The sequence below is a fragment of the Marinibacterium sp. SX1 genome (genome assembly GCF_050389775.1).
Taxonomy (GTDB): Bacteria; Pseudomonadota; Alphaproteobacteria; order Rhodobacterales; family Rhodobacteraceae; genus Marinibacterium.
Genome location: NZ_CP177144.1, coordinates 1,380,001 through 1,840,327 on the forward strand (window position 1 = coordinate 1,380,001; position 460,327 = coordinate 1,840,327).

Genomic DNA, 460,327 nt, shown 5'->3' on the forward strand with positions numbered 1-460,327 from the left:
AGAAGAGGCGGCAGCCGGACCGAGTGCTTCCTCGCTCGTCCGATTGTATCGCGGCTGAAACGAACAGAGTTGTCCAAGTCAAGTACACTAACCAAGGATCCATTGGATCCTGGGCATCGCAAGCGAAAGCACGAGTGGCGATGTTCGGGAGTAATGGATCTGGGATAGTATGCTTTTTGGTCCGGAAACAGGGATCGAGGGTTGTTCCAGCTTCCCATATCGATCGCGATGGATCTTGATCGTTCTACCCGCTACCTTTGGGCACCCATTGCCCTCAAGTAGCAAAGCGGTAGGGCATTATATCATGTCTGTCTCTTTCTGGATCAAATCAAGCGCGAGAAGGGCGTTTGGTGAATGCCTTGGCAGTAAGAGGCGATGAAGGACGTGATACTCTGCGATAAGTCCTGGGGAGCTGAGAATAAGCTTTGATCCAGGAATTTCCGAATGGGGCAACCCACCAGAAAGTTTGTTATAATTGCCTTATGGCAGCTTATAGCGGGCTTAATCTGGTACTTATTACCTGAATACATAGGGTTTTAAGAGCAAACCCGGGGAACTGAAACATCTAAGTACCCGGAGGAAAGGACATCAATAGATACTCCCCTAGTAGCGGCGAGCGAACGGGGACCAGCCGAGCCTTGAGAGTGAGAAGAACATGTTGGGAAGCATGGCCATAGCGGGTGACAGCCCCGTATTCTAAGCTCGATGGGACGTATTAAGTAGGGCGGGACACGTGAAATCCTGTTCGAAGATCGGAGGACCACCTCCGAAGGCTAAGTACTCCTTACTGACCGATAGTGAACCAGTACCGTGAGGGAAAGGTGAAAAGCACCCCGACGAGGGGAGTGAAACAGTACCTGAAACCGAACGCCTACAATCAGTCGGAGCCCTTCGGGGTGACGGCGTACCTTTTGTATAATGGGTCATCGACTTGGTCTCACGTGCAAGCTTAAGCCGTTAGGTGTAGGCGCAGCGAAAGCGAGTCTTAATAGGGCGTCGAGTTCGTGGGATCAGACCCGAAACCGAGTGATCTAGGCATGATCAGGCTGAAGGTTGGGTAACACCAACTGGAGGGCCGAACCCACACCTGTTGAAAAAGGTCGGGATGAATTGTGCCTAGGGGTGAAAGGCCAATCAAACTCGGAGATAGCTGGTTCTCTGCGAAATCTATTTAGGTAGAGCGTCATCCGAATACCCCGGGGGGTAGAGCACTGGATGGGTAATGGGGCCCCACAGGCTTACTGATCCTAACCAAACTCCGAATACCCGGGAGTACTAGATGGCAGACACACTGCGGGTGCTAACGCCCGTAGTGGAGAGGGAAACAACCCTGACCTCCAGCTAAGGCCCCCAATTCATGGCTAAGTGGGAAAGCAGGTGGGACGACCAAAACAACCAGGAGGTTGGCTTAGAAGCAGCCATCCTTTAAAGATAGCGTAACAGCTCACTGGTCTAAACAAGTTGTCCTGCGGCGAAGATGTAACGGGGCTCAAGCCATGAGCCGAAGCTGAGGATGCCGTAAGGCATGGTAGCAGAGCGTAGTGTGACATAGTCTCATGTCTCCTTAGCAGGTTCGCCTGCATTGGAGACAAGAGGCTTTCGATGAAGCCGGGGCGTGAGCCATCCGGTGGAGAGATCACTAGCGAGAATGATGACATGAGTAGCGACAAAGAGTGTGAGAGACACTCTCGCCGAAAGTCCAAGGGTTCCTGCTTAAAGCTAATCTGAGCAGGGTAAGCCGGCCCCTAAGCCGAGGCCGAAAGGCGTAGGCGATGGGAACCAGTTTAATATTACTGGGCCAGGAGGATGTGACGGATCGTGGCGGCGTGCGTATCTTATCGGATTGATGCGTATCCAAGACGGTTCCTGGAAATAGCCCTCCATCAGACCGTACCCTAAACCGACACAGGTGGACTGGTAGAGCATACCAAGGCGCTTGAGAGAACGATGTTGAAGGAACTCGGCAAAATACCTCCGTAAGTTCGCGAGAAGGAGGCCCGGTACATGAGTGCCGGGGGCACAAACCAGGGGGTGGCGACTGTTTATTAAAAACACAGGGCTCTGCGAAGTCGCAAGACGACGTATAGGGTCTGACGCCTGCCCGGTGCCTGAAGGTTAAAAGGAGGGGTGAGAGCTCTGAATTGAAGCCCAGGTAAACGGCGGCCGTAACTATAACGGTCCTAAGGTAGCGAAATTCCTTGTCGGGTAAGTTCCGACCTGCACGAATGGCGTAACGACTTCCCCGCTGTCTCCAACATCGACTCAGCGAAATTGAATTGCCTGTCAAGATGCAGGCTTCCCGCGGTTAGACGGAAAGACCCCGTGCACCTTTACTACAACTTCAGACTGGCAACAGGACTGGGATGTGCAGGATAGGTGGTAGGCTTTGAACCGGGAACGCCAGTTTCCGTGGAGCCTCCCTTGAGATACCACCCTTCGCATTCTTGTTGTCTAACCGCGGCCCGTTATCCGGGTCCGGGACCCTCTGTGGTGGGTAGTTTGACTGGGGCGGTCGCCTCCTAAAGCGTAACGGAGGCGCGCGAAGGTTGGCTCAGAGCGGTCGGAAATCGCTCGTTGAGTGCAATGGCAGAAGCCAGCCTGACTGCAAGACTGACAAGTCGAGCAGAGTCGAAAGACGGCCATAGTGATCCGGTGGTCCCGAGTGGAAGGGCCATCGCTCAACGGATAAAAGGTACGCCGGGGATAACAGGCTGATACTGCCCAAGAGTCCATATCGACGGCAGTGTTTGGCACCTCGATGTCGGCTCATCTCATCCTGGGGCTGGAGCAGGTCCCAAGGGTACGGCTGTTCGCCGTTTAAAGAGGTACGTGAGCTGGGTTTAGAACGTCGTGAGACAGTTCGGTCCCTATCTGCCGTGGGTGTAGGAGACTTGAGAGGAGTTGCCCCTAGTACGAGAGGACCGGGGTGAACGATCCACTGGTGGACCAGTTGTTATGCCAATAGCAGTGCTGGGTAGCTATGATCGGACAGGATAACCGCTGAAGGCATCTAAGCGGGAAGCCCCCCTCAAAACAAGGTCTCCCTGAGGGCCGTGGTAGACGACCACGTCGATAGGCCGGAGGTGTAAGCGTAGCGATACGTTCAGCTGACCGGTACTAATGGCCCGATAGGCTTGATTTGATCCAGTAACAGGCAGACTGTTACCCAAATCAGACCAAATCGCATACACATCACATGATGTACAAAACCTGGACAACACGTTGATATTGACTGCAGGCCGCATGTGACATCCTCACATGCGCGCCTGGAACGTCAACGTGCGCCAACGCGCCTTTTGCCATGCAAAAGACGCTGCCTGGCGCCCGTCGCGCAAAGCGCGACGTTGGCTTTTTACTCGGTTTGGTGGCCATAGCGCGAGCAAAACACCCGGTCCCTTCCCGAACCCGGAAGTTAAGTGCCGCCGCGGCAATGGTACTGCGTCTCAAGACGTGGGAGAGTAGCTCACCGCCAAACCTAGCAAAAAGCCAAGCCTCTCTAAATGATGTAGCAATCAAGATCGCAAACAGCGCCCCAGCAAGGGGCGCTTTTTGCGTTAGGGGATTGGTAAATCTGAATATCGCTGCCTGCGCTCGCGTTGCCCCTGACCGGGCGCCGCCCTTTTGACCCGATGAAACAGGACAGAGCGATGCCGGGCCGTGGGGCAGGGCGCTTATCAGCGTCGCAGGTATTTCATCATGTTGGCCGACACCGGCGCCAGGATTGCGTCACTCGGCCCGCGGACCGAAACTTCGAACTCGGGATCCAAGCTGTTGGAGGTGAAACTGGTGCAATAGACCTGCGTCCGGGACCGGTAGAGACCGGCTTCGAGCGTCAGATCGGCGTAGGCGTTCAGGGGCGCATATTGCCTTTTATCCGGCAGCGGCAGTTCGACAACCGTCTTGCCTTCCAGTTCCAGCCGGGCACCACAGGCCGCCGTGTCATCAAAGACATAGGTCAGGGCAAAGGTGTACGGCCCGCTTTCCGACAGGTCGAGATATCCGTCGAATTCCAGCAACCAGAACCTGTCACTGTATTTCTTCAGCGCCGGTTCCATCGCAAACGGGTCGCGATACCGCACCGGAAAGCCATCCTTCAACAACAGCGTTGCAATCGACCGGCCGCTCGGGCTGTCCGGCTTGCCCGTGTCGGTGATCGGATAGAAATGCATCATCCAGCCGGGCGACAACTTGCCCTGGTCCACCTCCTGGGCTGTGGTGGCCACGGGACCAATCAACGCCAGGGCCGTGGCGACCGCTTTCATCCAGGGTGTCATCATGGGCTCTTCCGTTCTCCGTGGTAGATCGTGGGGCGCAGCGTGTCGCCGTCGTCGTCATAGGTATAGATCGGCGGCGGCGGCCGGGACAGGTCGGCGGCCGGGTCGCGCGTGGTCGGCCCCGTCGGGGCGATGTCCGAATCCCAGGCCGGGCGCAGCACGGTCGGCAGAGCCAGCCGTTCGGCCAGGGCGGGCATGATGCTGGTCAACGCCAGGAACCGGGCTTCTTGCGGGTTGGGGGCCTGAATGGCCATGCCCAGGGCCGTGTCGCCCAGGTAGGCAATCGCCTCGCTTGTGCCCTTGTGGATCATGTCGCTGTCGAAACTGCCGGCCACCCGGGCGTCGAAACTGTCGCGGTCGGCCTCGATGATGGTCATCGGCGTGTTCTTGACCCGCCCCGCGCCCGGCACGCGCCGCAGCGTGACCGCCCCCAGGTCGGTCAGATCCGGCGGCGACCAGGTCAGCATCTCGTTCCAGGCCGTACCGCACGCCCCAGGGCTGTCCGTGGAGACCTGGGCGATGGACAGGTCCATCGTGCGCACCTCGACGTCAAAGACATCGGCCGTTCCCGTCTGGCGCGGGCCGCTGCCCTCGTAGGTCAGGCGGAGGTTCCGGCCGTGCACGTGGCTGGGCAGAAAGATGTAACAGGCCGCGCCATCGTTGAAGAGAAAGCCATGCCCCGCGCCCCGATTGACCGCCACGACCTCGGCCTGGGCCGCGACACATATGACACACCAGGCAATGAGCGACATTGAAATGGAATTGCGCGGCTTCATGATTCGCAGGCACTATCGAATTACTGCCTGAATTAGAGGTGATCATGTGGCGTAACGCAACCGGCTTCCTCCTGGCAGCTTTGGCCGCTTGCCCACTGCGCGCCGAAGAGCTGAACCCGACCAGCCCTCTCAGCGAAAGCCTTGGCGACAAGGCACAGATTTCAGGCAATATTGTCGCCGGTTTCATGTCGGTCGGCCAGCAGGCGGAACACAAACCCCATATCGAAGCCCTTGTGCCCCGGGCCTGGGGCGGAAGCGATGTCTGCCTGACCCTGGTTTCGCAGGACGGGCGCTATGAGGCCTATGGCGAATATGCCGTCCCGGCGAATTGGGCCGGGGGCGTTGTTTCGGTTCCCATTCAGTCAAGATACAATGACTATCTGCGCAGCACGGATCGCGATCATTTCGCTGCCATGCTGAGCCAGGGCCATTGCGACGCCCGTGGCGCGGTCGTCACCCCGCTCAGCTGGAACGAAGAGGTGCCGGGCTCTCCCTCGGATTACGTGCTTTTGGTCAATTCCTACGCCGCCGACGAGGTCTATGTCATTCTGGCCGACGGCGCTGATGTCGATTGCCACAAGACCGGCGCGGCCAATCACGTGGCCTTTGATTTCACCTGTCCGATCCCCGAAAGCGGGCTGGCGGAGGGGGCCGAAATACAGATTAACCGCATCCGTTCGGGCCGCTCCGACCGCCCGCATTTCATCGAGGTCGTGCCCGCCCGATGAATACCGGTCGGACCAGCGGTGCATGGGCCCGGTTTCGCCTTGGTGCGAAAGGCGCGGCCTTTCTGTTTTCCGTTCTGATCGTTCTGATCTGGATTGCCTATTCCCTGCAATTCAAGCAATCCCACGTGATTTCCGTGGCCACGGCCGGGGCCGAAATCACCTTTTCCCGCAACCTGACCAGCCATTGGCGCGTGCCCCGGGCCACGCTTTGCGCGCGCCGTGAAAACCGGCTGCGAACCGGTGCCGTGGAGGAGACAGTTGAACGGGCCTGCGACCCGGTGCTCTTCGAGGAACTGGACCTGTCCGAGGTCGAGATCACCTTTGCAAAGGACGCCCGCCTGCTTTTCGATGCTACCTCCGAGACGGGCACGCTCGACATCCTGTTCCTGGCCGACAATGCGCCGGGCGCCGTGCGGGTGAACGACCTGACGCCCCGGCCCGGGTCGATCCTGAAGGTGCCGGCCGATGCCTGGCGCGCGGCCGGCTCGTTTGCCTTCACCGGCCGGATCGCGATCGGCGAGGTGGCGTCATCGGGGGTGGGGCGGATCGTGCTGAGCGGCCGCTACGAGATCCGCGAGCCACAGGTCTTTGGTACCAGCACGGTCAGCGTGAAATCGGGGGATTTCTTTTCCGGCGACCGCATCCGCATCGTCGATGACAGCGGTGAGGCTTCGGCCGAGGTGACCGGGTTTTTCATAAGCGAGGACAAGGTGATGCGGTTTCAGGTGGTGTCGCCATTGGGGCGCAACCACCTGCGCGTCGACCGGCTGGGCAGCGCGCCGTCGATCATTTCGTCCAACGTTATCGACCGTAGCCTCAGCGATCCCTGGTTGCTGTTCCTCTCGCTGCTGCCGGCGATTGCCCTGACAGTCCTGCAATTGTTCGCGGCCATCGCGCCGGGCCGGCGCGAGCCCTGATCCGGTCTGGCCGAGGCGCACGGGTCGCGGGAAACGCGGGCCGGACCCTTTCCGCGACCACGCGTGAGGCGCTGGATCACGGGCCGGAATCAGGGCGCGGCGACGTTCTGAAAGGCGGTGGACCAGAGGTCGAACAGGCTGGTCCGCCGGTTGGTATCCAGCGCAACCAGCAGGGCCGGGGACAGCGAGATGAACCGCCTGCTGCTGGCCGCCAGGCCGCTTTCGGCCCGGTCAAAGCTCGACAACAGCCCGGCCGCGGCCAGCAGGCCCCGGGCCTCGCTGCCCAGCAGGAATTCCAGCAGGCGGATGCCGGCCTCGCCATTGGGCGCATTGTCGGGGATCATGAAGCCGCGCGACAGGATCAGCGTGTAATCCTCGGGCAGGACCATGCCTAGCCCGGGCGGCGGATTGGCCCCGATGTAGGACCCCAGCACGTTGTAGGCCATGACAAACCGGCCCTCGGCCACGCCGCTGATGATCTCGGTCGAACAGCAGGTGGCCACGGCATCGACCCGGGCCAGACCTTCCAGCATCGAGCCAAAGGTCGTGGCCTCCAGGCTGTCGGAAAAGGCAAAGAGATAGCCCAGCCCCGAGGCCGAGATGTCATAGGTGGCAATGCGACCACGGTAGAATTCCGGGCGCGAGCGCATGGCATCGAGAAGGGCGAACCGGTCGCGGGGGATGTCCTCGCCGGAAATCGCGGCGGTGTTATAGGCGATGACGGCCGGTTCGGTGGTCACGCCCCACAGCTCGTCGCGCCAGCGCCGGGCGGCGGGCAGGGCGGCGGTGGCCGGCGAGCGATAGCGGCGGGCGCAGGCCGCATTGACCAGCCAGACCAGGTGCTGCACGGCCGAGGACAGCACGGCATCGGCCGGCTGGCCCTGGCCCCGGCAGGCCGCGCGGCTGAGGTCGAACAGCGGGTTCGACCCCCATTGTTCATAGGTGATCGCCAGGTCGGGGTTCAGCGCGGCGAAGCGGTCGAGCACCGGCCGCAGGATGCGGATGTCGGTGGTCGAGCGCACCAGCATCGGCGTGTCGCCCTGGCCAAAGGTGGCCGTGGCCTCCTGGGCCAATGCAGGGGCGGTCAGGGGCATAAGGCAAAGACAGATCAGGGCAATCAGGCGGGTCACGGGGCGCTGTCCTCGTCGCTTGGGGTGGGATCGCCGGGCAGGACCAGGGCGGTGCGAAACCCATCGGCCTCGCGGTCCATCGCCACGCGGCCGCCAAAGGCCCGGGCGACCGAGGCCACGATCGACAGGCCCAGCCCGGTGCCTTCCTCGCGCGTGCCGGTCGAGCGGTTGAACCGGTCGCCCAGGCGCTGGCCGATGGTCTCGTCGGGGCCCGCGCCGCTGTCGCGCACCCAGAGCACGGCCATGCCGGCTTCGTGCGAGGCGCCGATGCTGACCGGCGGGCGGCCGTGTTTCAGCGCATTGGCCAGCAGGTTGCGCGCGGCCTCGCCCAGCGAGAAGGCATCGGCCCGGACCATCACGGGCCGGTCGCCGATCTGCAGCCGCACCTCGGCGCCGGGGGCCAGCAGGTCGTGATCGCGGCTTTCGATGATGTCCAGCGCCACCTCGCGCAGGTCGACCGACACGCGTGGGGCGCTGTCGGTGCGATGGATGACCATGGCCCGCGACAGCAGCTGGTCGAGCAGGGCGCCCAGCGACCGCGTGCGCGTCAGCAGCCGGTCGACGGCGCGGTCCCTGGCCTGGGGCGTGGCCGCGTCGCGGGCCGTTTCGGCCTGGACGCGGATCGCCGCTACCGGCGTCCGCAGCTGGTGGGCCGTGTCCGAAATCAGGTTGCGCATGGCCTCGACCTGGGCGTCGATCCGGCCCATGAACCGGTTCATCGCGCCCAGCATCAGCTGCAATTCGCGGGGCAGGCGGTCGGCTTCCATCGGGGTCAGGTCGCGCGGATCGCGCCGGGCCAGGTCCTGGATCAGGGCTTCGAGCGGGTGCAGAGCCGAGCGCACCACCAGCCAGGACATGGCGATCAGCAGCAGGCCGGCCAGGGCCATCGGCCAGAGCGCATCGCCCATCAGCTGCCGGGTCATGGCCACCCGCGCCCGGCGGGTCTGGCCGACGATGACCTCGACCGAGCCCGAGAAATCGCGTTCGGCAAAGAGCCGCGAGACCCGGATGAACCGCGCGGCCTCGCCGTTCAGCGCGCCGTCCCAGTAGACGGGGCCGACGGATTGCGTGCGCGGGGCGGTCACTTCGGCGCTGTCGGTCAGGCCGGTGACGGTGCGCCCGCGGGAATCCCGGACGACGTAATAGACCCGGTCGTCGGGGGCCTGGGCCAGCAGTTGAAAGGCCGAGACGGGCAGGTCGACAAAGGGCGCGCCGTTGCGCAGGCGGATGGATTCGGCGATGTCGGTGGCCGCGCCCAGCAGGATGCGGTCATAGGATTGCCGCGCCGCCCGGCTGCCGTTCCACCAGGTTGCGCTGGTCACCATCACGGCGCCCAGCATCAGGATCAGAAGCACCGCGGCCAGGACCCGGACGGCCAGGCTGCGCGGTTCACTCATCGCGCCCGATCCGATACCCGACCCCCCGCCGCGTGGCGATCGACACGCCGCTGCCGGCAAATTTCTTGCGCAGCCGGGCGATGTAGAGCTCGATGGCATTGACCCCGACATCGGTGTCCTCGAACCCGTAGAGGCTGTCGTAAAGGCGCTCTTTCGACAGGAACTGGCCCTGGTGGCGGATCAGCGCATCCAGCAGGGCAGCCTCGCGCCGGGTCAGGTCCAGCCGGCGGCCGTCCAGCAGGGCGCTGCGATCCTTGGGCGCATAGCTCAGCCCGCCCAGCTGGATCTGTTCCTCCTTTCGGTCGGCCTCGCGCCGGACAAGCGCGCGCAGCCGGGCCTCCAGCTCGCGCTGGTCAAAGGGTTTGCCCAGGTAATCATCCGCGCCCTGGTCCAGCGCTTCGACCCGGTCGTCGACCGAGGCCAGGGCCGTCAGCATCAGCACCGGGGTGCGGTCGGCGGCCGCGCGCATCTCGCGCAGCAGCGACAGGCCCGAGCCGTCGGGCAGGTTGATGTCCAGGATCACGGCATCGTAGCGCTGCACGGCGCGGGCATCGCGGGCGTCCTCGATGCTGGGGGCCAGGTCGCAGACCACCCCGGAGCGGGCCAGGTGGGCGATGACCCCTTCGGCCAGGTCGTCGGCGTCTTCCACCATCAGAATGCGCATGGGGATCCCGTTCTTCGCTGGTTCTTCGCCCGGTCACCGGCGGACCGGGCCGGGGCGAAACTGTCGGCTGGCTGACAGGTTCATGACAGGAACCTTGGTTACACAAGATCGACTCCGCTGGGAAGTGGCCGAGGCCCAAGCCTCGCGGGGGGAAATGCCGGCGCAGAGAGCCGGCATGATCTGAGGAGAGGAACACATGACATTTACCGCAACCCGCGGCGCCCTGGCCGCCGTTGTCCTGTCGCTGTCGGCCTTTGCCGCATCGGCCCAGGAAAACCCCGAATGCATCGCGCCGGCCAACCCGGGCGGTGGCTGGGACTTTACCTGCCGCCAGGTCGGCAAGTCGCTGCAGGACCTGGGCCTGATCGAAAAGACCATGCAGGTCGTTAACCTGGCCGGTGGTGGCGGGGGCGTGGCCTTTGCCGAGGTCGTCAACAAGCGCAATGACAGCAACGACCTGATCGTGGCCGCATCGTCGGCGACGGCGACCCGCCTGGCCCAGGGTGCATACCCGGGCAACACGATGGACCAGGTCCGCTGGCTGGCCTCGATCGGTGCCGATTACGGCGTGATCGCCGTGGCCGCCGACAGCGAGATCGAAACCCTGCCGCAGCTGCTGGACGCCATCAAGGAAGACCCGCGGTCGACCTCGGTTGCCGGCGGTTCGGCCGTGGGCGGCTGGGACCACCTCAAGGTGCTCATCGCGGCCAATGCCTATGGCATCGAAGACGTGCGCGCGGTCAAGTACATCGCCTTCGACGGTGGCGGCGAGGCCGTGACCCAGCTGCTGGCCGGTTCGGTCCAGGCCTTCACCGGCGACATTTCCGAAGCCAAGGGCTTTGTCGACAGCGGTGACATCAAGGTCATCGCCGTGCTGGCACCCGAGCGGCTGGAGGGCGAATTCGCCGATTTCCCGACCGCCAAGGAGCAGGGCATCGACGCGATCGGCGCCAACTGGCGCGGGTTCTACGCCCCCGGCGGCATGACCGACGAAGCCTATGACGCCTGGGTGTCCAAGGTCGGCGATCTCTATGCCTCGGACGAATGGAAAGAGGTCATGGCCGCAAACGGCCTGGCCCCGCTGGACCTGCAGGGCGCGGATTTCCAGAAATTCGTCGAGGATTCGGTTGCCCAGATCCAGTCGATTTCGCGCGAGATCGGCATCATCAAGTAAGCCTGTCGAGCGGCTTTCTACCGGGCGTCGTGCGCAAGCGCGGCGCCCCACCTTACACTGACACCCGAAAAGGAGATTGCCATGAGCGATCGCATCTTCGGGGTCGTCGGCATTCTCCTCGCTATCGGTTACGCAATCGCTGCCCTGGCGATCGAGGAAAGCTTCCTGTCGGATGCCGTCGGCCCAAAGGCCTTTCCCCTGATCATTGCATCCATCCTGGGCCTGTCCAGCCTGGTCATCGCGCTGCGCCCCGATGCAGAACCCGAATGGCCGGCCCTGGGCCGTTTCGTCGAGGTCGCGGCCTCGGTCGTGGTGCTGATCCTCTATGCCGAACTTCTGCCCGTGGCCGGGTTCGTCGTCGCAACGGCATTCGCCGCGGCCTACCTGGCCTGGCGGCTGGGATCGTCGCCGCTTGAATCGGTGGCCGTGGGCATCGGCACGTCGGTCGGCATCTATGTCATCTTCCACCTGGTTCTGGGCCTGTCGCTGGCCCGGGGTCCGCTGGGCTTCTAGGAGGGCGGAATGGACCTTTTTGCATCTCTGGGCGACGGGTTCGCCATTGCACTGACCTGGCAGAACCTGCTGCTGGCTCTGCTGGGCTGTTTCCTCGGCACGATCATGGGCGCGCTGCCCGGGCTTGGCCCGTCGAACGGCGTGGCGATCCTGATCCCGCTGGCCTTCACCATGGGGCTGGGCGCGACGCCTTCGCTGATCCTGCTGACCTCGGTCTATTACGGGGCGATGTACGGCGGGCGGATCTCGTCCATCCTGCTGAACATTCCCGGTGACGAGCCGGCGATGATGACCTGTCTCGACGGGCACCCGATGGCCAAGAAGGGCCTGGCGGGCGAAGCCCTGTCGCTGTCGGGCATCGCGTCCTTCATCGGCGCCTTTCTGGCGACCTGGGGCCTGATCCTGCTGGCCCCGCAGCTGGTCAAGATCGCGCTGCTCTTCGGCCCGGCCGAGTATTTCGCGCTGTTTGCCCTGGCCTTCATGACCCTGGGCGGCGTGTCGTCGACCAACCAGGCGAAATCGGCCTTTGCGGCGGCGCTTGGCCTGGGGCTGGCGACCATCGGTGTCGACACCCAGACCGGCGTGCCGCGGTTCACCTTCGGCGAGGTCCATCTCTATGACGGGCTGGATTTCCTCGTGGCGATCGTCGGTCTTTTCGCCCTGTCCGAGGTGTTCATCTTCCTCGAACATCGCCATGGCGGATCGGATGCCGATGGGCAGAAGATCAAGGTCGGCAAGCTCTACCCGCCGCTGTCGATGATCCGCGAGACCACCCCGACCATGCTGCGGACCTCGGTCCTGGGCTTCATCGCCGGGGTTCTGCCGGGGGCGGGCGCCTCGCTGGGGTCGTTCATTTCCTATTCGATGGAAAAGCGGCTGGTCGACAAGGACGGCACTTTTGGCACCGGTGATCCGCGTGGCGTGGCCGCGCCCGAGGCCGGCAACAATGCCGCGGCCGGTGGCGCCCTGGTGCCGATGCTGGCGCTCGGCGTGCCCGGATCGGGGACCACGGCCGTTCTGCTGGCGGTTCTGCTGGCGCTGAACATCACCCCGGGGCCGCTGCTCTTCACGCAGAACCCGGATGTTGTCTGGGGCCTGATCGCGGCGCTCTTCATCGCCAACTTCATGCTGCTGGCGATGAATATCCCGATGGTCGGCCTGTTCACCCGCGTGCTGATGATCCCCTCGCGGATCCTGATGCCGATCGTGGCGATGGTCAGCTTTGTCGGGATCTATGGCATCTCGGGCTCGACCTTTGATCTGCTGGTGATGATCGGCTTCGGCGTGATGGGCTGGGTGCTGCGCAAGCTGGACGTGCCGCTGGTCCCGATCATCCTGGGCACGCTGCTGGGCAATTCGATGGAAAACAACCTGCGTCGCGCGGTGACCATCGACAACGGCAATTGGTGGACGCTGGTCGACAGCCCCCTGTCCATCGGGCTCTGGGCCATCGCGATCATCGGCTTCCTGCTGCCGCTCCTGATCGGGGGCAAGGTGCGCAAGGGCATGAAACAGCGCCGCGACGAAGAAGGCTCGATCACCGACTGAGTTTGCTCGGCGGGCCCATTTTTCGGCCCGCAACAAGGAAGGCCGCGCGTTCCGCAAGGACGCGCGGCCTATTTCGTTTGCGAGGTGACGGCCAAGCAACAGGACCAGCATCCGGGGCGTTAAGGCCAGCGCCAGGATCCGTCCAAAGGCCGACACGCCGGGTCAGGCGGCGAAGCTGCCCGAGCCGAAATCCGATCCGGCGCCGGTGCCGGCCCCGGTCTTGAAGCGCGACACCAGGTCGGTCAACTCGCGCGATTCGGCTTTCAGCGTATGGGTTGCGGCGGTTGCCTCCTCGACCATGGCCGCGTTCTGCTGGGTCGCGCTGTCCAACTGGTTCATCCCCGCCGTGATTTCGCTCAGACCCTCCGATTGCTCGCGCGCCGAGGTTGCGATGCCGGTGATATGGCGCGAGATCTCGTTGACCTGCGAGACGATCGAGCTCAGCGCTTCGCCCGTGCGTCCGACCAGCGACACGCCCCGTTCCACCTGTTGCGACGCGCCGCCGATCAGCGACTTGATCTCCAGCGCCGCTTCGGAGGACCGTTGGGCCAGGGCGCGGACCTCGGTGGCAACAACGGCAAAGCCCTTGCCCGCCTCGCCGGCCCGCGCGGCCTCGACCCCGGCATTGAGCGCCAGCAGGTTGGTCTGAAAGGCGATGTCGTCGATCACCGCGATGATCTGCTGGATCTGGTTGGAGCTGGTCTCGATCTCGGTCATGGCATCGACCGCGTCGCGCACAACCTCGCCGGACCGATCCGCATCGGACCGGGCCTCGAGGACGATGCCCTCGACCTCCTTGGCCCCATCCGCCGCGGCCTTGATCGAGGTCGTCAGCTCGTCCAGCGCCGCGACTGCCTCTTCCAATGTTGCCGCCTGGGATTCGGTGCGGCTGGAGAGATCGTCGGAGGCGCGGCTGATGTCCTCGGCGCCGTTCAGGATGCTCTGCGCATTGTCCCGCACCGTGATCATCGCCTGTTGCAGCCCCTGGAGGGTCTGGTTGAAATGCTGACGCAGCGGTTCGTATTCCTCGCCGAAGGCGTTCTGGATCGCGCAGGTCAGATCGCCCTCGGCCAGGGCTTCGAGCCCCTTGCTGATGGCCATCACGGCCGCCTGCTGGGCCTCTTGCTGGCGGGCGATCTGGTCATTGGCCGCCTCGGCCCGGGCCGCCGCCTCGCGGGCGATGGAATCGGCCTCCTGCGCCTTGAGCAGTTTCTGGCGCTGGTCTTCCAGCGCGCGGGCAATGCGCCCGACCTCGTCGCCCTTGTCGACATGCGGGACCGTGACGTCGAGATCACCGTCGGACACCCGCATCATCAGCCCGGTCACATCGCCCAGGGGCCGCGACACCCAGCGCCGCATCAGCCAGGCCGTGATCGTCAGGCTGACCGCCAGGATGGCCAGCGAGGTCATCCAGGACTTGCGCGTCTCGGCCTGCATCGCCGCACGCATCGGCGCGATGGTCCAGGCGCTGGTGACCACGCCGACCACCGTGTTGTCGGCCCCCATGGTCACCGGGATGGCCATGCGGAAGCCCGAGGTATCCATCTGCACCGCGCCGGTGGTCCGCGCCTCTTCGGCCAGCGCATCCAACGCCCGGGCCGTCTCGCCGGGCAGGGTGCCGCTTTCGACCACGCCGGCGCCTTCGCCATCGAAGGCACGCATGCCGATCAGCGTTTCGGCATTCGCGGCCTGAAGGCTTTCGAACCCGGCCAGGATCTTGTCATGCTTGCCGAAACGCAGGGCCCCGGCGGCATTGGCGGCCAGGCCCTCTGTGGCGAGATGGGCATGATCCAGCAGCTGTTCCTCGGACATGCGATGGATCAGCCGGGAGGACTGGACCGACATGATCACGGTCACGGTGGCGGCACTGACCAGCACCAGCAGCAGGGCCTTCACGAAGATCGGCATGCCGGCCAGTCGTTTCTTCTGAAGTGTCATCGTCCAATCCTCCGACAGGTCACATCAGCGCTTCGGCATTCACGCCAACGGTCATCGCGCCGACGACCTCGCCGGTGTCGCCATCGACCAGCGGAATCGAGATCTGGCCCTGGTAGATCTGGGCGGATTCATCGAATTCGACATCGCCGATATGCACCGCCGATGCGCCATGGGGATAGGTTTCGGTGAACTTCGCCTCGTCGCCCTGCCACATGTCCGAGGTCGCGCTGGAGGCCGCGACGTTCAGCCCGTGTTCGTCCATGATGAAGATCTCGGTGATCGCGCCTCCGGCCTCGCCCATCCGCTCGCGCAGGAAGTCGGCGGCCGAATTGTTCAGCACGGGCGTGATCGTCGGCGTGTCGCTGGCGCCGATCTCGGCCCGCCAGGCGCGATCCAGGTCGTCGATCTGGGCGCCGGTCAGCCCGGCATGTCGCGTGTTCTGGGCCCGCACCGCCGCGATCAGGATCGGGTCGCTGGCCCAGGGCCGGATCTCGACCTCGAGGAAATCGTGCATGATGGGGGTGAATTCATCGGCCAGCGCGGGCAGGCCGAACGCGGCCAGGATGGCCGCGATGGAAAAGAGTCGCATATGCTGGAAACCTCCGTCGCATGCTTCAGCACCCGAGGCATATCCGCGAAGTCCTGCGACCTTCTTAACGCGCGCATTTTAATGACCCGGCCGCGCGCCCCGGGTGCGGGATCAGGCCGTCCGACGCCCGGCCATGCGCCGGACAAAGGCCGCGCATTCGGTCGGGGCAGTGATCGGCAGCATATGCCCTCGACCGGGCAAGGCGCTGAATTGCAGTCCGAATTCTTCCATCGGCCGACCCTGGACCTGCGGATCCAGGATGGCGTCCTCGACGCCAAAGAGCACCCCGCCGGGGGCCTTCAGCCCAGTCGCGTAATCGGGGCAGAGCGCGGCGATGCCATCGGCCGCGGCGTAATCCTCGACCGAGGCGATGAAGGCTTCGGGCCGCAGGCCCAGCCCGGCGCCGCCGCGTTCGAGGAAATCCGATGGCCAGGGTTCGGGGTGAAAGACCAGGCCCAGGGTTTCGATCGCCCCGGCCCGGGCCATGGGCACGGCCCAGGTATGGGCCAGCAGGTTGCGCTGCCAGATGCGCGGCACGTCGAGCCCGTCAAAGGCCGGGGCGGGCGTGTCGTCGGGGCGGGTCAGGGGGGCCAGCAGGGCCAGGCAGGACACGGCATCGGGCCGTTCCAGCGCCATGGCCAGGGCCACGGCCCCGCCCAGCGAATGGCCGACAAGGCCGGGGCGGGCGATGTCGAGCCGGTCGAGCAGGGCCCAGATCATGCGGGCCTGTTCGGGCAGTTCGGCGGCGCCCGGATCGTCGCGCCGGGAATAGCCGCAGCCGGGCCGGTCGATCACGATCAGCCGGAAATCACCCTGCAGCAGCCCGGTCATGGCATAGGTGAAATGATGCATCTGGCCGCCCAGCCCGTGGATCATGACCAGCGCCGGCGCGTCGCGCGGGCCGAGATCGAGGTAATGGATCGCCCCGCCGGGCAGTTCGGCCAGGGTACCGGCCATCGGCACGCTGCGCCGGGCCTCCTCGGCCAGGGCGCGGGTCTTGCGGTTGCCGGCCAGAAGGCCAAGCCCGGCAACCAGGATCAGGGCGACAAGGATCAGCAGGACGATCTGCATCGGGAGGGCTCCGGTCGGGGCGTGGCAGGGCAAGGCGGGACGGGGCAGAACGAAGTCACGGGGCGAGACTGGCAGATTGTCCGGGCTTTTCAAGGGGGCAGGGCGGAATGAAATGCGGGCGGTCCCGCCCGGAGGGATCGGCACCCCGGTAGGTGATATGTTATAACGTAACCTAATGTTTCCACAGGAAAATTCGGCATGTTTGATCATTCTGTTACACGCCGGCCCTACACCGCGCCCATCCTCTAATCCATGGAGATGGACATGAAAAAGACGCTGACGCTGGCCGCCATGCTGGCCGGCTCCGCCGCATTCGCCCAGGACCTGCCGCAGCAGTCCAGCACCTGGTTCACGGACGCCCAGGCAATGCTGGAAACGCACCTGGCCCGTACCGCCAACACGGCCACGGCCAAGAACGTCATCGTTCTGGTTGCCGATGGCAACGGCGTGGGCACCAACTATGCCACGCGCGTCTTCATGGGCCAGCAGAACGGTGCGCTGGGTGAAGAATGGGTCATGCCCTACGAGCAGCCCGAATTCTACAGCGCCCTGGTCAAGACCTACAACATCAACGCCCAGACCCCGGATTCGGCTCCGACGGCCGGCGCCATGAACTCGGGCGTCAAGCAGCGCTTCAACCTGATCAACCTGGGCGAAGACGGCATCCACGACGATTGCTCGACCGAAGCCGACAACAAGCTGACGATCTTCTCGGAAATCGTGTCGGGCATGGACAAGTCGGTGGGCATCGTGTCGACCGCGCGCATCACCCATGCCACCCCGGCGGCCGTTTATGCCAAGACCGCCAACCGCAACTGGGAAGATGCCGTGCCCGAGGGCTGTGAGGGCTCGAAGGACATCGCGACCCAGCTGATCGACGCCATGGAAGCCGGCACGATCGACTTTGCCATGGGCGGCGGCGGCCGTTACTTCCTGCCCGACGGCACCGAGCTGGGCGGCCTGTCCGGCCGGCGCGCCGACGGCGTGAACCTGGTCGAGCGGGCCGAGGGCCTGGGCGCGGCCTTTGTCACCGACCAGGCCGGTTTCGACGCGCTGGACCTGACGGCCGACGCGCCGATCCTGGGGCTCTATGAAAACAGCCACATGATGTACGAGGTCGACCGCGCCGACGAGCCGTCGCTGGCCGAGATGACCAAGGCGGCCATCGAGTACCTGTCGAAGAACGAGAACGGCTATTACCTGGAAATCGAGGCCGGCCGTGTCGACCACGCCAACCATGCCGGCAACGCCGCCCGCACCCTGACCGACGGCGTGGCCTTTGCCGAAGCCGTGGCCATGGCCGACGAGCTGACCTCGGACGAGGACACGCTGATCATCGTCACCGCCGACCATGAACATGCCATCGCCTTCAACGGCTATTGCGGCCGTGGCTCGGACATCCTGGGCCTGTGCATGGGCGTGTCGCAGACCGGCATCGAGCACAACGGCGAGCCGAACCTGGCCGCCGATGGCAAGCCCTACACTGTCGTGGGCTACCTGAATGGCTCGGGCTCGGTCCTGGTCGAACAGGAAGACGGCACCTATTCGGGCGCCCGCCCGGACGTGACCCAGGAAGAAGCCACCGACGTGGATTACGTCCAGCAGACGCTGATCCCGATGTCGTCGGAAACCCATTCGGGCGAAGACGTGGCGATCTATGCCAAGGGCCCCTGGGCGCATCTGTTCGATGGCACGATCGAACAGAACTACATCTTCCACGTGATGAACCACGCCGTCACCGCCGAGTGATCACGCGACCGTGACGTTTTGGGGGAGGGCCGCGCCGTCGGCCCTCTTCTACATTCCGACGGGCGGGACAGCCCGATTCGGCCCCAGATGAAGGAGATGCCCATGCTTCTCGACCGCCGCATGTTCCTGGCCGGATCGGCCAGCCTGGCCGCCACCGGCCCGGCCCTCGCCGCCGATGACCCGATCAAGCTGCGCGAGCTTTACAACAAGGACCGCAGCTTTTCCGACCTGGCCCTGTCGCTGGAAGGCCGGCGCGTGGCCGTCGACGGGTACATGGCCCCGCCGCTGAAGGCCGAAAGCAGCTTTTTCGTGCTGACCAAGATGCCCATGTCGGTCTGCCCCTTCTGCGAGACCGAGGCTGAATGGCCGGCCGACATCCTGGCGATCTATACCAAGCGCATGGTCGATGTCGTGCCGTTCAACGTGCGGATCGTGACCCGCGGCGTGCTGGAACTGGGCACGTTCCGCGACCCCGAGACCGGTTTCCTGAGCCGGGTCCGGCTGGGAGACGCGGTGTACGAACGCAATGCCTGACGACGGGACGGGCGCGGCGGAACCCGGGCCGGGGATTGGGCATGGGTCCGGCAACGGGCCGGGGATCGGGCATGCGGGCGGCAACGGGCCGGCCGGAGGGCTGGAGATCGCCGGGCTGGTGGTGCCGGGCCGGGGCAGGCGGGTGATCCTGGAGGTCGAGGCCCTGACGCTGGGCGCCGGCCAGAGCCTGGGCATCCGCGGGCCGTCGGGGGCGGGGAAATCGACGCTGTTGCATGCCATGGCCGGGCTGATCGACAGGGCGCGCGGGCGCGTGGCCTGGGACGGGACCGACATCATGGGGCTTTCGCCCGACCGGCGCGGGGCGTTCAGGGCGCGGCACATGGGCCTGGTGTTCCAGGATTTCCTGCTCTTCGAAGAGCTGTCGGGGCTCGACAATGCTGCCCTGCCAGCGCTGTTCGCGCCACGTGGCGCGCGGGCCGGCATCACCGCCCGCGCCCGGGACCTGCTCGACCGGCTCGGCCTGGCCGAGCCCGCTCGCGGCGTCGATACCTACTCGGGCGGCGAGCGCCAGAGGGTGGGCGTGGCCCGGGCCCTGGCCAATGACGCGCGCATCCTGCTGGCCGACGAACCCACGGCCAGCCTGCACCGCGATGCGGCCGACGCGTTGATCGACGACCTGGTCCGGCTGGTCACGGAGGGCGGGCGCACGCTGGTCGCCGTCAGCCACGATCCGGCGCTGCTGGCCCGGATGGATCGGGTCATCACCATTGCCGACGGGCGGATCGCCCCGGGAGGCCCGGCATGAGCGATCTGTGGGACGGGCTGAGCCCCTGGACCCAGGATGCCCTGTGGTTGCTGGCCCTGCTGCTGCCGGCCCTGGTCACCGGGGTGGTGGTCCTGCGCGGGCTGCGGCCCTGGCCGTTGGTCCGGGCCATGCTCTGGCGGTTTCGCGGGGTCAACGCGCTGTTTGTCCTGCTGATCGCCGTGGCCGTCGGCCTGGGCATTGCCCTGCTGGCCCAGGAACGCGGCCTGCGGGCGGGCACGGCCGCCGCGGCCGACAAGTTCGACATGGTCGTCGGCGCGCCGGGCAGCGAAATGACCCTGCTGTTTGCCGCCGTCTACCTGCAGCCCAGCGATGTCGGCCTGCTGTCGGGCGCGGCCTTTGACGAGATCGCCAGCCATCCCAGCGTGTCCCTGGCTGCGCCGCTGGGCTTTGGCGACAGCTTTGCCGGGGCGCCGGTCGTGGGCACGGTGGCCGATTTCGTGCATCACCTGGGCGAGGGCCGGATCGAAGGCCGGATCTTCAAGACCAGCGGCGAGGCCGTGGCCGGGGCGCTGGCCCCCGTCGGCCTTGGCGAGCGGTTCGAGCCGACCCATGGCATGGGCGACCTGGCCACCGAGGCCGACAACCTGCATGCCCATGCGGGCGCCGGGTTCGAGGTGGTCGGCCGGCTGCCGCCCACGGGCACACCCTGGGACCGGGCGTTGATCGTGCCGATCGAAGCGGTCTGGGAAGTCCACGGCCTGGCCAATGGCCATGCGCCCGACCCGGCCGACCCCGGCGCGGCCACGCGCATCGGCCCGCCCTTCGATGCGGCCTATTTCCCGGGCACGCCGGCGGTTGTCGTGCGGTCGGAGACGCTTTGGGCCAATTACGCCCTGCGCCAGGCCTTTACCCGTGATGCCGAGATGATGGCCTTCTTCCCCGGGGCCGTCCTGGCCCAGCTGTACCGGGTGATGGGCGACGTGCGCCAGGCCATGTCGGCCATGGCCATGGTCTGCCAGGTGCTTGTCGCGGCCAGCGTGCTGACGGGCCTGATGATCCTGATCCGCCTGTTCCGCCGCCAGCTGGCCCTGCTGCGGGCGCTGGGCGCGCCGGGGCGGTTCGTGCTGGCCGTGGTCTGGTCCTATGCCGCGACGCTGCTGGCCTGTGGCGGGATGCTGGGCCTGGTGCTGGGCTGGCAGGCCGCCGGGATCTTCAGCCGCCTCCTGTCGCGGCGGATGGATATCGCCATCTCGGCCCCGCTGGCCTGGCCCGAACTGCACGTGCTGGCCGCTTTCATGGGCCTGGCCAGCCTGCTGGCCCTGGTGCCCGCCCTGGCCATGCGCCGCGGATCGATCACCGAGGCCCTGCGCAGCTGACCCCTTGCCCGGCGGATGGGCCGGGCAGGGCCGCAGGCCCCCGGCGCGCACGGTTTCCGTTTGCCAGACGCGCCGGCCGGGATAAACCGGAGGCAGTGTTCCCGGACCGAGTTCCCGTTACGATGACCAGACCCATCCAGACCACTGCCGAAACCCGCGAGCTGTTCCATGTCTGCATGGTCCTGCAGGGGCGCATCGATTCCATCTGGGAACGGCTGGTCTATACCCATGCGGCCATTGCCACGGTCATGGCCTTCCTGTCCGAGAACTTTAACCCCGACGCGTCCTACTACGTGACCCGCTCGGTGGTCTTTGCCTTCTACACGGTCAACCTGCTGATCGCCCTGGCCGCCATGTGGGAAAGCTATCGCGGGTTGCAGGCCGGGCTGGCCGATCTCCGGGTCGCCCACGAGGGCGAAGGGCTGAGCCACATGGACCGCTGGATGCTCAAGCTGGATTACCGCAGCCACCCCTGGCGGCGGGTGGCGATGTTGGGCGTGGTCTGGCTGGTGCTGGGCTACCTGCTGTTCGAGCCGCTCTGCGGGGTGGATTTCGGCACCGAATGGGGGATCTGCGCGGAAAACCGGCAGGAGGCCGAGGAATTCTTCGAGGCCCTGAGGAAAGCCGAGGAAAAAGCGGCCGCGCCGGGAACGGTTCCGGCTACTCCAGCCCCGGCCATTCCAGCCCCGGCCATTCCGGCCCCGGCAGGGGAAACACCCCCGGCCGCAGCGCCCGCCGATCAGGGCTGAAACAGGCGCAGCAGCGCCGGTTCGAGCCGGGCGCGCAGGCCCTGGTCGGTGACCACCGCCGCCAGGATGCCCTGGATGCGCCCGGGATCGACGATGCCCGCCCGGCGCAGGTGCGACAGGGCATCGATCATGCCCTCGGTTTCGCAGCTGCCTTCGCGGTAGAGCCAGGCCCCGCCGGCCGCGCCCGTCCCCGGCGCCGGTTCCAGGCCACAGCGCCTGTCGGGCGCCGCATCGCGCCAGAACAGCGCGACGATATCGGCCAGGGCCGAGCTTTCATCGGCGAAATAGCTGTGGGCGAGCATGTCCTCGCCCAGTTCGGACATGTCGATGCTGTCGATGTTCTCGTCCACCAGCGTGACCGCTCCGCCCTGGCCGGCCCGGGGCGCATTGCCATGCAGCTTGCGCGACGACACCAGCGCCCAATCCTGCTCCGAGGCATAAAGCGTCAGTCGCCGGGCGATCGGCCGGATCGTCCGGGCCATGCGGGCGAAGAGCCCGGCATCGACATCGGGCGCGGCAAAGACCACCTGGCCGAACATCGGATCGTCACCGGCCTGCACCCCGTGTTGCAGGGCCAGGATTTCCAGCGCATCGGTCAGCGCCCGGTTGCCCATGGAATGGGCCACGATATGGATCGTCTCGGCCCCCGACCGGGCGGCGAGGTCTTCGAGGAACCCGGCCAGCCGCCTGCCGCTCAGCCGGACCACGGCGGTGTCGGCCACATAGGCCAGGGTCGATCCGCGCGAGGGCCAGGAATAGAGGATCGGCACGGCGGGATAATTCATGTCATAGGCCATCTGCGCGGCCCGCCGGGCGGCCTGGTCGAAGGTCACGTTATAGCCGTGGATGAAGACAAAGGCTTCGGTGGTTTCGCCGTCGAACTCGCCGGACAGCCGGTCGAAGAAGGCCGCATCCTCCATCCGGGTGACCGACTGCAGCACCACGTGGCGCGACGGGTCGGGCCGCAGTTCGAGCCGCCAGATCGACGGGCTTTCGACCATGCCCGGCACGTGGCTGGCCGGCACCGTCACCCGGGCCACGCCCAGGTCCAGCTCACCCCGCCCGGCGCCATAGGTCAGCGCCGGCGCGTCGCCGGGGTGCTCTTCGGGCGCACGGTCGGTCGCATAATAGACATCGATGCTGTGGAACTCTCCGGCCGCGCCCCGCACGCCGCTCTTGGTATCGGTCGGAGCCAGAACGGCCTCGGCCCGGTCGCGGGCGCGTTCGGCCAGGTCGAGATCGCCCAGCGTCTCGGAGATACGGGCAAAGTCGCGAAACCCTTGGGCCACGACCTGCGGCGGATAGGCCCGGTCGAGCAGGACAGCCAGCCGCTCATCGGCCGCGACCTGGGCGCCATCGAGGTCGCCGGCGGTCTCATAGAGCCCCCGGGCCCGGGCAAAGAGCGCCGCCGGGTCCTCGTCCAGCGCCGGGCTGCGCAGGGCCAGGGCGGCCATCTGCATCGTCAGCGCGGCACGGGCGGCGGGATCGGCGGTCAGCTCGGCCTGCAGGGCGAGCAGGTCAAAGACCAGCCGGGCATCGGGATCGGGCGCGGCCTGCAGCGCGGCAAGTGTGGCGGCCAGCGCGGGCAGCGCGGCGGGCGGATCGGTCTGGGCCAGGTAGTTCAGATCCAGCAGGGCCGCGGCGGTGACCGGCGCCGCAGCGGGCGGGGCGGCACGCGTGGTGGTCTGGGCCGCTTCGGGCGGGACCGTGGGCGTGGTGGCCTGGGCCAGCGCGGCCCCGGCGCCCAGGCCGAGACACAGGAAGGGGGCAAGGCAAGTCCGGGGGATCATGGGAAACAGCCTTTCGGCAACAATCGCGACACCTTTGCACAGGTTAACAAGCAAGCTGCGCGCGGAACAAGCCGCAAGCCCGCCCGGAAGCGTCTTTGCCGTTGTGCGGTGGGGGCGGGCGGCTATTCTTGCCCTTGGGTCACCTTGCCGGGGCGCATGCCCCGGGGCGATCGTCGGGCGACCGGATTGCGCCCGAAGGCGACCCAACGGGTCCGAACGCGGCGGCGCGCAACGGGTCGCCGGTTGCGGGCGTGACATGTGCCAGTCGGGCGGGGGTAACGATGGGGGGAACGATGACGGGGCGGATCCTGGGGGGCTTGTTGGCCGTTCTGTGCCTGGCGCTGGCCGGGCCGGGGCAGGCCGAGCTGCGGGCGGTGCTGGTCGGCGTGTCGGATTACGAGCTGGACGGCGGGTTGGCCGATCTGCGCGGTCCGGCTAATGACGTGCGGCTGATGGCCGATGTGCTGGGCCGGCGCGGAGCCGATCTGACCTTGCTGGCAGATGGCGTCGACGGCGCGGCGCGGCCGACCCGGGCGGCGATCCTCGGTGCTCTGGCCGACCAGGCGCGCATCGCCGGGCCGGGCGATTTCGTCTATATCCATCTCAGTGGCCACGGCACCCGCCAGTCCGACCTGGACGGCGACGAGAGCGACGGCCAGGACGAGGTCTTTCTGCCCATCGACGTGGGCCGGGCCGCGCCGGGCAGCGGGGTGATCCCCAATGCCATCGTCGACGAAGAGCTTGGTGCGGCGGTCGATGCCATCCGGGCGCGCGGGGCGGATGTCTGGCTGGTGCTGGATTCCTGCCATTCCGGCACCGGCACGCGGATGGTCCTGTCGGGCCTGCGCTATGTCGATCCGGTGGCGCTGGGCGTTGATATCGCGCCCTCGGCGGTGACCGAACGGGCGATCGTCGCGCCGGCGGCCCCGGCGGATCTGCCGGGCGGGTTCCTGGCCTTCTATGCCGCGCAATCCAACGAATATGCCCGCGAGGTCGACATGGCCCGCCCCGGCGATGCGCCCGAAGTCTATGGCCTGTTCACCGCCCGGCTGGCCGCCCGGCTGGACCGGGGCGGGGCGGCCAGCTTTCGCCAGCTCTATCAGGCCGTGCTGGCCGATCTGAACGACAGTTCCCTGGCCGGGGCGGACCGATTGCAGACCCCGGGCTGGGAAGGCGGGCTGATCGATGCCCCCGTGCTGGGCGGGGTGGCCGGCCCGGCGGGCCAGCGCCATGCCCTGCGCGGGCGCCAGGTGCTGGCGGGCCAGGTCCATGGTCTGGCCGAAGGCACGTTGTTGGCGCTTTATGCCGATGCGATGGATCCCGAGACGGCGGTGATCGGCCATGCCCAGGTCACCCGTGCCGGGGCCACCGCCTCGCGGCTGGTGGCCGTGGCCGGGGATTGCGCGCCCCGGCGGGCCGCGCCCTGTGCGCCGGCCGGGGCCCTGCCCGAGGCCGCGCGGTTTGCCCAGGTCGTGGCCCGGCCGCTGGACATGGTCGTGCAGATCGCCCCGCCGCGGGACCTGGCCACCGGCCGGGCGCTGGCCGCCGACCATCCGGTGGCCCGCGCCCTGGCCGCGGCCGTGGCCGCCAGCCCCGCAGGCACGGGGGGCTATGCCTTTGCCCTGACGGATGCGGGCCATGAGGTCGAAACCCTGTTCGACGGCCGGCGGCTGTGGTTCGGCCCGCAGGCCCAGGTCGGCGGCCAGGCCGTCGGGCTGGCCTGGGACGGACAGGCCGCCCAGGCCGGCACCGGCCCGGCCCTGGCTGTCCTGCTGGAACGCATCGGCAAGGCCGAGACCCTGGCCCGGGTGATGGGCGGGCTGGCCGGCAGCGCGCCGGGCGCGGGGCCGGTGGACCTGCGCGGCGCGCTGCGCCCGGTTCGCGCGGCCGATCTGGCCCGGCCGGGGGCCGTGGTCGATCCCGTCGAGGAATGCCTTTCTGCCTGGGACATGGTCGCGGGCCAGCCCTTCGTGCCCTTCGACGGTGGACGGGACCTGAAGCAATGCGACAGCCTGCACTTCCGCGCCCGGGGCCTGTCGGCCCGGCTGATCGACGTCAACCGGGTGCATATCGACAGCCAGTATTGCATCCACGCGGCCTATGCCCCGGTCGAGGGCATCACTGCCGAAGTGGCCGTGGGCGAGGACCTGACGATCTGTGCCGATTGTCCGGGCGCGGGCTATGTCGCGGGCGACGAGCGGCTGTTTCTCATTGCCACCGAACGGCCGGCCAATGCCGAGGCGCTGAACCTGGAAGGCCGGGTCGAGAACTGCCCGCCGGCCACGCGCGACGCCACCCGCGGCAACGCCGCCGATGCGGCCATTGCCCGGGCCAATGCCTACCTGGCCGAGCTGGCCCAGGTCGAGAACACGCGCGGGGCCATGATGGGCCTGAGTGCGGTCTCCGATATCTGGGTCACCCGGCGTGACTGGCGCGTGCTGCCCCGCGAACAGGCGTTGCTGCGCGCCGGCGAAATCCCGGCGCCCTGAGGCCGTCCGGCGCTGGACAGGGCCCGGCGCTCTGGCTAGCGTCGCATCGGTTCGCCATGCGCGGCCCAGAAAATTCGACGAATTTTCTGGGCTCGCACCGCGGTCTCGCCCGGAGCACCGGGCCAGGCCGCGCGGCGGATCGCGGCACAGGCCCATGGCCATCGAGGAGACCCCACTCATGACACCTGCCCCCTCCGGCGCCCCCGACGCGATCATCATCGGCACCGGCGTGATCGGCGCGGCCATCGCCTTTGAACTGGCCAAGGCCGGGTTCCGCACCCTGTCGCTGGACCGCAATGCCCAGCCCGGCCACGGGTCGACGGCCGGGTCCTGCGCCATCATCCGCATGCATTATTCCACCTTCGATGGCACGGCATTCGCCTGGGAAGGCTATCATTACTGGCGCGACTGGGCCGATTACCTGGGCCTGGGCAAGGACGTGCCCCTGGCCCAGTTCCGCGAGACCGGCTGCATGGTGATGAAGGCAGAGGCCAATGGCCAGCTGGCCCGCCACATGGCCTTTTCGGCCGAGCTGGGCTGCCCGTTCGAGGATCTTTCGGCCGACGAGGTCCGCGCCCGCATGCCGATCTACGCGCTCGACAGTTTCGCCCCGCCCCGGCGGGCCGATGACCCGGAGTTCGGCAAGCCCAACGGCCGGACCATGTCCGGCGCGGTCTACTGGCCCAATGGCGGCTACGTCACCGATCCGGCCCTGTCGGCCCAGAACCTCATGGCCGCCGCCGCCCTGCACGGGGCCGAAACCCGCCTGCGCGCCGAGGTTGCCGCGATCCTGACGGCCAACGGGCGGGTGTCGGGCGTGCGCCTGGCGGATGGCGAGGAGATCCACGCACCGATCGTCATCAACGTGGCCGGGCCGGGCTCGGCCCATGTCAACGCGCTGGCCGGGGTGACCGAGGACATGACCATCCACACCCGACCCCTGCGCCAGGAGGTCACCCATGTGCCCAGCCCGCCGGGGTTCGATTTCGAGACCGACGGCATGATCGTGTCCGACAGTGACATCGCGGTCTATGTCCGGCCCGAACATGGCAACCACATCCTGATCGGCTCGGAAGACCCGGAATGCGATCCGCATGACTGGGCGGCCTCCGACACCGATTACAACCGCGATTTCACCGACCAGTGGACAACCCAGGCCATGCGCTATGCCCAGCGGGTGCCGACGCTGGGCATCCCGTCCAAGATGCGCGGGGTGGTCGATCTTTATGATGCCTCGACCGACTGGATCCCGATCTACGACAGGTCGGCCCTGCCGGGCTTCTACATGGCCTGCGGCACCTCGGGGAACCAGTTCAAGAACGCGCCGATCGCGGGCAAGATGATGGCCGCGCTGGTGGCCCATTGCGAGGCCGGCAACGACCACGACAGCCAGCCGATGCAATTCCTGCTGCCCTATATCCAGCGCAGCATCGACACCGGTTTCTATTCCCGCAAGCGCAAGATCAACACCGACTCGAGCTTTTCCGTCCTGGGCTGAGCCCGGCCGGGCCCGGGGCGCCGGCGCCCGGATCGGCCCGCACAGGCCCGGGCGCAACAGCCGCCGATACAACCCGGAATTGTCTTGCCTGGCGCCCTGGCCTTGCGACAAGGTTGGGGCGGGCGCCGGCTTGCGGGATGGGCAGGCCATGCGCCGGGATGCCAGATCCCGGAAGGCGGGGCCGGGGAGGAAGCGGAGGACAGGGCCATGGCAGGGGCAGGACGGATCGCGGCAGGCGCGGGGGCGCGCGGCCGGTGGCTTCTGCTGGCCGGGCTGGTCGCCCTGGCCGTCCCGCCGGTCGCCCGGGCCCAGGCGGACACGCCGGGGCTGATGGTTGTCTATGGCGCGGCCACCCCGTCGCGCGAAGGTGACGTGGACCTGCGCGAACAGGTGTTCTTTTCGGTGCCCGCCGACATGGCTGACCGGCTGCACGTGCGCCTCTACGATCCCGAGGTCCATGGCGGCTCGGATTTCGCCCCGGGCGGCACGGCCGGGTCCCGCACGGTTTTCCGGCTGTTCGGCGGGGCAGGGGCCTATTCCGAGGCCGACCGCCCGGTGCCTGTCGAGGACGGTGCCCGGGTGCCCGCCCGGCCCGATGTCACGCCGGTCACCGGGCCGGGGGTTCTGCTGGCCGAAGAGAGCTGGAGCAATGACCCGGCCACCGACGGGCGCTGGGTCGGCCTGGCGGCGGTGCAGGCCGGGCAGGGCGAGATCATCGGTGACCGGGCCTGGTTCCGCATCGATGCCCAGGGCGCGGGCGGTGACGATGGCAACGGCTTTTCCCTGGCCGTCAGCCTGGCCGGTGCGGCCAACCACCCGCCGGAGGGGCTGGAGATGATATCCTTCCGGCCGACCGTGCGCTGGACACGCGGCCAGCCGGCCACGCTGGTGCCCTTCGACGGGCCGGGCGACGGTGCGATCACCGTACAAAGCTTTGACGCGGCCAACGGGTCGATCACCGTGGCCACGCGGTTTGCCGACCTGCCGGTGCGCGTCTCGGGGCAGGATTTCTGGGCGTCGGACGTGGTCGAGACGGATGAGACGGACTTGGCCATCACCTTGCTGGACGGGTTCGAGACCCCCAATGACGTGACCCTGGCCGTTTTCGATGACCGAGGCCGGGTGATCCCCCTGCGCATGCCGCCGATCCAGGCGCCCGACCCGATGCGCCCGGTCCTGCGGGCCGTGGCCCGGCCGCTGGCCGATTGCCGCTCGGTGGCCTTCGATGCCTCGGCCTCGCAGGGGCGGGGGGCGCTGGCCTTTGCCTGGCATTTCGGCGACGGCGACGGGGCGGACGCGCCGGTGGTCGTGCATCGCTATGACGGGCCGGGCCGCCATGTCGCGCGGATCGAGATCACGGAGCCCGGCGACCGGCCCGGCCGGGGCGCGGCGCTGGACCTGCCCGTGCACCTGCGCAACGCACCGGTGGCCGTGCCGGGGAGCGATGTCATCGTTGCTCCTGGCCAGCCGGTGGCGTTCGACGGCACCGGCTCGGTGGCCTCCGACAGCCCGATCACGCGCTGGACCTGGACCTTTGGCGATGGCAGCGGTGCGGCGGGCGCCCGAGCGCAAAAGACATATGACACGCCCGGGCTCTACCGCGCCGTGCTGCGCGTCGAGGACGACAGCGATCACCCCTGCAACGTCGGCGTCGAGACCCGGCGCATCGTGGTCAACGCCCCGCCCGTGGCCGAGGCCGGCACCGACCAGGCCGGGGCCGCGGGCCAGCCGGTCATCCTGTCGGGCGCGGCCAGCTATGACGTCGACGGCAATATCGCCACCTATTCCTGGGACATGGGCGATGGCTCCGTGCTGGAGGGCCAGACCGTCACCCATGCCTATGCCACCCCGGGCCTCTACACTGTCACCTTGCAAGTGCGCGATGACAGCGGCGTGGCCAATGACCATTCGTCCGACAGCCTGCGGGTGACCGTCAACGCCCCGCCCGAACCGCGCTTTGATGGCCCGCCGCGCGCCCTGTCGGTCTCCGAGATCACGCGGCTCGATGCCGGGGCCTCGGCCGATCCCGACGGGGCGATCCTGTCCTGGATCTGGGATTTCGGCGATGGCCGCTCGGGCGAGGGCCGCATTGTGGACTATGCCTGGGACGCGCCCGGGCGCTATGATGTCACGCTGACGGTGATCGACGACAGCGCCACCGGCTCGGCCATGCAGAGCGTGACCCGGACGATTGTCGTCGATGCCCCGCCGGTCGCCGAGGCCGGGCCGGACCGGCAGGTCACGGCGTCGGAGCTGCGGTTCGACGGCAGCGGGTCCAGCGACCCGGACGGGGAGGTGGCCGACTGGGCCTGGGATTTCGGCGATGGCCAGGCCGGGCAGGGCCGGGTGGTCGACCATGCCTATGCCCGGCCCGGGGTCTATGACGTGACCCTGACCGTGCGCGACGACAGTGGCGCACCGCTGAACATCGCCCGGGACCGGCTGCGCGTGACGATCAACGCTGCGCCGATTGCCGATGCCGGGCCGGACCAGGTGGTGGCCCCGGGCGAGCCCCTTGCCGTTTCGGCGCGCGGGTCGGTCGACCCGGACGGAGCGATTGCCGCCTATCACTGGCAGCTGCCCGGCGACCGGTTTGCCGAAGGGGCCGACCAGACGCTGACCCTGGATGCGCCGGGGCTTTATCGCCTGGGCCTGACCGTGCGCGACGATTTCGCCGCCGACCCGGCCGAGGCACGTGACGAGATGCTGGTGACGGTCAATGCGCCGCCGGTGGCCCAGGCCGGGCCCGACCGGCGCGTGGCCCCGGGCGAGCCGGTGGTGTTCGACGGATCGCAAAGTTTCGATCCCGACGGTCAGATCACCGGCTGGCGCTGGGATTTCGAGGATATCGGCACGCCGCTTGAGGCGATGCGCGTGGAGCGGGCCTATGACATGCCGGGCGATTGGGCGGTGCGGCTGCAGGTCACCGATGACAGCGGGGTGGCCAACGGGCAGGCGGCGGACGGGCTGACCGTGCGGGTCAACCATGCGCCGGTGGCCGAGGCCGGGCCGGATGTCGTGACCGACGGGCTGATCGTCACGCTCGACGGATCGGCCTCGCTGGATCGCGACGGGGATGCGCTGGTCCATGCCTGGGATTTCGGCGACGGCTCGCCGCCGGGCTATGGCGCCGAGGTTACCCATGTCTACGACGCGCCGGGCGAATACGCCGTGACGCTGCAGGTCGACGATGGCACCGGGCTGGCCAATGGCCGGGCCGCCGACACCACGTCGGTCACCATCCACGCCCGGCCATTGGCCGATGCCGGGGGCAACCGGGCGGTCTGTTCCGGCGAGCCGGTGATCTTTGATGCCTCGGGCAGCCACGATCCCGGCGGCGGCCCGCTGACCTATGCCTGGGAGTTCGGCGACGGCACCCGGTCGGACGCCGTCGCCCCGGCCAAGACCTATGACGCGCCTGGCATCTACGCGGTGACCCTGCGCGTCGACACCGGCCGCGGCGGGGCCCGGGCCGTGGCGACCGACCGCATCGCCGCGCTGGTGCGCGACCGGCCCCGGGCCGAGGCCGGGCCGGACCTCACGGTCTGCACCAACCAGTTGGTGCGGTTCGATGGCACCGCCAGCCGTGACGCGGACGGCACGGTCGACGCCTTTGCCTGGGATTTCGGCGATGGCCAGGCCGGGCGCGGGCCCGAGCCGGTGCATGTCTATGACCAGCCGGGCGATTACCTTGTCACCCTGGACGTGACCGGCGCGGCCCAGGGCAGTTGCAGCACCCGGGACAGCGACACCGCCCGGGTCCGGGTCTTTGCCGCCCCCCGCCAGCGGATCGAGGGCGAGGCCCGGGCCGCGGAAGGCCAGCCGGCCAGCTTTCGCGCCGGGCTGGAGGGGCTGGACGGGGCGACGCCTGCGGCCCATCGCTGGACCCTGTCCAACGGGGCCGAGGGCGAGGGCGAGACCTTTACCCATGTCTTCGACATGCCGGGCGACTACCTGGTCACGCTGGTCACCGACCTGACCGGGGGCAATGCCGGCTGTGCCACGGTCGAGACCACGCGCCGGGTGGTGGTCAATGCCGCGCCCCGGCCGGTGATCCGGGCGCCCGATCTTGTCGCGGCGAAGCAGGAGGTGGTGTTCGATGCCGGCGCCTCGGCCGATCCCGACGGGGCGATCACGGCCTTTGCCTGGGATTTCGGCGATGGCCAGGTCGGCGAGGGCGTCGAGGTCAGCCATGTCTATGACCGGCCCGGGGCCTATGACGTGCAACTGGTTGTCGTCGACGATGCCGGGGTGGGCAATTCGGTGGTCGCGGCGCTCAGCCCGATCCTGGTCAATCCCGCGCCGCTGGCCCGGCTGCCGGTGCCCCCGGTGATCTGCCCGGGCGACAGCCTGCCCTGGGAGATCGGCGCCGATGCCTCGACGGCCGTGCGCTGGGATTTCGGCGATGGCACGCGGGCCGAGGGCCGCCGGGCCGAGCATGGCTATGACCGGCCGGGGCTGTACCCGGTGGTGGTCACGCTGGACGATGCCACCGGCCTGGCCAACGGACGGCGCAGCGCCCAGAGCTACGTGCGGGTGAACCGCGCGCCCCAGGCCATGGCCGGGCCGGACCGGGTGATCTGTCCGGGCGACAGCGTGACCTTCGATGCCGGGCTGTCGGGCGATGCCGACGGGGCGCTGACGGGCTGGACCTGGGCCTTCAGCGACGGCGTGCAGATGGAGGGCCGGCAGGTCAGCCGCAGCTTTGACGTGCCGGGCGAGATCGGCGTGCAGCTGAGCGTGACCGATGACAGCGGGTCATCCTGCGCCACCGGCGCCGACACGGCGCAGGTGCGGGTCAATGCCCCGCCCGTCGTCGATGCCGGGCCCGACCGCGAGACCCGGGTGGGCGGGGCACATGACGGGCTGGTCCTTGATGCCACAGGGGCGGTCGACCCGGACGGGCCGGGTGCGGGCCAGGGCCTGCACATCCGCTGGGATTTCGGCGATGGCACCGGGGGAGAGGGCATGGCCCTGCGCCATGCCTATGATGCGCCGGGCGAATACGAGGTGGTTGTCACGGCCAGCGATGCAAGCGGGCTGGCCTGTGGCGTGGCCACCGACCGGGCGGTGGTCACGGCCCTGCCGCGCGACGGGGCCGGGCGGTGACCGGGTCATGAGCCTGTCGTGACGGGACCGGCGCCATGGTCGTAGGATGGGTTCGCAACCCATCCCGGGACCGGTCATTCGGGCGGGCGGTCATTCGGGGCGGTCAGGCCACGCAGAGGCACCAGGCCCAGGCCATGGCCAGGTAGGTCATCTGGTGCAGGGCCTGGTCGGTACCCGCCGCGCGCCAGAACCCGGCTTCGGTCGGCGAATGTTTCTTGCGCACCGACCAGCAGGCCTTGGCCCAATCGATGTGAAAATGAACCACCCATTCGGCCAGGACGACCCAGAAGGTGAACAGGACCGGAGCCCCCATGAGAACGAAGACGATGATCGACCCCAGCGCATGCACGCCGGCATGTTCGGCCCGGCCGAAATGCAGGTACTTGTCGCGCCCGGACAGCATCCGGGGTGTCTGCAGGTAGAAATCGGCAAACATGTGCTTGATCTGAAGAAGAACAAGCAGGATCAGCATCTGTCCGGTCACGTCGCCCAAGGCTTGCTGCCTCCCCATGTCGCCGTGCCCGACACCTTATGGTGTTCCGCCAGCCTCCGCAATCGGCCGCGCCGGCCGGTCGGGCACATGTCCCTCACCTTGCACGCAATCGCGGCAGAGACCATTGAGAACCCATTGATTTCGCCACCCGCGCGTTGATAGTCTTGCGCTCCAGAAGGCCCGGTTTTCCGGCCGGCCCGATGCAGCGGACATGACCGACAGAGACGGATTCCCGACATAGAACGCTCGCTCTTTTCCTTCATCTGGAAGTATTCGAAACGCGACCAGCTGGTGCTGGTCGTGGTCACCGCCATGCTCTTTCCGCTGCTCTACCTCACGCTGGAGCTGCCCAAGCGCATCATCAACGACGCCATCGGCGCGGCGGTCACGCCGATCCCCGTGCTGGACATGGAAATCGAGCAGGTGCCGTTCCTGATGATCCTGTGCGGCGGCTTCCTGCTGTCGGTGCTGGGCCACGGCCTGCTGAAGATGCGCATCAACACGATGAAGGGCATCCTGTCGGAACGCATGCTGCGCCGGTTCCGCTACCTGCTCATCCACCGCATCCTGCGCTTTCCCCAGCCCTATTTCGAACGGGTCAGCCAGGGCGAACTGGTGTCGATGATCACCGCCGAAAGCGAACCGATGGGCGGGCTGATGGGCGACATGCTGTCCCAGCCGGTGCTGCAGGCCGGGCAGATGGCCACGATCCTGTTCTTCCTCTTCGCCCAGAGCTTCTGGTTCGGCGTGGCCGCCGTGGCCCTGATCCCCCTGCAGGCCTGGCTGATCCCCAAGCTGCAGCGCCAGATCAACCGGCTGAACAAGAAGCGCATCGTCCAGGTCCGGGCCCTGGCCGGCGAGATCGGCGAAAGCGCCTCGGGTGCCTCGGCGATCCGCACCCACGGCGGCTGGCGTCACCGCATGGCCATGATCACCGACCGGCTGGGCCGGCTCTACGAGATCCGCTTCGAGATCTACCAGAAGAAATTCTTCATGAAGTTCCTCAACAACTTCATCGGCCAGCTCACGCCGTTCTTCTTCTTCTCGATCGGCGGTTACCTGGTCATCCAGGGCAGCGTGACCATCGGCGCCCTGGTCGCCGCCCTGGCAGCCTACAAGGACCTCAGCTCGCCCTGGAAGGAGCTGCTGGCCTATTACAACCAGACCCAGGACATGGCCGTGCGCTGGGAAATCCTGATCGAGCGGTTCGACCCGCCGGGCATGATCGACGAGGCGCTGTTCGAAGGCGAGCCCGAGACGCTGCCCCGGCTGAACGGCGACATCACCCTGGATCACGTGACTATCCGCGATGCCGATGGCAATGCCGTGCTGGACGACATCGACGTCACCATGCCCGGCGGGGCGGTCATCGCCATTGCCGCGCCGTCGGCCGAGGACCGCCGGGCGCTGTCGGAGCTGCTGGTGCGCGAGGTCACGCCCTCGGCCGGGGCCGTGGCCATCGGGGGCACCGCCCTGCAGGCCCTGCATCAATCGGTCATCGCCGGGCGCGTCGGCCGGGTGTCGTCGCGGCCGGTGCTGTTCCAGGGCACCTTCGGCGACAATGTCATGATGCCCCTGCGGCCCTTCCCGCGCGAGGGCAGCTTTGACGAGGCCTTCGCCGCCGAGTCGCTCAAGGCCGGCAATTCGCCCGATCCCTTTGCCGCCGACTGGCTGCTGCCCGCCCGGGCCGGGGTCGAGGACGAGGCCGCCCTGCGGGCCTGGTGGGGCCAGCTGATCGAGGGCATGGGCTCGGGCACGGCGCTGTTCCGGCGCGGGCTGGAACAGCGGTTCGACGAGGCCGCCCATCCCGACCTGGCGCGCAAGCTGGTCGAGATCCGCCCGGCGATCCAGGAGGCCGTGCGCGCGGCCGGCCTGCGCCGGCATGCCTATTTCTTCCTGCCCGAGCTCTACAACCAGGCCTTGCCCGTGGCCGAAAACCTGCTCTTTGCCACCCCGCGCCGGCCGGTCACCCGCGAGGCGCTGGCCGAACAGGGTGAGTTCCTGGCCCAGCTGCGGGCTCTGGGGCTCGACAAGCCGCTGGTCGCGCTGACCTGCGACGTGCTGGAAATGCTGCGCCAGATCTTCGGGCTCGACGGCACCGACCATCCGCTGTTCCGCCGGCTGGGGCTGGACCCGGCGACCTACGAGGCCACGCTGGAACTGGTCGACCGCGAAGGCCATGGCCGGGCCGAGGACCTGTCACCCGACGACCTGGCGCTGTTGCTGACCGTGCCCTTCGGCATTCCGGCCGAACAGATCGGCCCGGCCTTCCCCGAGGCGGTCAAGGAACGCATCCTGGAAATCCGCAACACCCATGCCGCGACGCTGCAGCAATCGCTGTCGGGCCTCTTTGCCCCGCTGGATCCCGACCGGTTCGCGCCGGGGGTGACCGTCCTGGAAAACGCGCTGTTCGGCAAGATCTCCGAGGCGTCGGGGGCCAAGGCCGACGAGCTGCGCAAGGTGGTGACCGACACGCTGATCGAGCTGGGCCTGAAGGGCGACATCATGCAGCTGATCCTGGACGTGCCGGTGGCGCTGGCCGGGCAGGGGCTGCCGGCCTATTTCGCCGAGCCGCTGTCGTTCAGCCGGGCCACGATCAAGCGGCCCGACCTGTTGATCCTGGAACAGGCCTTTGCCAGCTTCGACGCCGAGACCCAGCAGGCGATCTTTCGCAACCTGCGGGTGCTGCTGCCCGACAGCACGCTGGTCTATGTCAACGACAAGTTCGACGATCCCGAGGCCTTTGACGTGTTCTACGAGATCCGCCAGGGCCGGCTGATCTCGGACGCGGCCCGCGACGAGACCGAGACCGACAGCGCGGCCAGCGCCGACCTGTCGCGCAAGCTGCGGGCGCTGGAACAGACCGCGTTGTTCTCGGGGCTGAACCGCAAGCAGCTGCGCCTGCTGGCCTTCGGTGCGCGCTGGTTCGAGGCCGAGGCCGGCGAGGTGATCTTCCGCAAGGGCGACGAGCCGACCGACGGGGCCTACATGGTGATCGAGGGCGAGGCCGGCCTGTACCTGCCCCAGGACGACGGCGCCGACCGGCTGATCACCCAGGTCGGGCCGGGCACGCTGGTCGGCGAGCTGGGCCTGATCCGCAAGGTCCCCCGGGCGCTGTCGATGCAGGCCGAGACCGGGCTGGTCTGCCTGCGGATCGGCGAAGAGGAATTCCTGGCCGTGGTCGAGAACGACGCCGCCACGGCCTTCAAGCTGTTGCAGGTGGTCGCGGGCTACGTCTCCAGCTGACGCCCGGCCCCGCGATGACCGCCGGGGCCGGTCCGGCGCGAACGATGTGGTCGGTTAAGGCGGGCATACGGCAGGCTGAGGCGGGCATGCCGACGACGTGGAGGGGCCATGAGGTCGACGGGGGCGAGCTGCGGTCGACGGCGAGACCATGCGGAGATCGGGCCATTGAGTGCTTGAAATATGGTGACAGCTGCTGCACATCGCAGGGGCAGCGGTCCCTTAGCTCAACTGGATAGAGCAGCTGACTTCTAATCAGCAGGTTTGGGGTTCGAGTCCTCAAGGGATCGCCAAACACCTTATTTTTTCTCCTTACTTCAAGGTCTTACTTGATTTTTTGGCTAACATTTGCGGTAGGTTAGCCACCTTTTGTTCGCCGTTCGGTCTCGACAAAAGCAACTCCATGCCATCTGTGGCCATTGCTTCGCGGTTCGCTTCGTCGATGTATCGCTGAACTTCGGCGAGCGTCTTGTGCCCTGTGACAGCGCCAATCTGTGACGCTGATGCACCAGATTCGGCCAGTCGACGGGCGATAGCCTTCCGCAACCCGTGGGGGGTGCAGTCCGGCAGGCCAGCGGCATCGCACCACTTGCGCATGTCTCCGGTCAAACTCTTTGCCGATCTCTGCTTACCGAACTTGGTTTGCAAGAAGGTGCCGTCTTTCGGCAGATCAGCAATCAGATCGGCCAAGTCCGGCGCGATTGGAATGCTTACGAGGGGCGGGGCCTTCTTCTGTCGTCTGGTCTTTTGGCGGCGGTATTGCAGCCTCGGGCCGTCCGGGGTGTCCTTGATGGAGAACCAACCGAGATACACGGCATCCACACGCGCCGCTCCGGTCCAGAGCATCAAGGTCATGGCTCTATGGGCGATGCCGCCGGGCGCGTGATGATCGTAGAATGCGGCGATATCGGATTCGGTCCAAGTGTGATGGCCCTTGACCTCGTAGACTAGGGCCTTGGCCTGCCGGGCCGGGTTTGACGCCAGCCACTCCATCTTCACGGCCAGATCCAGAACTTGAGCGAGGCGCTTGCGAAAGTTGTTCGCCGCTGCCGGTGTGTCCGCCATCTCGGCCAGGAAGGCTTCGACGTGATGGACCTTCATGCCCTTTACGCGCTTTTCGCCGTGCTTTTCGCGAAACCGCTCGATGATCGCGCGGTAGGTCCGCTTGGTGCTGTCGCTGAGATTTTCACCAGCAAAGGCGACCTTGTACCAGCGCGCCACCAGGTCGTTGACGGTCCCGTCCACAACACGATCCTGACCGATGAGCCCTTGCGGTTTCGTGCCCTTGACGGCCTCTTCGTAGCGTCGTTTGAATTCCTCGGAGCCATAGTCGGTGCCGAGCTGGAAGGTCTTGCCGTTCTTCCTATAGCGCCAGCGTCGCTTCCCGCGTGCGTCATTGTAAGGCGAAGCGCCAGGATACTTCATCTTGTGCTTCATCAATCCCAATCGCTCTTTTCGCAAATGTCGTCGTTCTTGCTGACGATGATTTCGTGTGTCCCGTCCGGCCGAACAACAATCCGGTATTCCCGCACACGCGCAGCCTCCAAGGCCTTCGCGTAGCGCGTCAAATCGGATTGCTTGAGAGGGGCGGGGCGGGGAGCCATCAGTCGGCAACCTCGTTGATGTAGTCGCGGCCGTTACCAACTCCGAGCATGCCAAAAGCCCGGCCGCTGATGGTCACAGTCCGCTTGATGTATCCATCCCAAGTGTGAGGACTGCCGCCTTCCTTGAAACGAATAATGCCGTTTCGGATGTGAATTTCGATCTCCGGCCAGTTCAGCGTGATCGTGATCGTGGCATCCAGGCACTGGTGGCGGAAGTCCTTCTCATCCTCGCTGGCGTCTTCGTCGTATGAGAGAATTGTCCTAACAAGATCGCACAGCTCATCACCGGCTCGTCCCTGCAATTTCTCGGGAAAGCTGGGCGTGACGCCGGGACGGCGCATGTCGAAGTATTTCCGAACTTCCGACGACGCGTCCTTGATCCGAGGGGTCATCGCCACCGCGAGAACGAGTTTGACGATGTGTTCGATTTCTACATGCGCAATGGCGCGGCCCCGGCTCTTCGGCAGGTCGCCGGCGTCGATGAGCGCCCGAGCATAGGCATTAACCGTCTCGGGGCGCTCTTTCATGATTTCGGCCACATCTGCGACCAATTCAGCAACGGTTGTCATGTCTTACCTCTATATTGGTTTTGAATTTACTTCATCCAAAACTACGTGGCAAGCACCATCACACTCACGCCTTCCGGAACCTCAGGCGACCCGAGCCTCAGCCGGCAGCGCGCCAGTCCCTCACGACCTTATCGAAGGTCTGCAAAGGCTCTTCCATCGGCAGGTTGTGTACGACCACGGCTTTGAGCAGGGCCAGCAAGCCCTTCTGTACTTCGGGTTCAAGCTGTTGGTTGATCTCGATCATACTGCGGTCTTCGTCGCGCCTCTTGCACCATTCGCGCAGCATGGCATCCGGGATCCCAGCAAAGAGCCAATCCATGTTGGCGTTGGTCTCTTTGATCCAATCCACAAGAGGATCGGTAAGCGTGGGCTCGCCGTTAACGTAGATGATCTCCGGCGGTTCGATCTCGAACAGCGCACAGAAATGATTCAGGCGTTCAGAGAAGGATCCAAACTCGTAGTCACGATGTGATTGGGGCAAAGTCGATTGCTCAGTCATTGTCAGGACCTCCCTTCCACGGCGGCAAACTGACCGCGATACAGTGCCAGAGTCTTTTTGGCGGCTTCTTCTGCGTGTGTCAGTGGATAGTCGAAGCCGTCCGTTTTACTCTTGGTCTTCCTGGCGCACCAAAGCTCGCGGCGGCATTCCACCAGCGCGTTCAGCACTTTTGCGAATTCACGGTCACTGTCTGTCATCGCCTATTCTCCTTACTCGGGTTGACGTTGTTCGAGCCGGTCCATGCGGTCGCGCACGGCCCGGATGATTTCGCTGTTCTGCGAGCATCCATTCTTTTCGGCCTGCGCCGCGATCCAGTCCTTCAGATCTGGCGGTAGGCGAAGTTGGAGTTGCTTGTGTGGACTACGCATGTCTCTCTCGATGATAGCCTATGGATAGTAGTATCCAAAGGATACGATTGCGTCAACGGAGAATACATAGCCTATGGCTATCATGGCAGAACAGCAGAACCGCGCACTCAAAGATCAATTCATGCTCCGCCTCCCTGACGGGATGCGGGATCGAATCAGAACGGCCGCCGAAACGAACAACAGATCCATGAACGCCGAGATAGTTGCGACCTTGGAAGAGCAGTATCCCGATCAGTCCGAAGACCTGAAGCTGCTGGTGCTACTCATTGCAAAGTTCCTAGCTGGAATGAGTAAAAGCGCTCTCACGAAGGTCCAACACCAAGCCCAAAAGGTCGAAACAGATAGTAGCTCTCCGGAAAACCAAAGGCTTGTGAATAACCTAATCTATCGTGTTGCCGAACTGGTTGAGCGTGACCCAGACTTCGCGGAAGGTGCAGTCTCGCAGAACGTGCTCCAAGATATCTTCAATGAAAGTAAAGGCAACAAGAATAGAGTGTCCCGAGACTTCACGGCCATCATACCTAAATACCTAGGCCATTTGGTTTCGCTGGCCGCAGACGAAGACGAATAGGCCAGAAGCACCCTCCCTAAGATCGCCTAGCTTGTGGATTGACCGAGAAAGGAAATCTGATGAAGTACCAGTCATGGCTACACTCTGTGACGGTCGGAGAGAAGACAGTTCAAATCTGGGTGACCCAAAAAGCCAAAACGGTTTGGGAGGCCACAGGCTCGTTCCAAGGTGAAAGTCACAGCGCAAAAGCTGGCAGCGCAAAAGCCGCTGCAAAACGATGGAAAGATTGGGCCGAAAGATGGCCCTACGATCTTTGGCGATGAACGGACAGTTAACCGGATGTGTCGCCAGTGACGCCATCTGCGTTTCAAACGCAGATGGGCCGGAGGCATGATGCCCCCGGCCCTTGCTGATCGGCCCCGGTCCCACCCGTACCGATCCGTGCCGCGTCCCCCGCCATTACAGAAGGGACCGCACCTTGTCGGGGTTTACCCACTCACCGACTAACGGTGTCTTTCTGCCGGTTCCTCCGCAACCGAACGGGCACGACCTGCCTTATTCCCAATCCACCAAATGCAAAGCCTCGGATTTATCCACGCCCGCTTCCTTGGCCATCGCTAGAGCTTGCACGAGGGTCGCCGCAGCACGAGCTCGGCCGCCCGCGTCGAAGGCTTGCAGCGGTCTCATGGTGTCAATGGTGACGGGCGTCCCGAGCTTTTCGGAGGCTTCCTCGGCCATGAGCGCGGCAATCGGCTGAAGCATCCATTGGCTGGTATGGCGCTGACACTCGCGCACCATGGGGCCGGTCGTGGCTGGCGACATCAGGCCGGGCAGGACGCCGAACACCCCGAGGATACTGTTGCGGGCCGCGTCTAAGCTTTCCTTGGTCATTGACCTGGACAAGTCCGGAGACAGATCGTGTGGCTTCCAGTCCTGAGCTGGGGCGGGGCCACCTGCAGCCGCCACGTTGACCGATTCTCGGATCAGCACCTTGCCCCTGTTGCCCCGGAACCCGCGCGCCATCTGTTCCAGGTCGGTTTGCGGTGCCTCGGGGAACGGGACGATCTGACTGGCCAGCGGCGCCGTCTCGTAGACTTCCGCTAGTGCCGTCTCGACCGCGTTCAGCATACCAGCGGTCAATCGTGCCCGTTTTAGCGGAGCTTGACCGGCCCAGGGCGTTACCCCGTCAACGCCGATCCGGAAGTGCAACACCTCGTCAGCCAGGGCGGTCTGCGTGGTCCCGCCGCCCGCTTCGGACACACTGACCCGATAAGCAGTCGGCACGCCGTTCGCGGTTCGCAGATCCCAGTCGGAACAGGGGATCAACCCGCTTTCGCGGATGAGAAACACCGCCTCGCCCCGCAGAGCCAGCGCCCGCGCGGCGATGACCATGACACGCCGGGTCAACAAGCTGGTCCCCTCGACATCGGCCAGAGCGATCCCGCTTTCCCAAAGTGTCACACAGGTTTGCACGGTCCCGGTCAGTTCGGCCAGGCCAGACGCGCCGGAGATATACGCCTCGCGCGCCGCCATGATCGCCGCAGTGTATCCCGATCCGCTGGACCGGGTTTCGTTTGGGGTGTGGTCGCCCGTACCCCGTTTTTTGAATGGCCACATGCTCAGGCCCTCCGCTTGTAGGGGCGCAGAAGGTCCGCCGCCCCGCTGAGTTCCAGCGCCCGCGCTGACCACGTCGGGCTGCGCTGATAGCTTTCCTCGATGGCCCCGCCCATGTTCACTGAATAGGACGATACGCCTGCCCGGTCGGGTTCGTCGGCCAGGTATTCCGCCAGTCGCCGGTACGCCTCGGACACAGCCGCAGGAACGTCACCGCCGCCGACCTCCGCCGTGACCTGATAGGGTCCGCACCCATCAAAGCAGTATCCGCCCAGAGGTGACGCGCCGGGCGAGGTCGCGACCCATCCATCGTCTGCGTCCCAGACCTCTACGATGCTGACGGTTGCAGGTGACAGGGGCGGCTGCCAGTCTCCCTGACCTTCCACAACCCAAGTCACCGTCCGCGCCGTCCAGCGCACCCGGCAATAGGACTCAATCCGCTGCCAGATGGCAAAGCTGTTCACGAACAGAGCTGCATTGCTCAAACCGTCGGGCAGGTCAGGATACGCACTCGGGACAGCCTCGGTTTCCTTGATCGTCGTTGCCATGGTCAGGCCCTCCACCGTTTGCGGGCGATAGCGGTGTTGGGAGCTGAAACACCGCTTACTTGCCAGCTCCGCGCCTCGACCTGCGCCGCCGGATAAGCGGGTTTCGTGACTGCGCTGATCTCCACCAGATCGGCGGAGCGCACCACGCGGATGAGCCCGTCGCCATCACGCTTCACCAGATCGCCACCTTGCGGCACCCGGAAGCCGGGGGAGATGCCCTTGACCAGACCGGCCCGGAGCGTCCCGAGGAAGTCGCGAACGTGAGACACGTCCACCAGTTCGGGCGATATGCGCGCCTCGAAGGTCAGGGCGTCGTCGTCGTCGGTCAGGTCCAGCGATCCCGCCGCACGGCTGGCAAGCGGTCGGTCGAAGTCGTGATGCACCAGCAGGTGAACGTCGCCGCCATCGGCCAGGGATGTGCCGAAGGCGCGCGCTTGAAAGACTTCCCGCCGCCGTTCCCGGCCACCTTGAAGGGTGGTCGGGACGGAGTACGGGAAACGGCCCCGCAGGACGGTTGCACCGCCCGCAGAGGTGCGGACCTCAAGCCCGCCGTTGGAGCCGCCCCAAAGCACTAGCCAAGCTCCAGGCCGGTCAGCAGTTCGAGCTGTGCCGGACGCGCAACCGTGACATCCATGGTCGCCAACGCGGTCAGCCGCAGGCCGCCCGAGGTAGCATCGCTGAACGGGTCGCGGATGAGGTCAATGGCGCCCCACTTGCCGACGAAGATCGGGGCAACACCGCCGGCGGAGGTCGTCAGCAGGGATTGCGTCACGTCCGGGGTTCCTGCGGTCGGGGCGGCAAGGCCGTTTGTGGTCATGAGCAGTTGGCCCATTGCTTCGGCCAGCCGGTCGTACTCGAACTTGTACCCGCCATCACCGACCATGATGCCGTCGAGGTAGTTCCAGAGCTCGGGCCGGATCATCGCTTTGACCGCCTTCGGACCCGTGGCAGCGTTCGCGGTCATGAACCGGGTCACGGCCGCGCGGAAGGCGGACCAGCTTGCGGTTGCCGCGACATCCGTGGACGTGATGCCGTAGGTCGCCGCCCCGGTGATGACGCCCAGGGGCTCGCCATCCGCGCCGGACCCGAGGAACACGACACGATCCATCTCCACCGCCATGGCCGAGTTCATATCGCGGCGCACCGCCTGTTCCAGCGCGGCCCCCGACTGTTTCAGAGCCTTCCGGGTGATCTTCATCTGAACCCCGAGTGTCTGATCCGGTGCCAGCGCCTTGTCCGTGGTCTGGAATGCCTGGGCAGCCCCGACAGCGCCGGTCTCCGAGGTTTGCCAGCCCACGGACGCGCCCTGCGTCACCACGGGCCATTCGATTTCCCCGTTGTCGATGCTGATCATCTGGCCGCCCATCTGGGCCGCGACAGAGCCCGGAAAGAGCTGGTCGATGATCGGCCGCGTCTGGATCGGGTCCGGCCCGCCGCTGGCGATGGTCTCACCGGCCCGCAGTTCCAGGGCTTCCCACGGCACCGGGATACCCTGATACGTGCCGGCAGTGCGCAGCTCGGTAACGATCTCGGCCGTCCGGCCGTTGATCTGGTACCCGTGGTCCAGAGCCGCCGCGATCTGGCGCATCTCGAAGCCGGCCATCAGATCGCGCCATTCGCGGTCAGAGCGGGTTTCCAGCTCGGCCCCGGCCTCCCGGCGTTCGGTGTCCTCGGCCGCCAGCGCGGCCCGGAAGCGGACTTCGTTGGTCCGATATTCCTTGTCGAGCGTATCCATGTTGCGGATCTCGTCCTCGGTCGGGGCGTCTTTCGCCGACAGTTCAGCAAGGTTCTGGCGGATCTCGGATTGCCGCCGCTGGATCGTGGTGGAAGTGAGCATGGGTCTATCCTTTCTGCTCGGTAGGGGTTTGCTGATTGTTCAGCAGGTCGCGCCACGCTTGGCGCTTTGGGGACAGGGGCTTGTGCCCCACCTCAATTCGGGTTTTGCGCGTGTGACAGGCACCGCACAGGATCTGTAAATTGCTCAGGGTGTAGGCGAGTTCGGGGTGAGTCCTGACGGGCAGGACGTGGTCGCACTCAAGCCGCTTGTGGGTGCCGCACTGGACGCAGGCCCAGCCATCACGGTCTAGCGCCCGCATCCGCAGAGCCTTCCAGCGCGGACCGCGTGTGATCGCCCGAGAATGGCGGATGTGCTCTTTGCGCTTAAACGAGGTCACGCGCCTGCACCTCCCAGAAAAAGAGGGTCCCGCCGGGAGCGTGCGGGACAACACGGACGATCCCCAACATGATCGCTCCGACCCTGATCTTGTCCGTCGTCTTCGGCTCGATGGTCAGGCCATCGACGGAAACCAGGACTCGTTGATCGCCGACATCCATCAATCCAGCCGCGATAAATTCCTCATTCACGGTAAAAGTGGCCACGAATGCGGTGCAGGGGTATTCAGTGTCTGGACCGGGGATGTATCCCCCCAAGCTGTCCGTTGTGCCTTCGCCGGGCCGCAGAAGCGTGGCCGGCTGACCATATTTTGCGGTGAGCCGCGATGCGGTTTGCGTCATCCCCATGCGATCCTTCCTCCTTTGTTCCTGGGTGCGCCAGCCATGCGGATGCCCTGAGCAACGGCCAGGACCGTTGCCGCCGCAGCGTCGATCCGCCCCGTCGATCTGGATTTCGCCAGCTTGTGATTGCCTGCCGGATCAATCAGCGTGATCGCGTCCGCGAAGGCAGAGCGCAGCAGCAGCGAGGGCAACGTCCGCACCCGGCTTTCAAAGAGCGCCCGCCGGAACCGCTCCACGTCCTCGGAACCGTCTTTCCAGCCCATGCCCCGCCAGACGCAGGGGACTCGATCCAGCCCAGCGCCGCGCAGCGCCTCGACAAACTCGGCATGGCGGAAGCGATCCCCGACGATGGCCGCCGGGCTTTGCCCATCCAGGCGCTCGACCACATCGGCAAGGAAGCGATCTACCGGCACTGTCGTGTCGCCCATGACCACCAGTTCGCCCCGGTCGTGCATTTCGCCATAACGCCCGGAGACGCCATCAGCCGCGCCGCGATCCGCTAGGCCGGGCTTGGTAGGGAAGGCCCCGAAGACTTCCAGCCGGCCGGTCTCGGGCCAGTACAGCGCCGCCGCTGACATGCTGCGGCTGCCGCCCAGGTCAACGCCAAGGATCACCGGCCCGTCACGATCAGGCAGATCGTCGGGTGACACTTCCGCCGCCAGCCATTCGTCTACCGTGACCAGCACCGACCGGTCATCCGACGCCACCCGCTCGTTTCTGTTCAGGTTGCGGTACGAAGACAGGGCAGAGCCGCCCCGCGCGATGGCCCGACGCGCCTGCGCCACCAGCCATTCGGGTGTAGAGCCGATGCCTTCTCGGGCGCCGGGATTGGCGATCAGGAGGCTTTCCAGGTCGTCAGGCGGCAGGCCCGGTTCCGGCCGGTGTTCCTGCACGTAGGTTCCCGGCGGGGGCTCATCCAGCCAGCGGGAGAAGGTGTTCGTATCGTCGGGTGCACTGGTCGAGATGATCAGCGCCCGCCCGTCGCGTTTGCCCAGGCCAGACAAGATCGCATTTTCGAGATTGTCGCCCTTCTCGCGTTCCCAGGCCGCTCGCTCGTCCAGGATGGCCAGCGTCGGAGCCCCGCCCAGGATGGACTTGCCATCGGCCGCGATGACACGGGCCAGCCCGCCGCCGTTCTCGGCCGTCTCGACTTCCAGCTTGGAGCCCCGCCGGATGGTGAACTGTTCCTGATCGTCCTCGGGCAGTCCTTCGATGAATCCGACCAGGAAAGCGAAAGCCGTCTTGGCCTGATCCCGGTTCCGGGCTGCAAACAGGATCTCCCGCTTGGGCTGCGCGGCGATCTCGCCCATCAGGTGACCAAGCGCGATGCCAGCGGACAGCGCCGTCTTGGCGTTGCCCCTGCCGATCGACAGCAGCCCGACACCCACGTCCTTTGCAAAGGCGCCGCGAACAAAGTCCTTCTGATATCCCGCCAGCTTGAGCCGCTTCCCTGCCGTCCGCCCCTCGGGGACCACCAGCTTGGGAAGAAAGCGCAGAGCGGCCATCGCCTCCTTCGATGCCCTAGCCATCAGCAGCCCTCCCCGGAATTTTTCGGGAGAGAGAAAAAAACGGTTGGACCGTCGGTTTCACCCCTGCATGGAAACGGGGGCATTGGGACCAATATGTCAGCATTCATGACGTAATTCCTGTTAGACGCAGTTCCCCCACCCGCTCCTTCCCCCCGATCAAGAGGGAAGGCCCTGCGCTGCCTCGTTCCGTATCCGCGCGATGCCAGGTATCGGTGGCCAGCCGCCTTCCCCTCGGGCTTTGCACCCGACCCGATGACGAGGTGGTCAGCTCGTGGCTCACCATGTTGTCCTTGCCTCGGTCCCCGATCTGTCACGGTCGCTGTATCGACCTGCACCAGCCGGTGGGGTTTAGTAGTCGCGCATCTCGCCGCGCCTAGCAGGAGCCGGACAGCGGCAGGGTCGGGTGATGTCCCCGGAACGTCATGTCCGCCTTTGGCACGGGAAGGCGGTAAACCGTGGCACAGCTCTTTGATGTCCATTCGCATCGGCGATGGTGATCGGGGGAAGCCGCGCATAAACCCGGAAGAGCGCGCTGGCCCATAGCCCTCAGGCGACGGGCCGAGCGCGCGGGGTGCGGGGCTATTCGATCACGTCGAAGTCGCCCTCCTCTTGGCCGCCATGAGCAAACAGGTCGGAGACCAGCGCCTGCATGACGGACAGTTGTTTCGGTGAAGGTCTCCAGCCCCGACGCCGGGATTGGCGCTGGATCGACTGGGCGAAGCTTTTGGCCCAGGTGTTCTCAGCGAGACGTGCGACGGTCGGCATGTGCCAGACCAGCTCATCCACAGTGCGGGCTCGCATCATGCCGCAGCCCTCCCCAGCACATGGCCCAGGAATGCAGCCTGCCTATCTGCCGTCATGGCCTCGAACGCAGCCAAGGCATAAGCGTCCAACTCGGCTGTAGTAGACCGATCGGCCCAGAACCGGGCTTCGGGCATCGGGTTGAAGAGGGACGGCCCCGGCGGGGTCGAGGTCCCCAGTACCGACTCAGCCGTGATGTAGGCGTCGTGCCAGTCGAGGGACCGCAGGGCTGCCCAGGAGAGTTGCACTCGGTCACGCTTGGGAAGACGGGCAGACCAGACAGCGGCTGCGCCGTTCCAGCCGTCAAAGCAGTCGAGGGTAAGAGCGTGGTCGAATACCTTTATGGCGCTTGCCCGCGACTCGTTGGCTGTGGTATAATTTTTTTGAAGCTGAGTGGCTTCGTATACAGTTTTGACCCCGTTCGCAGTTGCCGCTGCGGCGGGGTTTTCTACATCCAGCTCGTTAGCCAGACCCCGAATTTCTGTTTTGTTTTCAAGGCCCAGTTTCGGGCTGTTAGCCAAGCTAAGCGGTTGAAATTCCGCCGCTTGATGCTTCCTCAAGGGATCGCCAGCTTTCCAGGGAAACGTCCGCCATAGGATGGCGACGTGTCAATTACGCTCAGGATTTGACGCCCTGGCCAAACGTTTGGGATCCGGTCCGCCAGGAAGCCGTCTCCGGGTGGCCAGCGTCGTATCGTGCTCGATCTCGGGACGCGGATCTTCTCAGGCCCACGGGCCGATTTGGTGCAGCCGGTTCGCCCGTTGCGATCAACGCGGGCCACGCCGCGCTTCATGCCCGGTCGGGGCGACGGCCCTTTGCCGCTCGCCCCGGGTTCAGGAACCGGCGGCAAAGGGATGGGCGTCGCCCCAGGTCTGGCGGGTGTCGCGGGCGACCTGGCGGCGTTCGATGCGGTCCAGCGCGGCCAAAGCCTGCTGGATGCTGCCCGTGGCCGACAGCGCCCGGTCAAAGGCCCGGCGGGCCGATCGCGGGCCCCAAGGCAGTAGGGCCGAGGCCAGCCAGGCGCGCAGTTCCGGGGGCAGGTGATCGTAATCGCGCATCGGGTCCCCGGTCCGGCGTTTCCGCCGGATCCGGGTCTGGCCCAGGTTGCCCGCCCGGACGGCGGGCTCCGCACCGGGCCGGCGGGTCATGCCGCGGCCCCCTGGTGGCCCCAGGCCGGGAAGGCATCGGGCAGGTCGGGCAGGTTGTCGGGGCCGGTGGCCAGGTGATCGGGCAACAGGCACGCATCCAGCCGGGCCTTCAGCCGGGGCCAGTCGATGCCATGGCCGATAAAGACGATCTCCTGGCGCCGGTCGCCCCAGGGCTCCTGCCAATGGGCGGCAAGGTAGGACCGGGCGCTTTCGTGGTCGGGCCAGCGGTCGCGCGGGACCGAAGCCCACCAGGTGCCCAGCGGCTTGACCGAGGACAGCGCGCCGGCCAGCGAGAATTCGGCCACCCAATCGGGCCGCGTGGCGATCCAGAAATGGCCCTTGGCCCGGATCACCCCGGGCATCTCGTCGTTCAGCGCCTCGAGGATGCGTTCGGGCACGAAGGGCCGGCGGGCGCGGTAGACAAAGCTGGCAATGCCGTATTCCTCGGTCTCGGGCACGTGGTCGGCAAAACCGTACAACTCCTTGGCCCACATCGGATGTTCATGCGCCTTGTCGAAATCGAAGAGCCCGGTGTCGAGGATCGCGCCGGCGGCCACGTCGGAATGGTCGGCCTCGATGATCCTGGCATCGGCATTCAGGCTGCGGATGATCTTGCGCGCGGCATCGGTGCGTTCGGGCCCGGCATCGCTGACCTTGTTCAGCACGACGACATCGGCAAATTCGATCTGGTCGGTCAGCAGGTGCACGATGGTCCGGTCGTCCTCGTCGCCCAGCGTCTCGCCCCGGTCGGCCAGTACGTCGTGGCTGGAGAAATCGCGCAGCAGGTTCACCGCGTCGACCACGGTGACCATCGTGTCCAGCCGGGCCACGTCGGACAGGCTGTCGCCCTGTTCGTCGCGAAAATCAAAGGTCGCGGCCACGGGCAGGGGCTCGGAAATGCCGGTGGATTCGATCAGCAGGTAGTCAAAACGACCCTCGCCAGCCAGCCGGCGGACCTCGGCCAGAAGGTCGTCGCGCAGGGTGCAGCAGATGCAGCCGTTGGACATCTCGACCAGGGTCTCGTCGGTGCGCGACAGCTCGGTGTCGGCACGCACGAGGTCGGCGTCGATGTTCACCTCGGACATGTCGTTGACGATGACCGCCACGCGCCGGCCGTCGCGGTTGTTCAGCACGCGGTTCAGAAGGGTTGTCTTGCCCGCGCCGAGAAAGCCGGACAGCACGGTGACGGGAAGGCGGGGGTCGGTCATGGGATACCTCGCTTGGGCGGAATGGGGCGGGGCAGGGCGGCGGCCCGGCCCGCAATGGCGCAACGGCGGGTGTTGTATGATATGTTATAACGTAACACAAGAGGCGGAAATGCGTCGGCGGTCAGTCGGCGCCCCGCCAGAAAGGCGACGGCGAGGGGGCAGAGAGACTGTGGTGGAAGAGACAGGGGGGGAAAAAGAACCCCCACCGCCGAAGCGATGGGGGAGGTGTCCACAATAGGGACTGGGAGGACCCTGAGACGCTCATCGTGGGCCACTCGTGGAAATGCATTCCGTTGAAAAGCAGACAGCAGAAATATCAGTGCTGAAATGAACCCTGCGTCAATGAATGGCCGAGCGTCTAGTTTATTTCCCTTTCTTTGGGAATTCTTTCTCGGAATTGCTCAATGAATGCGCCGTTTCGATTTGCGGGGCTTGCGCACGGCCTTTCCGCGCCTTTCCATCCAGCGACCGATGTCGTGATCGTAATACCAGCGCCGGAATTGGCGCGCGGTGCAATTTCGCGTTATGCCCCTGGTACCGAAAACCTCAAGCACACGCCCGGGTTCATAGGTGGTTTCGGCCCGGCGCATGGCATCTTCGGCTGTCGTGTGCAATTCGGCGATCTCGATTCCATCCGAATAGATCTTGAACAACATCTTATTTCCGCTCGTATTGTTGCGGCCATGGGGGATTGTCTTTCTCCAATTCGACCCCGGTATTTCGTCCGACCACGTCAGGGCTTGCCGGCGAGAAGGTGGATGACCTGGATACCGGCCTTCAGGATCAGAACCCAGAGCAGCAGGCCGACCAGCATCGCCACGGCGAACCAGCCCAATGGGGGCGGCGTGCCGCCTCGGTCGGCCGGGCTGTGTCCTTCGCTCATGCTGCATCGGTCCCTCTCCTCCATCGTCATCGCCGGTCAGTGCATCATCGGTCCGGGCCGCAAGCGGGTATTGATCTCGGACGGCAGTTTCGTGATGTCCAAGGGCTTGGGCAGCACGGCCAGCGCGCCCTGGACCTTGAGCAGCCGGATCAGGATCGGGTCGGCGCAGGTGGTCAGGTAGATCGTCGGGATGCGGCCCAGCGATTCCAGCCAGAACAGCAGGTCCAGCAGGCTTTCCTGTTTCTCCGTATCGGCCCGGGACACGTCGATCAGCAGCAACTCGGGGCGGACCTGGGAAATCAGCCCCAGGATCTGGCCGCGACTGCGACATTGGTACAGGTCGAACCCGCCCACGTCTGACAACACCACTTTCGACAATTTCAGAAAGTCCTCGTCGCTGTCGAATTGCAAAACCCGTTGCATCACTGGCCACACGCCCTTGCGAACCTGCAAAAAACCCGGGGCCCGGCAGCCATGCGGCCTTGTGCCCCAAGGTCACTATCGGCCCGCCATCGCGGGTGCCGCCATTCCCAAGAACCGGGGAATGGCGCGGGGGCGGGGCATGTGATGTGGTATGGCGCAAGAGCGACGGCGAGGGAGGCCGGTCCGGGCGAAATGGGGCGCCCGGAACATGCCCGGGCGACGTGGGGACGCCCGGGACCCGGCCGTCGCGAAAGGCAGCGGATTGCGGCAACGGATTACGATGGTATTCTATCGGATTATGAAGACCATGCGCTTTGGCCCGTCCACCAGGGCAGGGCCGGCTTCATCGACCGATCGCCGGACCTTGTTGAAGGTCGGCGTCATGCTCTCGGGGCTCTGCGTCGCGGGAACGCGTTCGGTCGCGGCCGAACCGGCCCTGCTCACCATCCGGACCCCGGACGGGGAGTCCCACCGGATTGGTGAGCAGGATCTGGCCTTGCTCGACTGGCACGAGGTTCGGACACAAACGGCCTGGACCTCGGGTGTGCATGTCTTTCGCGGGCCTTTGCTGCGCGATGTCCTGGCACTGGCCAGCACCGATCCGGCGCTGCGCACGGGCCGGCTGGACATGCGGGCGATCAACGATTTCGAAGTCACCGTGCCGGCCCGCGATGCCTGGGATCACCACCCGATCCTGGCCCGGACGATGGACGGCCAGATGATGCGCGTGCGGGACAAGGGGCCGTTGTGGCTGGTCTATCCGCGCGACGACAACCCGCATCTGCAGACGGCCGAGTTCGACGAGCGCTGGATCTGGCAATTGTCCGAGATCGCGATCCGGTAGTGCGTCGGTCGCGCATAACCCTGGCCACCCTGACCATCGCGGCCTTTTCCGGATTGTTCATCTATGCCGTGATCCAGCTGTTGATCAGCGAACGGCAGGCCCGGACCCAGATGGGCGAGACCCATCTCTGGGCCGCGACCGAAGCGCAGAGCGAATTGCAGAAGCTGCTGATCCTGACCACCGGGCCGATGGACCCGCTGGAATTCCGCGCCGATGCCCAGGCCGCCTCGCTGCGGTTCGAACTGCTCTACAGCCGGGTGGCCCTTTTGAACGACGGGCCCCAGCTGGGCTATTTCGACGGGATCGGCCAGGGCGACACCGTGCGTGCGACACTGGAGCTGATGCAGGATCTCGATCACCGGCTCTATGGGCCGGCCTTTTCGCTGGCCGCCGCCCGGGCCGCCGGGGCGCGTTTCGGCGATCTGTCGGACATGCTGCGCGAGGTCGTCGTGGCGACCATGCTGTCGGAACGCACGCGCCGGGCCGAACGGCTGGACCGGGTGCGCCGGACGACCTTCGTGCTGTCGGTGGCCGTGCTGGGCATGTTTGCCACCGGCGCGCTGATGGCCTCGCAGCTGGTGCGCAACATCCGGTCGCTCGACGACGAACAGCAGCGGCTGGTCCGGCACCAGGCCCGGCTGGAAGACACCATCGCCCTGCGCACGGCCGAAATCCGCGATGCGCTGGCCGTCGAACGGCGAGCCAAGGAGGTCTATCGCAGCTTCGTCATGATGGTCTCGCACCAGTTCCGCACGCCGCTGTCGGTCATCCACATGACATCCCAGCGTCTGACCCGCGCCGACCCGGCTCGCCCGCCGGCCGACCTGGACGGCAAGGCGTTCAAGATCCTCAACGCGGCGAAACGGCTGGAACGGCTGATCTCGCGGGTGGTCGTGTCGGCCAGCCTGGATGCCGAGGGCCAGTTCTGCATGCCCGAGCCGGTCGACCTGAACGACGTGGTGCGCAATGCCCTGCGCCAACTGCGCGAGACCCATCCAAACCGGGTCTTTGCCTGTTCCCTCTCGGCCGATCCGCTGCCCGTCGAGGTCGATGTCATCCTGGTCGAACAGGTGACCGTCAACCTGATGTCCAACGCGGCCAAGTATTCGCCCGACGACAGCCGCATCGACATCCGGGCCATGCGCGCGGGTGACACGGCGCAGGTCCGGGTCACCGACCGGGGCATGGGCATTCCCGAAGCCGTGCGGGCCTCGATCTTCGACAAGTATTACCGCGCGCCCAACGTCCAGCACCTGCCCGGGTTGGGCCTGGGCCTGCACCTGGCCACGGAGATCCTCGACCTGCATGACGGCCGGCTCGATTTCACCTCGACCGAGGGCGAGGGATCGGTCTTTACCATGATTTTGCCCCTGCGAGGATCCGCCTGCGATGACTGAGCCCGCCCCCACCGCGACGATCCTGTGTGTCGAGGACGAGCGCGACCTGCTGGAAGAGCTGGTCGAAGAGCTGGCCGGGGCGGGGCACCGGGTCTTGTCGGCGGTCAATGCGGACGAGGCCGAGGCCCTCCTGTCGCGCGAACGGCCGGACATCGTGCTCTGCGACGTGATGATGCCCGGGCGCAACGGGTTCGACCTGTTGCAGGACCTGCGCCGGGCGGGGGTGCTGGCTCCGGGCACGGCCTTCATCTTCCTCACTGCCCTGTCGGACCGCGCGCCGCGGCTGACCGGGCTGAAGACCGGGGCGGATGATTACCTGGCCAAGCCCGTCGACCTGGACCTGTTGCACCTGACGATCCGCAACCGGCTGCTGTTCCTGCGCCGGGTCCAGACCGTGGCCATGCCAGGCCGCGGGCGGGTCGACGTGCACCTGTCGCGGCGCGAGCGCGAGGTGCTGGCCGCGGTGGGGCGGGGCCAGCGCACGGCGGTGATCGCCCACGAGCTGGGCATTTCAGAGAACACGGTCAGCCAGTACCTCAAGGAAGTCTATCGCAAGCTGGGCATCAACAACCGCGCCGATGCCGCCCGCGCGGCCGTGGCCATGGGGCTGAGCCGCTAGGCCGGGGGCGCTGCCATCGGGCTGAACCGCTGGGTCGTGGCAGCTGCGCCGCCGTGGACATGAACCGTTGGGGCGGCCGTGGCCATGGGGCCAGACCGTTTGGCCGGGGGCATGCCCATTGGGTTGAACCGCCGGGGCGGGGGGAGGCCCTGCCCAAGGGGGGGAACCGTCGGGCCAGGGTCGGCGCGGACGTGGCCGTCGGGCGTACCCGCCCGGTCGATGATCGGCGCGGCGGGCACTACGGGGCCGCTGCCCATGCCGCCCCGCACCACCGGCCCGGAGCGATCCGGGCCGGCCGTCTGTCCACAGGCAAACGCGGCCGATCAGACCCGCAGCAGGGTCTTGATGGCGCGGCGTTCGTCCATCGCGCGATAACCCTCGGCCACGTCGGCCAGCGGGATATCCAGGTCAAAGACCTTGCCCGGGTCGACCTTGCGGCTGAGCACCTGGTCGATCAGGTCGGGCAGGAAACGGCGCACCGGGGCGGGGCCGCCCAGCATCGCCCTTTGGGCAAAGAACAGCTGCGCGCCGTCGAAGGTCACGCCATGAGGCACGCCGACATAACCGATATGGCCGCCGGGCCGGGCGGCATAGATCGCCTGGTTCATCGAGGTTTCGGTGCCCACGCATTCCATCACCGCATCGGCCCCGACATTGCCGGTCAGCTCGCGGATCTTGGCGATGCCCTCCTCGCCACGTTCGGCCACGATGTCGGTCGCTCCGAATTCCAGCGCCAGGTCCTGGCGCGATGTGTGGCGGCTCATGGCGATGATGCGCCCGGCGCCCATCTGTTTCGCCGCCAGCACGGCCATCAGGCCCACCGCCCCGTCGCCCACCACGGCCACGGTCGACCCGGGCTGGACCTGCGCCGCGTCACAGGCATACCAGCCGGTGCCAAAGACATCGGACGCGGCCAGCAGCCCGGGGATCAGGTCTTCGTCGGGATGCGCGTCGAGCGCGACCAGCGTGCCATCGGCCAACGGCACCCGGGCCAGCGGCGCCTGGGCCCCGGTCATGAACTCGACATTCTCGCAGGAGGATTGGAAACCGTGGCGGCAATGCGGGCAGGTGTTGTCGGACAGGCAGAACGACCCGACGACAAACTGGCCGGGCGTGACCGATGTGACGGCCTCGCCCACGGCTTCGACCACGCCGCAATATTCGTGGCCCATGGCCTGGGGCGCGGTGACCGGCTGGTCGCCGCGATAGGGCCACAGGTCCGAGCCGCAGACGCAAGAGGCTGCCAGGCGGATGATGGCATCGGTGGGTTTCTGGATGACGGGCTCGGCGACGTCTTCGAAACGCACGTCGCCGGCCCCGTAAAGCATGGTGGCTTTCATGAAAGGGATCCTTGGTCTGATCGGCGCCCTGGCCCGGCGGGCCGGGTGCCGGAAGGTGGCCGCCCGGACATATGGCATCCCCGGCCGTCCGATTAGCGGGCGCCCGGCCATTGCGTCTATACCCGGACTTCATGAATGGACCGGCGGTGGTCTGCGCGGCACGGGCAGATGGCCGGCCCGCCGGGGCAATCGGGCGGCGGAGTTCGTAACTCTGACCCCGGCCAACGCGTCACGGCCCAAAGGGTTTCATCCGCCTCATTCATAGATCCTATCACCCAGCGCCCGGTAATCCCCGGCGCTGTCCTGCCTACATCCCCCATCAGGACCCCAAGCCATCACCCGGAGGCGCCCGGACCCGCAGGGCCGGAAGACGACGCGCCGCGTGATCACGCCAGCAAGGAGCGACCCCGCATGAGCCCTCCCGTCGACATCCATCTCAACCGCCGCGACCTGATGGCCGGCACCGCTGCGGCCGCCCTGACCGCCAGCCTGCCCGGCGCCCTGCGTGCCCAGACCACGGCCGCCCCCTTGCCCCTGCCCAAGGGCCCGACGACCACCCCCGTCAGCTTCCGCATCAACGGCGCTGAAACGGCCATCGAGGTCGACAACCGCATGACCCTGCTCGACGCCCTGCGCGAGGGGCTGCAGATGACCGGCACCAAGAAGGGCTGCGACCATGGCCAATGCGGGGCCTGCACCGTCATGGTCAACGGCCGGCGCATCAATTCCTGCCTGACCCTGGCGTGCATGCACGAAGGCGATGAAATCACCTCGGTCGAAGGCATCGGCCAGCCCGACGAGATGGACCCGATGCAGGCGGCCTTTGTCGAACACGACGGGTTCCAGTGCGGCTATTGCACCCCGGGCCAGATCTGTTCGGCCCGGGCCGTGCTGGACGAGATCCGCGCGGGCATCCCCAGCCACGTGACCGGCGACCTGACCGCGCCCATCGCCATCAGCGACGCCGAGATCCGCGAGCGCATGTCGGGCAACATCTGCCGCTGCGGGGCCTATGCCAACATCCTGGCCGCCATCACCCAGGTCGCGGAGGACCAGGCATGAGGGAATTCAGCTACGAACGCGCCGCCACCCCCGCCGCTGCCGCCGCCCGCGCGGCCGAGGTGCCCGGGGCCAGGTTCATCGCCGGGGGCACCAACCTGCTGGACCTGATGAAACACGAGATCGAGACGCCGGTGCACCTGATCGACGTCAACGGCACCGGGCTCGACTCGATCACCGAAACCGAAGAGGGCGGGCTGCGGATCGGGGCCATGGTGCGCAACACCGACCTGGCCGCCGATGCGCGGGTGCGGCGTGATTACGGCGTGCTGACCCGGGCGCTGGTGGCCGGGGCCTCGGGCCAGCTGCGCAACAAGGCGACCACCGCCGGCAACCTGCTGCAACGGACGCGCTGTCCCTATTTCTACGACACCAACATGCCCTGCAACAAGCGCAGCCCCGGCGCGGGCTGTGCCGCGCAGGACCCCGGTGCGGTGACCCGGGGGCTGGGCGTCGTCGGCACCTCGGCGGCCTGCATCGCCACCCATCCCAGCGACATGGCCGTGGCCCTGATGGTGCTGGATGCGACGGTGGAAACCGTGACGCCCGAAGGCGACACGCGGGCCATCCCGCTGGCCGGGTTCTATGCCGCCCCGGGCGAGACGCCCGATGTCGAAACGGTGCTGGGCGCGGGCGAGATGATCACCGCCGTGACCCTGCCGGCGCCGATCGGCGGCACCCAGATGTATCACAAGGTGCGCGACCGGGCGTCTTATGCCTTTGCGCTGGTCTCCGTGGCGCTGATCGTCCAGCCCGACGGTACCGGCCGGGTGGCCCTGGGCGGTGTCGCCCCGCGACCCTGGCGCGATCCCGCGGCCGAGGCGCTGATGCCCCGGGGGGCAGGGGCCGTGATGGCCCGCCTGCTGGGCGATGCCACCCCGACCGAGGACAACGCCTTCAAGATCGCGCTGGCCGAACGCACGCTGGCCGGCCTTCTGGCCGAGGCAAAGGAGTAATCCCATGGAGTTCAATGCACCCGCCGGGTCCAATCTCTTTGACACCGCCCGGATCGTGGGCCGGCCCACGCCGCGCGTCGACGGCGCGCTCAAGACCACCGGCCAGGCGCCTTATGCCTATGAGCGCCACGACGTGGCCCCGGACCAGCTGGTCGGCTTTCCGCTGGGGGCGGCCATCGCCACCGGCCGGATCCTGTCGATGGACACCTCGGCCGCCCTGGCCGCGCCCGGCGTCGTCGACATCGTGACCACGCTGGACATGGACGCCCTGCCGAAATCCAGCTGGAACGTCGCGCATCTCTTTGGCGGCGACGTGGTCGAACATTACCACCAGGCAATTGCCGTGGTCGTGGCCGAGAGCTTTGAACAGGCCCGGGCGGCGGCCCACCTGATCCGCGTCGAATACGAGGCCGACACCGACGCGACCTTTGACCTCGGTGCGGCCTGGCAGGACGTTGCCGAGGGCGATACCGACCCGGTCGCCCGCGTGGGCGATTTCGAAGCGGCCTTCGCGGCCGCGCCGGTCCAGCTGGACGAAACCTATCACACCCCCGGCCATTCCCACGCGATGATGGAGCCCCATGCGACCATCGCCCGCTGGGAGGATGGCAAGCTGACGGTCTGGACCTCGAACCAGATGATCAACTGGATGCGCGGGGCAATTGCCACGACCTTCGGCATGGACGAGGCCGACGTGCGCGTCGACAGCCCCTATGTGGGCGGCGGCTTCGGGGCAAAGCTCTTCGTGCGCTCCGACACGATCATGGCCGCCCTGGCCGCGCGCAAGACGGGGCGGGCGGTCAAGGTCATGCTGCCCCGGCCCTTCGTGATGAACAACACGACCCACCGGGCGGCCACGATCCAGCGCATCCGCATCGGGGCGACCGAGGACGGGCGCATCACGGCCATCGCCCACGAGGACCTGTCGAACACCCTGCCCGGCGGGCGGGGCGAGAATTCGACCGACCAGACACGGGTGTTCTATGCCGGCGACAACCGCCTGATCACCCGCCGCCTGGCCGAGATGCACCTGCCCGAGGCCAATGCCATGCGCGCGCCGGGCGAGGCGTCGGGGCTGATGGCGCTGGAAATTGCCATGGACGAGATGGCCGAGCGGCTGGGCATGGACCCGGTCGAATTCCGCGCGGTCAACGACACCCAGGTCGATCCCGAAGACCCCGAGCGGCCGTTCTCCGACCGCCATTTCGTCGAGGCCCTGCAGGCCGGGGCCGAGGCCTTTGGCTGGGCCGACCGCAACACGACGCCGGGAGGCATGCGCGACGGGCCCTGGCTGATCGGCCATGGCATGGCGGGGGCCTATCGCGGCGGGCCGGCGACAACATCGGGCGCGCGGGTCAGGCTGCAACCCGACGGCCGGCTGATCGTCGAAACCGACATGACCGATATCGGCACCGGCTCCTACACGATCATTGCCCAGGTCGCGGCCGAGGTCATGGGCCTTGAGCTTGACCAGGTCGAGGTCCGGCTGGGCGACAGCGATTACCCCGTCTCGGCCGGTTCGGGCGGGCAATGGGGCGCGGTCAGCTCGACCTCGGGCACCTATGCCGCCTGTGTCGCCCTGCGCGGTGAGCTGGCGCGGCGGCTGGGCAATGGGGATGCCGAGACGCTGGAATTCGCCAATGGCGCGGTGCGCACGCCCGACAAGCAGGTGCCCTATGCCGAGATCGCGGCAGACGGCGAGATCGTGGCCGAGGAGACCATGACCTTCGGCGATTTCCGGGGCCAGCACGTGGTGGCCACCTTTGCCGCCCATTTCGTCGAGGTCGGCGTGCATGCGGCCACCGGCGAGATCCGCGTGCGCCGGATGCTGGGCGCCTGTGACGCCGGGCGCATCCTGAACCCGGTCACCGCGCGCAGCCAGGTCATCGGCGGCATGGTCATGGGCGTCGGCGCCGCGCTGATGGAAGAGATCGCCGTCGACACCGGCCGGGGCTTCTTTGCCAATCACGACCTGGCCGGATACGAGGTGCCGGTGCATGCCGACATCCCGCAGCAGGAGGTGATCTTTCTCGACACGTCCGACGCGGTCTCGTCGCCGCTGAAGGCCAAGGGGGTCGGCGAGCTGGGGCTGTGCGGCGTGGCGGCGGCGGTGGCCAATGCGGTCTACAATGCCACCGGCCTGCGCATCCGCGACTACCCGGTGACGCTGGACAAGATGATCGACCGCCTGCCGGCGGTCTGATCGGCGCAGTCCGGGCCGCCTTTTTCCAGGGTGCCCAACGCCCGGGTCGCCGTCCGTCGGATGTTCCCGGGCGGCGGCCCCTGGCGGTCCGGTCTCAGCCGGTGTAGCGCAGCGCGTCGCGCACCAGGGCAAAGGCCGGCGTGACCTGCCGCCGGGACGGGTAATAGAGGTGATAGCCGGGGAAGGGCGGGCTCCAGTCTTCCAGCACGGCCTCGACCCGGCCGGCGGCGATGTGGTCCCGCAGGTGGTAATCGGGCAGGCAGCACAGGCCATGGCCGTCGAGACAGGCCCGCACGATCAGCTCGACATCGTTTGATGTGACCTGGCCGGTCACCCGCACGTTCAGCGGCTTGCCGTCGCGTTCGAATTCCCAGGGGTAGAGCCCGCCCAGCGTCGGCAGGCGCAGGTTGATGCAATTGTGGTCGGTCAGGTCATGCGGCGTTTCGGGCCGGCCGTGGCGGGCGAAATACTCCCGCGTGCCGACCGTCAGCATGCGCAGGTCGGGCCCGATGCGCAGGGCGATCATGTCCTTCTCGACGCTTTCGCCCAGCCGCACCCCGGCGTCGAACCGTTCCTCGACGATATCGGTTAGCTTGGGATCGACGGCCATTTCCAGCTGAACATCCGGGTATTCGGCCAGCACCGGCGACAGCCGCGGCCAGATCAGCTCGACCGCTGCATGATGCGACGTGGTGATCCGCACCAGCCCGGCCGGACGGGCGCGCATCTCGTTCAGCCCGGCCAGCCGTTCCTCTATGTCGTTGAAGGCCGGGCGCAGGGTTGCGGCCAGCTGTTCGCCCGCCAGCGTGGGCGAGACATTGCGCGTGGTCCGCGTCAGCAGGCGGATGTCCAGCCGTTCCTCCAGCCGCTTGACCGTGTGGCTCAGGGCGCTTTGCGACGTGCCCAGCCGGGCCGCGGCCCGGGTAAAGCTGCGTTCCTCGCAGACGGCCAGAAAGGCCATCAGGTCGCCAAGTTCGTCTCGTTTCATTGATGATCCCGTCACATGGCCCAAAGCCCGATGCAGAGCTTTCTAACATTAATCGGCCCTGCCGGGCCAGTGGCCCGCGGCAGGCGCCGAACCGGCCGGCCGGACAGGGCCGATGCGGATTAGATGTGGCCGGTGATGCACGGCCCAGATATAGTGAGATCAAATAAGAAGAAGAGACTTATCGGTTTATGCTGACGTTGAGACATTACGAGCTGCTTGTCACCCTGGCCGAAGAGCTTCACTTCGGTCGGGCGGCCGAGCGGCTGTCGATCTCGCAGCCGCAGCTGACCCAGCAGCTCAAGCAGATGGAAGAGCTGATCGGCACTTTGCTCTTCGAACGCAACCGGCGCAAGGTCGAACTGGCCCAGGCCGGGCGGTTGCTGCTGCCCGAGGCCCGCGCCGTGCTGCGCCATGCCGCCCGGGCCCAGGACGTGGCGATGAGCGTCGGGCGGGGCACGATCGGCGAGCTGGCCCTGGGCTATGTCGGCGCGGCGTCGACCAGCGGCGTGCTGGCCCGGCTGCTGCGGGCCTATCGCGACCGGGCGCCGGACGTGCGGCTGCAGCTGACACTGATGGACCTCGACCGCCAGATCCCCGAGGTGTCGGCGGGCAACCTGGACGCGGGCATCGTGCGCCTGCCGTTCCCCGACATGCCCGAGAACCTGGTCACGCGGACCCTGCACGAGGAACGGCTGTGGATCGCCCTGCCGGCTGACCACCCGCTGGCCGATGGCCCGGCGGATGGCGCGCTGGACCTGGCGGCCTTTCGCGATGCGTCCTTCCTGGCCACCCACCTGCCGCCCAACATCGGCTTTTCGGCAGCCATGCACCAGGCCTGCGCCGGGGCGGGCATCAGCCCCGACATCGTCCACCGCTCGCCCCAGTTCACCTCCATCGTCAGCCTCGTCGCGGCGGGGCTGGGCGTGGCCGTCGTGCCCGATTCCATCCGCTTCCTGGCCGTGCCCGGCGTGGTCTATCGCCCGCTGGCCGGGGTGGCGGTGACGGCCAACATTTCCCTTGTCCACCAAGACAGCCGCGAAAGCCCGGCCCTGGACCAGTTCCTGGCCTGCCTCGACGCGGTACGACCCCAAGGAGACATCGTCACATGAGAACCGAACGCTTCACGGCCCTGGATGGCATCTATCACGGGTTCCGCCCGGCCGAAGGCAGCGCCCCGGTGCTGGTCTTTGCCAATTCGCTGGGCACCGACCTGCGCGTCTGGGACCGGATCGTGGCCCGGCTGCCCGAAAGCTGGGGCATCCTGCGCCAGGACAAGCGCGGCCACGGGCTGAGCGCGGCGAAGGACACGCTGAGCATCGAGACCATGGCCGATGACGTCGAAACCCTGCTGGATCACTATGACATCGGCGGGTTCACCGGGGTCGGCCTGTCGGTCGGCGGGCTGATCATGCAACGCCTGGCCGTGCGCCGGCCCGAAGGCATGAGCCACCTGGTGCTGTCGGACACGGCGGCCAAGATCGGGTCGCCCGAGATCTGGAACCCGCGGATCGACACCGTGCTGGCCAAGGGCATTGCCGAGATCGGTGATGCCATCCTGGAGCGCTGGTTCGCCGCGCCCTACCGCGACACCGAGGACTTCGCCATGTGGCGGGCGATGCTCGAACGCACCCCGGCCAAGGGCTATGCCCAGGTCTGTGCCGCGATCCGCGATGCCGATTACCGCGCCGACCTGGCCCGGATCACCCAGCGCACGCTGGTCATTGCCGGGGCCGAAGACGCCTCGACCCCGCCGGAGCTGGTGAAATCGACCGCCGAGGCCATCGCCGGCGCGCGCTACGAGGAAATCGCCGATGCGGGCCATCTGCCCTGTGTCGAACAGCCGGACATCTTCGCCGCGCTGCTGAAGGACCATATCGGGGTCTGACCCGCCGCGACCTGCGACGATCCGTTGCGCAAAAGGTCGCCCCGTTTCGGGCGGCCTTTTCATGTTTGGATCGGGATCATGTGCGGGCCGGGATCATGTGTGGGCCGGGGCCATGTGTGGACCGGAGCCATGTGTGCACCGGCACCATGTGCAGGCCGGGGCCATGTTTGGATCGGGATCATGCGTGGATCGGGATCATGTGCGGGCAGGGGCCATGTGCGGGCAGGGGCCATGAGAAGGCCGAGGCCACTGCCCGGCCGCTGTCATGACCGGCCGGGCAGCGGCGGGCGGGGTCAGCCGACGGTGACCCCGCCGCAGACGAACAGCGTCTGGCCGGTGACGAACCCGGCGCGCGGGTCGCAGAAGAAGGCCACGGCATTGGCCACGTCCTCGCCGGTGCCGACCCGGCGGACGGGCACGTGTTCGATGATCTCGCGCGTCAGCGGCGCATCGGGCGGGTTGTTCTTCCAGAAGGCATCGGTGCCGATCGGCCCGGGGGCCACGCAATTGACCGTGATGCCGTGCGGACCAAGTTCCAGCGCCCATGTCCGGGCCATGGACTGGGCCGCGCCCTTGGTCGCCGAGTAGAGCGTGCGCAGCTCCTTGCCCAGGGTCACCCGGCTGGTGTTCATCACGATCCGGCCGCCGCCCAGCTCTTTCATCCGGGGCAGCAGGGCCTGGGCGCACAGGATCGACGGGCGCAGGTTCACATGCATCATCCGGTCGAAATCGGCCGGGTCGACCTCTTCGAGCGGGGCAGGGGTGACGATGCCCACGTTGTTGACCAGGCAGGTGATGTCATGCCGCCCGGCCAAGTCGCCCAGCAGGGCGGTGGTGGCCGTGGCATCGCTGAGGTCGATCTGGTGAAAGTCGTCGCAATCGATGGCCGGGGCAGTGACATCCAGCACGATGGTGCGGAACCCGTCGGCCTTCAGCCGCGCGGTGATCGCCGCGCCGATGCCGTTGGCGCCGCCCGTGACCAGGGCGGCGCGCCTGTCGTATCGGCTCATGTGTCGTCGTCGCGGATCGAGGACGGATGCCGATTGAGCGGCGTGACATGGATGTCCATGTAGGGATAGAGCGGCAGGCCGGTCAGCACCTCGTGCAGGTGGTCGTTGTCGCGGCAATCGAAGATCGAGATGTTCTCGTAGAGCCCCGACAGGCGCCAGATGTGACGCCAGACGCCCTGGCGCTGCAGGTCCTGGCTATAGGCCTTTTCGGTGGCCTTCACCCGGGCTGCCTCGTCCGGGTCCAGGTCGGCCGGAATGTTCACGGTCATGTGCACGTGGTAGAGCATGTCACTCCTCGTTCAGGGTGTTGCGCCCGTCGAGATAGGCCTTGCGCCAGCGGGTGACGAAGACCCTCTCGAACAGGTCGCCTTGGTGGAACGGATCGGCTTCGATGAAGGCCTGGGCCTCGGCCCGGGTTGCCACGTCGAGCACGTAGAGCCCGCCGCTGGCCAGGTTGCCGTCATCGTCCAGCTTGGCCCCGCAGGCCAGCAGCAGGTGCTTGTTGGCTTCGAGGTAATCCAGGTGGGCCGGGCGGAGCCGGATGCGCAGGTCTGCGCATCCGGGCTTGTCGTAGGTTTCGACCATCCAGGGCATGGATCAGGCGACCCCGGCCGTGGCAAAGCCCCAGATCGCGATCGTGGCCAGGAAGATGATGCCCAGGTAGAACAGGATCATGACCATGTAGCCCATGAAATCCTTGAGCTTCAGCCCCGAGATGGCCAGCGCCGGCAGCAGCCAGAACGGTTGCACCATGTTGGTCCACTGGTCCCCGATCTGCACGGCCAGGGCCGTGGCGGGGATCGACGCGCCCAGCTGCTTGGCCGCTTCCATCATGACCGGGCCCTGGATGACCCACTGGCCGCCGCCCGACGGCACGAAGAGGTTGATCAGGCCGGCCGCGAAGAAGGACGAGATCGGCAGGGTTTCCGGCGACGAGATCGACACGAACCAGTTGGCCAGCGTCACGATCAGGCCCGACCCGCCGAGGATCGCCAGGATACCGGCGTAGAACGGGTACTGGATGATGATGCCCGACACGACCTTCACGCCTTCGCTCAGGGCGGCCAGGAACCGGCTGGGCGTGACGAAGAGCGTGATGCCCAGCGACAGGAACAGCAGGTTGATGAAGTTCAGCGTCACGCCGCCGCCATCGACCAGGTAGAGCACGATGTAGAGCAGCCCGAAGAGGCCCATGCCCACGCCGATGATCGGCGAATGGTTCAGCCGCTCGGCCAGGGTGCGGTCGGTTGCCTCGGTGTCGGAGATCGGCAGGTCGGGCTCGGGTGCGGCCTCGACCACGTCGGCCGGGTTCTTGGGATGCAGCATGGCGTTGAAGAACGGCAGGGTGACCAGCAGCACCAGGTTCATGCCGATGATGTAGGGCGAGAAGATCGTGTCACCCAGAGGCACCAGCCCGATGACCTCTTCCATGAAATGGCCCGGGGTGTTCAGCAGCAGCGGCACCGAGCCCGACAGGCCCACGCCGTAGACGGCAAAGCCCGAATAGCCCGCGGCAATGACCAGCGGATAGTGCAGGCCCTTGACCTTGCGGCCGAGTTTCTGAGCGATCAGCGTGCCCAGCACCAGCCCGAAGCCCCAGTTCAGCCAGGATCCGACGCCGCCGACCAGGGTGGCCACGACGATCGCCGCCCGGGGGCTCGACACGCCCATGACGACGTAATCCATCAGTTTGTCGACGGCCGGCGTGCGGGCCAGGATGTAGCCGGCCAGCAGGATGACCGTCATCTGCATGGTGAAAGCCAGCAGGTTCCAGAACCCGTCGCCCCAGAGCCGCGAGGCCTCGAAGAAGCCGGTGCCCTGGCTGACCATGGCGAAAATGACCGTCAGCGCCGTGAGAATGATCGCCACGACCAGCGGGTCGGGCATGTATCGGCTCACGATGCGGGTGAAGAAATTGGTGATCGCGTTCAAGTTAGTCCTCCTCCTGCCCGGGTCCCCGCCCGGACAAGTGTCCTCAGTGATATGTATTGCTAATCACAGATCACTATTTATATTGTCAACTGATTTGTGACGGAGGGGTCTCATGGACAGACTTGTGGTGATCGGGGCCGGGATCATGGGGCTGCGCATCTGCCGCCATTTCCTGGGCTGCGGGCATCCTGTTGCGCTGGTCGATCCGTCGGCCGAAGCGCTTGAAAAGGCGATGGCTTTCCTCGATGGCGCGCCGCGCCAGCCGGTCTTTGCCGGGGCGGTCGACGTGCTGGGCCCGGCCTGGCGCGATGCCTTCATGGCCATCGAGGCGGTGCCCGAGATCCTTGACCTGAAACGCCGGGTGATTGCCGATCTCGAGGAGTTTTTCCGCGACTCGACCCTGATCGCGTCGAATACCTCGGGCCTGCGCACGGCCGAGCTGACCGCCGGCATGGTCCACCCGGAACGGTTCGTCATCACCCATTTCTTCAATCCCGCCGACATGATTCCGGCGGTCGAAGTGGTGCCCGGCCCGGCCACGCCCGAGGAGGTTGTCGCGCGGGTGGCGGCCTTTCTCGATGCGTCGGGCAAGAAGGCCGCGCCGCTCAGGGCCGATGTGCCGGGGTTCATCGCCAACCGGCTGCAACATGCGCTGATGCGCGAATGCTTTGCCCTGGTCGAAAGCGGGGTGGCCGATGCCGAGACGGTCGACCTGGTGACGCGCTATTCGCTGGGCGTGCGGCTGGCGCTGATCGGCCCGTTCCTGCAGCGCGATCTCAACGGGCTGGACACGCATCTGAACATCGCCCGGTATCTCTATGCCGATCTCGATGCCCGGCAGGAGCCGCCGGCGCTGCTGGAACGCAAGGTGGCGGCCGGGGCGCTGGGGCGCAAGGCGGGCCATGGTTTCCACCGCTGGGATGGGCCACAACGGGTCCGCATGACGCGGATCGAGGAGCTGCTGCCGCAGGTGATCGCCCTGTCGGCACAGGTTGATGAAGAGGAAGAGGAGACGACATGCCGCAATGGGTGAACCGCCCCGAGGGCAGCAACTGGGGCGATTTCGGCCCCGACGACCAGCTGGGCACGCTGAACTACATCACTGATGCCGAACGGCGGGCGGCGGCGGGGGAAATCCGCGAGGGCCGGGCCTTTTGCCTGTCGCTGCCGCTCGATCTGCCGGGCAAGGTGTCGCTGAACCCCCGGCGCAAGCCGCCGCGGCTGGCCCCGACCTGCCTGGGCGAGACGCCCTACATCAATTACCCGCTCAGCAATGTCGACCCGGTGCTGATGGACGTTCTGTCGGATGACCAGGTGCTGCTGTCGACCCAGTATTCGACACAATGGGATTCGCTGGCCCATGTGGGCGCGCTGTTCGATGCCGATGGCGATGGCGTGGCCGAACGCTGCTATTACAACGGCCACCGGGCCGACGTGGATGTGCTGGGCGCGGGCGCGGAGGGCGACCACGCGTCTTATGCCCGCCGGCTGGCGGTCAGCGAGATGGCCAAGACCCCGGTGCAGGGGCGCGGGGTGCTGGTGGATTTCACCCGGGCCTATGGCACCGAGCGGGTGATCGTCACCCGGGCCATGCTGGAAGAGGTCATCGCGGCCCAGGGCGTCGAGCTGCGTCCGGGGGACATCCTGCTGCTGCGCACGGGCTATGCCGAGGCGCTGCGCGACATGCAGGACGCGCCCGATCCCGACCGGCTGCACCGCACCGGCGCGGTGCTGGACGGCACCGACGCGGCGCTGCACGAGTGGATCACCGACAGCCGCATCGCGGCCATCGCGGCGGACAATTACGCCGTGGAAAACCCCGATGCCGATCCGCATGCCTGCTGCCTGCGCCTGCCGCTGCACCACCATTGCCTGTTCAAGCTGGGCCTGCCCCTGGCCGAGCTGTGGGACTTCAGCGCCCTGGCCCCGGCCTTGCAGGCCGCCGGGCGGCATGCGGTCTTCCTGACCGCGCCGCCGCTCTACCTGCCCGGGGCTATCGGGTCGCCGGTCACGCCGGTGGCGACGATCTGAGTCCTGCGGGCGCGCCCGTTCAGGCCGCGCCCGCCTCGGGACGGCTTGGATCGGTCAGCCCGACCAGCGCGTTGTCACGGATCAGCGCGCCGATATCGGTGGCCACGCCGCTCTGCGCGGCGCGGTCGGCGGCGATGCCGGTCAGGATCGACCAGGCGCCGGCCCGCTGGTCCGACGCCCGGTTGTGGCGGTCGGGCCCGGCGCGGTCGGGCGCAAAGAGGTCTTCGAGCATCACCGGATCGGCCCCGCCATGGTCGCCCGAGCCTTCGGGGATCTCGACGGCCCGCGGCGCCTCGCCGGCCAGGTGCAGCGTGGTGGCCATGGATTCATGTTCCCCCGGCGGGCGCTTGCCGCCAAAGATGCCATGCACCTCGGTATGGCGGTGGGTCAGCTCGCCCCTTGTGCCGATGAAGCTCACCTCCAGCCCTTCCCAGGGCGCATAGGCATAAAGCGTGTAATTGGCGCTGGCCCCGCTGGCAAAGCGGATATGGGCCTGGAACGTGTCCTCGATGCCGATGGCCGGGTCAAAGACACACAGGTTGCGGTGATAGCCGTCGGCCTGCTCGGCCTCGCGGTAGAGCCGGCGCAGGTTGTCGTCGTCATCGAGCACCAGCGCGAAATCGCATTGCGCGCCGTCCAGGCAGGTTGCGCAGCGCGGGCCGGGATGGGCCAGGCCCAGGTCGGCGGCGGTCTGCGGCGTATAGAACGCCCGCCGGGCCGAGGCGGTGACCTGTTCGGGCCGGCTGTCCAGCCACCAGTTCAGCAGGTCGAAATGATGGCTGGCCTTGTGCACCAGCAGCCCGCCCGAATTGGCCTTTTGCCGGTGCCAGCGGCGAAAGTAATCGGCCCCGTGGATGCGATCGAGATGCCAGCGGAAATCGACGGCCGTGACCTCTCCGATGGTGCCCGCCGCGATGATCTCGCGCAGCTGGGTGCGGGCCGGGGAATAGCGATAGTTGAAGGTGACCGTGATCCGCCCGCCGGTGCGGGCCTGGGCATCGAGGATGCGGGCCAGCTGGTCGGGATGGGTGGCCAGGGGCTTTTCGCAGATCACCTCGCAGCCGGCTTCGAGCGCGGTGACGATGTAATCGGCATGGGTGTGGTCGGGCGTGGCCACGATGATGCTGTCGGGCTGTTCGGCCGCGATCATCGCCTTGAAATCCGCCGCGTCATGGGTGGCCACGGGCCGGCCGGCCTCGGCCGCCGACAGGGCCAGCCGGCGGGGGTTGCTGTCGCACAGGGCGACCAGCTGGTGACGGTCCGCATAAGGCCCGCAAAGCGCGTCGCGGAACATGCGATGGCGCGAGCCGCAGCCGACGATGGCATAGCGCATGGGCTCAGGCCGCCCGGGCCAGCGGCGGTTCGGTGCGGTTGCCCTCGGCATCGAAGTAATGCAGGTCGGCCAGGTCGATGCCCACGGTCACGCTGTCGCCGGTGCGGTGGGTGTCGGGGCCGGCCGCATGGAACAGCAGGCTCTGGCCCGACGGCAGGTCGATATAGACCAGCGTTTCCGCGCCCAGGTATTCGACCAGCCGGATGCGCCCTTCGGTGGTGATGTCGCCACCGCCCAGCCGGACCTTCTCGGGCCGCACGCACAGGGTCATCTCGGCATCGGCGCTGTCGAGTTCGGGCAGGGCGAAGGCCGGGAAATCGGCCAGCTTGGCCATCCGCCGGCTGTCCTCGACCACGACCCGAGCCGGCAGGGTGTTGATCTTGGGCGAGCCGATGAACCCGGCGACAAAGAGGTTGGCCGGCCGGGTATAGAGCTCGGACGGGGTGCCGACCTGTTCGATCTTGCCCCCGCGCAGCACGACGATCCGGCTGGCCAGGGTCATCGCCTCGACCTGGTCATGGGTGACATAGATCATCGTGGTCTTGAGCCGGTCGTAGAGCGCGGCCAGCTCGACGCGCATCTGCACGCGCAGCTCGGCGTCGAGGTTCGACAGCGGCTCGTCGAAGAGAAACAGCTGGGGTTCGCGCACGATGGACCGGCCGATGGCCACGCGCTGTTTCTGTCCGCCCGACAGCTGGCGCGGCTTGCGGTCGAGCAGGGGTTCGATCTGCAGGATCCGCGCGGCATCGGCCACCCGCCGGTCGATCTCGGCCTTGGGCATCCTGAGGTTCTGCAGGCCAAAGGCCAGGTTCTTGCGCACCGACATGTGCGGGTACAGCGCGTAGGACTGAAAGACCATCGACAGCTCGCGTTTCGATGCGGGCAGGTCGTTGACCACGGTGTCGGCGATGGACACGGTGCCGTCGGTGATCTCTTCCAGCCCGGCGATCATGCGCAGCAGGGTGGATTTGCCGCAGCCCGACGGGCCGACCAGCACCAGGAATTCGCCGTCGTGGATGTCGAGGTTCAGGCCCTCGATGACATTCACGGCGCCATAGGATTTGCCGACATTGCGCAGGGTGAGACCAGCCATTGAACAGGTTCCTTATTTCATGCCGGAGGTGGCGATGCCGCGAATGATCATCTTCTGGAAGGCCACGAAGAAGATCAGCACCGGCACGAGGGACAGGACGGACATCGCGAACATCTGCCCAAAGGCCGACTGGCCTTCGCGGTCGACGAAGAGCCGCAGGGCAAGCGGGACGGTGTAGCTGTTGATGTCGTTGAGATAGATCAGCGGGGCGAGGAAATCCTCCCAGACCCAGATCAGCGAGAAGATCGCGGCAGTGCCGAGCGCGGGCAGCGACAGGGGCATGATGACCGCCCAGTAGATCTTGAAGGGCGAACAGCCGTCGATCATCGCCGCCTCGTCCAACTCGCGCGGGATCTGGCGGAAGAACTGGATCATCAGGAAGATGAAGAACCCGTCGGCAGCCAGGAAACGGGGCACGACAAGCGGCAGGTAGGTATCGACCCAGCCCAGTTTCAGGAACAGGACATACTGGGGGATGAGCACGACATGATAGGGCAGCATCATGGTCATCATCATCAGGCCGAAGAAGAACGTCCGGCCGTTGAACTGCAACCGGGCAAAGGCATAGGCCGCAAAGGAACAGCTGAGCAGGTTGCCGATGACCGACAGCACCGTGACGATGGCGGAATTCTTGTAGAACACCGTGAAGCTGACCGGCAGGGCGTTCCAGCCCTCGGTGTAGTTGGACCACTGGAATGTCGAGGGCCACAGGCCGAGCGAGCCGAAGATCTCGTTTTCCGGCTTGAGCGACGAGGCGGTCAGCCAGAACAGCGGGTAGAGCATGACGAAGCTGAGCAGGATCAGGAAGACATGCTTGAGCAGCCGGGCGCGTTTCTCGCGCTGTTTCTGACGCAGCCGGATGTCATGGGCGAGCCGGGCGTCGCTGTCGGGCAGGGGGGCGTCAATCACGTTCGTTTTCATAATGCACCCAGTATTTCGACGTTGCGAAGGCCAGCGCCGTGAAGGCGGCGATGATGATCAGCAGCACCCAGGCCAGCGCCGAGGCATAGCCCATGCGGAAGAACTTGAAGGCCTCGTTGAAGAGGTAGACCGTGTAGAACAGCAGGCTGTCGGCCGGGGCGCCGGTGCCGTTCGAGATGATGAAGGCCGAGGTGAAGGTCTTGAACGCCTCGATGGTCTGCAGGACCAGGTTGAAGAAGATCACCGGGGCCAGCATCGGCAGGGTGATCCGGGTGAACCGCCGCCAGGGCCGGGTGCCGTCGATCTCGGCGGCCTCGTACAGGTCGCGGGGGATGCCGCGCAGGCCGGCCAGGAAGATCAGCATGGGCGAGCCGAACTGCCACATGGCCAGGATGACGATGGTATAGATCGAGGTGTCGGGATTGGTGATCCAGCCGATGCCTTCGACCCCGAACATGGCCAGCACGCCGTTGACCACCCCGTGCAGGCCGAACATCTCGCGCCAGAGCAGCGCAATGGCGATGGAGGCGCCCAGCAGCGAGGGCAGGTAGAAGATCGCCCGGTAGACGCCGATGGTGCGCAGGCCCTTGTCCAGCAGCATCGCCACGCCCAGGGCCATGGCCAGCCGCAGGGGCACCGACAGCGCAACGAAGAGGAACGTCACCTGCAGCGCCTTGTAGAACCGGCGGTCGTACTGGAACATGTACTGGTAATTGCCCAGCCCGTCCCAGACAGGGGGCGTGACCATGTCGTAGCGGGTGAAGCTGAGGTAGAGCGAGGCCAGGATCGGCCCCAGCGCCAGGAAGAAGAACCCGATCAGCCAGGGCGACAGGAACAGGTATCCGGCGGCATTTCGGCGTAGGAAACGGTGCATATGTGTATCCGGTCAGGGCGGCCCCCGCCCTGGGAGGGGAAGCGGGGGCCTGAGGGTCAGCCTTAGCGGTTGGCCCGGAACAGGATGGCCTCGGCGTCGCCGGTGAATTGCTCGGCGCCGTCCTCGGGCGACAGGTTGCCCAGCACGACCTCGGTGCCGATGCGCATGAAGGCGTCGCGGACCTCGCCGGCACCCTTGGGCTTGGCCGTCGGGCGGGGGCCGATCTTGGGCTGGATCGCACCGAAATATTCGACCACGGCGGTTTCGGTCTCGCTGAGGCTGGGGGCCAGGGCGGCGCGGCCGGTCTCGCTGGGCGGGATGCCCCGGTCGAGGCCAAGCGCCACGATGGCTTCGGGCGTGTTGATCCAGTCGTTGATGTACATCGCCGCCGCGTCCAGGTCCTTGACGTCGCGGGTGATCGACAGGAACATCGAGGGCAGCACGAAATGGCCATGGGCCATGCCCTCGCGCTGGGGCACCATGGCCGCGCCGACCGGGTCGACCATCAGCGACTGCACCGCGCCGACCTGGTTGGCATAGCGGAAGGTGGCCGCCGTGCTGCCCTTGACGATGCCCAGCTCGGCCATGCCCTTGTCCAGGATGACGGTCTGGTCCTTGCCTTCGATCACCCCGGCATCGCGCAGGTCCTTCCAGAAGGCCCAGTAGCTTGCCACGTCCTCGGGCGTGGCGCCGATCTTGCCGTCGGCGGTGTAAAGGTCATGGCCGGCCTGGCGGACCCAGACCTCGAAATTCTCGATGTAGAGCGACAGGTCTTCCGACCCGGTCACCTCGCCGCCGGTGGCCTCGGTGATCCGGGCGCAGGCGGCGGCGAAATCCTCGGTCGTCCAGCCCAGCGGGTCGAATTCGACGCCGGCATCCTCGAAGACCCTGCGGTTATAGGGGATCGCCTGGCTCGTCGCGCCGATGGAAATGCCGTAGAGCGAGCCGTCGATCGTGCCCACCGCGTTGGCGCCGTCGTCGTAATGCGAGATGTCGATCTTGTCGCCAACCAGGTCGTCCATCGACCTGAGCGCCCCGCGCGAGACGTATTCGTTGATGAAGCCGTGGTCCATCTGCACGACATCGGCCATGTTGCCGCCGGCGGTCTGGGTGGCCATCTTGGTCCAGTAATCGCCCCAGCCGATGGTCTCGCCCGACACGGCGATCTCGGGGTGATTGCCCTGAAAGATCTCGATCACGGCAAAGGTGTTCTTGTCGCGGGTGGGGTTGCCCCACCAGAAGTGCCGGATGCTGCGATCCTGGGCCAGGGCGGGCAGCCCGGGCAGGGCCGAAGCGGCGGTTGCGGCACCGATGGTGCCAAGCAGGCGTCTGCGGGTCAGCGTCATCTGGGGGGTCCTCCTCTCATGTCGCCTTTTCAGGTCTTTTGGGGCGGGGGCCCGGGCGCGCCTTCCTCCATTGCGCCCGGACCCCCGAATGTCATCGGCCCGGCCGGCTAGACATAGGTCAGCAGGAACTCGGACAGGCAGAGCATCGCCATGGCCTGGCCATAGGGCATCGAGGTCAGGGCGATCTGCCGGTAGAAATCGAGGTCGTTGCCCATGGCCGTGCCGAAGGACACGTTGAGCAGCTCGCCCTCGGGCGAGATATTGTCGATCACGCCCTTCACGGCGGCCGTGGCCACGGGGCGGTATTCCTCGGGCAGGTAGCGCTTGCGCACGCCCTTCAGCAGCCCGTAGGCAAAGCCGGCCGTGGCCGAGGCTTCGAGATAGCTGCCCGGATCGTCCAGCAGCGTGTGCCACAGGCCGCTTGTGTCCTGTGTCTCCTTCAGCGCCTTCGCCTGGCGGTTCAGCAGCGACAGCAGGTGGCGGCGCAGCGGATCGTTGGGCGGCAGGTCGAGCAGGTCGATGAATTCGGGGATGGCGATGGTGATCCAGGAATTGCCCCGGGCCCAGAGCGCGCGGGCAAAGTTGTGGTTGCCGTCAAAGGTCCAGCCATGGAACCACAGGCCCGAGGTCGTGTCGGCAAGATACTGGGAATGCACGAGGAACTGGTACTTGGCTTCCTCGACATATTCGGGCCGGTCCAGCACCAGCCCGATCTTGGCCAGCGGCATGACCGACATCATCAGCGTGTCGTCCCACATCTGCTGGTCGTTGACCGAATTGTAGACGATGTGCTGCAGCCCGCCCTCGCGGGTGCGGGGCATCTCGTGCATCACCCATTCCGCCCAGCGGTCGAGATAGGTCCGCCAGACCGGGTTGGGATCGGCTTCGTAGAGGCAGGCCAGCGTCAGGAAAGGCGCGACGGTGTTGATGTTCTTGGTCGGTGTGCCCTCGGCCAGCCGGGCGTCGAACCAATCGGTGATGACCTGCATCGCCTGGGCGTTGCCCGTCGTCTGCCAGTACTTGAGCAGGCCATACAGCCCGATCCCGTGGGTCCATTCCCAGCCGGCCCAGCCCTTGGTGTCGATCACCCGCCCGTCGTCGAGCCGCAGCAGGAAATCGCCGGTCTCGTCGCGAATGTTGATCAGGTTGTCGGTCAGCCGGTCGATCAGCCCGCAGACATCGTCCCGCGGAAGCAGCCGCTGGGGCTGGCTGAGAAGGGGGTGCATCACTGTTTCGAACCTTGCAGAACGTTGTGTTGACTTTTTCGGAACCTCGTTCCACTTTTAAGGAAACCACAATCCACCTGCCATTGCAACAGGCATTTCGGATCGCGGAGCAGGAGGGAAAACCATGCATTGTCAGTGCTTTGCTGTGTGGCCGGTGGCTCCCTTGACTCTTGGCTTCGAGAAAAACAGAATGCGGTTCCAGAATTTACAGAACGGGCGACATGTCTGATTCCACCCCCAAAACCGAAAATGCGGCGGCTGTTCTGAAGGTCTTCGCGGTGTTCGAAACCCTGGCCGAGGAAAAGCGCGCGTCCCTGTCCGAAATCGCCCAGCGGGCGATGACGTCAAAGACCACGGCGCACCGGTTGCTGCATACGCTGGTCGATCTCGGCTATGCCGAGCAGGATCCCGACACCGAGAAATACGCCCTGACGCTCAAGCTCTTCAGCCTGGCGGCGCGGTCGCTGACCGGGCGGTCGGACCTGCTGCGCATTGCCGACCAGGTCATGGGCAAGCTGTCGCGGGCCACGGGGGAATCGGTGAACCTCGGCGTCATGGACGAGCGCGAGCAGAAGGTGACCTACATCCACAAGTACGACAGTTTCTACAATCTCTCGATGCAATCCACGCTGGGCCTGCGCAACCCGCTCTATTCGACCTCGCTGGGCAAGGCCCTGCTGGCCTGGCGCGATGACGACGAGGTGGCCGAGCGCATCGCGGCGATGGATATGGAGCCGCTGGCGCCGCGCACGATCACCGATGCCGGGGCCCTGCGCCAGCAACTGCGCGAGACCCGGGCGCGGGGCTATTCCGAAGAGATTGAGGAAAGCGAGGCCGGCGTGCGCTGCATGGCCACGCCGGTGCTGGATCACATGGGCAAGTCGGTGGCGGCGATCAGCATATCCTTCCCGCTGTTCCGGTTCGACGAAGCGCGCAAGCCGGAATACGTGGCGCTGCTGCGCGCGGCGGGCGAAGAGGCCTCGGCGGCGCTGGGCTTTGAGGGCGACCTGATCTCGGCACCCTATGGCAGCGCCGGCTAATGCGGCCGGGCACGATCCTCTGTTACGGCGATTCCAACACCTACGGCTCGTCGCCGATGACCGAAGACGGCAGCTGGTTCCGCTATGATCGCGCGACCCGCTGGCCGATGTCCATGGCAGCCGACCTGGGCGAAGGGTGGCATGTCATCGAAGAGGGGCTGCCCGGGCGGACGACCTGCCACGACAACCCGTTCGAAGGGCCGCACAAGAACGGGCTGCGCCTGCTGCCCGCCGCGCTGGAAAGCCAGGCGCCCATCGACCTGCTGATCCTGATGCTGGGCACCAATGACCTCAAGGCCCACCTGGCCCTGCCGGCGCCGGACATCGCCAAGGGCATCCGCACCCTGCTGACCCGCATCGCGGCCAGCGAGGCCGGGCCCGACCGGCGCCCGCCGGCCGTGTTGGTCGTGGCGCCGGTGCCGGTGGACGAGATCGGCCCGCGGGGCGAGAGCTTTGCCGGGGGGGCCGAGAAATCGCGCCGGCTGGCCGGGATGTATGCCGCGCTGGCCGCCGAATTCGGAGCGGGGTTCCTTGACGCCGGGCAGGTTGCCCGGGTCTCGCCGGTCGACGGGGTGCACCTGTCGGCCGATGCGCACCTGGCCCTGGGCGCGGCCATGGCCGAGGTCGTGCGCGGCTTGTGATCGCCCGAAATCGCGGGCGGGATGGTGCGGTCAGCGCATCAAATCGCCGCAATTTCCGGTAAAATCTGTTCATATGGTCAAAAAATGGGCGCAGGTGCATTTTGCCGCCCCCCGTCTGCCGCAGCCGCAGCATTCCGCTTGGTCAGCAGGAATCGCCTTTGCCCCAAGGGCCGAACCCATGATTCGGCCGGCTCAATGGGTCGTCGGATCGTGCAGGTGCAGCATAGATTGGCCTTGCCGGATCTGTGCTCACGCGTTCACATTGCGCGCGGGAGGAGCGGGCGGCCTGGCTTGTCCGCGGGGCGGCGATGCGCCCTTTCCTTGCGCCTTGCCGGCGCTAACTGTTTGACAAAGATCGCCAAACCGAAGTTTGAGGGAGATCACTTCAATGTCCTTGTACGTTTCCAAATCGGCCGGGCTGCTGCTGTCCGGCGCGACCGCGCTGGCGTTGAGCGCCACGGCCGGTCTTGCCGACATCCGCTTCTGGACGACCGAGGAACAGCCCGAACGGCTGGCCAAGCAACAGGAGATGGCGGCCGAGTTCGAGAAGGCGTCCGGCATCGCGGTCGAGGTCATCCCCGTGTCGGAAACCGACCTGGGCACCCGGGCCACGGCAGCCTATGCGGCCGGTGACCTGCCCGACGTGATCTACCACACCCTGCAATACGCGCTGCCCTGGTACGAGGCCGGCATCCTGGACGCCGATGCGGCGACCGACGTGATCGAAGAGCTGGGCACCGACACCTTCGCGCCCGGCGCGCTTGGCATGGCGGCCACCGAAGACGGCTGGGCCAGCGTGCCGGTCGACGGCTGGACGCAGATGATCGTCTACCGCAAGGACCTGTTCGACGAGGCCGGCCTGGAGGCACCGACGACCTTTGCCAACGTGATCGCGGCCATCGAGGCGCTGCACAACCCGCCCGAGATGTTCGGCTTTGTCGCGGCCACCAAGGTCGACGAGAACTTCATGAGCCAAGTGCTGGAACATGTCTTCCTGGCCAATGGCGCCACGCCGGTCGGCCCCGACGGGTTCACCGGGTTCGACGAGGCCAAGACCACCGAGGTCCTCGATTTCTACAAGGCCATTGCCGAGGCCTCGCCCCCGGGCGAATTGTACTGGGACCAGTCCCGGACGCTCTATTTCGCCGGCCAGGCCGCGATGATCATCTGGTCGCCCTTCATCCTCGACGAGCTGGCCGGCCTGCGCGACAGCGCCCCGCCGACGATCACCGATGACCCGACCTCGGCCGAGCTGGCCTCGAAGACCGGGATCGTGACCAACTTTGCCGGGCCGTCCAACCCCGATGGCGCGGCCTGGGGCGACATCCGGTATTTCGGCATCACCGCCGATGCGGACACGGACGAGGCGATGGAATTCGTCAAGTATTCCATGGGTGACGGCTATACCGCGACCCTGTCGATCGCGCCCGAAGGCAAGTTCCCGGTGCGCACCGGCACGGCCGACAGCCCGGGCGAGTTCATCGAGGCCTGGTCGACCCTGCCGGTCGGTGTCGACCGCAAGGCGGCGCTGGGGGATCTTTATGCCCAGGACATGATCGACGAGATCGTCGGCGGGCTGGACGTGGCCAAGCGCTGGGGCGTCGAGGAAGGCCAGCTGGCGCTGGCGTCCAAGATGATCAACAGCCAGGCCATCAACCGGGTCGTGCGGCAATATATCGACGGCGAGATCGACGCATCCACGGCCGTGGCCGAGATGAACGACGAACTGGCCAAAGTCGAATAAGGGACCGGCCCGCGCCTTTGCCGGCGCGGGCCATCAAGGCATGACGGACATCACACCATCCAAGACACCGCCCAGGGGCCACGGCCCGCTTGCCCGCCGCGAAGCGCGGCTGGCCTGGGGGCTCTTGCTGCCCACCATCCTCAGCGTGTCGCTGGTGGTGGTGCTGCCGCTCCTGTCGATCTTCTGGATCAGCTTCAAACCCATCGGCCTGGCCGATCTGCGCCCGCCGGTGCCGGTGGCCCGCGAGGATCTGCGCGACGCCGGCGAGGCCACCCAGCACATCCGCTACCGGCTGCAGAACCGCAGCCAGGACAAGCCGATCACCGACGTGGTGCTGACCGACACCCTGCCCGAGGGCGTGACGGCCGGCATCCTGCCAGAGCAATGCGCCCTGGACGGCGCGGCCCTGACCTGCACCATCGGCACGCTTGAGCCCAAGTCCCGGCTGACGCTGGAGCTGCCCGTCACCTTTGCTGAGGGTTTCGACGCCGAGGCGCTGGAAGACGCCATCGAGGACGAGACCGAAGCGCTGGCCACGGGCAAGGCCGACAACATCCTGACCAATGCCGAGTTCACCTTCGAGAACTTCGCCCGCATCTTCGATGACGACGAATTCCTGGCCGTGCTCTGGGCCACGGTGTTCTACACCGTCGTGGGCACCGTCGGCGCGCTGGTCGTGGGCCTGTTCGCCGCGCTGCTTTTGAACAAGGAATTCAAGGGGCAGGGCATCCTGCGGGGCCTGTACCTGTTCCCCTATGTCGCCCCGGTGATCGCCGTGTCCTTCACCTGGGTCATCCTGCTCGATCCGTTTTCCGGCTCGGTCAACGCGCTGTTGGTCCAGATGGGCCTGGCCGATGCGCCGATCAATTTCTTCGGGGAACGCCCGCTGGCCCTGATCATGGTCACGGTCTTTGAAATCTGGCGCTATTTCCCGCTGTCCTTCCTGTTCATCCTGGCCCGGATGCAGTCGATCGACACCGACATGTACGAGGCCGCCGACATGGACGGGGCCTCGCCCTTCCAGCAGTTCTGGTATCTCTCGGTGCCCCAGCTTCTGGGCATCCTGTCGGTCCTGTTCCTGCTGCGCTTCATCTGGACCTTCAACAAGTTCGACGACATCTTCCTGCTGACGGGCGGCAATGCCGGCACCCGGACCCTGACCGTCAATGTCTATGAACAGGCCTTTGCTGTGTCCAACATCGGGGCCGGGGCGGCGGTGGCCGTGGTGGTCTTCTGCGTGCTGCTGGTCTTCTCGATCTTCTTCCTCAAATACGTCAGCCGAGAGGAGGGCCTGTGATGTCCAGCCCCAAGGCCAGATCGCTGCCCTGCACCGGGGGCCGGTCATGAACACCCTGCGCCATGGCTATGTCACCGGCCCGCTGATCGGCGCGCTGTGGATGGTGATCACCGGCTTCACGGTGGCCGTTGTCCTGTCGTTTTCCACCGGCGAGCCGTTCCGCCCGGTGTTCTGGGCCTGCCTGGTCTGGGGCGCCCTGATGTGGGTGCCGGCCAGCCGCCGGGGTGGCCCGATCGGGGCCCTCATCGGCGGGCTGGTCCTGCTGGCCGCAACGCTGCTGGGCATCGGCCCGGTTGTCGTGGGCGCCGAGGTCTCGGGCCTGACCGCCGCGATCACCGGGCTGGCCCTGGCCCTGGCCACGCTGGTGCCCCTGCGCCACATGCTGGCCGAGCTGCCCCTGGGCGCGGCCACCCGCCACGCCTTTGAACATGCCGTCATCCGGTTCCTGACCGGGGCGGGCTATGTCATCTTTAAGGCGCTGGTGGCCATTCCGTTCTACGTCATGGTCATGACCAGCCTGAAGAACCAGCAGCAGCTGGTGCAGAACCCGCTGGATTTCTCGATCGACCTGACCCGGGGCTGGGACCTGCTGTCGAGCTATGTCGAGCTCTTTGCCGAGTTCGGGTTTGGCGGCTATCTCTGGACGTCCTTCTATGTCTCGGTGCTGACGGTCTTCATCACGCTGCTCTTCTCGGTGCCCGGGGCCTATGCCGTGGCCCGGCTGCGCTTCACGGGCCGCACGGTGTTTTCCCGGTCGATCCTGCTGATCTACATGGTGCCGATGATCGTCCTGGCCCTGCCGATCTACATCGCCTTTTCCATGACCGGCCTGCGCAACACGATCACCGGCATTGTCATGATCTACCCGGTCACGACGATCCCCGTGGCGCTCTACATGCTGCAGGGCTATTTCCGCGGTCTGCCGGCCGAGGTCGAGGAAGCCGGGCTGATGGATGGCCTCACCCGCCTGCGCGTGATCTGGAAGATCACCCTGCCGCTGTCGCTGCCCGCGCTGGCCTCGGTGTCGCTGTACGTCTTCATGATCGCCTGGAACGAATTCCTGCTGGCCTTCATGCTGCTGGATGACCCGTCGAAATTCACCCTGACCCGCGGGGTGGCGATGCTGAATTCCTCCGAAATCCCGCGCCAGCACCTGATGGCCGGGGCGGTGATTGCCACCGTGCCGATCATGGCGCTGTTCCTGGGGCTTGAGAAATTCATGACCAAGGGGCTGACGGCCGGGGCGGTCAAGGGGTGAGGAGCGGTCTTGCGCAGCAAGAGGAAAGGCGCCGGTGGCGCGTTTCAAGTGACGAAGGCGCCGGGCAACCGCACAGCGCCGGACAGCGCCAATCGTATGAGCGCCGCCGAAAGAAGCACAATGGAATGACGGATGACTGACGCCGCAACCCGAGACACCGAAGCCCGCGCGATCCTCGCGAACAATGACCGGGGCGGCTATACCGTGCCGACCCATGGGCTCTATCCCTACCAGTGGAACTGGGACAGCGTCTTTGCCGCCGCCGGTTTTGCCGAACACGACATGGACCGCGCCTGGACCGAGATCGAAACGCTCTTCTCGGGCCAGTGGGACAACGGCATGGTGCCCCACATCCTGTTCCACCAGGTCGATCCGGGCTATTTCCCCGGCCCCGACATCTGGCGTGGCACCGGGCCGATCCCGTCCTCGGGCATTTCGCAGCCGCCCATCGCCGCGACCTTCGTGCGCTGGCTGCTGGACAAGGATGCCGCGTTCGAACCCCGCGCCCGGGCGCTCCTGCCGAAACTCATGGCCTCGCACCGCTGGTTCATGGACTGGCGCAATGAAGACGGGGCCATCGTCGTCACCCACCCGTGGGAGACCGGCCGTGACAATTGCCCCGACTGGGACGCGCCCTTTGCCGCCATCGAACCCGAAGGGGTCGACGCCTATTACCGCCGCGACACCACGCACGTGGTCGAAGAGGAACGGCCCCGCCGCTGGGATTACGACCGCTACCTGCACCTCGTGAAGCTGGGCGGCGATTGCGGCTGGGACGAGGCGCATCTGCGCCAGGTCACGCCCTTCCGCGTGGCCGACCCGACGATGACCTTCACCCTTCTGCGCGCCAGCCGTGACCTGCGAGACCTGGCCGCAAGGCTGGGCGAGCCCACCGCCGAGATCGACGGCTGGATCGCATCCATGGAGCGCGGGGCGGAAACCCTCTGGAACGACGACGCGCAGACCTACGATTGCCTCGACATCCGCAGCGGCAAGCATACCGGCGTGATCTCCAACGCCTCCTTCCTGTGCTGGTTCGCGGGCCTGGGCAACGACCGCATGCTGGCCCATTACGACCGGATCGCCGCGGCCGAGACCTTTTTTGTGCCTTCCACCGATCCGGCCCACCCGGCCTATGAACCCAAGCGCTATTGGCGCGGGCCGGTCTGGGCGATGATGAACATGCTCATCGCCACCGGCCTGGGCGAGGCCGGCCATGTCGACCGGGCAGAGGCCCTGACCGAAAACACCCGCCGTCTCATCGCCGAGAACGGCTTTGCCGAATATTTCGACCCCCGCGACGGCGCCCCGGCGGGGGGACGCAACTTCACCTGGACGGCGGCCGTATGGCTCGCCTGGGCATCCCCGACGACAGGAGGCACGCCATGGGCAAGATCGAGCTGAACAAGGTCGAAAAGTGGTACGGAGACCTGCAGGTCATCAAGGGCGTGGACCTGCAGATCGAGGACGGTGAATTTGTCGTCTTCGTCGGGCCTTCGGGCTGCGGCAAGTCCACCCTGCTGCGCATGATCGGCGGGCTGGAGGAAACCTCGCGCGGGGCCATCGTGCTGGATGGCAACGACGTGACCGACAAGCCGCCGCACGAACGCGGGCTGACCATGGTGTTCCAGAGCTACGCGCTCTATCCGCACATGTCGGTGGCCGACAACATGGGCTTTTCACTCAAGACCTCCGGCGCGCCCAAGGCCGAGATCGACGAAAAGGTCGCCGAGGCGGCGCGCATCCTCAAGCTGGAACCTTACCTCGATCGCCGGCCCAAGGCCCTGTCCGGCGGCCAGCGCCAGCGCGTGGCCATCGGCCGGTCCATCGTGCGGGCGCCCACGGCGTTCCTCTTCGACGAGCCGCTGTCCAACCTCGATGCCGCGCTGCGCGTCGAGATGCGCTATGAAATCGCCAAGCTGCACCAGTCGCTCAAGGCCACGATGATCTACGTGACCCACGACCAGGTCGAGGCCATGACGCTTGCCGACCGCATCGTCGTGCTGGAATATGGCACCATCGCCCAGGTCGGCCCGCCGCGCGAGCTCTACGAGAACCCGGCGAACCTGTTCGTGGCGCGTTTCATCGGCAGCCCGGCAATGAACATCCTGCCCTGCGCGACCTCGGCTGGGGGCTACACGCTGGATGGCGGGCGGGGCGGGGCCTATGGCGGCGGACGACCCGCTAAGCACCTGGGCATCCGGCCTGAGCATATCCAGATCGGTGCGCCGGGCACGGGCGAGATGGACGGGACGGTGGACGTGGTCGAATACCTGGGCGCGGACAGCTATGTCATCGTCGACGGCGGCCCGCTGGGCCAGATCACCATCCGCAGCCATGGCGACGAAGACCTGGCACCGGGCCAGCCCATCGGCCTGGCCTTTGCGCCTGACCGGCTGCATTTCTTCGACGAAGACGGGCTGGCGATCCGCGACTGATCGCTTGCGACCTGTGCGATACTCAAAACAGCCGGGCAGGGCAGGTGCCCCGCCCGGCTTTTGTGATCACAAGGTGATGCGGTAGCGGGCGAAACCGTCCGGCCCGTCGCCGGCCGGTTCGATCTGCATGCCGGCCACGCTGTCGACATAGCCCGCGGCGCCCGGCCCGGTGTCGAACAGCACGGTCGTGCCGTCCATCGGGGCAAAGCGCCAGTTGGCATCGGCCGCCGGGCTGACCGTGCCCTTGTCGACGATATAGCGCACGATGACATCGCGGTTGGTGTCCGGCCCTTCGAAAACGATGGTCGAGGGGTTGGCCCCGGGGAAATAGCCGCCACCGCCGGCACGGTAATTGTTCGTGGCCACGATGAATTCCTGGTCGGGTTCGATCGGCGCGCCGTTGAAGGTCAGGTTGACGATGCGCTGTGCCGTCGGCGCGACCACGGCGCCCTTGTTGTCGTAGCGCGCGGGCTGGCTGAGATCGATCTGGTATTCGACCCCGTCGATCACGTCGAAATTGTAGGACGGGAAATCGGGGTTCAGCAGCACCTGGTCTGCCTCGCCCGGAGTGATCTGGTTGAACATGCCGGCCGAGCGTTCCAGCCATTCGCGCACCAGCGCGCCGTTGATGCGCACCGCGCGCACGGTGTTGGGGTAGAGGTACAGGTCGGCCACGTTCTTGATGGCGATCGGGCCGGGAGCGACCTCGGTGTAGTATTCCGGCCCGCCGCGGCCACCGGCCTTGAAGGGCGCGGCGGCGGACAGGATCGGCAGGCCCTCGTGCTCGGTGCCCTTCATCATCTGTTCGATGTACCAGGTCTGGGCGTTGGACACGATCTGGACCGAGGGATCGTCGGCCACCAGGGCGAAGTAGCTGTGCAGCGGCGCGTCGGTCTCGCCCACGGCCCGGCGGACGTAATCCAGCGTGGCCTCGTGATCGGCCTTGACCGACGACAGGATGCCCTTGCTGCTTTCGACCAGCGCGGTGACCGAGCGATCCTCTTCGCGCCGATAGATCGGCCGCGCCTCGGAGGTGAAGGACGCGATGCGCCAGCCCGCGCCGTCGCGTTCCAGCAGCAGGTCGATCAGGCCCATGTGGCTGCCCCAATAGCCGGCCATGACGGCGGGCTTGCCCATGATCGTGCCGGCCTCGGCATCGACCCCCGGGGTGTCGGCGTAATCGGGCCCGGGGAAGACCCGGTGGTGGTGGCCGGTCAGCACGGCATCGATGCCATCGACCCCGGCCAGCGGGATGGCCGCGTTTTCCTGGCCCTCGACATGGTCGGCCTCGCCGATGCCCGAATGGCACAGGGCGATGACGATGTCGGCGCCTTGTTCGCGCACCTGCGGCACCCAGGCCCGTGCGGCCTCGACGATGTCGCGGGTGGTCACGTTGCCTTCCAGGTGGCGGCGGTCCCAGGTCATGATCTGGGGCGGCACGAAGCCGATGATGCCGATCTTGATCGGGTGTTTCTCGCCCGCGCCATCGGTGATCATGCGTTCCAGGATGGCATAGGGCGGCACCAGGGTGGTGTCATCGCGCGGGGACGCGCCGGTTTCCCGGGCGACATTGGCGCAGACGACCGGGAAATCCGCCCCGGCGACCGAGTTCATCAGGAAGGGCAGGCCATAGTTGAATTCGTGGTTGCCCAGCACCGAGCCTTCGAAGCCGAGCGCGTTCATGGCCGTGATCATCGGGTGGCTGTCGCCTTCGGACATGCCCCGTTCATAGGCGATGTAATCGCCCATCGGGTTGCCCTGCAGGAAGTCGCCGTTGTCGAGCAGGATCGAATTGGCGGATTCGTCGCGCATGCCGTTGATCAGCGCGGCGGTGCGGGCCAGGCCGACGGTGTCGACCGGCCGGTCGCCGTAATAATCGTAGGGATAGACATGGACGTGGATATCGGTGGTTTCCATGATCCGCAGGTGCGCCTGCCCGGCTTGTGCCCGGGCCGCAAAGGGATGAAGCGCGATGAAACCGGCGGTGGTGGCCATGAAGGCCCGGCGGTCGAGAAGGATGGGCATCGGGGATGACCTTTGGCTAGCAGGAACGACACATCGCAGGATAGTGATCCGGAATGACGGCCGTGCGACAGCAAAATCTTGCGTCACGGCCCGAACGGGCCAAGGCCCGCCCATTTCCCTACGGTCAACGAAGCGGATCGGGGCCGCAACCCGGCCGGGCGGCGCTCTGGCGGGTCAATCGGGCGGCAGCGGCGGGTGAACGGTGACGCTGCGTCAGATAAATCTTGAGATGACAGGCCCCTTGGGCAATCCTTCGAGCAATTGTGAAACGTGACCTGCGGGACGGGTCCGGCCGGGACCCGGGCATTTGCGGGGCCGGTCCGGGGCCATTGCCCAACCCGCGGGGGACCATTTGACCAGCGAGGAATTGCAGCCATGACCAAGATTGCCATCATCGGGAACGGCCTGTCGGGGCGGCTTGCGGCGCTGTATCTCGACAAGCACCTGCCCGGGGCCGAGCTGACGATGATCGACCCCGACGTGCCCAACAAGCCGATCGTCGGCGAAAGCACGATCGAGATGACCTCGCAATTCTTCCTGTCGCTGGGGTTGGGCACCTACCTGGAAGAGAACCAGCGGCACAAGTACGGGTTGACCTATTACTTCCCCAGGCCGGCGATGGACGGTGACATGGAGGCGCCCGGGGCGGCGGGGGCCATGGCAGAAAAAGGGGCCATGGCCGAGACGGAGGCTGCGGCGGAGGCAAGTCCTGTGGCGGGCGCGGGCGGCGGCCCGGACTACATCCTGCACGAGGCCCCGGGCGTGATCCGCCTGCCGGCCTACAACCTCAACCGGTTCACCTTTGACGACGAACTGGCCCGGCGGGTCGCGCCGCTGGTCCGCAAGGTGACTGGCAAGGTGACAGAGGTCGAGATCAGCGACGAGCCCGGCGGCCAGCAGACGATCCACGTGATGGACAAGGCCGGCGAAACATCGACCGTCACGGCCGACCACGTGATCGATTGTTCCGGCCGGGCACGGCTGCTGGCCAAGCAGATGGGGCTGGAGCAGGATCCGCCGTTCCAGCGCTCCAGCTACTGGTTCCGGCTGGCCGGGTTCGACCGGTCGATCCTGAACGGGCTGAACGTCGACAAGCCCCGGCACCATTGCTACGACAGCTATTCCGTCACCCATCATTTCTACGGCAAGGGCTACTGGATCTGGATCATCCCGATGCAGGGCGAGGACGGCGAGGACCTGGCCAGCGTGGGCGTGACCTATCGCCCCGAGATCCTGGGCGAGAAGGCCATGAACCAGGACAAGATGCTGGACCTGCTGTCGCGCGATCACCCCCGGGTGCGCGCGCTGATCGAGACCGGGCGCAAGGTCGACGAGGCGCGCTATTACAATTACATGTACGAGGCTAGGCAGTACTATGACACCAGGGGGCGCTGGTTCCTGCTGGGCGACAGCGGGTTCACCTTTGATCCGGCGGGCAGCCTGGGCATTGCCTATCTCGGTCACCAGATCCCGCAGATCACCTCGATGATCCTGAAGGCCGGGCAGGGCATGCTGACGCCCGCCTATGTCGAGGCGATGGAAGGCCATGTCCAGGCCGAGCTCTACAAGCAGGACCAGCTGTCGCAGCGCTATCCGGTGATGGACGACCCGATCAAGCTGAGCTGGACGCTGGTCTTCAACTACATGGCCTATTTCCACCTGTTCCTGCCCGATTACATGACCGGAGCCTTCCTGAACGGGGGCGTGGCCAAGCGGACGATGAAGCTGCTGATGCGCAAGCCGGCCGAGATGATCCCCGTGGCCTATGCCTTTCCGCAGATCATGGACAAGCTGTCGGAACGGGCGAAGGAAAAGGGCAACGGGGCCGAGATCATCGCCACGGCCGCGCATTTCCACAAGGCGGTGCCGTTCAATTTCTACCGGGGTGACAACCTGAAACGCGGGCGGGTGGCCGCGGCCTATCTGTACAAGCGCGGCCTGTTGCGGGCCAAGGCGTTGCGCCTGCTGCACTGGTGGCGCGAGCCGTCGCTCTGGCCGATGGTGGCCGGGCAATACCTGCGCACGGGGGGCGAATGGCTGCTGGCCCTGCTGCTGGTGCTGCGGCCCAGGATCTACGAGCGGCCGGCGTCGAAGGATCCGGCGATGATGTCGGCCTTCGATCCGCAATACAGCTTTCTCTTTCCCGAAGAGGCCGCATCGCGGGGGAGGCCGGGGATGGGCCGGCCCGACGGCGGCACGGCGGATCGCAAACCCGCCCGGGCGAAGGACGAGGCCGGGCAGATGCCGGCCGGGGTGACGGCCACGACGGGCAACGCCTGATGGTCAACGCCTGACGGTCAGCGCGTGGCGGGGCACGTGTGACGATCAACATGTGGCGGGCAACATGTGGCGGGCAACGCATGATGCCCAACGCCTGACCGCCAGGGCATCAAGTGGGGCGGCTGGGGCGGCGATCAGCGGCCGGGCAGGCCGCTGGAAGCCAGTTCGACGATCTCCCCGGTGATCTCGTCCTGGCGCAGGCGCCGGGCGGTGGCCACCAGCTCGCCCAGCGAGGCGGCAACATTGTCATGGGCGGCGATCATCGCCCGCATCCGGGCTTCGTTCTCGGCGGCAAAGGCCAGCATGATCGCCTCGCCCAGTTCGGCCAGCACGTATTCCTCGACCAGCCGGGCCAGCAACAGGTCCGACGGCAGGGTGCGCAGCGGCGGCGTGGCCGTGCGCGGCGCGGGGAACCGGGCGTAATCGAAGGGAAAGAGCGGGCGGGCCTCGGCGCCTTCGCCGGCTCCGGGCCGGGCATGCACCATCCAGACCGGCCGCCCGCCGCCCGCCGACAGGCGCGCGAAAAGTTCGGCCCCGATGCGCCCGGCCAGGGCGGTGGCCTGGGCGGGATGGGCGATCATCGGCCGGTCCCAATCGGCCGGCGTGCCCCGTTCGGCCAGCGCCAGCCGCGCGCGGTCGCCGATGGCCAGCAGCGTGGCATCCGGGGTCAGCAGGGGGGCTGCGCGGGTGAGGATGCGGTCGTTGTAACCGCCGGCAAATCCCTGTTCCGCGCCGATCATGATGATCACCGGCCGGCCCGGCCCGGCCGCATCCGTGCCATGGGCGGCGGGCGGCGCGCCATCACCGGCCAGCAGGGTGCCGATCCCCGCGCCGATGGTCGCGGCATAGCGGCGGATGCTGTCGAGATGGTCATGGGCTTCGGCCACGCGGGCGGCGGCGATGCCGCGCATCGCCGAGATCACGGTCGAGAGCTTGTGCACCGTCTCGATCCGCGCCTCGATATGGGCCACGCCGCTTATGCTGCTTCTCCCGTGCCGGGGGTGTCGGGGCCTTCGGGGCTGTTGTCCCGTGTCGCCCCGGGCGGGGCCAGCTCGCGCACCAGCGCGGCCACGACGCCGGTCAGGTCCGCGCGCAGGGCGTCATCCAGCCGGCCGCTGTCCTGCAGCCGGGCCAGGGCGGGGCCGGCATCGCGGTCGAGCCGGTCGGGCAGGCGGTCACGCAGGTCTGGCACAAGGTCGACGGGCAGGTCATCCAGGATGCCATCTCCCAGCGCGGCCAGCAGGGCGACCTGGTCGCCCGGGCGCAGGCCGGCATAGCGCGGCTGGGTCAGCAGGGCGCGGATGCGTTCGCCCCGGGCGATCTGGGCGCGGACCCGGGGGTTGGACATGCCGCCGAAACGGGTGAACATCTCGAGTTCCAGGAACTGGGCGTAATCCAGCCGGATGCGCCCGGCCACCTGGTGCAGGGCCGGCCGCTGGGCCTTGCCGCCGACCCGGCTGACCGACAGGCCGACATCCACCGCCGGACGCTGGCCGGCGGCGAAAAGGTGGGCGCCCAGCACGATCTGGCCATCGGTGATCGAAATCAGGTTGGTCGGGATATAGGCCGACAGGTTGCCGGCATCGGTCTCGGCGATGGGCAGGGCGGTCAGTGAGCCGCCGCCCAGCTCGGGCGAGAGCTTGGCCGCGCGTTCCAGCAGCCGGGCATGCAGGTAGAAGATGTCGCCGGGATAGGCCTCGCGCCCGGGCGGTTCGCGGGTCAGCAGGGCCAGCTCGCGGTGGGTGGCCGCATGGCGGGTCAGGTCGTCGATGACGATCAGCGCGTGGCGGCCGCTGTCGCGGAAATGCTCGGCCATGGTCATGCCGGCGAAGGGCGCGATCCATTGCAGGCCCGGGGCGGCCGAGGCCGGGGCCACGACAAAGATGCACCGGTCGGGATTGCCATGGCGGCGGACCGCGGCGATGGCCCGTTCCACGGCGGTGGCGCGCTGGCCCACGGCGACATAGACGCAGATCATGTCGCTGTCCTTCTGGTTGACGATGGCATCGATGGCCAGCGAGGTCTTGCCCGTCGAGCGGTCGCCGACGATCAGCTCGCGCTGTCCCCGTCCCAGGGCGAAAAGGCTGTCGACGACCAGCAGGCCGGTGTCCATCGGGGCCGAGACCAGGTCGCGTTCGATGATCTCGGGGGCCGGGCGTTCGACCGGCAGGGTGCTGTCGGGGTGGATCGGCGGGCCGTCGTCCAGCGGCCGGCCCAGCGGATCGACGACCCGGCCCAGCAGGGCCTCACCGACCGGCACGCGCAGCACGTCGCCTGTGTCGTGCACGCCCTCGCCGACCTCGACCGAGGCGGTGCCGTCGAGCAGCACGGCGTCGATCCCGTCGCGATCCAGGCTGTGGGCAAAGGCCCGGGTGCCGCCGTCGAAGCGCATCAGCGCGCCCAGGGCCAGGTCGGGCAGACCGGTGACCCGGGCGATGCCGTCGGCCAGCCGGACGACGCGCCCGATGGTGTCGGCGCTGGCGGCCAGGGCCGTCTTGTCCAGCCGTTGCCGGCTGGCCGCGAGCCATCCGGCCGGCGCGTCGGAGCCCGGATCGGTGTCGTTGGTGTCGGGATCGGGGGCATCATCGGTCATGGGAGGTCAGCTCTGTCCTGATGCGGTCGAGATCGGCGCGCAGGTGGTTGCGGGCAAGGGCATGGTCGGTGGCCAGTTCGAGCCCGGCGATCAGCGTGGGATCGGCCGTGATCCGCGTGGTGACCGGCCGGTCCAGGGCGGCCGACAGGGCACGGTCGAGCGCGCGGGCCTCGCGCGGGCCAAGCGCCCGGGCGGCGCGGATCGGCACCGGCCCGTCGCGGCCGATCTCGGCCCGGGTGGCCTCGGGCAGGGCGGCGATGGCATCGGCCAGACCGTCGACAAAGCCCGAGACCCGCGCCGCATCGGGCAGCCGGTCGAGCAGCCGGGCGGCGATGTCGGTGGCCAGGGCGCCGGCCTCGTCGGCCATGTCGCGGCGCCGGGCGTCTTCCTCGCGCTGCAGGGCCGCCTGACGGCCGGCCTGCCAGTCGGCCATCTCGCGCCGGGCGGCCTCGGCCAGGCGCGTGCGCTCGGCCTCGGCCTCGGCGCGGGCCTCGGCCAAAAGGCCGGCGCGCTCTGCGGCGATCCCGGCCCGTTCGGCCGCGGCGCTGTCCAGCGCGTCCCGGGCCCGGGCCTCGGCCGCGCGGGCGGCGTCGAACCCGGCGTCGGTGGCGGCCTGGCGCTCGGCGATGACCCCGGCCACCGGGCGGAACAGGAACCGCGCCAGCAGCCAGACCAGGATGACGGCGTTGATCGTCTGCAACCCGATGGTCCACCAGTCGATGGTCATGGCCGGGCCTGATCAGACGAAGGGATTGGCGAAGAGCACCAGCAGGGCGATCACCAGCGTGTAGATGGCCATGGTCTCGATCATGGCCAGGCCGACGAAGAGCGTGCGGCTGATGGTGCCGGCGGCCTCGGGCTGGCGGGCGATGGCATCCATCGCGGCGGCCACCGCGCGGCCTTCGCCGAGGGCGGGGCCGATGGCGCCCATGCCCACCGCAAGCGCGGCGGCCAGGATCGAGACGATTTCGACGAGATTGCCGGTCATGGGGCGGTCTCCTTGGATGTGTTGGGGGAAACGGGCGGGGCGCCCGCGCCCGGGGCCCCGGTCTCGCCGGCGGCGGCGCCGATGAAGACCGTGGCGAGGATGGCGAAGATATAGGCCTGGACCGCGCCGGTCAGCAGTTCGAGGGCCATCAGGGGGATCGGCACGAGAAGCCCGGCCAGGGCCAGCACGATGCCGACGATGAACACCCCGCTCATGACATTGCCGAAGAGCCGGACGATCAGCGAGAAGGTGCGCGTGATCTGTTCGACGATATTGAGCGGGATCATCACCCAGGACGGTTCGGCAAAGGTGGCCAGGTAGCCGCGCAGCCCGCGGCCGGTGATGCCGAACCAGATCGTGGCCACAAGGACGATCAGGGCCAGGGCGGCATCGGTTTCGACATGCGCCGTGGGTGGCTCGATCCCGGGCAGCAGCGAGACCCAGTTGGCCAGCAGGACGAAGATGAAGATCGTGCCGACCAGGGCGCGAAAGGGTGCCGGATCGCGGTTCATGGTCTCGCGGACCTGGGCGTCGATGGTGGTGACCAGCAGTTCCAGAACGACCTGGGCCTTGCCCGGGCGAAGCTGCAGCCGGCGGGTGGCCAGGGCCGACAGGCCGGCCAGCAGGGCCATCAGCACCCAGGTCACCAGCACTGGCTCGGTGATCGGCACCGGGCCGAGGTGAAAGAGCGGCTCCATCGTCAGGGGGTTGTCCATCGGGCTCAGCCCTCCGTCCGGTTGCGGCGCAGGACAATGCCGCGGGCGATCAGCAGGCCGGCGGCCCCGGCCAGCAGCGGGGCGGCGCCCTGCAGGGCCAGCACGACCATCAGCGCGGCCATGGCCAGCAGGCGCAGAAGCTGCAGGCCGATGGCGCGGCCCGTGGCCCGGCCATCGAGGTACAGGTCCGTCACCCGGCGCAGGGTCATGAAATGCACCAATCCCACGCCCAGGCCGAGCGCCAGGCCCAGCAGCGAAATTGCAATCGTTTGGGTCATCGGCCCGTCATGTCCCAATCCTGTCCCTGTCCCTGTCATGTCGCGTCATGGCATCTTCATGTCCGATGATTCCCCGCACGTCCCTGTTCATGGCCGGTGCATCCAGCGCCAGGCCGCGTGACAACCCACCGCCGTGCCCAGGAAGATCCCCGCGCCGGAGCACAGGATCCCGCTGTCGAAGGCCCGGTCGAGCCGGCCGCCCAGCCAGACGCCCAGCAGCATGGGGGTGACGATGGCCCAGCCCAGGATGCCGATCTGGCCCAGCCGGCTGCCCAGCGAGGGCTCCGGCGTCGCGGCCTGCATCCGCGCTCGGGCCTCGGCCCGGCGTGTGGCCGCACCGAGATCGTCGGGCAGATCGTCGGGCGGATCATCTGGCCGGACAGCTGGCCGGTCCACGGAGCCGGTGACAGGCCTGTCGCGGAGCGGGCCTGCCATTGGATCGGCCACCGGATCAGCCACCGAATTGGGCTGTGACATGCGGCGGGGCCCGGTCATCGCGCCGGCCCGTTGCGGCCGGGGCCGGCGGCGGTGCCGATGGCCGGCGGGTGATCCAGCAGGCCGGGCGGCTGATCGGGCCGGGCAAAGCGCATCATCTGGCGGACCGCCCCGGCATGCAGGCGGATATGCTCGACCCGGGCCTGTCGCTCGGCATCAGCATCGGCCGCGCGCATCCCGGCCAGCGCCCGTTCCAGCCCGGGCAGGTCCGGCCCGGGCACGGCCTCGCGGCAGGCAATGGCCACGTCGCGCCCGCCGGTCACCGTCAGCAGCCCGGCCCGCAGGGCGCAGAACCGGGGTGCGCCGTCAGGCCCGTGCCAGCGCAGCACGGTGGGCACCAGAACGGTCAGGAAATCGGCATGGCCCGGCCAGATGCCGAAGCTGCCGCTGTCATCCTCGGCCCGCAGGGACACCACGTCGGGCGCATCGATGACCTGGCGCATCGGCGTGGTGACGCGCAGGTGCAGCCGGCCGGTCATGCCGCCGGCCTTTCCTTGCGCGCGGCCTCTTCGCGGGCGCGGGCCTCGTCCAGCGTGCCGACTATGTAGAGCGACCCTTCGTCCCAATCGTCGGTCTCGCCGTCCAGGATCGCCCGGCAACCGGCGATGGTGTCGTCCAGGGCCACCGACCGGCCGGGGATGCCGGTAAAGGCCTCGGTCACGGTGAAGGGCTGGGTCAGGAACCGTTGCAGCCGGCGGGCGCGTTCGACCATGCGCCGGTCCTCGGCGCCCAGTTCCTCCATGCCCAGCAACGAGATGACGTCCTGCAATTCGCGGTAATGTTCGATGGCCCGGCGGACCTCGTTGGCCACGGCCACGTGGTCGGGTCCGACGACAAGCGGGTCCAGCATGACCGAGGACGAGGCGATGGGATCGACGGCCGGATACATGCCGTCGGCGGCCATGGCCCGGGACAGCACGACCATGCTGTCGACATGGGCGGCAATGGCCGTGACGGCCGGGTCGGTGAAATCGTCGGCCGGCACGTAGACTGCTTCGATGGCGGTGACCGAGGCCGTGCCGACCGAGGCGATGCGCTCCTGCAGGTCGGCGACCTCGGTGGCCAGCGTCGGCTGATAGCCCACGCGGCTGGGCAAGCGGCCCAGCAGGCCCGAGACCTCGGAGCCGGCCTGGACAAAGCGGAAGACGTTATCCATCAGCAGCAGGACATTGCGCCCCTCGGCATCGCGGAAATGCTCGGCCATGGTCAGGGCGGTCATCGGCACGCGCCAGCGGGCGCCGGGCGGTTCGTTCATCTGGCCATAGACCAGCACGGTGCGATCGAGCACCCCGGCATTGGTCATGTCGAGCAGCATCTCGTGGCCTTCGCGCGAACGTTCGCCGACGCCGGAGAAGACCGAGATGCCGTCATAGCCCGAGACCATGGCATGGATCAGCTCCATCACCAGCACGGTCTTGCCCACGCCGGCGCCGCCGAACATGGCGGCCTTGCCGCCCTGGACCAGCGGGGCCAGCAGGTCGATGACCTTGATACCCGTGCGGAACAGCCGGGTGTCGCCATCGCCCAGGCGCATCGGCGGGGTGGGGGCGTGGATCGGCCGGCGCGGGGCATCCGCGGGCAGGGGCGCGCCATGGTCGCCGATCTCGCCGGTGACGTTCAGCAACCGGCCCAGCACGGCCTCGCCCACGGGCACCTGCACCGGCCCGCCGACCCGGGAGACGGGCCAGCCCCGGCGCAGGCCGGTGGTGGCCTGCAGGGCGATGGTGCGCACCGTCCTGCGGTCGAGCTGGGCCTGGACTTCGAGCAGGATGCGCCGGTTGTCCAGACGGATCTCGAGGGCGTCGTTGATGGCGGGAAGCGGGGGCGGAGCCTGGCCGGGGTCGGGCGGGGCGGCCTCGAAGGCCACGTCCACCACCGCGCCGCGGATTGCGACGATCCGACCGTTGTCGTCTGACTGGTTCATCACGGACCAACCGTTCACTCAAAACACGGGGACAGTCTATGCGGCCAAATGACTGACCGCACGGGCGAAATTGCCGCGCCCCCGGGGATCGGCGGAAATTTCACCAAACTGAAACGGGGCGGGCCTTGCCTGCCCTGCAGGCAGGCGCGGGGAAAACGGGCAAAGGCGCCGAGGTTGCGCCGGGACCGGGGCAGGGGGCGGCCATAGGGTGGAGCGGCAGCAGCGTTGAAGCGGGGCAATGCCGGCCACGGGGCGGGACGGCGGCTGCCGCAACGGTAGCCAAGGGAGCGGCGCTGGGGTAAAGCTGTAGGCCATCCGGGCCGTATTGGGCCGACAAGACAAGAGGTGCGCCAGTGACCGAAGCCATGAGCGAGACCGCGACCGCAACAGGCCCCGAGCGCTCCGCCGGCGAGGCGGACGGCCCCCGGGCCCTGGCGCAATTCGCCGCCGCCGCGGCCCGGCTGCTGGGCGCCGAGCGGGTCGACGGCCCGGCGGACGGCCTGCTCAGCGACACGCTGCACCGCGCGCCGGCCGACCGCGTGCTCGTCCGGCCCACCACCACCGCCGAGGTGGCCTCGGCGCTCGACCTGGCCCGGGCCCATGGCCAGAGCGTGCATCCCTACAGCACCGGGCGGAACTGGGGCTATGGCTCGTCTTACCCGGTGGCCGACCGCACCCGGGTGATGCTGGACCTGTCGGCCATGAACCGCATCCTGGCCTTCGACGCCGAGCTGGGCCTGGTCACGGTTGAACCTGGCGTGACCCAGGGCGATCTGGCCGCCTTCCTGTCGGACCGCCAGGCGCCCTTCATCACGCCGACCACCGGGGCCGGGCCGTCCTGTTCGCTGATCGGCAACGCGCTGGAACGGGGCTATGGGCTGACGCCCATCGGAGATCATTTCGGGGCGGTCATGGGCATCGAGGCCGTGCTGGCCGATGGCACGATCTATCGCTCGCCCTTCATGCCCGAAGCCCCCGACGGGCCGCAGCCGGTCTATAAATGGGGCACCGGGCCTTATATCGACGGGGTGTTCTCGCAGGCGGGCAATGCGGTGGTCACGCGGATGACCCTGCGGCTGGCCCCCCGGCCCGAGCGGGTCGAGACGTTCTATTTCATCGTGCGTGACGATGCCCTGCTGGAACAATGCATCGAAGCCATCCGGCGCATGCTGCTGGACAGTGGCATGCCGATCAGCGGGATCAACTTCGTCAACAACCAGCGCATGAAGGCCCAGGTGGCCGGCGACGGCACGATGGATGCGGCCAAGTGGTTCGGCACCGGGGTGCTGTTCGGCGACAAGGCCATCGTCAAGGCCAGCCGGGCGGGGGTGCGCAAGGCGCTCAAGGGGCTGGTGCGCCGGGTGTTCTTCATCAATGACGACCGGGTGGCCCTGGCCCGGCGGGCGCTGTCGATGCTGGGCCGGTCACCGCTGGCCGCGCGGCTGGAGCCCTTCGTGAGCAATTCCGAGGGGCTGCTGGGCATCTTGGGCGGCCAGCCCAGCGAATTCGGCATGCCCCTGGCCTATGCGCGCAACCTCGACGCCATGCCGGCCACCGGGCGCAACCCGGCACGCGACGGCTGTGGCCTGTTGTGGTACGTGCCCATCGTGCCCATGCGCGGGGCCGATGCCCGGCGCTATGCCGACATGGTCCGGCGGGTCTGTGGCAAGTACGGCTTCCCCGATCCGATCACCTTCAGCTCGCTGTCGCCCACGGCCTTCGACAGCACCGTGCCGCTGAGTTTCGAGCCGACCGAAGAGGGATCGGCCAATGCCATGGCCTGCCTGCGCGAGCTGATCGAGGAAGGCCGGCGGGCCGGGTTCCCGCCCTATCGCTATCATTCCATGACCATGGACCTGGCCACCGCCGAACAGCCGGTGTTCTGGCAGACCGCCGCGCGGGTCAAGGCCGCGCTGGATCCCGAGGGGCTGATCTCGCCCGGGCGCTACGTCGCACCGGACGTCTAGGCAGGGGCGGGGGTGTCCAAGCGGACCCTGCCCGGGTGCCCGCCTGCGTTGTCGTCTTGTTAATCTGAACCCGCAATACTTGCACCCGGATGCGCGCCCCACGGTCGGGGCGTCCAGGGGACCCGGGATGGCGATGCTGCACCAGAGACTTGAAGAACTGGACATCGACATGCCCGGACCGACCTCGCCGCCGCTGCCACGCCTGACCCGCAAGTCGGATTTCTGGTATTTCCGGCGTGAGTTCGAGACCCGGCGCGAGATCCAAGGGTTATCAGTTCAGACCGTGATGCGCGCGATGGGCGAAGGCGGGCTGCGGCTGGGGGCCAACATCGCGCTGCGGGCCGATCGCTGGGTGCATGGCCGGCGGCTGGCGCGGATGCGGGTGGAACGGCCGCTGTTCATCATCGGCCATCCGCGCAGCGGCACCAGCTTCTTTCACGGGCTGATGATGGGCACCGACGAAATGGTCGGCTTTCGCACCTGGCAATTGTTCTGGCCGGCGCTGGTCGGTCGCCGGGTGATCCGGCGGTTCGTCGCGCTCAAGACCCGGTTCGGCACGACCGAGGTGATGCCGCAATCGGTCGGCCACCAGATGGAGCTGGACAGCTACGAGGTCGAGGAATTCCTGTTCTGGCTGCGCTATGCCACGGCGCTGAACACGATGGGCCTGCTGGGCCTGGCCGAGGACGATTTCCCCGAGATCGAACAGCCCGACCGGCTGGCCGAGCCTGACCGGCGGGCGGCACTGGATTACCTCGACGGCTGTTTCCGGCGCCAGATGATCGACAGCGGCAAGAGCCAGATCGTGGCCAAGATGCATTTCTCGACGATGCGCCTGCAATCGCTGCTGGAGTATTACCCCGATGCGCGTTTCGTCTACCTGCTGCGCGATCCGCTTTGCACGGTGCCGTCCTACCTGAGCTTCATGATCAAGACGATGGAGGCCCGGGGCAACCTGGACGGCGTTTCGCCCGAGAGGCTGCAGCGGATGCTGCGGCGGCGCTATCGCGGGACGCTGGCGCTTTATCGCTATTTCCACGATCTGCAGGTCTCGGGGCGGTTGCCGGCCGACCGGGTGATGGTGCTGCGCTACGATGACCTGATGCGCGACGTGCGCGGCTCGATGGACCGGGTCCGCGAATTCTCGGGCATTGCCTTCAGCCCCGCGCTGGAGGCGCATATCGACGCCAAGGCCGAGGCCCAGAAATCCTATCGCCGGCCGCATGCCGTCGCCAGCCTGGACGAACTGGGCCTGTCACGTCAGCAGATCCTGAGCGATTTCGCCTTTGTCTATCGCCATTACGGGATCACTCCCGCGGCTTGACCCCGCCGTGTGATCCCGATCACGAGGCCCCGGCCGGCCGATCCCGATCACCGGCCGTGCCGTCGGACCCCGGATGCAAGGGGGGCGGTGGGCAGGATCAGGCCGTGGGGCGATGCCGCGATGCGGCGGCAAGCTGCGCGGGCCCGGCGTGGGCAGGTGATCATTTTCGCGCCATCGCATTTGGCAGGGCCACGCGAGTGGGCGATTTTATTTGAAATTACAAACATTGCTTATGACATTAGATCCTGTTGCCCGCCCCGGCACCGCCCGCCGCGGCCCGGGCCGACCCGCGCATAACCCAAGCCCCGGCCCCTGCTGCCGGCCAACAGGAGACATATTCAATGCTATCCAGACGAGAGGCCATGGCCATCGTTTCGGGCGCCTGTCTTGCCCTTGGCGTCGCTGCCGTGCCCGGGACGGCCCGGTCCCAGGCCACCCTGCGCGTGGCCATGACAGCCGCCGACATCCCCGATTACACCGGCGCGCCCGACCAGGGCTACGAGGGCTATCGCTTCCTCGGCTATACGCTTTATGACACGCTGGCGCTTTGGGACCTGTCCAGTTCGGACGCGGTCTCCGACATCTATCCGGGCCTGGCCTCGGGCTGGGAAATCACCGACGATCCGACCGTCTGGTCGTTCACCCTGCGCGAAGGTGTGAGTTTTCACGACGGCTGCCCCTGGAACGCCGATGCCTTCCTGTGGAACGTGGCCCGGGTCAAGGACGAGACGGCCCCGCAATACAACGCCCGCCATGCCGGGATGCAGCGGTCCAGCGTGGTCAACGTGGCCGCGGTCGAGAAGACCGGCGAATATGCCGTCGAGATCACCACCCCCCGGCCGGTGTCGATGCTGCCCTACGAATTGGCGCAGTTCTTCCAGATCTCGCCCTGCAAGGTCGAGGAACTGGGCTATGATTACGAGAAATACCGCGCCGATCCGGCCGGCACCGGGCCTTACCGGTTCGAAAGCGTCGTGTCACACGAACGGATTACCCTGGCCAGGAATGCCGATTACTGGAACCCCGAGCGCATCCCCCAGCACGACCTGCTGGAGCTGATCCCCATGCCCGAAGCCTCGACCCGGGCGGCGGCGCTGCTGTCGGGCCAGGTCGATTTCATCGAGGCGCCCTCGCCGGACACGATCCCGCGGCTCAAGGGTTCGGGCATGCAGATCATCACCGTGCCCTATCCGCACAACTGGGATTACATGCTGAACGAGGCGATGCCGCCCTTCGACAACAAGCTGGTGCGCCAGGCTGCGAATTACGCGGTGAACCGCGACGAGATCGTCGAGATGCTGCAGGGCGTGGCCGCCCCGGCCTATCAATCGCTGATCGAGAGCCAGCCCTGGTACGGCGATCCGGTGGTCTACAATTACGATCCCGACAAGGCCGGCGCGCTGCTGGAAGAGGCCGGGTGCAGCCCCTGCGCGATCAAGGTCGGCATCTCGACCTCGGGGTCGGGCCAGATGCAGCCGCTGCCGATGAACGAGCTGGTCAAGGAACAGCTGGAAGCGGCGGGCTTCGAGGTCGAGCTGGTGCCGATGGACTGGAACGCGCTGATCGGGGTGTTCTACGGCGGCGGCAAGGACAGCGAATTCCATGCGATCAATTTCTCGATGGCCCCGCTGGACCCGGTGCAGGGCATCATGAAACGCTGGATGACCAGCTACCAGACGCCCAATTGCTGCAATTGGGGCATGCATTCCAATGCCGAGATCGATGCCCTGGGCGACGAGGCGATGAAGACCTTCGACCTCGACAAGCAGAAGGAATTGTTCACCCGGATGAACGAGATTTCGGTCGAGGAGGCGATGGAGCTTTACATCGTGCATGACCTCAACCCGCGCGCCCTGGCGCCGCATGTGAAGGGCTTTGTCCAGGCGCAGAACTGGTTCCAGGACCTGACCCCGATCACCATCGAAAAGTAAGGTTGGGCCTAGGGATAGGGCAGATCGGCCTGCCTGCCGGGCGCCGGGGCCAATCCCGGGCCCGGACCCCCGGCAAGGGGCAGGAAAAGCGTCGCGGGTTGGCCGGCCGGTGCTACGGTCCGGCCAACCGCCACCGACCAACAGGACACCCTTTCGTGACAGACCACAGACTGACCGCCACGCCCGACACCTGCCAGTGGGGGCTGTTCGATGCCGCCGTGCCCCCGGTCCTGACGATCAAGCCCGGCGACCGGGTGACAATCGAAACGGTCTCCGGCGCGCCCGAGGTGCTGCCCGACCCGGCGGCCTTTCACATTCCGCCCGAACTGCCGGGCATCCATGCCGCGCTCAAGCCCTTCGGGCCGCATATCCTGACCGGGCCGGTGGCCGTGGAAGGGGCCGAGCCGGGCATGGTGCTGGCCATCCATATCGAAGAGGTCCGGCTGCGCCAGGACTGGGGGTTCAACCTGATCATTCCCAAGAAAGGCACGCTGCCGCACGATTACGACGAGGTGGTGTTCAACACGATCCCGCTGGATGCCCAGAGCATGACGGCCACGATGCCCTGGGGTCTGAAGCTGCCGCTCCGGCCGTTCTTTGGCGTGATGGGCCTGGCCCCGCCGGCGGGCTGGGGCAAGATGACCTCGGTTGCGCCCGAGGCGACGGGGGGCAATCTCGACAACAAGGAACTGGTCGCGGGCACGACGCTGTACCTGCCGGTGCATGCCAGCGGCGGGCTGTTTTCCTGTGGCGACGGCCATGGCGCGCAGGGCGATGGCGAGGTCTGTATCACGGCGATCGAAACGGCGTTGGAAGGCACCTTTGTCTTTGACCTGATCGAGGACCCGGGGTTCGACTATCCGCGCGCCGAGACGCCCGACCATTACATCACGATGGGCATGGATCCCGACCTGGATCAGTGCAGCGTGAAGGCCCTGCGCGAGATGATCGACTGGCTGGGGGCCAAGGCCGGGCTGACCCATGCCGAGGCCTACATGCTGTGTTCCCTGGCCGGGGATCTGCACGTGACCCAGACGGTGAACGTCAACAAGGGCGTGCACATGATGATGCCCCGGGCCAATTTCGCGCCGAAGGTATAGCCATGTTCCGCCCGCGCCGGCCTTTCCCGGCCTGGCCGGCCGGGCGCGGGCGTGCCGGTCTGGGGCGCGACCCGTAGCCCGGGCCTCGGGCGGCGTGTCCGAGGTGGGTGTTGCGCCTCTTGGGGCGGCGAAAGCCGGGCGGGCAATGCCCGATACCCGCCGCCGAATGCCCCATGCCCGCCGCCGTCGGCGGGTGGTGGCCAGGCCGGATCCGCCCTGTGGTTGTGTCTGTGCCGACCTTTTGAGTTACGATCAATCGTGCAGCCGTCGCCTGCGGTGCACGGCAATTGTGCAATCCGCCGCGTTGCGGCGCCGGGGTCGGGGAATCTCTGCCGAATTGACCCGGTGCGCGCATTTCCCCTTGGTCAGCGTGGCGCCACGGCCCTTACTCTGGGCCGGTATCGGGCCGGCCGCAGGGGCCGCCCGCAAGGTCGCTGCTTTCGCCCTTCGGGCCGGTCGCCACGGCAGAGCGCCCCGGTCGGCGGGGTGTGACGTCCCTTCCGCCCGCCTGGGCTTCTGGACCGTGGGAGACTGCCAGTGAAGGTAGCCGTTCTTCATCCGCGCAAGGGTATCGCCGGGCTGTGGACCCCGGCCGTCGATGCCACGACCCAGCTGGCCGCCGCCGAGATCAACGCCGCCGGGGGCATCCTGGGCAGCCCGGTCGAGCTGGTCTATGCCGATTGCGGGGTCGAGGCCGACACCGCCACGGCGGCGGTCGATCACCTGCTCGACGTTGTCGGCGTCGAGGCCATCGTCGGCCAGCATACCAGCACCGGGCGCGATGCCGTGCGCAAGCGCGTGGCCGGGCGGGTGCCCTATGTCTACACCGCCCAGCACGAGGGCCTGCCCGCCGTGGAATCGGCCATCATGATCGGCGCCACCGATGGCGAGCTGCTCTGGCCGGCGATTGCCTGGCTGATCGCCGAACGCCGGGCCCGGCGGTTCTTCTTTGTCGGCAACGATTACATCTGGCCGCAGAAGGCGCTGGAAACCAGCCGGGCGCTGATCACCCATGAAGGCGCCCAGCTGGTCGGCCATGCGCTGATGCCCTTCGAGACCGGCGATTTCGGCCCGACCCTGGCCCGTATCCGCGCCACCCGGCCCGACGTGGTGGTGCAGGCGCTGGTGGGCGAGGCCTCGGTGACCTTCAACCGGGCCTTTGCCCAGGCCGGGCTGGACAGCCAGGCGCTGCGGCTGGGCCTGTTGGTGGACGAGGCGGTGATCTGCGGGATCGGGCCCGAGGCCACGGCCAATCTCTACGCGGTGTCGAACTATTTCTCGGATTGGCGCAGCCCCCAGAACACCCGGTTCCTCGACAGCTATCACGCGGCTTTCGGCCGCCATGCCCCGCCGGTCAGCGGCGCCAGCATCGGCTGTTACGAAGGGTTGCACCTGCTGGCCTCGCTGGCCGGGTCGCGGCGCGATCCCGGCGGGCGGCGGCTGGCCGAGCTGGCCTGTCGGCCGCTGCACCGCGACGCCGCGCGGAAATACCTCTGTGGCAAGCCGGTCGGGCGGCGCAGCCAGGTGCATATCGCCCGGGCCGATGGCGTCACCCTGTCGATCGTGTCGTCGCTTGCCCTGAACTGATAGTTGAAAATTCAATATTGAAATTGCAATTTTGTGGTGCTACCGCAACCGCACGCAGTGCTGCGGGGCGCAGGCATGGCCCTTGCCCGGCACGCGGGTTGCCCCTGCGATTTCAGCGGCGACGGACGGAACCCTTGGTCACATGTGGCCGGGAAGCGAATGTGGCAAGGAGGGGCGTCATGGCGCCTAAGACATTGAACGATCAGCTCAGTTACCTGATCGCCAGCGCAAATCGGCAGATCGAGACCGAGCTGGAAGAGCGGCTGCGTCCCGGCGGGGTGCCCATCGAACAATTCCGCATCCTCGAAGTGCTGTCCGAGAACGAGCCCTGCGCGATGGGGGAAATCGCCCGGCGCTCGTTGATCGACCCGGCCACGCTGACCAAGATCATCGACCGCATGGTGCGCGACAACCTGGTCTATCGCGCGCCCGACCCGGACGACCGGCGCAAGGTGCTGATCCTGACGGCGACCGAGGGCAAGGCGCTGTACAAGCGGCTGAGCGGGGTCAGCTCGGCCCAGGAAAAGCGCCTGTCGGAAATCCTGGCGGGCGAGAAGGCCGCCGAGCTGAAGACCCTGCTGCGGGAATTGCTGGACCGCTGAGCGGATGGCCTGGGGCGGGATGAGGAAAGGCGGCCGGTGGGGCCGCCTTTTGTCGTTTCGGGCTCAGTGAACGGGCGGCCGGGCGGTGTGCCAGTCGGTGACCTGCTGATAGGCATGGGCGGCGCGCAACAGCCGGGCCTCGGTGCCATGGGTGCCGATCAGCTGGAAGGCGATGGGCCGGCCGTCGGCGGTCATCCCGCAGGGCAGGGTGACCGAGGGCACGCCCGAGGCATTGAACGGCGAGGTGAAGCGGAACAGCGCGCGCGAGCCGCCATCGCTCTGGGCGCGGACCTCGTCCCATGTCGGTGTGCCGTGCTGGAAGACCGGGATGGCGATCATGTCCACATCGTCCAGCAGGTCGGTCAGCGCCCCGGTGAACTTCTGCCGTTCGATCACGCCATTGGCAATGTCGACGGGCGTTGCGGCCAGCCCGGCCTCGATCCCGTCGCGGATCCATTCGCCGTACATGTTCGACCGGCTGGGATAGGTGTCGGCATGCACGGCGGCCAGTTCGATCATGGTCAGCGACATGGCCTTTTCGAGAAAGGTCTCGACATCGGGAAAGCCGCAATCGACCACCCGCGCGCCCACCGACTTCAACTCGGCCACGGCGGCCTTCAGGCAGGCCAGCGTTTCGGCATCGGCGTCCTTTTCGATATATGCGTTGGGCAGGCCGATGGTCATGCCCCGGGCGCCGAAGGCCCCGTCGAGCAGGCCCAGGTAATCGGGCACCGGTTCGTTCAGCGAGGTCGGGTCCAGCGGGTCGTGGCCGGCCAGCACTTCGAGCATGGCCGCCGCATCGGCCGCTGACCGGGCCATCGGGCCAAGGTGGTCGAAGGTCGCGGCCAGGTCAAAGATGCCATGGCGCGAGATCCGGCCCCAGGTGGGTTTGACCCCGGTCAGGTTGTTGCAGGCCGAGGGAAAGCGGATCGACCCGCCGGTGTCCGAGCCGATGGTGCAATAGGCCATGCCCGTGGCCGGGGCGATGCCGGAACCCGAGGACGACACGCCGGTCCACAGGTCCTCTTTCCAGGGGTTCACCGGCTGGGTGAAATCGGGGTGATGTTCCAGCGTGGCGCCTTCGGTCATGTGCAGCTTGCCGATCAGGACGGCCCCGGCATTGCGCAGGTTGGTGACCACGGTGGCATCGTGATCGGGCACGAAATCCTCATAGAGCTTCATGCCCCCGGTGGTCTTGATGCCCTTGGTGAAACACAGGTCCTTCACGGCCATGGGGATGCCGTGCAGCGGGCCGCGATAACGCCCGGCGGCAATTTCGGCCTCGGCCGCCCTGGCCTGGTCGCGGGCCAGGTCGGCGGTGACGGTCCAATAGGCGGTCAGCGTCGGGTTCAGCCTGTCGACCTGGGCCAGCACGGCTTCGGTGACCTCGACAGGTGACAGGGCGCCGCTTCGGATCTGGGCGGCAATCGAGGTCAGGGGCTGAAAGGCGATATCGGTCATGGGGTTGCTCCGGGTGGGGTGGCCCGGACCAGCGGGCAATTGCGGGGCCGGTCGGTGGCCGGGACGACAGGGCGGGCCATGGGGGTCATTCCGCGGCCAGGGCCGGGGCCAGGTCGGGCCGCTGGGACAGGGCCAGCGCGGCTTCGAGCGCGGCGCCGATGCGAAAGCACATGGGCTCGTCGAAGGGCTTGCCCACGATCTGGCAGCCCAGCGGCAGGCCGTTCGCCGAAAAGCCGATGGGCACGGACAGGGCCGGGTTGCCAGTGACATTGTAGGGGATGGTCAGCATGCCCTTCCACGGCCCCGCGTCGCGGCCGAATGTGTCGAACCGATCGGCCGGGGTCAGCCCGGTGGGCGCCAGCAGCGCATCACAGGCGGCCAGCGGGCCGTCATTGACCAGCGCCGTCAGTTCCGCCCGCAGGCGCAGGGCGTTGATGTAATCCGACGCCGAGACCAGCCCGCCCGCGATGATCCGCTGATAGGCATAGCGGCCAAAGGCCGTTGGGCGGGTCTTCAGGTCGGCCTCGTGGATCGTGTAGGCCTCGGCGCCCATGACGGTCGAGCCGCAGGCCTGGAACAATTCCCAGGCGGGCATGGCAACCTCTTCAACGATGGCGCCCAGCCCGGCCAGGGTGTCGGCCGTGGCATCCAGCGCGGCGATGATCTCGGGGTTGGCCATCTCGTTTCGGATGTAGAAATCGCGGGTATAGCCGATGCGCAGCCCGGCGACGCCCCGGTCCAGCCCGGCCGTGAAATCGGGCACCGGCACATCGGCCGAAGCCGGGTCGAGCGGATCGTGCCCGGCGATCACCTGCAGGGTGATCGCCGCATCCTTGACGCTTTGGGTCAGCGGGCCGGCATGGTCCAGCGTGTAGCTTAGCGGGAACACCCCGCGCCGCGAGACCCGGCCATAGGTGGCCTTGATGCCCACCGTGCCGCAATAGGCCGCCGGCCCGCGGATCGACCCGCCGGTGTCCGATCCCATGGCCGTGCGCATGTAGCCGGCGGCGATGGCCGCGCCGGATCCCGACGACGACCCGCCGGTCTGGTGATCGGTGTTCCACGGGTTGCGCGCGGGCGGGAAGGGCAGGTCGAAGGCCGGGCCGCCGAGGGCGAATTCAAAGGTGCCCAGCTTGCCCAGCAGCACCCCGCCGCCGGCCTTGAACTTCTGTTCGACGACACAATCCTCGGTCGGCACGTTATCGAGCAGAACGGCGGAATGGCAGGTGGTGCGGATGTCCCTGGTGCCGTAGATGTCCTTGAGCCCATAGGGGATGCCCTGCATCGGCCCCTTGTCGATGCCCGCCGCGAAATCGGCATCGGCCTGCGCGGCATCGGCCCGCGCGCGCTCGGCGGTGACGGTGACAAAGGCGTTGAGCGAAGGCTCCAGCGCGCCGATCCGCGCCAGCAGCGCCTCGGTCAGGGCGGTCGAGGTCAGGGCGCCGGCGCGCAGCCGGGCGCCGGCCTCGGCAATGGACAGATCATGCAGGGCGGTCATGTCGCGGCCCTCGCGGCCAGGGTGAAAATGTTAGACGGCTCGTCGGCGGCGGGCCGCAGGGTATGCAGGTGTTTGCCCAGGCTCAGCAGGGCATCTCCGGTGCCGATCGCCCCGGTTTCGAGGTCCGGCGGGATAGTGATTCCGGCCATGGCATATCGTGCGCGGATTTCGGCGATGCGCGCCTCACTGATCGTGTCACCCATTGGGGCTCTCCCGTATTGCCTGCGATGTGATGCAGAATGACGATAGTTGAAAATTCAAGTTAATTGCGGGGATCGGCAAGCCATCCTCGCGCCCTGCGGTGGCGAGATACTGGAATTATCAACTTTATGTCGCGAATTTGGGCGGTGTGGCCCGGCTTTTGATCGCTGGGTGGGCAAGGCCGGGGCGGGGGTGGGGAAAAGCGATGTCTTTTCGTTTTCCATATTTGCGGATGCCTGTGTCTCGCCCAGGTTGACCCCGTCGGCAGGTGCCATCCCAGGGCCTGCCCCAGCCAGACCGAAAGGACAGCAAGACCCATGTGGATCTACGCGCTCCGCCGCCTCATCCTGACCATTCCCATCCTGCTCGGCGTCACAATCATCTGTTTCCTGCTGGTCCAGATCGCCCCGGGCGACCCGATCCAGTCGCTGTTGCCGCCCGATGCCTCCGAGGCCGATGCCGCCGCCCTGCGCGCCTATTACGGGCTCGATAAACCGCTGGCCGTTCAATATGTCGTCTGGCTGGGCAAGGTGCTGACCGGCGACCTGGGCATGTCGATCCAGGTTGACGCCCCGGTGGCCAAGGAGGTCGGCCGGGCCTTTGCCAACACGATCACGCTGGCCCTGCTGGCCGTTGCCCTGGCCTTTGTCCTGTCGCTGGTCCTGGGGGTGGTCGCGGCCTACACCTCGGGCAGCTGGATCGACAAGCTCTTCACCTCGGTCGCGGTCTTCGGCATCTCGGTGCCCACCTTCTGGCTGGGCGTGGTGCTGGTGATCATCTTCGCGGTCGAGCTGAACTGGCTGCCGGCCGCGGGCATGGGCAATTCGGGGTCCGAGAATTTCTCGTACTGGCGGTGGGAGGATTTCAAGTTCGCCATCATGCCCATGGTCGCCCTGGCCCTGCCGCCCCTGGGCATCATGACGCGCACGACCCGGTCGTCGGTCGAGGAGGTGCTGGGCCAGGATTTCGTCCAGACGCTGCGGGCCAAGGGGCTGGGAGAGATGGCCGTGCTGCGCCATGCGGTCAAGAACGCCATGCCCCAGATCGTGGCCATGCTGGGCCTGCAGCTGGGCTACCTGATCGGCGGTTCGGTGCTGGTGGAAATGGTCTTCAACTGGCCGGGCACCGGCTATTTGCTGAACAAGGCCATCCTCAGCCGCGACCTGCCGGTGCTGCAGGGCACGATCCTCGTGCTGGCCGCGTCCTTCGTGATGATCAACCTGGTCATCGACCTTGTCCAATCCATGATCGACCCGCGCATCAAGCGCAGCTGAGGAGCCCATGACCGACGCAACCTCCGACCCGATTTCGCTGGCCCATGAAAGCGACCTGCCGCAGGCGGTCGTCCGGGGCTACTGGGCCTCTGTCTGGAACCGGTTGAAATACGATTACGTCACGCTGTTCTGCCTGGCGCTGATCATCCTGATCGTCCTGTCGGCCGTCTTTGCACCCTGGCTGGCGCCTTACGACCCCGAGAAATCCTCGATGGCGTACCGGCTGAAACCGGTGGGGCATGACAGGTATATCCTTGGCTCGGACGAGCAGGGCCGCGATATCCTCAGCCGCATTCTCTACGGCGGGCGGGTGTCGCTGGCCATGGGCATCCTGCCTGTGGCTTTCGGCACCCTGATCGGCGGCCTTTTCGGCATCATCGCCGGCTATTACGGCGGCAAGGTCAACATGATCATCATGCGCACGATGGACGTGTTCTTTGCCTTCCCCTCGGTGCTGCTGGCCGTGGCCATTTCGGGGTCGCTGGGCGGAGGCATCCAGAACCAGCTGGCCTCGCTGACCATCGTCTTCATCCCGCCGCTCTGCCGGGTGGCGGAAACGGCGGCCAGCCAGGTGCGCAACATGGATTTCGTCGATGCGGCCCGGGCGTCGGGCGCGTCGACCTTTTCCATCCTCAAGGACCACGTGCTGATCACCGTGATCTCGCCCGTGCTGGTCTATGCCTCGACGCTGGTCTCGGCCTCGATCCTGCTGGCCTCGGGCCTGTCCTTCCTGGGCCTGGGGGTGTCGCCCCCGACGCCTGACTGGGGCCTGATGCTGGCCACCCTGCGCCAGTCGATCTGGGTGCAGCCGCTGGTCTGCGCCATCCCCGGCATCGCCATCCTGATCACCTCGATCGCCTTCAACATCGTCAGCGACGGCCTGCGCGTCGCGATGGATGTCAAGTCCTGACCCGGAAAGTCCAAGACATGGAACAACCCGTCAAGAAACCCGAACCCCACGCCCGCGACCCCCATCCCCGCGACCGGGGCGGCCCGGCCCAGCCGATGCTGATCGCCCGCGATGTCCGCAAGTACTTTCCCATCCATGCCGGGCTGCTCAACCGCCAGGTGGCCGAGGTCAGGGCCGTCGACGGCGTGTCCTTTTCCGTCATGAAAGGCGAGACCCTGGGCGTGGTCGGTGAATCCGGCTGTGGCAAATCCACCCTGGCCCGGCTCTTGATGCACCTGATGGACAGGGACGGCGGCGAGATCATCCTCGATGGGCAGGCGGTGAATGCCTATCAGGGCATGCCCCTGTCCGAGCTGCGCCGGTCGATGCAGATGGTCTTTCAGGACAGCTATTCCTCCCTGAACCCGCGGTTCACGGTCGAGGATTCCGTGGCCTATGGGCCGGCCCGTCAGGCCGGCGTGTCCAGGAAGAAGGCCCGCGAGATCGCCCGCGACCTGCTGGAAAAGGTCGGCCTGCGGGCCCGGCTCTTCGGCGGGCGCTACCCGCACGAGTTGTCGGGCGGTCAGAAGCAGCGGGTCAACATCGCCCGGGCGCTGGCGCTGGATCCGCGCATGCTGATCCTGGACGAGGCGGTCTCGGCCCTGGACAAGTCGGTCGAGGCCCAGGTGCTGAACCTGCTGAACGAGCTCAAGGCCCAGCTGGACCTGACCTATGTCTTTATCAGCCACGACCTGCACGTGGTGCATTACATCTCGGACCGGGTGCTGGTGATGTATCTCGGCCAGGTGGTCGAGATCGGCCCGGTCGACCGGATCTATGCCGATCCGCGCCATCCCTACACAAGGGCGCTGCTGGACTGTCAGCTGTCGATGGACCCCGACGACCGGGTCGACCAGGCCCCGCTGGCCGGCGATCCGCCCAATCCGGTCAACCCGCCCTCGGGGTGCCGGTTCCACCCGCGCTGCCCCTATGCCGAGGATCTCTGTGCGGCCAAACAGCCCGCCCTGGGCGACACCCTGCGCGCGGGCCGCGACGATCACCTGACGGCCTGTTTCATGGCTCAGCCCGGGTCGGGCCATTCCCGGGCGCCGGGCCCGGCCGACCTGTTGAAACGCGCCGCGGCGCAGCCCGCCCCGATGGAGGCCTGAGATGAACGTCATGTCCCCCGCCGCCGCGGTCAGCGACACCCTGGTCCGGGTGCAGGACCTGCGCGTCACCTTTGTCAGCCGCGACGAGAAGGTCAGCGCGGTCAATGGCATCAACTTTGACCTGAAGCGCGGCGAGGTCATGTGCGTGATCGGCGAATCCGGTTCGGGCAAGTCGGTGATGATGCGCGCGCTGATGCGTCTGCATCCGCCCAAACGCACGGTGATCGAGGGCGGGATGGCGGTCGACGGCCATGACATCCAGGCCGTCACCGAACGCCAGATGCGCCGCTTGCGTGGGTCCACCGTGTCGATGATCTTCCAGGAGCCGATGACCGCGCTCGACCCGCTGTACACCATCGGCCAGCAGATCGCCGAGACGGTGCAGATCCACGAAGGCGTCACCCGCGACATGGCGATGAAACGGGCGCTGGAGCTGTTGCAGCTGGTGCGCGTGCCGTCACCCGAACGCCGGCTTGGGGCCTATCCCCACGAATTGTCCGGCGGGCTGCGCCAGCGGGCGATGATCGCCGTGGCGCTGTCGTGCAACCCGTCGCTGCTGTTGGCCGACGAGCCGACAACGGCGCTGGATGCCTCGGTGCAGATCCAGGTGCTGGTGCTCCTGCGGCGGCTGCAGAAGGAACTGGGCATGTCGGTGATATTTGTCACCCATGACCTCGGCGTGGCGGCCCAGATCGCCGACAAGGTGGCGGTGATGTATGCCGGGCGGCTGGTCGAATACGGCAGCGTGCGCGACGTGCTGCTCAACCCGAAACACCATTACACCCGGGGCATGCTGGCCTCGACCGTGGCCGAGCAGGAAAAGGGCAAGCCGCTGGGGGCGATCCCCGGCACGCCGCCCGACCTGCGCGCCCTTCCGCCGGGCTGTGCCTTTGCGCCCCGCTGCCGGGCGGCCCGGGCGCTCTGCCGGTCGGAGCCGCCGGGCGAAAGCGGTGGCGGCCACCGGGTGCGCTGTCACTACCCGCTGGCCTAGCTCACAGGCAGACCCAGGCGCCGCCCTGGGTGGCTTCCAGCTCGGTGAAATGCAGGCGCAGCGGCGGGTGGTCGTCGGTGAAGGACGTGGCAAAGCCGCGCATCGGCAGGTCGCGGCGCACGAAGAACCCGGCGATCCAGACGCCCAGCAACAGCCCGTTGCCCTCGCGCAGCTCGATCCGGTGGCCCTGCACGTCACCGGTGTCGAGCCGGCCGCTGGTGTTGGACATCTGCGCGTCGAAACAGATCAGCCCGTTGCTGTAGAACCGCCAGCGCACGCTGTCCCAGGCGCATTCATCGACCTGCGCCGGCTGCGTCCACAGGAAATCCCGCCAGGCCGGGCCGGGCGTGTCGCCATCGGCCGGGGCGGCGCCGGTGCGCGTGGCATCCGACGGCCCGGCCTGCCAGCGGACGTAATCGCCCGAGATGTCCTCGCGCCCGATGGGGATGCCGCCATCGGCCAGCCCCAGCGTCCGCTTGATGATGGAATCGCGCAATGCCCCGGCCTTGTCCTCGCCGCCGTCGCGGTCGGCCAGCCCGGTCACCAGTTTCGATGCCACGTTCAGAATCATGTCCCGTCCTCCGCCGGTCCCCCCGGTTGGGCGCATTGGGCCAGAAGCCGGGGCGGATTGCGACATTTATCCCCGGCCCGGCGGTGCGGCCGGCGGGAACTGCCCGGTTGGGGCGCAGGGGTGGGGCACTGCGCGGCGGGGTCGTGGGGCGGGTTTGAACGGCGAGGCGGTAGAGGCAGGGGGCTGCCCTGCGCGGTCGCAAGGGCGGGCGGATCTGTCTGGCTGGGCGGCTCTGTCCACTTGCCGGGGTGGATTGTCCGGCGAGGCCGCGGGGGCGGATTGATCTGTCCGGTTTGGACGTAGGGGCGATCCTGCGCGGCGAGGCTGCCGGGAGGACGGACCTGCGTGGCGAGGCTCCGGGGTGGACGGATCTGCGCGGCGCGGCTGCGGGGGGCCTGTGAGTCGGGCGGGGCCGACCGGCAGTGTCAGCCGGCGCGGCGGGCCTTTTGCAATTCCTGGTCCAGCGCCTGCAGGAACCGCGACCGGTCGGCCTTGGAAAAGGCCCGGCCGCCGCCCTGGTGGAACGGGTCGGATGCGCGGATGTCCTGCATCAGGTCGCGCGTGGCCAGCCGGGGGCCGATATTGGCCTCCGACAGCACGTCGCCATTGTGTTGCAGAACCCGGGCCCCGGCCTTGAGGCAGCGATCGGCCAGCGGCAGGTCCGAGGTCACCACCACGTCGCCCGGGCCGCATTGGTCGGCGATCCAGCGGTCGGCCTCGTCGGCGCCTTCGTCGACGATGATCAGCGAGACCAGCGGGTTGGGCGACGGCCGCAGCCCGCCGTTGCAGACCAGCAGCATTTCGATGCGCAGGCGGGTGGCCACCCGTTCGGCCTCGGCCTTCACAGGGCAGGCATCGGCGTCGATATAAAGCTTGGTCACGGGGCGGGGCCTTTCTAGGTGGGGCTCAGGCGGGGCCGACCGGGTCCGGGTCGGGGCCGGGCAGGGGACGGGCCAGCACCAGCGCATCCACCGCTGGGCCGGTCGCCCGGGCGTAATATCCCTTGCGCCGGCCGGTCTCGGCATAGCCCGCGGCGGCATAAAGCGCGCGGGCGGCCAGGTTGTCTTCGGCGACTTCCAGAAAGGCCTGGCCGGCGCCCCGGGCGGCGGCTTCGGCTTCCCAGGCGCGCATCAGCGCCCGGGCCAGGCCCAGCCGTCGGCGGGCGGGATGGGTGGCGATGGTCAGCAGCTCGGCCTCGTCGGCAATGACGCGGACCAGGGCAAAGGCATCGGAATGGCCGATCGCGAAGGTGCCCGAGGTGGCCAGCAGGCCCGAGAATTCCAGTTCGGACCAGGGCCGCGACTGGGTGAAGGCCGCGGCATGCAGGGCAGCCATGTCGGACGGGCGGATCAATCCAGCAACACGGGCGGCAGGTCGCGGGCCGGCGCGGCGTCGGCCGGGCGGATGTAAAGCGGGGCCGGGCGGGGCAGGGGCGCGCCGGTCAGGCGGCTGGCGGCGATCCGGGCGATGCCCCGGGCCAGGGACTGTGCCGGGGCGTCGGCGCCGGGCAGGTCATGGCCGAGGATCGGGCAGGGGCCGGCGGGGTCGTCCGCCATGTCGCGGGCCAGGACCTGGCATCCGCTGAGCGCCCCGTCGGCCTGGGTCAGCCCGGGGGCGCCGGGGCCGTCGGGATCAAAGCGCTGGTGAAAGGCGCCCTCGCGGCTGGCGCCCACGGCGGCGATCATCGGGCGCGGGCCGTCCAGGGCCAGGGCGTCGAAGCTGCTGACCCCCACGGCCGGAATGCCCAGCCCCAGGGCCAGGCCCCGGGCGGCCGAGACGGAAATGCGGATGCCGGTGAAATTACCCGGGCCGATGCCCGTGCCGATGGCGTCCAGCGCGCCCCAGTCCAGACCGGCCCGCTCCAGCATCTCTTCGAGGGCGGGCACCAGCCGTTCGGCCTGGCCCCGGGTCATCGGCTCGGCGATATCGTCGAGGATCGTGTCGCCGGCCAGGAGGCAGGCCGCGACATGGCCGGCCGAAGTGTCGAAGGCCAGGATGACGGGTGCAGGGGCCGGGGCGGTCCGGTCGCCCGTGACGCCCGCGTCGGTCTGCGGGGCGTGGCCGAAGGCACCGGGTGCGCTGTCGACAGGTTCGGAACGGCCCGGGGTCCCTTCGGGCCCCGGGGCCGCGTTGGGCTCAGACGAGGACAGGACGAACCTCGGTCACTTCGGGAATGTAGTGGCGCAGCAGGTTCTCGATGCCCATCTTCAGGGTCAGCGTGGCCGAGGGGCAGCCCGCGCAGGCACCCTGCATGTGCAGGTAGACCACGCCGCGATCGAAGCCGTGGAAGGTGATGTCGCCGCCGTCCTGGGCGACGGCCGGGCGCACGCGACTGTCCAGCAGTTCCTTGATCTGGCCGACGATCTCGCCGTCTTCGCCATCATGGTCGGCATGGGCCGAGCCGGCCGGTTCGGCGCCGTCCATGACCGGCTGGCCGGATTGGTAATGTTCCATCACCGCGCCCAGGATGGCCGGCTTGATGTGGTCCCAATCGACCGCATCGGCCTTGGTCACGGTCACGAAGTCATTGCCGAAGAACACGCCCGACACGCCGTCGACCGCGAAGATGCGGGCGGCCAGCGGCGATTTGGCCGCAGCCTCGGCCGAGGGGAAATCGGCGGTGCCGGCCTCCAGCACGGTCTGGCCGGGCAGGAATTTCAGCGTTGCGGGGTTCGGGGTCGATTCGGTCTGGATGAACATCTGCGCGCCTCCAATAGCACCACGGGGATATGCGGACGGCAGGTCCGCAAGTCAAGATTTAGAACCGTTATAAACTGATCGCGGGGCGAGGGGAAGCTGCGGTCTCAGGTGATCTCTTCGAGCTTTTCCTTGCTCAGGTCGCCGGGCACGATGGTGACGGGCACGGGCAGGGTGCCCGCGGTGCGCGACATCTGGCTGACCAGCGGGCCGGGGCCTTTCTTGTCGACGCCCGCGCCCAGGACCAGAACGCCGATTTCCGGGTCGTCGCGGATCTGGTCGATGATCTCGTCGATCGTGTCGCCTTCGCGGATGACCAGTTCGGGCTCGATGCCCTGGCGGTCGCGCATCCACTTGGCGAAGACTTCGAAATGGGCTTCGATCCGTTCGCGGGCCTCTTCGCGCATGATGTCGCCGACGCCGATCCAGTGGTTGAATTCATCGGGCGGGATGACTGACAGGATCTGCACGCCGCCGCCGGTCTTCGCGGCGCGCATGGCGGCGAAGCGCATGGCATTGAGGCATTCTCGGCTGTCGTCGAGGACGACGAGGAACTTGCGCATCCCTAAACTCCCGTGGCGGGATCATGGCCCAAGGGCCGGGCCCGCGCAAGAGAGCCCGCGCGCGCCCCGCTCGTCCGCCCTGGCAGGCGGTCTCGCATCCTGTCAGCCGGCGCTGGCGGCCCAGTCCCAGTAGAGCTGGCGCACGCGGCGGGTGATGGGGCCGACCTGGTAGGTCGTGTCGTCGAAGCCGGTCACCGGGGTGACCTTCTGCATGTTGCCCGACAGGAAGACCTCGTCCGCGGCATGGAAATCGTCGAATCCCAGCACGGTTTCATGCACGGTGATGCCATCGGCCCGCAGGTTGGCGATGTGGCGGGCGCGGGTGATGCCGGCCAGGAAAGTGCCGTTGGGCACGGGGGTGAAGACCTCGCCGTCGCGGACCATGAAGACATTGGCTGTGGCGGTTTCGGCCACATTGCCCATGGCATCGGCGACCAGGGCATTGCCAAAGCCCTTGGCCCGGGCTTCGGCCAGCATGCGGGCGTTGTTGGGATAAAGTGCGCCGGCCTTGGCATTGACCACGGCGTCTTCGAGCACCGGGCGGCGGAAGCGCGTGCGGGTCAGCGTGGTCGCGGCACTTTCGGGGGCCATGGGGATGGCTTCCAGGCAGATGGCAAAGCCGGTGGCATCGGGTCCCGGCACGATGGCCGAGGCATCGCCGTCGATGGCCCAGTACATCGGGCGGATATAGACGGCGGTCTGCGGATCATAGGCCGCCAGGCCTTCGCGGGTGATTGCAACCATGTCGTCGGCGGTCACCGTGGGGGTGATCATCATGGCCTCGGCCGAGGCATTGACCCGGGCGCAATGGCGGTCGAGGTCGGGGCAGAGCCCGTTGGCATAGCGCGCGCCGTCGAAGACGGTCGAGCCCAGCCAGGCCCCGTGATCGGCCGCGCGCATGATCGGCGCGTCGCCTTCGTGCCAGGTGCCTTGGAAATAGGTGCGGATCTGGGTGCCGACGGCCATGGGGGTCTCCTTGTTCGGAGCGGACCCTAGGGGCAGAGCCGGGCCGGGTCCAGAGCCCGGAGCGCCGAAACCGCGCGCCCGAGGCGGCCGGGCCCCGGGGCTGGCGCCGGTGGGGCGCCAGCGGTCGGGATGGCGTCAGGTGGGGGCGGTGCGATCAGGCCGCGATCACGACGCGGGGGGCACCATGCCGACGATGTCGTAGGTCTTGCGCAGGATCGGGGCGGTGATCTCGCGCGCGCGGGCGGCGCCCCGGGCCAGGATGCGGTCGATCTCGGCCTGGTCATTCATCAGCCGGGCCATTTCGGTCGAGATCGGGGCCAGCTTGTCGACGGCCAGGTCGACCAGCGCGGGCTTGAACTGGCCGAATTGCTGGCCGGCATGGTCGGCCACGACCTGTTCGGCGCTCATGTCGGCCAGGGCCGCGTAGATGTTGACCAGGTTGCGCGCCTCGGGCCGGTCGGCCAGCCCGTCCAGGGTGTCGGGCAGGGGCTCGGGATCGGTCTTGGCCTTGCGGATCTTCTTGGCGATGGCATCGGCATCGTCGGTCATGTTGATCCGGCTCATGTCGGAGGGATCGGATTTCGACATCTTCTTGGACCCGTCGCGCAGCGACATGACCCGGGTGGCCGCGCCTTCGATGACCGGCTCGGTGATGGGGAAGAAATCGACGCCGTAATCGTGGTTGAACTTGGCCGCGATGTCGCGGGTCAGTTCCAGGTGCTGTTTCTGGTCCTCGCCCACGGGCACATGGGTGGCATGATAGACCAGGATGTCGGCGGCCATCAGCGCGGGATAGGCAAAGAGCCCCAGCGAGGCGGCCTCGGCGTTCTTGCCGGCGGTCTTGTCCTTCCACTGGGTCATGCGGCCCATCCAGCCCATCCGGGCCACGCAGGAGAATAGCCAGCCCAGCTGGGCATGTTCGGGCACCTGGGACTGGTTGAAGAGGATGGATTGTTCCGGGTCGATCCCGGCGGCGATGAAACCGGCGCAGAGCTCGCGGGTGTTGCGGGTCAGGGCGGCCGGGTCCTGCCAGACGGTGATGGCATGCAGGTCGACCATGCAGTAGATGGTCTGGAACTCGGGCCCCTGCATGTCGACGAAGCGCTTGATCGCGCCCAGGTAATTGCCCAGCGTCAGCCCGCCGGACGGCTGGATGCCGGAAAAGACGCGGGGGGTGAAACCGGCCGGGGCAGCCTGTGCTTCGGACATGTGAACGCTCCCGTCTGGAAAATGTCGCGCATTGCGCTTACCCATGGGGTCTGGTGCCGTCAAGAAGCCCATGGCAAACCGCCGGGCGGGCGGATCCGGCAAGGGGCCGGGTTTGTCCGGTCCGGGCCGCGTTTCGGACAACCGGTCCGTACAGCCAGATCCGAGCAGGAGAACCCGATGTCGCATGCCCCCCAGGAACCGGCGGTCAACCCGCTTCCCCCCGTTGTCGTGGCGCTGTTCATTGCCATCGTCGTGCCCGAGGCGATCTTTTCGCTGGGCCAGGCCGGGCTGGTCGGCGGGCCGGGGGCGGTGGGCTGGCGCCAGGCGGCGATCCAGACCTATGCCTTTTCGGGGGACGTCTTTGACTGGATGCTGGCGAACGGGATCTGGCCGGGTGAGCACCTGATACGCTTCGTGTCCTATCCCTTTGTGCATTTCTCGATCACCCATGCGGCGATTGCCGGGGTGTTCGTGCTGGCCCTGGGCAAGATGGTGGCCGAGAAGTTCGGCCAGTGGCAGATGCTGGCGATCTTCGTGCTGTCGGGGGCCTTTGGGGCGCTGGTCTATGGGCTGGTGCTGGATGATCCCTATCCGCTGGGCGGGGCGTTTCCGCCCGATTACGGGCTGGTCGGGGCCTTTACCTTTCTGTTGTGGCGCGGGCTGGGGGCCGTGGGCGAGAACCAGGCCCGGGCGTTCACGCTGATCGGGGCGCTGCTGGGCATCCAGCTGCTCTTCGGGCTGATCTTTGGCGGGTCGGGCGATTGGGTGGCCGACCTGGCGGGCTTTGTGGCCGGCTTCGGGCTGTCCTTCGTGCTGGCGCCCGGGGGATGGGCGTCGATCCGGGCGAAGATCCGGCACGATTGATCTGGCGTGACTGCGCCGGGGGAGTGTCCCGGGCGGCATATGGGCGTTGCGTGCGGGCGGAGAGGGCGCAGGGGGCGCTGCCCCCGGCCTCCGGTGGAGGCCTCCCCCGAGGGTACTTGGGCCAAGAAGAAGACCGGAGTTGCGCCAGATCAAGGTGGCCGCGCCTGCCTCGGGTGAGAAGGGGGCGATCATCGGGAGAAGCAACATGCAGGATCTTTCCCCCCGCAAGGTGGCCCAGGTTGTCGTCATGAGCCGCGAACTGGCGCGCGCCGAAGGCGAGCTGCGCGATTTCGTCGGGGCCATGAGCGAGGACGAACAGGCCGAGCTGGTGGCCGTGATGTGGATCGGCCGGGGCAGTTTCGATGCCGCCGATTACGCCGAGGCGGTCGGGACCGCCCGGGCCGAGGCGACAACGCCCTGTGCCGATTACCTGATCGGCACGCCGCACCTGGCCGAGCACCTGGAAACCGGGCTGGAGGCCTTGGGCTATTCGGTGTCGGACGAGGAAGACGGGGTATTGTAGGAGAGGCGGGCGCCGGGGCAGGGGCGGTGTTGTTGTTCCGCCTTGGGGGCGGGAGTGATGTGCCGCCTTCGGGACGATTTCGACGCGCCGCCTCTGGGGCTTGAATGTGGACGCGCCGCCTCTGGGGCGACGCGCCGGATGGTCAGGCCAGGTGGTCGACCAGGGCCAGGTGCTGGGCCAGGCGGTCGACCTCGGCCAGCCAGGCGGTGACCAGTTCGGGCCGGGATGGCGCGGCATGGACGCCGGCGCCGATCGCCCCGTCGAGCACCGCCGTGATGGCCAGCGACACCGGCACCGAGACCAGCCGGGCCATGGCCGTGCCGGCGGCATCGCCCCAGGCATCCATGACATAGGTCTGGTGGAACGTGGTCCGGCCGTCGCGTTCGGCCTTGAGATCGACGCAGAGCACGACCCGGTCGGGCTCGTCGGGATCATAGGCGTGATCGGCCCAGAACTGGTCGGACATCTCCTTCAGCCGGGCATCGCCGGCGGGGCCTTCCAGGGTCTCGACCTCGGTGAAGACATCCTTCCAGGCCACGGCCCAGCCGTCCAGCCGCAGCGTGCCGCGCACGAAATCGCGGATCTTCCAGGCCGGATCAAAGTCGTACTGCTCGATGAATGGCAGGGAATCGCGGTTGGGATAGACTTCGAAATCCTCGGGCGAGGGCAGCGGCGCCGTGTAGCTGCCGATGGCATCCCAGGGCCGGTCGACGCGCAGCTCGGCGCCGTCCTTCATCGAGCGCGACGGCGAGCGCAGGGCCTTGAGCACGCCCAGGGGCGACCAGCTGAACTTGTAGCGGAAAGCATTGGGCGTCTTGGGGATGCCGCCGCAATAGCTGAGGAAGGACAGGGTGTTGGCCGGATCGAACCCGGGCGCGGCGCGGTAGTTGGCAACCAGCGCATGGGCCATCAGGTGGTCGATGCCCGGGTCCAGCCCGACCTCGTTGACCAAAGCCACGCCGGCCGCGCGGGCGGCGGCGTCGAGATCGCGCATCTCGGGGGCGATGTAGGACGACGAGACGAAATGCGCCCCGGCGCCGATGGCCGCCCGGGCCAGCGGCACGTGCCAGTCACCCGGCAGCATCGAAACCACGACATCGCCCGGGGCCAGGGCGGCCGTGACGGCATCGAGGTCGAAGGCGCGAATGTCGTCGGTCAGGTCGCCGACGGCCTCGCGGGCCTTGTCGGTCGTCCGGTTCCAGACGGTGACCGGCCGGCCGGCCTCGATCAGGCGGCGCAGGCCGGGGATGGCCGACAGGCCGGTGCCACACCAGTGTATCGTCATTGGTCGCGGATCCTTTCCATGTGGTCGTCGAAGATGGCGGCGGCCCGGCCCCAGACACCGGCATCGGGCCGGTCGAGGGTGAGCAGCGAGGGCAGCAATTGCCCGGCGTAATCCTGCGAGCTTTCGAGCGGCAGCATCGAGGGCAGGTTGTCGATGGCGGTGACATCCAGCGGCGGGGCGTCATGCACGCGCAGGGCCGGGGCGTCCCAGCTGGTCGTGCGGTCATAGACCTTGATCGGCGAGAAGGCGCTGTCGGGGTCGCAGGAAATGTCGCCGATCACGCGCAGGGCACGCGGGTCGGTCGGGGCCGTGGCCGGCACGAAGACCGGCGTACCCGGGCGGGCCAGGATGCAATTGAGGAAGATGCCGTGGTCCAGCACCTCGGGGAAGGGCCCGCCAGAGGCCGTTTCGGCCATGTCCCAGCGGGTGACCGCCACGCCCATCGCCGCGCAGAGATCGGCCGCCCCGGTGCCCACGCGGCCCAGGGCGCCGATGACCAGCGCGTCGGGCCGGGGCGCCCCGGCGGCATCGAGCCGGGCGGCCAGGTCGGCGCGCATGGCCGCGGCATCGCCATAGCCCGAGACCGGCCCGCAGATCCCGCCCTGCTGCTGGGCCGCCCAGCACATCAGCGACACCGCGGCCCCGGCATAACCCGCCCAATAGCCAAAGGCCGCCACCCGCCGGCCGGCCTCGTCGACCAGGTATTCCAGGTCATAAAGCGTGCCGCCACCGGCCGCGAAGCGGCGCAGCAGCACCCGGCCCGAGGGCTGGCCCTTGTAGGCATGGCCGAACATGATGTGGCGGTGGCGCAGGGGCGTGCCGTCGTCGGGCAGCTCCTTGAGCCCGAAGATGATCGCCTCGTCGGGCGCCCCGGGCCAGCTGCCTTCGGGCGCCGTGGCGCAGCCGGCGGCGACATAGCCGTCCAGCGGCAGGATGCGCGTGGCGCTGTCCTCGACGGTCAGCCGGAAGCCCGCGGCGATCAGCGCCGCCGCGCCCTCCGGGGTCAGGCCAACGCGGTCCTCGTTGGCCCGTTGCTCGGCCCGGATCCAGAGATGCGGCCCGGTCATCGCGCGATCATCCCCAGCTCGGTGACCCGGGCGACCGACGGCCGCGCGGCCATGGCCTGCTGGAAGGCGCGCAACCGGGGCAGGGCGTCCAGGTCGACGCCATCACCGGCCAGCCAGGTCGAGATCGTGTAAAGATAACAATCGGCCACGCAGAGCCTGTCACCCAGCAGGAAGGGATCGCCCAGCAGGTGCTCTTCGACATAGGCCGCGCAGTCGGTCATCGTGTCGGGCACCTTGGCCGCCATGCTGACCCAGGCCGCCGGATCGTCCGACCAGCGGTGGCCGCGGCGCTTGTGGGCATGGTTGGGATGCATGGTCGAAGCGAAGTAGTACATCGCCGCGCGCATCCGCGTCAGGGCCACCGGGTCGGCCGGGGTCAGCCCGGCCTCGGGGGCGCGGGCGGCGATGTATTCCAGGATCGCCCCGGTCTCGGAAAAGGTCCCGTCCGTGGTGACCAGCACCGGCACCCGGCCCTTGGGATTGAGCGACAGGTAGGGCTCCTGGCGCTGTTCCTCGGCTTCGAAATCGACGCGCACGGGCTCCCAGGGCAGCCGGGCCTCTTCGAGGGCCAGGGCCGAGGCGCTGGCAATGGTGCCGGGGGAATAATAGAGCTTCATCATCGCGGGGTCCTCCTCACAGATGGGTCTGGGCGTGCAGGCGTTCGGGTGTTTCGAGATGGGGGATGGCGTTGAACAGAACCGGGGTCATGGTCTCGCCGATCGGGTGGATCCGGTGCATCGAGGTGTTCATGATGGCCAGGGCCATGCGCGCCGTGGCGGCCATGTCCAGCCCCAGCGTGGCGCGCATGATCATCGAGATCAGCCCGCCCGAGGTCACGACCAGCGCCGGCCCGTCGCCGGCGGCAATCTCGGCCAGGGCATCACCGACGCCCGCGATGTAATCGTCGAACCCGATCGGCACCTCGGCGATCTCGCCGGCCGACCAGGCCGTGAAGACCCGGGGCAGGTGCAGCACGAAACCTTCGCGGGTGGTCGGGATCTCGACGCCCTGCTGTTGCTGCAACAGGGTGGCCAGGGTGAAATAGGGGATCTCGTTCAGGCGCGGGTCGCGCACCACGCCGGTCAGCCCGGCGCTGTCCGCGGTTTCGACATGGCGGATGAGGGTGCCGCAATAGATCCGGGGATGAAAGGCCTGGGACTCGTGCAGCCAGGCACCCAGCCAGGCGGCCTGCTGGTGGCCCAGCGGGCTGAGCTTGTCATAGCTTTCCTCGTCGCGCGCCCCGGAATTGGCCTGGCCGTGACGGATGAGGGTGATGTGGGACATGGGCGTCATCTTTCGGGTCGTGTCCCCGCGGGTTTAGGCGAGCCATGGCTTCGATGCCAGAGCATGGGCCACCGATCGGCGGGGTTTCTGGCGGCCGGGCCGGGGGAGCGGTACCCGCTGAGGCCGGGGAGGGGGCCCGGAAGGGGCCCTGACCGCGGGCGCTCGGGCCGCGGCGCGGCGGAGACGGGCCATGACACCAACCGGCGGCTTCTGTCAACGCACGAAACCGGCTAGGATGGTCTCAGGTGGCAAAGACCACGGCACGGATCACCGCGCAGGCATGCGCAGGTGAAGGCACGAGAGCAGGAGAACGACATGCGCAAGGCCATCCTGGCCGCGCTGACGGCCGTCGCATTGGCGACCGGCCCGGCAGCGGCGGCCCCCCTGGGACGATACGAAGTCAGCGGCGTCGACGGCGACGACATGCTGAAGATGCGCGAAGGTCCGGGCACCGACTACGTTGTCATCGTCGGCCTGCCCAACGGCACCGTGCTCAGGGTGCTCGATTGCCAGCAGGCCGGGGCGACGAACTGGTGCAAGGTCGCGCTGGATCGGGCCAGGGGCCTGAAGGGTTATGTGTCCTTCGCCTACCTGCGCAAGCTCTGACAGGCGACCGGCTGTGATCGAAGCGTGATCACCCGGCCCCTCCCGGCACCCGCCGGCGGGCCGGCCGGGCCGGGCGCCATTGTGGTCGCGGGGCAAACGCGCCAGTGTGCCGGCCATCGGCCCGCCCCTTGCGGGCCGGCCTGTCCGCCGGACAGGCCCGACCATCCCTGAACGAGGCCCCGCGATGACCCTTCCCGTCCAACCCGACCGTTTCCTTGCCGACCTGCACAAGCTGCGGTCCTTCGGGGCCTCCGGCACCGGCAAGGGTGTTGTCCGCCGGGCCTATACGCCGGCCGACCTGGACGCCCGCGACTGGCTGGCCGAACAGATCGCCGCCGCCGGGCTGACCCCGCATTTCGACGAGATGGGCAACCTCTTCGGCCTGGCCGAAGGGCCGTCGCTGCTGATGGGCTCGCATTCCGACAGCCAGCCCGAAGGCGGCTGGCTGGACGGGGCCCTGGGGGTGATCGCCGCGCTGGAAGTCGCCCGGGCCGCCAAGGAGGCCGGCGGGCCGGCGGTGTCGATGGTGTCCTTCCAGGACGAGGAAGGCCGTTTCGGTGTGACCACGGGCAGCGCGGTCTGGTCGGGCCACATGAGCCAGGAGGCCGCCGACCGGCTGACCGACACCGACGGGGTGACACTGGCCGAGGCCCGGGCCGTGCTGGGCGACCGGGTGGCCGGGCCGGTCGAACAGGGCCGCTTCACGGGCTTCATGGAAATGCACATCGAACAGGGCCCCTGGCTGGATGCCGAGGGCGACCGCATCGGCGTGGTCAGCGACATCGTCGGCATCCGGTCGATGATGATCACGTTCGAGGGCGAGCAGAACCACGCCGGGACAACGCCGATGCACCTGCGCAAGGATGCGTTTCAGGCCATGGTGACCTTTGCCGGCCGGCTGAACGAGCGGTTCCGCAACGTGGTCACGCCCTCGACGGTCTGGACCAACGGCCATGTCACGCTGCATCCCAATGCCACCTCGGTTGTGCCGGGCAAGGTGACCTTTTCGATGCAATGGCGCGATGCCGAGACCGACCGGCTGGGCCGGATGGAAACGATCATCCGCGACACCGCCCGCGAGGTTGCCGAGGAAACGGGCATGGCGGTCGATTTCGGTGACATGCTGTGGCTGGACCCGGTGGCGATGGACGGACGGCTGAAGGGCGCGCTGGCCGATGCGGCCGAGGCCGTGGCCCCGGGCAAGTGGCGCGAGATGCCGTCGGGGGCATTGCACGATGCGACCAACGTGGCCCAGCACATGCCCGTGGCTATGCTCTTCGTGCCGTCGATCGGGGGGATCAGCCACGATTTCGCCGAGGATACGGCCGAAGAGGACCTGGTGACCGGGCTGAAGGTGCTGGCCGGGGCGGTGGCCCGGCTGGGGTAACCGGATCTTCAGTTTCCTGGTCCAGCCTGGCGGCGGAGGTGCCCGATGCCGCTGGCTGGCCTGCTTGTTGTCCTGATCCTGATGTTATGCGCCTGGCCGGTGGTGGCCGGGTGGCGGGGCGTTGTGTGCTGTCTGCGGCCCGGTCGTCACGGCCGGGCGGGCCAGTGTGTCCGGCAGCAGGGGCGCGGGCCGCCGCGCGGGCGCTCAGGCCCAGTCGACATCGCCCAGAAAGATATAGCCCGCCCCGTAGATCGTCTTGATCAGGCGGGGGTTGCGGGGGTCTTCGCGCAGCTTCTGGCGCAGGCGCGAGATGCGTACATCCATCGCCCGGTCAAAGCTGTCGCCGGCCGCTCCACCCAGGCTTTCCTGCATCTGGCTGCGCGAGATCAGCCGGTTGGGACTGTCGAGGAACAGCCGCAGAACCTCGCCCTCGGCATGCGACATCGGGGTTTCGTCGCCGCTGTCGTCTTCGAGCAGGTAGCGGTCGAAATGGGCGGTCCAGCCGTTGAACCGGGCGGTCTGGCCGCCCGATGGCTGCGCCCGGCCGCTGCGCAGGCGGGCGCGGATGCGGGCGACGACCTCGGCCGGGTCGAAGGGCTTGGTGATGTAATCGTCGGCGCCCAGTTCCAGCCCGGTCACCCGGTCATGCACCTGGGCCCGGCCCGAGATGATGATGACCACCGCGCCCTGTTCCAGGGCCAGCCGGTGCACCAGGGCCAGCCCGTCGGTATCGGGCAACGACAGGTCGACCAGGCAAACAGCCGGCGGCGTGCGCTTGAGCGCGGCCTCGAACGGCGCCGCGCGCGAGAAACACTGGGTGCGATAGCCGGCCTCGACCAGCGCGTCGGACAGCACCTCGCGGATGACGGGTTCGTCGTCCAGGATCATGACGAGCGGGGCGGTCATGCGGCGGCCTCCTCGACCAGGGCGGCGGCCAGGGTGGCCGGCGAGAAGGGCTTGGCCAGCACCGGCGCCCGGGCCGCCGCCGCGCGGTGCAGCGGGTCATGGGGCGGCAGCGAGGTCATGAAGATCAGCCGCGCGCCGCCGGCCAGGGCCGCATCCGCCAGCCCCAGCCCGGTGTCCGAGCCCGACAGCCGCAGGTCCGACAGGACAAAGGCGATGTCGGGCAGGCTGTCGACCAGGGCGCGGGCCTCGCCCAGCGACCCGGCCTCGATCACGCTCAGGCCCATGGTCGTCAGCATCTCGCGCACGGACACCCGCAGGTCGGGGTTGTCCTCGACCAGCAGGACCAGACCGCGGGGCATGTCGGGGGCCGGGCGGAAGGGCAGGCGCAGGGTGACCTTGGCGCCGGTCGGCGTGTTCGACAGGTCGAGCCGGCCGCCGGTGCTCTTGACCATGTCATAGACCATGGGCAGCCCCAGCCCCGAGCCTTCGCCGCCCTTGGTCGAGAAGAACGGGTTGATGGCCTTGTCCAGCGCCTCGGGCGTGAAGCCGGGGCCGGTATCGGTGACCGAGATCTCGATCCAGGCATCGCCGGCCAGGTGGGCCGATACGGCGATCTGGCCGTTCAGGCCACAGGCATCGCGGGCGTTCAGCACAAGGTTCAGCAGGGCATCCTGCAACCGCCCGGCATCGACCATGACCAGCCGGTCGGGCATCATGTCGACGATGGACAGGCCCATGCCCTGGGGCAGGGTCGGATCGGCCAGGATCTTGAGATCGCCCAGCAGCTGGTGCAGGTCGGTCGGATCGGGCCGGGGGGCGGCGCGGCCGGTCATGTCGGCAATGCGGTTCAGCAGCCGCCCGCCGCGCAGGGCGGCGGCGCGGGTGGCGGCCACCATGCGCGCGGCTTCGGCATCCAGATCCATCCGTTCCAGCTTGCCCTGCATGGCCAGGATGACGGTCAGCAGGTTGGAGAAATCATGGGCCAGCCCCGATGTCAGCTGGGCGGCGGTGGCCCGCCGGCGCTCTTGCTGCAGGGCCGCCCGGGCCTGGGTTTCCTCTGTCACGTCCATCGACAGGATATAGACCCCGCCAGCATCGTCGGGGGTAAAGGCCACGCGGATGCGCCGTTCGCTGAGCCGGTCGGTAAACTCGAACACCGACTCGGCCCCGTCGAAGGCCGCCCGCAGATGCGGTTCGATGGCCTCGAAGGCCGAGGCGCCAAGGGCGTCGGAAATATGCATGCCCAGGATCGTCGAGGGCCGGCCGGGCAGCACGCGGGTTAGGCGCTGGTTGGAATAGGTGTAGTGCCCGGTGCGATCCACATGGGCGATATGGGCCGGCATCATCTCGGTGGTCAGCCGGGTGCGGGCCTCGATCTCGGTCAGCTCGCGCCGGGCCTCTTCGAGCGCCGAATTGGTCGCCGCAAGCCGGCGGTTGGTGCGCGACAATTCCTGGGTATGGGCCAGCAGCCGTTCGCTGAGCTCTTCGGACCGGGCGCGCAGCAGGACCTCGGTTTCCTTCATCATCGTGATGTCGGTGTAGACGGTGACCCAGCCGCCCTGGGGCAGGGGGGCGCCCTCGACGGAGATCGTGCGGCCATTGGCGCGCGAACGTTCCATGTAATGGGGATCGAAGGCCCGGGCCTGATCGACGCGGATGGCCACGAAGGCATCGACATCGTCGACCGTGCCGTATTCACCCTTGGTGGCCAGGTGGCGGATGGTGTCGTCGAACCGGGCGCCGGGGGCGACCAGCGCATCGGGCAGGTCGAACATGGTCTGGAACCGGCGGTTGGACACGACCAGGCGCAGGTCGCTGTCATAGATCGACAGGGCCTGGGCGATCAGGTTCAGCCCGGCCGAGGTCAGCGCCTTGGTCTTCTGTGCATTGCGGTCCATCTGGCGGGCCCCTCCCTTCCCGTCGTCTGCCCCCCGGCTGGGCGCATCATGGCAATCGCCGGGGCGGTTGTCACCGGCTGTCGGCGCGAACGTGACGCCGCGGGAGATGGGGCCGGGCCGGGCAGGGATGGGGGCAGGCGCGGGGCGGGGCAAACGGCGGATCGGCGCCGGCGCGGCGGTGTTACAATTCGTTAGGTTTGGGCAAACATCAGGAAAGTTTTGCTGCCGATACCTTGGGGGCCGACAGGGATCGAAACGAAGTTCCGCGGCAACAGGGCCGGTCCCCGGACCGGAAACGGGAGGAGGTGGACGACCATGGCGCAGTCAGGGTCAAGGTCCGAACTGGTGTCGATTCCGGCGTTGCTGGAACGCAATGCGGCCGTGATGGCCGACAGGCCGGCCTATCGCGAGAAGGAATTCGGCATCTGGCAGAGCTGGTCCTGGGGACAGACTGCCGACGAGGTCGAGGCGCTTGCGCTGGGGCTTGTCAATCTCGGCGTCAACGAGGGCGATTTCATTGCCATCATCGGGCGCAACCGGCCCTATCTCTACTGGGCGATGGTGGCCGCGCAGATGGTCGGCGCCGTGCCCGTGCCGCTTTACCAGGACGCGGTGGCCGAAGAGATGGCCTATGTGCTGGGCCATTGCGGCGCGCGGTTTGTCATTGCGGGCGACCAGGAACAGGTCGACAAGGTGATCGAGGTGCAGGACCGGCTGCACCAGTTCGAGCACCTGATCTATCTCGATCCACGCGGCCTGCGGAAATACGACCACACGACGCTGCATGATTACGCCCATGTCCAGGCCCAGGGCCGGGCCGCCCGCGACGAGCTGACCGCCGAGCTGGCACGCCGGCGCGGCAAGCTGGGCTTCGACGATACCTGTGTCATGCTCTATACCTCGGGCACGACGGGCAAGCCCAAGGGCGTGGTGCTGTCGAACCGCAATGTCATCGAAAGCGCGCGGTTCTCGTCGGAATTCGACCGGCTGGGCGCGGGCGAGGATATCCTGTCCTACCTGCCGATGGCCTGGGTGGGCGATTTCGTCTTTTCGCTGGGGCAGGCCTATTGGAACGGCTATTGCGTCAATTGCCCCGAGAGCGAGGACACGATGATGTCCGACCTGCGCGAGATCGGGCCGACCTATTTCTTCGCGCCGCCCCGGGTGTTCGAAGGCCAGCTGACCAGCGTGATGATCCGCATGGAAGACGCCGGGCCATTCAAGCGGCGGATGTTCGAACGCGCCCTGGCCCATGCGCGCAAGGTGGGCATGGCCGTGCTGGACGGCCGGCCGGTCGGGCTGGTCGACCGGCTGAAATACGCGCTGGGGCAGGTGCTGGTCTATGGTCCGCTGAAGAACACGCTGGGCTTCACGCGGATCCGGGTGGGATACACCGCCGGCGAGGCGATCGGGCCGGAGATCTTCGAATTCTACCGCTCGCTGGGGATCAACCTGAAACAGCTCTACGGCCAGACCGAGGCGACGGTGTTCATCACGGCCCAGCCCGATGGCGAGGTGCGCTCGGACACGGTGGGCGTGCCCTGCCCGGAGGTCGAGATCCGCATCGATGACAGCGGCGAGGTGCATTACCGCTCGCCCGGGGTTTTCGTCGAGTATTACAAGAACCCCGAGAGCACGGCCGGCACCAAGGATGCCGAGGGCTGGGTGGCCACCGGTGATGCCGGGTTCATCGAGCCCGAGACCGGGCATCTGCGGATCATCGACCGGGCCAAGGACGTGGGCAAGATGGCCGACGGCGGGCTGTTCGCGCCGAAATACGTCGAGAACAAGCTGAAGTTCTATCCCAACATCCTGGAGGCCGTGGTCTTTGGCAACGGGCGCAGTGAATGCGTGGCCTTCATCAACATCGACCTGGCAGCGGTGGGCAACTGGGCCGAGCGCAACAACATCGGCTATGCGTCCTACCAGGAATTGGCCGGCCATCCGGAGGTGCTCAAGGCGATCCGGGCGCATGTGGAAGAGGTCAACCGGTCGGTGGCCAGGGATGCCATGCTGTCGGGCTGCCAGGTGCACCGCTTTGTCGTGCTGCACAAGGAACTGGATGCCGATGACGGCGAGCTGACGCGGACGCGCAAGGTGCGCCGGCGGATCATCGAGGAGAAGTTCGCCGACATCATCGGGGCCTTGTACGACGGATCGGACAAGATCAGCACCCGGACCGAAGTGACCTATGAGGACGGGCGCAAGGGGGCGATTTCGGCCACGCTGGAGATCTGCGACGCGGCGGTGGTGCCGGTGGCGCAGAGGATGGCGGCGGAATGACGGGTGACGTGCGCCTTCGGCGACACCCCACCCGCCATCCCGCAGGGCGTCGCGCTTGGGGGGAGATGAAGGATGCTGGATGACAGCGAAGGCTACGTGACGGCCGACGGGCGCAAGATCGGCGGCGTGGTGATGGAGATGAAGAACATCACCCTGCGCTTCGGCGGCGTGGTGGCGATCAAGGATATCTCGTTCGACATCCGCGAGGGCGAGATCCGGGCGATCATCGGGCCCAACGGGGCGGGCAAGTCGTCGATGCTGAACGTGATCTCGGGGTTCTACGTGCCGCAGGAGGGCGAGGTCTGGTTTCGCGGCGCGCCGCGGCCGGCGATGCGGCCCTACGAGGTGGCCCGGCAGGGGATCGCGAGGACGTTCCAGAACATCGCGCTGTTCGAGGGCATGTCGGTGCTGGACAACGTGATGACCGGACGGCTGACGCAGATGAGCCAGAATATCCTGACCCAGGCGATCTGGAAGGGGAAGGCCGAGGCCGAAGAGGTCGAGAACCGGGAACGGGCCGAGCGGATCATCGATTTCCTGGAGATCCAGCATATCCGCAAGACGCCGGTGTCGCGGCTGCCCTACGGGCTGAAGAAACGGGTCGAGCTGGCCCGGGCGCTGGTGGCCGAGCCCGAGCTCTTGCTGCTGGACGAGCCGATGGCAGGCATGAACGTCGAGGAAAAGGAGGACATGAGCCGTTTCATCCTCGACGTGAACGACGAGTTCGGCACGACCATCGCGCTGATCGAGCATGACATGGGCGTGGTCATGGACCTGAGCGACAGGGTCGTGGTGATGGATTACGGCAAGAAGATCGGGGACGGCACGCCCGACGAGGTGCGCAGGAACCAGGACGTGATCGATGCCTACCTGGGGGTGGCGCATGATTGATCACGGGATGGCGGGCGGGGCGATGGCCGCATGGCCGAGCGTCGTCCCGACAGGCAGCGGAGGGGACTAGATGCCGGAACAGCTGATATTCGCCATGGAGGTCACGCTGAACGGGCTGATGGCCGGGGTGCTTTATGCCCTTGTGGCCCTTGGGTTCGTGCTGATCTTCAAGGCCAGCGGCATCTTCAACTTTGCGCAAGGGGTGATGGCGCTTTTCGCGGCGATGACGCTGGTGGGGATCATGGAGGGCCAGGTGCCGTTTTCGCACCTGATCAACGCGATCTTCGGCACCGACATCCACCATTTCGGCTGGCATGTCCCGGCGGTGCTGGCGATCGTGCTGACGACGGGGGTCATGGTCGGCCTGGCCTGGTGCGTGCAGCAATTTGTCATGCGCCACCTGGTCAACCAGGCGCCGATCATCCTGTTCATGGCAACGATCGGGCTGGCCTATTTCCTCGAAGGCCTGTCGGACCTGATGTGGGGATCCGAGATCAAGAACCTCGATGTCGGCCTGCCGCAGGGCATCAACATCTGGATCGACGAAGCGACGTTCAACATCTTCGGCTACGGGTTCTTCATCGACAACCTGGACATCGTGGCGACGGTCATCGCGGCCCTGCTGGTGATCAGCCTGATGGCCTTTTCGCAATACACCAAGGAAGGCCGGGCGATGCGGGCCGTGGCCGACGACCACCAGGCGGCGCTGTCGGTGGGGATTTCGCTGAATTTCATCTGGGTGCTGGTCTGGTCGCTGGCGGGGTTCGTGGCCCTGGTGGCGGGCATCATGTGGGGGACGAAATCGGGTGTGCAGTTCTCGCTGTCGCTGATCGCGCTGAAGGCGCTGCCGGTGCTGATGCTGGGTGGGTTCACCTCGATCCCGGGGGCGATTGTCGGCGGGCTGATCATCGGGGTGGGCGAGCAGCTGTTCGAATTTGCCATCGGCGCGCCCTATTTCGGCGGGGCCACGCAGAACTGGTTCGCCTATGTGCTTGCGCTGGTCTTCCTGGTGTTCCGGCCGCAGGGGCTGTTCGGCGAGCGCATCATCGAGAGGGTGTGAGCGTGGAGGGGCCAGTGTCGGGTATTTGGATCCAAGAAGAAGCAGGGGACCTGCGCGCATGAGCAAGCTGGTGGCCATCGTCAACGTGATTGCCTGGGCGGGGTTCTGGGCCTTCGGCTACCTGGCGGTGACCGCCGAGGGGCTGAGCCAGGGGCAGATCGTCGTGGCCGTCCTGCTGGCGGCCGGGGGGCTGGTCAGCGGGACATGGGCCTGGATGCGGCTGGTGCGCCATGCCGAGGCGACGGGGCTGGCACGGGGCAGCGCGATGCTGGGGCCCGAGGCCCGGGCCCGGGCGCAGCAACACTGGGAGGGGTGAGAGATGTTTTACCGTGAAGCGGGCGATTTCAAGACGTCCTATGTCGATGACGGCCAGACCTTTCCGATCCGGTTCGACCGCTATCGGTATTACGTCGTGCTGGCCGTGGCCTTCCTGGTCGTGCCCTTCATCGTGGGGGATTACCTGGCCAACGCGATCCTGCTGCCCTTCCTGATCTATGCCATCGCGGCGATCGGACTGAACATCCTGACGGGCTATTGCGGGCAGGTCAGCCTGGGCACCGGCGGGTTCATGGCCGTGGGAGCCTATGCCTGCTACAAGCTGATGACGGCCTTTCCCGAGGTGAGCATGTTCATCCATGTCATCCTGGCCGGGGGGGTGACCGCGCTGGTCGGCGTGCTGTTCGGCCTGCCGTCCCTGCGGATCAAGGGGTTCTACCTGGCCGTGGCGACGCTGGCGGCGCAGTTCTTCCTGGTCTGGCTCTTCAACCGGGTGCCGTGGTTCTACAACCATTCCGCCTCGGGCCAGATCTCGGCCCCGGAACGGACGGTCTTTGGCATTGCCGTGACCGGGCCGAACACCGAGGCCTGGGCGACCTACCTGTTCTGCCTGATCTTCTGCCTGGCCACCGGGCTGATCGCCAAGAACCTGACGCGGGGCACGCTGGGCCGGTCGTGGATGGCGATCCGCGACATGGATATCGCCGCCGAGATCATCGGGGTGAACCCGCTGCGGGCCAAGCTGACGGCCTTTGCCGTGTCGTCCTTTTTCGTGGGCATCGCCGGGGCGCTGTTCTTTGCGGTCTACCTGGGCGCGGTCGAGGTGGGCGAGGTCTTTGGCATCCAGAAATCGTTCCTGGTGCTCTTCATGATCATCATCGGCGGGCTGGGGTCGATGTTCGGCTCGTTTGCCGGGGCGGCCTTCCTGGTGCTGCTGCCGGTGGTGCTGAAGCTGGTCGGGGTCAACCTGCTGGGCTTTCCGACCGACATCGTGGCGCATCTGCAGCTGATCATCGTGGGCTCGCTGATCGTGGTCTTCCTGATCCTGGAGCCGCACGGCATCGCCCAGCTGTGGAACGTCACGCGGGAGAAACTGAGATTGTGGCCCTTCCCGCACTGACGGGCGGGCCGAAGGAGAGGCGGGAGCAACCTGCCCGGCAATGCGATCACATCACGGGAGGAAATATCTTTGATGAGACTGAACCTTGCACCGCTTGCACTGGGGGCCCTGCTGGCCGCGGCCGTCCCGGCCCTGGCCGACCTGACCATCCCGGCGCTGAACTACCGCACCGGCCCCTATGCGCCGTCGGGCATTCCCTATGCCGACGGGTTTTCCGACTACATGACCCTGGTCAACGAACGCGACGGGGGCGTCGGGGGCGAGATCATCAACGTGCTGGAATGCGAGACGGCCTATAACACCGAGAAGGGCGTCGAATGTTACGAGCAGACCAAGGGCGAAGGCGCGCTGGTCTATATCCCGCAATCGACGGGCATCACCTACCAGCTGATCCCGAAAGCATCGGCCGATGAAATCCCGATCTGGTCGGTGGCCTATGGCCGGACCAGCGCGGTCAACGGCAAGGTGTTCGAATGGGTGTTCAACCTGCCGGTGACCTATTGGGACGGCGCCTCGGTGGCGGTGAAATATGCCATGGAGGAAGAGGGCGGCAGCCTGGACGGCAAGAAGATCGCGCTGGTCTATCACAATTCGGCCTATGGCAAGGAGCCGATCCGCACGCTGGAGAAGCTGTCCGAGAAACACGGGTTCGAGCTGGTCCTGCTGCCGGTCGATCACCCGGGCCAGGAGCAGAAGGCGCAATGGCTGCAGATCCGCCGCGAACGGCCCGATTACGTGCTGATGTGGGGCTGGGGCGTGATGAACCAGGTGGCGATCCAGGAAGCGGCCAACATCCGCTATCCGATGGACAAGTTCATCGGTGTCTGGTGGTCGGGTTCCGAGGCCGACGTGGTGCCCGTGGGCGAGGGGGCCGATGGCTACAAGTCGCTGACCTTCCATGGCGCGGGCACGGAATTCCCGGCCCTGCAGGAGATCAAGGCCCAGGTCATCGATGCCGGCAAGGGCGCGGGCGACGGCACCAAGTGGGGTGAGGTCGGCTATAACAAGGGCGTCTACACGGCGGCCGTGGTGACCGAGGCGATCCGCCATGCCCAGGAGATGGCCGGCACTTCCCAGATCACGCCGGGCCAGTTCCGCGATGCGATGGAAACGCTGGAAGTGACCGAGGCCGAGTTCGAGGCGCTTGGCCTGGGCGGCTTTGCCCCGGCGATCGCCCTGAGCTGCGAGGGCCATTCCTCGCCGCGGCTGGCGGCGGTGCAGCAATGGAGCGCGGGCGAGGGCAAGTGGACCTTGCTGACCGATTACATGGAACCCGATTTCGAGATCGTCGATCCGCTGATCGAAGAGGATTCCATGGCTTACGCGGCCGAAAACAACATCGCTCCGCGCTGCGAGTGACATGACAAGGGCCCCGGCCGCGCGGTGCGGCCGGGGCGTTCCCAAGCCCAGGAGAGCGCCATGCTGGACGCATCGACCCCGCCCGAGGTGCAGGCCGAGACCCTGCTGGAACTCAGCAATATCGAGGTGATCTACGACCACGTGATCCTGGTGCTGAAAGGTGTCAGCCTGAAGGTGCCCAAGGGGGGCATCACGGCCCTGCTGGGGGGCAACGGGGCGGGCAAGACGACAACGCTGAAGGCGGTGTCGAACCTGTTGAAATCGGAACGTGGCGAGGTGACCAAGGGGCGGATCACCTATCGCGGCGAAAACGTCCATGACAGCGAGCCCTCGGCTCTGGTGCGCCGGGGCGTGATCCAGGTGATGGAGGGGCGCCATTGCTTCGAACACCTGACGGTCGAGGAGAACCTGCTGACCGGGGCCTATACGCGGGGCGTGTCCAAGGCCGATATCCAGGCTGACCTGGAACTGGTCTATTCCTATTTCCCGCGGCTGAAGGAACGGCGCCGGAGCCAGGCGGGCTATACCTCGGGCGGTGAGCAGCAGATGGTGGCGATCGGGCGGGCGCTGATGTCGAAGCCCGAGACGATCCTGCTGGACGAGCCGTCGATGGGGCTGGCGCCGCAGCTGGTGGAACAGATCTTCGAGATCGTGAAATCGGTGAACGAGAACGAGGGCGTGACCTTCCTGCTGGCCGAGCAGAACACCAACGTGGCCCTGCGCTATGCCCATTACGGGTACATCCTGGAATCGGGGCGCGTGGTGATGGACGGGCTGGCGGCCGATCTGCGCGAGAACCCGGACGTCAAGGAATTCTACCTGGGCATGTCGGAAGAGGGGCGGAAATCGTTCCGCGACGTGCGGTCCTATCGGCGGCGGAAAAGATGGCTGAGCTGAGCGGCCCGGCGGCTGCCGGTGTTCTTGTGATTGCCCTTGCGGAGGGCAGGCCGGCTCTTCGGGCCGTTGCCGGCCCGCCTCGCGATTTGCGCCTGCCTGCGCTGCTGGAAAGGAGACCCTGCCCATGACCCATTACGATGCGCTGGAGACCCGCAGCGCCGATGCGCGGGCCGCCGACATGGCCCGGCTGCTGCCCGAACAGGTGGCCCGGGCCCAGGCGCTGCCGGGCTATGCCGGATCGCTGGCCGGGATCGACGCCGCAACGGTGACGGATAGTGCGGCCCTGGCCCGGCTGCCGGTGCTGCGCAAGGCCGACCTGGGTCGGGCCCAGGGGGCGGATGCGCCGCTGGGGGGCTTTGCCGCCCGTCCGGCCAGCGGCTTTGCCCATGTGTTCCAGTCGCCCGGGCCGATCTACGAACCCGGGGGGATCGAACATGATTGGTGGCGGATGGGCCGGTTCCTGCATGCGGCGGGCATCGGCCGGGGCGACATCGTGCAGAACTGCTTTGGCTATCACCTGACGCCCGCGGGCATGATCTTTGAAAGCGGGGCGCGGGCGGTGGGCGCGGCGGTGCTGCCGGCGGGCACCGGCCAGACTGAACTGCAGGTCACGGCGGCGCGCGACATCGGCACGACGGCCTATGCCGGCACGCCCGATTACCTGAAGGTCATCCTGGACAAGGCCGATGCCATGGGCGTGGCGCTGAAACTGTCGCGGGCGGTGGTGGGCGGCGGCGCGCTGTTCCCGTCGCTGCGGCGGGAATACGCGGACCGGGGCATTGCCTGCCTGCAAAGCTATGCCACGGCCGACCTGGGCAACATCGCCTATGAAAGCGCGGCGATGGACGGGATGATCGTCGACGAAGGCGTGATCGTCGAAATCGTGACCCCCGGCACGGGCAGCCCGGTGGCTCCGGGCGAGGTCGGCGAAGTCGTGGTCACGACGCTGAACCCCGATTACCCGCTGATCCGTTTTGCCACCGGCGACCTGAGCGCGGTGATGGACGGGCCAAGCCCCTGCGGGCGGACCAACATGCGCATCCGGGGGTGGATGGGCCGGGCCGACCAGACGACCAAGATCAAGGGCATGTTCGTGCGCCCCGAACAGGTGGCCGCGCTGGTCGAGCGCCATGCCGAGATCGTCAAGGCCCGGGTGGTGGCCAGCCGGGCCGGCGAGATGGACACGATGACCGTGCGGATCGAGGCGGCGGGCGGTGATGCCGATGCCTATGCGCTGTCGGTGGCCGAGGTGCTCAAGCTGAAGGGCGCGGTCGAGATCGTGGCGCCGGGATCGCTGCCCAAGGACGGTTTGGTGATCGAGGATCAGCGCAGCTACGACTGAGCCCGGGGCGAGATCGGGCGGGCGGGGCAAAAAGCCTCTGGAAAGCCGGGCCGATCGGTTCGATAACCTGCGGCCATGACGACATCCGAAGACAGGCCCGCCGTGTCCGTTCCCCCCGATAGCGCCCCGCGCCGCCGTGATGGCCGCGTGGTGGGCGGGCTGGCCCAGGTCGTGGCGCTGGTCTGCCTGCTGCCCATGGTGGCCGTGGCCCTGGCCGCGCTGACCGGGGGTACCGATACGGTGGCCCACCTGCTGGATACCGTGCTGCCGGGCTATGCGCTGACGACGCTGAAACTGGCCGCGCTGGTGGCGGCGGGCACGCTGGTCATCGGGGTGGGCACGGCCTGGCTGGTGACCTCGGCCCGGTTCCCCGGCGCGCGCTGGCTGGAAATCGCGCTGGTGCTGCCGCTGGCCTTCCCGGCCTATGTGCTGGCCTATGCCTATACCTTCGTGCTGGATCACCCGGGCATCGTGCAGGCCACGCTGCGCCAGGTCACCGGCTGGGGCCCGCGCGACTATTGGTTCCCCGAGATCCGGTCCGAGGGCGGCGCGGCGCTGATGCTGGTCCTGGTGCTGTATCCCTATGTCTACCTGCTGGCCCGGGCGGCCTTTCTGCAGCAATCGGCCGCGGCCTTTGTCGCCGCCCGCACCCTGGGCCGGACCCAGTTCGGGGCCTTCTGGTCGGTGTCCCTGCCCATGGCCCGGCCGGCGATTGCGGGAGGGGTGCTGCTGGCGGTGATGGAAACCATCGCCGATTACGGCACGGTGGCGCATTTCGGCGTGCCGACCTTTGCCACCGGGATCTACACCAGCTGGTTCTCGCTGGCCGATCGGGCCGGGGCCGCGCAGCTGGCGCTGTGCCTGCTCAGCTTTGCCCTGGTGCTGGCCGTGCTCGAACGCCAGACCCGGGGGGCGGCGCGCTATCACGGGGCGGGCAAGCGCCATGTCGGCCTGCCGCCGCGCCAGCTGTCGGGCGGGCGGGCCATCGCGGCAACGCTGGCCTGTGCGCTGCCGGTCGTGCTGGGCTTTGCCCTGCCGGTGGTCATCCTGCTGGCCATGGGGATCGGGTCGGAACAGGACCTGCTCAGCCGGCGCTACACGGGGTTCATCCGCAATTCGCTGATCCTGGCCTCGGTCTCGGCGGTGGTGACGCTGGCCGCGGCGATCTGCATCAGTTTCTACCAGCGCCTGCGCCCGGGGCGGCGGGCCGCGGGCACGGCCTATGTGGCGCGGCTGGGCTATGCCGTGCCGGGTGGGGTGATTGCCGTGGGGCTGATGGTGCCCTTCGCGGCCTTCGACAATGCGCTGGATGCGGTCATGCGGGCGCGGTTCGACGTGTCGACGGGGCTGCTGATCACCGGGTCGATCTGGCTGATGGTCGCGGCGTTCATGGTGCGGTTCCTGGCCGCGGCGCTGGGGGCCTATGAAGGCGGGCAGAGCACGATCCATGCCAACATGGATGCCGCGGCCCGGTCTCTGGGCCAGACGCCCTGGGGCACGCTGCGCCGGGTGCACCTGCCGATCCTGACGCCCAGCCTGCTGACGGCCCTGCTGATCGTCTTTGTCGACGTGATGAAGGAACTGCCGGCCACGCTGATCCTGCGGCCGTTCAATTTCGACACCCTCGCGGTGCAGGCCTTTCGGCTGGCCTCGGACGAGCGGCTGGAAGGGGCGGCCGTGCCGTCGCTGGTCATCCTGGCCGTGGGGCTGTTGCCGGTCATCCTGATCTGCCGCCAGGTCGGCAGGCAGGCGGGCCGCTGATCTGGCGCGCGCCAGTTCCGGCCAGGCGCCGCCCTGCTGCTTCTTTCTCTTCTCAAGTATCCTCCTCACCCATCGTTCGCGCAGGTGCCGGGACGATGGCGACGTGGCCTTCTTCTGAAACGATGCGCGGGCGGAGGCGGCGTGCCGGATATTTAAGAAGAGAAAGAAGCAGGAAGGGGCGCCCCGGGGCCGGTGGGCACGCCTTGTTTCAGGCGGCCCACCAGGCTTCGATCTCGTCGGGCGAGATGCGGTCGGCGGGGCCGAGGCCGACAAGGGTGGTGCGATCGGCGCTGGTGCGCCTGGCTTCGAGGAAGCGGCCGACGCAGTGGATCTCGTAGGCGCCGTCGCCGGTCAGGACGAAGCCCTTGAGCCGGTAGAGCCCGGCCGGGCGGTTTTCCAGTTTCTCGCCGAGCGCGCGGCGGTCGAGGACGCGGTCGCTGTCGTGTTGCCAGGCGGCATAGGCCGGATGGGCGGCGGGGGTTGCGCCGCGGGGCAGGGGCACCAGGTCGAAAAGCAGGTCCGACAGCGGGGCCGCGCCGGCCAGCATCGGGGGGCGGGCGCCGATGGATTGAAGCCGGGCCGCAAGGCCGGTGTCCAGCTCCGTGGTCTTGGTGAGCAGGATCAGGTCGGCGCCGGTGATCTGCTGGGTGACCTGGGGGGCGACCAGCGGATCGTCGAGCAGGGCGTCGATGTTCTGGCCATCGACCGGGGTGACGATGCCGGCATAGCCAAGCTCGGGTTCACCGCGCAGGGCCTGGGCAATGGCCACCGGATCGGCAATGCCCGAGGCCTCGATGATGAGATGGTCGGGGCGGTCCGGGCTGTCGAGAACCTGGTTCAGGGCCTTGAAGAGATCGGTGTCCATCGTGCAGCAGACACAGCCGTTGGTCAGGGCGATGGTGTCGTCGCCCCGGGCCGAGATCAGGGCGTCGTCAATGTTGATCGCGCCGAAATCGTTGACCAGGATCATCAGTTTCAGCCCGTGGTCCTCGGCCAGAAGGCGGTTGATCAGGGTGGTCTTTCCGGCGCCGAGATAGCCCGAGATGATGGTCAGGGGCAGGCGCATCAGGCGGTCTCCGGGGATGTGTGGCAGGCAGGGGGGAATGGGGTGGCAGCGGGCAAATGGGGGTCGGTCATGTCGTCACCTGGTTGGAGCCGGCGCAGGGTGGCGCAAAGCCCGGGCGGGGCCAAGGGGAAAGGGGTGGACCTGTGCCTTGGTCGTAGGTTGGGCGATGGGATGGCGCTCGGGGAGATCAATGGCGGCGTGCGGGTCGGGTAGAGGTGTCCGGGGCGGGCGGTGAGCGAAGGGGACGGCATCCGGGTAGAGTGGGGAGCAAGGGCGCGCGCCGGGGACGGTTGGCGAGCCGAGGAGATGGCGGCCGGGTCAGGGCATTGGCGGCGGCGTCGGGGCGAGGCGGCGGCAATCGGGAAGGTTTTCGGTCCGGGCGGGCGGCTGTGGGGGCGTTGGTCGGGGTGGCTGGAGCCAGGCGGCGAATGTGGGCACTGTCGGCGGGTCGGTTGCAGAGATGGGGCAGCCCGCCGCAGTGATGCGGCGGCTGGTCATGGTATGGCCCAATTGAGCCTGACCGTGCGCGCCGCTTGACGGGGGGAAACCGCTGCTCCGTCCGGGGCGGCAGGTCGGGCCAGCGTCAGGTCGAGCCAGTGTCAGGTCTGGCTAATGGCAGGTCTGGCTAATGGCAGGTCGGGCTAGTGGCAGGTTGGGCCAGTGGCAGGTTGGGCCAGTGGCAGGTCGGGCCAGTGCCATGTTGGCCCAGTGCCAGGTCTGGCTGCTGTCAGGCCGTGGACATCAGACGTCAGGCAGTGAACATCAGGTAGCGCCCGCCCGATTTGCCGACGCCGGTCAGCACCAGCGCATGGTCGAGGAACAGCCGCAGGCTGTCGCCCTTGCGCATGTCGAATGTCGCCTCGTCGAAGACCGCCGTCAGCCGGCCTTCGGTCACCACCAGGTGCGCCTCGCGACCGCCGGCCGCGGGAACCTCGCGCGACACGGTGCGGGGCAGGTGGCCTTCGGTCACGGCCGTGCCATAGCCTTCGGCCGCCGGCGAGACCTGGCGCTCTTCGGCCCCGGTCGTGGCGTCGGTGGACAGGTCCTGGGCATCGCGGGTCAGCACCTGGGGCGCGTCGGCCTCGGCCAGGCGCATCAGCCGGGCGGCGGGCATGTCATAGGCCCGGGCGATGCGGGCCAGTGCATGGGCCGTCGGGCTGACATCGCCATGTTCCAGCCGCGACAGCGTCGCCCGGGACACGCCGCAGCGGTCGGTCAGATCATCCAGCGACCATCCGGCCTGGTGACGCAGATCCCGGAAACAGCGGGCCAGGCGTTCGGTCAGGCGGTCATGCTTCCTGATTTCGGCAATATCTTCCATTTCAGCAAGGATGTGCCCCTGCTGCGCGAAATGCAAGACTCATCGCACGGAAAGGTTGTGAGTGATGAAGGCTATGGCACAGGGGCTGTCCGGACCGGCGCGCGTTCCGGCAAAGATGATGCCGCTGCCCGACAGAAGGGTCGCCCGCCGATGCACCGTGATCTGCTTGCCGTCGGACAATTGCACCACGCTGCCCGACGAGGAATGGTCGGAATATTCCAGCTGGTGATGGCGGATGGCGATCTGGGCATGTTTGCGCGACACCCAGGCCTCGGCGATGACGATGTCGTTCTCGGACGACCGGCCGATGCTTAGCGTTTCGCCCTCGGCAATGTGCCACGACCGCCCGCCAAAGGAGAACTCGGCGCCCTGGGCCCGGGGGCGGTCGTCGCTGGCCGGGCGAATCGACACCACGGTCTGCTGGTTGAAATCCTGGACCGAGCCCGAATAGACCCGGGTCGGATCGGCCTTGCCCTTGAGTTGCAGCTGGCCGATGGGCAGCAGCCGCATGCGGGTCTCCGGTTCGAGCATGTCGAAGGTGCTGTCGCCCAGCAGCACCTCGCCCGACTTGGCCAGCGAGGCCAGCCGGGCGGCGGTGTTGACCACGTCGCCGTAGATGTCGTTCTCGTGGTTGAGAAACGCGCCCATGTACATGCCGGCGTGAATCGACAGCCCGTCCGACCAGGCCTCGTTGATCATGTCCCAGGCGGCGGCAAAGGCCTGTTCGGGCTGGTCGAAATAGCTCAGCACGTCGTCGCCCTGGGATTTCACGCAGGTGCCGCCCTGGGCTTCGACCATCTCGCGCATGCGCTCCAGCATCTGGCTGATCTTTTCCAGCGCATTGGCATTGCCGGAGAGGTCGTAAAGCTTGGTGCTGCCGGAAATGTCGGCCATCAGAACGCAGGCAACCGGCATTCGACCCCCCCACAGGTAGCAAAGACGGCGGCCGGCAGGCGCCGGCCTTTTTCATGAAATCACGTGCGCGGACTTTAGCGGGGCCGGGCCGGATTCGGCAAGGAATCAGCAGGCGGGCGGGGAAAGGGGCGCTTTGCCGCGGGTCGGGCGACGCGCCGCCCGTACATGGGGCAGGGGCCATCCGCACAAAGAAAAACCGCGCCCGAAGGGCGCGGCCTGATCGCTGTCGAGTTCCGGTGAACTCAGCCCTGGCGGGCTTTGAACTTGCGCTGCGTCTTGTTGATGACGTAGACGCGCCCCTTGCGCCGCACGATCCGGCAGTCGCGGTGCCGGTTCTTGAGCGAGCGGAGCGAGTTCTTGACCTTCATGGCCTCTCTCCTTCGTTCGGCGCGGCCAGCTAAGGGCGCCAGGGTTGCGGGTGCCCCGGTCTGGCGGTGCCGGACCGGGGCGATGAAATCATGGTGGGCGGTACAAGGATCGAACTTGTGACCCCTTCGATGTCAACGAAGTGCTCTACCGCTGAGCTAACCGCCCATGATTACCAGCGTGTTTTCCTGCCCCATCAAACAAACGGGGCGCGGATGACCGCGCCGGTGGAGGGCGTATAAAAGGAGTCGTGAGCAGGCGCAAGACCCTTTTGGCAAGAGAAGTTTCCGGTCTATGATGTTCCGGATAAGGAGCGCCGATGTCCAACCCCGCATTCGAAGTGCTGATGCCGCCCGAACGGCTGTCCAGCGTGGTCTTTGCCTCGCCGCATTCGGCCCGCTACTACCCCCGCCATTTCGTGAACCGGTCGGTTCTGGACGAACATACCATACGCACATCCGAAGATGCCTTTGTGGATCAGCTCTTTGCGCCGGCTGCGGAATTCGGCGCGCCGCTGCTGACCGCCCGGGTGCCGCGGGCCTATGTCGACCTGAACCGGTCGGCCGACGAGCTGGATCCGGCGCTGGTGATGGGCGCGCGCAAGCAGGGGCACAACCCGCGCGTGGCCTCGGGGCTGGGCGTGATTCCCCGGGTTGTGGCCAATGGCCGGGCGATCTATCGCGGCAAGATCACGATGGACGAGGCCCGGATGCGAATCGATCGCTACTGGCGGCCCTACCACCTGGCCCTGCAGGGGCTGTTGGCCGAGGCGCACCAGATGTTCGGCGAGGCGATCCTGGTCGATTGCCATTCGATGCCCCACGAGGCGATGGATGGCATCGCCCGCAAGGGCCAGCGCCGGCCGGAGATCGTGCTGGGTGACCGATTCGGCGCGGCGGCCAGCAGCGACGTGGTCGACCGGATCGAATCGGCCTTTGCCCGGGCGGGGTTCATGGTCGCGCGCAACGCGCCCTTTGCCGGGGCCTATGTCACCCAGGCCTATGGCCGGCCCTCGCGCAACCAACATGCCATTCAGATCGAGATCGACCGCGCGCTCTACATGGATGAAAAGCGCATCCGCCCGAACGCGCGTTATGCCACCTTCAAGGCGCTGCTGCGCCGGGTGATCGCCGATGTCGCGGCAATCGGCGCCGGAGGCGACGCGATTCCGCTGGCTGCCGAATAGGGTCGGGCACCGGCTGCCCGCGCCGATGCAGGCGCGAGCGCGGGCAAGCACCGGCCGCAACCCGCAACATGACGCGGCCTAGCGCAGCGACCGGCCCTTGACGATGGCATCGGTGCCGAACCGCGCGCGGATGCGGTCGGCGGCCCGTTCGGCCCCGGCCCGCCGCCCGGCTTGCGGGTCCAGCAGGTCGCCCGACAGATCCGCCTCGCCCTCGGGGCACAGCTCGGACAGGCCGCAGCCGATCAGCCGATAGGGCCCGTCGTCGCGCACCTGGTCCAAAAGGCCCCGGGCCGTGCGATAGAGCGTGTCGCACAGCTGGGTCGCGTCGCGCAGGGCCACCCGGCGGGTCAGGATGCGGTGATCGGCCTTCTTCAGCTTCAGCACCACGACCCGCCCGGCCAGCCCGCGGGCCTTGGCCCGGGCCGAGACCTTTTCGGCCAGCCGCCAGATATGGCCATCCAGGATGTCGCGGTCGGCAGTGTCCTCGAAAAAGGTCGTTTCGTGGCTGATCGACTTGATCGGCTCATGGGCCGTCACCCGCCGGCGGTCCTCGCCCCGGGCCAGGTGATACAGCCGTTCGCCCATCGACCCGAATCGCGCGACCAGGTCGGTCCGGTCCCAGCGCCGCAGGTCGGCAAAGGTGCGGATGCCGGCCTTTTCCAGCGCCGCGCCCGAGGCCTGGCCCACGCCCCAGATCAGCCCGACGGGCCGCGGGGCCAGGAAATCCATCGTCTCGGCCTTGCCGATCACCGAAAACCCCCGGGGCTTGTCCAGGTCCGAGGCCACCTTGGCCAGGAACTTGTTGTGCGACAGGCCGATCGACCCGGTCACGCCCAGCTCGTTATGCATCCGCCGCACCAGCCGGGCCAGCACGATGGCCGGCGGCGCGCCGTGCAGCTTTTCGGTGCCGGTCAGGTCCAGGAAGGCCTCGTCCAGCGACAGCGGCTGGATCGCCGGGGTCAGCTCTTCCATCATGGCGCGGATCTGTTTGGACACCTCGACATAGACCGACATGCGCGGCTTGATCACCACCGCCTCGGGGCAGAGCTTGAGCGCCTGGAACATCGGCATGGCCGAGCGCACGCCGCGGATGCGGGCGATGTAGCAGGCCGTCGACACCACCCCCCGCCGGCCGCCGCCGATGATCACCGGCTTGTCGGCCAGTTCCGGGTTGTCGCGCTTTTCGACCGAGGCATAGAATGCGTCGCAATCCATATGTGCGATCGACAGGGTGAAAAGCTCGGGATGGGCCAGCACGCGCGGGCTGCCGCAGGACGGACAGCGGGCCTGGCCCGCGGTGCGGGCAAGGCAGGCGCGGCAGAAGGCTGGCACGGACCCTTGCATGAACCCTGGTCTCCGGGCTTGGATGGAAGAAACTGTTGCATACATCTGAGAAGCTGTCGCGGAAAGTGCAACGCCTGACGGATGCGATGGCAGGAATGCGACGTGAAAGGTCACGAGTGATGGAGTTCTCCGGCGCCAAGACGGCGGTCTTCCTGGGGTCGCAGCTGCTGGTCATCCAGCGCGACGATATCCCCGACATCCCCTGGCCCGGCCGGTGGGACCTGCCCGGAGGCGGGCGCGAGGGGGACGAAACGCCCGAGCAATGCGCCCTGCGCGAAACCCGCGAAGAGGTCGGGCTGGACCTTTGCCAGGACGACCTGGTCTGGGCGCGCAGCTATCGCCGCCCGCGTGGCACGGTCTGGTTCTTCGTGGCCCATCTGCCGGCCGGTGCGCGCCAGGCCATCCGTTTCGGTGACGAGGGCCAGGGCTGGCGGCTGATGGACCCGGCCGATTACCTGGCGCATCCGCTCAACATCCCGCATTTCGCCGACCAGTTGCGGGCCTATCTCGATCATCCCCGCGCGGCCGAGCGGCTGGCCTCCTGATCGGGGCGCCCGGAGGCGGGAAAACTGTCCGTCATGTGGCCAGTCTGACCGGCGCGCGACAGGGCCATGCCACGGCGCGGCCTGCCGATGCCCGGCCGGTCGGTCTTTCGTGAAATTCGGAAAAAACACCCCCTTCTCGTAAAGGCCCCCCGCACGATGGGCGGGGGGAGGTAACGAACCACAGGAAGAGGTAAGGTCCGTTTGGGGAGTGTCTTGCCGTTAACAATGTAGGAATTGTCGCAAGACGCAAAGTCGGGAATGCCCGACCCCGGCCGGGATCGGACATTGTGTGCCCGTGCGATCACAAATCAGGCTGTGACGGTCCGTTTCAGGCGGATTTCAGCTCACCCAGGATGCCGCGCGCGGCCTCGACGGGCTTGTCGGCGGCATAGATCGGGCGACCGACCACGATGTGGTCAGCCCCGGCGGCCACGGCGCTGGCCGGGGTGGCGATGCGCTTCTGGTCGCCCGCGGCCCCGCCGGCCGGGCGCACGCCCGGGGTGACGATCAGCCGGCCGGCCGCATTGGGCAGGGCGCGGATGGCGGCGGCTTCGTGGGGCGAGGAAATCACCCCGTCGGCCCCGGCGTCAAAGGCCCGGGCGGCGCGTTCGACGGCAATCTCGGCCAGGTCGCCGGGCTGCATCATGCCGGCATCCAGGTCGCCCCGGTCCAGCGAGGTCAGCACGGTGACGGCCAGGATCTTCATGCCCGAACCGGCAGCGCCCTGCTTGGCGGCCTGGACCACGTGCGGGTCGCCATGGACGGTGAGGAAATCGATGTCGAACTGGGTGAACCCGCGCACGGCATTTTCCACGGTGTTGGAAATGTCGAACAGCTTCATGTCCAGGAAGATGCGCTTGCCGTGTTCTTGTTTCAGCTCGTTGGCCAGGCCCAGCCCGCCGGTGGTCAGCATGCCGAGCCCGATCTTGTAGAAGGACACGGCATCGCCCAGCTCCTGGGCCATGTTCAGCCCGGCCAGGGCGTTGGGCACGTCAAGAGCGACGATGAGGCGGTCGTCGGACATCAGGGTCTCCTTTTCGGGCTGTTTGCGCGGTTTGGTCGGTCGGGGCCGGTCTTGTCAAGGGCCGGAGCCGCCGATCTGGGGCGGGTGGGGCGAAAAAGGATGCCCGGGCTGGGGTATGCGGGAAACGGTTCGGGGAGAGGGAAGGCGAAGTGGTGTGAGGATTGGGGAGCGGGATGAGGACAGAGTGCGCGACGAGGCGCGGGGAGCGGTGCTGGGCGCGCGGGATAGGCGGTGCGCGAAGCGGTGTGAGGAAAAGGGGGGGGCGGCACCGAGACAGGGTGGGCGAAGGGTCGTGACGACAGGGGAGTGATGCAGGTGCTGGGCGCGCGAGATGGGCGGTGCGCGAAGCGGTGTGACGATTTGGGAACGGCACAGGGACAGAATGCGCGAAGAGGCGTCGGGGCAGCGGTACGAGGGCAGGGGCGCGCGAGATATGCAGTGCGCGGAGAGGGGAGCGTGAAAGCGTTGCGAGGATGAGTGCGAGGATGAGAGAGCGGTTCGGGGGCTGGACGGCCGAAGGGGGTGGGACGGGCTACGCGGCGTGGTTCGGCGGGCAGGCGCGCCGGGGAAAACAGCGGGGCCGCCAACATCGCGGCCCCTGCCGCCGTCACGGCAGGTAATTGACCCGCCCGACCTGCCAGCCCGGTTCGTCCGCTTCGCCACGGTCCAGCCGTGTCAGCTCGGTGACCGACAGGTTGTCGATGCGCTGGCCGAAGATCTCGGTCGTGGGCACCTGCAGCGCGCGTTCCAGCTGGCCCAGGATCATGCCGAAATGCGCCACGATGACCAGGTCGGCCCCGGGATGCGCTCGGGCCAGCCGGTCGACGGCCGCGTCGGCCCTTGCGCGCATCTCGTGCCAGCTTTCGCCGTTGGGCGGGCGCACCAGCCCCGGTTCGCTCCAGAAGGCGGTGATCCGCTCAGGATCCTCGGCCTCGATCTCGTCGAACCGGCGCAGCTCCCAGTCGCCGAAATGGATTTCCCGCAGGTTGCGGTCATGGGGCAGGCGGGGGCGGCCCCGCTGGATCGCATCGGCCGTGCCGGTGCAGCGCACCAGGTCCGACGACACCACCAGCGCCTCGCCCGGCAGATGGGCCGACAGCCGGTCGAGCGCGGCCCGGTCGCCCAGGTCGGCCGGCAGGTCGGACCAGCCGACCATGCCCTTGGCATGGGTCGGCCCGTGGCGCACGAGAAACAACCGGTTGCCCGTCATCACGGCGTGCCCTTCAGAACGTTGGGCAACCCGGCCACGACCTGCACGACCAGGTCCGCCCGGGCCGCCAGCGCCACGTTCAGCCGGCCCTGGGTCTCGCGGAACCGCCGGCCCATCGCATGGGCGGGAACCACGCCCTGCCCAACCTCGTTACTGACCACGACAACCGGTGCCCTGCAGGTGGCCAGCGCCTCCATCAGTTCGGCCGACCGGGCGTCCAGGTCCGCTTCGGCCAGCAGATGGTTCGACAGCCAGAGCGTCACGCAATCGACCAGAACGATGCCCCCGGTCACCCCCCCGAGGGCGGAACCCAGGTCGAGCGGCGCTTCGACGGTCTGCCATCCGGCCCCGCGGCGGCCCTGATGAATCTCGATTTTTCGAGCCATTTCAGCGTCATGGGCCTGTGCCGTGGCGATGTAGATCCATGGGCCCGGATGGGCCGTGACCCGGGTTTCGGCATAGGCCGATTTCCCGGACGCTGCGCCGCCTAACACGAATGTGATCGATTGTTTCAAACTTTCTGACCTCCTGCCGTGATCCTTTTGGCGGTCTCAAACGTAACCCTTCTGAAGCCCGGCAAAAACGGCCGGTCATGACAAGAACGAACAGGGGGTCGACATGGCGCTGGACACACCCCGGGACATGACGTTGTCCCGCCAGGCAATGCAAGCGGAACTGCTGGACGCGGAGACAGAGCTGGAATTGGCTTATGCCTGGCGCGACCGACGGGACGAACAGGCCCTGCACCGGCTGATCACGGCCTATATGCGGCTGGCGATTTCGATGGCGGCCAAGTTCAAGCGCTATGGCGCGCCGATGAACGACCTGATCCAGGAGGCCGGGCTGGGCCTGATGAAGGCCGCCGACAAGTTCGACCCCGACCGGGGCGTGCGGTTTTCGACCTACGCGGTCTGGTGGATCCGGGCCTCGGTGCAGGATTACGTGATGCGCAACTGGTCGATGGTGCGCACGGGTTCGACCTCGTCGCAGAAATCGCTGTTCTTCAATATGCGCCGGGTGCAGGCCCGGCTGGAACGCGAGGCGGCCTCGTCCGGGGAACACCTGGACCGTGACCAGCTGCACCAGCTGATCGCCACCGAGATCGGCGTGCCCCTGCATGATGTCGAGATGATGGGCGGCCGGCTGGCCGGGTCCGATTACTCACTGAACGCACCGCAATCGACCGACGAGGACGGGCGCGAATGGATCGACGCGCTGGAAGATGACGGCCGGCAGGCCGCCGAGACGGTCGAGGAACGCCACGACATGGCCCAGCTGCGCGGCTGGCTCGACGAGGCGCTAGGCGGGCTGAACGACCGCGAACGCTTTATCGTGCGCGAACGCAAGATGCGCGAGGATCCCCGCACACTGGAAAGCCTGGGCACCGAACTGGGCCTGTCCAAGGAACGGGTGCGTCAGCTGGAATCGGCGGCTTTCCGCAAGATGCGGAAATCGCTTGAGGGCCAATCGGGGGAAGTGCAACACTTCCTTCTATGAAACACATAGCCCTTGCCATCGCCCTTTGCGCGTCGCCGGCTTTCGCCAGTACCGTGCCGGGGGAGTTGCCGGCAGGGGTGGCGGGGGCCGATGTCCTGTTCATCGGCGAGATCCACGACAATCCACATCACCATGTCCGCCAGGCCGAGTTGACGGCCGCCGCGGCGCCGGCGGCGCTGGTCTTCGAGATGCTGACGCCCGAACAGGCCCGGGCCGCCACGCCCGAGCTGATGGGCGATGCCGACGCGCTTGGCGCGGCGCTTGGCTGGGCCGAGACCGGATGGCCCGATTTTTCCATGTATGCCCCGATCTTTGCCGTCGCACCCGACGCGCGGGTCTATGGCGCGGCCATCCCGCGCGAGGCCGCCCGGGCGGCGATGGGCGAAGGGGTCGTGGCCTGGTTCGGGGGCGACGAGGCCGCCCGGTTCGGGCTGGATGCTCCGCTGGCCGAGGCGGAACAGGCCCGGCGCGAGGCGGTCCAGTTGGCCGCCCATTGCGATGCCCTGCCCGGCGAGATGCTGCCCGTCATGGTCGAGATCCAGCGCCTGCGCGATGCCGCATTGGCCCGGGCGGCGGCGGCGGCGCTGGCCGAAACCGGCGGGCCGGTCGTGGTGATCACCGGCAATGGCCATGCCCGGCTGGACGAGGGCGCGCCGGTCTACCTGGCCCGGGCGCTGCCCGATGCAACGATCCGCAGCTATGGCCAGGCCGAGGATGGCCGGCTGGACGGGCGGTTCGACGCCACCGGAGACAGCCCTGCAGTCGAGCGCGACGATCCCTGCGCGGCCTTCGCGGCCCGGCCGACGGAGTAGGGGCAGAGGGTCCATCGCCTCTGGCCCCTGCCGGCCGGCATGCCTATGTTCGGGCCAATGACCGGGGCGGCCTGTCCCGGAGGCGGGGAACGGGGTGACCATGCTGGCCGGAAAGCGCATTCTTCTGATCATCGGCGGCGGGATCGCGGCGTTCAAATGCCACGACCTGATCCGCCGGCTGCGCGAACGGGGGGCGGCGGTGACGCCGGTGCTGACCCGGGCGGCGCAGGAATTCGTGACACCGCTGTCGATTTCGGCCCTAGCCGGCGAGAAGGTCTTTACCGATCTGTTCGACCTGACGGCCGAGGCAGAGATGGGCCATATCGAATTGTCGCGCTCGGCCGACCTGGTGGTGGTGGCCCCGGCCACGGCCGACCTGATGGCCAAGATGGCCAACGGGCTGGCCGATGACCTGGCCTCGACCCTGCTCCTGGCGACCGACACGCCGGTGCTGATCGCCCCGGCGATGAACGTGCGGATGTGGGACCACCCGGCGACCCGGCGCAACCTGGCCACGCTGACCGGCGATGGCGTGCGGCTGGCCGGGCCGAACGAGGGGCCGATGGCCTGTGGCGAATTCGGGCCGGGGCGGATGGCCGAGCCGATGGAGATCGTCGAGGCGATTGCCGGGGTGCTGGCCGACGGGCCGCTGAAGGGCCGGCGCATCCTGGTGACCTCGGGGCCGACCCACGAGCCGATCGACCCGGTGCGCTATATCGCCAACCGCTCGTCGGGGGCGCAAGGCGCGGCGATTGCCTCGGCGCTGTCGGGGCTGGGGGCCGAGGTGGTCTTTGTCACCGGGCCGGCCGACGTGCCGCCGCCCGCTGGGGTCGAGGTGGTGCGGGTCGAGACCGCGCGGCAGATGCAGGCGGCGGTCGAGGCGGCATTGCCGGCGGATGCGGCGATCTTTGCGGCGGCGGTGGCCGACTGGCGGGTGGCCAGCGCGTCGGACAGCAAGCTGAAGAAGACGACCGGCGGATTGCCCGAGCTGGCGCTGGCCGAGAACCCCGACATCCTGGCCGGAGTGGCCCGGATGGGCGCCGGGCGGCCGGGGCTGGTGGTGGGCTTTGCGGCCGAGACCGACGACGTGGTGGCCCATGCGACGGCCAAGCGGGCGCGCAAGGGCTGTGACTGGATCCTGGCCAATGATGTCAGCCCGGCGACGGGGATCATGGGCGGCAGCGAGAATGCCGTGGTGCTGATCACCGGCGAAGGGGCGGAAAGCTGGCCGCGGATGCGCAAGGACCAGGTGGCCCGGGCGCTGGCGGACAGGATCGCGGCGGCGCTGGCGGGGCAGACCTCCTGAGCCGGTGAAGGCGGGGCTGTCGAGCCGGGTATTTGGACCAAGAAGAAGACAGGGGACAGGGCCCTTGCCACCGGGTGGCATCGGGCGGCGGGGCCTGGACCAGGCAGCAAGAGGATGCGGGGTGAGAAGATGGTGACGATCCGGGTGATGCGAGAGCCGGAGGCCGATCCGGCCGTGGCGCTGCCGGCCTATGCGACCGAGGGCGCGGCCGGGGCCGACCTGCGGGCCAACCTGCCCGACCGGGGCGAGCTGGTGCTGGCGCCGGGGGCGCGGGCGCTGGTGCCGACGGGGCTGCGGCTGGAGATACCCGAGGGTTTTGAGGTGCAGATCCGGCCGCGATCGGGGCTGGCGTTGAAACACGGGATCACCCTGCCCAACAGCCCCGGCACCATCGATTGGGATTACCGCGGGCCGCTGGGCGTGATCGTGATGAATGCCGGGGACGAACCCTTTGTCATCGCCCATGGCGACCGTATTGCGCAGATGGTCGTGGCCCCCGTGGTGCGTGCCCGGTTCGAGACGGCCGGCGCCCTGAGCGACAGTGCGCGCGGTGACGGGGGCTTTGGCTCCACCGGGGTCGGCTGATGCTGCTGGTGGCCCTGGTGGGGGCGGCGCTCTGGGTGGCGGGGGCGGCGATGGGCGTGCCGGCGCGCGGGCGCTGGCAGGCCGTGGGCCTGGTCTGGCTGGCCGCCCTGGCGATCAACGTCGTGCTGCCCGAAGGCCATCCGCTGCGCGAGGTGACCGGCCGCGAGCCGGCGCTGTGGCTGCTGGTGGGCGGCTTTGCCGCGCTGGTCATGGTGTATCGCAGCGGGCTGTCCTGGCTGAAGGCCCGGGCGCCGGGCGGCGAGGCGCCGGCCACCGCCGCGCCGGGCCGGTTCAGCGAGACCGAGCTGGACCGCTATGCCCGTCACATCGTCCTGCGCGAGCTGGGCGGGCCGGGGCAGAAACGGCTGAAACAGGCCCGGGTGCTGGTCATCGGGGCCGGTGGGCTGGGCGCGCCGGCCTTGCAATACCTGGCCGCCGCCGGGGTGGGCACGATCGGGGTGATCGACGACGACCTGGTCGAAAACGCCAACCTGCAGCGCCAGGTCATCCATGCCGATGGGGCCATCGGCATGCCCAAGGTCTTTTCCGCCGAAGGGGCGATGCGGGCGCAGAACCCCTTTGTCGAGGTCCGGCCCTATCACCGCCGGCTGGCGCCCGACATGGCCGAGGCGCTGTTTGCCGATTACGATGTCATCCTCGACGGCACCGACAATTTCGACACGCGCTACCTGGCCAACCGGGTGGCCGTGGCCCTGGGCAAGCCGCTGATCTCGGGGGCGCTATCGCAATGGGAAGGCCAGCTGTCGGTCTTTGATCCGGCGGTCGGGGGGCCGTGCTATCAGTGCATCTTTCCCCAGGCCCCGGCGCCCGGGCTGGCCCCGTCCTGTGCCGTGGCCGGCGTTCTGGGCCCGCTGCCCGGGGTGGTCGGGGCGATGATGGCCGTCGAGGCGGTCAAGCTGATCACCGGGGCAGGGGCGCCCCTGCGCGGGCAGATGCTGATCTATGATGCGCTTTACGGCGAGACCCGGACCATTGGGCTGAAACCCCGGGCCGATTGCCCGGTCTGCGGCGACGGCACGGCGGGCTGAGGCGCCGCGCGACGGGGCGGGTTCCGCAAGGGCGCCGCGCGGGATCGTGATGACCGCTGGACCTCGGGCCGGGGCGTGCATAGCTTCTGGTGCAAAGGAGATCCCACATGTCCAACCCGATCCTTGCCACCTGGACCACGCCCTTTGCCCTGGCGCCCTTCGACGCGATTTCCGACGACGATTTCGCCCCGGCCCTGGATGCGGCCCTGGCCGCCCACGAGGCCGAGATCGCGGCCATTGCCGCCGATCCGGCCAGCCCCGATTTCGACAACACGATCGGCGCCCTGGAACGGGCCGGCGGCGACCTGGACAAGGTGCTGTCGGTGTTCTTCACCCTGGCCGGGGCCGACAGCAACCCGGCCCGCGAGGCCCTGCAACGGGCGTTCTCGCCCCGGCTCTCGGCACATTTCTCGGCCATCACCTCGAACAAGGCCTTGTTCGCGCGTATCGACGCGGTCTGGCAGGGCCGGGACGGCATGGGGCTGAGCGCGGAACAGCAGCGCGTGCTGATGCTGACCCACCGGTCCTTCCTGCGCGCCGGCGCGGCGCTGGACGGGGCCGAGGCCGAGCGGCTGACGGCGGTGAAATCGCGGCTGGCCGAGCTGGGCACGCAATTCACCCAGAACCTGCTGGCCGATGAGCGTGACTGGTTCATGCCCCTGGAGGAAGCCGATCTTGACGGCCTGCCGGACTTTGTCGTGGCCGCCGCCCGGGCGGCCGGCGACGAGAAGGGACAGGCCGGGCCGGTGGTCACGACCTCGCGGTCGCTGATCACGCCTTTCCTGCAATTCTCGCCGCGCCGCGACCTGCGCGAGCGGGCCTGGCGGGCCTGGACGGCGCGCGGGGCCAATGGCGGGGCGACCGACAACCGGGCCATCGCCGCCGAGATCCTGGCGCTGCGGGCCGAACGGGCGGCGCTGCTGGGCCATGAGAATTTCGCGCGCTACAAGCTGGAAACCGAAATGGCCCGCACGCCCGAAGCCGTGCGCGACCTGCTGCTGGCGGTCTGGGATCCGGCCCGGGCCGCGGCCGAGCGCGACGCCGCGATCCTGGCCGGGATGATGGCCGAGGACGGGCTGAACGGGCCGCTCGAACCCTGGGACTGGCATTACTACAGCGAGAAACGTCGGCGGGCCGAGCATGATCTGGATGAAACCGCGCTCAAGCCCTATTTCCAGCTCGACAACATGATCGCCGCGGCCTTCGATTGCGCCAACCGGCTCTTTGGGCTGGAATTCGCCCCGCTGGACGTGGCGCTCTACCACCCCGATTGCCGCGCCTGGGAAGTCACCCGCGAAGGCCGGCACGTGGCGGTCTTCATCGGCGATTACTTTGCCCGCGGCTCGAAACGCTCGGGTGCCTGGTGTTCGGCCATGCGGAGCCAGGCCAAGTACCCCGAGACCCAGGCCCCGGTGGTGATCAATGTCTGCAATTTCGCCAAGGGCGACCCGGCCCTGCTGTCCTTCGACGATGCCCGCACGCTGTTTCACGAATTCGGCCATGCCTTGCACCAGATGCTGTCGGACGTGACCTATGAAAGCATCTCGGGCACCTCTGTCGCCCGCGATTTCGTCGAACTGCCCAGCCAGCTCTACGAACATTGGCTGACCGTGCCGGAGGTCCTGGAAACCTTTGCCACCCATGCCGAGACCGGCGCGGCCATGCCCGGCGACATGCTGGCCCGCCTGCTGGCCGCCGAGACCTACGACATGGGCTTCCAGACGGTCGAATACGTGGCTTCGGCCCTGGTCGATCTCGAATTCCACGACGGGCCGGCCCCGGCCGATCCGATGGCCCGGCAGGCCGAGGTGCTCAAGGACATCGGCATGCCCCATGCCATCGCCATGCGCCATGCCACGCCGCATTTCGCCCATGTCTTCTCGGGCGACGGCTATTCCAGCGGCTATTACAGCTACATGTGGTCCGAGGTCATGGATGCCGATGCCTTTGCCGCCTTCGAGGAAGCCGGCGATGCCTTCGACCCGGCCATGGCCCGGGCACTGGAAACCCATATCCTGTCGACCGGCGGCTCGGTCGAGGCCGAGGACCTGTACACAGCCTTCCGCGGCCGCCTGCCCGGTGTCGGGGCCCTGCTGGCCGGCCGGGGTTTGGTGCCCGCCGGCTGAAGCGCCCGGGGATCAGCGCCCTGTGCGTCGCTGGTCCCGCCCTGCTGCTTCTTTCTCTTTCTAAATATCCTGCCCCGTCCTTGCCAAGCGCGCCTCCACCGTCCAGGGGCGGGGGGCTGTCACGCCTGCCGGGGCGGGACGCCGGGGGTCAGTACCCCTGGCCGCGATCCACCAGGTGCAGGAACGGCTCGCCGGCCTCGCCCCGCCGGACGTTCTCGGCGATTACCGTTGCCGCCGTCGCCGGACGTGTTTCACTGGCGATATGGGGCGTCACCGTCACCCCCGGATGCAGCCAGAACGGATGGTCGCGGGGCAGCGGCTCGACCCGGAAGACATCCAGCGTCGCATGGCCGACCCGGCCCTCGTCCAGCGCGGCCAGAAGCGCCTCGTCGTCGATCAGCGGCCCGCGCCCGGGGTTCACGATCATCGCTCCCCGGGGCAGGCAGGCCAACCGCCGGGCGTTCAGCAGGTTCTCTGTGCCCCCGGTCAGCGGCAAGAGCAGCACCAGGATCTCGGCCCGGGCCAGCGCCGCCTCCAGCCCGTCTTCGCCGGTAAAGGTCGTGATGCCCGCGATCTCCTTGGGTGACCGGCTCCACCCGGCCACGTCGAAATTCAGCGCCGCCAGCGCCCGGGCCGCATCGGCCCCCAGCGCGCCCAGGCCCAGCACCGTCACCCGCCGGTCGCGGGCCAGCGGCGGGTAATCCTGGCGCCAGGCGCCCTTCAGCCCGTGGATCTGGGCATCCATGCCCAGGTGATGGCGCAGCACGTGGCCCGTCACCCATTCGGTCATGCCCTCGGTCAGGCCCGGGTCGACCATCCGCGTCAGCGGCATGGTCAGGGTCTTGTTGCCGACGATCTTCTCGACCCCGGCCCACAGGCTCAGCACCGCCTTGGCCCGGGTGAAGGGCGTGAAATCATGCAGGCCCGAGCTGGGCGCATAGACCACGTAATCCACCGTTTCGGGCGCGGCATCGGTCACCAGCTCATAGGCCAGCCCGGTTGCATCAAGCGCCCGGCGCAGGGGCGTTTCCCAGGTGTTCCAGCCATCGGCGGAATAGAGGATCGTCAAGGTCATGTCGTCATCGGGGCCTGTGGATATGGGCGCTCTGGACCAGGCCGAAAGCGCCGAGGAGAACGAGCATCGCGGTGCCGCCATAGCTGACCATGGGCAGGGGCACGCCGACCACGGGCGCCAGGCCCATGACCATCGACATGTTGACCGCGAAGAACAGGAAGAAGGTCACCGCGATGCCCATGGTCAGCAGGGCCGAGTACCGGTCCTTGGCCGACAGGGCCGTGACCAGGCAGAACACGATGATCAGCACGTAGATCACCAGCAGCGACACCCCACCGACAAAGCCGAATTCCTCGGCCAGGGTGGTGAAGATGAAATCGGTATGTTTCTCGGGCAGGAAGTTCAGCCGCGACTGGGTGCCCTGCATGAACCCCCGCCCGGTCAGCCCGCCCGAACCCAGGGCGATCTTGGACTGGGTGATGTGATAGCCCGCGCCCAGCGGGTCGGAGGCCGGGTCGAGAAAGGTGTCGATCCGCCGGTACTGGTAATCCTTCAGCAATTGCCAGTCGGTCCCGCGGCTCTGGAACACGGCCATCACAAGGCCCACCCCCGCGCCGATCACCACGGCGAAGTAGAGCCAGTGCACCCCGGCCAGGAACATGAGCGCCCCGCCGGCGGCCAGCATCAGGATGGCCGTGCCAAGGTCGGGCTGGTGCAGCACCAGGAAGGTCGGGAACAGGATGATCATCACCGGGATCAGCACGAAGAACGGATGTGACGTGCGTTTCGAGGGCAGCCAGTCGTAATAGGCCGCCAGCAGCATCACCAGCGTGATCTTCATCAGCTCGGACGGCTGCACGCGCATGAACCCCAGGTCGATCCAGCGCTGTGCGCCCATGCCGACAGTCCCGAAGAATTCGACCGAGATCAGCAGCACGACCGACAGCACATAGGCCACGACCGACATGTTGCGCCAGAACCAGATCGGCACCAGGGCCACGGCGATCATCAGCGCAAAGCCCAGGGCAAAACGTTCCATCTGCGGCTCGGCCCAGGGCGTGAAGGACCCGCCGGCCACCGAGTAGAGCATCAGGAACCCGGCCCCGGCCACGGTGCAGATCAGCAGCAGCAGCGGCCAGTTGAGATAGAGCAGCTTGCGCGGGCCCGAAGGCACCGACTTGACGGCATATTCGAGATAACTCATGCGCGGTCGCTCCGCAGGGTCTCGGCCTGCTGCAACTCGCGGCTCAGCCGTTCCTGCTGGGCCTTGACCTTGTCCCGGTCGGCGGCGGGATAGGCTTCGAGCGGGGGAAAGCCGCCGTGCAGGGCCTGCAGCATGATGTCCCGGGCGATGGGCGCGGCCACGGCCGACCCGCCGCCGCCATGTTCGACCACGACCGACACGGCATATTTCGGCGTGGTATAGGGCGCGAAACAGACGAACAACGCATGGTCGCGCCGTTCCCAGGGCAGGTCCTCGTTGCGGATCACCCCCCGCGCGCGTTCGTCGGCCGTGATGTTGCGCACCTGGCTGGTGCCGGTCTTGCCGGCCATGCGCAGGGCCTCGTCGTTGATGCGCGACCGCCAGGCCGTGCCCCTGCGGTCGTTGGACACGGCAAACATGGCCCGGCGCATCTTGCGCAGGTTGTTTTCGTTCATGCCCATGTCCTCGCCCGCGCCCGAGGGCTGTTCGATGCCGTCGACCGACTTGATCAGCCGCGGATCGACGGCCCGGCCGGTAGCCACGCGGGCGGTCATCACCGCCAGCTGCAGCGGCGAGGCCAGCATGTAGCCCTGGCCGATCGAGGCGTTGGCCGTGTCGCCGATCAGCCAGTCCTGGCCGTGGACGCGCTCTTTCCATGCCCGGTTGGGCGTCAGCCCCTCGGCCACGGCCGACATCGGCAGATCGTGTTTCACGCCCAGCCCGAACCGCTGGGCCATGGCCGAGATCTTGTCGATGCCGACCTTCAGGGCCAGGTCGTAGTAATAGACGTCACAGCTGTATTTCAGCGAGTTTTCCAGGTTCACATGGCCATGCCCGCCGCGTTTCCAGCAATGGAAACGGCGCCCGCCGACCTCGAGGTGCCCGGGACACCAGACCGTGTCATCGGGCCCGACCAGGCCTTCTTCGAGGGCGGCCATGGCAGTGATGATCTTGAAGGTCGAGCCGGGCGGATAGATGCCCTGCACCGATTTCGAGGCCAGCGGCCGGTGGCCATCCTGGGTCAGCGCCCGGTAATCGGCCACCGAGATGCCCCGCACGAAGAGGTTGGGATCAAAGGTCGGGGCCGAGACGCAGGACACGATGTCGCCGCTCTCGCAATCGATGACCACAGCCGAGGCGCTTTCCCGGCCCAGCCGGGCCTGCACGTAGGATTGCAGCGTGCTGTCGATGGTCAGCTGGATGTCGGCCCCGGCCTGGCCGTCCTGGCGGTCCAGCTCGCGCATCACCCGGCCGGTGGCATTGACCTCGACGCGTTTCGACCCGGCCTTGCCGCGCAGCAGCTCTTCCTGGCGGGCTTCCAGCCCGACCTTGCCGATCTGGAACCGCGGGATGCGCAGCAGCTGGTCGGGGTCTTCCATCTTGGACAGGTCGTAATCGCTGACCGGCCCGACATAGCCCACCACATGGGCAAAGGACCCGCCCTGGGGATAGACCCGGGTCAGCCCGACCTCGGGCGTGATGCCCGGCAGGGCAGGGGCGTTGACCGCCACCCGGCTGATGTCGTCCCAGGTCACCTGGTCGGCCAGGGTGACCGGCAGGAAGGGCGCCGAGCGGGCCGAGCGGTGGACGGCGGCCAGGGTGTCTTCGAGGTCTTCGTCGGCAATATGGACCAGCCGGGTCAGCCGGCCGACCACGTCTTCCAGCTCGCCGGCATCCTCGGGCACGATGACGATGCGATAGGACGGCGTGTTCTTGGCGATGATCACCCCGTTGCGGTCAAAGATCTCGCCCCGTTCGGGTGGGATCAGCCGGATGTTGATGCGGTTTTCCTCGGCCAGCAGGCGGAACTGGTCGGCCTGGTCGACCTGCAGGTGACGCATGCGCAGGGCCAGCCCGCCGGCAAAGGCCGTCATCACGCCGCCCAGCAACACGGCCCGGCGCGAGGTCCGGGCCTGCAGCCCGGCCAGTTCCCTTGGGTTGCGTCTCATGTGCGGGCTCCCATGGCATTGGCATCGGCCGGGGTGGGCTTGCGCACCCGCAGGACCGATTGCGACACGACAACGGCCAGCGGGTAGATCGCGATGGTCAGGGCCAGCCGCGACAGGGTCAGGGTCATCGGGGTTTCGTGCAGTACCACCAGGCCCAGCACCATGCGGTAGAGCAGCAGGATCGCCGCCAGCACGATGGCCACGGTTGTCCATTCGCCCAGGAAGCTGGTCTCGCTCAGCCCGTTGGACCGGCTCTTGAGGAAATCGCAGCCCATCACGACCATCGCGGCGTAAAGCCCGGGCGGGCGTTGCAGCATCAGGTCGGCCAGCAGGAAGACCGCGGCAACCAGCAGGGCGGGCACGTAATCGGGCCGGCGCAGGGCCCAGGCCAGGGTGAAGGCCAGCAGCACGTCGGGCGGCGACCATTTGCGCGGCACGGTGTCCAGCGGCAGCAGGTGAACGAAGATGACCAGCAGCGCCAGCGCGACATAGGCCCCGCGCATGGGCCATGTCCGGGACGAGGTCATCATCCGTCCTCCGCCCGCCGGGTCAGTTCGTCCAGCGAGGTGATCGCCGGCTGCACCAGGTCACCGGGATCGCCCGGTGCCTCGATGCCGTAGTGGCGCAGCACCCGCAGGAATTCCAGCCGCTCGTATTCCGCGGCCAGCCGCACCCGCAGCCGGCCCTGGGGGTCGGCGGCCACCTGGCCGATCAGCAGCCCGGCGGGGAACACCCCGCCATCGCCCGAGCTGATCACCCGGTCGCCCGGGCGCACCAGTTCGGGGCTTTCGAGGAAACTGACCAGCGGGGCGGCCGAATTGTCACCGGTCACCAGCGCGGCCTGGCGCGAGGGCTGGATCACCGCCGGCACCGAGCTGGAGGCATCGGTCAGCAGGATGACACGCGAGGTGTTCTTGCCCACGCCCGAGATCCGCCCGACCAGGCCAATGCCATCCATCGCCGCCCAGCCATCGACGATGCCGTCGCGGGCGCCGACATTGACCAGCACCGATTGCCGGAAGGGCGACCCGCTGTCGGCCATCACAACGCCGGTCACATAGGTCAGCCGCGGGTCGAGCCGCACGTTGTTGAGATCGCGCAGCCGGGCGTTTTCCTGCTCCAGCTGCAATGCCGCTTCCTTCCAGGCCTGCATCTGGCGCAATTCGCTGCGAAGCTCGCGGTTCTGGTCGGTCAGCGCGCGGTAGCTCTGGAAATCGCGGAACAGCTTGACCGTCGCCGTGACCGGGGCCATCGCCCAATCCATCGAAGGCACGACCCGGTCGACCACCTGGGCGCGGAACCGTTCCACGCGCGGGCTGTCGATGCGCCAGACCAGGAAGATGGCGACGAGGCACAGGACGAGGATCCCCACCAGCAGGCGCCGCAGCGGGGTCGAGTAATCCTCACGCTGTGATCGGTCCCGGGCCATCGGACTCCTTCATGGTGTCTTGCTTCCAGCCGGTCTGGTCAGGGTGCGCCGGTCAGCTGTCGTAGTCAATCGCGTGACGCAGCTGTTTTTCGTATTCCAGCGCCTTGCCCGTGCCAAGGGCCACGCAATTCAAGCTTTCGTCAGCGATGGACACGGCCAGCCCGGTCTGCTCGCGCAGGGCCAGGTCGAGATCGCCCAGAAGGGCGCCGCCGCCGGTCAGCATGACGCCCCGGTCGACGATGTCGGCGGCCAGGTCGGGCGGCGTGGTTTCCAGCGCGGTCATCACCGCTTCGCAGATCTGCTGCACCGGTTCGGCCAGGGCCTCGGCCACCTGGGCCTGGCTGACCTCGATTTCCTTGGGCACGCCGTTCAGCAGGTCGCGGCCGCGGATCTGCATCGACGCGCCGCGCCCGTCGTCGGGCATGCGGGCGGTGCCGATCGAGGTCTTGATGCGCTCGGCCGTCGATTCGCCGACCAGCAGGTTCTGCTGGCGGCGCAGGTAGGAAATGATGGCCTCGTCCATCCGGTCGCCACCGACCCGGACCGAGCGGGCATAGACGATGTCGCCCAGGCTCAGCACGGCCACTTCGGTCGTGCCCCCGCCGATGTCGACAACCATCGACCCGGTGGGATCGGTGATCGGCATGCCGGCCCCGATGGCCGCGGCGATGGGCTCGGCGATCAGCCCGGCCCGGCGGGCGCCGGCGCTCAGGACCGACTGGCGAATGGCCCGTTTTTCCACGGGCGTCGCCCCGTGGGGCACGCAGACGATGATCTTGGGCTTGGAAAAGGTCGACCGCCGGTGAACCTTGCGGATGAAATGCTTGATCATTTCCTCGGCGGTGTCGAAATCGGCAATCACGCCTTCCCGCATCGGCCGGATGGCCTCGATCGAGCCGGGCGTCCGGCCGAGCATCAGCTTGGCGTCCTCGCCCACGGCCAGGACCTTCTTGACCCCGTCCTTGACGTGATAGGCCACGACCGATGGCTCGCTCAGGATAACGCCCCGACCCTTGACATAGACCAGCGTGTTGGCCGTGCCGAGGTCGATCGCCATGTCCGCCGTGAAGAGTCCGCCGAATACGTCGAAAATGCCCATGAAGTTGATGTCCCGTCCTGCGCTGCCGCGTGCCTCGCGATTCTGTGGCCGCGGGGTCACAGCCTTATATGCCCGGGCTTGTTGAGGCGAAAGGGGCGATTCCGGGGGGCTTCGCGGCTTTCCGCCATGTTCCGTCAAGTCAGGCCGTCATTGCCCGGCCGACGGGCAGCACGCAACGAAAACGGCGCGCGACCTCCGCCACGCGCCGTAAATTTCTTCGAAGAAATTTACCAAAAGTTTTCAAAAACTTTTGGGTTCGCCCGGATCAGCTGACGTCCTTGTAGGAGATCTCGCGCGTGTCCGAGCCGGGGCCGGCCTTGTCGCGGCGCACCAGCAGGCGGTTGAGCGCGTTGACATAGGCCTTGGCCGAGGCAACCACCGTGTCGGTGTTGGCCGACTGGCCGGTGGCGATCATGCCGTCCTCTTCCAGGCGCACCGAAACGGTGGCCTGGGCGTCGGTGCCTTCGGTCACGGCATGCACCTGGTAGAGCTGCAGATGGGCCTGGTTCGGGTGGATCTTGCGGATCGCCTTGAAGGTCGCGTCGACCGGGCCGTCGCCGGTTTCGGTCTCGGTGATGTCACGGCCGTCGACTTCCATCTCGATGGTTGCCTCGGCCGGGCCGCCGGTGCCGCAGACCACCTTCATCGACACGATCTGCAGCCGGTCGTTCTCGGCATCCTCGCCGGCGCGCATCAGGGCGATGAGGTCCTCGTCATAGACTTCCTTCTTGCGGTCGGCCAATTCCTTGAACCGCACGAAGATGTCCTTGAGCTGGTTGTCGCCGACCTCGTAGCCGAGCTGGCCGAGCTTGTCGCGCAGCGCCGCGCGGCCGGAATGCTTGCCCATGACAAGGTTCGATTCCGTCAGGCCCACGTCCTCGGGGCGCATGATCTCGAAGGTCTCGGCGTTCTTGAGCATGCCGTCCTGGTGGATGCCGCTCTCATGGGCAAAGGCGTTCTTGCCGACGATGGCCTTGTTGAACTGCACCGGGAAGCCCGACACCGTCGCCACCCGGCGCGAGATGTTCATGATCTTGGTCGCATCCACCCCGGTATGCCAGGGCATGATGTCGTGGCGCACCTTCAGCGCCATGACCACCTCTTCGAGCGCCGTGTTGCCGGCCCGTTCGCCCAGGCCGTTGATCGTGCATTCGATCTGGCGCGCGCCGCCCGCCACGGCGGCCAGCGAGTTCGCCGTCGCCATGCCAAGGTCGTTGTGGCAATGGGTGGCAAAGATGATGTCCTCGGCGCCCGGCACCTCGGCGATCAGCCGCTTGATCAGGTCGGCGCTTTCGACCGGCGCGGTATAGCCCACGGTATCGGGGATGTTGATCGTGCTCGCCCCGGCCTTGATGGCAATCTCGACGACCCGGGCCAGGTAATCCCATTCGGTCCGGGTGGCATCCATCGGCGACCATTGCACGTTGTCGCAGAGATTGCGCGCATGGGTCACCGTTTCATGGATGCGCTCGGCCATCTCGTCCATGGTCAGGTTCGGAATGGCCCGGTGCAGCGGCGACGTCCCGATGAACGTGTGGATGCGCGGCTGTTTCGCGTGGCGCACGGCCTCCCAGCAGCGGTCGATATCGCCGATATTGGCCCGTGCCAGCCCGCAGATCACCGAGTTCTGGGCGTTCCTGGCAATCTCGGATACCGCGTTGAAATCGCCTTCGGAGGCGATCGGGAAACCGGCCTCGATGATGTCGACGCCCATCTCGTCCAGGAGGCCGGCGATCTCCAGCTTTTCCGCGTGGGTCATGGTCGCGCCGGGGCTCTGTTCGCCGTCGCGAAGGGTCGTGTCGAAGATCAACACGCGATCTTTGTCGATGCTCTGGGTCATGTCATGTGTCTTTCGATGTCTAATCCGGGGTGCCGTTCACTTGGCGCGCGCAATGTCTCCTCTGAGCGGGCGCGCCGAATGGCACGCTCAGAGGCGGATTAGCAGCAGCAGGCCACGCAGCGACGACGCCTGGGCGGCGGTCGGCAGAAGGATATGCGTGGTCGTTTTCATGGCGCGCATCCTAGACCGGGGCAGGGGCAAAAGGAAAGGCCCAATTGCACGGCCTTGAACGGATGCCCGCCGCCGCTATTTCAGCCGCTCATGAACAAGGCACCGGACACGGCACTGATCATCGGCGACAGCGGCGGCATCGGCGCGGCCCTGGCGGCCGCCCTGTCCGAACGGGGCACGGCCGTCACCGGGCTGTCGCGCCGGCGCGACGGGCTGGACATGACCTGCGAGACCAGCGTCGCCGACCACCTGGCCGGCCTTGCGGCGCCCTTCGACCTGGTGATCGTTGCCACCGGCGCGCTGACGATCGACGGAGCCGGGCCGGAAAAGACCATCCGGGCGATCTCGGCCCGGGCCATGGCCGACCAGTTCGCGCTCAATACCATCGGCCCGGCGCTGGTCCTGCGCGAGGCCCACCGCCTGCTGCCACGCCGGCGGCCGTCGGTCATCGCCGTGCTCTCGGCCCGGGTCGGGTCCATCGGCGACAACCGGCTGGGCGGCTGGGTGTCCTACCGCGCGGCCAAGGCGGCGGTGAACCAGGTCGTGCAGACCGCCGCGATCGAACTGGCCCGCAGCCACCGCCAGGCCGCCTGTGTCGCCCTGCATCCGGGCACGGTGGCCACGCCTTTCACCGCCGATTACCACGGCCGCCACCCGGCCGTCCCGCCGGCGACCGCGGCCGGCAACCTGCTGGGCGTCATCGCCGGGCTGACCCCGGCGCAAACCGGTGCCTTCCTCGACTGGCAGGGAAAGGAGATCCCGTGGTGAAGGCCATCCTCGTGCTGGGCGACCAGCTGGGCCGTGATGTCGCCGCCCTGCGCGCGGGCGATCCCGCGACCGACCTGGTTGTCATGGCCGAGGTCGCCGGCGAGGCGGCCAACCTGGGCCATCACCCCAAGAAGATCGCCTTCTGCTTTGCCGCCATGCGCCATTTCGCCGAGGACCTGCGCGCGGCCGGCTGGCAGGTGGCCTATACCTGCTACGACGATCCCGACAGCACCGGCACGATCCCCGGGGAACTTGCGCGGCGCGCCGATGCCTTCGGAGCGACAAGCTGCCTGGCCACCGAGCCGGGCGACTGGCGCCTGATCACCGCCCTGCGCAAGGCCGGGGTCACCCTGCTCGAAGACGACCGTTTCCTGGCCAGTCACAAGCGGTTCGACGATTGGGCCCGGGGCCGCAAGGCGCTGCGCATGGAATATTTCTACCGCGAGATGCGCCGCGCCACCGGGCTCTTGATGGAGGGCGACGCGCCGGTCGGCGGGGCCTGGAACTATGACAGCGAAAACCGCAAGCCCCCGCCCGGCACGCTCTTCCACGAAGGCCCCCTGTGGTTCGACCCCGACGAGACCACGCGCGCCGTGCTCGACCTGGTGGCTGCCCGGTTCCCCGACCATTTCGGCCGGCTCGACGGTTTTCGCTATGCCACGACCCGGGACCAGGCGCTGGCGGCGCTGGATCATTTCATTACCCACGGCCTGCCCGATTTCGGCGATTACCAGGATGCCATGCTGGATGCCGAGCCCTTCCTCTACCACTCGCTGCTCTCGGCCTATCTCAATGCCGGTCTGCTCGGGCCGATGGAAATCTGCCGGGCGGCCGAACGGGCCTATCACGACGGCCATGCGCCGCTGAACGCGGTCGAAGGCTTCATCCGCCAGATCATCGGCTGGCGCGAATATGTCCGGGGCATCTATTTCCGCGAAGGCCCCGATTACGTGACCCGCAACGACCTTGGCCATACGCGCAAGCTGCCCGATGCCTTCTGGGGCGGGCCGACCGACATGCGCTGCCTGGCCAGCGCCGTGGCCCAGACCCGCGACGAGGCCTATGCCCACCACATCCAGCGCCTGATGATCACCGGCAATTTTGCCCTGCTGGTGGGCGCCGATCCGCAGCAGGTCCACGAATGGTACCTGGGCGTCTATGTCGATGCCCATGAATGGGTCGAGGCGCCCAACACGATCGGCATGAGCCAGTTTGCCGATGGCGGGGTAATCGCGTCCAAGCCCTACGTGTCCAGCGGGGCTTATATCAACCGCATGTCGGATTACTGCGGCGCCTGCGCCTATACGGTCAGCCGCAAGACGGGGCAGGGGGCCTGTCCGTTCAACCTGCTCTACTGGCATTTCCTCGACCGCCACCGCGAGCGGTTCCGCGGCAATCCCCGGATGGCCAACATGTACCGCACCTGGGACCGCATGGCCGAAGACAAGCGTGCCACCGTCCTGGCCGAGGCGCAGCACCTGATCAACAAGCTCGACGCCGGTTCCTCCTTCTAAACCCGCGCCGCGTCCTCGCACCTGCCGCACAAGGCGCGTCGTCCCGCACAACGCCACACCGAGCAGGGCTACCCCGCGCTCACCCGGCCATCCCCCGCGCCGTTCGCTACCGAGCGTCACGCCCCGCCGCCGTCCTGCGCACCATCCCTCTCCCCGCGCAACATCCGTCGCCCTGCGCGATATCCGCCAGCCCTCGGAATGCCCGGCCTTCCCGCCCAACGTCCATTGCCCTGCGCAGCATCGGCCGCCCCGGCGCCACAGCAAGCCATCCGTCACAGCAAGCCATCCGTCCGCCGTTCCAACAGCTCGGCCCCCTTGCTTGCCGCCCCCGCCGAGACGCGCGCCACCTCCACGCTGGCCCACCCGCGGACAAGCCCGCCACCTTCACAACCCCGTCAGTCCGACTCAACCTCCACCAAACCCTTCCCAAACCACGCCACGCCCACTCCCCCGGCGCCCCGCTCTCAACCCCGGCTCCCGCACCAACCGCCGCACCCCCGGCTCACCACCTCAGCGCCACGCCCCTGTCTTCTTCTTGGCCCAAATACCCCACACCGTCCGGGCCACGCACACCGCCCCATCCAGCCCGGGCGCGCCCTCCCCAGGCATCCCTTGCCACACCGCCACACCCCACCGGCGCAAACACACGAAAACCCCGGACGCACCTCTCCCGTGCCCGGCCCCCGCCCGTGCGCAAATTTGTCCTTGAAATCAGGTTAACACCCAGCCCCGCCCAGGCGGTCGCCGGGTCAGGTCAGGGCCTGTCAGCTGCCGTCCGACAGCGCCCCGTTCTCCCATTCGCCGCTGGCTTCCTGGCCCGTGGCATAGGTCATCGTCCCGGTGCCCTGGCGCTTGCCAGCCTGGAACTCGCCTTCATAGACATCGCCATTGGCATAATGCGCCGTGCCCTGGCCGGAAATCTCGCCCCGGCTCCAGGCCCCGACATAGCGGAACCCGTCCGGCATCACGATCTCGCCCTGGCCGTGGCGCTGGCCGTCCTCGAAGCCTCCGGTATAGACCGTCCCGTCGGCATAGGTCGCCTTGCCCTCGCCCGAGCGCAGCCCGTCCACCCAGTTGCCTTCATAGCGATAGCCGTCGGGATAGGTCATCACCCCCTGGCCATTGTTCAGCGCATTGCTGAACGCCCCTTCGTAGACGATGCCGTTGGCAAAGACCGCCCGGCCTTCGCCCTCGATCACCCCGGCCACCCAGTCGCCCTCATAGCTCGACCCGTCGGGATAGGTGATCTTGCCCCGGCCGTCGGACAGGTCCGACTTGAACTGGCCCTCGTAGACCGACCCGTCGGGATAGGCCACCTGGCCTTCGCCCTCGATCTGGCCGGCCACCCAGGACCCGGAATAGACATAGCCGTCCGCCCCGGTGAACGTCCCCTGGCCGTGGCGCCGGTCGTCGGAAAACGCCCCTTCGTAGATGTCGCCATTGGCATAGGTCACCTTGCCTTCGCCCTCGCGCCGTCCGCCGACCAGCTGGCCCTCGTAGACATCGCCGTTGGGCTGGGTCAGCGTGCCCGTCCCGTCGATCTGGCCGTCCTTCCAGCTGCCGACATAGATCAGCCCGTCGGGCATCGTCAGCGTGCCCTGGCCCTCGCGCTTGCCGGCCAGGATGTCGCCTTCATAGACCGCCCCGTCGGGATAGGTGATCACGCCCGCGCCTTCCTTGCGACCCTCGACCCAATCGCCCTTGTATTCATAGCCCCCCGGGCTCTGCATCGTGCCCCGGCCGTGGTGCTTGGCATTGACGAAACTGCCTTCGTAGCGCACCCCGTTGGCATAGATCGCGATGCCCTGGCCGTTGATCACCCCGTCGACCCATTCGCCTTCGTAGGTGCCCCCGTCGGAAAAGGTGATCTTGCCGATGCCGTTGGGCTTGCCCTTGGCAAATTCGCCCTCGTAGACCGACCCGTTGGGGAACCGCGCCACGCCCAGCCCGCGGATCTCGCCCTCGGCCCAGTCGCCGGTATATTCATAGCCGTTGGGCAGGGTGTAGGTGCCCTGGCCATGCTGCAACCCGCCCTGGAAGGTGCCCACATAGACCCCCCCGTCGTCATATTGCTTGGTCTGCACCTGGCCGTCCTGGGCCAGGGCCTGCGCCGGGATCATCCCGGGCGCCATGCCCAGGGCCATCGACATCGCAACTGCCGGGAGGAATGCGGTCCTGCGGTTAACCATCGGGATCGTCAGGCCTTTCATTGTTGCCACCCCTCGGGGACATCTGCCGGGAATCTAGGCGAGAGCACCGGTCACGGCAACGCCTTTTGCGCCGCTGCGCCTTTTACCCCGCCGCGCATCCCGCTATGGAGCGGGAGAGAACACCAAGGGATCCTGACCGCATGGCCGACCGTTTCCGCGTGACACTGGCACAGCTCAACCCTGTCGTGGGCGATATCGCCGGCAATGCCGCCCAGGCCTATGACGCCTGGGACCAGGCCCGCCAGGCCGGCGCCGACATGGTTGCCCTGCCGGAGATGTTCATCACCGGCTACAATGCCCGCGACCTGGTCATGAAACCGGCCTTCCACACCGCGGCGATGGCGGCCGTCAAGGACCTGGCCGCGTGCTGCGCCGACGGCCCGACGCTTGCCATCGGATCGCCCTGGACCGAGGGCACGGGGCTGTACAACGCCTATCTCATCTGCCGCGGCGGGCACATCGTCACGGCCATCCTCAAGCATGACCTGCCCAACAACCAGGTCTTCGACGAGGTGCGCATCTTCGACAGCGGCCCGCTGGGCGGACCCTATTCCGTCGGCAACACCCGCGTCGGCTCGCCGATCTGCGAAGACGCCTGGCATGCCGAGGTGCCCGAGACCCTGGCCGAGACCGGGGCCGAGTTCCTCATCGTGCCCAACGGCTCGCCCTATCACCGCGACAAGTTCGAAACCCGGCTGAACATGATGGTCGCCCGGGTGATTGAGACCGGCCTGCCGCTGATCTATCTCAACATGGTCGGCGGCCAGGACGACCAGGTCTTCGACGGCGGGTCCTTCGGCCTGAACCCCGGTGGCGCGCTGGCCTTCCAGATGCCAGTCTTCGACACCGAAATCGCCCATGTCGACCTGGAACGCGGCGACGACGGCTGGCGCATTGCCCGGGGGCCGATCGTCTCGCATCCCGATGCCTGGGAACAGGATTACCGGGTCATGGTCGAATCCTTGCGCGACTATTGCGCGAAATCCGGGTTTTCCAAGGTCCTGCTGGGCATGTCCGGGGGCGTCGATTCCGCGCTGGTCGCGACGATTGCCACCGATGCGCTCGGCGCCGACAACGTGCGCTGCGTCATGCTGCCCTCGGAATATACCTCGCCCGACAGCCTCGAAGACGCTGAGGCCGCCGCCAGGGCGCTTGGCTGCCACTACGATTACGTGCCGATTGCCCAGGGCCGCGATGCCATCACCGCCACGCTGGCGCCGCTCTTTGCCGGGCTGGAGCCGGGCCTGGCCGAGGAAAACATCCAGTCCCGCCTGCGCGGCCTGCTGCTGATGGCCATGTCCAACAAGTTCGGCGAGATGCTGCTGACCACCGGCAACAAGTCCGAGGTCGCGGTGGGCTATGCCACGATCTACGGCGACATGGCCGGGGGCTACAACCCGATCAAGGACCTCTACAAGACCCGCGTGTTCGAAACCTGCCGCTGGCGCAATGCCAACCACCGCGACTGGATGAAGGGCCCGTCGGGCGCCGTGATCCCCGAGCGCATCATCACCAAGCCGCCCTCGGCCGAGCTGCGCCCCGACCAGAAGGACAGCGACAGCCTGCCGGATTATCCCGATCTTGATGCCATGCTCGACATCCTGGTCGACCAGGACGGGTCGATCGCCGATTGCGTCGCGGCGGGCTTTGACCGCGAGGCGGCGCAAAAGGTCGAGCGGCTGATCTACACCAGCGAATACAAGCGCTTCCAATCGGCCCCCGGCGCCCGCCTGACCAAGCGCGCCTTCTGGCTCGACCGCCGCTATCCCATCGTCAACCGCTGGCGCGATCCCAGCTGACCGCGTAGGGCGGGGTTCACCCCGCCGCACCGGCGTTGCGGCGCCCTTGCGGGCGTCGGTGCGGCACTTCGGAGCTATCGGGCGGCAAACCCGCCCGTACAGCCCATGGCGATCATTGTGTCCGCCCCGCGCCTCATTCCCACCAGCGGTCGATCGTGGCGATATCCTCGTCGGACCATCCGAAATGGTGGGCGAATTCGTGGACCAGCACATGGGCCACGAGGTCGGCCAGGTCCACGTCGCCCCGGTCGCGCCATTCGGCCAGGATCGGCTCGCGGAACAGCCAGATCATGTCGGGGCTCATCACCTGGTCGTAGAGGCTCTTTTCGGTCAGCGGGATGCCGTCGTAGAGCCCGGTCAGGTCGAGCGGATCCGCGATGTCCAGCTCACGCAGGAACTCGGCCGGCGGCCAGTCGGCCACCTGCACGATCACCCCTTCGGCCGCCGCCCGGATCGGGGCGGGCAGGGCGTCGCGGGCGGCCTGGGCCAGTGCCTCGATATCGGGCGGGGATCGATCGCTCATGGCCCCAGATCTACGCCCCCGGCGCCGCCCCCGCAATTCCCTGATGACACCGCCCGCGCGGCGGATAATGTGCGGCCATGCCAGGACCAACCCCCACCCCCGTCGCCTCCGATCCCTCTCTTCCCGCCCGCGTCGATGTTGTTGTCATCGGCGGCGGCATCATCGGCGCCTCGACGGCGCTGGAACTGGCCGAGCGGGGCCATTCCGTGCTGCTGGCCGAGAAGGGCGAGATCGGCGCCGAGCAATCCTCGCGCAACTGGGGCTGGGTGCGGCTGTCGCTGCGCGACCCGCGCGAGATCCCGCTGATGATCGAGGCCCTGCGCATCTGGGAGGGGCTGGAAGAGCGCACCGGCCGCAAGCTGGGCTACACCCGCTGCGGCATCCTCTTTGCTGCCGCCGGCGAACGCTCGCGGGCGGGGTATGAAAACTGGGCCAGGCACCTGGAGCCGCACCAGATTGCCTGCAACGTGATCGACGGCCAGGATTTCGACGATCTTCTGCCCGGTCACCGCATCACCACCAATGGCGCGCTGTTCACGCCGATGGACGGCCGGGCCGAGCCGCAATGGGCCGCGCCGGCCATCGCCGAGGCCGCCCGCGACCGGGGCGCCCACCTGGTGACCGGCTGCGCCGTGCGGGCGCTGGATGTCGAGGCGGGGCGGGTGACCGGGGTCTTTACCGAGACGGGCCGGGTGGCCTGTGACGCGGCGGTGCTGGCCGGGGGCGCCTGGTCGCGGCTTTTCGCGGGCAATGCGGGGATCGAGCTGCCGCAGCTGAAGGTGCTGAACACGGTGCTGCGGACCTCGCCGGTCGAGGGCGGGCCGGAAACCAGCGCCTGGACCGATGATTTCGCCATCCGCAAGCGGGCCGACGGGGGCTATACGATTGCCACCGGCGAGGGCAACGTGGTCGATATCGTGCCCGATAGTTTCCGGCTGATGCGCCAGTTCTTCCCGGCCCTGAAGGCCGAATGGAACGCCCTGCAGTTCCGCCTGTCCGACCGCTGGTGGACCGAGATGCGCATGAAACGGCGCTGGCGGCCCGACGAGGTCACGCCTTTCGAAGGGGCCCGCATCCTTGATCCCGATCCGCATGGCCGGCTGCGCGACGCCAGCTGGGCGGCGGCCCGCAAGGCGTTTCCGGTGCTGGAAGGTGCGCGGATCGAACAGAGCTGGGCCGGGCTGATCGACGTGACGCCCGACGCCGTGCCGGTGATCTCGGCGGTGGACGAGGTGCCGGGCTTTCACATTGCCACCGGGTTCTCGGGCCATGGCTTTGGCATCGGGCCGGGGGCGGGGCGGCTGATGGCCGATATCGTGACGGGCAAGCCGCCGGTGGTCGACCCGCACGAACTGCGCCTGTCGCGGTTCCACGACGGCTCGCCGATCCGCATCATGGAAGGGTTCTGACGGTCCCGCCCGGGCCAGGGGTAGGATGGGTTCAAGAACCCATCCTACGGGGCGATGCGCCCCGCTCAGGGAGCCCGGATGCGGGGGTTGGACGCGGTTGCGGGCCCACCCCTGGGGCGCGCTGCGCTCAGCCCATCAGCTGGTAGCCGACGGGGACAAAGCGGAAGCCTTCGCCGCGGGTCTCGACGAAGCCGGCGGCGGGGAAGGGCATGTGGTAGCCGATCATCGGCACCCGTTCGGTGGCAAGCATGGCCAGGATGCGCCGGCGCGAGGCGCTGGCGGCGTCCTTGTCGCTGTCGAAGGAGGTGTGCCAGTCGGGATCCTGGAAGGGCCAGACGTAATGATTGGCCAGGTCGGCGGTCAGAACCAGCTGCTGGCCGGCGCTTTCGAGCATGTAGGTCATGTGGCCCGGGGTATGGCCGAATGCGGCCATGGCCGTGATGCCCGACACCGGGCTGTCGCCATCTTCGATGAAGGTCATCTTGTCGGCCAGCGGATCGACATGGGTGGCCATCTGCTTGGCCGGGCCGCTGTCGGGCAGGGCTTTCCAGCCGTCGTATTCGGCCCGGCCGGTGACATAGCGCGCATTGGCGAAGGTCGGGGCGCCGTCGGTCATCAGCCCGCCGATGTGATCGCCATGCATGTGGGTCAGCACGACAACGTCGATCTCGTCGGGGGTGCGGCCGGCTTCGGCCAGCGCGCGGGTGATGCCGCCCTGGCCCAGGCCGGTGTCGAAGAGCACCAGCTCGGCCCCGGTGTCGACGAGGGTGGGGGTGAAATAGAACTGTGCCATGTCGGCGGGAATGAAATTGGCGGCCGAGACATCGCGGAAGGTGGTATCGTCGACATTGACGCCGAAGATGTCCTTGACGCCGTCGCGGGGCAGCGAGCCGTCGAGCAGGGTGGTGACGGCGAAATCGCCGAGCTGGAAGCCGCGGGCATGGGGCATCGGGGGCATGGCGGGCGCGCTTTCGTGTTCGGCGGCCCGGGCGGCGGTGGCGGCGGCCATGGGCAGGGCGGCGCCACCGAGCAGGGCGGTACGTCTGGTCAGGGTCATTCGTGCATCCTCCGTGTTGATGGGCGCAATGATAGACCGGGCGCATGCGGCGGCTGCGTGAATGATCGCTCAAATTTCCGTGTGCGGCGCGGGGCGGCCGGTGGACGGCCGGATACTTGGAAAGAGAAAGAAGCAGGAGGTGGCGATGAAGACGGTGGAGACGGGGGCGTCGGTGGCGGAGTACCTGGCCGGTGTTCAGCCCGCGCGCAGGGCCGGGGAGGCCCGGGAGCTGGACCGGATCTTTCGCAACGCCACGGGGTACGAGCCGCGGATGTGGGGCGAGAGCATCCTGGGGTACGGGCGGTATCACTACACCTATGCCAGCGGGCGACACGGTGATTTCCTGGCCACGGGGTTTGCCCCGCGCAAGGCGGCGCTGACGATCTACATCATGCCGGGCTATGCCGATTTCAGCGAGATCCTGGGCCGGCTGGGCAAGCACCGGCTGGGGCGGTCCTGTCTTTACATCACCCGGCTGGACGATGTCGACGCCGGGGTGCTGGCCGAGCTGATCCGGGCCGGGCTGCGCGACCTGGCCGGGCATTGGCCGGTCGAGCCGACCTGAGGCTCCGGGGAAAACTGGACAATCGCGGCCGGCCATGAGAAAGCCCGGATCGGATCCAGGAGACAGACATGACCACGACCCGCTTCGCGCCGTCGCCCACCGGCTATATCCATGTGGGCAACCTGCGGACCGCGCTGATGAACTATCTCATCGCGCGCAAGGCCGGGGGCACCTTCATCCTGCGCATCGACGACACCGACCCGGAGCGGTCGAAGGAAGAATATGTCGATGCCATCAAGCAGGACATGGAGTGGCTCGGCCTGCATTGGGACCGGGTCGAGCGGCAATCGGAGCGGCTGGACCGCTATGCCGAGGCGGCCGACCGCCTGCGCGAGATGGGCCGGTTCTACGAGGCCTGGGAAACGCCGACCGAGCTGGACCTCAAGCGCAAGAAACAGCTGAACATGGGCAAGCCGCCGGTCTATGACCGGGCGGCCCTGGCGCTGAGCGACGACGACAAGGCCCGGCTGCGCGCCGAGCGCGGGCAGGGGGTCTGGCGGTTCAAGCTGGACCAGGAGCGCATCGAATGGGCCGACGGGATCCTCGGCGACATTTCGATCGATGCGGCCAGCGTGTCGGACCCGGTGCTGATCCGGGGCGACGGGCAGGTGCTGTACACCCTGGCCTCGGTCGTCGACGACACCGAGATGGGCGTGACCGACGTGGTGCGCGGGTCGGACCACGTGACCAACACGGCGACCCAGATCCAGATCATCGAGGCGCTTGGCGGCACCGCGCCGCGCTTTGCCCACCATTCGCTGCTGACCGGCCCCCAGGGCGAGGCGCTGTCCAAGCGGCTGGGCACGCTGGCCCTGCGCGATCTGCGCGAGGCCGGGGTCCAGCCGATGGCGCTGCTCAGCCTGATGGCCCGGCTCGGCTCGGCCGATCCGGTCGAGCTGCGCGGTGACGTGTCCGAGCTGGTCGAAGGGTTCGACATCACGCGGTTCGGCGCCGCGCCGACCAAGTTCGATGTCGAGGATCTCTATCCGCTGACCGCCCGCCTGCTGCAGGGCCTGCCGCTTGAGGCCGTGGCCGGCGACGTGGCTGCGGCCGGTGTGCCCGACGAGATCGCGGCGCCGTTCTGGGCGGTGATGAAGGACAATATCACGACGCTGAAGGACCTGGGCCCCTGGTGGGAGATGCTGCGCGACGGGGCGACGCCCGACGTGGCCGACGAGGACCGCGATTTCATCGCCTTTGCCTTCGGCCTGCTGCCCGAGCCGCCCTATGACGCAACGACCTGGGGCGCCTGGACCGATGCGGTCAAGAAAGAGAGCGGGCGTAAGGGCAAGGGCCTGTTCATGCCCCTGCGCAAGGCTCTGACCGGCCAGGCCCGGGGCCCGGAAATGGCCGCGCTGATGCCGCTGATCCAGAAGGTCAACAAGACGTTCTGATCGCCGGGGGGGGCGTTCGGCGCCCCCCTTTGCCCGGCGCCTGAGGCCGGGCACAAGCGCCGGTTCAGTCCAGGGCGATGACCGGCACCGACAGGGCGGCGAGCCGGCTGTCGACGATGTCGCGCTCGGTGGGGCTCAGGTCCTGGTGGCGGGGATAGCGCGGCGCGGCGCGGTCGTTGAGTACCGGGCTGGTCCAGCCGTCGGTCGTGGCAAAGAACCGGTCCACCCCGTCTTCGCCAAAGACCTTCAGATAGCCCTGCACCACCACGTCGAGATAGCTCATCAGGATCGGATGGGGCCGGTCGGGCACATGCTGGCCGGCTTCGGGCACCGCGTAGATAGCGATCGACAGCGGGCGGGTCACCGGGTGGCGGACCTGGTCGGTCACGGCATGGCGGTCATAGGCATATTCCCGTTCATCCAGTGCGGCCCAGTCATTGCCCGGCACATGGGCGATCATGCCCTCGATCTCGGCCCCGGCATCGGGCACGACGGTCAGGAAGGCCACCTCGCGCAGGGGGGTATAGCGCCAGGCCCGGCGCCAGCCGCGGATGGTGGCGGGATGGGCATCGGTGAACGTGTGGGTGGCCAGGTTCACCAGGCTGCCATAGCCGAAGAAGAACGGGTCGGACATGTCGGGCCTTTCGTCGTGTTGCGGGGGGCTCCGCTCGTGGTCGGGCGCCTCCGCCCGCGCGCCTGTAAGGGCGCGACAAGGCGGGCCAGGTGCCCCTGTGGTCCCCCGCATGGAGCGGCCCGCCGGTCCAATGTCAATCCCGGGCGCGCAGCACCCGGGCGGGGCGGGCGGCCAGCGGGGCCCAGGCATAGGCCAGACCGGCCAGCAATGTCGCTCCCACGCCGCCGGCCACGATGACCAGGGCCGAGGACCAGATCACCGCGAAATCGGTGTCGAGGATGAACCGGCTGACCGCCCAGCCGCCGGCAATGCCCGCGCCCAGGGCGACCAGGCCCGCCGCGGCGCCCAGGATCGCCGAACGCAGGGCAAAGCTGGCCAGGATGCGCCCGCGCGTGGCGCCCAGGGTCTTGAGCACCGCCGACTCGTAGCGCCGGGCCGCCACGCCCGAGGCCGCCGCGCCGATCAGCACGAGGAAACCGGTCAGCAGCGTGGCCATGGCCCCATAGGACGTGGCCGCGGCCAGGCCGGTCAGCAGGTCGGCCACCTGTTCGATGGCATCGCGCACGCGGATGGCCGTGACGTTCGGAAAGGCCGCGCCGATATCGCGCAGGATCGCGGCCTCGGCCTCGGGGGCGGCATGGACCGTGGCGATGAAACTGTGCGGCGCGGCCTCGATGGCCGAAGGGTTCATGGCCAGGGTAAAGCCCATGCCCGCGGTCGAAAAATCGACCTCGCGAAAGCTGGCCACCCTGGCATCGATGTCGCGGCCCAGGATGTTGATCGTCAGCACGTCGCCCAGCTGCAGGCCGATCTCGTCGGCCTCTTCGGCCGCGACCGACACCAGCGGCGGCCCGTCATAGCCTTCGCCCCACCATTCGCCCCGGGTGATCCGCGTGCGGTCGGGCAGGGCGCCGGAATAGGTCACGCCCCGGTCGCCTTCCAGCATCCAGTGATCGCCGGCCACTTCGCGGGCGGGCTGGCCGTTGATCCGGGTGATCATGCCCCGCAGCATCGGCGCGCTGTCCAGCGCCGAGACCTGGGCATCGTCCTCCATGCGGGCGGCAAAGCCGGGCATCTGGTCCTTCTGGATGTCGACAAAGAAATAGGACGGGGCAGTTTCCGGCAGGTTGCCGGCGATGGTCCGGCGCAGGTTGCCGTCGATCTGGCCGACGGCGGCCAGCACCGACAGGCCCAGCCCCAGCGACAGGACCACCGACCCGGCGCCTTCGCGCGGGCCGGAGATGGCCGACAGGGCCCAACGCAGCGCCGGCCGCCCGCGCGACCAGGGCGCCGCGCGCCGGGCCAGCCGGCGGATCGCCACGGCGGCCAGCGCCAGGGCCAGGAGCGCCCCGGCGATGCCTCCGGTCGTCCACAGCGTCAGCCACCAGGTGCCGCTGAACCAGGCCGCGGCCGAGACCAGCGCCGCCAGGGCCAGGGCCAGGGCCACCAGGTAGCGCGGCCGGGGCAGCAGGGCGGCGGCGCCCAGGGCATCGCGAAACAGCGTTGCCGCGCGGATGTTCTCGGTGCGCGACAAGGGCAGCAGGGTAAACAGAAAGGCCGTCAGCGCCCCGTAAAGCGCCGCCTCGGCCAGCGGCCCGGGGTAAAGCGTGAACCGCGCGGGGATCGGCAGCTGGGCGGTGATCAGCGGGGCCACGGCCAGCGGCAGCACCGCGCCCAGCACCAGCCCCAGCGCGATGCCCAGGGCCGACAGCGCCCCGATCTGCAGGAAATAGGTACGGAAGATCGTCGCCCGGTCGGCTCCCAGCGTGCGCAGGGTGGCGATCGTGGCCGTCTTGCCGGCCAGGTACGACCGCACCGCCGCCGACACGCCGACCCCGCCCACCGCCAGGCCCGACAACCCGACCAGCACCAGGAACGACCCCAGCCGCTCGACAAATTCGCTGACCCCCGGCGCGCCGTTGCGCGCATCGCTCCAGCGCATGCCCGAGGTGGCCAGGTCGGCTTCGGCCTGCTCCTGCAGGGCGGCCAGGTCGGTGCCTTCGGGCAGATCCATCCGGTATTTCGACGAAAACAGCGTGCCCGGCGCCAGCAGGCCGGACCCTTCCAGGTCGGCCCGCCGCAGGATCGACCGCGGCCCCAGCCCGAACCCGCCCGAGGCATTGTCGGGCTCGCGCAGCAGGGCGGCCGTCAGGACGAAGTCGCTGTCGCCATAGCGCACGACATCGCCGGGGTGCAGGCCCAGCCGGTCGATCAGCAGCGGGTCCATCACCACCCCGGGCCGCCCGTCGGCCCCGTCCAGCGCCCGGGCCAGGGGCATGTCCGGGTCCAGCCGGGCCCGGCCGACCAGCGGATAGGCGTCGTCGACGGCCTTGACCTGGGTCAGGCCGCGCTCGGTCTGGCCATCGCGGGTGACCACGACCATCGAGCGGAAATCGGCAATCTCACTGAGCCGCTCGGCCCGGTCGTGCATCCAGCCCAGCTCGTCCGCGCTGGCAAAGCGGTAGGTAAATTCCATCTCGGCATCGCCGCCCAGCAGCGCCGCGCCCTCGGAATCGAGCCCGGCCTCGATCGCCGCGCGCACCGTGCCCACCGCCGCGATGGCCGCGACGCCCAGGGCCAGGCAGGCCAGGAAGATCCGGAAGTCGCGGAACGATCCGCGCAATTCCCGCCGGGCGAACCGCGCCGCCAGCGCCAGGCTCATTCCGCGGCCTCGGCCATTGTGCCGTCGATCCGCCCGTCGCGCAGGCGCACGACCCGGTCACAACGCGCGGCCAGCTCGTCGCTGTGGGTCACCAGCACCAGCGTCGCACCATGGGCGTCGCGCAGTTCGAAGAGCAGGTCCATGATCGCCGTGCCGTTGGCCGCGTCCAGGTTGCCCGTCGGCTCGTCCGCCAGCAGCAGCCGGGGGCGCGGCGCGGCGGCCCGGGCGAGGGCCACGCGCTGCTGTTCGCCGCCCGACAGCTGGGCCGGGTAATGGTCGCCCCTGTGGCCCAGCCCGACCCGGTCCAGCGCCGCCGCTGCCCGGTCAAAGGCATCACCGGCCCCGGCCAGTTCCAGCGGCGTGGCCACGTTTTCCAGCGCCGTCATCGTCGGGATCAGGTGGAAGGACTGAAAGACCACGCCCATCGTGTCGCGCCGGAACCGGGCCAGGGCGTCTTCGTCCATCGCCGTCAGGTCATGGCCCAGGGCCTCGATCCGGCCCGAGCTGGCCCGTTCCAGCCCGCCCATCAGCATCAGCAACGAGGATTTCCCCGAGCCGGACGGGCCGATCAGGCCAAGCGTCTCGCCTTCCGCCACGTCCAGGTCGATCGAATGAAGGATGTCGATGCGCCCGGCATTGCTTTCCAGCGAAAGGCACGCATCTTTCAGGGAGAGGACGGGCATGGATTTTCCTTTGTCGGCCTGTCAGTTGGATATGGAGCAACGCGGCCCATGCGCAAGATCGGACGGGGCAAAGGCCCCCTTGGCGCCCTTGTCGGCCCTCTCGCCGCCCCCCTTGCGGCCTTCCTGGTGTCGGCCGGGGCGGGTCATGCGGAAACGGTGATCGCGGCCCTGGGCGACAGCCTGACCCAGGGCCACGGGTTGCCGCCCGAACGGGGCTTTGTGCCCCAGCTGGAACATTGGCTGGTCGATCACGGGGCCGATGTGCGGATGATCAATTCCGGCGTGTCGGGCGACACCACGGCCGGCGGCGCGGCGCGGGTCGGCTGGACCCTGGGCGACGAGGTTCAGGGGCTGATCGTGGCGCTGGGGGCCAATGACCTCTTGCGCGGGATCGCCCCCGAGGTCGCCCGGCAGAACCTCGAAGCGATCCTGGATGCGGCGGAGGAAGCCGATGTGCCGGTGCTGCTGGTGGGGTTCGAGGCGCCGCTGAACTACGGGGCCGAGTACAAGGCGGCCTTTGACGCGATCTATCCCGATCTCGCGGCCAGCCATGACGTGGTCTATGCCGACAATTTCTTTGCCGGCGTGCTGGATATCGGCGCCTCGCCCGAGGCGCTGGCGCCCTACCTGCAGGCCGACCGGTTGCATCCCAATGCCGATGGCGTGGCGCTGATCGTCGAGGGGCTGGGGCCGAAGGTTCTGGAACTGGTCACCCGGGCCGAAGACTGATCCCCCCGGGCGCCGCGGCAAGCGGCCGGGCGATATTGTCGGTGCAGGGGAAAGCCGTCGCGCGACGGGCGCGAAGGGTTTGCGTGCTGATGGCGCCGGAGACCTGCACGCCATGGGCGTATGGTGTCTGCGTGTCACGGGGGCGCGGGGTTTGCGTTTCATGCGCAGCGGGGCCTGCGCGTCATGAGGGCGCGAGACACGCGTGCCATGGTGGCGGGATGCCGTTGCGCCACAAGCGCACGAGACCATAGCACAATGGGGGTATGAGACCGGTGCGCAACGGGCGCACTAGACCATAGCGCCATGTGCGTACGAAGCCTGACCCGGCGGCGGCCGGCTGGCCGGGCTGCAAGCGGACCGGATGAGTTTGGATCAAAGCGACCGTTTCGGCAGGACCTGCGGACACGCCGGAAGGTGTTTGCCCGCACGTTGCCGACCGGTGGTCGGCCGTCGTGCCTTTCACATGGCAGCATGAGCACATGGCAACATGAGGTCGGCACTTGCAAAAATGACGTCGACACTTGCCAGGATCGGCCGGGCCAAAGGCCACGGCCTGATCGGCCCCGCGACAGGACCGACAAGAGGCGCGGACCGGATCCGCGCCGAGGGTCAGAGCACCGTGACCGTCGTTCCCACAGGCACGCGGGAATACAAATCGGTGACATGTTCGTTGCGCAGCCGGATGCAGCCGTTCGACACCGAGGTGCCGATGGTGCTGGGCGCAGTGGTGCCGTGGATGCGGAAATAGGTGTCGCGCCCGTTCTGGAACAGGTAGAGCGCCCGCGCGCCCAGCGGGTTGCCCGGGCCGCCCGGCTGGACGTAATCGTTGTCCTTGAACTTGCCGTAGGCCACCGGATCACGCTCGATCATCTCGTTGGTCGGGCGCCAGGTTGGCCATTCCTTCTTGGCCCCGATGACCGCGCTGCCGGTGAATTCCAGCCCTGCCTTGCCGACGCCCACGCCATAGCGGATCGCCGTGCCCGGCTCGGTCACGTAATACAGGTAGTAGGACCGGGGCAGCACCAGGATCTGGCCGGGCGCATAGCTCTGCTTGATCTTGACGGTCTGCGGCGCGGGTTCGAACCCCAGGGTCTGGGCTTCGACGGCCAGGGGCAGGGATACGCCGGCCGCGGTTGCGGCCAGGAACGTGCGGCGAGTGAACATGCACGGGTCTCCATCATTACCTTGGGAAGGATTATCGCGAATCGGTGACCAATTGGTCAAGGCGCGCAGGTTTTTGCGGCCCTCACGATCGCGCGTGTGTGGTGTTTCGGCTGTGCTTCGGGCCGCAGGCGCCTGTCATGGCGATTTCTCCGGCGCAAAGGGGCCGGGGTGCAGGGATCAGGGGCTGGGATGCAATGCGGGGCTGCAGCCTGAAAACGGCGCAGAGAGCTTGCCATGCGTCATTACCGGCCGGGGCCGATGTGGACGTGCAAGCCTTGGAAAGGGCGGGCAAAAGCCCGCCCCATGAGCGGATCAGGCCAGTTCGATCTGATCGGCGCTTTCGCGGCCGTCGCGGCCCGAGCGCAGCTCGTAGGTCACTTTCTGGTTGTCTTTCAGGCCGGTCAGACCAGCGCGTTCGACAGCCGAAATGTGGACGAAGATGTCCTTGCCGCCCTCGTCGGGCGCGATGAAGCCGTAGCCTTTGGTTTCGTTGAACCATTTCACGGTGCCGGTGGGCATTGTCCGTGGTCTCCTTGTCATGTGCCGCCCGAATCATTCGGCAGCCTGGCGTCGGTCCCTGGCAATCGAGACTGAAGCCGGAAACGGAGACAGCGGGTCGAGATGCGGTAACGGTCGCGTCTCGCCATATGATGCTGTTTGGCGCTAAAAGCAAGGGTGGCATTCAGGACTTGTACCTTGGGATCAGGGTGAAAAGCGGGGCTTTTAGGGTCAGACGCCGCCGTTGAGCAGGACGATGACAAGCAGGATGACCAGCAACAGGCCCAGCCCGCCGGACGGACCATAGCCCCAGCCCGTCGAATAGCCCCAGCGGGGCAGGGCGCCGATGACGGCCAGGATCAGGACGATGATCAGGATGGTGTAAAGCATGGGGCGGCTCCTCCGCGTTGGGTTTGGAAAGCGAACGCCGGGGCGGGGCGGGATGTTCCGTGAGACGGGAAGATGGTCGGTCGTGTTGCGCGTGGTCTGGTGGAATACTGATTAAATTCAGTGGGTTGCGAGTTTTCGTCGCCGCCTCCCGGTCGTGCGGCGCCTGCCGTAGCCCCGGCACGTGGCGTGATCGCGACGCTCGACCTGGCGCGCCGGGGCGGGTGGGGGCATTGACCGCAGCGCTGGTGGCGCGCGTTTTCGATCCGACGGTGGGCGCCAGGGGTGTTGGGGTAAACCGGCGATTGCAATCGGTTTCCCGCTGCGTCCCCATGCGCCATGTCTCAGCTGCGCACGGCCGGCTTGGAGCGTGGCGGGGTCCATTTGGACAAGATCGTTCAAAACGATGGCATTCCGCCGGCGCCTGTTCCCGGGATGCAACGGAGCCGGGGTTTCTTGGCGGATCGACGCGGGGTTATTGCGCGCGGGTTTTGGCGAGCAGCGGCGCCGAGAGTGGCGTTTTACCTGGCCTTAACCCCGCGTGGGCGAGTTTCGGTCATGCCGAACTACATCCGCCCCAGAATCGCCGGTGCCACGGTCTTTTTCACGGTCTGCCTGGCCCGAGAGGGCACGTCGCTGCTGACCGATCATGTCGACCTGTTGCGCGCGGCGGTGGCCCATGTGCGCAAGCGCCGTCCCTTCGGGATCGATGCCTGGGTTGTGCTGCCGGACCACATGCACGCGGTCTGGACCCTGCCGCATTGCGATTCGAACTATTCCCAGCGTTGGGGATCGATCAAGGCACATTTCTCCAAGCACCTGCGGTTTCGCGGCGCTGCCCCGGAGGTGCCGGCGTTTGGGCCGGGCGGCGGGGTGAACCCCGCCCTACGCAAGGGCGAGGTGGGGATATGGCAGCGCCGGTTCTGGGAGCATCACATTCGTGGGCCGGGCGATTACACGGCGCATGTCCGCAAATGTCATATGGATCCGGTGCACCATGGGCTGGTCACACGGCCCGAGGACTGGGCGTTTTCCTCGATCCACCGCGATATCCGGGCGGGCCGATGGGCCGCGTAGGGCGGGGTTCACCCCGCCACCCGGCCCGCGGGCGGGGCGCAATGCGCCCCGGGCTTACCGCGCGAACTTCTTGTATTTCAGCCGTTTGGGTTCCAGCGCATCCGGGCCGAGGCGACGTTTCTTGTCTTCCTCGTAATCCTCGAAATTGCCTTCGAACCACTCGACATGCCCTTCGCCCTCGAAGGCCAGGATATGCGTGCAGATCCGGTCCAGGAAGAACCGGTCGTGCGAGATCACCACCGCGCAGCCCGCAAACTCGGTCAACGCGTCTTCGAGCGCCCGCAGGGTCTCCACGTCGAGGTCGTTGGTCGGCTCGTCGAGCAGCAGCACGTTGCCGCCGGCCTTCAGCAGCCGCGCCATGTGCACCCGGTTGCGTTCACCGCCCGACAGCAGGCCGACCTTCTTCTGCTGGTCGCCACCCTTGAAGTTGAACGACGAGCAATAGGCCCGCGAATTGACCTGCGCATCACCCAGTTCGATCACCTCGGCCCCGCCGGAAATCGCTTCCCAGACGGTGTCGTCGCCGTTCAGATCGTCGCGCGACTGGTCGACATAAGACAGATCCACCGTGTCGCCGAATTCCACCGAGCCCTGGTCCGGCGTTTCCTGGCCGGTCAGCATGCGAAACAGCGTCGATTTACCCGCGCCGTTCGGGCCGATCACGCCGACGATGCCGCCGGGCGGCAGCGAGAAGGTCAGGTCTTCGATCAGCAGCTTGTCGCCATAGGCCTTGGTGAGGTGATCCACCTCGATGACCTTTCCGCCCAGGCGCTTGGACGCCGGGATGACGATCTGCGCGCGCGAGATCTTCTCGCGCTCGGACTGGTTCGCCAGGTCGTTATAGGCCGAGATCCGTGCCTTGGACTTGGCCTGACGCGCCTTCTGGCCCTGCCGCATCCAGTCCAGCTCGCGTTCCAGCGTCTTCTGGCGGGACTTGTCCTCGCGGGCTTCCTGTTCCAGCCGCTTGGCCTTCTGTTCCAGCCAGGCCGAGTAATTCCCCTCGTAGGGGATGCCCCGCCCGCGGTCGAGTTCCAGGATCCAGCCGGTGATGTCGTCGAGGAAATAGCGGTCGTGGGTCACGATCAGGATCGTGCCCTTGTAGTCGATCAGGTGCTGCTGCAGCCAGGCGATGGTTTCCGCGTCCAGGTGGTTGGTCGGTTCGTCGAGCAGCAGCATGTCGGGCTGTTCGAGCAGCAGCTTGCAGAGCGCCACCCGGCGTTTCTCACCGCCCGACAGCTTCGTCACGTCGGCATCGTCGGGCGGGCAGCGCAGGGCTTCCATGGACACGTCGATCTGGCTGTCGAGATCCCAGAGGTTCTCGCTGTCGATCTGGTCCTGCAAGGCGGCCATCTCGTCGGCGGTTTCCTCGGAATAGTTCATCGCCACTTCGTTGTAGCGGTCGAGGATGGCCTTCTTGGCGGCCACGCCCAGCATGACGTTCTCGCGCACGGTCAGGGCCGGGTCGAGCTCGGGCTCCTGCGGGAGGTAGCCGACCTTGGCGCCTTCGGCGGCCCAGGCCTCGCCCGAGAAATCCTTGTCGATGCCGGCCATGATGCGCATCAGGGTCGATTTACCCGAGCCGTTGACGCCGACGACACCGATCTTCACGCCAGGCAGAAAGCTCAGGCGGATGTTCTCGAAGCACTTCTTGCCTCCGGGATAGGTCTTGGAGACACCGTCCATGTGGTAGACGTACTGATAGGCGGCCATGGCTGAGTACTCGCGCGTTCGGGAAGGTCGCCAAGGGTATAATCAGTGCGGGGGGGAAGGGCAATGCGGGCCATGCGCGGCCTGGCGCGGGGGCAGGGCCGCCACGGGGCGCGGGATGCGGCAAAAACGCAACCCATTGGCGCGGCACAGATTGACTTGGCGGCGGAAAGGGCGACAGGTGTGCCGCGATGAAGGCCGGATTTCCCTTTCTGCGCCCGGGCATGACCGTCGGGCTGCTGGGTGGATCGTTTGATCCGCCGCATGCCGCGCATGTGCATATCACCCGCGAGGCGCTTCGGGCCTTTGGCCTGGACCGGGCCTGGTGGCTGGTATCGCCGGGCAATCCGCTGAAGGAACGCGGGCCGGCGCCGATCGCGGCGCGGATGCAGGCGGCCCGGGACATCATGCACCACCCGCGGGTGACGGTGACCGATGTCGAATGCCGGCTGGGCACGCGGGTCACGGCCGAAACCATCGCCTGCCTGCGCGAATTGTATCCCGGCGTGCGGTTCGTCTGGCTGATGGGGGCCGACAACCTGGCCTCGTTCCACCGCTGGCGCGACTGGCGGTACATCATGGAAACGGTGCCGGTGGGCGTTCTGGCCCGGCCGGGCGACCGGATCTCGGCCCGGATGTCACCGGCGGCGCGGCTTTACGGGCGCTACCGGATCGCGGCCAGTGACAGCCACCTGCTGGCGCGGTCCGACACACCGGCCTGGTGTTTCGTCAACGTGCCGATGATGGATATCTCGTCGACCCAGATCCGGGCCAGCGGCGGATGGCAGGCGTGAGCGGCATGGTCATGGACCGGCGCGCCGCGGCGGCGATGTGACGGGCCATGACGGGGCGCGGAGCAGAGGGATCACGGATGCGGGAAAGCGTTCAAATCCACGGGTTTTCATGTTGTTCGGCCGGCGCGGCTGCTGTTAATTGGCGGCCATGACGAGGCTTGTCACCCGACGGTTTGCCCTGGGCGGCGCGGCGGCATTCGCGCTGACCGGGCCGGCCCTGGCCAATGCGCCCGACCGCTCCCTGCGCCCGGTGGCACGGGGCGACGATCTGCTGGCCCTGACCCTCGGCGGGGTCGAGGACCTGGTGGCCGGCTACAACCTGACCGGCGATGTCAGCCTGTCGGTCGCCGATGTGAAGACCGGGCTGGTGCTCGAAGATCTCAACCCGACGACCGCCCTGCCGCCGGCGTCGGTGACCAAGGCGCTGACCACGCTATACGCCCTGGATGCGCTTGGGCCCGATTACCGCTTTCGCACCCGGCTGCTGGCCCGGGGCCGGCTGAGCGATGGTGTGCTGCATGGCGACCTGATCCTGCAGGGCGGAGGCGATCCGACGCTGGACACCGACGGGCTGGCCAGCCTTGCGGCCAATCTCAAGGCCGGGGGGCTGCGCGAGGTGCGCGGCGATTTCATCGTCGATGCCGGGGCCTTGCCCTATGTGCCGACGATCGACCCCGAGCAGCTGGTCCACGTGGGTTACAGCCCGGCGGTGTCGGGCATCGCCCTGAATTACAACCGCGTGCATTTCGAATGGCGCCGGGGCGGATCGGGCTATGCGATCACGATGGATGCGCGTACCGAGCGCTACCGGCCCGACGTGGCCATGGCCCGGATGCGCGTGGCCGACCGGTCGGTGCCGGTCTATACCTATGTCGACCGCGACGGGGTCGACGAATGGACCGTGGCCGGCGGGGCGCTTGGCAATGGCGGGGCGCGCTGGCTGCCGGTTCGCCGGCCCGGGGCCTATGCCGGCGATGTCTTTCGCACCCTGGCGCGCAGCAATGGCATCGTGCTGAAACCGGCCCGGGTCGAACGCGGCCTGTCGGGCGAGATGACCGAACTGGTGATCTTCGAATCAGAGCCGCTGACCGAGATCCTGCGCGACATGCTGAAATGGTCGACCAACCTGACCGCCGAGATGGTCGGGCTGACGGCCACGGTGGCCCGGGGCGGGCGGCCGGAGACGCTGGCGCAATCGGCGGCGATGATGAGCGACTGGGCGGCGGACACGCTGGGCATGACCGGATCGCGGCTGGTCGATCATTCCGGGCTGGGCGTCGACAGCCGCATGACGGCGCGCGACCTGACCGTCGCGCTGGTGAAGGTGCGCCAGGACAACGTCCTGCGCCCGCTGTTGAAGCGCATTGCCATGCGCGACAGCCAGGGCCGGCCGTCCAGCAGCCATCCGATCCGGGTCGATGCCAAGACCGGGACGCTGTTCTTCGTGTCCTGCCTGGCGGGGTTCATGACGGCCCAGGACGGGACCGAACTGGCCTTTGCGATCCTGACCGGCGATACCGAGCGGCGAGCCCGGGCCGTGGCCGCGGGCGAGGAACGCCCGGCCGGGGCGCGTGGCTGGAATGGCACGTCGAAACGGATGCAGCAGGCGCTGATCGACCGCTGGGGCCTGCTGTACGGCAGCTGAGGCGCCCCGCCGCCCGGCCGGACCGGGGGCGGGACGGCCGCACATCAGGTCAGGTGACGGGCCCGCGCACCGCGTTCGATTGCGGCGGCATGCAGCCGGTCGATCTCCAGCTCGTAGCGGATTTCCTCCAGCAGGCGCAGCTCGGTCTCGGCCAGGTTGCCATCGGCGGCGGCCACGTCGCAGGCCAGCGCATAGGCCGTTTCGTTCAGCCGTTCGGGCAGCGAATCCCGGATCAGGCCAAAGAGCGCATCCAGCCCGTCTTCCTGTTCGAACAGGTCGAAGACGATCTGGGTCACCGTGTTCATCCGGTCGATGTCGTAATCGGCAAAGACCGGCAGCATGTTCACCGACGACTGGATCTTGACCAGCTCCGCCGTGCGGATGTTTTCGTCCGAGGCCGAAATGGCCACCATCAGGGCCACCAGGCAATCCTGGGCGCTCAGGGCGTGGTCGTTGGTCTGGGTGTCGGCGGTCATCGCTGGGCTGTTCCTTCGGGCCTGTTGCTTGGTTGCGCAAAATATTGACGCGGGGCGAGGCTTACAATAGGCAAGCCGCGCTGCCGGCGGGGGTGCCCCGACCGGCCCTTTACCTCTTGGAGATCATCATGTCCGACCTGCGCGATGCCGCACTTGCTTCCAAAGCCTGGCCTTTCGAAGAAGCGCGCCGGTTGCTCAAACGTTACGAAAAGGCACCGCCCGAGAAGGGGTTCGTGCTGTTCGAGACCGGATATGGCCCGTCGGGCCTGCCGCATATCGGCACCTTTGGCGAGGTTCTGCGCACGACGATGATCCGCCGGGCCTTTGAGCAGATCAGCGACATTCCGACCCGGCTGATCTGTTTTTCCGACGACATGGACGGGATGCGCAAGATCCCGGGCAACGTGCCCAACCAGGAGCGGCTTCGCGAGGACATCCAGAAGCCGCTGACCAGCGTGTTCGATCCGTTCGAGGAATACGAGAGCTTTGGCCATCACAACAATGCCATGCTGCGCCGGTTCCTGGATACCTTCGGGTTCGAATACGAATTCTACTCGGCGACCGAGTTCTACAAGTCGGGCCAGTTCGACGAGGTCCTGAAGCGGGCGGTCGAGAAATACGACGACGTGATGAAGGTCATGCTGAAGTCGCTGCGCGAAGAGCGGCGCAAGACCTATTCGATCTTCCTGCCGATCCATCCCGAGACGGGGCGGGTGCTGTACGTGCCGATGAAATCGGTCAACCGCGACGACTACACGATCACTTTCGACGACGAGGATGGTCGTGAATGGACGCTGCCGGTCACGGGCGGCAACGTGAAGCTGCAGTGGAAGCCCGATTTCGGCGCCCGCTGGGCCGCGCTGGACGTCGATTTCGAGATGTACGGCAAGGACCATTCGACCAACACGCCGATCTACGACCGGATCTGTGAAATCCTCGGCGGCAAGAAGCCCGAGCATTTCACCTATGAGCTGTTCCTCGACGACAAGGGCCAGAAGATTTCCAAGTCGTCGGGCAACGGGATTTCGATCGACGAATGGCTGACCTATGCCTCGACCGAGAGCCTGTCGTATTTCATGTATCTCAAGCCCAAGACGGCGAAGCGGCTGCATTTCGACGTGATCCCCAAGGCGATGGACGAATACCACCAGCAGCTGCGGGCCTACGGGACGCAGGATGCCAAGGGGCGCATGGCCAACCCGGTGTTCCACATCCACGGCCACGACGTGCCGAAATCCGACATGGTCGTGACCTTCTCGATGCTGCTGAACCTGGCGTCGGTGTCGGGGGCCGAGGACAAGGAGACGCTCTGGGGCTTCATCCGCCGCTATGCGCCCGATGCCACGCCCGAGGGGCATCCGCAGATGGACCAGGCGGCCGGGTTCGCGGTGCGCTACTACAACGATTTCGTCAAGCCGCAGAAGGTGTTCCGGGCGCCGACCGACGAGGAACGGGCGGCCCTGGAAGAGCTGCGCGATGCGCTCAAGGCCTATGACGGGCCGATCGACGACGAGGCGCTGCAATCGGTGGTCTATGCCGTGGGGCGCGACAAGTTCGACCCGCTGCGGGGCTGGTTCACGGCGCTCTACGAGGTGCTGCTGGGCGCCAGCCAGGGCCCGCGGTTCGGCGGGTTCATCGCGCTTTACGGGCTGGGCGAGACCGTCGCGCTGATCGACAAGGCGCTGGCCGGCGAATTTGCCTGACGGATTGGATGGCGCCCGTGGCGGACACGGGCGCCATTTTCTTAACTTAAGAAAATGGAACGGAAAATCGGTGGATTTTCCGGGCTACGGGCGGGACCCGAAGGCGCGCATCTGCTAGGCTGAGGCCTGTGGCACGGGTGGGATCGGCGCATGGAAACCGGCTATGAACCTCTCAACACGCTCAAGCCCGTGGTCTACGGGCTGTGGCTGGTGGATGGGCCGGCGATCCGGTTCTACGGCCTGCCGTTCTCGACCCGGGCGGTGGTGATCCGGCTGCCATCGGGGGATCTGTGGGTGCATTCCCCGACCCGGCTGACGCCCGGCCTGCGGGCCGAACTGGCCGAGCTGGGGCCGGTGCGCCACCTGGTGGCGCCGAACTGGATCCATTATGCCTATCTCACCGAATGGCAGGCGGCCTTTCCGGGGGTGACATCCTGGGCCGCGCCGGGGGTGGTCGAACGGGCGCGGAGCAAGGGCCTGGCCCTGCATGTGGATCATCGGCTGGGCCAGGACGCGCCGCCGGACTGGGCCGGCGAGATCGACCAGATGATCGTCGAGGGCAGCCGCACCCACCGCGAGGCGGTGTTCTTTCACCGGCCGACCCGCACGCTGATCCTGACCGACCTGATCGAGAATTTCGAAGGCGACAAGATGCCCCTTTGGATGCGGCCGCTGCTGAAGATGGCCGGCATCCTGGCGCCGGGCGGGGCGATGCCGCGCGACATGCGGGCGACCTTTCGCAACGGGCGCGACCAGCTGCGCGGGGCGGTCGAGCGGATGATCGACTGGGGTCCCGACCGGGTGACCCTGGCCCATGGGCAATGGTTCGAGACCGGGGGCGTGGCCGAGCTGAAACGGGCCTTTGCCTGGGTGCTGTAGGGGCGGCTTTTGACGCTGGGGCAGGGCGGGCTATGTCCCGGCAGGCAGGGGAGGAGGAGAACACCATGTCAGCCAGCCCGTCAGCCACACCGCGTTCAACCCCGATATTGCAGGGCCAGACGCCAACGGCCCTGATATCAGGGGCCTTCTCGACCAGGGTACAATCATCCAGGACGCATTCCTCCATGGCCCCGTCGCCAAGGAGGTGGTCAGGCAAGCATCCATCGCGCACCGTCCGGTCGGACAAGGCCGCGTCGCCGGACGCGTCATGGGGGCTGGGCACGGCCTGGGTCCGGGCACTGCTGCTGGTGCTGGCGCTGATGATGGCCCTGCCGGGCGCTCCGGCGCGGGCCGAGCCGCAGGGCAAGGCCATCGAGGCGGTGATCGGCGCCCAGCTCGATGCCTTTCGGGGCGAGCGCGTCGACGAGGCCTTCGACTTTGCCAGCCCGATGATCCAGGGCCTGTTCCGCACGCCCGATACCTTTGGCGAGATGGTCCGCAACGGCTATCCCATGGTCTGGCGGCCGGGATCGGTGCGCTATCTCGACCTGCGCGACGAGGGCGGGCGGCTGATGCAACGGGTCGAGATCACCGATCAGCGCGGCGCCACGCACCTGTTGGAATACGAGATGATCGACCAGGAGGGCGCCTGGAAAATCAACGGGGTACGCCTTTTGGAAAGCGGCGGGCTGGCGGCCTGAACCGCCCCGGCGTTGCCCGCCCACCGTCACGGTGGGCCAAGGGGGCGTTTACCGCTGGTTGATACTTCCCATCCCGCGTCCGGGGCCGGAAAGCGGCCCGCCAGCGAAGGGGAATGGGATGAACAAGGCAATCACCGACGGCGTGCTCTTTATGCCGCCCGCGTTCGAGGACGGGCTGGATGTCTGGTCGAGCGGAGACGGCACGCCGGGGTCGGATACCTATGACGGGGCGGCCAATGCCGCTTTCGTGCCGGCGGATCAGGATTTCGGCGGTTGCCTTGAGATCCAGAAATCCGACAGCACGCAAAAGATCAGGTACATGGGCGAGACGCCGATCTACCCGGGCTGCTACCTGCAGATCCGCGCCCGGGTGAAGGCGATCAGCGGCAACCTGCCCGACGTGCGCATCGCCGGCTGGGCCGGGGCGGCCGGGGGCAGCCATGTGACCGGCGTGGACGAGACCGGCCCGGTCACGACGCTGACCGATTACGGCCAGGTCGTCGAGGTGACGGCCATCGTCGGCGTGGGCCAGCGCGGCGGGGTCGACATGGCCTGGGGGCCGCAGGCGCTGTACGGCCATTTCGGCATCGACCTGACCGGGCCCAACGGCGGGGTGCTGCGGGTCGACGACATCGAGATCGAGGATGTCACGGCCGTTTTCCTGCGCGACCTGATCAACGTGGTGGACGTGCGCGACTACGGGGCGATGGGCGATGGCACGACCGATGACGCCCCGGCCTTCGAGGCGGCCGATGCGGCGGCGGCCGGGCGCAAGATCCTGGTGCCCGAGGGCACCTATCTGCTGGGCGACACGGTGACGCTGAACAACCCGGTGGAGTTCGAGGGCACGCTGAGCATGGCGACCGAGCACATGCTGCTGCTGACCAAGAGCTACGACCTGCCGACCTATATCGATGCCTTCGGCGACGAGGAGCTGGCCTTCAAGAAGGCGTTCCAGGCGCTGCTGAACAATGCCGATCACGAATCGCTGGACATGGGCGGGCGCAAGATCTCGGTATCGGGGCCGATCGACATGCAGGCCGTGGTGCCCAACAAGACCAGCTATGCCACCCGGCGGGTCATCCGCAACGGCCAGTTCGTGGCCGAGAACAACGCCGCCTGGGATGACGAGGTGGTGACCTCGAAGGGCACCTATGCGACCGGCAGTGCCAAGGTGCTGACCAATGTGCTGAACGTGGCCAACGTGCCGGTCGGCGCGCTGGTGCAGGGCAATGGCGTGGGCCGCGAGGTCTATGTGACGGCAAAGAACGTGGCGGCCGAGACGGTGACGCTGAGCGCGCCGCTCTACGATGCCGTGGGCACCCAGACCTATACCTTCACGCGGTTCAAGTACCTGCTGGATTTCTCGGGCTTCTCGAAACTGTCCAAGATGACCCTGTCTGAGATCGAACTGCAGCTGTCGGGCCGCTGTTCGGGCATCCTGCTGGCGCCGACGGGGCTGATCTTTGCGGTGCGCGACAGCTTCATCTCGGGGGCCAAGGACCGGGGCATCACCTCGCACGGGACCGGTTGCCAGGGCATGCTGATCGACCGGTGCCAGTTCTTGTCGAACGAAGACAGCCTGGACGTGCCCGACCGGACGTCGATCGCGCTGAACACCAACGCCAACGACATCAAGCTGCGCGATTGCCGGGCGACCAAGTTCCGCCATTTCGCCCTGCTGGGCGGGGCCAATTCGGTGGTGCTGGGCAACCATTTCTTCCAGGGCGACAGCATCGCCGGGGGGGTGCGCTCGGCCGGGCTGGTGCTGTTCCAGCCGCATGTGTCGTCGGTGGTCAGCGGCAATTACATCGACAATTGCTTCATCGAATGGTCGAACGAACAGGATGCAACGCCGGCCTTTTCGGCGGGCTATTCCTTCAGCGCGCTGTCGATCACCGAGAACGTGTTCCTGACCGGCGACGTGGCGCCCTGGTTCAGCTATATCGTGGTCAAGCCCCACGGCTCGGGCCATTTCATCACCGGGCTGAACGTCACGGGCAACAAGTTCCGGTCGCTGGACGACAATATCGACCGGGTGGAACGGGTGGACACGAGCTTTGCCGATCTGAACTACGACCGGTTCAAGGACATCGATTTCCGGGGCAATTCGTTCAATGCCGTGGATCAACAGGTGGCCAACCCGCTGCGGATCAACCACGTGCAGGCCACGCCGGCCAAGATCTGGACGATCGACACCGATGACCTGCTGCCGTTCCAGGGCTGGGCCCGCGGGGTGACTTCGGTGACGGCCGTGGGGGCGATCAAGACGGCCGGCGGGCAGACGCTGTTCACGATGCCCTACATCAAGGCCAAGATCGGGACGAACAAGGACCAGGTTCAGCTGGTCTGGTCCGAGGATGCCGAGGGTGAAGTCGACGTGCACATCCGGCTCGACGACTAGGACGGGTCAACTGGGTTCTGACAGGCCCAGATCGACAGGTGTCAGGAAGAAGGCCTTGCCGAAGCCGCCATTGAGAAAGGCGCCGGTGACAGAGAACAAGGCGAAATGGAAATCGCCGAACCCGATATAAAGCTTGGCCTTGGGATGGTCGCGCAGCCAATGCGCGGCCATCTCTTCATATGCGGGGTCGTCATGGTCGACAAAGCTGGCCCGGGCCTGAAGCGTCAGGCGGGGATGGGTCAGGGGATCGCCGCGCGGGCCCGGCTCGCCGATCATCAGCGAGGCATCGGGCGCGGCCCGCAGGGCGGTGGCATGTTGCGACAGCATCGAGATCAGGCTGGCCGGCGCGCCATCGGGGGCCAGGCCAAAGGCCACGCGGCTGACCACGGGCAATCCGTCCTGGACCACGCCAAGCGCGGCAAAGCGCGACCGGGCCATCAGGTCGCGGGCCATGGTCCGGGCCTCGTCGTCGGTCGGCCGGATCGGGCCGCTGTCGGGGGTGCTGTCGCTGTCCATGGGCCAGAGGGTAGGGCGGGCCGTGGCCCGGCGCAAGCGCGGGCCTGTCCGGTTAAGTCGCGCCGTGGCCGGTGAATTCCCGGGCAGCCGGCGTCGCCCCGGCCCTTGGGCGGCGGATTAGCCGTTGCGCCGCGATGGGGCGTGGGTAATCTGATCGGCAGCGGTTCGGAGGGACGGATGGGCCACGTCATCACCATTGCACAGCAGAAGGGCGGAGCGGGCAAGACCACGCTGGCCATCAACCTGGCCGTGGCCTTTCGCGCGGCGGGCAAGTCGGTGGCGCTGGTCGATATCGATCCGCAGGGATCGGCCGGGCGCTGGTTCATGACCCGGCTCGAAGACCTGGGCGAGCCCGACATCGAATTCTCGACGGCCTCGGCCTGGGGCGCGTCCTACGAGGTGCGCAAGCTGGCCGACCGCCATGACGTCGTCATCATCGACACCCCGCCCAAGGCCGACAGCGACCTGCGCCCGGCCCTGCGCGCGGCCGACCTGGTGCTGATCCCGGTGGCCACCAGCCACGTGGACCTCTGGGCGGTCGAGGTCGTGCTCTACATGGCCGAACGCGAGAAGAAGCCGGCGATGATGGTGCTGACACGGGCGCGGCCCGGCACCCGGCTGGCCGCCGAGATCGCCGCCAAGATCGACGAGATGGATGCCCAGGTGGCCGAGACGGCGATGGCCAACCGGGTCGTCTATGCCGACACGATGGGCCACGGAAAGGCCGCGCTCGAGGCGCCCAAGGGCCCGGCCCATGCCGAGATGGCCGCCCTGCGCCAGGAGATCGAGGAGATGCTGGGCCGTCTGTAAGCCCGGCCGGGTCCGGCCATCGGCGGCCTGCCGCCGGCGCGGTTTGGGCCGGCGCGCACCACCCCCCATATCGGCCGGGCACCACGGATGGAGAGCCCGATGAAATGCCCGATTGACGGAACCCAGCTTGTCATGACCGACCGGAACGGGGTCGAGATCGACTATTGCCCGCAATGCCGGGGCGTCTGGCTGGACCGTGGCGAGCTGGACAAGATCGTCGACCGCAGCGGGGCAGGGGCCATGGCCCAGGACGCCCGTAGCCCGGCCCGGCGGCATGACGATTTCGACGATGACGACGACGACTATCGCTTTCGCGGCCATGACGGCCGTTACCGCGACGGTGATGACCGCTATCGCGACGAGGATGACGACCGGTTTGGCCAACACGGTGGGCGGCGCCGGCGCAAATCCTCCTTCCTGGGCGATCTCTTTGATTTCTGACGCCGCTTGGGCGGCTGCCCGGCGGGCTTGAGCCGCCGGGCGGGCTTTGACAGGATGGGCCAACCCGCACGCCAAGGGACAGCCCGCCCATGACCGGACCCGCCAGCCCGCCGCCCGATGACCCTTCTGATCCGCTGCTGGCCCTCGACCGGCGCCACGGCCTGCCCGAAGCGCTGCGCGTGCTGGCCGAGGCCTTCCCCCGGGCCGATTGGGAGGCTCATGCCAATTTCGGCGAGCTGGTGCGGTTCTGGATGGATCGCCACCTGATGTTCCGGCGCATCCTGGCCGCCCTGCACGACGATGCCCTTGCGCTTGAGGCAGGGCAGCTGGATCCGCAGCGCCATGGCGCGCGTCTGGTGCGGTATGGCGGCCTGCTGGTCAACGAGTTGCACCACCACCACCAGATCGAGGATCACCATTATTTCCCGCAGCTTGTCGGGCTGGTGCCCGAGATCGACCGGGCCTTCGACCTGCTGGAAACCGACCACGAGGCCATCGACCCGATGCTGCACGACCTGGCCGGGCAGATGAATGCCGTGCTGCGCGAGGGCGGGCCGGTGGGCGCTCTGGACGAGGCGCTGATGCGCTTTGAACGGCTGCTGGACCGCCACCTGACCGACGAGGAAGAGATCGTCGTGCCCGTGATCCTGAAATCGGGGTTCGTGGGCTGAGCGGCTCGCCGGTGGCTTAGCCGCCGGTTGCCAGGGCCGCGGCCAGGGGCGCGAAATGGTCGCCCACCTGTTCCGGCGCCGTGGCGATGGCCGTGCGGATGTCGTCCAGCGTGGCGGCGGTCAGATCCTGCAACGGGGCCACGGCCTGGGGCTGGACCGGGCGGTAGATCTGGAACCCGTGCAGCCGGGGCAGGCGGCTGTCGTCGACATTGTCCTTCACCGCCAGGCGCAGGCGCGTGTCGCCCTTGGCCAGGGCCATGCGCGCGGTGCGATAGGCCGTGTTGCCATCGAGCGCATTGCCCGCCCGGCGCAGCGCATACTTGGTGCAATCGAAACCGAATTCCGCATCGACCCCGGCGCAGAAATCCAGGTCGCGCTGCAGCTGGTCGGCGACCTCGGCGGTCAGGCTGGCCGACAGGCCGCTGCCGGCGGTGCGGTCACGGTGATCGCCCGAACGGTCGCCGGCGGCGGAGGCAGCCGGGGGCAGCCCGGCGACGAGACCGGCGGCAGCCAGGCACAGGGCGAAAAGGGCGGGAAAGCGGATCATCTGGGACCTCCTGTCGGGCCCGCAGGCTAGCACGCCGCGGCCGGGCCGTCCAAGCGGGTCGGACGGCCGGGCGCGGGTTTCGGCCGGGCCGTGGCAAGGCGGTGTCGCCCGAAGGGTGTCAGACCAGGCGCAGGATCGTGCCGATCAGCAGCAGGGCCGAGCGCAGCAGAACCTTGTTGGATTCCAGCGCCGCGGCAATGCGCTGGAAATGCTCGCCATTGTCATCGGGCGCGCGCAGCAGCACGGTCTGGGCTTCCTCGATCGCCTCGACGACGCGGGCCTTGGACGCGGGCAGGGCCTCGGTCTTGATCGGCCGATAGGTGTTGAACCCCTTGCGCAGCGGCGGCATGGAGGGATCGGCGTTTTCCTCGACGATGGCCCGGATCTTGCGCCCGACCTCGTCCAGCGCCTCTTCGACGGGGGCGTAATCGGGGTTCTGCCGCAGCTTGCGCGCGCCGCGGAAATAGGCGTCGTCGTAGCAATCGTAGCGATAGTTCTTTTCCAGCCGGAAGCAGCGCTGGAAATCGCCCCTGAGCTGGTGGATCAGTGCATTTGTGGTGCGGGCGCTGAGCCCGCGGGCATCGGGCCTGTCACCGCCGTAGCCGGTGGCCATGGTGGCCGAAAGGGCCACCGAACAGCCAAGCAGAATCGCTGCAAAACGTCTCATGAAATCACTCCTTACAATGCGGTGACCGTAGCATGGAAAGGAGCGGGGCAAAAGCGCGGGCGGGGGCCGCCCGGGCGGTTCCTGTCGCGGAGCGCCCGAACCGGCGCGCGATTGGGCGCTGGTTCGGGCGGGTGAGCCGCAGGGCGGTTAGCCGACGACCTTGTAGCCGCGGCCGCGCATGCAGTTCTTGATGATGTTTTCCTTGGCCTGCTGCTGTTGCAGGGCACTGCCGGCCAGGCCGGCGATGGCGCCCACGGCGGCGGCGTCACGCACGTTGGACCCGCGGTTGTTGACCAGGGCCGTGCCGGCGGCGGCGGCACCGGCGGCCACGGCGGTGTTCTGCGCGGCATCCGAGCCCAGGGCGCCCTGCGAGGCGGCGATCTGCTGGCAGGAATAGAGATCAGCGCTGTAGTTGGGGCCGACGGGGCCGTCGATGACCGGCTGGTAGCTGGCCCCGGTATTGGCGCAGGCGCCGGCCAGCAACAGGGCGGGCACGGCGGCCAGCGAGGCAATGCGGCGGGTGGCAAATTTCTTGAATGGCAACACGAATACTCCCAGAGCGCGGGCCGTCAGGGCCCAATTTTCACCTTGGCCACGATGGGGGGATCGGCGCGATCTTGCAAGTATCGGCGTGCTTTTGCCGGGAAATCGGAGGCGGGGTGCCGATGCTGCCGGGGCGTTTTTTGCCGTGTGGGGGCGCTTTGGTCAGGAGCTGCGCCGGGATGGGTGCCAGTTGTTTGGTTGCGATGGTGGGCAAGCCGGCCCATCGGTGAAAGGACAGATCGGGTGCCTGCGTCTATGGATGCTTGAGCCCCGGCAATTTCGCCGTCGCCACAAGCATTTCTTCCCCCGCTTGTCGCAAGCAATCCGGAAGCTGAGGTGGATTGCTACCGCTTCCGCCGCTTCACATTCCCGCCCCGTTGTCCCGGCCGGCCCGCCGTTGACCGCCCCTTGCTCTTCACCGCCGCCTCGGCCGCCGCTTCGACGGCCGATTGGCGGGCGAGGGGGTCGTCGTGGACGGCCAGGTCCACCGCTTCCAGCCGCTTGATCTCGTCGCGCAGGCGCGCGGCTTCCTCGAATTCCAGGTTCTCGGCCGCCTTGCGCATGTCGTCGCGCAACCCGTCCAGCACCGCCTGCATGTTGCCGCCCTGCAGCTTGGGATCGATCGTCGCCGTGACCCGCGACATGTCGGTGTCGCCGTCGTAGAGCCCGGCCAGCACGTCCTCGACGTTCTTCTTCACCGTCTCCGGCGTGATGCCGTGTTCCTCGTTATAGGCGATCTGCTTGGCCCGCCGGCGCTCGGTCTCGCCCAGGGCGCGCTCCATCGAGCCGGTCACCCGGTCGGCATACATGATCACCCGGCCCTCGGCATTCCGCGCGGCGCGGCCGATGGTCTGGATCAGCGAGGTCTCGGACCGCAGGAAGCCTTCCTTGTCGGCATCGAGAATGGCCACCAGACCGCATTCGGGAATGTCGAGCCCCTCGCGCAGCAGGTTGATGCCGACCAGCACGTCAAAAGCGCCCAGGCGCAGGTCGCGCAGGATCTCGATGCGTTCCAGCGTGTCGATGTCGGAATGCATGTAGCGCACCTTGATGCCCTGTTCATGCATGTATTCGGTCAGGTCCTCGGCCATGCGCTTGGTCAGCACGGTGGCCAGGGTGCGGAAGCCGGCGGCGCTGACCCGGCGGACCTCGTCGAGCAGATCGTCGACCTGCATCTCGACGGGGCGGATCTCGACCTGGGGATCGAGAAGGCCGGTGGGGCGGATGACCTGTTCGGTAAAGACGCCGCCCGATTGTTCCAGCTCCCAGGCTGCCGGGGTGGCCGAGACAAAGACCGATTGCGGGCGCATGGCGTCCCATTCCTCGAACTTGAGGGGGCGGTTGTCCATGCACGACGGCAGGCGGAAGCCGTGTTCGGCCAGGGTGAACTTGCGCCGGTAGTCGCCCCGGTACATGCCGCCGATCTGGGGCACCGAGACGTGGGATTCATCGGCAAAGACAATGGCGTTGTCGGGGATGAACTCGAAAAGGGTGGGGGGCGGCTCGCCCGGGGCGCGTCCCGTCAGGTAGCGGGAATAGTTCTCGATCCCGTTGCAGACGCCCGTGGCCTCAAGCATCTCGATGTCGAAATTGGTGCGCTGTTCAAGGCGTTGCGCTTCCAGCAGCTTGCCTTCGCCGACCAGCTGGTCAAGCCGCTGGCGCAGTTCCTTTTTGATGTTCACCACGGCCTGGTTCATCGTCGGCTTGGGCGTGACATAGTGGGAATTGGCATAGACGCGGATCTGGTCGAAGGTGCCGGTCTTCTGGCCGGTCAGCGGGTCAAGCTCGGTGATCGCTTCCAGTTCCTCGCCGAAGAACGACAGCTTCCAGGCGCGGTCTTCGAGGTGGGCGGGCCAGATTTCCAGGGAATCGCCGCGCACGCGGAAGGAGCCGCGGGAAAACCCGGCATCGTTGCGGCGATATTGCTGGGCCACCAGGTCGCGCATGATCTCGCGCTGGTCATACAGCCCGCCGGCCTTGAGATCCTGGGTCATGGCGCTGTAGGTCTCGACCGAGCCGATGCCATAGATGCACGACACCGAGGCCACGATGATCACGTCATCGCGTTCGAGCAGCGCCCGGGTGGCCGAATGGCGCATCCGGTCGATCTGTTCGTTGATCTGGGATTCCTTCTCGATATACGTGTCCGACCGGGCGACATAGGCCTCGGGCTGGTAGTAATCGTAGTAGCTGACAAAGTACTCGACCGAGTTGTCGGGAAAGAAGCCCTTGAATTCACCGTACAATTGGGCGGCCAGCGTCTTGTTGGGGGCCAGGATGATGGCCGGGCGCTGGGTTTCCTCGATGACCTTGGCCATGGTGAAGGTCTTGCCCGTGCCGGTCGCGCCCAGAAGGACCTGGTCGCGTTCGCCGGCCAGCACGCCCGAGGACAACTCGGCGATGGCCGTGGGCTGGTCGCCGGCCGGAGAGAAATCGGTCTGCATGCGGAAGCGGATCCCGCCTTCGAGCTTGGCCCGGTCGCGCACGGCGGGTGCGGGGGCATGCAGGATCGGCATATCGGTGTCGGGCATGGCAGAGAATCCTTTCGCAGATAGAATGGTCTGTTTTTGTTCCGGTTCAAGACCCTGAAACCTGCTGACAGGGCGGGGTGTCGGGGAGGAAATGCTGCTGTGCAGCGTCTGTAATAAAAATGTGATGCGCGGGGATGTGTTGAGCCGTCAATGGGTTAGCTCGGCGGGACCGTTCATCGGTGAATGGAGGCTTTGCGGATGCAGCGGAATCGGGGTATTTTTGCTGCACGTGCAAAGTCATGGGCGCCGGCGGGGTCGTGTCTCCTCTCCTCCCTCCTCCCGGTAAACGGCTCGCCGGCGCCCATTCTTTCCGCCCTTCCCGACATGTCGCCATCCCGGCGTTCACCAGCGGCGAAAAGCGCCCTTGCCCGGCTGCGGGGCTTGGCCCATATATCGGAGCACCGCAATGTCCCCGAGCAAGGAGCAAGCCCATGCGCGCGCGCATCTTCCAGCCGGCCCGCACGGCCATGTCGTCGGGAATGGCCAAGACCCGGGACTGGCTTTTGGAATACGAACCGGCCTCGTCGCGCGAGATCGATCCGCTGATGGGCTGGACGTCGTCGGACGACACCCAGCGCCAGGTGCGCCTGCGTTTCGCGACGCGCGAAGAGGCGGTGGAATATGCCCGCGAGAACGGGATCGACGCCCAGGTGATGGAGCCGCACAAGCGCAAGCCCAACATCCGGCCGCGCGGCTACGGCGAGAACTTTGCCACCGACCGCCGGGGCGCCTGGACGCATTGAGCCTGTTGTAAATCGGGGCAAAGTTGTCTCGAAATTGGGGCAAGGATCCCGCGAAGCCAAGCTTTAATCAAGATATAGGGCGCCCGCTGGGCGCCTTCTCCATATGCTGATATCGCACCCTCTCGTATCGATCGGGCCAAGTTTCGGATGACGAGACCATATGGGGCAGCCAAGGTCTGTTTCGAATGGCTGCGATGCATCCACCCTCACTTGGCTTTTTAGTCATTCCTCCAGGCAGTCGGTCCAGTGAGGCGCTTCGACCGGCCATAAGATCTCGGATGGGTCCGCTTAGACGATGCGCATGTTGGGCTTGTTGACGCCACTGAACTGAGAGGCGGATCGCTTTGGCCTGGCAGTAGTCAGAGAAAGCAGATGAATGCGCAAACGCAAGCATAAGTTTGCGTAAGGGGTGTCAGGGGCGAAACGTCTCGCCTGGTGTCCCTGGGCTGCTCTCTGAAAGATGGTGATAGAGGCGCTGGGACAGATGCTCCGGCGCCTTTCGCGTATAGAGAGGATCCGCGGTTCGTGGCTTGATGACGCGGCTCCGGTGGAGGGCGTCGCTCCGTCGCGATATGACCCTGAGCATGGCTCTGCGGCGCTCGCGATGGTGAGGCCCTGCACACAAGGCCGCATTGAAACGGTGTAAGCTCTGACGAAGACCTTTAAGCAAACGCCAGCTGTCGCTACGATCCTGAACCTATATCCGCGTCGGAGAGATTGTCAGGTGTCCGCCACAGCAACAGATGCCTACGCCGACGCCATTGCTGGCGTCTGTGGAGACGACGTTGACCTCGATCCGGTCGAGCGAAGCCTCATCCACCTCAAGCGCCGGAAGGTGATTTCCGGCCGAAGGCAGGTCACCCTTCTTGTCCGCCGCCGGCGCGAAATCAGATCTGAGTGACACCTCGCGAGGGCCTCTAAAGGTACTGGGCTCAACAGCAGATACGAATACACGAAGCGTCATCGCTCTTGGGGGCGAATGGTTTGCTTCAAGGGGGTATAGTCACCGCTCACGTCCGGCGCTGCATGATGCTCTGCCCTGGCTCGAAGGGGGGCAAAGCTGCCATGCGGTGGTGCAGCTGGTTTCGCCCGACTTGATCGCCTTGAAGCGCGGTGAGCGTGGTACGATCGGGTATCGGCAAACTGCTGATGATGTGGTGGGCGTGGTGGATAGGAGGAACCACAACGCCAACTACAAACCTACCTGCCATTCGTGTGTGTGCTGGCCTGCTGCCGGTTTTGTGGGCACCGAGATAAGGTGTTCATGAAACTGGAGAATTCACATGACGAGAAGAGCATTCAGCCGCGAGTTGAAACAGGAAGCGGTGGAGCTGATAACGAAGCGTGGCGTCAGTACGGCGCAGGCTTCAAGAGATCTTGGAATACACGCGACTGTACTTCGCCGGTGGGTGCGGGCATCTGAGATAGACGGGTCGGCTGCGTTCCCCGGACACGGCAAGCTAACCCCGGAACAAGAAGAGCTCAGAAGCCTGCGGCGCGAGGTTTCGAAACTGAAGGCGGAGCGGGACATCCTAAAAAAGGCCGCAGCCTACTTCGCCAAGGACCGGCTGTGATGTTTTGGTTTGTGGCGAAACACCGAGGGGTGTGGCCAGTCAGTTGGATGTGTGACGCGCTCGGTGTGTCACGGAGCGGCTTCCATGCCTGGCTGACGCGACCACGCAGCAACCGGTCGATCCGCGATGAAGAGCTGTCGCTGGCGATCCGCGCGAGCTTTCTGCGTTCAGACAGGACCTATGGCGCACGGCGGGTCTGGCACGATCTTCTTGAAGAGGGCTATTCCTGCGGGTTGCATTGCTTTGAGCGACTGATGCGGCAGGCGGCCTTCAGAGCTCGTCCAAAGCGTCGGCAACCACCGAAAGACGAGGGCACGAGATCGATCAAAGCTGCCAATGTGCTTGAACGTGAGTTCGATGCGGATGGTCCGAACCAGAAGTGGGTAGCGGACTTCACCTACATCTGGACAGTGGAAGGCTGGCTCTATGTCGCCGCCGTCATTGATCTCTTCTCGCGGCGTGTCGTCGGATGGCCAATGAGCGATCAGATGACGTCGCAGATGGTCACGGACGCCTTGATTATGGCGATCTGGCGCAGAGGTCGACCAAAGGAGCTACTGCATCATTCCGACCAGGGCAGCCAGTATACCAGCGAACCATTCCAAAGGCTGATGGACGACCACGGCATCACCTGTTCGATCGGCCGGTCCGGAAATGTCTGGGACAATGCTGCGATGGAAAGCTTCTTCTCTTCGCTGAAGACAGAACGGATCAAACGCAAAACCTACCGAACCAGAAAGCAGGCGCGTGCAGATGTCTTCGATTACATCGAATGCTTCTACAACTCGAAGCGCCACCACTCGACCATAGGCTATCTAAGCCCTATCACATTCGAGGAGCGAGCTATGAAAGCTTAAGTTGTCGTCCACGAAACCGGCAGCAGGCCAAGGCGAGGAGGACGGCAGCGAGGTAGTTTGTGGCGGTCTTTTCGTATTGGGTGGCGACCTTGCGGAAGTGCTTGAGCTTGTTGAAGAACCGTTCGACGAGGTTGCGCTGCCGATAAAGCGCGGCATCGACCGAGCGTTGCAGCTTGCGGTCGCGTCGCGTGGGAATGTGGGCGCGCCCGCCATGCACGGCGATCAGATCGAGAATGGCGCGGGCGTCGTAGCCGCGATCCGCGACGACATCGCCGGGAGCGGGATGCGTCGCCAGCAATTCACCGACCGCCGCCTTGTCCGAGGCCTGTCCCGGCGACAAGGTGATCGCCACCGGCAGGCCGCGATGATCGACCATGGCATTGATCTTGGTGCTCAATCCGCCACGAGAGCGACCGATGGCGTGATCCTCGCCCCCCTTTTGCCCGAGGCTGCGTGCTGATGAGCACGGATGATCGAACTGTCGATGAATTGCATGCTGCCGGGGAATTTTCTGCAATGGTTTCAAAGGCCTGCACCCAGGCCCCGGCCTTGGCCCAGCGATTGAAGCGGTTTTAGACGATTGTATGGGGGCCGTAGCGCTCGGGCAGATCGCGCCAGGGCGAGCCGGTTCTCAGCACCCAGAAGATGCCGTTGAGCACCCGCCGGTCATCCACCCGCGCCACGCCGCGCGGCTTGTTGGGCAGAAGCGGCTGGATCAGCCCCCACTCGAAATCCATCAGATCGAAACGTGCCGTGATCACCTCCATCGCTGAAAGTGAAACACGTACATCAGCTCCAGGGAATCCCGTTTATGGGTTCAGAACCTAAGGGCTGTGGTCGCAGGGCGGTCAGAGTGCCGCAAAGTGTTTCGAGCGCGGCAAGGCTCAGTTTTCGGCTTGTCTTGCGGCTCCCATGGGGCCGATCCGGGGAAAAATGGAGCTGCAAGGCGCTCAATCAGCCAACCGCGGAGATCCCGGTGCAGTGCGATGGCGTCCTCAGGTGTGACAGGGGGCAATGCGACGCGGTAGCGCCTCGGGGAGGGCGTTCATGGAGGTCACGCCGGCGGCGCGCATGAAACGGCGTGCGCAATGCTTGCCGGTTTCCCGATGGCCAGAGGGGATGAGGTTGGTCCGGGCGTGGCGCAGAGATGCCGACCGCTGTGATGGCGGAGTTCGGTCTCTTGCGCGAACCTGCTCCTGTTGCCGTGCAGCAGGGCGCGCTGGGGGCGTCATCGTCTGGCCTTGTTGCATCGTTGTCGCGGTTCCCGGGGGGATGTCGTTGCGACCGGCGGGCACATTGCGGGTCACGTCGGCCAGCTCATTCGGCTGAGCCGGACCGAAGGTATCGCACAGGCAGCCCGCGACGTTTGGGGTGCCGACGGATTTGCGAGGCAGCAGATCTGCCAAGTTACGGAAACACAGAGGGAGCCAATCTGCCAGAAAGAGAGCTTGAGGTGGAGGTCGCCTATTACTGCGACCGTTCCGCCATCGGCGGGCATTTCGACAATGTAGGGTCGGGCAACACGGCTTTCTATGGGGTCGCACGCGTTTTGACCAATCGGGAACACAGGGGGGCACCGGGCTGATGCAGGATGCGCCCGTGCGCTTTCCGCTTTCAGTCAGTCTTTTCCTGTCTCAGTGCTTGCTTTCACGTAAATTATTGATTTCTTGAATTATTTTTGCGCCTGGGCGACGGCCTCAAAGGTCTGAATTTGCTCGGCTGGGCGTGCCTGAAGATTGTCCTCTCGCAAGCTTGGCTGGGCGGGGCAGTGCCGAATGTGACGCTGAGGCCCGAGGATTCCGGCCGTGCAATTGACAGTTGAATACCTCTATGCCTGAGTGCTTAGAGATCCAAGGGCCAAGTAGCGTAAGAATGTCGGTTGATACGGTTGAGGAAGAGTCGCGTGACCAGCTCGTTCTGGAGCTGTCCGTCGCGCAGAAAGTGAACTTTGCATCGTCCCAGAACGGTGTCTCGGTTCTGAAAAATGTCGTGTTGCAGAACCATTCAGATGAGCCGCTGGAGACTTTAACTCTCGAACTGACATGCCGTCCCGGTCTGATCCGCCCGAAGAGCTGGACGGTCGACCGACTGGCGCCGGGGCAACGACAAGAGCTGGGCGACCTGGAAACGCCCTTGGATACGGTGATCCTGGGCGGTCTCAACGAGGCAGAGTGGGGAGAACTGCAGTTCGTCGTGAAACACGGCGAGACAGAGCTGTTGCAGGAGCAACGCCCGATCGAGATGCTGGCCCGAGACGAATGGGGTGGCGTCGGCGACATGGCGCATCTGCTTGCGGCCTTTGTCTCTCCCAATGACACGGTTGTCGCTGGTGTCCTCAAGGAGGCCAGTCGGCTACTGGAGGGTGCCGGGCAGAGCGGTGCCATGGATGGCTACCAGTCCCGCGACCCGTCCCGTGCATGGATGCTGGCCGGGGCGATCTGGTCGGCCGCGACCGGCATGGGGCTGACCTATGCGGTGCCTCCGGCAAGTTTCGAGTTGAACGGCCAGAAGGTGCGCGACCCCGGCCGCATCAAGTCCGAGGGTCTGGCCACCTGTCTCGACAGTGCCCTTCTGCTGGCCGGCTGCTTCGAGGCGGCTGGTCTCAACCCCGTGGCGCTCTTCTCCGAGGGGCATGCCTGGACCGGTGTTTGGCTGACGGAGCGGGATTTCGGGACCATCAGCGAGCCCGACGTGATGACGGTCCGCAAGGCCATCGATGCGCGCGAATTCGTGGTCATGGAGACCACCTTGCTGACGAAGAAACCCAGCGTCGGGTTCGAGGAGGCGGTTGATACGGCGCGCGAGCTGACATCCGAGCGCAATGAACACAGCTTTGTCATGGCAGTCGACATCCGGCGCGCCCGGGCGGCCCGGATTCGGCCGCTTGCCAGCCATCGCTCCGAGCCGGAGGCAGAGGCGGAAGACGTCGTTGCAAGTCCGGCAGCCCTGCCGCGCCCGCTGGATCTGGGCCTGTTGCCGGGTGACCTGATCGAGGATGAGGCCTCGACGCCGGCGGACCGGATCTCTCGCTGGCAGCGCAAGCTTCTGGACCTATCGCTGCGCAACCGGCTGCTGAACTTCAAGGACAGCAAGCAGACGCTGCCCTTCCTGTGCCCTGATGTCTCGGCGCTGGAGGATCAGCTGGCCGACGGCAAGAAGTTCCGCGCTCTGGCGCTCAAGACCGAAGATCCCGTCGGCACGCGCGATCTGCTGGCGAAGGAAGAGCCCCTGCTCCTTGAAGAGGTCGCGAAGGATGCCTTCGCGAAGGGCCAGATCGCGGTCCCGCTGACCCGTAAGGACAGCGATCGTCGGCTGCTCGAGCTGCATCGCCGTGCCAAGAGCGACATGCAGGAAGGCGGAACGAACACGCTGTTCCTGGCCGCCGGCTTCCTGCGCTGGAAGAAATCCGAAGGAGATACGCGCAGCTATCGCGCGCCGCTGCTGCTGGTGCCGGTAAAGATCTCGCGCAAGTCTGCGCAATCGGAATTCGTGATCGAGCATCACGAGGACGACGTGCGCTTCAACACCACGCTGCTGGAGTTTCTCAAGCGGGATTTCGACCTGAAGGTGCCCGAATTGGAGGGGGAGCTGCCGCGGGACGAGAGCGGTTTCGACCTGCCGCGCATCTTCGAGACCATGCGCCGCAAGGTGCGTGATGTCGCCGGTTTCGAGGTGATCGAAGAGCTGGCGCTGTCGACCTTCTCTTTCTCCAAGTTCCTGATGTGGAAGGACCTAGTGGAACGGACCGACAGCCTGCGCGAGAGCGCGCTGGTAAAGCATCTGGTGGACAACCCGACCGAGCCCTTCCTGGCCGAAGGGACGCCGGGACTGCCGGTTGCGGTCGATGTGGACCGCAGGCTGGCGCCGCGCGACCTGTTCACGCCGCTACCCGCGGATTCCTCTCAACTTGCCGCCGTTCTGGCCGCGCAGGAGGGGCATGACTTTGTCCTGATCGGGCCGCCGGGCACGGGCAAGAGCCAGACCATCGCCAATATCATATCGCAATGCCTCGCCATGCAGAAAACGGTTCTCTTCGTGGCCGAGAAGTCGGCGGCGCTGGACGTGGTGCAGCGGCGGCTTGCGTCGCATGGGCTGGGCGATGCAGTACTGGAGCTGCATTCCAACAAGGCCGACCGGAAATCGGTGCTGTCTCAGCTGGGTCGCAGTTGGGAGCGGGCGGCCAACGCGTCGGACGCCGACTGGATCAAGGTGACGGATGACCTGACGGTCACTCGCGAACAGCTGAACACCTATGTCAAGGCGCTGCACCAGAAGGGGACGCAAGGCTTCAGTGTTTTCCAGGCGATCGGCAAGGCTGCCGGTCAGGAACAGCCGTTCAGCCTGTCCTTCGCGAACAAGGACGCGCATGATGCGGAGAGCTACACGCATCTGAAGGCACTGGCCGAAGCCCTTGGCCGGTGCTGGGAAATTGTTGCGGGCCGCCAGCCGTTGCCGCTGGTGCGGGCGGAGGAGTGGTCTTTCGGCTGGCAGGCGGAGCTGCTTGAGCGGAGTGCCCAGCTGAGCACGGCCACCCGCGAGCTGGCAGAGGCCGCCGAGGCGCTCGCGCGCCAGGCCGGGCTGACCTGGACGGGCGCGGGCGAGGCGTCCGAGATCGCGCCGCTGCTGCGCCTCGCGTCGATCCCCGAGACTGGCGAGGATGTAAGCTGGTCACTGACGCGGGATGTCGTCGAGGTGCAGACGCAATCCGAGGCTCTAACGGACCAGCTTGCCGCCTACACCGCCGCCGCCGGTCGGACCTCTGCGAGCTATCCGATGGCGCAGCTGGACAGCATTCCTCTGGATCAGCTCGATGCCAGCTGGCGGCTTGCACAGACCAAGATGTGGCCCTTCTCGATCTTTGCCAAATCCTCGGTGCGCAAGCTCTTGCAGACCTATGCGGAGCGCGGAAAGGCCGATCCCCGTTCCGATATCGCCGCGCTGGCGGAGGCCAAACGTGCCCGAGTCGAGGTTGAGGCAACTCCGCTCACCAGGTGTCCGGTGGTCAAGGGCGTGGAAACGGATCCTGCACGTCTCGCTGACTGGATGGGCCAGGCGCAGGCAATCACGACGGTACTCGCCGAGATCGCGCCTGCGGTCGCCGATCCGGCCCGTTGGGATCTGGCCCGCCAGAACCTTGCCCAACGGAACGGCGGTGACCTGCGGGCGGCGATCACGCTCTTCCAGCGCAAGCATGATAGCTGGCAGGAGCATGCCGGGGCCTTCGCGCAGGTGGCGCAGGCATCGCCCGAGGGCATGGCCCTGTCGGAGCTGCTCGCATCTCTGCAGGCCATCCAGGACAACAAGGAGCACCTGCAGGATTGGACCCGTTGGGTCGAAGTCCGCACACAAGCCAGCGGGGCAGGGCTTGAGGCTCTCGTCCATGCCGTCGAAGAAGGCCGGATCGAGGGCGATGTCGATGCAGCCTTCGCCTCGGCCTATGCGACCTGGTGGTTGCCGCAGGCCATGGATGCGCAGCCTGAATTGCGGGGGTTCTCCCATTGGTCGCACGAGGATGCGATTAAGCGCTTCCGGGAATTGGACGACCGCGCAACGGAGATGGCAGCGGGGCAGGTCCTGTCCCGCATCCAGCATGGCTTGCCAGCGCAGGATGCCGTCGCGCGCCGGTCTGAACTTGGCACGCTGCGGCACCAGCTTGGGCTGCAGCGGCCCAGTATGCCGATCCGCACGCTGATCTCGGAAATGCCCGACGCTTTCACCAAGTTGGCCCCCTGCGTGCTGATGTCCCCGCTGTCGGTGGCGCAGTACCTCCCAGCGGGGCAGGCGGCTTTCGATGTGGTGATCTTCGACGAGGCGTCCCAGATCACCACCTGGGACGCGATCGGCGCGATCGCGCGGGGCAAGCAGGCGATCATCGTCGGCGACCCCAAGCAGCTTCCCCCGACGAACTTCTTCGGGCGCAGCGACGCCGGTGAAGACGACCTGCCGGAAGCCGAGCGCGACCTGGCGTCCATCCTGGACGAGGTCGCCGCGGCAGGCATCCCGACGCAGCAGCTCGATTGGCACTATCGCAGCCGGGACGAGGCGCTTATCGCCTTCTCCAACTGGCATTACTACGGCGGCCGCCTGGTGACCTTCCCGTCTCCGGCAACGGCGTCGGAAGCGGTGAGGCTGCACCAGGTCGATGGCGTCTATGGGCGGGGTCAGGGCAGGACCAACGAGGCCGAAGCCCGCGCCATCGTGCGCATGACGGTGCGCCGCCTGAACGAATGGCTGACCTGGCCTGAAGATGAGCGGCTGACACTTGGTGTCATCACCTTCAACGCCGAGCAGCAGGGTCTGATCCTCGACCTGCTGGACGAGGAGCGGCGGAAGAACCCGGATCTGGAATGGTTCTTCGAGGATGCGCGGGAAGAGCCGGTCATCGTCAAGAACCTGGAAAACATCCAGGGGGACGAGCGGGACGTGATGCTGTTCTCGATCACCTTCGGCCCTGACCATGCGGGCAAGCTGTCGATGGCCTTCGGTGCGTTGAACAGCGACGGAGGCGAGAAACGTCTCAACGTGGCGGTGACGCGGGCACGGGCAGAGCTGCATGTCTTTGCCTCGATCCGCGCCGACCAGATCGACCTGACGCGCACCAAGGCGGTGGGTGTGAAACATCTCAAGGGGTTCCTCGATTTTGCAGCGCGTGGGCCGGTGGCGCTTCCAGAGCAGGACGACGGTTCGCTCGGTCCGGTCGAGAACGTCTTCGAGGCCGCGATCAAGGTCGCCATAGAGGCGAAGGGTTGGGAGCTGCGTCCGCAGATCGGTGTGTCCGGCTTCCGGATCGATCTTGGGGTGGTGCATCCCGATCACGCAGGTGCCTACCTCGCCGGGATCGAATGCGATGGCGCGACCTATCACGGATCCGCCACGGCGCGGGACCGGGACAAGGTGCGGCAGGCGGTGCTGGAAAACCTTGGCTGGACGATCTTCCGGATCTGGTCGACCGACTGGTTCCGCAATCCTGCGGCCGTGGTCGAACGCATCCACACCGCGCTGACCGAGCGCCTTGAGGCGGATCGCGCCAGGCGGGCCGAAGAAGACACGGCGCGCCAAGCGATGCCCGCGGAGGATGCCGATGACGTCGAGGCCTCGCACATGGCCGAGGCGGCAGAGACGAACGAGGCCGAGGGGGCGCTTGCGAAGAGCGGCGCTGAAGACAGTACCACACCGCCAGAGCCTGTCCGGCAAGAGCCACAATTTGCCCGGGCGACACCGTCAGCAGTCATGCCGCAGGTGGAAGGAGCAGAGCCCACCGAAGCCAGCCCCGATCCCGACAGGTTCTACGATGCCGACTATATTCCCATCCTTGAGCGCCTGATCGCGGGCGTGGTCACGCGCGAAGGGCCCATGCCGATCGCCCTGCTGGGCAAGCGGGTTTCCGGGATGCATGGCTGGCAAAGAACCGGACGTCGGATCTCTGAACGGGTGTCCAGGGCACTTGGTGGGGTCGAGCTGCATCCCGAGAACGGTGTCGATTTCCTTTGGGCGGTGGGAACGAAAGCCGACAGGGTCGGTTTCCGGTCGGGACTGGATCGATCGATCCGGGATGTTTCCCGAGCGGAGATCGCGGAGCTTTATGATCGCCATGCGGCTGAGCTGAGCAGGAGCGAGGATCCCGTCCTCGATCTGGCGCGGTATGCGGGGATTGCGAGACTGTCGGCAGACGCGCGTTCATACCTGTCGGACTGCCTGGCATGGCGATCCACTGCCAGTGAGTGAGCAAGAGAGACCGGGCAGTCGCATGATTGCCCGTCGGATCGGGTGCGTTGTTGCAGTCTTCCGCCACCACGATATCAAGCGGCTTTGGTCGGCGCTGTCTCGTCACTACTCATAAGCCTATGGAAATGCGTCATAACCAACTTTTGTCCCGGTGTCTGTCAATCGATCTTGAGGTCGATCCTTCCAGGGCAAAGATCTTTGGTATGGCGGCCGTGCGCGGTGATGAACGGCCGGCTCTGAAGTCGATGGACGGGATCTCCGAAGAGTTCCTTGATCAACTCGAAGCACAGGTCGGAGATGTGGCGCATCCGATTGGACATAACGTCCTGAAGCACGACCTCGAACATCTGATCGCGAAACGACCCCGGCTTGGCCAAATCATTCGAGCGCCAATCGATACATTGTGGCTGAACCCGCTGGCCTTCCCGCGGAACCCATACCATCACCTGGTGAAGCACTATCATGACGGGCGCCTTGCCTCCGGGCATGTGAATGATCCCGAACTGGACGCGCGCCTTGTCTTCGAGGTGCTCGCCAACCAGCTGGATGCTTTTGCAAAACTGGAGGAGGACGCGCCCGATGCGCTGGTTGCCTACCATTATCTGACCACACGCATGGAACGCGCCGGCGGCTTTGATGCCGTGTTTTCCTATCTGCGCGGCAAGAATTGTCCAGGCTATGACGAGGCTGGCGCAGCGATCAGGCGGTTGCTTGCCGGGCGCGCCTGCGGGTTGCGTGTTGAGCAAACGTTGCGACGCCTGAGCAGCCCCCAGAACGGCTGGCCGATGGCCTATGCCCTGTCGTGGATTACGGTGGCAGGCGGCGACTCTGTCATGCCTCCCTGGGTGAGGGCGCAGTTCCGCGAGGCATCTCTGATCGTCAGGCACCTGCGCGACACCTCTTGCAAGGATCCGACCTGCACCTGGTGCGCCGAGCAGAACGACCCGGTGCGCGCCCTGGAAAGGTGGTTCGGGTTCCCCAGCTTTCGCCCCAAGCCGGTCGACCCGGATGGACGCCCGCTGCAGGAACGCATCGTCGACGAGGCCATGTCCGGCAACAGCCTGCTTGGGATCCTGCCGACAGGGACGGGCAAGTCGCTGTGCTACCAGGTGCCGGCGCTGTCACGGTTCGACAAGATCGGCGCGCTGACGGTGGTGATCTCTCCGCTTGTCGCGTTGATGGCGGATCAGGTTCAGGGGATGGAGCGTGCCGGGATCTCCTGCTCGGTCACGATCAACGGCATGATGTCCATGCCGGAACGTCAGGATGCGCTCGACAAGGTCCGAATGGGCGATGCCGGGATCCTCATCATCTCTCCCGAGCAACTTCGCAGTCCTTCGATCCGGAACGTGCTGGCGCAGCGCGAAGTAGGGCTATGGGCGATTGACGAGGCGCATTGCGTGTCGAAATGGGGGCATGATTTCCGGCCGGACTATCGCTATCTCGGCCGCTTCATCAGGGAGTTCTCAGGCGATCAACCACCTGCGCCCGTGCTCTGCCTCACCGCGACCGCAAAGCCCGAGGTGGTTGCGGATATCATCGAACACTTTCAGACCAAGGCCGGGGTCGAGCTGTTGCCGCTTGACGGAGGCGCCTCACGGACAAACCTGGCGTTCGAAGTTCGGCCGACGACCAAGGCCTCGAAGTTGTCGGATGTGCTGAACGCCCTTGACGAACTGCTGCCCGCCGATGGGCGCTCGGGCGCGGTGGTTTATTGTTCCTCGCGCAAGGAAACCGAGCGGGTGGCCGAGTTCCTGAAGTCTCAGGGTGTGGATGCGGCGCATTTCCATGCGGGGATGAGCGCGGACGACAAACAGGTCGTGCAGGAACAGTTTCGGGTGGGCGAGCTGCGCGTGATCGCCGCGACCAACGCCTTCGGGATGGGGATCGACAAGCCTGACATCCGATTGGTCGTCCACGCCGATATCCCTGGGTCTTTGGAAAACTACCTTCAGGAGGCCGGGCGCGCCGGACGGGACCGCGAGGACGCCCATTGCGTCCTGTTGTTCACGGCGGACGATGTGGAACGTCAGTTCCGGCTGACAGCCAGTTCGCGCCTCGCCCGGCATGAAATCGGGGCAATCCTCAAGGCGCTGCGTCGGATCGACGAGCGGACCAAGAAAACCGGCAAGGTCGTCGCGACATCGGGTGAGATCGTCCGGTCCGAGAAAGACCAGGCGTTCGAGCGCGACAGCGCAACGGACGACACCCGCGTTAAGACGGCCGTGTCCTGGCTGGAGGAAGCGCATCTTGTATCGCGGGAAGAGAACCGGGTTCAGGTGTTCCCGTCCTCCCTGCGGGTGCGGTCTGTGGATGAGGCGAAGCAGCGGTTGGCCGGGGCAGACCTGACCCTCGCGCATCGCAACCAACTTCTGGCCATCGTGGCGCATCTGGTCTCCGCCCCGGCTGACGAAGGCGTGTCGACCGATGAGCTTTGCGGTGTGGCGGGGATATCACCCGGTGCGCTGCCAAAGGCCATGTCGACGCTGGAAACGCTGGGTATCGCGCGCAACGACGTTGCGATGACGGTCTTTTTGCACGTTGGTGTTGCCAAATCCTCGACACAGAGACTGGCTCAGGTTTCGGCGCTGGAGGGCGATCTGATCGCGCTCATGCAGGAGCTGGCGCCGGATATGGATGACCGCACCCCGGTTCCGCTGAACCTTGCTGAAACCTGTCAGAGCTTGCGCGACAAGAACCATTCGGATGTCAGGCCCGATGCGGTCGACAGATTGGTGCGGGGGATTGCCCAGGATGGCCGAAGTCAGGACGGCGGTCGCGGGAACATTTCCCTGCGCAAGGTCAGTCGCAACACGCTGATGGTCACCCTGGTGCGGCCCTGGAGAATTGTTCGGGCAACGGCAAACTTGCGGTGGCAAGCGGCTGAACTGCTTCTGACCTATCTGACAGGCCGGCTCGACAAGGGCGCCCGGGGCAAGGATCTTCAGGTTGAGACAACGGTCGGCGACCTGCTGGCACAGCTGAATAAGGATGCCTTCCTGAAGACCAGTGGCATTGGTGACATGACCAAGCTCATGGAAAGAGCGCTGCTGTGGCTGCATGAACAGGGTGTTCTGACGCTTGGCAAGGGTCTGACGGTGTTCCGTTCTGCCATGACGGTCTATCTCGACCCGGCAGGGGGGCAGTTCACCCAGACGCATTTCGCGCCGCTGGAGGACCACTACGGCGAGCAAACACTCCAGACCCACGTCATGGCGACCTATGCCGAAACAGGGCTGCGGGCGATGAGCGATGCATCGCGCCTGTCCGAAGACTACTTCCTGCTCAACAAGGAGCAGTTCATGAAACGGTGGATGCCGGGCATGGGCCGCGAGGTCCGACGGCAGACCACCAGCGCCTCCTGGGAGGAGATCGTCGAGAAGCTGGGCAACAAGGTCCAACAGGAGATCGTGACAGATGACCGGGACCGGACGAATGTTCTGGTCCTGGCGGGCCCGGGGTCGGGCAAGACGCGGGTGCTGGTCCACCGGATCGCCTATCTGCTGCGTATGAAACGCGAGGACCCGCGCGGTATTCTGGTTCTCGCTTACAACCGGCACGCAGCGGCCGAAATCCGCGTGCGGCTGCGCGCTCTGGTCGGCGACGATGCCATAGGCGTCACGGTCTGCACCTGTCATGCGCTGGCGATGAAGCTCGTGGGGGCCAGTTTTGTGGGCCAGCGGGCCGACACCGAAGATTTCGATGGCATCGTGATGGAGGCCGTGCACCAGCTCGAGGGCGAGGGGCTGTCGAAATCCGAAGCCGAAGCACAGCGCGAGACCTTGATCCAGGGCTATCGCTGGATCCTCGTGGACGAGTATCAGGACATCGGGCCGGAAGAGTATCAACTTATCTCGGCGGTCGCGGGCAGATCTCTTGAGGATGCCGACCTGAAGCTCAGCCTGTTCGCCGTCGGGGATGACGATCAGAACATCTATGCTTTCAACGGCGCCTCCGTCGGATTCATTCGGAAGTTCGAAGAAGATTACAAGGCGCGGCCGGCCTTCCTGGTCGAGAACTACCGTTCGACCAATCACATCATTGCGGCGGCCAACGCGGTGATTTCGGCGGCGCCGGATCGGATGAAGGTGGATCATGAGATCAGGATCAACACAGATCGCAGGCGTGATCCCGAAGGTGGAGTGCTCGCAAAGGCGGATGGCGTCGGGCAGGGCCGGGTTCAGCTGCTGAATGTCCCCTCCGGCGACCTGCCCCAGGCGATCGCTGCCGTCGACGAAATGGTGCGGCTGTCGAAGCTGGACCCGGATTGGTCTTGGACCCGCACCGCGATCATCTCTCGCGACTGGAAAAGGCTCAGCGCGGTCCGGACTTATGCTGAAAGGCAGGGTATCAAGGTCGAAATGGCCAATCAGGACCTACCGAATATCTGGCGACTGCGCGAGACACAGGCGCTCGTGGCAAGTCTGCGCCGGCGACAGGGAGAGCTGCTGGGCGTTGCCGACATCAACGACCTCCTCAACGAGCAGTCGCGCAACAAGTGGGGCGACCTGTTGGCAGAAGGCATCGCCGAGCTGGCGAGAGAGCTGAAGACAAAGACCATGCCGGTGCCCGATATCGTCGAATGGCTGGCTGAATGGTCCCGTGAGACACGGGGCGAGCAGCGCGGGCTGCTCCTGCTGACTGCGCACCGGGCCAAGGGGCTAGAGTTCGATCATGTTGCTATTCTGGATGGCGGTTGGGACCGGGCATCGAAGAACGAAGACCGTGATGCTCCGCGCAGGCTTTTTTACGTCGCGATGACGCGGGCCAGAAAGGGCCTGATCGTTATGGCTTCGGGTGAGCATGCGTTGCTGAAACCCGGCAGTCCCTGCGTCGTAGAAAGACAGGTCGTGCCGCATTTCCCGGCTGGAGGACTGCCTTCGAGGGTCTACCATCTGCCAAACCTCAAGTATGCCGACCTGTCATATGCCGGTCGCCAGGGAGATCGGCACGAGGTGCACCGTGCAATCCAGGAATGCCGGGTGGGTGACCCGCTACACCTGGACTACCGAGTCCCCAACTGGGAGTTGCTGGACCGGCAAGGCCGCCTCTTGGGGCGCATGTCAAAGTCATGGGAGCATCCGCCGGGGCAGGTCTTGGTCTCTGGTGCGGTTGGAGCTGTGGTCCATTGGCGAAAGTCGGATGGCGACGAGCAATACGCGCACTACGCGCGCCGAGATGAATGGGAGACCGTCCTTCCCGAACTGGTCTTTGCCCCTCCGGGCCAGGTGCCACCTGCCGAGTCGTTGGCCGATACAGCTGTCGACAGTGCTGTTGCCCGTGCCTATCCGGCAGGCGGCATGGAGACCCAAGGCGGGCAACCTGCGAAAGCCATCGAGTCGGATGATCCGGCTGCGCTCGTTGCGCTTGCGCAGCGCATCTACACAGAAAGCCGGTCGTGGGAGGAGTTTATCGACCGCTTCAAAGAACGGGGTCTTGAAGTGGTGCCCAAGGGGGGCGGCCTCGTGCTCAAGGACGGGACCGATGGGCGCGAGCTGTGCAAGATGTCGGCATTGGGGCTCACCTACAAAAAGACGGTGCAGGGCTTCGAGGAGGGGTTTCCCGGCCATCCGTCTCCCGCCATGGCGGACCACGCTCTGGGAAAAAAGAAGGAGGCTGGGCCGAGGCGACAAAGGCGCAGCAAGCCTTCGGGCGAAGAAGATGGCTTTGATATCATGGATGAATGACATCGCTGGCGCGTTCTCGCTGTCTCGCTTTGCGGTTCCGCTCGAAAGCCAGCATCCCCACCGTCTGCTTGGCCGCGATGTCGCGGACCGCCGCGGTAATGGCTGACTCTCCGAAATCCCGCGGATCAATAACCATCGGAGCATGTCCTTGTGCGCCGCGTGATGGCCATTGGCCGTAGCCTCCAGGAAATCCCTGAAACCGGGCGGGCCGCTGATGTCGTCCTGCGGCCCGGTGCGCGCACCATCCTGATAGATGGGGCAGTCGATAGGTGGATCCGCGACCGCCATCTGTTCGACCACGCCCCGATGGTGCCAGTTGCCACCGAACTCGTAGGTGCATTCGAACTCTGCTGCACCGCGCCCGAACAGGGGGCCAAGTACATGTTCTTGACCGGCGCCGCTCGTTTCCGGGTTGGTGCCTTGTCCGGACGCTGAAAGGCGGCTGACGTAGGACTTGAACTCGCGCGTCGAGGTGAAGTGCCGATATCCGGCCGCGCTTGCGAGTGAGATCAGCTCTGCGCCCTTGCGCCGGGGAACAGCAACGTGTTCGGGTAAATCGGTCTGGACACCGTTGCGCCAGACTAGGTCTCGGATCTCACGTTGCTCGCCGGTTTCGGCGTCAACAAAGTCGAAGGGCATCTCGCCTTGTGCGCGGCCTTGCTCCGCTACCCAGTCGTTCAGGGTTTCCAGTTCAATGGCTTTTTCTTCGCGGGCGATGCCGCCGAGAAGAACCTTGTCGGCCAATCTGGCCGAGCGCGATCCTTCCTGGATCGCAGTGTCAGAGGTGGTCGCGGTTTTTGGACCAGTTTGCCGCCAAAGGTGCCGAAGAAAAGCACCATGACGGGATGGCAAACCTTGAGAACAAGACACGGTTGTGATCGAGGCCAAGGCGACCGCCGATCATGTTCGGGCTGCTGTCGATCTGCGCAACAGCGCGGTTCAGAGCGCCTTCGATGTCACCGGTATCTTGGCTGTGAAGGCAGGGTAACTTCGCCTTTCCGATCAGGATCGTGCTCGATGTGGCCTAAATCTTGCCTTTGATCGGATGCTTCCAGACATCGAACAGCCCCCATGGCCTCATTGGCGGCCTGGAGGGCGGAAAACGGTAGGTGGAGGTGCTGTGGGGGCCGATCTCCTTGGCCTCCTGGTGCCTACGCCTGACAGTGACGCCGTCCCGCAAGTGGTCTTTCCCTTCGGCATCCGCGCAACTCTTTTCCAGGATCATGGGGCTGAGCGAGCTTACAGATCCTGCGGAGTGATGGCGCATTGAAACCATTCCTTTGCCCGCGTAGGGCCGCTCCGTTTGCGGATCTTTTCTCCGGGAGTGTGTCGTGTGAGCTCCGAGCGCTTCGGGTTCTTGGGCGGCATGGGCGTTGCCAGCTTGTGTGTCCACCTGGGCGACGTGATGTGGGGCGCGCATAGGTCAGACGACATTCCGATTGTGAGCACAAAAACCGCTGCGGCGCGGCTTTTGTGTGTTTCATCGGATGGTCCGGTCAAAGATTGCGGACGAATAGGCCGCGTCTGACACCCCGGGACATTGTCGCCAGGCCAAGTACGGGATGACAAATGAAGTATGCATTTTCCGTGGCTTGGACCCAACCTACGTCCACCTCCGCCGCAGGCAGGACACGACACCAAGGCGCCCCCCCCCCCGGGGCGCCTTTTTCATGAGCGTATGAGGGTGTTTCCCGCGCGGCCGGGGCTGCGGTGGACCGGGTGGGGGATGCGGCGCGGCGGGCTCTGGTCAATCGCGCCGGGGGCTGGCACTCTGCGGCCATGTCCTGCCCGATCTGCCAATCCCCGACCTGCCATGATTACCGCCCGTTCTGCTCGCGCCGCTGCGCCGACCTGGATCTGGGGCGCTGGATGACCGGGGCCTATCGCACGCCCCTGGTCGAAACCGATGACGAACTCGACGAGCTTGCAGAAGCCGTTGAAGAGCGACGCGAGGTTCACTGAAAAAAGGCGCGAAAAGGCTCTGGACACCCTCGCCGGTTACGCCTAGAACACCGCGACCCAGAGGTAGCAACCTCTCCCGTGCCCGGGTAGCTCAGGGGTAGAGCAGTGGATTGAAAATCCTCGTGTCGGTGGTTCGATTCCGCCCCCGGGCACCATTTTATTCCAGGGAATAAAACCGACCCGGCGCATGTCCTGCGTCGCGTTTTGCCGTATCGCGCCGGGCTTGGCGGTCGGCCTCTGCTTGCCATGATTTTGACACAACCTATGCGGGCTGGATCTCGTTCGGCGGGGCCGGTTGTGTGCAGTCGTACATTCCAAAAAACGAATGGTTTGGATTGACCAGGGCCGCCTCTGCAGCGGCTGGGATGTGCCGCTCGGGTCGTCCGGCCCGTATTGCGCGGGCCGTTCTTGTGCGCCGGCGTCGACCCTTGGTTGTGCCCGGCCGGTTCGGTTCTTGCAGCCTGCGCGTGTGGCGCGCAAAGCGCGTGGATACATGCGTGTAAAATCCGGTGAATCCCACACTGCATGTGATAAAATTCTTTACATAACAGTTTGTTAGTGCTGGTAAATTTTCCGTGGCGGTCGATTTTTGCCGCCCGAGGATCGAAGGTCAGTTTCAGAATGTCCGCTCAAATCAGCCCCGTGTCACCCGTGTCTACCATCTCCGGGGGCCGTGGCGCCCGCCTGGCCCTGCGGGGATCGACGGCCTTGGCAGGGGGTCTGATCGTGGCCTTGGCGGCGCTGGCGCAGCCGGCCGCGGCGGGCTGTTCGGCCAGTGGCAGTTCGCAGACATGTTCGGGAAACAACATCCAGCACATCTACAAGACAGATGGTTCGGTCACCGACGTGACCTATGAAAACGTGACCGGCAACATCAATGCCAACCACGGCAAGGGCTGGAACTACGTGCTGAACCTTCAGGACACCGGGGGTTCGGGGCATTCGTATTCGGAAAACGGGCATCACCCCGAGAACGGCCAGTCGGGCGGCGATGGCACCGACGGGGCGCGCCTGGGCGTGACCATGCATTTCGACAAGGGCTACGGCTTTCAAAGCAGCGCCGGTGGCATCTATCTGCACAGCACCGGCGGCAATGGCGGAAGGGGCAACGAGGATCTCCGGTTCTGGGGCACCCGGGCGCATGGCGGCACCGGCGGGGCCGGAGGGGCCGGTGGCGATATCTCGATTTCAGCATCCGAAGACGGTGGCGGGAAAACGCCGCATGGCATCGTCGCCAAGTCATATCCCGGGATCGTCGCCATCAGCGAGGGCGGCGAAGGGGGCGACGGCGGACTGGGTAAGCAGAGCGGCTCGGCCCATGGTTACGGCGGCACCGGCGGCGAAGGCGGTGCGGGCGGAGACATCATCGTCGAACTGGACGACGGCCATTACGTCGACGTGACGACCAAGCGGTCATCGACCTCGCGGTCCGGTATCCATCTGCAGAGCATCGGCGGCACAGGCAGCAGGGGCGGCGACGGCAATGCGAGCGGGACGGCCTATGGCGGGACCGGTGGTGCGGGTGGCGATGGGGGCGACATCACCTTTGACGCATCCGACAGCAAGAACAGCATCACCACGAGCGGCAAGGCCATTCACGGCATCTATGCACAGAGCAAGGGCGGCAATGGCGGCACTGGGGGCATTGGAAGCAGCGGCATGGGCACCGGGCATGGCGGCGATGGCGGCCAGGGCGGCCAGGGCGGCGCGGTAAGCCTGACATACAGCGGGTCGGTGAGCACGTCGGGCGACGCTGCGCTGGGTCTCTACGCGATGAGTGCCGGCGGCGGCGGGGGCGCGGGTGGTGCCGGCGGGGGCGGCTGGTCCGGCTCGGGCGGCGGAGCCGAGGGGGCGGGAGACGGCGGAACGGTCACGCTGAGGCTCTCCGATGCGACCGTCTCGACCGAGGGCGCGGAATCGATCGGCATCCTGCTGCAAAGCGTCGGCGGTTTCGCCAGTTCCGCGGGCAAGGGCTCGGGCGTCGAGGGCTACGGGGCCAGCGACCAGAGCGGTGGCGATGGCGGCGAGGTCAAGGCGGATGTGGCCGACACCCATGTCAGCACCCAGGGTGATTATGCCGCGGCGCTGATCGCGCTCAGCTCGGGCGGCGGCGGCGGGACCGGTTCGACGGCCGATGCCTTCGATGCGCTCGGCAGCAGCGGCAGTGCCGGGGGCGACGGGGGCACCGTGATGCTTGACTTCACGGGCACCAACAGCCTGACCACGCAGGCCGATTATGCGCCGGGCGTGCTGGCGCTCAGCGTTGGCGGCGGCGGTGGGGTCGGCGGCGGGGCAGACGGCATCATCGCGCTTGGCGGCACCGGCGGCAGCGGCGGTGACGGAGGCCAGGTTGCCGTGACCATCGGTGGCGACACGACGATCGGCACCTCGGGAGATTACGGCATCGGCCTGGTTGCGGCCAGCATCGGCAATGGCGGCGGCGTGGCCGGGTCGACCTCGGGGGCCTGGCAATCGGGGGGCAACGGCGGTGGCGGCGGTGACGGCGCGTTGGCATCGCTGGACCTGCTGGAAGGCCTGCTGAAAGTGACCACGACAGGCGACATGTCCTATGGCGTCGTTGTGGCGTCGAATGGCGGCGGTGGCGGGGTCGGCGGCTCGACCCGGGCAGACATCGATGTCTTTGTGCCGATGACCGGGTCGGCCGGCGGTGGCGGCGGCAATGGAGACGCGGTGACGGTCTCGCTGGCAGACAGCAGCGACGGCGTCGATATCTCGACCGAGGGTGTCGAGTCGGACGGGTTCGTGGCGCAATCGGTCGGCGGCGGCGGCGGGCTGGGCGGCTCGGTGACCGACAACGACATCATCACGACCTTCAACAGCAAGGCCGGCACCGGGGGCGGCACCGGGGGTGACGGTTCCACGGTCGACGTGACCCTTGCCGGCTCGATCACCACAAGCGGCGCGTCCTCGACGGGCATCCTGGTGCAATCCGTCGGCAATGGCGGCGGCTCGGCCGGGCATTACCACACGACCTCGGTCGCGGATCTCAGCTTTGGGGTGAACGTCGGGGCCTCGGGTGGCAGCGGCGGCAACGGCGACACGGTCACGCTGGAGACCTCGGTGACGGTATCGACCTATGGCGATCATTCCGACGGCATCCTGGTCCAGTCGATCGGCGGCGGCGGCGGGGACTCCAGCGCGGTGACCGATCTTGAAACGGCGGGCGTCAATCTGGACAACGGCGTCAGGACGGGCGCGACCGGCGGCGACGGGGGCGACGGCGGCGAAGTCCACCTGGCCAACACCGGCGACATCCTGACCCAGGGCGACAATTCCAACGGCATCCTGGCGCAATCGACGGGCGGTGGCGGGGGCAAGGGTGGCGCGACCCACAATCTCAACTACGGCTCGATACCGCTGGGCGCAGCCACGTTGGGCGCCGGGGGCGGCGTGGGTGGCACGGCCGCCACGGTCGAGGTGGCCAACAGCGGCGACATCGTCACCTCGGGCAACAATTCGCGCGGGCTCATGGCCCAATCGACCGGCGGCGGCGGCGGGATCGCGGGCACGACGTTGAACCTGGATGTCACCGCAGCCTCGATCGACGGCACCGTGGGCGGCAGCGGCGGCTCGGGCAATGCCTCGGATCTTGTCGGCGTGGTGAACGAGGGCGACATCCTGACCTATGGTTCCGCCGCGGCGGCGATCTGGGCGCAAAGCATCGGCGGCGGCGGCGGGCTGGGTGAATTCACCTTCTCGGGCTCGGTCGATGTCGCGAGCATGTCGATCTCGGTCGGCAGCGATGGTGGCGATGGCGGCAGCGGCGGCGACGTGATCATCGCGAACGCCGGTGACCTGGAGACGAACGACGACAATTCCGAGGGCATCTTTGCCCAGAGCCAGGGCGGCGCGGGCGGCAAGGCCGGCCTGATCGCCGATGCCCAGACAAACGCCGGCGAGATCAGCGGCGACATTTCGATGACCGTGGGCGGCACCGGCGGCAAGGGTGGAACGGCCGGGCTGGTCGACGTCGCCAATGCCGGCACGATCAGGACATCGGGCTATCAATCCTATGGCATCTATGCCCAGTCGACCGGCGGCGATGGCGGCACCGGCGGCGCGGTCTATGCCGCAACGGTCAATGTCGGCGCGGACGGGACGCTGAGCCTGGACGTGACCGTCGGCGGTGACGGCGGCGACAGCGGCACCGGCGGCGCGGTGCTGGTGGAAAACCTGGACGGTGCCGACATCACCACCGAGGGCCATTATTCCGATGCCATCTATGCGCAGTCGGTCGGCGGCAACGGCGGCAATGGCGGCGGCAGCTATGCCTTCTATGCCGCGGCCACGACGGGCGCCAACCTGTCCTCGACGATCTCGGTCGGCGGTTCGGGCGGCACGGGCGCGACCGGCGGCGACGTGGGGGTTCTCAATGCCGCCGACCTTTACACCTCGGGCGGCAATTCCAACGGCATCTTCGCCCAGTCCATCGGCGGCAACGGCGGCGCAGGCAGCTACGGCATCGCCTATATCGGCGAATTTGCGGCCGAGGATGACGATTACCTGAACGGCGGGTTCAACACCTATGTCGGCGGCTCGGGCGGGACCGGGACCGATGCCGGCACGGTCGAGGTGATCAACAGCGGCAACATCACCACGATGCAGGACACGTCCTATGGCATCTATGCCCAGTCGACCGGCGGCGGCGGCGGTTCGGGCGGCAATGCCGGGGCCTACACGCTGGGCTACACGCAGGACTCCGGCGCGGACGTCGAGCAGAAGGGCTTTACGCTGAACTACACGATGGGTGGTTCGGGCGGCGGTTCGGGCGATGGCAACACGGTGACCGTGGAACATGGCTCGGGCGCGATTTCGACCTCGGGCACGGCGTCCTACGGGATCTTTGCCCAGTCGGTCGGCGGCGGTGGCGGCACCGGCGGCAATGGCGAGCCTGGCATCGAAGGCTGGCTGGCCGATGTCTACGACGTTTACGAGAAGGTCAATTCGGTCAAGGAAGTCTACGAGCTGGTCAAGGAACTGCCGGGAAGCCTGCTGGAAAGCTGGACGATCAATGTCGGCGGCAGCGGCGGAGCCTCGGGCAAGGGCGGGAATGTTTCGGTCAGCAACGGCGGGACCATCCGCACCTCCGGCGACAGCGGCACCGCGATCTTTGCGCAGAGCATCGGCGGCGGTGGCGGTTCGGGCGGCGATGGCGCGCAGGGGCTGCTGACCTCGCTGACCGTGGCCGGGAGCGACAGCGGCGGCGGCAAGGGCGGCGATATCGACGTCAGCAGCACCGGGGCGATCACCACGGCCGGCGACGGGGCGATGGGGATCTTTGCCCAGACCGTCGGCGGCGGCGGCGGGTCGGCCGGCGATATCGAAGGCTCGGTCGTGACCGAGTTGGTCGACCTGCTTGAGACCTTCGGCGCGCTGGTCGCGCAAAAGGCGGATGGCGCCAAGGGGGGCAATGGCGGCGATGTCGCAATCACCGTCGGCGCGGCCGGCAGCATCACCACGGGCGGCCAGGACGCCCATGGCATCTGGGCCCAAAGCGTCGGTGGCGGCGGTGGCGCCCAGGGCGAGATTTCGTCGGGCATGGCCGAAGACGGGGTGAACGCCGGCATCGGCAGCACCGGCGCGGATGGCAATGCGGGCTATGTCAACATTGCCGTCGACGGGGCGATCACGACCACCGGCGCCGGGGCGCATGGCATCGTGGCCATGTCGTCCTCGGGCGGCACGACCGACAACAGCTACGAGGACCCCGATACCGACAGCTCGTCCGATTACTACTCGGGCGGCATCAAGATCGAGGTCGGCGGCCAGGTGCGGGCCGAGGGGGCGGACACGCGGGCCATCCTGGCCGTGGTCGAGGAAACCGGCAGCAAGGATCCCAAGGGCAACGACACCGCGCATGGCAGTTGCCAGCAGGCCGATTCCGATTGCCGGGGGACCAGCCATATCTATGTCGATGCCGGTGCCACGGTGGAGACGACGAACACCGACACGAAGGAGGGCTTTGAAACCATCGCGGTGCTCGGCGGGCGTGCGAGCTACAATTCGAACGGGTCGCTCAAGTATTCCAACATGATCTGGAACGCCGGCACGATCCGAAGCGCCAGTGCCAGCGCCTATGTCATCCGCAATCGCGGCGGCGCGATCCGCATCCACAACGAGGATGGCGGGCTGCTCTCCGGCTCGATCGAGCTGGACGACGATTACCGGGCCGAGCTCAACAATTACACCGGGGCGACCTTTGCCGCGGGGGCGACGGTCGACCTGGGCAAGCTGGGCCATTACAGCGGTCAGAAGGGCGCGGTGATCTCGCCCTGGGGTGCGGGCACGGTGGGCAGCACGGCCTTTTCCCTGGGTGGCAGCTTTGCCGAGGCCGGGACCTACCAGGTCGACATGGCACAGGATGCGTCCAGCGGCGATGTGACGTCGGATTCCATTGCGTTCAACGGATTGGGCAAAACGCCCGAGGTCAGCTTTACCGGCAAGATCGCCCCGAACTGGACGGGCAAGACCAGCCTGGCCAACGGCGGTTCCGGCAAGGTGCAGATCCTGTCGTTTGCCAACGGGGCCACGCTGGACAGCCTGAGCGCCTCGTTGACCAGCTCGGTGCAGGACAGTGCCACGGTCACCTACAAGACGGCAAACGGCACCGACAAGGACGGCAATGCAACCGTCTCGCTGTCCTACAGCGTGGATTACTCGGGCGCGGCCTCGGGGGTGACGCTGAGCGACACGGCGCTGGGCTATGCGTCGTTCTTCAATGACGTGATGGTTGCCGGCGCGGCCGGCACCACCGATGCACGGACCTCCGATGCCTTTGGCACGCTGGCGACCGGTTTGCTCAACGTGGCTTCGGGCGCCGAGCTTGAGGACCTCTATCTGGAACATGTGCCGGAGGAAAACCTGTTGGGGCCGAAACAGGCGCTCCTGGCCTCGCAGGCGCTGCATGGCGTGTTGCAGAGCTGCCCGGTCCTGGACCCCGGCGCGGGCATGGATTTCCTGCACCAGCAGGATTGCACCTGGGGACAGGTGATCAGCACCAACCGGCACATGGACGCACATGACGGGTCGCCGGGCTATGACAGCCGCAGCTGGGGCCTTGCGCTGGCCGCCCAGCGGATGGTGGCCGAGGATACCTTCCTCGAGATCGGCGGGCAGATCGAGGACGTCAGCATCAGCGGCGACAACTTTGCCCAATCGGGGCCCCGGGCCAGCTTTGGCGCGGCGCTGAAACGGGAATTCGGCGCGCTGACGGTGTCGGGGGCGCTGGGATACGGTGTCTACGACCTGGATTACGACCGCAGCTACTGGGGCGGTGACGACCGGCACCTGGCGTCTTCGGACCTCAGCGGCCGGTTCCTCAGCGCCGAACTGCGGGCATCCGGGGTCTTTGCCGGGGCGGGCGGGTTCTATGCCAAGCCCGCGGCGGCGTTGCAGGTCACGCGGGTCTGGCAGGACGGCTTTGTCGAAGACGGCAGCGGCGATCACAACTGGGCGGTCGACGGCGTGACCCAGGACGCGGTGACGCTGACGCCGATGGTGGAAATCGGGCGGGTCTTTGCGATGGGCGGCGGCTGGGGTCAGGCATATCTGCGGGCCGGGGTCACCGGCTACCTGACCGACCCGGGCACCGAGACCAGCGCGGTCCTGGCGGACGCGGATGCCGGCGCCGGTACGCTGAACGCGGCGCTGGAGAACGACCGTTTCCAGGGCGACCTGTCCCTGGGCCTGCGCCTGCCGGTCTCGCCGCGCACGACCCTGGCGCTGCGGGCCGATCTGGCCCTGACCGAGAACAGCGAGGCCTACGGCGGGCTGGCAAAGATCGAGTTCCGGTTCTGAGACCGGCGGGCCGGGGCGCTGCGCGGCCCGGCATGATGGCCCCTGTCCCGATCCGCCCGGGGGAGGGGCGCGCGCCGCGGCGGGCGGAACCCACCCTGTCCGCTGCCCCCCTGCGGCAGGATTCACACATGCCGCCCGAAACCGTCCGCCACGGGCGCGGGGGGCATAGGTCGTGGTGGCCATGCCCGGCGATCCGTGCCAGAAGGGCAACCGCAGGTAGCGACCACGTTTTCTAGCCCCCGGCATCTGGATCTATCACCGTACCGGGGGAAACGTGGTGAACAAAACCGCTTGCATCTTTGCCATGACTGCTGGGCTTTCGCCCCTGTCCGCCTTTGCCCAGGAGGACGAGATCGACGAGGCCTTTCTCGGCACGATCGTCCTGTCGGCGCCGTCGTCGGAGGACAGCGAAGACCAGATCGTCGTGACCAGCGAGTGGATCGCCATGAGCAATCCCGCCGACCTGTCCGAGCTTTTCGTCGCCGAGCCGACGATTGCCGTGGGCAGCTCGATCCCGATGTCGCAGAAGGTCTATGTTCAGGGCATCGAGGAAAACAACCTGGCGATCTCGATCGACGGGGCGCGCCAGAACAACAAGATCTTCCACCACAACACCACCACCCTGATCGACCCGGCCCTGCTGAAGGCCGTGCGCGTCGATCCGGGCGTGGCGCCGGCCGATGCCGGGCCGGGCGCGCTGGGTGGGGCGCTGGCCTATGAAACCAAGGATGTCGCCGACCTGCTGCCGCCTGACGACAGCTTTGGTGGGACCTACAAGCTGGAATACGACACCAACGGCGAGATCCTGTCCAACAGCCTCAGCCTCTATGGCCGGCAGAGCGGGTTCGAGATCCTGTCCTTCCTGAAATATGCCGATGGCGGGCTGCGCACCGACGGGGATGGCAACGACATCCCCGGGTCGGGCACCAACCTGCTGAGCGGGCTGGGCAAGATCGCCTACGAGACCGAGACGGGCAGCCGGTTCGAACTGTCCTATGAATCGGTGCATGACGACGAGGCGCGGCCCTATCGCGCCAATATCGGCCAGATCATCGGGGGCCGGCCGGTGCCGCTGACCCGGCCCTACGACCTGAAACGCACCAACATCGTGTTCAGCTATACCGAGACCGCGCCCGTCGGCCTCTGGGACCCGACGCTGCGGCTGGCCTACAGCGGCACCGAGCTGTTCAACGACGAGAGCGACACCAGCATGGCCCAGACGATCCGGGGCGAAACGACCAGCTTCAACGGCGAGTTGTCGAACCGGTTCAACCTGGGTTGGGGCCAGGTCAACGCGGGCGTCGATTTCTTCTCGGACCGGGGTACCAGCGATTACGATTACCTGCCGGACCCGGCGTTCAACGAGGACACCGAGGAAAAGCTGAACAATATCGGGCTCTTCGCACAGGTGCGCATGATCCCGACGGCGCGGGCCCGGCTGTCCTTCGGCCTGCGCGCCGATTTCCAGGACTTCGAGGGCGTCGACGGGTCGAGCCAGTCGACCTCGGGGATCTCGGGCAACATCGCCGGCGAATACGACGTGACCGACCGCATCACGGTCAGCGCCGGCTATTCGAACATCTGGGGCGGGATCGACCTGGCCGAGAACTACATCATGAACCCGACCTGGACCTATCCGGCCGGGGGCATCGACCCGGTGACCGCCGAAAACGTCTATTTCGCGGCCAGCTATGACACCGGCATCTGGAGCGTCGACGGCAAGGTCTTTGCCACCCAGATCGACAACGCCCGGTCGGCCAGCTACGGCGGCGGCCCGGGCCTGACCACGGATGTCGAGTCCAAGGGCTTCGAACTCGGCTTCGGCACGACCTGGGACGGCGGGTTCTTCCGGGCGGGCTTTGCCAGCGTCGACACCAAGACCGACGGGCGCACGGCCGATTCCTACACCGGCAATTACCTGACCATGCCGATGGGCGAGTTCCTGACCTTCCAGGCCGCGCACCAGTTCGGCAACGGGCTGCTGGTCGGCGGCGACGTCCAGGTGGCGCTGGATTACGACGACACCTACGATTTCGCGACCGGCGGTCAGGGGCCGACCCTGCCGGGCTATACCGTGGCCAATGTCTTTGTCGATTACACCCTGCCGCGCATGCCCAACCTGACCCTGCGGGCCGAGGTCAACAATCTCTTCGACGAGCAATATGCCAGCCGGGCAACCTATGGGCAGGAATTCGTGGGCGAGGTCGAACCGCTCTACGAACCCGGCCGGTCGATCCGGCTGAGCGCGCAGATCGTCTTTTGATCGGCCGGGGCGCAGGGGCGGGCGGCACCGCCGTCCGGGCGCTTCGCAGCCGGGCAGAGCGGCTGCCTTCCGCTGAAAAACAGAGCATTCCGACAAAAATTGTCGGAATCTTCTTCCGATCCTACACAGGGTTTAGTATTGCGGCGGTGACAGGATGTCATTTGCCGAAAATCCTGTTTCACTGCAGCGCCTTAAGGAGACATCATGTCTGACCTTTCAACCACCGATTTCATCACGCTGGATTCGGCGACCTTCACGGACAGCAACACCGTGACCTTTACCGAAGCGACGAACACGACGGATTATCCCGGCACCGTTGTCGATGCCGACAACTCGGATTCCGCGTCGATGGGCGACTACTGGATCTACAACGGCTTCACCTACACCGGCTACACCATCAACGTGGATGGGGTTGATTACGCGGTGTATTCGTATGTCTACACCGACAGCTACTACATCCCCCACAACGGCGAACTCTCGCCCGAAGATTTCACCTCGGGCATGGACGTGGTCTATGACACCGATGCAGCGGTGGCCAACTGCTTCCTGACCGACACGCGGATCGCAACGCCCGAAGGCGACGTGGCCGTTCAGGACCTGAACGTGGGTGATGTCATCCGCACCGCCGAAGGCCGCGACGTGGCCGTGAAATGGGTTGGCCGCCAGACCGTCGCCACCCGTTTCGGTGCCGCCGAGCGCCTGCTGCCCGTGCGCTTTGCCGCCGGTTCGCTGGGGAACGGCCTGCCGCTGGCCGACCTGACGGTGACCGCCGACCACGGCATGCTGGTCGATGGCGTGATCTGCCACGCCGGCGCGCTGGTCAACGGCACGACGATCGCCCAGGTCCCGATGGCCGAGCTGGGCGCCGATTACACGGTCTACCACGTCGAGACCGAAGCGCATGAGATCATCCTGGCCAATGGCGCCACGGCTGAATCCTTCATCGACAATGTCAGCCGCAAGGTGTTCGACAACTACGCCGAGTTCGAAGCGCTGTACGGCGATGCGCCGGAAATGGTCGAACTGCCCCTGCCGCGCGCGCTGAGCGCCCGCCAGGTGCCGGCATCGATCAAGGCCCGCCTGGCGGCCAAGATCGCGGCCTGATCGCGCAAGATCACCCGGCCTGCCGATCGCGGCGGGGCGGGTTACCCGGGGGGCGGTTTTCCGCCCCCTTTTTCTTTGGCGGGTCGTTGGGTGCACGGGGTGCGGTGCCGGTGGGTATGCAGGGTGAGGGTACCGCGTTGGGCCTGATCGCCGGGTGCGGGGGCTGCCATCATCCCGATTGCCGGGCGGGGCGCAGCCTTGGCGAGATCGCGGGTTGGGGGGCTGCCTCTGGCGGGATTGACGGGCGGCGGTGTGATCCTGGCCCATTCCCCGGGCGCGAGGGCTATCCCTGGTTCCCATCGTCCGGAAGGAGGAGGCCCGTCCCACTCGCCATGCACGGCGCGCTGTCCCCGGCGTGATGGCCTGACGCAGGGGCCACATATTGGCTCACGCGCCGGGAGCAGGGCTCTACCCCGGTGCGAGCACCGGCCGGGATGCTACCGCTGCGAGCGCCGGGCGGGGGGCGTGGCGCCGGGGCGGCTGCGGCTCTGTTCGATCCAGTGATCGGCCGTGCCCTTGTAGGACAGCACGATATGCGGGGCGATATGGGCGCGCAGGGCCGGCAGGGTCTGCAGCCAGATCCCCGGGGCCAGACGGCCATCGTCATCCAGCCCGTGGCGGGCCATGGCCCGGGTCATCGCGCCCGGCCCGGTGGCCAGCCAGATGGATTCGCCCATGGTCACCATGAAGGCCGCCGCCGCATCGTCCAGCGCCGCTCGGATGATCGGATCACGCGGGCGCACGGCGATGAAATTGTTGCCCACGCTCATCCAGTCTTCCAGCACGCCGGCCAGGCGCAGGCCCGGCACCAGCATGTCGGACAGCGGCCCGAGGCAAAGATCGTCGGCATCGAGATAGACACCGCCTTCGTGCCAGAGCAGTGCCAGCCGCAGCAGGTCGGATTGCGCCGCCGGATGGGGCGCCAGCAGGAAGGCCCGCAGCACGGCCAGCTCGCCCTTGTCGCGCAGGAAGGTCACCGCCGCCTTGTGGTCGAGGCGGCGATAGTCGAAATCGGGATTGCGCGCGGCGTTCAGTTGGAACAGCCGCTCGACAGAGGCCGGGGGCTGGGATTTGTCCCAGTATTGGAAGAGCTTGCGCGGGATGCCCTCGTCGCCCGCGTCGGGCCGGGCGGTGGCCGTGGCGCGGTCGGGCAGGCGGCCGGCGCGGAACATGGCCGAGAACAGGCAGATGGCCAGCGGCGTGGCGTCGGGCAGCACCTCGACCCGCGACCGGAAATGGCGCATCGCCGCATCCTGGGGCGCATCGCCGGCACAGGCCGAGAGGTCTTCGCCATGGGTCTGCAGGCGGTATTCATTGACCAGCTGGCCGGGCAGCGAGGCATTGGGCTTGGCCTGGCGGTTGCCCCGGGGGGTGTTGGCATGGCCCAGGCGGGTGGCCTCGACATGGCTGTCCCAGGCCTCGTCGATCCGGCCCAGCAACAGGGCATACCGGGTGCGAAAGTTCCAGGCGCCTTCGTTCTCGGGGGCCAGGGCGATGGCCTCCATCACCGCATCCAGCGCCGCGCCGGGCTGGCCGGATTCGAACAGGATCTGGGCCCGGACAAGATGCCGCCGGACCCGGGCAAAGCGGTCGTCGGGCGCCGGGTCGAGCGTGTCGAGTTGGGCCTGTGCCTCCTCCAGCCGGCCCAGCCGGACGCAGAATTGCGCCAGGGTCAGCCGCAGGTTGGCGCTGTCGCCGGGGCCGTGGGCCAGGGTGTTCAGCCGCTCGATGGCCCGGGGCAGGGCGTCGGTCACGGCTTCGGCCTGGGCGATCCTGATCTGGATGGCCTCGCGCCCGCGCAGGGTGTCGGGCAGGGCGTCCAGCAGGTCGCGCACGCCCTGGGCATCCTTGCGGGCCATCAACGCCTCGGCCCGGGCCAGGATGACGGTCAGGTTGTCGGGGTCGAGCCGCAGGCAGCGGGCCAGCGCGGCGTCGGCGGGCTCTTCGGCGCCCAGCCGGTTGAGGAATTGCACGGCCTGGATCTGGGTGCCCAGGGTGTCGGGCCGGGCCTCGGCGCAGGCCGCGGCGGCGGCGATGGCCGCCTCGCGCTGACCGTCGGCCAGCAGCAGCCGCCAGTGCAGGGCCTGCAGTTGCATGTGGTCGGGGAACCGGGCAACGCCCTCGGCGGCGATGGCCAGGGCGCGGGCCAGGTCGGCTTCGGCTTCGGCCAGACGGGCGTCGAAATAGGGGCGCCAGGGCATGGCCGCGATCAGCGGGCCATGGCGGGTCAGCAGGTCGCGGGCGGCGGCGAACTGGCCGCGATCCACGTGATGGCGCAGGACCAGCAGCAGGATGGACGGGTTGGGCCGGGTGTCGAGCGTGGGCAGCAGCAGGGCCAGGGCCTCGTCGCTGCGGCCCAGGGCAAAGAGCATTTCGCCTTCCTCGCGGACCAGGCCCAGCAGATTGTCGGGCGCGCGCAGTGTCCGGCAGAGTTCGACAGCCGCCGCCCGGCCTTCGCGGCGGCGGAGCAGGCGCACGGCGGCCAGCCGGTAGGCCGGGGTGGCGCGGGTCGGGGCCTGGGCCCGCTCGACCAGGGCCTGGGCCGCGTCGAGCTGGCCCAGGTCGGACAACAGGCCGACGAGCAGGTGCAGGACCGGCCCGGTGCGCAGGGCGTCGGGCAGGGTGTCGGCAAAGGCCAGGGCCGCGTCGTTGCGGCCCATGCGGCGCAGGATGGTGATTTTCTGGGTGACCAGGCGGGGGTGATCGGGGGCATCGGCCAGGGCGGTGTCGATCACGGCCAGGGCGGCGGGGTACTCATGGCGCATGAGGTGAGCCTGGGCGGCATCGGCCTGTTCGGCGATGGTCGGTTTCTGCTGCTGCGGCATGGCGGTGGCCTGAACCCTTCCTGGCATCCGGGGCGCCGGCGGGAGGGGCGGCGGCCGAGGGGCGCGTGTGGCGTTCGCGCGGTAAGCCCGGGCGGCCGGCAGAGGGCGGCGGCGCGGGCCGGTCTTGTCATGGGCTGGCTGAGGTTCGGGGAACCGGGGCTGTCTATCGGGTGTCACCGCGGGGCAGGGCCGGGCGGGGCCGGTTGCCGGAGGGGCGGCGGCCCCGCCCGTTCTAGGATCGGGCGGCGGGCGCGTCCAGCGGATTTCATCGGGGGTTCACCGGGGATTTCGCCACCGCCGCGCCGTCCCCGGCGCCTGCGGCGACCGTGCCCGCCCGGCCGGCCCTCTATCGCGCCGTGTCTGGTCGCGTGTCTGGTCGCGGGCCCGGCACCGTGTGTCGCCCGGTGTGTCGCCCTGTGTCATGCCCGGTGTGAAACACCCCGCCAATTCCCGCGCAATTCCCCACCATCTCCCGAGCCGGCCGGTGACGGCCGGCCGAGGTCCTTCCCCCCTTGCGGCCGGGCCCAAAAACGTCTGTAGCTTGGCCCATTCCCGGCGCGCCCTCGCGTGCCCAACCCAAGGACGGACCATGACCGATATCCAACGCCACGACACCAACACCCGCATGAGCCAGATGGTCGAACACGGCCAGACGATCTACCTGGCCGGCCAGGTCGGCACCCCCGGCGCATCGGTCGCCCAGCAGACCCAGGACTGCCTCGACAAGGTCGATGCCCTGCTCGCCCGGGCCGGGTCCGACAAGACACGGATTCTCCAGACCACGATCTGGCTGGCCGACATGGCCGATTTCGCCGAGATGAACGCGGTGTGGGATGCCTGGGTGCCCGAAGGCCATGCCCCGGCCCGCGCCTGTGGCGAGGCCAAGCTGGCCGCGCCCGAATACACCGTCGAGGTCATTGTAATCGCTGCCAAAGCCTGACCGACCCTCCGCAAAGCCCCGTGCCACGGGGCTTTGCGGACCACCTTCCTGTCCGCGCCATCCGACCGGCTGACATTCGCGTGTTGCCTCCACGTCCGCGTTGCAATTGCTTGCAGCGTCCCGCAACGGGGCTAATCTCGCACCGTGAATGAGTACGGATGAGTAACCGCGCCGGAATGGCCGAACACAGGCCAGGCGCTTTCGACAAGGAGGTATCCCCCATGAAACATACGCCCAAGCTGGCCCTTGCAGCATTGCTGTCGGGCACGTTCCTGAGCGGCGCGGCCCTGGCCGCCGGCACCCATCCCGACACCGGCGAGGCGCTCGCCGACGACCAGACCTTCACCTACCGCGTGCTCGACGAGCTCAGCTCGCTGGACCCGCAGATCGTCGAGGACGTGACCGGTTCGGAATTCGCACGCGACCTGTTCGAAGGCCTGATGAGCCAGGACGAGGACGGCAACCTGGTGCCCGGCGTGGCCACCGGCTACGAGGTGTCGGACGACAAGCTGACCTATACCTTCACCCTGCGCCCCGAGGCCAAGTGGTCGAACGGCGATCCGGTCACCGCCAGCGATTTCGTCTTCGCCTGGCGCCGGGCGGCCGACCCGGCCACCGCCTCGCCCTACCAGTGGTACATGGGCCTGATGTCCATCGCCAACGGCGAAGAGGTCATCGCCGGTGACATGCCCCCCGAAGAGCTGGGCGTGACGGCCGTCGACGACCACACGTTCCAGGTCACCCTGGCCGCGCCGCTGCCCTATTTCCCCCAGATGACCACCCATGCCACGACCTTCCCGGCGCCCCAGGCGGTGATCGAGGAATTCGGCAAGGACTGGACCAAGCCCGAGAACATGGTGTCGAATGGCGCCTACGTGCTGACCGAACACCTGCCCAACGAACGCTCGACCCGCGAGCGCAACGAGATGTACTGGGACAACGAGAACACGATCATCGACAAGGTTGTGGCCCTGGTCATCAACGACGAGAACGTGGCCCTGACGCGCTACATGGCCGGCGAGCTTGACCGGACCGAAGTGCCCGCCGGCCAGTTCCCCCGGCTGAAGGAAGAACATCCCGAAGAGGCGATCAGCTTCCCGCGGCTGTGCAACTATTATTACACGTTCAACCTGTCCGACAGCGGCCCCGAGGCCTTCAAGGACGTGAACGTGCGCAAGGCCCTGGCCCTGGCCGTCGACCGCAGGATCATCACCGAGAACATCCTGGCCGGTGGTCAGCCCGAAGCCTATACCTTTACCCCCGAGGCCGTGGCCGGCTTTACCCCGCCGTCGGTCGAAATGGCGGAAATGAGCCAGGCCGACCGCGATGCCATGGCCAAGGAATTGCTGGCCGAGGCAGGCTACGGCCCCGACAACCCGCTGTCCTTCGACATGGTCTACAACACCTCCGAAGCCCACCAGAAGGTGGCCGTGGCCCTGTCCCAGATGTGGAAGCAGAAGCTGGGCGTGCAGGTCGAACTGGCCAACATGGAATGGAAGGTCTTCCTCGAAGAGCGCGGCAACCAGAACTTTGAACTGGCCCGCGGCGCCTGGTGCGGCGACTACAACGAAGCCTCGACCTTCCTCGACCTGCTGGACAGTTCCTCGGGCTACAACGACGGCAAGTATTCCAACGAGGAATATGACGCGCTGCTCGAAAACGCCAAGACGGCCGAAGACACCACCGAGCTTTACACCTCGGCCGAGCAGATCCTGGCCGCCGACATGCCGGTCATCCCGATCTACCACTATGCGGGCGTCTACATGATGGACAGCGACGTGGGCAACTGGCCCGTCAACAACGTCGAGCAGAACTGGTATTCGAAAAACCTCTACAAGATCGCCGAATAATCGGGGCGATCCCACCCTTGCCGCTCCGTTCCCGTGACCCCGGGGGCGGGGCGGCAGCCTTTCCGAGACCCATCCCATGTTTGCATATATCGTCAAGCGCATCCTGGGCGCGATCCCGACCCTGCTGTTCCTGGTGGTCGCGGCCTTTGTCATGATGCACATGGCCCCCGGCGGGCCTTTCACATCCGAACGCAAGCTGCCGCCCGAGGTGCTGGCCAATATCGAAGCCCAGTACGGGCTGGACCAGCCGCTGTGGAAACAGCTGTGGGATTACGTCACGGGCATCGTGCTGCATTTCGATTTCGGCCCGTCCTTCCGCTACAAGGACCGGGACGTGAACGACATCATCGCCCAGGGCTTCCCGATCTCGCTGACCTATGGCTCGCTGTCCTTCCTGGTGGCCACGCTGATCGGCGTCAGCCTGGGTATCGCCGCGGCGATCCGGCACAATTCCTGGGTCGATTACTTTGCCGTCTCCTTGGGTATCGTCGCCCAGGCCCTGCCCAATTTCATCATGGGCCCGATCCTGATCCTGACCTTCACGCTCTGGCTGGGCTGGCTGCCCGGTGGCGGCTGGAACGGCGGGCAATGGCAATACCTGATCATGCCGGTCATCGCCCTGTCGACGTCCTACATGGGCAACATCGCCCGGCTGACCCGCTCGTCGATGCTGGAAGTGCTCAATTCCAATTTCATCCGCACGGCCCGGGCCAAGGGCCTGCCCGCCCGTTCCGTCATCTGGCGCCACGCGATGAAACCGACCCTGTTGCCGGTGATCTCGTATCTTGGCCCGGTCTTCGTCTACGTGCTGACCGGCTCGGTCTTTGTCGACCTCTATTTCTCGACGGGGGGGCTGGGGCAATCCTATGTCAACTCGGCGCTCACCCGCGACTATGCGGTGCTGCTGGGGGTCACGATCCTTTACGGCGCGCTGACCATCTTCGTGAACCTGCTGACCGACCTGGCCTATGCCTGGTTCGATCCCAAGATCCGCTACTGAGGGAGGCGCAGATGTTTGGCAAATCCGACAAGGCCGCCGACCTCGCCGGCGAGGTCACCGATCACACCGCCATCCAGGGCCGGTCGCTGTGGCGCGACGCCCGGGACAGGTTCCTGCGCAACAAGGCCGCCATGGCCTGTGTCTTCGTGCTGGGGCTGATCGTGGCCTTCGTGATCTTTGGCCCGCTGCTGGCGCAATGGTCCAACGAGGAAATCGACTGGAACCGCATGGGCGACATCGCCCGCGACGGCGTGCCCAATATCGAGAACGGCCATTACTTCGGCCTCGATGAGCTGGGCCGCGATCTGTATGCCCGGGTCATCCAGGCCACGCGGACCTCGCTGCTGGTCGGCCTGATCGGCGCGGCCATGGCCCTGATCCTGGGCACGGCCTATGGCGTCATCGCCGGGTTCTACGGCGGCCGGCTGGACGCGGGCATGATGCGCGTGGTCGACATCCTGCTGGCCATTCCCACGACCCTGATCATCATCCTGATCCTGGTTGTCGCGGGGCGGTCCTTCATCACGCTGTTCATTGCGCTCGGCGCGGTCAGCTGGCTGACCATGTCGCGCATCGTCCGGGCCCAGACCCTGACCCTGAAAACCCGCGAGTTCATCGAGGCCGCCCGCGCCGGCGGGGTGTCCGAAGGGGCGATCATCCTCCGCCACATCCTGCCCAACCTGCTGGGCGTGGTCATCGTCTATGCCTCGCTGCTGGTGCCGGAAATGATCCTGGCCGAAAGTTTCATCTCGTTCCTGGGCCTGGGCATCGCCGAGCCCAATACCTCGCTGGGTAGGCTGATCGCCGAGGGGGCGGGCACCATGGCCTATGGCACCCTGTGGCAGCTGCTTTTCCCGCTGTTTTTCTATGTCACCATCATCATCACCATGTTCTTCATCGGTGATGGCCTGCGTGACGCGCTTGATCCGAAGGACCGCTGACATGGCCGTTCTGACCGTAGACAACCTGAAAGTCGCCTTCGACACGCCCGACGGGCCGGTCGAGGCCGTCAAGGGCACGTCGTTTCACATCGAGGCCGGCGAATGCCTTGGCATCGTGGGCGAATCCGGGTCGGGCAAAAGCCAGACCTTCATGGCCGCCATGGGCCTGCTGCCGCCCAACGGGCGGGCCAGCGGCTCGGTCAGGCTGGACGGGCGCGAGATCCTCAACCTGCCGGTCGGCCAACTGAACGACGTGCGCGGGGCCGATGTGGGGATGATCTTCCAGGACCCGCTGACCGCGCTGACCCCGCATCTGCGGGTGGGCGAACAGATGGCCGAAGTGCTCAAGGTGCACCGGGGCATGACCGGATCGGCGGCCCGCAAGCTGTGCCTCGACTGGCTGGAGCGGGTGCGCATCCCGGCGGCCAGCCGGCGGCTGAAGCAGTTCCCGCATGAATTGTCGGGCGGCATGCGCCAGCGGGTGATGATCGCCCAGGCGATGCTGTGTGAACCGCGCCTTCTGATCGCGGATGAGCCGACGACCGCGCTGGACGTGACCGTGCAGGCCGAGGTGCTGGACCTGATCGCCGGGCTGCAGAAGGAACACGGCACCGCCGTGGCCCTGATCACCCATGACATGGGCGTGGTCGCGCGGATGTGCGACCGGCTGGAGGTCATGCAGTACGGCGAGGTGGTCGAAAGCGGCTCGGTCGGCAAGATCTTTGGCGCGGCCGATCACGCCTATACCCGCCGCCTGCTGGACGCCATGCCCCGGATCGACGCCGGCGACGCCCCCGCGCCGATGCCGGCCGAGACCGAGACCCTGCTGGACGTGGACGACCTGCGCGTCGAATTCCCGATCCGCCCCGAGACCGGGTTCTTCCGCAAGCCGATCCCGTTGAAGGCGGTCAACGGTGTCAGCTTTTCGCTGGCGCGCGGTGAGACCCTTGGCATCGTGGGTGAATCCGGCTGTGGCAAGTCCACCCTGGCGCGCGCCGTGCTGCGCCTGATCGAGCCGACGGATGGCAACGTGTCCTGGCTGGGCACGCCGCTGACCGACCTGGACAAGCGGGCGATGAAGAAGGAGCGCAAGGACCTTCAGATCGTGTTCCAGGATCCGCTGGCCTCGCTCGATCCGCGCATGACCATTGCGGCGTCGATCGCCGAGCCGCTCAAGACCTATCGCCCCGACATGACCGCCCGCGAACGCCGCGCGGCGGTGGGCGAGATGATGGAACGGGTGGGGCTCGATCCCAACATGCAGAACCGTTACCCGCACGAGATGTCGGGCGGCCAGAACCAGCGCGTGGGCATTGCCCGGGCGATGATCAACCGGCCCAAGCTGATCATCTGCGACGAGGCGGTGTCGGCCCTGGACGTGTCGATCCAGGCCCAGATCGTGAAGCTGCTGAAGGATCTTCAGGCCGAGTTCGGCATGTCCATGTTGTTCATTTCCCACGACCTTTCGGTGGTGCGCGAGATTTCCAACCGGATCATGGTGCTGTATCTCGGGCGGATCGTGGAAATGGGTGACGGCGACATGATCTGTGCCTCGCCGCGCCATCCCTACACGCAATCGCTGATCTCGGCGGTGCCGATCCCCGATCCCGACCTGGAACGCTCACGCGAGCGCATCCGCATCCCCGGAGAGCTGCCCTCGCCGCTGGACCTGCGCGCGGCGCTGCGGTTCCTGCCGTCGAAACTGGCCGCCGGCCAGGAGGATTACGTGCCCCGGCTGGACCAGGTGGCGCCCGGCCACTGGGTGGCCGAACACGATCCGCTGGACCGGATCCTGGCCCAGGCCCCGGCGCAGGACGCGTTTTAGGGGGCGGTCAGCCTGAACAGCTAAGGGGTTCGGCGGCCGGCTGGACCCCGGCGATGGCCCCCGCGATGGCCTCGGCCAGCGGGCCGGGGTTCTCGATTGTGATGCCATGCCCGGCCTCGGGCACGGCGACCACGGGCAGGGGGTGGGCACAGGCGGCGTGGAACTTCGCGGCCATCTCCTCGGGGCAGATCGAGGACTTGTCCCCCCGGATCACCTGCACAGGGCAATCCAGCGCGGCCAGGTCGCCGGTCATGTCGATATCGGTGGCCAGGATCGCCTCGATTCCGCGGGCCACGGGCACCTTCCAGATCGCGCCGTCATGCCGGGCGGCGGCGCGGAAGTAGCGGTCCAGCAGGGCCTCGTCGGCAAAGGGATCGGTGCCCGTCACCAACTGGACCAACCCCCGCACATTGGCCGCGCCCTTGCGCATGCCGGCGACATGGGCAAAGAGCCGGTCGCGCACGTTGGGGGCGTGATCGTCGGCGGTGTCCACCAGCGTCAGGCCGAGCGTCGGCACCGCGCCGCGCCGGGCCAGGCCGATGGCCACCTTGGCCCCGGCGGAATGGCCGACCAGCCAGGTCGGCATCTGCACATGGTCGGCCAGTGCGGCCGCCAGCCGTTCGGCCACGGCATCGCTTTTCATCTCGCGCCGCGACACCGGCGCGCTGTCGCCATGGCCGGGCAAGTCGACGGCGATCAGGGTCGGGCGCGGGCCGGGCCAGGCCGCGACCAGCGGTTCCCAGATCCAGCTGCAATCGCCCATGCCATGGATCAGCAGCACGGCCGTGTCCGTGTCGCCATCCCAGATGCGCAGGGCAAGGCTGTCGTCAGCGATCAAGACTTGGCGGGGCTGTGTCTCGGGCATGGAATGTCGCCTGTGAATGCGGGCCCGGGCCGGGAGGTCCGGGCGGTCGAAAATGTGTCAGGTGCCTATCATTTCAGCCATGCCGCGCTGCAGCGCCAAAATCAAGGGCCCAGGCTGCCCCTGCGGCATTGTCCCCCGGGTCGGGGCGGGGAGCCTGCCAATTTTCGGGCAAAGGGTGGCGTGTCGCAGGTCAGGGGCAACGCGTGACAGGTAACGGGCACAGGGCCACCGTCACTGGGTAGAGCATCGGGCTCCGACCGACAGGCAAGGGGCCACTGGCACAGGGCCACCGTCACAGGATTAGGGCGCACCGACCGACAGGCAAAGGACCACCGGCACCGACCGACAGGCAACGGGCAATGCCCCAAGAGCGCCATGTCACGCGCGCCGGGCATTGGCGGCACGCACGCCGGGCATCGGCAACACGCGCGCCAGGCGCCGGCAATAGGCAACGGCCGGCGCCCGGCCTGGCTCAGGCCAGCCGCATCAGCCCCGGCGCGGCGGGCACCAGCAGCTTGGCCGAGGTCGCCGCGCGCACCTCGTCGACGCTGACGCCTTCGGCTATCTCGCGCAGCACCAACCCGTCTTCGGTCGGCGCGATGACGGCCATTTCGGTCACGATCAGGTCGACCCGGCGCAGGGCCGTCAGGGGCAGGGTGCAGTCCGGCACGATCTTGGGCGCGCCCCTGGCCGCATGGACCATGGCCACGACAACCTTCTTGGCCCCGGCCACCAGGTCCATCGCGCCGCCCATGCCCGGCACCATCTTGCCCGGCACCATCCAGTTGGCCAGATGGCCCTTTTCATCGACCTGCAGGCCGCCCAGCACGGTCATGTCGAGATGCCCGCCCCGGATCAGTCCGAAGCTCATCGCGCTGTCGATCGAGGCCGCGCCGGGCACGGCGGTGACAAAGCCGCCACCGGCATCCGTCAGATCGGGGTCTTCCATGCCCTCGGGTGGCCGGGCGCCCAGCCCGATGACCCCGTTCTCGGCCTGAAAGAACACATGCACGTCGGCCGGCAGGTAATTGGCCACCAGCGAGGGCAGGCCGATGCCGAGATTGACCAGCGTGTCCGGCTCGACTTCGAGCGCCACGCGGCGGGCGATCCGTTCCTTGGCATCCATCACAGCGCCCTTTCGATCAGGTGGTCGACCAGCACGCCCGGCGTCTTGACCGCATCGGGAGAGATCACGCCGACCGGCACGATGGTCCGTGGCTCGGCGATGACCTCGTCGGCGGCCATGGCAATGATCGGATTGAAGTTATGGGCGGTCAGGGAATATTCGAGATTGCCGATGTAATCGGCCTGGTGACAGCCGACCAGGGCGAAATCCCCGCGCAGCGGCGTTTCCAGCAGGTAGGTCTTGCCCTCGACCTCGACGGTCTGCTTGCCCTCGGCCACGGGCGTGCCCAGCCCGGTGGCCGTCAGCACCCCGCCCAGCCCGACGCCCCCCGCGCGGATGCGTTCGATCAGCGTGCCCTGGGGCACCAGCTCGACCTCGAGCTCGCCGGCGATCATCTGGGCCTGGGTTTCGGGGTTCAGCCCGATATGCGAGGCAATGACCTTGCGCACGGCCCGGGCGGTGATCAGCTGGCCGATGCCCTTGCCGGGCATGGCCGTGTCATTGGCTATGACGGTCAGGTCGCGCCGGCCGGCGGCCACCAGCGCGGCGATCAGCCGGTGCGGCGAGCCGACGGCCATGAAACCGCCGATCAGCACCGTTGCGCCATCGGGAATCAGGGCGGCCGCCTCTGCCGGGGAAATGGCCTCTTTCATGGGAATCGGAACCTCCGTCACCTTTTGTCACCTGTTGCACGATAGACTGGCAGCGCTTCCCCACAGAACTGCGACAGCTTGCCCATGGCGGGGCTTTGCCCACGCCGGGCTTGACCGCCGCAAATTCGCGCGTTTGTTACAGGGGTGTGCTGCATTGCAGCAACAACAGGGAGGCGCCCATGTTTTCGCTCGACGGAACCACCGCACTCGTCATCGGCATCGCCAATGAGAACTCCATCGCCTACGGCTGTGCCGCGGCGCTGAAGGATCGGGGCGCGAAGCTGGCCATCACCTATCTCAACGACAAGGCCCGGCCGCATGTCGAACCGCTGGCCGAGCGGCTGGGGGCCGAGATCGTGATGCCGCTCGATGTGCGCGACGAGGCGCAGGCCGAGGCGCTCTTTGCCGAGATCACCACGCGCTGGGGGCGGCTGGACACGCTGCTGCACTCTATCGCCTTCGCCCCGCGCGAGGATCTGCACGGCCGGGTCGTCGATTGTTCGGCCGAGGGGTTCGGCATGGCCATGGATGTTTCGGTGCATTCCTTTCTGCGCCTGATCCGCCGGTCCGAGCCGCTGATGCCCGACGGGGGCACCTGCATGACGGTGTCCTTCCAGGGCTCGACCCGGGTGGTCGAACATTACAACGTCATGGGCCCGGTCAAGGCCGCGCTGGAAGCCGCCGTGCGCTATGCCGCGGCCGAGCTGGGGCCCGCCGGGATCTCGGTCCATGCCCTGTCGCCCGGCCCGCTCAAGACCCGGGCCGCCTCGGGCATCGCCGCCTTCGACGAATTGCTCGAAGCGGCGGCGTCGCGGGCGCCGACCCATCACCTGGCCACGATCGAGGATGTCGGCGCCTATTGCGCCTTTCTGGCCAGCCGCGAGGCTGCCAACGTGACCGGCGGCGTTCATCTCATCGACGGAGGATACGGCATTGTCGGCTGATACAACCGAAGGACAGACCGGCGCGGGCGGTTTCGACCCGGCCGGGTTCGGCGCGGCGTCGATCGAGGCGCTTCAGCGCCAGATGCAAGGCCGATCCGACCGGCTGTCGGAACAGGGCGAGATGCTGGACCTGCTGATGCGCTCGTCGTCGATCCACGCCGAGTCCATCGCGCGGACCCACGGCAAGCGCAGCCGGGCGACATTCGACCGGATGGGCGAGATCATCGAAGGCATGGCCCCCGACACGCTGATGGCCGACTGGCGGGCCTACCTGCTCGATGCCACCCAGCGCGCGGTGCTCACGATGGACACGCTGCGCGAGCGGGGCGACAATTTCGTCGTCCACGAGCGCGAGGGCTGCCCGCCGGTCCTGGCCTATGAGTACGAGGTCGTGCTCGACGGGGCCGATCTGCCCCGGCCGTGCAATTACCAGCTGTTGCGCATCGTGCCGCCCGAGGGTGTCGAGGTGCTGGAGGACAAGCGGCCCTATATCATCATCGACCCGCGCGCCGGCCATGGCGGCGGGATCGGCGGGTTCAAGCCCGACAGCCAGGTCGGCGTGGCCCTGCGCGACGGCCACCCGGTCTATTTCGTCAATTTCAAGCGCGATCCCGAGCCGGGGCAGGTGCTGGCCGACGTGACCCGGGCCGAAGCGGCCTTTGTGCGCAAGGTCATGGAAGAACATCCGCGCAGCCCCAAGCCGGCGGTCACGGGCAATTGCCAGGGCGGCTGGGCCACGCTGCTGCTGGCCGCGACCAACCCCGATATCGTCGGGCCCATCGTGCTGAACGGCGCGCCGGTTGCACCCTGGTCAGGCGAGGTGGGCACCAACCCGATGCGCTACAACGCCGGGGTGCTGGGCGGCACATGGATCCCGATGCTGCTGTCGGACCTGGGCGGCGGGGTCTTTGACGGGGCCAACCTGGTGATGAACTTCGAGCTGCTCAATCCCAGCCGGACGCTCTTTGCCAAGTATACCGACCTCTATGAAACGGTGGACACCGGGCGCGACCGGTTCCTGGATTTCGAACGCTGGTGGGGCGGCTATTTCCTGATGAACGAGGCCGAGATCCGCTGGATCGTGGAAAACCTCTTTGTCGGCAACAAGCTGACGCGCAACATGGCGCAGCTGGAACCGGGCCGGACCGTCGATCTGAAATCGGTCGTGGCGCCGATCATCGTCTTTGCCAGCCATGGCGACAACATCACCCCGCCGCAGCAGGCGCTGAACTGGATCCTGGACACCTATGCCGATGTCCAGGAAATCCGCGTGCGGGGCCAGCGCATCATCTACATGGTGCATGAAGAGGTCGGCCACCTGGGCATCTTCGTGTCGTCCAAGATCGCGCGGAAGGAACATACCGAGGTCGCCTCGACGATGAAGACGATCGAGGCCCTGGCGCCCGGGCTCTACGAGATGAAGATCGACGCGGTCGAGGGCCACGGGCAGGACAAGTCGTTCCTGGTCAGCTTTGCCGAACGGGGCTTTGACGACATCCGCCAGATCGACGACGGCCGGGCGGATGAACGGCCCTTTGCCGCCGTGGCGCGGATGTCGGAATGGCAGGCCGAGCTTTACGATATGGCCCTGCGGCCCGTCGTGCAGGCCATGGTCTCGCCCGAAAGCGCGCGGGCCATGCGCCGGTTCCACCCGATGCGCCTGCAACGCGAGATGATGTCCAGCGCCAATCCCTGGATGAAGATGTGGACATCCCTTGCCCCGCGCGTGGCGGCCAACCGGCAGAAGGCCGAGGCCGACAATCCCTTTGTCCAGGTCGAGCACCTGTGGTTCGACCTGGTAGGCCAGGTCATCGACATGGGCCGCGATCTGCGCGACGCGGCCTACGAAGAGACCTTCTATGCGCTGTGGTCGCCGCCCTGGGCCCAGCATTTCGGCCGGTCGCGGTCGGCGCCCCGGGTGCTGGAAACGCTGGAAGAGCTGCGCTGCCTGCCGCAGGTGCGCGACGCCCTGCGCCAGATGTCGCGCGGCGGTTTCGCCGAGGCCGTTGTGCGCATGCTGGTGCTGATGGCCGACAGCCGCGGCGCGGTGCGGCGCGACCGGCTGGAACGCTCGGCGCGGGTGCTGACACGCGACGAGCCCTTCCGGTCGCTGTCGATGGAAGCCAAGGCGCGGATGATCCACGAACAGACCCTCGTGGTGACCTTTGAACCCGACAGCGCGCTGGACAGCCTGGCCGACCTGCTGGCGGATGCCGCCGAGCGCAAGCTGGCCCTGGACGTGGTCACCTTTGTCGCGGGGCCGCGGGACGAGATGGCCGAGCACACGGTTTCGCTGCTAGACAGGATCCGCGAGGCGCTGGGGCTGGAAGCCGCGGCCGGCGACGTGGTCGACGATCCGCTGGACGGGGCGGCGGCCCCTGGTTCCGGCAATGGCCCCGATACGGGCGCCGGGACGCAACAGGGCAAGGATCTGGGGACTGCCGCGGAATGAAACTTGAAAACAGGACCTACGACGAGCTGAGCGTCGGGGACACGGCGTCGCTCAGGCGGATCGCGCGCGAGGATGATTTCCTGATCTTCGCCACCGCTTCGGGCAACCACAACCCGGTGCATATCGCGGCCTATGACGGCGATGGCGACGGCACGCCCGAGGCCATTGCCCCGTCGCTCTGGATCGGGTCGCTGATCTCGGCCGTGCTGGGCAACATGCTGCCCGGACCGGGCACCTTGTACCGCCACCAGGATTTCGACTTCCTCGGCCGGGCCGAGGCCGGCGACGAGCTGGAGATCACCGTCGAGGTGACCGAGAAGCTGGCCGATGATTGCCTGGCCCTGGCCACCTCGGTGACCCGGGTGGGCGATGGCGAGACCGTCGTGCAGGGGCGGGCCGTGGTGCAGGCGCCGCGGCGCAAGCTGAGCTTCGACGCGCTGGAAGTGCCCGGGCTGGTGGTGCAGCGGCACCGGCATTTCGAACGGCTGCTGGACCGGGTCGCGGGGCTGCCCGCGCTGGTCACGGCCGTGGTGGCGCCCGAAGAACCCAATTCCCTGGGCGGTGCGTTGCTGGCCGCCGAACGCCAGGTGATCACGCCGATCCTGGTGGGCAGCCGGGCGCTGATGCAGGAGGCGGCCGACAGCTTGGGCCGCAGCCTGGACGGGATCGAGATCATTGACGAGCCCGACCATCACCGGGCGGCCGGGCTGGCCGTCGACCTGGTGGCCGATGGCCGGGCCGGGGCGCTGATGAAGGGGCACCTGCATACCGACGACCTGCTGCATGCCGCGCTGCGCAAGGAGCGCGGTCTGCGCACGGGACGGCGGTTCACCCATGTCTTTGTCATGGACGTGCCCGGCCTGTCGCATCCGGTGCTGGTCAGCGATGCGGCGGTCAACATCCAGCCCGACCTCAAGACCAAGGTCGACATCGTGCAGAATGCCATCGACGTGGCCATTTCCATCGGCATCGAGGAACCCAAGGTCGGCGTGCTGTCGGCCGTCGAGACGGTGAACCCGGACATGCCCTCGTCGCTGGACGCGGCCCTGCTGTCGAAGATGGCCGAACGCGGCCAGATCACCGGCGGGCTGGTCGATGGTCCGCTGGCCATGGACAACGCCCTGGACCTGGGCGCGGCACGGACAAAGGGCATCCGCTCGGCCGTGGCCGGGCTGGCCGAAGTGCTCATCGTGCCCAATATCGACGCCGGCAACATGCTGGCCAAGCAGCTGGCCGTCGTATCGCATGCCGAGGGCGCGGGGCTGGTGCTGGGCGCGTCGGTGCCGATCATCCTGACCTCGCGGGCCGATGGCGACATGGCCCGGCTGGCCTCCTGCGCCGTGGCCGCCCTGCATTTCGCCCGCACGAGCGGCCGGACCGGGGGCTGAGACCATGGCGGACCTGGTGCTGACCCTGAATGCCGGCTCGTCCTCGCTGAAGACCGCGCTTTATGCCCTGGCCGATGATGCGGGCACGCCGCTGATGACCGGCCAGATCGAGCGCATCGGCACCGCGCCGGCGTTGCAGGCCCGCTGGGCCGATGGGCGCCGGGTCGAGCGGGGGATCGGCCATGCCGAGGCCGGACATGCCGGGGCGATGAAGGCCGTGCTGGACCTGGTGCAGGACGGCGCGCCCGATGCCCGGGTGGCGGCCGTCAGCCACCGCATCGTCCATGGCGGGCCCGAGCGCACCGCCGCCGCCCTGCTGGACGAACCCCTGATGAAGGAGCTGGCCGCGCTGGCGCCCTATGCCCCGCTGCACCAGCCCCACAACCTGTCGGGCGTGCGCGGCGCGATGGAAGCCTTTCCCGACGCCGCCCAGGTGGCCTGTTTCGACACGGCCTTTCACCGCGGCCAGCCCTGGGTCAACGATACCTTTGCCCTGCCGCGGGCCTATTACGACAAGGGCGTGCGGCGCTACGGGTTCCACGGGCTGAGCTATGAGTACATCGCGTCGCGCCTGGCCGCCGATTACCCCGAGCTGCATGCCGGGCGGGTCGTGGTGGCCCATCTGGGCAACGGCGCGTCGATGTGCGCCCTGCGCGGAGGCCGGTCGATCGCCTCGACCATGGGGTTCTCGGCTGCCGACGGGCTGCCCATGGGCACGCGGACCGGCCAGATCGATCCGGGCGTGCTGCTCTACCTGATGACCGAAGAATCCATGGGCCCGGCCGAGATCACCGACCTGATCTATCGGCATTCGGGGCTGCTGGGCCTGTCGGGCGGGCTGTCCAACGACATGCGCACGCTGGAACAATCCGACGACCCGGCCGCCGACGAGGCGATTGCCTATTTCGCCGGGCGCATCCGGCGCGAGCTGGGCTCGCTGGCCGCGGCGCTGGGCGGGCTGGACGGGCTGGTCTTTACCGGGGGCATCGGCGAGCATTCGGCGCTGGTGCGCCAGAGGGTCTGCGCGGGGATGGGCTGGATCGGGATCGACATCGATCCGGCGGCCAATGCGGCCGATGGGCCCGAGCTGACGGCGCCCGGTGTCGGCGCGGCGCGGGTGCTGGTGCTGAAGACCGACGAGGAAGGCGTCCTGGCGCGCGAGGCACGCCGGCTCCTGGCCGCCTGAGACAGGGCGGCGGCCAGGAACCTGCCCGGTCCGGTAGGGGCAGGAGGGGACCGGGGGGGACCGCCGCCGGGAGCCATGGCGGCGGGGCGTCACGGGGCAGGACAGGCGGCCCGCCCCGACCCGAAATCAGACCCAGCTGGCCGGGGCCGTGCGTTCGACCTGGCGCGGCGGGGTGGTGCCGGGCACGTCGCGGGTCGGGACGAGGCCGGCCGGATCGCGGAACAGGCCCGGGTTCAGCGCCTCGCGGATCATGGCGGCAAAGCCCGACGGCGTGCTGCGCGTGGTCGGCGCGCGGTCACGGACACGGTCGGTCAGGGCGTCGCGCATCAGGGCCTCGGCCCTAGCGGCCTGCGGATCGACCGCGCGGCTGCGCGACAGGAAATGCAGCTGGTGCGCGCGGGCGGCCGGCTCGTGGCGCGAGAAGAAGGCCGGATCGGCGGGCCGCAGGGCGGTGATCATCTGGTCCCAGGCCGCGACCTGGCGGTCGACGCCGTCGCGGAAGGCGGCCAGGTTCACGCGCTGGCGGGTCAGCAGCCCGCGCACGCCTTCGATCTTCCAGCCGGTCATCAGCGCCATGCGCAGCCAGCATTCGAAATCCTCGTAGCCGCGCAGGTGCTCGTCGAAGACCCAGTCGCGGTCGCTTTCGCAATAGGGCCGGTAAGACAGGTCTTCGAGCGCCTCGCGCCGGGCGACCACGGTGGACACGGTGCCCACCGGGTTGCGCTTGAACAGGTGCTCGGCCGAGATGTTGCGCAGCTTGGGCGTGTTGAACTGGCCCAGCGGGCGGTCATCTTCGTCGACCTGGGTGGCGGCAGAATAGCTCAGCCCGACCTCGGGATCGGCATCGAGATGTTCGACATGGATGGCCAGTTTCTGCGGGTGCCAGGCGTCATCGGCGTCGCAGAACCCGACATACCGGCCCCGGGCCACGGCAATGCCGCTGTTGCGCGCGGCGGCCGGGCCGCGGTTGGGCTGGCGCACCACCCGCATGCGCGGATCGGCGCAATAGGCCTCGGCGATGCGGCGGGTGGCATCGGTCGATCCGTCGTCGACCACGATGATTTCCATGTCGCGAAAGGTCTGGTTCAGCAGCGAATCCAGGGTCTGCAGCAGGGTGGCGGCGGCGTTGTAGGCGGGGACGATGATCGAGGCTTTGGGCATGGCGCGGGCTTTCATTGCTGCGGTCGGGGGCGGATGGGGTGTGGACGTGTCAGGCGTAGGCCGGCACCGGGCGCGGCGCATCGGCCGACAGAAAGCCCGTGGGGCTTTCGGCCAGACCGGCCAGGCCCAGGCGCAGGGCGCGGAGCGGGCCGGCGCCGACGCGCAGCGCCCGGCGGGCCAGGCGGCGCAGGTGGCGGGCCTCGGCCCGGGGCGAGGGCGCATAGCCCATGCGGGCGGCGGTCGCCAGGACCTGGGCGCGGCTCTGGCGCTCGGCGGTCAGGTTGGCGGTCAGGCCGGTGCGGGTGCGGCGATACCAGACATGCAGGCTGTCGATGCCGCGGATCTCGGCCCCTCCGCCGACCAGGCGCACGAGGAAATCCAGGTCGGCATTCTGAACCATGGCCTCGTCGAACCCGCCGGCCTCGACAAAGGCATCGCGGCGCATCGACAGGTTCGACAGGGTGCAGACGGGGTTGTCCTGCAGGACGGCCGGCACGGTCAGGGCGCCCTGGCCCACGGTCGAGCTGCGGCGGACCTGGCGGGGCGTTTGGTCGAAAAAGGCCACCCGGCCATAGGCGCCATCGGCGCTGTTTTTCAGGTAGAACCGGTGCAGGTCCCACAGTTTTTCCGGCGACCAGATATCATCGGCATCGCAAAAGGCCAGGATGCGGCCCCGGGCGACGGCAAAGGCGGCATGGTTGCGCGCGGCGCTGGGGCCCTGGCCGGGGTTCGACACGACAACGATGCGCGGGTCGCGGGCGGCGCGGTCCTGCAACAGGCGCAGGCTGCGGTCGGTCGAGCCGTTGTCGACAAAGATGGCTTCCCAGTTCTGGAAGGTCTGCGCCGCGAGGCTGTCCAGGGTGGCCGTCAGCGTGGCTTCGGAATTGTAGCAGGGCACGATGATCGAGAAATAGGGCATGGCAGTGGCTCGCGGTGCGATGAAGGACAAGGATGTGGCGGCGGTCGGGAGGACGCGGCCCGCCGCCACGGGGGGAAAGGGGGAGCCGGCCGGGTTTGGGGCCAGCGGCGCGGCTTGGGTACGCTGACCCAGGCCCAGGTTGAACGTTGCGCCACCGGTGCGCGCCAGCGGCGCGACTTGTGCTTGGGGAGCGGAGGTGGAAGGGCCGGTGTGGAACATTGCCTGGGTCATGGGTCAGCGATCTGCGGTTGGTGTGCATCCCTTCTAGGCCGGGGCGGCGCAGGCTGTCGTCATAACGGACGGAGCGAAACCGGGGACCAACGTATCGACGCCTATCCGTTCGTATCGAAGAACTGGCCCAAGGCATTGAAACCCCCGGCCCGGCGGCATTTTTCACCCGGCCTCAGGAGGTCAGCCGCGCCCTCGTGGCCTGCCAGCACGGGGCGATCCGGGCCAGATGGGCCCGGATTTCCGCCCGGTTGCCGGTCCGGGCCGCGGTTTCGGCGTGGTTCAGCATCTGGCGGAAATCACTGGCGCCAAAGACCGCCGCGCTGCCGGCCAGCTTGTGCAGCCGCCCCGCCAGGTCGGGGGCATCGCCGGGCGCCTGGCCCAGCTCGGCGACAAAGCCGTCGGTCTCTTCGAGAAAACGCTGCAACAATGCGGCATGGATCTCGGGGCCCAGGCTGTCGCGGGCCTCGGCCATGGGGTCATTGGGGGACGTGTCATCGGGGGGCGTGTTGCCGGGCGGCCCACCACCAGAGGGCCTGTTATCGGGGGGCGTGTCGTCGGGCGGCCTGCAATCAGAGGGATTGTCATTGGCGGGCGTATCACCCGGTGGCCTGTCACCGGCAATCTTGCCATCGGCCATCGAATTGTCGGGTGGCGTAGTGTCAGGCGGGGCGACCGGGGTCGGTTCCCTGGCCGGGGCGTCATCGGCCGACCGCGGGCTGCGCACGATGCACAGAGCCCGGCGCAGGGCATCCAGCGTCAGCGGTTTGCCGAGAAAGGCTTCCATCCCCGCGCTGCGGAATTTCTCCTTGTCCTGCGGCAGAACATTGGCCGACAGCGCGATGATCGGCGTTTCGGCCGACGGGCCACCGCCCGCGCGGATCAGTCGCGTGGCCTCCAGCCCGTCGAGCTCGGGCATGGAAATATCCATGAAAATCAGATCAAAGCGCCGAAGGGCGGCCATGTCGACGCCCTGCCGCCCGTCCGGCGCGCAGGTCACCTTGTGGCCCTCGCGGGTCAGCATGCTGCGCGCGACCTGCAGGTTGATCTCGTTGTCCTCGACCACCAGCACATCCAGCCCGCCCGGCGCCGAAGGCGGCCGTGGCCGGGTTTCCCGGCGCGCAGGGGCGGCGGCCGCGCGCACGGGCAGGCGGACCCAAAAGGTGCTGCCGGCATCCGGCACGCTTTCCACGCCGATCTCGCCATCCATCGCCGTGACGATCCGCCGGGCGATACCCAGCCCCAGCCCGGCCCCGCCGGCGGCCCGGTCAAAGGACGTGTCGCTGGTGTGGAAATCCTCGAAGATCGTCGTGATCTGGTCCTCGGCAATGCCCGGGCCGGTGTCGCTGACCCGGAATTCGACCACGCGCCGGGCCGGATCGGGGCCGGGCGGGTCCATCTCGGCCTCGATGGAAACGCGCCCCAACTCTGTGAACTTGATGGCATTGCCCACAAGGTTCAGCAGGATCTGGTAAATCCGCTGGGCATCGCTTTCGATCCAGTGCTGCGGCGTGCCGATCCAGCACCAATCCAGCCGGTTGCCCCGGTTCCCGGCATTGCCGCTTTGCCCATCGACGAGATTTTGCAGCAATTCCGACAGGTTGAGCCGTTCGAGAGACAGCTGCACCTTGCCCGCCTCGAAACGTGCGATGTCCAGAACCGAATCCACGTGTTTCAGAAGGATGCGGCCGGATACGTCCATGTTGCGTACGAACTGGCGCTGTTCGGCATCCAGCCGTGACCCGGACAACAGCGAGAGATTGCCCAGCAACCCGTTGAGCGGCGTTCGGATTTCATGGCTCATCACGGTCAGGAAATCGGCCTTGGCCTTTTCGCCGGCCAGCGCCCGGTCGCGGGCCTGGACCAGTTCCTTTTCATCGGCCACACGTTTCGAAATGTCGCGAACGAAGGCGACCAGGATCTCAGTCTCGCCGTCGAGGGCGGATTGCACGGCCAGTTCGATTGGAAAGATCTCGCCATCCGCGCGCTTGGCGGTCAGCTTGACGCGGCCCTTGCCCACGATGCGCCGCTCGCCACCGCGCCGAAGCCGCGCCATGTCGGCGTCATGGGTCGACCGCAAGTGGTCCGGCACGAACAATTCACTGACCTGGTGGCCCTTTGCCTGGGCGCTGGGACATCGAAAGATCTCTTCGGCAGCGCCGTTGAATTCCAGGATGTGCCCGTTGGAGTCGGCAACGACCACCCCGTCGAGCGAGGTCGACAGGATCGTGTTCATACGCTGGTTGGCCTGTTCCAGCGCCACGCCGCGCCGGGTTTTCTGGCGGTTGACCAACAGCAGGTGCAGGCTGAGCGCCAACAGCAGGAACAGCAGCGAAGCCGCGGCGATGCCCAGCTGGCGCAACCGTCGGGCCACCTCGCGGCGTTGAACATCGGCCCGAACGGCGAAATGGGCCAGGCCGGTCACCGAAAGGGCCCGGGCCTGGGCGCGGGCCGTGGCCGTGGCCGCGGCGATCCGGGGCAGGGCGGCGCGAAGCGCGTCGTCGGGACCGTCGATCAGGGGCATGATGTCGCGCATGAAGCGGCCGAGTTCGCCGAGCGCCGTGTCGAACTGCGGATCCTTGGTGGCCAGGCCGCGAAACATCGGGGAATCGCGAAAGGTGGCCAGCCGGCTGAACAGGATGTCATATCGTTCGCGCACGTTGTCCAGATCGGCTTGGCTGCTCTGGTGCCCGGGGTTCAACGTGTTGGCAAAGGACAGGAATTCGATTTCGACCTGGGTCAGCGTCCATTGCACATTGTCCGCCTCGGCCGATTGCAACTGGCTGATGTCGTCCAGAACCCGCCGGCTGTAGAGGATCGACAGCGACGTCACGACGACCAGAACGCCCAGCACGAACCAGCCCAGCACGGGTGGCCCGCCGCGATTGGCGGCCGTGCGCATGGCGGGAGCGGCGCCTGTCATCCCCGGCCGCGCTCAGCTTGGCATGATGGATCCGTGCGCGGCTGGTCGATCCGGCCTGTTGTGCCGGGCCATTGTCAGGGGCTGTTCCGAGAGGGGCGCACGCCTTGATGTTTTCTTATCAATCCAGCGGAAGGTCGAAACCCGAACTTCGCACCCCGGCGAGCGCCGCGGCAAATCCAGATCGTACCGTGCCCCATCCCCCATGACGGAAGCGAATGAATCGCCAGACACAGTCAACAGAACCTGCCATGTCGGCGCGCGCAACGACTCCGAAGCCGAAGCCTCGGTCGTGAGTGGTAGCAAAAGCGCGGCAGCCAACCCGAAAATGATCCTGCGGATGCTGAACATTTCTGGCGGTCCCCTCTCGGTAGGTAATGGATAGCCCGAAACCCGCCCGCGGATAATTCGGGCATAGGGATAAGGCGCTATCCGAAAGGGTAGGGTGCATCGGTTAAGAATGGTTTGACGGGCACAATGTCAAGCGAGGGAAGCCCGAAAAATTCTTCGTATCTGGGGGGATGCGCGTTTGCTTGTGGTTAACTTCCTGGTGTCAGGATCGGCATCGACTATGGCTTGCCACAATGAAAGGGCCCGGCGTGAAAATCCTGATTGCCGACGACCACGATCTGGTCCGGGACACGCTTGTCGCCTTTGTCGAAGCATCTGGCGAGATCCGGACGAGCACTGCGCCGGACCTTGAAACTGCTTGTGCGCTGGTCACCAGCGACGGGCCCTTCGACCTGGTCCTTCTGGATCTGAACATGCCCGGGATGAACGGGCTGGACGGGCTGGAACGGGCGCTGGAACTCGATGGTTCGCCCCGTGTGGCGTTGATTTCGGGCCAGGCGTCGCGCGAGATTGCCGAACGGGCGCTGGATTGCGGGGCGGCGGGGTTCGTGCCCAAGACCCTACCGGCGAAATCCCTGGTCAATGCGATCAAGTTCATGGCGATGGGCGAGAAATACGCACCGGTCGATTTCATGACCGCCGAGCCAGACAGCCGCCAGCATCCCATGGCCGCGTCGCTCACCGATCGCGAAATGCAGGTGCTGCGGGGACTGACCGAGGGCAAGTCGAACAAGGAAATCGCCCGCGATCTCGACCTGTCTGAGCCCACGGTCAAGCTGCATGTCAAGACGCTCTACCGCAAGGTCGGTGCGGCCAATCGGACCCAGGCAGCCTTGCTGGCCCGCGAGGCTGGCCTGTTCTGATGCCGGATAAAGGGACGCAACAAGAAGGGGTTGCGGACAGGAAGAAGGAGACGACACGCGACTGATTGACGTACCTCAGAAACCGCGCCACGCTGGATGCCCTGGCTATGGGGGCTTTGGACAGGCGCATGGGAAAACCGACGGTCCATGACATTGCACGCGAAGCGGGGGTCAGCCTGGCCACTGTCGACCGGGTATTGAACGCGCGGCCCGGCGTGCGCGCGCAAACCGTTGCGCGGGTGCGCGAAGCGGTCGAACGCTTGGGTTACGTCCGCGATACCTATGCCGCCAACTTGGCCCGGCAGAAGCAATACCGCTTCGCCTTTGTCCTGCCCGAAGGGCCGAACCAGTTCCTGGACACGTTCCGAACCGCCCTTGGCGAGGCAACCCAGGCCCAGGCGGCCGACAGGCTGACCGCCCGCGTGCTGACGGCCCCGGCCCATGACCCGCATGCGGTGGTCCGGCTGCTGAACGATCTGCCGACGGGACGGTTGGACGGTGTGGCAATCATGACCCCGGAAACACCGCAGGTGCGCGACGCCGTGTCCCGTCTGAAATCCGCCGGCCTGCCCATCGTGGCCCTGGTCTCCGACCTGCCCAATAGCGAGCGCGATCATTTCGTCGGGATCAACAGCTACCAGGCCGGGCGCACTGCCGGGTTGTTGATGGGACGGTTCATCCGGGAGGTAACGGGCGCCGTCCTGGTCGTGACCCAATCGATGCAGGCCCGCGATTCCATCGAACGTCGGCTGGGATTCGACCATGTCATGGGCGAGCAATTCAACGGCCTGTCCATCCTGCCATCGGTCGAGACTCACGGCGATCCGGTGCGGATGGCCAGGATCCTGGCGCAAGCCTTCCGGGCCAATCCCGGCATTCGCGGTGTCTATTCCATGGGGCCGGGCAACGCTGCCTTGCTGGATGCCTTGCGCCCGACGGGACGGTTGGGCGAATTGGCCGTGGTGGCGCATGAGTTGACGCCAACCACCCGGCAAGCCCTGATCGATCGCGAGATCGACGCCGTCATCAACCAGAACGTCGGCCACCTGGTCCGCAGCGCTCTTCGAGTGCTGCGCGCCAAATGCGACGGAGCCGAGATCTTTGCGGCCCAGGAGCGCATCCGCATCGACATCGTGCTGCGGGAAAACCTGCCCTGATCCGACCGCGATTCGCGGCGTGTCCCGGACGATTTGGCCGACCTTGTCCTCGGCAGGGGCGGTGGCGGGCACCTTTCGCCGCGGGCGTTAACACTTCGAAAATCAAGACCTTCTGAGACGTAAAATGTCTATGATGTACGCACCTCAAGAATTATCTTTACGTGAGGTGCGTACCTCACATACGCTTTTTGCAGATCCGCCGCTTGCCGATCGGGGAGGACGATCAGGCGGATCGGCAACAGGGAGGAAGGGAAATGACTGGATTCGGAACACGGGCCGGCACCGGCCCCAGGCTTCTGGCCGCCACTGCCATCTCTGCCGCGGGCGTCGTGGCAACGGCTGCGGCGGCCGAGGATCTGACGCTGTGCTGGGCGGCCTGGGATCCCGCCAATGCGCTGGTCGAATTGTCGAAGGATTTCGAGGCCCAGTCCGGCCACAGCATGAATTTCGAATTCGTGCCCTGGCCCAACTTTGCCGACCGTATGCTGAACGAGCTGAATTCCGGCGGCAAGCTGTGCGACCTGCTGATCGGCGACAGCCAGTGGATCGGCGGCGGGGCGGAGAACGGCCATTACGTCAAGCTGAACGAGTTCTTCGATGCCGAGGGCATCAGCATGGACGATTTCGCCCCGGCGACGGTCTTTGCCTATTCGACCTGGCCCAAGGGTGAGCCGAATTACTACGCCCTGCCGGCCATGGGTGATGCCAACGGCTGGTTCTATCGCAAGGATTGGTTCGACGATCCGGCGATCCAGGCGGCCTATACAGAGGCGACGGGGGCGGAGCTGGGTGTGCCGGAAAGCCAGGACGAGCTGTTGCAGATCGCGCAGTTCTTCCAGGGCCGCGAGATCGACGGTCAGACCCGCTATGGGGCGTCGATCTTTACCGAGCGCGGCTCGGAAGGCATCACGATGGGCGCGACCGGGGCGCTGTACACCTGGGGGTTCAAGTATGAGAACGCGCCGGGCAGCTATGACATGCAGGGCGCGGTCAATTCGGCCGATGCGGTGGAAGCTCTTGAATTCTACAAGGAACTTTACAAGACCGCGACGCCGCCGGGCTATACCGACAGCTACATGGAACAATCGCTGGATGCCTTCAAGTCGGGGCAGGTGGCGATGGCGATGAACTGGTTTGCCTTCTTCCCGGGGCTCTATGCCGACCCGGACGTGGGCGGCGACAAGATCGGGTTCTTCGTCAACCCGCCGCAGAAGGTTGCGGCCTCGACGCTCGGCGGCCAGGGGATTTCGGTGGTGTCCTATTCCGACAAGCAGGACGCGGCGCTGGAATACATCAAGTGGTTCGCGCAGCCCGAGGTCCAGCAGAAATGGTGGGATCTGGGCGGGTATTCCTGCCATGTGGATGTGCTGAACGCGCCGGGCTTCAAGGACAGCGCGCCCTTTGCGCCGGATTTCCTGCAGGCGATGGATGCGGTGCAGGATTTCTGGCAGGAGCCGGCCTATGCCGAGCTGTTGCTGGCGATGCAGAAGCGGCTGCATGACTACATCGTGGCCGACCAGGGCACGGCGCAGGAGGCGCTCGACAAGCTGATCGAGGATTGGACCGAGGTCTTCGAGGACGAAGGCAAGCTCTGACCCCCGAACGGCGGGGCAAGCCCCGCCCTACGCAACGTTGTAGGGCGGGGGTCACCCCGCCGCCCCTTCCGACCAGAGGCATGTCCCTTGACCGATAGTCCCATGACCCGCGTGGCCCGGGCGACGCCGCCGCAGATGGCCCGCCAGATCCGTGGCCTGAGCGACCGGGCGATTGCTTGGATCTTCGTGGCGCCGACGATCTTCCTGTTGCTGGCAGTGAACATCTTTCCGCTGATCTGGACGATCCGGCTGAGCTTTACCGATTTCAAGGCCAACCGGAACCGGCCCGTCGAATGGATCGGCACGCGGAACTACGAGCGCATCCTGAGCGACAGCGACATCTGGCTGACCATGCAGGCCACGGCGCATTTTCTGTTCTGGACGATTGTCTTCCAGGTGCTGATCGGCTTTGTCCTGGCCTGGCTGATCAACCGCAAGTTCAGGGGCAACGACCTGTGGACGACGATCATCGTGCTGCCGATGATGTTGTCGCCGGCGGTGGTCGGCAACTTCTGGACCTTCCTCTACCAGCCGCAGATCGGGCTGTTCAACTACGTCATATCCTTCTTCACCGGGGTCGACCCCAGCTCGTTCCAGATGATCGGCGACGTCAACCTGGCGCCCTGGGCGATTGTCATCGTCGATACCTGGATGTGGACGCCCTTTGTCATGCTGATCTGCCTGGCCGGGCTGCGGTCCATCCCCGATTACATCTACGAGGCGGCCGAGATCGACCGGGCATCGAAATGGCGCCAGTTCTGGACGATCACGGTGCCGATGGTGCTGCCCTTCCTGATGCTGGCCGTGCTGTTCCGGGGGATCGAGAATTTCAAGATGTTCGACCTGGTCGTGCAACTGACCGGCGGCGGGCCGGGATCGGTGACCGAGCTGACGTCGATCAACCTCAAGCGGGAAGCCTTCGAGAAATGGCGCACGGGCTATGCCTCGGCCTATGCGATCATTCTCTTCGTGACGGTGTTCGGCCTGGCGTCGATCTACGTGAAGGCGCTCAACAAGGTGAAGGAGCGCTGAGATGGCGGATCGTGGTGTCGGGTATTTTTACCAAGAAGAAGACAGGGCGCGGCGCCCTCGAATGCGCGGGTCCTGTCTTCTTCTTGGCCCAAATACCCCTGCCGAAGGCACCGTCCGCAAGGACGGTCCACCGCGGGAGGCGGGCCAATGAGCGCATGGTCGATCACCGAGCCGACACCCCGGCAGAAATGGGTGGCCGGAACCCTTGTGGTCCTTTACGCGGTGATCACGATCATCCCGCTGATCTGGATCGTTGCCACCGGGTTCAAGTCGCCGGCCGACGCGATATCCTATCCGCCGAAGGTGCTGTTCGATCCGACGCTGGAGGGATATGTCAATCTCTTCACCACGCGCACGCGGCAGACCCAGGAATACCTGGAGGCCAACCCGCCGCAGACCTGGTACGAGGAGATCGTCCGGCAATACGACATGGTCATCGCCGGGCCGTCGCGCTACGGCGAAAGGTTCGTGAACTCGATCATCATCGGCTTCGGCTCGACCTTCCTGTCGGTCTTCCTGGGCACCCTGGCGGCCTATGCCTTCAGCCGGTTCAAGGTGCCGCTGAAGGACGACCTGCTGTTCTTCATCCTCAGTACGCGGATGATGCCGCCGATCGCCGTGGCGATTCCGATCTTCCTGATGTTCCGCACGCTCGGCCTGTCGGACACCCACCTGGGTATGATCCTGCTCTACACGGCGGTCAATATCTCGCTGGCGGTCTGGCTGCTGAAGGGCTTCATGGACGAGATCCCGCGCGAATACGAGGAAGCGGCCCTGATCGACGGCTACACGCGGTTCCAGGCATTCCGCAAGGTTGTCTTGCCCCAGGCCACGACGGGCATCGTGGCCACGGCCATCTTCTGCCTGATCTTCGCCTGGAACGAATATGCCTTTGCCGTGCTGCTGACCTCGGGCACTGCCCAGACCGCGCCGCCCTTCATCCCGACGATCATCGGCGTGGGCGGCCAGGACTGGCCCGCCGTGGCCGCCGGAGCCACGCTGTTCCTGCTGCCGGTGCTGGTCTTCACCGTCTTCCTGCGCAAGCACCTGTTGCGGGGAATCACCTTTGGCGCGGTGCGGAAATGATGGGCGCGACCCGATCCGCCCGACGGCACGGCGCGAAGTACCGTCCGATTGTTCAAGGTGAAAGGAGCCCTCGATGAGCGCGTTCATCAATGGCTTGGCAAGGTTCCGGCGCGGGCCGTGGGAAATGCTGGCCTCGGTCCTGATCGGCATCGGTGTGGTCATGCTGATGCAGCCCTGGGTGCTGATCCTTTATACCTATTCCTTTGCCGTGACGCTGACCGGCACGGTGATGTTCCTTGTCGTCAGCCATTTCCCGGAGGACGACAGATGAGCCCCGAGGTGCGCGCGGCCTATGACGCGATGACCGAGCCGGCCAGGGGCCGGGCGCTGGCCCTGCGCGACCTGGTGCTGCGGGTGGCCGCGGCCGAGGGCATCGTGCTGGACGAAACGCTGAAATGGGGCGAGCCGGCCTACCTGCCGGGGCGGGGCGGCACGACCCTGCGCATCGGGATCGACAAGGCGGGGGGCGATCTCAGGCTTCTGGTCAATTGCCGGACCTCGCTGGTCGCACAATGGCGCGAGATGTTCGGCAGCAACCTGCACTGCGAGGGCAACCGGGCCGTGCGGGTCGACAGGGACACCGACGAGGGCGCGCTGGCGATCTGCATCGCCATGGCGCTGACCTATCACCAGGCCAGGGGGAAGGCGGCACATGGCTGAGATCGTCATCGAGAACCTGCGCAAGGAATTCGGCGATTTCACCGCCGTGCAATCCTCGTCCTTCCGGATCGAGGATGGCGAGTTCTTCATGCTGCTGGGTCCGTCGGGTTGCGGCAAGACGACAACGTTGCGGATGATCGCGGGGCTGGAATTGCCGTCGTCGGGCCAGATCTACATCGATGGCGAGGAGGTGGCCCGCAAGCCGGCCAGCGAGCGCGACATTGCCTTTGTCTTCCAGATGTTCGCGCTTTACCCGCATATGAACGTGCGCCGGAACATGTCCTATCCGCTGGTCTGCCAGGGCATGCCCCGGGCCCGGGTGCGGGCCAAGGTGGCCGAGGTGGCGGCGATCCTGGGCATCGAGGACATCCTCGACAAGCCCGTGGGCGGCCTGTCCGGGGGCGACCGCCAGCGGGTGGCGCTTGGCCGGGCCATCGTGCGCGAGCCCAAGGCCTTCATGATGGACGAACCGCTGGGCGCGCTGGATGCCGAGTTCCGCGAACACATGGCCGAGGAGCTGCGCGCGCTGCATGACCGGATGGGCGCCACGACGGTCTATGTCACCCATGACCAGCTGGAAGCCATGCAGATGGGCGACAAGATCGTGGTCATGAACCATGGCGTCATCGAGCAATTCGGCACGCCGCAGGACATCTATGACAAGCCGGCCACGCGCTTCGTGGCCGATTTCATTGGCTCGCCACCGATGAACTTCCTGTCCTTCCAGGGGGCCATCGCCCCGGGTGACCAGGCCGTGCGGATGCAGGGCGTGGACTTGGGCGTGCCTCGGGCACAGGCCGGTTTCCAGGGCGAGATGCTCTTTGGCATCCGGCCCGAACATGTGCGTTTCGACGATGGCGGGGCCTGGCGCGGGCGGGTGCTGGCCTCCGAATACCTGGGCACGACCCAGATCGTGACGCTGGACAGCGCGGCCGGGCCGATCAAGCTGCGCGCGCCGTCGGACCAGCGCGTCGCGCCGGGCGAAACCGTCGGGCTGAATTTTGACGCGCGCACGGTGACGCTGTTCGACGGCAGCTCGGGCCGGGCGCTGGTCTCTGAACTGAACGCGGGGGTGCTGGACCATGGCTGAGGTGATCCTGGACGGCGCGACCAAACGGTTCGGCGCGACGCTGGCCCTGGATGCGGTGGGCATGGAAGTGCCCGACGGGGCCTTTGTCGTGCTGCTCGGCCCGACGGGGGCGGGCAAGACGACAACGCTGCGGGTGATCTCGGGGCTGGAAACGCTGGATGCGGGCGACATCCGCATCGGCGGCCGGTCGGTGCTGCGCGACACGCCGGCACAGCGCAACGTGGCCATGGTGTTCCAGCAATATTCGCTCTACCCGCATCTGTCGGTGCGCGAGAACCTGGCCTTTCCGTTGCGCTCGCCGATCCTGCGCACGCCCGAGGCCGAGATCGCGCGCAAGGTGGGCGAGGTGGCCGAGGTGCTGCACATTGCCCACAAGCTGGACAACAAGGCGACCGAATTGTCGGGCGGCGAGATGCAGCGGGTGTCGATCGGCCGGGCGCTGGTGCGCGATCCGGCCGTGCACCTGATGGACGAACCGCTGTCGAGCCTGGATGCCAAGCTGCGGTCGGACCTGCGCGTCGAGCTCAAGCGCATCCAGTCGGCGCTGGGGGCGACGATGCTCTATGTCACCCATGACCAGGTCGAGGCGATGACCATGGCGACCCATGTGGGCGTTCTGGATCACGGGCGGTTGGTCCAGTTCGGCACCCCGCGCGAGATCTACGAGAACCCGGTCAGCCTCTACGTGGCCAGCCGGCTGGGCCTGCCGCGGATCAATGCGCTGCCGGCCGGGGTGTTTCCCGGGGCGCCCGACGGGGCGCGGACGATCGGGCTGCGGCCCGAACACCTGGTGCAGGGCGAGGGCCAGGAAGGCGAGGTCATGCGGATCGAGCACCTGGGCGACCAGACCCGGCTGCACCTGCGGCTGGCCGGCCATGACATCGTGACGCTGACGGATGTGCACAGCGCGCTGGCGCCGGGGGACCGGCTGGCGGTGCGCCCGCGCAATGCGCTTTACTTCGATGCCGCGGGGGCGCGGATCGGCTGAGGGGAGAGACGGATGACCCAGTTCATCAACACGCGCGAGGCGCTGGTGACGCAGGCGATCGACGGTGTCCTGCGGACCGGCGGCGGGCGGCTGGCCCGGCTGGACGGCTATCCGCATGTCAAGGTCGTGCTGCGCACCGATTGGGACAAGTCCAAGGTGGCGCTGGTCTCGGGCGGCGGATCGGGCCACGAGCCGGCCCATGCGGGCTTTGTCGGCCAGGGCATGCTGACGGCGTCGGTCTGCGGCGAGGTCTTCGCCTCGCCTTCGGTCGATGCGGTGCTGGCCGGGATCCTGGCGGTGACGGGCAAGGCCGGGTGCCTGCTGATCGTCAAGAATTACACCGGAGACCGGCTGAATTTCGGGCTGGCGGCCGAACGGGCACGGGCGCAGGGGCTGAAGGTGGCGATGGTGGTGGTCGATGACGATGTCGCCCTGCCGGACCTGCCCCAGGCCCGGGGCGTGGCCGGCACGCTCCTTGTCCACAAGATCGCCGGGGCGCTGGCCGACCAGGGTGCGGATCTCGACCAGGTCGCGGCGGCCGCCCGGCGGGTGATCGGGGGCGTGGTGTCGATCGGCATGTCGCTGGATACCTGCACCCTGCCGGGCTCGCCCAAGGAAGAGCGCATCCCGCCCGGCAAGGCCGAGCTGGGCCTGGGCATCCATGGCGAGGCCGGGGTGGAACAGGTGGATTTCACCGATGCCCGCGAGGCCGTCGAGATGGTGGTCGACCGGTTGGCGCCCAGGATGGGACCGGGGCCGCACGTGGCGCTGCTGAACAATCTCGGCGGGGCGACCCCGCTGGAAATGGCGGTTCTGGCCGACGAGCTGATCGGGTCGCGGATCGCCGACCGGATCCGCTGGATGGTCGGGCCGGCGCCGATGATGACCTCGCTCGACATGCAGGGGTTCAGCGTGTCGCTGATGCCCGTCAGCCAGGCCGACGAGGCCGCGCTGAGCGCGCCGGCCGCGCCCTGGGCCTGGCCCGGCTGCCTGGCGGTCGGGCCGGTGTCGGTGCTGCCGCTGCCGGACGGGCTGACCCCGATCCAGCCGATGCCCTCGGCCCATGCCGCGACCCGGGCCTTCATCGACGGCTGTTGCCAGCGGCTGATCGCGGCCGAGGGCGACCTGAACGCGCTGGATGCCAAATCGGGCGATGGCGATACCGGCTCGACCCTGGCCACGGCGGCCCGCGCCCTGTCGGGCGCGCTGGACCGGCTGCCCCTGGCCGACTTGACCCAGCTCTACCGGGCCATCGGGATCGAGCTGAGCCAGACCATGGGCGGGTCTTCGGGCGTGCTGCTGGCGATCTTTTTCGCCGCGGCCGGTGATGCCTCGGCCAGCGGGCGCGATGCCATCGGCGCGCTGTCGGCGGGGTTGGACCGGGTCATGCAGGTGGGCGGGGCCGGGCCGGGCGACCGCACGATGATCGATGCCCTGGCCCCGGCCCTGGCCGCGCTGCCCGACGGGTTCGCCGCTGCCGCCACCGCCGCCCGGCAAGGCGCCGACGGAACCGCCCACATCACCCGGGCGCGGGCCGGGCGGGCCAGCTATGTCGGGCAGGACAAGCTGGCCGGGCACAATGATCCCGGCGCCGAGGCCGTCGCGCGGCTGTTCGAGCACCTGGCGCGACAGGACCTGCGCCCCTGACCGGCCGACGGGTTGGATATTTGAAAAGAGAAAGAAGCAGCAGGGCGCCCTTGCTGCTTCTTTCTCTTCAAAAGTATCCCGACGGCCGGTGGACAGCGGCGTGACGCTGCAAGGTCAGGCGGCGGCGCTGCCATCCTGCAGGTCCGCCAGCACGTCGGCCGCGATTTCCAGCGAACGGATCCGCGCTGCATGGTCGTGGATCATCCCCGTGATGATCAGCTCGTCGGGGGCATGGGCGGCGATGATTTCGCCCAGCTGCCGGCGCACCTGGGCCGGGCTGCCGGTGGCCGAGACCGACAGCGCGGCCTGGACCTGGGCCATGACCGGCGGCGGGATATGGGCGTCGATGTCCTGCACGGGCCGAGGCAGCTTGCCCGGCCGGCCGGTGCGCAGCCGGGCAAAGGACAACAGCTGCGACGACCGGTGAAAGGCCGCTTCCTCGTCGGTCTCTGCCGCGCAGACCCCGGCGGCGACCATCACGTGGGGCCGGTCGAGGCTGGCCGAGGGCCGGAAGTTCTCGCGGTAGACATGCAGGGCCTCGCTCAGCAGGGTCGGCGCGAAATGCGAGGCAAAGGCATAGGGCAGGCCCAGGTGGGCGGCCAGCTGGGCGCCAAAGAGGGACGAGCCCAGGATCCAGACCGGGATATGGGTGCCTTCGCCGGGGATCGCCCGGACCGGCTGGGCCGGGTCGCTGTCGCCCAGGAACCCCATCAGCTCGACGACATCCTGGGGAAAGCTGTCCTCGGGCGCCATGTGGCGGCGCAGCGCCCGGGCCGTGGCCATGTCCGAACCCGGCGCCCGGCCGAGGCCCAGGTCGATCCGTCCGGGATGAAGCGTGGCCAGCGTGCCGAAAGTCTCGGCCACCATCAGCGGCGCATGGTTGGGCAGCATGATGCCCCCGGCGCCCACGCGGATCGTCGAGGTGGCCGCGGCCACCTGGCCGATGACCAGCGCCGTGGCCGCGCTGGCGATGCCCGGCATGTTGTGGTGTTCGGCCAGCCAGTAGCGGTGATAACCCAGCAGTTCGGCATGGCGGGCCAGGTCGACCGTGTTGGCCAGGGCATCGGCCACCGTGCCGCCTTCGGGCACGGGCGACAGGTCGAGGAGGGAATAATGCTGCATCGGGGAACCCCTTTCGCAGCCTTACCTATGTGCCCGCCCCGGCGCTGCCAAGTGGCCGGTCAGGTGTGACGTTCCGCCAGCCGGTGGGTGGCATAATTGTGGGCGCCCTTCAGGCCGAAATCGGGATCGCGCAGCAGGTAGAGGTTCATGCCGCGGCGCAGTCCGGTGAACCGGCCGCCCTGGGCAAAGGCTTCGACGAAATCGGCATCGAAGAGCCAGGGGTTCTTGGTCGCCACGCCGCCGACGAGAAAGACGCTGTCGGCGCCGGCGGCCAGGCCCAGGTCGCCGGCCAGCCGGGCCAGGTGCGACCGGAACACGCCGGCCGCCCGTTCGGCCACCGGCGCCCCGCCGGCCTGGGCGGCGGTCAGCACGCCCTTGGCATCCAGCGCCGGGCCGGTGTCGCCCATCACGGCCTGTACCGCGCGGTAGAGGATCGGCAGCCCGGTGCCGGAAAGCATGGCCTCGGATTCGCAGGTCAGCCCGCCGGCAAAGAAGGTTTCCGGCCAGAGCGTGCGAAAGGCTTCGAAGATCTCGACCTCTTCGCGCGAATTGGGCGCCAGGGCGACATGGCCGCCTTCGCCGGGCAGGGCGGCATGGGCGCCCTCGCGGAAGACCAGCGTGCCGACACCCAGCCCGGTGCCCGGGCCGATGACCACGTGGATGCCCTCGCCGGCCGGGGCCGGGGCGCCCTGCAGGCACATCAGGTCGTCGGGCGACACCCGGGCCGTGGCCCAGGCCGCGGCGGCGAAATCGTTGATCAGCCGGGCCTCGGCCGCCCCGGTCACCCGGCGCAGGTCCTCGCCGCAGAGCGACTTGGCCGCATTGGTCAGCTGGACCCGGTTGTCGGACACCGGCCCGGCCACGGCGGCCACGACCAGTTCGGGTGCCGTGCCCTGGGCCCGGGCAAAGGCGCCGAAGATCTCGGCCAGCTCGCCCGGCCCGCCGGTCTCATGCTGTTCCGACGCGCGCACGTCATCGCCCTGGAAGGCGCGCAGGCGCAGGTTGGTGCCGCCGATATCGGCGCAGAGAAGCCAGGGGGTGGTCATGGGTCGGATCCGGTCAGGTCAGGTCAGGGCGTTCTGCAAGGCGTGATAGGATGTTTTGGGCGTGCGCGCCAGCGTGTCGAAATCGACATGCACCAGGCCGAAGCGCTTGTCGTAGCCCAGAGACCATTCGTAATTGTCCAGCAGCGACCAGATGAAATAGCTCTTGACCGGCGCACCATCGGCAATGGCCTTGCGGACCTGGGCCAGGTGGCTGTCGAGATAGGCGATCCGGGCGGCATCGTCGACGCGCCCGTCGACCAGCACATCGGCATTGGCCATGCCGTTCTCTGTGACATGCAGGGGCAGGTCGCCGGTATATTCCCGGGCCGTGCGAGTCAGGAAGTTGTAAAGCCCCTCGGGATAGATCTCCCAGCCGACCTGGGTCTTGGGCAGGGGGCCGTCGACCTCGTCGAGCGAGGGCCAGGGGCCGGAATTCGGCGCGATGTTCTTGCGGGTGTAATAATTCACCCCGCACCAGTCGAGCGGCGTGCCGATGATGTCGAAATCGTTCTCCCAGCCCTTGGGCATGTGCGGGGCAAAGCCTTCCATGACGTTGTCGGGATAGGTCTTGTGAAAGACGCCCGACAGGAAGAACCGGTTGTAATAGCCGTCGTAGAGATCAGCCGCCGCGCGGGCCTCGGGCGTGTCGTCCACGGGGTTGGCCCATTCCATGTTGAACACCCCGCCGAGGTTCGTCATGCCCAGCCCGCGCATGGTCTCGATGGCCCGGCCATGGGCCAGCAGGACATGGTGCATGGCCCGGGCGGTGGCGCGGATGTTGCGCAGGCCGGGGGCGTGCAGACCCATGAAATGGCTCAGCCAGCCGACGCACCAGGGCTCGTTGATCGGCGCGGTGGAATACATCCGGTCACCGATGCGCGACATGATGGTCTCGGTGAAATCGGCGAACCAGTTGGCGATGTCGGGGTTGGTCCAGCCGCCCAGGTCGGCCAGGGGCGAGGGCAGTTCCCAATGGTAGAGCGTGGCGCAGGGTTTCAGCCCGCGCTCCAGCAGGCCATCGGCCAGGCGGTCGTAGAAATCGAGCCCGGCCTGGTTCACCGGGCCACGGCCTTCGGGCAGGACGCGGGCCCAGGAGGTCGAGAAACGGTAGCAATCCAGCCCGGCGGCGGCGATCAGGTCGAGATCGGCATCCATGCGGTTGTAATGGTCGCAGGCCACGGCGCCATTCTCGGCGCGCACGACGTTGCCCGGGGTGGCGGCGAAGGTGTCCCAATGGGTCTGGCCGGCGCCGCCGAAGGCATGGCCTTCGATCTGGTAGGCCGATGTGGCCGTGCCGAAGAGGAAACCTTGGGGGAAGTCCTGGCGGGTGAATTGCATGGCGGGGGTCCTTTGTCGGGGCCGGTGTCGGGGCTTGTATGGTCGGGGCCGATTGGGGGCCGATGTGGGGCTGGGCCGGTCTGGGGGCCTATGTCTGCAGGCCGGCTTGCGGGGCCGTGGTCGGGCCTTGGTCCTGGCCTCGGTCCGGTGTGGCGTTCGGCCCGTGTTCGGGGCGGTATCGGGGCCGGTGTCCCGGCCTTGGTTGGTGTCGGGGCCGGCGGGACGTCAGGGCCGGTGCGGGGCGGGGCCGGTCGACCGGCCGACCAGCAGCTCGGCTTCGAGCATGCGCTGGCGCGGCGGGTCCTGGGGGGCGTTGATCTGGTCGACCAGGCATTCGGCGAGGGTTTCGCCGGCCTTGCGGACCGACGAGCGGATGGCGGTGAAGATCGGCACGTCCTGGCCATTCTTGAGATAGCTCAGATCGTCGTCATGGGTGATGACCGACACGTCGCGGCCCATGGTCAGCCCGGCCTCTTCGATGGCCCGGCGCACGCCGAGTGCCACGATCATCGAAGCCGCCATGATCGCCGTGGGCGGGTTGGGCGCGGCCAGTATGGCCCGGGTCTCGGCATAGCCGAAATGTTCGGTCATCTCGTCCGAACGCATCAGCGCCGGGTCGAGGGGCAGGCCGGCGGCGGCCAGCGCGGCCTCGTACCCGGCCCGGCGGCGGCGGGCGAAATCCATCTGTTCCAACCCGTTGACCAGCGCGATGCGCCGGTGGCCCAGGTCGATCAGGAACTGGGTGGCATGCTGGAAGGCCCGCTTGTTGTTGACGTCGACAAAGGCATAGGGCTCGGTGATGCCCGTCGAGCGGCCATGCACGATGAAGGGCAGGCCGATGCGGTTGAGCAGGGGGATGCGCTGGTCCTCGACCAGCGGGCCCTGCAGGATCACCGCGTCGACGGCGCCGCGGGCGCGGTATTCGCGGTAGATGTCGCTTTCGTCGGAATCGGGCACGCGGGTGAACATCATGTCATAGCCGAAGCGCGAGAAGGTCTGAGAGGCGCCGGCGACGAAATCGCCGAAGATCGGGTTGACCATCTCGTGCTGCACCGAGGTCGGGATGACCTGGCCGATCAGCATGGCCCGGCCGGTGGCCAGCCCCTTGGCCCGGCTGTTGGGCCGGTAATTGTGCCGGCGCGCGGCCTCTTCGACCCGCAGTCGGGTCGCCTCGGACACCTCGGGATAGCCGTTCAGCGCACGGCTGACCGTGGTCTGCGACAGGCCCAGTTCTTCGGCGAGGGTCTTGAGGTTCATCAGCTTTCAAAGCGCTTTGGATTTCCCGGCCAATCTGTGGGTGGAAACCGGGCTTACGTCAACGCCTTTGTCGGGCCATTGTTCCGGCATGGGCGAAAATCGGGGGAAATCGGGAAATTTCCTGTCGTGGTGACCCCTCATGTTGACAGATTGGATCGGAGAAGCATTTATCCGCTCATCCAAAGCGCTTTGAAATTGATTCGCCTGGATGCGGTGGGAACGCTGGCGCTCGGGCGCGATCGTGAGGGAGAGAGAAGATGACCAAGACGACATTCCTGGCCGGGGCCGCCGCCCTGGCGCTGACCGCGGGCAGCGCGGCCTGGGCCGACAACGTGACGGTCTTCGGGCCCTGGCTTGGCCCGGACCAGGAAGATGTCGAGGCCGTGCTCGACGGCTTCGCGGCGGCAACCGGCCACAGCTATTCCTACGTGGGCTCGGACAGTTTCGAACAGCAGATCCGCATCGATGCCGAGGCCGGCTCGGCGCCCAACGTGTCGATCTTTCCGCAGCCCGGCCTGGCCGCCGACATGGCCGAGGCGGGTTTCCTGACGCCGCTGGCCGAGGGCACCGACGACTGGGTGCGCGACAATTACGCGGCCGGCCAGTCCTGGGTCGACCTGGGCACCTTTGCCGGGCCGGACGGGGCCGACCACCTCTACGGGTTCTTCTACAAGGTCGATGTGAAATCGCTGGTCTGGTACGTGCCCGAGAATTTCGAGGACGCGGGCTATGACGTGCCCGAGACGATGGAAGATCTCAAGGCGCTGACCCAGCAGATCGTCGACGACGGCGAGACGCCCTGGTGCATCGGGCTGGGGTCGGGCGGGGCGACTGGCTGGCCGGCGACGGACTGGGTCGAGGACCTGATGCTGCGCACCCAGCCGCCCGAAGTCTATGACGCCTGGGTGGCCAACGACACGCCGTTCAACGATCCGGCCGTGGTGGGCGCGATCGAGGAATTCGGCTGGTTCGCGCGCAACGACGATTACGTGGCCGGAGGCGCGGGCGCCGTGGCGACGACCGATTTCCGCGACAGCCCCAAGGGCCTCTTTGCCGCGCCGCCGCAATGTTACATGCACCGCCAGGCGTCGTTCATCCCGTCCTTCTTCCCGGAAGGCACGATGATGGGCGAGGATGCCGATTTCTTCTATTTCCCGGCCTATGCCGAGAAGGACCTGGGCAGCCCGGTTCTGGGCGCGGGCACGCTGTGGGCGATCACGGCCGACAGCGAGGGCGCGCAGGAGCTGATCGCCTACCTGCAATCGACCGAAGCGCATGAGATCTGGATGGCGCGGCAGGGCTTCCTGACCCCGCACAAGGGTGTCGATCCCGAGGTCTTTGCCGATCCGGCGCTGAAGAAGATGAACGAGATCCTGCTGGGCGCGACGACCTTCCGGTTCGACGCATCCGACCTGATGCCCGGCGCCGTGGGCGCGGGGTCGTTCTGGACCGGCATGGTCGATTACACCGGGGGCAAGGACGCCCAGGCCGTGGCGGACGAGATCCAGTCGTCCTGGGATGGCCTGAAGTAAACCGGCCCGGGCCGGGCCCGTCCGAGGGCGGGGCCGGCCTCAAGGGGGTAGGTCCGGCCTCAAGGAGGCGGGGCCGGCTTCAAGAGGGCTGACCGCAAGGCCCGCAAGTCCGGCCCGGTTCCGCAAGGCGGGGCCGGGCGATCCGATCCCCGGGGCCACCACCCCGCCACGATCCACACTGTCCCAACTGCCAACGACCGCAAAGATCCCGGAGCGCGCGATGAGCCAAGCCCTGCAAGCCCTGACGACGATCCTGATCGGGCTGGGCGCCTGTGTCGGGTATTTCTTCCTGTCCAACAAGCTGGTCGACGTGATCTGGCCGCCCCGGGGGGCCAATGCCGGGCGCAACATCAACCGGGCCAATGTCGTGCGGCCCTGGCTGTTCCTCTTCCCGGCGGTCTTTGCGCTGGGGCTCTACCTGGCCTACCCGGTGATCGAGACCCTGCGCCTGTCGCTGATGGAGCGGGTGCCGGGCGGCGGCTATCAATGGGTCGGTTTCGAGAATTACATGCGCATGGCCGGCGAGCCCAAGTTCTGGGAGGCCATGCGCAACAACATGCTGTGGCTGCTGGTCGTGCCGGCGGCCTCGACGGCCTTCGGCCTGCTGGTGGCCCAGCTGACCGACCAGATCCGCTGGGGCCGGATCGCGCAGATGCTGATCTTCATGCCGATGGCGATTTCCTTTGTCGGCGCGGCGGTGATCTGGAAGCTGGTCTATGATGCCCGGCCGATCGACCAGGACCAGATCGGCATGCTCAATGCCGTGGTGGTCTGGTTCGGCGGTACGCCGCAGACCTGGCTGACGGTGCCGCTGTGGAACAACTTCTTCCTGATGCTGGTGCTGATCTGGATCCAGACGGGCTTTGCCACGGTAATCCTGTCGGCCGCGCTGCGGGGTATTCCCGAGGAAACCGTCGAGGCGGCCATCGTCGACGGGGCCAACCCGTTCCAGATCTTCTTCCGCATCAAGGTGCCCCAGATCGCGACGACGATCCTGGTGGTCTGGACGACGATCACCATCGTGGTGCTCAAGGTCTTCGACATTGTCTATGCCATGACCAACGGGCAATGGCAGACGCAGGTTCTGGCCAATTACATGTTCGACAAGCTCTTCGTGGCCAATGACTGGGGGGTGGGGTCGGCCTCTGCCATCGTGATCATGGTGCTGGTCACGCCGATCCTGGTCTGGAACGTGCGCAACGCGCGCAAGGAAATGGAGTAAGGCGCATGTCCGACCTGCATTACGGGGCCAGCGGCGTGGCCGGGCAAAAGGCCGTCCTGACCTGGGCCGTGCATATTTCGGTGGGCCTGCTGGTGCTGCTTTGGGTGGTGCCGACGCTGGGCCTGTTCATCTCGTCCTTCCGCACGGCCGACCAGATCGCGACCTCAGGCTGGTGGCGGGCGCCCTTTGCGGCCGAACAAGTACTGCAGCTGCGCACCGCCGGCGCGGCGGAGCAGGTCCAGCAGGGTGCGGTCAACGTGATCGAAGGCCGGCTTTTCGAGGAAGGCCACGACGAGCTGAAAGTGTCGTCCTGGGGGATCTCGTCGCGCGACATCGGAGCGTTCCAGCCGGGCGATGCGGCCGAGCTGCGCGATGGCGGGACGCTGACCCTGCAGGAAGACGGCAGCTATCGGATGGAAAGCACGGCGCCCTTCGAAGGCAGCCGGGGCCAGCGGGTCTTCGTTACCGCGCTGGTCCCGCCCGAGCTGACGCTGGAAAACTATCGCTACATGCTGCTGGACGAAAGCAACGTGAACGGCATGAGCCGGGCGTTCTTCAACACGCTGACCGTGTCGATCCCGGCGACGGTCATCCCGATCCTGGTGGCGGCCTTTGCGGCCTATGCCCTGGCCTGGATGGAATTCCCCGGCCGGGCGTTGCTGGTGGCCGTGGTGGTCGGCCTGCTGGTGGTGCCGCTGCAGCTGGCGCTGATCCCGCTCCTGAAGCTGCACCTGGGTATCGGCATCGGCAAGGGCTACCTGGGGGTCTGGCTGGCCCATACCGGGTTCGGCCTGCCGCTGGCGATTTACCTGTTGCGCAATTACATGGCCGGCCTGCCGCGCGACATCATCGAAAACGCCCGCGTCGACGGGGCGACCGAATACCAGATCTTCACGCGCATCATCCTGCCGCTGAGCTTCCCCGCCCTGGCGTCCTTTGCGATCTTCCAGTTCCTGTGGACATGGAACGATCTGCTGGTGGCCAAGGTTTTCCTCATCGATGCCACCGGGCGGACGACCGTGATGACCGCGCAGATCGTCGAGCTGATGGGCACCCGGGGCGGAAATTGGGAGATCCTGGCGACGGCGGCCTTCGTGTCGATCCTGGTGCCGCTGCTCGTCTTCTTCTTCATGCAGAAATACCTGGTCCGGGGCCTTTTGGCCGGATCGGTGAAATAAGGTTAAGACCATGAACGACCAGACCAAGACCCAAGCCCAAGCGCGCAACGACTGGTGGAAGGGCGGGGTGATCTACCAGATCTATCCGCGCTCGTTCCAGGACAGCGACGGCGACGGGATCGGCGATCTCAACGGCATCACCCGGCGGCTGGATTACATCGCCTCGCTGGGGGTGGACGCGATCTGGATCTCGCCGTTCTTCACCTCGCCGATGAAGGATTTCGGCTATGATGTCAGCGATTACTGCGACATCGACCCGATGTTCGGCACGCTGGGCGATTTCGATGCCATGCTGGCCAAGGCGCATCGGCTGGGGCTGAAGGTCATGATCGACCTTGTCCTGTCGCATACGTCCGACGAACATCCCTGGTTCCAGGAAAGCCGGGCCAGCCGCGACAATCCGAAATCGGAATGGTACGTCTGGTCCGACCCCAAGCCCGACGGCACGCCGCCCAACAACTGGCTGTCGATCTTCGGCGGGCCGGCCTGGCAATGGGATGCCCGGCGCCAGCAATATTACCTGCACAATTTCCTGGTCGCCCAGCCTGACCTGAACTTCCATTGCGAAGAGGTGCAGGACGCGCTGCTGGACGTGGCGAGGTTCTGGCTGGACCGGGGGGTGGACGGCTTCCGCCTGGACACGATCAACTTCTACGTCCACGACAAGGAACTGCGGTCCAACCCGGCGCTGCCCCTCGAAGAGCGCAACGACCGCACCGCGCCGCAGGTGAACCCCTACAACCACCAGAACCACCTCTATTCCAAGAGCCAGCCGGAAAACATCGCCTTCCTCGAACGGCTGCGTGCGCTGACCGACGAATACGAAGGCCGCACCATGCTGGGCGAGGTCGGGGAATCGCAGCGCGGGCTGGAAATCCTGGGCGAATACACCCGGGGCGAACACCGCGTGCACATGTGTTATGCCTTCGAATTCCTGGAAAACCGCCGGGCCATCGCGTCCTGGGTGGTGGAAACCTTCGAAAAGCTGGGCGAGGTCGCGCCCGATGGTTGGGCCTGCTGGGCGTTTTCCAACCATGACGTGCGCCGCCATGCCACGCGCTGGGATCTCAGCGATGCGGCCAACCGGGCCTATGTCATGCTGATGATGGCCATGCGCGGGTCGGCCTGCCTGTACCAGGGCGAAGAGCTGGGCCTGCACGAGGCCGACGTGCCCTATGAGGCGCTTCAGGATCCCTATGGCAAGGAATTCTGGCCCGAGTTCAAGGGCCGCGACGGGTGCCGCACGCCGATGGTCTGGCAGGCCCAGGACGAGTTTGCCGGTTTCACGACCAGCGACAGCCCCTGGCTGCCGATCAGCCCGGCCCAGGCCGAATGGGCCGTCGACCGGCTGGAGGAAGACCCCGGATCTCTGCTGCACCATTACCGGCGGGCCGTGGCCCTGCGGCACGATCACCCGGCGCTGGCCCGGGGCGACCAGGACGGGCTGACCTGCGACGGCGAGCTTTTGACCTTCACCCGGACAGATGGCGAGGAAGAGATCTTCTGCGCCTTCAACCTCGGTGACACGGCCGCCCACATGACCCTGCCCGAAGGCAGCTGGACGCCGCTGGCCGGGGTGATGTCGGATCTTGAGGCCGGGGTCATGGACCTGCCGGGCTGGGGCTATGTGATCGCCAAGCGGGAGGGAGAATGACGCCATGGCCGAGCTGGTGCTGAAGGACGTCGAAAAGACCTATGGCAAGTCGGTGCAGGTGCTGCGCGACATCAACCTCGAGATCGAGGAAGGCGAGCTGGTGGTCTTCGTGGGGCCGTCGGGCTGTGGCAAGTCCACGCTGCTGCGCATGATCGCCGGGCTGGAACGGATCACCGGGGGCGACCTGATGATCGAGGGCCAGCGCATGAACGACGTGCCCCCGGCGCAGCGGGGCATCGCCATGGTGTTCCAGTCCTACGCGCTTTATCCGCACATGACGGTGCGCGAGAATATGTCCTTTGCACTGAAGCTGGCCAGGAAATCCAAGGCCGAGATCGATGCGGCCGTCGACCGGGCGGCCGCCGCGCTGCAACTCGAGCCCTATCTCGACCGCCTGCCCAAGGCGCTGTCGGGCGGGCAACGCCAGCGGGTGGCGATCGGCCGGTCCATCGTGCGCGATCCCAAGGTCTATCTCTTCGACGAGCCGCTGTCGAACCTCGACGCGGCGCTGCGCGTGGCCACGCGGATCGAAATCGCCCGGCTGAAGGAAGCAATGCCGGATCGCACGATGATCTACGTGACCCACGACCAGGTCGAGGCGATGACCCTGGCCAGCCGGATCGTCGTGCTGGCCAACAAGGGCATCGCCCAGGTGGGCACGCCGCTCGAACTCTACGAGACGCCCGACAACGAATTCGTGGCCCAGTTCATCGGCTCGCCGTCGATGAACCTGCTGCCCGGGCGGATCACCGGGACCGGGGCGCAGACACGGGTCGAGCTGGCCCATGGCGAAACGGTCGTGTCGGCCATCCCGACGGTCGAGGGTGACATGGGCAAGACGGTCAACGTGGGCGTCCGGCCCGAGGACATGGTGCCGACGGATGACAGCCCGGTGTTCCGGGGCACCGTCGATTTCACCGAGGCCCTGGGCGAGGTGACGCTGCTCTATTTCGAGGAAACCGGCAGCGCGCCGGGCATCATCGCCAAGCTGCCGGGCATCCACCGGGGCCTGCGCGGCACGTCGGTCGGGCTGGCGGCCGATCCGGCCAAGGTGCACCTGTTCCACGACGGTCAGAGCATGCGCCCGCGCTGAGCGGACCGGGGCCATATGCGCAACACAGGGGGTCGCCGGGGCGGCCCCCTTTTCGTTGGGGCTTAGCGTCTGGGGGCACGCGGGCGCGGCCAGCCGGGATGATCGCCCCGGCGCGGGCGCGGGGCGGTCGTCGGCAGGCCGATGTCGCGCGACAGGTGGGCATTGCCCAGCAGCCGTTCCGTCATGCGCAGGGTACGGCCGGCGGACAGGCGGCGATGGATGAAGGCCCGCAGACCGGACCGGCGCAGCGGGGGCAGGGGATGGGCGGGACGGGAGGACATGAGCGTTTCCTTTCGTTGACGGAACGCTCGCGACAATGGTTTCTCAAGTGCACTTGAGGTCAAGCCCCGAATGCGATTTTTTCCCGACCCGACCCGACCCGACCCGACCCGACCCGACCCGACCCGACCCGACCCGACCCGACCCGACCCGACCCGACCCGACCCGACCCGACCCGACCCGACCCGACCCGACCCGACCCGAGTTGAGCCGATCCCCGCCGGATCAGGCTTCGACGCCGCCCCAGATCGCCTCGGCCGTGCGCACGACAAGGTCCAGCTTGCGGCGCTGGTCGTCGGCCGTCACGGTGTTGCCCTCTTCGGTCGAGGCAAAGCCGCATTGCGGGGCGATGCCCAGCTGGTCCAGGTCGGCATATTTCGCCGCCTCGTCGAACTTGGCCTTCAGGTCGTCGATCTGTTCCATCTCGCCGGTCTTGGTTGTGATGAACCCCGGCAGCACGCGCTTGCTGCCCTTGGGCAACAGCCGCAGCGGCTCCAGCCCGCCGGCCCGGTCGGTGTCGTATTCCATGAAATAGATATCGACATCGGTCTTGTTGAAGATCGCATCGGCCGCCGGGTCATAGGCCCCTTCGGCGGCATGGGTCGACCGGAAATTACCCCGGCACATGTGCATGCCGATGACCATGTCGTCGGGCCGGTCCTTGATCGCCTCGTTCATCATCCAGGCATACCGGTCGATCAGCCAGTCGGGGTCTTGGCCGGCGGCCTGGCGCGCGGCGCGGTGCTTGGGGTCGCAGAGATAGGCAAAGAAGATGTCGTCCATCTGCAGATAGCGGCACCCGGCATCATAAAAGGCCTGAACGGCCTTGCGATAGGTCGCCGCGATATCGGCGGTCAGCACCTCGACATCGGCATATTCGGCCGGGTGGATGTCTTCGGCCGCGGTGCGGAAATGGCAGCAGGACGGCCCGGGGATCGAGATCTTGGGCGTCACGCCCGTGGTCTCGGCGACAAAGCGGAAATGGTCGAGATGGGGGTGATCGGCCGGGAAATCGAGCCGCGAGGTGATCGTCGGGAAGATCGGGCGCAGCTTGACCCCGGCGAATTGCACGCCGCCTTCGGGTTCCCGTTCGTCCAGCTCCATCCCGGTCAGGCCGCCCATGAAATCGTAGTGCCAGAAGGACCGGCGCTGTTCGCCGTCGGTCACGGCCTTCAGGCCGACCTCTTCCTGCATGGCGATCAGCGCGCGGATGGCCGCGTCCTCGATCGCGGCCAGCTCTTCGGCGGGCAGGGTGCGGTCTTCGAAATGCGCCTTGCGCGCGGCCTTGACGCTGTCGGGCCGCAGCAGGCTGCCGACGTGATCGGCGCGGTAGGGTGGGGTGGGCATGGGGATCCTCCTCGTCTTGCCACGCGCCGGGCCGGCCGCCCGTCGGGCCCCGGCCTGCCATCGGCGCGCGTTGACACCGTGCCGCAATTTTGTTTACTGGGAAACAGAAATCTCGGGGCCTGGCCCCGGAAAACCGGCGCTTCGGAAAGGGGTCTTGCATGGGCGAACCTGCGGGTCGGGACGAGGCGGACGCGCTTGTCCGCTACGAGTTGCGCGGCGATGTGGCGCTGATCGGGCTGAACCGGCCGGACAAGCGCAATGCCATTTCCGACCGTTTCGTCGAGGCCATCGGCGCCGCCGTTCTGCGCGCCGGGACCGAGGCTCGGGCCGGGGTGATCTGGGGCGCGGGCACGCATTTCTGCGCCGGGCTGGATCTGGGCGAACATGCGCAGAAATCGCTGATGCAATCGGTGCAGGGATCGCGCCAGTGGCACCGCATCTTCGACCTGATCGAACGCGGCACGATTCCCTTTGTCTCGGCGCTGCAGGGCGCGGTGGTCGGTGGCGGCTTTGAACTGGCGGCCTCGACCCATATCCGGGTGGCCGAGGACAGCGCGTTCTTTGCCCTGCCCGAAGGCCAGCGGGGCATCTTCGTGGGCGGCGGCGGGTCGGTGCGCATCGCCCGGCTGATCGGGTCGGGGCGGATGGGTGACATGATGCTGACCGGCCGGGTGCTGACGGCCGCCGAGATGGAGCGCTGGGGCGGGGTGTCCTATGTCGTGCCCGAGGGCGCGGCGCTGGACAAGGCCGTGGCCCTGGCCGGGCAGGCGGCGGGCAATGCCGAGATGACCAATTACGCCATCCTGAACGCCTTGCCGCGCATCCGCGACATGTCTTCCGAAGACGGGCTGTTCGTCGAATCCCTGATGTCGGCCCTGACCACGGGCACGCCCGAGGCCGAGGAGCGGCTGCGGGCCTTCCTGGAAAAACGCGCGGCCAAGGTCGCGGCGCCCGGCGATGCGTGACGAAGGGGATGCCGCCGGCGAGGGGCTGCGCTATGGCCCCCTGTCCGACTCTCTGGGCTTCCTGCTGCGGCTGGCCCAGCTGGGCGCCTTTCGCGATTTCTACGACGATGTCGGGGGCACCGGGGTGCGCCCGGGCGAGATGTCGGTGCTGTTGCTGATCGCCGAGAACCCCGGCGTGCGCCAGGGCGTGCTGGCCCGAGGGCTGATGATCAAGCGCGCGCACATGACCAAGATGGTGCGCGCGATGGAAACCGAGGGGCTGGTGCGGCGCACGGTGCCCGAGGATGACCGGCGCTCGGTCGAGCTGTGGCTGACCGAGGCGGGGGCGGCGCGGGTGGAGGCGCTGCGCGGCCCGGTCATGGCCCACGAGGCCCGCGCCCCCCGCGGCCTGAACCGGCGCGAGACGGCCCAGCTGAAACGTCTGCTGCGGGCCTATGTCAACCTGCCCCCCGAGCCCGGGGCTCCGTCGGAGGAGGGCGGATCATGATCAATGCCGACGCGCTGGTGGCCATCGATTTCCACACTCATGCCGAAGAGCCCTGCTGCGGGCCGCGCGACGACGGCTATGACGATTTTCAGGCCGGCATGGCCAGGTATTTCCGCAACCCGGCCGGGGCCGAAGGCATGCTGCCCTCTGTGCAGCAGACGGCGGAGTACTTCCGCGAGCGGCGCATCGGGGCGGTGATCTTTCCCGTCGATGCCGAGCGCGAGACCGGGTTCCGGCGCTATTCCAACGAAGAGGTCGCGCGGATCGCGGCCGAGAACAGCGATATCCTGATCCCCTTCGCCTCGATCGATCCGGCCAAGGGCCGGGCCGGCGCGCGCGAGGCCCGGCGGCTGGTGCGCGAGTTCGGGGTGAAGGGCTTCAAGTTCCACCCGACGATGCAGGGGTTCTATCCCAACGACCGCTGGGCCTATCCGCTCTACGAGGCCATCGCCGAGGAAGGTGCGATCATGCTGTTTCACAGCGGCCAGACCGGGGTGGGCTCGGGCATGCGGGGCGGCATGGGCATGCGGTTGAAATATTCCAACCCGCTGCATGTCGACGACGTGGCCGTCGATTTCCCCGACACGCCGATCGTGCTGGCCCATCCGTCCTTTCCCTGGACGGAAGAGGGGCTGATGGTCGCCCAGCACAAGCCCAATGTCTATATCGACATGTCGGGCTGGTCGCCTCGGTATTTCCCGCCGATCTTCGTGCATTACGCCAACACGATCCTGAAGAAGAAGATGCTGTTCGGCTCGGACTGGCCGGCCATCACGCCCGACCGCTGGCTGGCCGATTTCGAGGCGCTGGACCTGCGCGACGAGGTCAGGCCCCTGCTTCTGAAAGACAATGCCCGGCGATTGCTGAAGATCTGAACCACTCGGCGTTTGGGAATGTCCGCGAGCGGGATCGGGCGTCGGGTCCGTCGGGATCATCGGATTGGGCGCGACCCGTCGAACCGGGCGCAGATCATGGGATCGGGCGGGTGAGCCGGATTGGGCAGGGCGCGTCGATCCGGGCGTTGGATCGGGCGGATAGGCCGTATTGGACTTGGGGTGTCCAAACGGGCGCCGGACCGGTGGAACGGGTGAGGCGCCTGGATCGGGCAAGGCGTGTCGAGCCCTGTGCCGGGCGTCGGACCGGACGCATGCACGGGAATTGACGCGACGCGTCGAATTGGAGGTCGGGCGGGCGCGATGTGACCTGCGAGCGAGACCCGGATCGGGACGCCCGATGCCCCGATTGCGGGGCGGTGCGATCCCGGCGGGGGGCCGCCGGACCTGCCCAAAGGTGGAATTGACGCAGGGGCATCTTGTGCCGCCCATAGGGGGGCGGGCGCGTGCCGGAGCCTCGGGGCGGCCTGTCCATCCAAGGGAGGATAACGATGTCTCACAAGTACGAAGGCGGGTGCGCCCATGTGCATACCCATGCCGATGCCGAACCGATCGACAACCACACCTGCCATTGCTCGGTCTGCAAGAACGTGACCGGCCAGCCGACGACCCATGTGGTGTTCTTCCGGCATTCGGACCTGGCCGTGGACGGCGGGGCGCTGAACCGGCAGCCGTTCAATGCCAACAATCCCGACGGCCCGCTCGAACTGTGCACCTGCGCCGAATGCGGTACGCCGGTGATGCTGGACGACAAGCAAAGCCGCATCCGTGTGATCGTGCCCAACCTGATGGGCTATTCGGCCGAGATGCCGGCGACTTACCATGCGTTCTATGACCCGGCGACCGGCGTGCCCAAGCCCAGCGACGGCCGTCCGGTGCACGAGGCCCTGCGCCCGGAATTCGTCTGGCCCGAGCCCAACTGACCCCCGCGAAACCTCCGGCCGGCGTTCTGTCGGCCGGGGGATGGCCCTTGGCCGGTTCTGGCGGCCCGGGGTGGACCGGATGACCTTGGCCGGCGTAGATGACCTCGGCCGTGCCGAGACTCGTCGAGCGGGGCGGATGACGTCGGGCGGCTGCCGCCGGCCTCTCCCTCGCCGGTGGCGGCGGCCGGGCTGCTCCGGGCATCCGAACGGCTGCAGTGCCTGTGGCATCCGCCGGGCTGAGGTGCCTTGGGCCGCAGTACCGCTGTGGCGCCTCCGGCAGCGGCACGGCTGTGGCGCCTCGGGCATCGGCCTGCCCCCCGTGCCAGAGCATCCACCTGTTCTTGGTGCCCGGGCATTGGCCGGGCCGGGGTGTCTTGCGTATCGGACCGGCCGGCATACCGGGCGGGGCCGGGTCTTGCCGCGATGCGGCGGAAAGGATGCTGGCCTTGGCGGGGGCAAATGGGCTAGGGGCTGCCTTCGAGATGACCGGAGGAGATACCCCATGGCAGACGCGCATCCCGCGCCCGAGATGCCGCCCGTCCTGATCGCCGGCGGCGGGATCGGCGGGCTGGCCACCGCGCTGACCCTGCACCAGATCGGCGTGCCCTGCCGGGTCTTCGAAGCCGTGACCGAGCTGAAACCGCTGGGCGTGGGGATCAACATCCAGCCCAATGCCGTGCGCGAGCTGTTCGACCTGGGGATCGGGGCCGAGGCGTTGGACGCCGTGGGTATCGCCACACGCGAATGGGTCCTGGTCGGGCTGAACGGGGCCGAGATCTATGCCGAGGCCCGGGGCCGCGAGGCCGGGTATGACTGGCCGCAATATTCGGTGCATCGCGGGCAATTGCAGATGCTGCTCTATCGCGAGGCGCTGGAGCGGCTGGGACCGGAGGCGATCTGCACCGGCCAGCGGGTGACCGGATACGAGCGCACCGAAACCGGCGTGCGGGTCACGCTCACCCGCCCTGACGGGACGGTTTCGCAGCAGGATGGCGCCCTGCTGATCGGCGCCGACGGCATCCATTCGGCCGTGCGCGCGCAGATGCACCCCGATCAGCCGCCGATCCACTGGGGCGGGGCGATCATGTGGCGCGGCACGACCCGCGCCCGGCCGACGCGCACCGGGGCGTCCTTTGTCGGGCTGGGCACCCATCACCACCGGCTGGTCTTCTACCCGATCTCGCAGCCCGATGCCGACGGCATGGCCGAGATCAACTGGATCGCCGAGGTGACCGTCGACAACAGCGACGGCTGGCAGGGCAACGACTGGAACAAGAAGGTGTCCGTCGATGCCTTTATCCACCATTTCGACGGCTGGAACTATGATTGGCTGGACGTGCCCCAGCTGATCCGCCGGGCGGGGGATGTCTGGGAATACCCGATGATCGACCGCGATCCGGTGCCGTTCTGGACCGACGGGCCGGTGGCGCTGCTGGGGGATGCGGCGCATGCGATGTATCCCACCGGGTCAAACGGGGCCAGCCAGGCCATCGTCGACGCCCGGGTGCTGGGCGCGGCGCTGCTGGAACACGGGGTGGGCGAGGCGGCGCTGGCCGCCTATGACGCCCGGCTCTGCGCCCCGGTGTCGGATGTCGTGCTGCGCAACCGCGGGGCCGGGCCCTTTGGTCTGCTCAACCTGGTCGACGACCGTTGCGGCGGCCAGTTCGAGGATATCGACGCGGTGATCCCGGCCGAGGAACGGGCGGCGTTCATGGCGGCCTACAAATCGGCCGCGGGCTTTGCCATCGAAAAGCTCAACGCCGCGCCGTGCACGATCCCCGAGGGCGCACGGCTGGGCAGGGACACGCAGCGGGGGGCTGCCCTGTCACACGGGTGAGCCCGGCCGCCCGGGTGGAATTTGAGTGAAAATCCGGATGGTTGGTTTCCGGTTTATTCATCTATCGGGGAAAACTCCAATGTTGGCCGGTGCCCCGGCCAATGTTACGAATCCCTGGTAAGACCGCGTTTCGAGGGAGGAAAACATGAAACGACGTTCTGTGGTCGCGACCCTGGTCGCCGGCGCTCTTGCGCTGTCTGCCCTGCCTGCCATTGCCCAAGACGTTACCTTGCGCCTGCACCAGTTCCTGCCGCCGCAGGCCCCGCTGCCGGCCCATGTGATCAAGCCCTGGGCCGAGAATGTCACCGCCGCATCCGACGGCCGGATCGAGATCCAGCATTTCGACGCCATGGCGCTGGGAGGCACGCCGCCGTCGCTGATGGACCAGGCCAAGGACGGGGTTGTCGACATCATCATGACCGTCGTGGGCTATACGCCCGGCCGGTTCCCCAAGACCGAAGTCTTTGAACTGCCGTTCATGATGACCTCGCCGGTGGCCACGTCGCTGGCCTTCTGGGACCTGGTGGAAAGCGATCTGCAGGACGAGGAATACAAGGACGTCCACGTTCTGGGCGCCTGGGTCCACGGGCCGGGCCTGGTGCACAGCCGCGAGGGCGTGACCAGCCTGGAGGACATGAAGGGGCTGAAGCTGCGCGGGCCGACGCGGGTGATCAACGACCTGCTCAACGAACTGGGCGCGACGCCGGTGGGCATGCCCCTGCCGGCCATTCCCGAGGCCCTGTCGACGGGTGTGATCGATGCGACGGTCATTCCCTGGGAAGTCACCCCGGCGATCCGGCTGTCCGAACTGGTGGGCAACCACACCGAGTTCGGCGGTGACCGGGCGCTTTACACGGCGGCCATCGTGATGGTCATGAACAAGCGGGCCTATGACAAGCTGCCCGATGATCTCAAGGCCGTGCTGGATGCCGAGAGCGGGGCCAAGCTGTCGCAGATGGCGGCCGAGGTCATGTGGGAGTACGACGCGCCGGGCAAGACCATCGCCGAGGATGCGGGCAACACGATCGTGGTGCTCGATGAGGCCGAGGTCGCCCGCTGGCAGGAAGCCTCGCTGCCTGTCGTCGACCGCTGGGTCGCCGAGATGGACACGCGGGGCATCGACGGCCGGGCGCTGATCGAACAGGCCCAGGGTCTGATCGCCAAGCACGAGGCCCAGTAAGCCGGGCCCGGAGCGACGACGCGCCGGGGTGCGGGGCCGGTTCTCCGAGCCCCGGCGCGATGGCCTGCCGGGCGATGCAGGGCGCCATGGGGCCGGGCACACCGGACAAGGGCGGCCCGATCCCCGACCAGGCGGCTCGCCATGCAAATCGCCACGGGCACATGACCCGCCGCAAACGATCCACGACCCGTTGCACAGGATGTGCGACCAGATGATCCGCTGCACAGGATCCAAGACCAGACGACCCGCCGCAAACGGTCCAGGACAATTCGACCGTCCCACCACGACCAGACGATCCATGACCAGGGCGGGCCGGCCCGGCCGGCCCCTCTCCGAGCAGGAGCACCCCCCGCAGATGTATGTTCTTCTGTCCCGCATCGCCGAGCTGATTGCCCGCGGCATGGCCATCCTGGGCGGGCTGGCCCTGATGGCCCTGGTGGTCATGACCTGCGTGTCGATCACCGGCCGCGCGCTGATCCCGATGGGCCTGCAGCCCGTGCGCGGCGATTTCGAGCTGGTGTCGATCGGCATGGGCTTTGCCGTTTTCGCCTTTCTGCCCTGGGGCATCTATGCCCGGTCGCATGCCACGGTCGACCTGTTCCTGCCGGTCTTTCCGGGCTGGCTGAACCGGGTCATCGACCTGCTGGCCGATCTGGGCTTCCTGGCCGTGGCGGTGATCATGGCCTGGCGGCTGTGGCTGGGGATGCTGGACAAGAAGAGCTATTACGAAACCACGCTGATCCTGCAGTTCGACATGTGGCAGGCCTATGCCCTGGCGCTGGTCGGTGCGGTGGCCTTTGCCCTGGTCGCCGGGTTCTGCGTGCTGCGTTCGGCCCTGGCGCTGGCCGGGCGGGACGAGGAGCCGGCCCATGTCTGAATACGACCTGGCGCTGTGGTCCTTCCCCGTCCTGCTGCTGCTGATCTTCCTGCGCATACCCATCGCCCTGGCCATGCTGGTCGTGGGCTTTGGCGGCACCTGGCTGGTCACCGGCTCGCCGATGATGATGCTGGCCCAGCTGAAATCGCTGACCTATTCGACCTTCTCGAAATATTCCTTCTCGATCATCCCGCTGTTCCTGCTGATGGGCCAGTTTGCCACCCTGTCGGGCATGTCGGCCTCGCTGTTCCGCGCGGCCGAAGGGTTCCTGGGCCATCGCAAGGGCGGCATGGCCATGTCGGCCATCGGCGCCTGTGCGGGCTTTGGCGCGATCTGCGGCTCGTCGCTGGCCACCGCGGCGACCATGGGCCAGGTCGCCCTGCCGGAACTGCGCCGCTACGGCTATCCCAACACCCTGGCCACCGGGGCGCTGGCCGCGGGCGGCACGCTGGGCATCCTGATCCCGCCGTCGGTCATCCTGGTGATCTATGCCATCCTGGCCGAGCAGAACATCGCCAAGCTCTTTGTCGCGGCGATCGGGCCGGGCCTGCTGGCCGCGCTTGGCTACATGCTGGCCGTGGCCGTCTGGGTCCGGGTCTCGCCCAATTCCGCCGCCCTGGCCGCCCGCGTGCCCTGGGGCGAGCGCCTGCGGATGCTGGGCGGCACCTGGCCGGTGCTGGTGATCTTTGCCGCCGTGGTCGGCGGGATCTATTCGGGCATCTTCACGCCGTCCGAAGCCGCGGCCGTCGGCGCGGCGGGCACCTTTGTCGCCGCGCTTTTCTCGGGACAGATGAGCTGGGCCACGTTTTCGCAATCGGTCTATTCGACGGCCGCATCGACGGCCATGATCTTCATGATCGTGCTGGGCGCGGGGATCTACAATTCCTTCCTGGCCCTGACCCAGCTGCCCCAGGAAACCGCGGCCTGGGTGTCGATGCAGGACCTGTCGCCCTGGCTGGTGCTGGTCGTCGTGCTGGTCATGTACCTGGCCTTCGGCTGCATCATGGATTCGCTGTCGATGGTGCTGCTGACCGTGCCGATCATCTACCCGATCATGGTCACGCTGGATTTCGGCATGGATCTCAACGATTTCGGCCTGTGGTTCGGCATTCTCGTGCTGATCGTCGTCGAAGTCGGCCTGATCACGCCGCCGGTCGGCATGAACCTGTTCATCATCAACAACATGGCCCGTGACGTGCCGATCGGCGCAACCTTTCGCGGGGCTTTGCCGTTTGTCCTGACGGATATCGTCCGCGTCGTGATCCTGACGCTGTGCCCGGCGCTGACGCTGGGCCTGGTCTGGGCGATCTACTGATGGAGAAGCTGATGACCCTGCCGAAACCGGCCCTGCGCCATGTCTGCGACCTGAATGTCGACCTGGGCCCGATCCGCGAGATGGGCCCGGGCCGGGCCGGTCAGCGCCGGATCATCCCGATCCTCGGCGGCACGGTCGACGGGCCGGAGCTGCAAGGCCGGATCCTGGACACCGGGGCCGACTGGCAGACGATCTTTGCGTCGGGCGTGGCCGAGCTGGACACGCGCTATGCGATGGAAACCCATGACGGGGCAGTGATCGAGATCGTCAATTACGGCTATCGCTTCGGTCCGCCCGAGGTGATCGAGGCTCTGGCCCGGGGCGAGGTCGTGGCCCCGACCTCTTATTCGATGCGCACCCAGGCCCGGCTGGAAACCGGGGACGACCGCTACGATTGGGTCAACCGCACGCTGTTCGTGGGCACCGGCGCGCGGCTGGCGGCCCAGGTGCACGTGTCGCTCTTCGCCGTGGAATAGGCGCAAGCGGCCGGCCCCCCATCGAGGGGGCCCGGCCGCTGCCCGGCCATCGGTCGGTCCTGCGCGGGCGGTGGCGTCCGGCCCGGCCGGGCGCGGCGCCCGGTGGGGGCGGGGCCAAGCGGGATGTTGACCTTGGCCGCGGCTTGGCCAAAGGATGCGCGCCATTGGATAGGAGCGCGCAATGTCCGACCGCAAGGATCTACTGACCTCGACCCATTGGGGCACCTACCGGGTGGATACGTCGGGCGGGCGGATCACCGCCATGCGGCCCTTTGAACATGATCCCGATCCCTCGCCCATCGGGCCGGGCATCCTGGACGTGCTGGACGGGCCGACGCGGATCAGGCGGCCGGCAGTGCGCCGGTCCTGGCTGGACCACGGCCCCGGCGCGCGGGGCGACCTGCGGGGCGCGGAGCCCTTTGTCGAGGTCAGCTGGGACGAGGCCGAGCGCCTGGTGGCCGACGAGCTGAACCGGGTGCGGACCCTGCATGGCAATGCGTCGATCTATGCCGGGTCCTATGGCTGGGCCTCGGCCGGGCGGTTCCACCATGCCCAGAGCAACCTGAAGCGCTTTCTCAATTGCATTGGCGGGTTCACCCGGTCGGTCAATACCTACAGCTTTGCCGCCGGCGAGGTCATCGTGCCCCATGTGATGGGGCATTTCTACAACCTGGTCTACGATGCCACCAGCTGGCGGTCGATCGTGGCCGAGACCGACCTTTTCGTGGCCTTCGGGGGCGTGCCCCTCAAGAACGGCCAGATCGCCCAGGGCGGGGTCGGCGCCCATGTCCAGCGCGAGGCGATGACGGCCGCGACCGAAGCCGGCGTGCGCTTTGTCAACATCTCGCCCTTGCGGTCGGACGTGATGGAGGATGCCGGGGCCGAATGGCTGGCACCGCGGCCCTCGACCGACACGGCGCTGATGCTGGCCCTGTGCCAGACGCTGATGGCCGAGGGGCTGCATGATGCAGGTTTCCTGGCGCGGTACACCACCGGGTTCGACCGGTTCGCGGCCTACCTGGCCGGCGAGGGCGACGGGGTGGTCAAGGATGCGGATTGGGCGGCCGCGATCTGCGATCTGCCGGCCGATGTGATCCGGGGCCTGGCCCGGCGGATGGTCGGCGGGCGGACGATGATTTCGATCAGCTGGTCGCTGACCCGGCAGGATCACGGCGAGATGGCCTATTGGGCGGCGATTGCCCTGGCCGCGATGGTCGGCCAGATCGGGCTGCCTGGCGGGGGCATCGGCTTTGGCTATTCGGCGGTCAATGCCATCGGCAACGACCTGCACGACCTGCCGGTCATCGCCCTGCCGCAGGGGCAGAATCCGGTGACGGGCTTTGTGCCCGTGGCGCGGATCACCGACATGCTGGAAAATCCCGGCGGGGCCTTTGAATTCGACGGCCGGCAGCTGACCTATCCCGATGCGCGGCTGGTCTGGTGGGCCGGGGGCAACCCGTTCCACCACCACCAGGACCTGAACCGCATGCGTCGGGCCTGGGCCCGGCCCGAGACGGTGATCGCCAATGAATGGTGCTGGAACGCGCTGGCCAAACATGCCGATATCGTGCTGCCCTGCACGGTGCCCCTGGAACGGACCGACCTGGCGCTGACCAACCGCGATCCCTGGCTGGCCCGAATGGACAAGGTTGTCGAACCGGCGGGCGAGGCGCGTGACGATCACGCGATCTTTGCCGGGATCGCCCGGCAGCTGGGCGTCGAAGAGGCCTTTACCGAGGGACGCTCGCCCGAGGAATGGCTGCGCTGGATCTATGACCGTACCCGCCAGAACGCCGCGGCGATGGAGATCGAGCTGCCTTCGCTGGAAGAACTGCGCGAAAAGGGGACCCACAAGATCCCGGCCCCGGCCGAGCCGCATGTCATGCTGGCGGGGTTTCGTGCCGATCCGGAGGGCGCGCCGCTGGACACGCCGTCGGGGCGGATCGAGCTGTTTTCCGAGGTGATCGCGGGGTTCGGCTATGACGATTGTCCGCCGCACCCGGCCTGGCTGGAGCCGGTGGAATGGCTGGGCGGCGGGGATGGCCTGCACCTGATGTCGAACCAGCCGAAGGGCAAGCTGCATTCCCAGCTGGACCACGGGGCGCATTGCCGGTCGTTGCGGCCCGACGGGCGCGAGGTGCTGACTTTGCACCCGGCGGATGCGGCGGCGCGGGGGATTGCGGCGGGCGATCGTCTGCGGGTCTACAACGATCGCGGCTGGTGCCTGGCCAGCGCGGCGCTGTCCGAAGGCGTGCGGCCGGGGGTGGTGCAGATGTCGACGGGGGCTTGGTATGACCCGGCGGTGGATGCCGAGGGGCGGCCGGGCTGCCGGCATGGCAATCCGAACGTTCTGACCCTGGACAAGGGCACGTCGCGGCTGGCGCAGGGGCCGATTGCGCATTCCTGCATGGTCGAGGTGGTGCGCGATGACAGCGGGATGGAGCCCGCGCCCTTCGAGCCGCCGGTTCTGGTGGAGAGGTAGGAACCGGGCAGCGGGCAAACGCTCCCACCCGCCCACCCCGCGTTCGCCCGCTGCCCGGGTGGCGGGTGTTATTGTGTTGTACATGGGGGCTGGTTTTGGGGGCGATCACGGGGAACATGGGCGTTGGCCGGGCGGGAGTGATCGTGGCGAGGCAAGCGGTAGTCAGGCGGTGTTGATCACTTTGAAGCCAGGTATCGGTCCGCCTGGTATGGTCATATCGAACGCGAGCGTCGGGTCAGTGCGATTACATCGACTACCTGTGTCGACCTGAAGGAGGTGATCCCGCCGCAGTAGGGGCGCTGAAATGGCGAGCGTGTAGGTGTTGGACGCAGACATCGGTCTGGCGGTCGCGATCTTGTCGAGCGCGGGCGTCGATATGCCGGGCGTGATCCAGTCGAAGGAGAGGGATCGAATGCGCCGGTGTGATCACGTTGGACGGAGGCAGTGGTCTGGTGGTCGCGACTTCACCGAAAGTGGGCATCGCCGGGGGTATCCCGTCGAAGGCAGGCGCTGAAATGGCGGGCGTGGTGGCGTTGGATGCAGGCGTCGGCCTGGTGGTCGCGATCTCATCGAGCGCTAGCATCGGCTTGACGGGTGTGATCCGGTCGACGGCACGTTCCGAGCAGGTGAGCGCGACAATGTTGAACACAGGTGTGGGTCCGACGGTTGTGATCACATCGAACGCCAACGCCGGTTGCAAGGGCTGATCACATCCAATGCGGGTGTCGGGCTGACGCGTGTGATCATCAAAAACGGCGCGGGGCCAATGGCGACCGCGCCGTGATCGTCACGCTGCGATCTGTTTGGCCTTCTCGACCAGCACCTCGGCCTGGCGGATCGAGGCATAGTCGATCAGCCGGCCATCCAGCGATACCGCGCCCTTGCCGGCGGCTTCGGCCTCGGCCATGGCCGCCAGGATGCGGTTGGCCTTGTCGACCTCGGCGGCCGAGGGGCTCATGACCTCGTTGGCCAGCGCGACCTGGCTGGGGTGGATGGCCCATTTCCCCTCGCATCCCAGCACTGCCGCCCGCCGTGCCGCGGCCCGATAGCCGTCGGGATCCTGGAAATCCCCGAACGGCCCGTCGATCGGCCGCAGACCGTTGGCCCGGGCCGCAACGACCATCCGCGCCAGCGCGTAATGCCACATGTCGCCCCAATGTTCCGCCCGCGTGCCATCGCCCAGCGGATCCGTCAGCACGGCGTAATCCGGGTTCACGCCGCCGATTATCGTTGTCCGTGCCCGGGTCGAGGCCGCGTAATCGGCCACCCCGAAATGCAGGCTCTCGTTGCGCGGCGATGCGCCGGCGATCTCGGACACGTTCTGCATGCCGAGCGCCGTTTCGATGATATGTTCAAATCCGATCCGCTTGCTGCGCCCCTTTGCATCCTCGATCTGTGTCACCAGCATGTCGACCGCATAGACATCCGCCGCCGTGCCGACCTTGGGCAGCATGATGAGGTCGAGCCGTTCGCAGGCCTCGACCACGTCGACCACGTCACGGTACATGTAATGCGTGTCCAGCCCGTTAATGCGGATCGACATCGTCTTGGCGCCCCAGTCGAGGTCGTTCAGCGCTGTGATCACATTTCTCCGGGCCTGGTCCTTTTCATCCGGCGCGACGGCATCCTCGAGATCGAGGAAGATCACGTCGACATCGGATTTCGCCGCCTTCTCAAAGAGTTGCGGTTGCGATCCGGGCACGGCCAACTCGCTGCGGTTCAGCCGGGCAGGGGCCTGGCGGATGGTGTGAAAGCTCATGACATGGGCACTCCTCTTGCCATTCGTCGGGAAATGACGGGCAGGAAAAGGCCGGCTGGGCGAGTCTGTCAAGAAATTTTATTACATACGAAAGTATACTGAAGCAATAAAATTATCATTCAGTTCCGGGGCTGCGGGCGGCGTAATAGAAGGCGATGGCCTGCGCCCGATTCCGTACCGACAGCTTCTCGTAGAGGTTCGACAGGTGGAACTTGACCGTGTTGGTCGAGATCCCCAGCTCCTGGGCCAGCTCCTTGTTGGTCAGCCCCTTGGCCAGCGCATCGAGGATCTGGCGTTCCTTGCGCGACAGGGTCTGGATCGGGTCCTGCTGCAACTCGCGGACGTCGATGAAGGGAAAGACCATGCTGCCGGCGGCCACCGACAGGCAGGTCTGCAACAGGCTTTCCACGTCGCCCGACCGCGAGGCAAAGCCCGCCGCGCCGGCCGACATGGCCATGCGCGGCAGGTCGTTGGCCGCGTGGCCATAAACCACCAGCCGGGGCGCCGCGGCGTGATCGCGCAGCACTTCGATCAGCTTGGCGCCGCCGAGCGCGGGCAGGTTCCAGTCGATCACGCCGACCTGCACCGGCACGCGCATCACCGTGCCCAGGAAGCCTTCGGCCGTGGACGAGGTGGCCACCAGCGAAAACCGGGGATCGCGATCGAACAATTCGCTCATGGCCGACAGGACCAGCGGGTTGGCATCGGCCAGCATGATGTCGATGGGCTTGTCGTCGGGTAGGGTAACCATTTGTTATCCTTTGCCTCTCTCCACAAAACCTACCCGTTTGGGTGGGGGATCTGCTGCATACATCGGCATACTTGCCAGAATGGATGGGAATTTTCCCATCCTTTTAGATGCCTGAAAGCAGGAGTAAGGAATGTTGCGGAAATCCTCAAGGTAAGATTATTTCGTCTTCACCCTGTCGGAGCCGCCACAGCCGCGGCCCGGCCGGGCAGGGCCCCCCGAGGGGCCTGACGGTCAAGGGAAGGAGGAGCCCGATGGACATTCACGAGTACCAGGCCAAGGAGATCCTGGCCAAGTTCGGGGTGGAAACCCCGCCGGGCGCGCTGGCCTACAGCCCGGAACAGGCGGCCTACCGGGCGCGCGAACTGGGCGGCGAGCTCTGGGTCGTCAAGGCCCAGGTCCATGCCGGCGGGCGGGGCAAGGCCGGGGGCGTGACGCTGTGCCGGAGCGATCACGAGATCCAGGATGCCTGCGAGGGCCTCTTTGGCAAGAAACTGGTGACGCACCAGACCGGCCCGGCGGGCAAGGGCATCTACCGGGTCTATGTCGAGGCCGCCGTGCCGATCGCCCGCGAGATCTACCTGGGCCTGGTGCTGGACCGGTCGAGCCAGCGGGTGATGATCGTGGCCTCAAGCGAAGGCGGCATGGAGATCGAGGACATCTCGGCCCAGCGGCCCGACAGCATCGTGCGGTCGATCGTCGAACCGGCGGTCGGGCTGCAGGATTTCCAGGCCCGCGAGATCGCCTTCAAGCTGGGGCTGGAACCGGGGCTGGTGCAGAACATGGTGCGCACACTGCACGGCTGTTACCGGGCCTTCACCGAGCTTGACGCGACCATGGTCGAGATCAACCCGCTGGTCGTCACGCGCGACAACCGCGTGCTGGCGCTGGATGCCAAGATGACCTTTGACGACAACGCGCTGTTCCGCCATCCGCAGGTGGCCGAGCTGCGCGACAAGAGCCAGGAGGACCCGCGCGAGAGCCGGGCCGCCGACCGGGGGCTGAGCTATGTCGGGCTGGACGGCAATATCGGCTGCATCGTCAACGGCGCCGGGCTGGCCATGGCCACGATGGACACGATCAAGCTGGCCGGGGGCGAGCCTGCGAACTTTCTCGACATCGGCGGCGGGGCGACGCCCGAACGCGTGGCCAAGGCCTTTCGGCTGGTCATGTCCGACGACAATGTCCAGGCCGTGCTGGTCAACATCTTCGCGGGGATCAACCGCTGCGACTGGGTGGCCGAAGGCGTGGTCCAGGCGCTGCGCGAGGTGCAGGTCGAGGTGCCCGTGGTGGTGCGCCTGGCGGGCACCAATGTCGAGGCCGGCCAGAAGATCCTGGCCAAGTCGGGCCTGCCGATCATCCGGGCGGGCACGTTGATGGAAGCGGCGGAACGGGCGGTCGGCGCCTGGTCGTCCGACCTGAACCAGAACACACGCGTGAGGGCTGTCTGATGAGCATTTTCCTTGATCGCAACACCCCGGTCATCGTCCAGGGCATCACCGGGCGGATGGCCCGGTTCCACACCCGCGAGATGCTGGATTACGGCACCAATGTCGTCGGCGGCGTGGTGCCCGGCAAGGGCGGCGAGACGGCCGAGGGCCTGCCGGTCTTTGACACGGTGAAGGAAGCCGTCGAGGCCACCGGCGCCGAGGCCAGCCTGGTCTTTGTGCCGCCGCCCTTCGCGGCCGACAGCATCATGGAAGCGGCGGACGGGGGCATCCGCTATTGCGTCTGCATCACCGACGGCATCCCGGCCCAGGACATGATCCGGGTGAAACGCTACATGTACCGCTATCCCCGGGACCGGCGGATGGTGCTGACCGGGCCGAACTGCGCCGGCACGATCAGCCCGGGCAAGGCGCTGCTGGGCATCATGCCGGGCCATATCTACCTGCAGGGCCCGGTGGGCGTGATCGGCCGGTCGGGCACGCTGGGCTACGAGGCGGCGGCCCAGCTCAAGGCCCATGGCATCGGCATATCGACCAGCGTGGGCATCGGCGGTGATCCGATCAACGGGTCCAGCTTTCGCGACATCCTGCGCCGGTTCGAGGATGACGGCGAGACCGAGATCATCTGCATGATCGGCGAGATCGGCGGCCCGCAGGAGGCCGAGGCCGCGGCCTATATCCGCGACCACGTGACCAAGCCCGTGGTGGCCTATATCGCCGGGCTGACCGCGCCCAAGGGCCGGACGATGGGCCATGCCGGGGCGATCATCTCGGCCTTCGGGGAAAGCGCGTCGGAAAAGGTCGAGATCCTCAGCGAGGCCGGGGTCAGCGTGGCCGAGAACCCGGCGGTGATCGGCGACACGATCGCCCGGGTCATGGGGAGGGCGGCGTGATGGCCCGGCCCCAGGTCTTCCTGACCCGGCGCTGGCCGGATGCCGTCGAGGCCCGGCTGATGGAGCGCTATGACGTGGTGGTCAATCGGTCCGATCGCCAGCTGGGCCTGTTCCAGTTCCGCGAGGCCCTGCGCCGCTACGATGCCGTGCTGCCCTGTGCCACAGACCATTTCACCGAGGAAACGCTGGACGTGCCCGGGGCGCGGGCGCGGATCCTGGCCAGCATGGGCACGGGCCACGGCCATATCTGCACGGCCGCCGCCGCGCGGATGGGCATGATCGTGACCCATACGCCCGACGTGGTGTCGGAGTGCATTGCCGACCTGGCCATGACGCTGATGCTGATGGTTGCCCGCCGCACGGGCGAGGGCGAACGCGAGATCCGGGCCGGGCGCTGGACCGGCTGGCGGCCGACCCACCTGGTCGGCACGCGGGTGTCGGGCAAGGTGCTGGGGCTGGTGGGGTTCGGCCGGGTCGGCCAGGCCGTGGCCCGGCGGGCGCATCACGGGTTCGGCATGGATGTGATCGTTGTCGATCCGCGGACCATCCCGGCCGGGACCCTGGCCGCAACCGGAGCGCGGCAGGTCGCCAGCCTGGCCGAGCTGCTGCCGCAATGTGATGTCGTGTCGCTGCATTGCCCGGGCGGGCCGCAGACCCGCCAGATGATCGGCGGGGCCGAGTTCGACCTGATGCGGCCGGGGGCCTTCCTGGTCAACACGGCCGATGCCGGGCTGATCGACGAACACGCGCTGATCCAGGCGCTCAGCTTCGACACGATCGGCGGGGCGGCGCTGGACCTGTGCGACGGCGGGCCGCGCATCGCCCCGGCGTTGCTGGAGTGCGACAACCTGGTGATGCTGCCCCAGATGGGCAATGCCACCCGCGAGGCGCGCGAGGCCATGGGCGAACGGGTGATGGCCAATCTCGACGATTTCTTCGAGGGCCGCGACCCGCGCGACCGGGTGACCTGAGCGGCGCGCCATGGGCTCCCCCCGGGGCATCGGGCCGCATATGGCCCGCGCCCCCCGCCCCGCCCGGGACCTCTCCGCCGGGCGGGGCGCCTTGCGTTTAGGATGTCACACCCGCCGGGCCGGCCGGCGCGCTCCCACCCCGGCGATGGCGCGCGGGGCCGGGGCCGTGGCACATGCCCACCCCGCTTGCCGGCCGGCCCCTGACGGAACGTAGCGCCGGGCGGGGCCTGCAAAATCCTTGAGATACACCGCCGCCCGGGGAAAGCTGGCCGCGACATATCGCAAGGGAGGACGCGGTCATGGATATCGAGGGGGTGGGCGCCATTGTCACCGGCGGCGCATCGGGCCTGGGGGGCGCCACGGCGGCGCACCTGGCCGGGCTGGGCGCGCGGGTGACGATCTTTGACCTGAACGAAGACCAGGGCCAGGCCCATGCCCAGGCTATCGGCGGGCGGTTCCACAAGGTCGACGTGACCGATGAAGCCGGGGTCATGGCCGGGTTGCAGGCGGCCCGGGGGTTCTGCGAGGAACAGCGGATCTGCGTCAATTGCGCGGGCATCGGCCCGCCGGCCAAGACCATCGGGCGCGACGGCCAGGCCCTGCCGCTGGGCGATTTCTCGGCGGTGATCGGGGTCAACCTGCTGGGCACGTTCAACGTGCTGTCGAAATTCGCGGCGATGATCCACGACAGCGACCCGCGGGGCGAAGAGCGCGGGGTGATCGTCAACACCGCCTCGGTCGCGGCCTTCGACGGCCAGATCGGCCAGCCGGCCTATGCCGCGTCGAAGGGCGGCATCGTGGGCATGACCCTGCCCATCGCCCGGGAATTCGCCCGTCACGGCATCCGGGTCATGACCATTGCCCCGGGCCTGTTCCTGACCCCGCTGCTGGCCTCGCTGCCGCCCGAGGCCCAGGCCTCGCTGGGGGCGCAGGTGCCGTTCCCCAGCCGGCTGGGCGATCCGTCGGAATATGCGCGCATGGTCGAGGCCATCGTGACCAACCCGATGCTGAACGGCGAGACGATCCGGCTGGACGGTGCGATCCGCATGGCGCCGAAATGAGCGCCGGTGCCGGCGCGGCGCCACGGCCGGTGGCCCGGGCATGACCCGCCCGCCCGCGCCGATCGGGCCGCCTGGCTGCTGGTTTCGCGATGCAAGATGGGCTATATCCCGGTTTTGTTGCCTTGACGGGAAACCACGTTGATCGACCGCCGGATCAAGTTCCGCCACATCCAGTGTTTCGTGGAAATCAGCCGCGAGCGCAGTTTCAAACGCGCGGCCGAACGGCTGTACCTGACCGGTCCGGCGATCTCGAAGACCCTGAAAGAGCTTGAGGACATCCTCGGCGCGCCGCTGCTGACGCGCAGCCGGGCCGGGGTGGCCCTGACCAATCAGGGCGAGGTCTTCCTGCATTTCGCCCAGATGTCGCTGGCCGCCCTTCAACAGGGGCTGGACGGGGTGGAACAGGCCGGCCGGCAGGCCGCCGAGAACCTGGCCGTGGGCGCGCTGCCCAGCGTGGCCGCCCGGCTGATGCCCGCGGCGGTGTCGGTCTTCATGGAGATGCGCCCGCAGGCGCGGCTGCGCATCATGGACGGGCCGCACGGGTTCCTGACCGACCGGATGAAGCTGGGCGAGCTGGACCTGGTCATCGGGCGGCTGGCCGGGCCGGAGCAGATGCAGGGCATTTCCTTCACCCAGCTTTACACCGAACGGGTGGTCTTTGTCGTGCGGGCGGGGCATCCGCTGCTGGACGCGCCCGATCTCGAGCGCATTGCCGACTGGCCGGTGATCTATCCCTCGCCCGGTTCGGCCATCCGCCCTTTGGTCGACCGGTTCATGGTCGAACGCGGGGTGGGCGAGCTGCCGCGGCGGCTGGAAACCGTGTCGGGCGCCTTTGGCCGGGTGCAGACGCGGAGGTCCGACATGGTGTGGATCATCTCGGCCGGGGTGGTGGCCAACGAGATCGCCGATGGCCACCTGGTGCAGCTGCCCTTCGACACCGGGCTGACCACCGGGTCGGTCGGGCTGATGACCCGGGCCGGCGAAACGCCCTCGGCGGTCGAGCAGGTCTTTCGCATGGCGCTGTCGCAGGCGGTGGACACATTGGCGTTAACGGCATGATGCGGGCGGGAAAAACGCCTTGCTCCCGGTCGGGGCGGGGTGTCTTCTGCGCGGCACGGAAAACGGCCGGAAAGGACACGCCATGACATTCGCGAAACAGGCGGGGGGCATTGGCCGGGGCGGCGTCGCTGGCCTGATCCGGGGCCTGATCGGTGGCTTGATGCGGGGTTTGTCGGGCCGTGCGCGGGGTCTGTCGGGCACTTCTGTCCGGGACCTGATGGGCGGTTTGATACGGGGCCTGACGGATGGCCCGACGCGAGGTCAGACGACTGACCAGATGCGGCGCCTGAAGGATGCCTCGACCCCGAGCCTGACAGACCGGCTGATACAACGCTTGCCGGCACGCGCGCTGGCCACGCTGGCGGCTGGCATTCTGCTCGCCGGCACCCTGGCGGGCGGGGCGCGGGCCGGTGAGGTGACGGTCTTTGCCGCGGCCAGCCTGAAGACCGCGCTGGACGAGATCGCCCGCGATTACGCCGACACGACCGGCGACGAGATCACCCTGTCCTTTGCCGGCTCGTCGGCCCTGGCCCGCCAGATCCAGCTGGGCGCGCCGGCCGATCTGTTCATCTCGGCCAACGAGGCCTGGATGGACGCCCTGCAGGACGACGGCCTGATCCAGCCTGGCAGCCGGGCCGACCTGGTGGGCAACCGGCTGGTGGTCATCGGCCACGGGGCCCCGGGCGCGGCCGATGACGATCTGCCCCTGGCCGAGGCCCTGGGCCAGGGCCGGGTGGCCATGGCCCTGGTCGATGCCGTGCCGGCCGGGATCTACGGCAAGGCCGCGCTGCAATCGCTGGGCCTGTGGGACGAGGTCTCGCGCCGGGTGGTGCAGGCCGACAACGTGCGCTCGGCCCTGGCCTTCGTGGCCCTGGGCGAGGCGCCGGCGGGCATTGTCTATTCCACCGACGCGGCGGTCGAGCCGCGGGTGTCGGTGCGCGCGGTCTTTCCCGAAACCTCTCACCCGCCGATCCGCTATCCCGGCGCGCTGCTGACCGGCGCGGATGGTGCGGCCAAGGATTTCCTGGCCTACCTGCAGGGCGCCGAGGCCCGGGCGGTATTTGACCGGCTGGGCTTTTCCGGGCCGGAAGGATAGGGCGCGCGTGGGCTGGCTGGGACCCGAGGAATGGAGCGCGGTGGCCCTGTCGCTCAGGGTGTCGTTCTGGGCCATGCTGGTCAGCCTGCCCTTCGGGGTCTTCACCGCCCTGGCCCTGGCGCGGTGGAGCTTTCCGGGCAAGCAGATCGTCAACGGCATCGTGCACCTGCCGCTGATCCTGCCGCCGGTGGTTACGGGTTACCTGCTGTTGCTGACCTTCGGCGTGCGCGGGCCGGTGGGCGGGCTGCTGGACCGGGTGGGCATCACCCTGGCGTTCCACTGGACGGGGGCGGCGCTGGCCGCGGGGATCATGGCCTTTCCGCTGATGGTCCGGGCGATCCGCCTGTCGATCGAGGCGGTGGACCCACGGCTTGAGCAGGCCGCAGCGACGCTGGGTGCCTCGCGCGGCTGGGTCTTTCTGACCGTGACGCTGCCGATGATCCTGCCGGGCATCCTGGCCGGGGCGATCCTGGCCTTTGCCAAGGCGATGGGCGAATTCGGGGCGACGATCACCTTCGTGTCGAACATTCCCGGCCAGACCCAGACGATCCCTTCGGCGATCTATGCCTTCCTGCAGGTGCCCGGCGGCGAGGGTGCGGCGCTGCGGCTGGTGGCCGTGTCGGTGGCCGTGGCCATGGGCGCGCTGCTGGTGTCCGAGGCCGTGTCGACCCGGGTGGCCCGGCGCGTGGCGGGGGCGTGATGCTGGACCTGCGCCTGCGGCACCGGCAGGGGGCCTTTGCCCTCGACCTGGCCTTTCGGGCCCCGCCGGGCATCACCGTGCTGTTCGGCCGGTCCGGGTCGGGCAAGACGACAATCGTCAATGCCGTGGCCGGGCTGCTGGATCCCGACGAGGGGCGCATCGCCGTTGCGGACAGCGTGCTGCTGGACACAGGGGCGGGGGTGAACCTGCCGCCGCACCGGCGCCGGCTGGGCTATGTCTTTCAGGAAGGCCGGCTGTTTCCGCACCTGACCGTGCGCCAGAACCTGGGCTATGGCCGGCTGTTCGCGCCGCGCGGGGCGCCGCGCGAGGACATGGGCCGGATCGTCGAGATGCTGGGCCTGGGCGATCTGCTGGCCCGCCGGCCCGGGGCACTGTCGGGGGGCGAGAAACAGCGGGTGGCCATCGGCCGGGCGCTGCTGGCCGCGCCGCGCATGATCCTGGCCGACGAGCCGCTGGCGGCGCTGGACGAGGCGCGCAAGGCCGAGATCCTGCCCTATTTCGAACGGCTGCGCGACGAGGTCGCCGTGCCCATGCTCTATGTCAGCCATTCCGCGGCCGAGGTCGCGCGGCTGGCCACGACGGTCATCGCGCTGGACAACGGGCGGATCACCCGGCAGGGCCCGGCGGGCGAGGTGCTGGCCGATCCGATGGTGCTGCCGACCGGCGTGCGGGCGGCGGGGGCGCTGATCGAGGCGGCGGTGGTGCGCCACCATGACGATGGCATCACCGAGCTCGACGCCGGCGGCGTGCCGCTCTTCCTGCCCGCCCTGTCCCAGGCCCCGGGTCAGCGCATCCGCCTGCGCATCGCGGCGCAGGAGGTCGTGCTGTCGCGCGGGGCGCCGCAGGGCCTGTCGGCGCTCAATGTCATTCCGGGGGTGATCGACCGGGTGCGCACGGGCGAGGGGCCGGGCGCACTGGTGTCGCTGCGCACGCCGGCCGGGCCGGTGCTGGCCCGGGTCACGCGACGGTCGGTCGAGGCCCTGGGCCTGGCCGAGGGCGTAAGCTGTCATGCCGTGGTCAAATCGGTAGCCATCGCGCCCGAGGATGTTGGCGGGGCGCGCGAACGGTCCTGAGGCGGGGTGCCGGTGCCGTTGTTGCCGTGGCCGGGGGGCCGCAGGTGAGGTCGTGACCTTCGTCGGTTGCCGTCACCGCCGCTGCCCTTGCTGTCACCGGTGCTGCCGCGCCCGTCGCCACCGTGCCCGTCGCCACCGCCTTCGGGGCCGTCACCGTCCCGCCGCCGGTCCTGTCACGGCCTTTTTGTTGTTTTCATCGCCGCTGACTTTTCCGTCACCGATACCGCCGCAGCTGTCGCCACCGCCGTTGTGGCCGCTACCGCCCGGCCGCGCCGGGTCAGTCGGCCGCGTCGGCCATGGCCTGGGCGCGGATGGCCATTTCCATCACGTTGAACGGATGCTCCTGGGGCATGGCCGTTTCGGTGCGGTTGCGGATGTCGTCGATCAGCCTGGCGAAATAGGGCAGGCCGGCATCCCGGGCGTCGATCGTCTCGCAGCGCGTGCCATTGGTCAGGATCAGCGTGTCACTCCGGTCCGAGCGCCCGGCATCGACATATTTGCGCAGCTCGATCGTGCCTTCGGTGCCCAGCAGGAACAGCCGCCCGTCGCCCCAGGTCGGCAGGCCGTCCGGGGTGAACCAGTCCAGCCGGACATAGCCGTCGATCCCCGGCGCCTTCAGCGCCACCTGGCCGAAATCGCGGAAAGCCGGATCGCCGGGATTGGCCCTGTTGGCCGTGCTGGCCAGGGTGATCTCGGCCGTGCTCAGCCCGCCGAAGACCAGGAACTGGTCGATCTGGTGCGAGCCGATGTCGGTCAGGATGCCCCCGTTGCGCGCCGGGTCGAAGAACCAGTCGGGCCGGGAGGGCCGGTTCAGCCGGTGCGGGCCCAGGCCGATGGTCTGGATCACCCGGCCGATGGCCCCTTCGGCCACCAGCTCGGCCGCGGCGGTGACCGACGGCACCTCGAACCGTTCCGAGAAGTCGACCGACCAGATGCGCCCGGTGCGGGCGACCTCGGCGCGCAGTGCGGCCAGCTGGTCCAGCGTCAGGCAGCCGGGCTTGTCGCTCATGACGTCCTTGCCGGCGGCCATGGCGCGCAGGGCGATAGCCGGCCGGTCGCAGGGCACGGCGGCGGTCAGGATCAGGTCGATGCCCGGATCGTCCAGCAGCGCATCCATCGCCGCGACCCGGGGCGCTTCGGGAAAGCGCCGGACAAAGCCGTCCAGCGTGCCGGGCGTGCCATCGGTCCACCAGCCGGCCAGCTCGGCCCCGGCGGCCTGCATGTGGCCGGCCATGGTATAGATGTGGCGGTGGTCGATGCCGATCACGCCCATGCGCAGGGGGGCGGTCATGTCAGGGCTCCTTGCAGCGGGATCTGGCGGCCCTGGCGGGACGAGGCGGCGATGGCGTCGATCAGCCGGTGCACGGCCAGGGCCGAGCGGGCGGTGATGGCCGGCGGGCGGTCATCGGCCAGGGCGGTGGCGAAATCCTCGATCACGGCCTGGTGCCAGGCATGGGTGAAGGCCATCGGATCGGCCCCGCCGCCGCCCGTCGTGCCGCTGCCGCCGATCTCTTCGATGCGCCCGTCGCGCCAGTGCAGCACCAGGTGATCGCCGGCCAGCCGGGCCGAGGCCCGTTCGCAATTGATGACGATCTCTTCCGAGGCCCCGGGGAACTGGGCCGTGGTGGCCATGACAGAGCCCACCGCGCCCGAGGCAAAGCGCAGCCCGGCGGTGGCGAAATCCTCGCCTTCCAGCTCGTGCAGGCGGGTGGTGGCCGTCAGGGCCTGCACGCCGGTGACATGGCCGCACAGGTGCAGGGCCAGATCGAGCGTGTGGATGGCCTGGGTGATCAGCACGCCGCCGCCGTCGCGGCCATAGGTGCCCCGGCCGGGGCTGTCGTAATAGGATTGGTCGCGCCACCACGGAATGCGGATGTCGACGCTACCGATCCGGCCCAGCTGGCCGGCGGCCAGCCGGGCCTGCAGGTCCAGGGCGGCCGGGCGCATGCGGTGTTGCAGGGTGACGCCACAGGCCAGCCCGGCCTCGTCCATCAGGGTGACGATGGCCTCGGCCCGGCCGGTGTCGCGTTCGACGGGCTTTTCCATCAGCACCGGCAGGCCGGCCGCGGCCAGGGTGCGGATGATGTCCTGGCGGGCGTCGGGCGGGGTCAGCAGGATGACGAAATCCAGCTCTTCATCGGCGGCCAGCGCGTCGAGATCCTCATAGACCCGGGGCTGGCCGTGGCGGTCGGCAAAGGCCCGGGCCTTGTCGGCATCGCGGGCCATGACGCCATGCAGCCGGGCCGCGCCGGCATCGCGCAGGGCATGGGCATGGGTGTCGGCCACCATGCCCAGCCCGATCAGCGCGGCGTTGCGGGGCCTCATGTCGCGCCCTCGGCCGGTGGCGGGGCGGTGTCGCGCGGCAGGATCGCGCCCTTGGCGCCGACGACCCGCGCGGCCAGGGCGTGGCCGGCGGCCAGCGCCCCGGCCTCGGTCGCGCCGGTCAGCCGGGCGCCGAGGTAGCCGCCGTTGAAACTGTCGCCCGCGGCGGTGCTGTCGATCACCCGCGGGGCGGGGGGGAAGGGCCCGGCGGCGCTGCCATCCAGGGCCAGCGGCCCGGCCGCCCCCCGTTTCAGCGCGCCCGAGGTCAGGCCATAGCCGGCCAGCCGGTCGAGCACGGCGGCTTCGGTGGCATCGCCGAACAGGGCCATTTCGTCATCGACGCTGGGCAGGGCGATGTCGGTCTGGCGCCAGGCCGCGGCAACGGCCGCGCGGGCCGTGGCCTCGTCGGGCCAGAGCCGGGGCCGATAGTTGGAATCGAAGGCCAGCAGCCCGCCCCCCGCGCGATAGCCGGGCACCCAGTCGAGAAACGCCTGCCGGTGGCCTTCGGGCAGGATGGCCAGGGTGATGGCCGACAGGTAGAGGATGCGCGCCCGGCCCAGCCGGTCGAAATCCAGCGCCCCGGGGGCCAGCATCTGGCGGGCGGCGGAGCTGTCGCGCCAGTAATAGAACGACCGTTCGCCGGCGGCATCGGTGGATATGGCATAAAGCCCGGGCAGGCGGCTGTCGTGGCGGGCGACCAGGCTGCAATCCAGCGCCTCGGATTGCATCATGGCAACCATCTGGTCGGACAGCGGATCGCGGCCCAGGCAGGTGGCATAGGCAATGTCCAGCCCGGGGGCCTGGCGCTTGAGGTAGATCGCCGTGTTCAGCGTGTCACCGGCAAAGCCCACGGCCGCGCGGCCGCCGGGGTCGGAGGCCAGCGACAGCTCGACCATGGCCTCGCCCATGCAGATCACATCGATCATGGCCTACCCCTTGAACCGGTCGGCGAAGAAATCGACCATCTCGGGCACCATGGCCTCGCCCCGGCCATCGTCCAGCGCGGCCTGCATGGCGGTGTCGGCGCAGGCCGACATGATCGTGGCCGCCCCGAGATCTTCGGCCATGCGGCGGTAATAGCCCACGTCCTTGGCCCCGTTCTTGATGGCAAAGGCCAGCTGGGTGGCATCGCCGTCGACGGCATAGGCCCGTACGAAATCCATCATGCCCGATTTCAGCGGCCCGGCCGACATGACATCATACAGGCCCTGGCGGGGGATGCCCGCCGCATCGGCCATGGCAAAGGCCTCGGACATGGCATTGGCCGTGGTCATGGCGAAGAAGTTGTTGATCAGCTTGATCGTGTGGCCGGAGCCCAGCGGGCCCAGGTGAAAGACGTTTTCGCCCAGGTCGTCCAGAACCGGCTTGATGCGGTCATAGGTCGGCCGGTCGCCGGCGGCCATGATGTTCAGGAGCCCGTCCTTGGCATGGCTGGGCGTGCGGCCCAAAGGCGCGTCGAGATAGACCGCCCCGGTGGCGGCCGTCTCGGTGCCCAGCTCCTTGGTCGACGAAGGCAGCGAAGTGCCGAAATCGACGACAACCTTGCCCGCGCCCAGCCCGGCCAGCACGCCATCGGCTCCGCGCATCCGGCCTTCGACATGATCCGAGGTGCCCATGCAGAGCATGATGATGTCGGAGGCCTCGGCCAGGTCGCGGGCGGTGGCGGCCTCGGTCGCACCGCGGGCCAGCGCGGCCTCGATGCCGGTGCGGTCGCGGTTGCCCAGCACGCTCAGCGCATAGCCCTTGTCCTGCAGGCGGCCGACCATGGCCGCGCCCATCAGGCCCAGGCCGATGAAGCCGATCTTGGGTAATGTCATGGGGATACTCCTTCGGGCCGGGTCGCGGCCTCGATTTTGAGGGTGGTGTCGAGCGTCTTGCGGGCGTCTTCGGCGCTGACGACAGGGCTGGCGCGGCCCGCGATGACCTCGGCGAAATGGCTCAGCTGCCGGGCCAGGGGCTCGGCGTCTTCGATGGTGGTCTCGGTCGGGCGGGGCAGGTCGTTCCAGGTCTCGGCGCCCGACCAGATCCGCAGCGAGGGGAATTCGATCGCCCCGTGGGTGCAGGCGATGCGCAGGTAGTCCTGGCCGGTCTTCGGGATCGCCGGGCTTTCGCCGGTGCCGGCCTCGAACCCCCAGGGGGTGGGGGTGGTGTCGGCAAAGGCGATGGTCGCGGTCATGCCGCTGTCAAAGCCCAGCACGGCCCCGCCGCTTTCGGTGCGCGCGGCGCCCCGCACGGCGTTGGAGCCGAAGCCCGAGACATGGACGACCTCGCCGAAGAGCCAGCGCAGGGTGTCGACATCGTGGATCAGGTTCTGCTTGACCGGCGCGCCGTCCATGCCCGCCCGCCAGTCGACGTCGAAATAGCTGTCGGGCTTGCGCATGGTCCAAAGGAGGGCAGCCGTGACCGGGTGGCCCAGCTGGCCCGAGGCGATGATCTCTTTCAGCCGGGCGATGCGCGGGTGGTGGCGGCGGTGGTGGCCGACCAGCACGTGGCGACCGGTGCGGGCGGAGGCGGCGATCATGGCCTGGGCGGCGTCGAGATCCTCGGCCACGGGTTTCTCGACGAGGACATGCCAGCCCCGGTCCAGCGCGGCCAGGGTCAGGGGCGCATGGCTGGGCGTGGGGGTGGCGATGACGATGCCGTCGGCGGGGACATCGACGCGCGCGATGTCGTCAAAGCCGGGCACGTCGGCGGGCCGGCGTTCGGGCATCGGGTCGATGACCCCGGCCAGGGTGAGCGCCGGATTGGCGCGGATATGGGCCATGTGGCGCTGGCCGATCATGCCGGTGCCGGCGATCAACAGGCGGGTCATGGCCGGCCCCGCTCGCCGCGCCCTTGCAGGCCCGTCTCGCAACCTTCGTGCATCACATCACCGCTCCGATCTGCCAGGGGACAAACTCGTAATCGCCAAGGCCCTGGGCCTCGGATTTCGACATTTCGCCGGAGGCCACGCGCAGGAACAGCTCGTAGATCTCGCGGCCCTTTTCCTCGACGGTCACGCCATCGGTCAGGATCTCGCCGGCGTTCACGTCCATGTCCTCGATCATGCGGGTGAACATCTCGGAATTGGTGGCCACCTTGATCGTCGGTGCGGGTTTCGACCCGAAGGCCGATCCGCGGCCGGTCGTGAAGCACACCAGGTTGCAGCCCCCCGCGATCTGGCCCGTCACCGAGGCCGGATCGTAGCCGGGGCTGTCCATGAAGGTGAAACCGGCGGCCGTCACCGGCTCGGCATAGCGGTAGACGCCGGTCAGGGGAGACGTGCCGCCCTTGGCCGCCGCGCCCAGCGATTTTTCCAGGATCGTCGTCAGCCCGCCCTTCTTGTTGCCGGGCGAGGGGTTGTTGTCCATCGAGCCCTTGTTGCGCGCGGTGTAATCCTCCCACCAGCGGATCAGGCCGACCAGCTTGTCGCCCGTCGCCCGGTCCGCCGCGCGGCGGGTCAGCAGGTGCTCGGCCCCGTAGATCTCGGGCGTTTCGGCCAGCACGCCGGTGCCGCCCTGCGCGGCCAGCAGGTCGCAGGCATATCCCAGGGCCGGGTTGGCGGTGATCCCCGACCAGGCATCGGACCCGCCGCATTGCAGGGCGACCTTGAGGCTGGAGGCCGGGCAAGGCTCGCGCCGGGCCTCGTTCACCACGGGCAGCATGGCGCGGACCTTGTCGATGCCCATCTCGATGGTCTTGCGCAGGCCGGCGACCCCTTGGATGTTCATCGTCTGGAACAGCGGGCCCTGTTTCAGCCCGTAGGCCTCGAGCAGCCAGTCGATCTGGTTCATCTCGCAGCCCAGGCCGACCATGATCACCCCGCCATGGTTGGGATGCTTGGCATAGCCCCACATGACCCGTTGCAGGGCCTCGAACCCCTCGCCATTGCCGCCCATCCCGCAGCCGGTGCCATGGACAAAGGCCACGACCCCGTCGACATTGGGATAATCGGCCAGCTCGTCGGGCCCGAAGGCATCGGCGATGCGCCGGGCGGCGGTGGCCGAGCAATTCACCGAGGTCACGATGGCGATGTAGTTGCGCGTGCCCACCGCGCCGTTTTCGCGCCGGTAGCCCATGAAGGTGTCGGGCGTGGTGGCCGGGGCGACGGGGCGCAGGTCGGTGCCGAATTCATAGGCCACGTCGGTGTTGCGGAACTCGACATTGTGGGTGTGCACGTGGTCGCCCGCCGCGATGTCCTGCGCGGCATAGCCGATCAGCTGGGCATATTTGCGGATCGCCCCGCCGGCGGGGATGTCGGTCGTGGCCACCTTGTGGCCCGAGGGGATCAGGGCGCGGGTCGCGACCTCTTCGAGGACCGTGCCGGCTTCAAGGGGACGGGTGGCGGTGACGACATTGTCGCTCGGGTCGAGACGGACATGGGCGCGCATTGGCTGTTCCTTGGTGGATGCGGGGCGCGCCGCCGCAGCGGCGCCCCGGAGGGGGAGGAGGGGGCATCACTTGCCCCACTCCAGCAGGATTTCGACGATTGGCGGCCAGATCAAGAGCACCGACAAGGCAAGCAGCTGAATGCCGATGAATGGCAGGAAGCCCTTGAAGATATCGGTCAGCTGGATGTGCGGCGGGGCCACCGATTTCAGGTAGAAGGCCGCGGGACCAAAGGGCGGCGACAGGAAGCTGACCTGCATGTTCATGCAGAAGAGCACCCCGAACCAGACCGCCAGGTATTTCGGCTGCAGCGTGCCGAGCAGGCCGATTTCCTCGATCGGCAGGCGCTGCACGATGGGCAGGAAGACCGGGATGATCAGCAGCACGATGCCGACCCAATCCATGAAGGCGCCCATGAAGAGCAGGATCAGCATCATCACCAGCAGGATGCCCATGGTCGGCAGGTCGGCCCCGATGATCAGGTTGGCCACGTAGGTCGGGCCTCCGGCGATGGTATAGGCCCCGGCCAGGGCGGCCGCGCCGATGGTCACCCAGATGATCGTGCCGGTCGATTTCAGCGTGCGCATCAGGCTGTCCCAGACCAGGTCAAAGGAGGCCTCGCCGCGCAGGATCGACAGGATCAGCACGGAAATCGCGCCCATGCCCGCGGCCTCGGTGATGCCCGTGATGCCCCCGTAGATCGAGCCCAGGACAACCCCGATGACCACGATGGGGGCGACGAGGCCCTTGCCCATCGACCAGCCCAGGGACGTCCGGTCGCGCCCGAAGCCAAACAGCATCAGCAGGATCGACACCACGACGATGCCGCCCAGCCAGGGCACATGCACGGCCATGCCCAGCGAGATCGGATCCTCGCCCTCGCCGATGACGTTCTGGCCCGTGAGCGTGAAGAACAGCGCGCGCAGGAAGAGGATGGTGCCGAAGCCGGCGACCAGCACGTTGAGGAAGGCCCCGAAGAGCGCCAGCTTGGCCAGGCCCACGGGCTCGCCCGGTTGCGGGTCGGGCAGGGGGGCCAGCGAGGGGTTCATCCGCGTGCGGATGACGATGTAGAGGATGATGAAGCTGGCCAGCATGAAGCCGGGCAGGAAGGCGGCGGTAAAGAGCGCCTTGATCGAGGTTTCGGTGATCAGGCCAAAGATGATCAGCACGATCGACGGCGGGATCATCGTGCCCAGGGAGCCCGACGCGCAGATCGTGCCGATGGCCAGGTTCTGGTCATATCCCAGCCGCAGCATCTGGGGCAGGGCGATCAGGCCCAGGAGAACGACCTCGCCGCCGATGATGCCAGACATGGCGGCCATGATCACGGCCATGATCGAGGTCACGATGGCAATGCCCCCGCGGGTCCGGTTCAGCCAGACATTCAGCGAGGAATACATGTCCTTGGCGATGCCGGACCGTTCCAGCAGCGAGGCCATGAAGATGAAGAGCGGGATGGATATGAGGACGTAATCCGTCAACAACCCGTATATCTTCTGGGCCAGGATGTTCAGCGGTCCCGACCCGGGCCGGCCGGTCAGGATGCCCTCGCCAAAGGTCCAGGGCGCGGTCAGCAGCTGGGGTTCGAACTTCATGACCAGGACGCCCACGGCCAGCACGGCCGAGGCCAGGCCAAGCGGCATGCCGATGGCCAGCAACAGGACCAGCCCGATCAGCAGGACCAGTGAAATCGTGCCGATATCCATTAACCGCGCTCCCCGTTGCGATGGCTCTGGTTGCCCTGGATGGCGCCGCGCGTCACATCCATCTCTCCGGTGCCCTCGGCACCCACGGCCGCGCGCAGGCGGTCCAGCTCGTCCTGGTCGATGTCGTCGGCGGCGGTATGCACCACCGGCTCGGCATTCCAGTCGGCGATCAGGTTGACCACGGCCTGGATGGCCACGAAGCCCACGATGAACAGGACCATCGGTTTCAGCGTGGCCGGGATCGGCGGGTCGAAGGCCGTGCCGAAGGTCTCCCAGCGGTGCAGCTTGGTCAGCGCCTCGCCGTAGCCGCCGTAGATCAGGGCAAAGGCAAAGAGCACGATCAGCGAGGTCGAGATCACGTCGCAGACCCGCTGCAGCCAGCGCGGCAGCACGTCGTAGAGCAGGAAGATGCGGATATGGCTGCGCTGCTGCATGGCATAAAGCCCGGCGCAGAGGAACACGAAGCCCGCGATCCACAGCGACAGCTCGTTGGCCCAGAGCGTCGGGGCCTCGAAGGCATAGCGCAGGATGACCTCGTAGAGCATGACCGAGGTCAGCACGACGATCATCATCATCGTCACCCGGCCGATGAACACGGCAAAGCGGTCAAAGCGCGTCCAGTCCTGGAATTCCATCGGCGCGCGGTGAACGGTCGCCACCCCCAGCACCAGGAAGACCACGATCCCCGCCATGGCCAGCCAGTCGACCAGGTCGGCCGATCCGCCGAACAGCCCGGCCATGCCCGGCGTCACGTCGTTGCGCGCATGGATCGCGGCAAGGTTGTCATAGGCCGACTGGTCCGCCGGCGGGTTGAAGGTCAGCGTGAAGGCCGGCAGATGCCAGATCACCCATCCCGCGCAGACGATGAAGGCAAGTGGCGCCAGCCACTCCACCGGTCCGGCTGTTCTTTCTTCCATGGCGCCCTCCCTGGCCGGTCCCCCGGGCCGTGGCCGCCCTTCGGGGACAAAAAGGGCGTGCCCGTTTCCGGGCACGCCCATCCATGTGTCAGACGATCACTCGGAAACCAGGCCGAGCTGGGTCAGGTAGGCCATGTGGCTGTCGACCAGGGCCTTGGCCTCGGGCGTCGTGGCGAATTCGGGCCAGGTGGCCTGGGCCGCGTTGCGGAACAGCTGCAGGTCTTCGTCCGACCAGGTATAGATGTTCACCCCGTCGGTGCGCAGCTGGGCCACGGCCTCGGCATTGGCCTTTTCAAAGGTCAGCGCGGTGCGCAGGGCCAGGGCCTCCATGGCCACCTTCATGATGCGCTGGTGATGCTCGGGCATCGCGTCGAACACGGCCTTGTTGCAGGCCAGGTGATCCGACGGCATCGAGTGGAAGCCCGGGAAGTTGGCATGCTTGGCGATGTCGTAAAGGCCCATCCCCATGTTGTTGGCGATGCCCGAGGCGTCGGCCCCGTCGATGATCCCGGTCTCGAGCGCGGTGAAGATCTCGGTGAAATCCATCACGATGGGCGAGGCGCCCAGCTTTTCGAAGATCTTGGTCTCCATCCCCGGGGGCGAGCGGAATTTCCAGTCCTTGAAGTCGTCGGCATTGCGGATCGGCTTGGTCGAGGCCAGGCTCTCCTGCCCGTAGACCCACCAGCCGATCAGCTCCATGTCGTACTTGTTGTAAAGCTCCTGCGCCGCGTCGAGGCCACCGCCGTAGTACAGCCACGACAGCTGCTGGTAGGGCGTCGAATAGCCGCCCATGATGTCGCCCACGAACTGGAACGCCGGGTTCTTGCCGGTCTGGTAGCCGCCGCCGGTCATGTCGCAATCCAGGATGCCGGTCGCCGCCGCGTCGAAGGTCTCGACCGATTTGACCACCGAGGACGAATAGAACATCTCGATGGCGATCTCGCCGTTCGACATGGTCTGCACGTTGTCGACGAATTCTCCGGCCAGCTTGCCCGACACGGTTTCCGGCGCGTAATGCGTCTGGATCCGCAGGGTCGTGGACTGGGCCAGGGCCGTGGTCCCGGCCAGAATGGCTGCCGCGCCAAAGGCGCCGGCGACAAGGGTCGCAAGTTTCATGTAGGGGTCTCCTCCCAGTGACCGATGGACCCGCTCCGGCATCTTGGCGCCGGTTGACGGGCAAGGTGGGGCCTACGGTAGCGAGGCAAATTCCACCTGCCAACGAAAAAATTGAAAATCAGGAAAATTTTGAAATTTCCTTGTGACGGCAGTTTTTTTGTCTATCGTGGCGGCGTTGCACGGCCGGTGGGAGGACCGGATGAGGGTTGAGACGCCAGAGATTTTCGCGGATCTCCAGCGCAAGCTGATGACGGCCGAGCTGCGCCCGGGAACCAAGCTCAAGCCATCGGAATTGCAGGGTTTTTACGGCTGTTCGGCCAATACGGTGCGCGACGTCCTGCTGCGCCTGTCCAAGGTCGGGCTGGTCGAATTCGAAATGCAGCGGGGCTTTCGCGTGCGGGCGACAACGCCCGAGCGGCGCCACGACGTGACCCGCTTTCGCATCCTGCTGGAACAGGAAGGCGCCCGGCTGTCGATGCTCAACGGCGGGGTGGGCTGGGAATCGCGGCTGACGGCGGCCCATCACAAGCTGAGCCATATCGAGACGCAGATCGCCGGGGCCGACGATGTGACGCCCTATCTCGGCCTGTGGTCGGATGCCGAACTGGAATTCCACGAAACCCTGATTTCCAGCTGTGGCAGCCCGATCCTGCGCGAGACCTACAGCGACATCTACGCGCAATTCCGCCAACAGATGGTCGGGCTCGAACGCGACTTCGGATCGAGCTATTTCCATTCCATCATCGATGAACACCAGGCGGTGCTGGACGCGGCGCTGGCCCGCGATGTCGAGGCCTGCCGGACAGCGATCTACGACCATCTCAAACGCAATCTCTGAACCTCGGAGGAGGGGTTCCATGACCATGAACGGAAGCGAGACATGACCGGACGACTGACAGGCAAGCGGGCGCTGACCACGGCGGCGGGGCAGGGGATCGGCCGGGCCACCGCCCTGGCCATGGTGCGCGAGGGGGCCCATGTCTTTGCCACCGACATCAACGTCGAGGCGCTGGACGCGCTGAAGGCCGAGGCCGAGGGCCTGGCCGGCACGCTGGATGCCTTCGTGCTGGACGTGCGCGACGATACCTCGGTCAGCGTGGGTGTGGATCATGCCGCGCCCGACATCCTGTTCAACTGCGCCGGTTTCGTGCACAACGGCACCGTGCTGGATGCAACCGACGAAGACTGGGCCTTTGCCTTCGACCTGAACGTGCAATCGATGTTCCGCACGATCCGGGCGGCGTTGCCGGGCATGCTGGACCGGGGCACCGGGTCGATCGTCAACGTGTCCTCGGCGGCCTCGTCGATCATCGGCGCGCCCAGCCGGTTCATCTATGGCACGACCAAGGCCGCGGTGATCGGGCTGACCAAGTCGGTGGCCGTGGATTATGTCCGCCAGGGCATCCGCTGCAACGCGATCTGCCCGGGCACCGTCGAAAGCCCGTCCTGGCATGACCGGGTGACGGCCGCCGGGGCGGCCACCGGCGATGTTGACGCCGCGCGCAAGGCCTTCATCGACCGCCAGCCCATGGGCCGGGTCGGCACGGCCGAGGAGATCGCGGCCCTGGCCGTCTACCTGGCCTCGGACGAAAGCGCCTTTACCACCGGCCAGACCCACGTGATCGACGGCGGCTGGTCGAACTGAGGAACCAAAGCCATGACCTACAAGACCAAGCTTCGCTCGCAGCAATGGTTCGACAATCCCGACAACCGGGAAATGACGGCGCTGTACCTTGAGCGCTACCTGAACTACGGGCTGACCCGCGAGGAACTGCAATCGGGCAAGCCGATCATCGGCATCGCCCAGACCGGCAGTGACCTGTCGCCCTGCAACCGCCACCATATCGAGCTGACCAAGCGCGTGCGCGACGGGATCAACGCCATGGGCGGCACGGTGATGGAAATCCCGGTGCACCCGATCCAGGAAACCGGCAAGCGGCCCACGGCCTCTCTCGACCGCAACCTGGCCTACCTGTCGCTGGTCGAAAGCCTCTATGGCTATCCGATCGACGGGGTGGTGCTGAACATCGGCTGCGACAAGACCACCCCCGCCCTGCTGATGGCCGCGGCCACGGTGAACATCCCGGCCATCGCCTTTTCCGTCGGGCCCATGCTGAACGGCTGGTTCAAGGGCAAGCGCGCCGGGTCGGGCACCGTGGTCTGGAAGGCCCGGGAAATGCATGCCGCCGGTGAAATCGACGACGAAGGCTTCATGGAACTCGTCGCGGCTTCGGCGCCCTCGGTCGGTTATTGCAACACGATGGGCACGGCGACGACGATGAATTCCCTGGCCGAGGCCCTGGGCATGCAGCTGCCCGGTTCGGCCGCCATCCCCGCGCCCTACCGCGAGCGGGGCCAGATGGCCTATGCCACCGGCAAGCGCATCGTCGAGATGGTGCACGAGGATCTCAAGCCCTCCGACATCATGACCCGTGAGGCGTTCGAGAACGCCATCGTCATCAACTCGGCCATCGGCGGGTCGACCAACGCGCCGATCCACCTGAACGGGATCGCCCGCCACCTGGGCGTGCCGCTGGACAACGACGACTGGCAGGCGTTCGGCCACAAGGTGCCGCTGCTGGTCAACCTGCAGCCGGCCGGCGAATACCTGGGCGAGGATTACCAGCATGCCGGCGGCGTGCCGGCCGTGGTGGGCGAGCTGATGGCCGCGGGCCTGCTGCCCAACCCCGGGGCGGTCACGGCCAACGGCCTCAGCATGGGCGAGAATTGCGGCGAGAGGCGCAGCGAGAACGCGCAGGTCATCAAGACCGTGGCCGAACCGCTGAAGGCCCAGGCCGGGTTCGTCAACCTCAAGGGCAACCTCTTCGACAGCGCGATCATGAAGACATCCGTGATCAGCGCCGATTTCCGCAAGCGCTACCTGTCCAACCCCGACGATCCAGATGCCTTCGAGGCCCGGGCCATCGTCTTTGACGGACCCGAGGATTTCCACGCGCGGATCGACGACGAGAGCCTTGGCATCGACGCCAATTGCGTGCTGATCATGCGCGGGGCCGGGCCGATCGGCTATCCCGGCGGGGCCGAGGTCGTGAACATGCGCGCGCCGGCCTACCTGATCAAGCAGGGCATCACCGAACTGCCCTGCATGGGCGATGGTCGGCAATCGGGCACCTCGGGGTCGCCGTCGATCCTGAACGCCTCGCCCGAGGCGGCGGCGGGTGGCGGGCTGGCGCTGGTGCAGACCGGCGACACCGTGCGCATCGACCTGGGCAAGGGCACGGCGGACATGCTGGTTGACGAGGCCGTGCTGGCCGAGCGCCGCGCGGCCCTGCCGGACCGGCCCTACACGCCCGAAAGCCAGTCGCCCTGGCAGGAGATCTTCCGCGAGAAGGTGCGCCCGTTCTCCGAGGGCATGACCCTGCGCGGGGCCGATGCCTTCCGCGACATCGCCCACAAGACGATGCCCCGCGACAACCACTAGGGCCCTGCGCCCGGGGACCGGTCCGCGCCTGTCGCGGGCCGGTCCGCCCCCGCGCCACGACCCGCCGGGGCTGGGCAACCGGGGATCGCCGCAACGGTCCTGGCCCGTGCCCGGCGCAGGCCGAAACACCTCCGATCCGCGCCTGTCGCGGGCCGACACGCCCACACCCCGCGCCCTGCCGCGGGCCGGCACAGCCCCGCCCCGCGTCCTGCGCGGGCGGGAACGACCTCGCCCCGCGCCCGCCGCGTGGCACCAAGATGACCGGCAGGTGCCTGGTGCCTGCCGCCCCGACACCGGACACGCGCCCGCCGCGTGGCCTGTCCCCCATCCGGCGCGCATCCCGCGCGTCCCGACGAAAGGATACGTGATGAAACTCGTCCGCTATGGCGCCCCCGGCGCCGAGAAACCCGGCATGATCGACGCCGCCGGCGCCCTGCGCGACCTGTCGGTGCACATGCCCGACCTGACCGGCCAGACGCTGGGCGATGCCACGCTCGACATGCTGCGCGCCATCGATCCCGAAAGCCTGCCCCTGGTCGAAGGCGACCCCCGCCTTGGCCCCTGTGTCGGCAATATCGGCAAGTTCATGTGCATCGGCCTGAATTACTCGGACCATGCCGCCGAGACCGGCGCCGACATTCCCGAACACCCGATCCTCTTCATGAAGGCCAATTCGGCCATTGTCGGGCCGAATGACGATGTTGTCCTGCCGCGCGGGTCGAAACGCTCGGACTGGGAGGTCGAGCTGGGCGTGGTCATCGGCAAGACGGCCAAGTATGTCAGCGAGGCCGAGGCGCTGGATTACGTCGCGGGCTATTGTGTCTGCAACGATGTCTCGGAACGCCGGTTCCAGGGCAAGCTCTCGGGCCAGTGGACCAAGGGCAAGTCCTGCGACACCTTCGGCCCGACCGGCCCCTGGCTGGTCACCCGCGACGAGATCCCCGACGTGCAGAACCTGGGCATGTGGCTGGACGTCAACGGCAAGCGCATGCAGACGGGCAATACCTCGACGATGATCTTCACCGTTGCCCAGATCATCGCCCATCTGTCCGAGCTTTTCACCCTGCAGCCGGGCGACGTGATCTCGACCGGCACGCCGCCGGGCGTGGGCATGGGCATGAAACCCGAGCCGGTCTACCTGGCCCCGGGCGACGTGATGGAACTTGGGATCGACGGTCTTGGCCAGCAGCGCCAGGACGTCAAGATGGATGCTTGACCGGATGACCGACAAACCCGTGCTTCTGCAGATCGGCCAGATGACCGCGATCATCCTGGCCAAGCTGGCCGAACGCTTCACCCTGGTGAAGCTCGGCGATCAGCCCGACCGGGCGGCCTTTCTGGCCGACCGGGGGGGGGAATTCACCGCCGCCGTGACCGATGGCCATGCCGGCCTGCCGGCCGACGTGATGGCGGCCATGCCCAACCTGCGCGTCGTGTCCAGCTTTGGCGTGGGCTATGATGCCATCGATGCCGATGCCGCGGCCGCCCGGGGCATCGTCGTGACCCACACGCCCGACGTGCTCAACGACGAGGTGGCCGATACGGCCATCCTGTTGTGGCTGGCGGCCACCCGGCGGATCGTGGCCGCCGATCACTGGGCCCGGTCGGGCAAATGGGAACGCGAGGGGGCCTTTCCGCTGACCCGTTCGGCGCAGAACCGCGTGGTCGGCATCCTGGGGCTGGGCCGGATCGGCCAGACCATCGCCCGGCGGGCCGAGGCGTTCAACGCGACGATCCTCTACCACGCCCGCAGCGACAAGGGCCTGGATTGGGAATATTGCCCCGACCTGGTCGACATGGCCGCCCGGTCCGATGTGCTGATGGTCATCACCCCGGGCGGGCCGGAGACGCGCAACCTGGTGTCCGATGCGGTGATCCGCGCGCTGGGGCCCGAAGGCATCCTGGTCAATGTCGCCCGGGGGTCGGTCGTCGACGAGCCGGCGCTGGTCAAGGCGCTGGAAGAGGGCGCGCTCGGCGGGGCGGGGCTGGATGTCTTTGCGGCCGAGCCGAAGATCCCCGAGGCGCTGAAGGCCATGGAAAACGTCGTGCTGGCCCCGCATGTCGGCAGTGCCTCGGTCGAGACGCGCCAGGCCATGGCCGACCTGACCTGCGAGAACCTCTTTCGGTTCATCGAGGATGGCAGCGTGCTGACCCCGGTGCCGGAATGCCGCGGGTTGCTGTGACACTGGCCTGAGCGGCGGCCCGGAACCAGCGGGGTTCCGGGCGAAACGACGCGCCAGAGGACACGAAGCCCCAGAAAATTCGTCGAATTTTCTGGGGCCACGCCGCAGGTGAAAAAATCGGGGTGGCCCGGCCGGTCAGCCGGGCCGCCGCCGCATCAGGTAGATGTCCATGATCCAGCCATGGGCAGCCCGGGCCTCGGCCCGTGTCCGCTGGATGCGCGGCCCGGCTTCGGTCAGCGGCCCGGCCTCCAGAACCTGGTTCTCCATGCCCAGGAACGCCCCCCACCAGATCTCGATCCCTTCGGGCGCCAGCCCGGCAAAGCTTGTTTCGCCGTCGAGCATCACGGCCACGATCTCGGCGCCCTCGGGCCAGCCGTCGTCGCGCAGACGCCGGCCGGTGGTGATCGTGACCGGCCCGTTCACGCTGTTGAGCGGGATGGCATGGGCCGCCGTCAGGGCCTGCAGGGCGGTGATGCCGGGCACCACGCGCAGCCGCGGGGCCGGGTCCAGCCGGGCGGCGATGCGCAGGGTGCTGTCATAGAGCGAGGGATCGCCCCAGACCAGCAGGGCCACGTCGCGGGCCCGGGGATGGGCGGCCATGGCCCCGGCCCAGCGGGCGGCGATGGCATCGTGCCAGCGGTCGACCCGTTCGAGATAGGGCAGGGCCGGATCGCGCTCGGGCATCTCGAAGCTGGCCACGGGCGGGGGCATGTCGCTGACATCGGCCAGGATCTGGCGGCGCAGGTCGGCCAGGTCGGACTTGGCCGCGCCCTTCTCGGGCAGCAGCACCAGGTCGGCCCCGGCAATGGCCCGGCGGGCTTCCATCGTGACATGGTCGGGATTGCCCGTGCCGATGCCGATCAGGTGAAGGGTGATCACCGGCCGGCCTCTTCGTTGCCCGTGTCGCCCGTGCCAGTTCCGTCTGTGCCAGTTCCGTCCCTGCGTGTGCCGCTCTCGACCATGCCGGTCGGTCCTGTTCCGCTCTTGCCGGCCACGTCCGCGTCCCTGTCGCCCGTTTGCCCCACGGCGCCCTCGTCCGGCACCGGGGCCTCGGCCGCCAGCGGACCATAGAGGATCAGCGCCGGGTTGCGCCCGGGATCGCCGTCCAGCTGCGCGGCCAGCCCGGCCAGGGTCGCGCGCTGCAGCCGCTGGTCGGGGTGGCTGACGTTCTCGGCCAGCAGGGCGGGCGTGTCGCCGGGCAGGCCGTGTTCCTGCAGCATCGCCGCCAGCCGGGTGAAGGTGCGCTTGCCCATGAACACCACCGTCGTCGCCTGGGCATCGGCCAGTGCCGCCCAGTTCAGATCCTCGGGCAGGGCGCCGGTCACGTCATGGCCGGTCACGAATTGCACCCGCCGGGCGGTCAGCCGCCGGGTCAGCGGAATGCCCGCCGCCGCCGCCGCCGCACAGGCCGAGGGCACGCCGGGGATGACCTCATAGGCCACGCCCGCGGCCTGCAGGGTGACCAGCTCTTCCTCGAGCCGGCCGAACATGCCGCCATCGCCGGATTTCAGCCGCACCACGCGCTGGCCGGTCCGCGCGTAATCCAGCAGCAGCCGGCTGACGTGGTCCTGCTTGGGCGATGGCCGGCCGGCCCGCTTGCCCACGCCGACCAGGTCGGCCCCCGGGCGCACATGGTCCAGGATCGGCCCGGCCGACAGGTCGTCGAACAGCACGGCATCGGCCCGTTGCAGCCGGTCGACGGCCTTCAGGGTCAGCAGCTCGGGGTCGCCCGGGCCCGAACCCACGAAACTGACAAAGCCGCTCATGGTGTCTCTCCCGCGATCAGGTGAAAGAACGTCCCCGTGACCCGGCCGCGCAGCGAGCCGGTCTCGGCCACCGGCGCGCCATCGGCATCGGCCACCCGCGCCAGCGGCGCATCGGGCTGTTCGAGGATCGTCGAATAGTGGAATTCATGCCCGCGCAGGGCCGCGCCCGGCCCGGCCCCGGGCATCGCGGCCTCCAGCACGGCCCGGCGATAGCCCAGGTGGAACTTGCGCTTTTCATAGGACGTCACCAGCCCAAGCAGCCCGGCCATCCGGTGGCGCTGGCCGTCCTTGTCGATCAGCGCCTCGCCCAGGGCCATGTAGCCTCCGCATTCGCCATGCACCGGGCGGCTGCGGGCAAAGTCGCGCAGGCCCTCGCGGAACCGCTCGGCCGCGGCCAGCCGGCCGGCATGCAGCTCGGGATAGCCTCCGGGCAGCCAGGCCAGGTCGGCCCCGGGGTCGGGCGCCTCGTCGGCCAGCGGCGAGAACGGCAGGATCTCGGCCCCGGCGGCCCGCCAGCCTTCCAGCAGATGCGGGTAGGTAAAGGAAAAGGCCGCGTCGCGGGCCAGGGCGATGCGCTGCGCCGGAGGGCTGGGCAGGGCGCCGCCGGCGGGCAGGGCATGGGCCATGGCCGCGGCCCGGATGGCCGCCAGGTCGACATGTTCGCGCAGGAAGTCGGCATAGCCCGCGATGGCCGTTTCGAGATCGGGATGCTCGACGGCCTGGATCAGGCCCAGGTGGCGCTCTGGCAGGGTCAGGTCGCCGCGCCGGGGCAGCACGCCCAGCACGGGCATGTCCACGGCCTCCATGCCCCGGCGGATCAGCCGTTCGTGGCGCGGCGAGGCCACGCGGTTCAGGATCACCCCGGCAAAGGGCAGATCGGGCCGGTAGCTGCGAAAGCCCAGGGCCGTGGCCGCGGCCGACTGGGCCTGGCCGCCGGCATCCAGCACCAGCACCACCGGCCAGCCCATCCGCGCCGCCGTTTCGGCCGAAGATCCGAAGCCGGCCCGCCCGGCCGTGGCCACCCCGTCGAACAGGCCCATCGAGCCTTCGGCCACGACGATGTCGGCCCCGCGGGCCCGCCCGCCTATGGCCTGCAGCAGCGCCTCGTCCATGGCCCAGCTGTCCAGGTTGAACGACGCCCGCCCGGCGGCGGCCAAGTGAAAGGCCGGGTCGATGTAATCGGGGCCCGACTTGAACGGCTGCACGGTCAGCCCGTCCTGGGCCAGGGCCCGCAACAGGCCCAGCATGACCGTTGTCTTGCCCGTGCCCGAGGCCGGGGCCGAGACCATCAGCCCCGGGGGCATCGCGCGCGGTCCGTCCGGCCCGCCCGGGGCGCCGGTGGCCGCGTCGGGTGCGGGCTCGATCCGGGGCTCAGTCATCGCCTTCGACCCATTCGCTCCAGGGGCTGTCGGCCGATTGCGGGCGGTAGCGCCGGTCGTAATCGGGGGAATAGAGGCAGCTTTCGGCAAAACCCTCGGCGGCCAGGGCCCGGCCGACGAGGATCAGCGCGGTGCGCGTGATGTCGGGGCTGAGCGCGGCTTCGACAGTGTCCAGCGTCGCATGGATGATCCGCTCGTCGGGCCAGGACGCGCGGAACACCACGGCCACCGGGCAATCGCCGCCGTAATGCGGGGTCAGCTCGGCCACCACCCGGGCGATGTTGCCGATGGACAGGTGCAGGGCCAGCGTCGCCCCGGTCCGTCCGAAATTGGCCAGCGTCTCGCCGTCGGGCATCGAGGTCGCCCGCCCCGAGGTCCGGGTCAGCACGACCGACTGGGCGATGCCCGGCAGGGTCAGCTCGGCCCCCAGCGCGGCGGCGGCGGCGGAAAAGCTGGGAACGCCGGGGGTCACCGTGAAGGGGATGCCCAGGGCCTTGAGCCGGCGCAGCTGTTCGCCCATGGCCGACCAGACCGACAGATCGCCCGAATGCAGCCGGGCGATGTCCTGGCCGCGTTCATGGGCCGTGGCGATCTCGGCCATGATGGCATCCAGGTCCATCGGCGCGGTGTTCACGACATGGGCGCCCTCGGGGCAATGGTCGAGCACGGCCTGGGGCACCAGCGATCCGGCATAGAGGCAGACCGGGCAGGCCGCGATCAGGTCGCGCCCGCGCAGGGTCAGCAGGTCGGGCGCGCCGGGGCCGGCGCCGATGAAATGAACGGTCATTGGGTCTCTCCCAGGGCGATGGCACAGGTGGCCATCCGGTCAAAGGATATGGTGCGGGGGCCGGCCAGGCGCCCGCCCGGGCCGGCTGCGGCCAGGGCCGCGGCCTCGGCCACGCTGCCGGTGCCGTGGCGGGCCAGGGCGGCGGGTGAGCGGGTGATCAGGGGCCGGCCGTCGGCCGCGGCGGCCCGGGTGTCCAGGCCCAGCCGTTCGGCCAGGGCCAGGAAGGCCGGGTGGGCGGCCTTGGCCGGCAGCGTGGCCAGCAGGTCGGGCGGGCTGTCGAGCCCGGCCGCGGTCAGGGCGTCGTCCAGCGCGGCGGCCAGGCTGTCGGCCGCCGCCCCGTCGCGAAATCCGAAGCCGGCGACGATCACAGGACGACGCTCCATTGCACGATCGGATAGGCCGCGGCCCAGCCGGTGCGCGTGCCCAGGGGACGGGCCCGGGCGATGTCGATGCGCATCAGGGTGCCGCCATGGGCCTGCCGGACCCGGGTCAGCAGGGCCTCGCTTTCCAGCGTCACGGCATTGGCCACGATCCGCGTGCCCGGACCCAGGGCGACCAGCCGGTCGAGCAGGGCGGGCGAGAGCCCGCCGCCGACAAAGACCGCGTCGGGCGCCGTGCCGGCCAGGTCGGGCGCGTCCAGCGCCTCGGGCGCCGTGCCGGTCACGCAGGTCAGCCGGTCGACCCCCAGCCGGTCGGCATTGGCCCGCAGGCGTTCGGCCCGCCCGGCATCGGCCTCGATGCTGATCGCCCGGTTGCGCGGATGGGCCAGCAGCCATTCGATGGCCACCGATCCCGACCCGCCGCCGATGTCCCAGAGCATCTCGCCCGGGCGGGGGGCCAGCGCAGCCAGGGTCAGGGCCCGGACCGGGGCCTTGGTGATCTGGCCGTCATGGTCGAAGGTGGCATCGTCGCGCCCGGGCACGCAGGGCAGGGCACCATCGCCGGCCACCTCGATTGCCGCGACCACCGGGTGGCCGAAGGGGGTGGTCCCGGTGCTGGCTGCTGGTGTTGTCGCTGGTGTTGGTCTTGTCGTGGTCGTTGGTCCAGTCTCGGTCTCGGTCTCGGTCTCGGTCTCGGTCTCGGTCTCGGTCTCGGTCTCGGTCTCAGTCTCGGTCTCGGTCCCAGTCCCTGCCTCTGTCGCAGGTCCGGTTCCTGTTTCGGTTCCCGTCTCGGAAAGGGCCTCGACCAGCGCATCGGCCCGGCTTTCCGTGATCCGCTCGCGCGGGCCGCCCAGGGCCTCCATGACCCACAGGCGCGACGCGCCGAAGCCGGCCCCGTCGAGATAGCCGGCCAGCGCCGCGACAGCGGCGCCATCGCGCAGGGTGACCACGAGGCGCGCGCCGGGCGCCAGCCGGGGGCGCAGCCGCGTCAGCGGCGCGGCATGCAGGCCCAGGCAATCGGTGTCTTCCAGCGCCCAGCCCAGCCGCGACACGGCCAGCGCAAAGCAGGATACGCCGGGCAGGACCCGCCATTCACCGGGCCGCAACAGGCGCGTCAGCGTCGTGCCCGCCCCGAACCAGAACGGATCGCCCGAGGCCAGCACCGCCACCCGCCGGCCGCGATAGCCCATCAGCAGGGGGATGCCGTCGGCATAGGGCACCGGCCATTCGACCCGCTCGGCCGTCCCTGCGCCCAGGAGGCCCAGGTGTCGCGCCGGGCCCATGACGATCTCGGCCGTGTCGAGCGCTTCGCGGCTTGCGGGCGACAGCCCCTCCGGGCCATCTTCGCCCAGGCCCACGATCGTCAGCCAGGAAGCCTCAGCCATGCGCCGCACCCTTCTCATTCTCGGAGGCACGACCGAAGCCTCGGCCCTGGCCCGGGCGGTCGCCGCGGCGGGCATTCCGGCCGTGCTGTCGCTGGCCGGCCGCGTGGCCGATCCCAAGGCCCAGCCCCTGCCGCTGCGCATCGGCGGCTTCGGCGGGGTGGACGGGCTGGTGGCCTATCTGCGCGACACCGGGGTGACCCACCTGGTCGATGCCACCCATCCCTTTGCCGCGGGCATGAGCGCCAATGCCGTGGCCGCGGCGCAGGCGGCCGGCGTGCCGCTGATCGCGCTCGGCCGGCCGCCCTGGACGGCCGGGCCGGGCGACAACTGGCAGGTCGTGCCCGACATCGCCGCCGCCGTGGCCCGGCTTGCCGCCCCTGGCGGGCCGGCGCGCCGCATCTTCCTGGCCACGGGCCGCCAGACCATGGCCGCCTTTGCCGTCGCGCCCCGGCACCATTACGTCGTCCGCCTGGTCGATCCGCCCCAGGGCCCGCTGCCCTTTCCCGACGGCCGGGCGATCATAGCCCGCGGGCCCTTCGACGAAGACGCCGACCGCGCGCTGCTGCAGGCCCATGCCATCGATCTTGTCGTGTCCAAGAATGCCGGTGGCACCGGGGCCCATGCCAAGATCGCCGCCGCCCGGGCGCTTGGCCTGCCGGTGCTGATGATCGACCGGCCGGCCCTGCCGCCCCGGCCCGAAGCCGCCACGGTGGACGCGGTTCTCGACTGGCTCGCTCATGCCTCCACTTTCCGCGGGGTATAGACGAAAGGCAATCCGTCGGGCCGGTCGATCAGCCGGGTGTTGGACGCGCCGACGATGACCACGGTCTGCATGTCGGCCATCTCGGCCGTGGCCTGCGACAGGGGCACCACGCGCAGGTTCTCGTCGGCCCGGCTGACCGCCCGGGCAAAGATCACAGGCCGGTCGTCGCCGGCCGCCGCGCGCAGGATCTCTAGCGCCCGGCCAAAGCCTTCGGGCCGCGACCGCGAGCGCGGGTTGTAGAAGGCCATGGCAAAATCGCCCTCGACCGCCAGGCGCAGGCGTTTTTCGATCAGCGCCCAGGGCTTTAGGTTGTCGCTGAGGTTGATGGCACAGAAATCATGGCCCAGCGGCGCTCCGGCCCGGGCCGCGGCGGCCAGCATGGCCGTGATCCCGGGCAGCACGCGGATGTCCATCCCGGCCCAGTCGGCCGGCCCGGTTTCCAGCGCCTCGAAGACCGCGGCGGCCATGGCAAAGACCCCGGGATCGCCCGACGACACCACGACCACCCGACGGCCCCCGGCGCAGAGCCGCAGCGCCGCCAGGGCGCGGTCGACCTCGACCCGGTTGTCGGACCCGTGCAGGGTCAGCCCCGGCCGTTCAGCGACCCGGGCGACATAGGGGAAATAGCCCACGACGTCGGTGGCCTGGTCCAGCGCGGCCTGCACCTCGGGGGTGATCAGCGCCGCGTCTCCCGGGCCCAGCCCGGCGATGACCAGCCAGCCGGTGGCCGTACTGGGGCTGTTTTCGGGGCCGTTCTCGGGGCCGCTGTCCGGCCCGCCTGTCCCGGCGCTCATGGCCGCCGCCCCTGGCCATGGACGATGATGATCGAGAAATAGGGCGTCACGCCATCGCCGGCCTCGGCCAGGGGGCGCACGCTCTGCTGGTCCATCGCCGCGTATTCCACGATCCAGGCCGCCTCGGCCTTGCCGGCTCGGGTCAGCGCCCGGCGGACCTTGTCGATGTTGCGCCCGATCTTCATGACCACCAGCGCATCGGCGGCTTCCATGTGGCGCACCAGGTCATCCTCGGCCAGCGTGCCCATCAGCACGCTCAGCACGTCGTCGCCCCAGGTGATGGGCAGGCCCGTGGCCGTCCAGGCCGCCGACATGCCGGTCGTGGCCGGGACCACCTCGACCGGCACCTGCAGCCGGGCGTGCAGGTGCATGAACGAGCCGTAGAAGAACGGATCGCCCTCGCAGAGCACGACGACGTCCTCGCCGGCCCGGGCCAGGGCGGTCAGCCGCTCGGTGCACTCGGCATAAAAGGCCGAGAGACAGGCGTTGTAGCGCGGATCGGTCAGGGGGATTTCCGTCGTGACCGGGTATTCCATCGCGTGTTCGGTGGCCCCGGGGGCAATCATGCCCTCGACGATGCGCCGGGCCTGGCCCTGGCGGCCGGCCTTGCGGAAATAGGCCACGTGGCGGGCCTGGCGCACCAGCCGGTCGGCCCGGACGCTCATCAGGTCGCGGTTGCCGGGGCCCAGGCCCACGCCGTGGATCGTGCCGGTCATTCGGCGCGGCTCGCGATGGCATTGACCGCCGCAACGGTGATCGCGCTGCCGCCCAGGCGGCCGCGCACGATGATGCAGGGCACCGGGCGGGCCTGCCACAGGGCGTCCTTGCTTTCCATCGCCCCGACAAAGCCCACCGGGCAGCCGATGATCGCCGCCGGGCGCGGGCAGGCCGGGTCTTCGAGCATGTTGAGCAGGTGGAACAGGGCCGTGGGCGCATTGCCGATGGCCACAACCGCCCCGGCCAGCTGCGGGCGCCACAATTCCAGCGCGGCGGCCGAACGGGTGTTGCCCATCTGTGCGGCCAGGGCCGGCACGGCGGGGTCCTGCAACGTGCAGATCACCGGGTTGTCGGCCGGCAGGCGCTTGCGCGTGATGCCCTCGGACACCATCCGCGCGTCGCACAGCACCGGCGCGCCGTTTTCCAGCGCCGTGCGGGCAGCGGCCACGACACCCGGCGAGAAGCGGATGTCGCGTTCCAGCCCGACCAGCCCGGCGGCATGGATCATGCGCACGGCCACCTGTTCCTCGTCGGGGTCCAGCCCGGCCAGGTCGGCCTCGGCCCGGATCGTGGCGAAGGACTGGCGATAGATCGCGGCGCCATCGGTTTCGTATTCGTAGGGCATCAGCGCCTCCCGCTGCGGGTCGAATGCGTGGTGGCGCGCGTCAGCGCGCCGCCGGGTTCGTCGAGTTGGGCGGGCGTCAGCCCGCGCTGGCTGGGCTCATCCCATGCATGCCCGCCTTCGACAAGGTCGAAGCGCCCGTCGCGGCCGACGAGCGTCAGCTCGGCCGGCCCGGCCCGGGCGCAGCCCTTGGCGCAGCCCGAGACATGCAGGCCCAGGCCCGGCCGGGCCAGCCGGCGCGCCAGCGCCCGGGTCTCGACGCTGGCCGATGTGCAGAAGGGCGCGCCGGGGCAGGCATCGGCGCCCAGCAGCGGGTCGTCGGGATCGCTCAGCACGGCGGGGTCGGTGACCGGCGCGCCGTCTTCCAGGATGATGCAGCGCCAGGGCGTGACACGGATGGCCCGCGCGCCCGAGGCGGCCATCAGCCGGGGCAGGTCGGCGCCGGCGATCTGGCCGAAGGGCAGGCCCAGCATCGGCCCGACCGGCGTCGGGCCCGGGTGGCGGGGTAAACCCCGCCCTACGCGATGCGGCGCATGGCCGGTCCAGAGTGCGGGCAGGGGCCGGTGGGCCAGCAGCCGGGCCATGCGCGTCGGGGGACGTAGGGCGGGGTTTACCCCGCCGGTCCCGTCCTCACGGTCCTCCCCGCGTGCCCGGGCAAACCAATGGGCCAGCTCGATCGCCCGGCTCACGGCCTCCTCCGGGCCAACCGCCCGCCCGCTGTCGGCCCCTTCGGCCCGCAGGATCAGCCCGCCGGCGCCGCGTTCGATACGGATATCGGCCGGCGCCCCGCCGAGGCAGGGCGTGTCACCGCAATCCACCGCAAAGCCGAACTTGGCCGGCAACTCCGGCAGCTCCGCCAGCCGGGCCAACAGCTCTTCGGCCAGCCGGCGCGTCAGGTCGCCCCCGGTCCAGAACGGCGCCACCAGCAGGTTGCGCCGGCCTTCCAGCGCCGGATCGTCATCCAGCAGCCCCAGCTCGCCCAGCCCCTCCAGCAGCGCCGCGTGGGCCGTTTCGGCCACGCCCCGCAGCTGCAGGTTGGCCCGGTTGGTCACATCGATCAGCCCCGATCCGTGGCGCAGGGCCAGGGTACAAAGCCCCTCGGCCTGGGCCGCCGTCAGCCGGGCCAGCCGCGGGCGCACCCGCACGACCAGCCCGTCGCCCGAGGCCATCGGCCGCCAGGCCCCCGGACACCAGCCCTTCACGCTCATGCCACGCCCTCCAGCGCCGCGCGGATGGCATTGCGCCGGGTCGCCCAGAGCCCGGCCGCATCCAGCGCCCGGAACCGGTCCCACATGGCCGCATGGGCCCGGGGGTTGGCCTCGGCCAGGAAGGCTGCCACCCGGTCATCGCCCAGGGTGGCATCGAAATAGAGATCGAACAGGTGGTCACCCACCACCCCGGCCAGCTGGGCAAAGGCCGCCATGTGGTCCAGCGTGGCAGCGATCTCGGCCGCGCCCCGGAAGCCGTGCCGCTGCATCCCCGCGATCCAGCCGGGATGGCTGGCCCTGGCCTGGACCACCCGGGCGATTTCCTCGCCCAGGGCCCGTACCCGCACCCGATCGGGATCGGTGTTGTCCAGGTGCCAGAGCCGGGCCGGGGCCTGTTGGTCCGCGCCGTCCTGCGCCACGGCCTGCGCGGCGGCAAAGCCGGCCTCGTGGGCGGCGTAATCGGCGGCCAGCAAGAGGTCGCTCTCGGCCAGGTCCTGCAGGTGCACGAAGGCATCGGCCCCGGCCACCCTGGCCCGGATGCCGGCCGGATCATGGACCGCGTCAGCCCCGTTCTGAGCCCCATCCAGCGCCCAGGCACTGGCCGCCAGCCAGGCCTCGCCGGCCCGGGCCCGGGCTTCGGCGCCGTATTGCTCGGGCAGATCGCCCAGGCCCAGCCCGTAGGACCCCGGCGCCGGGCCGTAGACCCGCGGGCCGCCAGTCCCCGCGCCCGTGACATAGGGGTTGAAATCGGCCGCCTCGTCGCGCCCGGCCAGCATCCGCACGGCCTGGCCAAAGAGCCCGGCCAGCGACGGAAAGACATCGCGGAACAGGCCGGACACCCGCAGCGTCACGTCGATCCGCGGCCGGTCCATCTCGGTCAGGGGCACCGCCTCGATGCCCGACACCCGTTCCGATCCCTCGTCCCAGCAGGGCCGCACCCCGATCAGCGCCAGGGCCATGGCAAATTCCTCGCCCGCCGTGCGCATCGTGGCCGACCCCCAGAGATCGACCACCACGCCCCGGGGCCAGTCGCCATCGTCCTGCAGGTGGCGCCGGACCAGCTCGTCGGCCAGCCGCCGGCCCTGCCGCCAGGCGGCCCGGGTCGGCACCGACCGGGGGTCGGTCGTGAAGAGGTTGCGCCCCGTCGGCAGCACGTCCCGGCGCCCGCGATAGGGCGAGCCCGACGGGCCCGGCGCGACAAAGCGCCCGGCCAGCGCATGGCCGAGCGCCGCGCGTTCGGCCCGGGCGGAGGGGGCGACATCAAAGGCCCCGTCCTTCGCCGCCCTGTCCTGCAACGTTCCCACCTGTGCCGCTCCGGCCTGCGACGTCTGCTCCGTTGCCATCCCGGTTTGCACCGCGCTGGCCCGAGCCGCCTCGACCTGCGAATTCCGCTCGTGCGCCACCCCGGACTGTGTCGGTCCTTGCTGGGCCGCCTCGACCTGGGGCGTTCCCTTCTGCGCCGTCTCACCCCTCGACGCCTTGACCGGCGCCGTTCCATCCCGCGCCGTCCCGACCTGGCCAATCCCCTCGGTCACCGCCTCGACCTGCGCCGCTTCCGCCCGCACCGCGCCGGTCTGCGATGCCCCGTCCCGCGCCGCCTCGGGCGCCCGGCCGAACACGTGCAGCCCGTCGCCGAACTGGCTGTCCTTCACGTCGCAGACAAACCGGTCGATCCGCCCGATCGCCTCGGCCGGCCCGGCCCCGGGATCCAGCCCCAGGTCGGCCTCCAGCCCCAGCGCCCGGGCTTCATCCCGGATGTCGTCCTGCAGCGCGTCGCGCCGGCGCGGGTCCAGCCCGTCGGCATTGGAAAACTCGTCCAGCAGGGCCTCCAGCCGGGCCAGGCGCTCCGGCGTGCCGCTGTCCTTCAGCGGTGGCGGCACGTGGCCGATGGTCACCGCCCCGATCCGGCGCTTGGCCTGGGCCGCCTCGCCGGGGTCGTTGACGATGAACGGGTAGATCACCGGCAGATCGCCCAGCAGCGCCTCGGGCCAGCAGGTGTCCGACAGGGCCACGGCCTTGCCCGGCAGCCATTCAAGCGTGCCATGGGCGCCGATATGCACCATGGCCCGCACCCTATGGCGCAGCCAGAGATAAAAGGCCACGTAGCCATGGCGCGGCACCCGGGCCAGGTCGTGGTATTCGTCCTCGCGCCCGGCGGCATCGCCCCGTTCGGGCTGCAGGGCCACCACCGTCGGGCCCAGGGCCAGCGCCGCGAATTCAAAGGCCCCGTCGCGCACGGCCGGGTCGTTGGCGGCCGGCCCGTGCGCCCGGTCCAATTCGGCCCGCATCTCGTCGGGCAGCGCGGCCAATGCGGCGTGGTAGGCATCGAGCCCGAAGCGCTGGCGCCCGTCCTGCAGGGCTTTGGCCAGGTCGGCCGGCGGTGTCAGGCCCAGGTCCTCGAGCATCGCCCGGGCCGAGGCCGGCGCATCCAGGCCCACGGCATGGCCCAGCTGCCAATCCTTGCCCGGATAGGTCGACAGCACCAGGGCAACCGCCCCGTCATGGCCCTGTTGCAGGCCCACCCAGCCCATCACCCGGTCGGCCAGCGCGGCGACGCGGCCGGCATCGGCCACATGGGCGACCCGGGCGAATTCCAGCGCCGGATCGCGCGGGCCGGGTTCCTTGAACGATACCACCCCGCCGCCGATCCGCCCGTCGACTTCGGGCAGGACCACGTGCATCGCCAGGTCGGCCGGCAACAGCCCGCGTTCCGCCCCGGCCCAATCGGCCCGGCTGCTCGTGGCCAGCGTGGCCTGAAAGACCGGCACCCCGGCGATGTCCAGCGGCGAGCGGCCCGCCGCCCCGCGCCCGGAAAAGGCCGTCACGTTGATGATCGCCGCCGGGCCCCATTCGGCCACCCGCGCTTCCAGCCAGGCCGCGGCCTCGGGCGCCTTGAGGGACGGGGCGAAGAGCCCGGCGACCTCGCAGCCCCTCTGGCGGAAGGCCGCAAAGAGCGCCTCGACCGGGCCGAGGTCGGCCGCCGCGACATAGGATCGGTAGAACACCACCAGGATCCTGGTCCGGGGCGAGGGCGCGTCGGCCGATGGCTCCGGCTGGCCCGGTTCGTCTGTGGCAATTGCGTCCGCCGGCCCATCGGTTGCGCGTGTGCGCCCGGTTTCATTGGTCGCCAACGTGCTTCCCGTCCCATGGGCCGCAAGCGTGGCCGGGCCGTTGTCATCCAGCCCGAAGACACCTGCTTCGGGTGTCCAGGCGCCCATCTGCGGCAGGCGTTTCTCGCCGGGCACGGGGGCCATGTAGATCCCGGCGGACAGGGCCAGCTGGGCCAGCGCGGCCTGGGCGGCCACCGCGCCACCCTCGTCGCACAGGTGCTGCAGGCGCCGCAGGGTCGAGACAGGCAGGGTCGAATAGGCGTCCAGCGCCGGATCCGCCCGACCGTCGGCCGGCAGAACGGCCACGGCCAGGCCCTGCCGCGCGGCCAGGTCGCGCAGCTGGTCCAGCCCGTAGCGCCAATAGGGCACCCCGCCGATCAGCCGCACCAGCACGGCCCGGGCGCCCGACAGGGTCTTTTCGACATAGGTGTCGACCGACAGCGGGTGGGTCAGTGCCGACAGGTTCGCCAGGCGTAGGGCGGGGATCTTCCCCGCCGCCCCGTCACCGCCGCGCAGGTCCGTTTCCGTCGCGGCCCGGTTGTCGCTGTCGCCGGGGGTGGCCGTGTCCATTGCGGCCGGGGTGCCGCCGCCTTGTCCGCCGGTGTCCGCTACGGCCCCATCGCCGCCACGTCCGCCGGTCTCCGCCACGGCCGGGGGGGCGCCGTCACGGCATCCCCCCGTTACAGTCGTGGCCCCGTCGTTGCCGCCGCCCGTGCCCGTGGCGGCCCGCTCATCATCGCCGCCCGCAGCCTGTCGCGCCCGGTGCCACCCGGCCGCAAAGGCGCCCAGGTCGCTGTCCGAGAAGGACAGCACCACCAGCTCGGCCGGCGACTGGTCCAGGTCGACCGGCGTGTCGCCTTCCTCCAGGCCCTGGCGTTCGCGAAAGACGACATGCATGGCTCAGCCCAGCAGGACCCCGCGGATCCGTTCGGCAACGATGTCGTCATGTTCGCCGATCACCACCAGCTTGCCGACCCGCGGCGCGTCACCCGCCCACATCCGGTCGTACTGGTGGCGCACCCGTCCGCCCACGGCCTGCACCAAAAGGCGCATCGGCTTGCCCGTCACCGCCGCATAGCCCTTGACCCGAAGGATGTTCTGCTCGGCCGCCAGCCGCTCGATCCGGGCCACCAGCGTCGCCGGGTCGTCCAGCTCGGGCAGCTCGACCACGATCGAATCGAAATCCTCGTGGTCATGTTCGGGCACCCCGTCGTGATGGCTGGGCCGTGCGTCCAGATCGTCTTCGGCCGCCGCTTCCAGCCCCAGGATCACCCGCGGATCGACCGCACCCTCGGCCACCTCGACCACCGGCAGCACCCGCGGCGCCTCGGCCGCGATCACCGCCCGGGCCTTTTCGATGCCCTCGGGCCCGGCCAGGTCGGGCTTGGTCAGCAGCACGATGTCGGCACAGGCGATCTGGTCTTCAAAGACTTCGGACAGCGGGGTTTCGTGGTCGATGCTGTCATCGGCCAGCCGCTGGGCATCCACCGCCGCCACGTCGGGGGCAAAGCGCCCGGCCGCCACGGCCTCGGCATCGGCCAGGGCGATCACCCCGTCCACGGTCACCCGCGACTTGATCGCCGGCCAGTCGAAGGCCTTGAGCAGCGGTTTCGGCAGGGCCAGGCCGCTGGTTTCGATCAGGATGTGCTCGGGCGCCGGATCCAGCGCCATCAGCGCCTCGATCGTCGGGATGAAATCATCGGCCACGGTGCAGCAGATGCAGCCGTTGGCCAGCTCCAGGATGTTCTCGGCCGGGCATTCCGGGATGGCGCAGCCCTTCAGGATCTCGCCGTCGACACCGACATCGCCGAACTCGTTGACCACCACGGCCAGCCGCTTGCCGCCCGGGTTCTGCATCAGGTGGCGGATCAGCGTGGTCTTGCCGGATCCGAGGAAGCCCGTGACGATCGTGACGGGCAGTTTCTCAAGGGTGGTCGTGCTCATTCGGGCAGCTCCAGGGGGGGAATGCGGGCAATGCAGTTCTTGCGGAAGTGGACCGGCCGGTCGCGCCAGGGCACCAGGCCGTTTTCGGTTTCGAGATAGCGGCTCGCGCCGTCGACGATCACCCCGACCGAGGCGTCGCCGGCATCGAGGTTGCCATAGACATAGGTCCAGCGTTTCGGCCCGCCGCGCAGGGCGACGGAACAGCCGTGGTCGCAGTTCGACAGGCAATCGACGGCCTTCAGCCGCACGCCGTCGGGCAGGCCGGCCTGTTGCAACGCCGCATGCAGCCGGACCCCGGGGCGGTCGGCATCGTCCTCGATGGCCAGGCCCATCCGGCATTTCGTGCAGATCAGCAGATCCACCGGGTCGGGGGTGTCCGGGGTGGCACTGTCGTCCATCGCGTCCTCGCAGCATTGCGGGGGGGCAGGGCCGGGACCGCTGGCAAGCAAGCCCGCCACCGGCACACCCCGTCCGGTTACGTCGTTCCTTGCTGGCAGGTCTCCCGGCTTGCGGATGCCAGGGGCGCCTTGTCGGCACATCCCTGCCGGTCAGCCTGCCTTCCCGATCTCTCAGTGGCATTCGGCCGACCTCTCCGGTCACGGTCGCGGGGGCGGCTGCGCTTCGGAACGGGCCTCACGGCCGTGCCCCTATCGCATTCCCTTTTCACCTGTCCTAAGACAGGCACCAGCAGGGCGCGACCTTTAAGGGGTGCCCGGAACTTGTCAAGCGGCGGAGCGGAGGCAGCGGTCATGGCAACGCGGAACGACGGGCCGGAACAGGCCGTTTCGGCGGGCGGACCGGCGGGGGGACAGTCGGGGGCGCAGGCAGGCGCAGGCGCGGGGACCGAGGCCGAAGCAGAGGCGGGCGCGCAGGCCGTGACGCAGACGCGCGCTCGGGCGGAGGGAAGGACCGGGGCAGAGCCGGGCACGCAAGCGGGGGCGAAGACCGAGGCACAGGTTGGGGTGCAGGCAAGGGCAGGGGCACAGGCGGGCGCAGATATGAGCGCGCAGGCACGGGCCGAGGCAGAGCCGGGCGCAGAGGTCGGCGTGAACACGGGCAAACAGGCCGGTACACAGGCAGGTCCGGGCGTCGGACTGGTGGTCTGGGATTTCGACGGCGTGCTCAATGCCAATATCCGCGACGGCCGGTTTGTCTGGGCCGATGACCTTGGCCCCGACCTGGGCATTGATGCCGCGGCCTTTTCGGATTTCGTCTTTGCGTCGGGGCGGATGCGTGATGTCGTCTCGGGGCGGATCGACCTGTTGGACGTTGTCGGGCCCTGGCTGGCCGAGCAGGGTCATGCCATCGCCGCGGCGGATTTCCTCGACTACTGGTGGCGCAAGGACGCCCATCCCGATGCCCAGGTCCTGTCCTGGCTCGATGCGCTGGCGCAGGGCGCCGGCCACGGGGGGACCCTGCGCCAGGTCATCGGCACCAACAACGAAGGCCACCGCGCGGCCTATATCGAAGGCACGATGGGCTTTGCCGGCCGGGTCGAGCGGGTCTTTGCCTCTGGCCGGATGGGCGTGGCCAAGCCCGATGCCGGGTTCTTCGAACAGATCAGCGACTGGGCCGGGCTGGCGCCGGAACACATCCTGCTGATCGACGATACCGCCCGCAATATCGAGGCCGCCCGGGCGCTTGGCTGGCAGGCCTTCCATTTCACCCCGCAGAGCCGGTCCGCCCTGCCGGGGCGGCTGGGGCTGGGCGATGGGGCGGGGCCGGATGATGGGGCGGGGCCGGATATTGGAATGGGGCCGGATATTGGAATGGGGTCGGATATTGGAATGGGGCCGGATAATGGAACCGGGCCGGACGATGAAGAGGGGCCGGGTGGTGGAACAATTTCGCGCCCTGAGGCCGGGCGGGGCAATGGAATGCGGCCGGACGATGTGACAGGGCCGGGCGATCTGTCTGGCGCGGGCCATGGGACCGGTCCGAACGGCGTGACAGGCCGGGGTCACGGCCGGAACGAGGGACAGTGACATGCCGGCGCTGATGATCCAGGGCACCGGGTCCAACGTGGGCAAATCCATGCTGGTCGCCGGGCTGTGCCGGGCGGCCCGGGCGCGGGGCCTGAGCGTGGCGCCCTTCAAGCCGCAGAACATGTCGAACAATGCCGCCGTCACCGCCGATGGGGGCGAGATCGGCCGGGCCCAGGCGCTGCAGGCCCAGGCCTGCGGGCTGGAACCGGTGACCGACATGAACCCGGTGCTGCTGAAGCCCGAAAGTGATGTCGGGGCCCAGGTCGTGGTGCAGGGGCGGCGGCTGACGACCACCCGGGCGGCCGATTACGCCGCGCTCAAGCCCCGGCTGATGGGCGCGGTCCTGGACAGTTTCGGGCGGCTGGCCGCGGCTCATGACCTGGTGATCGTCGAAGGCGCGGGCAGCCCGGCCGAGGTCAACCTGCGCCGGGGCGACATTGCCAACATGGGCTTTGCCCAGGCCGCCGACGTGCCGGTGATCCTGGCCGGTGATATCGACCGGGGCGGGGTGATTGCCCAGATGGTGGGCACCCAGGCGGTGATGGCGCCCGAGGATGCGGCGCGGGTGTGCGGCTTTGTCATCAACAAGTTCCGTGGCGATCCGAGGCTCTTCGACGACGGCTACCGGTTTATCGAGGACCGCACCGGCTGGCGGGGGTTTGGCGTCTGCCCATGGTTCTCCGAGGCGTGGCGCCTGCCGGCCGAAGATGCGCTGGACATATCCTCGGGCCCGGCCAAAGAGGGGCTGCACGTGGTCTGCCTGGCCCTGTCGCGGATCGCCAATTTCGATGACCTCGATCCGCTGGCCCAGCATCCGGGCGTGCGGGTGACGATGCTCCGGGCGGGCCAGGCGCTGCCGGGGGATGCCGACCTGGTGATCGTGCCGGGCAGCAAGTCGACCCGGGGCGACCTGGCCTTTCTGCGCGCGCAGGGCTGGGATGTCGACCTGGCCGCCCACCGCCGGCGGGGCGGGGCGATTCTGGGGATCTGCGGGGGCTACCAGATGCTGGGCCGGATGGTGTCGGACCCCGAGGGCATCGAAGGCCCGGCCGGCGACAGCCCGGGGCTGGGGCTGCTGGACGTGGTGACGGTGATGACGGGCGACAAGCGGCTGACCCGCACGGCGGCGGAGCATGTGGCGACGGGATGCGGTTTCGCGGGCTACGAGATCCATATCGGGCGCAGCGACGGGCCGGATTGCGCGCGGCCCTTTGCCCGGGTCGACGGGCGCGCCGAGGGGGCGGTCAGCGCCGATGGCCGGGTGATGGGCAGCTACCTGCACGGGATGTTCCGCGACGACGGGTTCCGTGCGGCGTTCCTGGACGGGGTCGGGGCTGGAATGGCCCCGGTGCCGGGCGGGACGGGCTATGACCGGTCGGTCGAGGATGCGCTGGATGCGCTGGCCCACCATGTCGAGGCCAATCTGGACCTGGACGCCCTTTTCTCGGCGGCGCGCTGACGGCGCCGCCGGGCCGGATATTTATGAAGAGAAAGAAGCAGCAGGCCGGCGCTGTGTCCCGGCCGCGCGCGGGGCCGAAAGGCCCGGCAAGCTGGCCGTGAGCTGCTGGGACGCTGCCCGGGGGGTCAGGCCTGGGCGGGCAGGTGGCCCTGGAGCATGTCGATGAACTGGCCGACGGTTTCGACCGAGGTATCCATGCTGTCCATGTCCAGCTCGACGTCGAATTCTTCTTCGAAGGCCAGCACGAACTCGGTATAGGCGACCGACGACAGGTTGATGCCACCGCCGAACAACTTGTCCGAAGGGTTGACCTTTTCGACGCCGGCATGTTCGGCCAGCAGGCTCAGGATTTTGTCCTGGGTACTCATGTTCGATCCCGTTTCAGGCCGTATCCACCATTCACTGCGGCGGTCTCACGCCGGACCCGGAACCGCCCCGGCCCGGGCAGGCGACCCCGTTGTGGTCCGAACCGCTCGCACCGGGCGGCAGGTTGCCTGCCGGGCGCCGGGGCGTCAAGGCGGGCCGGGTCTATGTGCATGCAGATGTGGCAAATTTTCCGGGCCTCCGGCAGGGGGTCATCCCTGTACAAGCCGGGGCCAGCCCCCATATCATGGCCATGCCGCAGCGCAACAAGACGCCAGGGCAAAGAAGGGGATGCGGGCGATGCATTACAACGACAACCGCAACGTGATCGGGGCGGTCCGCGCCGCGGCGGCGCGGTATCCCGACCGCCGGGTCACCATGTTCAACGGCCGCTGCAAGCCGGTCAGCGCACGCAGCTACCAGGGCCTGCTGGATGCCGCCGGGGCGATGGCCGGGCGGATCGCGGCCCGGGGGGTCACGCCTGGCGACAGGGTGCTGATCTGCCTGGCCAATTCCTGGGACTGGCTCGATTGCTGGCTGGCCACGGTCTGGCTCGGCGCGCTGCCGGTGGCGGCCTCGCCGGGCTTTGCCATGGGCTCGGCCGCCTACCGCGAAGAAAAGACCTTTGGCATCGCCGCGCTGCTGGATGCGCGGATGGTGATCTGTGGTGACACGCTTCGGGCCCGGGCCGATGCCGCACCCGCAGGTTGCATCGTGATCACCCCCGAGGAACTGGCCGAGGGGCCCGGCGGAGAGGACACGGCGCCGCCGGCCCACGAGGCCGGGCCGGGCGATATCGCCTACCTGCAGCTGACCAGCGGTTCGACGGGCATTCCCAAGGCGGCCCAGGTCACCCACCGGGGCATGATGCACAATGTCTGGGCCATGTTCGACGCGGCCACCCGCCGGCGAGGTGGGGTGGCGCCGCGGTCGGGCACGACCTGGCTGCCGCTGTTCCACGATTTCGGCCTGGTGATGACCCTGGGTGGCATCATGAACGGGGTCGAGGTCGCGGTCTTTCCGCCCAATGCCTACCTCTCGCGCCCGCATGAATGGCTGAAACACCTTGGCTCCATGGATGCGCCGATGTGCGGCTCGCCCAATTTCGGGCTGCACCATGCGGTGAACCGGGTGACCGAGGCGCAGATGGCCGAGATCGACCTGAGCGGCTGGCACACCTGTTTCATCGGGGCCGAGATGACCCGCTCGGAGACCCTGTCGGCCTTCCTGGGCAAGTTCGCCGCCGCCGGCTGCCCGGCCGAGATGCTGGCGCCGTCCTATGGCATGGCCGAGGCCACGCTGGGCGTGACGCTGGACCAGAAGGCCGTCGGCCTGCGCACGGGAATGTCGGAACCCGACGACCGGGGCGACCGGGTCGAGGTGGTCTGCTGTGGCGCGCCGTTGCAGGAAACGGCGCTGAAGATCATGGGTCCGGAGGGCGAGATGCCCGAGGGCCACGTGGGCCATGTCTACCTGAAGGCCGGGGGGGTGATCTCGGGCTATTACAACAATCCCGAGGCGACGGCCGAGGCCTTTGAAGATGGCTGGCTGAAGACCGGCGACCTGGGGTTCATGCGCGCGGGCGAGATCTATCTGACCGGGCGCATCAAGGAGATCCTGATCGTCAACGGCACCAATTACATGCCTGACGAGCTGGAACAGCTGGCCGAGGGCGAAGGCGGATCGGGGGGCATGGAACGGGCGGCGGCCTTTACCGTGGCCCAGGATGGCCAGGGCGAGCAACCGGTGCTGGTGGTCGAGGTCGACCGGCGCAGCGGGCCGGACGTGCTGAAGGACCTGGCCGAACGGATCGCCGGGCGGATCGGGCGCGAACTGGGCCTGCCGGTGCGCGAGGTGGTCTTTGTCGCCCGGGGCGCGATTCCGCGCACGACCAGCGGCAAGCTGCAACGCGGTGCCCTGCGCGAGGCCTACCTGGGCGGGGCGCTGACGGTCTTGCCCAAGGCTGACTGAGCCCACCGCGACGCCCGTCACGGGCGGGGCTGGCGGTTGGAAATTGGGTCGGTGCTGCGCGTGACCGGGCGCGGATATGACCGGACGGATGCGGGCGCGTGGGGCGCAAGGCGCGGTGCCGGTGTGGGCAACAGCCGGCCGGCAAGGGCGCAACGGGGCGCACGACCCGTCGCGGCGCACGGCGGCCACGGGCGGGAAAAGTCCGGTCCGGCGTCAAGGCCCTTGGCCCCGGCGCGTGGATTTGGCATGGCTGTGACCGACACCAGCTGTTAGCGGCAACAGCCGCGAAAGAACCGCATGAGGGAGGGTCCATCCATGTTTCTTGGCCTTGATCTGGGCACATCGGGGCTGCGCGCCCTTCTGGTTACCGCCGACGGGCAGGTCGCGGGGCAGGCCGAGGCGGCCTATCCCGTGGCCCATCCCCATGCCGGCTGGAGCGAACAGGACCCGGCCGATTGGGTCACCGCCCTGGGCCAGGTCGTGGCCGAGCTGGCCGCGGCCCACCCGGCGCAGATGGCTGCCGTGCGCGGGCTGGCGACCTCGGGGCACATGCACGGGGCGGTGATGCTGGGCGCCGATGGCCGCGTGCTGCGCCCGGCGATCCTGTGGAACGACACCCGCAGCCATGCCGAGGCCGCCGCGCTGGATGTCCAGCCGGCTTTTCGCGAGGTGTCGGGCAACATCGTCTTCCCGGGGTTCACCGCGCCGAAACTGGCCTGGGTGGCCCGGCACGAGCCCGAGATCTTTGGCCAGGTGGCCACGGTCATGCTGCCCAAGGACTACCTCAACTACTGGCTGACCGGCCGGCTGACCTCCGACATGTCGGATGCGGCGGGCACGTCCTGGCTGGATGTCGGCGCGCGGGCCTGGTCGGCTGACCTGCTGAGCGCCTCGGGCATGCGCGCGGACCAGGTGCCCGAGCTGCTGGAAGGCACCGACGTGGTCGGGCCGGTGCGGGCCGACCGGGCCCAGGCGCTTGGCCTGCCCGAAGGCTGCGCCGTCGTGGCCGGAGGGGCCGACAATGCCGTGGCGGCTTGTGGCATCGGCGCCCTGGGCGAGGGCCAGGGCTTTGTGTCGCTGGGCACCTCGGGGGTGCTGCTGGCCGGGCGCGACGGCTTTGCGCCCCGGGCCGAAAGCGCGGTGCATACCTTCTGCCACGCGATCCCGGGGGCCTGGTACCAGATGGGCGTGGTGCTGGCCGCGACCGACAGCCTGAACTGGCTGGGCCGGATCACCGGCGAGACCCCGGCCGCCCTGGCCGGCGGGCTGGGCGACGACCTGCAGGCCCCCGGGCCGGTGCGGTTCCTGCCCTACCTGTCGGGTGAGCGCACGCCGCATAACGACAGCGTGCTGCGCGGGGCCTTCCTGAACCTCGATATCGGCAGCGACCGCACGGCCATGGCCAAGGCCGTGATGGAAGGGGTGAGCTTTTCGCTGAAGGATTGCCTGGATGCGCTGGGACAGACCGGCGCGCGGCTGGACCGGGTGATCGGCATCGGCGGGGGCATCCAGTCGGCCTATTGGTGCAAGCTTCTGGCAACGGTGCTGGGCATTCCCGTCGACCTGCCGGCGGCGGGCGAATTCGGCGCGGCGCTCGGCGCGGCGCGGCTGGCCATCTGCGGGGTGACCGGCGCGGCGCCCGAGGAGGTCATGACCCCGCCCGACATCGCCCGCAGCGTCGATCCCGAGACCGGCCTCGTCGCGGCCTTTGCCGAGGCGCACCAGCGCTACAAGCGCAGCTATCCGGCAGTGCTCGACCTGCAATGATCCCCCCGGGGGTGGCGGAACGGAAAAGGGCGGCCCGCACGGGCCGCCCTTTTTGCGTCAACTGAGGGGCAGGGGAGGGGGCGGCGGCGCCGCCGCCCGCCCTCAGAAGTCCTTGGTGAAGAACAGGCCGATCGAGGAGTTGCCCTCGCTGTCGACCGACCCCTTGGCCGTGACCTTGTCGGTCACGTCGAAGTTCAGGTCGAGCTCGGTGCGGCCCTCGGTATTGACCGACACATCGGTGTAGATCTGCTCGGACAGGTAGGCCCCGACACCGACCTGGGCGTTGCCGTCCTCGTCGGTCGTCAGGTCGAGCGACGCCGCGCCCAGCCCGTCACGGGCGCTGCCCAGGATGCCGCCATTGGCCCCGACCTTGCCGGTCAGCACGGCCAGCGAATTGGCCAGCTGGGCGATCTTGAGCGGCGAGAGGTTGGTGAACTGGTCGCCGAAGATCAGCAGGCCCAGGGCCTCTTCCGCCGGCCGTTCGGGCGACGAGGTGACCTCGACCTGGGGTTCCTGCAACGAGCCGTAGATCTGGATCGTTGCGGTGCCGGCCGACGAGGTGTTCGAGGCCTCGAAGTCGATATAGGGATCAAAGCTGCCTTCCAGCGTCACCAGGCCACGGTCCAGGTCGAGCCGGCGACCGACGATGTCGAGCCGGCCGCGGATCAACGAAATCTCGCCCGCGGGGACGATGTTGGACGTGGTGCCGCGCAGGCTGAGCCCGCCGCCCAGTTCCGCATCCAGCCCCCGGCCGCGCACAAAGATCTGCTGCGGGGCCGAGATGGTGATGTCGAGCGCATAGCCCGGGCCGGCGCTGCCGCCGCCCCCGCCGTTGCCATCGTCTTCCTCGATCAGCCCGGCGCGTTCGCGGGTCTGGTAGGATCCGCTGTCTTCGCCCTGGTGGCGGATCGGCGGGATCGGCGCGCCGGCGGCGCTGCCCGACGAGGCGGCGATGTTCAGCTCGGTCGTGCCGACATTGACCACGCCGGTGATCCGGCCGTTGCCGACCAGCGGACCGTCGATGCCGACCTGGCCGCCGATCGTGGTGTTGTAGAGCGCCTGGTCGGTCAGGACGAGCTGGTTGATGGCCACGTCCAGCCCGGCGTTATAGGGCGCCGACAGCTGGACCGGGCCGGTGACGGTAAAGCTGCCGCCATCCGCCCAGCGACCCTGCAGGTCGATCTGGGCCGAGCCGCCATTCATCGAGATCCGGCCCGACAGCGGGTCGATCTGGCCATAGACCTGCGGGATGGCAATGCGCGTGCCCGGCAGGTCGATGGTGCCCGACAGGGCGTTCAGGGCCGGCTGGCCGTTCAGGCGCAGGTCGAACCGGGCCGGGCCGTCGACGGCCATCGGCGCGATGAAGGCATTGGCCGCGGTCAGCAGGGCCTGGCCCCGGGCGGTGACATCGGCGGTGCCGGCGGATTGGTCATAGGTGCCGGCAATGGCCGCCTCGACCCCGGCCGGGCCGTTGGAATTGCTGTCGATGGTCCAGACCGTGCCATCGCGCGAGGCCGTGCCGCGCGAGACCAGCGTGCCGGGGAAATCGGGCACGAAACGCTCGACCCGGGCCAGGCTGGTTTCATAGGTCAGCTGGGCCGCGCCCTGGGGATCGACCTGGCCGCTGGCCGTGGCCGTCAGGCCGGCTGTGCCATCGACCGAGACATTGCCCGTATAGACCCCGTCATCGCCTTCGCTGGCCTGGCCCTGTAGCCGGGCATTGCCGGCCAGCTGGGGCACGAAGGCCCCGACCTGGGCCAGCAGCGCGTCGAAGGTCACCGATTTCTCGGCATCGCCATAGGCGCCCTGGGCGCTGACCGTGCTGCCGTCGGCGGTGCGGGCCTGGACCTCGCCGCGATAGGCGCCGTCGCTTTCGGTGACATCGGCCGTGACCGTCGCCCGGCCCGGCATCTGGGGCACGAAGGCGCCCAGGTTCATCAGGTCGGCATTCAGCTGGCCCTGGGTCTGGCCCGGGCCATAGGTGCCCGTGGCATCCAGCACCGACCCGTCGGCCGCGCGGGCCGAGACGGTGCCGTCATAGGCATCGCCGTTCTGGGTGACCTGGCCGGTGACCGAGGCCTGGCCGGCCATCTGGGGCACGAAGATGCCCAGGTTTGCCAGCACGGCGTCAAAGGTCGCCTGGATCTCGGTCGGCGAATAGGTCGCATCGGCATCGACGGTGCTGCCATCGGCGGTGCGGGCGCGCAGGACGGCATCATAGGCAGAGCCGTTCTGCACGACATTGCCGGTCACACTGGCCTGGCCGGGCATCTGGGGCACGAAGATGCCCAAGTTGGCCAGGGCGGCGTCGAAATCGGCGGTCAGGGACGTCGGGCTGTAGGTGCCGCGGGCGTTGACGGTGCTGCCATCGGCGGTTTCGGCCCGGATCGTGCCGGTATAGCCGTCGTCGCCTTCCTCGACCTGGCCGTTCAGGCTGGCCGCGCCGGGTAGTTGCGGCACAAAGGCCGCCAGGTCGGTCAGCTGGGCGTCGATGCGGGCGTTGGTCTTGCCGGGGCCATAGACCCCGTCGGCCGTGACCTCGCTGCCGCCTTCGGACAGGATGCGCAGGGTGCCTTCGTAATCCTCGGCCCCGGTCTGCTGGACATCGGCCAGGATCTGGGCCGCGCCGGGCAGCTGGGGCAGGAAGATGCCCAGGTCGTCGAGGCTGCCGTCGACATGGGCCTGGCTGGCGCCGTCCTCGTAGCGGCCGTCGGCCGTCAGCGAGATGCCGCGCGGGCCGGTCAGGCTGACATTGCCCACCAGGCCCTCGCCCTCGCCATGCACGTCGCCGGTCAGCCGGGCCGGGCCGGGCAGGTCGGGCAGCACGCGGGCCAGGTCGTCGACCTCGGCGTCGAAGGTCATGCGCGTGCCCTCGGATGCCAGAACGCCTTCGGCCTCGGCGGTGATGGCCGTGCCGTTGACGGTGAAGCTGCGCAGGGTGATGCCGCCTTCGTCGCGGGCGGCGTCGATGGCCAGGTCGGTCTGGCCGGTGATCAGCGGATCGACCTGTTCGATGCCCACGGCCAGGTCCTGGCCGGTGCCGTCGAGCTTGATGTCGAACCCGCCGCTCAGCGGCACGACATGGCCGCTGACCCGGGCATCCAGGGCGCCCTGCAGGGGCTTGCCCGCCAGGTCGGCAAAGCGCGAGATGTCGGCAACCGACAGGCTGGCCGTGGTGTCCACGCGCAGCCCGCTGTCGAGCCCGTCGAGCGTGGCATCGACGGTGGCATCCAGCCCGGCGCCGGTAAAGGTCATGCCGTCGAGGATCAGCTCGCCGGCGTCGATCAGGCGAAAGCGCCCGTCCAGCGCCAGGCTGTCGCCGGCCGCCTTGGACAGGGCCGGGTCCGACAGGCCCAGCCCGACGAGGTTGGCCGTGACCGATCCGTCCAGCATGTCCTGCCCGGCCCCCGCGCCGGCCTGGCCGGCGCCGCTGACCGTTGCGCTGTCGAGGGTGAATTCGGACGAGGCCAGCCCTTCGACCTGCAGGTCGAGGGTCCAGTCGCGGCTTTCCGAGATGTCGTAGCCGGCGTTCAGGTTGACCAGTTCGACCGTGGTGACCTGGCCCGGGACGGGCAGGGTGACAACCTCGCCCGAGGGCGGGGTGATGCCGCCCTGCAGCACGACGGTCTGCACCGCGCCTTCGGCGCTGATGTCCAGCGCGCCGTCCAGCGCCAGGGCCTGGGACTTGATGCGCATGGCGTTGACGGCCATCGCCCCGTCGGGGTCGCGCTGGCCATTGGCCTGGATGCGGGTGTCGTCGCCGAAGAACTCGTGGAACTGCTCGGGCAGCAGCGGGCGGATGTCGCCGCCCAGGTCGGCCGTGAAGGCCAGCGGCACCTGTTCGACGCTGCCATCCTGCCCGGCCTGGGCCGACAGCCCGCTCAGCGTGACCGCCCCGCCGAAACGCAGCTCGTCATCGGTCTTGAGCGACAGGCGGGCGATGAAATCCTCAAGCGGGCCGCGCCCGGCGAGATCCAGCGCGATCGACGGCGTGTCGGGCAGGTTCATCGCCGTGCCGATCAGGCCGCCGGGCCCTTCGACCACGTCGAGGTCCAGCACCAGGTCGCGCGAGCTGTTGTCAAAGCTGGTTTCCAGGCGGATCTCGTCGCCGTCGCGGTCCAGCCGCTGCAGGTCCAGCAGGGCATCCAGCGCCCCGTCGGCCAGCGACAGGTTGCCGTCCAGGCTGAGCTGGGCCGGCACGCCGACCACCGGTTCACCGATGTCGATCTCGCTGACAGAGATCTGGCCGATCTGGATGGCCACGGGCAGTTCGGGCACCTGGAAAGGCGTGACCTCGGGGGCCGGCAGGTCTTCGTCGGGGTTGGTCGTCGTGCCCGGCGGGCGGGCAAAGACGATGCGCTCAGCCGACAGCTCGTTGACCGAGAACCGCCCGCGCACCAGCGCCAGCCGGTTCCAGTCCAGCACGGCGCCTTCGAGGGTGAACCAGATGCCGTTGTCGTCGGACACTTCGAGCCGCTGGATCGTGGCCCGCGACGACAGCGCGCCGCTCAGGCCGACAACACGGATCGTCCGGCCGTCCCCCGACAGGGTGTTTTCCAGGAAGCGGACAAGGCGCCCGCCGCTCTCTTCGTCGCTGTCCTGCGCCACGACCGGCGCGGCGGTGGCGAGGCTCAGGGCGGTCAGCCCGACGAGGGTAACTTTGTACACGGTCAAAACGCCTGTCCGATCCCGATGTAGAATTGCAGCCCGTCGCTGGTGTCGCCATGGACGGGATAGGCCACGTCGACCCGGATCGCGCCGATGCCCGACAGCCCGTAGCGCAGGCCCAGGCCCGCGCCCGACTGGCTTTCGTCGTCGGCCGTGACGAAACTGTCGGGGCCGACCATGCCGTAATCGTAAAAGCCCACGAGGGTGATCGCGCTGGTCACGCGGGTCCGCACCTCGGCGCTGAGGCCCAGGAACGACTTGCCCCCGGCGGTGTCGGTGCCCACCGGGATGCCCAGCGATTCATAGGGCTGGCCGCGCACGGTGTCGGCACCGCCCGAGAAGAACAGCAGGTCGGGCGTGGTCCCCGTGAGCGACGAACCCAGCACCGAGCCGACCTGCGCCCGGCCGGCCAGGACGATCGAATCGGTCACGGCCAGGTAGGTGCGCCCGTCGACCAGGGCCGACACCCCGGCCTGGGTTTCGCCGAACCCGGCATAGGGCGTGACATTGGTGCGCAGGTAGAACCCCTTGGTCGCGTTGACCGGATCGTCGCGCTTGTCCCATTCCAGCCGCGAGGGCAGGCGCACAGCCTGGAACTTGCGGTCCGAGCCATAGGCGTCGTCGACCTGGCTGAAGAACGGGCCGATCGACACTTCGCCGGTCAGGTCCTCGCTGAAGACCCGGCGGATACCGGCCCCGCCATAGAGGTTGACCGCGTCGTAATGCGGCTCGTCGAGATATTCGATGCCGCCGAAGTAGAACAGGTCGTTGTCGGTGCCGAAATAGGCCGGCATGTCGAGGCGGAAGGTCAGCTTGCCGTCAAAGCCGCCATCGGAATAATCGGTGCCTGTCTCGGCCTCGATCTTGAGCCGCTCGGCCCCGCCGAACAGGTTGCGGTGAATCCATTCGCCGCTCAGCGTGATGCCGTCGTCGGATTCGATCTCGATCCCGAAGGAGAACCGCCGTTTCAGCTGTTCGCCCACGGTGATGCCGATATCCAGCGTGTCATCGGCATTGGGCGTGTCGGCCTCCTGCACGGCGACCGAGGAAAACGCCCCGGTGCGGCGCAGGCGGCTGCGCACCTTGTCCAGCTCCTCGGGGTCGAATTGCTCGCCCTCGGGATAGCCGGCGATGCGCAGGATGGCATCGGTGCGCACGTCCTGGTTGCCCTTGACCGTCAGCTGGCCGAAATCCAGCCGCGGCCCGGGCTGCAGTTCGACCTCGACATCCAGCACGGCCTCGGGGTGATCGGCCACGATGGTCTGGTCCGAGATGTCGGCCTTGGCATGGCCGTCGTCGCGCCATTCGTTGATCGAGGTGATGGCCGCCGAGCGGATGGCGCTGGTCTGGGCGGGCTGGCCCGAGCGAAAGCTTTCGGGCAGCGTGGTGTCGGGGGCCAGCGGGCCGATGTCGGCCCGGCCGAAGGTGAACAGCCGGCCCGGCGTGACCTGGATGTCGATCTTGGTGATCGTCTCGGGCGCGTTCAGCGGGGCGATGTCGGCGGCTTCGCGGCCATCGACATAGATGTGGATCTCGGGGCCGAAGTAACCGGCGTCGTAGAGCAGGCTGATCAGCGTGCCGTAATCGGCCCGCGCGGCGGCGAGGATCTCGCTGGAGGTATGGCGGGTGTCGTCATCGCGCGACAGCGACATGGCCAGCGAGGCGGCCGACAGCCGCTTTTCCAGCTTTTCCGGCCCATCGGTCATGGACAATTGCGCGTCGAATGCCGCGGCCAGCCCGGGAACCGTTGCCGTCATCAGCCCGATGGCCATCGCGCGGCCGAACCGGCGCTCGTTTCTGAAAATCGTCTTCACCCCGCCCGAACCCACGTCTGTTACCTCGTTTGCATCCTGTCTAACAAAAGGACGCAGGGGCGTTAACGTCTAATCGCCGAACCGGCGCAGGCCGGGGGCCAGCCATGGCAAATGCGCGACATACCGCCGCCTTTGCCCCCTTTGCGCGGCGGGCCGGCCGTTGCCCGACCCGGCGGGATCCGGGCCTTTGTGCCGGCCGTGGCGCAACCGGGCCAGATGCGGACCCCAGTGCCGCGCGCCGCGCCGCCGGTCCAGGGCGGTCAGCCCAGGGCGATGATCGCGGCCCAGCCCCCGAAGAACATCAGCGGAAAGACCCAGCGCGCCCGCCGGTCCAGGGTCAGCGCGGCCTCGGTGCGTTCGCGCAGCACCAGCTGCACGGTGATCAGCGCCTGCACGGCGGCCAGGAAGATCAGCAGCACGGCCCAGATGACCAGCCGGTCCATGATCGTCAGGTAACCCACGTGGGGCAGGTTGGACGACAGCGAGAAATTGAAGGCAATGGCCGTCAGCAGGGCGGTGGCGCAGATGCCGATCTGGAACTCGTAACGCCCCGGGGGCACCCAGAAAATCACCCAGGACATGGCCACGACGATGACCAGCAACAGCAGCACGCGGTAGACGTAATATTCCGAGTTGCGCTCGGCCTGAAGGCCGATGACGGCCAGCGAGACCTCCTGCTGGACCTGGGGGAAGTAATGATCCTCGACCCGCATCGAGATCGAATGGAAATCCCAGCCCTCGATGTTCAGCTTTTCGCCCAGCCAGGTGCGTTCGTAATCGGGGACCAGCTGGACCTCGGTGGTCGAGGCCTCGGGGATCGAGATCTCGATCTCGAAGACCTGGTCGTCGAAGGGGAAGCGGCGCAGGTTGTGATAGGTCGACACCCCGCCGATGTAGCGGTTGACCCAGACGATGGTGCCGCCGTCCTCGATGCCGACGTCGTTGCGGGCATTGCGGCGTTTCTGGGTCAGTTGCGAGGAATTGAGGATGTAGATCTCGGGAAACCAGATGTCGGTGGCGGCAAAGCGGCAGCCGACAAGATGGGCCAGCCGGGGATCGGTCCAGGCCAGGCGGACGTAGAAATCGATGATGATCTGCTGGTTGGGATCATCCACGCCCAGCACGTCGGCCGCCCCGAAGCCCACCGAGATCTCGGTGGGCGGGCCGTCGGCGGCGGGGCGCAGGTCGCGCAGGTAATCCTCGGGCATGTCGCAGGCCCGGGCGGCCAGCCCGGCGAGCACGAGGATGGTGATCAGCAGCGGGCCGAGCCCGCGGCGGATGCAACGCAGGGCGGCGCGCGCCGCCTGCAACTTGGACATCGCGAGACCCATTGCCGTTCCCGCAGCCTCCCCATGATGCGCGCGTCGACCCGGCGGACGGGTTCGCGCTGTGCATGTATCTGACACGCAGGGATCGCGCCGAGAAAGAAAAATCTTTCGCGGGCCTGTCGGGGGTGGGGTGGCTGTTGCGCCCCGGTCGCCCGGCCTGGGGGGAGGGGATGTGCAATCGGTCTGGGCCTGTGCTGTCTGGGCCCGTCCTGTTTGGGGTCGTCCTGTCTGGGGCCTGTCCTTGCTGGTGACTGTCCTTTCTGGGGCCTGTGCCTGGCCTGAGCTGGGGGCTGGCCGCAGCGCGCGCAGGGCCGCCCGCGCTTGACTGGCCGGGACCCGCGCCGGGCAAGGGCGCGTGCCTTGCCGGCGTCCGGTTGGAGCGCGTCCTTGATCAAAGTGCACCCTTGGCCGGGAGCCGTGCCTCGCCGACGCGTGGCAGAAGCGCGTGTCCGGCCCCAGCGGGGGTCTGGCCCGAGCCGGGAGTCTGGCCAGCGGCGCTTGCCGTGGCGCAAGCCGGGGCCGGCTTTCGGTTGCCCGGCGGGCGATTTGGTGGATACTGGCGCCATGACAGAGACCAGACGCATCGTTCTTTCCAGCGACCATGCGGCCATCGACCTGCGCCAGGCCGTGGCCCGTCACCTCGAAGCCCGGGGCGTCGATGTCGTCGACATCGGCCCGACCACGCCCGAGAGCACCCATTACCCCCGCCACGGGGCCGAAGCCGCGCAGCGCGTGGCCTCGGGCGATTGCCAGCTGGGCATCATCCTGTGCGGCACCGGGCAGGGGATCATGATGGCGGCCAACAAGGTGCCGGGCATCCGCTGCGGCGTGTGTTCTGACACGTTTTCGGCCCGCATGATCCGCCAGCACAACGATGCCAACATGCTGTCGATCGGCGCTCGTGTCGTGGGCGAGGGGCTGGCGCTGGAGATCGTCGATGCCTTTGTCGGGGCCGAGTTCGAAGGCGGGCGCCATGCCACCCGCGTCGACATGATCACCGCGCTGGAAGCCTGATCCGCCAAAGCATTCACAACCGAAGAGCCAGCCGCCGGCCCCCGCCACGGGGCGCCGGCGTTTTCATGTGCGGGGTTGATTTACAAGGTGGGGCACGGCGCGGGGGGTGACGATGCCTGATGGGGTGACCGTGGGAAGGTGGGTCTGACGGCGCGGTCGGGACGGCTTCTGGCCGGCTTCGGCTCCGACAGTTGCCGGCCCGGTGCGGCTCTGACGGCGCCCCGGCCGGTGTGACCCGACGATGCGAGACCCGGCGCGATCCCAACAGTGCCCCCCGGTGGCGCGGCCTCGCGTGGCCGCTCGTCCGGGCGGCCGGGGTCAGCCTTCGCTGGCGCGCCCGGCTTCGTACCAGCGCACCAGCAACGCCCGCGATTCGGCGTCCATGTAGGTCAGGTTGGCCGGGGGCATGGCCATGCTCATGCCGGCCTGCAGGTAGATCTGGCGGGCATGCAGCGCGACATCCTCGGGCGTTTCCAGGTAGACCCCGCGCGGGGCATGGGCCATGCCGTCCCACAGCGGCTCGCGGGCGTGGCACATCGAGCAATTGCCCATGACGATGTCGGTTGCATCCTCGAACCCCTCGGCCGCGGCGAACCGCGCGGCATGGGGCGGCAGGGCGGTGGCCTCGTCGTAATCGGGCGACGGCCGGCCGGCGACCGACAGGGCGACGATGGCCAGGAACAGCCCGATGGTCACGGCCCAGGTCCACCAGGGGCTGCCCTTGCGCGCATGCATCGTGTTGAAGAAATGCCGGATCGACACGCCCATCAGGAAGACCAGGGCCGCGATGATCCAGTTGTACTGGGTCGCGAAGGCCAGCGGGTAGTGGTTCGACAGCATCAGGAAGATGACCGGCAGGGTCAGGTAATTGTTGTGCAGAGACCGCAGCTTGGCGATCTGGCCGTATTTCGGATCGGGGGTGCGGCCTGCCTTGAGGTCGGCCACGACGATCTTCTGGTTGGGAATGATGATGAAGAACACGTTGGCCGTCATGATCGTGGCCGTGAAGGCGCCGAGATGCAGCATCATGGCCCGGCCGGTGAAGACCTGGGTATAGCCCCAGCCCATGACGACCAGCAGGGCGAAGAGGATGAGCATCAGCCGGGTCGGGGTTTCGGCCAGGCCGGATTTGCACAGCCGGTCATAGACCAGCCAGCCGATGGTCAGCGAGGCGGCCGAGATCAGGATGCCCGCCCAGGTCGGCAGCGATGTCTTGGACTGGTCGATGAGGAACAGCTCGGCTCCGGCCCAGTAGACGACCATCAGCAGGGCGGCCCCGGTCAGCCAGGTGGAATAGGCCTCCCATTTGAACCAGGTCAGATGGTCGGGCATCTGGTCGGGGGCGACCAGGTATTTCTGGATGTGGTAGAACCCGCCGCCATGGACCTGCCATTCCTCGCCATCGGCCGGGCCGGCGATGTTGCGGTTCAGGCCCAGGTCGAGGGCGATGAAATAGAAGGACGAGCCGATCCAGGCGATGGCCGTGATCACGTGCAACCAGCGGATCGCGAAGCTGGCCCAGTCGAGCAGGATGGGCAGGTCGAACATGGGGGATCTCCTGTTGGGTGATCTAGGTTGTCGGCCGTTCGGGCCGGTTGATCAACCCGAAGTGGCGGGGCGTGGGGCCGGGCCGGGTGCGCGTGGCGGGCTTGGCTCAGGATCCGGGCATTTGGGGCAGCTGGCAAGGGCACCCTGCGCCGGGCGGGCCTCCCGCCCACCCACCCCGGTCCGCCCGGCGCAGGGTGCGGCCCGGGCCCGGCGGAGCGGCGGATGGGAGGAGTGGGGTGCGGGGCGGGTTACGGGGCTGGTTGTACCGCTGGGGGCCTCAGCTGCCCCGGTAGGTCGAATAGCCATAGGGCGACAGCAACAGGGGCACGTGGTAATGCGCCGCGCCGTCGCTGACCCCGAAGCGGATCGGCACCTGGTCGAGAAACAGCGGGTCGTCGGCCGTCTGGCCCGTGGCCCGCAGGTAATCGCCACAGAAGAAGATCAGCTCGTAGGTGCCCACGGCAAACTTGCCCTCGGGCAGGATCGGCGCATCGGTGCGCCCGTCGGCATTGGTCTCGGCCGTGGCGATCTTCTTGTGGGAATTGCCGCTGACCCTGTAGAGCGCGATCTGGATGCCCTGCGCCGGGCAGCCGCGCGCCGTGTCCAGCACATGGGTGGTGAGATATCCGGCCATCTTGGTCCTTCCATGGGTCAGGGCACGGTCAGGTGCCGAGGAATTGAGCAAACGCTTGCCTTTTGTCAGGCTCTCCCCTGAATTCTGACCATGCGTCCTGCCGCAGCGCAATAGAACGAAATGAAGAACGAAGAGGCTGATGATGACCAGATACCCCCGCGACATGATCGGATACGGGCCGACCCCGCCGGATCCGCAATGGCCGGGCGGCGCGAAGATCGCCGTGCAGATCGTGGTGAACTACGAGGAAGGCGGCGAGAACAACATCCTGCATGGCGATGCCGCGTCCGAGGCCTTTCTGTCGGAAATCGTCGGCGCCGCGCAATGGCCGGGCCAGCGCCACTGGAACATGGAATCGATCTATGAATACGGCGCGCGTGCCGGGTTCTGGCGGCTGTGGCGGATGATGAAGGACATCCCGGTCACGGTCTACGGCGTGGCCACGGCCCTGGCCCGCGGGCCCGAACAGGTGGCCGCGATGCAGGAGGCCAACTGGGAAATCGCCAGCCACGGGCTGAAATGGATCGAATTCAAGGACATGCCCGCCGACGAGGAACGGGCGATGCTGGACGAGGCCGTGCGCCTGCACACCGAGGTCGTGGGCGAGCGCCCGCGCGGCTGGTACCTGGGCCGGACCTCGATCAACACGGTCGAACTGGCCGCGGCCGAGGGCGGGTTTGCCTATATTGCCGACACCTACGACGACGATCTGCCCTACTGGAAGAAGATCGCCGGGCGCGACCAGCTAATCGTGCCCTACACGCTGGATGCCAACGACATGCGATTCGCCACGCCCCAGGGATTCAACTCGGGCGACCAGTATTTTGCCTACCTGCGCGATTCCTTCGACGTGCTCTATGCCGAGGGCATGGCCGGCGCGCCCAAGATGCTGTCGCTGGGTCTGCATTGCCGGCTGGTCGGCCGGCCGGGCCGGGCAGCGGCGCTGCAGCGGTTCCTGGATTACGTCAAGGGCCACGAGGGTGTGTGGTTTGCCACCCGCTTGCAGATCGCCGAACACTGGGCCCGGGTGCATCCGCCCGAAGACCGGCTGCGCCCGTCCGAGATGGACCGGGCGGCCTTTGTCGAGGCCTATGGCGGGATCTTCGAACATTCGCCCTGGATCGCCGAGGGGGCCTTTGAGCTGGAACTGGGCTATGCCCATGACAGCGCCGTGGGGCTGCAGAACGCGCTGGCCCGGGTGTTCCGCTCGGCCGGTGCGGAGCGCCGGATGGAGGTGCTGCGCGCCCATCCCGACCTGGCCGGCAAGCTGGCCGCGGCCCGGCGGCTGACGGCGGACTCGACGGCCGAACAGGCGTCGGCCGGGCTGGACGCGCTGACCGATGCGGAACGGGCGGAGTTCACCGCGCTGAACGAGGCCTATACCGCGAAGTTCGGCTTTCCCTTCATCATTGCCGTGCGCGACCACGACAAGGCCGGCATCCTGGCGGCCTTCCGGCGCCGGCTGGACCAGGACCGCGACAGCGAATTCGCCGAGGCCTGCAAGCAGGTCGAGCGCATCGCGCTGCTGCGGCTGAAGGCGATCCTGCCATGAGCGACATTGTCATCGAACCGCTGAGCCAGGCGGCCTTTGCGCCCTTTGGCGACGTGCTGGACACGGCGGGCAGCCCCGACAAGGTGATCAACCAGGGGCTTTGCGGGCGCTACCACGACCGGGCCACGCTGGATTTCGGCGACGGGCGGGCGGGGATTTCGGTCTTTGATGCCGAGCCCAGGGCGCTGCCCCTGGTGCTGGACATGGTCGAGCGTCATCCCGAGGGCAGCCAGGCCTTTGTGCCGATGTCGCGCAAGCCCTTCCTGGTGATCGTGGCGCCCGACGAGGACGGCCGGCCCGGCCGGCCCCGGGCCTTTCGCACCGCGCCGGGGCAGGGGGTGAACTATCACCGGGGCACCTGGCACGGGGTGCTGACGCCGCTCTTCGGGCCGGGGCTGTTTGCCGTGGTCGACCGGATCGGCGCGGGGGACAACCTGCAGGAACATTGGTTCGACACGCCCTACCGGGTGGTCGAGGCGCCCTGAGCGCCCGGCCGCCGGACCGGGGCGGAAGAGGGATGCGCAGGGCCGGCCGAACCGGCCCGCGCAAGGTAACGATGACGAAAAGACGTGCGAGGTAACGATGACAAGACGAAAGGAACAGGGACGATGACCGCTTCAATCGGAACGCCGGAACAGCTGAGGGATCCGGATTACACGCCACCGCTCTACAAGGCCGTGCCGCTGGGCATCCAGCACGTGCTGGCCATGTTCGTCAGCAACGTGACCCCGGCGATCATCGTGGCCGGCGTGGCGGGCTTCGGCTTTGGGTCGAACTCGCCCGATTTCCCCGAACTGCTCTACATGATCCAGATGTCGATGCTGTTCGCCGGCATCGCCACCCTGTTGCAGACGATCACCATCGGGCCGATCGGCGCGGGGCTGCCCATCGTGCAGGGCACGTCCTTTGCCTTTCTGCCGATCATGATCCCGCTGGTCGCGGGCAAGGGTGTCGACGGGCTGGCCGCGCTGTTCACCGGCGTGCTGATCGGCGGGATCTTCCATGCCTGCCTGGGCTTTGTCATCGGCAAGATCCGCTTTGCCCTGCCGCCGCTGGTCACCGGGCTGGTGGTGCTGATGATCGGGCTGGCGCTGGTCAAGGTGGGCATCGAATATGCCGCCGGGGGCGTGCCGGCCAAGGCCGGGGGTGCGGCCGAATACGGCGGCATCCTCAACTGGTTCATCGCGCTTTTCGTCATTGTCGTCACCCTGGTGGTCAAGTTCTTCACCCGGGGCATGCTGTCGATCTCGGCCGTCCTGGTCGGCATCGCGGCGGGCTATGTCCTGTCGATCATCACCGGCGTTCTGCCGGTCTCGGCGATCACCGGCAGCTGGGAGCGCGCGGCGGCCTTTGCCCTGCCGCAGCCGTTCAAATACGGGTTCGAGCTGTCCTTCGCGGCGATCGTGGGCTTTTGCCTGATGGCTTTTGTCTCGGCGGTGGAAACCGTCGGCGATGTCTCGGGGATCTGCAAGGGCGGGGCCGGGCGCGAGGCGACCGACAAGGAAATCGAGGGCGCGACCTTTGCCGACGGGGTGGGCACGGCCGTGGCCGGCATCTTCGGAGGCATGCCCAACACCTCGTTCAGCCAGAACGTCGGGCTGATCGCCATGACCGGCGTGATGAGCCGCCACGTGGTGACCATCGGCGGGGTCTTCCTGATCATCTGCGGGCTGGTGCCCAAGGTCGGCGCGGTGATCCGCACGGTGCCCATCGAGGTGCTGGGCGGCGGCGTCGTGGTCATGTTCGGCATGGTCGCCGCGGCGGGCGTGTCGATGCTGGCCGAAGTGGTCTGGAACCGGCGCAACATGGTGATCTTTGCCCTGGCCCTGTCGATCGGGCTGGGCCTGCAGCTGGAGGTGCTGAACACCGCGCCGGGGGCGACCAATGCCCTGCAGTACCTGCCCGACACCCTGCGCATCCTGGGCGCATCGGGCATCCTGCCCGCCGCCCTGATCGCCATCGTTCTGAACCTGGTCCTGCCCGAGGAGATCGGCGAGGTCTGAGGCCAGTGCCGCCCCCCGGTCCCTGCCTTGGACCGGGGGGCGGCACGTACGTGGCCCGAGGGCCGATCAGGCGGCCGTGCTGCGGCCCAGCCGGGCGCGGATGGCCGGGGGCACCAGCCGGGCCGAGGAAATGCGCGGCGCGCGCATCTCGGAGATGACCCGGTCCTGGCCATAGCGGGCCCGGTACTCGGCGTAATTGGCAAAGACCTGGCGTCCGACGTAGTCGATATAGGTCTCGGCCGGTGCGCCATTGGCCAGGATCACGTCATGGGCCTGGGTTTCGACATGGTAATAGGTCATCCGCTCGGGCAGGCTGTCGACGGGCGGGGTCACGATCGACGTGCCGTTGACCAGCGCCCCGGCATTGATCGCCAGCCCGTCGATCATCAGCGCATGATCGGCCGTCAGCACGAGATCGGCATGGGGCACGCCCGGGCCGAGCGCCCCGGCCCGGACATGGACCGGCAGGAACCGGTCGACCGGCCGGGTGAACATCTTGTGCGCCGTGAACACGCCCAGCCAGAGCACCGTCGTCTGTCCGCCGTCGGCGGTGCAGACGACATCCCCGGCACGCAGCGTCTCGACCGCGACCTCGCCGCCGGGCGTGGCGATCCGGGTGCCGGCGGCAAAACAGGCCGAGGGATCGGCCGGGCCGGTGGTCACGCTGCCGTCGGGGGCGACGATGAACGGGCCTTCGCCCGGCTGGAACGCATCGCCCTCGACCACGCCCGAGGCGATGACCGTGTCGACATCGTCGCCGTTGAGCGCGCCGCCGGAAAAGGTCGTGTCGCCGGGCGCGGTGTTGCTGCCGAAGATCAGGACGCTTTCGGCGGTGCCGCTGTCATCCAGCACGGCCACGGCGAAGTTCTGGCCGTTGCCGGCCGTCAGGTCGCCGGTGATCTGGTAGGTGTAATAATCATAGCCGCCTTCGGTCAGGGTATCGGTCGGCGTGGCGGTGTCGAGGTCGATGGTGAAGGCATTGTCGAGCTGGGCGGAATTGGCATTGCGGGAATCGTAGAACTCGATGCTGCCCGAGGGCGTTTCGCCGGTGGGCACGCGGATCTGGACGAAATACTCGGGGGTGGTGCCGTCGCTGTCGACGTCAAGCTGGGAAATCTGGGCGGCCATGGGACACCTTTCGGAACTGGTTACGAAACAGGGATGAGGCAACGGGCCTGGCACGGGGCTGGGCACGTCTGGGTACTGGGAACGTCGATTTGCCGGTCGTGCTGGCTGGGGCCCGGGGGCCGTGGCGTCGTGGCAATTTGGTCGTCAGGGGCGGGCCGAGGCCCGGTGGTCCGTCAACGGCGCCCCGGCCGGTCGGCAGGGGCGGGTGGTCGCCCGCAATATCGCGGAAGAACACGACAAAACGGTGTCAGGCCGATCCTGGCCTGTCCATGAAAAAATCGGGATAACCGTGCCGGGCGGCACATTTTCGCCCGCAGGCGGCGCGGGCTTGGTCACCTGGCCGCCCGGCCGGCGGGCCGCGGCGGGTATCGGGGAGGGCGCCTGTCCCGCGCCGGGTAGGATGGGTGCAAGCACCCATCCTACGGGAGCCCGGGCCTAGCGCAGGCGCAGTTTCGGGTGCCGGTTGACATCCTTGTAGAGCAGGTAGCGGAACGGCCGGTCGCCCACGGCATAACAGGCCTGGGGGCAGAAGGCGCGCAGCCACATGAAATCGCCGGCCTCGACCTCGACCCATTCGCCGTTGAGGTAATAGACCCCGCGGCCTTCCAGCACGTAGAGCCCGTGTTCCATCACGTGGGTCTCGGCAAAGGGAATGACCCCGCCGGGCTGGATGGTCACGATGTTGACATGCATGTCGTGGCGCATGTCCTCGGGATCGACGAAACGGGTCGTGGCCCAGCGGCCATCGGTCTCGGGCATTTCGATCGGGTCGACATCGTCGTCATGCGAGATGAAGAAATCCGGCACGGGCAGGCCGTCGACCGGCTCGTAGGCCTTGCGGATCCAGTGGAACCGGGCCTCGGGGCCGGCATGGTTGTGCAGGGTATAGCGCGCGCCGGGGGGCAGGTAGGCGATGCTGCCGGGTTCCAGGACGAAATCGTCGTCGCCCAGGCTGAGCGTCATGGCCCCGTCGACCATGAAGATCACGCCTTCGGCCTCGGGATCGGGTTCGGGCCATTCGCTGCCGCCGCCCGGGGCCAGCTCGACGATGTACTGGGCGAAGGTCTCGGCAAAGCCCGACAGCGGCCGGGCGATGATCCAGGCCCGGGCATCGTCCCAGTAGGGCAGGGCCGAGGTGACGATGTCGCGCATGGTGTTGCGCGGGATGACGGCCCAGGCCTCGGTGAACCGGGCCTGGCCGGTGCGGGCCGTGGGGCTGTCGCTCTGCGGAGGCAGGCCGCCGGGCGGGGTGGCGTAGCTGCGCTTCATCATGGGTCTCCTGGCTTCGAGGGGCGACATCGGGGTGACATCTGGATCCTTGGGCCGCCGGGCGGGCGAGGCCGGCCGCCGGCCCGGTGCGCGTCGGAAACGGCGGCAAGGGACCGGGCAACGGGCCGGCCAACGGGCGGGCCGGGCGGCTTTCGACCAGATACGACCCTGCGGGCGCGTCTTGCAAGGCCCCGGGGCAATTGTCGGTTTGACCGTGGCCGGGGGGATGCTAACCATGGGACAGAATTGACGATCAGACAGGGTGACGACGATCATGGGCAAGTTTTTGGCAGCCACGGGGCGCCGCCCCGGGCCGGGTTCGGCCGCGGGGCTTGGCCTGGGCGTGGTGACGGGCCTGATGATGGGCCTGATGATGGCGCCGACCGGGGCCGAGGCGCGGTCGATGGCCGACACGCTGCGGCGCACCGGGCTGACCCAGCAGGACATTTCGATCATGACCGCCGCCGCGGCGCCGCTCTACCGCGAGGGCACGCCGAAGGTCGGGGCCGAGAGCGAATGGTCCAACCCCGACAGCGGGGCGAGCGGCAAGTCGCTGCTGGTGTCCTTTGCCGACGGCTGCGCCGACATCCGGCACGTCGTGATCACCCAGCGCCGGCCCGAACCGCAGGACTTCGTGTTCCGCAACTGCAAGACCGCCGACGGCAGCTGGGTTCTGACCCCGTGATTGCGCCCCGGCCGCAGCCCCCGGTGGTGCCGGGCCGCAAGGGCCCGGGCCGGGGCGGGCCGGATGCCGCCTGCCGCCCGGGCCGTGCCGCACCGACCTTTCACCCGGACGGGGCCGCGCGGGCCCCGGGCCGGCGGTTCTGAACCGGCCAGGCCCGTTCCCCTTCCAGGCCGGGCCGTTGCCATTTCCCCCATCCAACCGATCCAAGGAGGCCGGGTGCCATGTCCGAAACCGAGCCCACCGCGGCGAGCAGCGGGGCGCTGAACCCCTTGGCGCCCGATCATCTGCCCTATTTCATCCCCGGCCCCGACGGATCGGACCCGATGATGCACACGGCGATCTATTTCCTGATCTTCTTCGCCTTTGTCGGCGGGGTGCTCTACCTGCACATGCATTCGCTGCCCGAGCGGATGTCGCATGGCCACAGCCGGACCCAGTTCCAGATCGTGGCCATCCTGGCGCTGCTGGCGCTGTTCACCCATGAAAACATCTTCTGGATCATCGCGCTCTTGCTGGCGGCCACGACGCTGCCCGATTTCCTGACGCCGGTGACATCCGGCGCGCGGTCGCTGGCCAGCCTGGCCGGGCGGCTCTACGAGGGCGACGAGCCGCGCGAGGATGACATCGGCCACGTGCCGGGCACGCCAGTGTCACACGGCACGTCGCAGGGCCGGCCGGCCGGCGATACGGCACCGGGGACCACGGGGGCCGGCGCGGCGGAGCCGGGCCATGACACGCGCGGGGAGAAGGGCTGAGCCATGCTGGAATTCACTGTCTGTTCGATGCTCACCATCCTGCCCGATTACCTGATCCGGCATTACGTGCAGGGCAAGCGCATCGGCCACGAGATCACGCTTTACTCGGTCTGGTTCGAACTGCGCTACGGCATCACCGGCTGCGCCATCCTGACCCTGTCGCTGATCACCGTGGTGTTCTTTTTCCATCCGGCGGCCAGCAGCGTGACGGCGGTGTTTCGCACCGTGACCATCCTGCCCCAGACCGGCGGGCGGGTGGCCGAGGTGATGGTCACCAACAACGAACATATCGAGGCCGGAGACGTGATCTTCCGGCTCGATGACGCGCGCCAGCAATCGGCGCTGGAAACGGCGCAATCGCGGCTGAACGAGATCGATGCCGAGATCGTCATGGCCGCGGCCGACCTGCAGGCGGCCACGGCCACGGTGGCCCAGGCCGTGGCGCTGCAGAACGAATACGAGACCGAACTGGCGCGGACGCAGCAGCTGATGGACCGGGGTTCGTCGGCGGTCAGCCAGCAGGAGCTGGACCGGCAAAGGGCCAGGGCCGAGGCCCAGGCTGCGGCCGTCGAGGCGGCGCGCAGCCAGGAAAGCAGCGCGCGGGCCCGGGTCGAGACGCTGTTGCCGGCCCAGCGGGCCAGCGCCGACGCCGCCGTGCGCCAGGCCCAGGTCGAGCTGGATTTCACCGTGGTGCGGGCCGGCACGGCCGGGATCCTGGAGCAGTTTGCCCTGCAGCCGGGGGATTACGTGTCGTCGGTGCTGCGCCCGGCGGGGATCATCGTGCCCGATGGCGCTGCGTCGGGCCACATGCGGATGCAGGCGGCCTTTACCCAGCTGGCCGCGCCGGTGCTGAAGGAAGGCATGGTGGCCGAGGTGCTGTGTGCCTCGGTGCCCTTCAAGATCATCCCGATGGTGATCGTCAGCCGCCAGGAGGTGATCAAGGGCGGCGAGCTGCGGCCGACCGACCAGCTGGTCGACCTGACCCAGCGCCAGCCCGGCGGGTCGATCCTGGTAGGGATGGAGCCGCTCTATGAAGGCGGGATGGACGATGTGATCCCCGGATCGACCTGTGCGGCCAATGCCTATACCGATTACCACGACCGGCTGGAGCATGACGACAGCCTGTCGACCTTCCAGTTCGTGGCGTTCCACGTGGTCGACACGGTGGCGCTTGTGCATGCCTTCATCCTGCGCATCCAGGCGCTGCTGCTGCCGGTCCGCACGCTGGTCCTGAGCGGCGAGCATTGACGGATCGCGGCGCCCCTTGGCGGGGCGCCGACGGTGTGAGGGCAGGGAAGGAACGGGGCCGGTCTGTCCGGTCGCGGGGTGCCGAGCGAGCCGGTGGCTGGTGTTGGTGTGCATCTGCGGCGTGTCGGGCGTGACATCGTGGGTGTGCGTCGGCCTGCGGGCGGCCCGTCATGCGTGGCAGGTGGTCACGCGCGGCAGGTGGGCCGGGACGGCATGTGGCCCGGCGATGCCCTTGGCGCGCAGGAACGGCGGCGCGCCGGTGGAGAGGTGAGAGGGGGGCGCTGCCCCCGTCCTCCGTTGGAGGACTCCCCCGGGAATACTTGAGAAGAGAAAGAAGCAGGAGGGGGCGCGATGCTGACACTTTGGGGACGGGCGACATCGTCGAATGTGCAGGCGGTGATGTGGGGCCTGGAGGAGATGGGTCTGGAGGTGCGGCGGATCGATGCCGGGGGCCGGTTCGGCGGGCTGGATGATCCGGCCTATCGCGAGATGAACCCGATGGGATTGGTGCCGGTATTGAAGGATGGCGACGGGCCGGCGCTGTTCGAAAGCGCGGCGATCCTGCGTTATCTCTGGGGAACATATGGCCGGGCGCCGTTCCGGCCCGACGATGCGGGCGACCGGGCCGTGGTGGATGTCTGGGCGGAATGGGGCAAGCACGTGTTGTGCGGGGCCTTTACCGTGCCGGTCTTCTGGGCACATTGGCGCACGCCGGAAGAGGACCGCGACACGGCGGCCGTGGCCGCGGCGGTGGCGCGGTTCGAGGCGCTGCTGGAGATCGTGGCGCCGCGCATCGATCGCGGGGGCTTCGTGGTGGGCGACCGGCTGAGCCTGGCCGATATCTGGGTCGGCCACGTGCTCTATCGTTATTTCACGCTGGATATCGAACGGGCGGCACCGCCGGCGATCGAGGCCTATTACCGCAGGCTCTGCGACCGGCCGGGCTATGCGACCCATGTCATGGTGAATTACGACGAGCTGAAGGGCGTGCGGCGCAGCGGCTGAGGCCCTGGTCGCCGCTCAGTAGCCGCGCTGGCGGTCGACCTCGTGCAGGAGCGGCTCGCCCGCGCCGAGGCGACGGTAGTTCTCGGCCACGTCGCGCAGGGCATCGCCCAGGTGCCAGCCCGAGACATGAGGCGTCAGGGTGACGTTGGGATGCGACCAGAGCGGGCTGTCGGCGGGCAGTGGTTCGACCCGGGTGACATCGAGCACGGCATGGCCCGGAGTGCCGGCCTCCAGGGCGCGGACCAGGGCGGTTTCGTCGACGAGATCGCCGCGCCCGGCGTTGAGCAGGCAGGCGCCGGGTTTCATGTGGGCCAGCATGGCGGCATCGAAGAGATCGCGGGTGGCCTCGGTCGAGGGCAGGATCGAGACGACGTAATCCTGCTCGGCCAGCAGGGCGGGCAGGGCATCGGGCCCGTGCAGGCAGGTGATGCCGTCGATCTGCTTGGGAGAATTGCTCCAGCCGGTGGTGACAAAACCGACGTCGCGCAGCAGGCGGGCCGTCGTGGCACCGATATGGCCCAGGCCCAGCACGGCGGCGCGGGTGCGGCGGGTCTGGCGCGGGGCCAGGGGCGCCCAGTCGCCCTGGGCCTGGGCGGTGGCGTAATGGCGATGCTGGCGCTGGTCGCGCAGCAGGTAGGACAGGGCCCATTCGGCGATTTCATGGGCCGGTTCCATCGGCCGCAGCCGGGCGACGCGGACAGGCGCGGGCAGGGCGGGATGGGTGACGATGCTGTCGACCCCGGCGCCGAGTTTTTGCACCAGGGCAAGGTTGGGCAGCAGGGCCGGCAGGTGGGCGGGCAGCTCGGAACAGGCCAGCATGGTGATCTGGGAGGCATCGCCCAGGCCATCGCGCAGGCGGATGTCGGCATCGGGCAGCAGGTCGAGAACGGTGTCGCGGACCTCTTCCTCGGGCATCCAGCCGGAATGTCCGATGTCGATGAGCAGGGCCATGGGATGTCCTTTCGCGGCAGCTGTCGGGCAGGGATCTGGGCGCTGGGTATCCGGCCCGGGGCAGGGGGGCAAGGGCCGGGGCCGGGCGTGAGGCGGACGGGTGTGGGGCAGACAGGGCAGCCGGGTGCGTGCGGACGGGTGAGGAAGTGCAGGCGGCGGGCGGGTGCAGGTTGGGCAGGGCGCCGGGCGGGATGGCCGGGCTGCGGGGAAAAATGGCCGATGCCGGGGCAGATAGGGCAGGGCACGCGGGTGGACTGGGACGTTCAGATCGCAGGACGGGAATGCGCTCGTTGGGCCGGACGGGGAGACCGGCGAAAGTGGGCCGGGACCGCGAGGCGGGGCGGCTGTCGGGCCTGGGTCGGGCGGGCCAGAACGAGGCGGCGAGGGTAGTACAAAAGGCGGCCGGGCGGGCCGTGGGCCGACGCGGGGGCGGGCCGGGCGACGCAACGGCGTGTACCGATCTGCGGAACTGAGTTCCGAAATCGGTGGACAAGCTCTGCCGGGGTGATCCATCCTGCGGGCGATCCCGCCCCGATCCGACCGGCGGGCACGTCTTGGGGAGGAAGACGGATGGACATGAATTTCACGATGCGCCCCGAAATTGCGGACCTGCTGGACCGGGTGCGCGAGATGATCCGCGACGAGATCATGCCGATGGAGGAAGACTATGCCCGCGAGGTGGCAACGGGCGACCGCTGGGCCTTTACCCCACGCCAGACCGAGATCCTCGACGGGCTGAAGGCCCGGGCCAGGGACCGGGGGCTGTGGAACTTCTGGCTGACCGACAGCGCGCGGGGGTTCGGTCTGAGCACCGTCGAATATGCGCTCTTTGCCGAGGAGATGGGCAAGACGCCACTGGGGGCCGAGGTCTTCAACTGCTCGGCGCCGGACACCGGCAACATGGAAGTCTTCGAGCGCTACGGCAGCGACAAGATGAAGGACGACTGGCTGAAGCCCCTGCTGGCCGGCGAGATCCGTTCGGCCTACCTGATGACCGAACCGGAGGTGGCGTCATCGGATGCGACCAATATCGAGATGTCCTGCGTGCGCGATGGCGACGATTATGTGCTGAACGGCGAGAAATGGTGGTCGTCGGGGGCCGGCGATCCGCGCTGCAAGGTCTATATCACCATGGTCCGGACCGGCGATGACGACACGCCGAAACATGCGCGCCATTCGATGATCGTCGTGCCGGCCGGGACCGAGGGCATCGAGATCCTGCGGCCGATGCTGGTCTTTGGCCATGACGATGCGCCCCATGGCCACATGCATATCCGTTTCACCGACGTGCGGGTGCCGGCCGAGAACATGCTGCTGGGCGAGGGCCGGGGCTTTGAGATCGCGCAGGGCCGGTTGGGGCCCGGGCGCATCCACCATTGCATGCGGGCGATCGGCCAGGCGGAATCGGCGCTGGAACAGCTGTGCAAACGCGCGCTGCACCGCGAGGCCTTTGGCAAGAAGCTGGCCCAGCTGGGGGCGAATTACGACATCATCGCCGAATGCCGGATGGAGATCGAGATGGCCCGGCTGCTCTGCCTGAAGGCGGCGTGGTACATGGACCAGGGCGACAAGAAGGCCGCGGCGCCCTGGATCAGCCAGATCAAGGTCATCGCCCCGCGGGTGGCGCTGAAGGTCATCGACGAGGCGATGCAGATGCACGGCGGCGCGGGGATTTCCCAGGAAACGCCGCTGGCCCATGCCTGGACCCATGTGCGGACGCTGCGGTTTGCCGATGGGCCCGATGCCGTCCACAGGCGCCAGATCGCCCGGGCCGAGCTGAAGAAATACACGCAGGAGAAGGTGTGAGACATGCCCTTTGAAGGCAGCCCGTCCTATTTCCACGAGATCGACGGGGTTTTTGTCGGCAATGATCCGGCACGGGGGCCGTGGTCGGCCGGACATTGCCACGCCGGGCCGGTCACCGGGCTGGCAGCGCGGGCGGCCGAAACGGCGGTCAGCCCGGGCAAGGTGATGACCCGGCTGACCGTCGACGTGCTGCGGCCGCTGCCGCTGGACGGTTTGCGGGTGACGGCCGAGCTGACGCGCGAGACCCGGACGCTGGCCACCACGCGGGTGCAGGTCGAGGCGCTGGACGGCACAATCTGCATGACCGGCACGTCGATGCACCTGGCACGCAAGGAGCTGGGCGAAGTGCCCACGGCCCAGGTGCCCGCGCCCCGGTTCGACGAGGCCGAGCCCGGGCCGTCGCTGTTGGTCGGCGGGCTGCATGACCGGCCGTCCTTCGGCCAGTTCATCGACGTGGCCTATCCGCCGGGCGTCTCGCGGGCGCCGGGGCCCAAGGCGGTGTGGATGCGGGTGCCGGCGCTGCTGGAGGGCGAGGCGCCCAGCCCGATCCAGTCGATCTGCCCGCTGGCCGATTGCGGCAACGGGATTTCGTGGAATGCCGTGCCGGGGGTGATGGGGTTCATGAACACCGACCTGACGCTGCAGATCCACCGCGAGCCGGTGTCGGACTGGCTGGCCTCGGATGCGGTGTCGCATTGGCAGGGCAATGGCGTGGGCATGTCGCAGGCCGTGCTTTATGACACCAAAGGCCCCGTGGGCGTGGCCTTGCAGACGCTGGTGCTGCACCCGCCGGGCTGATCGCGGGATGCGGGGCACGGGCAGGGCTGGGCAGGGCTTCGGGGCTGGGTTGGGCCCTTAATGCCAGAAACGTGGCGCGGTGTTGGGCCCGAGGCGTGGTACGGGGCCGGGTCGGAGGCGTGGTCCGGTGTCGGGTCTGCGGCGTGGTACGGGGGCGAACCACAGGCCCTGGGCAGGGTTGAGCCTGAGGTGGACCCGGTGATCGTCCGGCTTGACGGAGGCCGGGCCGGAGCGTAAGCCCGTGGTCATGAAACGCTTGGCGATCCTTTCCAATCTCTGGTGGCGGCCCTCCTGACAGGGCGGCCCGACGATTGATCCCGACGTTTCATCTCGTTGCAACAGGCCGCCGCCCGGGCGGCCTTTGTCTTTTCTGCTGATCCCCCGTGCGGCGGCCTTCATTCCCGAAGGACCCTGCACATGACATCCGACACCCTGACCCCCGAAGCCCGGCGGCCGATCAACGAACAACAACCGGCCCCCGCCGCCGACACAAAGGGCACGACACGCCCTGTCATCCTGACCGGCGACCGGACCACCGGGCCGCTGCATATCGGCCATTATGCCGGCTCGCTGAAGAACCGGCTGGCCTTCCAGGAAAGCCATGACCAGTACCTGCTGCTGGCCGATACCCAGGCGCTGACCGACAATGCCCATGATCCGGCCAAGGTCCGGCGCAATGTCGTCGAGGTGGCGCTGGATTACCTGGCCGTGGGGATCGACCCGGGCCGGACGACGATCTGCCTGCAATCGCACCTGCCGGCCCTGGCCGAATTGTCGATGCTCTACCTCAATTTCGTCACCGTCGCCCGGCTGGAACGCAATCCGACGATCAAGGACGAGATCCGGGCCAGGGGCTTTGGCCGCGACATCCCGGCGGGGTTCCTGTGCTACCCGGCGGCCCAGGCGGCGGATATCACGGCCTTCCGGGCGACGGTCGTGCCGGTCGGGGCCGACCAGGCGCCGCTGATCGAGCAGACCAACGAGATCGTGCGCCGGATCAACGCCGTGGCCGGCACACCGGTGCTGCCCGAGGCGCAGGCGGTGATCCCCGAGGCCGGGCGGCTGCCGGGCGTGGACGGCAAGGCCAAGATGTCCAAATCGGGGGGCAATGCGATCGGGCTGTCGGCCACGCCCGACCAGATCCGGGCGGCGGTGCGGGCGATGTTCACCGATCCGGGCCACCTGCGGGCCGAGGACCCGGGGCGAGTGGAGGGGAACGTGGTGTTCACCTATCTCGATGCCTTTGACGAGGACCGCGCCGGGCTGGAAGAGCTGAAGGCGCAGTACCGGCGGGGCGGGCTGGGCGATGGCCGGATCAAGGCCCGGCTGGAAGAGATCCTGCAGGAGCTTGTCGCGCCCTTCCGGGCCCGCCGCGCGGAATTCGCGCGGGACGAGGGCCATGTCGTGTCGGTCATCCGGCGGGGCACGGAACGGGCGCGGGCCGTGACCGAAGAGACCCGGCGCGACGTGGTCGAGGCGCTGGGGCTGTTCCGGCTGTAGGAAGCGTTGAAGCGAAACGGTGTCTTGCGTCGGGTGCGTGACAGGCGGCCGCGTGTGAGGACCGGCCGCCCGGCCCCGTTTGCCGGCAGCCGCTCAGGCAGTCCCGCCCGCGAAGGGATCGCGCGGATAGCCCACCCCGGCCAAATAGAGCCCCTGGGGTGGGCAGACCGGCCCGCAGGCCGCGCGGTCGCGGGCTTGGAGCGCGGCGGTGACGTCATCGGCCGTCCAGGCCCCGGCGCCGACCCGTTCCAGGGTGCCGACAAAGCTGCGGACCTGGTTGTGCAGGAACGACCGGGCGCGCACGTCAAAGCGGATTTCCGGGCCCGACAGGCCGGTCGCGGCGCTGACATCGAGCCGGTCGAGCGTCTTGACCGGGCTGTCGGCCTGGCAGATCGACGAGCGGAAGGTCGTGAAATCGTGCCGGCCGATCAGCCGCTGGGCGGCGTCATGCATGGCGTCCGCATCCAGCGGATGGCGCACCTGCCAGACCTGCCCGGCGTCATGGGTGGCCGGAGCCCGGCGCAGCAGGATGCGGAAGAGATAGCGCCGTTCGACGGCCGAGAACCGGGCATGCCAGTCGTCGTCGACCCGGGCGCAATCGATGATGGCCACCGGATCGGGCTTGAGATGGTGGTTCAGCGCTTCGGACAGGCGGAAGGGATCCCAGTCGCGGTCCATGTCGCAATGGGCGACCTGGGCCAGCCCGTGCACCCCGGCATCGGTGCGCCCGGCCGCGGCGATGGTATGGGCGCGGGGCTCCAGCCGGGCCAGGGCGGCCTCGATGGCGCCCTGCACCGAGGGCTGATCCTTCTGGCGCTGCCACCCGGCGAAGGGGGCGCCGTGATATTCGACCTTGAGGGCATAACGGGGCATGACCGGGCGCTTACCCTGCCGATCCTGTCCGGGCAAGGGGCGGAGGGGATGACCGAGATCGGGCTGGAGCGGATCAGGTCGGGATCAGGCGGGCCGTGGCCGAACCCGCGCGAAGCGGCGGCCGGAAGCGGGTGACACGCGGGCCGCACCCGCGTCGACCGGGGGCCAAGCCTCTGGCATCGCGGGGGAAGGCCCCCTATCTTGCGAGGCAACGGACCGGCCCCGCACCAAGGGGGCCGGCGCAATGCGACGGGCACCGGGGGCAGTCTTGATCATCACCCAACTGGCCGACAACCTGACCCGCGGGGTCGAGGCCGTCGGCGACACGATCAGCGAAACGCTCTTTGAACCGGTGATCCGGCTGGGCGTGACCGGGCTGGCGCGCGCCGGCAAGACGGTGTTCATCACCTCGCTGGTGGCCAACCTGCTGGACCGCGGCCGGATGACCGGGCTGGTGGCCGAGGCCGAGGGCCGGATCTCGGCGGCCTTCCTGCAGCCGCAGCCCGACGACACCGTGCCGCGCTTCGAGTTCGAGGACCACCTGCATGCCCTGACCGGGCCGAACCCGCACTGGCCCGACAGCACCCGGGCGGTCAGCGAGCTCCGCCTGTCGCTGCGGGTGCGGCCTTCGGGCCTGCTGGGCGGGCTGCAGGGGCCGCGCACGGTGCATCTCGACATCATCGACTATCCCGGCGAATGGCTGCTCGACCTGGGCCTGCTGGACAAGAGCTTTGCCGAATGGTCGGCCGAAACGCTGGACCGGCTGGAAGGCCGGGCCGAGGGTGCGGCCTATCTCGACCTGGTGCGGGCCACCGATGTCAGCGCCGCGCGGGACGAGCCGGTGGCCAAGGCCCTGGCCACCCGGTTCACCGAATATCTCAACAACGCCCGCGACGCCGGTTACCACGATTGCACGCCCGGCCGGTTCCTGCTGCCCGGCGACCTGGCCGGCTCGCCCGTGCTGACCTTTGCGCCCCTGCCCGAAGAGGCCGGGGCCGGGCGCCGCTCGCTCCTGCGCGAGATGGAACGGCGCTACGAGGCCTACAAGGCCCGGGTGGTGCGGCCGTTCTTCCGCGATCATTTCGCCCGGATCGACCGGCAGGTCGTTCTGGTCGACGTGCTGGGCGCCATCCACCAGGGGCCGCGGGCCGTCGAGGACATGCGCCGGGCGATGACCGATATCCTGGCCAGTTTCCGGCCCGGGCGGAATGCCTTCCTCAGCCGCATCCTGGGCGGCAAGCGGGTGGAAAAGATCCTGTTCGCGGCGACCAAGGCCGACCATCTGCACCACCAGCAGCACCCGGCCTTTGCGTCGATCATGGATGCGCTAACCCGCGATGCCCGCGACCGGGCGCGCTTTGCCGGGGCCGAGACCCAGGCCATGGCCCTGGCCGCGCTGCGCGCGACGACCGAGGAACTGCGCAGCCATGGCGGGGCCGATCTGCCCTGCGTGCGGGGCCATCTCAAGGACAGCGGCAAGGCCGCGGCCTTCTATCCCGGCGAGCTGCCCCAGGATCCGACCGTGCTGCTCGGCCCGGCGCGGGACGGGGCCGACAGCTGGCTGGGCGCGGATTACGGCATGATGGCCTTTGCCCCGGCGCCGCTGACGCTGAAACCCGGGGACGGACCGCCGCATATCCGGCTGGACCGGGCGGCGCAGTTCCTCTTTGGGGACAAGCTGTGACCACCGTCGCCCTGCGCGCGGCCCGGCCGCTGGATGCGGGCCGGACGGGCGACATCTTGCACGGGTTCGAAACCGGCACGCCCTGGATGCCCCGCCAGCATTCGGCGGCCGAGGCCGTGGCCTTCTGCGCGATGATGATCGACCGGGGCTGGGTGACCGTGGCCGTGGTCGAGGGCGGCGCGACCGGCCCTGGCATCGCCGGGTTCCTGGCCCGCGACGGCGAGGAGATCCACGCGCTCTACCTGGCGCCCGACCAAACCGGGCTGGGCATCGGCCGGCTGTTGCTGGATGATGCCAAGGCCCGGGCAGGGCGGCTGTGGCTCTGGACCTTCCAGGCCAATCTCGGCGCCCAGCGGTTCTACCTGCGCGAGGGCTTTGCCGAGGTCCGGCGCACCGACGGGGCGGGCAATGACGAGGGCCTGCCCGACATCCAGTACCATTGGCCAGCGGAGGCGGCATGAGCAAGGGACCTGTCCTGTTCGACCTGGAACCCGATCCCGAGGGGCCCCGGCCCGGGCCTGCGCCCAGCGTGGCCGACGCGCCGCCGGTGCCCGACCTGAGCGGGCCGGAGGCCGGGCCCGAGGGCACGGCGATGGAAGCCGCCATGCGGGCCGGCGCGCGTCCAAGCTCGGCCCTGGCCAAGTGGTTCTGGGGGCTGGCGACCTCGCTGCTGGGCCTGGTGCTGTCGGTCGCGGCCTGGCAATTCGCGGCTTCGCTGGTGGCTTCGGTGCCGATCCTGGGATGGATCGTGACCGGCCTGCTGGCGGCCTTCGTGCTGGTCGGCCTGCTGGTCGCCCTGCGCGAGCTGGCGGCCTTTGGCCGGCTGGGGCGGATCGATTCCATCAAGCATGACGCCGACATGGCCCTGGCCGAGGCTGACCTCGAGGCCGCCCGTGGCGTGGTGCGCCAGCTGCAGGCGCTTTACGCCGGGCGCGAGGATACCCGCTGGGGCCGTGACCGGCTGGCCGAGCGGGTGGAGGATCAGTTCGATGCCGCCGCGCTCTTCGGGCTGGCCGAGGACACGCTGCTGGCGCCGCTGGATGCCGCCGCCCGGCGCGAGGTCGAGGCCGCGGCGCGCCAGGTGGCGACGGTCACCGCGCTGGTGCCGCTGGCGCTGGCCGATGTCGTGGCGGCCTTTGCGTCCAGCCTGCGGATGATCCGGCGGGTGGCCGAGATCTATGGCGGGCGGTCGGGGTTCTTTGGCGGGCTGCGCCTGACCCGGGCGGTGTTCACCCATCTCGTCGCCACCGGTGCCGTGGCCGCGGGCGAGGACCTGCTGGAACCGGTCCTGGGCGGCTCGGTGCTGTCGAAACTGTCGCGGCGGTTCGGAGAAGGCCTGGTCAACGGGGCGCTCAGCGCGCGGGTGGGCGTGGCGGCGATGGAGGTCTGCCGGCCGCTGCCGTTCTCGCCGCGCCACCGGCCGTCGGTACGGGGGATCATCAAAAGCGCGCTGGCTGGGCTGATCGGGCGGCGCGGTTAACCTGCGGCTCAGGTTCTGCATGTTAGGGTCCGCGCAAACCTGACGAGGACCGCATGACCGAAGAATCCGATGTCGCCCGCCATTATTCGAGCGGTAACCTGCAGTCGCGCATCCATGCCGCCCTGGCCGAGGCCGGCCTGTCCGAGCCGCTGGATCCCGATGCGCTGGCGCCCCTGGACGAGTTTCACATCGGCGGGCGAGAGACCACGGCCCGGCTGGTCGACAAGCTGGACCTGGGTCCCGGGAAATATGCGCTGGACATGGGCTGCGGGCTGGGCGGGGCCGCGCGCCACGTCGCGCGGCGCACCGGGGCGGCGGTTGTCGGCGTCGACCTGACATCGGAATTCATCGCGGCGGGGCTTGAACTTACCGGGATGTGCGGGCTGGCCGACCGGGTCAAGCACGTGCGCGCCAGCATCACCAACCTGCCGTTCAACGACGGGCTGTTCGATGCCGTCTACATGATCCACGTGGGCATGAACATCGCCGACAAGCACCGTCTGGCGCAGGAGGCGGCGCGGGTGCTCAAGCCCGGTGGGCGGTTCGGGATCTGCGACGTGATGCGGCTGACCGAGGATGACATTCCCTATCCCGTGCCCTGGGCCTCCAGCCGCCATCAAAGCTCGGTCATGGGCGCGGACCGCTATCGTTTCCTGCTTGAGGATGTGGGATTCGACATCGTGTCGGATGTCAGCCTGGCGGGGTTTGCCCTGGACAGCCTTGATTCGCTCATCGCCCGGGTGGCCGATCCGGGGCCGCTGGGGCTGCACCTGGTCATGGGCGAGGATGCGGGCGAAAAGGTGGCCAACATGGCGGCCAGCATCCGGGCCGGCCATATCGCGCCCCATGTCATCGTCGGCTGCCTGCCGGGCTAGGCGATGCGCCGGCGCGGGCATTGGTCGTGGCGGGGCAGGCCCGGCCTGCCGTGGCCAGCGGCAAACCTACCGGGCGGCCAGGGCCCGCGACAGCTTGTTGTTGCCGGCCAGCTTGGCCAGCCGGTCGGCGGCCGAATTGCGCTGGTTCATGAAGGCATCCATGTCGGCCGGCAGCCCATCGAGCATGGCGCAGGCATCGTCATAGAGCTTGCAGGCATTGTCGACATTGTCGGCCCAGATCGCCCGTTCGGCCTGGGCGATGCGCATGTTCACCGTCGAAATGCGGTTCTGCATGTTCATCAGGATCAGCGTCTCGGCCAGCTTGGGCCCAAAGCCGCAATCGCCGTCGAGCTGATCGAGGTTGCAGGCCCCGTCATAGCGCGACCAGTCGGGCAGCAGGTCCTCGGGTGTGATCTCGGGGCGCAGGCGGCTGAGTTCGCGGTTGGATTCCTCGAACGGATCCTGGATCTGGCGGGCCAGCTCGGGGCCGATCTGCAGCCGCTCGTCGCAGCGCAGCAGGTCGATGGGAAAGCGCGTCAGCCGATAGATCGGGTGCCCGGGCAGGTAGCCCTGGTCGGACAGAACGTTCTGGATGGCGATGGTGCGGATGTCGAGCGCCTCGTTGAGCCGCGCGGCCGGGGCCAGCCCGGCGGTGTCCAGCCCCAGCTTGGCGCAGACATGGGCCACGGTATCGGCATTGCGCTTGAAACCGGTCAGCGTGACGGCCGCGTCGCCAAAGACATCGGCCCAGCGGCGGTAGAGCCGCAGGTAATCGTAATAGACATTGGTCGGCGTGACCCGGGCGAACCAGTCGCGGTCGACGCGCAGCCGCACCCGCGCGGCGGTCGAGGCCATCGACACGGCCATGTCGATCTGCGGCCGCAGGTAACACAGCACCTCGATGTCGGAGCTGAGCGGTTCGAGCAGGGCCCGGACCCGGGCCACCGCCTCGGGCGTGACCAGGCGCGAATGGCAATGTTCGTTCGAGATCAGGAAGGTATGGCAGCCCCGGGCGCGGGCGGCGGCATATTCGGCGGCCAGCTGGTCGGGCAGGTTGGCCCGGAAGGCCGCGCGCCCGGCCGGCGCATCGGCATTGATCAGCTCGTAGCCGTTGTCGGTCGAGTCTTCGGGCAGGGCCCAGAGATAGATCTTGATGTGGTTCAGCCGGCCCAGGACCTGGCTGTACCAGACGCCGCGGTCGGCCAGGGCGTCGCGGTTGCGCGAGGCCCAGTTCTGGAAGCTGGTCGAGCCGGTCTTTTCGGTGCCGATGTGCAGAAGGGTCTTCATGTCGAGCCTGTCGGGATCGCCAGGGCGGACGCCGTGGCCGGGGTCACTGCGGTGGTCGCTTCGGAAGCCCGACAAGGGGCTGCACGGGACTGGATCGTGTCATAGGCGCGAACGGGGCCGATGTAAACCGATGGCCGGGCGCGCCCGGCGGCCGCGGCTTTACCCCGCCGGCAGGGCGGCTTATAAGCCTGTCCATGTGCCATTTGAGCGCCATCATCATTCGAATTACATACCCGGCCCTCTGACCATGCGAGGCGCCGGGCAAAGGTGCTGAGATCACCGGCACCGCATTGTTATTCCCGACAAGTGTAATCGACACGTGCAATCGACACGCCAAGACCTGCGAGGACGCCAAGAGATGTGCGCCGAGACCCCGACCGACATGCCTGCGACCGACACGCCGGACTACAAGTCCACGCTGAACCTGCCCAAGACCGATTTCCCGATGCGCGCGGGCCTGCCCAAGCGCGAGCCGGGCTGGCTGGCCCGCTGGGAAGAGATCGGCATCTATGACCGCCTGCGCGAGAAGGAAGGCCGCGAGCCTTTCATCCTGCATGACGGCCCGCCCTATGCCAACGGCCACCTGCATATCGGCCACGCGCTGAACAAGGTCCTCAAGGACATGATCGTGCGGTCGCAGCAGATGATGGGCCGCGACGCGCGTTACGTGCCGGGCTGGGATTGCCACGGCCTGCCGATCGAATGGAAGATCGAGGAGAAATACCGCGCCAAGGGCCGCGACAAGGACCAGGTGCCGGTGGTGGAGTTCCGCAAGGAATGCAGGGATTTCGCGGCCGGCTGGATCGACATCCAGCGCGAGGAATTCAAGCGGCTGGGCGTGACCGGCAACTGGGCCGATCCCTACCTGACGATGAATTTCCATGCCGAGCGGGTGATCGCCGAGGAATTCCAGAACTTCCTGATGACCGGCACGCTCTACCAGGGCTCGAAGCCGGTGATGTGGTCGCCGGTCGAACAGACCGCCCTGGCCGAGGCCGAGGTCGAATACCACGACAAGGAAAGCTTTACCGTCTGGGTGAAGTTCAAGGTCATCCCGCCCTACGAGGGCGCCGGCACGCCGGACAGCCCGTCGCACAAGCTGCAGGGCGCTTACGTGGTGATCTGGACGACGACGCCCTGGACGATGCCGTCGAACAAGGCCGTGGTCTATGGCGAGCCGATCTCCTACGGGCTGTACAAGGTGACCGGCCGGCCCGAGGAATGCTGGGCCCGGATCGGGGACCGCTACATCCTGGCCGATGACCGGGCGGCGGATGTCTTTGCCCGCGCGCGGCTGGAGCCGTCGATGTGGGAACGCGTTGACGATGTGAGCCAGTCGGAACTGGCCGAGCTGAGCCTGCAGCACCCGCTGGCCGGGGCCGAAGGGTCGAACGGCGAATGGGACGATCCCCGCGATTTCCGGGCGGCCGATTTCGTGACGGCCGACGAGGGCACCGGGTTCGTGCATTGCGCGCCGTCGCACGGGATGGAGGAATTCGAGCTCTACCGCGACCTGGGCATGCTGGAACAGGTCATCACCTACAACGTCATGGAAGACGGGTCGTTCCGCGAGGATCTGCCGTTCTTCGGGGGCAAGCGCATCCTCAAGCCCAACGGCAAGGAGGGCGATGCCAACAAGGCGGTGATCGACAAGCTGATCGAGGTCGGCGGGCTGCTGGCGCGGGGCAAGATCAAGCATTCGTATCCGCATTCCTGGCGGTCGAAGGCGCCGGTGATCTTCCGCAACACGCCGCAATGGTTCGCGGCGATCGACCGGCCCGTGGGCGACGGCCAGGACGAGATGGGCCAGACGATCCGCGAACGGGCGCTGAAATCCATCGACGAGCTGGTGACCTGGACGCCCAAGACCGGGCGCAACCGGCTCTATTCGATGATCGAGGCCCGGCCCGACTGGGTGCTGAGCCGCCAGCGGGCCTGGGGCGTGCCGCTGACCTGTTTCGTGAAGAAGGGCGCGCTGCCGACCGACCCGGATTTCCTGCTGAAGGATGACAAGGTCAATGCCCGCGTGCTGGAGGCCTTCGAGGCCGAGGGCGCGGATGCCTGGTACCTGGAAGGGGCCAAGGAGCGGTTCCTGGGCAACGATTACGTGGCCGACGAGTGGGAACAGGTGTTCGACATCCTGGACGTGTGGTTCGACAGCGGGTCGACCCATGCCTTCGTGCTGCGCGACCGCGAAGACGGGGTGCCGGACGGCATCGCGGATCTGTACCTGGAGGGCACCGACCAGCACCGGGGGTGGTTCCATTCCTCGATGCTGCAGGCCTGCGGCACCAAGGGCCGGGCGCCCTATCGCGGCGTGTTGACCCACGGGTTCACCCTGGACGAGAAGGGCATGAAGATGTCCAAGTCGCTGGGCAACACGATCGTGCCGGACGAGGTGATCAAGCAATACGGGGCCGATATCCTGCGGCTGTGGGTCTCGCAGACCGATTACACGGCCGACCAGCGGATCGGGCCCGAGATCCTGAAGGGCACGGCGGACAGCTATCGCCGGTTGCGCAACACGATGCGGTTCATGCTGGGCTCGCTGGCCGATCTGCAGGACAGCGACCGGATCGAGGATCCGGCCGAGATGCCGCCGCTGGAACGCTGGGTGCTGAGCCGCCTGGCCGAGCTGGACGAGGTGGTGCGCGAGGGCTACGCCAAGTACGATTTCCAGGGCGTGCTGACGACGCTGTTCAACTTTGCGACGGTGGACCTGTCGGCCTTCTACTTCGATATCCGCAAGGACGTGCTCTATTGCGACGGCGACACGCCGCGGCGGCGGGCGGCGCGGACGGTGCTGGACCACCTGTTCCACCGGCTGACGACTTGGCTGGCGCCGATCCTGGTCTTCACCATGGAAGAGGTCTGGCTGGAGCGCTACCCGGGCGACGACAGTTCGGTCCACCTGGTGGATTTCCCCGAGACCCCGGCCAGCTGGCGCAATGCCAATGTCGAAGAGGCCGTGGCCAAGGTGCGGCGGGTGCGGCGCGTGGTGACCTCGGCGCTGGAGATCCAGCGGCGGGAGAAGGTCATCGGGTCGAGCCTGGAGGCCGCTCCGGTGGTGCATGTCGAGGATGCGCAGACGCGGGAGTTCCTGGACATGATCGACATGGACGACCTGTGCATCACTTCGGGTGTCAGCCTGTCGGGCGATCCGGCCCCGGCCGAGGCCTTTCGCCTGCCCGAGATCGAGGGCGTGGGCGTGGTGTTCGAAAAGGCCGAGGGCGCGAAGTGCCAGCGGTGCTGGAAGATCCTGCCGGACGTGGGCCAGCATGGCCATGACGGGGTCTGCGGGCGCTGTGACGTGGCGCTGAACGGCTAGGCCGGGCCATCGGGGGGCGCTGCCCCCCGGACCCCCCGAGGGTACTTGGGCCAAGAAGAAGACAGGGACGGTTTGGGCGGTTTCTTGCGGAACCGCCCTTTTTGCGCGCGGGGAAGGGGGCTAGGCTGGGGCATGGCCGCGATTGTTGTACCGACCCGATTTGGCAAGATTGCCCTGACCGAAGAGGGCGGCGCGCTGGTGCGGGCCGAATGGGACGGGGTGGCCGAGGGGCGGGCGACGGCCCTGTTGGAGGAGGCCGGGTGGCAATTGCGGGCTTATGACGGCGGGGTGTTGGAGGCGTTTGACCTGCCGATGGCGGTGGGCGGTTCGACGGCGCTGCAGGCGGTCTGTGCGGCGATGCGGGCGATACCCTATGGCTATACACGGACCTATGGCGAGATCGCCGGCGAGACCGGGCTGTCGGCCCAGGCCGTGGGGCAGCTGTGCGGGGCGAACCCGCTGCCGATCCTGATCCCCTGTCACCGGGTGATGGGGGCCCGGGGGCTGACGGGGTATTCGGGCAAGGGCGGGGTCGAGACCAAGGTGGCGCTGTTGCGCCACGAAGGGGCGGCGGGCCTGCTGATCTGATTGATTTCGCGTGGCGTGGGGGGCACCCTTGGAGGTGGAGACAGCAGGAGGAGGATGCCATGACCCGGGACAGGGCGGCGTTGAAGGGAAAGCTGCATGCGCGGATGCAGGCGCTGGAAGAGGCCGAGCTGGCCGCGGCGATCGAGCATTACGAGGCGCATATGGCCGAATCGCGGCTGGACGGGCGCGAGCAGCATGACAATGACGACATTGCCGACAGCACGGCCGAGGTGAACCTGGCGCAGGGGTTCGAACATCCCGTCGAGGAGCACCAGGCCAAGGTTGCGGCGATCCGGGCGATGGATTTCTCGGCCACCTCGGTGGTGCGGCCCGGGGCGGCGGTGATCGTCGGGGGCAAGCATTTCGTGGTCAGCGTGGCCACGGCGCGGTTCGATTGCGAGGGCGAGACCTGGATGGGGATTTCGCCGCAGAGCCCGATCTACATGGCGATGGAAGGGCTGTCGGCCGGCGAGGGCTTTCGCATGGGCGGGCGCGAGATGGTGATCGACGAGGTGTTCTGAACCCGGTCAGCCGGAGCCGCGGGCCCGGGGATGGGCGCGGTCGTAGACATCCATCAGCCGGGCGGTGTCGACGGCGGTATAGGCCTGGGTGGTCGATAGCGAGGCATGGCCCAGGAGGTCCTGGATCGCGCGCAGATCGCCACCGGCGGCCAGCAGGTGGGTGGCAAAGCTGTGGCGCATGGCATGGGGCGTGGCGCTGGCGGGCAGGCCCAGCTGCTGGCGGGCGCGGGCCATGACGCCGCTGATGGTGCGCGGGTTCAGCGCGCCGCCGCGCACGCCGCGAAACAGCGGGGCCTCGGGCGTGACGGGATGCGGGCAGAGCGCGACATAGGCATCGACGGCGGCGCGGGCGGCGGGCAGGACGGGCACGATGCGTTCCTTGCCGCCCTTGCCCAGGATGCGCAGGACATCGGGCAGCGGGGCATCGGCGCCGGTCAGGCCGAGGGCCTCGGAAATGCGCAGGCCGCAGCCCCAGAGCAGGGTCAGCACGGCGGAATCGCGGGCCGAGACCCAGCGCTGGGGGGATTGCAGCTCTACCGTTTCGATCATCGCCCGGGCGGCGTCTTCGGCCAGCGGGCGGGGCAGTTTCTTCTGGAACTTGGGGGCGCGGGTGGACAGCACGGCGGTGGCATCGAACCCCTCGCGTTCGGCCAGCCAGCCGATGAAGCCCTTGACCGCCGAGAGCTTGCGGGCCAGCGAGCGGGCCGACAGGCCCTGGCCGCGTTCGGCGGCCATCCAGGCGCGCATGTCGGACACCGAGATGTCGCGCAGGGGGGCCAGGCCGCCACGCCCGCCCTGGTGAACGGCGAGAAAGGCCAGGAAGCCTGCGACATCGGTGGAATAGGCGCGGATCGTGGCCCGGGCGGCGCCGTTCAGCGCCTGTTCGGCGCTCAGCCAGGATTGCAGGGCGTCCCGGCAGGCCGGGGCGATCAGGGCGGAGCGGTCGGGCGCGCTCACGACAGCCAGTGGCGCATCGACCGTTCGAAGACGCCGGCGAAGAAGGACAGAAGGTCGGTGCCCTGCTGGGGGGTGAACTGGTGCGGGTCCTCGGCGCCCAGGGCCAGCATGCCGGGCAGGCGACCGGGGCCGAAATCGAGGCGCAGGCAGGCTTCGGAGCGGATCCAGCCGGCCTGGGCGCCGTGCACGGTGGTCATGCCGTCCTGCAGCTGGCGCAGGGTGACCTGGTGCACGCGGGGCGGGGCGCCGGTGCCGAGATAGGCGTCGATGAAGCCCGGTTCGGCGATGCGCAGGACCTGGCCCAGGCGGTGCACGGCCGGGTCTTCGTCGGCCTGGGCGGATTCGAGGATCAGGGTGACGGAATCGACGCGCAGGATCTCGGCCACTTCGCCGCCGAGGTCGCTGAGGAAGCTTTCGAATTCGGTCGGGTCGAGCATGCGCAGGATGGCGCGGTGGACCTGGTTGGTGCCGGCGAGGTTTTCATAGGCCGCGGCGATGACCGAGCGGTGGGTGTCTTCGAGCCGGTCGAGCCGGGCTTCGAGACGGTCCATGGCGATGCCGCGCAGGTCGACAATATTGCCGCCCATCGACCGTTCATTGGCCGTGATGAGGGCATGCATGACATCCTTGTCATCCAGGATGGAATCGGGGGCCGCGATGATCGCGGCGCGGATCGCGTCGTCGAGTTTCGGGCTGCTGCTCATGACCGCCTCTGATGATTTGCGACAGTGTATAACATGACCGTCAACGGGTTTTCGACGGAAAAAGACCCCGGGGGACTGGTTGAATTCCTGACCGTGGCACTCCCGCCCCCCGGCAATGGCCCGGCTGCGCCGGCCCCCGGCCGGGCGTTGGGCCCGGCCCTGCGCCCGATGGGCGCAGGGCGGTGGCGTGGGGTGGGGGGTGGTGGGAGCAGGGGGGGAGGGAGGGGCGATCACGCGTGATGGTGCCGGACGATGACGGGTGGGGATGCCGGACAATGGTGCGTGGCAGTGCCGGACGGGAGGCGGTGGCGGGACCGGTGGCACGGGCAGGGCCGGGGAGGGGCAGCCGGCGCGCAGGGTGGCGGCAGGAGCGGCGGAATGCGGGGCGGTTGATTATGGCTGGATCGGCGGCGTTGGGCAGGCCGGGGGCGGGAGGCGGGACGCCCGCGGGTGCTTGGCGGGCAGACGTGCGCGGTAAGGTGCAGTTTGCATGTCAGGGCGGGCGACAAGGGGCCGACCGGCGAAGGGGGCGGGTACCGGGGGGCCTTGCCCTTGGCCGGCCGGCTGGGCTACCCCGGTCGGACGAGGCCGCCGGGCGGGACGGGCGGCCGCAACCCTTCCCGGAGGCAGGCGCATGGACGCGGTTGAGGAATTCGCACCCGGCGAGCCGGTGGCCGTCCTGACCACGCAGCCGCTCGACCGCCTGCTGGATTATGCCGCGCCCGAGACGGGCTGCCGGACCGGGTCCTTTGTCGAGGTGCCGCTGGGCCCGCGCAAGGTGCTGGGCGTGGTCTGGGGCCCCGGGCAGGGCGATTTCGACCGGTCGAAGCTGCGCGCCGTGAACCGGGTGCTGGACGCGCCGCCGATGCGCGAGGAACTGCGGGCCTTCCTGGAGAAATGCGCGGCCTACACGCTGACGCCGATGCCGGCGATGCTGCGGCTGGCGACGCGTGCGCCGGGGCTGGGCGATCCGCCGTCGATGCGCCGGATCTACCGGCTGGGCGATGCCGCGCCCCAGCGGATGACCGATGCGCGGACGCGGGTGCTGGAGGTGCTGCGCGAGCATGGCGGGCTGGCCTTTACCCTGGGCGAGCTGGCCGAAATGGCCGGGGTGACGACATCGGTGGTCAAGGGGCTGGTCAAGCAGGGCGCCGTGCGCGAGGAGGACAGCCCGCGCGACCTGCCCTTCCCGCGGCTTGATCCCGACCGGCCGGGCAAGACCCTGACCGAAGACCAGGAGGCGGCGGCGGAAGCCCTGCGCGAGGGCGTGCGGGCGGGGCAATACGGCACGACGCTGCTGCGGGGGATCACCGGGTCGGGCAAGACCGAGGTCTACCTGGAAGCGGTGGCGGCCTGCCTCGAACGCGGGCGCCAGGCGCTGGTTCTGCTGCCCGAGATCGCGCTGACCAGCGAATTCCTGGCCCGGGTCGAGGCGCGCTTCGGGGCGCGGCCGGCGGAATGGCATTCGGGCGCGACGATGACCGAACGCCGGCGGATCTGGCGGATGGTCGGCGAGGGCGGGGCGCAGCTGGTCGTCGGCGCGCGGTCGGCGCTGTTCCTGCCGTTCCGCGACCTGGGCCTGGTGGTCGTCGACGAGGAACATGACACGGCCTACAAGCAGGAAGAGGGCGTGATGTACAACGCCCGCGACATGGCCGTGCTGCGGGCGTCGATCTGCGGCGCGCAGGTGGTGCTGGCCTCGGCCACGCCGTCGCTGGAAAGCTGGGCGAACGTGCAGGCGGGCAAGTACCGGCGGATCGAGCTGACCTCGCGGTTCGGGGCGTCGATCCTGCCCGAGATGCGGGCGCTGGACATGCGGGCCGCAGGGCTGAAGGCCGGGCGGTGGATCTCGCCGGCGCTGGCCGAGGCGGTCGAGGCGCGGGTGGCCCGGGGCGAGCAGGCGCTGCTGTTCCTCAACCGGCGGGGCTATGCGCCGGTGACGCTGTGCCGGGCCTGTGGCAGCCAGGTGGGCTGTCCGCATTGCGACGCGCGGATGGTCGAACACCGGTTTCTCAAGCGGCTGATGTGCCACCAATGCGGCGAGACGATGCCGATGCCCGAGGCCTGCCCGGATTGCGGGGCCGAGGACAAGCTGGCGCCGGTCGGGCCGGGGGTGGAGCGGCTGGCCGAGGAGGCCGGGCAGCTGTTTCCCGAGGCGCGGCTGGCTGTGCTGAGCTCGGACCTGTTCGGATCGGCCCGGGCGCTGAAGGCCGAGATCGAGAAGATCGCGGCGGGGGCGGCGGACATCATCATCGGCACCCAGCTGGTGGCCAAGGGGCACAATTTCCCGCTGCTGACGCTGGTTGGCGTGATCGATGCCGACCTGGGTCTGCAGGGGTCTGACCTGCGGGCGGCGGAACGGACGTTCCAGCTGATGCGGCAGGTGGCTGGACGGGCGGGACGGGCCGAGCGGGCCGGGCTGGCCCTGTTGCAGACCTATCAGCCCGACCACCCGGTGATCCGGTCGATCCTGGCCGGCGACGAAGAGGGGTTCTGGACCGCCGAGGCAGGCGAGCGCCAGGCCGCCGGGGTGCCGCCCTACGGGCGGATGGCCGGGATCATCCTGTCGGGGTCGGACACGGCCCAGATCTTTGACCTGGGCAATGCGCTGGCGCGCAACGACGGGCCGTTGCGGGCGGTGGGGGCGCAGCTGTTCGGGCCGGCGCCGGCGCCGATCGCGCGGATCCGGGGGCGCCACCGGGTGCGGCTGCTGGTCAAGGCGCCGCGGGGCGTGGCGCTGCAGGAGGCGATCACGCGCTGGCTGGCGCCGGTGCGGCTGAAGGGCGATCTGCGGCTGGCGGTGGATATCGATCCGCAGAGTTTCTTCTGACCGGGTGTCCGGTTTCGGCCCGTGCTGGCCCGTGCCGGCCGGGCGCCAGGCCCGGAGGCCGGCCCGCAACCGGGGCGCCGGTTTCTGAGACGTGGCGCGGGCGGCGGCCTGGGGCCGGATATTTATGAAGAGAAAGAAGCAGCAGGCGGCAGCTGTCGTGTGTATGCTTATTTGTCTCGCCAAGGGCAATTGCGGGGCGTAAAGGAGCAGGCATGGCTCGTATCGTTCCCCTTTCCGACATCGGCGCGCAGCCGGCCTGGCGCCGGCCCATCGTGCTATTGACCCTGACTGCCCTGGCCATGCCCATCGCCTTTGCGACCTGGTCGGCGCTGTTGAACAACTTTGTCATCGAGGTGGCCGATTTCGACGGGTCGGACATCGGCTGGCTGCACACGGTGCGCGAGATCCCGGGTTTCCTGGCGATCGGGGTGATCGCCATCCTGATGGTCATGCGCGAGCAGGTGCTGGGGCTGTTGTCGCTGTTCCTGCTGGGCGTGGCCACGGCGGTGACGGCCTGGTTCCCGACGATGGGGGGCATCCTGACCATCACCCTGCTGAGTTCGATCGGCTTTCATTACTACGAGACGGTCAACCAGTCGCTGCAGCTGCAATGGATCGAGAAATCAAAGGCGCCGCAGGTGCTGGGCTGGCTGCTGGCGGCGGGATCGGCGGCGACGCTGGTGTCCTACGGGCTGATCGTGCTGCTCTGGGACGCGCTGGGGCTGACCTATAACATCGTCTACCTGATGGCCGGGGGCACAACGGCGGTGCTGGCCGTGCTGGGCTTTCTGCTGTGGCCGCAATTCGAAGCGCCGCATCCGCAGGTCAAGAAGATGGTGCTGCGCCGGCGCTACTGGCTCTATTACGCGCTGCAGTTCATGTCGGGCGCGCGGCGGCAGATCTTCGTGGTCTTTGCCGGGTTCATGATGGTCGAACGCTTTGGCTTCGACGTGCACGAGGTGACATCGCTCTACCTGATCAACCTGGTGCTGAACATGGTCTGCGCGCCGCTGCTGGGCAAGGCCGTGTCGGCCTGGGGCGAGCGGCGGGCGCTGATCTTTGAATATGCCGGGCTGATCATCGTCTTCCTGGCCTATGGCGGGATCTATTTCTTTGGCTGGGGCGTGGTGCTGGCGGCGACGCTTTATGTCATCGACCACCTGTTCTTTGCCCTGGCCCTGGCGCTGAAGACCTATTTCCAGAAGATCGCCGATCCGGGTGATATCGCGCCCACCGCCGCCGTGGCCTTTACCATCAACCATATCGCCGCGGTGTTCCTGCCGGCCGGGCTGGGCTATCTGTGGCTGGTGTCGCCGGGCGGGGTCTTTGCGCTGGCCGCGGGCATGGCCGGGGTGTCTCTGGCGCTGGCCATGCTGATCCCGCGTCATCCCGAACCGGGGCACGAGACGATCTTTGCCACGGCCGCCCCGGCCGCTGCCGCCGAATGACATGACACGGCTGCCCGGTCCATTCCGACCGGGCGGTGGCCCCGGCAAGGCGCGGGGCAACGCATCGAGATTTGAGTGAGATTTGAGAGTGTATTCGTGACACTGAGCGTGGGTCGGGCTTTCCCGTGAGTATCCTGAACGAACCCGGCCGGTTTCTGACCGGCTCGACGATGGCCCATGTCCTGCGCATGGCCCTGACGGGCACGGTGGGCTTTCTGTTCATCTTTGCCGTCGATGCGATGAACCTCTACTGGCTGTCGCGGACGGGCGACACGATGCTGATCGCCGCGGCGGGCTTTGCCTTTGCCGTCCAGGTCATCTCGGTGGCCACGGGGATCAGCATGATGATCGCCGCCACGGCGCTGGTCTCAAGGTCGATCGGGGCCGGCGATACGGCCCTGGCCCGGCGCCAGACGACCAGCGCGGCGATCCTGGCCGCGCTGTTGCAGGCGCTGATCGCCCTGGTGCTGCTGGCCTTCCGCCACCAGATCCTGGCGGCCCTGGGTGCGGGAGGCGAGGCGGCCGAGCATGCCGCGCGCTACCTGCTGATCTCGTTGCCGTCGCTGACGATCATCGGGGCGGGCATGGTGATCAACGGGGCGATCCGGGCGCAGGGCGATGCACGGCGGTCGGTGGCCGTGACCATGGCCGGCGGGCTGGTGTCGCTGATGCTCGATCCGATCCTGATCTTCGGGCTGGGCTGGGGGCTGGAAGGCGCGGCGATCGGGGTGGGCGTGGCGCGCATCGTCAGCTTTGCCCTGGGCATCCGCGTGGCCCGGCGCGTCCATGACCTGCTGGCCCGGCCGCGGCTGGCCGACCTGGGCGAGAGCCTCGGGCCCTTTGCGCGCATCGCCCTGCCGGCCCTGCTGACCCAGCTGGCCCGGCCGGTGGGCACGGCCCTGCTGGTCGCCGTGATGGCCCGGTTCGGCGAAGAGGCCATGGCCGGCTGGGCCGTGCTGACCCGGCTGATCATGGTGGCCTTTGGCGGGCTCTTTGCCCTGGCGGCGGCAATCGGGGGGATCTTTGGCCAGAACCTGGGCGCCGGGCGCTACGACCGCCTGCGCAGCACCTACCGCGATGCGGTGATCTTTGGCCTGGGCTACGTGGCCATCGTCTGGATCCTGCTGCACCTGGCCACCGAACCTGTCATCCGGGCCTTTGGCCTGACCGGCCAGGGCGCCGAGGTCATCCGGGCCTTTACCTCGGTAGGGGCGGGGGGCTTTCTGTTTGCCGTCGGGCTCTTCGTGACCAACGCGGCCTTCAATGCCCTGGGCCGAGCGCCCTGGGCCACGGCGATCAACTGGCTGCGCGAAGGCCTGCTGACCTTCCCCGTGGCCAGCCTGATGGCCGCGTCCTTCGGGGCGGTCGGGGTCGTCTATTCGCAGATTGTGGTCAGCATGGTCATCGGCAGTGTTGCCGGGTTGATCGGGATGTGGTTCATCCGCAATCTCAAGCCGGGCACCGCCCCGGATGCCCCCGTCGAACCGACCATCGCCCAATAGGACCTGCCATGACCACCTTTACCGCCCTGACCACGCTGACCGGACGCAAACAGGCCGAGGCGCTCGGCGAGGCGATGGAACGGCTGACGCCCGAGCCGACCGGCGTCGGTGTCTTCGAACTGGAAGACGGATCGGGCCTGTGGGAAGTGGGCGGCTATTTCACCGAAGCCCCGGACCAGGCCGGGTTGGCCCTGCTGGCCGAACTGTTCGGCGCGCGGGGCTTTGTCATTTCGGAACTGCCGGAAACCGACTGGGTGGCCAAGGTCAAGCGCGAGCTGGCGCCGGTCGAGGCCGGGCGGTTCTTTGTCTATGGCAGCCATGATGCCGACCGGGTGCCCGCCGGGGTCGAGCCGCTGCTCATCGACGCGGCCATGGCCTTTGGCACTGGCCACCACGGCACGACGCTGGGCTGTCTCAAGGCGCTGGACTGGCTGATCGGCCAGGGCCAGGCCAAGGCCCGGGTGGCCGATATCGGCTGCGGCACCGCCGTTCTGGCCATGGCCGCCGCGCGGACCTGGCCCGACCGGGTCATCGCCTCGGACATCGACCCGGTGGCCGTCGACGTGGCCGAGGCCAACGTGCGGGCCAACGACCTGGACGGCCGGGTCGATTGCGTCGAGGCCGCGGGCTTTGACCATCCCGCGCTGGCCGCGGCCGCGCCCTTTGACCTGATCTTTGCCAATATCCTCAAGGGCCCGCTGATGGCCCTGTCGCCCGACCTGTGCGGCGCGCTGGAACCGGGCGGTCATGCGATTCTCTCGGGCATCCTGGTCGAACAGGCCGACGACGTGGTCGCGGAATATGCACGCCATGGCGCCAATCTGGAGCGGCGCGAGGACATTGGTGACTGGTCGACGCTAATCCTGCGTAAAACCCTGTAATCGCGGCACATTTTCGCCGCATTTTAAGGGTTCGCCCCATTTTTGCCACAATTCGTCCGTATCCCAAGCCATCCGACGGTGGGGGCCTCGGTACTGGAGTTCGTCATGTCGGGCGATTTCGAAGGGTTTGACGCGCGGTTGCGCCGCATAGAGCGCAACAAGCGTCAGCTGGCCAATGGCTATGAACTGCACATGCAGAACGACGGGCTGATCGTTGCCCGCCCGCGCCGGTCACGTTCGCTGGGCGTGCCGCCCCGGGCCATCATCCTCTTCATCGCCGGTGTCCTGCTCTTCAAGGGTATCCTGATCGCCTCGCTCGGCCCGCTGGCCTATGGCGAACGTGTCACGGCCCTGGGTAATGGGTCGATCGTCGAGCAGGCCGGCGCCTGGGTCATGCAGATCGATCCCGTCTCGGCCGAGATCGGCGCGCGCATTGCCCATTACCTGAAATAGCCGACCCGGCGCCCGCTTCGGACTCCAGGTTCAAACCAGGTCTCAATCCCTGTCAAACCCCGGGATCATATCCCGGCGACAGGCCCCGCAACGGCGCGACATGGCCGGCGGCCCGAGGGGCGCGGAGGGGCGGGGATGATTGTCTTTGGAAATCCGTGCCGGTCGATGCTGCCATGGGGTGGCATCCCGGTCTTTTCGGATCCGGCGGCGGGCCCTGTGCCGTATCGTGGCAGGCCGCCGCTGGGATCCAGAGCCGCCCCTGTCAGGGCGGGGGTGACGACGCCGCGCGAGGCTTTGCGCGCGGCGCGTCAATGTCCACGCATCAGCGAGTCCAGCGGCCGAGCGAGACGGAATCGATGTCGCCGCGGGCCAGACCGATGTCTTCGAGTTCGCGGTCGGTCAGACGCGACAGCGAGTTGCGCGTGCGGCGGGCATCGTTCCAGCCGGCGAAGGCGGCGAAGAGATGCGAGATGGGCGACATCATGCGGCCTGCGGGGCCGGTGGTGCCATAGTCGGGACGAGTGGTGTCAAAAGCAGCCATTTTCCGTTTCCTGATTGTAGGGTGGTCTGATGAACCCGATCACCGGGTCTGGCTCGCACATAGATTGCCCAATATGGCGGCGCAATACGGGCTTCTTGCAAGTTTGATATGCGTTTTGTGAATACCGGAGATTGCGGTAACGGGGCCGTCATAATGTGACATTTCCCGTGCTTTTTATGTGTCGTTTCCGGCCATCCAGATGTCGTTTTCCAGGTGGGTTTGTCGCGCAGGGGACAGGCGATGTCGCAAAGGCGACACCGGCCGGTCCGGGCCGAAGCGCTTGGCAGATGTTCGCGTTTCGTGCTAACGGTTGAAAAAATTCCAACACGGGCACGGGGCAGGGCGGCGGAATGCGGGTATTGGGCATCGATCCGGGATTGCAGACCATGGGCTGGGGCGTGATCGAGCAGAACGGCAGCCGGCTGAGTCACGTGGCCAACGGCATCTGCACGACCAGCGGGCGCGATGACCTGGCCGGGCGGCTGCTGTCGCTCTTCGACCAGCTCAGCGCGGTGCTGCGCGATCATGCGCCCGACGAGGCGGCGGTGGAAAAGACCTTCGTCAACAAGGACGGGTCGGGCACGCTGAAACTGGGCCAGGCCCGGGGCGTGGCCCTTCTGGTGCCGGCGCGGGCGGGGCTGCCGGTCGGTGAATATTCCCCCAATTCGGTCAAGAAGACGGTGGTCGGCGTGGGCCATGCCGACAAGCGCCAGGTCATGCACATGGTGCGCCTGCAATTGCCCGGCGCCCAGCCGACCAGCCCCGATGCGGCCGACGCCCTGGCCATCGCGATCTGCCATGCCCGCCACGGCGGGGCCGGGGGCGTGACCCTGCGCGAGGTGCGGGCATGATCGGGCGGCTGTCGGGGCGGCTGGATTATCGGGCCGGCGATCACGTGCTGATCGATGTGCGCGGGGTGGGCTACGTGGTCTATTGTTCCGAACGCACCCTGGCCGCGCTGCCCGGGCCGGGCGAGGCGGTGTCGCTTTATACCGACCTGCTGGTGCGCGAGGACTTGTTGCAGCTCTTCGGTTTTCCGTCCCTGGTCGAGAAGGAATGGCACCGGCTGCTGATGTCGGTCCAGGGGGTCGGGGCCAAGGCGTCGCTGGCCATCCTGGGCGCGTTGGGCGCGGATGGGGTCAGCCGGGCGATTGCCCTGGGCGACTGGTCGGCGGTGACGGCGGCCAAGGGCATCGGGCCCAAGTCGGCACAGCGCATCGTGCTCGATCTCAAGGACAAGGCGCCGACGGTCATGGCCATGACCGCCCCGGCCAGCGCTCCGGCCGCGCCCGTGGCCGAACCGTCGGACGCGGTGATCGATCCCGCCCCGCCGGCCGCTCCGCCGCCGCCGCCATCGAATGCCCAGGCCGATGCGCTCTCGGCGCTGACCAACCTGGGCTATGCCCCGGGCGAGGCCGCGGCGGCCGTGGCCGAGGCCCTGGGCGAGACGCCCGGGGGGGATGCCTCGACCGTGATCCGCGCGGCGCTGCGCCTGCTGGCTCCGAAAGGCTAAACGATGACCGGAGCCGACCCGACCCTGCGCCCCGATCCGCTGCCCGAGGACAACGACCGCGCCCTGCGCCCGCGCCAGCTGGGCGATTTCATCGGCCAGGCCGAGGCCCGGGCCAACTTGGCGGTGTTCATCGCCTCGGCCCGCCAGCGTGGCGAGGCCATGGACCACACGCTGTTCCACGGCCCGCCGGGGCTGGGCAAGACGACCCTGGCCCAGATCATGGCCCGCGAGCTGGGGGTCAATTTCCGCATGACTTCGGGCCCGGTGCTGGCCAAGGCCGGCGACTTGGCCGCAATCCTGACCAATCTCGAAGCCCGGGACGTGCTGTTCATCGACGAGATCCACCGGCTGAACCCGGTGGTCGAAGAGGTGCTCTACCCGGCGATGGAGGATTTCGAGCTGGACCTGGTGATCGGCGAAGGCCCGGCGGCCCGGACCGTGCGGATCGAGCTGCAGCCCTTCACCCTGGTCGGGGCGACAACGCGGATGGGGCTTCTGACCACCCCCCTGCGCGACCGCTTCGGCATCCCGACCCGGTTGCAATTCTACACCGTGGACGAGCTGCACGAGATCGTCACGCGCAACGCCCACACCCTTGGCGCCCCGGCCGACGAGGCCGGCGCGCGCGAGATCGCCCGCCGCGCCCGGGGCACCCCGCGGATCGCCGGGCGGCTGCTGCGCCGGGTGGTGGATTTCGCGGTGGTCGAGGGTGATGGCCGGATCGACCGGGCGCTGGCCGACCGGGCGCTGACCCGGCTGGGCGTCGATGCCCTGGGGCTCGACGGGGCCGACCGGCGCTACCTCGGCCTGATCGCGGAACATTACCAGGGCGGCCCGGTCGGGATCGAGACGCTCTCGGCGGCCCTGTCGGAAAGCCGCGATGCTCTGGAAGAGGTGATCGAGCCCTACCTGCTGCAACAAGGCCTGATCCAGCGCACCCCGCGCGGCCGCATGCTGGGCCAGCGCGCCTGGACCCACCTGGGGCTTCAGCCACCGGGCCAGGACCGTGATCTCTTTTCTTGATCGTTGCGCCACGGGGCTGGCGTCCGGCCGGATATTTGGAAAGAGAAAGAAGCAGCAGGGCGCGCTTGCTGCTTCTTTCTCTTCTTAAATATCCGGCGATCGGCCGGGGCCGGGCGGGCGCTTGCAGAAAAGGGCGATGCCCCATAAATCGGGCGCATGAGCGATGCCATCCAGCCGGCCGATGTCGAGGCCTTCTTCACCCGGGATGACGGGTCCTTTCTGTTCGCGCGCTGGGGGCGGCCGCTGGCGCCGATGGTGATCGGCGTCGATGATGCCACCCTCGCCGTCGTCAAGGGCGCCTTTGAAGCGGTGGCCACCTTGCCGGGCCAGCCGATGCTGGCCGAAACCGATCCCGAGCTGGGGTCGAACTGCATGATGTTCTTCTTCCGCGACTGGGACGAATTGGCCGCCGTGCCCGACCTGGACCGACTGATCCCCGATCTTGCCGCGCTGCTGGGCCGGCTGAAGGCCGCCGATGCCAACCAGTACCGCGTCTTTCGTTTCGACGAGGCCGGGGCGATCAAGGCCGTCTTCGTCTTTCTGCGCATGGATGACCAGCTGGCCGCCATGCCGGCCGGCGACCTGGCGCTGGCCCAGGTGGCCCAGGTCATGCTCTGCTGGTCCGAGGCCGCCTTTCGCAACCGTTCGCCCCTGGCCCGGATCGGTGACACGACCATCCTGCGGCCCGACGTCTCGGCCATCATCCGGGCGGCCCATGATCCCCTGCTGCCGGCCGTGGCCACCGACCCGTCCCATGCGCTGCGGCTCTTTGCCCGGCTGGAGACCCCGGCGTGAGCGCGCCTGATGCCCCCGCGGCCCATGTCTTCGGGCTGGACGTCCATTACGAAGACACCGACATGGGCGGCATCGTCTACCACGCCAATTACCTGCGCTTCATCGAACGCGCGCGCAGTGCCTGGGTGCGCACCCTGGGGATCGACCAGAACGCCCTGCGCGAGGCTGGCACCGTCTTTGTCGTCCGCCATGTCGAATGTGATTTCCTGGCCACCGCCCGGTTCGAGGACGCGCTGTGCGTCGACACCCGGGTGCTCGACCGCTCCGGCGCGCGCCTGCGGCTGGAACAGGTCGTGAGACGGGGCGACCAGCCGCTGTTCACCGCCCGGGTGACCGTCGTGGCCATGGGGCTTTCGGGCCGGCCGACCCGTCTTCCGGCAGAGATTCGCGCATTGCCGCGATGAATGTTTCGCGATTTTCCCCGGTTCTGTTGGAAATCGGCGACGCGATGCATTAACTTTCCGCCAACGACAAAGCAGAGAAACGGGCGGCGACACGCCCCGCACATAACGAGCAGGCGGATGGAAACGGACATTCTGGCAGCGGCCCAGGAGATCGATTTTTCGGTCTGGGGGCTTTACGCACGGGCAACGCTGACGGTGAAACTCGTCATGCTGGCGCTGCTCCTGGCCTCTTTCTGGTCCTGGGCGATCATCATCCAGAAACACCTGGGCTATGCCCGGGCACGGGCCAGGGCGCGGGCCTTCGACCGGGAATTCTGGTCGGGCGAGCCGCTGGACGGGCTGTTCGACCAGATCGCCAACGCCCCGCGCAGCGCGATGGACCGGGTGTTCATCGCCGGCATGACGGAATGGCGCCGGTCCCACCGCGAGGACGGACGTCTGATCGGCGGGGCGATGGACCGGATCGACCGGTCGATGGACGTGGCCATCGCCAAGGAGGCCGAGGCCCAGACCAGCGGCCTGTCGGTGCTGGCCACGATCGGGTCGACCGCGCCCTTTGTCGGCCTGTTCGGCACGGTCTTCGGCATCATGAACGCCTTCATCGAGATCGCCGAACAGCAGAACACCAACCTGGCCGTGGTCGCCCCGGGCATCGCCGAGGCCCTGCTGGCCACCGGGCTGGGCCTGTTCGCGGCCATCCCGGCCGTGATCTTCTATAACAAGCTGTCGTCGGACGGGGACCGGATCGTCGCGGGGTACGAGACCTTTGCCGACGAATTTGCCACCATCCTGTCGCGCCAGCTGGACAGCTGAGCCATGGGCGCCGCGATCCAGACCACCGAACGGCGCACCCGCAAGCGCGGCCATCGCCGGGCCCGGCCGATGGCCGAGATCAACGTCACGCCGTTCGTCGACGTGATGATGGTGCTGCTGATCATCTTCATGGTGGCCGCGCCGTTGCTGACCGTGGGCGTGCCCGTCGAACTGCCCAAGACCGCGGCCAATGCCCTGCCCGATGCCGAGGAAGAGCCGCTGACCGTGACCGTCACGGCCGAGGGCGCCGTGCAGATCCAGACCACCGACACCGACCGCGACGAGCTGGTCAGCCGCCTGCGGGCGATCATGGCCGAACGGACCAGCGACCGGGTGTTCCTGCGGGCCGATGGCCGGGTGCCCTATGCGACGGTCATGGAAGTCATGGGTGCGCTGAACGCCGGGGGCTTTTCCAATATCGGCCTGGTGACCGACAGCGGGGGTCCGACGCTCGACCAGGCGTCGGACGGGTAAGGCCCGCGCAGTGCAGACCGGCACGGCCATATCCGGGATCGCGCATCTGACATTGATCGGATGGGTGATCCTCAAGGGCGTCTTCAGCATAGAGCCCGAACCGGTCCCGGTGACCGAGGTGGCGCTGGTATCGGCCGAGGAATATGCCGCGCTGACCGCGCCGTTCCCCGCGCCCGACACGGCCCAGACCCCGGCCGACCTTGCCCAGCCCGCGGACCCGGCGCCCGAAGAGCCGCCGTCACCCGAGATCGCCGAGGATCCGGCACCCGAGCGTCCGGCGGTGACCCCGCCGCCGCCGGCGCCCGAACCCGCGCCCGAAGCACCGGCCGAGCCCGAGCCGCCGCAGCCGCCGGCGCCCGATATCGCCGCGCAGGAACCTGAAACGCCCGAACCCCCGGCGCCGCCGGCGCAGGACCAGGCCGCGCTGGCCCCCGACACGGCGCAGCGCCCGCCCGAACGCCCGATCGAGCGCGAGGCGGCCACGCCCGCGCCGCCGCCGCCGCCCGATACGCGGCCCGACCCGGTGACCCAGGCCCCGGTGGCGCCCGACGGCCGCCAGGACGAAGCGCCCGAGGCCGATGTTGCGGCAGCCCCGGAAGCGGCCGTCGATACCCTGCCGGAACCCGAGGTCGAGCCTCAGCCCGAGGCGCAGCCGGTGCCCGATCCCGAACCCGTGCCCGATCCGGCGCCGGAGCCGCCGGCCGAGACGGCCGAGGCCGCGCCCGAGGTCCCGGCCGACGTGCCGGCCGCGCCGACCCAATCGCGCCGTCCGGCCACCCGGCCCAGCCGCCCGACACCGCCCGCGCCGCAGGCCCAGGCGGCCCAGACGCCCGAGCCCCAGGTCGAGGTGCCGACGGCCCCGGCCGAGACCCAGCCCGACCGCAGCCAGGCGGTGGACGATGCCGTGGCCGCGGCGCTTGGCCAGGCCGGGGCGGGCAACCCGGCGCCGGCCGGCCCGCCGCTGACCGGCGGCGAGCGCGAATCCCTGCGTGTTGCGGTTTCGCAATGCTGGAGCGTCGGGTCCTTGTCATCGGCCGCGCTGGCGACCACAGTGGTCGTGGGCGTGTCGATGACGCCGGACGGGCGCCCGGTGACGAATTCAATTCGACTGGTGTCGTGGAGTGGGGGATCGGACTCCGCAGCTCAACAGGCTTTCGACGCGGCGCGTCGGGCCATCATCCGCTGCGGTCAGCAGGGCTATCCCCTGCCGGCCGACAAGTACGAGCAGTGGCGCGACATCGAAATGACATTCAACCCTGAGAAGATGCAGTACAGATGATGCGATTGGTCCAGAGTTTCCTCGCCGCGGCGCTGACCGCCCTGATCCTGCCCGTTGCCGTGTCGGCCCAGGGCGGGCCCCTGCGGATCGAGATCACCGACGGGGTGATCGAACCGCTGCCCTTTGCCGTGCCGGGCTTTGTGCCCGACACGCCGGCGGCGGCGGAATACGGCACGTCCCTGGCCCGGGTCGTGGCCTCGGATCTCGCCGGCACCGGCCTTTTCCGCGAAATCCCGGCCTCGGCACATATCTCGACGGTGGCCGATTTCGGCGCGCCGGTGCAGTTCGCCGATTGGAAAACGATCAATGCGCAGGCTCTGATCACCGGGGCGGTATCACTTTCGGGTGACCGGCTGACCGTGCAGTTCCGCGTCTACGACGTGTTCTCCGGGGCCGAGATCGGCACCGGTCTGCAGTTTGCCGGCACGACGGACGGCTGGCGGCGCATGGCGCACAAGGTGGCCGACACGGTCTATTCGCGCCTGACGGGCGAGACGGCCTATTTCGACAGCCGCGTGGTCTTCGTGTCGGAAACCGGGCCCAAGAACGACCGCCACAAGCGCCTGGCGATCATGGATTACGACGGCGCCAACGTGCAGTACCTGACCGACAGCAACGCGCTGGTCCTGGCTCCGCGGTTCTCGCCGACGGGCGACCGGGTGCTCTATACGTCCTACGAAAGCGGCTTTCCGCGGATCTATGTCATGGACGTGGGCCAGGTGCAGCGCCGGGTGCTGGACACTCAGGAAGGCTCGATGTCCTTTGCCCCGCGGTTCTCGCCCGATGGCAACACCGTGGTCTTTTCCCAGGCCCAGGGCGGCAATACCGACATCTACGCGATGAACCTGGCCAGCGGCCAGCGTACCCGGCTGACCAATGCGCCGTCGATCGAAACGGCCCCCAGCTTTTCGCCGGACGGCAGCCAGATCGTCTTTGAAAGCGACCGCTCGGGCGGTCAGCAGCTCTACATCATGCCGGCCTCGGGCGGCGAGGCCCGGCGGATCTCGTCGGGGGCCGGGCGTTATGGCACGCCGGTCTGGTCGCCGCGCGGCGACCTGATCGCTTTCACCAAGCAGAACAAGGGCCGGTTCCACATCGGGGTGATGCGCACCGACGGCACCGGCGAGCGGCTGCTGACGGCCTCCTTCCTGGACGAAGGCCCGACCTGGGCGCCCAATGGCCGGGTGATCATGTTCACCCGCGAAAGCCAGGGCACCGACGGCCGCGCGCGGCTCTATTCGGTCGATATCTCGGGGCGCAATCTCAAGCCCGTGACAACGCCGGATGGCGGGTCGGACCCGGCCTGGTCGCCGTTGCAGCGATAAGCCGCCGACGCAATGCCGCATAGGCGGATTTATTCACATGAAACACACGCTGTGTTAAGGGACCGGAAATGAACATAACGGGCAAGGCAGGGGCTGAAGCATGAAATTTGCGGGCAGGCTCACGGGACTTCTGGCAACGGCCGCATTGGTGGCCGCCTGTTCCAACAAGAACGCACTCGATGACGTCAACAGCGTCGATCTCAACAGCCAGTCTTCGGGCGTGGCGGCCGGGTCGGCCAGCGATCCGACATCGCCGGTCTACTTCCAGCAGGCCATCGGCGACCGGGTGTTCTTTTCGGTCGACCAGTCGACGCTGAGCGATGCCGCGCGGCAGACGCTGAGCGGCCAGGCGACCTGGCTTCTGAAGAACACCGATTACACCGCGACGATCGAGGGCCATGCCGACGAACAGGGCACGCGGGAATACAACGTGGCGCTCGGCGAGCGCCGGGCCAACGCGGCACGCGAATACCTGATCTCGCGCGGGGTGGCCGGCAACCGCCTGCGCATCGTGAGCTATGGCAAGGAACGCCCGGTCGAGATCTGCTCGGAAGAGGCATGTTATGCCAAGAACCGCCGGGTCGTGACCGTCCTTGCGGCGGGACTGACGGGGTAGGCCAACCATGCGATCAGCCTTCCTGGCCCTGGTCCTGACCTCTGCGTTCGGGGCGGTGGCGGTGCAACCCGCGCCGGCCCTGGCCCAGGCCGCGGCCCCGGGCGACCAGACCCTGGCGGACATCCGCCAGGAACTGTCCGTGCTCTATGTCGAGATCCAGAAGCTCAAGCGCGAATTGTCGACGACGGGCACGCCGTCGGTGCAGCTCAGCGGCGATACGGTGCTGGAACGCGTGGCCTCGATCGAGACGGCGTTGCAGACCCTGACGGCCCGGACCGAACAGCTGGAATTCCGCATCGGCGAAGTGGTGCGCGACGGGACCAACCGGATCGGTGACCTGGAATTCCGCCTGGTCGAGCTGGAAGGCGGCGATGTCAGCCAGCTGGGCGAGACATCGACCCTGGGCGGGGCGGCGGCTGCGCCGGTGGCCCCGGCCGCGCCGGTCACGCCCGAGACACCGGGCACCGAACTGGCCATCGGCGAACAGGCCGATTTCGATGCCGCGCGCACGGCCCTGGCCGAGGGCCGCTATGGCGAGGCGGCAGACGGCTTTGCCCGCTTCGTCGAGAATTATCCCGGCAGCCCGCTGGCCGCGCAGGCCCACCTGGGCCGGGGCAAGGCCCTGACCGGCCTGTCCGATACGCGCGAGGCCGCGCGGGCCTACCTGGCCAGTTTCAGCGCCGATCCGACGGGCACCCATGCCTCGGAATCGCTGACCCTGCTGGGTGCGGCGCTTGGCAAGCTGGGCCAGGTCAACCAAGCCTGCCTGACCCTGGCCGAGGTGGCCACCCGGTTCCCCCTGTCGGACGCGGTGCCCGTGGCCCGGTCGGAAATGGACGCCCTGGGCTGCCAGTGATCGACGGCGACACCGATATCCTATCGGTGGTCCGGTCTCAGTTTCACGCCGCCCCGCCATCGCGGCTGGGCGTGGCGGTGTCCGGCGGCGGCGATTCCGTGGCGCTTCTGCACATCCTCAGCCGGTGTCTCGATACCTCGGCCGTCGATATCCGGGCGGTGACCGTCGACCACGGGCTGCGCCCGGAGGCGGCCGACGAGGCCGCCCAGGTGGCCGCCCTGGCCGGCCGGCTGGGGCTGAGCCACACCACGCTGCGCTGGCAGGGCTGGGACGGGCAGGGCAACCTGCAGGCCGCCGCCCGCGAGGCGCGCTATGCGCTGATCTGCGACTGGGCCCGCCAGAACGGCATCGCGCTGGTGGCACTGGGGCATACGGCCGATGACCAGGCCGAAACGGTGCTGATGCGCCTGGGCCGGTCGGCCGGGGTCGACGGGCTGGCCGGCATCCCGGCCCGGCGCACGATGCACGGCGTGTCGCTTCTGCGGCCCGTGCTGGGGCTGACCCGGCAGGAGCTGCGCGATTACCTCGGCCGCAACGGCGTGACCTGGTGCGAGGATCCGTCGAACGACGACAGCCGCTATGACCGGGTGCAGGCCCGGTCGATCCTGGCCGCGCTGGCCCCGCTGGGGGTGACGACCGAAGGGCTGGCGGCCATTGCCGGCTACATGGGCGAGGCCCGCGAGGCGCTCGACTGGTACAGCTTTCTCACGGCCCGCGACATCGCGCTGGTCAATTCCGGTGACGTGATCCTTGACCTGCGCCGGTTCCGCACCCTGCCGCAGGACATTGCCCGGCGGCTGTTGCAACGGGCGGTGATGTGGGTCGGACAGGCCGATTACCCGCCGCGCCGGGCGGCCATGGCCCAGGCCATCGACGGGCTGCGCCACGGGCGGGGGGCGACGCTGGGCGGCTGCCGCATCCTGGTGGTCGACGGGTCGATCTGGATCTGCCGGGAATATGCCGTGGTGCGCGACATGGTCGTGGCCCCGGGCCAGCCCTGGGACGGGCGCTGGACACTGATCGGCCCGGTGATGCAGGACGGGCTGACCATTGCGCCACTTGGCCGCAACGGGCTGGCCCAGGTCCCCGACTGGCGCTCGTCGGGCCGGCCGCATGGCGCGCTCATGGCGTCTCCGGCGGTGTGGTGCGGCGATACGCTGGTCGCCGCGCCGCTGGCCGGCATGGCCAACGGATGGCGTGCCGAGTTGCAGGAGAGCGCCGAAGCCTTCTTTGCTGCGCTATTATCCAATTGAACCCAGCGGTGTGATGTCTATCTTATGGACAACCGGGCCGACCGACCGTCGGCCCTGCAGTCAGGAGAATTCCCTTGGGAAATGCACGTAATATCGCGTTCTGGGTGGTCCTGTTCCTGTTGATCCTTGCGCTGTTCAATCTGTTCAGCGGATCCGGGAGCACGCTGCAGAGCCGCGAGATCAGCTATTCCGACTTTGTCGCCTCGGTCGAGGCGAGCGAAGTCAGCCAGGTGACACTCGACGGTGAACAGGTGCGATTCCGAGGCGCGGACGGCCAGGATTACGTGACCATCAAGCCCGAAGATGCCGAGATCACCAAGCTGTTGATCGACAACAATGTTCCGGTCCGGGCCGAGCAGCAGCAGCAATCCGGCTTCCAGGCCTTCATCGTGTCGCTTCTGCCGTTCCTTCTGCTGATCGGCGTCTGGATCTATTTCATGAACCGGATGCAGGGCGGTGGCAAAGGCGGGGCCATGGGCTTTGGCAAGTCCAAGGCCAAGATGCTGACCGAGAAGCACGGCCGTGTGACATTCGACGACGTGGCCGGCATCGACGAGGCCAAGGAAGAGCTCGAAGAGATCGTCGAATTCCTGCGCAACCCGCAGAAATTCTCGCGACTCGGGGGCAAGATTCCGAAGGGCGCGCTGCTGGTCGGACCTCCGGGCACGGGTAAAACCCTGCTTGCGCGGGCCATCGCCGGCGAGGCTGGCGTGCCGTTCTTCACGATTTCTGGTTCGGATTTTGTTGAAATGTTCGTGGGTGTGGGCGCAAGCCGGGTCCGTGACATGTTCGAGCAGGCCAAGAAGAACGCGCCCTGCATCGTCTTCATCGACGAGATCGACGCCGTGGGCCGGCATCGGGGTGCGGGCTATGGCGGCGGCAATGACGAACGCGAACAGACGCTCAACCAGCTGCTGGTCGAGATGGACGGGTTCGAGGCCAACGAGGGCGTGATCATCATCGCCGCGACCAACCGCAAGGACGTGCTGGACCCGGCGCTGCTGCGTCCCGGCCGGTTCGACCGCCAGGTCACCGTGGGCAACCCGGATATCAAGGGCCGCGAGAAGATCCTGGGCGTGCATGCGCGCAAGACGCCCCTAGGCCCGGACGTGGACCTGCGCATCATCGCGCGCGGCACGCCCGGTTTCTCGGGCGCGGACCTGGCGAACCTGGTGAACGAGGCGGCGCTGATGGCCGCGCGCGTGGGCCGGCGGTTTGTCACGATGGAAGATTTCGAGAACGCCAAGGACAAGGTCATGATGGGCGCCGAGCGCCGGTCGATGGTGCTGACGCAGGACCAGAAGGAAAAGACCGCCTATCACGAGGCCGGTCATGCCATCGTCGGTCTGGCGCTGCCCGAATGCGATCCGGTCTACAAGGCGACGATCATCCCGCGCGGCGGTGCGCTTGGCATGGTGGTGTCGCTGCCCGAGATGGACCGGCTGAACTATCACCGCGACGAATGCGAACAGAAGCTGGCGATGACCATGGCCGGCAAGGCCGCCGAGGTGATCAAGTACGGCGCGGATCATGTGTCGAACGGGCCTGCGGGCGACATCATGCAGGCGTCCCAGCTGGCGCGCGCCATGGTGATGCGCTGGGGCATGTCGGACAAGGTCGGCAATATCGACTATGCCGAGGCGCATGAGGGCTACCAGGGCAATACGGCCGGGTTCTCGGTCTCGGCGCATACGAAGGAGCTGATCGAGGAAGAGGTGAAGCGCTATATCCAGGAAGGATATGAACGCGCCCATGCCATCCTGACCGAGAAGAACGCCGAATGGGAGCGGCTGGCCCAGGGCCTGCTGGAATACGAGACGCTGACCGGCGACGAGATCCAGCGCGTGATGCGGGGCGAGCCGCCGCAATCGGGTGACGATGCCGGCGACAAGCCCGACCAGGGAAATGCGCCCAGCGTCACGGCGATCCCCAAGACCAAGCCCAAGAAGAACCCGCCCGAAGGGGGAATGGAGCCGGAACCCACGGCCTGAGCCCCGGGACAGCATCTGGAAACCCGCAGGTCGTGACGGCCTGCGGGTTTTGCTTTTGGCCGGCGACGTGTCGGGATATTTCGAAAGAGAAAGAAGCAGGAGGTCGGGCCCATGTCGGTGTATCGCAAGAGCGAATATGTCGGGGAAGTGGTCTGGCTGGGCGTGGCGCCCGCGGGGCAGGGGCTGCGCTCGGGGGAAGAGGCCGCGCTGGAGCTGGGCTTTGACGGGGTGACCGGGGCGCGGCACGGGGGCGAGAACCGGCCGGCCTGTGTCAGGGTGCGCGAGCTGCATCCCGAGGGCACCGAGATCCGCAACGTGCGGCAGCTGACGGTACTGTCCGAGGAAGAGCTGGCGGAGATCGCTGCGGAGATCGGGCTGGAGCGGCTCGACCCGGGGCTGCTGGGGGTGTCGGTGGTGCTGCGGGGCATACCCGATTTCACCCATGTGCCGCCGTCGTCGCGCCTGCAGGGCCCGGACGGGGTGACCCTGACCGTGGACATGGAGAACCTGCCCTGCAACCTGCCGGCGCGCGAGATCGAGAAGGACGAGCCGGGCCATGGCAAGGCGTTCAAGCGGGCGGCCGAGGGCCGGCGCGGGGTGACGGCCTGGGTCGAACGGCCCGGGACGCTGCGGCCGGGCGACCGGCTGGCGCTGTGGCTGCCGGCGCAGCGGGGCTGGAACGGGTGAACCGGGCGCCGCGTTGAAGGGCAGGGGTTTCCGATGCTCGCCGCGTGGTGGGCGCAAATGGCCCGAACCCGTCGCCGGGGCGGTTTTGCCCGGGGCCATGGCGGGGTAGGACGGGGCCGAGACAAGAAGCGAGGACACCATGACGGCGGATGTCATTGACGGAAAGGCCTTTGCGGCCGATGTGCGGGCACGGGTGGCGGAACAGGTGACGCGGCTGAAGGCCGATCACGGGATCACCCCGGGCCTGGCCGTGGTGCTGGTGGGCGAGGACCCGGCCAGCCAGGTCTACGTGCGATCCAAGGGCAAGCAGACGATCGAGGCGGGCATGGCCTCGTTTGAGCACAAGCTGCCGGCCGACACGCCCGAAGGCGAGCTGCTGGAGTTGGTCGAGGCGCTGAACAAGGATCCGCAGGTGCATGGCATCCTGGTCCAGCTGCCGCTGCCCGATCACGTCGATGCCGACAAGGTGATCAATGCCATTGCGCCGGCCAAGGATGTCGACGGGTTCCACGTGTCGAACGTGGGGCTGCTGGGCACGGGCCAGAAGGCCATGGTGCCCTGCACGCCGCTGGGCAGCCTGATGCTGCTGCGCGACCGGCTGGGCAGCCTGTCGGGGCTGAATGCCGTGGTGATCGGGCGGTCGAACATCGTGGGCAAGCCGATGGCCCAGCTGCTGTTGCAGGACAGCTGCACGGTGACGGTGGCCCATTCGCGGACCCGGGACCTGGCCGATGTCGTGCGCCGGGCGGATATCGTCGTGGCGGCAGTGGGCCGGCCCGAAATGGTCAAGGGCGAGTGGATCAAGCCCGGGGCGACGGTGATCGACGTGGGCATCAACCGCGTGCCGGCGCCCGACAAGGGCGAGGGCAAGACCCGGCTGGTGGGGGATTGCGATTATGCCAGCTGTGCCGAGGTGGCCGGGGCGATCACGCCGGTGCCGGGCGGGGTCGGGCCGATGACCATTGCCTGCCTGCTGGCCAACACGCTGACGGCCTGCTGCCGGGCCAACGGGCTGGAGGCGCCGCAGGACCTGACGGCCTGAGCGCCGCCTGCACCACGGCCCCACCGGGCCCGGGGACCCGTCTTCGCAGCTGCGTGAGGCGGGTCCTTTCGTGTTTACAGGTCGCGTCCGGCTTGGCTACACATGGGGCCAACCTTTGTAATCACCAGTGAATTCCATGCACTACCCGTTTCAGGGCCTGGCCGCGCAGGGCCGGAACAAGATTTACATCATTGTCTGGACGCTGGGCACGCTTGTCGTGGCCATGGCCGGGCCGTTCGGCACTTTCGAATCCTACACCTTCCCGCAGCGGCTGCTGTTTTGGGGCGTGGTGGTCATCACGTCGACCTTGCTGGGCGCTTTCCTGCGCAGCCTGACCATGCGCTTGGTGCCCGAGGACCGGCCGTGGCGGCGGGACGGGCTGCAGGTGCTGCTGATGACCCTGGTCTTTGCGCCTTTCGTCTGGCTGACGGAATGGCTGATGCTGCAGCGGCCGGCCGCATCGGGGCCGCACCTGGGACGGGTGATGTTCTACGTGGCCATCGTGTCGGTGGGCATCTGCGTGATGCGTCGGGTGGTGCGCCAGAGCTTTGCCCAGGCAGGCGAGGCCCCCGGGCCCGCGGCCCCCGAAAGCGCCCCGGCGGTCGAGGCCTCCGAGGGAGCGCCCTTGGTTGCGTCCGAAGCGGACCCGGCGCCCGAAGAACAGGCGCCGGAGCCCGTGCCGGAGCCCGCCCCCCAACCGCCGCGCCTGATCCGCCGCCTGCCGGAGCCGATGGCCGGGCGGATCATCCGGCTGAACGTCAAGGACCACCAGGTCCGGGTGATCACGACCGAAGGCGAATACAGCATCCGCCTGCGCTTTGGTGATGCGATCGACGAGATGGACCCGGTCGACGGGTTCTGCACCCACCGCAGCCATTGGGTCGCGCGCCATGCGGTGAGCGGGGCCGAGAGGGAACAGGGCAAGACCTACCTGCGGCTGGTCAATGGTGACCGCGTGCCGGTCAGCCGAACCTACCTGTCCGACCTCGAAGACGCCGGGCTGCTCTGACCACCGGCCTTGCGCGGCTGGCGGGGACAGGGCGGGATATTTTCAAAGAGAAAGAAGCAGGATCGTGGTACGGGGCGGGTGGGCCTCCGCGCTTGACCGACCTGCTGCTTCTTTCTCTTTCCAAGTATCCCGTTGGTCGATTGGCCATCGGGCAGATCCGCAGGTCGGCGTGGCATCGGCATGGGCCGGTCGGGTACCCGCGCTCGACGGGCCTGCTGTTTCTTTCTCATTCCAAGTATCCCGTTGGTCGATCGGCCATCGGGCGGGTCCGCAGGTCAGAGTGGCATCGGTACGGGCCGGGCGGATACCCGCGCTTGACCGACCTGCTGTTTCTTTCTCTTTCCAAATATCCCATTTACCGGCCGGCCATCGGGCAGACCCGCAGGTCAGCGCGGCATCGGCACCGGGCGGGCGGAGGGGCCGGTCAGGATGGCCAGCGCCTCGGGGCGCATCAGGCGCGACAGGTCGGGGCTGCAGGAGCGCAGCCCGCCGGTAAAGGTGCCGAAGGCCGGCATGATCACCCGGTCGCGGTCGACCAGGAAGGCCGGGCGGGAAATGCTGCGCATCCGCGTGCGGACCCGGGCCTTGGGGTGGTAATGGCCCGAGATCTCGGCCCGCGCGCCGGGTTGGGCGATGTGGCGGAAGGTCAGCGGTCCGAGGGTCAGTTCGGCCAGGTGATCGCCGCCCAGCTCGACCGGGCCCGGATCGTGGTTGCCTTCGATCCAGGTCCAGCGCCGGCCCGCCTGCAGCCGGGCCAGCATCAGACGTTCGGCTTCGGGCAGGGCCCGGGCCGCGGCGAGGTCGTCGAAACTGTCGCCGAGGCAGACCACGTGGCGCGCGCCGGTGGTGTCCAGCGCCTCGGACAGGCGGTGCAGCGTGTCGCGGCTTTCGTAGGGCGGCAGGGGCGCGCCGCCCCGGCGGGCCTGGCGTTCGGCCTTGCCCAGATGCAGGTCGGACACACAGAGCAGGTCCTGCCCCGGCCACCACAGCGCGCCCGAGGGCAGGGCGGTCAGGCGGGCGCCGGCCAGGTTGAAGGCATGGGTGCGGGGGGCGTCAAGGGCGTTCATGCTCCGTTCCTTGACCGATCCGACGCCCCCGCGCAAGGGATTCGGTGACGCGCTGCGCGGGAGGGGCGGGGGCGAGCCCCACGCGGGAGGGTCAGAGGCGAGCCGCACGTGGGAGGGTCGGAGGCGAGTCCCACGTGGGAGGGTCAGCGGCGAGCCGCACGCGGATCGGGTCAGGCCAGCCCGGCGGCGGTCATCAGGGCCTCGGTCTCTTCGGCCAGCAGGCGTTCGTCGGCCGAGCCGGCCACCGGAACCCGCCCGTGTTCCAGGAAGAGCGGCGCGGCCAGCGGGGTGACCCGGTCGAGGCGCAAGAGGTCGATGCCCGAGGTCCGGGCCAGCATTTCCTCGATCCGGCCGAAATCGACCAGCCCGCGCAGGGCTTCGGTCCGGGTGACACGCATCATCAGGTGATCGGGATCATATTTCAGCAAGGTGTCGTAAAGGATGTCCGACGACATGGTCATCTGGCGCCCGGTCTTGCGCGGGCCCATCACGTTGCGTTCGATCAGCCCGGCAATGGTGGCCGAGGCCCGAAAGGTGCGTTTCATCACGGCGTTGCCGGCCAGCCAGCGGTCCAGCCCGTCGCGCAGGGCGTCGATGTCAAAGAGCGGCGCGGGATCGATCACCGCGTCCAGCCCCCAGATCAGCGTGGCATAATCGGTGGCCACGAAACCCATCGGCGCATGGCCGGTTTCCTCCAGCCGCTTGGTCAGCAGCAGGCCCAGGGTCTGCTGGGCATTGCGCCCGGCAAAGCCGTAGATGCAGACATGCTCGCGCCCGTCATGGGGAAAGCTTTCGATCAGCAACCGGCCGTGTTCGGGCAGGCGCGAGACCTGGCGCTGCAGGGCCAGCCAGTCGCGGGTATGGGCGGGCAGCTGCGGCCAGTCGGGTTCGGCCAGCAGGTCGAGGATGCGCGCCGACAGCTGGGTCGAGGTGGCGAACTTGGTGCCCGAGAACACCGCGATCTTGGGCTTGCGGCTGGCATTGCGCGACACTTCGACGACCGTTTCGCGCAGCCCTTCATAGCGCACGATCCGGCCGCCGATCAGGAAGGTATCGCCGGGCGACAGCGAGGCGGCAAAGGCTTCTTCGATCTCGCCCAGGGGCTTGCCGCCCCGGTTGCGCTGCAGCCGGACCTTCAGCGTGTCGCTGTCGATGATCGTGCCGATGTTCATGCGGATCCGCTGGGCGGTGCGCGGGTCGCGCAATTGCCACAGGCCGTCTGGCCGCTGCTTCAGGCGTTGCCACTGGTCATAGGCTTTCAGCGCATAGCCCCCGGTGGCACAGAAATCGAGGCAATCGTCAAAGGCTGCCCGCGACAGCTCGGCATAGGCCCCGGCGGTACGCACCTGGGCAAAGAGCGCATCGGCATCGAAGGGCCCGGCGCAGGCGGCGATCAGGATATGCTGGCACAACACGTCGAGCGGCCCGGGCCCGCGCGGCTCGCCATCCAGTGCGCCGGCCTCGACGGCCTGCAGGGCGGCCAGGCATTCGACCACCTCGAACCGGTTCGCCGGCACCAGCAGGGCCTTGGACGGCGCGTTGTAGCGGTGATTGGCCCGGCCGATGCGCTGGACCAGCCGCTTGACGTTCTTGGGCGCGCCTATCTGGATGACCAGGTCGACATCGCCCCAGTCGAGGCCCAGGTCGAGCGAGCCGGTGCAGACGATGGCCCGCAGGTCGCCCCGGACCATCGCCTGTTCGACCCGTTCGCGCTGTTCGCGGTCGAGGCTGCCGTGGTGGATGCCGATGGGCAGGCTGTCCTCGTTGGCCAGCCAGAGATTGTGAAAGAAGATCTCGGCCTGGGCCCGGGTGTTGTGAAAGATCAGCGTGGTGCGGTGCTGGCGGACCTGGTCCAGCACGGCGGGGATGGCATGGGCCGCGCCGCCCCCGGCCCAGGGCGGGGGGGCATCGGTGGCCAGCATGGCGATGTCGGGGGCCGGGCCGGGATCGGCGGTCAGCACCTCGCAGGGATCGGGATGATGGGCCAGCAGCCGGGCGATGGCCCCGGGGTCTTCGACCGTGGCCGACAGGCCGACCCGGCGCAGGCCGGGGGCCAGGGCCTGCAGGCGCGACAGGGCCAGCATCAGCTGGTCGCCGCGCTTGCTTTCGGCCAGGGCGTGGATCTCGTCGACGATGACCCGGCGCAGCCCGGCAAAGGTGCGCCCGGCATCTTCGTAGCTGGTCAGCAGGGCCAGGCTTTCGGGCGTGGTCAGCAGGATATGCGGCGGATCGGCCCGCTGGCGCCGGCGCGCGGTGGCCGAGGTGTCGCCGGTGCGGTCCTCGATGCGGATCGGCAGGCCGATCTCGTCGACCGGGTTGCGCAGGTTGCGCTTGATGTCGGCGGCCAGGGCCTTGAGCGGCGAGATGTAGAGCGTGTGCAGGCCCTGGTGCCCGCCCCCGGCCAGTTCGGCCAGGGTGGGCAGGAAGCCGGCCATGGTCTTGCCCCCGCCGGTCGGCGCGATCAGCAGGGTGGCCGGGGCATCGGCCCGGTCGACCATGGCCTGCTGGTGGGGATGAACCTGCCAGCCGCGCCGGTCGAACCAGGCGGTGATCTGCGCGGGCAGCTCCATCGGCGGCTCAGGACGCGATCGCGGTCTTCTTCAGGTCGGTGCTCATCTCGGCGATTTCCTCGGCAAAGCGTTCCCGGCCCATGCGCCCGGAATCATCCGTCCAGGCCACGAAACGGGCCATCAGGGGCACGAAGGCCGCGATTTCGTCGTCGGTCCAGCTGGACAGGAATTCGCCCAGCACGAGGAACTTGAACCGCCGCACGACATTGACGATGGCCTCGCCCCGCTCGGTCAGCTCGACGATGGTGCGCCGGGCGTCGCGCTGGCTGACGCTGCGCTGCGCCAGCGACTTGGCGATCAGGTCGCTGACCAGCCGCGAGGCCCGCGACGGGTCGATGCGCAGGCGCGCGGCGATGGTCGAGACCATGGTCTCGTCCTCGTCCTCGTACCAGGCTTCGTTGACCGGCTTGGCGATGGCAAACAGCACGTCCAGCTGCGCCTGGTCGATTTCCTCGGAGATACCGAAGGCGTCCAGCGCCGCCGTCCCCAGTTCCCGCTTGCCGATGCGCCTGCGCCATTGCTGCAGCGATGCATCGATATCCAGCGCGGCTTCGGTCGATCGGTGATCAATACCTGCCTTCTCCAGGAAGTCCGCGAGTTCCTTGGTACAGCCCGTGATTGCCTTGTCCTCCTGTGGCGCCGGCATCCCACCGGCCCTGCCTGTCATATACATGTCATTGACATGTATTTGCAACGTACATATACCTGTCCCCAACACCCGTATCCGCCCCCGTCAAGGGCCGGCGGCCTTTCTGCCGCCTGTCGTACCCTGTCTTCGACCATGGATTCCATGGCCGGGCGGGGCGGATTGGTATCAAGGATTAACATGTGACCGATTCAATCCCAAGCACCCCCGACCAATTGGAGCCCAGACGGCTGGTCGCAATCTTCCTGGCCGTCTCTTCGGTGCTTTTTCTCGCATCCCTTGGGCAAACCGTGGTCACGACAGCCCTGCCGGTCATCCTGGGCGATCTTGGCGGCATGGACCAGATCACCTGGGTCATCACGGCCTACCTGATGGCCGCGACGGTCAGCGCGCCGGTCTTCGGCAAGCTGGGCGACCTCTTTGGGCGCAAGATCGTCATGCAATGCGGCATCGGGGTGTTTCTGGCCGGGTCGGTGCTGTGTGCGCTGGCGCCGGAATTGTGGGTGCTGGTGGCCGGCCGCTTTGTCCAGGGCCTGGGCGGAGGCGGGCTGATCGTGTCGTCGATGGCCACCGTGGCCGACAATGTCTCGCCCCGCGAGCGCGGGCGCTACCAGGGCATCCTGGGTTCGGTCTTTGGCCTGTCGACGGTTGTCGGGCCGCTGGCCGGGGGCTTTATCGTGCAGCATTGGGACTGGCAGTGGATCTTTCTGATCAACCTGCCGCTGGGCCTGGCCGCGCTGACCGTGCTGACCCTGGCGCTGGATGGCACCCGGCGCAACACGCGGGTGTCGATCGATTATGCCGGCGCGGCCAGCCTGACCGGCGTGCTGTCGCTGACGGTGCTGACGGCCAGCCTGGGCGGGTCGGTGCTGCCCTGGTCCAGCCCGCTGATCATCGGCCTGGTGGTGCTGGTGCTGCTGGCCCTGGCCCTGTTCATCCGCATCGAAAGCCGGGCGCAGGAGCCGATCCTGCCGTTGCAGCTGTTCCGCATCAACAATTTCGTCGTGTCGAATTCCGTCGGGCTGATCATCGGCGTGACCATGTTCGGCACGATCACCTTCGTGCCGTTCTTCATGCAGGTCGTCAAAGGCATGTCGCCGGCGGCCTCGGGCCTCTTTGTCTTTCCGATGATGGCAGGGCTGATCGGCGCCTCGACCCTGGCCGGCCAGGTCATGGCCCGGACCGGGCAATACCGCATGCTGCCCGTGGCCTCGACGGCCCTGCTGGCCCTGGCCATGGTGTCGATGGCCCTGACCCATGCCCATACGCCGAACTGGTGGATCGTGGTCACCATGATCCTGGTCGGGCTGGGCATCGGCCCGACGATGGGCGTGGGCGTGACGGCCATCCAGAATGCCGTGCCCGCGCATATGATCGGCATCGGCACGGCTTCGGCCAATATGTTCCGCCTGATCGGCGGGTCGGTCGGCACGGCGGCTTTTGGCGCGATCTTTGCCGCCGGGCTGCAAAGCCAGCTGGGCAATGCCATCGAAGGCTCGCCCCGGGCGCTGACCAAGGAGATGATCGCCGCGATGGACCCGGCGATGCAGGAGCTGGTCACCCAGGGCATCGCCGCCGCCCTGCACCCGGTCTTCTGGATCGCCTGCGTGCTGGCCCTGCTGGCCTGCGCCGTGTCGCTGATGATGATCGAACTGCCCCTGCAGGACCGCGTGCCGGGGCAGGCACAGCCACAGGCGCAACCGGCCGAGTAACCCCGGTTGCACCTTCGGCCGGACGGCGTTCCATCCCTGTCGCCGTCCGGTCAGCTCGCGGCCATCGTGCCGCGGGCAAACCGCCCAGTTGGGATTGTCTGGCCTTTTGACGGGGACTTGGCGCTGAATTTGTGCGTCGGGCGGTGCGTGAACCCAGTGCCAGAGCATTGCGTCGCTGTCGCACCGAGCCCCGCGCCGGGTTGTTGCGCCGAACTAGAGCACCTGGTTGTCGCGTCGAACGCCCTCGGCGCACCACTGCGCGGCTTGCCCCCAAGCGCCGGACCATTGAGGCGGCCCCCGGTGTCTTGGCCTATTTCACGATGACCTCGTCGCGCACGAACATGTTGGCCCAGGCCCGGTCGATCAGCTCGGGTGACATCTGGTAGGGGATGCCTTCGAATTCGCAGATCGCGATCATCTGGTCGATCAGGAAGACCGGCTGGTAATTGGCATAGACATTGTCGATCGTCGGGTACTTGTTGCGGATCAGGTGGACCAACGCCCGTTCGTCCAGCGGCATCTTCTTCTTGCGCGCGACCATGGCGAAGATCTTGAGAAAGTTCTCCTGGTCCGGCCCGTCGATCTTGATCTTGAAGAAGATCCGCCGCAACGCCGCGTTGTCGAAGATCTCGTTGGGATGGAAGTTGGTCGAAAAGATCACCAGCGTGTCAAAGGGCACTTCGAACTTCTCGCCCGATTGCAGGCCGAGGATGTCCTTGCTTTCCTCCAGCGGCACGATCCAGCGGTTGACCAGTGCCTGCGGCGGCTCGGCCTGGCGGCCAAGGTCGTCGACGATGAAGATCCCCCCGGTCGATTTCAGCTGCAGCGGGGCCTGGTAGGTCCGCGCGGTGGGGTTGTAGACCAGGTCTAGCATCGACAGGCTGAGCTCGCCGCCGGTGACCACGGTCGGGCGTTCGCAGCAGACATACCGCTGGTCGAACCGCTTGGCCCGGCGCAGCGAGGTCGGGTCGTCGACGATGTCGGGCAGGGCGTTGTGCACGATCGGGTCGTAGACCGTGATGACCTGGCCGGAATATTCGATGGCCCGGGGCACGTAGACCTTGTCGCCCAGGGCGTCGCGGATGCCGTTGGAGATCGACGATTTGCCGTTTCCCGGCGGCCCGTACATCAGGATCGACCGGCCGGCGCTGACCGCCGGGCCGAGGTGGTCCAGCAGCTCGGGCGGCAGGATCAGGTGGCCCATGGCCGTGGTCAGCTGGTCGCGGGTGACCTGGATGTTGCGGATCGACTGGCGTTTGACCTGTTCGCGGTAGATGTGCAGGGGCACCGGCATGGCCCCGAAATATTCCGACTGGGCCAGGGCATCCAGCGCCCGGGCCTTGCCCTGGTCGGTCAGCTGATAGCCCATCTCGTTGCCCGAATTGGCGTTCAGCGTGCCGGTGGCTTCCAGCAGCTTCTGTTCGCGGGCCAGGTCGACAAGCTCCTGGGTGATCGGGATCGGCAGGCAGAGCGCCTGGGCCAGTTCGCTGACAAGGTCGAGCGTCTTGCGGAACATGGTCTTGAGCAGGATGTCCCGCATCATGACCATGGGCAGTTCGATTTCGGCGAGGTGCTTGGGCGAGGGCGGCGCGATCACGCCCGTCGGCTGCATGTTCATCTGGTAGGCCCCACGTTGGTTGGGGCCTTGGTGCCACGGGATTGTGGCGGAATTCGGGGAAAAGGGTGCAGCCGGTCGGGCGCGGGACCTTGCCGGCCGGCGCCGCCCCCGGAATTTTCGAAAATTCCGGGCCGTTCTTTTGGAAAAGAACGGGCTGGCCCGGATGCAGGTTCACGGGGCGGCTGGTGTCTCTGCCCCCGGGGTTCAGGCCCCGTAGATCGCGCCCAGCACGATGTAGAAGGCCAGCGTGCCGCCCAGGGCCAGGCCCATGGGGAAATCGCCCTTCTGCTCCCAGCTCAGCCACTCGGGGCAGATCCGGCGCAGGGGGGTCAGCCGGGCGCCGCGATGGGTGACCACGGCGGCCAGGATCACGGCGGCCAGCAGCTTGACGATGACCGACACGTCGCCCGGGGCAATGAAGGGTGCGGCGGCGGCGATGAACTTGGCATCGCCCGCGCCCATGGCGCCTCCGGCGTTCAGCACCATGCCCAGAACCAGCGCCGCGATCATGTGCACCCAGCGCCAGCCATAGTCGGGCAGGGGCATCACGAAGGGCCCGATGACCACGAAGACCAGCGCCAGGGCCACCACGGCCTGGTTGGTGATCCGCATCGCGCGCAGATCGGTGAAGGCCACGTGGAAACAGATCGGCAGCACGAAGGGCAGGAAGATCAGCGCCTGCGTCGCCGGGATCTGCACGGCGTCAGGCTTCCAGCGCGCGCAGGGCCCGCACGGCGGCTTCGAAATGCTGCGGATGGGTGTCGATCGCCTCGCGCAGAAGCGTCTTGCCGGTCTCGACATCGCCCTGCTTGATCGCCGACAGCGCCATGGTGTGCAGCAGCTGGGCCCGTTCCGACTGGTCCATCGGGATCACCGGCAGCACGTAGTTGCGCTGTGCCCCGCGGGCCAGGACGATGTTGTTCTTGGCCGTGAACAGCGTGGCGTCATTGCGGATCGCCTCGCCGAACAGCCGTTCGGCCGCCGCGTAATCGCCGCGGCTCAGCTTGGAGTAACCCCAGTTGTTCAGCACGCTGGCCGGCCGGGTGGTCAGGCCCACGGCCACTTCGTAGAAACTGTCGGACTTGGACCATTCCTTGTTGCCATCGGCCACCATGGCTTCGAGGCGATAGCGCTTGAAGGTCTCGTGGGTGGGCGGCACCTCGTCCAGCGCGGCTTCGGCCTGGTCCCATTCGCCGGCCCGGATCAGCGCATCGGCCAGGTCGACCTTGTCGTCGGCCGTGGCCCCGGGCATCGACACGACCTTCTTCCAGGCGCTGACCGCCTCGGTCGTGCGCTTGGAACGCACCAGCGAAATCGCCAGCCCGCGCTGCAGGTCGATCCGGTCGGGATTGTCGCCCGTCGCCCGTGAGAAATAGGTCACCGCCTCGTTGGGGTCGGCCACCGTCAGCATGACGTCGTTGAGGTTGCTTTCATCGACGACGTTGACGTCCTGAAAGGCCCGTTCCACCGTCTCTTCGCTCTTGTCGGCACAGGCCGACACGACCAGTACCGCTGCCAGCCCTGCCGACAGGATTAGAGGATGGCGCATGTTCCTGCGTCCCTTGCTGCTCTTGCCTCACGGCGCCTGCTTCAGGAGAACGACGCCTCCCTGCGGCACCAATGTAAATTCTTGGTTTTGCTCAGCAGTATTAACAGGATTTTCGCTTTTTGCGAGAGCCAAGCGCAAATTATCGCGGATTGAGTCACTTTGGCCATTGTCCAGCGCATAGGCCTTGCGGAAGACCCCGGCCGCCTCGGCCCATTCTTCCTTTTCGATCAGCAGGACGCCCAGGTTGTTCCAGGCCTCGGGCCAGTCGGGGCTTTGCTTGGTCGCCCGGCGCAGCTGCTGTTCGGCCTGGCCCAGCCGGCCCAGCCCGAGGTTGGCCGTGCCGAAGCCCAGGATGATCTCGGGGGACATGCCCTGTTCCAGCGCCGCGCGGGTAAAGGCATCGATGGCCAACTCGTACTGGCCGGCCCCGATCAGCCGGTTGCCCACCACCACGCCGTCGACGGCCTCCTGCCGCAGGTTGACCCCCGGCGCATAGAGCCCGTCGGTGTCGGACGGCGTGATCCCCGGTTGGGAACACGCCGCCACGATGCCCAGCATCATCAGGAGGGTGCCGGCCCTTGCCTGCTGCCGTCCGGCACCGGAATTCTTCATGTGTTACTTGCTCATGCCGCCCAGGTTGGCGATGCCGTTCGCCGAGGGGCCGACCAGGATGATCAGCAGCGGCGGCACCGTGAGGGTCATTGTGGCAAGCGTCATTTTGGTTGGCAACTTGTTTGCGGCCTCTTCGGCGCGCATCACCCGCTTGTCCCGCATCTCGCCGGCATAGACCCGCAGGGCCTCGGCGATCGAGGTGCCGAAACTTTGCGACTGGATCATCACGGTGACAAAGGACGACACGTCGGACACCCCGCAGCGGGTGGCGAAATCGCGCAGCACGCGTTCCTTCTCCTTGCCGGCCTTCATCTCGTGCGAGACGATGTCGAACTCGTCGGCCAGGTCGGGGAAGGACGCCCGGATCTCCTTGGCCACGCGCACGATCGACTGGTCCAGCGACTGGCCGGCCTCGACACAGACCAGCATCATGTCCAGCGCGTCGGGGAAGCCCTGGGTGATCTTTTCCTTGCGCTCTTCCATGCGCCGGGTGACCCAGTATTTCGGCAGCAGGTATCCCACGGCGCCGGGGCCGAGCAGGTACATCAGTTTTTTCTGGGTATCCATGTCGTCGCCATGGCCCAGCAGGATCGTGTAGGTAAAGCCGATGCCCAGCCCGATCAGGCCCAGGGCGAACTGGGCGAAGGTATACAGCCGGACCGAATCCTTGGACATGTAGCCGGCCTGGCGCAGCTTGAGCTGCAGCGACGACAGCTCTTCCTTGTCCTGCGGTTCGAGGAAGGTGGCAAACCGGTCGAGCTGTTCGTTCCGCCCGGCCTGGCGCAGGCGTTCCTTCTTGGGCTTCTTGGCGCTGTCGGTCGAGGCCGATTTCTTGAGCTTCTTGAGCGGGTCCTCGCGCTGGTTCAGCAGCATGGGCAGAGTGACCAGGATCATGATCACGCCCAGCATGCCGACGGCGATCAGCGGGCCGAAAGGGCCCAGCGAGCCGGTGAGGATGTCGTTGATTTCGCTGATGATATCCATGGTGGGGACCTCAGACCTTGATGTTGGTGAGCATGCGCATCACGAAGATGTTCATGGTCAGCATGATGCCGACGATGAAGCAGGCCGGGATGAAATAGGCGTGGTCGAGCACTTCGTCGTAATAGCCCGGGTCATTGACCAGGATCAGGATCAGGCACATCAGCGGGAAGCCCGACAGGAACTTGCCCGACCATTGCGCCTCGGCGGTGATCGCCTTGACCCGCCGGAACAGGCGGAAGCGCGCGCGGATCACCTTGGCCAGCCCGTCGAGGATCTCGGCCAGGTTGCCGCCCGATTGCTGCTGGATGGTCACGGCCACGGCGAGGAAGCGCAGATCCTGCATGTCGAGCCGTTCGGCCATTTCCTTCAGCGCATCGCCCATGTCGCGGCCATAGGCGCTTTCGTCGGCGATGATGCCGAACTCGGTGGCCAGCGGGTCTTCGACCTCCTTGGCCACGATCTGCACGGCCGACGAGAACGGGTGGCCGACGCGCAGGCTGCGCACCATCAGTTCCACCGCGTCGGGCAGCTGTTCCTGGATCATGTCGATCCGTTTCTTGGCCTTGGTGTTGACCCACATGTAGACCGCGCCGATGCCGATGCCGGCCGAGGCAAGCAGCTTGATCGACATGTCGGCCGAGGTGCCGACGCTGAGCCCGACAAAGGCCACGGCGGCCAGCGCGCCCATCAGCATGATCAGCTGGCGCGGAGAGAACGCGATCGCCGCCTTCTGGGCCTTGTCGGCCAGAAGCGAATACAGCGGGATCGACTGCGATTTCATGTGCTGCTGCATCTCCTTGCGGAGTTGCTCCAGCACCTGTTCCCGGCCGGCGCCCTTGTCGAGCATTTCCAGCCGGCGGTTGACCTTGCTGTTCAGGCTGATCGATTTGCCGAAGGCCACCAGGTAGACGCCTTCGACCAGCACCAGCACGCCGATGAAGATCAGGCCATAGATGATCGGTTCCGCGGAAATCTGCATGTCAGCGTCCCTCCATCCGTGTGGGTTCGTAGATCGCCGCCGGCAGGTCATAGCCCCACATGCGGAAACGTTCGGAATAATGGCTGCGCACGCCGGTGGCCGTGAAATGGCCGATGATCTTGTTGTCGGGGGTCAGGCCGACGCGCTGATAGCGAAAGATTTCCTGCATCGAGATCACGTCGCCTTCCATGCCGGTGATTTCCGTGATCGAGGTCATCCGGCGCGAACCGTCCTGCAGGCGGCTGGCCTGCACGATCAGGTTCACGGCCGAGGAGATCTGTGACCGGACGGCCTTGATCGGCATCTCGATGCCGGCCATGGCGATCATGTTTTCCAGGCGGCTGACGCCATCGCGGGCCGAGTTGGCGTGGATCGTGGTCATCGAGCCGTCGTGGCCGGTGTTCATGGCCTGCAGCATGTCGATGACCTCCTCGCCACGCGTCTCGCCGACGATGATCCGGTCGGGACGCATCCGCAGGGCGTTCTTCAGACAGTCGCGGGGAGAGACCTCGCCCTTGCCCTCGACGTTGGGCGGGCGGCTTTCCATCCGGCCGACGTGGGTCTGTTGCAGCTGCAGTTCGGCCGTGTCCTCGATGGTCAGGATGCGTTCGGCATTGTCGATGAAGGACGACAGCGCGTTCAGCGTGGTCGTCTTGCCCGAGCCGGTCCCGCCCGAGACGATGATGTTGAGCCGGGTGGCCACGGCGGCCTGCAGGTAGGCGGCCATTTCCTCGGTGAACGCGCCAAAGCTGACCAGGTCGTCGATGCCCAGCTTGTCCTTCTTGAACTTACGAATGGACACCAGCGAGCCATCGACGGCGATCGGCGGCACCATGGCGTTGAAGCGCGAGCCGTCGGCCAGGCGGGCGTCGACATAGGGGTTGGATTCATCGACCCGCCGGCCCACGGCCGAGACGATCTTGTCGATGATCCGCAGCAGGTGGCGTTCGTCCTTGAAGGTGACGTCGCTGAGTTCCAGCTTGCCCGCCCGTTCGATGAAGATCTGGTGGGGGCCGTTGACCAGGATGTCGTTGACGGTGTCGTCCTGCAGCAGGGTTTCCAGCGGACCGAGGCCCTTGACCTCGTCGTAGAGCTCCTTGTTGAGCGTCTGCCGGTCCTCGCGGTTCAGCACGATGCCCTTGGTTTCGAGGATCTCGCCGGTGATCTGGCTGATCTCGTTGCGCAGGTCCTTTTCGGTCGCGGTTTCCAGCGCGGCCAGGTTCAGGTTTTCCAGCAGCTCGCGGTGCAGCTCGACCTTGATCTCGCCCATCCGCTCCTTGCGCTTGCGTTCCTTGTCGCCGGCCTGGGCCTCGGCGGCCTTGCGCTCGACGGGCCGGCGCAGCGAGGCCTTGGCCGCCGCTGCGGCGGCAGCGGGGGCGGGGGCGTTAGACGCCGGGCTGTCGCCGGCCGCCGGCTTGACCGCGGCGGCCGTGCCCGCGCCTCCGGGCGGGGCCTTGCGCGGCGCGGCGTCAGTGCTCTTCTTGTAGCGGGAAAACATGGCTCATACCCCCGGTGACAGGCGCGCCGATCAGGCGGCGACGGCGTCGTTGCGGCCCAGCTCGTGGACCGACAGCGCCAGTTTCAGGATTTCCTTGCGCAGCGGGTTCTTGGCCGCCGAGGATTGCAGCGGCAGCCCGTGGTCACCGCATTGCGCCACCTGGCGGCCGCCATCGGGCAATTGCAGGTCGATCGAGATCCCGAGGCTTTCGGCCATCCGCTTGACCCGGCTCTTGCCCGACAGGTCGGTGAACTTGGGCGCCCGGTTGAGCGCGAAGCGCAGCTTGTTGAAGGGCAGGTCCTCGGATTGCAGCGCCCGTTTCAGCCGCAGGGCGTTCTGGGCCGAGCGCATGTCGAGTTCGAGCGCGGCGAAATACACATGCGCCGACTGCAACACGGTTTCGGACCATTGCACCAGCGTCGACGGCATGTCGATCACGACGTAGTCGAAATGCTTGCGCGCCATCGAGATGATGCGGTCGACATCCTCGGGCCCGATCAGGTCGAGGGGCAGCATCTCGGCCGGGGCGGTCAGCACCTGCAGCTTGTCCTGGAAACTGAGCAGAGCCGCGCCGAAGACCTCGTCGTCCATCTCTTCGGTGTCCGACAGCAATTCGAAGACCGCCTCGCGCCGGGGCAGGTCAAGGTAGGTCGCCACCGAGCCATATTGCAGGTCAAGGTCGATCAGGCAGACCGAATGGGCCTGGTCATCCTCGATATTGGCCAGCTCCCAGGCCAGGTTGACGGCCAGCGTCGTCGACCCGACGCCCCCGGCCAGGCCATGGCAGACCAGCAGTGCGCCTTCCTTGTCGGTGCCCGTCTTCAGCTTGTGGGCCGGTTGCTGATGCGCCGGCGGCTCGTCGATCTGGCCCAGCCGGTCGATGGCCATCTGCAGTTCCTGTTCGGGCAGGGGGTAGGGCACGAATTCGTCGGCGCCCTTGCGCAGCAGCTGGTGCAGCGAGGCCGGGGTCACGTCCTCGGCGATCAGGATGACCTGGATGTCGCGTGCCTTGGCCTGGGTGATGATCTCGCCCAGCAGGACAAGGTTGTCCTCGTCGGCCGAATCGATGGCCAGGGCGATGAATTCCAGGCTCTGGGCCTCGGGCTGCGAGAAGAAGGCCAGGGCCTCGGCAAAACCCAGGTCGCCCCAGGCCTCGCCAAGCGCCATTTCCATGTCCTCGATCAGCAGATCGAAGATCTGGACATCCCGGCTGACGGTACATGCAACGATCGGCGTCGGTTCCGGTTGCGGGATCGTTCCACTCATTTCTTGTTCCCCTTTCCTGCAGGCCCGCACACGGCTTGCGCCGTGCCTGACGGACCTGCTCGCCGCTGGTACGATGTGAGAGAATCGACCAGGGCGCAGTTGACCCAGTGGGGATAATGTCGAGGGGAATGAAGGCGAGATTGGGGCTTAAAAGACCCAATTGTAGGGAAAGCGGCGACGATGAGGCGCCGCTTTGCCTTATTGTCAGTCTTCCAGCAGCTCGGCCTGGATGCCGGTCAGCGTGGTCTCGGACTGGGCGCTGGTGATGTAGTCGCGATAGATGATCTGGGCATATTTGCCGTCCATCACGGTCGGGTGACGGCCGACAAAGCCCGACACCTCGGTCACCGTGCGCCGGTTGCGGCGTTCACGGTTGCTGGTCACCACGGCGGGCTGGGTTTCGCCATAGGACACCACCGCTTCCAGCCGCGACCGGCTGATGCCATGGGTGGTCAGGTAGGCCACGGCGGCATTGGCCCGGCGCAGGCCCAGCTGCTTGTTGTAGGCCGGCGAGCCCACCGCATCGGTATGACCGTAGACGCGGAAACGGACCTCGGGGAACTGGCGGATCCAGGTCGCCTGGCGGGCCAGGACGGCCTGGGCATTGGCGTCCAGAACGGCGCTGTCGAAGGCAAAGGTGATCGTGGTCGGCACCTCGGCGGCGAAACGGTCGTTCAGCAGCTGGGTGTATTGCATCGCCCCGGTCTGGATCTGCTGGTTGTTGAACGTCGCGTTGCCGAACGATCCCCCGTCCAGCTCGTAGCCCGCTTCGTTGCTGCACCCGGCCACGGCCAGGGCCAGGCAGGCCATGCCTGCCCATGTCGCGATCCGGCGGGGGGCGGCCATCGGGCGGGCCAGTGGGGCTGTCATCGGTCCGGTCATCGGCGTTTTCTCCCGATCAATCCATGACATAGCCATAGGACCCGCTGAAATCCTGCTTGGCCACTTCGCCGGCCGGGCCGGCCTGGGGCCGGTTGGTATCGGCCACCTTGCCGAACAGGAACAGGTCCTTTTCGCTGGGCGGCTTGACCCGGTCGGTCGGCAGGGCCAGCGCCTCGCCCCGGGTGGGGGTGACGAGATGGGCCGTGACGATGATCACAAGCTCGGTCTGGTTGCGCTGGTAATCGGCGCTGCGGAACAGCGTGCCCAGCACGGGCACGTCGCCCAGCCAGGGCAGCTGGGCCGAGTTGTCGAGGAAATTGTCCTCGATCAGCCCGGCGATGGCAAAGCTCTCGCCGTCGCGCAGCTCGACCGTGGTCGAGGTCGACCGGCGGGTGAAGGCATCGATCTCGAACCCGTTGACCGAGATCCCGTTGGAACTGTCGATGGCCGAGACCGCGGCTTCGAGCTCAAGGTTGATGACCTGGTTGTCGACGACGCGCGGGATGAAGTTGAGCTGGATACCGAAGGGTTTGAACTCGACCCCGATCTGGCCCAGGTCCTGGGCGATCGGCACGGGATATTCGCCGCCGGCCAGGAACTTGGCTTCCTGGCCCGACAGGGCCGTCAGGTTGGGCTCGGCCAGCGAGCGCACGACGCCCTTCTGTTCCAGCGCCTCCAGCAGCAGGCCGACCTGCACCGAACCGGCGTTGAAGCCGAACAGCACAGCCCCGGTGTTTTCGTTCGATTCCGGGATGTTGCCCGAAAACGCATTGCTCAGCGCGCCCGAGGTGTTCAGCGTGCCCGAGCCGCCGTTCAGGCCCAGGTTGCTGCCGAACATCGACCCGTTCAGGCCCAGCGAGGCCGACAGCGATTTCGACACCGCGCGCTGCATCTCGGCAAAGCGCACCTTGAGCATGACCTGGTGCACGCCGCCGACGCTCATCAGGTTGGACACCCGTTCGGGCGCATAACGCTCGGCCAGGTCCAGCGCCCGGTCCATCCGCTGGGTCGAGGACACCATGCCCGACAGCACGATGCCGTCATTGGCGGTGCGCACCTCGATCTTCTCGTCGGGCAGGATCTGGCGCAGGCGTTCCTTGAACTCGGTCACGTCGGCCGACACGTTGACCGTCACGTTGGTGATCAGCTGGCCGGCATCGTTGAGCAGGGTCAGCGTGGTCAGGCCCGGGCTCTTGCCCAGGACATAGATCGTGCGGTCCGACAGCGAGGAAATATCGGCGATGCCAGGGTTGGCGATCGACAATTCCGCGAAGGGCACATCACTTTCGACAACAACCGCCCGGTTCATCGGCACGTCCAGCGTCGAGCTGGCCCCGCGATTGACCTGGCGGACGATTTCGGCAGATGCCATCCCCGGCATCTGCGCCACGGCACAGGCCAGCCCCAGGAGGGCCGCACCAAAGGTCGTGCGAATTGTCATGTGACCTGCCTTTCCGATCACGCCTCGAGTGTTTCGGGTCTTGTTGCCCGGAATTGGCCTCATGTTGAGCGAGTTTGGCTTTTATTGCAAGAATCAACGCCTTTGGCCCGGGCGTTCATGTGGACAAGGTGCAACAGGTGACGCAAAAAGGCCGCTCTGCCGGGGCAGGGCGGCCAGGGCCCGCGGGGGCGGGCGCTGCGCAGGGGGCGATCAATTGGTGCAGGGGATCGGAATGTCGACCACCTCGGCGCCGCGGCGCGTGCGGATGGTGCAGACCTTCTTTTCCTTGGCGACGGGCTGGGTGTCTTCCTCGATGCCCAGCAGGATGCGCTGGTCGACATCCATGGCCGAGGCCACGGTATCGTCATCGGCGCCGACCAGGGCCAGCGACAGCCGCCCGGTGTTCTGCGCCTGGGCCAGGCCGGCGACCTGCTGGGGCAGGGCGGCCACGGTGACGGTGCGCGCGATGACCGTGCCGTCGATATCCTCGCCGGCGGTCTGGTCGATGGCGATCAGCTGGATGTTCGTGCCGATCAGCTTGGTCAGCTCGCCCCGGCCGCCTTCGATGGCATCGCGGGTCGACCCGGTCCAGTAGACATCGACCCGGTCACCGGGCCGCAGGAAGCCCGACACGCCCGAGGCCACGTCGACCTTGATCGTGAACGCCCGCATGCCCCGTTCCAGCCGCGAGGTGATGCCGGCATCCTCGCCGGGCTCGGTGATCTTGAGCGCCAGGACGGCCTCGTCCTTTTCCATCGCCCGCAGGACGAAGCGCGGCTCGTCCTCGATCGGGAACAGCGCCTCGGCCGAGGTAAAGGTGCCTTCGGGCATGGCGTTCTTGGGCCAGCGCACGGCGCGCACGTCTTCGGCCGTGATCGTCTCGCCATAGCGCAGGGCGCGGTTGGCCACCATGACCTGGACGGTCGGCACGACGGCATCGCGGGCCGCGCGTTCGCGGGCCAGCTCGGTCTGGTAGGCCGAGATGTAGTTCTTGGCCATCATCACGGCGCCGCCGGCAAGGGCCACCCCGACAATGAGGACCAGTCCGAATACTGCGCGCATGTCGTCACCTCTTTGATCTTGTCGCCGGACAGGTGGCGGCGGTTGGATAATCCTGTTCTCGCGTTAAGGATTATTTCCGAATTGTGTCCAAAAATGGGAAGCTCTGCGGAGCCGCGGCGGCAATCGGATCGAATCCGATGGATGGAGGCGGCCGTAGCGGGGCAGATCGGGGCAGGGGATGAGGGTCCCGGGTGTGTCAGGATGCACATCATGGCGCCCTGGGGCCTGCCGGCCATGCCGGCCTTGCCCCGTCCGCGGCGGCCCTGACCAGGGCTATCGCCCGGTCCCATTGGCCTGTCCGCGGCTTTGTACCTGCCCGGCGGGCCGCGAAGGTACGTCTTGGTGCCGGTCGCGCCGGCAGGTCACTCGATCTCGTAATTACTCAGATATTCCTCGAGCCCCACACCCATGCCCCCCGAGGCATGTTGGATCGAGGTGAAGGCCGTGGCGGCCAGGGCGACGACGGCGGCGGTCAGGACGACCCAGTCGACGGTGACGGCTCCGTCCTCGTCGCGGCAGAGCGTCTTGAGCTTGTTGAACATGGGATCCTCTTACGTGGCAGCAGGGGAGAGGAAGAAACGGCCACGCCTTGGCATGCAAAGCGTGGCCGCACGGATCTGTGACGAGACCGTCAGGCCCGAACTCAGTTCGGGTTTTCGTTCTCGATGAAGGTCTCGGTGTTTTCCGACAGGGTCGATGCACCGGATTCGATCGAGGTGTAGGCAGCGCCGGCCAGGGCGACGACAGCGGCGGTCAGCACGACCCAGTCAACCGTAACGGCGCCGTCTTCGTCTTTGCGGAAGCTTTTGATGAACTTGATCATTTCTTGTCCCTCCAGGGAGATTGGGGTTGTGTGTCCGTCCGCGTTGTCCTGGTGGCCGGGTCTCTCTCTTCCGGCCTGTCCATCGCGGCATGAGGACATAAAGCCCCCGGATTGGGGCGCCATTGCGGCGGGAAACAAGGCATTTCCATGTTTCTGACGCGTTTCGGGAAACAGATTGGTGACGGATTGCGTCCGTGGGGCGCCGGGGCCGGCCTTGCGAGGCACGGTGGGGCATGTCTGCTGTGCCGGAGAGGGCCATGCCGGGGCGTGATGTGACGATAAAGGGCCGCGGGGCCGGTCGGGCCGCGCGAAATGTGGATGGGCCGCGGTGCATCGGTCGTCTCGTGCGCCGTGCGGCAGGGGGGGCGGCGTTGCGGGAGAATCGTTCCAATTGCGGCCTGGCGCGGTGTGGCGGTCGCGTTGCGCGAAATGCAGGCGCCGACAGGGGCGGCGAATCGCGTTCTGCGCTTCGCGTGACGTGAAATGCGCAGTGATGTCGGGCCCGCGGCGGTCCTTGGCGGAAGGCGGGGGCCCGAAAACAGGAAAGGGCCGCGCCCTGCAGCGCGGCCCTTTCACGGGAAACTGATTGCCGAAACTTAGTTCGGGTTCTCGTTCTCGATGAAGGTCTCGGTGTTTTCCGACAGGGTCGATGCACCGGAGTCGATCGAGGTGTAGGCAGCGCCGGCCAGGGCCACGACAGCAGCGGTCAGCACGACCCAGTCAACCGTCACGGCACCGTTTTCGTCTTTGCGGAAGCTCTTGATGAACTTGATCATTTGATGTCCCTCCAAGGATCACAGGTTGGTTTTCGCTATCCCCCGTCGTCCCTGGCCCGCTCTCTCTACTCGAGGCCGCGTCCGTCGTTGGATGAGCCCATATGGACCACGCCGCGTGGCAGCATTGGGGCGCTCAGACGGAATTTTCTGTACCCGGGGCGATTTTGTTAACTTTCCGGTAATCCTTTGATTCACATGACTTTGTTATTTGGCGGCACGTCGAGGAACGGGGCGGATCGGCAACGGATCGGGGCGAATCTGACCAATCCGTCACAATTTGGGCAGGAATTTCTGGCCAAAATCCGGGGCTTCGTTAATCCTGTCGGCAAAACCAGATCACCAAGATCGAGCAGTCCGAGGCCCAAAATGTTTGCCCATAAGATGGTGGCAAGCTGTCTTGCCTGTGCGCTGGCCCTGCCGCTGGCGGCGCAGGACGTCAGCACGCCCGCAGAGTTTCCCGAGTTTTCGGCCAAGCGGGTGAAACCGCCCAAGCCCGGCACCAAGCGCCGGATCACCGTGCAGATCGATCCCGATGCCGCGCCGGTGCGCTCGGTTCCGCCGCCGCCCACGGCCGAGGAAAAGGCCGCGCGTGCCCTGCCGCGCGTGGCGGGCAGCACCTATGACTGGTTCTGGGAGCGGGTGTCGCCGGCGCTGGGGGATACAGGGCCGGGACGGTTGCAGCCGGCCCTGGCCGCGCTGGCCAGCGCCGGGCCGGTATCCGCGCCGCGCCTGCAGACCCTGCGTGACATTGCCAGCGCCCGGGCGATTCCCATCCTGACCTCGACGGTCGGCACGCGGGTGTCGCCGGCCCTGGTGCTGGCGGTGATCGCGGTGGAAAGCGCGGGCCGGGCGGATGCGGTGAGCAAGGCCGGGGCGCAGGGGCTGATGCAGCTGATGCCGGGGACGGCCCGGGAATTCGGCGTGGCCGACAGCCTGGTGCCCGAACAGAACATCGCCGGCGGCGTGCGCTACCTGGATTACCTGATGAAGGAATTCGACGCCGACCCGATCCTTGTTCTGGCCGGCTACAATGCCGGGCCGGGATCGGTGCGCACCCATGGCGGCGTGCCGCCCTTTCCCGAAACCCGCGATTACGTGCCCAAGGTGCTGGCCGCCTTCCAGGTGGCCAAGGCCCTGTGCCAGACCCCGCCCGAGCTGATCTCGGACGGATGCGTCTTTTCCACGTCGAACTAGCGGGTGCCCGGTGGGGCGGTGGCGGCGCGTGATCTTGCGCCACACTGATCTGCATGGGATCGCTCATCTACCCGGAGGGGATCGCCCATCGCCGGGACGGGCACGTCGTCGCGCCCACCCAGGCTCGCATGGGAGCGCCCGCCGCCCAGACCGGCCCGCAATTGCGCCCACCGAAGTCGGAAGGTGATCGCCTGCCACCGAGATCGGCCCGCGACTGGCCCGACGTCGCGCCGACGCAAGCTGACGCGCAATCACGCCCGCCGAAACCGGCACATGATCGCGCCGGGAGAAACGGCGCGGCCCGGTCTCACCGGCCCGCGCCCGATCCCGTGTCAGTCGACCAGGGTGGCCTGGGTGGCGGCGCGCAGCTCGTCCTCGGTCACGCCCTCGGCGCATTCGACGATCTTCAGCCCGCCGTCGACCACGTCCAGCACGCCCAGGTTGGTGATGATCCGGTCGACCACGGCCTTGCCGGTCAGCGGCAGGGTGCATTCCTTGAGCACCTTGCTGTCGCCGTGCTTGTTGGTGTGGTCCATCACCACGACAACCCGCCCGACACCGGCCACCAGGTCCATCGCCCCGCCCATGCCCTTGACCAGCTTGCCCGGGATCATCCAGTTGGCCAGGTCACCGTTCTCGGCCACTTCCATCGCGCCCAGGATCGCCATGGCAATCTTGCCGCCCCGGATCATGCCGAAGCTCTGCGCGCTGTCGAAATAGGCCGTCTGGGGCAGTTCGGTGATCGTCTGCTTGCCGGCGTTGATCAGGTCGGGGTCGATCTCGTTCTCGGTGGGGAAGGGGCCCATGCCCAGCATCCCGTTCTCCGATTGCAGCGTGACCTCGACACCTTCGGGGATGAAGTTGGACACCAGCGTCGGGATGCCGATGCCCAGGTTCACGTACCAGCCGTCTTCCAGTTCCTGTGCCGCGCGGGCGGCCATCTGATTGCGGTCCCAAGCCATCTGTCGTCATCCTCCATGATGCCGGCCAACCGGGCCGGGCAGGGTGCTTACCCTAGGGGCTACTTTTGCAGCCCGAGGGTTTCAAGTATTTCCCGCCATTGCAGCGCGCCATAGTCGGGATTCATGTGGGCATTGTCGTCGTCGTCATGCGTCCGCTCGTTCAGCTTGATCGACCCGCGCGAGAATTCCGCCCGGGTCAGTCCGCGGGCGCCGATCGTCTCGGCCGGCTGGTCGATCAGCGCGAGGCCCAGCGGCTCCAGCGCGCGGGTGGCGGCGGCGGTGCAGTAATCCAGCGCCTCGCCCAGCCCGGTGCTGTCGCGGTTCAGCGCGGCCAGCTTGCGCGACGCCTCCAGCGCGGCTTCGGACTGGCGCGGGCGCTGGACCACGCAGACCCGGGTGTCGGTGCGGTTGTGCCAGCAGGGATCGGGCAGGGCGCGGGCGATGCTGGCCGTCAGCAATGCATCAAAGGCCGGGCGCGAGACGATCTGATCGGCGCCCACCGCGCGCAGCCCGTCGACATCGGCATGTTCCAGCAGCGACAGCAGGCCCATGTCGGTGAAGGCATGGCCGACCAGGATGACCCAATCGTAGCTGGCGACATCGACGGTCAGGCTGCCGTTCAGCCGTTCGAGCGATACCCGTGCCTTGGTCGGCAGGAGATCGGGATCGTGCAGGCCAAAGACATGGCCGTCCTGCATCGACAGTTCGGCAAAGATCCCGGCGGGCGCGACGAGGAAATCCAGATCGAAGGGCCGGTCCTCCGGCGTCATCGCATCCCAGGCCATGCGCAGCGCGGCGGTGTGGGACGACCCGATCATCACCGCCCGGCTCATCGCGAGAAGGCCTCCAGCAGGGCGTCCTCGCAGACATCGTCGGCCCGGGCCCCGCCCGCTCGGGCCCGGCGCGGGGCGGTCTTTTCCGCACCGCCGCCCGACGGGGCCGCATCGGCCGATGGGGCGGCCCCATGGGCGGCCATGAAGGTGTTCATCGCCGTCTGCACGCCCAGCCGCGATACCGTGCGCTTGTTGGTCTCGTAATAGACCCCGCGCGTGTTGGCCGAGGTGATGATCTCGTAGGACGGGAAGTAGTCGACATCGTCGTTGGCATCGGCCAGCGCCCCGCAGACCGCCCGCAGGACCGACTTGGAATAGCAGGTGGCCACCTCGACATGATGGCCCGAGGCCGTGGCCGTCAGCGGCACGGGGGACGTCGTGATCAGGAACCGGACATCCTTGTTGCGCGCCCGCATGAGCGCCATGAAGGTCTCGAAATCGCGCTTGATCTCGTCGTAGCGGTAATTGTGGAACCCAAAGACCGCATCATCGTGCCGGCCGGCAATCGTGCCCGGCGCGGTGGGATAGACCGTGCCGCTCTCGCGGTCGATCCAGGCCTCGGTCAGGCCGAAGGTAAAGACCATCAAGTCACAGCGGAAGAAGGCCTTGCGCACGTTGATCAGGTGGCGTTCGCGATGGGCCAGCACCGCCTCGGGGCTGTCGAATCCGTCGGGTTCGATACTGGGCCTTTGAGCATCGACATACCGCCCGTCGCGTTCCCAGACCCGGTGCGCCGGGGTGACCTTGCCCCGCGCTTCCTCGACCAGCTGCATCAGCTGACGGGTGGTGTAGATATTTCCGTAGCGCGCCGAGTAAAGCTCGTATCCATAGCGCTGCGCCAGCGTCAGATCGACATCCAGCGGCATCGGTTCGGTGTCGATGACGTTGAACCCGGCGGTCTTGAGCGCCCGACCCACATGCTGGGCAAAGCAGGATCCGGCCGTGGCGATGCGCATGTCGCGGGTGATCGGGAATTTCGGGCGATAGACATCGCCGGGGTCCAGCGGCTCGCGGTCGGTAACGGCCGACCGCCAGAAGGCCCGGGGTTCCAGGTCGCTGTAGGGACTTGCTGGGGCGCCCATGTGCTCCCTCCCGGCCGGAGGTCAGGTCGGCGGCCGGGCACCCGCTCCGGCGGGCGGGCCCGGCCCGGGGCGATCAGGCGGCGCGGACGGTGCGCTGTTCGATCCGCTTTTCGTGCTCGCCCTGGATCAGGCGGTGCACGTAGATGCCGGGCAGGTGGATCGTGTCGGGGTCCAGGCTGCCGGTCGGCACGATTTCCTCGACCTCGGCCACGCAGATCTTGCCGCACATGGCCGCCGGCGGGTTGAAGTTGCGCGCGGTCTTGCGGAACACCAGGTTGCCCGTCGCATCGGCCTTCCAGGCCTTGACGATGCTGAGGTCGGCAAAGATCCCCTCTTCGAGGATATAGGTCTCGCCGTTGAAGTCCTTGTGTTCCTTGCCCTCGGCAATGACGGTGCCCACGCCGGTCTTGGTGTAGAAACCGGGGATGCCGCAGCCGGCGGCGCGCATGCGCTCGGCAAGGGTGCCCTGCGGGTTGAATTCCAGCTCCAGCTCGCCGCTGAGATACTGGCGCATGAACTCGGCATTTTCGCCCACGTAGGACGAGATCATCTTCTTGACCTGCTTGGTCTGCAGCAGGATGCCGATGCCGAAATCGTCAACGCCGGCATTGTTTGAGGCAAAGGTCAGGTCCTTGGTGCCGGCATCCTTGATCGCCTGCAGCAGCAGCTCGGGGATGCCGCACAGGCCAAAGCCCCCTGCGGCGATCAGCATTCCGTCGAACAGCACCCCATCAAGAGCTTCCTGGGCCGAGGCATAGACTTTTTTCATGAAATGCTTCCCACGTCGTTGCTGACTGTACCAGGGGCCGCGTCCCTCCTGGCCGCGCCCGTGACGGCGGCGCCACTCCAGACCCCGCCCGAAGTCGAATGCCATTGGCCCGGCGCGGCTGTCAACATGCGCATGGCCCCGGGCCGGGGGCGGGGTGGCCTATTCGGCCTCGCCCGCCTGCGATGACGACTCATCACCGCCGGTCTTGGCGGATTTCGGCGCAGCGGCCTTCTTGGGTGCTGCCTTCTTGGTCGCCGTTTTCTTGGCTGTGGTCTTCTTCGCCGTCGTCTTCTTGGCCGCCGCTTTCTTCGGCGCGGCCTTCTTCTTGCCCTTGCCGGTCTTGGCCGCCCGTTCATCGATCAGCTGAACGGCGAAATCGATGGTCACATCCTCGGGTTCGACCTCGTTCGGAATCGTCGCGTTGACCTTTTCCCATTTCACGTAAGGCCCATAGCGGCCCTTCATGACATTGATCGGTCCGCCGTGCTCGGGATGTTCGCCCAGCTCTTTCAGCGGCGTCGCCGCCGCGGCCTTGCCCCGCTTGGGCTTCGAGGCCAGCACCTCGACCGCGCGGTTCATGCCGATCTCCCAGACGTCCTCGACGCTTTCCAGGTTGGCATTGGTGCCGCCCTTGAAGGAAATCGAATCGGCGTGTTTCAGGTAGGGCCCGTAGCGCCCGATGTTCGACCAGATCATCACCCCGTCTTCCGGGTGAGGCCCGATCTCGCGGGGCAGGGCCAGCAGCTTGACGGCCTGTTCCAGCGTCACCTCGTTGGGCGGCCAGGGTTTGGGGATCGACTGGCGCGGGGGCTTGGGCTGTTCGTCCGTCGCCTCGCCGCGCTGGACATAAGGCCCGAACCGGCCCTTGAACGCGTAGATCTTGTCGCCCGCATCCTCGCCCAGCACCTTGCCCTCGGGCGGGATGTCGCTGGGGTCTTCCTGGCCCGGAGGCCCGAAGGGGCGCGTGTACCGGCATTCGGGATAGTTCGAACAGCCGATGAAGGCCCCGCCCGACCGCGCCGTGCGCATCGACAGCCGGCCCTGGCCGCAATTGGGGCACAACCGCGGGTCGGTGCCTTCCTCGTTGGGCGGGAACAGGTGCGGTTCCAGCACCTCGTTGATCTTTTCCAGCACCTCGGTGATGCGCAGATCGGCGGTTTCCTCGATCGCCGCCGAGAAATCCTGCCAGAACTTCTGCAGCACGTCCTTGTAATCGGCGTCACCCGCGCTGACCTGGTCCAGCTCGTCTTCGAGCCCGGCGGTGAAATCATAGCCCACGTAGCGCCGGAAGTAGTTTTCCAGGAAGGCAATGACCAACCGGCCCTTGTCCTCGGGAATCAGCCGGTTCTTGTCCTTGCGCACATAGCCCCGGTCCTGGATCGTCGTCACGATCGACGCATAGGTCGACGGCCGCCCGATGCCCAGCTCTTCCATGCGCTTGACCAGCGTCGCCTCGGTGTAGCGCGGCGGGGGCTGGGTGAAATGCTGTTCCGGCGTGATCGTCTTCTTGTCGGCCTTCTCGCCCTCGTGGACCTGGGGCAGGCGCTTGTCGTCGTCATCGGTCACCGCGTCGTCGCGGCCTTCCTCGTAGACCCGCAGGAAGCCGTCGAACAGCACCACCTGGCCGGTCGCGCGCAGGCCCACCTGGCCATCGGCGCTGCCCACCTCGACGGTCGTGCGCTCCAGCCGGGCCGATTCCATCTGGCAGGCCAGGGTCCGTTTCCAGATCAGGTCGTAGAGCCGGCGCTGGTCCTGGTCGGTCACCTTGAGGCTGTCGGCGTCGCGGCCCATGTCCGTCGGCCGGATGCATTCATGCGCTTCCTGGGCGTTCTTGGCCTTGTTCTTATAGACCCGCGGGCTGTCGGGCACGTATTCCTTGCCATAGCGCCCGGCGATCTCGTCACGCGCGGCGGTCACCGCCTCGGGCGCCATGTCGATGCCGTCGGTCCGCATGTAGGTGATGTAGCCGGCCTCGTAGAGCCGCTGGGCCGTCGACATCGTCTGCCGCGCGCCCATGCCGAACTTGCGGCTGGCTTCCTGTTGCAGGGTCGAGGTCATGAAGGGCGCCGACGGGTTGCGCGCGGCCGGTTTCGCCTCGACCGACGTGATGGTCAGGTCGCGGCTGTTGATCGCCTGCACGGCCAGCTCGGCCTGGGTCTGGTTCTCGATGTCGAACCGGTCCAGCTTGTCGCCGGCCAGGCTGACCAGGCGCGCCTCGTATTCCTGGCCGCGCGGGGTGGTCAGGATCGCCTTGACCGACCAGTATTCGCGCGGGCGGAAGGCCTCGATCTCCATCTCGCGCTCGACGATCAGGCGCAGGCAGACCGATTGCACCCGGCCGGCCGATTTCGCGCCGGGCAGCTTGCGCCACAGGACCGGCGACAGGTTGAAGCCCACCAGGTAATCCAGCGCGCGGCGGGCCAGGTAGGCCTCGACCAGCGGCATGTCGACCTGGCGCGGGTTCTGCATGGCCTGGGTGACGGCGTCCTTGGTGATCGCGTTGAAGACCACCCGGCTGACCGGCGTGTCCTTCTTGATCGACCGGCGCTTGGTCAGCGCTTCCTGCAGGTGCCACGAAATCGCCTCGCCCTCGCGGTCGGGGTCGGTCGCGAGGATCAGGGCGTTGTCGTCGGCCAGTGCGTCGGCGATGGCCTTGATGTGCTTCTTGCTGTCGGATCCGACCTCCCACAGCATGTCGAAATCATGCTCGGGATCGACCGATCCATCCTTCGGCGGCAGGTCCCGAACATGGCCATACGAGGCCAGAACGGTGTAGTCTGGGCCGAGATATTTGTTGATCGTTTTGGCTTTGGCCGGAGATTCGACAACGACAACAGGCATTTAGCGGAAATCCTCAAGGCACGGGTACCGGGCGGTTATTGGCCGCGGAAGATGTGGGGTGCAAGAGGCGATTGTCAATCGCGGCGGAAAAGCCGCGGCCGAACCGGCCCCCCGGCGGGGCGAATTGCCTAGGAAACGCGCGTGACCATGCCGCCGGAGCAGCGCTGGATCCGGCCGTCGAGCTCCAGCTCGACAAGCGCGGGGCCGACGCTGCGCGGGGTGGAGGCCAGGTCGCGGATCAGCTGGTCTTCGGCCAGCGGGGCGGGGCCCAGCCGCGACAGGATCTGCTGGTGCAGGGCGGCGGTTTCCTGCCGGCTGCGCCGGTCGGCGGGCGGTTGCGGCGGGGGTTGCTGCGCGGGCTGCACCTTGGGCTGGGCAGTGTCCCTGGCTGCCCTTGCGGCGTTGTCCTTTGCTGCCCCGGTGGAGGGCATCAGCGGCGACAGCGCCTCGATCACGTCCTCGGCATGGCGCACCAGCGTGGCACCGTCTCGGATCAGCATGTTGCAGCCCGAGGCGCGCGGATCATAGGGATGGCCCGGCACGACCAGGACCTCGCGGCCCTGGTCCAGCGCGTCGCGGGCGGTGATCAGGCTGCCCGACCGGGCCGCGGCCTCGATCACCACGACGGCCTGCGACAGGCCCGACACGATTCGGTTGCGACAGGGGAAATGGCGGGATTTCGGTTGCAGCCCCATGGGCTGTTCCGACAGCCGGGCGCCCTTGCGGGCGATGTCATGGGCCAGCCGGGTGTTCTCGGCCGGGTAGATCATGTCGACCCCACCGGCCATCACGGCAATCGTCCCGGTGTCGAGCGCGGCCTCGTGGGCGGCGGCATCGACGCCCCGGGCCAGGCCCGAGACCACGACAAAGCCCGCCCGGCCCAGGTCCCGCGCCAGCCCGCGGGCCATGCGCAGCCCCAGAGACGAGGCATTGCGCGCGCCCACCAGGGCGATCAGCGGCTGTTTCAGCCAGTTGGCATCACCGATCACCCACAGCAGTGGCGGGGCATCGGGCAGTTCGGCCAGAAGGGCAGGGTAGTCGCCCGAGCCAAGGCACAAAAGCCGCGCTTCGGCGGCTTTTGCGGCCTTGATCTCGGCGTCTATGATGCCGGAAGGACATATTTCATAGTCCTCGATCCCGGCTGCGCGTGCCAGTTCAGGCAGCGCGGCCAACGCGTTCTGCGCCGACCCGTGTTCGGCCATGAGCCGGTGAAACATGGTTGCACCGACACGACGCGAACGCAGGAGACGGAGCCACGCAAACCGATCTTCTTCCGTGGTGGGTGGGAGTGGGGGGTGAGTGGAAGAAATTCGGTCTTCGGTCATCCGCGGCTCCGCCTACTGCACGAACAGCTTTACGGCTCCAAGGGTTAATAGGGGGTAAACCGAAACACCTTTTTCTCGTTTTTTCGCGAAAACCGTCAGATTGCCGCACCGCCCACTGTCAGCCCGTCCATCAGCAGGGTCGGCTGGCCCACGCCGACCGGCACCCATTGGCCGTTCTTGCCGCAATTGCCCAGCCCCGGGTCCAGCGCCATGTCGTTGCCGAGCGCCCGGATCTTGCTCAGCGCGGTGGCCCCGTCACCGATCAGCGTGGCGCCCTTGACCGGCGCTCCGACCTTGCCGTTTTTCACCCGGTAGGCCTCGGTGCAGGAAAACACGAACTTGCCGTTGGTGATGTCGACCTGGCCGCCGCCAAAGCCCACGGCCCAGATGCCGTCCTTGATGTCGGCCACGATGTCGCCCGGCGCGACCGACCCGCCCAGCATGTAGGTGTTGGTCATCCGCGGCATCGGCGCATGGGCATAGCTCTGCCGCCGCCCGTTGCCCGTGGGCGGCACGCCCATCAGCCGGGCGTTCTGGCGGTCCTGCATGTAGCCCACCAGGATGCCGTCCTCGATCAGCACGTTCTTGCCCGAAGGCGTGCCCTCGTCATCGACGGAAATCGATCCGCGCCTGTCCGGGATCGTGCCGTCATCCAGCACGGTCACCCCCGGTGCGGCCACCCGCTGACCCATCAGCCCGGCAAAGGCCGAGGCCCCCTTGCGGTTGAAATCGCCTTCCAGCCCGTGGCCCACGGCCTCGTGCAGCAGGATCCCCGGCCATCCGGGCCCAAGTGCGACCTCCATCACGCCGGCCGGCGCGGGTTCGGCGCCCAGGTTCACCACCGCGATGCGCAGCGCCTCGCGGGCCTTGGCTTCCCAGGATGCACGCTCGATCAGGCCGTCGAGCCCGACACGCCCGCCACCGCCGGCCGTGCCGCTTTCGCGCCGGCCGTGTTCCTCGACGATGACCGACACGTTCATCCGCGTCATCGGTCGCGCATCGCGCACCAGCACGCCGTCGGGGCGCAGGATCTCGACCTCCTGCAGCCCGGCCGACAGCGAGGCCGTCACCTGCACCACGCGCGGGTCCAGATCGCGCAGGAAGGCGTCGATCTCGCGCAGGGTGTCGACCTTGACCGGGAAGGGCAGGCCCGAGATCGGGTCGTCGTCGCCGTAAAGCCGGACGTTGGTCGGTTGTGGCCCCTCGGCCCAGGTGCCGCCGCCGTCGCCCACGGCCAGCCGGGTCGTCTCGGCCGCCCGCAACAGGGCCTGTTCCGAGATTTCGGTGGAATGGGCATAGCCCGTCACCTCGCCCCGCACCGCCCGCAGGCCGAAACCCTCGGACGCGTCATAGGTCGCGTTGCGCAGCCTTCCGTCATCGAAAACAAGGGCTTCCGACTTGCGGCGCTCCAGGAACAACTCGCCGTCATCGGCCCCGTCGGTGGCCTGGCGCAGCACGGCCAGCGCCTCTTCGCGGCCGATGGCATCGTCCAGCGGGCGGAATGATTCTGAGCTGTCTCGGTGCATGTCGGAGGCCTCGCGGTCGTTGTCCTGGATCAAAAAGCGTCTGTTTGCCGCAAACAGACGTCTTTATCTGCGCGGTTGAATATGTTTTCTAGCTGGCTCAATGACAACCGGTCTCGGCGCGTGCGTTCGCGACCGTCTGTGGCACATTGCGGATGAACCGATCAGGACACGACATGAAACACGTTCTTACCCTTTCGGGCCTTTTCGCGGCCCTCACCGCGCTTCCGGCCGCGGCGCAGGAGCAGCTTGAAGTCATCGGCAAGCCGGTTTCGGGCAAGCTGGGCTTTCAGCCCGCGGCGACCGAACTGGCGCGCGACATTCATTCGCTCGACCACCTGCTGCTGGTCATCATCACCGTGATCTGCCTGTTCGTCGTTGCCCTGCTGGCCGTCTGCATCGTCCGCTACAATTCCAAGGCGAACCCGACACCGGCGACCTTCACGCACAATTCGCCGCTGGAAATCGCCTGGACGCTGGTGCCCGTGCTGATCCTGGTCTTCATCGGTGCCTTCTCGCTGCCGGTCCTGTTCAAGCAACAGGAAATCCCGGAAGGGGACGTAACCATCAAGGTCGTCGGTTACCAGTGGTACTGGGGCTATGAATACGTCGATCACGACTTCGGGTTCGAATCGTTCAAGCTCGAGCGCGACCAGCTGGCCGAATACGGCTACGCCGACGACGAATACCTGCTGGCCACCGACACCGCCGTTGTCGTGCCCGTCGGCAAGACCATCGTCATGCAGGTCACCGGCGCCGACGTGATCCACGCCTGGACCATCCCGGCCTTCGGCGTGAAGCAGGACGCCGTGCCCGGCCGCCTGGCCGAGCTGTGGTTCAAGGCCGAGAAGGAAGGCATCTATTTCGGCCAGTGTTCCGAGCTTTGCGGCAAGGACCACGCCTACATGCCGATCACCGTCAAGGTCGTGAGCGAAGAGGCCTACGAGGAATGGCTGAACGGCGCGATCGAGGAATATGCCGGCACGCCGCGGAACGATTACCGCGTCGCCTCGAACTGAGGCGGGCCCCCGCCCGGGTGGGCGGGGCAATGTGCCAGGATGACAGCGGGCGGGCCGGCCTGGCCCGCCTGTCCAAGCAGAAAGACCGATCATGAGCGACGCCAGCTATCCCATCACCGGCAAGGACGATGAAGCGAGCTTCGGGGATTATTTCGCCCTGCTGAAGCCGCGTGTCATGTCGCTGGTGGTGTTCACGGCCTTTGTCGGCCTCCTGGCCGCGCCGGCATCGGTCAATCCCTTCGTCGGCTTCTGCGCGATCCTGTTCATCGCCGTGGGCGGCGGCGCCTCGGGCGCGCTGAACATGTGGTGGGACGCCGATATCGACCGGGTCATGAAGCGCACCGTCAAGCGGCCGATCCCCGCCGGCAAGGTCACCGGCGACGAGGCCCTGGCCATCGGCCTGACCCTGTCGGTCTTCTCGGTTGTCATGCTGTGGCTGGCAACCAATGCCCTGGCCGCGGCGATGCTGGCCTTCACCATCTTCTTCTACGTCGTGATCTACACGATGTGGCTGAAACGCTCGACGCCCCAGAACATCGTCATCGGCGGCGCCGCCGGGGCCTTTCCGCCGGTCATCGGCTGGGTCGCGGCGACCGGCAGCATGTCGATCGAGCCCTGGCTGATGTTTGCCCTGACCTTCATGTGGACGCCCCCGCATTTCTGGGCCCTGGCCCTGTTCATGCGCAACGATTACGACGATGCCGGCGTGCCGATGCTGACCGTCACCCATGGCCGCCGGGCCACCCGCGTGCATATCCTGGTCTACACCATCCTGCTGGCCGTCCTGGCCATCGGCACCGGCTTCACCGGGCTGGGCGGGCCGGTCTACCTGGCCACGGCCGTCGTGCTCAACGCCATCTTCCTGGCCGGCGCATGGCGCATCTGGCGCCGGGACGAGACCATGGCCGAGGCCGACAATTTCGCCGTCGAGCGCCGGTTCTTCCGGGTCTCGCTGCTTTATCTCTTTGCCCATTTCATGGCCATCCTCGTGCAGGCCGCGCTTGGGCTCTATGGTCTGGGAGGCTGGTCATGAGCTTTCGTGTCACCCATGAGCTGCACCACCGCCGCAGCAGCCGCAACATCGGCACCGGCCTGGTGCTGGCGGCCTTCATCTGCATCGTCTTCGGGCTGACCGTGGCCAAGGTGTCGACGGGCAATTTCGTCGAAACCCAGCCCGCGCAGGAGGGCAGCGGCCAATGAGCATGAGCCCCAAGCGCAAGACCCTGATCCAGCTGGTGTCGGTCGTCGTCTTCATGGGGGCCATGGCCTGGGCCGCGATCCCGCTCTACAACTGGTTCTGCCGGGTGACCGGCTACGGCGGTTATACCAACACCGCCGAGGGCGATTCCGACACCATCCTCGACAAGACCATCAAGGTGCGCTTCGACGCCTCGCGCGAAAAGGGCATGCCCTGGGAATTCAAGCCGGTCCAGCGCGAGATGGAGCTGAAGATCGGCGAGACGGGCCTGGCCTTCTACGAGGCCTACAACCCCACCGACCGGCCCGTCGCCGGCCAGGCGGCCTATAACGTGACGCCCTATACGGCCGGATCGTTCTTTGCCAAGATCGAATGCTTCTGCTTCACCGAGCAGGTGCTGCAACCCGGCGAGCGCGTGCAGATGCCGGTGACGTTTTTCGTCGACCCCGAGATCGTGACCGACCGGGACGGCAAGTTCGTCCACACGATCACACTCAGTTATACGTTCTATGAAATAGATCTGCCCGAAGACTATGCCGCCTTGACGGATGCGCAGGCAGAGGCGATCAACACGTCCGAAAGGTGAGGGACAAGCCGATGGCACACGCTAAGAACCACGACTATCACATTCTCCACCCGTCCATCTGGCCGCTGGCCGCCTCTGTCGGCGCGTTCCTGATGCTGTTCGGCGGCGTGCTCTGGATGCACGGCAGCGGCGCATGGCTCTGCCTGATCGGCCTGGCCCTGGTGCTGTACACGATGTACGCCTGGTGGGGCGAAACCGTGGCCGAGGAACATGCCGGCGATCACACGCCCGTCGTCCTGATCGGCCTGCGCTACGGCTTCATCCTGTTCATCATGTCCGAGGTCATGTTCTTCTCGGCCTGGTTCTGGTCGTTCTTCAAACATGCCATCTACCCGATGGAAGATTACGTCGGCAGCGAATACACCGCGCCGGTCATCCACCCGGTCGATGCCTTCCACCTGCCGCTGATGAACACCCTGATCCTGCTGCTGTCGGGCTGTGCCGTGACCTGGGCGCACCATGCGCTGGTCCATGGCAACATCCGCAAGCCGGTGATGCAGGGCCTGCTGATCGCCGTCGTGCTGGGCGTGTTCTTCTCGGCCCTTCAGGCCTTCGAATATTACGAGCTGCTGGCCCACGAGGGCTGGGAATTCGGCGGGGACGAGTTCTATTCGAACTTCTTCATGGCCACCGGCTTCCACGGGTTCCACGTCATCGTGGGCACGATCTTCCTGTTCATCTGCTTCCTGCGGTCGACCAAGGGCGATTTCACCCCCGAAAGCCACATCGGCTTCGAAGCCGCCGCCTGGTACTGGCACTTTGTCGACGTGGTCTGGCTGTTCCTGTTCTTCGCCATCTACATGTGGGGCGTCTCGCTGCTCTGAGTTCGGATTGGCGGTTGAAAATCCGCCTCCGACCCGACAAGAAGCAAGGCGCGCGGTTCCCCGCGCGCCTTTCGCCTTTTTCCTGGGCCCTGCCGACCCCTGTCCGGTGCGGCCCGCCACCCTGTTCCAACCGGTCCCATGCGCCGCATCCTCTTCCTCTTGCTGATCGGACTGGCCGGCACCGCCACGCTGGTCTGGCTGGGTGTCTGGCAATTGCAGCGCCTGGCCTGGAAACAGGACATGCTGGCCCGGATCGACAGCCGCATCGCCGCCGCGCCGGTGGAGCTGCCCGACGATCCCACGCCCGAGACGGCCGGTTTCCTGCCCGTCCGCGTGACCGGCGAGATCCTCGACGGTGAAATCCTGGTGCTGGCCTCGATGAAACAGGTCGGCCCGGGCTATCGGGTCATCGCGCCCTTGCGCGTCGGCGGGCGCACCGTGCTGATCGACCGCGGCTTTACCACCACCGAATTCGAAGACGCCCTGCGCAGCACCGGCAGTTTCGAGGTCACCGGCAACCTGCACTGGCCCGACGAGGTCGACGGCTTTACCCCCGACCCGGACGAGGCCGCCGGCCTGTGGTTTGCCCGCGACGTGCCGTCGATCGCCGCCGCCCTGGGTACCGAGCCGGTGATGATCATCGCGGCCACCCCGACCGATCCGACCATCCTGCCCCTGCCGGTCGACAGCTCGGGCATTCCCAACGACCACCTTCAATACGCGATCACCTGGTTCCTGCTGGCCGCCGTCTGGGTGGTCATGACCTATTTCTTCGCCCGGCGCCTGCGCGCCTCCGACCCCAAAGGCCAAGACACATGAGCTATATCTCCACCCGCGGCATGGCGCCGGAACTGACCTTCGAAGAGGCCATGCTCACCGGCCTGGCCCGCGACGGCGGCCTTTATGTCCCGGCCGAGATCCCGACGCTGAGCGCCGAGGACATCGCCGCCCTGAACGGCCTGTCCTACGAAGAGACCGCCTTTCGGATCATGAAGCCCTTCATCGGCGACACGTTCGACGACGATACCTTTCGCGCGATCATCGCCCGGGCCTACGATGGCTTTGACCACGCCGCCCGGGCGCCCCTGAAGCAACTGGATGGTAACCATTTCCTGCTTGAGCTGTTCCATGGGCCGACACTGGCCTTCAAGGATTTCGCCATGCAGCTCATCGGCCAGATGTTCCAGGTCTCGCTGGCCCGCGCCGGCGAACGGGTGACCATCGTCGGTGCGACCTCGGGCGATACCGGATCGGCCGCGATCGAGGCCTTTCGCGGTCTCGACAATGTCGATGTGTTCATCCTCTTCCCCCATGGCCGGGTCAGCGAGGTGCAGCGCCGCCAGATGACCACGCCGGACGATGCCAACGTGCATGCCCTGGCCGTCGATGGCGATTTCGACGATTGCCAGGCCCTGGTGAAGGCCATGTTCAACGATTTCGACTTCCGCGACCGGGTGCGCCTGGCCGGGGTCAATTCGATCAACTGGGCGCGCGTGCTGGCCCAGGTTGTCTATTACTTCTCTTCCGCCGTCTCGCTGGGCGCGCCGCAGCGCAAAGTCAGCTTTACCGTGCCCACCGGCAATTTCGGCGACATCTTCGCCGGCTACATCGCCAAGCGCATGGGCCTGCCGATCGACCGGCTGGTCGTGGCCACCAACCAGAACGACATCCTGCACCGCTGCCTGTCGGGCCAGGGCTATCACAAGGGCCCCACCGTGCCCTCGATCAGCCCGTCGATGGACATCCAGGTCAGCTCCAATTTCGAACGGGCCCTGTTCGACGCCTATGGCCGCGACGGCCGCGCCGTGGCCCAGCTGATGGACGAGCTGAAGCAGGGCGGTTTCGAGGTCAGCCAGGGCGCCTTGCAGATGCTGCAGGACACCTTTGCCTCGGGCCGGGCCTCCGAGGAGGAAACCCGCGCCACGATCCGCGCCACCCTGGGCTCGGCGCAGGAGCTGCTGTGCCCGCATTCGGCCGTGGCCGTGAAGGTCGCCAACGAAGAGCGCGATCCGGCGGTGCCGATGATCACCCTGGCCACCGCCCATCCGGCCAAGTTCCCCGATGCGGTCGAAGCGGCTAGCGGGGTCTTTCCGCCTCTTCCCCCCCGGATGGCGGACCTGTATGAACGGTCGGAACGGGTGACCCGGATTGCCAATGATCTCCGGGCGGTTGAATCTTTCATTACGGAGCAAATCGCGAATTGACTGTCAGACTGGACCGACTTCCCAACGGCGTGCGCATCGTTTCCGAGGTCATGCCGGGCCTGCAATCCGCCTCGATCGGGGTCTGGGTTGCGGCCGGCGGGCGCCACGAGCGGATCGAACAGAACGGCATCGCGCATTTCCTCGAACACATGGCCTTCAAGGGCACCCGCACGCGGTCGGCCCTGCAGATCGCCGAGGCCATCGAGGATGTTGGCGGTTACATCAACGCCTATACGTCGCGCGAGGTCACGGCCTATTACGCCCGCGTCCTGGAACAGGATGTGCCGCTGGCCATGGATGTCATTTCCGACATCGTGCTGAACCCGGTCTTCGACCCGCGCGAGATCGAGGTCGAGCGCGGCGTGATCCTGCAGGAAATCGGCCAGTCCAACGACACGCCCGATGACATCATCTTCGACTGGCTGCAGGAAGAAAGCTATCGCGACCAGCCCCTGGGCCGGACGATCCTGGGCCCGGCCGAACGGGTGGGCAAGTTCGGGCGCGACGACCTGGCGGCCTTCGTGGCCGAACATTACCGGCCCGAACACATGATCATCGCTGCCGCCGGTGCGGTGGATCACGACGTGCTGCTGCGCCTGGCCGAAGAGCTCTTTGGCCATCTGCCGGCTCGCGACACGGCCGAGCCGCTGGAACAGGCGCGGTTCACCGGGGGCGAGGTGCGCCGGTCCAAGCCGTTGGAACAGGCCCATTTCGCCCTGGCCTTCGAAGGCCCGGGCTATCGCGACGACCGGATCTATACCTCGCAGATCTATTCCTCGGCGCTTGGCGGGGGCATGTCCTCGCGGCTGTTCCAGGAAATCCGCGAGAACCGCGGCCTGTGCTACACGATCTTTGCCCAGACCGGGGCCTATGGCGACACCGGCACAACGACGATCTACGCGGGCACCAGCGGCGACGAGCTGGGCGACCTGGCCCGGATCACCATCGCCGAGATGAAGCGTGCGGCCGACGACATGACCGAGGCCGAGATCGCCCGGGCGAGGGCGCAGATGAAGGCCGGCATGCTGATGGGGCTGGAAAGCCCGTCCAACCGGGCCGAACGGCTGGCCCGGCTGGTCCAGATCTGGGACAAGGTGCCCCCGCTCGAGGAGACTGTCGAACGGATCGACGCGGTGACCACCGAAGAGGTGCGGGCCTTTGCCGAAGAGATGGCCGTGACCGCCCCGGCGGCGCTGGCGCTCTACGGGCCGATCGATGCGGCGCCCAGCCTGGCCGAGATGCAGGAGCTGCGCACCGCGTGACGGCGGGCAGGTGTCGACTGCATGTTGCTGACCAAACGCAAGCTGAAGATCGAGACGGAGCGCCTGACGCTCCGTCCGCCGACCCATTCGGATTTCCGGGCCTGGACCTCGCTGCGCCGCGAGAGCCACGATTACCTCACGCCCTGGGAGCCGACCTGGGCGCATGATCACCTGACGCGCAAGGCCTTCACCAACCGGGTCTACTGGGCCCAGCGGTCGGTGGCCTCGGGGTCGGCGCTGCCGCTGTTCCTGTTCCGGCGCGAAGACGAGGTGCTGGTGGGGGCGATCACGCTGGACAACATCCGGCGCGGCCCGGCCCAGGCCGGCACGCTGGGCTATTGGACGGGCAAGCCGTTCGCCCGCATGGGTTTCATGCGCGAGGCGATCGGCGGGGTGGTTCATTTCGCCTTCACCCGGCTCGACCTGTCGCGGATTGAAGCCGCCTGCCTGCCGGAAAACGCCGCCTCGCGCGGGCTGCTGGAAAGCTCGGGGTTCAAATACGAAGGCGTGGCCCAGAGCTACCTGCAGATCGACGGCCGCTGGCGCACCCATGTGCTCTACGCCTCCCTGCGTTCGGACCGCCGCGGCCGCACCGACGTCGGCTAAGGCCCCCCGCGCTGCGTAGGGCGGGGTTTACCCCGCCGCCCCATACGCCCCATTCTCCCGCACAGGCCCCGCCACGCCCCATCCCGCGCCGCCCGACAGACGGGCAGGCCGCGGCCTGCCCGGTCACGAGGTCTTGAGCACCGCCGGTTTCTCTGGCCTTGCAGGCGCCGTCGCTTACCCTGAGCCGGTCAACAGGGGATACGGCCCATGCCTTTCACGCCCAGAACGTCCGACCGCCCGCGCCATCCGGCCCCTTTCACCGCCCTGGCCCCCGTCGCCACCCTGGCCGCCCTGGCCCTGACGGCGGACGAGGCCCGTGCCCAATCCACCGACGGGTCCCGCCGCCCCAGCCATTGCATCGCCATCGCCGATGCCGCCCCGGGACTGACATATGTGCACAAGGCCGCCTGGACCGACCCACTGCCCGATTACACCGTCCGCCTGCATTACATCACCCATGCCAGCTTCCTTTTGCAGACCCAGGGCGGGCTGAACATCGTCACCGATTACACCGGCTTCACCGGCACCGCGCCGCTGATCCCCGATGTCGTCACCATGAACCACGCCCATTCCTCGCATTGGACCTCGGCGCCCGATCCGGCCATTCCCCACGTGCTGGAAGGCTGGGGCGTCTATGGCGAAGGCATCGACCACCATCTCGACCTGGGCGACATGCTGATCCGCAACGTCTCGACAGACATCCGCTCGCCCTATGGCGAAGGCGTCGAGGAAAGCGGCAATTCGGTTTTCATCTTCGAGGTCGAAGGCCTGTGCATCGGCCACCTGGGCCACCTGCACCACATCCCCAGCGACGCGCAATTCGCGGCCATGGGCCGGCTGGACGTTGTCATGGCCCCGGTCGACGGCGGCATGACCCTGCCGCTGCCCGAGATGATCACCACGCTCAAGCGCCTGAAATCCTCGGTTGTCATCCCGATGCACTGGTTCTCGACCTATTCGCTGCAGGCCTTCCTGGCCGGCATGCAGGACGATTTCGCCATCGACATGAGCAAGGGATCTTCGGTCGAGGTCTCGTTGCGCGACCTGCCCGACCGGCCGACCATCGTTGTCCTGGCCCCCGAATGGCTCGAAGACGCCCCTGATTGAGACCCGCTGCTGACCTGCGAGCCAATCGAAGGCGCCATTGATCCCCTTGTCAGGGCCTGGCCCGGGCGCCCGCCCGCGACCTTGCTTCGGCCGCCGATTGCCCGCCCGATCACGGCCCGCCCATGGCCGCACCGCGCGGCTTGACCGAGGGTCGCTTGGCCCTTGCCGCCGCCTGCGTTCCGGGCTCTAACTCGGGCATGACACTCAATCCCGCCGACGCCGCCTTCGCCGCCCAGACCGGGCTTCCCTCGGACCGGCTGCGCCCGGCCGATCCGCGCTACATGGACGAGCCGCGCGGCAAGTATCCCGGCGTGCCCGGCCTGCTGGCCCTGCCGCACTCGGTGGACGAGGTTGCCGCCCTGGTCGCCACGGCCGCCCGCATGCGCGTGCCCGTCGTGCCCTATGGCGGGGGCACCGGGCTGGTCGGCGGCCAGGTCGCCACGTCCGGCCCCGCGCCGCTGATCCTCTCGCTGGAACGGATGACCCGCATCCGCGCGGTCTATCCCGATGAAAACGTGCTGATCGCCGAGGCCGGCGCCATCCTGGCCGATGTCCAGCAGGCCGCGCGCGCGGCCGACCGGCTGTTTCCCCTGTCGCTGGCCGCCGAAGGCTCGGCCCGGATCGGCGGCACGCTGGCGACCAATGCCGGCGGGGTCAACGTGCTGCGCTATGGCGCGGCCCGCGACCTGTGCCTGGGGCTCGAGGCCGTGCTGCCCGACGGCCGGATCTGGCACGGGCTCAAGCGCCTGCGCAAGGACAACACCGGCTATGACCTGCGCAACCTGCTGATCGGCGCCGAAGGCACGCTGGGCGTGATCACCGCCGCCGCGCTCAAGCTGTCGCCGGTGCCGGCAGGGCAGGGCACGGCCTTCCTGGCCGTGGCCGACCCGGCCGCCGCCCTGCGCCTGTTGTCCATCGCCCGGGCCCAGCTGGGCGAAGCCATCTCGGCCTTCGAGATCATGCACCGACAGGGGCTGGATTTCCTGGCCGAGACCATGCCGCAGGTGCGCCAGCCCTGGGAGACTCCTCCGGAATGGTCGGTGCTGATCGAACTGGGCCTGGCCGCCGGGATCGACCCCGAAGAGGCCCTGGCCCGGCTCTTCGAGACCGGGCTGGAAGAAGGCCTCGTGACCGACGGGCTGATCGCCCAGAGCGCCCAGCAGCGCGATGCGTTCTGGACCGTGCGCGAAAGCATCCCCGAAGCCAATCGGCTGGTCGGCGCGGTGGCCAGCCACGACATCTCGTTGCCGCTCTCGGCTCTGCCGGATTTCATCGCCGAGGCCGGCCCGGCGCTGCAGGCGCTGGGGCCCTGCCGGATCAATTGCTTCGGCCATGTCGGTGACGGCAACCTGCATTACAACGTGTTCCCCGCCCCGGGCCAGGACCGCGACGCCGCCCGCCAGGGCGCGGCCCGGGTCTCGGCGCTGGTGCATGACCTTGTCGCCCGCCACGACGGGTCCTTCAGCGCGGAACACGGCGTCGGCCGGGCCAAGGCGGCGGTGCTGGAGCAGTATGGCGATCCGGTGAAACTGGCCGCGATGCGCGCGATCAAGGACGCGCTCGATCCGGCCGGCATCATGAACCCGGGCGCGGTCCTGACCGTGTGACCGGGGCAGGGCGGGCGGTCGCCCTGAGGCGGCCGATCGCCCCGGGCCACGGCGCGTCTCAAGTGCTGGTGTCTTCGCGCGCCCCTTGGGGACGAGCGGTGGCCGCCGGCATTTTGGCTGCTTCGTCTACCGTGCCAGGGGCGCCTTCCTGGCATCTTGGCGAGCGGGCATCAGTGTCCGGGTCGTCTTCTCCGCCTGCCACGATGGGAAACCGTGGCCCGCGTTGGTGCCCAGATGCAAGCGGTCCGCCTCTGAACCGGGGGTGGCGCCGCCGGGCCCTTTTCTGGGATGGACCGCCCGTGCCAAAGGTCACGGATGGATACTTTTAAAGAGAAAGAAGCAGCATGCGCGCTCTTCTGCTTCTTTCTCTTCTTAAATATCCGGCCGTTCGCCGGCCAGATGCGCAGCCTTGGGCAAGGGCGCCAACCCGGTCAGACGGGTCATGTCGAGGGGCGTCAGAGCCCTTCGAAGTCGCAGAGGCAATGCACGTCCATGCCCAGCCCTTCCAGCTTGGTACGGCCGCCGAGTTCGGGCAGGTCGACCACGAAGGCACAGCCGATGATTTCGCCGCCCAGCCGTTCGACCAGCCGGATTCCGGCCGCGGCGGTGCCGCCGGTGGCCAGCAGGTCGTCGACCAGCAGGATCTTCTCGCCGGCCGTGATGGCATCGTCATGCAGCTCGACCACGGCCTCGCCGTATTCCAGCGTGTAATCTTCGGAGATTGTCGTCCCGGGCAGCTTGCCCTTCTTGCGCACCGGGACGAAACCCACGCTCAGCTGGTGGGCAATCGCCCCGCCCAGGATGAAGCCGCGGGCTTCGAGGCCGACAACCTTGTCGATCCGCATCCCGGCATAGGGATGCAGCATCTGGTCGATGGCCATGCGAAAGCCCCGGGGATCGGCGAAGAGCGTGGTGACGTCGCGGAACAGGATTCCCTCATGCGGGAAATCGACGATGGTCCGGATGTAATCCTTGACGGTCTTGTGGTCGGGCAAGTCCCGGCCTCCTCTGTCGGCTGCGCGACCCGAGGTGTGGCCCAAGGGCGGCGCCTTTGCAAGCGCCGCCTTTGATACTCAGTGCTTCTGGAAGAACCGGTAGAATTTTGCCGAAATCCACGACAGATGCGGCTTGTTCCAGTCCATCCGGTCTGTCGTCAGGATCTGCGACGCGGTCAGAAGAGACATTTGCGTTTCCTTTCCTTTATGTTAGTTCAGATGAACATCAGTTGCATATGCGGTGTATATACATTGCCTATGCGCAATGTCAAGGTAAGGACAAGACCTGTCGTGAACAAAAAAAACGAGAAAGCAGGCAAGAAGAACAGCCAGCTGGTCCTGCGCCTGGACAAGGATGAGCGGGATGCCTTTGTCGACCTGTGCAAGAAGCTCGACACCAGCGCCGCCCGCGAGATCCGCGGCTTCATCCGGGATTTCATGAAACAGAACGCCGACTGACCGGCCCCGGGAGGGGACGGGGCCGGGGGCAATCAGCGTGTCAGGACACCGGCCGACGCAGCACGGCCGTCATCAGCCCCATGCCCACCAGCGCCGCGCCGCCGGCCCGGGTCAGCCAGCCCAGCACCGCCGGCCGGGCAATGGCCAGGCGCAGCCGGTCGGCCAGCAGCGCATAGGCCAGGGTGTTCAGCCCGGCGAGGCCCACGAAGGTGGCGATCAGCACGCCGAATTGCGGGGCCAGTGGCGCCTGGGGCTGGATGAATTGCGGCACGAAGGCCACGAAGAACGCAATCGATTTGGGGTTCAGCGCGGTGACCATCGCCGCATGGCCAAAGACGCCCCGGGCCGTCACCTCGCGCCGGGGCACGGTCAGCCCTTCGGACGGGGCGCTGCGCAGCAGCTTGATGCCCATCCACACCAGGTAGGCCGCGCCCAGCCATTTCAGCACCGTGAACAGCGTGGCCGAGGCCATGACCAGCGCCCCCAGCCCCAGCACCGAGGCCGTCATCGCGATGAAATCGCCCGTGGCCACGCCCAGGGCGCAGGCCACGGCCACGCTGCGCCCCTTGGACAGGGCATAGCTGAGCACCAGCAGGACCGTCGGCCCGGGGATCAGCAGCAGCGCGGTCGAGGCCGCGACAAAGGTCAGCCACAGCTCGGGGCTCATGCCAGGACCCGGCCCGCCACGGCGTCCAGCTTGGCCACCAGCGCCGGGTCGCGCTTGTCGGGGGCCGTCAGCAGCGCGTATTCCAGCGCCCGGTCACAGCCATGCGGACAGGGCGCGCGCTCAAGGCCGAGGATGCCGGGCAGCGCCCGGATCAGCGACCGGGCCTTGTCGGCATTGCCCTTCAGCGTTTCGATGATCTGGGTCACGTCGACCTCGCCGTGGTCGGGATGCCAGCTGTCGTAATCGGTGATCATCGCCACGCTGGCGTAACAAAGCTCGGCCTCGCGGGCGAGCTTGGCCTCGGGCATGTTGGTCATGCCAATCACGTCGCAGCCCCAGCTGTCGCGGTACATTCTGGATTCCGCCAGGGTCGAGAATTGCGGGCCTTCCATGGCCAGGTAGGTGCCCCCGTCATGCATCATGATCGACGCATCCAGCCCGGCCGACATGCAGGCCGCCCGCAGCCGGTCGCAGGTCGGATGGGCCACGCTGACATGGGCCACGCAGCCTTCGCCGAAGAAGCTCTTTTCGCGGGCGAAGGTCCGGTCGATGAACTGGTCGACCATCACGAAATCGCCCGGAGCCATTTCCTCGCGGAACGATCCGCAGGCCGAGACCGAGATCACATCGGTCACGCCCAGCCGTTTCAGCGCGTCGATATTGGCCCGGTAAGGCACCGAGGACGGCCCGTGCACATGGCCGCGCCCGTGCCGGGGCAGGAAGCAGATCGGCATGCCGTCCAGCGTGCCCGTCAGGATCGCATCCGAAGGTCTGCCCCAGGGCGTGTCGACCTCGACCCATTCCTGGTCCTGCAACCCGTCGATATCATAAAGCCCCGATCCGCCGATCACCGCGATCTTGGTTGTGGTCATCTTTGCCTCAGCCATTCCTAAGTCATTGTCCGTTTGTCTGTCGCAAGCTAACACTTGGAACGGCGCTGACCACAGGAAATGGTTCGGTCGATGAGCTATGCGTGGGGCGCATGGCCGCTACCCATTTGGTCGCATGGAGTCACTCAGCCTCAGCGTGTAGGGTCCGCGCCAAACCTCACCCTCCCATTTCTTTCAGGAATTGCCATGCCCCGCGCCACCCTGGGCACGCTGACCACGCGTTTGACCCTTCCCGATCTTCGCCTGAACGGCGGGGACGACCTGACCCCGTCGCAGGTCCGCACCGATGTCCTGTCGGGCCTGACCGTCGCCCTGGCCCTGGTGCCCGAGGCCGTGGCCTTTGCCTTTGTCGCCGGCGTGCATCCGCTGGTCGGGCTGTATGCGGCCTTCATGGTCGGGCTGATCACCGCCGTCTTCGGCGGCCGGCCGGGCATGATCTCGGGGGCGACCGGCGCGCTGGCCGTGGTCATGGTGGCGCTGGTGGCCGAACACGGGGTCGAATACCTCTTTGCCACCGTCGTGCTGATGGGCCTGATCCAGATCTTCGCGGGCATCATGCAATGGGGCCGGTTCATCCGCCTGGTGCCGCATCCGGTGATGCTGGGCTTTGTCAACGGGCTGGCCATTGTCATCTTCCTGGCCCAGCTGACCCAGTTCAAGGTCCCGGGATCCGTGGAGATTTCCGGCCATGGCGGCGGCGGGGGCGAATGGCTGTCGGGCCTGCCGCTTTATACCATGCTGGCGCTGGTGGCCCTGACCATGGCCATCATCTGGGCCATGCCCAAGGTGACCAAGGCCATTCCCGCGCCGCTGGCGGGCATCGGCATCGTGGCCGTCCTGGTCATTGTCTTCGGCATCGACGTGCCGCGCGTGGGCGACATGGCCTCGATCGAGGGCGGGCTGCCGCCGTTCCACATTCCGGCCGTGCCGCTGACCTGGGAAACCCTGCAGATCATCCTGCCCTATTCGGTGATCCTGGCGGCCATCGGCCTGATCGAAAGCCTGCTGACCCTGAACCTGGTGTCGGAAATGACCGGCAAGCGGGGCGGGGCCAGCCAGGAATGCATCGCCCAGGGCCTGGCCAACACCGTGACCGGCTTCTTCGGGGGCATGGGCGGCTGTGCCATGATCGGCCAGTCGATGATCAACGTGAAATCGGGCGGGCGGACGCGAATCGCGGGGATCTGTGCGGCGCTCTTCCTGTTGCTCTTCATCCTCGTGGCCTCGCCGCTGATCGAACAGATCCCGCTGGCCGCGCTGGTGGGCGTGATGTTCATGGTCGTGATCGGCACCTTTGCCTGGAACTCGTTCCGCATCATGCGCCGGGTGCCGCTGATGGATGCCTTTGTCATCCTGCTGGTCACCGTGGTGACCGTGCTCGAAGACCTGGCCGTGGCGGTGGTCGTCGGGGTGATCGTGTCGGCCCTGGCCTATGCCTGGAACAATGCCAAGCGCATCCATGCCAAGAGCCACCGCACGCCGGAAGGGGCCAAGGTCTACCAGATCCAGGGCCCTCTGTTCTTCGGGTCGTCCGAAGGGTTCGTCGAGCTCTTTGATCCCAAGGCCGATCCGGCCGTCGTGGTGGTCGATTTCGCCGACAGCCGGGTGGTCGACCAATCGGCGCTGCAGGCGATCGAGGCGGTGGCGGCCAAGTACGAGGCCGAGGGCAAGGAAATCCAGCTGCGCCACCTCAGCCGCGATTGCCACCGGCTGCTGAAGAAGGCCGGCCACCTGGTGGTCGACAGCGATGACGACCCCGATTACGAGCTGGCCGTCAATTACTCGGTGCGCACGGGCATCCTGGGCGGTCACTGACCGGCCGCGCTCACGGCCCGGGGGTCCTGTCCCCAGGCGCCTCGGCCCTGTGAAATGTCTGTCACCCGCCGGCCCTGTCGGCGGGTGATTTCGTTTCCGCGCGATGATCCGGCCCGGGCGACCCCTGGTAGCCCGCGGTAGGATGGGTGACCCACCCGTGGGCCACCCATCCTACGACCGGCCCGCCTGGCCCGGCCGGCGGGCATCATGCCCCGGGTCGGATCAGTCGTCGGGCCGTTTCAGCGAGAAGACCTCGGTGATCCGCGCATAATCGCGGTAGCCCAGCCGGGTCAGGGGCTGGAACCGGGTGACGTCGAACGCCCCGTCGACCAGGCAATCGTCGCGCATGTGGATGCCGGTGACCTCGCCGAAGACGGCCTTGTTCGCCGCCCCGGGCAGGTCGACGATGCGGGTCAACTTGCATTCCAGCGCCGCCGGGGCGTCGGCCACCCGGTCGCAGGCAATCGTTTCGCAGGCGGCGGGGGCAATGCCGGCGGCCTCGAATTCATCCACCTCCCGAGCGAACCCGGCCGACGTGCGGTTCATCGCGTCGCGGGCGGCAAATTCGACGATGTTGACACAGAACACCCCGGTCTCGCGGATATTGGCCACGCTGTCCTTGGTGCCGTCCTGGTCGTCCTTGGCCGAGGTCGAGGCGAACATGACCTGGGGCGGCACATAGGCCACGGCGTTGAAGAAGGAATAGGGGGCCAGGTTGCGGATGCCCTGGCCGTCGCGGGTCGAGATCCAGCCGATCGGGCGGGGGGTGACGATGGCGTTGAACGGGTTGTGGGGCAGGCCGTGGCCGTCTTCGGGGCGATAGAACATGGGTCACTCCTCATGATTTGCTCCCGGGTTAGCCGCATGATAGGGCGAAGGCCACCCTTTCCGCCCAGAGCCCGGCCGCCGATCCCTTGCTGACCCTGACCCATGAACATCCCCACGATTGGTGGGAGGTCGAGGCGCTCTACGACCTCTGCTTTGCCCCGGGCCGGACGGCGCTGTCGTCCTATCGGCTGCGCGATGACGTGGCCCCCCTGACCGCGCTGTCGCGCATTGCCCGCGACGAGACCGGGGCCATGGCCGGGGCGATCCGGTTCTGGCCGGTCCATGTGGGCGGGGCGCCGGCGCTGCTCCTGGGCCCGGTGGCCGTGCACCCGACGCACCAGGGGGAAGGACTGGGCGCGATGCTGATCCAGGGCGGGTTGGATGCCGCCCGGGCCGGGGGCTGGGCCCGGGTGATGCTGGTGGGTGACGCGCCCTATTACGGCCGGTTCGGCTTTGAACGGCTGAGCGGTGTCGTGATGCCTCCGCCGACCAACCCCGACCGGGTGCTGGGCATCGCCTTGCAGCCCGACGGCTGGGCCGGCGTGCAAGGAGATGTCACGCGCTGGACCGGCGACGCCTGACCGGCGGGCGCCCGGCGGCCGGGCCTTGCCCATCGCGGGCCTCCTGCGCGACAGATATTGAAACGGCGGCCCTTTGTGACGATCTTTGGGCCATGGACAGCACCATGACCGACATCCTGCAGGTCGGCCCGGTCGATACCGAGGCCGAACTTGATCGCCTGGCCCGCCAGTACCGTTCGGCCAGTGGCCCGGGCCTGCGCCTGCTGAACATGGCTGGTTCGCAGGCCGATGCCCTGATCGACCGGCTGCCGTCAGGCATCCGCGACAACCTGGTCGATGCGACCGAAGCCGCCCTGCGCCTGTCGATGCGCGCGGCCAATGGCAGCCGGGCGGCGGTGCCCGACCAGAAGCGCTGGGTCAACACGGCCGTGGCCTCGGCCCTGGGGGCGGCGGGCGGCTTTGGCGGGGCGCCGACGGCGCTGATGGAACTGCCGGTCACCACGACGCTGCTGCTGCGCGCGATCCAGGGCGCGGCCCGGGCCGAGGGCTTTGACCCGGCGGCCGACAGCGTGACCTTCGATTGCATCCGCGTGTTGTCGGCGGCCGGCCCGCTGGAGGATGATGACGGCGCCGACCTGGGGTTCTATACCCTGCGCATGACCCTGACGGGCGGAGCGGTGCAGAAGATGATCTCTGCCGTGGCCCCGAGGCTGGCGCTGGTCATGGGCCAGAAGCTTGCCACCCAGATCGTGCCGGTCCTGGGCGCGGTGGCTGGGGCCACGACGAATTACATCTACGCGCGCTATTACCAGGACATTGCCCATGTCCATTTCGGCCTGCGCCGGCTGGCGATCGAGGCTGACATGCCACGCGAGATCCTGGTCGAACGCCTGCGCGAGCGGATGCGGCTGACCTGACCTGGCCGGACCTGAACGGCGGACTTGGATGGCCCTTGGTGGGGCAGGGCGGTGCCAAGGCTCGTTTTGCGGGCATCTCCCGGCCCGCCGGCCGGCCGCGTCGCCCAAGTCGCGGGATGCAAAGGCCCTTGTTCCGTTCGGCATCTGCGCAAAATTTAGCCGTGAACTGTCCGGGCCGGTCCTGTAGAACAGGGGGCGGGCAAGGGGGCCCGGTTTTTAAATGTTGGTAAAACAGATGCCGCTATTGGTGCGGCCGGAACGCAAGACGGACATGCGCACGCAATTTGCCGCGTTGTGCTACCGGGTCAAGGCAGACAGGCCGGAAGTGTTGTTGATCACCTCGCGCGGGACGGGGCGATGGATCGTGCCCAAGGGCTGGCCGGTGGCCGGCATGACCCCCGCGGCCTCGGCCGAGCGCGAGGCCTGGGAAGAGGCCGGCGTGCGCGGGCGGTTCCACGACATCTGCCTGGGGCTTTATTCCTACATCAAGATCGTCGAGGACGGGCCCGATCTGCCCTGCGCGGCGATGGTCTACCCGGTGCGAGTCAAGACCCTGGCACGCAGTTATCCCGAGCGCGGCCAGCGCAAGCGCAAGTGGTTTTCGCCCAAGAAAGCCGCCGAGCGGGTGGCTGAACCGGAGCTGGCGCGGATCCTGCTCGATTTCGACCCGGCGGCGCTGCCCTAGGCGGCTGGGCGTGGCGGGCGCGCATCTGCCGCCGCGACACGCATTGGGCCGGGCGGGCGGCGGCTTGATCTTGCCGCGTTAAGGAATATTTAATTCCCATCTGCTTTCGTGAGATCGGAATGATCCAGTATTCGCTGAAATGCGCCGCGGGCCATGCGTTCGACAGCTGGTTCCAGTCGGCAGATGCCTATGAAAAACTCGCCGGGGCGGGGATGGTCAGCTGTGCGATCTGTGGATCGAGCGAAGTGACCAAATCCATGATGGCCCCCAGAGTGCGGCCTTCGCGCAAGGCCGCGGCTGTGCCTCCGGGCGAAACCGGCCGTGGGGCCGGGGGAGCGGGCCATGACCAGGGCCATCCCGGGACCACGGTACGGGGCGGGGATCGGGGCGGCGCGCCGGGCCAACGGCCGGCCGGGGCGCCGGTTCGGGGCGATCTGCGGGCGCCGGGCAGCGACCTGGAAAAGGCCATGTCGGAGCTGCGCCGCCAGGTCGAGGAAAAGGCCGATTACGTGGGCATGGAATTCGCGACCGAAGCCCGGGCGATGCACAATGGCGACAGCCCCGAACGCCCGATCTATGGCGAGGCGCGGCTGGACGAGGCCCGCAAGCTGCTGGAAGACGGCGTGCCCGTCGCCCCGCTGCCTTTCCGGCCCACGCGCAAGACCAACTGATCCCCGGCCGGTGGGGCCGGCCGACAAGCCCTGCAGACACGCCCGGTGATCCCGTCCATGCTCCCACCCCGGCGACGTCGCGCGTGTGGTGCAGCCTGCGCGGGCCCGCCCCGCATGGCCGGGATCACCGCCCCCGCGCGGGCGCCTTCTTGCCCCCGGCTGAAAGCTGCCTTATGAGCATGCGGAATTCGCACTCTCAGCCCAAGGAATAACAGGCGCAATGTCCGTTCTGGTGATGAAATTCGGCGGTACCTCGGTGGCAAACCTGGACCGGATCCGCCGCGCCGCGAAACGGGTCGGGGTCGAGGTCGCCAAGGGCCACAACGTCATCGTCATCGTCTCGGCCATGGCCGGGCGCACCAACGAGCTGGTCGGCTGGGTCGAAGAGACCTCGCCGCTGTTCGACGCGCGGGAATATGATGCCGTGGTGTCCTCGGGCGAAAACGTCACCGCCGGCCTGATGGCGCTGACCCTGCAGGAAATGGGCGTTCCGGCGCGCAGCTGGCAGGGCTGGCAGGTGCCGTTGCAGACCTCGTCGGCGCATTCCTCGGCCCGCATCGAATCCATTCCCACCGACAACATCAACGCCAAGTTCGGCGAAGGCATGCAGGTGGCCGTGGTCGCGGGCTTTCAGGGCATCAGCCCCGAGGGCCGGATCACCACCCTGGGCCGGGGCGGAAGCGACACCACGGCCGTGGCCTTTGCCGCGGCGTTCGATGCCGTGCGCTGCGACATCTACACCGACGTGGACGGGGTCTATACGACCGATCCGCGCATCTGCGAGAAGGCCCGCAAGCTCGATCGCATCGCCTTCGAGGAAATGCTTGAGCTGGCCAGCCTGGGCGCCAAGGTGCTGCAGACCCGGTCGGTGGAACTGGCCATGCGCTTTGGCGTGCGCCTGCGGGTGCTGTCGAGCTTCGAGGAACAATCGGACAATGCCGGCACCCTGGTCTGTGCCGAGGAGGACATCATGGAATCCAACGTTGTGGCCGGTGTGGCCCATTCCCGCGACGAGGCCAAGCTGACGCTGATCTCGGTCGCCGACCGGCCGGGCATCGCCGCGCTGATCTTCTCGTCGCTCAGCGAGGCCGGGGTCAATGTGGACATGATCGTCCAGAACATCTCGGAAGAGGGGCGCACCGACATGACCTTCTCCTGCCCGACCAACCAGGTCGCGCGGGCGGAACAGGCGCTGGACAAGGCCAAGGAGGCCGAGATCCTGAATTACCGTGAGGTCATCGCCGATACCGGGGTGGCCAAGGTGTCGGTCGTGGGCATCGGCATGCGCAGCCATACCGGCGTTGCCGCGAAAATGTTCAAGGCGCTGTCGGACGAGGGCATCAACATCAAGGTGATCACGACGTCCGAGATCAAGATCTCGGTGCTGATCGACCGCAAGTACACCGAGCTGGCCGTGCAGTCGCTGCATGATGCCTTCGAGCTGGAAAAGGCGGTCTGAGCAGGGCCCGACGGGCGTGCCGACCATTGCAGGGCGTCCTTCGGGGCGCCCTTTTTCATGGACCCGGGCGGGGCGGAGCAGGGCCGGAAAAGGGCGGCGCCGGCCGGGGGATCAACTGGCGATTGCATATTTTCTCTTTTGCCTTCCGTGGTGTCTGTGGTCTAAGCGGTGGAACCGGACCCCGACGTCCGGGGTATCGAGGGGAGCATCGGTCGGTCGATGATCGAGCGCAGTGAGAGCGAAAGCCGCAAGCTGCTTGGCCGGCTGCGGGTTGCGATGGCCAGTGACGAGCCGGGCCAGGCCCGGCTTGACCGGATCACGCAGCTCATTGCCGACAGCATGCGGACCGAGGTCTGTTCGATCTACCTGTTCCGCGACGACGAAACCCTCGAACTTTGCGCGACCGAAGGGCTGAAGGCCGAGGCCGTGCACAAGACGCGGATGCGGCTGGGCGAAGGCCTGGTCGGGCGCGTCGGCCTGCGGGGCAAGGTGATCAACACGCCCGATGCGCCGTCGGAGAAGGGGTTTCGCTACATGCCCGAAACGGGGGAGGAGCGGTATTCGTCCTTCCTGGGCATCCCCGTCCAGCGGCTGGGCGAGATCATGGGCGTTCTGGTCGTGCAGAGCCGCGATGCGCGGGTCTATTCGGCCGACGAGGTCTATGCGCTGGAAGTGGTGGCCATGGTGCTGGCCGAGATGGCCGAGCTGGGCGCCTTTGTCGGCGAGGGCGCGGCCCTGGCCGCCCTGCACCAGCAGCCGGTGACCCTGCGTTCGACCACGGCCCAGGAAGGCGCGGCCGAAGGCCATGTCTGGCTGCACGAGCCGCGGGTGGTGGTGACCAACCCGATCGCCGAGGATCCCGACCGCGAGCGCGAGCGGCTGACCGATGCGGTGGACAAGCTGCGGGTCAGCGTGGACGAGATGCTGGCCCACACCGGGTCGGGCGACAGCGAGCAGCTGCAGGTGCTGGAAGCCTACCGGATGTTTGCCAATTCCCGGGGCTGGATGCGCCGGATGGAAGGCGACATCGCCAATGGCCTGTCGGCCGAGGCCGCGGTGGAAAAGGAACAATCCATGGCCCGGTCGCGCATGGCCGAGGTGCAGGATGCCTATCTGCGCGAACGGCTGGCCGATCTCGACGACCTGTCCAACCGGCTGCTGCGCATCCTGACCGGCCAGGGGGCCGAGACCGGGGCGTCGCTGCCCGTCGATCCGATCCTTGTGGCGCGCAACATCGGGCCGGGGGAATTGCTGGAATACGGCCGGCGGCTGAAGGGCATCGTGCTGGAGGAAGGGTCGGTCGGCAGCCATGCGGCGGTTGTCGCCCGGGCGCTGGCGATCCCGCTGGTCGTCCATGCCGAACGGATCACGACCGAGGCGCTGAACGGCGATCACATCCTGGTCGACGGTGACCAGGGCATCGTGCACCTGCGCCCCGAAGACGCGGTGGCCAAGTCGTTCCGCGACAAGATCGCCATGCAGGCCAAGGCCCAGGAGCGGTACGCCTCGATCCGCGACAAGCCGGCGGTGACGGCCTGTGGCCAGCGCATCGGGCTGAACATGAATGCCGGTCTGATGGCCGACCTGCCGTCGCTGGCCGGGTCGGGGGCCGAAGGCGTGGGCCTGTTCCGCACCGAGCTGCAATTCCTGATCCGCAACAAGATGCCCAAGCGCGAGGAGCTGGCCCAGACCTATGCCCGGGTGCTGGATGCGGCGCAGGGCAAGCCGGTGGTCTTCCGCACGCTCGACATCGGGTCGGACAAGGTGCTGCCCTACATGAAGCCCACCGACGAGCCCAACCCGGCGCTGGGGTGGCGGGCGATCCGGGTGGGGCTGGACAAGCCGGGCGTGCTGCGCATGCAGTTGCAGGCGCTGATCCGGGCGGCCAATGGCCGGCCGCTGACGATCATGTTCCCCTTCATTGCCCAGTTCGAGGAATACCGCTGTGCCCGTGGCGAGGTCGACAAGGCCATCGCCCGCGAGGAGCGGCTGGGCCACGTGCTGCCGGCCTCGCTGAAGGTCGGGGCGATGCTGGAAACCCCGTCGCTGGCCTTTGCGCCGCAGAAGTTCTTTGACGAGGTGGATTTCATCTCGATCGGGGGCAACGACCTGAAGCAGTTCTTCTTTGCGGCCGACCGCGAGAACGAGCGGGTGCGGCGGCGTTATGACACGCTGAACGTGTCGTTCCTGAGCCTGATCGAGCGGATCGTCGAACGGTGCCAGATCTCGGACACGCCGCTGAGCTTTTGCGGCGAGGATGCCGGGCGGCCGATCGAGGCGGTCTGTTTCGCGGCGATCGGTATCCGGTCGCTGTCGATGCGCCCGGCGTCGATCGGGCCGGTCAAGAGCCTGCTGATGCGGGCCGACCTGCCGGCGCTGCGCCGGCTGGTGTCGGATGCGCGCCACCGGGGGGAACAATCGGTGCGCCCGGCGATCATGGACTGGCTGCGCCAGCTCGACTGACACCCATCCATCGACCTGCAATTGTCGTTCCCGGCCGGGGCCTTGGGCGCCGCGGCCGGAGTTTGCGACGCGGTGCGGCTTGCCGCCCCTTGCGGGCCGTCGCGCGGGGCAGGGGGGGCATCAATCCCCGTGCTGTCCGGGCTTTCCCCACAAGGTTATCCACAGGATGTTCCCGCGCAGCGCCAAGCCAGCTTGCCCGGCGCCACAAATTTACCAAAATTTATCCACAGGCGCCGCGCCGGCCCGGGGAAAACCTGTCAAAGGCCCTTGCGGGCCTTGGCGGACCGGGCGCAGGGCGGTTGCGGGCCCGGACCGGGCGCGGGGTGGACATCCTGTGGACAAGCCCGTGACAACCGGGGGACAAGGCGGGACAGGACGCTGTTCAGGGTGGCTGGCCCGGGCTGTCAGCCGTCCCAGCGCTCTTCGTACTCCTCGATGATCTCGGCCATGCGCTCGGGCCCGAAGCTGGGATCATGGCCGCCGTGCACGATGCGCACGTCGAGCTGGCGCAGCTTGGCAAAGGTCTGGCGATAGGCCGGGATGCTCATGCCCGGGCCTTCGTAGATCAGCGGCCCGTCATAGATCGCATCCCCGCCGAAGAGCGTGCCGCTGGCCGGCTCCCACAGGCCGATGCCCCCCGGTGAATGGCCGGGCAGGTGCAGCACGTGGAACCGCCGGTCGCCCAGGTCGACGACATCACCTTCGTCCAAGAGCCCCGTCGCCGGCGCCCCGCGCAGGACATAGCTTTCGGGGTCGTAGCCGGCATGGGGCAGGGCATCGATCAGCAGCTCGCCGATGGGCGGATAGCCGGCATCGAGGAAGGTCTGCAGCAGCCGGTCGGGCATGTCGCGGCGAAACAGCGAGTTCAGCCCCGAGGGCGCGGCCATCTCCTCGGCTTCCAGCGGGTGGACCAGGCGGGTGGCAAATTCATGCACCCCGCCGATGTGGTCGATATGGGTATGCGACGACACACAGATGATGTCCTTGGCCGGATCGGGGCGCAGGGTGTCGAGGAAGGGCGCGAGGGGCGCGATGCCCATGCCGGTGTCCAGGATCATGTCGCGCTCGGCGCCTTCGACGAGGAACATGTTGGCCTGCTCCAGCACATGGACATGCGGTTCGAGGATCAGCGTCACGCCTTCGGCGATGCGGCTGGCGGTGAACCAGGTGTCGGCAACGGGCAGGGTCATGGGCGGTCTTTCCGGTCAGGGGTGGTCAGGTCCAGCAGGGCGCATGGTGTGGGCGCCGGTCAAGCGCCGGGCGCCGGCGGGCGGGCAAAAGCCGGGGCGGGCGGGGTGATCTGCCCAGCCCTGCGGCCCCGGGGAGAACGTCGGGGGCAGGGGGAAGGGCGCCAAGGGTGGTAATCTGCGGGTCCGGTCCGACAGGCCGGGGGTGGAAAGCTATTAACCAAGCAAAAGAATCAGAATAAGCAGCCCCAGAACCGAGCCAGTCGAGAGCCAGGTTGGATTGCTGTCCAGAAGGAGACACACCATGCGGCTTTCCATGCCGATCCGATCGGGCCTGACCGCCTGCGCCACCCTGGCCCTGCTGGCGGGCGGGGCCCTGGCCCAGGCGTCCTTTGTCGATCACCGGGGCAAGACCATCACCTTTGACAGCCCGCCCGAGCGGGTGGTGACCATCGTGCGCTCGGCGCCGATCCTCTACCGGGCGGTCGATGGCACGGCGGACCACGTGGCCGGGATGAACCGCGATTCCCTGACGCGCTATTTCACCTCGGGCCTGCTGGCCGAACTGTTGCCCGAGATGGCCGATATCCCGGCCAGTGCGGCCCAGGACGGTTTCGTGCCCAATGTCGAGGCCATCCTGGAACAGCAGCCCGACGCGGTGATCCAGTGGATCTATGACCCCGAGATCATCGAGCCGCTCGAACGGGTCGGGCTGACCGTCGTGGGCTGGGATTGCTGCACCGAACAGCACCGGCTGGATTACGTGACCCTGACCGGCTACATGACCGGGCGCAACGACCGGGCCCAGCAGATCCTGGGCCTGCAGGCCGAGGCACTGGACGGGCTGCGCGACAAGCTGGCCGATGTCGATGCCGGGGCCTGGCCGTCGGTTCTGCATGTCGACCAGCTGGGCGACCAGATCCGGGTGATCGCCAACGGGTCGCAGGACCTGTCGCTGAGCGGGGTGACCAACCCGGCGGCCGACGACAGCAACGAATGGTGGCGCACGATCGACCTGGAACAGCTGCTGGTCTGGGATCCCGACATGATCGTCATCCCGGCCTATGCGACCGAGCTGACCCCGCAGGATTTCCTGGATGACCCGGTGCTGGGCAGCCTCAAGGCCGTGGCCGCGGGCAAGGTCTACAAGCAGCCGGTCTTTGCCCGCACGCCGGATGCGCCCGAGATCTACCTGACCTCGGCCTGGCTGGCGGCGCTGGCCCATGGCGCGGATTTCGCGCCGGCCTTCCGCGAGGCGGTGACCGGGGCCTACGGGGTGATCTACGGGGTCGACATGTCGGACGCCCAGGTCGATGCGGCGCTTGAGACCGAGGCCAATGCCGGGGCCGCGGGCTATGACGCGCTGTTCGGTCCGGCCGGGGAATGACCGGCGGGACAAGAACGGGACCGGGCGCGCCAGCTGCGCCCGGTCTGGCCGGTCCGGCACCGGGGGCTGATGGCCCGGCCGCCCCGGGGGCCTCGCCAGGGACGGGGAGACCGGGCGGGCGGCAGGCGCTTGTGCTGCCCGGGCTGATCCTCGTGCTGGTGCTGGCCGTGCTCTGGTCGGTGACCATCGGGCGCTATGACCTGACCGTCGGCCAGGTTGCGGCGATCCTGGGCGACAACCTGGTTCCGGTGGCCGATCCGGGCTGGGCGCCGGTCCAGGAGGTGGTCGTCGAGCAGGTGCGCCTGCCGCGCATCCTGGCGGCTGTCATCCTGGGCTTTGGCCTGGCCGTGTCGGGCGCGGCCCTTCAGGGGCTGTTCCGCAACCCGCTTGTCGATCCGGGCATCATCGGCGTGACCTCGGGCGCAGGCTTTGGCGGCACGCTGGCCATCCTGCTGGGCATTGCCGGGTCCGGCCTGGTGGCCGTGGCCTTTGGGTTCGGCGTGGGGTCGATCCTGCTGGTCAAGTTCCTGGCCACCGTGCGCGGGCGGACCAGCATGCTGACGCTGGTGCTGGCCGGGGTCATCGTCTCGGCCTTTTTCTCGGCCGCCATATCCATTGCCAAGCTGCTGGCCGATCCGTTCCAGAAACTGCCGGCCATCACCTATTGGCTGATGGGCTCGATTGCCTCGACCGATTACGCCGACCTGCTGACCATCGGCCTGGCCGTGGGGCCGGCGGCGCTGGTGATCTACCTGCTGCGCTTCCAGATCAACATCCTGAGCCTGGGCGAGGAACGGGCCCGGGCCCTGGGCAGCCGGGTCGGGCTGGTGCAATGGATCGTGCTGCTGGCCACGGCGCTGATCTCGGCCGGGGTGGTGGCCACCTCGGGGATCATCGGCTGGGTCGGGCTGGTCATTCCCCATGTCGGCCGGGCGCTGGTCGGGGCCGATCACCGCCGGCTGCTGCCCGTCGCAGGGGTGATCGGGGCGATCTACCTGCTGCTGGTCGACAATGTCGCGCGCACGGCGACAACGGCCGAAATCCCGCTGGGCATCATCACCGCCCTGATTGGCGTGCCGGTCTTTGCCGTGATCCTGCGGCGCATCCATGCAAACGGAGGCTGGAGCGATGATTGAGGTCAGCGGGCTGAGCCTGCAACGCGGGTCGCGCAAGGTGCTCGACGGGCTGGGCTTTGCGCTGGCGCCGGGCCAGTGCATGGCCCTGCTGGGCGCCAATGGCGTGGGCAAGACCACCTTGCTGAGCGCGCTGAACGGCACGCTGGCCCCGGCCGGAGGCCGGCTGGCCCCGGCCGGAGGCCGGCTGGCCGTGGCCGGGCGGACCGCCCTGGTGCCGCAATTGTTCGAAGCGCCGTTTTCCTATTCGGCCTTCGACATCGCGCTGATGGGCCGGGCCCGCCACCTGGGCCTGTTCGGTGCGCCGGGCCGGCGCGATTTCGACATCGTGCGCCATTTCATGGACATGCTGGGCATTGCCGGGCTGGCCGACCGGCCGTTCAACGCCCTCAGCGGCGGTCAGCGCCAGCTGGTCATCATCGCCCAGGCGCTGGCCTCGGAATGCGACCTGCTGATCCTGGACGAACCCTGTGCCGCGCTGGATTACCGCAACCAGGACAAGGTGCTGGCCCTGCTGGCCCGGCTGCGCGCCGAACATGGGCTGACCATCGTCTTCTCGACCCACATGCCCCAGCATGCCGTCGAGGTGGCCAGCCACGTGCTGCTGCTGCAGGATGCCACGCACCATAGGTTCGGCCCGGTGGCCGAGGTGCTGACAGCCGCCAACCTGACCGCGCTTTACGGTCTGCCCATCGGCCGGGCCGGGTTTGACGGCAGCGACCGGCACACCTTTGCGCCGCTCTTCGGGGCGTATCCGGCACGAGGCGAAGGGGAGGCGGCCGATGCCTGATCTGACCCGCCCCCGGGGCATTGCCTATATCCATTGGGGCAACAGCTGGCAGCTGCGCAGCTTCCAGGATTTCGCCCATTGGATCGACGACCTGATCTATATCCACGACCTGCCCCGGGTGGATCTTTCGGCCTATCGCTGCGTGATCATGCCCGACGCGATGGATGCCGCCGCGCCCCGGTCGCACGCCGCCCAGCTGAACGCCTATCGGCGCGACGGCGGCATGCTGGTGGTCTTTCTGCAGGGCCATGCCGATTGGCTGGACGTGCCCGGGCTGCACTGGACGCCGGGCAATTGCCGCGACTGGCTGTGGTGGACCAAGGGCGAGCGGCTGGAAATCCACCTGGCCCAGCCGCCCCACCCGATGACCGCTTCGGTGCCGCTCAGCGCCATGAGCTGGCATTGGGGCGGCAGCTATGCCCTGCCCGAGGGCGCACGGTCGATCCTGGCGCTTGATGACGGGTCCGGCCACCTGATGCTGGACCGGCCCGAGCCGCAGGGCACCGGCCGGTTGCTGCTGGCCACGCTGGACCCCCATTCGCACAACGGCCAGCGGTTCATGCCGGCGACCACGGCCTTCCTGCAGGCCTTCTATCCCTGGCTCAACCGCGAGCTGGGCCTGGACCGGCCGCCGCGCAACCGGTTCACCTATCTGCAATGTTCCCATGTCCCCGGCGAATGGTACCCCGAGCGGCTCGACCGCGACCTGGCCGCCGCGGGGTTCCGCCCGGCCTTCCGCCCGCTCTATGACCTCGACGCGGCGATGCTGGAGCAGACCGATATCCTCTACCTGCCGTTCAGCCATGACGAATTCTTCCTGGAAAGCCGGCAGGATCTGTTGCTGGCCTACCTGGCCGGGGGCGGGTCGATGATCCTGTGTGCCGAGCCCTGCCGGTGCTGGCTGCCTTTCCTGTCGGCCTTCCGGGCGGTGCCCGCGCGGCCGTTCACCAATATCAAGGTGCGGTTGCGCGATGACCGGTTCGGCATTTTCGACGGGCTGGGCGCCGATTTCGACGGCTGGCAGGGGATCTTTGGCCAATACGCCCGGGGTTGGACCGATCCGCCGCCGGGGGCGCATTGGCTGACCGACGTGGGCGCCGAACATGACCCAAAACCCGCCGACTGGCTCTGGCGCTATCCCGCGCCGACGCATCGGGGTGGCTTTGTCTTCATGCACAACGGTGACAACATGACCCGCTATCCCGATCACGGCCCCCGGCGCGAAGGGCTGGTGCCGGCGGTGGCCGGGGCATTGCAGCGGCTGATGGAAGGCCGTGTGCTGGGGTGAGCGGCCCGGATCGGGGGAAATTTGTCGGTGACCGTCGTTTGTGTATGATTTCTTTAACGTTTTGCGAGATGCTTGCCTGAGGCTTGCGCTTTTATGGCGAGTCGCGGCGTTCGGGCGGGGCGGCCCGGCGCGAGGGATGACATGCCCCCGACAAAGGGGCCGGAGGATAGCGAAGATGCGGTGCCTTGCTGGGGTGCCTTTCGGGATGATCCGCCATGTGGCGGGTCTGGCCGGTGATGCGGCGATGGTCGTGGCGCGGATGATGGTGCTTGGCGTCGTGCTGGCCATGATGCTGGTTGGCCCTCCTGCGCTGGGCGCCGAGCTGGCCGAGGATGCCGGCGATGCGCCGGCCGGGCGGATCGCGTCGGGGATGGCCGATGATTTCCTGATGTCGGCGCCGTCCGCGTTGGACTTCGGCTGGGCGTTCCCGGCCGCCGGTCCGGGCTCCGCACCGGCGGCCCTTGCCGGCGATTACGGCTTTGGCGTGCTGACCCGGCCCGCCCGTGACACGCGGGCCAAGTCCGGGGGCACCCCGGGCGACGTGGGCGGAACCGGCTGGCTGTTGACCAATGACGCGCTGGGCGACCGCGCCGATCGCTGGCGCAGCGGGTCGTTCAACCTGTCGCATGCCTTCCGCATGGAAGACGCGCTGACCCGGCCCGCCGCCGACCCGATGTGGGAGCTGCGCTTTCAGGCCCAGGTCATCCAGCCCGACAACCTGACCCGGCTTGACCCCGATGACCGGCCCTATGCCGGGGTCGTGTCGCTGGGCCTGCATCGGCACAGCTTTCTCGGGGCCAATGACCTGGCCATCGGCGGGGACCTGGTCATGATCGGCCCGCGCACGGAAATGGACGACGTGCAAAGCGCCCTGCATGACGTGCTGGGCGGGCCGCAGGTGGCGCCCGAGATCCGTGCGAACCAGATCGGCAACCGCCTGCGGCCCACGGCCGTATTCGAATATGGCCGGCGGATCGTGCTGGGCGACAATGTCACTCTTCGGCCCTTCGCCGAAGCCAGGTTGGGCGATGAATCCCTGGCCCGGCTGGGCGCCGACCTGCTGATCGGCGTGCCCTGGGGCGGCTGGGACGACGGGCTGCCGGTGCGCGACAGCGTGACCGGCCATCGCTACGCGGTGGGGCCGGGCGGGGGATCGGGTCTTTCCCTGGTTCTGGGCGCCGATTCCGCGCGGGTGGCCGACAGCGTCTACCTGCCCGGCACGTCGCCCGGTGCCATCCTGGAAACCCGCCGCGACCGGTTGCGCGCCGGGGTGAATTACCGCCAGGGCGACATGGCCGTCTTTTATGGCATGACATGGCTCGGCCCCGAATTCACCGACCAGCCGGACCCCCAGGTGCTGGGCTCGCTGCAACTGCGGTTGCGTTTCTGAGGCCGAAATGTGGCGGTGCAGCCAATACTTGCTTAACAGGTTCAGCCTCTTCCGCTAGGTTCGGGCAAAAGAACAGAACCGAGGCAGACATACGGCTATGGGCACGGGCTTTCAGGGCACGTTTGTCATTTCATGGTCGCAGACGGAAGTGGACGGCCTGCGGTCCGCCCCGCTCGACGCATTGGATGTCGGCGCGGGATGGGCCTGGCACGGGGATCCCGTGCGCGTGGACGGGCCTGCGGACGGGCTGCGGATGGACAGGACAGGCGACGCGGCGGCGAACCGGCGATCGGCGGCAAGAACGGTGCGCCAGCTGGTCGGTGCCGCCCGGTCCGACCGTCGCGACATTGCCGCCATCGACGTCGACACGCCGCTGTTCGAGGCCGGGTTTGTCGTGTCGGACGGCAGCCGCAGCTTTTCGGTCACCCTGATCGAGGTGGGCGCCGGGGCGCCGCCGCTGCTGATGTTCCTTGACCAGATGCCGCCCCGGGGCACCGATCTGTGGGTCGTGCATCGCAATGCCGATGCCGGCCGGTCCCGCCTGCGCCGGGATGCGGCGGCAGGCGTCATCTGTTTCACCCATGGCACGCGCATCGATGCGCCCGACGGGCCGGTGCCGGTCGAACGGCTGCGCGAAGGCGACCGGGTGCTGACCCGCGACAACGGCCCGCAGGAGATCCTTTGGATCGGATCGCGCCGGATCAGCGGCGCGCGCATGTTCGCCATGCCCGAACTGCGGCCCATCCGCATCGACCCGGGAGCCCTGGGCATCGACCGGCCCGACGCCCCCCTGCGCGTGTCGCCCGATCACCGCCTGCTGATCCGCTCCCATGCGGCCCGGGCACTGTTCAATGCCGCCGAGGTCCTGGTGCCCGCGCGCGAGCTGGTCGACGGCCGGACGGTCGGCATCGACCTGGAGGCTCGCGAGGTGACCTATGTGCACCTGCTGCTGGCCGACCACCAGATCCTCTGGGCCAATGGCATCGAATCAGAGAGCTTTCACCCCGCCAGCGCCCGGTTGGATGCGCTCTCGGCGGGTGATCGGGCGCGGCTCCTGCGGCTGGATCCGCGGCTCGAGAAAGACCCGGTGCGCTACGGCGGGTATGCCCGGCGGGCGCTCAGCCCGTCCGAAGTGGCCATATTGATGCATGATGCGGCCTGACACTGGCCACCCGCCGCCCGGACGGGGCGGGGGGCAGATCGGCCCGGACCGTCATTTTGGATTGACACCGCCCGCCCATCGGGTATGAGCGCGGCTTCATTGGTGTTGGTGGCCCCCGCGAGGGGATGCCTGTCAGGGTTTGCGCAACGTGATCCCAGAGGACAACGCCCTTCACGCCCCCCGAGGGGCCATAACGAAGGAGATCAGCCGTGACCAAACGCACGTCTGCCAAGTACAAGATCGACCGCCGCATGGGCGAAAACATCTGGGGCCGCGCCAAGTCCCCGGTCAACCGCCGCGAATACGGCCCCGGCCAGCACGGCCAGCGCCGCAAGGGCAAGCTGTCCGACTTCGGCATCCAGCTGCGCGCCAAGCAGAAGCTCAAGGGCTACTACGGCGACATGACCGAAAAGCAGTTCCGCCGCATCTATGCCGAAGCCGAGCGGGTCAAGGGCGACACCGGTGAAAACCTCATCGGCCTGCTGGAACGCCGCCTGGACGCCGTGGTCTACCGCGCCAAGTTCGTGCCGACCGTCTTCGCCGCCCGCCAGTTTGTGAACCACAAGCACGTGCGCGTGAACGGCAAGGTCGTGAACATCCCGTCCTACCGCGTCAAGGAAGGCGACGTGATCGAGGTCCGCGATCGGTCCAAGCAGCTGGCCTCGGTGCTGGAAGCCACCCAGCTGGTCGAGCGTGACGTGCCCGATTACATCGACGCTGACCACAACAAGATGACCGCGACCTTCGTGCGCACCCCCGGCCTGGGCGACGTGCCCTACGCGGTGCAGATGGAACCGAACCTGGTCGTCGAATTCTACGCCAAGAACTGATCCCACCCGGATCTCTTCACGATCGAAAGGCCGCACCATCCGGGTGCGGCCTTTTTCGTTGTGGTAGGATGGGTGCTTGCACCCATCCTACGGGCGCGGGGGCCATGGCCCGACCGCCCCACCCGTTTTTGCGGCTTTCAAACCCCTTGCCCCGTGGGTAAGAGACCCCAACGCAGGAGGTCCGACCATGACTCTGATCCAACCCCAACCCGGCATCATGGACATCGCGCTCTACCAGGGGGGCAAGGCCCATGTGGACGGCGTGGCCAACGTGGTAAAACTGTCGTCGAACGAAAACCCGCTGGGCCCGGCCCCGGCGGCGATCGAGGCCGTCAAGGCCAGCGTCTCGGCCCTGACCCTCTACCCGTCCTCCGACCACGGCCCGCTGCGCCGGGCCATCGCCGAGGTCCACGGGCTGGACGCCGACCGCATCATCTGCGGCGTCGGCTCGGACGAGGTCATCGCCTTCCTCTGCCAGGCCTATGTTGGCCCGGGCAGCGAGGTCGTGCACACCGAACATTGCTTCGGCATGTACCGCATCTCGACCCTGGCCGCCGGCGGCACGCCCGTCGAAGTGCCCGAGCGCGAGCGTGTCACCGATGTCGACGCCATCCTGGCGGCCTGCACCGACAACACCCGGCTGGTCTTCATCGCCAATCCCAACAACCCGACCGGCACGATGATCAGCCAGGCCGAGGTCGCCCGGCTGGCCGATGGCCTGCCCGAGGGCGCGCTGCTGGTGCTCGACGGGGCCTATGTCGAATTCATCGAAGGTTTCGACGGCCATGCCGGGCTGGTCGACAGCCGGTCCAACGTTGTCATGACGCGGACCTTCTCCAAGATCTACGGGCTGGGTGGGCTGCGCATCGGCTGGGGCTATGGCCCGGCCCATGTCATCGACGTGCTCAACCGCGTGCGCGGGCCGTTCAACGTGTCGTCGACGGCCTTGATGGCCGCCGAAGCCGCCGTGCGCGACCAGGATTGGGTCGCCCATTGTCGGGCCGAAAACGCTCGCTGGCGGGCCTGGCTGGCCGAGGCGCTGGCCGAGGTCGGCGTGCCGTCGGACACGTCCTGCACCAATTACATCCTGTGCCGCTTCGCCAGTGCCGACGAGGCCCGGGCCTGTGTCGATCACCTGCAGGGCCACGGCCTGCTGGTGCGCTACACGGCCAGCTTCAACCTGCCCCATGGCGTGCGCATCACCATCGGCGACGAAGCCGCCTGCCGTCGGGTGGCCGACGCAATGCGCGCCTTCAAATCGTCCTGAAGTCAAAGTCTCGAAGGTAATTCAATGGCAGTGATCTACGACCGTGTCGCGCTGATCGGGCTGGGCCTGATCGCGTCCTCGATGTTCTGGGCGATGAAACGGGCGGGCGCCGTGGGCGAGATCACGGGCTATGCGCGCTCGGCCGAAACCCGCGACACGGCCCGCGAGATCGGGCTGTGCGACCGGGTCTGCGACAGCGCGCGCGCGGCGGCCGAGGGCGCCGACCTGGTCGTTCTGGCCGTGCCCGTCGGCGCGATGGAGGCCGTCATCCGCGACATCGCCCCGGTGCTCAAGCCCGGCGCGACGGTGACCGACGTGGGCTCGGTCAAGCGCCAGGTGATCGAGGCCGTGGGCCCGCACCTGCCCGAGGGCGTGCATTTCGTGCCCGCCCACCCGTTGGCCGGCACCGAACATTCCGGGCCCCGGTCCGGCTTTGCCACGCTGTTCGACAACCGCTATTGCCTGCTGACCCCGGTCGAGGGCGCCGATGCCGAGGCGACCGACCGGCTGATGCGCCTGTGGCAGGCCATCGGCGCCAATGTCGAGACGATGGACCCCGATCACCACGACCTGGTTCTGTCGGTCACCAGCCACACGCCGCACCTGATCGCCTACACGATGGTCGGCGTGGCCGATGACCTCAGCCGGGTGACCGACAGCGAGGTCATCAAGTATTCGGCGGCGGGTTTCCGCGACTTCACCCGCATCGCGGCATCGGACCCTACCATGTGGCGCGATGTTTTCCTTAACAATAAGGAAGCGACGCTGGAGATTCTCGGCCGGTTCACCGAAGAGCTCTTTGCGCTGCAACGGGCCATCCGCACGGGGGACGGAGATTTGCTGTTCGATTATTTCACCCGCACGCGCGAGATCCGGCGCGGGATCATCGAGGCGGGTCAGGACACCGACGCGCCGGACTTCGGGCGGAGCAAGTCGGGGTCATGACCATGCGGGCGGCGATGAGGAGCGCCGCTCTTGCGGTTGTCATCCTGGGCGGCGCCGGGGCAGGGGCCCTTGGCGCGCCCGAACGATCGCTGCGCCCTGCCGACCGGCCGGCGCCGGTTGGCGACAGCCAGGCCGGCGCTGCCATGCCCGGATCCGCGGTGATCGAAACCGCAGCCCCCGATCCAGCTGCCCCCGATCCCGCTGTGACCGACACCGCTGGTCCGGCGACCGACGCCATCCCCGACATCCCCCCGGTCAACGACACCGTGACCATGGCCGCCCCGGCCGCGGATCTCTATTCCGTGGCCAAGGTGCCGCTGCCGGTCGGGCCTGACCTGCCGGCGGTCCGCCCGCCGGTCCGGCCGCTGTCCGAACAGATCGTCGCCGCCGCCGCGCGGCCCCTGTCCGCCCCGGTCTTCAGCCCCGACGATTCCCTGCGCCCGGCCTTCCGGCCCGACAGCATCGTCCAGCAGGCGCTCTTTGGAAAACGCAAGAAGCGCAAGGGCTCGGTCTGCGGCAACATCGACATCCAGGGCGAAAAGGTCGGCACCTATGGCAAGGGCGGGGGGTGTACCATTCCCAATGCCGTGCGGGTGCGCTCGGTCTCGGGCGTGCGGCTGAGCACCTCGGCCCTGATGACCTGCGACACGGCCGAGGCCCTGAACACCTGGGTCGACAAGGGCGTGCAAAAAGCCTTTGGCAAGAAGGTCGTCGAGCTGAAGGTCGCTGCCCATTACGCCTGCCGCACGCGCAACAA

At 67.6% G+C, this 460,327-nt stretch carries 391 protein-coding genes, 3 tRNA genes, 2 rRNA genes, 3 pseudogenes and 1 riboswitch (1 of these 400 cut by a window edge); of the genes and pseudogenes, 216 read left to right on the top strand and 183 right to left on the bottom strand.

The window, feature by feature from the left end:
* The first annotated feature begins 326 nt into the window (after positions 1-326).
* Together ACK3BB_RS06125 and rrf are read left to right on the top strand one after the other, a co-directional pair.
* Positions 327-3,142 (top strand): 23S ribosomal RNA (locus ACK3BB_RS06125).
* Between the two features lie 218 nt (positions 3,143-3,360).
* A 5S ribosomal RNA gene (gene rrf, locus ACK3BB_RS06130) occupies positions 3,361-3,475 on the top strand.
* A 199-nt stretch (positions 3,476-3,674) separates the two neighbouring features.
* On the opposite strand, the gene ACK3BB_RS06135 is transcribed toward rrf, so the two are convergent.
* Together ACK3BB_RS06135 and ACK3BB_RS06140 are read right to left on the bottom strand one after the other, a co-directional pair.
* Positions 3,675-4,277 carry a hypothetical protein gene (locus tag ACK3BB_RS06135; protein WP_428927841.1) on the bottom strand — a complete coding sequence of 201 codons (603 nt, stop codon included), beginning with the start codon at positions 4,275-4,277 and terminating at the stop codon, positions 3,675-3,677.
* The gene (locus ACK3BB_RS06140) at positions 4,274-5,026 is read right to left on the bottom strand and encodes a hypothetical protein (RefSeq protein WP_428927842.1); all 753 of its coding nucleotides are present in this window, start codon (positions 5,024-5,026) and stop codon (positions 4,274-4,276) included. The genes ACK3BB_RS06135 and ACK3BB_RS06140 overlap by 4 nt, the downstream gene beginning before the upstream one ends.
* Before the next feature lie 68 nt (positions 5,027-5,094).
* Between ACK3BB_RS06140 and ACK3BB_RS06145 the strand changes: the two genes are divergently transcribed.
* Both ACK3BB_RS06145 and ACK3BB_RS06150 read left to right on the top strand, forming a co-directional pair.
* A complete protein-coding gene (locus ACK3BB_RS06145) occupies positions 5,095-5,778 on the top strand; it encodes a hypothetical protein (protein WP_428927843.1) in 684 nt (227 codons plus the stop codon).
* A complete protein-coding gene (locus ACK3BB_RS06150) occupies positions 5,775-6,695 on the top strand; it encodes a hypothetical protein (protein WP_428927844.1) in 921 nt (306 codons plus the stop codon). Before ACK3BB_RS06145 ends, ACK3BB_RS06150 begins: the two co-directional genes overlap by 4 nt.
* A gap of 89 nt (positions 6,696-6,784) precedes the next feature.
* Here the strand turns inward: ACK3BB_RS06150 and ACK3BB_RS06155 are convergent, their stop codons facing one another.
* From ACK3BB_RS06155 to ACK3BB_RS06165, 3 genes are read right to left on the bottom strand one after another with little or no spacing between them, the layout of a single operon-like run.
* Entirely contained in the window at positions 6,785-7,825 is a 1,041-nt protein-coding gene (locus ACK3BB_RS06155; protein ID WP_428927845.1) for an ABC transporter substrate-binding protein, read from the bottom strand.
* Complete coding sequence (locus tag ACK3BB_RS06160; RefSeq protein WP_428927846.1) at positions 7,822-9,222, bottom strand: sensor histidine kinase; 1,401 nt, start codon at positions 9,220-9,222, stop codon at positions 7,822-7,824. Before ACK3BB_RS06160 ends, ACK3BB_RS06155 begins: the two co-directional genes overlap by 4 nt.
* Complete coding sequence (locus ACK3BB_RS06165; RefSeq protein ID WP_428927847.1) at positions 9,215-9,886, bottom strand: response regulator transcription factor; 672 nt, start codon at positions 9,884-9,886, stop codon at positions 9,215-9,217. Before ACK3BB_RS06165 ends, ACK3BB_RS06160 begins: the two co-directional genes overlap by 8 nt.
* Before the next feature lie 196 nt (positions 9,887-10,082).
* Here ACK3BB_RS06165 and ACK3BB_RS06170 point away from each other — a divergent pair, with 196 nt between their 5' ends.
* The 3 genes from ACK3BB_RS06170 (at position 10,083) to ACK3BB_RS06180 (ending at position 13,121) form a co-directional block, all read left to right on the top strand.
* Complete coding sequence (locus ACK3BB_RS06170; protein WP_428927848.1) at positions 10,083-11,060, top strand: Bug family tripartite tricarboxylate transporter substrate binding protein; 978 nt, start codon at positions 10,083-10,085, stop codon at positions 11,058-11,060.
* 81 nt (positions 11,061-11,141) lie between these two features.
* A complete protein-coding gene (locus ACK3BB_RS06175; RefSeq protein ID WP_428927849.1) occupies positions 11,142-11,573 on the top strand; it encodes a tripartite tricarboxylate transporter TctB family protein in 432 nt (143 codons plus the stop codon).
* Between the two features lie 9 nt (positions 11,574-11,582).
* On the top strand, positions 11,583-13,121 hold the full coding sequence (locus ACK3BB_RS06180; protein WP_428927850.1) for a tripartite tricarboxylate transporter permease: 1,539 nt from the start codon (positions 11,583-11,585) through the stop codon (positions 13,119-13,121).
* A gap of 162 nt (positions 13,122-13,283) precedes the next feature.
* On the opposite strand, the gene ACK3BB_RS06185 is transcribed toward ACK3BB_RS06180, so the two are convergent.
* The 3 genes from ACK3BB_RS06185 to ACK3BB_RS06195 form a co-directional block, all read right to left on the bottom strand.
* Complete coding sequence (locus tag ACK3BB_RS06185; protein WP_428927851.1) at positions 13,284-15,059, bottom strand: methyl-accepting chemotaxis protein; 1,776 nt, start codon at positions 15,057-15,059, stop codon at positions 13,284-13,286.
* A gap of 19 nt (positions 15,060-15,078) precedes the next feature.
* Positions 15,079-15,648 (bottom strand): hypothetical protein, encoded by a 570-nt coding sequence (locus ACK3BB_RS06190; RefSeq protein ID WP_428927852.1) that lies wholly within the window; start codon positions 15,646-15,648, stop codon positions 15,079-15,081.
* Positions 15,649-15,759: 111 nt separating this feature from the next.
* Positions 15,760-16,719, bottom strand: coding sequence for an alpha/beta fold hydrolase (locus ACK3BB_RS06195; protein ID WP_428927853.1), 960 nt, complete (start codon positions 16,717-16,719; stop codon positions 15,760-15,762).
* 264 nt (positions 16,720-16,983) lie between these two features.
* Here ACK3BB_RS06195 and ACK3BB_RS06200 point away from each other — a divergent pair, with 264 nt between their 5' ends.
* The 5 genes from ACK3BB_RS06200 to ACK3BB_RS06220 all read left to right on the top strand — a co-directional run bounded on the left by ACK3BB_RS06200 (position 16,984) and on the right by ACK3BB_RS06220 (position 21,854).
* Positions 16,984-18,468: an alkaline phosphatase gene (locus tag ACK3BB_RS06200; protein WP_428927854.1), complete on the top strand. Its 1,485-nt coding sequence runs from the start codon at positions 16,984-16,986 to the stop codon at positions 18,466-18,468.
* A 102-nt stretch (positions 18,469-18,570) separates the two neighbouring features.
* Positions 18,571-19,002, top strand: a complete 432-nt coding sequence (locus tag ACK3BB_RS06205; protein ID WP_428927855.1) for a hypothetical protein — start codon at positions 18,571-18,573, stop codon at positions 19,000-19,002.
* Positions 18,995-19,768, top strand: a complete 774-nt coding sequence (locus tag ACK3BB_RS06210) for an ABC transporter ATP-binding protein (RefSeq protein ID WP_428927856.1) — start codon at positions 18,995-18,997, stop codon at positions 19,766-19,768. Before ACK3BB_RS06205 ends, ACK3BB_RS06210 begins: the two co-directional genes overlap by 8 nt.
* Complete coding sequence (locus tag ACK3BB_RS06215) at positions 19,765-21,105, top strand: ABC transporter permease (protein WP_428927857.1); 1,341 nt, start codon at positions 19,765-19,767, stop codon at positions 21,103-21,105. The genes ACK3BB_RS06210 and ACK3BB_RS06215 overlap by 4 nt, the downstream gene beginning before the upstream one ends.
* A 122-nt stretch (positions 21,106-21,227) precedes the next feature.
* Positions 21,228-21,854: a hypothetical protein gene (locus tag ACK3BB_RS06220; RefSeq protein ID WP_428927858.1), complete on the top strand. Its 627-nt coding sequence runs from the start codon at positions 21,228-21,230 to the stop codon at positions 21,852-21,854.
* On the opposite strand, the gene ACK3BB_RS06225 is transcribed toward ACK3BB_RS06220, so the two are convergent.
* Positions 21,845-23,644, bottom strand: a complete 1,800-nt coding sequence (locus ACK3BB_RS06225; protein ID WP_428927859.1) for an alpha/beta hydrolase — start codon at positions 23,642-23,644, stop codon at positions 21,845-21,847. The two genes, ACK3BB_RS06220 and ACK3BB_RS06225, sit on opposite strands and share 10 nt — an antisense overlap.
* 293 nt (positions 23,645-23,937) lie before the next feature.
* Between ACK3BB_RS06225 and ACK3BB_RS06230 the strand changes: the two genes are divergently transcribed.
* The 3 genes from ACK3BB_RS06230 (at position 23,938) to ACK3BB_RS06240 (ending at position 32,740) form a co-directional block, all read left to right on the top strand.
* Positions 23,938-26,133 carry a caspase family protein gene (locus tag ACK3BB_RS06230; RefSeq protein ID WP_428927860.1) on the top strand — a complete coding sequence of 732 codons (2,196 nt, stop codon included), beginning with the start codon at positions 23,938-23,940 and terminating at the stop codon, positions 26,131-26,133.
* A 178-nt stretch (positions 26,134-26,311) separates the two neighbouring features.
* Positions 26,312-27,631, top strand: coding sequence for an NAD(P)/FAD-dependent oxidoreductase (locus ACK3BB_RS06235; protein ID WP_428927861.1), 1,320 nt, complete (start codon positions 26,312-26,314; stop codon positions 27,629-27,631).
* A 207-nt stretch (positions 27,632-27,838) separates the two neighbouring features.
* Positions 27,839-32,740, top strand: coding sequence for a PKD domain-containing protein (locus tag ACK3BB_RS06240; RefSeq protein WP_428927862.1), 4,902 nt, complete (start codon positions 27,839-27,841; stop codon positions 32,738-32,740).
* Positions 32,741-32,843: 103 nt separating this feature from the next.
* On the opposite strand, the gene ACK3BB_RS06245 is transcribed toward ACK3BB_RS06240, so the two are convergent.
* On the bottom strand, positions 32,844-33,212 hold the full coding sequence (locus ACK3BB_RS06245; protein ID WP_428928687.1) for a DUF3307 domain-containing protein: 369 nt from the start codon (positions 33,210-33,212) through the stop codon (positions 32,844-32,846).
* Between the two features lie 309 nt (positions 33,213-33,521).
* Between ACK3BB_RS06245 and ACK3BB_RS06250 the strand changes: the two genes are divergently transcribed.
* Positions 33,522-36,479, top strand: coding sequence for a cyclic nucleotide-binding domain-containing protein (locus tag ACK3BB_RS06250; protein ID WP_428928688.1), 2,958 nt, complete (start codon positions 33,522-33,524; stop codon positions 36,477-36,479).
* 213 nt (positions 36,480-36,692) lie between these two features.
* Positions 36,693-36,769, top strand: a tRNA-Arg gene (locus tag ACK3BB_RS06255).
* A 19-nt stretch (positions 36,770-36,788) separates the two neighbouring features.
* Here ACK3BB_RS06255 and ACK3BB_RS06260 read toward each other — a convergent pair.
* From ACK3BB_RS06260 to ACK3BB_RS06280, 5 genes are all read right to left on the bottom strand, one after another.
* Positions 36,789-37,913 carry a tyrosine-type recombinase/integrase gene (locus ACK3BB_RS06260; protein WP_428927863.1) on the bottom strand — a complete coding sequence of 375 codons (1,125 nt, stop codon included), beginning with the start codon at positions 37,911-37,913 and terminating at the stop codon, positions 36,789-36,791.
* 166 nt (positions 37,914-38,079) lie between these two features.
* On the bottom strand, positions 38,080-38,649 hold the full coding sequence (locus ACK3BB_RS06265) for a hypothetical protein (protein WP_428927864.1): 570 nt from the start codon (positions 38,647-38,649) through the stop codon (positions 38,080-38,082).
* Between the two features lie 97 nt (positions 38,650-38,746).
* Positions 38,747-39,148 carry a hypothetical protein gene (locus ACK3BB_RS06270; protein ID WP_428927865.1) on the bottom strand — a complete coding sequence of 134 codons (402 nt, stop codon included), beginning with the start codon at positions 39,146-39,148 and terminating at the stop codon, positions 38,747-38,749.
* A 2-nt stretch (positions 39,149-39,150) separates the two neighbouring features.
* Positions 39,151-39,345 carry a hypothetical protein gene (locus ACK3BB_RS06275; protein ID WP_428927866.1) on the bottom strand — a complete coding sequence of 65 codons (195 nt, stop codon included), beginning with the start codon at positions 39,343-39,345 and terminating at the stop codon, positions 39,151-39,153.
* 12 nt (positions 39,346-39,357) lie between these two features.
* Positions 39,358-39,516 carry an Arc family DNA-binding protein gene (locus tag ACK3BB_RS06280; RefSeq protein WP_428927867.1) on the bottom strand — a complete coding sequence of 53 codons (159 nt, stop codon included), beginning with the start codon at positions 39,514-39,516 and terminating at the stop codon, positions 39,358-39,360.
* 73 nt (positions 39,517-39,589) lie between these two features.
* On the opposite strand from ACK3BB_RS06280, the gene ACK3BB_RS06285 reads away from it, so the two are divergent.
* Positions 39,590-40,087 (top strand): Arc family DNA-binding protein, encoded by a 498-nt coding sequence (locus tag ACK3BB_RS06285; RefSeq protein ID WP_428927868.1) that lies wholly within the window; start codon positions 39,590-39,592, stop codon positions 40,085-40,087.
* A gap of 495 nt (positions 40,088-40,582) precedes the next feature.
* On the opposite strand, the gene ACK3BB_RS06290 is transcribed toward ACK3BB_RS06285, so the two are convergent.
* The 14 genes from ACK3BB_RS06290 to ACK3BB_RS06355 form a co-directional block, all read right to left on the bottom strand.
* Complete coding sequence (locus ACK3BB_RS06290; RefSeq protein WP_428927869.1) at positions 40,583-41,644, bottom strand: phage portal protein; 1,062 nt, start codon at positions 41,642-41,644, stop codon at positions 40,583-40,585.
* Positions 41,645-41,646: 2 nt separating this feature from the next.
* Positions 41,647-42,189: a hypothetical protein gene (locus ACK3BB_RS06295; protein WP_428927870.1), complete on the bottom strand. Its 543-nt coding sequence runs from the start codon at positions 42,187-42,189 to the stop codon at positions 41,647-41,649.
* A gap of 2 nt (positions 42,190-42,191) precedes the next feature.
* Entirely contained in the window at positions 42,192-42,761 is a 570-nt protein-coding gene (locus ACK3BB_RS06300; RefSeq protein WP_428927871.1) for an HK97 family phage prohead protease, read from the bottom strand.
* Complete coding sequence (locus ACK3BB_RS06305) at positions 42,761-44,026, bottom strand: phage major capsid protein (protein WP_428927872.1); 1,266 nt, start codon at positions 44,024-44,026, stop codon at positions 42,761-42,763. Before ACK3BB_RS06305 ends, ACK3BB_RS06300 begins: the two co-directional genes overlap by 1 nt.
* A 4-nt stretch (positions 44,027-44,030) precedes the next feature.
* On the bottom strand, positions 44,031-44,285 hold the full coding sequence (locus ACK3BB_RS06310; protein WP_428928689.1) for an HNH endonuclease: 255 nt from the start codon (positions 44,283-44,285) through the stop codon (positions 44,031-44,033).
* Between the two features lie 64 nt (positions 44,286-44,349).
* Positions 44,350-44,709 carry a hypothetical protein gene (locus ACK3BB_RS06315; protein WP_428927873.1) on the bottom strand — a complete coding sequence of 120 codons (360 nt, stop codon included), beginning with the start codon at positions 44,707-44,709 and terminating at the stop codon, positions 44,350-44,352.
* The gene (locus ACK3BB_RS06320; protein WP_428927874.1) at positions 44,700-46,208 is read right to left on the bottom strand and encodes a terminase large subunit domain-containing protein; all 1,509 of its coding nucleotides are present in this window, start codon (positions 46,206-46,208) and stop codon (positions 44,700-44,702) included. Before ACK3BB_RS06320 ends, ACK3BB_RS06315 begins: the two co-directional genes overlap by 10 nt.
* Before the next feature lie 603 nt (positions 46,209-46,811).
* Positions 46,812-47,036: a hypothetical protein gene (locus ACK3BB_RS06325; protein WP_428927875.1), complete on the bottom strand. Its 225-nt coding sequence runs from the start codon at positions 47,034-47,036 to the stop codon at positions 46,812-46,814.
* A complete protein-coding gene (locus ACK3BB_RS06330) occupies positions 47,033-47,554 on the bottom strand; it encodes a hypothetical protein (RefSeq protein WP_428927876.1) in 522 nt (173 codons plus the stop codon). The genes ACK3BB_RS06325 and ACK3BB_RS06330 overlap by 4 nt, the downstream gene beginning before the upstream one ends.
* 312 nt (positions 47,555-47,866) lie before the next feature.
* A complete protein-coding gene (locus ACK3BB_RS06335; RefSeq protein ID WP_428927877.1) occupies positions 47,867-48,181 on the bottom strand; it encodes a DUF6525 family protein in 315 nt (104 codons plus the stop codon).
* Positions 48,178-49,389: a GTP-binding protein gene (locus tag ACK3BB_RS06340; RefSeq protein ID WP_428927878.1), complete on the bottom strand. Its 1,212-nt coding sequence runs from the start codon at positions 49,387-49,389 to the stop codon at positions 48,178-48,180. Before ACK3BB_RS06340 ends, ACK3BB_RS06335 begins: the two co-directional genes overlap by 4 nt.
* A 401-nt stretch (positions 49,390-49,790) precedes the next feature.
* Complete coding sequence (locus ACK3BB_RS06345) at positions 49,791-50,045, bottom strand: hypothetical protein (protein ID WP_428927879.1); 255 nt, start codon at positions 50,043-50,045, stop codon at positions 49,791-49,793.
* 77 nt (positions 50,046-50,122) lie between these two features.
* A complete protein-coding gene (locus tag ACK3BB_RS06350; protein WP_428927880.1) occupies positions 50,123-50,272 on the bottom strand; it encodes a hypothetical protein in 150 nt (49 codons plus the stop codon).
* 36 nt (positions 50,273-50,308) lie between these two features.
* Positions 50,309-50,695, bottom strand: coding sequence for a hypothetical protein (locus tag ACK3BB_RS06355; RefSeq protein WP_428927881.1), 387 nt, complete (start codon positions 50,693-50,695; stop codon positions 50,309-50,311).
* A gap of 496 nt (positions 50,696-51,191) precedes the next feature.
* Here ACK3BB_RS06355 and ACK3BB_RS06360 point away from each other — a divergent pair, with 496 nt between their 5' ends.
* The 3 genes from ACK3BB_RS06360 to ACK3BB_RS06370 are packed head-to-tail and all read left to right on the top strand — an operon-like array spanning position 51,192 to position 53,555.
* The gene (locus tag ACK3BB_RS06360; protein WP_428927882.1) at positions 51,192-51,539 is read left to right on the top strand and encodes a molybdopterin-dependent oxidoreductase; all 348 of its coding nucleotides are present in this window, start codon (positions 51,192-51,194) and stop codon (positions 51,537-51,539) included.
* Positions 51,539-52,936 (top strand): sensor histidine kinase, encoded by a 1,398-nt coding sequence (locus tag ACK3BB_RS06365; protein WP_428927883.1) that lies wholly within the window; start codon positions 51,539-51,541, stop codon positions 52,934-52,936. The genes ACK3BB_RS06360 and ACK3BB_RS06365 overlap by 1 nt, the downstream gene beginning before the upstream one ends.
* Entirely contained in the window at positions 52,929-53,555 is a 627-nt protein-coding gene (locus ACK3BB_RS06370) for a response regulator transcription factor (RefSeq protein ID WP_428927884.1), read from the top strand. The genes ACK3BB_RS06365 and ACK3BB_RS06370 overlap by 8 nt, the downstream gene beginning before the upstream one ends.
* Positions 53,556-53,878: 323 nt before the next feature.
* Here ACK3BB_RS06370 and ACK3BB_RS06375 read toward each other — a convergent pair whose 3' ends face one another.
* The gene (locus ACK3BB_RS06375; RefSeq protein ID WP_428927885.1) at positions 53,879-54,895 is read right to left on the bottom strand and encodes a zinc-dependent alcohol dehydrogenase family protein; all 1,017 of its coding nucleotides are present in this window, start codon (positions 54,893-54,895) and stop codon (positions 53,879-53,881) included.
* A gap of 411 nt (positions 54,896-55,306) precedes the next feature.
* Here ACK3BB_RS06375 and paoA point away from each other — a divergent pair, with 411 nt between their 5' ends.
* The 3 genes from paoA to paoC are packed head-to-tail and all read left to right on the top strand — an operon-like array spanning position 55,307 to position 59,113.
* A complete protein-coding gene (paoA, locus tag ACK3BB_RS06380) occupies positions 55,307-55,957 on the top strand; it encodes an aldehyde dehydrogenase iron-sulfur subunit PaoA (protein ID WP_428927886.1) in 651 nt (216 codons plus the stop codon).
* Complete coding sequence (locus ACK3BB_RS06385; protein WP_428927887.1) at positions 55,954-56,910, top strand: FAD binding domain-containing protein; 957 nt, start codon at positions 55,954-55,956, stop codon at positions 56,908-56,910. The genes paoA and ACK3BB_RS06385 overlap by 4 nt, the downstream gene beginning before the upstream one ends.
* Before the next feature lie 4 nt (positions 56,911-56,914).
* Positions 56,915-59,113 carry an aldehyde oxidoreductase molybdenum-binding subunit PaoC gene (paoC, locus tag ACK3BB_RS06390; RefSeq protein WP_428927888.1) on the top strand — a complete coding sequence of 733 codons (2,199 nt, stop codon included), beginning with the start codon at positions 56,915-56,917 and terminating at the stop codon, positions 59,111-59,113.
* A 94-nt stretch (positions 59,114-59,207) separates the two neighbouring features.
* On the opposite strand, the gene ACK3BB_RS06395 is transcribed toward paoC, so the two are convergent.
* The gene (locus ACK3BB_RS06395; RefSeq protein ID WP_428927889.1) at positions 59,208-60,101 is read right to left on the bottom strand and encodes a LysR family transcriptional regulator; all 894 of its coding nucleotides are present in this window, start codon (positions 60,099-60,101) and stop codon (positions 59,208-59,210) included.
* 188 nt (positions 60,102-60,289) lie between these two features.
* Here ACK3BB_RS06395 and ACK3BB_RS06400 point away from each other — a divergent pair, with 188 nt between their 5' ends.
* Both ACK3BB_RS06400 and pcaD read left to right on the top strand, forming a co-directional pair.
* Positions 60,290-61,210 (top strand): LysR substrate-binding domain-containing protein, encoded by a 921-nt coding sequence (locus ACK3BB_RS06400; RefSeq protein ID WP_428927890.1) that lies wholly within the window; start codon positions 60,290-60,292, stop codon positions 61,208-61,210.
* Complete coding sequence (gene pcaD, locus ACK3BB_RS06405) at positions 61,207-61,986, top strand: 3-oxoadipate enol-lactonase (protein ID WP_428927891.1); 780 nt, start codon at positions 61,207-61,209, stop codon at positions 61,984-61,986. Before ACK3BB_RS06400 ends, pcaD begins: the two co-directional genes overlap by 4 nt.
* A 293-nt stretch (positions 61,987-62,279) precedes the next feature.
* Here the strand turns inward: pcaD and ACK3BB_RS06410 are convergent, their stop codons facing one another.
* Genes ACK3BB_RS06410 through ACK3BB_RS06425 form a run of 4 tightly spaced genes read right to left on the bottom strand, consistent with a single transcriptional unit; the run spans position 62,280 to position 64,928 of the window.
* Positions 62,280-62,996, bottom strand: coding sequence for an SDR family NAD(P)-dependent oxidoreductase (locus ACK3BB_RS06410; RefSeq protein ID WP_428927892.1), 717 nt, complete (start codon positions 62,994-62,996; stop codon positions 62,280-62,282).
* A complete protein-coding gene (gene catC / locus ACK3BB_RS06415) occupies positions 62,993-63,283 on the bottom strand; it encodes a muconolactone Delta-isomerase (RefSeq protein WP_428927893.1) in 291 nt (96 codons plus the stop codon). Before catC ends, ACK3BB_RS06410 begins: the two co-directional genes overlap by 4 nt.
* A 1-nt stretch (position 63,284) precedes the next feature.
* Positions 63,285-63,590, bottom strand: a complete 306-nt coding sequence (locus ACK3BB_RS06420; protein ID WP_428927894.1) for a YciI family protein — start codon at positions 63,588-63,590, stop codon at positions 63,285-63,287.
* Positions 63,591-63,593: 3 nt separating this feature from the next.
* A complete protein-coding gene (locus tag ACK3BB_RS06425; protein ID WP_428927895.1) occupies positions 63,594-64,928 on the bottom strand; it encodes a short-chain fatty acid transporter in 1,335 nt (444 codons plus the stop codon).
* 112 nt (positions 64,929-65,040) lie between these two features.
* Here ACK3BB_RS06425 and ACK3BB_RS06430 point away from each other — a divergent pair, with 112 nt between their 5' ends.
* Together ACK3BB_RS06430 and ACK3BB_RS06435 are read left to right on the top strand one after the other, a co-directional pair.
* Complete coding sequence (locus ACK3BB_RS06430; RefSeq protein WP_428927896.1) at positions 65,041-65,961, top strand: 3-hydroxyacyl-CoA dehydrogenase family protein; 921 nt, start codon at positions 65,041-65,043, stop codon at positions 65,959-65,961.
* Positions 65,946-66,959: a cyclase family protein gene (locus tag ACK3BB_RS06435; protein WP_428927897.1), complete on the top strand. Its 1,014-nt coding sequence runs from the start codon at positions 65,946-65,948 to the stop codon at positions 66,957-66,959. The genes ACK3BB_RS06430 and ACK3BB_RS06435 overlap by 16 nt, the downstream gene beginning before the upstream one ends.
* 19 nt (positions 66,960-66,978) lie before the next feature.
* On the opposite strand, the gene ACK3BB_RS06440 is transcribed toward ACK3BB_RS06435, so the two are convergent.
* From ACK3BB_RS06440 to ACK3BB_RS06465, 6 genes are all read right to left on the bottom strand, one after another.
* Positions 66,979-68,292 (bottom strand): Gfo/Idh/MocA family protein, encoded by a 1,314-nt coding sequence (locus ACK3BB_RS06440; protein WP_428927898.1) that lies wholly within the window; start codon positions 68,290-68,292, stop codon positions 66,979-66,981.
* A gap of 4 nt (positions 68,293-68,296) precedes the next feature.
* Complete coding sequence (locus ACK3BB_RS06445; protein ID WP_428927899.1) at positions 68,297-69,385, bottom strand: ABC transporter ATP-binding protein; 1,089 nt, start codon at positions 69,383-69,385, stop codon at positions 68,297-68,299.
* A 12-nt stretch (positions 69,386-69,397) separates the two neighbouring features.
* Positions 69,398-70,294 carry a carbohydrate ABC transporter permease gene (locus ACK3BB_RS06450; protein ID WP_428927900.1) on the bottom strand — a complete coding sequence of 299 codons (897 nt, stop codon included), beginning with the start codon at positions 70,292-70,294 and terminating at the stop codon, positions 69,398-69,400.
* Complete coding sequence (locus ACK3BB_RS06455; RefSeq protein ID WP_428927901.1) at positions 70,287-71,180, bottom strand: carbohydrate ABC transporter permease; 894 nt, start codon at positions 71,178-71,180, stop codon at positions 70,287-70,289. The genes ACK3BB_RS06450 and ACK3BB_RS06455 overlap by 8 nt, the downstream gene beginning before the upstream one ends.
* A 62-nt stretch (positions 71,181-71,242) precedes the next feature.
* Entirely contained in the window at positions 71,243-72,526 is a 1,284-nt protein-coding gene (locus tag ACK3BB_RS06460) for an ABC transporter substrate-binding protein (protein WP_428927902.1), read from the bottom strand.
* Positions 72,527-72,633: 107 nt separating this feature from the next.
* Positions 72,634-73,752: a glycoside hydrolase family 88/105 protein gene (locus tag ACK3BB_RS06465; RefSeq protein ID WP_428927903.1), complete on the bottom strand. Its 1,119-nt coding sequence runs from the start codon at positions 73,750-73,752 to the stop codon at positions 72,634-72,636.
* A gap of 221 nt (positions 73,753-73,973) precedes the next feature.
* Between ACK3BB_RS06465 and kdgR the strand changes: the two genes are divergently transcribed.
* The 7 genes from kdgR to ACK3BB_RS06500 all read left to right on the top strand — a co-directional run bounded on the left by kdgR (position 73,974) and on the right by ACK3BB_RS06500 (position 82,170).
* Positions 73,974-74,792, top strand: a complete 819-nt coding sequence (gene kdgR / locus ACK3BB_RS06470) for a DNA-binding transcriptional regulator KdgR (protein WP_428927904.1) — start codon at positions 73,974-73,976, stop codon at positions 74,790-74,792.
* A complete protein-coding gene (locus ACK3BB_RS06475) occupies positions 74,792-75,433 on the top strand; it encodes an SGNH/GDSL hydrolase family protein (RefSeq protein WP_428927905.1) in 642 nt (213 codons plus the stop codon). The genes kdgR and ACK3BB_RS06475 overlap by 1 nt, the downstream gene beginning before the upstream one ends.
* 388 nt (positions 75,434-75,821) lie before the next feature.
* Positions 75,822-77,177 (top strand): ABC transporter substrate-binding protein, encoded by a 1,356-nt coding sequence (locus tag ACK3BB_RS06480; RefSeq protein ID WP_428927906.1) that lies wholly within the window; start codon positions 75,822-75,824, stop codon positions 77,175-77,177.
* Positions 77,178-77,217: 40 nt separating this feature from the next.
* Entirely contained in the window at positions 77,218-78,474 is a 1,257-nt protein-coding gene (locus ACK3BB_RS06485) for an ABC transporter permease subunit (protein ID WP_428927907.1), read from the top strand.
* Positions 78,475-78,520: 46 nt separating this feature from the next.
* Entirely contained in the window at positions 78,521-79,732 is a 1,212-nt protein-coding gene (locus ACK3BB_RS06490; protein WP_428927908.1) for a carbohydrate ABC transporter permease, read from the top strand.
* A gap of 132 nt (positions 79,733-79,864) precedes the next feature.
* A complete protein-coding gene (locus ACK3BB_RS06495; RefSeq protein WP_428927909.1) occupies positions 79,865-81,136 on the top strand; it encodes an MGH1-like glycoside hydrolase domain-containing protein in 1,272 nt (423 codons plus the stop codon).
* Positions 81,118-82,170: an ABC transporter ATP-binding protein gene (locus ACK3BB_RS06500; protein WP_428927910.1), complete on the top strand. Its 1,053-nt coding sequence runs from the start codon at positions 81,118-81,120 to the stop codon at positions 82,168-82,170. Before ACK3BB_RS06495 ends, ACK3BB_RS06500 begins: the two co-directional genes overlap by 19 nt.
* Before the next feature lie 66 nt (positions 82,171-82,236).
* Here the strand turns inward: ACK3BB_RS06500 and ACK3BB_RS06505 are convergent, their stop codons facing one another.
* A complete protein-coding gene (locus tag ACK3BB_RS06505) occupies positions 82,237-84,195 on the bottom strand; it encodes a bifunctional 2',3'-cyclic-nucleotide 2'-phosphodiesterase/3'-nucleotidase (protein ID WP_428927911.1) in 1,959 nt (652 codons plus the stop codon).
* A gap of 375 nt (positions 84,196-84,570) precedes the next feature.
* On the opposite strand from ACK3BB_RS06505, the gene ACK3BB_RS06510 reads away from it, so the two are divergent.
* On the top strand, positions 84,571-86,475 hold the full coding sequence (locus ACK3BB_RS06510; protein ID WP_428927912.1) for a tryptophan 7-halogenase: 1,905 nt from the start codon (positions 84,571-84,573) through the stop codon (positions 86,473-86,475).
* Between the two features lie 134 nt (positions 86,476-86,609).
* Here the strand turns inward: ACK3BB_RS06510 and ACK3BB_RS06515 are convergent, their stop codons facing one another.
* From ACK3BB_RS06515 to atpD, 9 genes are all read right to left on the bottom strand, one after another.
* Positions 86,610-87,446: a F0F1 ATP synthase subunit gamma gene (locus ACK3BB_RS06515; protein ID WP_428927913.1), complete on the bottom strand. Its 837-nt coding sequence runs from the start codon at positions 87,444-87,446 to the stop codon at positions 86,610-86,612.
* A gap of 5 nt (positions 87,447-87,451) precedes the next feature.
* Positions 87,452-89,068: a F0F1 ATP synthase subunit alpha gene (locus ACK3BB_RS06520; RefSeq protein WP_428927914.1), complete on the bottom strand. Its 1,617-nt coding sequence runs from the start codon at positions 89,066-89,068 to the stop codon at positions 87,452-87,454.
* Positions 89,058-89,795: a F0F1 ATP synthase subunit delta gene (locus ACK3BB_RS06525; RefSeq protein WP_428927915.1), complete on the bottom strand. Its 738-nt coding sequence runs from the start codon at positions 89,793-89,795 to the stop codon at positions 89,058-89,060. Before ACK3BB_RS06525 ends, ACK3BB_RS06520 begins: the two co-directional genes overlap by 11 nt.
* 12 nt (positions 89,796-89,807) lie before the next feature.
* Positions 89,808-90,056 (bottom strand): F0F1 ATP synthase subunit C, encoded by a 249-nt coding sequence (locus ACK3BB_RS06530; protein WP_428927916.1) that lies wholly within the window; start codon positions 90,054-90,056, stop codon positions 89,808-89,810.
* A complete protein-coding gene (locus ACK3BB_RS06535) occupies positions 90,053-90,772 on the bottom strand; it encodes a F0F1 ATP synthase subunit A (RefSeq protein ID WP_428927917.1) in 720 nt (239 codons plus the stop codon). The genes ACK3BB_RS06530 and ACK3BB_RS06535 overlap by 4 nt, the downstream gene beginning before the upstream one ends.
* A gap of 5 nt (positions 90,773-90,777) precedes the next feature.
* A complete protein-coding gene (locus ACK3BB_RS06540) occupies positions 90,778-91,050 on the bottom strand; it encodes an ATP synthase subunit I (protein WP_428927918.1) in 273 nt (90 codons plus the stop codon).
* A gap of 87 nt (positions 91,051-91,137) precedes the next feature.
* Positions 91,138-91,446, bottom strand: coding sequence for an AtpZ/AtpI family protein (locus ACK3BB_RS06545; protein WP_428927919.1), 309 nt, complete (start codon positions 91,444-91,446; stop codon positions 91,138-91,140).
* A 95-nt stretch (positions 91,447-91,541) separates the two neighbouring features.
* The gene (locus tag ACK3BB_RS06550) at positions 91,542-92,024 is read right to left on the bottom strand and encodes a F0F1 ATP synthase subunit epsilon (RefSeq protein WP_428927920.1); all 483 of its coding nucleotides are present in this window, start codon (positions 92,022-92,024) and stop codon (positions 91,542-91,544) included.
* On the bottom strand, positions 92,021-93,469 hold the full coding sequence (gene atpD, locus ACK3BB_RS06555; protein WP_428927921.1) for a F0F1 ATP synthase subunit beta: 1,449 nt from the start codon (positions 93,467-93,469) through the stop codon (positions 92,021-92,023). Before atpD ends, ACK3BB_RS06550 begins: the two co-directional genes overlap by 4 nt.
* 365 nt (positions 93,470-93,834) lie before the next feature.
* Between atpD and ACK3BB_RS06560 the strand changes: the two genes are divergently transcribed.
* From ACK3BB_RS06560 to ACK3BB_RS06585, 6 genes are all read left to right on the top strand, one after another.
* On the top strand, positions 93,835-95,436 hold the full coding sequence (locus ACK3BB_RS06560; RefSeq protein ID WP_428927922.1) for an FAD-binding oxidoreductase: 1,602 nt from the start codon (positions 93,835-93,837) through the stop codon (positions 95,434-95,436).
* A gap of 127 nt (positions 95,437-95,563) precedes the next feature.
* The gene (locus ACK3BB_RS06565; RefSeq protein ID WP_428927923.1) at positions 95,564-96,760 is read left to right on the top strand and encodes a sulfotransferase family protein; all 1,197 of its coding nucleotides are present in this window, start codon (positions 95,564-95,566) and stop codon (positions 96,758-96,760) included.
* A 341-nt stretch (positions 96,761-97,101) separates the two neighbouring features.
* Complete coding sequence (locus ACK3BB_RS06570) at positions 97,102-98,691, top strand: ABC transporter substrate-binding protein (protein ID WP_428927924.1); 1,590 nt, start codon at positions 97,102-97,104, stop codon at positions 98,689-98,691.
* A gap of 155 nt (positions 98,692-98,846) precedes the next feature.
* A complete protein-coding gene (locus tag ACK3BB_RS06575; RefSeq protein WP_428927925.1) occupies positions 98,847-99,791 on the top strand; it encodes an acetamidase/formamidase family protein in 945 nt (314 codons plus the stop codon).
* A 537-nt stretch (positions 99,792-100,328) separates the two neighbouring features.
* Positions 100,329-101,378: a substrate-binding domain-containing protein gene (locus ACK3BB_RS06580; protein WP_428927926.1), complete on the top strand. Its 1,050-nt coding sequence runs from the start codon at positions 100,329-100,331 to the stop codon at positions 101,376-101,378.
* Positions 101,379-101,557: 179 nt separating this feature from the next.
* Positions 101,558-101,980 carry a MarR family winged helix-turn-helix transcriptional regulator gene (locus tag ACK3BB_RS06585; protein WP_428927927.1) on the top strand — a complete coding sequence of 141 codons (423 nt, stop codon included), beginning with the start codon at positions 101,558-101,560 and terminating at the stop codon, positions 101,978-101,980.
* 63 nt (positions 101,981-102,043) lie between these two features.
* On the opposite strand, the gene ACK3BB_RS06590 is transcribed toward ACK3BB_RS06585, so the two are convergent.
* The 3 genes from ACK3BB_RS06590 to ACK3BB_RS06600 form a co-directional block, all read right to left on the bottom strand.
* A complete protein-coding gene (locus ACK3BB_RS06590) occupies positions 102,044-103,441 on the bottom strand; it encodes an amidase (RefSeq protein WP_428927928.1) in 1,398 nt (465 codons plus the stop codon).
* An 85-nt stretch (positions 103,442-103,526) separates the two neighbouring features.
* On the bottom strand, positions 103,527-104,939 hold the full coding sequence (locus tag ACK3BB_RS06595) for an amidase (protein WP_428927929.1): 1,413 nt from the start codon (positions 104,937-104,939) through the stop codon (positions 103,527-103,529).
* Positions 104,936-105,142 carry a hypothetical protein gene (locus tag ACK3BB_RS06600; protein ID WP_428927930.1) on the bottom strand — a complete coding sequence of 69 codons (207 nt, stop codon included), beginning with the start codon at positions 105,140-105,142 and terminating at the stop codon, positions 104,936-104,938. Before ACK3BB_RS06600 ends, ACK3BB_RS06595 begins: the two co-directional genes overlap by 4 nt.
* 315 nt (positions 105,143-105,457) lie before the next feature.
* On the opposite strand from ACK3BB_RS06600, the gene ACK3BB_RS06605 reads away from it, so the two are divergent.
* The 4 genes from ACK3BB_RS06605 to ACK3BB_RS06620 are packed head-to-tail and all read left to right on the top strand — an operon-like array spanning position 105,458 to position 109,463.
* The gene (locus ACK3BB_RS06605) at positions 105,458-106,414 is read left to right on the top strand and encodes an ABC transporter permease (protein ID WP_428927931.1); all 957 of its coding nucleotides are present in this window, start codon (positions 105,458-105,460) and stop codon (positions 106,412-106,414) included.
* A gap of 7 nt (positions 106,415-106,421) precedes the next feature.
* Complete coding sequence (locus ACK3BB_RS06610; RefSeq protein ID WP_428927932.1) at positions 106,422-107,324, top strand: ABC transporter permease; 903 nt, start codon at positions 106,422-106,424, stop codon at positions 107,322-107,324.
* A gap of 17 nt (positions 107,325-107,341) precedes the next feature.
* On the top strand, positions 107,342-108,472 hold the full coding sequence (locus ACK3BB_RS06615) for an ABC transporter ATP-binding protein (RefSeq protein WP_428927933.1): 1,131 nt from the start codon (positions 107,342-107,344) through the stop codon (positions 108,470-108,472).
* Between the two features lies 1 nt (position 108,473).
* Positions 108,474-109,463 (top strand): ABC transporter ATP-binding protein, encoded by a 990-nt coding sequence (locus ACK3BB_RS06620; protein ID WP_428927934.1) that lies wholly within the window; start codon positions 108,474-108,476, stop codon positions 109,461-109,463.
* Between the two features lies 1 nt (position 109,464).
* Here the strand turns inward: ACK3BB_RS06620 and ACK3BB_RS06625 are convergent, their stop codons facing one another.
* The 8 genes from ACK3BB_RS06625 to trpS (ACK3BB_RS06660) form a co-directional block, all read right to left on the bottom strand.
* Positions 109,465-110,034: a hypothetical protein gene (locus ACK3BB_RS06625; RefSeq protein ID WP_428927935.1), complete on the bottom strand. Its 570-nt coding sequence runs from the start codon at positions 110,032-110,034 to the stop codon at positions 109,465-109,467.
* 425 nt (positions 110,035-110,459) lie between these two features.
* Positions 110,460-110,915, bottom strand: a complete 456-nt coding sequence (locus ACK3BB_RS06630; RefSeq protein ID WP_428927936.1) for a YaiI/YqxD family protein — start codon at positions 110,913-110,915, stop codon at positions 110,460-110,462.
* Positions 110,916-110,940: 25 nt separating this feature from the next.
* Complete coding sequence (locus tag ACK3BB_RS06635) at positions 110,941-111,369, bottom strand: GNAT family N-acetyltransferase (protein ID WP_428927937.1); 429 nt, start codon at positions 111,367-111,369, stop codon at positions 110,941-110,943.
* Between the two features lie 14 nt (positions 111,370-111,383).
* A complete protein-coding gene (tsaB, locus tag ACK3BB_RS06640; protein WP_428928690.1) occupies positions 111,384-112,031 on the bottom strand; it encodes a tRNA (adenosine(37)-N6)-threonylcarbamoyltransferase complex dimerization subunit type 1 TsaB in 648 nt (215 codons plus the stop codon).
* Positions 112,032-112,170: 139 nt separating this feature from the next.
* The gene (locus ACK3BB_RS06645; RefSeq protein WP_428927938.1) at positions 112,171-112,734 is read right to left on the bottom strand and encodes a NifU family protein; all 564 of its coding nucleotides are present in this window, start codon (positions 112,732-112,734) and stop codon (positions 112,171-112,173) included.
* A 104-nt stretch (positions 112,735-112,838) separates the two neighbouring features.
* A complete protein-coding gene (locus ACK3BB_RS06650) occupies positions 112,839-113,294 on the bottom strand; it encodes a universal stress protein (protein ID WP_428927939.1) in 456 nt (151 codons plus the stop codon).
* A 102-nt stretch (positions 113,295-113,396) separates the two neighbouring features.
* Positions 113,397-114,260 carry a branched-chain amino acid aminotransferase gene (locus tag ACK3BB_RS06655; RefSeq protein ID WP_428927940.1) on the bottom strand — a complete coding sequence of 288 codons (864 nt, stop codon included), beginning with the start codon at positions 114,258-114,260 and terminating at the stop codon, positions 113,397-113,399.
* 165 nt (positions 114,261-114,425) lie between these two features.
* A complete protein-coding gene (gene trpS / locus ACK3BB_RS06660; protein ID WP_428927941.1) occupies positions 114,426-115,469 on the bottom strand; it encodes a tryptophan--tRNA ligase in 1,044 nt (347 codons plus the stop codon).
* Positions 115,470-115,646: 177 nt separating this feature from the next.
* On the opposite strand from trpS (ACK3BB_RS06660), the gene ACK3BB_RS06665 reads away from it, so the two are divergent.
* On the top strand, positions 115,647-116,333 hold the full coding sequence (locus ACK3BB_RS06665; RefSeq protein WP_428927942.1) for a rhomboid family intramembrane serine protease: 687 nt from the start codon (positions 115,647-115,649) through the stop codon (positions 116,331-116,333).
* A 205-nt stretch (positions 116,334-116,538) separates the two neighbouring features.
* On the top strand, positions 116,539-116,856 hold the full coding sequence (locus ACK3BB_RS06670) for a DUF3775 domain-containing protein (RefSeq protein ID WP_428927943.1): 318 nt from the start codon (positions 116,539-116,541) through the stop codon (positions 116,854-116,856).
* 142 nt (positions 116,857-116,998) lie between these two features.
* Here the strand turns inward: ACK3BB_RS06670 and ACK3BB_RS06675 are convergent, their stop codons facing one another.
* The 4 genes from ACK3BB_RS06675 to ACK3BB_RS06690 are packed head-to-tail and all read right to left on the bottom strand — an operon-like array spanning position 116,999 to position 120,492.
* Positions 116,999-118,141: a saccharopine dehydrogenase C-terminal domain-containing protein gene (locus tag ACK3BB_RS06675; RefSeq protein ID WP_428927944.1), complete on the bottom strand. Its 1,143-nt coding sequence runs from the start codon at positions 118,139-118,141 to the stop codon at positions 116,999-117,001.
* Positions 118,138-119,208 carry a saccharopine dehydrogenase gene (locus ACK3BB_RS06680; RefSeq protein ID WP_428927945.1) on the bottom strand — a complete coding sequence of 357 codons (1,071 nt, stop codon included), beginning with the start codon at positions 119,206-119,208 and terminating at the stop codon, positions 118,138-118,140. The genes ACK3BB_RS06675 and ACK3BB_RS06680 overlap by 4 nt, the downstream gene beginning before the upstream one ends.
* Positions 119,205-119,825, bottom strand: coding sequence for a glutathione S-transferase family protein (locus tag ACK3BB_RS06685; protein ID WP_428928691.1), 621 nt, complete (start codon positions 119,823-119,825; stop codon positions 119,205-119,207). The genes ACK3BB_RS06680 and ACK3BB_RS06685 overlap by 4 nt, the downstream gene beginning before the upstream one ends.
* 16 nt (positions 119,826-119,841) lie before the next feature.
* The gene (locus ACK3BB_RS06690; protein WP_428927946.1) at positions 119,842-120,492 is read right to left on the bottom strand and encodes a histidine phosphatase family protein; all 651 of its coding nucleotides are present in this window, start codon (positions 120,490-120,492) and stop codon (positions 119,842-119,844) included.
* 315 nt (positions 120,493-120,807) lie between these two features.
* On the opposite strand from ACK3BB_RS06690, the gene ACK3BB_RS06695 reads away from it, so the two are divergent.
* Complete coding sequence (locus tag ACK3BB_RS06695) at positions 120,808-121,098, top strand: SH3 domain-containing protein (RefSeq protein WP_428927947.1); 291 nt, start codon at positions 120,808-120,810, stop codon at positions 121,096-121,098.
* A 184-nt stretch (positions 121,099-121,282) separates the two neighbouring features.
* Positions 121,283-122,485, top strand: a complete 1,203-nt coding sequence (locus ACK3BB_RS06700) for a hydantoinase/carbamoylase family amidase (RefSeq protein ID WP_428927948.1) — start codon at positions 121,283-121,285, stop codon at positions 122,483-122,485.
* Between the two features lie 204 nt (positions 122,486-122,689).
* Here ACK3BB_RS06700 and ACK3BB_RS06705 read toward each other — a convergent pair whose 3' ends face one another.
* Both ACK3BB_RS06705 and ACK3BB_RS06710 read right to left on the bottom strand, forming a co-directional pair.
* Positions 122,690-123,391 (bottom strand): response regulator transcription factor, encoded by a 702-nt coding sequence (locus ACK3BB_RS06705; RefSeq protein ID WP_428927949.1) that lies wholly within the window; start codon positions 123,389-123,391, stop codon positions 122,690-122,692.
* The gene (locus tag ACK3BB_RS06710) at positions 123,388-125,289 is read right to left on the bottom strand and encodes a PAS-domain containing protein (RefSeq protein WP_428927950.1); all 1,902 of its coding nucleotides are present in this window, start codon (positions 125,287-125,289) and stop codon (positions 123,388-123,390) included. The genes ACK3BB_RS06705 and ACK3BB_RS06710 overlap by 4 nt, the downstream gene beginning before the upstream one ends.
* A 315-nt stretch (positions 125,290-125,604) precedes the next feature.
* Here ACK3BB_RS06710 and ACK3BB_RS06715 point away from each other — a divergent pair, with 315 nt between their 5' ends.
* From ACK3BB_RS06715 to ACK3BB_RS06755, 9 genes are all read left to right on the top strand, one after another.
* Entirely contained in the window at positions 125,605-127,572 is a 1,968-nt protein-coding gene (locus ACK3BB_RS06715; protein ID WP_428927951.1) for an AMP-binding protein, read from the top strand.
* A gap of 72 nt (positions 127,573-127,644) precedes the next feature.
* A complete protein-coding gene (locus ACK3BB_RS06720) occupies positions 127,645-128,463 on the top strand; it encodes an ABC transporter ATP-binding protein (protein ID WP_428927952.1) in 819 nt (272 codons plus the stop codon).
* Positions 128,464-128,533: 70 nt separating this feature from the next.
* Positions 128,534-129,523, top strand: coding sequence for a branched-chain amino acid ABC transporter permease (locus ACK3BB_RS06725; protein ID WP_428927953.1), 990 nt, complete (start codon positions 128,534-128,536; stop codon positions 129,521-129,523).
* Between the two features lie 58 nt (positions 129,524-129,581).
* Positions 129,582-129,839 (top strand): hypothetical protein, encoded by a 258-nt coding sequence (locus tag ACK3BB_RS06730; RefSeq protein WP_428927954.1) that lies wholly within the window; start codon positions 129,582-129,584, stop codon positions 129,837-129,839.
* Positions 129,840-129,842: 3 nt separating this feature from the next.
* Positions 129,843-130,919 (top strand): branched-chain amino acid ABC transporter permease, encoded by a 1,077-nt coding sequence (locus ACK3BB_RS06735; protein WP_428927955.1) that lies wholly within the window; start codon positions 129,843-129,845, stop codon positions 130,917-130,919.
* A gap of 72 nt (positions 130,920-130,991) precedes the next feature.
* Positions 130,992-132,278, top strand: a complete 1,287-nt coding sequence (locus ACK3BB_RS06740; protein WP_428927956.1) for an ABC transporter substrate-binding protein — start codon at positions 130,992-130,994, stop codon at positions 132,276-132,278.
* Between the two features lie 60 nt (positions 132,279-132,338).
* Positions 132,339-133,175, top strand: coding sequence for an ABC transporter ATP-binding protein (locus tag ACK3BB_RS06745; protein ID WP_428927957.1), 837 nt, complete (start codon positions 132,339-132,341; stop codon positions 133,173-133,175).
* Between the two features lie 124 nt (positions 133,176-133,299).
* Positions 133,300-134,517 (top strand): phenylacetate--CoA ligase family protein, encoded by a 1,218-nt coding sequence (locus ACK3BB_RS06750; RefSeq protein WP_428927958.1) that lies wholly within the window; start codon positions 133,300-133,302, stop codon positions 134,515-134,517.
* A gap of 75 nt (positions 134,518-134,592) precedes the next feature.
* Positions 134,593-136,278 carry an ABC transporter permease gene (locus ACK3BB_RS06755; RefSeq protein ID WP_428927959.1) on the top strand — a complete coding sequence of 562 codons (1,686 nt, stop codon included), beginning with the start codon at positions 134,593-134,595 and terminating at the stop codon, positions 136,276-136,278.
* A gap of 208 nt (positions 136,279-136,486) precedes the next feature.
* Here the strand turns inward: ACK3BB_RS06755 and ACK3BB_RS06760 are convergent, their stop codons facing one another.
* The 5 genes from ACK3BB_RS06760 to ACK3BB_RS06780 all read right to left on the bottom strand — a co-directional run bounded on the left by ACK3BB_RS06760 (position 136,487) and on the right by ACK3BB_RS06780 (position 140,114).
* A complete protein-coding gene (locus ACK3BB_RS06760) occupies positions 136,487-137,347 on the bottom strand; it encodes a CobW family GTP-binding protein (RefSeq protein ID WP_428928692.1) in 861 nt (286 codons plus the stop codon).
* A gap of 745 nt (positions 137,348-138,092) precedes the next feature.
* Positions 138,093-138,665 (bottom strand): helix-turn-helix domain-containing protein, encoded by a 573-nt coding sequence (locus ACK3BB_RS06765; RefSeq protein ID WP_428927960.1) that lies wholly within the window; start codon positions 138,663-138,665, stop codon positions 138,093-138,095.
* A 39-nt stretch (positions 138,666-138,704) separates the two neighbouring features.
* Complete coding sequence (locus tag ACK3BB_RS06770) at positions 138,705-139,580, bottom strand: adenylate/guanylate cyclase domain-containing protein (protein WP_428927961.1); 876 nt, start codon at positions 139,578-139,580, stop codon at positions 138,705-138,707.
* Positions 139,581-139,822: 242 nt separating this feature from the next.
* Positions 139,823-139,948 carry a type B 50S ribosomal protein L36 gene (ykgO, locus tag ACK3BB_RS06775; protein WP_008755722.1) on the bottom strand — a complete coding sequence of 42 codons (126 nt, stop codon included), beginning with the start codon at positions 139,946-139,948 and terminating at the stop codon, positions 139,823-139,825.
* Between the two features lie 91 nt (positions 139,949-140,039).
* Positions 140,040-140,114: transfer RNA gene (locus ACK3BB_RS06780), tRNA-Val, on the bottom strand.
* 151 nt (positions 140,115-140,265) lie between these two features.
* On the opposite strand from ACK3BB_RS06780, the gene ACK3BB_RS06785 reads away from it, so the two are divergent.
* Complete coding sequence (locus tag ACK3BB_RS06785; protein ID WP_428927962.1) at positions 140,266-141,132, top strand: N-formylglutamate amidohydrolase; 867 nt, start codon at positions 140,266-140,268, stop codon at positions 141,130-141,132.
* Between the two features lie 78 nt (positions 141,133-141,210).
* Here ACK3BB_RS06785 and ACK3BB_RS06790 read toward each other — a convergent pair whose 3' ends face one another.
* Complete coding sequence (locus ACK3BB_RS06790) at positions 141,211-142,464, bottom strand: DNA polymerase IV (RefSeq protein ID WP_428928693.1); 1,254 nt, start codon at positions 142,462-142,464, stop codon at positions 141,211-141,213.
* A 131-nt stretch (positions 142,465-142,595) separates the two neighbouring features.
* On the opposite strand from ACK3BB_RS06790, the gene ACK3BB_RS06795 reads away from it, so the two are divergent.
* A complete protein-coding gene (locus ACK3BB_RS06795) occupies positions 142,596-143,021 on the top strand; it encodes an NUDIX hydrolase (RefSeq protein ID WP_428927963.1) in 426 nt (141 codons plus the stop codon).
* Between the two features lie 328 nt (positions 143,022-143,349).
* Here the strand turns inward: ACK3BB_RS06795 and pyrF are convergent, their stop codons facing one another.
* The 3 genes from pyrF to cobU all read right to left on the bottom strand — a co-directional run bounded on the left by pyrF (position 143,350) and on the right by cobU (position 145,770).
* Positions 143,350-144,045, bottom strand: coding sequence for an orotidine-5'-phosphate decarboxylase (pyrF, locus tag ACK3BB_RS06800; RefSeq protein ID WP_428927964.1), 696 nt, complete (start codon positions 144,043-144,045; stop codon positions 143,350-143,352).
* Between the two features lie 607 nt (positions 144,046-144,652).
* Positions 144,653-145,255 (bottom strand): histidine phosphatase family protein, encoded by a 603-nt coding sequence (locus ACK3BB_RS06805; protein ID WP_428927965.1) that lies wholly within the window; start codon positions 145,253-145,255, stop codon positions 144,653-144,655.
* Positions 145,255-145,770: a bifunctional adenosylcobinamide kinase/adenosylcobinamide-phosphate guanylyltransferase gene (cobU, locus tag ACK3BB_RS06810; RefSeq protein ID WP_428927966.1), complete on the bottom strand. Its 516-nt coding sequence runs from the start codon at positions 145,768-145,770 to the stop codon at positions 145,255-145,257. Before cobU ends, ACK3BB_RS06805 begins: the two co-directional genes overlap by 1 nt.
* Positions 145,771-145,873: 103 nt before the next feature.
* On the opposite strand from cobU, the gene ACK3BB_RS06815 reads away from it, so the two are divergent.
* From ACK3BB_RS06815 to ACK3BB_RS06840, 6 genes are all read left to right on the top strand, one after another.
* Positions 145,874-146,752, top strand: a complete 879-nt coding sequence (locus ACK3BB_RS06815) for an RNA polymerase factor sigma-32 (protein ID WP_428927967.1) — start codon at positions 145,874-145,876, stop codon at positions 146,750-146,752.
* Positions 146,753-146,829: 77 nt separating this feature from the next.
* Positions 146,830-147,564 carry a ChaN family lipoprotein gene (locus ACK3BB_RS06820; RefSeq protein ID WP_428927968.1) on the top strand — a complete coding sequence of 245 codons (735 nt, stop codon included), beginning with the start codon at positions 146,830-146,832 and terminating at the stop codon, positions 147,562-147,564.
* 100 nt (positions 147,565-147,664) lie between these two features.
* On the top strand, positions 147,665-148,870 hold the full coding sequence (coaBC, locus tag ACK3BB_RS06825) for a bifunctional phosphopantothenoylcysteine decarboxylase/phosphopantothenate--cysteine ligase CoaBC (RefSeq protein WP_428927969.1): 1,206 nt from the start codon (positions 147,665-147,667) through the stop codon (positions 148,868-148,870).
* A gap of 129 nt (positions 148,871-148,999) precedes the next feature.
* Complete coding sequence (gene dut, locus ACK3BB_RS06830) at positions 149,000-149,455, top strand: dUTP diphosphatase (RefSeq protein ID WP_428928694.1); 456 nt, start codon at positions 149,000-149,002, stop codon at positions 149,453-149,455.
* Complete coding sequence (locus tag ACK3BB_RS06835; RefSeq protein WP_428927970.1) at positions 149,455-150,504, top strand: HesA/MoeB/ThiF family protein; 1,050 nt, start codon at positions 149,455-149,457, stop codon at positions 150,502-150,504. Before dut ends, ACK3BB_RS06835 begins: the two co-directional genes overlap by 1 nt.
* Before the next feature lie 107 nt (positions 150,505-150,611).
* The gene (locus ACK3BB_RS06840; protein ID WP_428927971.1) at positions 150,612-152,630 is read left to right on the top strand and encodes a M3 family metallopeptidase; all 2,019 of its coding nucleotides are present in this window, start codon (positions 150,612-150,614) and stop codon (positions 152,628-152,630) included.
* Positions 152,631-152,778: 148 nt separating this feature from the next.
* Here ACK3BB_RS06840 and ACK3BB_RS06845 read toward each other — a convergent pair whose 3' ends face one another.
* The 7 genes from ACK3BB_RS06845 to ACK3BB_RS06875 all read right to left on the bottom strand — a co-directional run bounded on the left by ACK3BB_RS06845 (position 152,779) and on the right by ACK3BB_RS06875 (position 161,166).
* Positions 152,779-153,705 (bottom strand): 2-hydroxyacid dehydrogenase, encoded by a 927-nt coding sequence (locus ACK3BB_RS06845; RefSeq protein WP_428927972.1) that lies wholly within the window; start codon positions 153,703-153,705, stop codon positions 152,779-152,781.
* 4 nt (positions 153,706-153,709) lie between these two features.
* The gene (gene rodA / locus ACK3BB_RS06850; protein ID WP_428927973.1) at positions 153,710-154,849 is read right to left on the bottom strand and encodes a rod shape-determining protein RodA; all 1,140 of its coding nucleotides are present in this window, start codon (positions 154,847-154,849) and stop codon (positions 153,710-153,712) included.
* Positions 154,846-156,798, bottom strand: a complete 1,953-nt coding sequence (gene mrdA, locus ACK3BB_RS06855) for a penicillin-binding protein 2 (protein WP_428927974.1) — start codon at positions 156,796-156,798, stop codon at positions 154,846-154,848. Before mrdA ends, rodA begins: the two co-directional genes overlap by 4 nt.
* Positions 156,795-157,325 (bottom strand): rod shape-determining protein MreD, encoded by a 531-nt coding sequence (locus ACK3BB_RS06860; protein ID WP_428927975.1) that lies wholly within the window; start codon positions 157,323-157,325, stop codon positions 156,795-156,797. The genes mrdA and ACK3BB_RS06860 overlap by 4 nt, the downstream gene beginning before the upstream one ends.
* Positions 157,325-158,227: a rod shape-determining protein MreC gene (mreC, locus tag ACK3BB_RS06865; protein ID WP_428927976.1), complete on the bottom strand. Its 903-nt coding sequence runs from the start codon at positions 158,225-158,227 to the stop codon at positions 157,325-157,327. Before mreC ends, ACK3BB_RS06860 begins: the two co-directional genes overlap by 1 nt.
* Before the next feature lie 52 nt (positions 158,228-158,279).
* On the bottom strand, positions 158,280-159,326 hold the full coding sequence (locus tag ACK3BB_RS06870) for a rod shape-determining protein (RefSeq protein ID WP_428927977.1): 1,047 nt from the start codon (positions 159,324-159,326) through the stop codon (positions 158,280-158,282).
* Positions 159,327-159,591: 265 nt separating this feature from the next.
* Positions 159,592-161,166, bottom strand: a complete 1,575-nt coding sequence (locus ACK3BB_RS06875; protein ID WP_428927978.1) for a 2-isopropylmalate synthase — start codon at positions 161,164-161,166, stop codon at positions 159,592-159,594.
* 261 nt (positions 161,167-161,427) lie between these two features.
* Between ACK3BB_RS06875 and ACK3BB_RS06880 the strand changes: the two genes are divergently transcribed.
* On the top strand, positions 161,428-162,105 hold the full coding sequence (locus ACK3BB_RS06880) for an SDR family NAD(P)-dependent oxidoreductase (RefSeq protein ID WP_428927979.1): 678 nt from the start codon (positions 161,428-161,430) through the stop codon (positions 162,103-162,105).
* The gene (locus ACK3BB_RS06885) at positions 162,099-163,619 is read left to right on the top strand and encodes a cryptochrome/photolyase family protein (RefSeq protein WP_428927980.1); all 1,521 of its coding nucleotides are present in this window, start codon (positions 162,099-162,101) and stop codon (positions 163,617-163,619) included. The genes ACK3BB_RS06880 and ACK3BB_RS06885 overlap by 7 nt, the downstream gene beginning before the upstream one ends.
* A gap of 764 nt (positions 163,620-164,383) precedes the next feature.
* Here ACK3BB_RS06885 and ACK3BB_RS06890 read toward each other — a convergent pair.
* Complete coding sequence (locus ACK3BB_RS06890; protein WP_428927981.1) at positions 164,384-165,769, bottom strand: MORN repeat-containing protein; 1,386 nt, start codon at positions 165,767-165,769, stop codon at positions 164,384-164,386.
* A 200-nt stretch (positions 165,770-165,969) separates the two neighbouring features.
* Between ACK3BB_RS06890 and ACK3BB_RS06895 the strand changes: the two genes are divergently transcribed.
* Positions 165,970-167,628, top strand: a complete 1,659-nt coding sequence (locus tag ACK3BB_RS06895; protein WP_428927982.1) for an NAD+ synthase — start codon at positions 165,970-165,972, stop codon at positions 167,626-167,628.
* 133 nt (positions 167,629-167,761) lie between these two features.
* Here ACK3BB_RS06895 and ACK3BB_RS06900 read toward each other — a convergent pair whose 3' ends face one another.
* Positions 167,762-168,151, bottom strand: a complete 390-nt coding sequence (locus ACK3BB_RS06900) for a metallopeptidase family protein (RefSeq protein ID WP_428927983.1) — start codon at positions 168,149-168,151, stop codon at positions 167,762-167,764.
* Between the two features lie 77 nt (positions 168,152-168,228).
* Between ACK3BB_RS06900 and ACK3BB_RS06905 the strand changes: the two genes are divergently transcribed.
* Complete coding sequence (locus ACK3BB_RS06905) at positions 168,229-169,560, top strand: NAD(P)/FAD-dependent oxidoreductase (RefSeq protein WP_428927984.1); 1,332 nt, start codon at positions 168,229-168,231, stop codon at positions 169,558-169,560.
* 127 nt (positions 169,561-169,687) lie between these two features.
* Here ACK3BB_RS06905 and ACK3BB_RS06910 read toward each other — a convergent pair whose 3' ends face one another.
* Positions 169,688-170,617, bottom strand: coding sequence for an MBL fold metallo-hydrolase (locus ACK3BB_RS06910; RefSeq protein WP_428927985.1), 930 nt, complete (start codon positions 170,615-170,617; stop codon positions 169,688-169,690).
* Between the two features lie 145 nt (positions 170,618-170,762).
* Here ACK3BB_RS06910 and ACK3BB_RS06915 point away from each other — a divergent pair, with 145 nt between their 5' ends.
* Positions 170,763-171,182: a DUF1801 domain-containing protein gene (locus ACK3BB_RS06915; RefSeq protein ID WP_428927986.1), complete on the top strand. Its 420-nt coding sequence runs from the start codon at positions 170,763-170,765 to the stop codon at positions 171,180-171,182.
* A gap of 68 nt (positions 171,183-171,250) precedes the next feature.
* Positions 171,251-172,576, top strand: a complete 1,326-nt coding sequence (gltX, locus tag ACK3BB_RS06920) for a glutamate--tRNA ligase (RefSeq protein ID WP_428927987.1) — start codon at positions 171,251-171,253, stop codon at positions 172,574-172,576.
* Positions 172,577-172,640: 64 nt separating this feature from the next.
* On the opposite strand, the gene ACK3BB_RS06925 is transcribed toward gltX, so the two are convergent.
* The 3 genes from ACK3BB_RS06925 to ACK3BB_RS06935 all read right to left on the bottom strand — a co-directional run bounded on the left by ACK3BB_RS06925 (position 172,641) and on the right by ACK3BB_RS06935 (position 176,555).
* Positions 172,641-173,210, bottom strand: coding sequence for a gamma-glutamylcyclotransferase family protein (locus tag ACK3BB_RS06925; protein WP_428927988.1), 570 nt, complete (start codon positions 173,208-173,210; stop codon positions 172,641-172,643).
* 133 nt (positions 173,211-173,343) lie between these two features.
* Entirely contained in the window at positions 173,344-175,872 is a 2,529-nt protein-coding gene (locus ACK3BB_RS06930) for an ABC transporter permease (protein ID WP_428927989.1), read from the bottom strand.
* On the bottom strand, positions 175,869-176,555 hold the full coding sequence (locus tag ACK3BB_RS06935; protein WP_428927990.1) for an ABC transporter ATP-binding protein: 687 nt from the start codon (positions 176,553-176,555) through the stop codon (positions 175,869-175,871). The genes ACK3BB_RS06930 and ACK3BB_RS06935 overlap by 4 nt, the downstream gene beginning before the upstream one ends.
* 48 nt (positions 176,556-176,603) lie before the next feature.
* Between ACK3BB_RS06935 and ACK3BB_RS06940 the strand changes: the two genes are divergently transcribed.
* A complete protein-coding gene (locus ACK3BB_RS06940) occupies positions 176,604-177,284 on the top strand; it encodes an arylesterase (RefSeq protein WP_428927991.1) in 681 nt (226 codons plus the stop codon).
* 609 nt (positions 177,285-177,893) lie between these two features.
* Here ACK3BB_RS06940 and ACK3BB_RS06945 read toward each other — a convergent pair.
* From ACK3BB_RS06945 to ACK3BB_RS06955, 3 genes are all read right to left on the bottom strand, one after another.
* Complete coding sequence (locus ACK3BB_RS06945) at positions 177,894-178,448, bottom strand: L,D-transpeptidase (RefSeq protein WP_428927992.1); 555 nt, start codon at positions 178,446-178,448, stop codon at positions 177,894-177,896.
* Between the two features lie 312 nt (positions 178,449-178,760).
* A complete protein-coding gene (locus tag ACK3BB_RS06950; RefSeq protein ID WP_428927993.1) occupies positions 178,761-178,967 on the bottom strand; it encodes a cold-shock protein in 207 nt (68 codons plus the stop codon).
* Positions 178,968-179,177: 210 nt separating this feature from the next.
* On the bottom strand, positions 179,178-179,336 hold the full coding sequence (locus tag ACK3BB_RS06955; RefSeq protein ID WP_428927994.1) for a DUF3309 family protein: 159 nt from the start codon (positions 179,334-179,336) through the stop codon (positions 179,178-179,180).
* A 555-nt stretch (positions 179,337-179,891) separates the two neighbouring features.
* Here ACK3BB_RS06955 and ACK3BB_RS06960 point away from each other — a divergent pair.
* Positions 179,892-180,410, top strand: coding sequence for an REP-associated tyrosine transposase (locus ACK3BB_RS06960; protein WP_428928695.1), 519 nt, complete (start codon positions 179,892-179,894; stop codon positions 180,408-180,410).
* A 54-nt stretch (positions 180,411-180,464) separates the two neighbouring features.
* Here ACK3BB_RS06960 and ettA read toward each other — a convergent pair whose 3' ends face one another.
* Complete coding sequence (gene ettA / locus ACK3BB_RS06965) at positions 180,465-182,120, bottom strand: energy-dependent translational throttle protein EttA (protein WP_428927995.1); 1,656 nt, start codon at positions 182,118-182,120, stop codon at positions 180,465-180,467.
* A 188-nt stretch (positions 182,121-182,308) separates the two neighbouring features.
* Here ettA and ACK3BB_RS06970 point away from each other — a divergent pair, with 188 nt between their 5' ends.
* Both ACK3BB_RS06970 and dacB read left to right on the top strand, forming a co-directional pair.
* Positions 182,309-182,911 (top strand): nicotinate-nucleotide adenylyltransferase, encoded by a 603-nt coding sequence (locus ACK3BB_RS06970; protein WP_428927996.1) that lies wholly within the window; start codon positions 182,309-182,311, stop codon positions 182,909-182,911.
* A 148-nt stretch (positions 182,912-183,059) separates the two neighbouring features.
* The gene (dacB, locus tag ACK3BB_RS06975; RefSeq protein ID WP_428927997.1) at positions 183,060-184,556 is read left to right on the top strand and encodes a D-alanyl-D-alanine carboxypeptidase/D-alanyl-D-alanine endopeptidase; all 1,497 of its coding nucleotides are present in this window, start codon (positions 183,060-183,062) and stop codon (positions 184,554-184,556) included.
* 44 nt (positions 184,557-184,600) lie between these two features.
* On the opposite strand, the gene ACK3BB_RS06980 is transcribed toward dacB, so the two are convergent.
* Entirely contained in the window at positions 184,601-185,032 is a 432-nt protein-coding gene (locus tag ACK3BB_RS06980; protein WP_428927998.1) for a tellurite resistance TerB family protein, read from the bottom strand.
* A gap of 128 nt (positions 185,033-185,160) precedes the next feature.
* Here ACK3BB_RS06980 and ACK3BB_RS06985 point away from each other — a divergent pair, with 128 nt between their 5' ends.
* The 4 genes from ACK3BB_RS06985 to ACK3BB_RS07000 all read left to right on the top strand — a co-directional run bounded on the left by ACK3BB_RS06985 (position 185,161) and on the right by ACK3BB_RS07000 (position 190,719).
* Positions 185,161-186,735: a lysine--tRNA ligase gene (locus tag ACK3BB_RS06985; protein WP_428927999.1), complete on the top strand. Its 1,575-nt coding sequence runs from the start codon at positions 185,161-185,163 to the stop codon at positions 186,733-186,735.
* Between the two features lie 150 nt (positions 186,736-186,885).
* The gene (locus ACK3BB_RS06990; protein WP_428928000.1) at positions 186,886-187,614 is read left to right on the top strand and encodes a DUF4336 domain-containing protein; all 729 of its coding nucleotides are present in this window, start codon (positions 186,886-186,888) and stop codon (positions 187,612-187,614) included.
* A gap of 185 nt (positions 187,615-187,799) precedes the next feature.
* The gene (locus ACK3BB_RS06995) at positions 187,800-188,315 is read left to right on the top strand and encodes a DUF4864 domain-containing protein (RefSeq protein WP_428928001.1); all 516 of its coding nucleotides are present in this window, start codon (positions 187,800-187,802) and stop codon (positions 188,313-188,315) included.
* Positions 188,316-188,433: 118 nt separating this feature from the next.
* Positions 188,434-190,719 carry a glycosyl hydrolase family 28-related protein gene (locus ACK3BB_RS07000; protein ID WP_428928002.1) on the top strand — a complete coding sequence of 762 codons (2,286 nt, stop codon included), beginning with the start codon at positions 188,434-188,436 and terminating at the stop codon, positions 190,717-190,719.
* A gap of 6 nt (positions 190,720-190,725) precedes the next feature.
* Here ACK3BB_RS07000 and ACK3BB_RS07005 read toward each other — a convergent pair whose 3' ends face one another.
* A complete protein-coding gene (locus tag ACK3BB_RS07005; RefSeq protein WP_428928003.1) occupies positions 190,726-191,235 on the bottom strand; it encodes a HugZ family protein in 510 nt (169 codons plus the stop codon).
* A gap of 177 nt (positions 191,236-191,412) precedes the next feature.
* Between ACK3BB_RS07005 and parA the strand changes: the two genes are divergently transcribed.
* The 3 genes from parA (at position 191,413) to ACK3BB_RS07020 (ending at position 193,157) form a co-directional block, all read left to right on the top strand.
* Entirely contained in the window at positions 191,413-192,045 is a 633-nt protein-coding gene (gene parA, locus ACK3BB_RS07010) for a ParA family partition ATPase (RefSeq protein WP_428928004.1), read from the top strand.
* Positions 192,046-192,144: 99 nt separating this feature from the next.
* Entirely contained in the window at positions 192,145-192,486 is a 342-nt protein-coding gene (locus ACK3BB_RS07015; RefSeq protein ID WP_428928005.1) for a zf-TFIIB domain-containing protein, read from the top strand.
* 89 nt (positions 192,487-192,575) lie between these two features.
* Entirely contained in the window at positions 192,576-193,157 is a 582-nt protein-coding gene (locus ACK3BB_RS07020) for a hemerythrin domain-containing protein (protein ID WP_428928006.1), read from the top strand.
* A gap of 16 nt (positions 193,158-193,173) precedes the next feature.
* Here ACK3BB_RS07020 and ACK3BB_RS07025 read toward each other — a convergent pair whose 3' ends face one another.
* From ACK3BB_RS07025 to uvrB, 4 genes are all read right to left on the bottom strand, one after another.
* Positions 193,174-193,704, bottom strand: coding sequence for a hypothetical protein (locus ACK3BB_RS07025; protein WP_428928007.1), 531 nt, complete (start codon positions 193,702-193,704; stop codon positions 193,174-193,176).
* Between the two features lie 118 nt (positions 193,705-193,822).
* A complete protein-coding gene (locus tag ACK3BB_RS07030) occupies positions 193,823-194,371 on the bottom strand; it encodes a hypothetical protein (protein WP_428928008.1) in 549 nt (182 codons plus the stop codon).
* Between the two features lie 147 nt (positions 194,372-194,518).
* Complete coding sequence (locus ACK3BB_RS07035; protein ID WP_428928009.1) at positions 194,519-194,914, bottom strand: glycine zipper family protein; 396 nt, start codon at positions 194,912-194,914, stop codon at positions 194,519-194,521.
* Positions 194,915-195,258: 344 nt separating this feature from the next.
* Positions 195,259-197,445: an excinuclease ABC subunit UvrB gene (gene uvrB / locus ACK3BB_RS07040; protein ID WP_428928010.1), complete on the bottom strand. Its 2,187-nt coding sequence runs from the start codon at positions 197,443-197,445 to the stop codon at positions 195,259-195,261.
* Positions 197,446-197,876: 431 nt separating this feature from the next.
* Here uvrB and ACK3BB_RS07045 point away from each other — a divergent pair, with 431 nt between their 5' ends.
* Positions 197,877-198,188: an ETC complex I subunit gene (locus ACK3BB_RS07045; RefSeq protein ID WP_428928011.1), complete on the top strand. Its 312-nt coding sequence runs from the start codon at positions 197,877-197,879 to the stop codon at positions 198,186-198,188.
* A gap of 1,283 nt (positions 198,189-199,471) precedes the next feature.
* A protein-coding gene (locus ACK3BB_RS07050; protein WP_428928012.1) for an IS3 family transposase occupies positions 199,472-200,619 on the top strand; the annotation gives its coding sequence in 2 pieces (ribosomal slippage) (positions 199,472-199,721 and positions 199,721-200,619; 1,149 coding nt in all).
* Here ACK3BB_RS07050 and ACK3BB_RS07055 read toward each other — a convergent pair.
* Positions 200,606-201,380 (bottom strand): annotated as a pseudogene (locus ACK3BB_RS07055) (IS5 family transposase). The gene ACK3BB_RS07050 and the pseudogene ACK3BB_RS07055 sit on opposite strands and share 14 nt — an antisense overlap.
* Positions 201,381-202,491: 1,111 nt before the next feature.
* Between ACK3BB_RS07055 and ACK3BB_RS07060 the strand changes: the two are divergent.
* Complete coding sequence (locus ACK3BB_RS07060; protein WP_428928013.1) at positions 202,492-208,344, top strand: DUF3320 domain-containing protein; 5,853 nt, start codon at positions 202,492-202,494, stop codon at positions 208,342-208,344.
* A 203-nt stretch (positions 208,345-208,547) separates the two neighbouring features.
* Positions 208,548-214,031 (top strand): RecQ family ATP-dependent DNA helicase, encoded by a 5,484-nt coding sequence (locus tag ACK3BB_RS07065; RefSeq protein ID WP_428928014.1) that lies wholly within the window; start codon positions 208,548-208,550, stop codon positions 214,029-214,031.
* On the opposite strand, the gene ACK3BB_RS07070 is transcribed toward ACK3BB_RS07065, so the two are convergent.
* A complete protein-coding gene (locus ACK3BB_RS07070; protein ID WP_428928015.1) occupies positions 214,018-214,167 on the bottom strand; it encodes a hypothetical protein in 150 nt (49 codons plus the stop codon). The genes ACK3BB_RS07065 and ACK3BB_RS07070 overlap by 14 nt on opposite strands.
* A gap of 53 nt (positions 214,168-214,220) precedes the next feature.
* Positions 214,221-214,670 (bottom strand): annotated as a pseudogene (locus ACK3BB_RS07075) (IS1096 element passenger TnpR family protein); the annotation flags it as partial.
* A gap of 1,140 nt (positions 214,671-215,810) precedes the next feature.
* Between ACK3BB_RS07075 and ACK3BB_RS07080 the strand changes: the two are divergent.
* From ACK3BB_RS07080 to ACK3BB_RS07100, 5 genes are all read left to right on the top strand, one after another.
* Positions 215,811-215,993, top strand: coding sequence for a DNA gyrase inhibitor YacG (locus ACK3BB_RS07080; RefSeq protein ID WP_428928016.1), 183 nt, complete (start codon positions 215,811-215,813; stop codon positions 215,991-215,993).
* 80 nt (positions 215,994-216,073) lie between these two features.
* Positions 216,074-216,148 (top strand) — tRNA-Phe (locus ACK3BB_RS07085).
* Between the two features lie 553 nt (positions 216,149-216,701).
* A complete protein-coding gene (locus tag ACK3BB_RS07090; protein ID WP_428928017.1) occupies positions 216,702-223,811 on the top strand; it encodes a hypothetical protein in 7,110 nt (2,369 codons plus the stop codon).
* Between the two features lie 277 nt (positions 223,812-224,088).
* Positions 224,089-226,074, top strand: a complete 1,986-nt coding sequence (locus tag ACK3BB_RS07095; protein ID WP_428928018.1) for a TonB-dependent receptor domain-containing protein — start codon at positions 224,089-224,091, stop codon at positions 226,072-226,074.
* Between the two features lie 204 nt (positions 226,075-226,278).
* Positions 226,279-227,178 (top strand): Hint domain-containing protein, encoded by a 900-nt coding sequence (locus ACK3BB_RS07100; protein WP_428928019.1) that lies wholly within the window; start codon positions 226,279-226,281, stop codon positions 227,176-227,178.
* A gap of 437 nt (positions 227,179-227,615) precedes the next feature.
* Here the strand turns inward: ACK3BB_RS07100 and ACK3BB_RS07105 are convergent, their stop codons facing one another.
* Positions 227,616-230,003 (bottom strand): tetratricopeptide repeat protein, encoded by a 2,388-nt coding sequence (locus ACK3BB_RS07105; protein WP_428928020.1) that lies wholly within the window; start codon positions 230,001-230,003, stop codon positions 227,616-227,618.
* Between the two features lie 589 nt (positions 230,004-230,592).
* Here ACK3BB_RS07105 and ACK3BB_RS07110 point away from each other — a divergent pair.
* The 5 genes from ACK3BB_RS07110 (at position 230,593) to ACK3BB_RS07130 (ending at position 236,559) form a co-directional block, all read left to right on the top strand.
* The gene (locus ACK3BB_RS07110; RefSeq protein WP_428928021.1) at positions 230,593-230,943 is read left to right on the top strand and encodes a RidA family protein; all 351 of its coding nucleotides are present in this window, start codon (positions 230,593-230,595) and stop codon (positions 230,941-230,943) included.
* A gap of 221 nt (positions 230,944-231,164) precedes the next feature.
* A complete protein-coding gene (locus tag ACK3BB_RS07115) occupies positions 231,165-232,793 on the top strand; it encodes a peptide ABC transporter substrate-binding protein (protein ID WP_428928022.1) in 1,629 nt (542 codons plus the stop codon).
* 76 nt (positions 232,794-232,869) lie between these two features.
* A complete protein-coding gene (gene oppB, locus ACK3BB_RS07120; RefSeq protein WP_428928023.1) occupies positions 232,870-233,793 on the top strand; it encodes an oligopeptide ABC transporter permease OppB in 924 nt (307 codons plus the stop codon).
* Positions 233,794-233,804: 11 nt separating this feature from the next.
* A complete protein-coding gene (locus tag ACK3BB_RS07125; RefSeq protein ID WP_428928024.1) occupies positions 233,805-234,734 on the top strand; it encodes an ABC transporter permease subunit in 930 nt (309 codons plus the stop codon).
* 1 nt (position 234,735) lies between these two features.
* Complete coding sequence (locus tag ACK3BB_RS07130; protein WP_428928025.1) at positions 234,736-236,559, top strand: dipeptide ABC transporter ATP-binding protein; 1,824 nt, start codon at positions 234,736-234,738, stop codon at positions 236,557-236,559.
* 7 nt (positions 236,560-236,566) lie between these two features.
* Here the strand turns inward: ACK3BB_RS07130 and ACK3BB_RS07135 are convergent, their stop codons facing one another.
* The 3 genes from ACK3BB_RS07135 to ACK3BB_RS07145 all read right to left on the bottom strand — a co-directional run bounded on the left by ACK3BB_RS07135 (position 236,567) and on the right by ACK3BB_RS07145 (position 239,203).
* A complete protein-coding gene (locus tag ACK3BB_RS07135; protein WP_428928026.1) occupies positions 236,567-237,424 on the bottom strand; it encodes an alpha/beta fold hydrolase in 858 nt (285 codons plus the stop codon).
* A gap of 472 nt (positions 237,425-237,896) precedes the next feature.
* Complete coding sequence (locus ACK3BB_RS07140) at positions 237,897-238,550, bottom strand: 3-oxoacid CoA-transferase subunit B (RefSeq protein WP_428928027.1); 654 nt, start codon at positions 238,548-238,550, stop codon at positions 237,897-237,899.
* Positions 238,550-239,203: a CoA transferase subunit A gene (locus ACK3BB_RS07145; protein WP_428928028.1), complete on the bottom strand. Its 654-nt coding sequence runs from the start codon at positions 239,201-239,203 to the stop codon at positions 238,550-238,552. Before ACK3BB_RS07145 ends, ACK3BB_RS07140 begins: the two co-directional genes overlap by 1 nt.
* A gap of 179 nt (positions 239,204-239,382) precedes the next feature.
* On the opposite strand from ACK3BB_RS07145, the gene fabI reads away from it, so the two are divergent.
* The 4 genes from fabI to ACK3BB_RS07165 are packed head-to-tail and all read left to right on the top strand — an operon-like array spanning position 239,383 to position 245,173.
* Complete coding sequence (gene fabI / locus ACK3BB_RS07150) at positions 239,383-240,147, top strand: enoyl-ACP reductase FabI (RefSeq protein WP_428928029.1); 765 nt, start codon at positions 239,383-239,385, stop codon at positions 240,145-240,147.
* Positions 240,137-242,599 (top strand): DUF3141 domain-containing protein, encoded by a 2,463-nt coding sequence (locus ACK3BB_RS07155; RefSeq protein WP_428928030.1) that lies wholly within the window; start codon positions 240,137-240,139, stop codon positions 242,597-242,599. The genes fabI and ACK3BB_RS07155 overlap by 11 nt, the downstream gene beginning before the upstream one ends.
* Positions 242,596-243,987 carry a bifunctional enoyl-CoA hydratase/phosphate acetyltransferase gene (locus tag ACK3BB_RS07160; RefSeq protein WP_428928031.1) on the top strand — a complete coding sequence of 464 codons (1,392 nt, stop codon included), beginning with the start codon at positions 242,596-242,598 and terminating at the stop codon, positions 243,985-243,987. Before ACK3BB_RS07155 ends, ACK3BB_RS07160 begins: the two co-directional genes overlap by 4 nt.
* Positions 243,988-243,991: 4 nt before the next feature.
* Positions 243,992-245,173: an acetate/propionate family kinase gene (locus ACK3BB_RS07165; protein ID WP_428928032.1), complete on the top strand. Its 1,182-nt coding sequence runs from the start codon at positions 243,992-243,994 to the stop codon at positions 245,171-245,173.
* A 126-nt stretch (positions 245,174-245,299) separates the two neighbouring features.
* Here ACK3BB_RS07165 and ACK3BB_RS07170 read toward each other — a convergent pair whose 3' ends face one another.
* The 3 genes from ACK3BB_RS07170 to ACK3BB_RS07180 all read right to left on the bottom strand — a co-directional run bounded on the left by ACK3BB_RS07170 (position 245,300) and on the right by ACK3BB_RS07180 (position 250,383).
* On the bottom strand, positions 245,300-246,334 hold the full coding sequence (locus tag ACK3BB_RS07170) for a glycosyltransferase family 2 protein (protein ID WP_428928033.1): 1,035 nt from the start codon (positions 246,332-246,334) through the stop codon (positions 245,300-245,302).
* A 49-nt stretch (positions 246,335-246,383) separates the two neighbouring features.
* Positions 246,384-247,253: a glycosyltransferase family 2 protein gene (locus tag ACK3BB_RS07175; protein ID WP_428928034.1), complete on the bottom strand. Its 870-nt coding sequence runs from the start codon at positions 247,251-247,253 to the stop codon at positions 246,384-246,386.
* A gap of 403 nt (positions 247,254-247,656) precedes the next feature.
* A complete protein-coding gene (locus tag ACK3BB_RS07180) occupies positions 247,657-250,383 on the bottom strand; it encodes an ATP-binding protein (protein ID WP_428928035.1) in 2,727 nt (908 codons plus the stop codon).
* Between the two features lie 617 nt (positions 250,384-251,000).
* Between ACK3BB_RS07180 and ACK3BB_RS07185 the strand changes: the two genes are divergently transcribed.
* The 10 genes from ACK3BB_RS07185 (at position 251,001) to ACK3BB_RS07230 (ending at position 260,870) form a co-directional block, all read left to right on the top strand.
* On the top strand, positions 251,001-251,615 hold the full coding sequence (locus ACK3BB_RS07185) for a LuxR C-terminal-related transcriptional regulator (RefSeq protein WP_428928036.1): 615 nt from the start codon (positions 251,001-251,003) through the stop codon (positions 251,613-251,615).
* A gap of 128 nt (positions 251,616-251,743) precedes the next feature.
* Entirely contained in the window at positions 251,744-252,772 is a 1,029-nt protein-coding gene (locus ACK3BB_RS07190; RefSeq protein WP_428928037.1) for a LacI family DNA-binding transcriptional regulator, read from the top strand.
* Positions 252,773-253,026: 254 nt separating this feature from the next.
* Entirely contained in the window at positions 253,027-254,367 is a 1,341-nt protein-coding gene (locus tag ACK3BB_RS07195; protein ID WP_428928038.1) for an ABC transporter substrate-binding protein, read from the top strand.
* A gap of 87 nt (positions 254,368-254,454) precedes the next feature.
* Positions 254,455-255,399 (top strand): carbohydrate ABC transporter permease, encoded by a 945-nt coding sequence (locus ACK3BB_RS07200; RefSeq protein WP_428928039.1) that lies wholly within the window; start codon positions 254,455-254,457, stop codon positions 255,397-255,399.
* A 147-nt stretch (positions 255,400-255,546) separates the two neighbouring features.
* On the top strand, positions 255,547-256,485 hold the full coding sequence (locus ACK3BB_RS07205) for a carbohydrate ABC transporter permease (protein WP_428928040.1): 939 nt from the start codon (positions 255,547-255,549) through the stop codon (positions 256,483-256,485).
* A 73-nt stretch (positions 256,486-256,558) separates the two neighbouring features.
* Positions 256,559-256,756: a hypothetical protein gene (locus tag ACK3BB_RS07210; protein ID WP_428928041.1), complete on the top strand. Its 198-nt coding sequence runs from the start codon at positions 256,559-256,561 to the stop codon at positions 256,754-256,756.
* Positions 256,753-257,145, top strand: a complete 393-nt coding sequence (locus tag ACK3BB_RS07215) for a DUF1801 domain-containing protein (RefSeq protein WP_428928042.1) — start codon at positions 256,753-256,755, stop codon at positions 257,143-257,145. Before ACK3BB_RS07210 ends, ACK3BB_RS07215 begins: the two co-directional genes overlap by 4 nt.
* On the top strand, positions 257,138-258,235 hold the full coding sequence (locus ACK3BB_RS07220) for an ABC transporter ATP-binding protein (protein ID WP_428928043.1): 1,098 nt from the start codon (positions 257,138-257,140) through the stop codon (positions 258,233-258,235). Before ACK3BB_RS07215 ends, ACK3BB_RS07220 begins: the two co-directional genes overlap by 8 nt.
* Positions 258,228-259,223, top strand: a complete 996-nt coding sequence (locus ACK3BB_RS07225; protein WP_428928044.1) for an ABC transporter ATP-binding protein — start codon at positions 258,228-258,230, stop codon at positions 259,221-259,223. Before ACK3BB_RS07220 ends, ACK3BB_RS07225 begins: the two co-directional genes overlap by 8 nt.
* A 12-nt stretch (positions 259,224-259,235) precedes the next feature.
* Positions 259,236-260,870, top strand: a complete 1,635-nt coding sequence (locus ACK3BB_RS07230; RefSeq protein ID WP_428928045.1) for a dihydroxyacetone kinase subunit DhaK — start codon at positions 259,236-259,238, stop codon at positions 260,868-260,870.
* A 114-nt stretch (positions 260,871-260,984) separates the two neighbouring features.
* Here ACK3BB_RS07230 and ACK3BB_RS07235 read toward each other — a convergent pair whose 3' ends face one another.
* The 4 genes from ACK3BB_RS07235 to ACK3BB_RS07250 all read right to left on the bottom strand — a co-directional run bounded on the left by ACK3BB_RS07235 (position 260,985) and on the right by ACK3BB_RS07250 (position 265,633).
* A complete protein-coding gene (locus ACK3BB_RS07235) occupies positions 260,985-261,992 on the bottom strand; it encodes an LLM class flavin-dependent oxidoreductase (protein ID WP_428928046.1) in 1,008 nt (335 codons plus the stop codon).
* A 59-nt stretch (positions 261,993-262,051) separates the two neighbouring features.
* Complete coding sequence (locus tag ACK3BB_RS07240; protein WP_428928047.1) at positions 262,052-263,038, bottom strand: glucokinase; 987 nt, start codon at positions 263,036-263,038, stop codon at positions 262,052-262,054.
* 18 nt (positions 263,039-263,056) lie between these two features.
* Entirely contained in the window at positions 263,057-264,376 is a 1,320-nt protein-coding gene (locus ACK3BB_RS07245) for a GH1 family beta-glucosidase (protein ID WP_428928048.1), read from the bottom strand.
* A gap of 225 nt (positions 264,377-264,601) precedes the next feature.
* Positions 264,602-265,633, bottom strand: a complete 1,032-nt coding sequence (locus tag ACK3BB_RS07250) for a LacI family DNA-binding transcriptional regulator (RefSeq protein ID WP_428928049.1) — start codon at positions 265,631-265,633, stop codon at positions 264,602-264,604.
* Positions 265,634-265,890: 257 nt separating this feature from the next.
* Here ACK3BB_RS07250 and ACK3BB_RS07255 point away from each other — a divergent pair, with 257 nt between their 5' ends.
* The 5 genes from ACK3BB_RS07255 to ACK3BB_RS07275 all read left to right on the top strand — a co-directional run bounded on the left by ACK3BB_RS07255 (position 265,891) and on the right by ACK3BB_RS07275 (position 272,312).
* Complete coding sequence (locus tag ACK3BB_RS07255; protein WP_428928050.1) at positions 265,891-267,165, top strand: ABC transporter substrate-binding protein; 1,275 nt, start codon at positions 265,891-265,893, stop codon at positions 267,163-267,165.
* A gap of 220 nt (positions 267,166-267,385) precedes the next feature.
* A complete protein-coding gene (locus tag ACK3BB_RS07260) occupies positions 267,386-268,387 on the top strand; it encodes a carbohydrate ABC transporter permease (protein WP_428928051.1) in 1,002 nt (333 codons plus the stop codon).
* Between the two features lie 5 nt (positions 268,388-268,392).
* Positions 268,393-269,565: a carbohydrate ABC transporter permease gene (locus tag ACK3BB_RS07265; protein WP_428928052.1), complete on the top strand. Its 1,173-nt coding sequence runs from the start codon at positions 268,393-268,395 to the stop codon at positions 269,563-269,565.
* A gap of 10 nt (positions 269,566-269,575) precedes the next feature.
* Positions 269,576-271,219 carry an alpha-amylase family glycosyl hydrolase gene (locus tag ACK3BB_RS07270; RefSeq protein ID WP_428928053.1) on the top strand — a complete coding sequence of 548 codons (1,644 nt, stop codon included), beginning with the start codon at positions 269,576-269,578 and terminating at the stop codon, positions 271,217-271,219.
* A gap of 4 nt (positions 271,220-271,223) precedes the next feature.
* Positions 271,224-272,312, top strand: coding sequence for an ABC transporter ATP-binding protein (locus tag ACK3BB_RS07275; RefSeq protein WP_428928054.1), 1,089 nt, complete (start codon positions 271,224-271,226; stop codon positions 272,310-272,312).
* A 62-nt stretch (positions 272,313-272,374) separates the two neighbouring features.
* Here the strand turns inward: ACK3BB_RS07275 and ACK3BB_RS07280 are convergent, their stop codons facing one another.
* Both ACK3BB_RS07280 and ACK3BB_RS07285 read right to left on the bottom strand, forming a co-directional pair.
* Complete coding sequence (locus tag ACK3BB_RS07280; protein ID WP_428928055.1) at positions 272,375-272,593, bottom strand: hypothetical protein; 219 nt, start codon at positions 272,591-272,593, stop codon at positions 272,375-272,377.
* Between the two features lie 223 nt (positions 272,594-272,816).
* On the bottom strand, positions 272,817-273,938 hold the full coding sequence (locus ACK3BB_RS07285; RefSeq protein WP_428928056.1) for a 5-methyltetrahydropteroyltriglutamate--homocysteine S-methyltransferase: 1,122 nt from the start codon (positions 273,936-273,938) through the stop codon (positions 272,817-272,819).
* A 158-nt stretch (positions 273,939-274,096) separates the two neighbouring features.
* Here ACK3BB_RS07285 and ACK3BB_RS07290 point away from each other — a divergent pair, with 158 nt between their 5' ends.
* From ACK3BB_RS07290 to ACK3BB_RS07340, 11 genes are all read left to right on the top strand, one after another.
* A complete protein-coding gene (locus ACK3BB_RS07290) occupies positions 274,097-274,903 on the top strand; it encodes a crotonase/enoyl-CoA hydratase family protein (protein WP_428928057.1) in 807 nt (268 codons plus the stop codon).
* Entirely contained in the window at positions 274,896-275,390 is a 495-nt protein-coding gene (locus tag ACK3BB_RS07295) for a MarR family winged helix-turn-helix transcriptional regulator (RefSeq protein WP_428928058.1), read from the top strand. Before ACK3BB_RS07290 ends, ACK3BB_RS07295 begins: the two co-directional genes overlap by 8 nt.
* Positions 275,390-276,265, top strand: coding sequence for an amidohydrolase family protein (locus tag ACK3BB_RS07300; RefSeq protein ID WP_428928696.1), 876 nt, complete (start codon positions 275,390-275,392; stop codon positions 276,263-276,265). Before ACK3BB_RS07295 ends, ACK3BB_RS07300 begins: the two co-directional genes overlap by 1 nt.
* 509 nt (positions 276,266-276,774) lie before the next feature.
* A complete protein-coding gene (locus tag ACK3BB_RS07305) occupies positions 276,775-277,206 on the top strand; it encodes a GFA family protein (RefSeq protein WP_428928059.1) in 432 nt (143 codons plus the stop codon).
* Positions 277,207-277,708: 502 nt separating this feature from the next.
* Complete coding sequence (locus tag ACK3BB_RS07310) at positions 277,709-279,043, top strand: flavin-dependent oxidoreductase (RefSeq protein ID WP_428928060.1); 1,335 nt, start codon at positions 277,709-277,711, stop codon at positions 279,041-279,043.
* 145 nt (positions 279,044-279,188) lie between these two features.
* Positions 279,189-280,223, top strand: a complete 1,035-nt coding sequence (locus ACK3BB_RS07315) for a TRAP transporter substrate-binding protein (RefSeq protein WP_428928061.1) — start codon at positions 279,189-279,191, stop codon at positions 280,221-280,223.
* 355 nt (positions 280,224-280,578) lie between these two features.
* Positions 280,579-281,100, top strand: coding sequence for a TRAP transporter small permease (locus ACK3BB_RS07320; RefSeq protein ID WP_428928062.1), 522 nt, complete (start codon positions 280,579-280,581; stop codon positions 281,098-281,100).
* Complete coding sequence (locus ACK3BB_RS07325; RefSeq protein ID WP_428928063.1) at positions 281,093-282,415, top strand: TRAP transporter large permease; 1,323 nt, start codon at positions 281,093-281,095, stop codon at positions 282,413-282,415. The genes ACK3BB_RS07320 and ACK3BB_RS07325 overlap by 8 nt, the downstream gene beginning before the upstream one ends.
* A gap of 11 nt (positions 282,416-282,426) precedes the next feature.
* Complete coding sequence (locus tag ACK3BB_RS07330; RefSeq protein WP_428928064.1) at positions 282,427-282,891, top strand: DUF3237 domain-containing protein; 465 nt, start codon at positions 282,427-282,429, stop codon at positions 282,889-282,891.
* 181 nt (positions 282,892-283,072) lie between these two features.
* Complete coding sequence (locus tag ACK3BB_RS07335) at positions 283,073-285,373, top strand: molybdopterin-dependent oxidoreductase (RefSeq protein WP_428928065.1); 2,301 nt, start codon at positions 283,073-283,075, stop codon at positions 285,371-285,373.
* 422 nt (positions 285,374-285,795) lie between these two features.
* Positions 285,796-286,080, top strand: a complete 285-nt coding sequence (locus ACK3BB_RS07340; RefSeq protein WP_428928066.1) for a hypothetical protein — start codon at positions 285,796-285,798, stop codon at positions 286,078-286,080.
* A gap of 80 nt (positions 286,081-286,160) precedes the next feature.
* Here the strand turns inward: ACK3BB_RS07340 and ACK3BB_RS07345 are convergent, their stop codons facing one another.
* Positions 286,161-287,132 carry an HpcH/HpaI aldolase/citrate lyase family protein gene (locus tag ACK3BB_RS07345; RefSeq protein ID WP_428928067.1) on the bottom strand — a complete coding sequence of 324 codons (972 nt, stop codon included), beginning with the start codon at positions 287,130-287,132 and terminating at the stop codon, positions 286,161-286,163.
* Between the two features lie 115 nt (positions 287,133-287,247).
* Complete coding sequence (locus tag ACK3BB_RS07350; protein ID WP_428928697.1) at positions 287,248-287,847, bottom strand: LuxR C-terminal-related transcriptional regulator; 600 nt, start codon at positions 287,845-287,847, stop codon at positions 287,248-287,250.
* 287 nt (positions 287,848-288,134) lie between these two features.
* Here ACK3BB_RS07350 and ACK3BB_RS07355 point away from each other — a divergent pair, with 287 nt between their 5' ends.
* From ACK3BB_RS07355 to modC, 8 genes are all read left to right on the top strand, one after another.
* Positions 288,135-289,331, top strand: coding sequence for a malate--CoA ligase subunit beta (locus tag ACK3BB_RS07355; RefSeq protein ID WP_428928068.1), 1,197 nt, complete (start codon positions 288,135-288,137; stop codon positions 289,329-289,331).
* The gene (gene sucD, locus ACK3BB_RS07360; protein WP_428928069.1) at positions 289,331-290,221 is read left to right on the top strand and encodes a succinate--CoA ligase subunit alpha; all 891 of its coding nucleotides are present in this window, start codon (positions 289,331-289,333) and stop codon (positions 290,219-290,221) included. The genes ACK3BB_RS07355 and sucD overlap by 1 nt, the downstream gene beginning before the upstream one ends.
* Positions 290,221-291,192, top strand: coding sequence for a 2-hydroxyacid dehydrogenase (locus ACK3BB_RS07365; protein WP_428928070.1), 972 nt, complete (start codon positions 290,221-290,223; stop codon positions 291,190-291,192). The genes sucD and ACK3BB_RS07365 overlap by 1 nt, the downstream gene beginning before the upstream one ends.
* A gap of 299 nt (positions 291,193-291,491) precedes the next feature.
* A complete protein-coding gene (locus ACK3BB_RS07370; RefSeq protein ID WP_428928071.1) occupies positions 291,492-292,253 on the top strand; it encodes an SDR family NAD(P)-dependent oxidoreductase in 762 nt (253 codons plus the stop codon).
* Positions 292,254-292,391: 138 nt separating this feature from the next.
* A complete protein-coding gene (gene pcaQ, locus ACK3BB_RS07375) occupies positions 292,392-293,312 on the top strand; it encodes a pca operon transcription factor PcaQ (protein ID WP_428928072.1) in 921 nt (306 codons plus the stop codon).
* 277 nt (positions 293,313-293,589) lie between these two features.
* Entirely contained in the window at positions 293,590-294,408 is an 819-nt protein-coding gene (gene modA, locus ACK3BB_RS07380) for a molybdate ABC transporter substrate-binding protein (protein WP_428928073.1), read from the top strand.
* 7 nt (positions 294,409-294,415) lie between these two features.
* Positions 294,416-295,108 carry a molybdate ABC transporter permease subunit gene (gene modB, locus ACK3BB_RS07385; protein WP_428928074.1) on the top strand — a complete coding sequence of 231 codons (693 nt, stop codon included), beginning with the start codon at positions 294,416-294,418 and terminating at the stop codon, positions 295,106-295,108.
* Complete coding sequence (modC, locus tag ACK3BB_RS07390; RefSeq protein WP_428928075.1) at positions 295,108-296,202, top strand: molybdenum ABC transporter ATP-binding protein; 1,095 nt, start codon at positions 295,108-295,110, stop codon at positions 296,200-296,202. The genes modB and modC overlap by 1 nt, the downstream gene beginning before the upstream one ends.
* Before the next feature lie 277 nt (positions 296,203-296,479).
* Here the strand turns inward: modC and ACK3BB_RS07395 are convergent, their stop codons facing one another.
* The 9 genes from ACK3BB_RS07395 to ACK3BB_RS07435 all read right to left on the bottom strand — a co-directional run bounded on the left by ACK3BB_RS07395 (position 296,480) and on the right by ACK3BB_RS07435 (position 306,631).
* Positions 296,480-297,493 (bottom strand): Gfo/Idh/MocA family protein, encoded by a 1,014-nt coding sequence (locus ACK3BB_RS07395; RefSeq protein WP_428928076.1) that lies wholly within the window; start codon positions 297,491-297,493, stop codon positions 296,480-296,482.
* On the bottom strand, positions 297,490-298,527 hold the full coding sequence (locus ACK3BB_RS07400; RefSeq protein WP_428928077.1) for a Gfo/Idh/MocA family protein: 1,038 nt from the start codon (positions 298,525-298,527) through the stop codon (positions 297,490-297,492). The genes ACK3BB_RS07395 and ACK3BB_RS07400 overlap by 4 nt, the downstream gene beginning before the upstream one ends.
* Positions 298,524-299,450: a sugar kinase gene (locus ACK3BB_RS07405; RefSeq protein WP_428928078.1), complete on the bottom strand. Its 927-nt coding sequence runs from the start codon at positions 299,448-299,450 to the stop codon at positions 298,524-298,526. The genes ACK3BB_RS07400 and ACK3BB_RS07405 overlap by 4 nt, the downstream gene beginning before the upstream one ends.
* Before the next feature lie 3 nt (positions 299,451-299,453).
* Positions 299,454-300,341: an NAD(P)-dependent oxidoreductase gene (locus ACK3BB_RS07410; protein WP_428928079.1), complete on the bottom strand. Its 888-nt coding sequence runs from the start codon at positions 300,339-300,341 to the stop codon at positions 299,454-299,456.
* Positions 300,338-301,336, bottom strand: a complete 999-nt coding sequence (locus ACK3BB_RS07415) for a Gfo/Idh/MocA family protein (protein WP_428928080.1) — start codon at positions 301,334-301,336, stop codon at positions 300,338-300,340. The genes ACK3BB_RS07410 and ACK3BB_RS07415 overlap by 4 nt, the downstream gene beginning before the upstream one ends.
* A 52-nt stretch (positions 301,337-301,388) precedes the next feature.
* Positions 301,389-302,894, bottom strand: a complete 1,506-nt coding sequence (locus ACK3BB_RS07420; RefSeq protein WP_428928081.1) for a UxaA family hydrolase — start codon at positions 302,892-302,894, stop codon at positions 301,389-301,391.
* A gap of 66 nt (positions 302,895-302,960) precedes the next feature.
* A complete protein-coding gene (locus ACK3BB_RS07425) occupies positions 302,961-304,598 on the bottom strand; it encodes a TRAP transporter large permease (RefSeq protein WP_428928082.1) in 1,638 nt (545 codons plus the stop codon).
* Entirely contained in the window at positions 304,598-305,515 is a 918-nt protein-coding gene (locus ACK3BB_RS07430) for a TRAP transporter small permease subunit (protein ID WP_428928083.1), read from the bottom strand. Before ACK3BB_RS07430 ends, ACK3BB_RS07425 begins: the two co-directional genes overlap by 1 nt.
* Before the next feature lie 96 nt (positions 305,516-305,611).
* On the bottom strand, positions 305,612-306,631 hold the full coding sequence (locus tag ACK3BB_RS07435) for a TRAP transporter substrate-binding protein (protein ID WP_428928084.1): 1,020 nt from the start codon (positions 306,629-306,631) through the stop codon (positions 305,612-305,614).
* Positions 306,632-306,830: 199 nt separating this feature from the next.
* Between ACK3BB_RS07435 and ACK3BB_RS07440 the strand changes: the two genes are divergently transcribed.
* The 5 genes from ACK3BB_RS07440 to ACK3BB_RS07460 all read left to right on the top strand — a co-directional run bounded on the left by ACK3BB_RS07440 (position 306,831) and on the right by ACK3BB_RS07460 (position 312,256).
* Positions 306,831-307,469, top strand: a complete 639-nt coding sequence (locus tag ACK3BB_RS07440; protein WP_428928085.1) for a GntR family transcriptional regulator — start codon at positions 306,831-306,833, stop codon at positions 307,467-307,469.
* A gap of 42 nt (positions 307,470-307,511) precedes the next feature.
* Complete coding sequence (locus ACK3BB_RS07445) at positions 307,512-308,276, top strand: SDR family oxidoreductase (protein WP_428928086.1); 765 nt, start codon at positions 307,512-307,514, stop codon at positions 308,274-308,276.
* Between the two features lie 12 nt (positions 308,277-308,288).
* Entirely contained in the window at positions 308,289-310,073 is a 1,785-nt protein-coding gene (locus tag ACK3BB_RS07450) for an IlvD/Edd family dehydratase (RefSeq protein WP_428928087.1), read from the top strand.
* Between the two features lie 367 nt (positions 310,074-310,440).
* On the top strand, positions 310,441-311,289 hold the full coding sequence (locus ACK3BB_RS07455) for a fumarylacetoacetate hydrolase family protein (protein ID WP_428928088.1): 849 nt from the start codon (positions 310,441-310,443) through the stop codon (positions 311,287-311,289).
* A gap of 4 nt (positions 311,290-311,293) precedes the next feature.
* A complete protein-coding gene (locus ACK3BB_RS07460; RefSeq protein ID WP_428928089.1) occupies positions 311,294-312,256 on the top strand; it encodes a 2-hydroxyacid dehydrogenase in 963 nt (320 codons plus the stop codon).
* A 135-nt stretch (positions 312,257-312,391) separates the two neighbouring features.
* Here ACK3BB_RS07460 and cobF read toward each other — a convergent pair whose 3' ends face one another.
* From cobF to cbiE, 6 genes and pseudogenes are all read right to left on the bottom strand, one after another.
* A complete protein-coding gene (gene cobF / locus ACK3BB_RS07465; RefSeq protein ID WP_428928090.1) occupies positions 312,392-313,135 on the bottom strand; it encodes a precorrin-6A synthase (deacetylating) in 744 nt (247 codons plus the stop codon).
* Between the two features lie 176 nt (positions 313,136-313,311).
* Positions 313,312-314,022, bottom strand: a pseudogene (cobA, locus tag ACK3BB_RS07470) (uroporphyrinogen-III C-methyltransferase); the annotation flags it as partial.
* Positions 314,019-315,326, bottom strand: a complete 1,308-nt coding sequence (locus tag ACK3BB_RS07475; RefSeq protein WP_428928698.1) for a cobyrinate a,c-diamide synthase — start codon at positions 315,324-315,326, stop codon at positions 314,019-314,021. The pseudogene cobA and the gene ACK3BB_RS07475, both read right to left, overlap by 4 nt.
* 67 nt (positions 315,327-315,393) lie before the next feature.
* On the bottom strand, positions 315,394-316,188 hold the full coding sequence (gene cobM, locus ACK3BB_RS07480; protein ID WP_428928091.1) for a precorrin-4 C(11)-methyltransferase: 795 nt from the start codon (positions 316,186-316,188) through the stop codon (positions 315,394-315,396).
* The gene (locus ACK3BB_RS07485) at positions 316,185-316,571 is read right to left on the bottom strand and encodes a cobalamin biosynthesis protein (protein WP_428928092.1); all 387 of its coding nucleotides are present in this window, start codon (positions 316,569-316,571) and stop codon (positions 316,185-316,187) included. Before ACK3BB_RS07485 ends, cobM begins: the two co-directional genes overlap by 4 nt.
* On the bottom strand, positions 316,553-317,953 hold the full coding sequence (cbiE, locus tag ACK3BB_RS07490; protein ID WP_428928093.1) for a precorrin-6y C5,15-methyltransferase (decarboxylating) subunit CbiE: 1,401 nt from the start codon (positions 317,951-317,953) through the stop codon (positions 316,553-316,555). Before cbiE ends, ACK3BB_RS07485 begins: the two co-directional genes overlap by 19 nt.
* Here cbiE and ACK3BB_RS07495 point away from each other — a divergent pair.
* Positions 317,952-318,716, top strand: coding sequence for a cobalt-precorrin-6A reductase (locus ACK3BB_RS07495; RefSeq protein ID WP_428928094.1), 765 nt, complete (start codon positions 317,952-317,954; stop codon positions 318,714-318,716). The genes cbiE and ACK3BB_RS07495 overlap by 2 nt on opposite strands.
* Here the strand turns inward: ACK3BB_RS07495 and cobJ are convergent.
* From cobJ to ACK3BB_RS07530, 7 genes are read right to left on the bottom strand one after another with little or no spacing between them, the layout of a single operon-like run.
* Positions 318,689-319,510 (bottom strand): precorrin-3B C(17)-methyltransferase, encoded by an 822-nt coding sequence (cobJ, locus tag ACK3BB_RS07500; RefSeq protein ID WP_428928095.1) that lies wholly within the window; start codon positions 319,508-319,510, stop codon positions 318,689-318,691. The genes ACK3BB_RS07495 and cobJ overlap by 28 nt on opposite strands.
* Positions 319,507-320,226 carry a precorrin-2 C(20)-methyltransferase gene (gene cobI / locus ACK3BB_RS07505; RefSeq protein WP_428928096.1) on the bottom strand — a complete coding sequence of 240 codons (720 nt, stop codon included), beginning with the start codon at positions 320,224-320,226 and terminating at the stop codon, positions 319,507-319,509. Before cobI ends, cobJ begins: the two co-directional genes overlap by 4 nt.
* Positions 320,223-320,852, bottom strand: coding sequence for a precorrin-8X methylmutase (locus tag ACK3BB_RS07510; protein ID WP_428928097.1), 630 nt, complete (start codon positions 320,850-320,852; stop codon positions 320,223-320,225). The genes cobI and ACK3BB_RS07510 overlap by 4 nt, the downstream gene beginning before the upstream one ends.
* Positions 320,852-322,057, bottom strand: coding sequence for a cobalamin biosynthesis protein CobG (locus tag ACK3BB_RS07515; protein ID WP_428928098.1), 1,206 nt, complete (start codon positions 322,055-322,057; stop codon positions 320,852-320,854). The genes ACK3BB_RS07510 and ACK3BB_RS07515 overlap by 1 nt, the downstream gene beginning before the upstream one ends.
* A complete protein-coding gene (gene cobN / locus ACK3BB_RS07520; protein WP_428928099.1) occupies positions 322,054-326,064 on the bottom strand; it encodes a cobaltochelatase subunit CobN in 4,011 nt (1,336 codons plus the stop codon). The genes ACK3BB_RS07515 and cobN overlap by 4 nt, the downstream gene beginning before the upstream one ends.
* Positions 326,065-326,067: 3 nt before the next feature.
* A complete protein-coding gene (cobW, locus tag ACK3BB_RS07525; protein ID WP_428928100.1) occupies positions 326,068-327,111 on the bottom strand; it encodes a cobalamin biosynthesis protein CobW in 1,044 nt (347 codons plus the stop codon).
* A complete protein-coding gene (locus ACK3BB_RS07530; RefSeq protein WP_428928101.1) occupies positions 327,108-327,509 on the bottom strand; it encodes a DUF1636 family protein in 402 nt (133 codons plus the stop codon). The genes cobW and ACK3BB_RS07530 overlap by 4 nt, the downstream gene beginning before the upstream one ends.
* 77 nt (positions 327,510-327,586) lie before the next feature.
* Positions 327,587-327,815, bottom strand: a riboswitch (cobalamin riboswitch).
* Between the two features lie 294 nt (positions 327,816-328,109).
* On the opposite strand from ACK3BB_RS07530, the gene ACK3BB_RS07535 reads away from it, so the two are divergent.
* Complete coding sequence (locus ACK3BB_RS07535) at positions 328,110-329,096, top strand: HAD family hydrolase (protein WP_428928102.1); 987 nt, start codon at positions 328,110-328,112, stop codon at positions 329,094-329,096.
* Between the two features lies 1 nt (position 329,097).
* Positions 329,098-330,555: a cobyric acid synthase gene (locus ACK3BB_RS07540; protein ID WP_428928103.1), complete on the top strand. Its 1,458-nt coding sequence runs from the start codon at positions 329,098-329,100 to the stop codon at positions 330,553-330,555.
* Positions 330,556-330,680: 125 nt separating this feature from the next.
* Here ACK3BB_RS07540 and ACK3BB_RS07545 read toward each other — a convergent pair whose 3' ends face one another.
* Positions 330,681-330,923: an acyl carrier protein gene (locus ACK3BB_RS07545; RefSeq protein ID WP_428928104.1), complete on the bottom strand. Its 243-nt coding sequence runs from the start codon at positions 330,921-330,923 to the stop codon at positions 330,681-330,683.
* A 295-nt stretch (positions 330,924-331,218) separates the two neighbouring features.
* Here ACK3BB_RS07545 and ACK3BB_RS07550 point away from each other — a divergent pair, with 295 nt between their 5' ends.
* Both ACK3BB_RS07550 and xylB read left to right on the top strand, forming a co-directional pair.
* Entirely contained in the window at positions 331,219-332,889 is a 1,671-nt protein-coding gene (locus ACK3BB_RS07550) for an AMP-binding protein (RefSeq protein WP_428928105.1), read from the top strand.
* 315 nt (positions 332,890-333,204) lie between these two features.
* Entirely contained in the window at positions 333,205-334,656 is a 1,452-nt protein-coding gene (gene xylB, locus ACK3BB_RS07555) for a xylulokinase (protein WP_428928106.1), read from the top strand.
* A 102-nt stretch (positions 334,657-334,758) separates the two neighbouring features.
* Here the strand turns inward: xylB and ACK3BB_RS07560 are convergent, their stop codons facing one another.
* The 3 genes from ACK3BB_RS07560 to ACK3BB_RS07570 form a co-directional block, all read right to left on the bottom strand.
* Entirely contained in the window at positions 334,759-339,324 is a 4,566-nt protein-coding gene (locus tag ACK3BB_RS07560) for a translocation/assembly module TamB domain-containing protein (protein WP_428928107.1), read from the bottom strand.
* Positions 339,325-339,326: 2 nt separating this feature from the next.
* Positions 339,327-341,138 carry an autotransporter assembly complex protein TamA gene (locus tag ACK3BB_RS07565; protein ID WP_428928108.1) on the bottom strand — a complete coding sequence of 604 codons (1,812 nt, stop codon included), beginning with the start codon at positions 341,136-341,138 and terminating at the stop codon, positions 339,327-339,329.
* 260 nt (positions 341,139-341,398) lie between these two features.
* Positions 341,399-342,457, bottom strand: coding sequence for a hypothetical protein (locus ACK3BB_RS07570; protein WP_428928109.1), 1,059 nt, complete (start codon positions 342,455-342,457; stop codon positions 341,399-341,401).
* Between the two features lie 573 nt (positions 342,458-343,030).
* On the opposite strand from ACK3BB_RS07570, the gene rpiB reads away from it, so the two are divergent.
* Positions 343,031-343,480, top strand: coding sequence for a ribose 5-phosphate isomerase B (gene rpiB, locus ACK3BB_RS07575; RefSeq protein WP_428928110.1), 450 nt, complete (start codon positions 343,031-343,033; stop codon positions 343,478-343,480).
* A 318-nt stretch (positions 343,481-343,798) separates the two neighbouring features.
* Here the strand turns inward: rpiB and ACK3BB_RS07580 are convergent, their stop codons facing one another.
* Together ACK3BB_RS07580 and uraH are read right to left on the bottom strand one after the other, a co-directional pair.
* Positions 343,799-345,028, bottom strand: a complete 1,230-nt coding sequence (locus ACK3BB_RS07580) for a urate hydroxylase PuuD (RefSeq protein WP_428928111.1) — start codon at positions 345,026-345,028, stop codon at positions 343,799-343,801.
* Between the two features lie 277 nt (positions 345,029-345,305).
* Positions 345,306-345,662: a hydroxyisourate hydrolase gene (gene uraH, locus ACK3BB_RS07585; protein WP_428928112.1), complete on the bottom strand. Its 357-nt coding sequence runs from the start codon at positions 345,660-345,662 to the stop codon at positions 345,306-345,308.
* A gap of 142 nt (positions 345,663-345,804) precedes the next feature.
* On the opposite strand from uraH, the gene puuE reads away from it, so the two are divergent.
* The 3 genes from puuE to ACK3BB_RS07600 all read left to right on the top strand — a co-directional run bounded on the left by puuE (position 345,805) and on the right by ACK3BB_RS07600 (position 349,217).
* Positions 345,805-347,214: an allantoinase PuuE gene (puuE, locus tag ACK3BB_RS07590; RefSeq protein ID WP_428928113.1), complete on the top strand. Its 1,410-nt coding sequence runs from the start codon at positions 345,805-345,807 to the stop codon at positions 347,212-347,214.
* Positions 347,211-347,699 (top strand): ureidoglycolate lyase, encoded by a 489-nt coding sequence (locus ACK3BB_RS07595; protein ID WP_428928114.1) that lies wholly within the window; start codon positions 347,211-347,213, stop codon positions 347,697-347,699. Before puuE ends, ACK3BB_RS07595 begins: the two co-directional genes overlap by 4 nt.
* 123 nt (positions 347,700-347,822) lie before the next feature.
* Positions 347,823-349,217 (top strand): uracil-xanthine permease family protein, encoded by a 1,395-nt coding sequence (locus ACK3BB_RS07600; protein WP_428928115.1) that lies wholly within the window; start codon positions 347,823-347,825, stop codon positions 349,215-349,217.
* A gap of 66 nt (positions 349,218-349,283) precedes the next feature.
* On the opposite strand, the gene ACK3BB_RS07605 is transcribed toward ACK3BB_RS07600, so the two are convergent.
* Together ACK3BB_RS07605 and ACK3BB_RS07610 are read right to left on the bottom strand one after the other, a co-directional pair.
* Positions 349,284-350,345: a Hint domain-containing protein gene (locus tag ACK3BB_RS07605; protein ID WP_428928116.1), complete on the bottom strand. Its 1,062-nt coding sequence runs from the start codon at positions 350,343-350,345 to the stop codon at positions 349,284-349,286.
* A 435-nt stretch (positions 350,346-350,780) separates the two neighbouring features.
* Complete coding sequence (locus ACK3BB_RS07610; RefSeq protein ID WP_428928117.1) at positions 350,781-351,617, bottom strand: bifunctional allantoicase/(S)-ureidoglycine aminohydrolase; 837 nt, start codon at positions 351,615-351,617, stop codon at positions 350,781-350,783.
* Positions 351,618-351,888: 271 nt separating this feature from the next.
* Between ACK3BB_RS07610 and ACK3BB_RS07615 the strand changes: the two genes are divergently transcribed.
* The 4 genes from ACK3BB_RS07615 to ACK3BB_RS07630 all read left to right on the top strand — a co-directional run bounded on the left by ACK3BB_RS07615 (position 351,889) and on the right by ACK3BB_RS07630 (position 355,307).
* Complete coding sequence (locus tag ACK3BB_RS07615; protein WP_428928118.1) at positions 351,889-352,299, top strand: hypothetical protein; 411 nt, start codon at positions 351,889-351,891, stop codon at positions 352,297-352,299.
* A 221-nt stretch (positions 352,300-352,520) separates the two neighbouring features.
* On the top strand, positions 352,521-353,054 hold the full coding sequence (locus ACK3BB_RS07620; protein ID WP_428928119.1) for a hypothetical protein: 534 nt from the start codon (positions 352,521-352,523) through the stop codon (positions 353,052-353,054).
* A 3-nt stretch (positions 353,055-353,057) separates the two neighbouring features.
* On the top strand, positions 353,058-354,302 hold the full coding sequence (locus tag ACK3BB_RS07625) for an HlyD family secretion protein (RefSeq protein ID WP_428928120.1): 1,245 nt from the start codon (positions 353,058-353,060) through the stop codon (positions 354,300-354,302).
* Between the two features lie 351 nt (positions 354,303-354,653).
* Entirely contained in the window at positions 354,654-355,307 is a 654-nt protein-coding gene (locus ACK3BB_RS07630; protein ID WP_428928121.1) for a glutathione S-transferase family protein, read from the top strand.
* Between the two features lie 15 nt (positions 355,308-355,322).
* On the opposite strand, the gene ACK3BB_RS07635 is transcribed toward ACK3BB_RS07630, so the two are convergent.
* Complete coding sequence (locus ACK3BB_RS07635) at positions 355,323-356,258, bottom strand: NAD(P)-dependent oxidoreductase (RefSeq protein ID WP_428928122.1); 936 nt, start codon at positions 356,256-356,258, stop codon at positions 355,323-355,325.
* Positions 356,259-356,828: 570 nt separating this feature from the next.
* Here ACK3BB_RS07635 and ACK3BB_RS07640 point away from each other — a divergent pair.
* The 3 genes from ACK3BB_RS07640 to trpS (ACK3BB_RS07650) all read left to right on the top strand — a co-directional run bounded on the left by ACK3BB_RS07640 (position 356,829) and on the right by trpS (ACK3BB_RS07650) (position 360,362).
* The gene (locus tag ACK3BB_RS07640; protein ID WP_428928123.1) at positions 356,829-358,064 is read left to right on the top strand and encodes an acyl-CoA dehydrogenase family protein; all 1,236 of its coding nucleotides are present in this window, start codon (positions 356,829-356,831) and stop codon (positions 358,062-358,064) included.
* Positions 358,065-358,067: 3 nt separating this feature from the next.
* A complete protein-coding gene (locus ACK3BB_RS07645; protein WP_428928124.1) occupies positions 358,068-358,862 on the top strand; it encodes a thioesterase family protein in 795 nt (264 codons plus the stop codon).
* 417 nt (positions 358,863-359,279) lie between these two features.
* The gene (gene trpS, locus ACK3BB_RS07650; RefSeq protein ID WP_428928125.1) at positions 359,280-360,362 is read left to right on the top strand and encodes a tryptophan--tRNA ligase; all 1,083 of its coding nucleotides are present in this window, start codon (positions 359,280-359,282) and stop codon (positions 360,360-360,362) included.
* Positions 360,363-360,455: 93 nt separating this feature from the next.
* On the opposite strand, the gene truA is transcribed toward trpS (ACK3BB_RS07650), so the two are convergent.
* Positions 360,456-361,235, bottom strand: coding sequence for a tRNA pseudouridine(38-40) synthase TruA (gene truA / locus ACK3BB_RS07655; protein WP_428928126.1), 780 nt, complete (start codon positions 361,233-361,235; stop codon positions 360,456-360,458).
* A 244-nt stretch (positions 361,236-361,479) separates the two neighbouring features.
* Between truA and ACK3BB_RS07660 the strand changes: the two genes are divergently transcribed.
* From ACK3BB_RS07660 to ACK3BB_RS07675, 4 genes are read left to right on the top strand one after another with little or no spacing between them, the layout of a single operon-like run.
* Positions 361,480-362,919 (top strand): YcjX family protein, encoded by a 1,440-nt coding sequence (locus ACK3BB_RS07660; protein WP_428928127.1) that lies wholly within the window; start codon positions 361,480-361,482, stop codon positions 362,917-362,919.
* The gene (locus tag ACK3BB_RS07665; RefSeq protein ID WP_428928128.1) at positions 362,916-363,380 is read left to right on the top strand and encodes a GNAT family N-acetyltransferase; all 465 of its coding nucleotides are present in this window, start codon (positions 362,916-362,918) and stop codon (positions 363,378-363,380) included. The genes ACK3BB_RS07660 and ACK3BB_RS07665 overlap by 4 nt, the downstream gene beginning before the upstream one ends.
* Positions 363,377-364,399, top strand: a complete 1,023-nt coding sequence (locus ACK3BB_RS07670; protein ID WP_428928129.1) for a YcjF family protein — start codon at positions 363,377-363,379, stop codon at positions 364,397-364,399. The genes ACK3BB_RS07665 and ACK3BB_RS07670 overlap by 4 nt, the downstream gene beginning before the upstream one ends.
* 53 nt (positions 364,400-364,452) lie before the next feature.
* Entirely contained in the window at positions 364,453-365,274 is an 822-nt protein-coding gene (locus ACK3BB_RS07675; RefSeq protein ID WP_428928130.1) for a class I SAM-dependent methyltransferase, read from the top strand.
* A gap of 66 nt (positions 365,275-365,340) precedes the next feature.
* Here the strand turns inward: ACK3BB_RS07675 and ACK3BB_RS07680 are convergent, their stop codons facing one another.
* Entirely contained in the window at positions 365,341-366,561 is a 1,221-nt protein-coding gene (locus tag ACK3BB_RS07680) for a hypothetical protein (protein WP_428928131.1), read from the bottom strand.
* Between the two features lie 358 nt (positions 366,562-366,919).
* Here ACK3BB_RS07680 and ileS point away from each other — a divergent pair, with 358 nt between their 5' ends.
* From ileS to ACK3BB_RS07695, 3 genes are all read left to right on the top strand, one after another.
* The gene (gene ileS, locus ACK3BB_RS07685) at positions 366,920-369,889 is read left to right on the top strand and encodes an isoleucine--tRNA ligase (RefSeq protein WP_428928132.1); all 2,970 of its coding nucleotides are present in this window, start codon (positions 366,920-366,922) and stop codon (positions 369,887-369,889) included.
* A 132-nt stretch (positions 369,890-370,021) separates the two neighbouring features.
* A complete protein-coding gene (locus tag ACK3BB_RS07690; protein ID WP_428928133.1) occupies positions 370,022-370,477 on the top strand; it encodes a methylated-DNA--[protein]-cysteine S-methyltransferase in 456 nt (151 codons plus the stop codon).
* Between the two features lie 59 nt (positions 370,478-370,536).
* On the top strand, positions 370,537-370,998 hold the full coding sequence (locus ACK3BB_RS07695; protein ID WP_428928134.1) for a hypothetical protein: 462 nt from the start codon (positions 370,537-370,539) through the stop codon (positions 370,996-370,998).
* 6 nt (positions 370,999-371,004) lie between these two features.
* Here the strand turns inward: ACK3BB_RS07695 and ACK3BB_RS07700 are convergent, their stop codons facing one another.
* Together ACK3BB_RS07700 and ACK3BB_RS07705 are read right to left on the bottom strand one after the other, a co-directional pair.
* Entirely contained in the window at positions 371,005-371,955 is a 951-nt protein-coding gene (locus tag ACK3BB_RS07700; protein ID WP_428928135.1) for a tyrosine recombinase XerC, read from the bottom strand.
* Positions 371,952-372,659 carry a DUF484 family protein gene (locus tag ACK3BB_RS07705; RefSeq protein WP_428928136.1) on the bottom strand — a complete coding sequence of 236 codons (708 nt, stop codon included), beginning with the start codon at positions 372,657-372,659 and terminating at the stop codon, positions 371,952-371,954. Before ACK3BB_RS07705 ends, ACK3BB_RS07700 begins: the two co-directional genes overlap by 4 nt.
* Positions 372,660-373,293: 634 nt before the next feature.
* Here ACK3BB_RS07705 and ACK3BB_RS07710 point away from each other — a divergent pair.
* The 5 genes from ACK3BB_RS07710 to ACK3BB_RS07730 all read left to right on the top strand — a co-directional run bounded on the left by ACK3BB_RS07710 (position 373,294) and on the right by ACK3BB_RS07730 (position 379,773).
* Positions 373,294-375,489: a primosomal protein N' gene (locus ACK3BB_RS07710; protein ID WP_428928137.1), complete on the top strand. Its 2,196-nt coding sequence runs from the start codon at positions 373,294-373,296 to the stop codon at positions 375,487-375,489.
* Between the two features lie 212 nt (positions 375,490-375,701).
* Complete coding sequence (locus ACK3BB_RS07715) at positions 375,702-376,937, top strand: MFS transporter (protein WP_428928138.1); 1,236 nt, start codon at positions 375,702-375,704, stop codon at positions 376,935-376,937.
* Between the two features lie 125 nt (positions 376,938-377,062).
* Positions 377,063-378,439, top strand: coding sequence for an MATE family efflux transporter (locus ACK3BB_RS07720; RefSeq protein WP_428928139.1), 1,377 nt, complete (start codon positions 377,063-377,065; stop codon positions 378,437-378,439).
* An 8-nt stretch (positions 378,440-378,447) separates the two neighbouring features.
* The gene (locus tag ACK3BB_RS07725; protein ID WP_428928140.1) at positions 378,448-379,320 is read left to right on the top strand and encodes a 50S ribosomal protein L11 methyltransferase; all 873 of its coding nucleotides are present in this window, start codon (positions 378,448-378,450) and stop codon (positions 379,318-379,320) included.
* Positions 379,321-379,425: 105 nt separating this feature from the next.
* Positions 379,426-379,773: a hypothetical protein gene (locus ACK3BB_RS07730; protein ID WP_428928141.1), complete on the top strand. Its 348-nt coding sequence runs from the start codon at positions 379,426-379,428 to the stop codon at positions 379,771-379,773.
* Positions 379,774-380,095: 322 nt separating this feature from the next.
* On the opposite strand, the gene ACK3BB_RS07735 is transcribed toward ACK3BB_RS07730, so the two are convergent.
* On the bottom strand, positions 380,096-380,314 hold the full coding sequence (locus tag ACK3BB_RS07735) for a DUF1127 domain-containing protein (RefSeq protein WP_428928142.1): 219 nt from the start codon (positions 380,312-380,314) through the stop codon (positions 380,096-380,098).
* 350 nt (positions 380,315-380,664) lie between these two features.
* On the opposite strand from ACK3BB_RS07735, the gene ruvC reads away from it, so the two are divergent.
* The 16 genes from ruvC (at position 380,665) to ACK3BB_RS07815 (ending at position 395,394) form a co-directional block, all read left to right on the top strand.
* Positions 380,665-381,165 carry a crossover junction endodeoxyribonuclease RuvC gene (ruvC, locus tag ACK3BB_RS07740; protein ID WP_428928143.1) on the top strand — a complete coding sequence of 167 codons (501 nt, stop codon included), beginning with the start codon at positions 380,665-380,667 and terminating at the stop codon, positions 381,163-381,165.
* Entirely contained in the window at positions 381,162-381,827 is a 666-nt protein-coding gene (ruvA, locus tag ACK3BB_RS07745; protein WP_428928144.1) for a Holliday junction branch migration protein RuvA, read from the top strand. The genes ruvC and ruvA overlap by 4 nt, the downstream gene beginning before the upstream one ends.
* A gap of 3 nt (positions 381,828-381,830) precedes the next feature.
* Positions 381,831-382,850 carry a Holliday junction branch migration DNA helicase RuvB gene (ruvB, locus tag ACK3BB_RS07750; RefSeq protein WP_428928145.1) on the top strand — a complete coding sequence of 340 codons (1,020 nt, stop codon included), beginning with the start codon at positions 381,831-381,833 and terminating at the stop codon, positions 382,848-382,850.
* A gap of 156 nt (positions 382,851-383,006) precedes the next feature.
* Positions 383,007-383,645: a hypothetical protein gene (locus tag ACK3BB_RS07755; RefSeq protein WP_428928146.1), complete on the top strand. Its 639-nt coding sequence runs from the start codon at positions 383,007-383,009 to the stop codon at positions 383,643-383,645.
* A complete protein-coding gene (ybgC, locus tag ACK3BB_RS07760; protein WP_428928147.1) occupies positions 383,642-384,049 on the top strand; it encodes a tol-pal system-associated acyl-CoA thioesterase in 408 nt (135 codons plus the stop codon). The genes ACK3BB_RS07755 and ybgC overlap by 4 nt, the downstream gene beginning before the upstream one ends.
* Positions 384,050-384,166: 117 nt before the next feature.
* On the top strand, positions 384,167-384,862 hold the full coding sequence (gene tolQ, locus ACK3BB_RS07765; RefSeq protein WP_428928148.1) for a protein TolQ: 696 nt from the start codon (positions 384,167-384,169) through the stop codon (positions 384,860-384,862).
* Positions 384,863-384,865: 3 nt separating this feature from the next.
* Positions 384,866-385,336: a protein TolR gene (gene tolR / locus ACK3BB_RS07770; RefSeq protein WP_428928149.1), complete on the top strand. Its 471-nt coding sequence runs from the start codon at positions 384,866-384,868 to the stop codon at positions 385,334-385,336.
* Between the two features lie 10 nt (positions 385,337-385,346).
* A complete protein-coding gene (locus tag ACK3BB_RS07775) occupies positions 385,347-386,615 on the top strand; it encodes an energy transducer TonB (RefSeq protein WP_428928150.1) in 1,269 nt (422 codons plus the stop codon).
* The gene (tolB, locus tag ACK3BB_RS07780) at positions 386,612-387,940 is read left to right on the top strand and encodes a Tol-Pal system beta propeller repeat protein TolB (protein ID WP_428928151.1); all 1,329 of its coding nucleotides are present in this window, start codon (positions 386,612-386,614) and stop codon (positions 387,938-387,940) included. The genes ACK3BB_RS07775 and tolB overlap by 4 nt, the downstream gene beginning before the upstream one ends.
* A 100-nt stretch (positions 387,941-388,040) precedes the next feature.
* Complete coding sequence (pal, locus tag ACK3BB_RS07785; RefSeq protein ID WP_428928152.1) at positions 388,041-388,556, top strand: peptidoglycan-associated lipoprotein Pal; 516 nt, start codon at positions 388,041-388,043, stop codon at positions 388,554-388,556.
* A 7-nt stretch (positions 388,557-388,563) separates the two neighbouring features.
* Positions 388,564-389,412 (top strand): tol-pal system protein YbgF, encoded by an 849-nt coding sequence (gene ybgF / locus ACK3BB_RS07790; RefSeq protein WP_428928153.1) that lies wholly within the window; start codon positions 388,564-388,566, stop codon positions 389,410-389,412.
* The gene (tilS, locus tag ACK3BB_RS07795) at positions 389,409-390,665 is read left to right on the top strand and encodes a tRNA lysidine(34) synthetase TilS (RefSeq protein WP_428928154.1); all 1,257 of its coding nucleotides are present in this window, start codon (positions 389,409-389,411) and stop codon (positions 390,663-390,665) included. The genes ybgF and tilS overlap by 4 nt, the downstream gene beginning before the upstream one ends.
* A gap of 74 nt (positions 390,666-390,739) precedes the next feature.
* Positions 390,740-392,656, top strand: coding sequence for an ATP-dependent zinc metalloprotease FtsH (gene ftsH / locus ACK3BB_RS07800; protein ID WP_428928155.1), 1,917 nt, complete (start codon positions 390,740-390,742; stop codon positions 392,654-392,656).
* A 111-nt stretch (positions 392,657-392,767) separates the two neighbouring features.
* Entirely contained in the window at positions 392,768-393,343 is a 576-nt protein-coding gene (locus ACK3BB_RS07805; protein WP_428928156.1) for an MOSC domain-containing protein, read from the top strand.
* Between the two features lie 139 nt (positions 393,344-393,482).
* Positions 393,483-394,385 (top strand): bifunctional methylenetetrahydrofolate dehydrogenase/methenyltetrahydrofolate cyclohydrolase FolD, encoded by a 903-nt coding sequence (gene folD / locus ACK3BB_RS07810; RefSeq protein ID WP_428928157.1) that lies wholly within the window; start codon positions 393,483-393,485, stop codon positions 394,383-394,385.
* Positions 394,386-394,521: 136 nt separating this feature from the next.
* Positions 394,522-395,394: a LytTR family DNA-binding domain-containing protein gene (locus ACK3BB_RS07815; protein ID WP_428928158.1), complete on the top strand. Its 873-nt coding sequence runs from the start codon at positions 394,522-394,524 to the stop codon at positions 395,392-395,394.
* 386 nt (positions 395,395-395,780) lie between these two features.
* Here the strand turns inward: ACK3BB_RS07815 and pdeM are convergent, their stop codons facing one another.
* From pdeM to ACK3BB_RS07830, 3 genes are all read right to left on the bottom strand, one after another.
* Positions 395,781-396,461 carry a ligase-associated DNA damage response endonuclease PdeM gene (gene pdeM / locus ACK3BB_RS07820; protein ID WP_428928159.1) on the bottom strand — a complete coding sequence of 227 codons (681 nt, stop codon included), beginning with the start codon at positions 396,459-396,461 and terminating at the stop codon, positions 395,781-395,783.
* 170 nt (positions 396,462-396,631) lie between these two features.
* Positions 396,632-399,031: a ligase-associated DNA damage response DEXH box helicase gene (locus ACK3BB_RS07825; protein WP_428928160.1), complete on the bottom strand. Its 2,400-nt coding sequence runs from the start codon at positions 399,029-399,031 to the stop codon at positions 396,632-396,634.
* Positions 399,032-399,038: 7 nt separating this feature from the next.
* Positions 399,039-399,677: a MarR family winged helix-turn-helix transcriptional regulator gene (locus ACK3BB_RS07830; protein ID WP_428928161.1), complete on the bottom strand. Its 639-nt coding sequence runs from the start codon at positions 399,675-399,677 to the stop codon at positions 399,039-399,041.
* Positions 399,678-399,859: 182 nt separating this feature from the next.
* Between ACK3BB_RS07830 and ACK3BB_RS07835 the strand changes: the two genes are divergently transcribed.
* Positions 399,860-401,389, top strand: a complete 1,530-nt coding sequence (locus tag ACK3BB_RS07835; RefSeq protein WP_428928162.1) for an MDR family MFS transporter — start codon at positions 399,860-399,862, stop codon at positions 401,387-401,389.
* A gap of 310 nt (positions 401,390-401,699) precedes the next feature.
* On the opposite strand, the gene ACK3BB_RS07840 is transcribed toward ACK3BB_RS07835, so the two are convergent.
* The 14 genes from ACK3BB_RS07840 to ACK3BB_RS07905 form a co-directional block, all read right to left on the bottom strand.
* Positions 401,700-403,007 (bottom strand): ATPase, encoded by a 1,308-nt coding sequence (locus ACK3BB_RS07840; RefSeq protein ID WP_428928163.1) that lies wholly within the window; start codon positions 403,005-403,007, stop codon positions 401,700-401,702.
* Positions 403,008-403,211: 204 nt separating this feature from the next.
* Entirely contained in the window at positions 403,212-403,706 is a 495-nt protein-coding gene (locus ACK3BB_RS07845; RefSeq protein ID WP_428928164.1) for a prepilin peptidase, read from the bottom strand.
* Between the two features lie 4 nt (positions 403,707-403,710).
* The gene (locus tag ACK3BB_RS07850) at positions 403,711-404,556 is read right to left on the bottom strand and encodes a tetratricopeptide repeat protein (protein WP_428928165.1); all 846 of its coding nucleotides are present in this window, start codon (positions 404,554-404,556) and stop codon (positions 403,711-403,713) included.
* A 27-nt stretch (positions 404,557-404,583) separates the two neighbouring features.
* Positions 404,584-405,168, bottom strand: a complete 585-nt coding sequence (locus ACK3BB_RS07855; protein WP_428928166.1) for a tetratricopeptide repeat protein — start codon at positions 405,166-405,168, stop codon at positions 404,584-404,586.
* A gap of 3 nt (positions 405,169-405,171) precedes the next feature.
* The gene (locus ACK3BB_RS07860; RefSeq protein WP_428928167.1) at positions 405,172-406,152 is read right to left on the bottom strand and encodes a type II secretion system F family protein; all 981 of its coding nucleotides are present in this window, start codon (positions 406,150-406,152) and stop codon (positions 405,172-405,174) included.
* Positions 406,153-406,162: 10 nt separating this feature from the next.
* Positions 406,163-407,131, bottom strand: a complete 969-nt coding sequence (locus ACK3BB_RS07865) for a type II secretion system F family protein (protein ID WP_428928168.1) — start codon at positions 407,129-407,131, stop codon at positions 406,163-406,165.
* A gap of 1 nt (position 407,132) precedes the next feature.
* Positions 407,133-408,629: a CpaF family protein gene (locus tag ACK3BB_RS07870; RefSeq protein WP_428928169.1), complete on the bottom strand. Its 1,497-nt coding sequence runs from the start codon at positions 408,627-408,629 to the stop codon at positions 407,133-407,135.
* A 30-nt stretch (positions 408,630-408,659) separates the two neighbouring features.
* On the bottom strand, positions 408,660-409,895 hold the full coding sequence (locus tag ACK3BB_RS07875; protein WP_428928170.1) for an AAA family ATPase: 1,236 nt from the start codon (positions 409,893-409,895) through the stop codon (positions 408,660-408,662).
* Between the two features lie 204 nt (positions 409,896-410,099).
* Positions 410,100-410,705 (bottom strand): OmpA family protein, encoded by a 606-nt coding sequence (locus tag ACK3BB_RS07880; RefSeq protein ID WP_428928699.1) that lies wholly within the window; start codon positions 410,703-410,705, stop codon positions 410,100-410,102.
* Positions 410,706-410,793: 88 nt separating this feature from the next.
* Positions 410,794-412,218 (bottom strand): type II and III secretion system protein family protein, encoded by a 1,425-nt coding sequence (locus ACK3BB_RS07885; RefSeq protein ID WP_428928171.1) that lies wholly within the window; start codon positions 412,216-412,218, stop codon positions 410,794-410,796.
* 210 nt (positions 412,219-412,428) lie between these two features.
* Positions 412,429-413,280 (bottom strand): Flp pilus assembly protein CpaB, encoded by an 852-nt coding sequence (cpaB, locus tag ACK3BB_RS07890; protein WP_428928172.1) that lies wholly within the window; start codon positions 413,278-413,280, stop codon positions 412,429-412,431.
* 362 nt (positions 413,281-413,642) lie between these two features.
* Positions 413,643-413,822 (bottom strand): hypothetical protein, encoded by a 180-nt coding sequence (locus ACK3BB_RS07895; RefSeq protein ID WP_428928173.1) that lies wholly within the window; start codon positions 413,820-413,822, stop codon positions 413,643-413,645.
* A gap of 101 nt (positions 413,823-413,923) precedes the next feature.
* Positions 413,924-414,103 (bottom strand): hypothetical protein, encoded by a 180-nt coding sequence (locus tag ACK3BB_RS07900; RefSeq protein ID WP_428928174.1) that lies wholly within the window; start codon positions 414,101-414,103, stop codon positions 413,924-413,926.
* A 596-nt stretch (positions 414,104-414,699) separates the two neighbouring features.
* Positions 414,700-414,879, bottom strand: a complete 180-nt coding sequence (locus ACK3BB_RS07905; protein WP_428928175.1) for a hypothetical protein — start codon at positions 414,877-414,879, stop codon at positions 414,700-414,702.
* A gap of 366 nt (positions 414,880-415,245) precedes the next feature.
* Between ACK3BB_RS07905 and ACK3BB_RS07910 the strand changes: the two genes are divergently transcribed.
* Positions 415,246-416,073 carry a lytic transglycosylase domain-containing protein gene (locus ACK3BB_RS07910; protein ID WP_428928176.1) on the top strand — a complete coding sequence of 276 codons (828 nt, stop codon included), beginning with the start codon at positions 415,246-415,248 and terminating at the stop codon, positions 416,071-416,073.
* 332 nt (positions 416,074-416,405) lie between these two features.
* Here ACK3BB_RS07910 and ACK3BB_RS07915 read toward each other — a convergent pair whose 3' ends face one another.
* From ACK3BB_RS07915 to tldD, 7 genes are all read right to left on the bottom strand, one after another.
* Positions 416,406-417,035, bottom strand: a complete 630-nt coding sequence (locus ACK3BB_RS07915) for a 3-oxoacid CoA-transferase subunit B (protein ID WP_428928177.1) — start codon at positions 417,033-417,035, stop codon at positions 416,406-416,408.
* A 59-nt stretch (positions 417,036-417,094) separates the two neighbouring features.
* Positions 417,095-417,868, bottom strand: a complete 774-nt coding sequence (locus ACK3BB_RS07920) for a hypothetical protein (protein ID WP_428928178.1) — start codon at positions 417,866-417,868, stop codon at positions 417,095-417,097.
* Entirely contained in the window at positions 417,865-418,950 is a 1,086-nt protein-coding gene (locus ACK3BB_RS07925) for a GSCFA domain-containing protein (RefSeq protein ID WP_428928179.1), read from the bottom strand. Before ACK3BB_RS07925 ends, ACK3BB_RS07920 begins: the two co-directional genes overlap by 4 nt.
* A 73-nt stretch (positions 418,951-419,023) precedes the next feature.
* Positions 419,024-419,719: a CoA transferase subunit A gene (locus tag ACK3BB_RS07930; RefSeq protein WP_428928180.1), complete on the bottom strand. Its 696-nt coding sequence runs from the start codon at positions 419,717-419,719 to the stop codon at positions 419,024-419,026.
* A gap of 159 nt (positions 419,720-419,878) precedes the next feature.
* Positions 419,879-422,560 (bottom strand): type I DNA topoisomerase, encoded by a 2,682-nt coding sequence (topA, locus tag ACK3BB_RS07935; RefSeq protein WP_428928181.1) that lies wholly within the window; start codon positions 422,558-422,560, stop codon positions 419,879-419,881.
* Between the two features lie 128 nt (positions 422,561-422,688).
* The gene (dprA, locus tag ACK3BB_RS07940; RefSeq protein ID WP_428928182.1) at positions 422,689-423,885 is read right to left on the bottom strand and encodes a DNA-processing protein DprA; all 1,197 of its coding nucleotides are present in this window, start codon (positions 423,883-423,885) and stop codon (positions 422,689-422,691) included.
* A 95-nt stretch (positions 423,886-423,980) separates the two neighbouring features.
* Complete coding sequence (gene tldD / locus ACK3BB_RS07945; protein ID WP_428928700.1) at positions 423,981-425,411, bottom strand: metalloprotease TldD; 1,431 nt, start codon at positions 425,409-425,411, stop codon at positions 423,981-423,983.
* Positions 425,412-425,584: 173 nt separating this feature from the next.
* On the opposite strand from tldD, the gene coxB reads away from it, so the two are divergent.
* The 11 genes from coxB to ACK3BB_RS08000 all read left to right on the top strand — a co-directional run bounded on the left by coxB (position 425,585) and on the right by ACK3BB_RS08000 (position 435,821).
* On the top strand, positions 425,585-426,427 hold the full coding sequence (gene coxB / locus ACK3BB_RS07950; protein ID WP_428928183.1) for a cytochrome c oxidase subunit II: 843 nt from the start codon (positions 425,585-425,587) through the stop codon (positions 426,425-426,427).
* 91 nt (positions 426,428-426,518) lie between these two features.
* Positions 426,519-427,460 (top strand): heme o synthase, encoded by a 942-nt coding sequence (gene cyoE / locus ACK3BB_RS07955; protein ID WP_428928184.1) that lies wholly within the window; start codon positions 426,519-426,521, stop codon positions 427,458-427,460.
* Positions 427,457-427,627 carry a hypothetical protein gene (locus ACK3BB_RS07960; protein WP_428928185.1) on the top strand — a complete coding sequence of 57 codons (171 nt, stop codon included), beginning with the start codon at positions 427,457-427,459 and terminating at the stop codon, positions 427,625-427,627. Before cyoE ends, ACK3BB_RS07960 begins: the two co-directional genes overlap by 4 nt.
* Positions 427,624-428,211, top strand: coding sequence for a cytochrome c oxidase assembly protein (locus ACK3BB_RS07965; RefSeq protein ID WP_428928186.1), 588 nt, complete (start codon positions 427,624-427,626; stop codon positions 428,209-428,211). Before ACK3BB_RS07960 ends, ACK3BB_RS07965 begins: the two co-directional genes overlap by 4 nt.
* Before the next feature lie 11 nt (positions 428,212-428,222).
* Positions 428,223-429,035 (top strand): cytochrome c oxidase subunit 3, encoded by an 813-nt coding sequence (locus ACK3BB_RS07970; protein ID WP_428928187.1) that lies wholly within the window; start codon positions 428,223-428,225, stop codon positions 429,033-429,035.
* Positions 429,036-429,173: 138 nt separating this feature from the next.
* Positions 429,174-429,854, top strand: coding sequence for an SURF1 family protein (locus tag ACK3BB_RS07975; protein ID WP_428928188.1), 681 nt, complete (start codon positions 429,174-429,176; stop codon positions 429,852-429,854).
* Entirely contained in the window at positions 429,851-431,239 is a 1,389-nt protein-coding gene (thrC, locus tag ACK3BB_RS07980; RefSeq protein WP_428928189.1) for a threonine synthase, read from the top strand. Before ACK3BB_RS07975 ends, thrC begins: the two co-directional genes overlap by 4 nt.
* Complete coding sequence (locus tag ACK3BB_RS07985; protein WP_428928190.1) at positions 431,236-432,501, top strand: M16 family metallopeptidase; 1,266 nt, start codon at positions 431,236-431,238, stop codon at positions 432,499-432,501. The genes thrC and ACK3BB_RS07985 overlap by 4 nt, the downstream gene beginning before the upstream one ends.
* Positions 432,502-432,522: 21 nt before the next feature.
* The gene (locus ACK3BB_RS07990; protein WP_428928191.1) at positions 432,523-433,107 is read left to right on the top strand and encodes a GNAT family N-acetyltransferase; all 585 of its coding nucleotides are present in this window, start codon (positions 432,523-432,525) and stop codon (positions 433,105-433,107) included.
* A 207-nt stretch (positions 433,108-433,314) separates the two neighbouring features.
* Positions 433,315-434,214, top strand: a complete 900-nt coding sequence (locus ACK3BB_RS07995; protein WP_428928192.1) for an MBL fold metallo-hydrolase — start codon at positions 433,315-433,317, stop codon at positions 434,212-434,214.
* A 197-nt stretch (positions 434,215-434,411) separates the two neighbouring features.
* Complete coding sequence (locus tag ACK3BB_RS08000; protein WP_428928193.1) at positions 434,412-435,821, top strand: FAD-binding oxidoreductase; 1,410 nt, start codon at positions 434,412-434,414, stop codon at positions 435,819-435,821.
* 455 nt (positions 435,822-436,276) lie between these two features.
* Here ACK3BB_RS08000 and ACK3BB_RS08005 read toward each other — a convergent pair whose 3' ends face one another.
* Positions 436,277-436,816 (bottom strand): adenine phosphoribosyltransferase, encoded by a 540-nt coding sequence (locus tag ACK3BB_RS08005; RefSeq protein ID WP_428928194.1) that lies wholly within the window; start codon positions 436,814-436,816, stop codon positions 436,277-436,279.
* A 291-nt stretch (positions 436,817-437,107) separates the two neighbouring features.
* Here ACK3BB_RS08005 and ACK3BB_RS08010 point away from each other — a divergent pair, with 291 nt between their 5' ends.
* Entirely contained in the window at positions 437,108-437,275 is a 168-nt protein-coding gene (locus tag ACK3BB_RS08010; RefSeq protein WP_428928195.1) for a hypothetical protein, read from the top strand.
* Between the two features lie 40 nt (positions 437,276-437,315).
* On the opposite strand, the gene ACK3BB_RS08015 is transcribed toward ACK3BB_RS08010, so the two are convergent.
* Positions 437,316-437,942: a LysE family translocator gene (locus ACK3BB_RS08015; RefSeq protein ID WP_428928196.1), complete on the bottom strand. Its 627-nt coding sequence runs from the start codon at positions 437,940-437,942 to the stop codon at positions 437,316-437,318.
* On the bottom strand, positions 437,939-438,814 hold the full coding sequence (locus ACK3BB_RS08020) for an S-methyl-5'-thioadenosine phosphorylase (RefSeq protein WP_428928197.1): 876 nt from the start codon (positions 438,812-438,814) through the stop codon (positions 437,939-437,941). The genes ACK3BB_RS08015 and ACK3BB_RS08020 overlap by 4 nt, the downstream gene beginning before the upstream one ends.
* Before the next feature lie 204 nt (positions 438,815-439,018).
* Here ACK3BB_RS08020 and ACK3BB_RS08025 point away from each other — a divergent pair, with 204 nt between their 5' ends.
* Positions 439,019-440,647, top strand: a complete 1,629-nt coding sequence (locus tag ACK3BB_RS08025; protein ID WP_428928198.1) for a SulP family inorganic anion transporter — start codon at positions 439,019-439,021, stop codon at positions 440,645-440,647.
* 222 nt (positions 440,648-440,869) lie between these two features.
* On the opposite strand, the gene ACK3BB_RS08030 is transcribed toward ACK3BB_RS08025, so the two are convergent.
* On the bottom strand, positions 440,870-441,475 hold the full coding sequence (locus ACK3BB_RS08030; protein WP_428928199.1) for a flavin reductase family protein: 606 nt from the start codon (positions 441,473-441,475) through the stop codon (positions 440,870-440,872).
* Positions 441,476-441,561: 86 nt separating this feature from the next.
* On the opposite strand from ACK3BB_RS08030, the gene ACK3BB_RS08035 reads away from it, so the two are divergent.
* The 6 genes from ACK3BB_RS08035 to ptsP all read left to right on the top strand — a co-directional run bounded on the left by ACK3BB_RS08035 (position 441,562) and on the right by ptsP (position 448,191).
* Complete coding sequence (locus ACK3BB_RS08035) at positions 441,562-442,056, top strand: GNAT family N-acetyltransferase (RefSeq protein ID WP_428928200.1); 495 nt, start codon at positions 441,562-441,564, stop codon at positions 442,054-442,056.
* A gap of 104 nt (positions 442,057-442,160) precedes the next feature.
* Complete coding sequence (locus ACK3BB_RS08040) at positions 442,161-442,913, top strand: EcsC family protein (protein ID WP_428928201.1); 753 nt, start codon at positions 442,161-442,163, stop codon at positions 442,911-442,913.
* A gap of 235 nt (positions 442,914-443,148) precedes the next feature.
* The gene (locus ACK3BB_RS08045) at positions 443,149-443,598 is read left to right on the top strand and encodes an NUDIX hydrolase (RefSeq protein ID WP_428928202.1); all 450 of its coding nucleotides are present in this window, start codon (positions 443,149-443,151) and stop codon (positions 443,596-443,598) included.
* Between the two features lie 119 nt (positions 443,599-443,717).
* Positions 443,718-444,269, top strand: a complete 552-nt coding sequence (locus tag ACK3BB_RS08050) for a DUF1178 family protein (RefSeq protein ID WP_428928203.1) — start codon at positions 443,718-443,720, stop codon at positions 444,267-444,269.
* Positions 444,270-444,489: 220 nt separating this feature from the next.
* Positions 444,490-445,728 carry an aspartate kinase gene (locus ACK3BB_RS08055; RefSeq protein ID WP_428928204.1) on the top strand — a complete coding sequence of 413 codons (1,239 nt, stop codon included), beginning with the start codon at positions 444,490-444,492 and terminating at the stop codon, positions 445,726-445,728.
* A gap of 219 nt (positions 445,729-445,947) precedes the next feature.
* Positions 445,948-448,191 (top strand): phosphoenolpyruvate--protein phosphotransferase, encoded by a 2,244-nt coding sequence (gene ptsP / locus ACK3BB_RS08060; protein ID WP_428928205.1) that lies wholly within the window; start codon positions 445,948-445,950, stop codon positions 448,189-448,191.
* Between the two features lie 404 nt (positions 448,192-448,595).
* Here the strand turns inward: ptsP and ACK3BB_RS08065 are convergent, their stop codons facing one another.
* On the bottom strand, positions 448,596-449,381 hold the full coding sequence (locus tag ACK3BB_RS08065; RefSeq protein ID WP_428928206.1) for an MBL fold metallo-hydrolase: 786 nt from the start codon (positions 449,379-449,381) through the stop codon (positions 448,596-448,598).
* A 301-nt stretch (positions 449,382-449,682) separates the two neighbouring features.
* On the opposite strand from ACK3BB_RS08065, the gene ACK3BB_RS08070 reads away from it, so the two are divergent.
* The 10 genes from ACK3BB_RS08070 to ACK3BB_RS08115 all read left to right on the top strand — a co-directional run.
* Positions 449,683-450,765: an ABC transporter substrate-binding protein gene (locus ACK3BB_RS08070; RefSeq protein ID WP_428928207.1), complete on the top strand. Its 1,083-nt coding sequence runs from the start codon at positions 449,683-449,685 to the stop codon at positions 450,763-450,765.
* Positions 450,766-450,896: 131 nt separating this feature from the next.
* Positions 450,897-451,901, top strand: a complete 1,005-nt coding sequence (locus ACK3BB_RS08075) for a FecCD family ABC transporter permease (RefSeq protein WP_428928208.1) — start codon at positions 450,897-450,899, stop codon at positions 451,899-451,901.
* Positions 451,894-452,688, top strand: coding sequence for an ABC transporter ATP-binding protein (locus ACK3BB_RS08080; RefSeq protein ID WP_428928209.1), 795 nt, complete (start codon positions 451,894-451,896; stop codon positions 452,686-452,688). The genes ACK3BB_RS08075 and ACK3BB_RS08080 overlap by 8 nt, the downstream gene beginning before the upstream one ends.
* Positions 452,681-453,976, top strand: coding sequence for a hypothetical protein (locus ACK3BB_RS08085; RefSeq protein ID WP_428928210.1), 1,296 nt, complete (start codon positions 452,681-452,683; stop codon positions 453,974-453,976). The genes ACK3BB_RS08080 and ACK3BB_RS08085 overlap by 8 nt, the downstream gene beginning before the upstream one ends.
* 175 nt (positions 453,977-454,151) lie before the next feature.
* Entirely contained in the window at positions 454,152-455,366 is a 1,215-nt protein-coding gene (locus ACK3BB_RS08090) for a lipid A-modifier LpxR family protein (protein WP_428928211.1), read from the top strand.
* Between the two features lie 97 nt (positions 455,367-455,463).
* Positions 455,464-456,528 (top strand): Hint domain-containing protein, encoded by a 1,065-nt coding sequence (locus ACK3BB_RS08095; RefSeq protein WP_428928212.1) that lies wholly within the window; start codon positions 455,464-455,466, stop codon positions 456,526-456,528.
* Positions 456,529-456,737: 209 nt separating this feature from the next.
* Positions 456,738-457,358, top strand: a complete 621-nt coding sequence (gene rpsD / locus ACK3BB_RS08100; RefSeq protein WP_428928213.1) for a 30S ribosomal protein S4 — start codon at positions 456,738-456,740, stop codon at positions 457,356-457,358.
* Positions 457,359-457,545: 187 nt separating this feature from the next.
* Positions 457,546-458,625 (top strand): histidinol-phosphate transaminase, encoded by a 1,080-nt coding sequence (gene hisC / locus ACK3BB_RS08105; RefSeq protein WP_428928214.1) that lies wholly within the window; start codon positions 457,546-457,548, stop codon positions 458,623-458,625.
* 24 nt (positions 458,626-458,649) lie between these two features.
* On the top strand, positions 458,650-459,570 hold the full coding sequence (locus tag ACK3BB_RS08110; RefSeq protein ID WP_428928215.1) for a prephenate/arogenate dehydrogenase family protein: 921 nt from the start codon (positions 458,650-458,652) through the stop codon (positions 459,568-459,570).
* A 14-nt stretch (positions 459,571-459,584) separates the two neighbouring features.
* Positions 459,585-460,327: the 5' portion of an extensin family protein gene (locus ACK3BB_RS08115; RefSeq protein ID WP_428928216.1), read on the top strand. It continues 256 nt past the right edge of the window; only the first 743 of its 999 coding nucleotides appear in the window; the start codon lies at positions 459,585-459,587; the stop codon falls past the right edge of the window.

Coding starts and splice junctions, on each gene's coding strand:
- ACK3BB_RS07330 (WP_428928064.1), top strand. CDS start 282,427: ATGACCCTGCCGAAACCGGCCCTGCGCCATGTCTGCGACCTGAATGTC.
- ACK3BB_RS07210 (WP_428928041.1), top strand. CDS start 256,559: ATGAGCGCGTTCATCAATGGCTTGGCAAGGTTCCGGCGCGGGCCGTGG.
- ACK3BB_RS06135 (WP_428927841.1), bottom strand. CDS start 4,277: ATGATGACACCCTGGATGAAAGCGGTCGCCACGGCCCTGGCGTTGATT.
- ACK3BB_RS07840 (WP_428928163.1), bottom strand. CDS start 403,007: ATGAACATGCAGCCGACGGGCGTGATCGCGCCGCCCTCGCCCAAGCAC.
- ACK3BB_RS06485 (WP_428927907.1), top strand. CDS start 77,218: ATGACGGACATCACACCATCCAAGACACCGCCCAGGGGCCACGGCCCG.
- ACK3BB_RS07425 (WP_428928082.1), bottom strand. CDS start 304,598: ATGGATATCGGCACGATTTCACTGGTCCTGCTGATCGGGCTGGTCCTG.
- ACK3BB_RS07445 (WP_428928086.1), top strand. CDS start 307,512: ATGACCGGACGACTGACAGGCAAGCGGGCGCTGACCACGGCGGCGGGG.
- ACK3BB_RS08080 (WP_428928209.1), top strand. CDS start 451,894: ATGATTGAGGTCAGCGGGCTGAGCCTGCAACGCGGGTCGCGCAAGGTG.
- ACK3BB_RS06730 (WP_428927954.1), top strand. CDS start 129,582: ATGAGCAAGCTGGTGGCCATCGTCAACGTGATTGCCTGGGCGGGGTTC.
- ACK3BB_RS06285 (WP_428927868.1), top strand. CDS start 39,590: ATGGCTATCATGGCAGAACAGCAGAACCGCGCACTCAAAGATCAATTC.
- ACK3BB_RS07715 (WP_428928138.1), top strand. CDS start 375,702: ATGGCTCGTATCGTTCCCCTTTCCGACATCGGCGCGCAGCCGGCCTGG.
- pdeM (WP_428928159.1), bottom strand. CDS start 396,461: ATGAACGCCCTTGACGCCCCCCGCACCCATGCCTTCAACCTGGCCGGC.
- ACK3BB_RS07855 (WP_428928166.1), bottom strand. CDS start 405,168: ATGAAGAATTCCGGTGCCGGACGGCAGCAGGCAAGGGCCGGCACCCTC.
- ACK3BB_RS07240 (WP_428928047.1), bottom strand. CDS start 263,038: ATGACCACCCCCTGGCTTCTCTGCGCCGATATCGGCGGCACCAACCTG.
- ACK3BB_RS06205 (WP_428927855.1), top strand. CDS start 18,571: ATGCTTCTCGACCGCCGCATGTTCCTGGCCGGATCGGCCAGCCTGGCC.
- ACK3BB_RS07430 (WP_428928083.1), bottom strand. CDS start 305,515: ATGGAAGAAAGAACAGCCGGACCGGTGGAGTGGCTGGCGCCACTTGCC.
- ACK3BB_RS06945 (WP_428927992.1), bottom strand. CDS start 178,448: ATGTTCACTCGCCGCACGTTCCTGGCCGCAACCGCGGCCGGCGTATCC.
- ACK3BB_RS06535 (WP_428927917.1), bottom strand. CDS start 90,772: ATGGACAACCCCCTGACGATGGAGCCGCTCTTTCACCTCGGCCCGGTG.
- ACK3BB_RS07125 (WP_428928024.1), top strand. CDS start 233,805: ATGTTTGGCAAATCCGACAAGGCCGCCGACCTCGCCGGCGAGGTCACC.
- ACK3BB_RS07920 (WP_428928178.1), bottom strand. CDS start 417,868: ATGAGCCGGGCGGTGATGATCGGGTCGTCCCACACCGCCGCGCTGCGC.
- ACK3BB_RS07195 (WP_428928038.1), top strand. CDS start 253,027: ATGACTGGATTCGGAACACGGGCCGGCACCGGCCCCAGGCTTCTGGCC.
- ACK3BB_RS07170 (WP_428928033.1), bottom strand. CDS start 246,334: ATGCCCAAAGCCTCGATCATCGTCCCCGCCTACAACGCCGCCGCCACC.
- modA (WP_428928073.1), top strand. CDS start 293,590: ATGCGGCGCCTGAAGGATGCCTCGACCCCGAGCCTGACAGACCGGCTG.
- ACK3BB_RS07880 (WP_428928699.1), bottom strand. CDS start 410,705: ATGGCCTGCCTGGCCCTGGCCGTGGCCGGGTGCAGCAACGAAGCGGGC.
- dprA (WP_428928182.1), bottom strand. CDS start 423,885: ATGACCGAAGACCGAATTTCTTCCACTCACCCCCCACTCCCACCCACC.
- ACK3BB_RS07900 (WP_428928174.1), bottom strand. CDS start 414,103: ATGATCAAGTTCATCAAAAGCTTCCGCAAAGACGAAGACGGCGCCGTT.
- ACK3BB_RS07475 (WP_428928698.1), bottom strand. CDS start 315,326: ATGCCCCCGGGGCTGATGGTCTCGGCCCCGGCCTCGGGCACGGGCAAG.
- ACK3BB_RS07405 (WP_428928078.1), bottom strand. CDS start 299,450: ATGATCGATGTGATCTGCATGGGCGAGGCCATGGTCGAGCTGTCGCTG.
- ACK3BB_RS07570 (WP_428928109.1), bottom strand. CDS start 342,457: ATGTCCAAGTTGCAGGCGGCGCGCGCCGCCCTGCGTTGCATCCGCCGC.
- hisC (WP_428928214.1), top strand. CDS start 457,546: ATGACTCTGATCCAACCCCAACCCGGCATCATGGACATCGCGCTCTAC.
- ACK3BB_RS06675 (WP_428927944.1), bottom strand. CDS start 118,141: ATGACGATACACTGGTGTGGCACCGGCCTGTCGGCCATCCCCGGCCTG.
- ACK3BB_RS07105 (WP_428928020.1), bottom strand. CDS start 230,003: ATGCCGCAGCAGCAGAAACCGACCATCGCCGAACAGGCCGATGCCGCC.
- ACK3BB_RS06175 (WP_428927849.1), top strand. CDS start 11,142: ATGAGCGATCGCATCTTCGGGGTCGTCGGCATTCTCCTCGCTATCGGT.
- ACK3BB_RS06705 (WP_428927949.1), bottom strand. CDS start 123,391: ATGACCGCCCCGCTCGTCATGATCCTGGACGACGAACCCGTCATCCGC.
- cbiE (WP_428928093.1), bottom strand. CDS start 317,953: ATGGCTGAGGCTTCCTGGCTGACGATCGTGGGCCTGGGCGAAGATGGC.
- ACK3BB_RS07580 (WP_428928111.1), bottom strand. CDS start 345,028: ATGTTCGACCTGCCCATCCTGCTCGACTGGGCCAGCTTCGCGATCCGC.
- ACK3BB_RS07110 (WP_428928021.1), top strand. CDS start 230,593: ATGACCGATATCCAACGCCACGACACCAACACCCGCATGAGCCAGATG.
- ACK3BB_RS06550 (WP_428927920.1), bottom strand. CDS start 92,024: ATGACCGGCCGGCTGCACCTGCGCGTCACCACGCCGATGCGCCAGGTC.
- ACK3BB_RS06765 (WP_428927960.1), bottom strand. CDS start 138,665: ATGGAAGATATTGCCGAAATCAGGAAGCATGACCGCCTGACCGAACGC.
- ACK3BB_RS08090 (WP_428928211.1), top strand. CDS start 454,152: ATGCGGTGCCTTGCTGGGGTGCCTTTCGGGATGATCCGCCATGTGGCG.
- ACK3BB_RS07605 (WP_428928116.1), bottom strand. CDS start 350,345: ATGGCCGCCCAGATTTCCCAGCTTGACGTCGACAGCGACGGCACCACC.
- dacB (WP_428927997.1), top strand. CDS start 183,060: ATGACGAGGCTTGTCACCCGACGGTTTGCCCTGGGCGGCGCGGCGGCA.
- sucD (WP_428928069.1), top strand. CDS start 289,331: ATGAGCATTTTCCTTGATCGCAACACCCCGGTCATCGTCCAGGGCATC.
- ACK3BB_RS07975 (WP_428928188.1), top strand. CDS start 429,174: ATGCGCCGCATCCTCTTCCTCTTGCTGATCGGACTGGCCGGCACCGCC.
- ACK3BB_RS07645 (WP_428928124.1), top strand. CDS start 358,068: ATGCCCTTTGAAGGCAGCCCGTCCTATTTCCACGAGATCGACGGGGTT.
- ACK3BB_RS07310 (WP_428928060.1), top strand. CDS start 277,709: ATGGCAGACGCGCATCCCGCGCCCGAGATGCCGCCCGTCCTGATCGCC.
- ACK3BB_RS06815 (WP_428927967.1), top strand. CDS start 145,874: ATGGCGCTGGACACACCCCGGGACATGACGTTGTCCCGCCAGGCAATG.
- ACK3BB_RS06435 (WP_428927897.1), top strand. CDS start 65,946: ATGCCGCAATGGGTGAACCGCCCCGAGGGCAGCAACTGGGGCGATTTC.
- ruvA (WP_428928144.1), top strand. CDS start 381,162: ATGATCGGGCGGCTGTCGGGGCGGCTGGATTATCGGGCCGGCGATCAC.
- ACK3BB_RS06670 (WP_428927943.1), top strand. CDS start 116,539: ATGCAGGATCTTTCCCCCCGCAAGGTGGCCCAGGTTGTCGTCATGAGC.
- ACK3BB_RS06495 (WP_428927909.1), top strand. CDS start 79,865: ATGACTGACGCCGCAACCCGAGACACCGAAGCCCGCGCGATCCTCGCG.
- ACK3BB_RS07315 (WP_428928061.1), top strand. CDS start 279,189: ATGAAACGACGTTCTGTGGTCGCGACCCTGGTCGCCGGCGCTCTTGCG.
- ruvC (WP_428928143.1), top strand. CDS start 380,665: ATGCGGGTATTGGGCATCGATCCGGGATTGCAGACCATGGGCTGGGGC.
- ACK3BB_RS07600 (WP_428928115.1), top strand. CDS start 347,823: ATGACCGCTTCAATCGGAACGCCGGAACAGCTGAGGGATCCGGATTAC.
- ACK3BB_RS06230 (WP_428927860.1), top strand. CDS start 23,938: ATGACGGGGCGGATCCTGGGGGGCTTGTTGGCCGTTCTGTGCCTGGCG.
- ACK3BB_RS07290 (WP_428928057.1), top strand. CDS start 274,097: ATGGGCGAACCTGCGGGTCGGGACGAGGCGGACGCGCTTGTCCGCTAC.
- ACK3BB_RS07115 (WP_428928022.1), top strand. CDS start 231,165: ATGAAACATACGCCCAAGCTGGCCCTTGCAGCATTGCTGTCGGGCACG.
- ACK3BB_RS06750 (WP_428927958.1), top strand. CDS start 133,300: ATGACCCATTACGATGCGCTGGAGACCCGCAGCGCCGATGCGCGGGCC.
- cyoE (WP_428928184.1), top strand. CDS start 426,519: ATGAGCGACGCCAGCTATCCCATCACCGGCAAGGACGATGAAGCGAGC.
- ACK3BB_RS07265 (WP_428928052.1), top strand. CDS start 268,393: ATGTCCGACCTGCATTACGGGGCCAGCGGCGTGGCCGGGCAAAAGGCC.
- ACK3BB_RS08070 (WP_428928207.1), top strand. CDS start 449,683: ATGCGGCTTTCCATGCCGATCCGATCGGGCCTGACCGCCTGCGCCACC.
- ACK3BB_RS06985 (WP_428927999.1), top strand. CDS start 185,161: ATGTCCGACCTGCGCGATGCCGCACTTGCTTCCAAAGCCTGGCCTTTC.
- ACK3BB_RS07620 (WP_428928119.1), top strand. CDS start 352,521: ATGTCCGAAACCGAGCCCACCGCGGCGAGCAGCGGGGCGCTGAACCCC.
- ACK3BB_RS06195 (WP_428927853.1), bottom strand. CDS start 16,719: ATGCAGATCGTCCTGCTGATCCTTGTCGCCCTGATCCTGGTTGCCGGG.
- ACK3BB_RS07990 (WP_428928191.1), top strand. CDS start 432,523: ATGTTGCTGACCAAACGCAAGCTGAAGATCGAGACGGAGCGCCTGACG.
- ACK3BB_RS07045 (WP_428928011.1), top strand. CDS start 197,877: ATGCGCGCGCGCATCTTCCAGCCGGCCCGCACGGCCATGTCGTCGGGA.
- cobW (WP_428928100.1), bottom strand. CDS start 327,111: ATGAGCACGACCACCCTTGAGAAACTGCCCGTCACGATCGTCACGGGC.
- ACK3BB_RS07235 (WP_428928046.1), bottom strand. CDS start 261,992: ATGCAGCATTATTCCCTCCTCGACCTGTCGCCCGTGCCCGAAGGCGGC.
- ACK3BB_RS08045 (WP_428928202.1), top strand. CDS start 443,149: ATGCCGCTATTGGTGCGGCCGGAACGCAAGACGGACATGCGCACGCAA.
- cobI (WP_428928096.1), bottom strand. CDS start 320,226: ATGACCGGCACGATCCACGGCGTGGGCCTGGGCCCCGGCAACCGCGAC.
- ACK3BB_RS06860 (WP_428927975.1), bottom strand. CDS start 157,325: ATGACCTCGTCCCGGACATGGCCCATGCGCGGGGCCTATGTCGCGCTG.
- ACK3BB_RS07295 (WP_428928058.1), top strand. CDS start 274,896: ATGCGTGACGAAGGGGATGCCGCCGGCGAGGGGCTGCGCTATGGCCCC.
- ACK3BB_RS06215 (WP_428927857.1), top strand. CDS start 19,765: ATGAGCGATCTGTGGGACGGGCTGAGCCCCTGGACCCAGGATGCCCTG.
- ACK3BB_RS07180 (WP_428928035.1), bottom strand. CDS start 250,383: ATGCGCACGGCCGCCAATCGCGGCGGGCCACCCGTGCTGGGCTGGTTC.
- ACK3BB_RS06720 (WP_428927952.1), top strand. CDS start 127,645: ATGCTGGATGACAGCGAAGGCTACGTGACGGCCGACGGGCGCAAGATC.
- ACK3BB_RS06625 (WP_428927935.1), bottom strand. CDS start 110,034: ATGATTCTGAACGTGGCATCGAAACTGGTGACCGGGCTGGCCGACCGC.
- ACK3BB_RS06210 (WP_428927856.1), top strand. CDS start 18,995: ATGCCTGACGACGGGACGGGCGCGGCGGAACCCGGGCCGGGGATTGGG.
- ACK3BB_RS06870 (WP_428927977.1), bottom strand. CDS start 159,326: ATGGGCATTTTCGACGTATTCGGCGGACTCTTCACGGCGGACATGGCG.
- ACK3BB_RS07420 (WP_428928081.1), bottom strand. CDS start 302,894: ATGCGCGCCCATGTCCGTCTCGACCCGAGCGACAATGTCGTCACCGCC.
- ACK3BB_RS06890 (WP_428927981.1), bottom strand. CDS start 165,769: ATGTCGATGGCCCTGGGCATGGCGCCCGGGATGATCCCGGCGCAGGCC.
- ACK3BB_RS07440 (WP_428928085.1), top strand. CDS start 306,831: ATGAGGGTTGAGACGCCAGAGATTTTCGCGGATCTCCAGCGCAAGCTG.
- ACK3BB_RS07350 (WP_428928697.1), bottom strand. CDS start 287,847: ATGCTGGCCGATGCCAACCCGCTGGTCCTGTCGGCCATGAGCGAATTG.
- ACK3BB_RS06540 (WP_428927918.1), bottom strand. CDS start 91,050: ATGACCCAAACGATTGCAATTTCGCTGCTGGGCCTGGCGCTCGGCCTG.
- ybgF (WP_428928153.1), top strand. CDS start 388,564: ATGCGATCAGCCTTCCTGGCCCTGGTCCTGACCTCTGCGTTCGGGGCG.
- ACK3BB_RS06480 (WP_428927906.1), top strand. CDS start 75,822: ATGTCCTTGTACGTTTCCAAATCGGCCGGGCTGCTGCTGTCCGGCGCG.
- ACK3BB_RS07145 (WP_428928028.1), bottom strand. CDS start 239,203: ATGAAAGAGGCCATTTCCCCGGCAGAGGCGGCCGCCCTGATTCCCGAT.
- ACK3BB_RS06995 (WP_428928001.1), top strand. CDS start 187,800: ATGGCCCCGTCGCCAAGGAGGTGGTCAGGCAAGCATCCATCGCGCACC.
- ACK3BB_RS06840 (WP_428927971.1), top strand. CDS start 150,612: ATGTCCAACCCGATCCTTGCCACCTGGACCACGCCCTTTGCCCTGGCG.
- ACK3BB_RS07850 (WP_428928165.1), bottom strand. CDS start 404,556: ATGCGCCATCCTCTAATCCTGTCGGCAGGGCTGGCAGCGGTACTGGTC.
- ACK3BB_RS06595 (WP_428927929.1), bottom strand. CDS start 104,939: ATGACCGCCCTGCATGATCTGTCCATTGCCGAGGCCGGCGCCCGGCTG.
- ACK3BB_RS06905 (WP_428927984.1), top strand. CDS start 168,229: ATGCCAGGACCAACCCCCACCCCCGTCGCCTCCGATCCCTCTCTTCCC.
- ACK3BB_RS06335 (WP_428927877.1), bottom strand. CDS start 48,181: ATGACCCGCCGGCCCGGTGCGGAGCCCGCCGTCCGGGCGGGCAACCTG.
- ACK3BB_RS07860 (WP_428928167.1), bottom strand. CDS start 406,152: ATGGATATCATCAGCGAAATCAACGACATCCTCACCGGCTCGCTGGGC.
- dut (WP_428928694.1), top strand. CDS start 149,000: ATGGTGACGATCCGGGTGATGCGAGAGCCGGAGGCCGATCCGGCCGTG.
- ACK3BB_RS07895 (WP_428928173.1), bottom strand. CDS start 413,822: ATGTTCAACAAGCTCAAGACGCTCTGCCGCGACGAGGACGGAGCCGTC.
- ACK3BB_RS07345 (WP_428928067.1), bottom strand. CDS start 287,132: ATGAGCTTTCACACCATCCGCCAGGCCCCTGCCCGGCTGAACCGCAGC.
- ACK3BB_RS07320 (WP_428928062.1), top strand. CDS start 280,579: ATGTATGTTCTTCTGTCCCGCATCGCCGAGCTGATTGCCCGCGGCATG.
- ACK3BB_RS08025 (WP_428928198.1), top strand. CDS start 439,019: ATGCCCCGCGCCACCCTGGGCACGCTGACCACGCGTTTGACCCTTCCC.
- ACK3BB_RS07630 (WP_428928121.1), top strand. CDS start 354,654: ATGCTGACACTTTGGGGACGGGCGACATCGTCGAATGTGCAGGCGGTG.
- ACK3BB_RS07245 (WP_428928048.1), bottom strand. CDS start 264,376: ATGCAATTCACCCGCCAGGACTTCCCCCAAGGTTTCCTCTTCGGCACG.
- ACK3BB_RS06505 (WP_428927911.1), bottom strand. CDS start 84,195: ATGCCCATCCTTCTCGACCGCCGGGCCTTCATGGCCACCACCGCCGGT.
- ACK3BB_RS07370 (WP_428928071.1), top strand. CDS start 291,492: ATGGATATCGAGGGGGTGGGCGCCATTGTCACCGGCGGCGCATCGGGC.
- ACK3BB_RS07365 (WP_428928070.1), top strand. CDS start 290,221: ATGGCCCGGCCCCAGGTCTTCCTGACCCGGCGCTGGCCGGATGCCGTC.
- ACK3BB_RS07640 (WP_428928123.1), top strand. CDS start 356,829: ATGGACATGAATTTCACGATGCGCCCCGAAATTGCGGACCTGCTGGAC.
- ACK3BB_RS07410 (WP_428928079.1), bottom strand. CDS start 300,341: ATGACATTACCCAAGATCGGCTTCATCGGCCTGGGCCTGATGGGCGCG.
- ACK3BB_RS07140 (WP_428928027.1), bottom strand. CDS start 238,550: ATGGATGCCAAGGAACGGATCGCCCGCCGCGTGGCGCTCGAAGTCGAG.
- pcaD (WP_428927891.1), top strand. CDS start 61,207: ATGAGAACCGAACGCTTCACGGCCCTGGATGGCATCTATCACGGGTTC.
- ACK3BB_RS06635 (WP_428927937.1), bottom strand. CDS start 111,369: ATGGCTGCCCTGCATGCCGCGGCCTTCACCCAGTCGCGGCCCTGGTCC.
- ACK3BB_RS06275 (WP_428927866.1), bottom strand. CDS start 39,345: ATGACAGACAGTGACCGTGAATTCGCAAAAGTGCTGAACGCGCTGGTG.
- ACK3BB_RS07870 (WP_428928169.1), bottom strand. CDS start 408,629: ATGTTTTCCCGCTACAAGAAGAGCACTGACGCCGCGCCGCGCAAGGCC.
- ACK3BB_RS06950 (WP_428927993.1), bottom strand. CDS start 178,967: ATGCCCACCGGCACCGTGAAATGGTTCAACGAAACCAAAGGCTACGGC.
- gltX (WP_428927987.1), top strand. CDS start 171,251: ATGACCACGACCCGCTTCGCGCCGTCGCCCACCGGCTATATCCATGTG.
- ACK3BB_RS06880 (WP_428927979.1), top strand. CDS start 161,428: ATGAACAAGGCACCGGACACGGCACTGATCATCGGCGACAGCGGCGGC.
- ACK3BB_RS06570 (WP_428927924.1), top strand. CDS start 97,102: ATGCTATCCAGACGAGAGGCCATGGCCATCGTTTCGGGCGCCTGTCTT.
- ACK3BB_RS06960 (WP_428928695.1), top strand. CDS start 179,892: ATGCCGAACTACATCCGCCCCAGAATCGCCGGTGCCACGGTCTTTTTC.
- ACK3BB_RS08085 (WP_428928210.1), top strand. CDS start 452,681: ATGCCTGATCTGACCCGCCCCCGGGGCATTGCCTATATCCATTGGGGC.
- paoC (WP_428927888.1), top strand. CDS start 56,915: ATGGAGTTCAATGCACCCGCCGGGTCCAATCTCTTTGACACCGCCCGG.
- ACK3BB_RS06745 (WP_428927957.1), top strand. CDS start 132,339: ATGCTGGACGCATCGACCCCGCCCGAGGTGCAGGCCGAGACCCTGCTG.
- ACK3BB_RS07495 (WP_428928094.1), top strand. CDS start 317,952: ATGCGCCGCACCCTTCTCATTCTCGGAGGCACGACCGAAGCCTCGGCC.
- ykgO (WP_008755722.1), bottom strand. CDS start 139,948: ATGAAGGTCAAGAACTCGCTCCGCTCGCTCAAGAACCGGCACCGCGAC.
- ACK3BB_RS06490 (WP_428927908.1), top strand. CDS start 78,521: ATGAACACCCTGCGCCATGGCTATGTCACCGGCCCGCTGATCGGCGCG.
- ACK3BB_RS07805 (WP_428928156.1), top strand. CDS start 392,768: ATGTCGGTGTATCGCAAGAGCGAATATGTCGGGGAAGTGGTCTGGCTG.
- tolQ (WP_428928148.1), top strand. CDS start 384,167: ATGGAAACGGACATTCTGGCAGCGGCCCAGGAGATCGATTTTTCGGTC.
- ACK3BB_RS07695 (WP_428928134.1), top strand. CDS start 370,537: ATGACCCGGGACAGGGCGGCGTTGAAGGGAAAGCTGCATGCGCGGATG.
- ACK3BB_RS07080 (WP_428928016.1), top strand. CDS start 215,811: ATGTCCTGCCCGATCTGCCAATCCCCGACCTGCCATGATTACCGCCCG.
- cobJ (WP_428928095.1), bottom strand. CDS start 319,510: ATGAGCGCCGGGACAGGCGGGCCGGACAGCGGCCCCGAGAACGGCCCC.
- ACK3BB_RS06690 (WP_428927946.1), bottom strand. CDS start 120,492: ATGTCCCACATCACCCTCATCCGTCACGGCCAGGCCAATTCCGGGGCG.
- ACK3BB_RS06460 (WP_428927902.1), bottom strand. CDS start 72,526: ATGACGCTGACCCGCAGACGCCTGCTTGGCACCATCGGTGCCGCAACC.
- tolR (WP_428928149.1), top strand. CDS start 384,866: ATGGGCGCCGCGATCCAGACCACCGAACGGCGCACCCGCAAGCGCGGC.
- ACK3BB_RS06220 (WP_428927858.1), top strand. CDS start 21,228: ATGACCAGACCCATCCAGACCACTGCCGAAACCCGCGAGCTGTTCCAT.
- ACK3BB_RS06600 (WP_428927930.1), bottom strand. CDS start 105,142: ATGGGTGACACGATCAGTGAGGCGCGCATCGCCGAAATCCGCGCACGA.
- uraH (WP_428928112.1), bottom strand. CDS start 345,662: ATGGCCGGATATCTCACCACCCATGTGCTGGACACGGCGCGCGGCTGC.
- ACK3BB_RS07615 (WP_428928118.1), top strand. CDS start 351,889: ATGGGCAAGTTTTTGGCAGCCACGGGGCGCCGCCCCGGGCCGGGTTCG.
- ACK3BB_RS06385 (WP_428927887.1), top strand. CDS start 55,954: ATGAGGGAATTCAGCTACGAACGCGCCGCCACCCCCGCCGCTGCCGCC.
- ACK3BB_RS07450 (WP_428928087.1), top strand. CDS start 308,289: ATGACCTACAAGACCAAGCTTCGCTCGCAGCAATGGTTCGACAATCCC.
- ACK3BB_RS06910 (WP_428927985.1), bottom strand. CDS start 170,617: ATGACCCTGACCAGACGTACCGCCCTGCTCGGTGGCGCCGCCCTGCCC.
- ACK3BB_RS07705 (WP_428928136.1), bottom strand. CDS start 372,659: ATGAGCAGCAGCCCGAAACTCGACGACGCGATCCGCGCCGCGATCATC.
- ACK3BB_RS06150 (WP_428927844.1), top strand. CDS start 5,775: ATGAATACCGGTCGGACCAGCGGTGCATGGGCCCGGTTTCGCCTTGGT.
- ACK3BB_RS06955 (WP_428927994.1), bottom strand. CDS start 179,336: ATGCTTTACACCATCCTGATCATCGTCCTGATCCTGGCCGTCATCGGC.
- ACK3BB_RS07025 (WP_428928007.1), bottom strand. CDS start 193,704: ATGATCCGCTTTCCCGCCCTTTTCGCCCTGTGCCTGGCTGCCGCCGGT.
- ACK3BB_RS07610 (WP_428928117.1), bottom strand. CDS start 351,617: ATGATGAAGCGCAGCTACGCCACCCCGCCCGGCGGCCTGCCTCCGCAG.
- ACK3BB_RS07285 (WP_428928056.1), bottom strand. CDS start 273,938: ATGCCCACCCCACCCTACCGCGCCGATCACGTCGGCAGCCTGCTGCGG.
- ACK3BB_RS08050 (WP_428928203.1), top strand. CDS start 443,718: ATGATCCAGTATTCGCTGAAATGCGCCGCGGGCCATGCGTTCGACAGC.
- ACK3BB_RS06140 (WP_428927842.1), bottom strand. CDS start 5,026: ATGTCGCTCATTGCCTGGTGTGTCATATGTGTCGCGGCCCAGGCCGAG.
- ACK3BB_RS06715 (WP_428927951.1), top strand. CDS start 125,605: ATGGCGCAGTCAGGGTCAAGGTCCGAACTGGTGTCGATTCCGGCGTTG.
- ACK3BB_RS06165 (WP_428927847.1), bottom strand. CDS start 9,886: ATGCGCATTCTGATGGTGGAAGACGCCGACGACCTGGCCGAAGGGGTC.
- ACK3BB_RS06530 (WP_428927916.1), bottom strand. CDS start 90,056: ATGACCGGCAATCTCGTCGAAATCGTCTCGATCCTGGCCGCCGCGCTT.
- ACK3BB_RS07355 (WP_428928068.1), top strand. CDS start 288,135: ATGGACATTCACGAGTACCAGGCCAAGGAGATCCTGGCCAAGTTCGGG.
- ACK3BB_RS08015 (WP_428928196.1), bottom strand. CDS start 437,942: ATGAGCCCCGAGCTGTGGCTGACCTTTGTCGCGGCCTCGACCGCGCTG.
- ACK3BB_RS07030 (WP_428928008.1), bottom strand. CDS start 194,371: ATGAGACGTTTTGCAGCGATTCTGCTTGGCTGTTCGGTGGCCCTTTCG.
- ACK3BB_RS07275 (WP_428928054.1), top strand. CDS start 271,224: ATGGCCGAGCTGGTGCTGAAGGACGTCGAAAAGACCTATGGCAAGTCG.
- ACK3BB_RS06685 (WP_428928691.1), bottom strand. CDS start 119,825: ATGAAGCTCTATTATTCCCCCGGCACCATTGCCAGCGCCTCGGCCCTG.
- ACK3BB_RS06525 (WP_428927915.1), bottom strand. CDS start 89,795: ATGACCATCGACTGGTGGACCATCGGGTTGCAGACGATCAACGCCGTC.
- ACK3BB_RS07995 (WP_428928192.1), top strand. CDS start 433,315: ATGCCTTTCACGCCCAGAACGTCCGACCGCCCGCGCCATCCGGCCCCT.
- ACK3BB_RS06320 (WP_428927874.1), bottom strand. CDS start 46,208: ATGGCCGCTCTGCGCTTTCTTCCCAAGCTGGTGGTCCCCGAGGGGCGG.
- ACK3BB_RS06375 (WP_428927885.1), bottom strand. CDS start 54,895: ATGAAAGCCACCATGCTTTACGGGGCCGGCGACGTGCGTTTCGAAGAC.
- cobM (WP_428928091.1), bottom strand. CDS start 316,188: ATGACCGTTCATTTCATCGGCGCCGGCCCCGGCGCGCCCGACCTGCTG.
- ACK3BB_RS06260 (WP_428927863.1), bottom strand. CDS start 37,913: ATGAAGCACAAGATGAAGTATCCTGGCGCTTCGCCTTACAATGACGCA.
- ACK3BB_RS06795 (WP_428927963.1), top strand. CDS start 142,596: ATGGAGTTCTCCGGCGCCAAGACGGCGGTCTTCCTGGGGTCGCAGCTG.
- ACK3BB_RS06445 (WP_428927899.1), bottom strand. CDS start 69,385: ATGGCTGGTCTCACCCTGCGCAATGTCGGCAAATCCTATGGCGCCGTG.
- ACK3BB_RS07280 (WP_428928055.1), bottom strand. CDS start 272,593: ATGTCCTCCCGTCCCGCCCATCCCCTGCCCCCGCTGCGCCGGTCCGGT.
- ACK3BB_RS07460 (WP_428928089.1), top strand. CDS start 311,294: ATGACCGACAAACCCGTGCTTCTGCAGATCGGCCAGATGACCGCGATC.
- ACK3BB_RS06980 (WP_428927998.1), bottom strand. CDS start 185,032: ATGACCGCCGACACCCAGACCAACGACCACGCCCTGAGCGCCCAGGAT.
- ACK3BB_RS06665 (WP_428927942.1), top strand. CDS start 115,647: ATGTCGCATGCCCCCCAGGAACCGGCGGTCAACCCGCTTCCCCCCGTT.
- ACK3BB_RS07680 (WP_428928131.1), bottom strand. CDS start 366,561: ATGAAGACCCTTCTGCACATCGGCACCGAAAAGACCGGCTCGACCAGC.
- ACK3BB_RS06410 (WP_428927892.1), bottom strand. CDS start 62,996: ATGAGCCGATACGACAGGCGCGCCGCCCTGGTCACGGGCGGCGCCAAC.
- ACK3BB_RS06420 (WP_428927894.1), bottom strand. CDS start 63,590: ATGCCCTGGATGGTCGAAACCTACGACAAGCCCGGATGCGCAGACCTG.
- ACK3BB_RS06295 (WP_428927870.1), bottom strand. CDS start 42,189: ATGGCAACGACGATCAAGGAAACCGAGGCTGTCCCGAGTGCGTATCCT.
- ACK3BB_RS07540 (WP_428928103.1), top strand. CDS start 329,098: ATGCCGGCGCTGATGATCCAGGGCACCGGGTCCAACGTGGGCAAATCC.
- ACK3BB_RS07545 (WP_428928104.1), bottom strand. CDS start 330,923: ATGAGTACCCAGGACAAAATCCTGAGCCTGCTGGCCGAACATGCCGGC.
- ileS (WP_428928132.1), top strand. CDS start 366,920: ATGTGCGCCGAGACCCCGACCGACATGCCTGCGACCGACACGCCGGAC.
- ACK3BB_RS06900 (WP_428927983.1), bottom strand. CDS start 168,151: ATGAGCGATCGATCCCCGCCCGATATCGAGGCACTGGCCCAGGCCGCC.
- ACK3BB_RS06590 (WP_428927928.1), bottom strand. CDS start 103,441: ATGACCGATATCGCCTTTCAGCCCCTGACCTCGATTGCCGCCCAGATC.
- ACK3BB_RS07020 (WP_428928006.1), top strand. CDS start 192,576: ATGACCGGACCCGCCAGCCCGCCGCCCGATGACCCTTCTGATCCGCTG.
- ACK3BB_RS07865 (WP_428928168.1), bottom strand. CDS start 407,131: ATGCAGATTTCCGCGGAACCGATCATCTATGGCCTGATCTTCATCGGC.
- ACK3BB_RS07190 (WP_428928037.1), top strand. CDS start 251,744: ATGGGAAAACCGACGGTCCATGACATTGCACGCGAAGCGGGGGTCAGC.
- ACK3BB_RS07335 (WP_428928065.1), top strand. CDS start 283,073: ATGTCCGACCGCAAGGATCTACTGACCTCGACCCATTGGGGCACCTAC.
- mrdA (WP_428927974.1), bottom strand. CDS start 156,798: ATGAGACGCAACCCAAGGGAACTGGCCGGGCTGCAGGCCCGGACCTCG.
- atpD (WP_428927921.1), bottom strand. CDS start 93,469: ATGAACCAGTCAGACGACAACGGTCGGATCGTCGCAATCCGCGGCGCG.
- ACK3BB_RS07965 (WP_428928186.1), top strand. CDS start 427,624: ATGAGCATGAGCCCCAAGCGCAAGACCCTGATCCAGCTGGTGTCGGTC.
- ACK3BB_RS06805 (WP_428927965.1), bottom strand. CDS start 145,255: ATGACGGGCAACCGGTTGTTTCTCGTGCGCCACGGGCCGACCCATGCC.
- ACK3BB_RS06560 (WP_428927922.1), top strand. CDS start 93,835: ATGAGCGAGACCGCGACCGCAACAGGCCCCGAGCGCTCCGCCGGCGAG.
- ACK3BB_RS07885 (WP_428928171.1), bottom strand. CDS start 412,218: ATGACAATTCGCACGACCTTTGGTGCGGCCCTCCTGGGGCTGGCCTGT.
- ACK3BB_RS07135 (WP_428928026.1), bottom strand. CDS start 237,424: ATGCCCGAGACACAGCCCCGCCAAGTCTTGATCGCTGACGACAGCCTT.
- ACK3BB_RS07960 (WP_428928185.1), top strand. CDS start 427,457: ATGAGCTTTCGTGTCACCCATGAGCTGCACCACCGCCGCAGCAGCCGC.
- ACK3BB_RS07215 (WP_428928042.1), top strand. CDS start 256,753: ATGAGCCCCGAGGTGCGCGCGGCCTATGACGCGATGACCGAGCCGGCC.
- ACK3BB_RS07915 (WP_428928177.1), bottom strand. CDS start 417,035: ATGGCTTGGGACCGCAATCAGATGGCCGCCCGCGCGGCACAGGAACTG.
- ACK3BB_RS08110 (WP_428928215.1), top strand. CDS start 458,650: ATGGCAGTGATCTACGACCGTGTCGCGCTGATCGGGCTGGGCCTGATC.
- ACK3BB_RS07905 (WP_428928175.1), bottom strand. CDS start 414,879: ATGATCAAGTTCATCAAGAGCTTCCGCAAAGACGAAAACGGTGCCGTG.
- ACK3BB_RS06270 (WP_428927865.1), bottom strand. CDS start 39,148: ATGACTGAGCAATCGACTTTGCCCCAATCACATCGTGACTACGAGTTT.
- coxB (WP_428928183.1), top strand. CDS start 425,585: ATGAAACACGTTCTTACCCTTTCGGGCCTTTTCGCGGCCCTCACCGCG.
- ACK3BB_RS08020 (WP_428928197.1), bottom strand. CDS start 438,814: ATGACCACAACCAAGATCGCGGTGATCGGCGGATCGGGGCTTTATGAT.
- catC (WP_428927893.1), bottom strand. CDS start 63,283: ATGCTCTACCACGTGCACATGACCGTGAACATTCCGGCCGACCTGGAC.
- ACK3BB_RS06145 (WP_428927843.1), top strand. CDS start 5,095: ATGTGGCGTAACGCAACCGGCTTCCTCCTGGCAGCTTTGGCCGCTTGC.
- uvrB (WP_428928010.1), bottom strand. CDS start 197,445: ATGCCCGACACCGATATGCCGATCCTGCATGCCCCCGCACCCGCCGTG.
- ACK3BB_RS06520 (WP_428927914.1), bottom strand. CDS start 89,068: ATGACCGATGATGCCCCCGATCCCGACACCAACGACACCGATCCGGGC.
- fabI (WP_428928029.1), top strand. CDS start 239,383: ATGTTTTCGCTCGACGGAACCACCGCACTCGTCATCGGCATCGCCAAT.
- ACK3BB_RS07130 (WP_428928025.1), top strand. CDS start 234,736: ATGGCCGTTCTGACCGTAGACAACCTGAAAGTCGCCTTCGACACGCCC.
- oppB (WP_428928023.1), top strand. CDS start 232,870: ATGTTTGCATATATCGTCAAGCGCATCCTGGGCGCGATCCCGACCCTG.
- cobN (WP_428928099.1), bottom strand. CDS start 326,064: ATGCATGTCGTCTTTCGCGAACGCCAGGGCCTGGAGGAAGGCGACACG.
- ACK3BB_RS07400 (WP_428928077.1), bottom strand. CDS start 298,527: ATGAGGCCCCGCAACGCCGCGCTGATCGGGCTGGGCATGGTGGCCGAC.
- ACK3BB_RS06280 (WP_428927867.1), bottom strand. CDS start 39,516: ATGCGTAGTCCACACAAGCAACTCCAACTTCGCCTACCGCCAGATCTG.
- ACK3BB_RS06710 (WP_428927950.1), bottom strand. CDS start 125,289: ATGGACCGCAATGCACAGAAGACCAAGGCGCTGACCTCGGCCGGGCTG.
- ACK3BB_RS07060 (WP_428928013.1), top strand. CDS start 202,492: ATGTCGGTTGATACGGTTGAGGAAGAGTCGCGTGACCAGCTCGTTCTG.
- rpiB (WP_428928110.1), top strand. CDS start 343,031: ATGACAGAGACCAGACGCATCGTTCTTTCCAGCGACCATGCGGCCATC.
- ACK3BB_RS08065 (WP_428928206.1), bottom strand. CDS start 449,381: ATGACCCTGCCCGTTGCCGACACCTGGTTCACCGCCAGCCGCATCGCC.
- ACK3BB_RS07015 (WP_428928005.1), top strand. CDS start 192,145: ATGAAATGCCCGATTGACGGAACCCAGCTTGTCATGACCGACCGGAAC.
- ACK3BB_RS07730 (WP_428928141.1), top strand. CDS start 379,426: ATGTCGGGCGATTTCGAAGGGTTTGACGCGCGGTTGCGCCGCATAGAG.
- ACK3BB_RS07515 (WP_428928098.1), bottom strand. CDS start 322,057: ATGAGCGTGAAGGGCTGGTGTCCGGGGGCCTGGCGGCCGATGGCCTCG.
- ACK3BB_RS07455 (WP_428928088.1), top strand. CDS start 310,441: ATGAAACTCGTCCGCTATGGCGCCCCCGGCGCCGAGAAACCCGGCATG.
- ACK3BB_RS06565 (WP_428927923.1), top strand. CDS start 95,564: ATGGCGATGCTGCACCAGAGACTTGAAGAACTGGACATCGACATGCCC.
- ACK3BB_RS06845 (WP_428927972.1), bottom strand. CDS start 153,705: ATGACCTTGACGATCCTCTATTCCGCCGATGGCTGGAACACCTGGGAA.
- ACK3BB_RS06225 (WP_428927859.1), bottom strand. CDS start 23,644: ATGATCCCCCGGACTTGCCTTGCCCCCTTCCTGTGTCTCGGCCTGGGC.
- ACK3BB_RS07005 (WP_428928003.1), bottom strand. CDS start 191,235: ATGGACAGCGACAGCACCCCCGACAGCGGCCCGATCCGGCCGACCGAC.
- ACK3BB_RS06785 (WP_428927962.1), top strand. CDS start 140,266: ATGTCCAACCCCGCATTCGAAGTGCTGATGCCGCCCGAACGGCTGTCC.
- ACK3BB_RS07435 (WP_428928084.1), bottom strand. CDS start 306,631: ATGAAACTTGCGACCCTTGTCGCCGGCGCCTTTGGCGCGGCAGCCATT.
- tolB (WP_428928151.1), top strand. CDS start 386,612: ATGATGCGATTGGTCCAGAGTTTCCTCGCCGCGGCGCTGACCGCCCTG.
- ACK3BB_RS06970 (WP_428927996.1), top strand. CDS start 182,309: ATGAAGGCCGGATTTCCCTTTCTGCGCCCGGGCATGACCGTCGGGCTG.
- ACK3BB_RS06180 (WP_428927850.1), top strand. CDS start 11,583: ATGGACCTTTTTGCATCTCTGGGCGACGGGTTCGCCATTGCACTGACC.
- ACK3BB_RS07735 (WP_428928142.1), bottom strand. CDS start 380,314: ATGGCTGCTTTTGACACCACTCGTCCCGACTATGGCACCACCGGCCCC.
- truA (WP_428928126.1), bottom strand. CDS start 361,235: ATGCCCCGTTATGCCCTCAAGGTCGAATATCACGGCGCCCCCTTCGCC.
- ACK3BB_RS07725 (WP_428928140.1), top strand. CDS start 378,448: ATGACCACCTTTACCGCCCTGACCACGCTGACCGGACGCAAACAGGCC.
- ACK3BB_RS06310 (WP_428928689.1), bottom strand. CDS start 44,285: ATGCGGGCGCTAGACCGTGATGGCTGGGCCTGCGTCCAGTGCGGCACC.
- ACK3BB_RS06440 (WP_428927898.1), bottom strand. CDS start 68,292: ATGCGCTATGCCATCGTCGGCTGCGGCTCGCGCCATCGCATGTTCCGC.
- ACK3BB_RS07160 (WP_428928031.1), top strand. CDS start 242,596: ATGAAACTTGAAAACAGGACCTACGACGAGCTGAGCGTCGGGGACACG.
- ACK3BB_RS07815 (WP_428928158.1), top strand. CDS start 394,522: ATGCACTACCCGTTTCAGGGCCTGGCCGCGCAGGGCCGGAACAAGATT.
- ACK3BB_RS07875 (WP_428928170.1), bottom strand. CDS start 409,895: ATGAGTGGAACGATCCCGCAACCGGAACCGACGCCGATCGTTGCATGT.
- ACK3BB_RS06700 (WP_428927948.1), top strand. CDS start 121,283: ATGACCCTTCCCGTCCAACCCGACCGTTTCCTTGCCGACCTGCACAAG.
- ACK3BB_RS07535 (WP_428928102.1), top strand. CDS start 328,110: ATGAGCGCGCAGGCACGGGCCGAGGCAGAGCCGGGCGCAGAGGTCGGC.
- ACK3BB_RS07260 (WP_428928051.1), top strand. CDS start 267,386: ATGAGCCAAGCCCTGCAAGCCCTGACGACGATCCTGATCGGGCTGGGC.
- topA (WP_428928181.1), bottom strand. CDS start 422,560: ATGCCTGTTGTCGTTGTCGAATCTCCGGCCAAAGCCAAAACGATCAAC.
- ACK3BB_RS07325 (WP_428928063.1), top strand. CDS start 281,093: ATGTCTGAATACGACCTGGCGCTGTGGTCCTTCCCCGTCCTGCTGCTG.
- ACK3BB_RS06605 (WP_428927931.1), top strand. CDS start 105,458: ATGTGGATCTACGCGCTCCGCCGCCTCATCCTGACCATTCCCATCCTG.
- ACK3BB_RS07255 (WP_428928050.1), top strand. CDS start 265,891: ATGACCAAGACGACATTCCTGGCCGGGGCCGCCGCCCTGGCGCTGACC.
- ACK3BB_RS07070 (WP_428928015.1), bottom strand. CDS start 214,167: ATGGTTATTGATCCGCGGGATTTCGGAGAGTCAGCCATTACCGCGGCG.
- ACK3BB_RS06735 (WP_428927955.1), top strand. CDS start 129,843: ATGTTTTACCGTGAAGCGGGCGATTTCAAGACGTCCTATGTCGATGAC.
- xylB (WP_428928106.1), top strand. CDS start 333,205: ATGTTTCTTGGCCTTGATCTGGGCACATCGGGGCTGCGCGCCCTTCTG.
- ACK3BB_RS06925 (WP_428927988.1), bottom strand. CDS start 173,210: ATGTCCGACCCGTTCTTCTTCGGCTATGGCAGCCTGGTGAACCTGGCC.
- ACK3BB_RS06455 (WP_428927901.1), bottom strand. CDS start 71,180: ATGCACCGTTTCCTACGCCGAAATGCCGCCGGATACCTGTTCCTGTCG.
- kdgR (WP_428927904.1), top strand. CDS start 73,974: ATGTCTGATTCCACCCCCAAAACCGAAAATGCGGCGGCTGTTCTGAAG.
- ACK3BB_RS06200 (WP_428927854.1), top strand. CDS start 16,984: ATGAAAAAGACGCTGACGCTGGCCGCCATGCTGGCCGGCTCCGCCGCA.
- ACK3BB_RS06340 (WP_428927878.1), bottom strand. CDS start 49,389: ATGACCGACCCCCGCCTTCCCGTCACCGTGCTGTCCGGCTTTCTCGGC.
- ACK3BB_RS07395 (WP_428928076.1), bottom strand. CDS start 297,493: ATGACCGCCCCCCTGCGCATGGGCGTGATCGGCATCGACCACCGCCAC.
- ACK3BB_RS07675 (WP_428928130.1), top strand. CDS start 364,453: ATGACCGAAGAATCCGATGTCGCCCGCCATTATTCGAGCGGTAACCTG.
- ACK3BB_RS07970 (WP_428928187.1), top strand. CDS start 428,223: ATGGCACACGCTAAGAACCACGACTATCACATTCTCCACCCGTCCATC.
- ACK3BB_RS06370 (WP_428927884.1), top strand. CDS start 52,929: ATGACTGAGCCCGCCCCCACCGCGACGATCCTGTGTGTCGAGGACGAG.
- mreC (WP_428927976.1), bottom strand. CDS start 158,227: ATGGCCCGGGACCGATCACAGCGTGAGGATTACTCGACCCCGCTGCGG.
- ACK3BB_RS06895 (WP_428927982.1), top strand. CDS start 165,970: ATGGCCGACCGTTTCCGCGTGACACTGGCACAGCTCAACCCTGTCGTG.
- ACK3BB_RS07710 (WP_428928137.1), top strand. CDS start 373,294: ATGGACGCGGTTGAGGAATTCGCACCCGGCGAGCCGGTGGCCGTCCTG.
- ACK3BB_RS07755 (WP_428928146.1), top strand. CDS start 383,007: ATGAGCGATGCCATCCAGCCGGCCGATGTCGAGGCCTTCTTCACCCGG.
- pyrF (WP_428927964.1), bottom strand. CDS start 144,045: ATGTCCGACGACCGCCTCATCGTCGCTCTTGACGTGCCCAACGCCCTG.
- trpS (WP_428928125.1), top strand. CDS start 359,280: ATGACATCCGACACCCTGACCCCCGAAGCCCGGCGGCCGATCAACGAA.
- ACK3BB_RS07230 (WP_428928045.1), top strand. CDS start 259,236: ATGACCCAGTTCATCAACACGCGCGAGGCGCTGGTGACGCAGGCGATC.
- ACK3BB_RS06835 (WP_428927970.1), top strand. CDS start 149,455: ATGCTGCTGGTGGCCCTGGTGGGGGCGGCGCTCTGGGTGGCGGGGGCG.
- thrC (WP_428928189.1), top strand. CDS start 429,851: ATGAGCTATATCTCCACCCGCGGCATGGCGCCGGAACTGACCTTCGAA.
- ACK3BB_RS07175 (WP_428928034.1), bottom strand. CDS start 247,253: ATGCCCTATTTCTCGATCATCGTGCCCTGCTACAATTCCGAAGCCACG.
- ACK3BB_RS06990 (WP_428928000.1), top strand. CDS start 186,886: ATGGAAACCGGCTATGAACCTCTCAACACGCTCAAGCCCGTGGTCTAC.
- ACK3BB_RS06725 (WP_428927953.1), top strand. CDS start 128,534: ATGCCGGAACAGCTGATATTCGCCATGGAGGTCACGCTGAACGGGCTG.
- ACK3BB_RS06305 (WP_428927872.1), bottom strand. CDS start 44,026: ATGCTCACTTCCACCACGATCCAGCGGCGGCAATCCGAGATCCGCCAG.
- tldD (WP_428928700.1), bottom strand. CDS start 425,411: ATGCACCGAGACAGCTCAGAATCATTCCGCCCGCTGGACGATGCCATC.
- coaBC (WP_428927969.1), top strand. CDS start 147,665: ATGCTGGCCGGAAAGCGCATTCTTCTGATCATCGGCGGCGGGATCGCG.
- ACK3BB_RS06160 (WP_428927846.1), bottom strand. CDS start 9,222: ATGAGTGAACCGCGCAGCCTGGCCGTCCGGGTCCTGGCCGCGGTGCTT.
- ACK3BB_RS06475 (WP_428927905.1), top strand. CDS start 74,792: ATGCGGCCGGGCACGATCCTCTGTTACGGCGATTCCAACACCTACGGC.
- ACK3BB_RS06500 (WP_428927910.1), top strand. CDS start 81,118: ATGGGCAAGATCGAGCTGAACAAGGTCGAAAAGTGGTACGGAGACCTG.
- ACK3BB_RS06430 (WP_428927896.1), top strand. CDS start 65,041: ATGGACAGACTTGTGGTGATCGGGGCCGGGATCATGGGGCTGCGCATC.
- ACK3BB_RS07305 (WP_428928059.1), top strand. CDS start 276,775: ATGTCTCACAAGTACGAAGGCGGGTGCGCCCATGTGCATACCCATGCC.
- ACK3BB_RS06875 (WP_428927978.1), bottom strand. CDS start 161,166: ATGACCCAGAGCATCGACAAAGATCGCGTGTTGATCTTCGACACGACC.
- ACK3BB_RS06395 (WP_428927889.1), bottom strand. CDS start 60,101: ATGAAACGAGACGAACTTGGCGACCTGATGGCCTTTCTGGCCGTCTGC.
- trpS (WP_428927941.1), bottom strand. CDS start 115,469: ATGTCCGAAGCACAGGCTGCCCCGGCCGGTTTCACCCCCCGCGTCTTT.
- ACK3BB_RS07205 (WP_428928040.1), top strand. CDS start 255,547: ATGAGCGCATGGTCGATCACCGAGCCGACACCCCGGCAGAAATGGGTG.
- ACK3BB_RS07225 (WP_428928044.1), top strand. CDS start 258,228: ATGGCTGAGGTGATCCTGGACGGCGCGACCAAACGGTTCGGCGCGACG.
- ACK3BB_RS06915 (WP_428927986.1), top strand. CDS start 170,763: ATGAAGACGGTGGAGACGGGGGCGTCGGTGGCGGAGTACCTGGCCGGT.
- ACK3BB_RS06930 (WP_428927989.1), bottom strand. CDS start 175,872: ATGAGCCTGGCGCTGGCGGCGCGGTTCGCCCGGCGGGAATTGCGCGGA.
- ACK3BB_RS06400 (WP_428927890.1), top strand. CDS start 60,290: ATGCTGACGTTGAGACATTACGAGCTGCTTGTCACCCTGGCCGAAGAG.
- ACK3BB_RS07830 (WP_428928161.1), bottom strand. CDS start 399,677: ATGCCGGCGCCACAGGAGGACAAGGCAATCACGGGCTGTACCAAGGAA.
- ACK3BB_RS07065 (WP_428928014.1), top strand. CDS start 208,548: ATGGCGGCCGTGCGCGGTGATGAACGGCCGGCTCTGAAGTCGATGGAC.
- ACK3BB_RS06645 (WP_428927938.1), bottom strand. CDS start 112,734: ATGTTCATCCAGACCGAATCGACCCCGAACCCCGCAACGCTGAAATTC.
- ACK3BB_RS07930 (WP_428928180.1), bottom strand. CDS start 419,719: ATGAAAAAAGTCTATGCCTCGGCCCAGGAAGCTCTTGATGGGGTGCTG.
- rodA (WP_428927973.1), bottom strand. CDS start 154,849: ATGAGTTATCTCGAATATGCCGTCAAGTCGGTGCCTTCGGGCCCGCGC.
- ACK3BB_RS07910 (WP_428928176.1), top strand. CDS start 415,246: ATGTTTGCCCATAAGATGGTGGCAAGCTGTCTTGCCTGTGCGCTGGCC.
- ACK3BB_RS06510 (WP_428927912.1), top strand. CDS start 84,571: ATGACCAAGATTGCCATCATCGGGAACGGCCTGTCGGGGCGGCTTGCG.
- ettA (WP_428927995.1), bottom strand. CDS start 182,120: ATGGCCGCCTATCAGTACGTCTACCACATGGACGGTGTCTCCAAGACC.
- pal (WP_428928152.1), top strand. CDS start 388,041: ATGAAATTTGCGGGCAGGCTCACGGGACTTCTGGCAACGGCCGCATTG.
- puuE (WP_428928113.1), top strand. CDS start 345,805: ATGACCAGATACCCCCGCGACATGATCGGATACGGGCCGACCCCGCCG.
- ptsP (WP_428928205.1), top strand. CDS start 445,948: ATGATCGAGCGCAGTGAGAGCGAAAGCCGCAAGCTGCTTGGCCGGCTG.
- ACK3BB_RS07530 (WP_428928101.1), bottom strand. CDS start 327,509: ATGGACGACAGTGCCACCCCGGACACCCCCGACCCGGTGGATCTGCTG.
- ACK3BB_RS06770 (WP_428927961.1), bottom strand. CDS start 139,580: ATGCCGGTTGCCTGCGTTCTGATGGCCGACATTTCCGGCAGCACCAAG.
- ACK3BB_RS06610 (WP_428927932.1), top strand. CDS start 106,422: ATGACCGACGCAACCTCCGACCCGATTTCGCTGGCCCATGAAAGCGAC.
- ACK3BB_RS06290 (WP_428927869.1), bottom strand. CDS start 41,644: ATGTGGCCATTCAAAAAACGGGGTACGGGCGACCACACCCCAAACGAA.
- ACK3BB_RS06190 (WP_428927852.1), bottom strand. CDS start 15,648: ATGCGACTCTTTTCCATCGCGGCCATCCTGGCCGCGTTCGGCCTGCCC.
- ACK3BB_RS07220 (WP_428928043.1), top strand. CDS start 257,138: ATGGCTGAGATCGTCATCGAGAACCTGCGCAAGGAATTCGGCGATTTC.
- folD (WP_428928157.1), top strand. CDS start 393,483: ATGACGGCGGATGTCATTGACGGAAAGGCCTTTGCGGCCGATGTGCGG.
- ACK3BB_RS06240 (WP_428927862.1), top strand. CDS start 27,839: ATGGCAGGGGCAGGACGGATCGCGGCAGGCGCGGGGGCGCGCGGCCGG.
- ACK3BB_RS07485 (WP_428928092.1), bottom strand. CDS start 316,571: ATGGAGCGTCGTCCTGTGATCGTCGCCGGCTTCGGATTTCGCGACGGG.
- ACK3BB_RS06585 (WP_428927927.1), top strand. CDS start 101,558: ATGGCGCCTAAGACATTGAACGATCAGCTCAGTTACCTGATCGCCAGC.
- ACK3BB_RS07825 (WP_428928160.1), bottom strand. CDS start 399,031: ATGGAGCTGCCCGCGCAGATCACCGCCTGGTTCGACCGGCGCGGCTGG.
- ACK3BB_RS07595 (WP_428928114.1), top strand. CDS start 347,211: ATGAGCGACATTGTCATCGAACCGCTGAGCCAGGCGGCCTTTGCGCCC.
- cpaB (WP_428928172.1), bottom strand. CDS start 413,280: ATGCGCGCAGTATTCGGACTGGTCCTCATTGTCGGGGTGGCCCTTGCC.
- ACK3BB_RS06325 (WP_428927875.1), bottom strand. CDS start 47,036: ATGATGCGAGCCCGCACTGTGGATGAGCTGGTCTGGCACATGCCGACC.
- ACK3BB_RS06740 (WP_428927956.1), top strand. CDS start 130,992: ATGAGACTGAACCTTGCACCGCTTGCACTGGGGGCCCTGCTGGCCGCG.
- ACK3BB_RS06350 (WP_428927880.1), bottom strand. CDS start 50,272: ATGAGCGAAGGACACAGCCCGGCCGACCGAGGCGGCACGCCGCCCCCA.
- ACK3BB_RS06680 (WP_428927945.1), bottom strand. CDS start 119,208: ATGACCGGGCCGCATCTCTGGATCCGGGCCGAGCAACGGGCCAACGAG.
- ACK3BB_RS06265 (WP_428927864.1), bottom strand. CDS start 38,649: ATGACAACCGTTGCTGAATTGGTCGCAGATGTGGCCGAAATCATGAAA.
- modC (WP_428928075.1), top strand. CDS start 295,108: ATGCTGGACCTGCGCCTGCGGCACCGGCAGGGGGCCTTTGCCCTCGAC.
- ACK3BB_RS06235 (WP_428927861.1), top strand. CDS start 26,312: ATGACACCTGCCCCCTCCGGCGCCCCCGACGCGATCATCATCGGCACC.
- ACK3BB_RS06315 (WP_428927873.1), bottom strand. CDS start 44,709: ATGGGGATGACGCAAACCGCATCGCGGCTCACCGCAAAATATGGTCAG.
- ACK3BB_RS06755 (WP_428927959.1), top strand. CDS start 134,593: ATGACGACATCCGAAGACAGGCCCGCCGTGTCCGTTCCCCCCGATAGC.
- ACK3BB_RS07270 (WP_428928053.1), top strand. CDS start 269,576: ATGAACGACCAGACCAAGACCCAAGCCCAAGCGCGCAACGACTGGTGG.
- parA (WP_428928004.1), top strand. CDS start 191,413: ATGGGCCACGTCATCACCATTGCACAGCAGAAGGGCGGAGCGGGCAAG.
- ACK3BB_RS06355 (WP_428927881.1), bottom strand. CDS start 50,695: ATGCAACGGGTTTTGCAATTCGACAGCGACGAGGACTTTCTGAAATTG.
- ACK3BB_RS08000 (WP_428928193.1), top strand. CDS start 434,412: ATGACACTCAATCCCGCCGACGCCGCCTTCGCCGCCCAGACCGGGCTT.
- ACK3BB_RS06620 (WP_428927934.1), top strand. CDS start 108,474: ATGAACGTCATGTCCCCCGCCGCCGCGGTCAGCGACACCCTGGTCCGG.
- ACK3BB_RS07660 (WP_428928127.1), top strand. CDS start 361,480: ATGCGACGGGCACCGGGGGCAGTCTTGATCATCACCCAACTGGCCGAC.
- ACK3BB_RS06245 (WP_428928687.1), bottom strand. CDS start 33,212: ATGCTGATCCTGCTTGTTCTTCTTCAGATCAAGCACATGTTTGCCGAT.
- paoA (WP_428927886.1), top strand. CDS start 55,307: ATGAGCCCTCCCGTCGACATCCATCTCAACCGCCGCGACCTGATGGCC.
- ACK3BB_RS07690 (WP_428928133.1), top strand. CDS start 370,022: ATGGCCGCGATTGTTGTACCGACCCGATTTGGCAAGATTGCCCTGACC.
- ACK3BB_RS06185 (WP_428927851.1), bottom strand. CDS start 15,059: ATGACACTTCAGAAGAAACGACTGGCCGGCATGCCGATCTTCGTGAAG.
- ACK3BB_RS06345 (WP_428927879.1), bottom strand. CDS start 50,045: ATGTTGTTCAAGATCTATTCGGATGGAATCGAGATCGCCGAATTGCAC.
- ACK3BB_RS06655 (WP_428927940.1), bottom strand. CDS start 114,260: ATGGCCGTCGGCACCCAGATCCGCACCTATTTCCAAGGCACCTGGCAC.
- ACK3BB_RS07165 (WP_428928032.1), top strand. CDS start 243,992: ATGGCGGACCTGGTGCTGACCCTGAATGCCGGCTCGTCCTCGCTGAAG.
- ACK3BB_RS08095 (WP_428928212.1), top strand. CDS start 455,464: ATGGGCACGGGCTTTCAGGGCACGTTTGTCATTTCATGGTCGCAGACG.
- ACK3BB_RS07250 (WP_428928049.1), bottom strand. CDS start 265,633: ATGAACCTCAAGACCCTCGCCGAAGAACTGGGCCTGTCGCAGACCACG.
- ACK3BB_RS06935 (WP_428927990.1), bottom strand. CDS start 176,555: ATGCCCGTCCTCTCCCTGAAAGATGCGTGCCTTTCGCTGGAAAGCAAT.
- ACK3BB_RS07925 (WP_428928179.1), bottom strand. CDS start 418,950: ATGGGCGCCCCAGCAAGTCCCTACAGCGACCTGGAACCCCGGGCCTTC.
- ACK3BB_RS06170 (WP_428927848.1), top strand. CDS start 10,083: ATGACATTTACCGCAACCCGCGGCGCCCTGGCCGCCGTTGTCCTGTCG.
- ACK3BB_RS06940 (WP_428927991.1), top strand. CDS start 176,604: ATGCGCAAGATCGGACGGGGCAAAGGCCCCCTTGGCGCCCTTGTCGGC.
- ACK3BB_RS08055 (WP_428928204.1), top strand. CDS start 444,490: ATGTCCGTTCTGGTGATGAAATTCGGCGGTACCTCGGTGGCAAACCTG.
- ACK3BB_RS07635 (WP_428928122.1), bottom strand. CDS start 356,258: ATGGCCCTGCTCATCGACATCGGACATTCCGGCTGGATGCCCGAGGAA.
- ACK3BB_RS07625 (WP_428928120.1), top strand. CDS start 353,058: ATGCTGGAATTCACTGTCTGTTCGATGCTCACCATCCTGCCCGATTAC.
- ACK3BB_RS07000 (WP_428928002.1), top strand. CDS start 188,434: ATGAACAAGGCAATCACCGACGGCGTGCTCTTTATGCCGCCCGCGTTC.
- ACK3BB_RS06650 (WP_428927939.1), bottom strand. CDS start 113,294: ATGCGCAAGTTCCTCGTCGTCCTCGACGACAGCCGAGAATGCCTCAAT.
- ACK3BB_RS08030 (WP_428928199.1), bottom strand. CDS start 441,475: ATGTTCTATCGCCCCGAAGACGGCCACGGCCTGCCCCACAACCCGTTC.
- ruvB (WP_428928145.1), top strand. CDS start 381,831: ATGACCGGAGCCGACCCGACCCTGCGCCCCGATCCGCTGCCCGAGGAC.
- ACK3BB_RS07510 (WP_428928097.1), bottom strand. CDS start 320,852: ATGCCCTACGAATACGAAACCGATGGCGCCGCGATCTATCGCCAGTCC.
- ACK3BB_RS07550 (WP_428928105.1), top strand. CDS start 331,219: ATGCATTACAACGACAACCGCAACGTGATCGGGGCGGTCCGCGCCGCG.
- ACK3BB_RS08040 (WP_428928201.1), top strand. CDS start 442,161: ATGACCGACATCCTGCAGGTCGGCCCGGTCGATACCGAGGCCGAACTT.
- ACK3BB_RS06465 (WP_428927903.1), bottom strand. CDS start 73,752: ATGCACCCCCTTCTCAGCCAGCCCCAGCGGCTGCTTCCGCGGGACGAT.
- ACK3BB_RS06615 (WP_428927933.1), top strand. CDS start 107,342: ATGGAACAACCCGTCAAGAAACCCGAACCCCACGCCCGCGACCCCCAT.
- ACK3BB_RS06695 (WP_428927947.1), top strand. CDS start 120,808: ATGCGCAAGGCCATCCTGGCCGCGCTGACGGCCGTCGCATTGGCGACC.
- ACK3BB_RS07670 (WP_428928129.1), top strand. CDS start 363,377: ATGAGCAAGGGACCTGTCCTGTTCGACCTGGAACCCGATCCCGAGGGG.
- ACK3BB_RS07415 (WP_428928080.1), bottom strand. CDS start 301,336: ATGACCCGCCTGTTGATCGCCGGCACCGGCATGATCGGCCAGCGCCAC.
- ACK3BB_RS07100 (WP_428928019.1), top strand. CDS start 226,279: ATGTCTGACCTTTCAACCACCGATTTCATCACGCTGGATTCGGCGACC.